We start from the raw sequence: 461,373 nt of genomic DNA on the forward strand, positions 1-461,373 counted from the left end.
CTCTTCCTCCTGCTGTTTTTCCTCAGGCGTCTGCTCAGGGAATTGCGGAGCTGCGATTTCGGTCCACGTCTCTTCGCCCTGGTTCTGGCGATGCAACTTCACACCAAAGTGCCCGTGATTCAATGCACAATACAAACACCCATCGCGGGCATCATGAAACAGCATCGAGACCGGCTCGCCAAGGAAATCCCGTCGGGCGATCGTCCAGTCGTCCGCCTCGCTATTCCGGCGGAGGGTAAATAACCCTTTCTTCGTTCCTACGTGCAGGCGATTACTCATGGTCTATTTGTATCTTTTTAAAGGGATTAAAGTTCATGTTTTTACGAAGCTGTTCCAGTGTTAATTTGCAATTGGGCATGTGTGTCGTTTTGCCCGCCTCGACAGATACATTCACAAATTTCTCGACGTAGTTGATCGTTTCGTGCCAGACCCTCAAACGATGTTTGCCGACCGGCAAGTCGGGAATCGTAAAGGTGCCATCCTGAGCCGTGACAGCTGCGTAGGGGTGATCCAAGACCAATATCCAGCATGTCGCCATCTCCTCGATGTCGCTTTGGAGGCGGATCGGAGACCTTTCTGCGCGGCGCGGCGTCCATTTTGATCGCTGCAATGGCATGAGCCACTGGTTGAAGCCCGGTTCGCCTGTCGGAACAATGTGGAAGTTCGCCTGATAGTTTGGCGATAAGTTTCTGAATTGTATGGTTTGACCGGAATGTACAACACGGCTACGAGGGACAAATCGCGTGAGGCGGGAGACGATGTTGACGTCTTCCAACTCCTTCTCAGAATGGCGAGGATGAATCGCGTCCGGAGCTTTGCGGAGATAAACAAACGCGTTTTTAATTCCGCGTGTTGATTTGTCGATCATCAACGTGCGGTTGATCTCGACGCCGATTTGTCGTGCATTGTCGGGATTAACTCTTACGTTACGCTCGACTGCCAGCAACGACCGGGGGCCTGCATAGACCGGAATCTCCCCGCGAAAACGATCCAACAGTGGATCGCTGAGGTCGCCCTCAAACACCACGCGGCCGGTCACCGAACCCCATGCGGCTTTGTCGGCAGACGCTGGTTGTGTTTCGTCAGCAGCTAACAATGCGGGGAGTCCGCAAAGGATGATGGCTGCGGTGAAGCTGGCCAGGGAATCGAATCGCCGATTCGACATTGCGGGGTCTGTTTTGAGCAAAACGTTCATCGGTCACCTTGCCTTTGCTACAACCGTTGCGTCAGCCGCCCGACAAGGCCTGCATGACGAATCTTCGTTCCCACGTGCAGGCAATCACTCATGGTCTATTCTCGTTAGATTAAGTGGCGATTCAACGTTGATGTTTTTTACGAAGCTTTTCTAACGTCAATTTGCAATTGGGCATGTTTGTCGTTTTGCCCGCCTCAACGGTTACATCTACAAATTTCTCGACGTAGTTGATCGTTTCGTGCCAGACCCTCAAACGATGTTTGCCGACCGGCAAGTCGGGAATCGTAAAGGTGCCGTCCTTAGCCGAAATGGCTGCGTAAGGATGGTCCAATATCAGCATCCAAGCTTTCGCTATCGGCCGCATATCACTTTGGATTTTGATCGGTATCCGTTCCGCACGTCGTGTTTCCCACGCCCTTTGTTTGAACGACTCAAAAAATGAATTGAAACCGGGATTACGGATCGTGTTAACGTGGATGTTTGTCGAATAGTTCGGCGATAGGTTTTTGAATTGCACCGTTTGCCCCAATTGTACGATACAGGCACGGGGGACAAATCGCGTGTGGCGGGAGACGATTGTAACATCCTCTAACTCTTTCTCGGAGTACCGTGGATGAATCGCGTCCGGAGCTTTGTAAAGATAAACAAACGCGTTTTTAATTCCCCGTGTCGCCTCGTCGATCATTAACGTACGGTTGATCTCCACGCCGACTTGCCGCACAGCGTCGGGATTATCTGGCTCCAATCCCGCTGCCGCCCGTTGCGTCGGCCTCCCTTCATAGACGGGAAGCTCTCCGCGAAAACGATCCAACAGTGGATCGGCCATGTCGCCCTCAAACACCACGCGGCCGGTCACCGAACCCCATGCGGCTTTGTCGGCAGACGCAGGTTGTGTTTCGTCAGCAGCTAACACTGCGGGGAGTCCGCAAATGAGGAAGGCTGCGGCAAGTCCAACGAGCGAATCGAATCGCCGATTCGACATCGCGGGGTCTGTTTTGTGCAAAACGTTCATCGGTCACCTTGCCTTTGCTACAACCGTTGCGTCAGCCGCCCGACAAGGCCTGCATGACGAACACTTCGCTGGCCGGATCGAGCGGATTGCTCAGATCATTGTGATCGCAAATCGGTCGGCTGTCCACAAAAATCGTAATATGCTGTCGCACTCGATTTTGGTCATCCAACACATAACCCCGCAACCGCGGATTGTCGCGAAACACCGCCTCAAGCGCCTGCCCGAGCGTCACCGCTTCGACATCAACAACCGGACAGTCAAGATGCCGATTGAGGTTGGCAGTGAAATTAACACGGGGCATTTGAGTGTGACCTTGAGCGGAGCGGCTTGGTGGATTCTGGTTTGCGATTCACCGCGTACTATACCCCCCGGCCGGCGCGGCGTCACGGTCTTTTTGGGGGAAATTCCAGGGGACGTCGCCGGGCTGCTTGAGCAGAGCCTTTTATCAACGTGCGAAGCTACGGCAGTCCGGTCATCCCCTGATGCGGCCGACGTTGAGATTGACGGTCACGCGGACCGGGGGTACTTTCAATACGGACTGTTTAAAGAAACAAATATTCTACGGCATAAGCGTTCGGACCACGCATGCGAAAGAGCTTTCAATTTACTTACGACGTCATCGCAGGCACTGCTGCCCACCTCATCCTGATGCTGGCTGGCGTTATCGTGGCGATGATCTGTTTTCGCAAACCGAATGAAGGAGTGCTGCTTCTCATTATGTTTGTGATTGTCCCGTTCACGTGTGCCGGCATGTTCATTGCCCATCGCGGTGTGCATTTTGCTCGGACCGTCTCACTAGTCTCCGGTGCGGTTGCCCTTCTCGTGCCACCGATCGTCATTGCGGCGTATTGGGATTGGAACTGGACTCAGATAGGACCAGATTATCTCGGTACTATTGTAGGGTTACCATTCTCTGTCGTTGGTGCACATTACATCAAACAAACAGCAGTCGCGGATGCTCACCAACCGGATAAGTAATCCGTTTCGTTGGGCAGCCAGGTTAGAAAATGGTGCACGGAAATCTGGATGTTCGACCAATTTGCAAATGCATGTCACCGATTCGCACCTTGTGATTTGACGCTTTCGTCGACAGAAGAGTTTTTGCTCGGAGCTCCGTAATGACAACAGTTGGTTATCCAAAACTCAGGTTGTTGACTTCTGTGCTGGGCGGTTTGGCGGGCCTAACCGGCATCTTGCTGGTCGCGGTTGCTCGGGACTTTTTCATGCACCGCGAGCCAACGCTGCTGTCGATTGATTACACCACGATCGGTTGGGTGTTACGCATTATCGCTGTCTTATGTGGCATCTTGGCGCTGTTAGGTTCATTCTGGGCGCGCCCCGTTACCCGAAAATATGCAATCGGAAAATGGTGGTACCGAATCGTCTTCACCATCGCCTGTTGTGCCATCGCTTACGAAATTGCCATCTCGGTTGTGGTTGGGATAATTTTCATAGGTGGTATGGCGTCCGCCTTCTCCGGTTGCGGCGATTGGGGTGATGGTTTTGATCTCTTCGACTTTGGAGATTGAGGACAATTCGTTGCATCACTGGGTGCCACTGGCTCTGCCAGTGTTTTTCGTTTGGCCACAAAAAAATTCGCCTGCTTAAAGTTTGGCTGGGCATGTGACCCAAGAGCACTGGCACCCACACGGAGGCCAAAATGCAATCCAGCTTTGTGTTAATCGACTTGGTCTCACAACGACATGCGGTTCGCAAATACCTGCGTGATTATGATACCGCTGCCAAGTTGGAATGGATCGCAGCGCACGGCACGATTCGCACCGTTAATTCAGGCTTCCGAGAAACCTATGCATTCGAGTCCCGACTCGGCTTGACCGCTGGCTTTTTCTTCGACGATTCGGGCGACTTTGTATTCTTAGGCGATCACTACACGTTCCAATGACTTTCGTGTGCTGTGATTTGCCAGATGCGGGTGGCCCAGATAGAAACGGAGGCCGTCCTGGGTGTTTCCTTAGATTCACGTTGCTGGCGGTATCCCGCTGGCAAATAGAATTCGAGCAAAAGTATGGAATTTTTCTTAAATGAATCCTATGCGGCCTTGTTTTTCGACGAAATGGAAGAATACCAGGCTTTGATTTCCCAATTGACCAATCACTTGATCCGCAATGGACGCAATGTCCACGCCCTGAATAACAGGGCTGTTGCAAATTGGGAGATTGGAAACGTTGAGGAAGCGAAAGCAGACCTGGAATCTGTTTTGGATATTGGAGCAGACAACCATGTTCCTTATCACAAACTCGGAGAAATCTATGAAAAACAGGGTGACCTTGAAGGAGCAATAGCGCTTTATAGCAAGGCAGTCGAGAGATGGCCGTCTGAATCAAGCTGTTATTCAATCAGGGCGTACGCTCTTTTTTGTGCAAAGAGATGGGTGGAAGCGATTCCAGACTTCGACAAAGCCCTCGAAATATACGGGGATTGGAAAAAGTGGTACTTGGACAGAGCAACAGCCAAGGAAAAGATCGGAGATTGGGGAGGTGCAGAAGAAGATCGCCAATTGGCGAGTCAGCTCAAATAGCGACAAGGACGTGGTCCCAATTCCGCCGGGTGCCACTGGCTATGCCAGTGTTTTTCGATTGGACTCGAAGAATGGCGCACGCTTAGAATGTAGTTTGGTATGCATTTCAAAAGCACTGGCGAAGCCAGTGGCACCCGTGCGTATTTCTTAAAAATACAGGTCTAAATTGTTCAATACACTACGCCATTTCGCAATGATTCTACTGGCCACTCTGACCGGCTGCTCTGAATCGTCACCGTCAATGCCAGGACCGTCTAACGCGGCATCACAGCCAACGACAGATGTGCGCGGTGATTCGACCATCAATGCCATCCTTGCGAAACTGCTGCGCGATCACGGATTGGATGCCATGCGTCGTGATGGCTGGATTCTTGTTGATAATCGTCCATCTATTTGCGGCGCTATTGTCCGAGAAATGCAACCATCCTCGAACGTGACGAGCATTCAAATTGACGTCTATTTGCGAGTCGACCCGGACCGTATTCTCATGGAATCATTCGGTGGAATCGGCCTGACAAAAGACGAAGCCATTACCGACGGCATTCAGAACTTCGTGGCGAACTCATTCCATGTTCTTCTGTCGGCGTTTTATCGCGATGGCGATGATGATCAGGTCGAAACAGAACAATGGGACATCAATGGCCAATCCAGGCGCGTGACTGTCGGAAACATGGGTGTCCGTGGCACTGTGCCAAATCCTGATGAGCCACCAACCGCATGGTTCAAGGCCCTCGAATCCCATATTAAGGCATCCTCGCTGCCACCCGGTACACACTGGGTCCGTTGCTACTATTCCCAAATGCAAAACCAACCAACTGCCCTTGAAGTACTACTTGACAACGGTGATTGGGGTGCAGTCCGGTCCGAAATGTTACAGGTAAACTGGCCCCAAGGCGAAGACTTTTACAGTGTTCGCGTCTTCCTGGTTGTCCAAGACAGCGAAGGGTGAGAAAGCGATGTAGCGAAGCGTGTGGCCCAGATAGAATCTGACTAAAGGGGGGCGGCTGCGCCAGAGTGCCACTGGCTCTGCCAGTGTTTTTCGATTGGACTCGAAAAATGACGCACGCTTAGAATGTAGTTCGGCATGCATTTCAATAGCACTGGCGAAGCCAGTGGCACCCGTGCGAGACAAAAAAGATGATCAGACTGCAAGAGGAGATTATTGAGAGTCGTCCTGGTTTCCATCGCGCGTCGTTTCCCGAAGTTGGCGGCGAATACGAACTGACTACCTCGTGGCCAATGGCGCAAGCGTTTGGCGAGTTTGACGGAATCGACTTTTACTTTCGTGCCAAGTATGGTGCATGGGAGTTCGAAACGGAAAACAAGCAGGGCCACTCGTTCCCCAATGAACATCCGAACTACTTCGTTAGTCGCGGCACGTATGACGAGAAGAAACCGAACGTCTTTTCCAATGAGTGGTCGCTGCGAATTTTACGAAAGTGTTTCGTCGAGTTCTGGGGCCCGCCTAGGACCGTATAGCCAATCACCCATGAGCGATGCCTACCAACGTCAACTACGCGAAAAGTTGGAGCAACTTCCATACTCCGACGCACCCGCTCCGTGGCGTCTTGTGGGGGGCTCATCGATTGGTGGGCTCACTGAGGTGGGGTACGCGGATGGCACTGACGATCTTCTGGTCGTTTCCTCGCAAGGCCGAGGCGTTTTTGATTGCCTCACTGGTACACGGATTGCGCGAGATGCTGAGGGGATGTTCCACAATCCAGATGCTTCCCGCTTGACTGCTCCCGGAATTGGAAAACATGAGTCGACGATTTTCAGGATGGCAGGTTTGTCGGGCGGCGGCCTTGCGGCATCTACCAATGACGGTTGGGTGCTCCATGTCCTCCAATTGCCATGGCCAATTCACGTTGTGTTTCTGACATCGGAATATCAATACGTTTCCCAGGATGTCGCAAACGTCACGAAACTATGCAATGATGAACCGTGCGAGTTTCGAACTGCTGGGTTTTCACCAACGGGACGTTCATTTGTGGTCGCAACGTCCGGAGAAGTGATCATCTATCGACGTGATTTGGCATGATAAGCGCTAGGTGCGTCACGGAAGAAATCGCCATGCTCTGTGGCATGGATGAATCCCCAAAAACGACCGAAAAACTCAACTGAAGTCAGCGAAATGGCACGCCCCGCGAAGAAACGTCGCTTTCGGTCAATTGTCGTCGATGATGTAAAGTATCAATGGCAATTCGAGGGCGTGCTCGTGGTCTACAGTGACAGCGAATCAAGTCGCCGCGGCCAAGCACTTGTTGCTGACTGGGGTTGGGTCGATTGGTTAGAGCCAGAATACCGAGATGCTTTACCTTTCGATCCGCATATTGTGACTCCCAGCTTTGTGCGATCTGCCATACAATTTGCAGTGACTGCTGGGTGGCAGTCGCACGAATCCGGAATCCCATTCCGGATCACGTACCGCCAAGATCAGTTTGAACTTGCACCCGAAGCAACATGATCAATGGCGAGCATACCATTCGCCTGTATCCGGCCCGCTAAGTTGCCGACACGTTGCAAATCACTCCAGCGGCGGCGCCGCCCCGAAAGAATCTTTCGGGGCCACCCGCGTGGCGCTCTCCCCACGGAAAATGGGGCGACAATGTAGCAACCAATAGATACAATCCAAGCGACTGCCTGCGCGTGAGGCCGCACGTTTGTGGACTCCAGTGAAGAGGCGGGTAAGTTCTGTTGCCAAGTTATGCGTTCACTGGCCCGATGGGAACGGAATTCAATGACGCATTCCTGCTTGCGTCCCTATTTACGGATGAATCTTTGTGCGTCAAACCTTGATTGAGTATGGTCTCGTCTTTCTTGCTGGCGCCTTGTATGCCGTCGCTTTGAAATACTTTGTGCTGCCTTCCAAAGTCATCCTGACTGGCACCGAGGGCATTGCGACGGCATTGTCGTACTACTTTGACAGTTACTGGCTGTTCATTGGGCTCTATGTGCTGTTTCAGTCGGCGTTGCTCGTATTCGCATTTGCGCGCGTCAGCCGCGTGTTCGCGCAGCGTTCCCTGCTGGTCGTTGGCACCGTCGTTGTGGGACTGGCCGTGCTTCCGGAATTACGTTTCGCGCAGCCAGAACCTCAGAACGAGCGAATCATCTTGGTTCTATTTGGCGGCCTGCTGGCGGGGGTCGCGAAAGCACTTGCTTTCCGAAACCGGGGTTCAACCGGCGACGAGGATATTCTTGGCGCCTATTTTGCCGTCAAGTACTTAAAGCCTGTCGGCTCGATTGCCATTGTTGCCGCCATCGGGTCAACAACCTTCGGCCTGGTGATGGATCTCATCAAGAACGGGCAGTTTGAATCGGTCGTCAACACATTGATGTATACCTGCATTTACATTTTCGCTTCGGCTGAGACGCTCAATAACCTGTATCGCAAATTCAAAATCACGATGCTCGCGATCATCACACGCAACGAAAAAGAAGTCGGTACTGCGATCACGACGACATCCGCACATCGTACTTATACATTGCATCAAGGGACCGGCGGTCGCAGCGGAGACACGTTTGTCGTCGTCCGCACGATCATTACACACGAAGAACTCCCTCAAGTGCTTGCCGCCATTCAAGCCGCCGACCCCGACTGTTTTTACTACTATCACAACGTCGAGGGCATTTCTCGCCGTTACCATATTGCCCCGATTGGCTGACTTTTCTGGCAAGGCAAAACGGGGTAGAACAAAGCGTTTACTGATCGACGTCCAGATAGCTTCAATCGGGGACGACCAAGTCGGCGGAAGGTCGGCCCGTAAAGTTTCCGACACTATGCAAATCACTCCAGCGCCGCCTCGAAAGAATCTTTTGAAGCCAGTGGCACCCGCGCGGTGGGGCTCACCAACCGGGAAGCATTCGTCGGGATTCGAAGAAGAGTTTCGGTTGTTTGAATCGCTAAACAAAGAAAAGGAGACTCCCGAAGTATGGCTTTTCTTCAAGGACATCGATGAAGTTTGGCTGGATGATCCTGGACCGCAGCTAAAACAGGTACTTTGAACTTCCGGGCGGCTTCTAAATTCGAGAAGCCATCGCGAAAGAACTGAAGGCACAACCGCCGATGTTGGCTGAGCGTATTGTCTGCGCATTACGGCTATTGATGTCGACTAGGCTCGTGTTTGAGACGTTAGGCTTGACGGTCCGGTATAAAACGGCCGAGTAGTGCTACCGCCAGCATTGTACTAAATAAGCACGGTTCTCAACGATGACGATGCTTGCTACCCAAATGTTGATCACGGCCAGAACGGTTGCAGCAGTTCTGGCCGGACCAACTCGATCAATTCGAAGCTCTTATTGATTGACGGATCACCGCTATTTTCTGTTTAATGCGATAATCGCATCGGCAGATTTCTTGTTGTCTGCGAGAACTTCAACGTAAATTGTGTAGTTCGCGTCATCCTCTTTGAATGGCAACTCAATCTCGCCCTGCCCAACATTCGCCTTCGTAATCATCTGTTCTCCCAGGAAATCATCGGGATCCCAATCGTCGGACTCATATAGTCCAATTTTCGCACGGCGATTGAATAGGTAGTCCTTGTTGATGACTCGTGGTTGCCCTTCGTGAATAGGCTTCGGGCCCCAAAAATCCGAACCGTTGATTCGAATGTAGGCGTCATCGTGCCCAGTGTTGTCTTCTTGTTCATGACATATCAGGCTCAGTACTCTAAGAATTGGCATCAGTTGCTTCTCCTTTTTGGAGGGAACGGAAAATTGTAAACCGTTTCATAGGTAAGCACCACACTTACGACTCGTTTACAACCAGTTTTGCCTTGTTGAAAACACCACTTGAATTGTTAGCCGCAGCGCGCTAAATGTAACTGCTATGAGCAACCCCCATCAACCGAACGTGCTGTTGGAAGTCGCTTCACTGTCGATGCGGCTGTCTACGAAATTCGTCCAGCCTTATTCGCACCCCAAAAGCCCGCAGAAATTCACGCAGTCGCAATTGCTGACAATCCTGATTCTCAAAGCGTACTTGAAAACCACCTATCGCGGCATCATCGACATCCTCGGCGCGTCCGACCAACTGCGAGAACGGATGGAGCTCACGCGTTTGCCGCACTACTCGACGTTGAAATACTTCGCCGATCGCTCGCACGTCCTGGAAATCACTGACGCCATGCTGGCGGAGATCATCAAGGAATTTGCCGCTGATGCGGACGAGGCATCGATGGATTCGACCGGTTTGGAAACGTCGTCGGCCAGTGCACACTTTCGCGTACGGAGCGGAAAAACACGAAAGAAATACGTGAAACTCTCGGTCTGTGTTGTGGCTGGATCGATGTTGCCAGCCGGCTTGGTGGTCGGTTGGGGGCCGGGAAACGACAAATGCGAAGCGCCTGAATTATTGGAGAAAGTGCGGCATGTTACGCAGCCCAAACGGCTGTTTGCCGACGCGGGTTATGATGCCGAGTGGATTCACATGTACTGTCGCGAGGGCTGGGGCGTGCAAAGTTGGATTCCGCCGGCGGTGCATCGTGCGGACGGCAGCGTGGGCGGCGAGTATCGACAACAGATGACGAAGCAGCGGCTGAAGAAAAATGGTTACGGCCGGCGTTGGCTAGTGGAATCGTTCATGAGCGGTTTGAAACGGACGATGGGTTCTGCGCTCGCTGCCCGCTCCGAAAGCAGCCTCATTATTGAAGCCGGCCTCAAAGTCCTCGCTTATGCCTTGCGGCGTTAGCGACCAGCGTGGGGTAATCGGTCAGTTTTCAACAAGGCAAACCAGTTTCAAAACTGTTTCTATTAGTGAACAGTTTTGGGATGCTACTCAAAACGCTCAAAAGACTTCTTGACCAGTGAGCCTCAGGATTGACCGGAATCCTTTTCCTGTGAACACTTAGAGGTTTGTCAACTGGTTTTGGTAGAAATAGACCTACACCTCTGCTCGTAAATCGAGTGTCCGACAGAGAAGTCCCCGATTCGTCCGAAGAACGACTCAACTGTTGCAATGCATTCACTAACAACTGATCAATCAGGAATTCGCTCAATAATCCACACTTCGTCGTGATCAACCGAACTGGGAAAGACGCGCTGTACAATACAATGCGAAAAACAGCAGCGTGGTCAGTCACACTTTTCTAGAAATATGAAAGTTTTTGCAGATTCGTTTGGGAGTCTGATCGCATCTGACGAGTAGGTTGGGAGCTCATCGGGATGATTGGCATCAAGGAGAACCCGTACCTTCAGCACTATTCACGCAGCTAAAATGCTCGTCAAATGCAAAGCGATCTGCACGCGTTAGTACAATGTCCCAGGGGCGCTAAACTATGTGAGCCCGTCTCATCACGATGGGGTAAATAACTGCGAAGTGAACTCCCCAGTCGTACGAATTAATTTCTAGTAACCGGGCTCCACGTGCTGTAAACTTCCTGAGATGATCAACGTCACACAAATACTTGGCCAAATTGATCACGGTGATCCGCCAGAGTGCCACTGGCTCTGCCAGTGTTTTTCGTTTGGACACAAAGAATTTCGCACGCTTAGAATGTAGTTCGGCATGCATTTCAGAAGCACTGGCGAAGCCAGTGGCACCCGTGCGGGTAGCCTCGATCGTTTCCATCTGAAACCACAAATTCGGTAGAAGATCAGCCCGCAAAGTTGCCGACACGAAGCAATTCACTCCAGCGGCTGCGTATTTCTTAAAAATACAGGTCTAAATTGTTCAATACACTACGCCATTTCGCAATGATTCTACTGGCCACTCTGACCGGCTGCTCTGAATCGCCACCGTCAATGCCAGGACCGTCTAACGCAGCATCACAGCCAACAGCAGATGTGCGCGGTGATTCGACCATCAATCCTCTCCTTGTGAAACTGCTGCGCGATCACGGATTGGATGCCACGAGTCGTGATGGCTGGATTCTTGTTGATAATCGTCCATCCATTTGCGGCGCTATTGTCCGAGAAATGCAACCGTCCTCGAACGTGACGAGCATTCAAATTGACGTCTATTTGCGAGTCGACCCAGACCGTATTCTCATGGAATCATTCGCTGGAATCGGCCTGACAAAAGACGAAGCCATAACCGACGGCATTCAGAACTTCGTGGCGAACTCATTCCATGTTCTTCTGGCGGCTTTTTATCGCGATGGCGATGATGATCAGGTCGAAACAGAACAATGGGACATCAATGGCCAATCAAGGCGCGTGACAATCGGAAACATGGGTATCCGAGGCACGGTGCCAAATCCTGATGAGCCACCAACCGCATGGTTTAAGGCCCTCGAATCCCAAATTAAGGCATCCTCGTTGCCACCTGGTACACACTGGGTCCGTTGCTACTATTCCCAAATGCAAAACCAACCAACTGCCCTTGAAGTACTACTTGACAACGGTGATTGGGGTGCAGTCCGGTCCGAAATGTTACAGGTAAACTGGCCCCAAGGCGAAGACTTTTACAGTGTTCGCGTCTTCCTGGTTGTCCAAGACAGCGAAGGGTGAGAAAGCGATGTAGCGAAGCGTGTGGCCCAGATAGAATCTGACTAAAGGGGGGCTGCTCGCCAGGGTGCCACTGGCTCTGCCAGTGTTTTTCGTTTGGACACAAAAAAGGTCGCACGCTTAGAATGTAGTTCGGCATGCATTTCAAAAGCACTGGCGAAGCCAGTGACTCCCGTGCGCAGTACTCGCTACACTGATCTGTGCCACGGTATACCGCGTCGCCGTTTTTACTCCATTGCCAATTTGGGTTGGTTAAACCCACTCCTTATTGCATCACAGGCGGCAGACAGAAGGCATTCATAAAAAAAGCTTGACTGATGCGGTTGCACACAACACTTCGCCTTACAAAGCTGTGACTCTGAGTTGCCGTCACGGTAAAAATTCTTGTTTCTTCGCTGGACCTTGCGAACATGCCTAATTCCAGAAACTTGTTGCGCTCTCTCATCGTATTTACGGTGCTGTTGCTGATTCTGGTCCCTGCGGGCTATTTCTATCTTCGATACCAAAACTACCACAGCGCACTAGAGTGCACCAAGGAATGGGCACGTCTCAATGAGTTCCCGACGAGCGCTACGGACCTTAACGTTGAGAATGTCGGAAGTCTGTTCACCCGTGAATTCGCGGTTTCCTTTGTCGCACCACTCGACGACACCAATGCCTGGCTCAAAGAGTCCCCTGGAACGAAAGATGTCACGCCTGAGAAAGTCGGTTCAATTTGGAAATACGATATCGAACCCGGGGGTGGCGCCCAACACGCTGAATTGGAAGTTGATCAACAATCGGGAACCGTGACGATTCGCGCATACTGGAGTTAAATCACTGCTGGCCCTGATAGAATCGATCTGGGACGACGAAGTCGGCAGGAGGTCTGCCCGCAAAGTTACCGACACGATACAAATTACTCCAGCGGCTGCGCCGCCCCGAAAGAATCTTTCGGGGCCACCCGAACGCTACTTGTCGCGATCTATAGACTCTATTATGTCTGCATATTCAGGTCGCAAGTACCGAGGCGTTTCAAAAGGCGTATTCTGCTGGTTTGACTTGTTACTGTCGTTGACAATCAGTTGTTTTTCGGTGTCGATCGTCGTGAATGCCTTGCCACCTGGATTTTCCCAGGTGATACGAAACACCCCATTTCCTAGGTCTTCCAGCTTGGGATTTACCGGTTCCTCAATCGAGATTTGTCCAAGTTTTCGCAAACCGCAGTCTCCGTCGGGAGATCCAATTGTGTAGAAGTAGCCAATCTCGTGAGGGCCGTGTAACCAAATCGAATACTCAGTGCCTGGCAGATCAGTCGAGCAGACGATGGGCACGTCAGCATCGCCAATACAGCCTGTAATCAACGGCAGTATCGCAAGTAGGCGGAGTCTCATTTGTCGACAACCTTGTATTATACTGCTTGATTTACAAGACTCTTCGATTCATCGTACCACCCGTGGTTATTGGCAGCCACCGGGTTTCCCATGACGTTACGGCCGTCGTACCTCCCCCACTCCCACGCGAACCCGACTCGTTCCAAACGGCGATCCATCCAGTCCTCACTCCTCATGCAACGCAATAACCGCGGCTTCTTGCGGGCTGCGCCCGCCCTGATTGCTGCGCAATCAGGGCTACCCATTTGGTGGCCTATCACCCCAAGATTGGCAGACCGCCATCGGCGGTGTGTTGCAACTCGCGCGTCACGATCGTGCCGATTAGCGTTGTTGCGGTGCAGTCGTCGATTCGTACGCGGGTGGTGCTGCCGGTGAGGCGGCGGTTGCCGTCGAAGACGACGATGCGGTCGCAACGGGTGCGGCCGGAGAGTTGGGTTTGGGGGATACTGTCATCGTCGCCCGCTTTGACCGCACTTTTGCTGGGGCCTTCGACGAGAATGTCATATTCGCGGCCGATGCGGGCGGCGTTGTCCTCTTCGCTGATTTCGTTCTGTAAGTCGAGCATCTCGTTGTTGCGGCGGCGCTTGGTCTCTTCGGGTACGTCGTCCAACATGATCGCATCGGCCTTGGTGCCGGTGCGGGCGCTGTACTTAAAGATGAAGCTGTTCTTGAATCGGAACTCACGAATCAGCTCCATGCTCTTTTCATGCGCGGCATCGGTCTCGCCGCAAAAGCCGACAATGAAGTCGCTGGAGACAGAGCAGTCCGGCACGGTTTCATGAATGCGGTGCATCATTTCGCGGTAATGTTCGACCGTGTAACCCCGCTTCATCCGCTTAAGCATTTCATCACACCCCGACTGCGCCGGCACGTGCAAATAATGCGCAACCTTGGGGAGATCCCGAACCGCTTGCAGAAGATCGTCGGTCATGTCGCGGGGATAGTTCGTCACAAACTTGATCCGCTCCAGGCCGGGGGTGTCGTGAAAACTGGCGATCAAATCGGACAACCGATATTCGCGACCATCTTCGGTGTGCCGGTAACTATTCACCGTTTGCCCGAGCAGGGTGACTTCCTTGACCCCTTCGGCGGCGAGTTGCTGGACTTCTTGCACGATGTGTCTGGGGGAACGGCTTTGTTCCGGACCGCGCGTCATGGGGACCACGCAGTAGGTGCAAAACTTGTCGCAACCAATCATGATCCGCACGTAGGCTTGAAACGCGGAGTGCCGCATTTCCGGATCGCGGAGCGGGTCGTAACTTTCGAAACTGTCGGCGACCTTTTGACGCGTGGCGTCGCGGCGGGCGAGGCTGACCGCCATCTGCCGTTCGCGGTTCTCGCGGGCGTTGTCGATCAACAGGGGGATTTCGGATAATTGTCCGGTCCCCACGACCAGGTCGACGTGCGGCGCTTTTTGAAAGATCAGTTTTTGATCCTTCTGCGCCATGCAGCCCATCACGCCGATGACTTGATCGGGTCGCTTGCGTTTGCTGTATTTCAAGCGGCCCAGGGCGGAATAGATTTTGTGCTCGGCATGTTCGCGGACGCTACAGGTATTGAACAGCACCGTGTCGGCGTCGGCCACATCGGCGGTCAATTCGTAACCATGCTTGCGCAGGGCGGCGACAACAAGTTCGCTGTCCAGTTCGTTCATCTGGCAGCCGACGGTATGGATAAATAGTTTGCCGTTGTGCACGGCTGTTTCGGCCGATGTGGTCATAGATTCTTCGCGCCGTTGTCGGTATTTCTCACGTGAGTCAGGCAGCGGCCTGACGGAATTTTAGTCGGGGCGCCTTCCTGGCTGATGTACGGGCGTCCGAAACGGTTCATGCCGTTTTGGCCGTTGCTTGCTGTTTTCCGCCCGCTGGTGGTGCCGCTTGCTTAGTCAAACCTTGATTGATTCGCAATCGCGCTTGAATGGCGGCATCGCGCCGCGCACGACTGCGGTGATTGGCCATCAACGTGGTCAACGATCTCAATGCCAACACCGAAGCAACAGCATACAGGCCCAATTGCCAAAACTCCATGACGTCCTCCTTGATTTTCGTCATGATTCGCCGGTTTCCTAGGCCAGAAACGATAACACAGCCTGCGGGTTGCTTCAAGACGAGGTCCGGCCGGCGGGGATTCACCACGGAGACACGGAGAGCACGGAGGTGCTTGCAGCATCGAATGTTACGGCGAGAGTCGGTGTAGTAAGGTCGAGGATCATGGGCAGGTTCAATGGGTGGGTGTTTGGAAATCTGCGTTGAAGCCAATGGATTTGGGGGGCGGACCGTATCCCCAGGGCGTTGCCCTGGGCTATGTTGTTTATTGGCTTTCAGCCAAGGTACGCGCTGAATTAAGCCTTTGCGCGGCGGGCATTGGATGCTTGTGTGGCGATTCGCTAATATGCGCTGCGGTCCCCTGAAACTGACACCTGATTTTTCTAAACGACATCCCCAATGACCTTGGCAGACGATGCGGAATCCGCGACTGACCCTGAACCCACCCATGACGCCATGGTCGAGGCCATTGCGGTCCTCGAACAATTGGCGGCCGATCGTGGATTGCTGGAACGTTTGTCTCAGGAGGAGATGCATCGCTTGATGCGGGCGGCCGAGGGCGTGGCGGTGCCGGACCGTGTTTCCCGCATGAAACTGCGGCGAGCGATCCAAAAACGCGAAAAAGCAGCATTGGCTGAGCAGAAGGCGGCGGACGAATCGCTGCTGGCCCAGACCGGGATCCGTAAGCAATTCGCTCCCAAACGCATCAAACAGGCCTGCGCCCCGGCCCCCTTCGAACCGGAGCCACCCCCGGCCAACACGCAACCCGACGACCAATTCGGCCCTCGCCTGCAGGTCGCCCGCAGTTGTTATATCTGCAAACGGGACTACGACCGCGTGCATCAGTTCTATGACTCGATGTGCCCCGATTGTGCGTCGCTCAACTGGACCAAACGGAACCAAACGGCCGATTTGTCCGGGCGATATGCACTGCTGACCGGCGGCCGTGTGAAAATCGGTTTTCAGGCTGCTCTGAAGTTGCTCCGCGCCGGGGCTTATGTGGTCGTCACGACCCGTTTTCCCCGTGATGCCTCGCAACGATTTCTTGACGAAGCGGATAGCGGGGACTGGAAGGACCGGCTGCAATTGTACGGCATCGACTTGCGGCACACGCCGAGCGTCGAGTTGCTGGCCGAACATCTGGTCGCCACGTTGCCGCGACTCGATTTTCTATTGAACAACGCCTGCCAAACCGTCCGCCGTCCCCCCGGGTTTTATGCGCATCTGATGGAGGGGGAAACACGGTCGTTGGAGTCACTGCCGGCCGCAGCGGAACCGTTGTTGAAATCGTATGAGCAATTACGGGGCCAAGGTCTGATCAGCCCCACCAATGGAAAGACCTTACCCGCCCAGGTCCGCGATAGTCTGGCTGGGATCCAACGTGCAGCGGAGTTATCGCAAATTCCGTTGGCTCCCGGTGACCATGCTGGCGGAGCGGAGATTTTTCCCACCGGGCAATACGATCATGATCTGCAACAAGTCGACCTGCGATCGATCAACAGTTGGCGATTACCGTTGGCCGATGTGCCGACGGTCGAATTGTTAGAAGTGCATTTGGTGAATGCGGTGGCGCCGTTCATCCTCAATGCCCGCCTAAAACCGCTGATGGTCCGCGTCCCGACGCGTGACAAACACATTGTGAACGTCTCGGCCATGGAGGGAATTTTTTACCGAGCGTATAAAACCGACAAACATCCGCACACCAACATGGCCAAAGCAGCGCTGAACATGATGACGCGGACCTCCGCCCAGGATTACGTCGCCGACGGCATTCACATGAACAGCGTCGACACCGGTTGGATCACCGACGAAGACCCGGCCGACATCGCCGAGCGCAAACGCGAAGAACTCGGCTTCCACCCCCCACTGGACACCATCGACGCCGCCGCCCGCATCTGCGACCCCATCTTCGCCGGAATGCTCAGCGGCGAACATCTGTGGGGGAATTTTTTGAAGGATTATCAGGTCGCGAATTGGTGAGGGGGCCATTGTCACCAGATTTCCTGGCGTTGCCCCAGGCTACGGTGGAAAGAAGGCCTTCGGCCAAAAAACTGATGTGTGGCGCGCTGTTTGAATTTGATGGCGGAGTTACGGGTCGTATACAATTTGCAAAATAAATTCGGCCCTCAAATAATTGGCCAAAGGCCAATTGACACCTTAGCCTAGGGCAACGCCCTAGGAATTCGGGTAACATCAAATACCCCTTGGCCGAAGGCCATGTTCACCGTAACGCCCCTCTTGTCGCGAGACGACCATGCCTCAGTCGCTCACCAAGTTGTATGCCCATTTGGTTTTCAGCACCAAAAATCGGCACCCATTTCTCGATGTCCAGATACGGCCTCGCGTCCATGCTTATTTGGCGACGACGGTGCGTAGTCTGGATTCCTCCTATGTGGTTGTCGGTGGAGTAGCCGACCATGTGCACATTTTGTTCGAGATGGGCAAAATGCGAACTCCCGTTGAAATCGTAGAGCAGGTCAAACGCGAATCATCCAAGTTCATGAAGACGCTCGGTCCACAATACGGCCAATTCTATTGGCAGCGCGGCTATGCAATGTTCTCAGTGAGCCCCACTCATCTTGGTGATGCGGAAACTTATGTTCGCAATCAGGAAGAGCATCATCGGACCAAGACATTTCAGGAAGAGTTTCGCGAATTCTTGAATCGCTACAATATGGAATTTGACGAACGGTATGTTTGGGATTGATGCCGTTGTGAATATGGCCTTCGGCCAAAATCTTGTGGCAACCGCATAACGACCTGGGGCGTTGCCCCAGGCTAAGGTGGAAAGAAGGCCTTCGGCCAGAAAAGCCTGATGCATGTTGAACGATTGCGAATGATGACCGTATCACAAATGATCACGAATTTACGAACAAATTCACCCTGCGTAAAATTGGCCAAAGGCCAATCGACACCTTAGCCTAGGGCAACGCCCTAGGAATTCGTGCCAAATCAAATGCCCTTTGGCCGAAGGCCATATTCAACATCCGCCGCGCCCAATCACGTCCGCCAATCGCACACCGCCCCGCGGCAAACCCAACACGCCGGCTAAGTGCAACATCCACATGATCAACCCCTGTTCGGGATGAAAATACAATTCGTGCAGCGCCTTTTGGGTCTTGTTGCCGACCGTAGCTGTGTAATGGGCATTCGGCATTTGGAAGAACGTGTGCAATTGAAAACTGCGTGCGCCGCGGAGGGCGTATTCGAGGGCCATTTTGCCGCTGTGGATATCACCGGTGGCGGACCAGGGGAGGGGGGGATCGCACTCGGTTTGGAAACGGGACATGATGCGGAGGTTGCGGTCGCTCAGGTCCGGGCCGCCGTAGGCGATGCCCCGCTTGCCGTCGAATTCGCGGGTAGGATCGAACAGGCGATTGCCGTAGATGAAAAAGTCGGGGCGAGTCTCGCCATCGTGAATGGCCTGCAACATGGCCAATTGGAAGTCGTCATCGAACAGAGCGTTGAAGACTTTAAGTCCTACGCGAACTTGTGCCGCATCGGCCAGTCCAGCGCGAATTAAGCGTGGGACGGTGGTCAGCCATTCGAGAATTTTCGCTTGTTGCGCCGAGCGATCGCTGCCGGCGAGCGTGGGGCTGAAATCTTTTTCCAATGGCATCGGTTCATTTGTTGTGGCGCCGGCTTGCCAGGCCTCTAAGATCTTGGCGGTTGTGTAGCGGTATTCGCTCTCCTTCCACGCATCCTCCTCGGGCGTTGGCAGATGGTATTTGCAGGAGGGGACGATTAGCGTGTTTCCGTCAGCGGCGATTTGGCGGGTTGCGCGGATCAGTTGTAGGTATTCGTCAAACGTCCCCCACCAGCCGCGGCCTTTCCAACTCACCGTCCAACCCGGTTCGCCTGATTGGCTAGTGATTGGTTCGACGACCATGCGCGATTCTTTAACGGCCCATTCCCCCATGGTCTGCGCGCCGGTTTCGTCTTGGGCAATCACGGTTTTGAGCACCACGAAACCGAGCCCGGCTTGTACGTCTTCCTCGACTTGCCGGGCGGTCATTGATAATTGGCCGGAGGCTTTGCCAAACGGATTGGTGATCGGCAGGCCCGCATAGGTCGAAGCGACGTCGATGTGATACCGCTCCGCCAGATACGCTTCGAGGTTCGTTGGCAGCCCTTGCTTGGCAAATGTTTGATAGTCCCGCGCGATTGTCTCGCGCAGGGCAGCGTCTACGACGGGGTGTTCGGGCAACAGGTGTGGTGAGGGGGCATCGGACATGGTTGTGGGTTCTTGTGTGATCGTCTCGCAATTCGGAATATGGCGGTCTATAGTCAAGGTAACCATTGAATGCGGGCAATGGCAGTCCGTAGCGAGTTGAAAACGATTCGAGGAAAATTCAAAACCCTCTGATGCGTCCCGCCCAAACTTGTATGTATGTTTCTGAGACAAGCACAACCGGATTTTGAAATAGATTCAAGGCAGCAGACAGATGAAGATCGCATTTTCGACATTGGGGACACCGCAATGGAGTTGGGAGCAACTGCTCGAGCGGGGTAAAGCCTACGGGTATTCCGGAGTGGAGATTCGTCTGTTGGAGGGGGAGACCGACTTATTGGCTCGTGCGGAATTTCAGCCGGAGCAGTTGCCGGTGCGGCGCGCGGAATTGGCGGCGGCCGAGTTTCAGGTGTGCGGACTAGCCTCGTCGGTACGTTTCGACGATCCCGATCCCGCGCAGCGTGAACAGCAACTGGAAATCGGCCGGGCCTATATCGACTTGGCCGCTGCGTTGGGAGCGGAGTTCGTGCGGGTCTTCGGCGATACCTTGCCCCCTGTCGAGGACGAAGCGGGGCGTGCGACGGTCATTGCGCAGGTGGCTGCGGGGATCACAGCGCTGGCCGACTATGGAATCGAGCAGAAGGTCCAAGTGCTGATCGAGACGCACGGCGATTTTTCTGATTCGCATGCGATGCAGGCGATGATGGAGCAAGTCGAGAGCGACAACGCGGGCGTGCTGTGGGATACGCATCATCCCTGGCGGTTTTACGAGGAACCGCTCTCAGAGACTTTTGCCCGGCTGAAACCTTGGGTTCGTCACACGCATTGGAAGGATTCGGTCGTGCGGCCGGAAGCGGTTTCTGATGCGGAAACCGACGCGGCCGCTCAAGCAGCCCATGCGTTGATGAGCGGACATCGGCATGCCGATTATGTGTTGTTCGGCGGCGGAGGGTTTCCCGCGCTCAACGCAATGCAATTATTACAATGGTCCGCGTACGACGGCTGGTATTCCTTGGAGTGGGAAAAGGCGTGGCATCCGGAGATCGAGGATCCCGAAATCGCTTTGCCGTTGTTCCCCGACAAGATCCGCCTCTTGGCATCGCAATGCCGCAGTTAATGCGCTGGCAACAAAGTCGACGGGCCCCACGCGACTGGTGTGTCGCTTTGCCTTCCTTCATTTCGCGCGTTGGCGGCGGTAGGGGCGGAGGATTTTGGCTGCGGTGGGGGTTTTTGCTGCCGTTGTTGTTCGCTTGGGCTGTGCGACCGGCGGCGAATTGGGGTTGGTGGTTTTCTTCTTAGCGGAGAAGTTCTTTCTCAGCGACGTTGTGTTGTACATGGGGTCCGATTCCAACTCGTTGGTCAGGTACTTCACGAACTTGTCGCTGGCGCGGTTGAGGATCACCACACGGCTGGCGGCGCGGGGGTTGTTGATGGGACGTACGACGCAAACCACTTCGGCTTCGCCCACTTTGGAGAGCGCCTCTTGCAGGGCGTCGAGGTCGGTCACGCCGCTGGTCAATTCGTCCATCGCCGCCGCCTCTGAAGCAGCAACCGCACCCTCCAGGTCTTCAGCGGTGTAAACGCGCTCTTGTTCGTCTTCGTCGTTGAGCACGATTTCATCGCCAAGGTTGTCTTCGGTGTTGTCGACGATGACCGGTGCGTTGGACTCGGTTGTGGTTTTGGGTTGATACAGGTGCGACAGCTGGCAACGATCAAGCAGTTGTTGAATCGGTTTGAGACCGGCATACAGTCCGCGGTGATCTTGAGGGTCGCGAGCGAAGCAAACGCCCACCACCGCGCCATGTTCGTCAAACAATCCGCCACCGGAACGGCCTTCGATCGGCTCACCGGTGCACTCGATGTTGTCCGGTCCCAGATAACGGTTCAGCGAGACGACGCGGTGTTGTTGCAAAGTGGGGTCATCGCCACCGCCACAACCGACGCTGGCAACCGCTTGGCCTTTTTTAACGCCGTGCCCGACGGGGGCGACGGGAGTGTAGGGGAAGTTCTCATCGGACGGAAACTCCAACAATCCGACGTCCGCTTTTTCGTTGTAGGCGACGACTTTCCCGACATAGGTTTTGCGTTGTTTGCCGGAGAAAACATCAATTTCCATCGTGCCGCTTTTGACCATGCCGCGACAAATGTGTCCGCAGGTGAGGACCATGGTGCGGCCGTTGCCGCTGGAGATGATGGTGCCGGATCCATAATTAATACCGGTACCGTTGTTGGCACGAATGCGAACGCTGGCTTCCATCGGAGTGGCGATCTGTGAGGCGGCGGGGGCATCGTCACCCTCGTCGATGTTGGCACGCACCGTGGCTTCGCTGATGTCGATTTCCGGTTCGTCGTCGGCTTTGCCTAGGAAGGGAATGCGGAATCGACCCTTTTTGGAGCGGGGGGAGACACGGCCGCGTCCGGCGGGCGCCGCTGGGGAGCGACTGCTGGCGAGTTGGACCTCCGCACCGGTTTTAGACGGCGCCGCTTCGCGAGGGATTTTGGCGAACATCTCGCGCAGTTTCGCTTCGTTGGTCGCCCCGACAATCCGTTGGGCTTCTTTGCCGTCAATCACCAACACAAACGCTGGAATGCTGGTGACATTATATTTCGCCGAAAAGGCGCGATACTTGTCGACGTCGATCTTTTTGATCGGCAGTCCCTGACGTTCCAATCGCGAAACCATCGGACTCATTTGTTGGCAGGGACCGCACCAACTGGCGGTAAATTCGTAAACAACACCTCGTGGCGTCGCACCAAGCACGAGCGCTGACATAACGAGTAGTTGGGAAGTAACCATATTCAAGCAACTCCGGATGTGAAGTGGAGGAAGTGATTTCGCAGTGGGGGAGAGAGAGGAGAGGGGTCTTTAGCAACCGCGAAAGCGGAGAACTTTGCAAAGCCAATGCGACGCGGGGAATCGTACCGAGAGAGGGGATTTGGCGGCACGGCGTCGTGGACAGCAAAGCCTGAGGGGATTTGAATCCGCATCCTGCACGCGGGGATTGGGTCGGACGCCCCACACGGGGGGGATCGGGGCGTCAAGGCGTCGCGGGAGACGCCGCATTACAGGACTACGCATCAATCAGGCCTCCATGCCCAACATTTTGCAAAGTTTTCCAAACATTTGAAAAAACTACAACAACGACTCGCCTTCCTGGCTCGTCGAAACTTGCCGAACAATACCGGGTTTCCTGGGTCGGAGTGGCGTTGTTCAGCAGTTTGTCACAGCGACATTCGCCGCAACGAAGTCATCAATATGCAGCAGGCGTGCCGAATTTTAGAAAAGCGTAATCTCAAAATGAAAAGAGATAAAGTTTTAATCCATAAGGGATTACGAGATAAACAGTCGAGAGTTTTGAGGTAACGCTTTGATACGCTCTCGCCTCTCAACTTCCCTGTAAAACATGTTTTGTTTCGTGTGAGAGTTCAGGACGGCGCGTTGTCTATTGGGGATCGCACAATGCGACGGCAAGCCGTCGGTTTGGGAATTTCGGGGATCACGCCGCTAATCCGTGTTTGATCCGTGTTGATCTGTGGCTAAGAAAAGAATGGGCGGATTGCGCTCAGCGCATGCAAAACGGCAGACCGAATTGGCCTGCCGTTTTGCATGTTTTATAATTCGTCGCAAACGTAATATTACGTTTTCAGCTTCGCTCGTTTGGCTTTGCGCGCCTTGGAACTGGCCGGACGGGCACCGTGATTCGCCTTTTTCAATTTCCGCTGTGTTTTCGCCATTGTATGACCTCGCAATTATGAGTTGAGTTTTCGGTTGAGTTTGAATCAAACATTATAGCAGGTGAGCGAAACCATCGAAAGGGAAGCGGATTCGGCTAAAAACGGCTGCCAACCCATCCCTCAAGCCTGTCCCCTCACGCCTCAAGCCTTACTCAAAACCCCAACACCTCAGCTGTCGCCCGCACCACGCGTTCGTGGAGGGCGGCGTTGGTGGCGATGATGCCGCGATTGTTGACCAGCCCGCGGCCTTGGGTGAAATCCAGCGGTTTGCCCAACAAGTCGGTCACCACACCGCCCGCTTCGGTCACCACGATCTCTCCAGCGGCATGATCCCAGATTTTTTCGGTATAGCTGGCATCGGGGGAGAGCCGCAAATAGGCGACCGATTCGCCGCGTGCCACGGTGGCGTATTTGGCTTGGCTGTCGAGTCTTACCGGTTCGCCGGTCATTTGCGCTTTTTCGGCGATTTGTGCCATTTCATCGTGGCTGGCATGTCCCGACTCGACCGATTCGCACCGTCGGGCCGAAGCGGGATCGTCGGAGGAAGAAACGGCGATCGGCGACAATTCCCCGAGCGTCCCGTCCGCCGGCATCTTGGCGGCCTCTGTTCCTTGGCCTTTGACCGCCACGAAGGCATATCCGGCATCGGGACCGGTGGGTTGGTCCATTGATTCGGGCAGATTCGGGCAGCCCAGCACGCCGAGCTGCACTTGGCCGTTTTCGATCAGGGCCAAGGCGATCGCGTATTGTTCTTTGCGGAGAAAACCTTTGGTGCCGTCGATCGGGTCCAAGACCCAAAATCGCCCCTGTGCTCCGCCGGCTGCCTGTCCGCGGTCGATCCAATTCAGCACGGTCTCGCTGGTCGGATCATCGTCGCGCGCTGCTTGCACCTCGGCGACGACTCGATTTCGCAATTCCTCGGCACTCGCCTCACGCAGTTGGTCCGCTCCCTCTTCACCGACCAATGCGTCGTCGGGAAATTGCTCAGCCAACAAACCGCTGATCAATGCTTGCACAGCGAAGTCGGCGACCGTCACGGGTGAGCGGTCTTTTTTGTCCAAGCTGTCCAGCGCAATGCCGGATTGCACGCGGCGACAAATCGCGGCGGCGGCCTGTACAGCAGAGAGAGCGAATTCCTTTTCCGATTCCAGCATGCTAAGTCCTGTCTTAAAACGATTCTTGCCATGTCACCCAGGTTCCCGCATGTGATTGGGGAAACGTCTGGAGACTCTTTTATTGGGCTGCAGTCTCAGATGACGAAATCATCGTTGCGGCCGAGGATTTTATCGATCAATTCCCCGGGCAACTCGATCGCGGGTGATCCACCGCGGTCGACATCGGTGGGATTGATCCCGCAATACATGGCCCAAGGCCCCAGATGCCGCCAGCGCCCGGCCCGTTTTTCTTCGTCGGGCAGGACGGGGGTGGTGCAACGATTGCAGCCAATCGTAGAAAATCCTTGCTCGTGTAGCGGGTTAACGATGACGCTTTGCCGCACGATGTAGTCATTAAACTCTTGGTCGCCGAAATTCGCGAGGACGTTGATCTTCAGCGTTTGGGTATTGGTATCGATCGAAAGTATCGGAACGTTCCCCCGTCGTCCGCCATCGGCGCGGCGGAGGCTGCTGATCAGCGCATCGTAGTCGCTGGTGGCCTGCATCAGCGGTTCGGTTTTCCGTAGGTCGCAACATTTGGCTTGGCCATCGGGCGTCAGATAGAGCACGCCCATCTCAGCTGATTGTTCCGCCATGGTCTGCTTGGGGTGCAGGGTAATGACGTCCAACCCGTAATCGGAGATCATGCGGTCGCGGGTCTCGAGCGTTTCCTGAAAATGAACGCCGGTGTCGACGAAGAGGACCTTGAGCGGCAATTTGGCAGACGATGCCATATGGCAGACGACACTACCGGCTTTTTGCATCGCTGACATAATGGCAACGCGCTTGCCAAAGATCGATGCGGCCCACGCCAGCAATTCTTGCGGCGTGCGCTCTTCCATCGAACGATTGAGATCAGTGAGATCAACCTGAGATAGTTTGGCCATGGGTGCTTAAGTGCACTTTTTGATTCTGAGGGTGATTACGTATCGGTCTGAGATACCGACATCCGAGGATGCGTGAGAACTCGGCGAACGAATGTAATGGGGACTTCTAAAGTACGACAACGTTCCATTTCGTTTTAGGTCGTCCCGAGTTGGGGTGCCACTGGCGGCTTGTCCGCCAGTGTCGTGTCAGGCTGCGTTTTCCCGATCCAGGGACGTCGGTCCACGTGCGGACTGACGGACGTTCTGCCAGTTTTACCCGCGACGTAACTTGATAGACGATAGAATGTTATCGGCATTTTGGCGATTTCACTTAGCGCTATCGAACATGAAATTGTGGCTGGAATGGCACAATCCATGTTCTGACCGTGCATTCGTCGCCACAACAGCGCGACAGTGTAGCAAACCGGTCCCGAAAGCGGCAACATCGCAGTTTAAGTGGGACGAAATGTCAACAGCTTCCCGTTCAGCGGGTTCTTTTGTGGGACATCCGTCAGACAACTGGCATGAGGTTGCTGGCACGAGAAGTGGTCGCGGCGATACTCCGGACGTGAACTTCAAAACCCGTTGGATTTCGTTCGCTTGGATGATGATTTGGCTCCGGCGGATGTTTGGGGCACAATCTTGCCAGGGTCTGCGCCGAGCCGTTGGCCGTTCCAGGAGTTCGCTTCGGCGCTGCTGTGCAGCGTGAAATGTTTGGGCACTAATTTCTCCAAAGTGGGGAGTGGCGCGGCAAACAGCACGCCTCCCGGTTTGGCGAGCGGGGAGCGGACGTTCTTCTGGCCCCAGGTCTCTATCCAGCCCAGGTTGAAATTTGATGAGTCGGCGAGTTTCACGGGGTCGGCCACGACGAACTTCTTAATTTCATCCGAGTAGCCATTCTGCTCGCCGATCCAGGCAACGGTCCCGCTCGCGGTGGCGGAGCGGTCGGCGAATACGACTGGTGTTGCTGTCTTTGAATCGGTGTGTGGCGGTGCGGCGAAGATTGTCCGCTCCGCAAAAATCCCCAAGGCGGCGCGTTGCGAATCGTGAGGGTCGGCGGTGGAGACCTCGAAAAAATTTCTCGCGGCCGAGAGTGTGGAATTTTGCAGGACGAGGCTGCTGGGCGGAATTGCGGGAGAAACATCGACGTCGAGTGAAAAAATCGTTTCGGGTGAAACCAGGATCGCGTTGTCGACGAATAATTGCCGTTGTCGCATTTGAGCTTGAATGAGCGTTCCATCGGCGACAAGGAAGGAGTCGCGGATCAGTCCCACACGCGGTTGAGTTGCCGAGTTTCCGGCCGTGTCGTCTTGCCAGCGGATGAGTCCCGATTTGTGGTCGGAATTGCCCGACCGCAGGGCCACGTGACATTGCTCAATCGAAAAACCGCCATCGCGCACGTCGAGGAACCAGTCAAAACCGGACCGCTTAGCGGAGGCGGACATCTCAAAATCGCCCCCTACGATATCCAGTCGGCCACTCACTACGGTCATCAAGGCATCGCTCGCTGGCTTGTTCACAGAGGCGCGACCTTTTGCGGCAGCCACCAGTTTTAGGGGGACTTCCCCCCCTTTTTGGCGAAATTCAATTCGTACGGCGCGGTCGGTGATCGAAAACGGCGTGATTTCCCGCCGTCCATATCCTTCGGCGACAATCACGACGCGCGGCGGAAGTCGGGTCTTGCGGAGAAAACTACCCAAGTCCCGTTTGGTTAAATCGAAGGGGATGATTTCGGCGTTTTTGAATTCCGCTGCGACGGCTGTTGGAAAAGAGGGGCGGGGGGGAATGTCGCGTGTCTCTGTGAGGGGAGTTGCCGTGCCGACATGCAAGTTCGCCACACGACAGCCCGGTTGGTCACCCAATAGACTGACGGCGACTGTATTGGGAAGCGTTTGGGAGGTGAATGGTTTTAAGTCCAGCGGTTGTGAAAAACCGACTGCGGATGTGGGCCAGGGGGTGGGATGAAACTGTGGTTCTTCCCCCGGGACCGGCCAGAGCGATTTCCAATCGGTATAGTCGGCGGCAATGCCCTCTGTGATTTTCGCATTCCGATTTTGCACTAACCGCGGCCAACCTTGATAGGCTGAGCCGGCTGATTCCCAGGTGAGGTTTTGAAGCTGTCCGGCGGTGCGTGGCCAGTTTCGCAAGCCCAACATGGCGGCTGATTCGACTGCTGCGGTGTTGGCGAAAACTGTATCGATGGCGGTGATTTGTGTGGGGGCGACATCGCCGATCGAGAGGCCGTTGATTAACTCAACCGCGTGGCTGCTGGAGACAATCGTGTCGCCGATCAATCGCAGCGAGCGTTGTGACATGGCTGCGGTGGCGCGCGATTGCGCGATTTGCAGGGCCGGAGCGCTGCCCGAGACAATGAGGCTGTCGCGAATCACAACGTCGGCGTGATCGGAATCCACCTGCACAGCGGTCAGATGCGGCCCCATGAGGACCGAGCGGTCGAGAAGCAGCCGCGCGGTCGCGGAGAGATCGGCGGTTGCGGGCTTTTCGATTTGGAGGGCGACGATGTTCGCCTGCTGGTTTCCCAGCACTTGGACGGAACAGTCTCGCAGCAGTAGTTCGCCGGCACCGGCGTGAATGGCAACGGCAGGGTGTTGCGCGGAATCGTCGTCGACTTGGAAAAACAGGTCCAGCCCGTCGAATTCCAAAATGGGGAGCGAGACGTCCAGGGCGATCGGCTGGCCCGCTGTTTGCCGGATGAAGACCGCCGGGCGTGGGGTGCCCCCCTTGAACACGATGTGCTGATGATTTTGGAGCTGGGCCAAATTCAATTCATAAGGCCCGGTTGCCGGCAGTCGGAGAATTCCGCCAGCTTCGGGCAATTTCTCCAGATGCGGCTTCAGGGGGATGGTTGGCGGACGGGCGTTGGGACCGATCGCCGAGGGGAGTGCGACGGTGGCCGTGACTAAGCCTTTTCGCCGTGCAGCAATTGTGGAACGCGCAGCCCAGTCGGGGAGGTACGGTTGTTGTGCCAGCGCGCGTTCGACCGGGGTTACGGTTTTGGGTTCTCCCTGCACAACCGGTTCGTTTTCGGGCGGAGTGAGGGTTGCAGCGGAGGGATCTTCGGCGGGGGCTGCTTGGGCACCGTCGGGGGGCGGATTTTGTTTGTCTTCGTTCTCGGGGTTCTCGTTGGGGGCGAAGGGGTCGAATTCGGGAGCATTTTGGAGTTCGAACGGGTCGCGGACATCGAGCGGGTCACTGGTGAAATCGATATCGACAGGTTCCTCGCTGGAGCTGGGCATCCAGTTTGACCAACCGTAGAGCAGCAACGCCAACAAGGCGATTCCGGTGAGCACGGTTCCTACGAGCCGCATCGGAAAGACGATCGTCCCTTCAGATTCCGGCTTGCCCAACTTGGGATCTCGGGAGGGCAAGGGGGCTACGTTTTTTCGGACTTTAATAACAGGCTTGTCATCCGTCTCCTCGCGCTCGTCCAATTCGGACAGGATTTGTCCCGCTACCGTGCTGCGCTGCAGGCTGACTTTATCGAGTTCCTTGATCACCTCCGCCGGTGTGCGATAGCGGTCATCAGGATTTTTGGCCAACATGCGGTTCAAGATGGCGACGACTCCCTCGGGGACCTTGGGATTCAGGTCGCGGGGATCGGGGGGCTTTCCCTCGGCGTGCAGCCGCAGACGTTGTGTTAAACCGCCATCGGCATAGGGGGGTTCGCCGGTGAGCATGTGATACCAGGCGCAGCCGAGCGAATAAATATCGCTGCGGGTATCGGCCGAACGGCTGTTGCGGGCTTGTTCAGGCGACATATAGTCGACAGTGCCGACGGTGGTCCCATCGCGTGTGATTCCCGCATCGGAGGATTCATCGATGATCCGTGCCAGGCCCAAATCGGCCAATTTGACCGTTCCATCGCGCTGGATCAACAGGTTGGAGGGTTTGATGTCGCGGTGGACGACCCCTCGTTCATACGCATGTTGTAGCGCGCTGGCGACTTGTTTGATGATACTGATGGAGCGGCGGACGGGAATGACTTCGCGGCGCTGCACGAGATCATGGACATCAATACCGTCTACGAATTCCATGGCGATAAAGGTGAAGCCATCGACTTGACCCGCTTCGTAGACCGCGACCACGTTTTTGTGCTTGAGAGCGGCGGCGGTTTTGGCTTCGGCTTGAAAGCGTTTGACGAGCGTGGGATTGCCGGCACGTTCTTGACGCAGCAACTTTAAAGCGACGTGGCGTTTCAGTTCGGTATCGAGGGCCAGGTAGACTGTCCCCATGCCGCCTTCGCCCAAACGTCGTTCGATGCGGTATTTGCCGATCGATTGAGGGATCTCACCGCGACCGGCAGTTGGACTGGCGCTCGGACCGGCGCTTGGCCGTGTGGTGGCACCGGGACCGGTGGCCGGGGAGCGATTTCCGCCGGGGGATTCCGCAGACGAATGAGGATCGGTCGTCATTGAACCTCTAGAACTCAAATACAATCAAAAGCTTAAACCGCTTTGATGGAACCAATTTACAGGCTCAATTATAACGCCCGTGGGAATCGTGAGTCAAAACCGACTGAGCGAAAAATCGTGACTGACAAATCAATCCCATGAGAGTCGCATAATCTCGCCCGACTCGAATCCGCACACCGCACCATATCCTAACGGGTCGCAATGAATGGCGACGGTCTTTTGCGGGGTGGCAGCGGACCAGAGTACCTGACCTTGAAAATCGAGCCAGCACAATTGCTGTTCAATCGTCGCAGCCATCATGCGATAGGGGTTGAAACTGGAGGAAATTCGCGAAACTGTCTCGCCGAGCTGATATGAACCATCGCTCTGGCCATCGCCCGTGTAGCGTTGAATGCCGTGGGCGAAGCAGGCCAGTAGAATTGTGGAGCCGTTGCCTGAGACCGAGAGCCCGCCGACATCGGACCACAGGTTTTCGCCCCAGATCTCGTTCCCGCTGAATTCGAATTTGTAGAACATTCCAAAGGCGGACACACCGAAAATTGCCGGTTCGTGGACCAGAAATTCCAAATGGGCCAACGGTTGGTAGGTTTTGAATTCGTGAATCGGTTTTCGCGGCGCGTCGAAGATGAGGTTTTGGCCGCCATCGAGACTCACGACGGCATATTCGGCATGCGCGTCGAGTGCCACGTTGAGGGCGCGGTCGGACAAGACGATTTTCTTGTCGAATTTTAGACCACGATTGAACCAGTAGAGGGTGCGTTTGCCAACGAGAGCAATTCCTCCTCCGCCGGTATCGCCCCAGGCGATGGCGCGAATCGGCGCGCGGCCGCGGGAGACTGCGCTGATGGCTCCGGCGCGGTTGATCAGATACAAACCGCCCGCTTCGTCCGCCGCTAAGACTTCGCCCGTTTCGCGTCCCATTTGCAACGCCACCAACGGTGCCTCGGTGCTCACGGTCCAATCAACATTGGGCGTGGCACCGCGGCCTTGGTGGATCCAGTCCGGGACCTGTTGCGTCATCGTTGGGCCATTTGTCGGCGAAGGGCTCTCAAGCCGGCCTGCAAATCACTGTCCCCGGCGACATTCAAGTCGGTCGGCGAGCGATAATACGTCCGGCTTTGATCGGGTTCAGGAACTTCAATATCGGGCGATACGCCCACTTTAGCGTGATTGCGGCCACTGGGCGAGTAAAACTTGGCGATTGTTAATCGCAAGCCGGCATTGCCCCGTGTGTGCATCACTTCTTGAACCGACCATTTTCCATACGTCTTACGGCCAACCAGTGTACCGCGATGGTGATCGCGAATGGCTCCGGCAACAATTTCGCTGGCACTGGCACTATTGCCGTCGATCAGCACGACCAGCGGCATTCGCCACGTTCCGGGCCGTGTGGCTCGCATGACATCTTTGACTTGACCATTGCGTCCTCGGGTGGAGACCAATACGCCGTTCTCAATAAAGCGGTCCAGGACCGAGGTGGCTTGATCCAACAAGCCGCCGGGGTTTCCGCGGACATCCCAGATGAGGGCCCGCATGCCTTGTTGTTGGAGTTTCCGCAACGCTGCGTCGAGCTCCCTGGTGGAATTGCGTTGAAAACCGGTCATTTGGATGTAGCCAATCCCTTCGCTGGGGTCGACCATTTTGACGATCGGAAAACTCTTGATCGAGACCGCACGCCGAATGAAGGTGCCTTGTCGCAGCCTTGTTCCCGGTGCCCCTTGAATGTCCAAAATCACCCGACTTCCCGAGGCGCCTTGCAGCCGTTCGGCAGCTTCGTCGGTGGACATGTTGCGGCAATCCGTGCCGTCGATGCTGACGATGTATTCGCCCGGGGTGAGTCCCCCCGCGTCGGCGGGGCTGTCGGGAAGTACGTTGACGAGCAACATCCCTTTGCCCAATTCGGCTTTCATTTCGATACCCAGTCCGACAAACTCGCCGTCGATGTTGCCAAACAAATCTTTGAGGCGACCGGGGGTGAGATAGCTGCTGTAGTCGTCCAGTGCGTTACAACTGCCGAAGACGTATTCCATGATGATGGGAGCGGACCGCAGTCCCAAACGGGCCTGTGAGATCCTGCAAATTTCTAAAATCACCTGTCGGGCTTGGCCGTGATACCGTACCGGTTTGTTCCAATAGCTCTCCCGCAACAAACGACACAAGGCGGTCACCCGTGTTTTGTCGGCGTTGGGGATGTTGGTTTGCAGAAATTTTTTGTTTTGCAACGCCAACCACAGGCTTTCCGTGCCGTGGGCGACGATGGACGTCGGTCCAATGTTTTCTACGTAGCGACGTTCGATGGTCTGTGATAGTTCATCATAAATCTGCAAAGCTTCGGCTTCTTGCAGACGCAACATCGATTCGCGGAACGATTTGTCGGAATAGCGGCGGACGATGCTGAATTGGAATTTGCTGCGGCGCAGCCCCAATTTGAGCGAATTGTTGTCCGGCCATTGCTTGGCCGCTTTTTCGTAGTGCTCAATGGCATCGAGCCATTGACGGGACGCTTCGAGTTGGCGGCCGGTGGAAATCTCTTGTTGGATTTCGCGACTGACCCCGGTGCCACGAGCGGAGTCGGCGAACCCGGAGAGTCCGGGCCAGGACGCCGTCGAGGCGATGAGTAAAAGCAGAGCGGCCAGTTGTATCTTACTGCGTAGGCGCATGTAGTCCTCCTCTCACCTCAGCAGCGACGTACCGCGAGCGGTCCGCATCACCGTGGGTGGAGTGCAAATCTGTAGGATGGCTGATTATCTCGGAGAGTACGTCCGCGACGAAAGCCGCGCGGACGGTTCGACTCCTCTCGCCAATGACCGGTGGCAACCGATGGTGCACCGGCCGCGTTTGTCCCGCCCTGTTGAGAGCAACGTTGAGGTTTGTTGGCAACGCGATGTTTCAAAAAAACAACACAGCGTTGGTAATGTTGAATATAAACCACGTTTGGGGGGCGGTCAAAAAATTGTGCTCGGCAACTGCAGGCAAAACAGGCACAAACCACACGACCCCCCCGCTGACGACCGAACATGCTGATCGTCCGGTATAGAGAAACAGTTTTCTAAGGTAAGCATAGGACTATTTCTCTCGTTTCCACCCAGATTTGCCGGGGAGTCGGCGCGATGTCGCAAGACGCGGGGAGGCAACGGCCGGTGAAAGTCTGCCAGCGGTTCACGCGGTCGGGGTCATGCTTGGTTCAACCCCCGACTCCAGCCATCTTGGCAATCTTTGCCTGTCCGGGTGGCGAGGGATGGGCGCAAATGGTCCGGTCGCTTTGCCTTCCGCAACGGGGTCGCGTACAATTGACCCCGAGAATTGAGGCGGCCGTTGTCACTGCAGAACGTGTCGGCGTCGCCTAGCCCCGCTGACCCCATGCGCCTTGCACTCAGGACGCCGTTCTACGAGAACCACATCATGCGGTTGTCTGCGAATGGAGCCTGGGTCCGACAACACCTACCCGAAAATTCCTCCCCACCGAACTTCTTCACAGAATTGTCCAAGACGCCGATCTATGTCTGGCAGCACAAATATAGAACCGTCCCAAACACCTCGCCCGGTTGAGAACGGCCGGTTGGTCCCTTTTGACTATGCCCCGCGGACGCGCGTGGTGTTCGGTCCCGGCACGCTCAATCAATTGGGCAGCTTGGTGACTGAGTTGGGCGGGACCCGCGTGTTTTTAGTCACGGACCCTGGATTGCAACAAGCGGGGCATGCGCAACACGGGCTGGAATCGCTCAACGCCGCCGGTTTGCACGTGACGATGTTCACTGATGTCCAGCAAAATCCGACAACTGACGATGTGGACCGCGCTTTGGCCGTTGCGCGGGGGGCGAATGTCGACCTGATTGTGGGTTTGGGGGGCGGCAGCAGTATGGATTGCGCCAAAGGGGTGAACTTTCTGCTCAGCAACGGCGGTCGGATGGAGGATTATTGGGGGGTGGGCAAGGCCACAAAACCAATGTTGCCCATGATCGCCGTGCCGACGACATCGGGAACGGGCAGTGAAGCGCAGTCGTTTGCTTTGATTGCCAACTCCAAGACACACATGAAGATGGCCTGCGGCGATAAAAAGGCGGCTTGCAAAATCGCGATTCTTGATCCGGAATTAACAGTCAGCATGCCTGCTTCGGTTACGGCTGCGACAGGAGTCGATGCGATCAGCCATGCGGTCGAGTCGTATGTCTCCACAAGTCGGAATCCGGTTTCGCAACTCTTTAGCCGTCAATCGTGGCAGTTAACAGCCAAGTCCTTCCGCCGGGTGATGCAACGTCCGACGGATATTGATGGTCGCGGGCAAATGCAACTGGGGGCTTATCTTGCTGGAGCGGCGATTGAGAATGCGATGTTGGGGGCGGCGCATGCTTGTGCAAATCCGCTCACGGCGCATTATGAAATCACGCATGGCGTGGCGGTGGGCATCATGTTGCCGCACATCATACGTTACAATGCCGCAGTGGTCGGCCGCTTGTACGGTGATTTGGCGGTCGATTGCGGCTTGTGCGCCGCCAATGATGCACGTGCCGGAGAATTGCTGGCTGATTTTGTGCGGGAATTGATTGCCGAAAGCGGACAAGCGACGAGTTTGGCGCCTTGGAATATCCACCCCGATTCCTTGTCGCAATTGGCCGAGGAGGCCTCCAAGCAATGGACGGGCAATTTCAATCCGCGTCCGGTCGATCAGCAAAGTTTGAAGGAGATTTACGAATGCGCCATGTGATGACCGCGCGACGCACCGTATGTTGGCTGTTGTTGTCGATCGTCGCTTGCGGCGGACTGCTGGGCGGGATCGTTCACGGCGACGATGCGCAAAAGCCGGCGAAAAACGACTGGCCGAACTTCCGCAACGGGCTTGAGCAACGCGGCATCGCCACGACCACGCTGCCGGAGAAACCGGAGTTGTTGTGGAAACATGAAGCGGGCGAAATGGTGACGGCGACGGCGGCGATTGTCGATGGTCGTGTCTACATCGGCACGCTAAAAGGCGAAGTGCTCTGCTTGGATCTGAAAAACGGCGAGCGAATTTGGACCTATCGGTCGATCGAAAGCGACGATCCCGAGGAATTCGCACCCGGTTTTAACGCAGCCGCCACAGTTGCCGGTGATACAGTCTATCTCGGCGACGAGGATGGCGTGTTTCATGCCATCAATCGACAGGACGGCAAAGCACGCTGGAAGTTTCAGACCAACGATCAAATCGTCGGCGCCGCTGCCGTGGTGGGGGAGCACGTGATCGTCGGTTCGCACGACCAGTCACTGTACTGTTTGAAGACAGCCACGGGTGAAAAAGTGTGGGAAGTCGTCACCGAAGGTCCGGTGAATTGTTCCGTGGCGGTCGAAGGCAATTCCACATTCACCACCGGCTGCGATGGGTTGTTGCGGGTGATTGATATCACCACCGGAAAAGAAAACATCGCGTTGCAGCAACAAGTCGGCAGCTATGTGATTGCTTCTCCGGCAGTGATGGGTGACCTGCTGTATGTAGGCAATCACGATGCGGAGTTTTGGGCGGTCGATTGGAAAAACGGCAAACACCTGTGGACGTATAAAGCAGAGCGGCGGCACTACCCGTTTCATTCCTCCGCAGCCGTGACCGACGATCTGGTTGTGGTGGGCAATGGGGACAAACGTTTGCACTGCATCGACCGGGCGACGGGCAAAGGGCGGTGGATGTTCGATACCCGCGGCGCGGTCGACGGCTCACCAGTGGTGGTGGGCGACCGGGTCTATTTTGGCTCGGGCGATGGGAAGTTGTACGGAGTGAATCTCGCCGACGGCAAAGAAGTTTTTCGATTCGTAGGCGGCCGCCCGTTCACTGCTTCGCCGGCGGTCGGCGAAGGCTGCTTGGTGATCGGATCGGAGTCGAGTAAAGGTTACATCTATTGTTTCGGCAAGAAACCCGCAGCCCAATGATTTCGCCACAGATCAAACACAGATTCAAAGGCGTGAAACACAGCATCCCAAACCGACGGCTTGCCGTCGTGCACGGCGGTCCTAGTCAAGCAGAGTGACCGAATGATTTCCGACGTAAAACATTCGACCGGATCGCGACATACACTACAAAAATCAGTTTGCAAACAGTTCACACAATCCAACGGAGCGAATCGTGCAAATAGCCAAGGTTTTGGCATTCACCGTGACTCTGCTTGCCACCTTCGGTACGTCCACAGTGGGTCAGGGCGCTGAACCGATTGATATTGGCAGTCGGCTGGAATTGTTCGTTGACAACCATCTCATTGAGGCGGTCACCGGTGACGTGCAGCAAGTCGTGCAGAATCCTCAGCCTCGAGAGGTCGTTTTAGTTCACGACGAACCTTGGGGCGGGAATATCTGTGCTTATTTCACCGTTCTACAGGACAACGACACCTACCGGATGGTCTATCGCTCAGCGCAGCACGACAAGGCGAATCCCAAGAAGGGCTGGGGAATTGCGGTCTATGTGGAGAGCAAAGACGGTATCCACTGGACGAAGCCAAATCTTGGCATGTTTTCGTTTCGCGGTAACAAAGAGAACAACATCCTCGACCTGGGAAGTGGCGGCAATGTGCACCACAACTTCACCATTTTTCGGGACGACAATCCCGCGACCCCAGATGAGGAACGCTACAAAGGCGTGGGAGGTCTCGCTCATGGGCTGATCGGTTTTACCTCACCAGATTGCATTCACTGGAAGCGCGTGCAAGAGGAGCCCATCATTAAGAATGGACGATTCGACTCACAAAACATCGTCTTTTGGGACTCAGACCGCAAGGAGTACCGCGCGTACTGGCGGGTTTATCCGAACAAGATTCGAGCGATTCGAACAGCGACATCCCAGGATTTTATTCACTGGGAAGAGGGCCAAGAATTAACATACACGGATGACTCCCCTCCCGTGGAACTCTACACAAACGCCATTCAGAAGTATTTTCGCGCTCCCCACTTGTTCTTGGGATTCCCCACACGTTTTTATGAGGAATCAGAACAGGTCGAACCACTCTTCATGGCTAGCCGTGACGGTGTCAAATTTCGCCGGTATACCAGTCCCGTGATTCCTCGCACTGCCCCGAAAGACCGTAATTTGAATCGAAGCAATTACATGGTTTGGGGAATGGTTCAGCTTCCCGGAAAACCGGATGAAATTTCAGTCTATGGGACGGAAAACTACTACCAGAAAACACCGGGCCGCGTTCGTCGATTTGTGTATCGCGTGGACGGTTTCGTTGCACTGCACGGAGGTGAGGACGGTGGTCAAGTCGTGACGAAACCACTGCGGTACACCGGTGAAGAGTTGCTGTTGAATTCCGTTGTCCCGCAAGACGGCTCACTAAAGATTGAAGTGCTGGATGAACATGGAAAAGTGCTTGGTCTCTCGCAGCCGATTGTCGGGGACGCCATCGACCGTGTGGTCACCTGGGACAGGGACCCCGACTTGAGTGCCGGGATTGTTCAACTGCGTTTCACCATTAAGGACGCCGACGTCTATTCGTTTCGTTTTAAATGACCACCATAACTTTCGTAACACAGTGTTGTAGAAAGCGTCACGACGCACGCTGTTTCTGCAAGACGACAGATTTTTTGTGCTCAAGAACTTTTAAAAGAAAAGTCTCACGCAAAGGCGCCAATGTCGCAAAGTCGCGGCATGCCTGCCGAGTTAGTGATTGGGCATCTTTTATACACTGCGGTTTAAAACAACGGCCTGCTTGACCGATGTGAGCTAGGCCCGCATTTGCAAAAATGATTCGAGATTCTTATGAGTAGCGAAACTTCGACGACCACCGAAATTGGCAGTTATTTCGTCACAAATTATCCTCCCTATTCGCTCTGGAAACGGGAGAACGTGCATGAGATCGTTGAGGCCTTCGAGCAACCGCCGCGGCGCGAAGGGCCGTTGGGGCTGTATATTCACATCCCCTTTTGCCGCAAGCGGTGCAAGTTTTGTTACTTCCGCGTTTACACCGATCAAAACGCCAAGGCGATCGAAAATTATGTGCAGGCGCTGATCAAAGAGGTCGCCCTGTTGGCCGAACAACCGGGAATTGCCGGGCGCAAATTTGATTTTGTCTATTTTGGCGGCGGGACGCCATCGTACCTCAGCGCCAAGCAATTGAAATCATTGCGCGATCGCCTGCATCATTCGATTTCTTGGGACGATGCCCGCGAGGTCACGTTTGAATGCGAGCCGGGGACGTTGAGTTTGGATAAAGTCAAAACGCTCCGCGATATCGGCGTGACGCGCGTTTCGCTGGGAGTCGAGAATTTCGACGATAAGATCCTTGAAGAAAATGGACGGGCGCATCTGACTCCGGAGGTCGAGCGGGCCTACGGCTGGATTCAGGATGTCGGCTTTCCGCAAGTGAATATCGATCTGATTGCCGGGATGGTCGGCGAGACGGACGAGAACTGGGCGGATTGCGTCGACAAAGCGGGCAAGATGTCGCCCGATAACATTACGATCTATCAGATGGAATTGCCCTACAACACGATCATCTCCAAGGAGATGCAGGAGGGGGGCTTGGCGTCACCGGTGGCGAGTTGGGCGACCAAACGCCGTTGGGTGGACGAGGCATTCAATACGCTGGCGGGGGTGGGCTACAAAGTCAGCAGCGGGAACGAAGTGGTCAAGAACCTGGAAACCGACAAGTTCATTTATCGCGACAGTCTGTTCCGCGGGATCGATTTGTTGGGGACGGGCGTGGCCTCGTTTGGGCATTTTCAAGGGGTGCATTATCAAAACCTGGATCAGCTCAACGATTATGTCGCTGCGTGTGACGAAGGACGGTTGCCGGTCAATCGCGCACTGACTCCGTCGCCGCATCAGACATTGATTCGCGAAGTGATTTTACAACTCAAAGAGGGCCGCATCAGTGGCGAGCCGTTCCGCCAGAAGTTCGGCGTCGATATTTTCGAGGAATTCCGCGACGCCTTCGCCGCTCAGCAAGCTGCCGGCTATTTAACCGTCGAGGGCGACGACGTGATTCTCACGCGCCGCGGATTGTTGCAAGTCGATTCGCTGCTGACGGAATATTTTGAAGAAGAACATCGCGAGGTGCGGTATACGTAGAAGGCTTGAGGCTTGAGGAGGACAGGCTTGAGGAGAGGACTTTAGGCTGTAGGCTTTAGACTGTCGGGTTGGCACTTGGGTGCCGTCGGGCGAGGGACAGGTGAATCGACGTTGTGCTCGGGTCTCTCGCGAGTTGTGCGCGGGTCTCCTGACCCCGCACCGACTAGACCGCAGGTCTCCCCCACCACCGTACCTGAAAACTGAGTTGAGATGGTCTACTACAAGTCGTTTCAAAACCCTCTGACGCGTCACGCAAACACTTGTATTAAAGATTCCTGAACAGGCGCAACCGGGTTTTGAAACTGGTTCTAGTAATTGATACACCCCAACGCGACGAGATTATTGTGAATCCACGACACGAACTTGATGCTTTGACCGGACTGTTTGGCGGCAGCGATGCTTTGGTGTCGGAGGCGGAACACATCCCCTCGGCGCTGACTCCCGAACCTTATAAGCAGATGTTGGTGCACGACCACCACATGACGGTCACCATGGAGGAGTACCATGGCTGCAATGTGGACGTCAAAATCATTGACCGACATTTGGAAGAAGATACCTATACCCGCAAGATCCTGTTGCTGAAATCCGGGACGGACGAGGTGGTGCAATTCGGGATTGTGCGATTCAATTTTGCCTATGTCACTCCGACCGTTCGAGAAGAAATCTTGGCGGGGCAGATTCCGTTGGGGCGGGTGTTGATCAATCATAATGTGTTGCGGCATATTGACTTGGCGGCGATTTTGCGTGTGGCTCCGGGGCCGGAATTGCTGGGTTACTTTGGCATGAATCCAGGGGATGTCACGTACGGACGTTTGGCTACAATTTTCTGTAACCATCAACCAGCTGTGGATTTGCTGGAGATCTCAGCACCGCTGACAGCGACGGAGTAATTTGAAAATGGCTGACGATTGGAAATTTTGTAAGGCCACTGCTGGCAGCGACGCGTTCTGTCCCCCGGTGGAGGATGCGTACGATGTGATCGTCGTTGGCGGCGGTCCTGCGGGGGCAACGGTGGCAACTTTGTTGGCCGAGTTTGGTCACAGCGTGGTGCTGTTTGAACGGGCCGGGCAGCAGCGGTTTCATGTGGGGGAATCGCTGATTCCCGAGACGTACTGGACGCTGGAGCGGTTGGGGCTGATTGATCAATTGCAGGCCAGCGCCTTTACCAAAAAGTACAGTGTGCAGTTCGTCAACGAAAACAATCAGGAATCGGCCCCGTTTTATTTTGACAAACATAACCCGCACGAGTCGTCGCAGACGTGGCAAGTGGTCCGGGCGGAATTCGACCGTATGTTGTTGGAGAACGCTGTCAAAAAAGGTGCGGTCATCCATTCAGCTGCGCAGGTTCAAGATGTTCGTTTTGACGGCGAACGTGCTGTGGGCGTGCGCGTGAAATTGGCGGGGGAGGATGATCCGCGAAACGTCTCAGCCAAGGTAGTGGTCGACGCCACGGGACAATCAGCGTTTCTGGCCAGTCGGTTGAAACTGAAAGTGCCCGATCCCAAGCTGAAAATGGGGACGGTCTGGTCCTATTTCCGGAATGCGCGCCGCGATCCGGGACGCGACGAGGGGGCGACGTTGATTATTCAGACGCCCGGCAAGAAAAGTTGGTTTTGGTATATTCCTTTGCCCGACAATATCGTCAGCGTCGGTTGCACGGGGACGATGGAATATATGTTCGCTGCTGGGCGGGGTTCCGCTGCGGACGTTTTCACCCAAGAGGCAGAGCGGTCGACGGCCATTACCGCTCGGCTGGCGGAGTCGACGCGTTGTGACGACTTTCACACGACCAAAGATTTTAGCTATTCGTCGCGGCAAGGCGCCGGTGATGGTTGGATGTTGGTGGGAGATGCACTGGGATTCATCGATCCGGTTTATTCCAGCGGCGTGTATCTGGCACTCAAATCGGGTGAGATGGGAGCCGACGCGATCCATGCGGCACTAGGAGAGGGAGATGTGAGCGGCGAGGCGTTGGGAAACTGGCAGGCAAAATATCGCGGCGGCGTGGATTCATTCCGTAAATTGGTGTATGCCTTTTATTCGCCCGAATTCAGTTTTGCCAAATTTCTCAAGGCGCATCCTCAGTATCATTCGAATCTGGTGGACATCCTCATTGGCAATGTGTTCAGGCCGGGAGTGGATGAGATCTTCGACGCCATGGGAGACATCAGTCCGCAGACAGCTGTTTGATCGGGCCGTTGGTTACACCACATTCGGAAGACGCAATGAAATATGTGATTTGGATTTCTGTCGTTGTGCTGTTGATCCTGCACCAGGATTTTTGGTGGTGGGACGATGGGACATTGCTGCTGGGAATTGTGCCGATCGGACTGGCGTCCCATATCGCGATATCGCTGGCCGCCGCGGTGTTATGGTTCTTGGCAACGATCTATTGCTGGCCGCACTCCGCTGAAGAGGCCGAATCGTCGACCGCGCCGACGACGGAAGGTGGGCAGGGATGACACAATTGGCGATTATCGGCGTCTATTTGGCGTTGTTGCTGGGATTAGGCCTGTTCTCGTCGCGGTTATTTCGCGGGACGGGCGAAGACTACATGTTGGCTAGCCATTCCATCGGCCCGTTCTTGTTGTTGATGTCGCTGTTCGGCACCACGATGACGGCCTTTGCGCTGGTTGGTTCAACGGGCGAAGCGTTTCGCGAAGGAATCGGCGTTTACGGTTTGATGGCGTCGTCGAGTGGGATTGTGCATTCGCTTTGTTTTTTATTGATCGGCGTGAAGATCTGGTCGTTCGGGTACAAGCACGGCTATACGACGCAGATTCAATTTTTTCGCGACCGGTTGGGGAGCAATGGAATCGGGCTGCTGTTGTTTCCGATCATTGTGGGACTGGTGATCCCGTATTTATTGATCGGCGTGATCGCGTCGGGAGCAGTGATTAACGGCGCAACCATCGGAACGTTTCCTGAGACGTTTGCCGCTACACGGGGTGGGGTGCCGCATTGGTTGGCGGCGCTGGTGATTTGCAGCGTGGTTTTGATTTACGTCTTCTTTGGCGGCATGCGAGGTACTGCTTGGGCGAACACGTTTCAAACCAGTGTGTTCATGATCTTGGGTGTAGTGACGTTTGTGGTGATTGCCAATGGCATCGGCGGGCAAGATGGGTTGTGGGCCAACATGCAGGCGGCGACGGCCAAGGTTGCCCAGGCTCATCCGGATCGATTGACACGGAGCGAGATGAGCAAGTTTATGTTCACCACTTACTTGTTGATTCCGCTGTCAGTCGGGATGTTTCCGCACGTGTTTCAGCATTGGCTGACCGCTCGAAGCGCACAGACATTTAAACTGCCGGTGATCGTGCATCCGCTGTTTATCATGCTTGTCTGGGCTCCGTGCGTGATGGTGGGCGTGTGGGCGACGTCCGCGACGTTAAACGGGCAGTTGATCGTGCCGCCGGATGTGCGTCCCAATACGGAGTTGCCGCTGATGGTCGCCAAACTGGCTGGGCCGGTGTTGGGGGGCTTGTTGTCGGCGGGAATTTTGGCGGCAATCATGTCGTCATTGGACAGCCAGTTTTTGTGCATCGGATCGATCTTCACGAACGATATTGTATTGCATTATTGGGACAAGAAGCGGTTCAGTGAAAAACAGATCGTGATGTGGGCACGGCTATTTGTCGTGGCAATTGTTGCAGTGACGTATGGACTCAGCCTGTTCGAGCCGCGCAGCGTGTTTGCGATGGGCATTTGGTGTTTCAGCGGATATACGGGGCTGTTTCCGTTGGTGTTCGCGGCGCTGTATTGGAAACGTCTCACCGTGGCCGGGGCGTATGCGTGTGTATTGACCGTGGCGGGAATGTGGTTGTGGTTGTTTGCGGAATCGGGATTTGGGGCCAATGCGAATTATACGTTTCAGCTACCGGCCTTCGGTCAGCAACTGGAGATGATGCCCGTGTTGCCGATTACTGTGGCGTCGGTGGTGGCGCTGGTCGCGGTCTCCCTGGTGACATCTCCGCCGCCGGATGAGACGTTGCGGCGGTTTTTTCCGGAGTCTCAAAGCTAACCGCGAAGGTCCGGCATACTTGAATTCATTGATATATTGTTTGGATGCTTCTGAATGTTCACTGCGACCCACCGCGTTCAATTTCACGAAACCGATATGGCGGGGATCGTGCATTTCTCGAACTTTTATCGATACATGGAAGAAGTCGAGCATGCCTATTTGCGGTCGTTGGGGCTGAGCGTTTCGATGACGGGGCCTGATGGGTCGGTGATTGGCTGGCCGCGGGTCCGGGCGCAGTGCACGTTTGAGGCACCGGCCTATTTTGAGGACGTGATCGAAATTCGTCTGAAATTGATGCGCAAGGGTGTCAAATCGCTGACGTTTGAGGTCGAATTTTATCGCGCTGAACGGCGATTGGCCCGGGGATCGTTGAAAACCGCTTGCTGCATCGTGGCGCATGGTCAACCGCTGGTCTCGATCCCGATTCCGGAAGATATCGACGTGAAATTCATTGAAGAACCGGCGGAATCGGCCTGACGATGTCTCCGTGGACCTCAACGCCACTGGCGTCGGCTTCGGGTGTCGGGTAGCATGGATTGTCAGGCGGTCGTGATGCGTACGGAGACGAATCGGGACTGCATTGTCTTGATTGCGGCGGGTGCGACTCGTTGTTGGCTGGTTTGTTACGGTCGCATTGGTCGCGGCACTGGCGGACAAGCCGCCAGTGGCACCCCCTAACGTCTTTTTTGTGGTATTCCACTCGCCCCGTTCGGGCGGGATTTGCGTCCGTCCACTCCGACCGATCCGTCATGCATTACGTACCCGAATCGGCCCGTGCTTTTTTAGAAAGTGGCGGGACCGCGCCTGAAGACGAGGAAGCGACGAGCTTTCATTACGTCTCTGCGCCGCTGTATTTGTTGACAGCGCTTGTGGGTGCGCTGTTGGCGGCTGATTTTGTCATTCAAATCAGCAACAATCCCGCCTGGGAACCGTATCAGACCGTGTTCGGCTTCCGTTTGGCGCTGCTGGCGGCGGTGATTGGCGGGGCGCGGATTTTGTATCAGACGCTCGAAGGCCTATTCGATGGGCGGATCGGTGCGGATTTGGCGCTGACGATTGCCTGCTTGGCGGCCATTATTCTCGGCGAGCCGCAGGTGGCGGCGCTGGTGGTCTTCATCGCCATTTGCGGCGAGAGTATCGAGGGCTACACCAACGGCAAAGCGCGGCAAGCGGTGCTGAGCATTTTCAATCTGCGCCCCAAAACCGCGCATGTGATACGTGACGGCGACGAGGTGGATGTCGATCTCGATGACGTCGCAGTTGGCGAGCTAGTCGTCGTGCGTCCCGGCGAACGGATTCCGGTCGATGGTAGCGTGCTAGCGGGGACCTCGGCGGTCGATCAAAGTTCGCTGACCGGTGAGAGCCTGCCGATTGATAAAGTTCCCGGTGACGAGGTGTTTGCCGGGACGTTGAATCAGTTCGGGGCACTGTCGGTTGAAGTCGAAAAAACGGGTGAAGAGACGACATTCGGGCAGGTGCTGCGGATGGTGGCCGAGGCGATGGAGCGGAAAGCGCCCATCGAGCGGACGGCGGATCGGCTGGCGCGGTATTTTTTGCCATTTGTCTTAACAGCTGCGGCAGCCACGTTGGTCGGCTGGCGGATCGCTGCCGGCGATTGGCGAGCCGGATTGATGCCCGCCTTGGGCGTGTTAGTCGTGGCTTGTCCGTGTCCGTTGATCTTAGCGACGCCCAGCGCGGTGATGGCAGCGCTGGCGTGGTTGGCGCGCAACGGGGTGGTGACAAAGGGTTCGATTGCCCTGGAGCGTTTGGCCAAGGTCGATTGCATTGCGTTTGACAAGACCGGCACGTTGACACGCGGCGAACCGGCACTGGGGGGGATCGTCACCTGGGGGGGATTGGACGAAACCGAGTTATTACGGATCGCGGCGGCGGCGGAAAAACGGAGCGAACATGTGCTGGCGCGGTTAATCGTCCGCGAAGCCGAGGGCCGCATGTGCGTGGTGCCGGACATCGAAGAATTTGAGGCGCATCCCGGTTGCGGCGTGACCGGTGCGATTCGCGGGTCATCGCTCGGACCGGACTATACACAGGAGTCGCACCGGGTCGTGGTGGGCAATCGCCGGTTGTTGGAATCGATGGGCATCGTGTTGCCCGAGGATTTTGAACAACGGTTGGATGAAGTCGAAAATCTAGGCCCGACGCAACTGTTGGTAACGATTGACGGCCAACTGGTGGGGGCGATTGGCGTACGGGATACGCTACGGCCCGAAGCACGCAAAGTGTTGGCCGAATTGCGCGCCGAGGGGATCGAGTCGTTCGCATTGTTAACGGGTGATCGAGCCGAACCCGCGCAAATGGTGGCGGATGCCTTAGAAGGCATCGATGAAATTGGCAGCGAATTGTTGCCGACCGACAAAGCACGGTGGATCGAAGCGCAGACCAAGGCGGGCAAAAAGGTCGCCATGATTGGCGACGGCATCAACGATGCACCGGCATTGGCCTCGGCGACTGTGGGCCTGGCGCTGGGAGGAGTCGGCAGCGACGTGGCCGCTGAGGCTGGGGACTTGGTCCTGATGGGGGATCCGCTCACGCCATTGCCCGGTTTGTTGCGTTTGTCGCGGCAGTTGGTACGCGTGATCAGTCAAAGCATTTATCTGTTTGCGTTTGGGATGAACGGCTTGGGGGTGATTTTGTGCGCATGGGGAATTCTCAGCCCGGTGGGCGGTGCGATCTTCCATGAATTTGCCTCGTTGGCGGTGATGTTGAATTCGATGCGGTTATTGTGGTTCGAGCGTTGGGACGAAACGCGGTTGGGGCGCGGGGTGGAATCGCTCGGCGGCTTTTCCGAAGTGGTGGCCACAGCGCTGTCTCCGTCACGGTTGGCTTTCGGATTGGTGCGGCACTGGAAGATGTTGGCCAAGGTGGCTGCAGCGGCGTTGTTGGTTTATTGGCTGACGTCGAACCTGGTGGTGATTCGCGAAGACGAATCGGCGCTGGTCACGCGTTTTGGTCGGCAAGAGGCGATGTTGAATTCGGGGATCCATTTCCGTTGGCCCGCTCCACTGGAAGTTGTCCGCCGCGAAAAGTTCGCCAGCATCCGCACAATCCCGTTGGGCTTTCGAGCTCCGCAGCGTGAGGCGGGCGGCGAGGGACAGGCGTTTGTGGAATGGCAGTCGGAACATACGCGGGCCGATTATCAATCGCGTCCGGAGGAAGCCTTGATTCTCACCGGTGATGAGGTGCCGGTGGAGATCACAGCTGAAGTGCATTACCGCATACGGGATCTGAAAAAGTTTGCCTATGCCAGCGCGGACCCGGAGACCATGTTGCGGGCCGTAGCGGAAACCAAGTTGCGGGGGTTGGCGGCGCATTTGCCGTTGAACGATATATTGACCAGTGGCCGTCAGAAAATGGAGGCGGATTGTCTGGAGCTGACGCAGCGTGCGGCGGATGATTACGATTTGGGAGTGGAACTGACCGGTGTGAACCTGCTGGATGTGCATCCGCCGATTGATGTGGTTCCCGCATATCGTGACGTCGCTGATGCAATGGAGATGCAACAGAAATTGGTGAACGATGCACAAGCGTATTATGCCCGCAACGTGTTGGAAGCAGCAGGCGAAGATGCGATTCGTGTGTTGAGCGGATCGACCAGTGACGTGCAATCCGCACCAACGTCAACGACCGGCGGAGTCGCCGATTGGTCGCTCGACGATGAGCTGTGGGCGAAATTGACAACGGAAACGAACGGTAAAAGCCCGTTGTCGGGTCAAGCAGCGTCGAAGCTGCATGCAGCGCATCATCAAAGTGCGCAGCAAGTGCAATCGGCGGTGGGGGAAGCGGCTCGGTTTGAAAGTCTTTTGAGTGCTCACCGGAGTAACCAACATTTGACACGCACCCAAATGTATTGGGACACGGTCGAGCGCGTGTTGTCGGTGCGTCCGCTGACAATCATCGATCCAAAGGTAGCGGGGCGGCAGAATTTGTATCTCCTCGATCCGGATCGTTTCGGCGCCGGCAACTCGGTCATGTTGCCACAAGCACAACCAGAAGAAGAACAACCACTCGTCGGTCAGCCGGAACCATGATGGTTGGCCGTTGATTATGGCGTTTTGTGAATGAGCATTTAATTGGTATGGAAAGTCAGTCGAAGATTAAAGTTTTAACGCCAAAGGCGTTAAACATATTAGCCTGGGGGCACGAACGAAGTGAGCACACCCCAGGTTGGTGATGGAATCGTAGAATACAACCCTGAAGGGGTTGTTCACTCGTCCATCAATGAAATCGTCAGGCCAACGAATGAAAAACCCCTTCAGGGTTTTTTCGTCGTCAATGATGGATTTCCTAGGGTGGCGCGGCTGTGTCGCTTACCCTAGGCTATGGTGATTCACCCCGTTGGGGTGTTTGTTGGGATGCACGCGGAATTGTTTGACCGGATTTGTGGAACTACTGAAAACCATGAGTGACGTTGTGACAAAACCAGGATCTGAATCAACTGCCGGTCGCCGATTGGCGCGCCGTGCCTTGCGGACGCTGGTCCTGTGGGGGGCGGTCTTTGCAGTCATCGCTCTGTTGGCCAGTTGCGTGGTGTTTGTGGATGAGACGCAATACGTGATCGTCGAGCGACTGGGGACCATTGCGGCTGTTTATGACCGGGATGAGGATCGCGGCTTGCAGTTCAAGTTGCCGTGGCCGATTTCGACGGTGCGGACGTTTGACCGCCGGTTGCAATTGCTCGATCCGCCGGGGCGTGAATTGTTCACGGGAGATAAGAAAAATATCACGGTCGATACTTACGTCTGTTGGCGGATTGCTCCCACGTCCGCGGAATCGTCGGCGGAACTTTCCGACCGGCCGGTGGTGCGATTTTTTCGTTCGCTGGGAAATGTCTCCACGGCTGAGGACCGCTTGATGTCGCGGTTGCAGTCGTTGTTGTCGGCCGAGTTTGGCCGGGTGGAGTTGACCGATCTGCTCAGCGTCGAAAACTCCGAAGCGGGTCCGCAGGGGGACAGTTCAATGGAGTCGCTCACGGAGCGTTTGAAGTCGCGGTTTGAAAAATCGGAGGAGGGGGCGACCTCACCGCGTGAGGCATTGGGGATTGAAATCGTCGATGTGCGGATCAAACGGATCAATCTTCCCGAAGCGAACCGGTTTGCTGTGTTTGAGCGGATGAAAAGCGAACGTCAAAAAATCGCCGATCGTTATCGCAGCGCAGGGCTGGCGCAGAATACCGTGATCCGCAGTCAAGCGGACCGGCAGCGTGAGGAGATTCTCGCCAAGGCCGATGCGGATGCACAGCGGATTCGCGGTACGGGGGAAGCCGAAGCGCTGCGGATTTTGAATCAAGCTCATGCGCAGGATCCAGAGTTTTATCGTTTCGAGCGGACGCTACAGTCGTATCACAAGATTCTCAATGAACGGACCACGCTGGTACTTTCGGCCTCCAGTGCGTTGCTAAAATTATTGACCGAAGGAATTCCCGATATTCAAGAACCCCAGCCGGAAACCAAGTCGGCTGATCCGTCGACGGATGCACCCGTTGCGGAGAAAAACGTGTCACAATCGTCAGCGACTCCCGATACGATTTCCGAGAAAACGCGTGCGGAGGCCACAAAGTGAAACGCGCGTTGGTCGTGATCTTGATTCTTGTCGCTGGTTATTTTGCTAGCGGGCTGTACATCGTGGGGGGCAATGAAAAAGCGCTCCTGCGACGTTTCGGCCGCGCGCGGTTGCCGCTGGTCGGGAGCGGGTTGCATTACGCGCTGCCCTGGCCGATGACCACGATCTCCCGCATCAATCCCAGCGAAGTCCGTACGCTGCAAATCGGGGGTGTGGCCTCGGAGTCGCTGGAAGGGGATCAATTTCTCTTGGCGGCCGATCAGTACCAGCTTGATGAGTTTCTTACCGGCGACAAGAACATTTTGAATGTTCAGGTCAACGTGCAATACCGGATTTCCGAAGCGGATGCGGCCGATTATTTGTTTGGCTGTGTTAATCCCGAAGAGCATTTGCGGTTAATGACCGAGTCGTTATTGGGAGACGTGGTTGCTCGTAGCGGCGTCGATTTTGTACACCCCTTGGGGTTGGCCGAATTGCGAGCGATGCTGACTCAACGTACACGGGAGTTGGTACAGTCGCATCGTTTGGGAATTGTGATTGAAGATGTAGACATCGCCGGTGTCTCACCACCGTTGTTGGTGAAGCAGGCATTTGTGGATGTGAGCAATGCGCGAGCCTCGAAACAACGGTTTATTAATGAGGCCTTGGCCTATCGAGAACAAACCGTGGCCGCCGCTTCGGCGAACGCACGGAAAAATGTGGATGAAGCAGAAACCGCGCGACGGTCGGCGATTGAGTCGGCGCGCGGCGAAGCGGACCGCTTCGGAAAAATCGTCGCCCAGTTCCAAGCCGATGCCGACGGCGGCGTGCAAACCTATGAGCAATCGCGTCAAATGACCTTGCGGCAAAAGTATCTGGAAATGTTGGAAACCATCGTCCCCAAACTGGCCAGCAAGGCGCTGCTTGATACCGACAAGCCGGTGAACTTGACGATTTTTCCTGAAAACAATAAGTGATTGGTTGGCGGTCAATTTTGGGCTGAGGCTGGAGAGCATTATAAATCACCACGGAGGCACGAAGGACACGGAGAAAAAAACTGTAGGCTTTTGACTGTCGAAAATGGTTCAACAGCTGCCCTCTAAAACCTAAAACCTAAGGCCTAAAGCCTAAAGCCTAAAGCCTATGGCCTCTGTGCCCTCCGTGCCTCCGTGGTGAAAAACATTTTTTGCAGGAACATGAACAAATGACTGGACGGAGTCCGGATACGGTGCGTGTGGGGGCCGTGAATTATTTGAATTCTAAGCCGCTGGTCGAAGATTTGGCTGCGGCTGAGGGAAGTGAGCTTCGGCTCGACTATCCCAGTCGGTTGGCGGATGATTTGGCGGGCGGCCATTTGGATGTGGCGTTGGTGCCCTCGATTGCCTGTCTGCAAAACCCGGATTATGAAGTGATTTCCGACGCTTGCGTGGCGGCTTGTGGCGATGTGCTCAGCGTGAAATTGTATTGCCGCGTGCCGGCGGCAGAAATCAAGACGTTGGCGCTGGATCAAGGATCGCGGACCAGTGCGACGTTGGTGCGGATTTTGTTGGCCGAGCGGTTTGGCTTGCATCCGGAACTCAAACCGTTGCCCTTGACCTGGTCGGTGGCGGACAGTGATGCCGACGGGGTGTTGATGATCGGTGATCGGGCGATTCATCCCCCGGCGGAGAAGTTTGTCGAAACCTGGGATCTGGCCGGTGAGTGGTTACAGTGGACCGGGTTGCCGTTTGTGTTTGCCATGTGGGTGGCGCATCGGGAGACCGATTTGGGCAGCGTGGCCGATGCGCTCAGTGCGGCCCGTGATTTGGGCGTCGAACGGATCGAGGCAATCGCCCGGCGGGAAGCGCCGTTGTTGGGGATTCCGCTGGACACGACGATTGACTACTTGACGAATAATCTTTATTACCGGTTGGGAGAGCGGGAACGCCTTGGACTGAATCGGTTTTATGAGTTGGCCGTCGAGCACGGCTTGGCTCCGGAGGGAGTGGATCTTGTCTTCAGAAATTGCGCCACTACTTGAAAAAGCGGTCGACGGCGGCCGGCTGACGCCCGAAGAAGGGCTGAAGCTGCTTGAGTCGCACGATTTGAACGCGCTGGGCGAAGCGGCCAATGCGGTAACGCAGCGGCTGCATCCCGAGCCGTACCGCACGTATAACATCGATCGGAATATCAATTACACCAACGCCTGCACGGCGGTGTGTGATTTTTGCGCGTTTTATCGTCCGCCCGATCACCCCGAAGTTTACGTGCTCGAACGCGAGGAATTGTACAAAAAGCTGCAGGAAACGGTCGAATTGGGAGGAGACCAGATCCTGCTGCAAGGGGGACTGCATCCCAAGTTGCCGTTGGAATGGTACGAAGAGCTGCTGTCCGATTTGCGCTCGCACTTTCCACAGATCAATATTCACGGGTTCAGTCCGCCGGAGATTCATCACTTCACCAAGATCAGCAAATTGCCGCTCAAAACCGTGCTGGAGCGGCTCAAGGCAGCGGGCTTGGGGAGTTTGCCGGGCGGGGGTGGTGAGATTCTGGTAGATCGGGTTCGCAAAGAGATCACCCGCGGCAAGGTGTTGACGGATGACTGGTTGAATGTGAATCGCGTGTGGCACGAATTGGGGGGCCGTTCGTCGGCAACGATGATGTTTGGTCATGTGGAGACCTTGGCCGAGCGGATCGAGCATTTGGAACGGCTGCGGCAAGTGCAGGACGAAACGGGTGGATTCACCGCTTATATTTGCTGGACATTCCAGCCGGACAATACGGACCTGTCGCACATCCCGCCGGTTGGTGCGTTTGAGTACTTGAAGACCCAAGCGGTGAGCCGGTTGTATTTGGACAATTTTGCGAATATCCAATCGTCCTGGGTCACGCAGGGAGAAAAAGTGGGGCAGATGGCGCTGTATTTCGGTGCCAACGACATGGGCAGCTTGATGATCGAAGAAAACGTCGTCGCGGAGGCGGGGACGGTGCATTATTTATCGTTGGAAACGATTCGTCGAGTTATTCAGGAATGCGGTTATATACCGCGGCAGCGCAACGTGTTTTATGAGTACATTGACGAAGTTGACGAGGCCACATCGTTGGAATTGGCCGGTCATGCGGGTTCGTCGTCGCTGAACGTGTTGCCGTAGGCGGAATTTTGGCGTTGGATGCGGTCCCGTCGCCGAGAATGGGGTAACTTTGGATTCCAGTCGTCCAGCTACTGCGCTACGCGGAATGGTTTTTGTCGAAAAAAACGATCCGCACGGTTGTCAGGATTCCCCCGATGATACACGTTGAGAACCTCACCAAGAGCTTTGCCGATTTGCGCCGCGGAACCGTGCACGCCTTGGATGGAGTGAGTTTCGACGTCCAGCCGGGCGAGATTTTCGGTTTGCTCGGCCCCAACGGCGCGGGCAAGACGACCTGTCTGCGGATGCTGAGCACTGTGTTGCGCCCCACGAGCGGAATCGCCGAGGTGGCCGGCTATAACGTAGCGACCGATCCGGCGAAAGTTCGCATGCGGATCGGTTTCATGTCGGGCAACACCGGGGTCTATGACCGCATGACCGCCTGGGAAATGGTGGAATACTACGGCCGGTTGTATGGCATGCCCGAAGACGCTCTGCAGGCGCGGTTGGAAGAGCTGTTTGAAACATTGCAGATGAATGAAATCCGGGACATGCTTGGCTCCAAGATGTCGACCGGGAATAAGCAAAAAGTATCCATCGCACGGACCATCGTACACGATCCGCCGGTGATGATTTTTGATGAACCCACGTCTGGATTAGACGTGCTGGTCGCCCGCGCGGTGCTGGAAGCGATCGCGCGGCTCAAGGATCAAGGCAAGTGCATTATTTTTTCCACGCACATCATGCGCGAAGTGGAAAAACTGTGCGACCGTATCGCCATCATTCACAAGGGACGTATCTTGGCGATGGGGACGGTGCAAGAGTTGGAAGACCGCTACCAGGAATCGGATATGGAAGAGGTCTTCTTTGATTTGATACAAGCTTACGAAGCGGAATTGGCCGCAGCAGCGGCCGAGGCCGGGTAACAATTTTCAATTTTGGCCGACGCAATCAACGACCCTTGGACCTCGCACGGCAAACATGATCAACTGGAAAAATGTCAAACTGATTTTCATGCGGGAACTGCGCGATCAGCTCCGTGATCGGCGTACGTTGTTCATGATCATCGTCTTGCCGCTACTGCTGTATCCCGGTCTGGGAATCGGCATGGTGCAGTTGACGGTGCTTTTTTCCGAGCAACCGCGGACGGTCGTGATCTTGGGGGACAAGAATTTGTCGCCCAAAACCTTGCCGCCGTTGTTAGAAGGGGATGGATTCGCCAGAGATCTGTTTGCCGATTCCGCAGATGCCGCGAAATTGCGGGTGCTCTCACAATCGGAGCTTGTTGCGGCCAATAGCGACGGAAAAGTTTCTGAAAAAGATGCCGAGTTATTGCAGCGGGCCGAGTCGATTTCGTCGATGGTCCCCGAGCGCGAACGGTTGCAGCAAGAATTGGCCGAATTGCAGGGGACTGCCCAATTTGGGACTGCGAACACGGAGCGGATGGAGGAACTTCGGCGGCAGTTGACGGCGATCAACGCCGAAATGGGCAAGCTGTTTGCCGAGTCGAAAATCCAAACCTTGGTGATTATTCCCCAGGATTTTGGCGAATCGGTTGCATCGGCCAACCAGCAATTGGTGGAGCGCGGTGGCGCAACGGTGCGGATCGCTGACTATGCGCGCCCGTTGATTGTACACAACAGTGCCGATGAAAAATCGCAGATCACCTATAGCCGCGTCGCCGAAGTTTTGGAGCATTGGGAAGATCAGATTCTCGATCAGCGTCTAGAACTGGCGGACCTGCCGGCGAATTTGCATCGACCGGTGGAGGCCCGCGGCGCGGATTTGGCGATGATCGAACAGCTCAGTTCGAAATTGTGGAGCCAATTATTTCCCGGTCTGCTGGTGTTGATGTCAATCACGGGTGCGTTTTATCCGGCGATCGACTTGGCGGCCGGCGAAAAAGAGCGGGGCACGATGGAAACCTTGTTGATTTGCCCCGCCTCCCGGTCGGAGATCGTGGTGGGCAAATTCTTCACGGTGATGTCGTTTAGTATTATGACCGCCTTGCTGAATTTGATCAGCATGGGGATGACAGGCCGCTATATGGTGGGGCTGATGGGGGCACGCACGATGCCGGGGATGACAACACCGACGTTGCCATCTCTGGGGGATGTTGCCTGGATCGTGATCTTTCTTGTGCCGTTGGCGGCGATGTTTAGTTCACTCTGTTTGGCGTTGGCGACGTTTGCCCGCAGTAGCAAAGAGGGGCAATATTACCTGACGCCGCTGTTGATGGTGACCCTGGGTTTGACGATGTTCTGTTTGTCGCCGGGAGTGGAATTGACCGAGCGGCCGATGTACAGCGTGATGCCGGTCTGCGGCGTGGCGTTGTTGCTCAAGGGACTGTTGATGTCGTCGTTGTCGACAGCGCCGCTGTATGTGTATGCCGTGCCGGTGTTGGGATCGACGCTGTTTTATAGCTTCTTAGCGCTGTATTGGGCGATTGAACAATTCAAAAGCGAAGATGTGCTGTTCCGTGAAGCGGAGCGGTTCGACCTAAAGTTGTGGGTGCATCATCTCCTGCGGGACAAGGAACCGACGCCGAGTTTTTCTGAGGCGGTGATTTGTTTCATTCTGATCATGATGTTGCAGTTTGTGGCGATCAGTGCATCGGGGGGCGGCGCTGGCACGGGGTGGATGATCCGTATGTTGTTGATCACGCAAATCGCTGTGATTGCCAGCCCGGCGCTCTTCATGGGGGTCATGTTGACCACCAGCTTGAGGCAAACATTTCGGCTCTACCTGCCCCGCCTGAAAATGGTGGCTGTCGCCATGGTGTTGGCGGTGGCGATGCACGTGCTCTCGTTCGAGTGGTTGCACCAACTCGATTGGTTCTTCCCCAAATTACCCGATTCGATGGAAGAGCCGTTAAAACGGCTGATGAGCGCGAATATGCCTTGGTGGATTATGCTGGGGACGATGGCCCTCGCACCGGCGATTTGCGAAGAACTGGCGTTTCGCGGTTTCATCTTGAGCGGACTGCGCCGCACGGGCCGCACCTGGATGGCGATCGGTCTGTCGAGCTGTGCCTTTGGTTTCATGCACATGATTCCGCATCAGGTCTTTAACGCGACTTTGTTGGGGCTGGTGCTGGGAATCATCGCAATCCGCAGCAACAGTTTGTTGCCGGGCGTGATCTTCCATCTGATTTATAATTCGCTGGGGGTTATCCATGGCCGCATTGGGCCGCAGTTGTTGGAGCGATTCCGCGGCAACCCGCTGGTTCGTGATGTGGACGGCCAAATGCTGTACGGCTGGCCGACGATCGTGATTGCTGCGTTGATTGCGTTGCCGTTGTTGTGGCGACTGATCCAAGGTATCAATCCCCGCTCGCCGCGGCAGGTCGACCAAATCGCTCCGAATTCGGCCCCGACACTGGTTTCGCCGGGGGCAGGCTCGGTTTAGCGGCGATGGCCTGGAAGCGTGCTTTTCGGCGATTTTTGGCTTTTGTAAGGCGTTTTCGTCTGCCGTGTGGGCTAAGAATCAGTTGCTGTCCGGCGTGATGTGAGGACCAACGGTGACGCTTGCAATCACGGCAGCTACGTACCTAGACTAAGTCTTAACGGTAAGCCTCTCTTCGTTGTCCACCCAAGCTGGGACGACGATATTCCCGCCTTTTTGTCCGAGATAACGGACGGACTTACGCTGACTGATGACTGATCAACCGACATACGACGACGATGCCGCATTGCCCAACGAACTTCCACCGGTCGAACCTCCGTCGGCGGGATTTATTCTGCAATTGTTTTTGATCCCGGCGTTGATCATCGGCGTGATCGTGGGAGTGGTCTTCGTATTTGGGTTGATGGCGTCTTCCCAGGACGATTGGCGGGATCTGGTGCAGAAGGTGGGCAGCCCGAACGGTGATATCCGTTGGCGGGCAGCGATGGGGCTGGCACAGATGTTGTCGTTGGACGACAAAAAGGAGAACTCAGAGGAGAACCTGGTTGGAAATCGCCAAGTGGCCGACGCGCTGTGTGGACTGCTCAACGAAGAACTGAGCCGTACGTCGCCCAACGAGGACGAAATACAAACGCAAGCGTTTTTAACCCGGGCGGTCCAGTTACTGCGCGTGCCGGATGTGGTGGTCCCGACGCTGATTCGCGCCATCGATGCGGATCAGGATTTGGAGGTTCGCAAAAACGGATTGGCGGCTGTGGCCATTGTCGCCAATCGGGCGCAAGAAGCGGGGCAACCTTTGAATGCGGAATTGACCGATGCGCTGACCGAGAAGCTGACAGAAGTCTCCGCTGAGATGACTCCAGCCGATTCGGCGCCGTTGATGCGACAGATGGGGGCGTTTGCTTTGGGCATGCTCGATTCCGAGCAGGCCACCGCACGGTTGCAGATCCTGTTGGATGACAGCAATCCGGCGACGCGAGCCAATGCCATGATTGGATTGGCGCGACATGAGGATGCGAGTGGATTTCCGGTGTTGGTGGAAATCCTCGAATCAGCGGCGCGGGCCCCCCAAGAAGATGACGACGCGTTTGAGCGGTTTGCTTCGGTGAAAAACGGGATTATGGCGATTGAGCTGCTGGCGTCGTCTTTAACGGTTGCGCAGCGTGAACAGTTGATTGAGCTGCTGTCTCCCATTGAAAAAAGCCATGCCGAACCGCGGATTCGGATCGATGCGGGCAACGCCATTAAGACGCTGAATTCGGTGAGCGAGACTCCGTGACATTGCGACTGCGGTCCGTGCCGGGCAGAGGATCCACACCTGTTTTTGCTGACGCTAGCTTCGCTGAAATTGGCCTCTGATTGTGTTCTCAGGTGGCTGATTCTTGACGAATGGCCACTCAGATGAGTACACAGGATGTTTAGATACACAGGAAGAGCAAACTGTAACGATTTTGCGGCTGTGTTTGAGACATGGTTTTTGCCGTGGCGGACCACGGAGGGGGGGCTGAGGGAGGCGGACAGGGGGCACAATGCTGGCGTGGGAAGATGGTACTGGTAGAGAATTTGGAAAATTTTCGCCTTTTTACGCAAGTTCGCCAAAAATCATGACCTATGTTTGAGCGTCAATCAGACGTTTGAGCGCTTGAAGCGGCAGATTCTCCGTTTTAACACCAGAAATGCTTTGCATTCGTGGAAAAGAATTGCCAGGATGCATGATGAAATGGGCGTTTGCGGAAGACGGGGGAGACGCTGTGGGGCGCGTGCTACGAATTCGAGGAATTGGAACACCAAAGGAGATGTTACCATGAAGATCAAATGGGCAGTAATGGTGGTAGCCCTTGCCACCTTCTGCGGAAGTAGTTCGGCGGAAGCCAGTAATTATTGTGGAGCGGCTGGGTACAACTGTTGCCCAACAGCTGCCTGCCAGCCCTCTTGCTGTTATACAGCTTGCAAGGTCGAGCGGCAGACCTGCTACAAGACTGTTTATGAAACGGTGTATGAGCAGGAAGAGTACACGTGCCACAAGACGGTCTATGATCGTCAAGTCGAAGAGCGCCAAGAGACTTGCTACAAGACGGTGATGGAGCAACACGAACGGGATTGCACCTACACGACTTGTCGTCCGGTCTTCGAGACGAGCCAAGTAGAACGTCGTTACACGGTCTGCAAACCCGTTTGGGAGACCTCGTACAAGCAGTGTAACTACACCGTTCGTCGCCCGGTTTGGGAAACATCGGAATGCGAACGCACTTACACGGTGTGTCGCCCAGTTTGGGAAACCACTGAAAAAGAGTGTCGTCGCACGGTCATGAAACGTGTTGTCGAAACCGTCAACCGCGAACGTTGCTACACGGTTCGCAAACCGGTAACGACTTACCGTACGGTGACGAAACAGACCGGTTGCTGGAAAACCGAGCAAGTTTATGTGCCCGGTCCGGTTCAACGTCGTTGCGTGACGGACGAATGCGGTTGCCCGCGGGTCTGCATGGTGCAGTGCCCGGGACATTACACGTGCAAACGTGTTTGGTGCCCGCAAACGGTTCAGTGCCAAGTTCCCTGTACGACCTACAAATGCGAAGTCGTGCGGCAAAGCTGCCCGGTTCAAGTTTGCCGGTACGTTCCTGAGACTGTTGTCGAAAAAGTGCCCGTACGGACTTGCCGTATGGTTCGCGAACAGCGGACCTGCAAAGTTCCGGTTCGCACCTGCCGTTGGGTTTGCGAAACCAAAACCCGACAAGTTCCGGTTCGCACCTGCAAAATGGTCCGCGAAGAACGGGTCTGCACGGTTCCTGTCCGGACCTGCAAAATGGTTACGGAAACGCATGTGAAGAAAGTTCCTTACTGTGTGGCCAAGAAAGTGCCTTACACCCGGACTTTCCAAGTTTGCAAAATGGTGCCTCGCCAAGTCGCCGAGACGCGTACGCGTTGCGTCGCTCGTTGTGTGCCGCGGAAGGTTGCCTATGAAGTCTGCCGTATGGTTCCGACAACCGTTTGCCCGACCAACTGCAACAGTGGGTGTTCAACCTGCGACGGCGGGTGTTCGAGCTGTGGCGGTGGCTGTGCCGATGGCAATTGTGGCGTGAGCGGAGCACCGCAAACGCACGAAACGGAAAAGCCCGCTCCAGAACCGGCTCCTGAGCCGGAAGCGGAACCCGAAGCTGCACCGAATCCGGGCGCTGAAGCCTAATCGTAACGCAGTTTTTGAGTCAAAGATGATGAACCAGGGAGCCGTGACGCAAGTCGTCCGGCTCCCTTTTTTCGTGCGCAGTTTGGTGGCGAGAGTGGCCAGTATGGCGTTCCAACCCTCACGCCTGTCACCTCAAGCCTCACGCCTATCAGCAGCGTTCAGCAGTCGTAGACCGTTGAAAATAACCAGGAGCGAGGCGCCCATGTCGGCGGCGATGGCCATCCAGAGTGTGGCTTCGCCAAACAGCGTGAGGATGATGAACAAGACCTTGAGGCCGAGCGCGAAGACGATGTTTTGACGGACGATGGTGAGCGTTCGCCGTGCGTGTCGAATCAGCCAGGGGATTCGTGAAAGGTCGTCGGACATCAGGGCCACATCGGCGGTTTCGATGGCGGTGTCGGTTCCCATGGCTGCCATGGCGATTCCGACGGTTGAGGCGGCCAGTGCGGGGGCGTCGTTCACGCCATCGCCGACCATCGCCACGCCCTCGCCTTGGGAGGTGAGCTGTTGGATGTAGTTCAGTTTATCTTCGGGCAGGCATTCAGCTTTGACGTGATCGGCAGCGATGATCTGGGCGACGGCTTCAGCGGTGGCTTGATTGTCGCCGGTGAGAATGTCGATACGCTTCACGCCAGCTTCACGCAGGGAGACGAGGACCTGCGCGGCGATTTCGCGAGGCGCATCGGCGACGCTGATCAGTCCAATAACCTGTTTGCGGGTGCCGACGGCGATTACGGAGTGGCCGGCCTGTTCTAGTTCCATCGCTTTTTCGTGGACGCCGGGTGATTCATCTGCCTGTTCGTGGACCAGGCGGTGGCTGCCGATCCAATAGGGTTCGCCGGCGATGTTGCCCACCACACCGCGACCGCTGAGCAACTGGTGGTCCTCGACTGTGGGGGTATCGATCTCCTCGGCGGCGGCGAAGTGCCGGATGGCGCTGGCGATGGGGTGACTGCTTTGTGCTTCCAGTGCGGAGGCGACTTCGAGCAGTTGTTTGCGCGAATAGGAATTGACCGGCGTGACGGATTGCACTACAGGTTTACCGACCGTGATCGTGCCGGTTTTATCAAAGGCGATGGTTTGGATCGTGGCGCACGACTCCAGGTACCGTCCTCCTTTGATGAGCACCCCTTGACGGGCAGCTGCTGTGAGAGCTGAAACGATGCTGACGGGAGTGGAGATGACCAGCGCACAGGGGCAGGCAATGACCAACACGACCAGTCCACGGTAAATCCATTCGCTCCAATTGGCGGCGAACAGCAGAGGGGGAATGACTGCGATGGTGAGGGCCAAAGCCATCATCGCCGGCGTATAGTATTGGGCGAATCGCTCGACCCATTGTTGGCTGGGCGCGCGGGCGGCTTGGGCTTCTTCGACCATTTGCGCGATGCGGGCCAGTGTCGAGTCGGCGGCGATGTGCGTGACTTCGATTTCCAGCGCGCCGTCTTCATTGATGGTGCCGGCAAAGACTTCTTGGCCGGGCTGTTTGTCGACCGGGCGGGACTCGCCGGTGATTGGGGCTTCGTTGATGGCGGACTGGCCGGCGCGGATAACGCCATCGAGCGGGATTTTTTCACCGGGTCGGACTGAGATTAATGCACCCAATTCGATATCTTCGACCGGCAAGGATTCGGCCTTGCCCGCGGCATCGATTCGCCGTGCAGTGGGAGGAGAAAGGTCCATGAGTGCGGAGATCGCCCGTCGCGCGCGGCCCATGCTCCAGTGTTCCAGCAAGAGTGCTACGCAGAACAGAAAGGAGACGGTGGCAGCTTCGAACCATTCGTTGATGGCGATCGCGCCAAAGACAGCGACGGTCATCAACAGGTTCATATCGGGTTGGCGGCGACTGAGTGCAGCCCAGGCTTTGGGGGCGACTTGCCATAAGGCGGCGAGAATGGCGGCCATGTAGGCGGCGCGAGACGTCCAAAATGCGGCGGAGTCACCGGCATGTGTGAATTGAATTGTGGTGCCGATGATCAGAGACGCAGCGGAGAGGGCAGCCAGCCAAGTCGGCCATTGTTTCCACCAGGGGAGGGCGTGCTGGGCGGAAAGCGGTGCCCAGGGTTGCGCCCGCATCCCGATTTCGGAAATGCGGGTGATGATCTGTTTGGGGTCGGTGACGGCCTGATCGTAGATGGCCGTCATGCGGTTTTTGAAGATGTCGAATTTGAGTTCGACGATCCCCGGTTGACGTCCCACGGCCTGTTCGAGTTGGCGAATCTCCTCGGCACAATCCAATTCAGCAACGCGGAATTGAGCGGTCCGCACGGAGCGCGGGCGATCCGATTCTTCAGGTTGTCCCTGCATCGTCTCGCCCCCGCTGGCTTGACCGTCGCACGTTCGAGTAGCGCAGCCACGGCAGAGATAATGCAGCTTGGCGCCGAGATGAATCTGGTGTGTGCGTCGTTGTTGAATGAATCAGTGTGGTGAGGTCGTTTTAAGCTGCACAGGCCGGGCAGCGCCTCAACCGCAGTCATTGCGGTCCGTTATTTGTATTCGTAGCCGACGCTGCGTTCAATAGAGCGGGCCTTATCGCTGAGCGTCCATTTGTTAATCGGGTCGTCAAGTTTTTCGGTGGGGCGATCGGAGCGTGCGTCCTTGCCGTATTCACTCCAGTTTTCAGCAACCATTGGGGCGGCATCGTCGTAATCGCGTGGATTCGGTTCCATCAGACTCAACGTGGAGTCTGTCATTTCTTTGCCGGCATCGACCAGGGCGCAGCCGGTGAATGTAGCACAAATGGACACAAACAGTGAGAAAATGAACAGTCGCATGGACGGATCCTCCGGGCGGCCTCGCCGGGTTGCCAAGAGTTGAGGCGAGACCAGGCGCAACGAGGGCGGCTTGAAGTGAGAGATGAAAAGATTGTGTGGTTGTTGAGAGAGTGAGAGGGGCGGAATTTCGCAGAATTGTCGCAGCAGGTCTAGGGCAGTTTTGGGCAAATTTGTTGGTCGTGTCTCGCAACAGGCAATTGTGCGGGCGGCGCAATTTTAAGATCGTTCTATAGCGATGTTGGGGTTTGTTTTGAGGAGAAAAGAGCCGTGAAAATTTCGGTAGGTTACGCGTTTTTGCCCAAACAGATGAGCTTGCGGACGGCGGCGGTGATGGATCATTTTGGGGTCGGTTTTGAAACAGGCCGGCATGAGATCGCTGAGAAGTTGGAGTTACCGATTCAAGAGGGGGACGTAGTTTGTTTTACGGGCGAATCGGGGTCGGGGAAATCGAGTTTGATGCGGGCCGTTGCAGGCGAATTGCCGGGAGTGGTGAACATTGATGCCTTGGATTTGGGAGAGGCGATTCTTGTGGAAGCGTTGGGACAATCCTTTGAGGAGGCGGCGCGGTTGTTGTCGATGTGCGGTTTGGGAGAAGCGCATTTGATGTTGCGGCGGCCTACGGAATTGAGCGATGGTCAACGGTATCGATTTCGCCTGGCGTTGGCACTCGCGCAACAACCGCTGTGGATTATGGCGGATGAATTTACGGCGACCTTGGATCGCACATTGGCCAAGGTGGTGGCCTTCAACTTGGCGCGGCATGCGCGGAAGACGGCGACCGGTATTTTGTTGGCGACGACGCACGAGGATGTGTTGGTTGATCTGCAACCGACGTTGCATGTGCGGTGCGCATTGGACGGCCCGCCGGAAGTCACCCGTTACGAGCGTAAAAAAAAAGCATCAGCTTTGGCGACGACATGTGGATCAGTCGTGGGACCAAGTCCGACTGGCCGCATTTCGCTCGGTGGCATTACCGCAGTCACGGCGTCGGGCTGACGCGATTTGTGACGGTGCTGTGGCATGGTGAGCGAGCGGTGGGGATTTGCCTGTTTACTTGCCCGCCGATTTCGTTGCGGCATCGGCGTCGGTTTTTCGGGATGTCGGGACGGTGGTCGCGAGTGAAGTTGCAGTTGCTGAATCGGCAACTGGTCAATTTGTCGCGCGTGGTGTTGCATCCGACTTATCGCGGCGCAGGTTTGGCTGCATCGTTTGTACGGCGGAGTTGTGAGTTGTGCCCGTGGCCGTGGATTGAGACATTAACGCAGATGGGGCATGTGAATCCGTTTTTCGAACGGGCAGGATTTGTGCGAGTGGGGCAGTCGTCTCCTCCGGCACGATCGCGGTCGGGGCATTCGTCATTGTGGGGGACACGACGACATGCCGACGGCGGGAAGACGTTGGTTTCGCAACAGGCGTTTGAGAAGAGCCGCTATGCGGAGCCGGTTTATTATGTGTTTGATAATCGGGTGAATGCTGATGATTGAGGGGACTGGCAGAATTGGTAGGTCATGCTGTGCATGACGTTTCTCGGAGAGGTATCGCGACTCTAAGTCTCGTCATGCACAGCATGACCTACGGAGGGGCATGATGAGTGAGGCGGAGATTATGGTGCGGCGGGTGGGGCCGCGGTTGTTGACGGATGCGGAACAACAGGCGTATTTGCAATTCCTGCTGAAGGGGGCGAGTCCGGCGGTGATTTGCGCGCAATTGGGCGTGCCGTATTCGGCGGTGCTGACGACGCTGCGGGAGTGCGCGGAGTTTCGAGACGATCATGGTGATGCGCAGGCGTTGCTGACGCAGAATGTCGAGGCGGCGCTCTACACGCATGCGATGAAGGGGAGTGTGCCGGCGATGACGTTGTGGCTGCGCAACCGACCGCCCAATAGTTGGAAGGCGGACGCCGACGGGGAGGACGCTGTTGACGAACTGGAACGGTTGAGCGATGCAGAATTGCTTGAGTTGGCAACAGCGGAGGGACTTGCGGTACCGGTTGCGTTTGCACGGGGCGCTCAAGCGTCGGGCGGCGAAGTATAGCCCGGCGGATTTTCGTCGGCAGTTGCGGCTGAGGCCGGGGTCGCCGGTTTGTTTGGGGGACGCGACCGAAGCGTGGCAGGCGGCGGATTTTGCGGCGCTCGACGGGGCGTGGCTGTCGTTGGCGGGCCGCGGTGGTGCCGTAGGAGTGCGGCGGGCATATATCGAACGACCGCGGGGGCATGGCAAGACGTCGGACATGGCGGCGCAGGTGTTGTGGATATTGCTGTACGCCGAGAGCGCAGTGAATGGTTTGGTCGCGGCGGCGGATTTGGATCAGGCGACGTTGCTGCGCAAGGCGATCGAAAGGTTCGTGCGACTGAATCAGGAATTATGTGGGCCACTCAGATTCCGGCAGCACGGCGTAGTGAACGGGAAGACTGGCAGCCGGTTGGAGGTGATCAGTTCCGACGTGCAGAGTTCTTGGGGGGCGTTGCCGGACTTTGTGGTGTGTGATGAATTGAGTCATTGGCCGCGACCGGATATGTGGCATTCCTTGTTTTCGTCGGCAGCAAAGAAACGAGACTGTGTGTTGGCGATTTTGACCAATGCCGGCGTGGGCCGTGGTTGGCAATGGGATGTGCGTGAGGCGGCGCGGACGAGTTCGTCGTGGTATTTTTCGTCGATTGCCGGCCCGTGCGCTCCGTGGATTCGGGACGAAGACTTGCAGGAACAGCGGGAATTGTTACCGCCCAGCGTCTATGACCGGTTGTGGCGCAACATTTGGCAAGAGGGTGGCGGGGAATTCGTCACGTTGGCTGAAGCTGAAGCGTGTCGCGATGCGGACTTGTCGGAGCGGAGTCGAAGCGCGCCGGGGTGTCGCTATATTGCGGCGATCGACTATGCGGAGAAGCGGGACTACACCGTGGGTGTGGTGGTGCATCGCGAGGGGCAGCGGGTTGTGGTGGATCGCATGGACGTGGTCCGTCCACAGCCCGATGCGCCGGTGGAGGTCGCCTGGGTCGAGGAGTGGATCGAACGCATCGCTGCTGATTTTCATGCGGTGACGTTCGTGGTCGACGAATATCAATTGGTGAGCACGATTCAAAAATTCGGCCGTCGGTTTGACGTACGACGTTTTGAGTTTCTGTCGGGGCGAGGCAACCATGCACTGGCGCTCAATTTGCGGCAGTTGATTTTGCAACGACTGGTCCGTTGGTACGCCGGGTGCGGCGAGTTGCATGCGGAGTGGGGCCGAGACGATTTGGAGACGGAATTGGCCAGCGTTGTATTGCGGCAATCCGCCTCGGGCCGCTGTCGCATCGACCATCACGTGGGCGGTCGGCAACACGACGACCGCGCATTTGCATTGGGTGCGGCTTGTTTGCATGCGGTGGAAGGGGCTTCGGGGGGGGAGTGGTTGTTGGTGGGGAGTATGTAGTGCGGTGGGCGGTAGGCGGTAGGCAGTAGGCAGTAAAAAAGTGGCCGGTGGTTAGTGGCCGGTGGCCAGAAAAAGGGGGGATGGATATCTGTGCGTGATTATGCTGGGGTGTTGGTGTTTTTGTGTTTTGGAGACCTGCGGTCTGGGCTGTGCGGGGTCTGGAGACCCGCGCACAACTAAGCCGGGGGCGGGGTCTGGAGGTCTGCGCACGACTAAGTCGGGTGCGGGGTCGGGAGACCCGCGCACAACGAATGTCCTCACGCCTGTTACCTCAGGCCTCAGGTCTTATTTCAAAGGAGCGAACGTTGTTGGGATACTTACGTGATCGTTGGCGGGTGGCGGCTTTGCGGGCTCGGTATGCTCGGCGGGTTCAGGAGCGGTTGTTGAATTTGGTGGAGACGTCGGGGCCGTTGCCGGTTTCTGAGGATCCGGGGAAATGGACGTTGTTAGGTCCGGGAAGTGGAGCCATGGATGCGGTGCAGCGGACTGATTTGCGTGCGCGGGCCCGGCAGTTGGCGATGACCAATTCGCATGCGCGGAATGTGATTCGGCTGTTGGAGATTTACGTCGTGGGGCCGGGACTGAAGCTGTCCCACGGGGCGCGGCGGGAGGATGCGGCGGCGAAGGAATTGGCGGCCCGCGCGGATGCGGTGTGGGCGGAGTTTTTGCGAGCGAATCAGCGGCACTTCTCCTACCGCGAATATGGTCGGCGGGCGTGGAGGGATGGGGAATGTTTTTTGCGGCTGTTTCGTCGTCCCGCTTGGCCGCCGAGTGTGCGGTTTGTTGATCCCGAAACGGTGGCGACGCCCGCGCATGAAGAGGAGAGCGAAGGGATTGTCACGGAGCCGGACGACGTCGAAACGCCGGTAGCGTATCAACGAGTCGATGCGGTTTCGTTGGAACTGCGCGAGGAGATTCCGGCAGCGGATATGTTGCATACGAAATTGGGAGCGGACTCGAATCAAAAACGGGGCGTGACCGTATTAGCGCCGGCGATCGAAACGCTTGAAAGTTTCGACAAATGGTTGGAGACGGAGTTGCTCGCGCGGCGGTTGCAGTCGTCGATTGTGTTATGGCGGAAGGTGCAGGGATCGCCCTCGGAGGTCGCTTCGGTGGCCGATGGTGCCCAACACAATTCGCGGACCGATCCATACGGAACGGTGCGGAATGAAAAGGTGCGAGCCGGGACGATCTTGACGACGTCGCAGGGAACCGATTTGCAATTCTTGCAGCCGGATACGAACTTCGGCGATGCGGTCCCAATGGGGCGGTTGCTGTTGTTGTGTCTGGCAGCAGGGCAGGGGTTGCCGGAGTTCATGCTGACGTGCGATGCCTCGAACGCGAATTTTGCATCGACGATGGTGGCTGAGGGGCCGGCGGTGAAGTTGTTCCAGGCGGAGCAGCAGTTTTTCGTCGCTGAGTTTGAGCGTTTGTGGCGCTGGGTGATGTCCGAAGCAATCCGGGCGGGGCTGTTACCGGACGACTTTCATGACCAGGTGATGCCGCATTGGAGCGCGCCGGAGTTGGTGAATCGCGATCGCCCACGAGAACGCTTGGCCGATGCACGGCTGTGCGACGCGGGGATTTTGAGCAAGGCGGAAGTGGCACGGCGCGACGGGGCGGATCCGGAGTTGATGCGTGCGGAGCGTGAGGAGGAGTAGGCGGAAAAGAGTGGCCGGTGGTCGGTGGCCAGTGGCCAGAAGAGTAGGCAGTAGGCAGTAGGCAGAAATTTTGGCCTATGGCTGCCAAACGGGTTGGGGTGCTGGGCCTCTGAGGTATGGCCTACGACCTACGGCCGTTTCTACGCCGGTTGACCGGCGTTTCCTCGCAGCGGTATTAGGCCCATCGTTTATGGCGGGTCGGTTGGGCACGCGGTTTTTGATTTCTGGAGCCTCGTTTACGAGGCTTCTCGCTGCAGGGATTGCGGTGATGGCTGAAGCCCTCGCATCGAGAACCCCCGTAAACGAGGGTTGAGTTTTTGTGTGATTTTCCTTCGCCCAAACCCGCCGTAAACGACGGGCCTAATACCCGCTTTCAGCGGGGAAAGTCCCGTAAACGGGACTCGTATTGTTGAGGCGGAATTCGATTGACCGTGTCTGCTTGCGTGGGAGGGACAAACCTTCGGCCATTCGTCCTGCCGGTGGCCAGTCGTTTGAATCGACCCACCCTCAAGCCTGTCGCCTCAAGCCTGTTTCCTACAGCCTACAGCCCAAAGCCTAAAGTCTCGCCGCCGCAGGCGGCGCGGGAGGATGTGATGCGTGTGATGTGGTTGGTGTTTGAGCGTTTGCCGCATCCAGAGGCGGTTTGTTATGCGGCGGGGGAGGCGGATGTGCGGTTGGCGGAGGTGTTGCTGAAGCAGCCGCGGATTGAGCGGTTGCGATATGCTGAGCAGTTGCGGAATTTTTTGCGCGAGCAAGAAGGGCTGTCGCCGTTCGCGCGACCGGGAGTGGCTTGCCGGGAAGGGGACGGTTTGTACCGGGTGATTTCTTGGCGGTTCGCGAAATGGTTGGCAAATGTGCTGCCGGCGGAGGGGACGCAGTTGGAGGGGGTGCGGGGGCGGATTGGTGACTGGCTGGGTGGTAGTCGGGAGATGCTCGGAAGTTGATTGGCCGGAAAAAGTGTTTTGGATAGGGGGCCTGGCGAGTGTGAAAAATGTTGATTTCTGCTGTTGTAATGATGTACGATTGTAGTTTGGGTGCGATTGCTCTTCACCCTGTAAGGTTTAGTCGTCGCGATCGATACGACGAGCGTTCAACAAGTTAGCGTATCGTGAGAAAGCCGTGAATCACCCTGGAGTACGTCACTTCGCAAAAAAATTAGCATGGTTCATAGAGTCCGCTGCTTTCGTAGCGCTTGGATGGATCAGCTATTCCCTAGGCATGAAAGCTGATGATAATTTATTCGGGCCGTTAATCGGAAAGACGAACGAGTGTGCTCCATTGTTGGTTTTGGGGTCTGGAGCAGTTATTATCGCTGCGAGGATGATCCGGTATTTTTTTGCCGACCCAACTGAAGCTGAAAAGATAATCGCTAATTGCGTCAACGATGCCCTGAATAACTTTCGCAGAAAGTGTTTTCCCGATCTTCCCGAGAATACGGCTACTGACCTAAATAGGGTAACAATTTTCAAACACTATCGATGGGTTTGGAGCGTTTCACCTCGGCGATTGTGGTATCGACGATGGGGGAAGGGGAGATTTCCAGGATCGGGTTGGCTAGTCCTCTTACATCGGTCTGGTCACACCACTCAGACATCAAGCACTATGTTTCTAGCTCCCGACGATTCTCCACAATATGCTGAGGGAGTTGCTGGGCAGGCGTGGCGAGGGACAACAATTCGAGTAAGATCGCTCCCAAATCTCGAAAACATCAAATACAGAAGCGTTTTTTTCGTAATATGGTATAGGATGTGCGTTTTTGCAAAGAAGCAGAACGGAATAACCCGAAGCTACGAAGAAGATTGCAAACTGGTTAATGCGTATGCTGAGGCAACGTACACGTCGGGTCGAATTGTTTGGCAACGAATCAAGTCGGGGAAACGGAGTCCGACATCGATACTCGCAATCCCGCTTGAGTCAATTGACAGTCGCGGATGGGGTGTAATTGTTATGGATAGTTCAAACAAATTCGAGTGCATCGATACCGAAGACCGTCGTTTTAGGCTAGCACTCTCCGAATTGAATACAAACTTGAGTCTTTACAACGTAACGCGTTCTTGAGGACGAATCATGTCCCAAAAAAAATGGATCACCTTAGACCCGGAAACATTGAATCGGACTCAACGAAAAGATGTTGATGGAATTGAGATAACGTTGGGTATGTCACCGTTCGATCTGCCAGATAAAGTCAGCGGTGAATACAGGGATGAAATCAAAAAATTCGTCATTACGTTCCAGTATCTTGGAGTCACGAACGAACCGTTGCGTCCTCTGAGGTCTGTCGAACCTCATATCCTATTTAGGGTCGGAGCTCATAGTGGGCGTCTTTGCGAGATTCAAGTGGATGTCGCTGCGGCAGCGGCTGATCATGTACGTCTCGACATGATCGTCCCAGAAGTAGAGAGTGCAATTGGCGCACTTGGCGATCAAGTTCCCAATCGGCGGGACAACTTCAGCGTTGCTCGTGAGGTAATCACAGAAAACAAAAGTCAACTAATTGAAGGCGTATTTGCTGGTGACTAATGTCAGATTCAATTGTCAATGGGCGTTATGAACTTGAACCACCTTGCTCCCTCTCATAGCAAGGTGGTTTTTTGCCGGGCATATTCCGTAGACGGATGAATTCTTTCATTGAAATACAAGTTGCACCAGCCCTAAGTCACCGCGATGCGGCGGGCGAGGAGTAGGGCGGGGATGATGAGGGCGGCGACGGCTAGGGAGTACTCGACGCGTTGGGTGATGAAGAGTACTAAGGCGGCGTCGATGAGGGGGAGGGAGAGGAGCATGGTCTTGATCGCTAGGCCGATTTTGGGGCCGACGGGATCGAAGATTGCGACTGCGAGGCGGCGGTTGATGACGAGTAGGATCACTGCGAAGAGCATCAAGACCGAGAGAGGGTTGCCTAGGTTCTTGGTGGACAGGACGAATGAAATCAGCAGCATCACGCCGGTGTTGACGAGCAGCATGCCGGTGATGGCTTGGAATTTGCTGCGGCGTCCGGCGTTGGCTTCGCTGCGGGCAAACCAGGTGACGCCGACGATGTACACGCCCAGTGCAAGGGCGATGCCGATGTGGTGTCCGCTCCAGAGCGACGGGGCTGTGCTGGCTCCTAGAATCACATTCAGGCTGCGGCAACTGCCCATGGCGATCGGTCCTAGCGGCGTGGCTTTGAGCAGCCAGTCGTAGGCGAAGATCGCGGCGACGATCATCAGGGCGACGGTGAGGCTGGATGGTCCCACGACCGAAGCGGCGCCAACGCCGCCTGCCATTAACAGGCCGCCGAGTCCGATTGCATTGGTTAGCGGAACACGTCCGGAAGGAATGGGGCGTCCGGGCCGCTCTTGGGCATCGATACGGCGATCAAAGACGTCGTTGAAGACCATGCCGGACAAATACAAACCCCCGGAGGCCAACAACAACAGCACGAAGTCCAACACCGATGTGAAGCTGCGGTGGACGATGAGATATCCCAGAAAGATATCGGCCATTGCCGTGAAGAGGGCCGGTAGCCGGACGATTTGCAGATACGCCAGCAGTTTGGAGCGGGTCATGGTTTGCCAGTGGACGGTTGGAGTCGGCAGTGGGCGAGGAAATAGTGGCCGGTGGTTAGTGGCCGGTGGCCAGAGATTAGGGGGGAGCTTTGGGGTGTCGTTAATTGTCTACTACTTTTTTAACCCACTCGGTGAGGGCGGTTTTGAAATCTGTTAGGGTGGCTTCTAGGTTGGTTTTGGCGGTGGTTAGGGCGTCTTTGTTGGGGCAGCTGGCTTGGGCGAAGTAGTAGAATTTGATTTTGGGTTCCGTTCCTGAGGGGCGGGCGGCGAAGGAGATTTGGCGTTCGCCGGGAGCCGAGTCGAAGAAGACCAAGTCCCCTTGTGGCTGGGGGAGATCTTCGACGCGTGCATTGTCGGGCAGAGAGCGGACTTCGTGTGTGCCGTAATCTCTGGCGCGGGAGAGGGTGATGCCGGCCAACTCCGCGGGGGGGGCGTCGCGAAAGGTTTGCATCAGCGCATCGATCTGGGCTTTGCCGGTGGGGCCTTCGCTGACGAGCGAGGTTTGCGATTCGGTGAAGTATCCATGCTCGACGTAGATTTCGTCCAATCGATCGAGTAAGGTTTTGCCCTCGGCGTGCAGCTCTGCGGCGAGTTCCAAAATGTAGAGACCGGCGATGGCGGCGTCTTTGTCGCGGGCGTATTGGCCGGCGAGGTAGCCGAGGGATTCTTCGGCGCCGAAGACAAAGTTGTCCGGCCCTTCGCGGTCCATGGTTTGGCCGATGTATTTGAAGCCGACGAGCAAATCGTCGATGGCCCGCACGTCGGCGGCTTGTGCGAGTTTGGCGATGAGTGGTGTGGTGACCAACGTTTCGACAACATAGTGTTCCGGCGAGAGGGTTCCGGCCTCTTTCCGCTTGCGCAAAATGTAGTCGGCGATCAACACGCCGATGCGATTGCCGCTGACATGCACGTATTCGCCTTCGCCGTTGCGGACGGCGATTCCCAAGCGGTCGGCGTCGGGGTCGCTGGCCAAAACGAGTGCGGCGTCTTCGGCGCGGGCTTGTTCGATGGCGGGTGCGAAGACTTCGGGGCGTTCGGGGTTGGGCAATTGGTCGGGGACGTTGGGGAAGTTTCCATCGGCAGCGCGTTGTGGCTCAAAGATGGTAACGCCTTCAAATCCGGCGGCCTCAGCAGCGCGATAGACGGCTGTTTCGCCGACACCATGCAAGGGGGTGAAGACGGCCTTGATGTCGCGAGCCTGGGAAAGACTCATGGCCAGGACATTGGCGATATAGGCGCGATCGACTTCGGCGCCGATGATTTCAATTTTGCCGGCGGCGACTGCTTCGTCGAAGTCGATGGTCGCGAGTTCTTGGCATTGATAGACGCAATCGATAATGCCTTTGTCATGCGGCGGGAGGACTTGGCCACCGGTGGACCAGTAGGCTTTGAAACCGTTGTCTGACGGGGGATTGTGAGAGGCGGAGACCATGGCGCCGACGTCGCATTTCAAGTGCCGCACGGCGAAGGACAACTCAGGGGTCGCACGGGGCGATTCGAACAAGTAGACCTTGAGGCCGTTGGCGGCGAAGGTCGTGGCGGTCAATTTTGCGAAATCGTGGGAGCGGAGTCGCGTGTCACTGGTCACAACGGCCACGCCGCTGGTTTTACCAGTCGCCTGTTGCATGTAGACGGCGAGTCCTTGTGCGGATTCGCCGATGGTGCGGTTGTTGATCGTGGCGGAACCGATGTCGGCCATCAACCCGCGACGTCCGCCGGTTCCAAAGGGGATCACTTCCCAGAACAGGCGGTCCAATTCCTCGAAACGGTCCGCGTCGACCAGCGCGAGTACATCCGGCACGTATTCGGCGAGATAGGATTCCGTCAGCCATCGAGAGGCGTTGGTGGCGCTGGCGGGGGTTAAGCGGTTCTCAGCGGCAGCGGCTTCAATTTTGGCGATGGCCGTACGAAGTCGCTCGTCAGGTGTCGTGGAACTCATCGGGGATCACTCGCGAATCGGATAGCGTGGTTTTGGGGTAGCGGCGCGTTGATACGTCGCCGCTAACTTTACCAAAACAGGTCGCGGTCAGCGAGTGTGGGGGGCGGGATGTTAGGCGTTGGCTGCGTACAATTCGGCGTATTCCAGCACCCACATGTCAATCAATTGCCGAAAGGATTCCGGGTCCGCTTCGACGAGCATTTGATAGCGGGTGCGGCGAAAGAGTTCCTTGTTGTGAATGGTGCCCTTGGCGCGGAGTTCGAGGATATGCACGGAGGCAAAGGGGCTGATGACCATTTCCAGGCGGCTGAAGGAATTGGCGCGGCGGCCGTCTTCGACGAGCAAATCATCACGAGAGATGGTCGCACCCCAGCCACGTTCGTCGGTGGCGGTGTTGAAGCGAAAGCCGGGGAAATGGTCGGCCAATTTGCGGAGGCAGTCCTCGATCTGTTCGGAGAGCTCCAATTGGTACTTAATATGGAGCTGCTTCAATTCAGCTTCGCCCAATTTGCGCTGCTCATCTTCGCGCGCCTGGACGTCGCCTTGGTGCTGACCTCGTTCGATGGCCCGTTCGAGCCGCTTTTCAAAATCCATCGGTTGCTCTGGTCTCCCGTAGAAATCGGGCGGCGACGTGGAAGTGGGAACGCTTGCCCGACAGTCGAATCGCCCCTGTTTCGTTCAAATTAACAGTTTGGCGGTTCAGATGCCAATAGTAGAAGGGGTGGTAGGCAGTAGGCAGTAGGCAGTAGGCAGTGGGCAGTGGGCAGTGGGCAGTGGGCAGTGGGCAGTGGGCAGTGGGCAGAAAAAAAAGTGGTTGGTGGTTTTGGCTGAGTGTTGGAGGTGGGGTTGGGGGGGGATCTTTGTGCTTTGTCGGGTGATTTGGGTGATTTGTTGATGTTTTTGTGTCGCGGGGCTTATATTTGCTTTTGGCGGGGAAAGGTCTGTCGGGGGAGGGGAGTTTTTTGGTTGTGGTTTCGGGTGTTTTGGAGACCTACGGTCTGGGCGGTGCGGGGTCTGGAGACCCGTGCACAACTGTCACGTTGACTTGCGCACAACTGTTTTGTTGAGCCTTCTGCAACTCTTTTCCTCACGCCTGTTTCCTCAAGCCTCACGCCTCAAGCCTCAGACCTGTTGCGGTCCCTACCACCGGTTTGTGCTTGACACTTGGTTTGTGGGATTTAGAATCGGAATTTAGGTGCAATCCGGCTCTCAACCGAGTACAGTAGAAGGGCGGGTTGAGTATTTGCAATTCGCTGGGTGTTTTTACGCCTATTCGTCGAATTTGGCTCTCTGTTTCTCGTTCTCTACTATTGTGTGGCCAAGGACAATGGGTGTGCAAAGCATGCCTGAGTCGGAGATGGACAGGGGGCGTCGGGCGTTCCGCACCTTAGGGATGATCGGCAGAATCGTCGTTTTCGTGAAATCTGCTGCCGGCTGCCACTGTATGGCGAATCTTTTGTAAACTCATCGACCGCCGGGATTTGGCCTTTGACCGGTGTAGCTATTACCGTGTACATTGGATGGACACGTTCTTGCGCAGGGCATTCGCGCAGGTGGTTGATTCCGCCGAGACGTATCACTGACCGCCGCTTTCAACAGAATTGACGATTTTCCGGTGTCTCGTGCCGACGGTTGTCTGACCGTATCAAGCACAGGCTCAACCGGGTTTGGTAATTGGTTCCAGCAATTTTCAGGGTGACAGAATATGGCTTCGTCCAAGAACACCGGGCTTACGCTCACTTTGGTCTTCTTTGTGATCACGACGTTGATCAGCAGCGTGTGGGCGATCATGATGACCCAAGAAAACCAGGAGCGGTTGGCGACGCAGGAAGAAGACAAAAAAACAGCGGTCGAAGCCAATCAATTGGCCAAATCGACCTTAGATGACATCAACCAACTGAAAGCCCTGTTGGGGCATGATCATCCTGAAGTGGGTGATGCCAACGAGGAGCTCAAGGACGAAACCGTGATCGGTGCCGTGCTGAACGATTTGAAGACTTACGGCGGCGACCTGCAAGAAGGGACGGTCTTGGCCACATTGCAGAATTTGCACGCCGCGTTGTCCTCTGCGAATCAGCAGTTGGCTCAAAAGCAAAAGATGTACGACGAACTGCAGACGCGTTTTGCGATGTTGGACCAGACGAACAAAGACCAACTGGCAAAACTCGACGAAGCCCGCACAGCGGCAGAGCAGTCGTTGGCGGAGAACACGGAAACGCATCAAGACATTCTGGCCAAAAAAGACGATACGATTCGTGAGAAACAAGAAAGCGTCAATTCAGCGGAAGGCCGCGCCGAGGAAGCGGAGCAGAAGCTCGCCGACGTTTCGACGGATCTCGGCGAGCGGATTAAGCGTCAGAGCGCTCTCAATCGCCGCTTGTCGGGAGAGTTACGAGAGATCAAGAAAGAAGAAGTCGAACGTCCTGACGGAGAAATTGTGAAGGCGAGCCGTGACAAACGGATGGTCTGGATCAATCTGGGAAGTTCAGATCGGCTGCCGAAACGAATGACGTTCAGTGTCTACAAGAAGGGACACAGCGGTATTGCCCGCACGAATGCCGACATCAAAGGCGCGATCGAAATCACTAAGATTCTCGGTCCTCACTTGGCAGAAGCCCGCGTGGTCGATGCCGATTTCCGGTTGCCAATCACGGACCGTGACCCGATTTACACGCCGCTGTGGAGTCCTGGCCGTACAGAGAAAATGGCGATTGTGGGCTTCGTGGATCTCGATGGTGACGGCCGCTCAGACCGTAAAAAGTTGCGAGAGCTAATCACCTCGTCCGGCGCTTCGGTCGTTACGGAAATCTTGGATGATGGGACGACGATTCCGGAAGATGCCGATTTCAGTGAATTGATCTCAACCGATGTGAAATTCGTGATTCTGGGCGACATGCCCCGTCCTGAGGATTCCAGTGTTCCCAAAGAACGGCAGCAGATCCTCGACGTCTTGAGAGAATTCAACTCGATGCAAGAAGCTGCATTGGACAACGGTGTGCGTCTGGTTTCGCTGAGCGACTTCTTGAACTTCATCGGTTACAAAGCCGAACAACGCTTGTATCGTCCGGGCGACAAGCGGAAATATACACTCAAAAGCGGATCACGCAGTGCGGCTGTGGATGAAACGATCATCCGCATGGGCGACGGCAGTTCCGGCCAGACCGCCGGGAAATACTCACGACACCCGCTGCTGAAAACGAGATCCTCTTCGGATCAAACATCCAAACGGTACAAGGCCGGCAGTAAGGATGACAAATAACCGTTCACCTCACGGTGGCCGGTCAAAGGCGAATTGGATAGGACCTAACAGGGTGAACCTTGGTTGAACACGGTTCGCCCTGTTTTTGTTTTGCCCGGCGATCCGTTCTTGCTGTTCATTTCCCAAGTCACGTAACGCACAGACCCACCCCCAGTTGCTGAAGCTTTGTTTCGCATGACAAGAGTTCTTATCACCGGCTCGGCGGGTTTCATTGGCTTTCATACAGCAAAGCGGTTGCTGGCGGATGGCTACGAAGTGGCTGGGGTCGATTCTCTGAACGACTACTATGCTCCGCGGCTCAAGGAAGCGCGACACGCGGATATCGCGGTGGCCTATCCCCAGTTTCAAGCCCATACCATGGACTTGTGCGATATTGGCCGCGTTGTGGAATTGTTCGAGCAATTCCAACCCGATTTGGTTTGCCATCTGGCAGCGCAGCCCGGCATTCGTTATTCGCTGACGCATCCGTTGACGTACGGCGAGCGAAACCTGACCGCCTTTATGAATGTCTTGGAAGCTGCCAAGAACCAAAAGGTCGCACGGTTTGTCTACGCCTCCAGTTCCAGCGTCTATGGCGGGAACGAGAAGCTGCCGTACTCCGAAAGCGACACGGTGGATCAGCCGATGAGCATCTATGCCGCCACCAAGCGCTCCAACGAGTTATTGGCCGGCACGTACAGCCGTCTCTTTGATTTTCAGACGATCGGACTACGGTTGTTTACGGTGTACGGACCGTGGGGACGTCCCGATATGGCGCTTTGGAAATTCACCGAGTCGATTCTGGCCGGCCGACCCATCAGCGTTTACAACAATGGCGAAATGTTTCGCGACTTCACGTATGTGGAGGACATTGTCGAGGGGATCCGGGCGACATTGCAGGCGCCCGGCTTAGCTGCGGCTGAGGTCATCAATTTGGGCAATCACCGTGCGGAGTCGATCATGGATTTGATTGCCGAGATCGAACGGGCCACCGGGAAAGAGGCGATCAAGCAGCTCGAGCCGTTGCAGCCCGGCGAACCGGTGCGGACTTTCGCCGATATCGACAAAGCCCGCCGGTTGTTGGATTTCGCGCCGCGGACTACGATTGCCGACGGCGTGCCGCGGTTCGTAGACTGGTACAGACAATGGACCGGCGATTGAGATCATGGTGCTGACTGTTACTGAGTCTGCAATGGACACGTTGATTGCGCGCGGCCAACCGGCGCATCACGGCAATGCATATACCCATTAGGTTCGTAGAACGGGACGATCGACGATGACGACGACACTTGTGACCGGCGGCGCCGGTTTTTTGGGCAGCCATCTTTGCGACCGGCTGATCGAACGGGGCGACGAGGTGATCTGCGTCGACAACTTTTTTACCGGCGGCAAACGGAACATCGAACATCTGTTGGATCATCCGCGCTTTGAGTTGATCCGCCACGATATTGTGCATCCGCTGCATGTGGAGTGCGATCAAATTTTCAATCTCGCTTGTCCGGCCTCGCCTCCCGCCTATCAATACAATCCGATCAAAACGATCAAGACCTCCACGGTCGGGATGGTCAATGTCCTGGGGTTGGCCAAGCGTTGTCGCGCGCGTGTTTTGCAATCGTCAACGTCGGAAGTCTATGGCGATCCACACGTGCATCCGCAGACGGAAGATTATTGGGGGCATGTGAATCCCATCGGGCCGCGCAGTTGCTACGACGAAGGGAAACGGGTCGCAGAGTCGCTATGCGTCAATTACCACCGCGAGAACGGCGTAGACGTCCGCATCGTGCGGATCTTCAATACCTATGGACCACGGATGGATCCGCAAGACGGGCGGGTGATTTCGAATTTCATCAATCAGGCGATCCAGGACGAGCCGATTACGATCTACGGCGACGGCAGCCATTCCCGATCGTTTTGTTATGTGGATGACTTGATCGAAGCCATGTTGCGGATGATGGAACAGACTGAAACCATTGGCCCGGTGAATATCGGCAACCCCACGGAAACCAGTCTGTTGGACCTTGCGCAAACGATTCGCAGCATCACGAATTCCCAATCAGAAATCACACATCATCCGTTGCCGCAGGACGATCCCAAACAACGCTGCCCGGATATTACGCTGGCAAAAAAAGTTCTCGACTGGACGCCACAAGTTGAGTTGCGGCCCGGTTTGGAAAAAACGATCGCGCATTACCGCAGCCTGTTGGAGAGCTAAATCCCTCGGCAACAGCAGTCAGTTGCGCGAGCGGTGTTGCACCGTCGCAGGCAATCTGGGAGATTATGCGATCGTCGTCGCGGAGGCCTCCTCGCCGGTTTGCGGCGACGCGTTTGATTGAAGTCCAGTCACTATTGAAATCGCACTGGCGGACAAGCCGCCAGTGGCACCCTATTCCCAACGGAACGGGAATGGCGTTCTCAGGACGCAAGGAGGTCAGCCATCGCCGATCAACAGAAAATCATGCTCGTCACCGGTGCCACCGGGTTTGTTGGCAGTCACGTGGTGCAGCGGGCGATTGAAGCAGGCTATTCGCCGCGGGCGCTCGTCCGCGAGTCCAGCAATCGAGCACTGCTTGATGAATGGGGCGTGGAACAGGTCGTCGGCGATTTTTTTGATCACGACGCACTCAAAAAAGCGGTCGACGGCGTGAGTGCCATTGTGCACTGCGCGGCCAAGGTGGGGGACTGGGGGCCGATCGACGACTACCGCGCCGTGAACGTCCGCGGCTTGGAACATCTATTGGTTGAGGCCGAAGCGGCCGGCAGCTTAGAGCGGTTCATCCAAGTCAGTTCCTTGGGGGTTTACGAAGGCCGCGACCATCACGGGACCGATGAAAGCGAACCGGCGACCCTCACCGGAATGGACGGCTATACGCTCACCAAGGCCGAGGCGGAACGGCTGGTGCTGGAACATGTTCGCGACAACAGCCTGCCCGCAACGGTGGTCCGGCCGGGATTCATCTACGGCCCGCGCGATCAAACCGTGCTGCCGCGATTGTTGGAGCGGCTCAAGATCGGACAGGTGAAGTTCTTCGGTTCCGGTGATCAACTTTTAAACAACACCTACGTGGGCAATCTGGTCGACGCGATTTTCCTCTGCCTGGAGAAGCCGGAGACGATTGGCGAAGTGTTCAACATCACCGACGGCCAACTGGTCAGCAAGAAGCATTACATCTCCTCGGTCGCCGAATTGGCCGGTTACCCGGTGCCAACCGGATCGGTCCCGCTGGGAGTGGCGCGGTTTTTGACCAAAGCCTCGGAACGGGTCTATCGGCTATTGGGCAAAAAAGAAGCGCCACTGTTATCCAACGCGCGGTTCAAGTTCCTGGGCCTGAACCTCGATTTCTCCATCGAAAAAGCCCGCCGCCAACTCGGCTACGATCCGCAGGTGACGTTCGATGAAGGCGTGCGACGGATGATGGAGTGGTACAAGACTAATAGCGACGCAGCATAATAACAGTCACGCTGCGTCGCCTTTTGGATCACGCTCTTGAGGCTACTGTCGCACGTCGTAACAAAGCAGCACGTCCATGTCGCGCAGGTAGAGCTTGCCGTCGGCAATGACCGGGTGGGGCCAGGCGTTGTAGTCGCTTCGCTCGGGTTGGTCGAAGCGGCCGGTTTCGACGAATTTCTCGGGGTTGGCTTCGACCAGGGCGACGGGGCCTTTTTCGCCGCGTAAATACAGGTGTCCATCGGCGTAGACCAAAGCTCCTTTGCCAACGGAACGCTCGGCCCATTTGACGTCGCCGGTCGTTAGGTCCATACAGGTCCAAACGTTGTTGTTGGCACCGTAGATGTAGCCATCGACGATCACCATGCCGCCATGATGGTTTTTCATCATCGGTGTTTTGTACATGAATTCTGATTCGACGCTGTCCCCATCGGCATTGAGTTTTAGCAGCGCGCCGCCCGTGCCGTAGCCCGACGCGGTGAAGACATAATCGCCGGTCAGCAGCGCTGTGGAACAGTTGGCAACCGGGTTGGCCGAGGCGGTATTGCTCCACAGGAATTGACCGTTGTCGGCGCGAATCCCAATGGTTGCATCACTCGTGAATTGCACGTATTGCTTCACTCCGCCAGCTGTGGTGATCACGGCCGACGCATACCCCGCGCGGGCTTTGTCTTTGGTGATCGAGGTCCAAATCTCTTTGCCGGTTTTTTTGTCGAGGGCAACAACGGTGCCTTTGCTGCCGCCGGGCGTGCAGATCAGCCGGTCGCCATCGATCAACACCGATTCGCTGATGCCCCATTTGATGTTTTCGCCGTCGTACTCATCCAGGATATTCAACTTCCAAACCACGTCGTGTGTCGTGCGGTTGATGCAGGCTAGATTGCCGCTGCCGCCCAACACATAGAGAAAATCGCCGTCGATCGTCGGTGTACCGCGGGGACCGTTGCCGCGACCTTGTTCGTAGGCTTCGCCGATTGCAGTTTGCCAGAGGATCTTTCCCGTTTTTTCATTCAGAGCGAAAACTTGTTCTTGCCCGTCGAGGTTGCCCATTGTGTAGAGGGTTCCACCGCTGACGGAAACGGTCGAGAATCCTTCGCCGATGCCGTGGGTTGTCCACAACAATTTTGGACCCTCTTCGGGCCAAGAGGTCAGCAGCCCGGTTTCGGAGGAGCGGTTGTCGCGATGGGGACCGCGAAACTGTGTCCACTCTTCCGCGTGAAGCGACGCAGCTGTGAAAAATAACAAGCTCAGCACACCGGCAGACACAATCCGTCTCATCGTTGATTCTCCTGGGTTCGATCAAAATAGAGCGCCGGACGCGAGCATCGTCGCGGGGATGTTCGACGTGCCAACAAGGTGTCGGCATGATAAGGCATCGGTCGAAGCACTGACAATTTCAGGCGCGTCAGTACAATCCGATTTTCAAAGACACTCTACAAACCATAAGCCGGTTCCCTCAAGTCTTATCCCTTTTCTGATATACTCGCCGACGACATGACAAATTCCTCCCGTCAAACCCGAGCCGGCTTGCTGTTCGTCGCACCCTGGTTGGTGGGTTTGTTGTTGTTGACCATATATCCGTTTTTGCAGTCGTTGTATTGGAGTTTTTGCCGCTACGACCTGTTGAATGATCCGCAATGGATCGGTGTCGAAAACTATCGGCGGTTGGCGGCGGAGATCGAGCGGGGCGACGAGTTTGGGCAGGCGCTGTGGAATACGGTTTATTACGCGGCGCTGGCGGTGCCGGGTAGTGTGTTGCTGGGTGTGGGATTGGCTGTGGCGCTCAACTTGCGGGTGCGGGGACAGGCGGTTTATCGCACACTGTTTTTTATCCCCTCGATCGTGCCGACGGTGGCGACCTCGATCCTTTGGCTATGGTTGCTGAATCCCACGCGCGGACTGGTGAACCGTCTGCTTGCGCCGACCGGATGGGCGCCCACTTGGCTGAATAACGCGGCCGAAGCGTTTAGCCCGGCCCAGTTGTGGGCGGGGACGGCGGGTCTCGGCTCGAAGGATGCGTTGGCGTTGATGACGCTGTGGGGTGTGGGAAACTTCATGATCATCTATCTGGCCGCCCTGGGCAATATTCCACGCGAGTTGTACGAGGCGGCCCAATTGGACGGGGCGGGCCGTGTGCGGCAATTTACGGCGGTGACGCTCCCGCATTTAACGCCGGTGATCTTTTTTAACGTCGTGATGGGGCTGGTAGCGGCCGTACAGTACTTCACGCAGGCCTATGTGGTCAGCGGCGGGAGCGGCGGCCCGGAAGGCTCAACACGCGTGCTCTCGCTACACATCTTCCTGTGGGGCTTTAAGTACCTCGACGCGGGTTACGCCAGTGCGGCGGCCTGGGTGCTGTTCGTGCTCGTGGCGGCTGTGACGTTACTGCTGTTCCGCTCCGCACGCCGGTGGGTGCACTATTAGGCTGCTGGTTCTGCTCAGTGACTGTACCGCTCCATCCTCGGGGGCATCCCTCGAGGGGGCGCAGCGATCACAGCCCTCTGCTTGCTGCTGAGGCCCTCACACGTCAAGACGAGGATCAAGGCCCGGTAGGCAATCGAAGCCGGTATCCGCCTGATGCAGGACAATGGGGGCCTTGGAGGAGGATTGCTTGGCGGGTGGTCCTTGGGAGTAAGGCAACAAGGGGAGGAGGGCAACAAGCAGGGTAAGGCGCAATAAAAAACGCCCTCGGAGAACATTTCTCCGAGGGCGATATTTAACAGACTATTCAGCTATCGAATTCAGATGGAACTGAATTAGGCAGCTTTTTTGGCGTTGCGACGACGACGGGCGGCAACACCGACCAAAGCGACACCACCGAGTGACAGCAGAACAAAGCTGCTCGGCTCGGGGACGACCTCGAATGTCGAGGAACCGTCGATGGCAGCTTGGACGTCGATACCGGTTCCCCAACCATTTGAGAATCCGGGGAAGACAGCGTCGATGTTTGACGGCAAGGTTCCGGGGTATCCGGGTTCACCAGGCAGCGGCGGCAGCGGCTCATCGTCGGTTGTGACGTACATCAGCAAGTTGCCAACCAATTCGGTGATTTCACCAGCCAAGAAGCCCAAGACCGGATCTGAGGTCAAGACAGAACCGAATTCTGTGGATCCAGCAACTCCGGCACCGGCGAACGAGATGATGCCCGTTCCGGGGACCAAAGTGAAGGAGGCTACAGGAGTACCATCGACCCAAGTCGAAGCATCACCGGAGTTGTAGTTTCCAGTTCCCGCTGCGGCGGGATCAATGTTGTCAACATAGAAGTTGACGGTCACTGCAGTCAGTGCGACTTGGAAGTTGTTGTTGTCGACGACGTTGAACATCACGCCCATTGCGTCAACAGTGGCTGTCAATTCCAGGAAGGAAAGACCTCCACCAACGCCTGTTCCGCTGATCGGCGGGATAAGCGGGGAGTATGCATTGGTCGGGCCAGTCAAGTAGCTTGTCGCCACAACGCCACCGACGGTGTGAACGGCATCGCCATTGGTGGCATTGCCAGCACCGAGGTGGTTCGACGCAACCGCACCCGAGAACGTGAGGCGGGTGATGTCGGTGACATCGTTGTAGGTATTACCATTTCCGTTGGCGTTATCGAAAACGCTAAAGTTCATGTCGACGGGGCTGTTGAAGCCAATCCCGAATTGGGCTTGGGCTTTCGTTCCGGGCATCAACAAAGCAGCTGCGACCAAGCTGGCCACGAAAAGTGATTTCTTCATTTTTCAAACCTTAAGTTGCTAGTTTTTTAAGTAATTGAGCGGCCAGATCATCTGGCAACTCGATGCAAAATCGTGTCTCTGTTTACTACTGTTCGATTTGCGAAAAAACTAGCCGACGCGGGGCGGTCGGAACAGCCGGTCCACATGTGGCGGGGGCCGTGAGGTTTGAGAAGCGATGGCCAAGCGGGCCGTTAGTTGATTTTGTGAGACTTCCACCGGTAATAGCAGTCCGGCGATCGGCATAGGGGACCCGGTCCCACTCACTGAGGGGGTGCCAATTCCAGAACTGACATCCATAGTGCCCTTGACGGCCAAGGGGCCGAACATTTGCAGCAGGGCTTCGGGAGTTACCGGTTTACGTGGGGTGTCAGCCGTTGCGGCGGACGAACCCGATTGGCCCGAATCGACGAGGCACAGATCGGGCACTTGAGTGACATCAGTGATATAACCGGCGCGAGCATTCGACGACAGGCCCGTTAAGAGGGCCATGCAGCCGAGAATCAGAACCCAATTGTAGGCTCTCCGTCGCATGTTCATTCCGGTAATTCTGTAGTTGTCAGTCATCAATGGGGGCCAGAAATGTCGTTGACATAAGTGCAACACCCATCACTACTCTCCAATTTACGGAGATCTGCCTATCGGTGTCAACAAAAAAAACTCTATTTTGGGAGTTTTTTCTGTTTACCTAAAACTCGCAGTTTAGGGTGGAGATTCTGCGATATTTGGTCGACATACCGCAGAAATGCAGCCCCAACGCAGCAGGTGCTTGGGGAGGGGCGAGAGGTCCATTGGGAATTTTGCCGAAACACTGGCCATCACGGGCTCCGAAAGGGCGTCCAAGACGCACTCTGGCTGTTTTTGGCCCAATCTGCAGCTCAATAACCGTGCTGGTGATTCACGAAATCATCATGATTTCGTGTTGAGAAAACAGGGGCGAGGCTTCGTCTGGATAGCTGCCTCTGCCCCTGTCGCTTTCTTATTTTTTCTCGACCTCTAGGCCCAAGTCGTGGACGAGTTGGTCATGCGCTTCGATTTCACGAGGATGCAGGTTGTGGGGGGTGAATCCCAGTTTGCGCGCTTGCAACATGGTCCGTTTTGCTTCAGAAAAATCGCCGGCCAGCAAATAGGCTTGCGCGAGGTGGTAGTACATCGATTTGTTGTTGGACGTTGATTTGACCGCGATTTTCAGGTCGTTAATCGCTGCGGTCGCGTCTCCTTGAATCATATGAATTGTCGCACGCGTGTCGAGGAATTCGGGCACCGGACCGCGAACCGCAATGGCTTCATTAATCAAATTCAGGGCTCTCTCGGTGTTTTGTTCATTGCCGGTACTCATGGCGAGCAACCAAGCGAGGTTGTTGTTCGCTAGCACATTTTTGGGATCTTGTTTGAGAATCAGATCATAAGCGGCGATGGCTTCGCTATCGAGTTCTTGGTAGTCCCGTAACGTGGCAAGCTGCAGCTTGAGGGGAATCGAGTTTGGGTCTTGGGCCACGGCCTGGTCCACACTTTGGGCGACACGACGAACCTCTTCAGGCGTAGCGAACCCAGTGCGTAGTAGCGCGACTTTCAAGGCAATCAATTGGGCAACAGGGATACTGCCGTCATCAAGTTGGTCACAAATCTCGAGTGCTTCAGAAATGCGTTTCTGTCGGCCATAAAAGCTAGCCAGGGCAAATTTGGCAGTTGGTTTTCGCGACAGTTGTACATAGTCGCGGTAGATTTCTTCAGCTTTCTTGATGACAGCTTCGTTGGCAGCGGAAATTTCCTCGCCTGCCAGGGTCTCCAATATTTTAGCGATCGCTAATGTTTCTTCGGCGAATAAATCTCCCCGTGCGACGACCTTGCCTGTGAACGCAGCGGCGAGACGGGCGGCTTCTGCCGGCTTTTTATCTTTGTAAAGTTCGCGGGCGTTTTTCAGCACCTCGGGAGCTTGGCGATCGTCTGTTGACTTTACGAATTTTTCGAAGACGTCAAGCAATTCTTCGGTCGGCTGGGGATCGGCCTTGTAGAGTGTGCCGATCTGCATGGCTAAATCGAGGTCGTACTTGGGGGGCGGATGGTTGTCTAAAAAGTCTGTGAGCTCCTGCACAGCAGCTTCTGTATCATCGTTGGCCATTTCCATACGGGCTTTGATCATGGCCAACGTCATCGAACCGGGCGCGATTTGCTCCAACCGTGAAATGAAGGGAGCGGCATCTCGTTGTTGGTTTTGGCTGATCAATCCATCAATGTATTCGGCAAGGTATTTTTCCGAATCCGGGGCGGCATCTACCAAATTGAGCAGTTGACTTTTAGCAGCATCCCAGTTGCCGCGCATCTGGTACAGCTTGGCCAAGACGAATCGTTCCTGCAGATTCATTTGACCAGCGGCATCAATTTCGTTGAGAATTTCAATCACTTGTTTTTGTGCGTCTTGCGTAGCATGGCGATTCAAGATTTCCATTTTGACGCGCAAATCTCTGAGATCGTGTGACTCGACGAGGTTTTCATCGATAAGCTTCACAGCATTTAAGCTTTCCTGGTAGACGTTTGTCGTCCCTAGTAGTAATGCTTTTCGTCGGCGGGCGGATTTGACGAATGGTTCGTCAAATTCCGATTTGCGCTTGAGGATTTTGTCCAGGTAGATCAACGCCTTTTCACGTTGTCCGGTTTTTGCATACAGATTGGCGGCGACGCTGTATAAGCTTGGGTTTTTCTCGTCGATAGAGAGGGCCGTGTTAACGGCTTGTTCGGCAGCCTCGGCATTTTTCAGGCTGACGTAGTAGTCAATCATTTCGCCCAGCAGAATGCTATCGGTGGGGCGTTGGCTGAGTGCGGCTTCGTATTCGCTGGTCGCTAAGTCCAGGTTTCCGACGGCGCGATACATTCTGGCTAACAGTGCATGATTGTCTTCACTGCCCAGGTTGGTTTTTGCTTTCTCGACTTCCAGCACCGCATCCTCGCGGCGGTTGGCCTCCAGCAGGTAAGCGATCAGTGCCAGACGTGCTTTGGGATCCTGAGGAGCGATTTCAACCGCTTTGCGGAAATGCGGCTCGATTTCAGTGTCTTTGTCGACGCGTTTTTTGCTGCGCGCCTCCATCAGATTGATTTGCCCGATGCGGAGGTGATAATTGGCGTTGTTCTCCTGGTCGGGTGAGATTTTCTTGAGGAGGTCAATGGCGTCAGCATAGTCCCCGAGTTGCATGAACGCCTGTGCTCCGTATGCTCCCAGGCGGTTGCCCGAGCCGGACCCGTTACCCGGCGTGAGCACTTCGGGTTTGCGGATTTGTACGCGATTGACGATTCTGCGAATCTCATCGTTCCGGTTGTATTTAGAAAGCAACGGAATGAGTTGATCCAAGACGAGGGAGTTGTACTCGCCCAGGTCGACGGCAATCAAAAAGTTATCAATAGCTGCTTGTTCATTGCCCAAAGCAAGTTCCACGCGTCCCAATACGGCTAGGATTTCGGTGTCTCGCGGCTGCTTGCTCTTGGCGGCGAGTAACAATTTTCGAACGCGCTGCAGTTGCGCAATAAGTTTCTCATCAGTTACAGTCATCTGTTGATTGGTCAATTGCCGTTGCTGGAATTCAATTTCAAGCAACATCGCGTTCGCTTCAGCAAAATCACCATTCGGTCCGCCGGCGCCTTCAATTTTGCGGATTTCTGCGGCGATGTGCTTCGCATCTTTGAGTAGACCCTCGTATTGAGTACGCAGTTCAGCCAACTTGTCAGCCGGGAGGTCGGGTTGAACATTGCTGAGCAGAAACTTGGATTCGGTTAGTACCAATTGCAACAAGAACTGTTGGAACTCCAAGTTGAATGGTTTGGTGTCAACGATTTTTTGCCAATAGTTGCGCGTGTTCTCGATGGATCCGAGGCTTAGATTGGCCATACCGAGACCTCTCCAAAGCTGGATTTTCTCCTCGTCGCTCATGTCGCCCAGGTCGTCTCCCAAAGCGTTGATTTGCTTGAGGGCTTCGGCCTTGTCTTCATCATCAGCGTGCAGAAGAGCTATTGCGTTGGCACGCGTTGCGAGCAGGACGGGGGTGGGGCCGAATATTGCATCCGCTTCGTCTAAGATTTTTAGGGCTTCAGCCTGTGTGCTTCGTTTCTTCTCTTCATCCTTATCCAGCGACCCTCGCAGGAATTGCACACTCGCCAATTCCGACCAGTACGTCGGTTCCTCGGGTTGTTGCTCGATGGCCTCGCGGAGCAATGTCTCGGCTTCATTGAGCGCTAGCTTGGCTTGTTCAGGTTTGGTGTCGCTCAATTCCGAAACATTGTTTTTATAAGTATGAACATACGCCGTTTTTACGGTGGTCCAATCCGGCGAGAATTTGCGGCCCGTTTTATCAAGCAGGTCGAGAATTCTAGTCATCTGTTTACGAACCGCATCCCATTTGCGGCTCTGTACGGGACGATTCTGCATTTGATGGATGTAAAGTCGAGCGAGCTGAGACGCGACTCCATCCACAGACATACTTGTCAGGTTCAAATCCTCAATCGCCTCGTCGGCACGTCCGGCCCGCGCCAAGGCGTTGGCAAGTTGGACTCGTACCGCAATCATCAGTGGATTGAGTTCCTTGGCGCGTTCCAAGGCACGCAGTTGCAATTGCAAATTGCCGGTTTGGCCATAAGCGGTGGCCAACATCATGTTGATTCTGAGAGAGAGAAGATTGTTATCCAGCAATTCTTCTCGCGCTTCGACCAAAGCAGGAATCGCTTTCCCCCAGTCCTGTTGTTCGTAGAGCTGCAGAGCCTGCAGAAAATCGACGTGACTGCCGGGAGCATTACGTTCTTTTAAAGAGGTGAAGGCGTCTTCTAATTCTTGGTTCTTACCGGCGGAATCGGGACCTTCCTCCCAATACTTGGCCAGGATCATTTGTTCGGCCAATTCCAACCGCAAACGTAATTCTTCGTTCGTTGGGAATCGCAGTCCCTCGGGGATTTGGGCCAAACCATCTTTGAGGTATTGAATCGGAGCCGTAAGGTCCCGTTCAGCGAGCGGTTTTGAAAATTGTAACGACTGTTGGTTTTTCGACAGCAATAAGTAGCTGGTCAGGTTGGATGGTTGGCGCTCAAGGACCGTGGTGGCGAATTGGTGCGCCTTTTCCCGGTATTTCTTTGCGGTCTCGCGGTCTCCATGTTCGTTGGCATACCTGGCGGAGGTTGAGTAAATTCTTGAGGCAACCAGAAACGGTTCGATTTCCTTCTCCGGGGAATCGATTGTCTCGTCGATACTTTGCTCGGGTTGCGCGATCAAGGATTCCAGTTGCTTGACTGAATCTTCGATGTCGTTTCTGGCTTTCTCCAGGTCGGCATCGCGGAGTGCGTCGTTGTCAGCTGTTTCGCTACTTTCTTGTTCCAGGACGGCTCTGGTGAAAAAGGCCTGATAGGCAGGCTTGCCGTTTGCCACCATTTTTTCACCAAGCCGTGCGATTACTTCGTCGACGGTCACTCCCGTTCTTCCAGAAGGATCATACCCCTGGTAAGGGACTTCGCGCGGGTGATCTCGGATGACCAAGATCAGGTTTTTGTAAGCCTCGACCATACTGGGGTCCAGCGCGATGGCCTCGTCAAATGCGCTGGCGGCTTGTTTCCATTCTTGTAGTTGGGCGGCACAAATTCCGGCCCACAATTTTAATTCCGCGTCATTGTCATTTTCGCTGTTTTCATCATTTTTGAGCTCATCGTTGAGTTCTTCGATGTCCTTCGCAGCGATTTTGATCAGGCTGGTTTCTCTCGTCAAAGCTCCGACATTCATGGCCACTTTAATGGAGCGGCGGCGGAGAGCTTGGTATTGTTCGGCAACTTCATCTGTCGCGGTACCCGCTTCAATCGCGGATTCCAATTTGCGCAGAGCTGCATTGATACGCTCGTGCACTTTCCGTCGGGAACCGGGGGCGGTTTGGAATTCATCAGAGGACTTGGCGTACAGCAACCAAGCTTCGTGATCTTCTGTTTCCAGTTGCAGGTACTGCCCGAGGTAACGGATCGCATCTCGGCGTTTTTGTGCAGCTTGTTTTTCCAGCTTTTCCAGTTTCTCGCCTTCGGCCGACTGCGCGGCGGTTTCGTCAGCCTTTGCCTCGTCCAACAAGCGGACGGCGCGGTCATATAGGTCGCTTGCGTTTCGGTCGACCATCACACCGTGCACGAGATGAATCACGGTCCCTGAAACCAACAGCGCAACCGCCAAGATCAAAACCAGTCGTCCATTGACACGTCCATGACGTGTCTGGTGCGAAGTCGATTCAATTCCGAGAATTTGAGTTTTCATTTGCAGTCCAACCTGGCTTGAATTTGTTGCCGACATGCGGCCGTTTTTTTGAAGGGATCTCTCTGGTGATTCGCATCATTCGAATTCGAGCGGTCCGTCAACAGTCTCTGCCCCGTTTATGACTCGTGCCCCATTGATTCTTCTTAGTACTACTGTGTGCAGTCAGAAATCGGTGGATGAGTCCCCAGCATATTTTCTGTTCAATGAAAAAAAACGTGCGAGAACCGGTTTGGCCCCTCCATTGGCCATGCGGAAATGCGTTGACATTCCGCAACATCCCATCACGATCAGGGAGTTCCACACAATGCGTGCAAACCGCATTCGCTGTTGTTCCATGCGTCCAGCCAGTATTGACGGTACGCAGGAGACGTTCCTGGCAGTTCAGGGAACATCTCTTATGGACAATGTAGCGGCCAAATCCTTGAGCGTCCTCAAGGTAACGACTCTCTGGACAATTCACAGCGCGAAATTCACCGATTTTTTCGGAGATACGGGTCATTCCCGATTTTACGCCCCTCCTGGCAGCATGCGGCAACTAGGCTGACATTCTTGCACGGTCATCGCTGACGTGTCGCTTCATACAGTACAATTCCGGCCGCGACAGCTGCGTTGAGCGAACCGATTTCTCCTTGCAGCGGAATTCGCACGAACCCGTCGCAAACCGCTTGGACCTCGGAGGAAATTCCGGTTCCCTCATTACCGATGACCAACCCGATCGGGCCGGACAAATCGTGCTTGAAAATCGGTTCGACCGCCTTTTCACTCGCTCCATAGACCAAGATTCCCTGCGTTTGCAGAAGTTGAATCATGGTCGCCACATCTGCAGATTGCACAATGGGTACGCGGTTGACTGCGCCGACGGAACTTCGCGCCACCAGACTGTTGACCGTCGCTTGGCGGTGTTTTCCAACAACGATTGCCGAAGCGCCAAACACCTCAGCCGAGCGGATCACCGCACCAAAATTGTAGGCGTCCTGCATCGCGTCTAAAATTAAATAGAGCGGGTTCTTTGCCGGATTTTGTAAGACCTCTTCGGCCGCCTTGTAAGGGAAAATCCCCATCTTGGCGAGATAACCTTGGTGGTCCTTGGTTTTGGCCAATTGGGTCAAGCGGGTAGCTGTTTCCACGATTACCGGGACATGGTGACGGTCGGCGAGGCTTTGCAATCGCGACAGTTCTTCCTCGCCCAAGCGGTCGGCCAAATGGATTTCGTGAATGGGCCATCGATTGGCTTCGAGCGTTTGCCGTACGAGGTGCCGTCCCCATAGCCAACAGCGTTGATGATTGCCCAACAACGCGTCTCGCCGTTTTTTTGCAGCTGCCACTGCGGTCCCTTTCCAAGCGATGGCTACTCTGCCAGCTGACCAGTATTGCTCTGCAGCGAGTCTCAGTTTTTTACGGTGTGAGCCGTTTGCTGATTTCGCCAAGAACGTTGTCGAGTTGCGATCGGACTTCGCTCGTGGCGGGATAAACGACGCGGCCCCGTTGGTCGTTTGTGATGGCCACAACATCGAATTCACCATTACGGCGTCTTAGGGGCATCACATAGGAGTTTCCGGTTGACAGATTGGAGATTTCAGAGAGTCCGACGACGGTGAGTTCCTTATCGGGAAATACGCCGTACATCGTTTCGGCAACACTCACGCGGCCGGTGGCTGAATCAGCGACGTTGCCGATGATTACCAAGTCCGCGTCAGCAAATTGGCGGCGGTTGAGCGTGATGGGATTGGAACTCAGCCCGGCTAAGGCCAACAGACCGGCGATCCAGACGACCCACACGGTTATGCCAACGACCAATCTTGTTTTTGAACGCGGCAAAACAGCGGATTGTTCTTCCATGACTTCCGGCGGCGACGATGCAGCGTCTTGTTTTTGAGCCGCCTGGCGGCGATGTCGTGACAACGTGCTTTCCTTCCCTGCGACGCACGATTCGAAAATTGGTGGCTGATGAGCAACTTTCGGGATCGGAAAAATATCAATTCAAGTGCTAGCGGTCGCTGCTGCGGGGTTTTTGCAACAGTGCGATCTTGCCGCAGTGGAGCCCTGGTTCGCCAAGAGGCATTGGCATTCTCATGGTGAGGCGACGCTATCTTGCCGCTGAGAAACAAGCTGCGATCTCCCAGCGGGAGCACCGTTAGTTGGGGGAGAAGGCGCGGCTGACATCGATGATGTATTGGTCGTCGAATGCTTCCTCGAAATCGAAGACGTTGCAAAAATCCTCTAAGCGATCATCGTCGGTTTTCTTCATGTCTCCGCTTTCGATCAATTCGAAGACAATTTTCCCGAAATCTTCTGTCGTATAGATTCCCCAGCTATTAAAGACAGTGCGGGCCAACATGCCGAACTGTTCTTGAGCGTATTGGCGAATGCCATTGACTAATTCCTGTCCGGAGATATGGGCCTCCGCTTCGGAATAATGGACGCCCGCCGCAGGGGGATGGCGAAACAGGTTTTGCGAATACCGCAAGGCTGGGAAAATGAACCGATACGCATTGGAATCGTAACGGCGTCTGATCGTTGTATTTGATGTCGTTGTCATGGCTTGCGTAGTACACTTCCGTTCCCGGTTTCACGGCGAGTTGTTATTGCTGTGAACTTTGGCCGGGCGATGTTTTCGGAGACTCTTTATTTACGCGAAATCCCAAGTCCGCAGACTTTCCAAACAAACGCTGTCCTTATTGCCGCTGCGACGACTGGTGCTGATGCAGGGGTTCATCACTTTGATGAATTCGAACGGCAAGTTTCGCCGATTGTCTGTGGCGGCGTGCCTGTTCATCATAACCGGACAGGGGATGCAATTTGAATGCAAATCTTGACATTTTCTTAAGATACCCTGGCAGGTACGAAGAATCCGCCTCATGGTTTTCGAGGTCCCCCGAGACCTCCAGCAGTTCCCAGACGTTCAGGTTTCAGGTTTGCAAGTCCGTTGTCTCACCTCAAACAATGACGAGGCTGCTGAGCGACTCTGCATGGATGCAGCAAACTTCTATTCGGCCGGCTTGACCGTCTCGGCCGATTTGGAGCGTTTGACGACTGTCACGATCTCACTTTCGTCAACGATAATGCGGCGTTGGTCTTCATATTGAATTAACAGTTTCCTGGCTAAGATTTCTTGCCGTAACACCTTGCCCTGTCCTTGTTTAGTGACGACCATGTTTCCGACAGCGGGCAACTCCCGGCGGATTTCCTGATACGTATCGTATTCGTACCGCAGGCAGCATTTGAGCCGTCCGCAGCGGCCGGAAATCTTTGTTGGGTCCAAAGTGGCTCGTTGAACCTTGGCCATTTTCATGGAAACCGGCGGCATCTGGGTGAGATGCGTATTGCAACAGACCGGTTTGCCGCAGTCGCCGTAGTCGGCAAGCAACTTCGCTTCATCGCGAACACCGATTTGCCGCATTTCGATCCGGGTGTGGAATTTCTTTGCCAGCGCTTTGACCAACTCCCGGAAATCGACTCGCTTTTCTGCCAAGTAGAAAAAGACGATCCGTTCTCCGCCGAGCACGTGCTCAACATCGATGAGTTCCATTTGCAGTTTGCGCTCGCGGATCATTTCCGCGCAGTCGTGGAATTCAATTCGCTCTTTTTCGTGCAACTCTCCGCTGGATTGCTCGTCCTCAAGAGTGGCAATGCGGACAATATGGCCTTTCGTTTCGGAGGAGGGCAAAAACTTAACGGCGCGTTCCGTTGCTTCGCAAAGGACCTCGCCCAATTCCATTCCCCGGTCGCTACGGACGACCACGGAATCTCCGCGGGCATAGGTTTGCGGCCCTTTTACCGAAAAGGGGGCGACGTGGCGGATTAACCCATAGCGAACGACGTAACGACTCGGCATGGTGATCTCGATAGATATGTATATGTTTCAATATGAAGCCGTCGCTGTCAGCCATGCCTCGCTTGTCCCGAGGCATTCAAGTGGCGGCGTCTATTGAAATTTGTGGAAAGGCAAAAATCCCAACGGGCATTATAGGCCCATCGCTGCGGCAATTGCCATCGTGGCAACAAATGCCGGGATTATCGGCTACTGGAGGCGTTCCGGTGGTCGGGGGAAGTGTGCTTTATGTTCAGGCAGACGTTTTTGCCGTACGGCCGATTCGGCCCAGGTCGTCGAACAGCGCTTCGATGCACAGTCCGACCGACATACTGCGATCCAAGTGCATTTGCGCAGTCACGGCGCGTTCGATGGCGGCACCGATCACTTCAGCCCGTTCCGGGTCGATTTCGGAAACCTCTGCAAGCGAGTGGCGGTAGTACTCCATGCAAAACCGGATTATCCAAGCGGCCCGTTGTCGTTGTGCCGCCGTGTCTGAACCAGCCGCTTCGATGCATTCCATGACCTGGGCAGCTGTATTCACGCTGTGAAATCGTTCTGATGCGAGTGCGGCAAACAATGTCCGCCGTTGCTCCAGAAGTTCAGCGTCTCCCAATTGCGCTGCAGTCGCCAAACTGCCGTCGCTCAGCGCGGCAATTTCAGCGGCGACCTCGGGCGAGTCGGTGATGCCGTTTGCCAAGATTAAGTCCGCCACATCCTCGGCGGTGAGGGGGGCAAAACGAATGGTTTGGCAGCGTGAGCGAATCGTAGGCAATAGCCGCTCGACATTGGTGGCGATCAGCAGGATCAATGAACCGTGCGGGGGTTCCTCCAAGGTCTTTAGAAAGGCGTTGGCAGCTGCATCGTTCATTTTGTCGGCGTCATCGATGACGGCGATTTTACGGTCGGCCGACATTGGCTTGAGGGACAAGTCGTGGCAGAGGCCTTCCTTGCCGCGATTCTCCTTAGGGCCGATAAACTGTTCGATCAGCAGTTCGCGTTTCTCCGGCAGCAGTTGCACGCGAGAAAAATCGGGGTGCGCGCCGCTAGCCATTTGTTTGCAAGACGGGCAGGTTCCGCAGGGATCCAGGTCCGTGTGGGAGTGGGTCTGACAAAAGAGCGCCTGCGCCAACGTTGTCGCGAAGGTCTGTTTGCCAACCCCTTCAGGCCCCACAAACAGATACGCCTGTCCCAGCCGGCCGCGCGATAGCGTACGGCGAAACATTTCGATCTGCTGTGTATGTCCGCGTAGTTGTTCCCAGCCCATCACCCTGCCGTCCTTCGTGACCGCAGGCCTCGCAATCGGAATTCAGAGCGAAAGGTCGCGGCGTCTGCGGTATTAAATTTCAATCGCAGAGAGTATCACGTCGAGATAGCGGGAACAACTGGCGCTGGAGTGGGACAATCGTCTGTCGTGGGGAAACAATCATCGGGTGGCAGCGATTGCCAACGGCAATGGGTCTGCCGTAGGCACAAGACGGGTGCAATTTCAGCTGTCCCGATGAATGAGACTCTGCTTGTTAACGGAGCGCGGAAATTGCGGCTTCTTGCGGGCTGTGCCCGCCCCGATTGCTGCGCCATCGCGGCCACCCTCTCCCAATTCTATGCCTATCGAATACAGGGTTGGTTGCTCTGGGAGAGAGGGGGGCATGTTGTCCGGCGGGTTTATTTCCGTGACATGTACATCGCTGGGGCATCGATGATCCAGGGGGTGGACCAGGTGCGGCCGTCGTTGGCGTTGCAGACGTCGAAGAAGTAGGTGTTGAACCGCACGCACCTGTAGTCGTGGTAGTTGTGCGAGGCGATGTGGTCGGCGGGGGTGAGGTTTTCGACGCCCGGTTTTGCGTAGTAGTGAATCCGCCCATCGGGAGTGAAGGACATTCCAATCGTCCACCAGCCGGTTTGTTTGATTTGCGGACCGGTGTAGTCGTAGCCCCGTTCATCGGCGCGAATGATGAAGTAGGCGGAGTCTTCTTTGTAGCCGCTGGTTTTGCTGTTGAATTGAATGAACATACCGGGATAGAGCGTTTCGCTTTCCGTTCCGCCGCTAAACCGGGAACGGAAACCAAAGAATCCTCGTTTACGAGAACCGCCCCGCGTGGAACGTTGTGCGAGGACACTGGCGCGAAATCCGAATGAGGTTCCGGTGCGGTTTTCCCATTTGTCGAACTCGGGGATGTAGAGTCGGACCACCACGTTGGGGGACCAGGCGACCGGTACAAATCCGCCTAAGGCATTCGTCACGTCGACCAACAGGTCGTCCTGTTGCCATTTGCGTGATGAGTAACCGGGGATGCCGGAGTTCAGCGTTTGCATCAACATCGCGCCGGTGCTGCCGGGAAGTCCGCCTGCCGGGGGCGTGACACGTTTGATGACGTCGGGCTGTCCGCGTTTGAGACTTTCAAACCATTTGTTGTTGTTGGACTTCCCAGAGGGATACCGGGTTTGTTTGTCGATGTTGCTGCTGCTCTTGGGGAAATTGTGTGTGAAGACCCATTCGGTATCTTCAAAGTCGTCACTGGCTTTCGCCTGGAAAGTGCCGGTTCCGGGGACAACTTGAGCCGACGCAGTTCCGCAAAGAACCGTAACCGTCAACGCCGAACAAAGAGTCGCCGCGAGCGACTTGGCAATCGAAATTCGCATGGTATCCATCCCAAAACTCAAATGGCGGTTATATACATTTTCCCCGAAAGAGAGCGTGGGCGCTCTCTTAGCACTCCTCTGAAATATCGGAATAGTAAACGGGAGAGCGTAAAGGATGTTTGTCGGCATAATCGTGTTTGTCGGAACCAGACGATCGTGCGCGGAAAACTTTGACATTCGCGTCCTCTGACTTAGAGGACCGCTGCGATTTCCCGATTTGCGAAACCGGAGAAAAAAGTTGTGGATTTTCAGATTGACCACTAGTAGCATGCGGATAGTGCGTTGTCCCAATGAGACCCGCCGGTTTGTTTTCGCCTCGCTTGGGGAATTATTTCATGTCGATTACGGTGCGCTGCCCGTGCGGTAAAGCCTATAAGGTGGCTGATAAACTTGCCGGCAAAAAAATCAAATGCAAGGCGTGCGAAAAGGTGTTGGCGATTCCGCGTCCGGTTGCCAAAACGAAACGGGATGGGATATCCAGCGACGACGATTCGGGGTTTTTGGACGTGGATCTGGATGCGGAGTATTCGCAGATGGCGGCGGTCAAACGCGCGCGTCCCAAACAAAGCGAATCTGAAAGCCAATTTGCCGATCCCTTCGAAAGGCGCGGTTTGGCAGCTGCCGGCCTCGATGTCTCCCAGAATAAAGAGCCTCGCTTTTTTATTCCGTCCATGCCCCGCGTTGAAAAAGTTGTCAGCAAACTGATCCCCTTGATGGGCGTCGCTTTGGGTCTGTTGATGATGTTGGGCACCTACCTGCTTTTTGTGTATTACAGATTATTCTGGCCGTTTCTAGGGGCTGCGGGCATCATTGTGGCGATCGTCAGCCTGAATTTGCTCTTCAAGGAAGAAGATGAGGTAGAAGCAGAGCCAGAGGCAGATTAACCCGCCCCAGATCAACGGCGCCTGCGCTTACCTGCCGACCTCAACCGGCAGATCCGCTCTTACTATCGTTTGGGAAGAATAGAGACATGACCATTTCCGTACCTTGCTCGTGCGGCAAGTCTTATAAAGTTGCCGACAAACTTGTCGGTAAGAAATTCAAATGCAAGGCGTGCGACAAGGTGTTGGCCATACCCCGACCGGCGGCGCGAAAGAAAGCGAAAACGGCCAAGTCGGATGAGGACTCCGATTTTTTGGACATGGATCTCGATTCCGAGTTTTCCCAGATGGCAGCTGTTGAGCGGCCGCGGTCGAACGATGACGACGATGAGTGGGACGTCACCCAGCAGCGCGATTATCGATTTGCTAACGGCGATCCGAATAGTGCGGAACCGCTTCAACGTTCTCATCAACAGGGGATGGGAGTCGAACAAACGGCGGCGATTGTGTTGGGGGTCCTGGCGATTTGCATTGGCATCGGTCTGATTGGCAGCGGGATTTACTTGCGGGTCAACCACGGTTGGCGAATCCGCGGCTTCATTGGTCTGGGGATTACGTCTCTAGTCAGCGGCGTGGGTTTTTTGGTCAAAGGGTTGTGAAGAGAACTAGGGCAGGCTCCCGCCTGCCGTGAATTACACTCGACGTGAATCGCTGAGTTGCGGCAGGCGGGAGCCTGCCCTACGGGTTAGACGTTGCTGCGATCTAGAGAATGCGCCCTCCCGGGAGGGTGGTCTTTTAGATGCGAAACTTCTCTTGGAGACTTTCCAACTTTGCCGAATCATGTGGGTGGCCGCAGTCGCAATCGTCATTGAGGTCACTATACCGGACCGCTAAGCAGACGTTACAACGGCCGCAACATCGGCAATAGGGCACTTGGCAAGTCGCGCACAAACGAACCTCTTTCGACCGTTTAGTCCCGCATCCCGGACAGCGTCCGCAACCCGGGCAGGTTTGCGTCGTTGCGGCGATCACTGTTGAGCAGCCAGGGCAATGAATCATTTTGGATGTCGACATGGGTTGAATGGGGTGGTTGATCTTTGTAGCACGTGGGTCCGCTCAACCTGAATCAGCAAAGCGGGTCCATTTGAAATAGGCGATGGTGATGGCGATCCACGTCCAATCGTCGTCGTCAGAAAAGATCATTAACGCGCTTGGCCGACAAGTCCGGACGTGGAAAGCGAAGGATCGTCGAACAGCAATGCGCGTCCATCCGAAAGTCTGTTGTACTTGTAGGAGCGGGACTTCGACGTTTCGGGTGAGCAGCGTTTCACCTGCGAACAGCAGCCTCGGTCCGCGACGTAGACGAAATTGTTCGGCTTGCCCCTGTTGGAATACCAAGTCAGTTTGAGGAGCACGCATCAAACAAAAGTCGCGTAACCGCGTTCGCCACGTCCGGTTCGATTGCGGCTTGATTTCGAAGCGCGCCGAACGCTTTTCGCCCGTTGTTGCATGTCGGATGAGATAACACGGAAATCGTTTGTCATTCGCATCGATTTCGCTCCAACATTCGAATTCCGTTCTACCGTCCCGTTCAAATCCAACGCGATCAAACCCGACGTTTGATTGCCAGCCGAGCTTGGGAGCATTGGTGACGAGGTGATAACGCTTCATGGACACATTGTGCCGCCGGACTACGTCGAAGGCAACAACAATCGTTCAATCGGCGCGCCTTCACACAGTGCCAAGGGGCGGCCGATGGGGGTGATGACTTCTTGGGCGTATTCGACGCCGAGCACGGCGAGGATGGTGGCGTATAAATCGGGGACTTCGATCGGGTCGACGGGATCTTTTTTTGCGCCGGTGGGGTCTGTTTCGCCAATCACTACGCCGCTGCGCAATCCACCGCCGCCGAGAAGTGCGGAAAAGCCAGTCGGCCAGTGGTCGCGGCCGTCGAGGGGGTTGATGTTGGGCGTGCGGCCGAATTCGCCAATGCACAAGACGACGGTCGATTCCAGTAGATCACGCTGGCGAAGATCGGTCAGCAGCATGGCCAGCGCCGGGTCGAGGATCGCCGCGTTTTCTTGGTGGCCGTCGAAGTTATTGGCGTGCGTGTCGAACCCGTCGAGCGTGACCTGCACCGCTTTGACACCGGTCTCGACCAACCGCCGCGCCATCAAGCAGCCTTGACCGAAAGAGGTCTCGCCATAAGCGGCGCGGATGGCGGCTGGTTCGTGCTGCAATTCAAAGGCCCGCAGTTGCTCGGAAGTCATCATGGTCAGCGCCCGCTTGAGGGTTTGACGATGTTGCGTGCGGTCGGCAGCAGCGGTGCGGTTTTTGCGAAACGATTGTTCGATGATATCCAAGTTCGACAACCGTCGCTGTTGCCGCTGATCATCGACGTTTGCCGTGACGTTGCTGACTTTGTCTTGCGGATTGAAAACTTTGAAGGGATCGAATTTGTCGCCGAGATATCCACCGCGACCGGGAAACGGATCGTTGCCGATCATGACATTGCGGGGGATTTCGACTCGGGCATCAGTTTGTTGTTGTGTGACTAGTGCGGCGATGGAAGGGTGGGTCACGGTCGGGTCGGGTCGGTATCCCGTTTTGAGGAAATAGGCGCCCCGTTCGTGGTCCCCTTCTTTGGAAACCAGCGAGCGGATCACGGAGAGTTCGTGGATCTGTTCGGCCGTGTGGGGAAACAAATCGGCGATATGCAAACCGGGAACCATCGTGGCCAGTGCCTTGGTCGGTCCGCCGACTTTGGTCCCGGGATGGGGGTCCCAGGTCTCGAGTTGGCTCGGTCCGCCCGCCAGCCACAGCGTGATCAGTGATTTCTCACGTTCTGGACCGCGCTTTGCAGCGGCGCGGAGATCCAACGCCGGGAGCGCAAAGGAGAGTGTGCCGGCGGCGGCGATTTTTAGAGCATCGCGACGTGACAGACAGGAGGATGCTTGGTCGGTCATGAATTTATGTCTCACAAGATGCGCCTCGTGCACTTTAGAATTTCAAAAGTTGGGTGCCACTGGCTTGGCCAGTGCGAGTTCAAATATCTGATAGACAAACAAAGCACTGGCATAGCCAGTGGCACCCCCCAGGGGGGCAACTAATACAACGGGGTAGTGAGGAGGGGCTAATGATTCCAGGAAAATTCGGTTGTGTTTAACAGGCTCCAGAATAGATCCTCGACGACTTGTTCTCGTGATTCGTCCGTGCTGTCTTGGAGTTGGGCGACGAAGTGGGCTGATTCGGGTGGTGTTGGTTTTCGCGACAGGCAAATTAAAAATGCGGTTTCGATGCATTGCTCGTCGGTGGGGGCCATCGTGGCGGTGCCGCCGACGGAGTTGAAGAGATTGCTTTCCATCAATTCGCGGACCAGGTCGCCGTTCATCAGTACAAGTCGTTGCGGAATGGTTCCGCCCCGTTCCTGTAATTCATCACTTCCCAGATCGCCGTACTCACGGATGAAATCTCCCTCGCGAATCAGACGGATGGTGCGGACGAGTAAATGCGAGTTGCGGTCGATGGTTTGCACTGATGCCGCTTGTAGTATCGCGCCGATGACTTGTTCGGGGCGCAACCGCACGAGTGGAAAGATGGCCGATTTGCTTTCGGCGGCGGCGAGTGACTTGTCGTCGCCGCCATCGATGGTCGAAGCCGCGCGGAAGGCGCGTGTGGCGGTGATGGTTTCGATCAGGTGTTTGATGCTGTAGTTCTGTGCCGCGAAATCGTCGGCAAGCAAGTCGAGCAGGTCGGGGGCATCGGTTGGGGGCGGGTCGTCGAGGTCGTCAACCGGTCTGAGGTAAGCGCGGCCAAAGAGGAGTCCCCAGACACGGTTCACAGTGGCACGGCGGAAGCGGCGGTTTTCGGGGTGTGTTAACCAGGCAGCCAATTGTCCGCGCGATGTGCCGGCGGTGGGCAACCATGTTGGTGAGAAGGGGACCGACGGTGCGACCGTACGATCTTCGAGAGTCTCTCGGTCCTGGATTGTATACTCCTGCGGTTTGTCCTCCACTCCGAAGGGGGACAATGAGACTTCTCCGAAGTGAGCGGCGAGTCCTTCGAATTGGTCTTGGGTCCAATCTCGGAAGGGATGGTCGTGGCATTGGGCGCAGTCGATGCGCTGTCCTAGAAACGCGCGGACCGTGCGGCCGGCGAGTTTATTTTCGTCGAAGTCTTCGTCGATGCGGGCAGAGGTCACAAAATTCACCGCCGGCGCGCCGGTCCACAGGCCGGTCTCGGCGATCAGGTGTCGCACCGTTTCGTCATAGGGGTGATCAGCTTGCAACCGGCTGCTGAGCCAATCGGTCAGACGGTCGCGGCGAAAAATGATAAACGGACCCTCATCGACTCCCACATAAACGCGGGCGAGGCGTTGGGCGAAATAATCGGCAAAGCGGGGATCGTCCAACAGTCGTCGCGTCCAGCGGCGCAGCTTGTCGGGTTGAGTGTCGGTTTGGAATTGGCGGATTTCTTCCAGCGAGGGAATCGTGCCGTGCAGCGCCAGCGACAGGCGTCGCAGTATCTGTAGGTCATCCGCCGGTTCGGCTGAGGCGATGTTGGCGTAGGTCCAGGATTGATTGAGATAATCGTCCACCGTCGCAACGGCTGAAGAGAGCGTGGGCGTCACGTTGGCGGGTGAGGAGCGCCGCGGCTGGCGGAGGGGATCGCGCGCGGCAGCTGCGACCAGCAGGGTCACGCCGGCGACAACAGCGATTGGAATCAGGGCGGCTCGGACTTTCATGATCGCCTCGCGCGGTGACGCGCGTTCCCAGCTTGCCGGAGAATTGCCAGACGGCTCACGTGAACCATCTGTTTTAAGGGATTCAATTTGATTATTCTCTAAAGATCGAATGCTGCAAGGCGAATAACCGATTGCCGTGCAGCCATTGAGCTATTCGAGTGGCTGCGGGAAATCTTGACGTCATTTGCGAATTCCGGCGGATCGAAAGAAAACAATCGCATGTCCGAGCATTTGCAATCCCCTCCCGACACCTCTGAGCTGCGGCTCGAACCCGTGGAATTGACCAAGTTTTACGACGAATCGTTGGTCGAGGATTCGCCCGATCCCACACCACCCGCCCGGCAGAGAGGGTTGCTGTGGGGGATGTTCGCTGCGCTCTTCCGAGCCATCCGGTTTGTATATCGCCTGATCGGGGCGGTGTTGGTGTTGGCCGTGGTTGCGGCGGTGCCGATTGTGAATTTTTGGGTGCTGGGGTATTTGTTGGATGCCCAGGGGCGAGTCGCACGGGGACGCGTGGCCGGGGGCGGAGGGTGGCGGGATGCGTTTCCTGATATCGCGTCGCTGTCACGGATCGCCTCGATCGGCGTGGGGATTTCGCTCTGTTTGTTGCCGCTGCGGCTGTTGGCGGGGCTGGCGGCCGATGCGCGTTTGATCTCCGCCGGCTCGACGGCCGATGTGGGGTTACATCGCGCGGTGATCGTGGCGGCCGTGCTGGTCGCCGTGCATATCTATTTGGCCCTCGCTCGTGGCGGCGGGTTGTCCTGCTTCTTTCGACCGCTGAAGAATCTGCGTTGGCTGCGAAAGCAAATTCGCAATGGACAGTACCTTGAGGTTGCCGATCGCGAAACACGGGCCTTCATCGCGTCGCTTCGAATTCGCGAACGGTGGTGGTTGGGGCTCCGGGGATTTCTCACCGGTTTGGCTTGGTTGATCGTGCCGACGGCTATGTTTGCCGCTGCGAACAGTTCTGAGGGGGGACTAGTTGCCGTGACCATTGCCGGGGGACTGTTGCTGATTCCGGTGCTGAGTTGGATGCCGTTGTTGCAGGCGCGGTTTGCGGCGGAGCGGCGATGGCGGGCGGCGTTTGAATTGCGGACGGTGCGGCGGATTTTTCGCCGTGCACCAATCGCGGGGACGTTGGCCGTGATCGGCACGTTGGTGTTGTCGCTGCCGTTGTACCTGGCCAAGGTAGTCCTGCCGCCGCGGGATGCGATGTGGATGGTGACGATCGTGTTCATCGTCAGCATCTGGCCGGTGAAACTACTCTCCGGCTGGGCTTACCAGCGCGGCATGAAACGCGAGACCGATGCTTGGTGGGGTCTGCGTTGGCTGGGCCGCGGCGTGATGCTGCCGTTGTTGGCCGTCTACGTCTTTTTGTTGTTGTTCACGCCCAGCTTGGGAGAGCATGGCAAATGGGTGTTGTTTGAACACCACGGATTTTTGCTGCCGGTGCCGTTTTGATGAAATCCAGAAATCAGTTTGTTGAACACTGTTTATTCCAGACAGGTTCAATTGTCGAACCAAAACACGAGACGCGTGCGTCCGTCTCCTAGTTTTGCTTCAATTTGTTCCATAACATTCACCACGATCGGGAACATCATCTCTCTTTGGTCGTCTTTCATCTCCATAATCGACAGGTCAAAGTAGTCGAGACTATCGAATATCTCGGGAAGCGTTAACCAGCTTGGCGAGTGCCAATCGGGATGCGATACTCGTTCCTTGCACACTTTCCCCGCCCCAAACACGATCCTCCATGGGCAACCTATGTAGATTGAATATCCATCGTCAACCCATCGCTGCGCCACTTCTTGCGTCACGGCAGGGAGGCCCGGCGACAGCCAACTTAAGTTGCTGTTGAAGTAGTGTACGTCGGTGTCGCCTTTCACAATTATGTGTGCAAATCGGTTAAATACGGGAAATGATAGCATTGGCGGTAAGCCACGTGGTGAATGAAGCGCGCGTTTTCGTGATCGGTCGCCAGGAAAGTGGTAGTTTACGCCGTCCCCCAGAGCGTCAAGTACTTGTGGGTTTCCAGTGAGCAATAATTCACCATCGTTAAATGCCGAAACTGTTTTGGACGTCACGAACGGCATGCTCTGTTCGGAGTAGTCCACTTCGATGAATGCATGAATACTAGTGCCCATTGGATCGTCCCCTTGCCAACTATATACGCGCACGTTCCTTCGTCGACCAAGTAGTAAAACACTTCGATAGACGAGGCTTATACGATACTTCGAAGTTACCCGCCGAATTCATGCGCTTACCAGTTCAATATTCCAAAGCGTATGGTCGATAAGCAAGAGTTCGAAATTATCCGATACTGCCCCGATATTTCGCGGGTGGCACTGAATGTCGGCGGCAATCAGTGTGCCGGAGACACAAGTCGCTGCCGTTTCAGCCGTGCTTGTCAATCAGCCTCCCCTTGTGTCGGAGGGCGTGAATTGCGGCTTTTTGCGGGCTTTGCCCGCCCCGATAGCGAAGCTATCGCGGCCACCCCTTTGTGTTGCCTGCGGTCAAACGTAGCACTGGCGGACGAGCCGCCAGTGGCACCCGTGAACTGTTTATGCGGCGCGGACGGTGGCTAGGATGCGTTCGCGGCGGGCGCGTTCCCAGTCGGCGTCGACCATGATTTTGACCAGCTCGGCGAACGTGGTTTTTGGCTGCCAGCCTAGTTTTTCGCGGGCCATTGTGGCGTCGCCCAAGAGCAAATCGACTTCAGCGGGGCGAAGATAGCGGGGGTCGATTTCGACGTACGGTCGCGGGGACAATCCCACCTGTTCGAAAGTGAGGTCCAGGAATTCTTGGACGGAATGCGTTTCTCCTGTGGCGATCACGAAATCTTCGGGCTGGTCTTGTTGCAGCATCAGCCACATCGCTTCGACGTAATCGGCGGCGTAACCCCAGTCGCGTTTAGCGTCGAGATTGCCGAGGTACAGTTTGTTTTGCAGCCCTTCACGGATACGGGTCGCGCCGAGCGTGATTTTGCGGGTGACGAAGGTTTCGCCGCGGCGGGGGGACTCGTGGTTGAACAGGATCCCGTTACAGGCATACAGGCCGTAGGCGTCGCGGTAGTTCACGGTTTGGTGGAAACTGAAAACCTTGGCACAGGCGTACGGGCTGCGGGGATGGAAGCGAGTGTTTTCGTTTTGCGGTGTTTCGGAAACCTTGCCGAACATTTCGCTGGAGGAGGCTTGATAGATGCGGACTTCGTGGCGGCGGTTGAGTTGCCGCGCTGCTTCGAGCAGTCGCAGTGTGCCGAGCGCGTCGACGTCGACGGTGTACAGCGGCTGGTCGAAGGAAACCCGCACGTGGCTTTGCGCGCCGAGGTTATAGATTTCGTGCGGCTCGATTTCGTGGACCAGATTCGACAAGCTGCCGCCGTCGGTCAGGTCGCCGTAGTGCAGGACCAATTTTGGGCTGGTTTCGTGAGGGTCCTGATAGAGATGATTGAGGCGTTCGGTGCTGAACGTGCTCGAACGGCGGACAATGCCGTGCACCTCGTAACCTTTTTCCAAAAGGAACTCGGTGAGGTACGAACCATCCTGTCCGGTGATGCCGGTGATTAACGCGCGTTTGGTTGGGTCGGTCATTTGAATTCCTATTTCATTCCCTCGTTCCCAAACGGAGTTTAGGAACGCCGGTTCGCGAAGCTCCGCTTCGCTGAGGTGTCTGTTGGGCTTGGTTGGTTACGTGATGGCCGTCCGATGTTGTCTCCCTCTCCCTCTGGGAGAGGGCCGGGGTGAGGGTTTTCGCATCAATTGCGATTTCCCACCGTCATCAGACGTGACTTACGTTAAGCCGTGGTGCATTGGGGTTGTTATTCGTCCTGCATAGAAAGGTGCGTCGCGACGCACCCTACGCTGCGGGGGTGATGGTTTTTTTGGTTTGTTGTTCGTACCAGGCGATGGTGGCGGTTAGGCCGTCTCGCAGGGAGGTTGTGGCGCGGAAACCGAATTCTTGTTCGGCTCGCGATATTTCTAAGCAGCGACGAGGTTGGCCGTCGGGGCGGTTGCTGTTGAAACAAATCTCGCCGGTAAAGCCGGTCAGTTCAGCGATGAGCAGGGCCAAGTCGGCGATTGGGATTTCCTGGCCCGAGCCGATATTCACCGGGTCGGATTTGTCAAAACGATCCGTCGCCAGGGCGATGGCGCGGGCGGCGTCTTTGACGTAGATGAATTCGCGGGAGGCGGTCCCGGTGCCCCAAACTTCGACCTGCTCAGCACGGGCGTCGCGGGCCTGGATCATTTTGCGAATCAGGGCAGGGATAACGTGGCTGGTTTCCAGATCAAAATTGTCCCGCGGCCCATAAAGATTGACCGGTAATAACGAGACGGCGTTGAAGCCGTATTGTTCACGGTAGGCTTGGGCCTGCACGAGCAGCATTTTTTTGGCGAGACCGTAGGGAGCGTTGGTCTCTTCGGGGTAGCCGTCCCAAATGGCGTCTTCGCGGAATGGCACCGGAGTGAATTTGGGGTAGGAGCAAATGGTGCCGGTGGTCACAAATTTCTCGACGCCCGCTTGCCGGGCTTCTTCCATCATTTGGATGCCCATGATGGCGTTGTCGTAGAAGTAGCGACCGGGGTTTTGACGGTTGGCCTCGATGCCTCCCACGACTGCCGCTAAATGCACAATCACATCGGGCCGGGCGGTCCGCAGTAGGCGGCGGATGTCGTCGCGTTCGCGGAGGTCAAACTCGGCGCTGCGTGGGACCACGATCGACGCGGGTGCGAATTTGGCCAATTCCGCGCACACCGGGGCTCCCAAAAATCCGGCGCCTCCGGTCACGACAATGCGGCGTCCCGTTAGAAAACTCATACCATCAATCCTTTGATGCGGCGGCCCGTTTCTCATTGTCTCTCAACCCCCGACTCTGCCGGGGGAATGGACGCTGTACAAATTCCGCGTCGCTTACGAAACCCAGGAGCGCGAGGGGCTCTCTTGCTCGTCAAGCAGGGCATGGTGCGGCGTGGGGGTGGAGGTGGCGGGGCGTTCGCTGCTGATTTTTTCCATCAGCTCGACCCAAGTTTGCCGATGTTGCTCGAGAATCTTGATGGCGTCGGTTGCTGCTTGGGCATCCCGTTCGCCGTCGGCGTCGACCAACGCGCGATAGACAAATCCAAAGACCGCCTGCAAGTTGACAACCATGGCTTCGTCGCCATCGGCTTTGAGTCCGTTGATCAACTCATTGACAAACTCGCGACTGCGGCTGAATGATTCGTGTGACAGTTCGTAGTTGGCTTCGCCCAAGGCTTGCACACCAAGTCGCGCAAAACGCAGCGCGCCGTCGACGACCAGCATGTGCAGTTGCTCAGGAGGGGCGGTCAAAACTTGTGTTTCCAGGTATTGATCAGCGGCAGGCATGATGTCGGTCCTTCGTATTGGTCAGACGTTGTGAAAGGGAGTTGATGATGGTTTGACGCAGCGGGGCTGCTGTGATTACGACGAGCCCGGATTCGCGAGTGCTGCCAGTCGATCGATTGCTGAGGACTGAGAGTTCAATTCGCTGATGATGGTTTCCATCCTGGCGTATTGCTCCACAAGACGAGCCCGCTTGTTTTCCAGTATTTCATTGAGCACGCCGATCCGTTCGTCGATGGACTGCAATGATGCGGTCAATGCTTCGTTTTGCAGCGATATCGCGCCAGTGAACGGGTCGGTGAATGCATCGACGGTGGTCTCTAGTCGGTCGGACAAACCGTTGTCGGTCGCAGTGAAGAACTCGCGGACGGCGGCGGGATTGTCGTCGAGTGCTGTTTTGAGCACTTCGTCATCTAGTTGGAGCTTGCCGCCGGAGGTGACAGTAATTCCCAAGTCTACGAGTGAGCGATACGGTCCGTTGAGGTTTCCGACCGGTTGTGTGACTTCGCTGTCTAAACGTCGCAGCAATCGCAGGACGATCCCTTCGCCTTGCAGGACGCCCCGTTCACCCGTATCGGGATCGAATTTGGTTAGGTCTGCGGCGGCATCGATGATTCGGTTGTACGAGTCGATGAAGGATTGCACAGAATTGATGATATTGTCTTGATCACGCTGCACCGTGACTGTGATCGGATCTTCGCTCACCTCTTTGATATCAATCAGGGCATTGATGCCGGTGTTGAATCGGTTGGTGCTGGATGTTGTGACAAATGCCGTGGCGGGGTTGGAACCGATGCGGAGCACTGCATCTTCAGCACGGGTTGTGATCGTCAATCCGAGGTCGAATCCCTCTGAGTCAAGAATCAGCGCGCCCTCCGACCCCGACCGGGTGGAGTTGAGCACCAATCGTTTGGAGTTCAGCGTGCTACCGTCGTCGATAATGGCAGCGGTCAGCCCGGCGTTGGCGTTGTTGAGTTTTTCCGCAATGTCATCCAGCGTATCTTCGGCATCGATTTGGATCTCCGTCGTTAACCGGCTGGAGATCCGTTGCTGGCCCCCTTCGTTGGTATCCACCTCGCCCAACAGCCGGAGTCCCTGCGCCGCCTGGCCGCCGCCCAGGTCTTGGACAGTGAGTGTTTCAGCTCCCCCGGCGAGGTCGATCAGCTCGAAGCCGTCTCCTGTTTCGTTGAGTTGCGCTTGCACATTGATCGTCTCATTGGAATTGATCCGCTGCAGCACGTCGCCGATGTTTTTTACCGATGTCGAAAGGCTGATCGTCGCGGTGTTTCCCGCAGAGTCGGTGATCGTGAACGCACTGGTTTGTGGTGTTCCGCCCCCGGGAGCATAGCCATCGAGACTCGTGGCCGCGTTGACGTATTGCAAGTTGAGCGAACCGGACTCGACGGTGCTTTGCGCTGCATCGACGGCAATGCCAAGTTGCGTCGCCAGCGTCGAACCTCCCACGTCGGCGATCGTTAAATTGCCCGACGGCGATGCCGTGGTATCGATGATGCGAATCCCGGTGCCCAATTCGTCGAACGTGGCTGTGAGATTCAATTTCGAGCCGGTGTCTTCGGCTTGATTGATGGCGTTGATCACATCGTTCAATGATGTGGCGGTGCTGAGGTCAACGACGGCGGTTTTTCCCGATTGGTCGGTCAGCGAAATCGACCCGAGTTGATCGAATCCCTGTCCGCCATTGAGATTTCGCAGCAGGACCGAGTCGAGTCCGCCGATGATGCGTTCGCCGCTGATGGTGTTTCCCACAGCGGCGACATCCAGTCCCAATTCATGCAGGACGTTGGCATCGTTGATTTCGGTCAGTTCAAAAGAACCCGCCCCGCCCCCGCCAGTCTGGTCGGTGAGGGTGAATTGACCGTTGTTCACTTCGGCCAGCACCTTGCCGGCGTTGTCTTCGTGGTCATTGATGGCATCGGCGATATCTTGCAGCGTCACTGCGTCGTCGAGGTCGACATCGAATTCCGTTGTGGGATCGTCGGTGAGACTGATCCGTAGTTCCGGGGCACCTTCAATCAGTCGCAGGCCGTTGCCGCCGTTGATCAAGTCGAGTGTATAGTCGCCCGGAATGGTGTTGATGTCGTCGCCGGTAATCGTGGTTCCCGCGGTTGTCTTGAGAAGCCCTAGGCCTTCGGCCGCATGACCGCCATTGAGTTCCGCGACGGAAAAATCGGTTGCCGATTGACCGGACGTATCGACCAGAATAATCCCATCCCCTTCAGCACGGGCCTCGACGCTGATGGCGCTGTTTTCGTTGATCAAATCCAACACATCGGTGACCGACACGGCATCGCTGATATCAATATCGGCCGACGCGCCGCTGCCATCGGTGATACGAAATACGCCGCGGGCGACACCCTGGCCTTCATTCAGAATGTCCAGTGGGGTCGGAGTCGCCAATTTCCCACCCGAGGCGATGGTGATCACGCCTTCGCCGAGCGTCTGAGTATCGGTGTTGGCAAAACCCTTAGAATAGATTTGTTGTGTGGTGGCTTTGCGAATCGCCTCGAATTCATAGGTTCCGACAGGGGTGTCGGGACTGGGGGCTACGCTGAGGATCGCTGGATTGGAAACGGTCGTGGTCAGTTTGTCGAACGTCGTCTCTTTACCGAGTGTGGTGGCCGATCCGGTGAGTGAGAGCAGATTTCCGGACAGGACGTTGAGTCCGCCACTTGTGGCGCCGTATTCTTCGGCACGACTCGCGAGCCGATCGATCGTACCGCGCTGGGCATTGATGAGCGCATCAATGATTTCGCCTGTCGGCAAATTGCTCGCCAGTCCAACGCTGGTAGAAATTGTGCCCATATGCCGTTTCGTTTTCAGTAGGAGGTTTACCAGTTGGAGCGCCCGTTTATCACACCGCGCAGCACCAGCCCGACGGATTTTCTCCGTAGAGTATTTGAGATCTATCGGCAGGCTGTTGTTGGGACTTGAGAAAAAAATGGGAATTCGGATGGATTGCCGGTATATTCTGAGAGAACAAATGGGCGTTCTTTCCAGGGACGCCCAATGACGTCACTGTCAGCATGACTCAAATCCCTTTTCAAGCAGATTCGGAGCGCCGCACGATAGACGAAAAAACTACAAAACGCGTGGACTCGCTTTATCGAAACATAAAGCAGTTGCTGCCGTTGGGGTGTCTTGCTTATTTTGTCCCCGTTATCGGATTCATTTTATTGCCGATTCTCATTGGCTACACACGTCTCCGCTCTAATTTGAGAAAAGATTATGCGAAGGGATTGATTCAAATTGAGGAACATGATTCCGTTTCACCTAAGCCAGGGGAACTGAGTCCGCAACAGAAATTAGAATTTCTGCTCCACGGAAATGCCCGCCTCTGGATTCCCACCTTTATCACCGTGCTCTTTTGGGGCTTGGTTCTAGCCTTGTTTGCGTATGAACTATTCTTCCGAGAGTAGCAGAATGAAGCCGACCACCGGACTTTTATCCACGCTTAGCCGCTCGCAGCGATTGGTGCCAATTCTGAGCTATTGGAGGCACCGATGAACCACCTCGAACGTTTTTTACCTTCACGGTTTGAGATACTCGTTATCGTAGTGATCTGTGGAGGCCTATTCGCGCTGCTGTATCCCGCAGTTCAAATGCAACGCAATCCTAAAGGGCCTCACGGCTCGATGATTCCTCAGGAACCGCCCGATGAACGAAATCGAGTGTTTCATTCCTCCGGGGTGTCCATCGTGGCTCCGCTGAATTGGGATAAGATTCGAGATTATTCCTTCGGTTTCCCTTTTTTGTCCGTTGCAGCTAGGGGTGTTCCCGGTGCTCGGCTCAGGTCGTTTATTGAAATCCAATTAACAGACGCTCCCGGAGAAGATATCCAGAACCGTTACCGGCCGCTGAGATTTCAAGGTTGGCCTGCGTACGAACGGATGCAAATCGACCGCGAAGATTCATTCGATGACCCGGCAAGCTCCAGTTACGAGCTGTACGTGAATCGCAACGACGAGTGGTGGTTAGTCCGATTTATCATTGCGGATGAAATGACAGAATTGCCGCCCGAGATCCGGCGATATCTCGACACAATTCGTTTTCCAGAAGAGCAGTCCCGTTTACGGGACTTGTCACGCGAATAGCGTATATTCGCCCCGTCGTTTACGGCGGGGTCACGTAGGAGAGAATGTTTCCGGATGGAGCCTCGTTGACGAGGCTTCTCGCTGGTTGGCTTGAGCCAGATAGCGGCTGTGGCTAAAGCCGCGACATCGAGAACCCCCGTGAAACGGGGGTGAATTTGACGGTGTGCCGAGCGCCTTCCCCGCCGTAAACGACGGGGCTAATACCGCTGCGCGGGGCGCCCGGTGAACCGGGCTTTGTGGTTCCTGTGGGGTTTGGGATTGTGATTCGGTTTATGGGGGTGCGTGTTGTGGGTTGTCCGTAGATTTTTCAACATCGCGCAGGACCGCTGGTGCAGGGGAGCTTTTTGCAATGGGGGCTAGGTTCCCGGTTCGACGCTTGCCGCACGCGGCTGGGTTTTCTACCGTGGTTGCGTATCGTGGAATTCAACAACGGAGAGTCACACATATGACGGACATCTATCAACGCGGCGCTGCTGTCCTGCCGGGCGGGGTTTGTTCCAGTACGCGGTTTAATCAAGCATGGGGCAAGCCGGTCTATGCGACGCGGTCCAAAGGGGCGCGGTTTTGGGATGTTGAGGGGGGGGAGTTTCTCGATATGTCGATGAGCCACGGTGCTACGCTATTGGGGCATGCGCCGGAGTGTTTGCGACGGGTGTTTGAACAAACCTGGGAGGCGGGTGTCCTGTGTAGCCTGGATACCGAACATCACATCGAACTGGCTGAGCGTCTGTGCGAAATCGTCCCCTGCGGCGAACGTGTTCGCTTTACCGGATCAGGGTCCGAAGCGACGTTGCATGCGTTGCGGCTGTGTCGTGCGGTGAGCGGGCGGGATAAGATCATTCGTTTTCGCGGGCATTTTCACGGGTATCACGAATTCACATTTATCGGCGGGCACCCGCCGGCGGGGCAATTGGAGGCGTCGCCGCCGTATCGTGAAAGCGCGGGCATTCCGGAGGCGATGGCGGAGTTGATCGTGCCGGTCGAATACAACAATCCCGCGGCGCTCGAAGCGGCGATTGCCGAGCATCGCGGCGATGTGGGGACGATCGTGATTGAACCGGTCGATTTCAATTGCGGCTGCATTCTACCCGAACCAGGATTTCTGGAATTAGCGCGGCGGTTGGCGGATGAGAATAACATGATTTTGTTTTTCGACGAGATCCAATCGTTTGCCAAAAAGAGTCCCGGCGGCGCGCAACAAGATTTTGGGGTGACGCCCGATATCTGCACGATCGGCAAATCGCTCGGCGCCGGCCTGCCGCTCTCGGCAATCGCAGGCAAAGCGGAGTTGATGGACCGTTATAAACCGATCGGCGATGTCGCCCACAGCGGGACATTCAATGCGCCGTTACCGTCGATCTTAGCGGGGTTGGCGTTTGTGGAGACCGTAACCACGTCGGAGTTTTGGCAGCACATCAATACGCTAGGCGAACGGCTGTTTGCCGGTTTGGCGGAGATTTCACAGCGTAGCCCGGTGCCGGTGCGGTTCCAACATCACGGCAGCCGCTTCGGCATGATCTTCGGCACGCGGGAACCGGTCATCAACTACCGGCAAAGCCTCGTCCACGATCCGCAGACGATGCTGCAATTCTGCCGCGAAACGACAGAGCGTGGCGTCTACTTCCACGACTACGGCGGCGGCTCATGCCATCACGGATTTAGCTTGGCGCACGACGCGGATGATATCGACCGCGTGCTGAACGTGGTAGACGACTCGTTGGCAGCGATGGGCAGCTAATCCGCTTCAATTGAGCCAACACAAGAAAACGGGTAGCCGCGATTGCGCAGCAATCGGGGTTGGCATAGCCAACAAGAAGCTGCAATTAGAACGTTGAATAGATTTCCGAATCCGCCAATTACGCAGACCGTCAACTGCAGCGTCTCGTGCCGACAGCACACCGATTGCAAAACAATCGCTGCCACCCGTTACCCGAGGAAAGCCCTCTCGAGAATCACCGTGTTCCTCAAGCCTGTTCCCTCAAGCCTCAAGCCTCCCGCCCCCTTAAGACCATTTCCAAGTCTCACGAATATCCGCTTCATTCACAATTGCCGTGGGGGGCCAAGTCCCTTTGGACATGGCGACGATGTTGGCGGCGGCTTCGTCGGCCATGTCTCGCAATGATTTTTCATCCACGCCGCCGATGTGGGGCAGGGCGACGACGTTGTCGAGTTTGAGCAGCGGATTGTCGGCCGGGGTTGGTTCTTCCTCAAAAACATCCAACCCGGCGGCGGCGATGTGTCCCGATTCGAGAGCGGGGATCAAGTCCGCTTCAACAACCAGTCCACCACGGGCGGTGTTGACGAAAAAGACGCCCGGTTTCATTTTGGCGATCGTCTCTTTGTTGATCAGCCCGCGCGTTTCGTCGGTCAGGGGGGCATGGACGGAGATCACGTCGGAGCGTTTGAGCAGTTCGTCCAGGCTCACGATTTCGATGTTGTGCTCAGCATTGAATTCGGCATTGGGAAATTGTTCGGCAGCGATGACATTCATGCGAAACGCGCGAGCGCGGATCGCCATACTGCGGCCGATGCGTCCCAGGCCGATAATGCCCAGCGTCCGCTCGCGAACGTTCTGCATGATGTGCGGCTTCCACTGTCCGCTGCGCATTTCGCGATCCGTCTGTGTGACCGTGCGGGCAATATCCAGCATCAGAGCAAAGGCATGCTCGGCAACGCATTCGTGGTTGGCGTTGGGGGTGATGGAGACCGCGATTTTACGTTCGGTGCAAGCCGGGACGTTCACTTGGTCGTAACCAACCCCGACGCGGGAGACGACACGCAAGTCGGGACAAGCTTCGAGCAACGACGGCGAATACAACTCTCCGCTGGCCAGCGTCGCACTGATGCCTTGGAACGCCGCAACCAAATCGGCCTCGGTAGTTTGCTGTGTGAATCCAGGCGATTCAGGATAGACGACCTCAAACCCGGCCGCTTCGAGCCGCTCGGAGTAGGGACCCGGTTTTTTGTACAACAACGGCGGCGAAATCATCACGCGGGGCATGGGGAGAGTCCTCGGAAATCTTCTCGCTGTGGAAAACAATGATTGCAGAATCCCGTTATAATCTGGGGATCGCACAGACGAAAGCCTACCGGCCAATTGGCGTTCGCCGATTCCCGGCCCCAACCGACGACTGGGCCGTCGCGCAGGGCGATCCATTTCGCAGCAAAGAGGGAGGCATTGACCATGAACGTGCGAGAATTCCCGTTCCGACGCTGGATCCCCGTGCTGGTGGTCGGTGGGGTGTTGCTGCTCGTGATTGGGCTGTTGCTTCCGGCGGTCCAACGTGCGCGGACCCAAGCCAGGAAAACCCAATCGGTGAATCGTCTCAAGAACATCGGACTGGGCGTCCACAATTGCTATAACGGGCGAGAAGTATTTCCTAGTGGTGGCGTGATTCGCGACGATGGCGTGGCGATGCACGGGTGGTTATCGGAGGTCTACCTCCGTACGGTCCATGGTATATTTGAAGTGAATTTCCATCGTCCTTGGGATGATCTTGAAAACGACCCTTGGGTGCGGCAGCGGATTGATTGGTTTGAAAATCCCGCCATCTCTCAACAGCTCTCGCACGACGGTTACGGACTGACGCATTACATGGGAAATCCCAATGTCTTCCACCGCAATAGCAGCGTGACATTCGAAGACCTGACCGCTGGGCTGTCGCACACCTGGTTGGCGGGCGAGGTGACCGGCAACTTTCACCCGTGGGCGTATCCGTTCAATTGGCGAGCCTTAGGAGAGCGTCTCAATGACGAGCCGAACGGCTTTGGCCGCCCGACAGAAGACGGGGCCTACTTCGTGTTAGCCGACGGAGGTGTGAAGTTCTTCGGAAATGCCATGGGTGAAGAAGTACTGCGAAATCTGGCAAATGCTCCGCCCATAGCGACGCCGGAGCAGACAGTGATTCCGACAACGCGCGTGGAATCTGAAACCTGCAACTGGAAGTACGAGGAAATCGATTTACAACCGGCTAGCGCAGACGGCGTGTCGTTTGCCAAGGTCTGGATCGATGGAGCCGGGACGCCGCAAACGGTTTCGCTTATATGCCGCACTGGAGATTGGAATTTAATCAGAGGGTCAGGATGTCGCCTAATGACCGAACAAGAATTCCAACGCCTTCACGACAAATACCCCGGCATCCGAAAACTGTACGGACTGCATGGGATTGACGATGCGTCTGCGCAGATGATTGCGCAGTTTGAGGATTTGGAATTTCTGGAGACTAAGAGAATTCAACTCTCGGCAACCGGATTGCAGGCTTTGCAAAAATTGTCGCAGCTAAAAATCATGCGCGTTCGAAGCTGGCATCGCACTGCCGGCGAAGAACTCAGAGCGGCGCTGCCCGATTGCGAAATCCGCGGTGCCGGACAACTCCCCGACGACGTGCAGCCTTTTGATTGGTTGAAATGGTGAGCGTAATGTGCTGAGCGGGGATTATTGCTTTGTCCCACACAGCGCCGCACGGGCTGTTGTGGTCGCATAGACAATCAGCATTTGTCCGCCGCCATAGGGGATCCAAACCGCCTCGCGCGAATACGGAAACGAACCGTGGAACATGCCCCAGGCCAGAATCAGATCACTGAGCAGAAACAGTGCGGCTCCGATGGTCAGGAGGGAGAAACGACGGTCTTGTACGGCCAGCGACATCGCCATACCGGCCGTGCAGGCGAGTAGCAGCGTATAAACCAGGGCGGGCCAGCGCAGCAATTGCAGGCGGTCGACTTCAGTGGGGTAGACGATGAAATACCAGCCCACCAGTCCGATCAATTGCCAGATCAGCAGGGCCTCCCATCTGGCCGCGCGGGATTTCAGGCCGGCCCGCTTGTGAGCGTCGAGGCAAGCGGCGATGTAGGCGGCATGTCCCAGTCCAAAAGCGGCGATGCCGCCTAACGCGGGGTTGGGTAGTTTGATGAGTGTTTGTAAGCGGCCCGCCATAAAAAAATCACCGAGGGCCCCCAGCGTCATACCAATGGCAATGAGCAGCAGGTACCGCGAAGCTGCCGTCGCCCGCCCCCGTAGGAAAAACAACCAGGCAGCGACCACGAGCAGAACAGAAGAACCGAGCCGCCCCCATTCGCTCCAGCCACTTGCGTCATCGAGCGGCAGATTTCCAGCAAGCAGCCCGCCGCACAACAGAGCCCCCCAAACCAACCAAACTACAAACGGCCCGCCATCGCCGACTTTACGGTGTGCGGAATGGGTCGGTTCTGGAATGTCGGCCACCATCGTTTTCCTTGGGTTGCCACATGAAGATGTGCTGTACGAACTTCGACAAATTACAGTGATCGCCGCTGTGTGGATAATAAAATACAGGGGGCGGTGTCGAATATCGGCGTAACTTTGATGATACCCATGAGCGCCGGTCGCACACGAACCGACAGCCAACAACGATGAGTTTGTAGGATAACGGTGAAAGTACCGCGAAAACAAGGAGTTGTGAAGCCCGCACTGCGCTGGGCGGCGCAGTCGATCTTGAGCTGAAATCTCTCGTTCAACGATGGCAGCAGTTGCCCCGGCGTGTAACGACGGATATCGGCGAGATGGTAGGGGCAATGAGTGGCTCGCCACAGCAACGCCCGGAGATCTAAGTACCGGCGGCAAGGCTTGCGCAAAATCCACGACCGGCATAATTGCCGAACATGTGTCCCGCATCCCCGAAATTTCACTACCAGACGACGCTCAAAGCACCGGGCCGAGCATGGCGATGGTGTTGTTCCACAGGCGATGGCGGATGGGCCAATTGGCGACCATGTCGGATGTCACGGGGTGGGAATGTGCGAGGTAGGTCGCTTGCCGTTGGCGGACGTCGGCGGTCAAACTCTGGTCGTAGAAGAGAATATTGTTTTCGTAGTTCAGATCAAAACTACGGCGGTCCATATTGGCGGATCCGATCAGCGTGATCTCTCCGTCCAGCGTTAAGGACTTGGTGTGCAGCAGGCCGCCTTCGTATTCAAAAATCCGCACTCCCGCCGCCAGCAGGTCTGCGTAATAACTACGGCTCGCAGCTCCTACGATGAAGGAGTCGTTCTTGGCAGGAAAGATGATCGTGGTCTCCACCCCGCGGCGGGCACTAGCACAAAGTGCCGCCTGCATCGCTTCGTCCGGCACGTAGTAGGGGGTTGAAATAACCAGCTCGCGTCGTGCTGCATACATCAGTGTTTCAAACACCTGCGGCATGGCTTCGTAGCGTACTGTCGGACCGGTGCCGATCACTTGAGCCGCCAAACCATTTTCGAGCGGCGGAAGCGGTTGCCGTAGTAGGTCGTTGATGTCCTCGTCGACGTGCGCCATCCAGTCACTGGCAAACAGGTATTGGTTTTGTCGGACAATCGGACCTTCGAAGCGGATCATTGCATCGACCCAGGGCGCGTACTTCGCCTTCACACGAAATTCGGGATCCGCACAGTTTTGGCTTCCGCAATACGTAAGGCGATTATCGATTACCAAAATTTTGCGGTGATTGCGCAGATCGATCCGCCCTTTGAGCGGACGCAGAAAGGGGTTTCCGATGGGAAGAGCGACGGCAACACGGACGCCGGCAGCTTGCATGGCCTTCCAGTGTTCCGAGTCGATCATCGTGCGCGAACCGAGCCCATCCGCCATTGCCCGACAAGTCACTCCCCGCGCCGCGGCCCGTTTTAGTGCTTCGACCACCGCGAGTCCGTTGTTGTCCGTGAGCCAGATATAAAAGATCAGATGCACGTGGTCTTTGGCAGCATCGATGTCGGCAATCATGGATTTGATCGTCGCATTGGAATCCTGCATCAACTCACCACGGTTGCCCCCCACCGGCTCAAATCCATTGACCGTAGATCCGATGCGGAAGAGGTGCGCATAACACTCGGGGATCTCCGACCGCAGACTCGTGCTTTCCGTCGTAGCCGTGGCTGAGACGTTTGGCATCTGAGCCAGCACTTCGCGCATCCGCGCCACGCGGCGGCGGCCAATGTTTGTCTCGCCGAGTAGAAGGTAAGCGATAATGCCGATCACGGGCAGCGAGAAAATCACCACAATCCAAGCCACACGCGCCGCTGGGTCGCGGTGCGGACGTAATATTGCACGTGCAGCAACACCGACATGCACCAAGAAAAGTAGGCCCGTCCAGAGGAGTGTGACGAGGGAAGATTCAGTCATTCTCGCTCCGGAAGTTTTTTTGCGATCAAAGGTGAAATCAAGATGAACACAAGGAGCGAACGCCACGGGCCTGCTACAACTTATGCAAATCAACACCAGACAAAAATAGGGCCGGCAGGACTCGAACCTGCAACCAACAAATTATGAGTTTGCTGAAAAACGCTGAAAGTACCGAAAAAACAAGGGTTTGTGAAGTCTGAGCAGCGCCGGGCGCAGCAATTGATTTTTGATTTGGCGTATTTGAGTGATCGCTGGGAGAGGTTGCCAGAGCATGTCAGGACCGGCATTATGGCGATGGTGCGGGCGACTGGTGTGTAGGTATGGCCTCGCCAAAGGGTCGTCTTCGACTTCACCGAAACGAACAGATGGATAACGAATCGTTGGCAATATACAGCAAGTAAACCAAAGTTTCGTAGACTGATGCTTTGGTCATGTAACTACCGATCTCAGCAATAAGTTACGGCAAAACAAATCCAGCGAGGTGCCGACAATGTCGCCAAGCACGCCCGAATAAACCCTAGAGGCTGATCTTGCCCACGTCATCACTGCCTGGAGACTCCTTCCGGTTTGTATCATAACCGCCATACTGGCGCTGCTTGACGCGGCTGTCGCAACTTCCGAATTCCCGCCAAGTGACGACGGAAAAGTGATTGACGCTACCGAACTGGCCAGGCTGTTGCACGTCTCCCAGCTGCGGATGATGCAGATTATGAATCTGTTGAACTTCGCGTGGGATGTCCAGGAGTTGTTATTGTATCTGCCACCGGTGGAGCAGGGGCGGGATTCGCTGACCGAGCGACATCTGCGGGCAATTGTTTCAATCGTCGATTGGGGCCGACAACGGCGGCTCTGGATGAAGGTTGTGAATCGTTAGCCGATGAACGCTTTACTGAAAATGCTACGTCACTCGACGCTCCTCTGGGCGTGTCTGAAACGTCGTCTCGCGCTGATTAAGTGACCGCGCCTCCTCCGACAGTTTTGACAAGCGATTTTGAGGCGAACATTCCCATACAGCTTGACGTTCGTCCATCATTATTCATGAATCGCGCGAATTTGCATTAAAAACCATCCGTGCCCAAAGCCCCGCCGAAGGGTTGCGCTGAATACTCCACACCGTGTGGCGTGTCTATTGAGAATCGTCTGGAGGCACTTGTTGTTTGGTGCGGCGCTGCGACATGGGGCGTGCATCGAGCCATGTCTTCCAAGTTTGAAGTTGTTGTTCGCGTTGCTTTGGTTCCCCGAAAGGATCAAAAACGAGTTCGGCGCGGGTCAGTTTCAGAAATGTGCCGGAAGCGGCGGCGCGGACAGCTAGGCGTTGGTCGGCCATAAGATCGATCAGCGTCGCGAGCAGGCCCGATTCGGTCTGCGCCATGGCTTGTAGGATCACATCGCGTCCATCCCGGTCGGAGCGTGCGAGATGCTCGACAAGCCGCGTAATCGTCTGATTCCGCTCCTCGACCCCCTCTTCGGCCTGCAAACGGTCGAGCAGATTGAGCAACACGACTTCGGGGGGTTGGGGATTGAGCAATGCGCCGTTCAAAAACTTGACGAACTCGTCCGGCCCGGTATAGCCGGGGCGTGTGGCGATCACGCGGTCATCGCTATCGAGTACGAACGTTTGCGGCAACCCTTGCACGCCGAAACGAGCGGCAAGTTCCGTCTGTTCCTCGACGTCGACTTTGACCCACAAAAACTTGTCGGCCAAGGCGTTCACCCGCTCGTCCAGGAAGGTGTCTGCTTCCAGTTTACGGCACCACTTGCACCAATCGGCTCCAAAAGTGATCACCAACAATTTTTTTTGCCCGTCGTCAGCCGGCGGATCCTTCTCGCGGGCTTTTTCGATCGTCGGCTCGAATTCCACGGCCATGCCCGGCAATGCTAAACAACCGCAGTTAATCAGGATCACCACAGTCGCGCTGAGTCCAAAGATCATCGCCGTGCGGACCATTTCACCTCCTCCTTAGAACGTTCGGCTTGGATTGCAATGCTTTGCGGACAATTCAATCAATGTGTCAGCGTGTAGGCCAGCAGGTTCACGTTGACTTGCCGGGCATTCTTGATTTCGTTGCCTCCGCAACAGCAGCAATTCCCGCCCACCTTACCGGTATCGTTCAGTCCGTCTGGTGAAAAGATCAACACGATCTTGCCGTCAATTTCGAGACCTTCAAGGTGCGACGTGTGCGCCCCTTTGCATTTCAGTTCGTCGATTTCGTAAACCGTGTGAAACACCGGATGGGACTGGTCAATGGTTTGCAGGCTGATTTCGGGGAAGACCTCAGTGACGGCGCGGCGAAAGCTCTTTTCCCAATCGGGGCTGCTGCAACCCGCTGAGGCGATGATAAATCCGCCATTTTCCAAATAGTTTCGCATATTGGTTTGCTGCGACGGGGTGAGACTGTAGCTGCCCTCGCCGGTCATGACGGCGACCGGATAATTGAACAACTCAGTTGATTCGAGGTCGACGGGTACTAATCGTTGATTCGTCCGGATGTGGGTTTCGCGGCCGATCTGTTTGAGGAATTCGTCGCTGAAACAGGTGGACGTTTTCCGCTTTCCATAAGTCAGATTCGCACAGTTCACGATCCCCGGTTGCAAAACGGCTGGCGGGAGCGATTTCGACTTCTTGGGGTTCTCATCGACGTCCGATTCGTCCTGGGCATACCCGGCAACGCCAAGCCCTAAGAGTGCGGACAGAATCGCCCCTAAGAACCATACCGAACGTTTAGGAGTGATTTTAGATGCCATCATTGTTTTTCCGTTTGTGATTTTTTGACGGAGATTTGGACCGGCGCAGCGGTCGCAACTGGATCATTTTTCTTCCGCAAGTCGTTTGAAGTAGGCTTCAGCGGCTGCGCGATAGCCGACGGGGACGGCGCGGAGATTGCCAACGGTAGACGATCCGAAGGCGCGAAAATCGGGAGTAAGCGTCTCCGCTTCTGATGGATCGTTCCCTTCACCCAGCGGGATCCAGGAACCGCGGCCGTTTCTGCCGAGCCGGCCCCCGGCAGATTTCTGTGGCATACCTTGCTGTGCGTGCGGTCCAATGATCGCAACGGGCGTCTGAGATCCAGGGAAGCTTTGTCCGACCTGCCATTGGGATCTGGCACCTTGACCGCCCGCCTGTTGGCCCGCCTGACCAGATTGGCCGATGCCACCTTGTCCCGCTTGCCCTTGACCATTACCAGACCCGGGACGCGGCATCCCGGACCCCGGGATTCCCCGTCCTTGGGCAAGTTGATCCAAACATTGCTTGAGTTGATTTTTGGTTAATTTCAACGGCCCGTCCAGAGAATTGCACATCCCTTCACAGCTGTTGTTGCAATTGGGACAATCCGAGAGCAAGCTTTCCAGCTTATTGGCGGCTGCTTCGGCCGCTTCCCAAGCTGATCGGCCCGATCCCTGCCGCGCATTCCGAGCGGCGGATTTCTGGTCTTGCCCGATTTGCATCTCGTCGATTGCCTCGCAGATCTTAAGAGCATCGCCCGACATTTCTGGCAACTCTTCTTGCGCTGCCTCGGCTGCTTGTTTCAACTGATCCACGACTTCCTGCAATTCCTGCTCGAGGCGCTCCTGTTCGCCGGCAAGCCGGTCGGCCCGGGCTTGGTCTTCGGCAGTCATGCGCTCCTGATTCTGAAATTCCGCCAAGCGATCGGCCACCTCCCGCTGACGAGCAATCACCAGCTTCAACTGCTCAGCGGCCGCCAACACATTATCAGCCATGCGGAACAGTTCCAGGTCCTGTTCGGCGGCATCGAGCTGTTGTGTTTCTTTCTCGTTAAAGGGTTCATCTTCCTTTTGAAGTTTTTCCAGGGCCTGCTGAAATTGCTGCCGTCCCTCGGCATTTGCACCGCCCGGCTGCTTCAATTCCGACAGGGACTGCTCGACGTCATTCGCGTTTTGGGCCTGCTGTTTCAATTGCTTGCTGAGCCGCTTGAGCATTTCTGTGTAGGGCTCTTCCAGTTCATACAACTGCATCTGTTCGACGCGATGATCGAGCTGTTCGGCGAGTTGTTCGGCTGATTTTGAAAACTTCTGCAGTTGCTCTTCCTGTTTCTGCAACCGCTCAAGCATTTCGTCTGTCGGTTGGTCAGTGTTCTCGAGTTGCTTGCGGAGCATTTCCAGTTCTTCGAGCAATTCCTCCCGCTGTTTTTTGAGTTCGTCGAGCTTTTCGCGTACCGATTCAAACTCGGCAATTAGTTCCTCCATCTGATACTGCTGCCGGGCGTATTGTTGATATTCCTGCCGGGAAATGACTTGAATCACATACGTCTCGCTGTCGCGGAACTGTTTTCCGCCAGGATGGTTGTCCCATGCTGAAGCGTAATAAGTGATCACGTCGCCGGCGCGGGCGCCAAGCTCCTGCAGGTTGAATTCATAAACGGACCGGGCCCCATTCCCGTTGCGGGTGGTGAAGGGTAAATCGGCGGCCGAAGGTCCCCAGCCATTGACGCTACGGTAAATGCGAACCTTGGAAATGCCGATATCGTCGACCGCTTCGATAACGGTCGGCACGGTCCAGTCTTCGACCACGATAACGTGCGGGGCCGGCTCGACGATCGAAATCTGCGGCAGCTTGTCTGCAATCGCCGTGATCGGCCCTTCGATTCGTTCCAGGCTTTCGGCGCCGTTGGCGGCTTCCAGGGAAATCGAGTATTGCCCGTTGACACGGATGCGAAATGATCCGCTCACCGTGGTTGGATCGTCGGCAAGCGGCATGAGTGTTACCGTGGTTTGCTTGACATCCGCATCCGATTCAGAAGCCTCGGATTCCTTGAGGAGTAGTTTCCCGGACATCAGCGGCAGATTACTGCGTGCCTGGACCGTAATTTCGGTCCCTACAATCGCCCTCAGCCCCTTCTTCTGGGGTGGTGTTTCGCGGGATGGCCACTGGGTGTATTCCGGATAACGATAAGTAAAGCGGACGTCTTCAAAATATGGCACCTCGACAACGTCTAAATGCATGGTGCGGCTGCGCCCGCGGGGCGTGTCGATATAAAACGCGCGGGACTGTTCGGGGCGATCAATGTACAGTGAAAACTGCTGGTCCTGCTTGCGTAACATGGGAATCGGCTCACCCGACCGTCGTTGCTTGTCCAAAAAGACCACCGAGGCCTGTTCCACCGTTTCCGGGCCCGACAGCACCGCCTCAATGGTCGCCGGTTTGCCGTGGTAGACCGGCTCGGGCAAAATCGTGACCTCGAAGTCAAGCAACGTAAATGGTGGGTGGTCGCCGTGCGGATCCATGAAGCGGGGCACGACCATCGCCAACAAACGCGGCGCCGCCAAATGAAAGACGAACAACACCAAGCAAGCTGCTACGGCGATACCCAACGCTCGATACAGCGGCCGCAGTTGAATCACATCCAGCGAAGATATCCTATGCGCACGCTCGTCCGCGATGCGGATCACGCGTTGGCGGAGTTGCGTGCTCTGGCCGCCGGGTGACGATGTGGAAAAATCAACAGCATTGATGAACGAACTGTCCCGATCCCCCAAGCGCTCCTCGATCAAACGTGCGGTGCTGGAGGGATTGAAGCGGTTACGAAGAATCGTGCGCAGCGCTACGGCAAAGGCACCGCACAAACTGGCTACCAGCATCGCGTTTAACACAATTCGCACCGTAGGCGAGAGTGCTAAGACGGCGTCGGCGCACACAGCAAGCAGTGCCAACCCCAACAGAATGGCGAATGCGAGGCAAGCCATCGATGAGGTATCAAGAAAACGTTTCAAGCCGGACGTGGCCCGCAGCAGATGAAACAACGGCGAGTCTTTTCGAGACCCGGAGATAGTCGCCATCTGATTTTGCGGTTGAACGCCGGACCGCGCAGTTCGTTGATTCACCGCATTTCCCCTCTTGGTTTTTTGGGTCGGACTATGCATCGCTCGGGATCATCAACTTCATTCAGTCTATGATTCCGAATCGTGGTTGTAAAGCGGACTTGCCGGAGTCGATCACCACAGTCCCACCCAGCGGCGGATGAACAATTCCATCCCGATCCAGATGAGTAGAATCGTCATAATCCACCCCCGGTCCCATAAATAGGCCAACTTCGGCGGAGTGAGCATTGAGATGCGATGGTGTTGTAGCTGTGAAAATAAATCTTCGGTGTTCTCGGCGAGAAAAAACGATCCGCCGGAATGCTCAGCCATAATCTTCAAGGTCAGCATGTTCGAATCCGTCAGCAAGCGTTCCAGATTCATATCGTACACATTCAGTTTCTTTCGCAATTCGGCGGGAGTCATTCCAGGCGCATTGAGATGGACGTCATGAATGCCCGCCGTCTCCGGTTCCAATGTTGCCCGATATCGCAGGGCTGCTCCCGGCAAGCGGTGCAAGGCGATTTGATCGACGTGTCCCTCAGGATTCACAAATTCTAATGACGGCTCCTGTCCTCCCGCAGGGGCTTTTTTCAAGAAGACTTCGGCAGTGAGCGGATCTCCCAATCGGGACGTGGCCCGGCTGAGATTCAAGGCGACCTGCTGGCCCGGTTCGAAGTCGCCGCCGATCACCATCCAGCGGACGAGGTTGGACCACAACGTGTCGTAAAACCCGCGCAAATCTTCGTTTTCAGGAGTCAACAGGCTCCATTTCCAATGCCCTTCGCCGAGCAGGGCCGCCACCCTCCCCGTTCCATAGGCCATGCTAACTATCGCTGGCATGCCTTCGTCTTGCGGTCCCGTCGTGGCAAAGGCGCGGGCCAGTACGATGGTTCCCGGTTTCTCGCCATCGACAATTCGCATGACCTCGAAACCGGGCAGCCGCTCCAATGCCTCACCAGTATCGAAGCCGATTTTGGCCGGAGACATCCACAGGCTGCTGCGGCCCGAGGGTGTCAATTCCACGGACAACTCCTGCAGCTCACCCGTTCCCCAAACAACCGGTTCGACCGTGCTCATGATTTCGCTCAAACGGCTTCCTCGTTCGGATTCCGGATCGTAGGGCAGGCCGCGACTGAAGATCAGGTGGCCTCCTCCCTTGCGGACAAAGGCTACGAGTTGTTCTGCCGACTGATCGTCCAAAATGTGTTCGAGTCCCCGCCCTAAAATCACGATATCGTAGTTGGCCCATTCTTCTTCCCCGTCAGGCAGTTGCGAACTGCGATTCTCAACACGGGAGACGATTGTTTCACGTTTTTCCGTACTGACCTGCGAAATTTGCGTGAGTTCGAGGTGTTGGTCCTTTCTAAGCGACTGAGCCAGAAACTTACTGTCCCAAAACGGTTGGCCTTCTAGGATGAGGACGCGGATGCGGCGTTTCATCACCTCACAGAAAACGACTTGCTCGTTGTTGGCTAATTCCGTTTCCCTGTCTAGCGCATCCAGGGAAACGTCGTATTGATACTGCCCGTATTCGGGCTGCTGAATCGGAATTTGCAATTCCGTAACTCCGCTTTCGCCCAGCAATATCGGATACGTATCCACCATGTTACCCTGCTTGAGACGCACGTTGGCAGTGAGGCCTTGAAGACCGGTATGGTAGATCTTAACGAGAATTCCACCCGGTTCGTCGGGCAGTAGATAGTCCTGCATGGGAATCGCGAACAGGGCCGCATCGACGGTCGAACCGGTTCCCCCGACGCCGACGGTATAAAGCGGGACCTTCTTCGAGCGGGCCAAATTTGCGACCGACTGCATCGAGGTGTCTTCACTGTCGCGACCGTCACTAATGACCAGTATCGCATCTCCCTCCTTGGGCCCGACCTGGGAGATGGCGTCCTTGACGGATTCCGCCAAGAAAGTCGCATGCCCCTGCGCAACGGCCTCGGGGGCCGTGCGTAGTTTTTTTACGTAGAGCGGGCGAACTTGCGTGTCGAATGCCAGCATCTCGATATCGAACTCGCCCGCCAGTCGGCGGAGCTGCTCCTGGTCGATGACATTCTCTGTCACGTAGCCGATCCGTGACTGGTTGTCGCAATCGTTGGTCAGCATCGACTGCGAAGTATCGAGCAGGATTGTCAATTTCGAACGCCGCAGTTGTTCAGGACGCGCGATTGCGCGGCTAGGACCCATCAACACGGTGGCGATTGAGGCGATCAAAGCCAGCCGCATCACCAACAGCAGACTTGCCGATATGCGATTCGTCGGAAATACACGGACGAAAGCATACAAGGCCACGGCAGTTAGTACCGCGCACCCGCCGTAAATGTGCAGCAGCGGTACAATCGGCTGCCATTTCCAGGCCGACCAAGTTTCAATCGATAATAGAATGGGTTCGGACATCTCGCCTGTTTTTTCCGGCAGTGGAATTCATTCAACCATAGGAATCACAATCTTGAAGCTGCAACTGGTATTCTCGTCATCGTCTCCAGAGTCCTAAGAGAAACATTTCGCATCCAATGGCGCACATCGCCAACGTTAAGCAGTTGCCCCACAGCGGGCGCCCTGTGTATTCAAGGCTCGATTCCCAACTGCCGGCGATTTGCAGATCAGTTTCCACGCCCTGAGACGCCACAAATCCCTGCAGGCGGTCGACGTTTATGGCTTCGAGATCGCTTTCGCGGGGATCGACGTTAATGCCGACCGCCGCCAGCGTGCGATCGCCGTCAGTCACGCGATAAATCCCTGAGGTTTGCGGTTCCAACAGGCTGATGGAAATTCGATCCGCCAGGGTGGTCGTCCGTGATGGAACAGCGATGCCATCTTCGGTTTGAATTCGCAGTTGCCCATCGGCTGACTCCATCGCAAATTTTTGAGGAAAGTCATAGGTCTTCCCCGGCGGCGAATTCCGGAACCGTTCCTCCTCCGGCCGCAGGCTTTTGGCGAGGATTTGCATCCAGGCCACAAAGGTGCCATGTTTGCCGAGGTCGCTGGATGTCGCATCAGGGGAGAAGCCGGCCAATACTAATTGTCCCCGGCCGAACAACCGACTGCCCAACGCAGGTCTCCCGTCGGAAAACATCAGCAATACTTCGGCGTTCGGATCAGGGACTCCGGCCGCCCAGACCTGATTGAAGTGAATTTGAGAGACCGCTAATTGGCTTTGCTCGTCAAATTCGCGAAACCAGCGCGATTGCCATCGGCCGGATGTAATCCTGAGTGGTTCCGGCTGGCGGGAAAACCGAACCCGCTCCTCCGGCATCCACGGCAAAAGTCCACGCTCACCCGCCGTGACTTGCAGGGCCGCTAAGTTTTCTTTCACTGGACCGTCACCGCAGAAGAACACGACTCCCCCCCCGGCATCCACATAATTGACGATCGCACCGGCCGCCTCGACCGACAGTTGGGCGAGATAGCCGACAAACACCGCCGCATATTGTTCCAGCGGCTTGTCGGCCAATTCTCGTGAACGAATATGTTCCGCGGCATACGGATCAGTCTGATCATCTCGGGGCATCAGCGCCCGCATCATGTAATAGGCAGCCGTCCCCGGCTGTTGGGGATCGTCGTCACTGACGACCAACACCGGCAGTCGGGCCGAGGTCTCCACCGCCAGATACGCCCGATTGTCGACGTCCAAATCGTCATTCGGAATGGAAAAGGTCGCCGTCAGCAGGCCTGCCGCCGGGACCGTCGTACCGAAAGTGACTGTTTGCTGTTCTCCGGCCGATAGACTGAGCGTTTGCGACTGTGTCGTCTCTTGATTGCCGCCCTGTTGAATGACGACCGTCACCGGCACTTGCTTGGTTTGGTTCGAATAATTCGTGATCTGCACGGTAACGTCACACGTCTGGTCGGCCAAAGGCCGCGAGGGAAAATGTTGAGGATTGTGCAGTGCAATATTTTCCCGGGCGGCGCCTTTGATCTCGGCAAATCTGACCCGCGTCCCCTTCGGCAACATTTCAGACAACGCGTCGTTCCCCAAAAAATCGGACCAGTTCGCCGCCTGCATGTCGGAGATGACCACGATGTCGCGTTTCCCCGTATGTTCGGACAAGAGTTTGCCAGCGATCCCCAAGGCTGTTGAGAAATTCGCCCGTTCCTGACTCGGCTGAAATTGCGACAACTCGTTCTGCAACCCCGGCAGATTCGCGGTCAGTCTCGGAAATATGGCTTGCGGCGCCGAGTCGGCCAAGACGATGTTCGCCACATCAGTGCCGGAACGAAGAGCGTCGAGCGTCTGTTTGGCAGTGCCCCGCATCCTCTCACTGATGCTTACTCCGTCGATACGCTGATTCGTCGAGGCGCTGGTATCCAAAACCAGCACGACCGCTGCCGTATCATTGGCATGAGACTGATTCGCATAACCCTCGTTAAACCACACCGGTCGCGTAAAGGCCAACACGATACAGGTGAACGCCAACATCCGTAGCAGCAACAGGATCAAACGCCTCAGTCGCGACAGCCGTGCATGCTTGGCCGTCACCGCCTCCAACAGCGCAATCGTGGGAAAAATCAATGTTTGGCGGGAGTGGCGATTCACCAGATGCGCGATCACTGGCAGCGCCAGCAGCGTCAAGCCGGTGAGCAGCAGTGGTGTCGTCAAGGAGATCATGGTGAAAAGTTCCGTCCGAGTCGTTCACGCCAAGCGATGTGTGGCCGTCAGGCATACCGGAATCCCGCAGGTCGACTGCGACGCGTCTCGATATAAGTTTGTAGCGGCTTAACGTTGGGAATAACCTTTTAACTGGAAGCTCGATTGGCAAGATATTGTTCCAGCAAACGATAGTACGGTTGTGACAGCGAAGCCCGAAAATAATCGACGCCGATTCCCCGGCAGCGGCGGGACCAAGCGTCAATGAATTCCCGTGCTTTCTTTTGATATTCTGCGCGAATTTCGCTGACGTGCAGCCGCACGCGGCCTCCTGTTTCGCTGTCGATAAACACGCCATGTTCCACCTGCGGCAGTTCGATTTCATCGGGGTGCAGCACGTGAAACAGCACAATCTCCCCTCCCCCATGGACCCGTGCCGCCATGGCCTTGGCCACCCCTTCGGGATCGTCCCAGAGATCGCTGAATATCACCAATAGATTGCGCATAGAGCCTTGGCGGTTGAAGGCATTCAACGCTTCGGCCAATCCCGCTGGTCCGCCCGGACGAATCCGTTCCATCCGTCGCAGGATGCCCATGAGGTGTAGCATCGAACATTGTGCGGGGATTTGTTCATCCAGACCGTCGCGGCTGATAGCAAAACCGAAACGATCGTGTTGTTTCATCACCAAAAATGCGATCGAAGCCGCCATCATGCAGGCATAGTCGTATTTCGAGGCGTTTTTACGATGACCGCTCGTCGCGGAGCGATAGCCCATCGACGCTGATGCGTCCACCAGCAGATGCACCGTCATTTCGGAATGATGCTCGAAGAGCTTGATGAATAGCTTGTCACTGCGGCCCAATACTTTCCAGTCAATTTTGCTGACGTCGTCGCCCGGCAGGTATTCGCGATAGTCCCGAAATTCGACACTCTGGCCGCGCTGGTTGGTAGCGAAATGGCCCCCGTAGCGGCCATGAATAATCCGGCGGGGTGCAAACAACATGTGCGTCAGCCGACGCAGGTCGGCAGGCTGCAGGTATTCAAAAGAGAGTTTTCCCAAATTGGGCGTATTGGCCATGTCGGTCTCGTCGGAGGAACGTCTAAATTATCGATATGTCGCCACTGGTTCGCTCACTTCTTCGATGATACGGGTCACAATCGCCCGCGCGTCGATTCCTTCGCCCGTTGCGCTATAATTCGGCAAAATGCGATGCCGCAGTACGAGCGGGGCGACCTTGCGAACGTGCTCGGTCGAGACGGCCGGTTCGCCGTTGACCACGGCTAACGCTTTGGCTGCTAAGATCATATGTTGGCTGGCTCGCGGACCGGCACCCCAAGAGACGTAATCGGTCACGAAATCAAACGTGAGATCGCCTTCCGGACGCGTCGCCCGCGCGAGCATCACGGCATAACGCACAACGTGCCTCGAAACGGGAATTCGCCGGACGAGATGCTGAAACGCCTGGATCTCCTCAGCGGTGCAGACCGCGTTGACCTCAGATTCGCTGTCTTCCGTCGTGGCCAGCACGATCTCGACTTCTTCATCCGCATCGGGATAATCCATCCACAAGCTGAACATAAACCGGTCCAACTGCGCTTCTGGAAGCGGATAAGTCCCTTCCTGCTCAATCGGATTCTGAGTGGCGAAGACGAGAAACGGGCGCGGCAAATGGTGGGTTTGTCCCATGCTCGTGACCGTAAATTCCTGCATCGCCTCCAAGAGCGCCGATTGGGTCTTGGGCGGCGTGCGGTTGATTTCATCGGCCAAAACCATCTGCGCAAATAGTGGTCCGGGGACAAACTGCATTTTCCGATCGCCGGTTTGTGAGTCCTGCTGCAGCAGTTCCATGCCGATGATATCCGTGGGCATCATGTCCGGGGTGAACTGCACCCGCTTGAATTTCCAGCCGAGCACCTTGGCCAGCGTGCGGACCAGCAGTGTTTTTGCCAGACCGGGCACGCCTATTATCAAAGTGTGTCCTTGTGAGAAGACGGCTGCGAGGACGGTGTTGACCGTCGCCTCTTGCCCCACGATCACTTTCGCCAACTCCTCGCGCAGGCGGAGAGCGGTTTGATGAGCCTGCGACAACAGTTCCTGGTCGTCACCCGTCAATTCCGGTAATGAGTCTGCCATAAGATTTGATTTTACCCGATTTGCAAAAACAGTTCGTCGTGCCTATTTCTAACGCATGGCCGACCCGAAACGGTCAAGGAATTCGATAAAAAACGGTCTTTTCTGCAATTTGGCCGCGTCAATTCTCTGCTCTGAAAAGATTCAATTCACTCTCAAGCACCTTAAACAGATCGTCGGCATTCTCGGCGCGGCCGACAATGGCATCCATCTTTGGAGAAAGTACCAGCGGAATCTGCTCGACGCCGCTGGCATTGTATGCTCGGACGTCCTGGGAGATCCGCTCGTCAATCCAGGGATCGTTCAGCGCCGACTGCAACTTGTTTGCTCCGATAAGGTCCGCCGCATGTTTTTGGGCCTCCGCGGCCGCGCGGGGCATTTCCGGTTCGTACAGCCACGCGTCAAATTGGGGAAATTTCGAACGGTCCGCCCGCCACACCGCCAAGGCAATGCGGGCCAGTTCGCAGGACTCCTCGAACCGCGTTTCGGTCTCTTCCACCGATTCGTTGCAATCGGCATCCAGCGGCATCGGCAACAGCACGATGCAATAGGGCCTCGAATAGGAGGTCATCCGTTCGATCAGATGTCCGTGTGTGGCCCGGCAGTGTGGGCAACAATAATCGTACAGCAGCACAATCGGCACGTCGGCATCAGCGGATCCCAGGATCGGGACGTCGTCGACAGCCACAGGCAATTCTCCGTTGAGAACGGCAAGTTCACGCCCCGGTCCGGGACCGGTATCGGTGTTTCGATCACCCGGCAACCGCCCAAATTTCACCCCCGATTCGGAGAAAAACAACTGAGCCGAAAACAACATCAATGCCATTACGGCGCCCATCAAGACAGGCCGCCCCCACTTGAGGCGTTTTTCGGGGGAGGCCGACGTAGCCAGCGAAGTCTTTCCCCAAAAACACAGAATCGCAACGGCAGTGGCCAGTCCTGCTAAATGATCCGCCATACACCATTGGCAAATCGCCTTGACCACGAACAGTTGCAAACTCACGAACCACATGACAGAGAGGAAAATACAGGCAGTGAACGCCAACAACAGAGTGAGGCCTATCGACTGAACGCCGGCGCTGCGATCGGGGCTAACGAATATCGTTGCCCCAATTACGGCAAGATATACTGCCAACGCATAGGCACCCATCGGAAGGCCGAACAGAAATGACCAGCGACTGCGCAACACCTCGCTGCAACCCGAATCACTTCCGCACCCCAGAGGCAGACCGTGCTGTGAAATCGAGACGAATGTGAGATACGCCGATATCAAGACTGAAATGAAGGCAAAGGCACGAATTGCGAACAACATACGGCTCGCCTGTGGCCGCCGCTCTGGAGTATTTGCCAATACAGTCTCCAATTCACCAGACATTGCGTGCGCGTTCTCAATGGTGAAAATCCGGTCCCTCATCAGCAGCCCAACGGCTCTTCACTCTGGTATAGCTTCAGTCATTGGCAAATACAACTGCATCCATTGGGAAAGTGAGGATAATACATACAGTACGCCGTGAAAGCGGACAACTCAATATTTACGTTCAAACCGCCCCCGAAAGCTGATACTAGTGATACACCACCAGCCGTAATTGAGGGATGAACGTTGAATGGCGCACCGCCAAGACAATGATGGACGAAGATCGACCTGCAAAGGAAGGCCTAACGACAATCCCCGGCGACCAACCTAGCGCACTAAGCTCTGTCGGAAAACATCAAAGCCCATGATTCTGAAGTAGCGTTGAACGAAGGCTATTTTGATGAAGCCGCTGTAGTTTGTCGCCGTCTTATCGAAACGCGTCAGCACGCGGCGGCATTCTTTTAATCAACCAGTCAAACGCTCGATGATGTTGCGATCCCGATAGTGTTGGAGGTCAAAGTTCACAGGACGGGCGAGGCGGTAAGTCACGTCAGTTTGTCTTAATTCAATCAGTCTGGAAATCTAAGAGAATCTCTCGCTGGCTTCAAACCGAAGCGGCTTGCTTCCCCTTTGAACGAAGCCTTCACCAGTCAGTTCGTCGTTGGTTGCGCACTCAATCCCTAGCAAGCCGTCAGGTGTCGTCGGTTTGAATTCGCATTTCGCAGCCGCAAACTGCGAATGGTGTTTTTCACCGACAGCGTGTGCCCCCTCAGCCTCCATCATTCGGACGATTTAACCGCCGTCACGTCGTGAGTTCGCTATGTGCCTCCGGTCTGCCGGACCGAGGGGAGTTCGCGGTGGTCGATCGATCGCTCAGGCCACGCCCTCCTTTCGCACAAAGCGATATTTGTCTGAGGCACAGGCTTCGCGCGACTGTTTCTATCGCTGCCACAATTGCAAAACGCGGCCGATCTGAACGCCGTAGGTTTGGTTTTCGTCAGCCGATCGTGGCCGACAATCGTCAACTGGAGTTCCCTCAACAGGACATTGCGTTCAATGTGGTAGCTTCGGTTTCAACGCGGCGTAGCTAAACATGCCGAGTAGGGCTCCGGCCAGAGTGAACAGTGCCATCCACTCGCCAGACCCGATCTGAGCGTAGATTGGTCCGGGACAGGCTCCGGTGATGGCCCAACCGGCTCCGAAGAGCATACCGCCAATGATGACGCCTGTATGATATGGCTTCGGTTTGTAGGTAATTGGTTTCCCGTCGATTGATTTGACCTTAAACCGCTTGATGATGAGCATTGAAATCATCGCAACAACAATCGCGACACTGATGATGAGATACATGTGGGCTTCGCGAAACAGGAACATGTCGTGAACACGTTCCCAGCGTGCCACTTCGGACTTGATGAACAGGATGCCGAGGTAGGCTCCGATCAGCAGCACAAACAGATAGTTCAGCGGCGACATGCCGGATGAGTTTTGGTCCGCAGCTTTTGCTTCTTCGCTCATGAGTGTGTCTCCGCTATTACGCTGGAAAGATCAGTTGGCCGAGACCCCATGTCACGGCAAGGCCGCCGACGAAGAAGAAAATCGTTGCGACGAGACTAGGCCAATTCAGGTTCGAGATGCCCGTTATCGAATGCCCAGAAGTGCATCCTCCGGCGTACCGAGTACCGAATCCAATCAGGAAGCCACCAACGAGCAGCTTGATTCCGCCACTGGCACTGTCGAAAGATTCCGGTAGTAGTGGAGCCGGTTCGCTCGACAGGAATCGCGTCGCGATGAATGCGCCAACCGCGATCCCCACCGCAAATACGATCGTCCACAGGTTGGCTTTGCGATCGAATGTGCTGAGATATTCCAGCTTGCTGTTCGGCGCACACATCGCCCCAGCTTGTTGCAAGCTGGTCGAAATGCCAAACGCCTTTCCCGCAAGGATGTATAGCAGCGGAACGGTCAATCCAATCAAGATTCCCGATATCCACCACGGCCACGGTTCCGTAATCCAGTTCATTCGATGTTCTCCATTCTTCACTCTTGGTCATCAGGACTCGGTCGGACGGGAAGCCGAATGACGGCGCCCTCATCGAGACCTGTCTGTTCAACGTGAGCCGTCACCCGTGCGTCAGAATTTGGCTCGTTGAAAACGACATGCGTGTGTGTTGACGTGTCTGGGTGTGTCAGTTCGCCTGCGGCATTCTTGGCGAAAACGCCTACCAGTGTTCCAGTGAGTCGAGGAAACGAGCCCTCAAAGGGCTTTTCGTTCTCACTCAACTCCACTCCATGCAACTTCGCATGCACTGGACAGGCGCCTTGAATCACATGCAGTCGAACATCGATAAAGTCGCCGCTTGCCGTAAACACGAACGGCTTCGATGTGTCTATCCCCTGCTCACTGGCAAGCTGCTCGATGTATGCGTCAAATTCTTCAGAAGGCACTGCTTTCGATACCGTGTGATCCGTCCATGCAGAAATGTGATTCCCTACAAGCAGGGTTGCTTGTATCTCTGGATTCACATCAACCGGCTGTAGCTGATGTGCTTCGTCTACGGTCGTTGCAACGACTGCACCGTCCAGAACGGTTACTTCGCCTGTCAGTCCTTCCAACGCCCCGACGGCGTATAGATGCGGCTGCGATGTCGCTTCGGCAAGTGCAATGCGGCCATGATGCTTTTGCATGCCAATGACTTCACGCATTCGGCCGTACTGGATCAATTTCGATTCCGGCTCCGACTGCTCGGTGGAAGTTTGTTCTGAACCGTCCGATTCCTGCGTGCCCGGATTCTGGCTCTGACAACTGAAAGTGCAGAAAATCAGCGTTGCCAGCGCTGCCATCGTCGTCAACGTAAGTGTCTTGTTCATGGGATTCAATTCCTATTTCAACATCGGCAGGTAGGCGTATCCGTCGGCCTGAAGGTTGACCAGAGCAGTGAGCGCCGAAACGGCTACGTCGGCCTGCTCGGCGACTTCCGAAGGCTTCGCACCTTTACCGGTGAGCGATTGACCGCAAACATAAACTTTCACACCTGCCTTCTTTAGTTCCGACAGACATTCGAGATTCGGATTCGCTTTGCTGCTGAAGCGAGTGGAGTATGCATCGTTCCTCAAAACAGTCAGAGTCGCGTCGCCGTGCAGAACGACGGCGATGTCGACTTTCGCGGAGTCCTTTCCGGCTCCGGCGTAGATGTTGACGAAGCGGCACACCTTTTCGATGGCCGAGTTCAGCTTGTCGGGATCACTGCCTTTGGTGATGTCCACGACGATCTGGCTTCCGTCGCGAGGTTGGTGAGCCGCGCCGGGCAGTTGCACGACCTTGCCATAGTCTTTGATTGCTGGATTAATGTACTGCGGTTCGGCTGGACGAGTTGACTTGTCAGTCGGTGGCGAAGTTTGACCCGACGCCACCCCCAAACCCATTACTCCAGCGATTACGATGAGAGCGAGGACTGTTGCTTGATACTTCATTTCTGTTTTGCCTTGTGTGTGGTAAGTAATCTCTTCGCAGTTGAAATCATTGGCCTGGTTTTGTTTTCGTGGCGAAGAAGTGATCGTCGTAGGAGTCAGCAAAGCGGCGGCGAATATCGACTTCCGTTTCGCTCATCGCGACGACTCCAGGTGCTTCTTCGTCGCCTTGATCTATCGAACATAGAGACATCAGCTTCATAGTAATGGCTCACAACGTGACATTCACTCACTGATTTGCTGCTCCGCTTTGATCGGCTGTTGAAATTTGGGGCGATCGTGTGAGTTGACAAAAGCGGCAATGTCAAACGCCTCCCGAATCGTAAGATCGGTTTCTCCCGGGGGCATCGCGACCTTCAACCACGACGCCATCTTCGGTACCTTCGAAAGTCCAGCCCCGTCATTAAACGATTTGTGGCCCCAGACGGGCGGACCGTCGTCACTTCCACTCCCGTCATCGTTGTGACATGCGGAACAGCGGTCGGCATACAGCGACTTGCCACGCGCAAGGTCTGGTTGAACAGTTTGTTTCTTCAATGGTTGCAAACTGTTGGGACCGAGCGGCGCCTTTGGGTTCATCTGAATCGGTACGTCTTTCGACAGCCATGTGATGTACGCTGCGATCGCGACGGAAGCCTGGCTTCCGTTGGGAGGACGCTTTCCATTCTGACTCCGAATGAAACAGTTCAAAATGCGGTCTTCGAGTGTGATGACAGCGGATTCACGAGGGGAGTATGCCGGATAGACCGAAGCCACACCGATGAATGATGCCGCTTTGGGATCACGACCTGCATCGAGATGACACGATGTACATTGCAAATCGTTGCCGACATATGGCTTTGTCAACGGATGAGTATTGGTTTCCCTGACAAGGGATTCCCCCAAACGCACGGTTTTGCCGAGTTCGCCGGGCGGGTACGTGTCTTGAGCCTGCACTTTGCTCTGGCAAATCAGAACCACTAAAAGGCTGCCTGCTACGGTTGCTGTGTTCATGCAAGTTGCTCCGATGAGCCGGGGGACGGAATGTGTTTCGAGATGTAGGCTGACTCGCCCATGCGTTCAAGCAGATCGAGCTGCAACTCCAGCCAGCTCATGTGTTGCTCTTCATCCAAAGCAATTCGCTCGAAGATTGCCCGTGAACCGAGGTCGCCCTCTTCGACAGCTTGCAAGGACGACTTCGTGTAGAATGTGATCGCTTCCTTTTCGTCGACAAGGTCAGACTCGAACATCTCCTTGAGCGATGAAGCTCGCACCGGAGGTTTCGCCATCTTCATTTCGGGATCACCTTTAAGAAACATGATCCGCGACATGAACTCTTGGGAGTGGCCCAACTCTTCCTGCATCTCCTCGCGCATCTGTGTAGCCAGCAAGGTCATGCCCCAATCATCCAGCACTCCGGCATGAAGTTGGTACTGGTGGGCGGCGGTTAACTCCATTGACAGGGCAGTTTGCAGGTTCTTGATTGATTGTTTTTTAGCCATTGTCATTTCTCCTTGGGTTAGTGGAACGTGTCGTTTTTCGTCTGCGTCAGTGATTCGTTACGGCGGGTTCCTGATTTTCAAGCACTGATCTCCCTGAACGCGACGGTAGCCGTGGCATCTTGATTTCAGGGAACTCGCCTTCCAGTGAATTGAGGAACTCGACGATGTCGGCAGTGTCTTTGTCGGACAATTCGGTATCGAGTTCGGTCTCGGCCATGACACGCACTGCATCCGCGAGTGACTCAACGGCACCATTGTGGAAATAGGGTGCGGTGATCGTGATGTTCCGTAGCGTGGGCACCTTGAAGTTGTGCTTGTCGGCTTCCAGTTTCGTTGCTTCGTATCGTCCAAGGTCGCTATCGAGGCGAAACTGTTTGACGAATTCGCTCGTTGCGAATCGCGGAAACTCTTCAAACGATGGCTCCGTGTCTCCAACTTCCCAGCCATTGAATGCCGGACCGGAATGGCACTCCGTGCAACCAATGTTGTCGAACAGCTTCATCCCTCGAATTTGTTGGTCGCTCAGTGCCTTCTTGTCGCCTTTGACGTAGCGGTCGTATGGGCTGTTCGGTGTAACTAGTGTTCGCTCAAACGCGGCGATCGCCTTCACAGCGTTGTCGATGGTGACTTGCTTGTCGTCGCCGAACACACGAACGAATTCTGCTTGATAACCCGGAATGGCTGCGATTCGTTCAATTGCCTTTCCATGATTTGGCATGCCCATTTCAGGCGAGGCAACGACTGGCCCTTTCGCCTGATCTTCCAGACTCGGCGAGCGTCCATCCCAGAACTGTGAGGCTTGGAAGACGGAATTCCAGACGGTTGGAGCATTGCGAGGCCCGAGGCGTCCGTGAATGCCCATTGACGAAGGCCGGCCATCGTCGCCGCCTTCCATTATGTTATGGCAACTATTGCACGACACCGTGCCAGTCAGCGAAAGGCGTGGATCGAAGAACAGTTTCTTGCCCAATTCGACCTTCGCCGGGGTTGTCGGGTTGTCGGTTGGTGCTCTGGCCTGCGAAGGAAGCGGCGGTGTAATGCCAAGTGATGCTGGTTCCGTTGCTTCTGCTGAGACGCCTTCGCCTTCGGATTGCTCCTGTTTTACCGTCGGCAGCGTGTACGGCTTGTGGATTTCCTCCATGCCGTTCTTGATGAAGCGACTGACCAGTTTCGCGTGTTCCTGCACCAACATGATGACGAAGGGATCGTTGGCTTCATAAGCCACCCTCAGTCCCTTGTCAGTTTCTTCATACGTCAGCGTGTAGTCGTCGGCGCGCTTGATGAGTTCGACAAAGATCGGATGGAACGTCATCGGCGGGAGCGGATCATTTTCATGCACGCGGCTCTCCATTGCCGGAACGTGTTTCTGAATCAACGCAGCGATCTTCTCATCGTCCGACTCCGTGACCGCTTCTGCGCCTGTGGGCAGCATTTTTACGGTTCTATTGATCTTGTCGCGGTCATCGAACATCGCGTGCAGCGTCGTCATGTCCTCGCGATTCCCGCCCATCATTCCGGGACCGCGTCCCCTGCCTCTGCCGAAGCCTCGCCCTCGGCCGTGACCCGGGCCATGTCCGACTGCGGATGAATCACTGTCTGAAGCTGCCGCTGCTTCCTTGCCGTCTCCCTGTTCCGCTTGGTTGTCGCCCACTGCCGAAGGGACTTCGACCCAGAACCAGCCGCGCAGGTCTCCCTCGTTGAAACCGGTCGCCTGATCGTCAGGATAAAGTTCCGTTAGTTTCGATCGGACGTCAGGTGCGATGCCTTCTGTCGGCCCGTGACACACCAGACATTTTTGTTTGAGTCGAATCGGCAGCAATGCGCCGGTGCCTCCATGCGGCAATGCGACGAACTGTGGATCTTCCACGCGTTCTTCGACGAACGAGCGAGCCCAATCTGGCGGTGTATTCTTCACGTTGCGAAGTTTGAATGAAGTCCGACCGATGGCGACTCCTTGTTCTTCACCCACTTCGGTTGCGATCGCGGGAGCTTCGCGGCTGCAAACGCTAATTGCTGCTGCCGGTCCGTCGGCGCTCATGACCTCGGTCAAACGACCTGACAGTCGCGTAAACAACGCGTCTTTGGCGGCAATCGCTTTCTGTTTGGCGGTGTCATCAACTTGTTCCGCATCTGGCTGCTTTTCGCTCGTCGCTGTCTGCGGCGGCTGAGAACGCTGGCAGCCGATCAGACCAACGAACAGTAAGATCGTGGACCACTGGACCAGAGGCTTCATGGTCGCCTGAAAGCGGTAGGCGACGGAAGTTTTGTGTGTAATTTTCATTATGTTCGCCCTTTCAACATGCCGTGCCAATACAAGTTTGGTAGTCCGTACTTCTTCAGCATCAGCATGCTGAAGCGTTCTTTCGACTGATCAAATGGGAATGTCTCTGCAGGTTCCTTGTCGTAGTTGAATTCCGCCAGGACGAGACTGTCGTAACCGGTGACGACAGGACATGACGTGTAGCCGTCGTAGCTAGCCTTCAAAGATTGACCGTTCTTTTCGGCCAGCAGGTTCTCCACAAGCACAGGAGCCTGTTTGCGAATCGCCGCAGCTGTCTTTGAGGTGGGCAGGCTTGACGCGTCGCCGAGGCTCCATACATTGTAAAAACGACAGTGCTGCAGAGTGTGTTTGTCGACATCGACCCAACCGTCATCGTTCGCCAACGGGCTCTGAGCGACAAAATCGGGAGCACCCATCGGCGGAGTGACATGCAGCATGTCGTACTTTAGGATGACTTCTTCGCCGGTGTCCAGTTGCTCGAAGACGGCTTGTTTGGAATCAGGACGAATCGCCTTTAGGTTGTGCCGGAACTTGGTGATCGTGCCTTTTCGCTGAATGACACGTTCCAGCGTCTTTGCGTATTTATCCACGGCGAAGATGCGAGGGCTGGCCGACGCGAAGACGACTTCGCATTTGTCGCGAATCCCTTCACGACGGAAATAGTCTTCGGCCAGATGACAAATCTTCTGGGGGGCTCCTCCGCACTTCACGGCCCCTGCAGGCTGCGTGAAGATCGCTGTCCCGCCTCTGAAGTTGCGGATGTTCTCCCACGTCGACCCGACGGTGGCGAAAGAATAGTTACTGCAGACCCCCTCTTTACCCACGGCGTCCTTCAGTCCTTCAATCGCATCCCAGTTGATCTGAATACCGGGAGCGACCACGAGGTGATCGTATGTGATTGTCTGGCCGCTGCGAGTTGTCAGGGAGTTGTTTTCGGGATCAAATGTCGCCACGAAATCCTTGATCCACTCAGCCCCATAAGGAATCAGATCGGCTTCGCAACGCTCCGATTCCTCCGGTTTACACATGCCACCGCCAACAAGGGTCCACAACGGCTGGTAGTAGTGTTTCTCAGATGGCTCGATGATTGCCACATCGAGTTTTTCGTTTTCATTCAGCAGGCGGGCAGCCACGGTGATGCCGGCTGTTCCGCCGCCAACAATGACGATGTGATGATGAACGCTCATGGCGATTCCTTATTGAAGATTGTTGGTTTGTTGTTGGCTCGAAGCCGATTCGTTTGACGTTTGGCCGTTCAAGTCGCCGAAGCATTTGGCAAACCGAACGCCGAAGCCAAGTGTCCGCTGGAGGTTGGGATCCCTGAGGGCTTTCAAGAGACCGAGCATGCCGATTCGTTCGGGCGTTCGTTGTTCGCAGGTCTCTCGTTGGCAGTTGGCTAGCGATGTCGCCGCTTGCCCGATGACTTGCAGTGCGTGAGGATCGAGAACGTCGGACCGCAGCAGAAAGCCGAGCCGCTCGAGTTCGTCTTCGCTAACGCGGCAACCAAGCCACAGCAAAGCGTGCAGCCCCTGTGAGATACTTTTTTCGAGCTCGACTCCATGTGACTTGAAATTGGCTGCGTATTCGTCGACGACATCGGTTGCAATCGCTAAGAGATTGGGAACTTCGTCCAGCAAGCGGCTTGCTTCTTCTAGTTGCGGAAGCCGATCGACCAGTCTGCTGAGCGCCGACACGGCTTCAGGTTCTGTGACTATCAGAAAGAGACTGACCAATGAACCGAGCCGCTCCTCGACGGACGTACCAGACTGATTGATTTTCTCGCACTGTTCGTCGATGACATCGGCTACTGTTGCAAGCAGACCATCCGCCGCGTTGTTAGCTTGCACCGCTCGTTCGACAAGATGCTCAATGTCTTTTGCGCGGCCAACCAGCCGGGCGAGTGATTCCGCTGTCTCTGCATCATCCAGTTGTTCGCGAATTGGCATGTGTGCGGTATTGATTTCCATGTCTTAATTCCTCTTTGTTTTACGAGGGCGAACGTCGTTGGAGTGATCTGCATCCGCGTCCCCTGATTGAGACGTTGTGGATTGTTCTGTGGTTGGCTGGTCCGACCGGACTTTGCAGGAACCGGACAGTCACGTCTTGACGCCGAAGCGAGGCAATACCCACGCGTTCAGCACGAACAACGCAACCTAGACAGCAAGTGGCAGTAGCAATTCTTTCATTGCGAATCCAAACCATCATTCAATGTCTTCATACAGAAGTACCAATCAGCGCATTCATACGAAGCGTCCGCCATTCGTTCGCGAGCTGTTTCAGATGTCTTGGGCGGGGGGACAATGACTTTTCCTCCAGGCATCCAGCTTTCCGGCGTGGCGACCTTGTGCTGATCGCTTGTCTGCATAGCCTTGAGCAATCTCAAAAACTCTTGAACGCTTCTCCCATTGCTCATCGGGTAGAAGACCATCGCCCGAAGCACAGCGTCGGGGTCGATAAAAAACGTTGTCCGCACGGCTGACGTATCGCTGGCTCCCGGTTGGATCATGCCGTACGCATGGGCCACGTTCATCGAGAGGTCATCGATGATCGGAAACGGAATGTCCACGCCAAACTTTTCTTTGATATTCGCCACCCAAGCGAGGTGCGAAAAGACGCTGTCAATTGAAAGCCCCAACAGGTCGCAATCCAAAGCCTGAAAGTCACTGTGAGCCTTCGCAAATGCGATGAACTCCGTTGTACAGACCGGCGTGAAATCAGACGGGTGCGAGAACAGAATCAGCCACCGCCCCTTGTAGTCGGCAAGTTTCTTCGGCCCGTGGGTCGTCATCGTGTCGAAATCCGGCGCTGGCTCGTTCAATCGCGGCATTGGTACGTGGTTTTCATTTGTCATGACATCTTACTTTCAGAGTTGTGATTGTTTGATGTGTAAGAGTCACGGGCACGTTGCGGTCCGTGACATTTCATCGCATGCCGGAGCTGCATGTCCTACGGGCAAACCCGCGCCAGCCCATGCTCCGAATCCGCCGGTCATGTTGATGACTTCCAGCCCATTGGCTTGCAGAATGCTGGCTGCGATCGCGGAACGCTCCCCAGTCTGACACTGCGTCACGATTGGCTTGCCGCTCTCAATGTCAGATAGATTGTCGGGGAGACGACCGAGGAACCGATGGTCGGCTCTGGCGATGTGGCCAGACTTCCATTCCTCCTCCGAACGCACGTCAATCAGTTTCACGTCGCCTGACTCGATGCGTGGAGCCAATTCTTTTGGTGTGCGGATTGAATACTCCTCGGTAGCCAAACCGCTTGACCGGACTTCGCTCGGGTGAAAAGCACCCTCGATCTGCTCCACGCCGATCTTGTGCAGTACCCGTGCCGCTTCCTCCAGCTGATCTGGATGGCAGATCAAGTAGGTCGGCCGGTCATAGTCAACCAGCCAACCCGCCCATGTCGCGAGCATCTCCAGTGGAATGTTGATCGTGCCAGGCACGTGGCCTTTGGCGAATTCAGACGATGGAGTCAGGTCGACGACCGTTCCGGATTTGACAGCATTCTCTAAACCAGCGACATCGAGCACTGAGTGATGATGTCCCGCACCAAGAATCCGCGGGCCTTCTTTGTTGACTCGCTTCATCACCGCGAAGTACTTCGGTGCTTCCGGCTGGTCGGACAGGATATACTGCACGAACTCTTCTTCGTCGGTGAACTGCAAAGCCGGGTTGAACAGTTTTTCGTAGCCGACTGTCGAAGACGGAACGGCACCGAGTCCCTTGCCACAGGCACTGCCCGCACCGTGTGCAGGCCAGACTTGCAGGAAGTCTGGAAGCTGTTTGAATTTCTCTGCGGAGTGGAACAGGTCACGAGCGCCCGGTTCGGCCGTGTTCGCCAGCCCCGCTGCTTCTTCGAGCAAGTCAGGACGTCCGATCGAACCGACGAACACAAAGTCGCCGGTGAAAATGCCCATCGGCTTATCGGCATGTCCGCCTTGGTCAGTCAGCAGGAACGAGATGCTTTCCGGCGTGTGCCCCGGAGTGTGTAGCACATCGAACCTGATGTTTCCGATCATGAACGAGTCACCATCCTTCAGCAGTTGATGCTCGTGCTGGTCGGCGAAATGATACTTCCACTCCGCCGGTCCTTCGTCCGACACGTAGAGCTTCGCCCCGATGCGATCCGCCAGTTCACGGGCTCCCGACACGTAATCGGCGTGGATGTGAGTCTCCGCGATCGCGATCAGTTTCACATCCTCGCGATCGGCCATTTCGAGGTACTGCTCGATGTCCCGACCGGGGTCGACGACCACGGCAACCTTCGCCTTCTGGCATCCGACCATGTAGGAAGCATGAGCGAGAGCTTTGTCGTAGAAGTACTTGAGCAACATGGGACTATCTCCTTTTCAGTTGGGTTTCGAGCGATGCTTCGCTCGTGAGTGGTTGAACTTCCGTGGTGGACGATGCGGAGGCTTGACCGGACGAAGGTAGAGCCAGCTTGCTGCCTTCATTCACGATCACGAATCCACCCAGCAGAATCAGGAACACTGCAAAGACTCTCTTGAACAATTGCTGATTCATGCGTGCGTTGACCGACTTGCCGATCAAGTTGCCCACCACGCCGATCAGCACGACGATCATTTTTATTCAAACCTGACTTGGCTTTTTTTGTTTCAGTTCGCATTCACTTCACGGAGCGAGCGAGTCCAAAGGAATGTTACGGGCTACAACCGCACGCACTTCGCGAAACTCAAGCGACGTGCGAACGTCGATGATGTCGACGTTTCCCTGCCCGTCGCGCTCCGCAAGCTGTCCGACTGAAATCGTTTGTAGTTGACTCATTTCTATTTACCTCGAATATTCGTAACCTCGTAACCTTGCGATGTGTGTGGGCAAAAAAAGGGAGAGAATTGACGCTGCTTTGCGTTACACATCCGACAAAAACCGCCCCTCAATACAGTCCATAATGTTCTGCAGATGCAGTTCGGCCACCTGATAATAAACCCGTCGACCTTCCCGCTCGCTGGTGAAAAACCCACACCGCTGCATCAATCGCAGGTGTTCCGAAGCCACGTTGTTCGGCACCCCACAGTCTTCGGCCAATTCACCAACCGTGTACCGTCCATGCAGCAACAGCTGCACCATCCTGAGCCGCACCGGATGCGCCAGCGTCTTCAGACACTCCGCCGCCTCAGCAAACGCCGCCGGATCACCGAGCGGTTTGGTTTTAGAATGGGACTTCTTTTTTGTGGTCACTTCAAACCTCCTTTGATCACTATATCGTAATCTAACGACATGTCAATGAGTCTTTTTTAGGAAATTCGGTCGTCCCCTGGAAAATGCGGGGACGGACGACCAATCTGGATACTGAGAATCACGATACCGAAAGCGATCCGCAACCGTGAGGTTTGTCACCCCGGCCATATTTGCCGCGCTGTCAAAATGACTCTTACGGGCAACTAGCGTGCGACTATTTGTCCACTCTGGGGATGTGCCCCACGCGCCCAAGATGGCCCCTGGAGCTTGTTCATACCGCCCTAGTCCGGCCCTCAATTCCTAACCGGCAATGGCGCATGGGTGTGATTCTCCTCGTTTGGACGAGGCTTGTCGGACGTGGAACTTTTTATTTGTGTGTGTATATGTAAATCGTCGGCGTCTGAACAAGATTGATTCCGATTCGCTCACGTACTTAGTTGCTCAGGTCGAGGCATTTCAATTGGTTTTCGCTGCGAATAAAAAGTTTTGTGCCCACCAATGCCGGGTGGGAATACGGGGGGACCTTATCCTCGAATAGCTTCACCCGCGAGATAATTCGCGGTTTGTCGGCGAGAGGGTCAAGCAGCAGCAACTCTCCGTCGCCAATGACCAGCAGACGGTCGCTGGAAGCGATGATCACGCCGTGTTTCGACAAGGCCGCGTCACGAAGCCTCCAGATTCTCTCCAGCTTGCCATTCGCGTTGAGACACCACAAAACATAATGCACGCAGAACAATCGATCACCGACAACGACCGGTGAGCTGGTGTCGGGATTCAGTTGTGCATTCTCCGCAACCGGCTTCGGGTCGATCTCGCCGTTGTCCTTGAATCGATACAGGCGTGTTCCGTTGTTCTCGGTACTCACCAGTAGTTGTCCGTCCACGTTGATCGGCGTGGGAACGTTGAAATCGTTCTCGTGTGGCGGCGTCAAAGTCCAAAGTCGCTTGCCGGTTTTCGGGTCCCAACCGCCGAGCGAATCGGTATCGTGTCCGACGATCTGCAGTTTTCCACCGAATCGGCCGGCGATCAACGAACCATAACCGCAGGCTTTACCCGGTGATTTCCACAGCACCTGCCCGGTCTTTGGATTCAAGGCGACGAGCGACGCGTTCGCCGCACCGGGATTGATGATGAGTTTGCCGTCAACCAGCAAAGGGGACCCGCAATAGCCCCACGGCATTTCCGCCGTCGCGACGAATGCTTTGCGGACGTTGGTTTTCCACTGCACTTCGCCGCTGAGAAGATCCACGGAATGCAGATCGCCCAAGGCACCGAACAGGAACACCAGGTCTCCATAAATTAGCGGCGTTGTCCGCGGTGAGATTCCGTAGTCGAGTTCTCCTTCTGCTGCGTATTCAAGTTCCCAGAGCTTCAACCCGGCGAGGGTATCGTAACATTGGAAGAGGTCTTTTCGGTCATCGAGACTACGACTTCCGAAGATCACGAATGATTCCGTTGCGGCGATCCCCCCGAGAGCGGGTTGAGCAAGCTTGATTTCCCAAGACACAGTCGGTTGAGCGGCGAGTTGCTGGGGCAATTGAGGATAACGGCCATCCCGATGTGGCCCCCGCCAACCATTCCAGTCAGGCGTCTTCGATTCGGCGGCTACTTTTTTTTTGCCGAAGCCGTTGACGTCTTCTCTTCAGCGGGTTCAATCGGTACAAAGCCGATCAATGTCTCGATCGCCTCGCAGATTTGGCGGTGATCGCCAACTGCGAGCAGTGCTTTTTGAATGCGTTCCCGCCGGGGCGCATCGACCGTGTTCGTCGTAAATGCTGTGACAAACGGGACAGGTTTGGTCTTGCCGACCACTTGCAGATCTCCTTTCTTGATCGTGCCACATCCTTCCAGCAGCGGAGCGGCATAACTTGAGATGACGGCTGCGATGCGGGTCTTCTTATTGGCAGCCAACTCGACGACTTTCGCTGCCCCATCACTGCAGGATTGATCGATCTCCAGCTTGGGGGGAATAGCGACCTTCGCTTTTTTCAGCAACGTCATCGCTGCCGCGTGTTTTTCGTCGCATTCTTTCGGGCCGAAGAGAATGCGATAACCGGACAGGTCGGCGACTTTCTTGGCCGGGTCGCTGCTTGCAACGACAACCAGTCCATTTTGCGTCGTCAAACCGTCTTTGTCAGTCAACCTTGCAACCGCTGTCACTGTGAATTTGTGTTCAGCGGCATCAAAACGGATGACCGAGTCCTTACCGATAATCACATCTGCTTGGCCTTTGGCATCCCCCTTGAGGGCCGTGCCCAGCGCATCGGCAAACACAAGATTCACGCGCTCACCGAGTTCCTTTTCCAGAAATTTAGCCAGGACGTTGTAGTCCCGTTGCGCATATCCTTCCACGCAGGGACAGGACAGCGGTTTCGCCAGTGGGTCCATCACGATGACCGTCAGCCCATCATCACTGGCTAAGACGACATTGTCAGCCAACCCGAGCACTGCAATCATCAGACAGAATACGAGTAACGAAATTCTTTTCATCGGAGCATCCTCGATTCATTTTTCGTCGAAATCTCGAAATAGTGAACTGGCCGATTAGCGGGTCGCCGTTTTTCCTTCTACATCTGTTGGTTTAGTTTGCATCACGATAATGTGGTTCCGCGTGATGTCGAGCATATAGATACGATCAGTATCCTGCGATACAGCAATGGAGACTTTCTTACAGCCGGGGACGAGTTTCACATCGCCGACGTAGTCGATCAATTTCCCTTTGGAATCAAACCGTTTGATGCGGCCGCTGCTTGATTCCGCCGTATAGACATCACCGTTTTTGCCGAAGCAGAGATTCATTGGGTTGCAGCAACTGCTGAAACCTTCCACTCCTTTACGGTCACCTTTGCCCCAATGGAGCTGTTCTTTTCCGTCCGTATCGTAGCACACCACTCGGTGGCGGGAATTTTCAGCGACGTAGATCCCATTTTTGTCCGCCTGTACATCCATCTGCCCACAACAGCCGGACAACCCGGTCACGATCTGCTCGGCATTTTTGAATTTCAGATCGGTCCGCCAGATCGCATAGCCATGACCTTTGAGGGCACGTGTCGCGACGAAGATATTGTTACCGTCCGAACTAATAGACGAAACCCCTGTTTTGTACTTAATCATCCTGACCACTTGCTGGTCGATCTCCTCCTCGGACAGTTTGGGTTGCTCGGAGATCTGATCTCGGGCTTCTTTTAATGTTTTCAACATGCGTCCAAAGGCTTTCAGCCGACGTTTATCGATCTCGGTTGGCTCTTTCTTCTTTTTTAGATCTGCCACGCGTGTCTCGTAATTCTCGATCGCTGAATCGTAGTTCACACCTCGCGAATTGAGTTGTTCTATCACCTCTTTACGAACGACATCGGCGTTGGACTTCAAGTCTTTGTAATGCGGCGCAGCCGCTTCCTGTATTAATTTGCCGGTGGTTGAATAACGAAACAAACGTCCGTCGCCAGCAACAAGCACGGTGCCATCCGGAGCGACATTGATCGCTTCTGGATCAACCGGCACCTTCCAGTCGCGCAAGTGATTGCCCTCAGCATCAAATGTGCGGATTACGCCGGTGCCGTTCCCCTCCTTATCCGAGCCGGTATTGCACCCGGCAAGAATATCGCCGTCACCGGTCAGACAGAATGTGTTCAGCTTAAAGCCTGCCTTGTCCTCGGTCACTTTGATGAGCTTGACCTGCTCATGCGTAGATTTTTCTGAGATGTCCGCTTCACGTTCTGGCAGGCTAAGTTCAGCCTTGAGGGATAGCGGCGAGAGCAGTGACAACATGACGATCAAACCAAGCGCTTTCATCGTGTCTCTCCTTTGATGAAATGGTGTAGAGAAGTGGAGCTGCTCAGGGAGTATGACGTTTTGTCTTCGCGAATCCAACAGGAATATTTGAATATTTACTCCCCAAAGGGTTATTGATGTCGGCTCGCTGGGAAACTAGGCCATCATAGGGAGAATACCGAGACTCTTGAAATCCAATGAATATGATGCGCTATTTGCGCCGTTTCTAAGTATATTGAAAGAAGTAGAAAATTATTTCCTGCTAATTGCATTTGCGCGCCGCCCGCATTTCATCGAAACGACAGAGTCAACGCGGTGATCGGCAGAGCTGAATGTTAACTATGCCGTAGAAGCAGCGATCCACAACATGCAAGCCTCTCTGGCGGGCGAGCATGTAGTGTACGGAAATCTATGTCGGTAAGATCAACCGCCGCAAGTCTCTAAACCGGGGTTCGCCAATCAGTGTTATCAGATAGACAGCTTGAGGCGAATGCGTTCGAACGCGCCGAGACTGATGTTGATGACCAAGGACGAACCGTCATTTGAATTATTGGGTCAACTAATTATTGGGCGATGATTCGGTTCGCAACGGGCAACCGATTACCGGGTCGTGCACCAGTCACATCGACCTCTCGCCAATAAATCGCTATTCCAGACCCTGAAAACCCGGTGCGGCTGATTGGCGTAACAAGCCATCAATTCTGCGATAGAGTGCCAATTCTCCTCCGATAGGTTCATTTTCTCAAACTCAGGTAACTTGACTGGTGGTCCCCGCGAGAGAAAAGAAGTCCGGGGTTGCCTTTCCCTCAGACGAACATTTATCAAATGTCGTCGACGTCACTTCGCTCGGACCGCCAGTCGCTCAGTCTTTCGCCCAAAGCCAGCAATTGATCCGGACCAGCGCGTTCTATAGGCCATACGGCAGCAACGATCAATTTTTGATGCATTGAAGCCTCCGTTACACGATTGCGGAAAGCACTTAGTGTGCCTCAGGACCGTAGTAAGGCCGAGGTCGTTATTCGTTTTTCGGCCAATCCGGTAGATCGAACTTCTTCACCGTGTTGGCGGTGTGTTCTTTGTAATGGTCTTCCATTTGTTTCAACAATCGGCGGGGCGTCCAACGACTTCCTGGGGCCTTTTCGTCTAGGTTCAGGCCCTCGAGTAAATAGGCGAAACGCCGTGTGAATTCGCTGACCCGTTGTGTTTGCCGGGCTTCCTCGCGACCATCCCAATCCGGGTGCGCCGCCACATAGTCGGGAGGCATCTGTTTCGGATTGAGGTCCATCACCGGGATCGCCGGATTTTGGGCATGATAAATCTGTGAGAAAAACAACAGTTGCCGGCCCATCATATGTTCGGTGTTCCATCGCGGAGTGTGCGTGCCATTCCCTGGCCGAAAATTCAATTGCTGCGGCGACAGTTTGGCAAACACCTTTTGTGAGTCCATGTTGGATTTTTCCATCTTGGTAAATAACGTCGCCAGTTCATCAGGCATCTGCCAAGGCGAATCGTCAAGTACGACGACCTGTGTCTGGTATTTCGGTTTGCGTGATTGGGAGACAGCAAGTGTGTTATGGTCGACCAGGGTTACCGCCTCCTTCGCACCGATGGATTTGCCGAACGCTTCGGCAATTTCCAGTTGGCTAGCGCCGAATTGATTAAGCAATACCAACCGCGGAGCAATCGATTTCATGAGTGCGATCACGCGGGGGTCGGTCAGTCGCCATGGATTATCGGTCGAAAGCACAAGTAGATCCGCAGATTTTATGTCGTTTATAGGAACGTCCGCAGGCGAAGCCAAACATCCGTCAGGCATGAAGACGAGACGCGTCCCGTCGACTTCCAGCAGCAAGGGATTCGCACTGACACTCTTCGACGGCAAAGTCTTGATGTGAATTGCATGGGGGTCCTTTTCGGTAAACTCAGCGGCGGGAATCCAAGTCGCCTTGGTGGCATTTGGCTTTCGCGTGAGGAAGTGATCGATTGTTTCAGATGTGGAAACGGTTTGATCGGGTGCGCGAGGCAGCTGTTTGAGAGCGTCGCCATCGGGATTGATGACGACGTGGAAACCCCAAAGACTTTCCAGCGAAACCATGCCACTAGGCCATGTGCGGATTGCCAACGGGTCCCCATCGCCAGCCTTCACCGTAGCGGCGTCAATGAGTAGCCAACTGGCAATAAGAATCAAGCAGGCAATAACAATGGGATGGCGATGCATTTTATTTTTCCTCTGACAGGTGATTTAGCTCAGCTAGGATCATACCAAGTCGACGCCGGGAATCGACCGCGGAATCATCTCCAGCATTTCCGGGAGACCAAACCTATCCAGAATTGTTGAGCGGCGTTTGGGCACGCGATCTAGCAATCTGACCACCGAAATCCCCAACACCGGCATATCGCTGCCCAACCGGTACATTCTTTAACAACTCAATCCCTCGACGGTCCCGCTACCTTGGCGGGGGGGGCCGTCAATCTCCTTCATTTTGAGCTCGCAACAAGTTTTGTCGCGTACTAATTTGAATCGGGATATTTCGCTTCGACTACCAATTTGGGTAATGCCTGTTCCAGTCGTTCGATTCCCGTGGCTGTCACGTCAGTGTCCCATAAAGTGATGCTCTGCATCGAGGTTAAAGGTTCGAGATGCTGGATTGAGGCCCGCCAACCACGAACCACCGGAGGTGCGCGCCGGCGGCTGTTGTTGGCGGGTTGTTTCCGGACTGTTTATTCCCTGTTCGGGATACCCAGCAAAATGGCCCGGACGGAGTCTGAACCACTCCGCCGGAACTCTCACCCCAATCTGTTGTGGAGATTGAAGCGATGACGAATGGGGAAACCTGCTACCCCGAAGCACAAAAAAGCACCGATAAAGGCGAAGCCCTGGCTAAGATTATTGCCGCGTTGACCAAACATCACAAATAGGCTGAGGGCGGTAATCTCAACAAGGAGCCGATTGGTGACAGGGTGATTTGCGCAAACGAAACGAATCTGGAAGCGTCGCTCAAACTGCTTGACAGTGAATTCTTGCCAAAGATAATTGTCAGCACTGACCGTTTCCCCGAACTGTCTGTGCCCAATGAGGAAGCCGAAAAAGCTGACGAATAAAAGTAACTGTTCGATCGTTCGATACAAAATGTCGAACGCTGGGCCCATAAGTGTGCGAGCCGCACTTCGCGGCGAGTGACTCATTGGAGCACAGAATCATGACGGAATGCACAAATGCTTTGCGGTTGAGTCCCAAGCGAGCCGCCGAGGCCCCGGCAATTTCCCCGCGCAAACTGTAGTTGGCAGTCACTCTGCGGGCTCACATTGCTACTAAATTGCCGAAGGCAGGGGTGTTCGAAATGCCACACAATACCGATCTGGCGCGTATGCTGCGGGCTGATTTGGAACAGGCTCGCGGGGCTTGGATCAAGGACGCGAAACGTCAGCCCAAAGAGTATATCCGTCGCGTACAGAGTGACTTTTTGGCTGCCAAGAATCACGAAGATGAAGTTTTGGACTTTCACGCACTACGCCACACGTGCGGCGCCTGGTTGTCGTTGGCGGGCGTGCACCCCAAGGTTGTCCAGACCGTGATGCGGCATTCGACCATCACCCTGACGATGGACACCTACGGACATTTATTCCCGGGCCAAGAAGCAGACGCCGTCGCTAGATTGCGCGGCGTCTGCAATGGCCCTCCACAGACGCTCAAAGCGACCGGGACTAATGATGCGACACCAAACTCTCCAGAAAACGCGCAGCGCCAGGCGCAGCAATCGCGACGCGAAACGCGGCAACACGGTGCGATACAGTGCGACGAACCGAACACAACACCAGCAAACAAGAAATCGCCCAAACCCAACAATGGTGTGGACTTAGGCGACGCTGTGCAACGCAAATCAACACCAGACAAAAATAGGGCCGGCAGGACTCGAACCTGCAACCAACAAATTATGAGTTTGCTGCTCTAACCGATTGAGCTACGGCCCCGGGGAGGGGATAGATGCGGGGAGGCTGGTGGATGTTCGCTTGGGTTTTGTCTTTTTTTCGTAGGTCACACGATGCTATCGCGCCCCAATGTGAGTTGGGCGGGTGATTTGGGGATTCTACACGGCAATCTCTGAAAACAAAAGTCCGCACTTGCCGGCCTGTGCCGCTCTTCTTGGCTGGCTTGCGTAAAAATCGGGGAGATGTCCCAGATTGATCGCAGGGAGGAAATCTGTTTTTTGCGGGGCGGAGCGCTGGCTGGTTCGTTGATTCTGATGGGAGTGTATTAAAGCGCGTTGCGGGATGTGCTTTCGGGTCTGGCATTCGACAATTCTGTGGCTGCAAACTACAGTGTGAGGCGTCACGTATTTGTTGAAAAAAAGGATCTAGCTTTGAGTTCGGCAAAAACAATTTTGGTCACCGGTGGAGCCGGTTATATTGGCAGTGTGGTGGTCGAGCAGCTTGTCGGCGAGGGAGCGCGGGTGGTTGTCTTTGACAATCTGTCGCAAGGGCATCGCGCTGCTGTGCATCCCGATGCGGTGTTTGTTGAAGGCGACCTGCTGGACGCGGAGGCGATTGAGTCGGCGGTCGCTGAATACCGCCCGGAGAGTGTTCTGCACTTTGCTGCTCATTCCTTGGTCGGCGAGTCGATGCAAGTGCCGCTGAAGTATTTGGGTGAAAATGTGACGGCCGGTTTGAATCTGTTTCAAGCCATGGTGAATCACGATGTGCGTCAACTGATTCTTTCGTCGACGGCCAATTTGTTCGGTGACCCTGAAGAGATTCCGATATCGGAATCGACAAAAATTGCTCCCGGGAGTGCCTACGGCGAGTCGAAATACATTCTCGAGCGCATGCTGGCTTGGTTGGAGCAGATTCATGGGTTGCGGTATGCGGCGCTGCGTTATTTTAATGCGGCGGGGGCGACGGACGAGCGCGGCGAAGACCATACTCCCGAGACGCATCTCATTCCGTTAGTGCTGGAAGTTGCTTTGGGGCAGCGGGACCAGATTACGGTGTTTGGCGATGATTATCCGACGGAAGATGGGACGTGCATTCGCGATTACATCCATGTTTCGGATTTGGCGCAAGCCCATATTCGGGCACTGGATGCCCTGGCAGGAGGCAGTCGGGTTTATAATCTCGGCAATGGCAACGGATTTAGTGTGCAAGATGTGATCGAAACTGCGCGCGAGGTGACCGGTCATCCGATTCCGGTTGTCTCTGGGGAACGCCGTGCGGGTGACCCGGCGATCCTGGTTGCTGATAGTCAGAAAATCCGAGCGGAGTTGGATTGGAAGCCACAATTTCCGCAATTGCGCGACATCATGCAAACCGCGTGGAACTGGCATCAAAGCCATCCCAACGGCTATGCGGAATAGTGGCATAGCGGCCTGTTAAATAACCAAGAATCTTTGAGATTCGGGTGCCATTGCTGACTTGTCCAGCAGTGTTTTTTAAGTCACACCGTTTGCACTGGCGGGGCACAGGCTGAGAACTTTGCCGCAACTCGAAAACTCAAGGCTGTTATTGATCGGCTGCGGTGCGGTATTCCCGGATGACGAGTCGGGGGAAGACGATTGCGCCCTTGAGGTAGCGACCGGCCAGTCTCCGCGGGTTTGTCAGCATGCGGTGCAGCCATTCAAGCCGTGCCTGTTGGGCCCAGCGAGGGGCGCGCGTTTGGTGTCCAGCTAGAAAGTCGATCGTGCCCCCAGCTGCCACGGCTATTTTTGCATTGAGTTGCGAGCGATGGCGGGCTAACCACAGTTCCTGTTTGGGGGCGCCAAAGCCGACAACCAAAAGATCGGGGGCTGATTCGTTCACCTTGGCGACGATGCGCTGGTTTTCGTCGTCCTGGGTTTCAAATCCGAAAGGGGGGCTGTCCGTCCCGACGATTTCGGCTTTCGGCCAACGTTGCCGAATGCGGGCTGCTGCCTTTTCTGCGACCCCGGTGGCTCCGCCTAACAAAAAGATACGCGGATTGTGTTGGGAGGCTCCGGCGGCGATCAGTGCGGGGACTAAGTCGGAGCCGGCGACGCGGGCGGGAAGCGCCTTTTTAAGCCAGCGTGATGCGGTGACGACAGGCCATCCATCAGCGACGACTAAACCTGCCAGTCCGTATGCGTCGCGCAGTTGCAGATTTTGGTTGAGTTGAACGATGTGGTCGACATTGGGCGTGAAGACTAACTCACAAGGTCCGGCGGGACCTTGCATGCGCTTCAGCCCCCAATCAATCGCATCGTCCATCGTCACTTGATGAATGGCGATGCCGAACATTTTGACGTGTGGTGGCACGGGGTGTTGCGGGGGAGCCCCGTCAGTTTCGCAAGTTTGTGCGGAGTGGGGCGAAGGCAACATGGTTTCTGTGACGGCACGGGGACGCAAGTTGGGGGGGGCTGATCAAGACAGCGCGATTCACGTTTGGTGATAGCGGCATTGCGATTGACACGCAAGGGCCAGTTCAGACAAACGTGATCGCCACCCCCCGGCGGGTGATTTAGTAAGCGCCTTTGGCACTCAGGACCGCTGGGACAGTCCGCAGCAGGAGCTGTAGATCGAATAGCAGCGATTGACGCTCGATGTATTCGATGTCCATTTGCAATTGTTTAGGAAAGGGGATGTTGCTGCGTCCGGAGACCTGCCAAATGCAAGTCAGACCGGGTTTGACTTCCAGTCGCCGAAGGTCATCCCAGGAGTATTGCTCGACTTCCGACGGCACCGGCGGGCGGGGCCCGACCAAGCTCATGTCGCCCAGCAGGACGTTGAACAATTGGGGCAGTTCGTCGAAGCTCGATTTGCGGAGTAGTCGTCCAATCGGCGTAATGCGAGGGTCATTCGCCATTTTGAAGGTACGACTATCCTTGTGTTGGTTTTTCTCTCGCAATTTGTCCTTTTGGCGATCTGCGTCGACGGACATCGAGCGAAATTTGTAGCAGGTGAATTCCCGGCCACGCAGTCCAACCCGTGTATGTTTGTAGATCGCCGGTCCGCGACTTGTCAGGCGAATTGCCACAGCAATTGCGATGAACAATGGCGATAGCACCAGAATCGCGGAGCCTGTGACAAAAACGTCCAGAGCCCGTTTCGCGAATGCATAAAGTGCCTTCTCCCGCCGGGTGACCTTGCTCTCGGGGCGATGTGTGATCGCCTCGCGCACTGTGCGGCGGAGTGTACGGGGTCGAACGGAAGGTTCGATGGTACGCTCTGAACCGCTGGGGTGATTGGGGGAAGAGTAAAGTGGGTTTAGGGAGGAATGCAGAGTGGCGGTTGCTGTTTGGCCCGAAGTACCGTTCTCCGACATAGTACATCCTTCAAATTCATCTAGGAGGGTGGGTAGGTAACGGTCCGCGGTGACTGCCGTGCCAACCGAGGGAGGACCGTTTCACGGAAATCCAAATTTCCGTGAAAAATTTGCATTTATCCCCGTTTGTCTGAGGGATGAGACACGAAGCTTTCGTGCTTCTTTGCGTCTCGATAAATGCGGGTTTTGTACTGGAAGAAACCCTTAAGCAAATCGTGAGCCAATCGGTGCCGAGACGGTCCTCCAGCCCGGGATTCCCGTTGGTGAAATGGAGGAAAACAACGCAGCAACTGCTGAAGGAATGCTGATTCCGTGCCTGAAATGCTCTCTTGGATTTTGAGAGATTTTTGGTGAGAGGGTAGGGCGAATGGTTTATCGAAATGATAATTGGGTGTTGATAATTACAAGGCGTTGAATGAAAGGCCTGCTGTGATAATGGTGGCCCTTGTCGCTGTCAGGGGTTTGCTTCGCCTGACTGTACCGTTGGGGCAAAGTCTTCCTTTGTCGGCTGCAGAATTCGAACGGGCGGTCGCTCGGAGGACGCAAATGGGGCGATCCCATCTAGGCGGCAAGGAGATCGGGTTTGCCGACTCGACGAGTGATTGGATCTCGTCGTGGAGATGGCGAAGACGTTTCCGTTCTTGATGCGTGGTCGCCAAGGAGGCCGGCGGCGCGGAGTGGTGACTTGGGGGACAAGTCAGTCATCCACGCGTTGGGGTTCGACCGATCTTGGCACACGACGTGCTCAATGAATGTGGAGCCGCACGGTCGTTTTGCTGGGTGGCTGTTGGCATGCGATTTGCAGAATCTGTACAACGCCTCCCCGGCACGTTAACCTCTCCACTTAGAGCGTGTTTTCAAACTGGGCGAGGCTCCTGCCGAGCCGCGATGAACCCTATTGCTTGCCTTGGCCATAGAAATCTCCACACGTCCCCACACCAAACACCACAATGCGGCTCAGCAGGAGCTTCGCCCTCCCGCGACGCTAAATGGCAGTTGTAAAACGTAATTTGAAAACACGCACTCATAACGTGAACATGCTTGTTGAAACATCCCTAGAGACTGAAACGCCTCAAGTGCTTCCTGTGTCGGTTGCAGCAGTGATTGTGAATTACGGCACCGCGGAGCTGGTCGTGCAATGCCTCGATTCGCTTCAGGAAACGCGCAATGAATGTGATCATCTGCAGGTGTATGTTGTCGATAACGCATCCAGCGATAATTCCGTCGAGGAAATCCAGGCAGCGATTTCCGAGCGGGGTTGGAGTGAGTGGGTGGAATTGATGTGTGCTCCGAGTAACGGAGGATTCGCCTTTGGTAACAACGTGGGGATCCGTCGTGCACTGGCTGGGGACGACCCTTCGATGGGAGCGGTTTGGTTATTGAACTCGGATACAATCGTCAGGCGCGGAGCTTTGGAGTCTTTGTTGCAGGCTTTGGAAACTCATCCGCAGGCCGGAATTGTGGGGAGCCGTCTGGAAGACCGGGACGGCACGTCGCAACGCTCCGCTTTTCGCTTTCAGACAATCGGCCGCGAATGGGCGCGAGGCCTGAATCTGGGATTGTGGTTCAAACTATTTCCTGGCGCGGAAGTCGCCCCCGTGCAGGTCGATCAAGAGTATGAGACCGATTGGCTGGCCGGTGCGAGTATGTTGATTCGGCGGGAAGTGATCGACGACACGGGCTTGCTGGATGAAGGTTATTTTCTTTACTACGAAGAAGTCGATTACTGCTTGCGCGCCGCCCGTCAGGATTGGCGAACGGTGTACGTTCCCACAAGTCGGGTCGTGCATCTGGTGGGGCAGAGTTCCGGTGTAACGAGTCGTGATGCCGACCATCGCCGGTTGCCCAAGTATTGGTATGAATCGCGGGCTCGGTTTTTTACGCAAAATTATGGGAAAATGTCTCGGATTCTAGCGGACATCAGTTGGCTGACCGGCCATTTGCTGTACCGCGGTCGGTGTTTACTACAGAGAAAATCGATCACGTTTCCACGGTGCTTGGTGCGTGATTTTGTACGATTCAATTTTTGGTGGCCCAGCCGCGTTGGTTAGCCGTGTTGATTCAGCCGTTGTCAAATTCGCCGTGTCAATTGGGAAGTGGTCGTGAGTGCAAATCAAATACTCGTGCAGTCGGCAGAGCTATCTAGCTCGCTCCCTGTTCCGCAGGGGGAAGTGGATTTGCAAACGCGTGCGCGAACCAATCAAAACCCGGCCGGTGTCTCGCTTTGGAAATTATGGCGCGAGGACTTGGCGACGCATGACGGCAAAATATTAGAGCAAGGTTTCTGGGCGATGGCCGTTCATCGGTTTGGAAATTGGCGGATGGGTGTCAAACCCGCGTTGCTGAGAATGCCGTTTTCGATCATCTATAAATTCCTATACCGCTTTGTGGAATGGACTTGCGGAATCAGTTTGCCCTACACCGTTCAAGTCGGCCGACAGGTCAGAATCTGGCATCACAGCGGCATGATTTTCAATGCGGTTTCGATAGGTGATCGCGTACAGCTACGGCAGAACACGACGTTTGGGGTCGTGCGGACGGAGCATGATTTTGAATTGCCGATCATCGAAGCAGGCGCCGACATTGGCGTCGGGGCCGCCATCCTGGGGCCGGTCCGCGTGGGGGCGAATGCCGTCATTGGAGCGAACGCGGTTGTATTGAGCGATATTCCACCCAATTCGGTCGCCGTTGGCGCGCCGGCCAAAGTCGTCAGAAGCCTGGAGCGAAACAACGACAGCACGAGTCGCACAGAAGGGATCGCGGCGGAATGAGTGAAACATTGGGAGTTGTAGTCATCGGACGCAATGAAGGGGAACGGCTGCGCCGTTGCCTGGAGTCCGTCAAAGCGTGCGGACTTCATGCCGTCTACGTCGATTCGGGCTCATCGGACGACAGTGTACAAATCGCGCAATCGATTGATTTTACGGTCGTCAATTTGGATTTAGCGATTCCCTTTACCGCGGCCCGTGCGCGGAGCGAAGGATATGACAAGCTGCTCCAAGAGTATCCCGCTCTGGAGTATGTGATGTTTGTCGACGGGGATTGTGAAATCGAATTGCCCTGGCCGCGCATCGCCGAGACGTTTTTGCAGGAACATGAGGAGGTCGGGATTGTCGCCGGACGACGGCGCGAGCGGTTCCCGGAAGCGTCCGTTTATAACCGGCTGTGCGATTTTGAGTGGGACGCCCCGACGGGACAAGTGGCCGCTATTGGCGGAGACTCAATCGTGCGGGTCAGCGCCTACCAAGCCGCCGGAGGATTCAATCCGACCGTGCCGGCCGGTGAAGAACCCGAACTGTGCAGCCGCATCCGCGCTGCTGGTTGGAAGGTGTGGCGGATCAATACGGAGATGACCAGACACGATGCTGCTATGTCTCATTTTGGCCAGTGGTGGAAACGTTTGACGCGCACCGGTTACGGTGGATTCGATGTCGAACGCCGTTTCAAAACCGGCGTGTTTCAGCGAATCCTTTATAGCGCTTTCGTGTGGGGGATTTTGATTCCCCTGTTGGCAGTGATTGCCGCCGTAACGGCGTACCGTTATTTCGGTGTCATCGGCGCCGTGGCTGTGGTGGCCAGTGTCGGCGCGGTTTGGCTGCTTCAGATACTCCGCATTACTCTCCGCACACATCGCCAGGGGCGTCCTTGGCGGCAAAGCTTGGAGTATGGCTGGTTCACGATGCTTGCGAAATTCCCGATTGCGATGGGTTCGCTGAAATCGTTGTGGGCTTGCTTGACGCGTCAGGGAGCTCAAATCATTGAGTATAAGTCGGCGGTCAAAAGTCCATCGGCTTGAATATTGTGGAATCCTTGTGAAAAACATGGATTCGCGATGATGCAACAATTCTTACTCTCGTTATTTTAGGAACCGATCGCCTTGAAACCTCGCTTGGGCACCATGCTACGCAGTTGCCGCCAACGCGCTCGAGATTCCTTCGAGCGCGTGAGGATCACTCAGGGTGCGTACACACGGTGTACGATGCTCGTCTGCGGCGAACGGTTGGACATCGCCAGGTCGCAGGTGCATCCGCTGTTGGATTGGGTGCCGGACCAGCGGGTGGGGTGGTTGTTGCGCGAAAATGCGCACCGGCCCGCGTTGTGGCGGAAGACGCAGCCGCAAGTTGCGTTTTTGCAAAGTTATTGGGACACGCCGTTTGTCGAGATGGAGTCACTCATCGCCCTGATTCGCGAGGAGTCGCCGCGGACAAAAATCTGCTACCTCGATTGGTTTGCACCGGCGAATGTTCCCGAACCACGACTGATCGACTTGGTGGATTTGTACGTCAAGAAAAACATCTTGCGGGATCGGTCGCAGTACTTAAACGGCATGTGCGAAACCAATTTGGTGGAGTACGAGGCGCAGTGGGATGCGGAATTCTTGAATCCTCGGCAGGGAGTGCTCACGGAACAACAGTTGTCGAAGTTGACCGTCGGCTGGAGTTTTGCCACCGATCGAAGGTTAGTAGAAGCATTGCAATCAGACGCGATGGCCAACACAGACCGGCCGATTGATTTGCACTGTCGGATCTTTTCCAAGAACGAGCGGACGTGGTATCACCACATGCGCAATCGCTGCGTGGAGTCGGTCAATGAACTGGCGACCGGCGCTGCGGAGGGCGAAAAGATTGTCTGCAGCGCAGCACGGTTGGATTGGGACGCGTATATGCGCGAGCTGGCATCCAGTAAGGCCTGTCTGAGTCCGTTTGGTTATGGCGAAGTCTGTTGGCGCGATTTTGAGGCGATCGCCGCCGGGGCGGTGCTGGTCAAACCCAACATGGATCACCTGGAGGTCTTTCCGGACATCTACATTCCTGGTGAAACCTACATCGACATCGATTGGTCCTTTAGCGATTTGAAGGCAAAGTACGAATCGACGCGTGACAGCGGCCTGCGAAAAAAATTGGCCGGCAATGCCTGGCAGCGCTGGAAGTCATTTGTTGCCACGGATTGGAACAATCACTGGAACGACACACTTCAAAAACTTTTAGAAACATAACGGCGGGCCATGGCGACATCGATCAAAGGTATGACTCGCTGGTTGGGGCACCGCGGCAGAGAATGCGGTGTGCACCTCGATCGGCTGCGACAACCGCACCATGCGCCGCGGGTAGTCTTTAGCGTGGATGGTCCGAACAACGGGATGGCCTCGGGATTGCGGGGTTATGCGATGGCCGAGCACCTCCGCCGTTTCAATTGGCGGACAACGGTGTTTCCGCATCAATTGGAACAATGTCAACGCAGCCGCGTTTTTAAGTATGAATCTCCCGACGTTGTGGTGCTGCAAAAGGCGCGGCATGTACTGAACCTGCCCTCCCTGTATGCCGGGGCGAAAGTCGTGCTGGATGTTGACGATGCGGATTTTCTGGATCCTCAATTGACCGAGCGGTATGAGACGGTAGTCCGCGGATGCGACGCGGTGATTGCCGGGAGCCGTTTTGTGGCGGATTGGGCACGTCAATTCAATCCCAACGTCACCATCATTTGGACTGCCAAGCCTCCCGCGGCGGAATATAAAACACGGCCTGCCAAAAACGAACGTCCGACAATCATCTGGGCCTGCTCAGATCCGCATGCCTATCCCGCGGAAGCTGAACTGGTCCGCGAGGTGATGTTGCATGTGCAGTCGCCGGAACAACTAACATTCGTGTTGGCCGGAGTGCGGGATGAGTCCGTCTCCGACGAATGGTTGCAGCCGCTTGTGCAGGCCGGCATCGATTGCCAGAAACTGCGGTTTTGCGAATACGGACAATTTGTGCGTTCGATTGGGACCGCCCATATCGGCCTCGCGCCGCTGCTGCCGGAGTCCTCGCCGTTTAGTGCAGGCAAGTCGTTTGGAAAAGTGTTGGCCTACTTGGATGCTTATGTCACGTGCGTTGCTTCAGATTGCTGTGACCATCCTTTGTTTTTTCGCCACGGAGAAAACGGCATGTTGGCCAATTCAGTCGAGGAATGGGTACAAGCGCTCGATCATCTCGTCGCCGAAAGGACGGACTGCACTGCCATGGGGGAAACAGCCAAGCAGGATTATTTAGCAAGACTCACTTGCGAAGCCTCGGCAGCCAGGTTGAATGATGTTTTGCGACAACTGATCAGCAGTGACGGTACGGATAAGTAAAGTCGATTGATTTGGATTCGCAGAGTGACGCCCGCTTTGCAATACGAAAGTGATGAGAGGCCGGTGACCAATGATTAGCCACGAACACAAAGCCATCTATGTCCATGTTCCAAAATGCGCAGGGAGCAGCGTCGAGAAATTGTTGTTGCCGAATCGGCCTCAACATGACGGGCCGGACTATGAGCATCTATTTGGCTGGTGCCCCAAGCGAAAAATTCATTTGCAACACGCGACCGCTGCGCAGATGTTGGACCTGGAGCTGGTGACAGAAAGCCAATGGCGGGACTATTATAAATTCGCCTTCGTCCGGAATCCCTTCGACCGTACATTTTCGGATTATTTTTGGATGAAGACGCAGATCGAACCGGCCGGCGGCTTTGGGGAATACATCGAGCGCCGCGGCCGATTTGCTCCCATCCTGGGCGAACCGGACGGTCCGGACTATCGTGGCGACCATCTGATTCCGCAGTGTGAATTCGTGTATATTGATGGGGAACTCGCCGTGGATTTCATCGGCCGGTTTGAGTCGCTCGATGCGGGTTTAGAAACCATTCAGACGAAGCTATCAGTCGTGGATCGGCGTGTGCCGCACTTAAAGAAGGGCCGTAAGCGGCATCAGCACTATTCCCATTTTTATACCAACCGCATGCGGGAGCAGGTCCGGTCGTTGTATGAAGCGGACCTCGAGGCATTCGGTTATCAGTTCGACGATCAGCGCAGCGTGATGTCCAACATCAAGCGTTACGTCTGGCCCATCCGGCACACACTCGGGAACTGGAAATACGCCGCTCAAACGCGCTTTGGTGTTTGAGCCTGTTTCGCGGATTGATTTCGCAATTCAACGATTCAGCTTAGCAGTCGGCCGGTGTATGTGTGCATGGCTCGACGTCTGCGGCGGCCGGGGTTTGACAGCCCGTTGAAAAACCAAAACATCCGGGAGTTGGATTCCACTCCTAGCATGCCCAGCAGTGTTTTGCCGGTCACACGTTTTGCACTGGCGGACAAGCCGCCAGTGGCACCCTTTTTTTAACGTGCCGTTAAGGGGCGCTGCTTTCGCGTGGCGTCTTGGTCCACTGCGTGTCGGCTTTGTGGAAAAAGGCCAAGTACTGCGGCAAGTAGCGAAAGAAATAACGTGGTAAGGCGAGCAAGACCTTGCGGTTCAAGAGTTTCTTTTCGAACACGGCAGCGACGGCCAAAAGCACCACGAGGAATGATGCGCAGGTGGCGACTGTGATCAACAGTGGAATTTGGCTGCCTCCGGCAAGGTAAATGATTCCGGTCGCTGCCATCGCCACCCACTGTAGCAGCATCAACAATATCAACGGCGGCACGACGAGGTCACAGATGAGGCCGAACGATGCCAGACGTGCGTGGAGCAGGAAATCCCCCAGCAAGCGTGGGAGTTCGTTGCGCATGAATGCCAACTGCGAATGCGACCAACGGCGGCGTTGGACCGTGGCGACTTGTTTGGTTCTAGGCAGCGGGCCGCGGACAACTGCGTCCGGACAAAAGTAGGGGCGGTTACCTTGGAGCGTGAGGTCGATACCCAGTTTGTAATCCTCACCGGCATGTCCTCCGGCCAGGGGAGCGTCAGCTGCCAAACTCCAGGGAAGGGCGAATCCCGATCCGGTCAGCATGCAGGGCAGCCCTAACAGCTTCATGCCCAGGGGGCGAACGGCGTTGCGTACAGTGAAGGCGAGCGACGAAACGTAATCAGCGGCATCCGCATCGTCGCTATCGACGTGTAATACATACTTGGCTTGCGCGGGACTATTCCGCTGCATCGCCATAGTGACCAGTGGTTTCAAGAAATCTGGTTCAACGGCCGTATCCGCATCGACAACCACCATTGCGTCGGGGGGATCGGAGCGAAGAAAATCTCGGCCGGCGGCCAAGGCCCAACCCTTACCGCGGCGATCAGGTTCGTTGAGTTCCAGTACCTCAGCTCCAGCGTCGCGCGCAACCTGCGCGGTTTCGTCATCGCAGTTGTGGGCAATCGCTACCACGCGCCCGTTTGCACCCATTTGCGGCAAGAGCGAACGGATCGTCGCGGCGATCACCTGTTGTTCATTGTGGGCCGGGATGATGATTGCTGCTGTATAATCCGTGTCATCATCGGTGGAGGTGGGCGCCGTTTTTTTGGTCGTGAACCACGTTGCCCCCATGGCGGCTAAGCACTGCAGGATAAAGATCAGTGTGGGAATCGCGACCAGTGCGGCGATGAAAAACGCTACGATAGACATATTATAAAAACCTTGGCAAATGCGGTGGGTATACTGCTTGCTCGGAGAGTGACGTTAAGACTGAGCCTGTTGCAACTCCCGTTTTTTGTCCGGGGGCAGTTTCGTATCGTAGCGAACCGGTCGGCTGTCGTCGTTGCCGGATGTGATCCATTGATGAAGGCGCGCCGCTTCTTGGCGAACGTCATGATTCTGCAGAACCCGCGCTCTTCCATTTGCGCCCAAACGGGATAATTCTTCGGACGGTGTTGCCAATAATTTAGAAATTGCTGCGGCCAATGCATCAACATCGCCGGCGGGAATCAGCGAACCCATTTCGCCATCCACAACCAACTCAGGAATCCCGGCAATCCAGGTGGTGATCACGGGGCGGCCCATTGCCAACGCCTCCATAATCACGACAGGCAGCCCTTCAGCAAAGCTGGCCAGCACAAGTCCCGCTGAATCGAGTATGTGTTGTTTCACTTCGTCGCGATCGGCCCAGCCCGCGAGTTTTATGACCTCTTCCAACTGGTTGCGAGCGATGGCCTCTTCGACAGCAGGACGCAAATCTCCGTCGCCTATGAGCACCAGTTCGAATGGACCACTGGCTTGGAGCGCCTTTGCCGCTGCTTCCACCAGGAGCACTTGTCCTTTTTGTTCGCACAGTCGGCCGACGCAGACAAGTCTCCGATTGGCCTGCGGCGGAGCCGGTTCGGTGGTTAGGTAGTCGGCATCCAGCCCACAGCGAACGATTTTGATTTTCGACCAATCTTCAAAGCGGATCCAGCGGTACAGCTGGCTGCGGGCGTAGCTGGAAATCGTGGCGACAAAAGCAGCCCGCGCTGTTTTTTCGTCCAACGAGAGTGTCGCGGCCCGGTCGAATTCTTCCGGACCGTGCACCATGAAACTGTAGGGCGGGCCGCCCAGCACGCTGGACAACATGGCCACTTCGGTGGAATTCGTTGCGAAGTGGACATGCAAATGTTCGATTTTGCTTTCGATCAACCACCGCGACAAAACACATGCCTCGGCCAGATAGATCAAGTGCAGGGTCAAGGACTTATCACTGCGCCGCGCCACACGAAGCGACAACCGAGCAGCGCGGAGAAATGCGAACGGTTTGCGAAACGGCATGAGCAACAACGCCAATAAGATCCGCCCAATGCCAATTCCCGTCACATAGCGCGTCACCGCTTGTTCGTTGCGGTCGCGTTCATCAACCAGCGTGCCGTTCCACTGTCGCAGCGCAAAGCGATCGACTGTCATCCCCAAATCTTCCAACGCCCGAATCTCACGACCGATAAAGGTTTGACTGGGCATGGGATACTGGTTGATCAGATAGCCAATTCGCACGGCCAATTCCTATGAACTGTAAAAAGAAAACGCAAAGTGAATCATCAGCAATGAAATTTGGTGTGATCATGCTGAACAGGTTTGGTCAAAAACGGTTCAATAGGAGGCGTCTAAGCCATGACTCCAATGACCGGAGCTTGAAGTTCGATGAGGTCCCGGATAGCGGCCGGACTGGCCGGATCTTTGACGGACCGCTTATCAGCCGTCAACACAATGGCATCGGCCCGGGCAGCTAGCATTTGTAGGTCCGCCCGGCTGGCAATGGGGGGGCCGGCAATGAAGATCATGCTGTAGGAGCTTTGGCACGACTTGAGCAATTCCGTCAAACGTGCCGAGGCCATCGCTTCGACGGGAAAGACTCCCTCGCCGCTGCCAATCAAGTCGACACAAGGATTCTCCGTATGTTGAATGAGGTCCGCTGTGATCGGAGCATTGTTGGAAAAGATATCCGACAGCCCCATTTGGTGTTTGTTATCGAGGGTCGCCAGCGATTCGTTTTTCGCCTGTTTTGTATCTGCAGCTGTGGATTTTTCTGTGGCAGTCTTGGCTGCGGCTGGTTCAGCGGGACTGGGGTGGGAGAGATCGCTGACGGAGTCTGACTTGGCAAACTTTCCGTGTTGACGATCGACTGCGTCCACAAGCAGAATCCGTTCGCCACGATGGGCCAGGCATTCGGAAAGGCTGCTCAGTACGCCTGCGGGAGCCGGTGTGTCCCCCAGGCCGCTGAATAATACAACACTTGAGGATTCCGGCAGCGACTGTTGGATACGCAGCGCAGCCATCCGAATGGATTCGTTGGTTTTCCAGTCGGGAGTCGAACGAGATCGAGAATTGAAATGCGCGAGTGCCCGATCCGTCATCAGTGGCAAGCTCCAGCGTCGGCTAAAGGCCGAAACCGCGGTCTCGCGTTGTAGCAACCATTCGGTCAAGACAACGGGGCAGACCAGCAGGATCGAACAGGCAAAAAATGACATCACGAACAGTTTTTTTGTGTTGGATGTCACGATCGCCGTTTCGATGCTTGCCGGAATCAGCACGGCGAACTCGCGCGATTTGCATTGTTTGAGCTGTTCCATGTTTTCTTTTTGGAGCGAAATCAGTTTCGATCGCCCTTCGGCGGACTCCAGCTTTTTTTCCCATTTGGCCACGACTTCGGAGCTGGCGATGGCAACGTCCCCCGCCTTGTCTGTGGCTTCGCTGTCATATTTTGCCAAGCGATCGTTCAACATATTTAAGTGGTTTTTTACGGTGTCGAGGCGAAATTGAAATTCGCTAATCCGCTGGTCGGCGCCCGCGATTTCCGTCTTGAGTGTCGTCAGCTCCGGTCCGGCAATCTGACTGATGGGCCCCAGCGTGGTCAATCCAATTTCATCGAGGGCCGTTTCCCATTCGACAAGCGAGGCATCTTTTCCGGTCGTATCAACCACAGCCAATTCTTTTTTGAGACTGGTTAACTCGGCAAACCGAGTTGAGGTTTTCGCATATTCCTTCATCACCAGATCAAGTTGTGTCTGACGCTTTTTTAATAACTCCGTTTGATACAGGCTGATTTTCTCTTGCCGGACTTTTTCCGCTTGGGCCAGCTGTTGTTCGATGCTCAGCAGTTCCACATTTTTTAAGTCAATGGTGGATTTTGTCGTCGAAACCGATTTGAGCTTATTTGAATATTCTTGGGTCGCCAGACCGTTGTTGTGTAGAAGTGTGTCATGCCGCAAACGCGCCGCACTAAGTTGCTCTGCCGCTTCGTCAACTTCGCGTTTTGCTCCCAAGTGAATTAATTCAACATGTTTCAGATGCTCGGTGAGAATCTCCTGTCGCTGCTCGGCTGCCGCGTCGATCAATGTTTGCATCGTATCGTTGACGAGTTCTACGCCAACTTCCGCCTCAGGCCAGCCCAGGGTTAATTCCATGACGCTGGAGCGACCGATGACCTTCATCTCAAACAGACTGGCAAAGATATCGGGCGAGATGTCCAACCCATGCTTGTCGACAATTTTCTGCATGCGGCTCGTCGAAAACAGAACTTCCTTGTACGTTTGCAGCGAGGGGGCCTGATAGACAACAGGCCCAGGCGGTGTTGGCAATCCGGAGTAAATTAAACTCCCGCTGACTTCGGCGTTCAGCGACCGGAACTCCGTCGCAATAAAATAGCTCAGGCCGCCTGCAAGCAGCCCAATGATGCCCAGCAACCACCATCGCTTTTGCAAGATCGTGAGAAACAGCGAGGGCTGGTCTTCCGGTTGCGGGGTGTGGGCCGCAGCGGTGTAGGCGGGGTAATTGACCTGTGGGTTATGTGCATTCGTCGCGATTTGTGACTGTCGCACGTTTGTTGAAAGATCTCGATTTGTCATGATGTTTTAGCTGCAATAAACAACAGGGTTAATAAAGACTGCCGTGTCGCTGGCGGGAGATGCCGCTTAGCCGAACCTTTCGTCGACGCGTTGTTCCTCGACTTCACAAGCGAGAATTCGAGCAGGAATACCGACTGCGGTAGCGTGTTCAGGCACATCGCACAGCACCACGGCATTCGCGCCGATTTTTGCATGGTCCCCGATGACGACACCTCCCAGTACCTTGGCACCAGCCCCGATGTCGACATGACCGCCAATCCGGGGGCAACCTTTACGTTTGCCTCCGATTCCAATAGTGACCTGTTGAAAGAACAGGCAATTCGCTCCAATGACCGCATCGGGATGGATCACAATTCCGTTGGGGTGCGGCATGAGCAGTCCCCCTCCGATTTGGCTGTTCAGTGGAATATCGGCGCCACAAATCACCGACCAAACTTGGTGGAACAGTGCATGCCATTTACGCAGCAATTTGCCGCGCAGCGTCCCCCGCGTTTGCGCTTGGTAACGACGCAAATGGTAGAGCAGTTTTCGTGACGGGTCCCAAAATCGCCGGACCGTTTCACGATTCCAGTCATGTGTGGTTGCCGAAATCACTTTTGCCTGATCCCTCGTAAGCCAACACTGATTTTGCGACGAAGCCAGCGCCGCATCGATTGGACGGGCATCGAAACATAGCGTTTGGAATGTTCCGTTGGCCGTGCCTGAAAGATCGTGCCGTGCCCGCTGTTGTCGATTTCTTCAGCAGTGCAGGGGGTGTAGTAATAGCCGGCAAACGACTTACGACTTGTCGACGGAGGACAGGTCACGGCGCTCACCCCATGCCAACTGATTTCGCTGGTTTCAAATATCACACAGCGATTGTAAATCGGGGCAAAGCTGTGCGCTAGGTTCTTGACGTTCTCGTCCCAGAGCTCGGTCTTGCCGCCCCATTCGTCGCGCCAATCACGATTGAAGAACACCAAAATGTTGAGCCGGCGATGTAATTGGCGATGTTTGATGTAGTTGAAATCAATGTGGACATCCAGGTGCCCCCGCGGACCGGTTTGATGCATTCCGCCTCCCACCAGTTCCGGATCGCCGACGAGGTCCTTGAATCCTGAAAGCGTTCTTAAGTTCTCCACAAATTCCGGTGACTGCAATTCCTCATGCAGTTGTTTGATCGCTGCGGGAAACAGCTCGGAGTCTGTGACTTGGTATTTCCCGCGCTCGTTGACAGCGCTGAAGCCTTTGCCGAGCCGTTTGGCTTCTTCAAAGGAGGGGAAATCGCTTTCAATCGTCGCTGCCGCCTCGGGCAGGAGAAAATTGTCGAAGCAAATATGAGGGAACGGCGCGGCCGCGCGGAATTGGGTAGCGGCGCTCTCAAAATCAATTTCGCGAATCATTGGTGTTTGTAGTACTGACATGCAGGCTCCTTAATTCAGAAAAGCCAACGAAACATCTTTGTTTAAACGGGGTTCACGTGACTCTTTGCCGCGCTACCCGCATGCAGTCGTCGCAGCGGTCTTACGGGCACCGGTTTTTGTAATACGGGACCGGCGGATTCCACTTCGGTCTCACTGTAGGAAACGATGTATCCCACGACCCCGCCGGTGGTCATGACATAAAACGGGTTGGGCATGGCGTTCGGGAGGCAATCAATGGCGAACAACGTGATGGCGATAGAGAACGCAAGCACGGGTGCGATTTCCGGCGACATAAGCTTGCGCACCGGAAATGTTTTGATGAGTAGTCCCAAGGGGGTTAACAGTAAGACAAATAGCGCGACCAATCCGAAGACGCCATATTGGCCAAGTTGAATGATCCACAGGCCGTCGGTGACCGAAATGTCTTTCCCAAATTGGTCGTACACCCGCGAGCGTCCCCACCCCCCCCAGCCAAAAGCAGGTTTCTGCAATGCCTTGTTGACGAGGATGTCTTCATTCTGAAAGCGAAACTCAAGCGACTGTGCACGTTCTCCGCTGATGCTTTTTGCCATTTCGACAGCGGGCTGCCAGCCTTGATCCCCAATGGAACGGATGACGATATACGCCGGTGCCACTAAAAGAAGAGCCAGCAGCGCCAAGCGGTTCTTCAAAACGGACGTCCAGGCCAGGACACCTAATCCAGCGGCCAATAGCAACAACGCCCCCGTCGACCGGCAGAAGATCGTTGTCACCACTAAGGCAACCAGGGGTAACCCCGTTCCCATTTTTCCCCAATGTTTCCAGACACCCTTCCACCACAGCCAGATGCCGATCAAGGAAGCTGTGGTCATCCATAACCCGAGTTGCAAGCCGGAATCAAGAAACACAGCAGGCCGCCATCCCCCCAGACGCATGCCACCGGAGCGATAGCTTTCGCCATAAACCAAGGCATGCAGTTGGGGACTCATACGGATCTCGAACCAACACAAGGGGAGATAAATAAGCGTCGCTGCCAGGAGTGTGGTGGCGGCGAACTTGGCCGACGCTGAGTCGACGATATAGGCCCGCCCCAATAAATAGGGACCGCCCCAAGTGACAATCGTCGCCAGCATGACCGAACCGGCGTCATAGGGGCCGAGGTTGTTCGTCAATGACGAAATTGCCGGAGCAATGCACACCAGGACAATCGGCAAATCGTAGCGGCAGGGCCGCAGGGAGGTGAACCGCTCCAGGTCGAAGACAACCGTCGCGGCGATGATCGCATAGCAGGTGAGCGACATTTTGGAAATGTCAGGCAACCCGCTGATCGGGTACGTCTTAAACGGCAGAAACAACCAGCCGACGACGAACGCCACCACGACCGCTTTATCGGACTTCAACTTGGAGAAGAGTCCGATGACCAGCAGTGGCCACGCAAGCATGACAATGTCGGCAAGAATGGTCATGTTCCCGCCTTCCATTGCGCAATCACACTTTGGTAAAACTCCGCCGTTTGTTCGGCAATTTTACGGGGGTGAAATCGCTGATTCGAATCTTCGGCAGCAGCGGCGCCTAATTGTGCCGCTAAGCCGCGGTCAGCTAGGATCCGTCCGACTCCCGCAGCCAATGATTCCGGGTTATCAGGCTGCACGAGCACGCCGGTTTTGTCGTCGAGAATAATTTCCGGAATCCCGCCGACACGCGTCGCCACAATCGGACAGCCACAGGCCACAGATTCCAGCGCTGAGTAGGGGAAGTTGTCGAATGACGACGGAATGACGGTTACTGCTGCGCGCCGCCGCCATGTCTCAATCGTGGACGGTGCCTGTTTTCCCAGATAATTGATGCGCTGTGCTACGGATTCGTCGAGATGTTCTGCGACAAATTCAGCGAACTTGACAACTTGGTCGTCTTGGGAACGAATTCCCGTATCAGGACCGATGAACACGAGACGCGCGTCGGGGAATTGTTCCACAATGCGCTGGAAGGCGAGCAGCATCGTGTCGCCTCCTTTGTGCCGGTCAAACCGTCCGACAAACAGAATGGTCCGCTCCTCCGCTTCGTCCGCATTCCAACACATATCGCTGGAATAAACCGGAGCTGGATTGGGGATCACGGCTGCGTGGGGAAGTTCCAAATTGTAGTATTCGCGTGTCGTGTCCAGCACTTTTTGGCTACAAGCGGTCACTGCGCAAGCCGCTTCGATGGCCTTGCCTTCGGCTTTGACGCGACGGGCGAACGCTTTGTCTTGTTTCACACCGTTGGCTTGGCCGTTCAAAAACCATGGCCCGTGCAGTCGCACCACCACAGGGAAGGGGACCCGTTGCGCCACATGACGAGCCAAACCGAACGATTCTTCCATTTCCAAAAGATTGACCGCCCCATCGCTGCCCGTTTGCGTCAATGCATGTGCGATGCCCCGTCCCGCGCGTCGGCAGTTCCGCTCGGCATCGTCTTTGGAAATGATTCGCGTCAGGCGGTCGCTAATGCGACTGATCACACTCTCGCAAGGAGACCACTGGGTGACCCCGGCATCGTCCGCGTACCGCATCGCTGTCGACTTGGCCCGCGTCACAACCAGCGGTGAATGACCGTCGCGCCGCAATTGTTGTTCGAGAACGGAAACGTAGGTCACAATTCCATTGCTGGTTTCGGTGGCCGGCCAATTCGGCGTAAACAGCGCGCAACGTAACTTTCCGAGTTGAGATTCCCGATTCACGGTGCCGTTTTTTGGTGAAGTCTGCGTCGCCATCGTGTCTCATCTTCCTCGGAGTGCGCAACAAAAGGCGCGCCATGCCGTCAAATCAAACGGCCGTTGCAAAATACTCAACATTGCATAGCGACGAGCCGTCGAAATATTGCCGTCGCCCAATGCCCACCACGTCCAGGCCAAATGCTGGCTGGCGACCGTGGGCAAGTTGGCATTGGAAAATTTCTCGCAGTTTGGCGTCTGTTCGCCGCGTCGCTGTGCGGCGGACTGCATTGCTGTAATGGCCGAGCGAACCTGCCGGTCTTTTTGCAGCCAACCGACCTTTTGGGAATGGAACCGGTATTGGATCAGCACCTCGTCCATGTTGGCCAGCCGTCCGACTTCGGCCAAACGCAACCATAAGTCGAGGTCCTCGGCGCCATACAGGTTCTCGTCGTATTCCCCCACAGCTTCAATGGCTTCGCGTCGCATCAAAACCGAAGGGTGGCAAATCATCCCTTCCCCTTTTTGCAGATGCGCTGCATCAATATCTTCGTGTTTGAGCGGTGGAGTAAAACGCCGTAGCGGCCGGTCTTGGGGATCAATCCACAGTTGCGCCGTGCCGACGGCTAAGATGTCGTCGTGTCGCGCCAGGAATCGCATTTGTTTTTCAAACCGTTCCGGCAGTGCAATGTCGTCGGCATCCATACGTGCAATGAAATCGCCGCGAGCCTCTGCGAGCATCTCGTTGAGGGTCACCACGTAACCTTTGTTTTCGCGGCTGCGCAACACGATGCGGGAATCGCGGTCCGCGATGCTTTGAAGAATACTCAAGCTGCCATCGGTCGATCCGTCATCCACGATCAGGAATTCAAAATCGCCGAATGTTTGCGCAAGAATACTTTCCACCGCTTTGGCGATGTAGCGTTCCGCATTGTAAACCGGCAGAATCACTGAGATTTCTGGTGCACTCATGATGTCGCAATCACTCCATTTCTATCCGCACGTTCCCCCAAATGTTGTCGAGCCACCGATTGCAACAACCGGTGCAATCGACCAGCCTTGGCTTCAAGCCGGTTGTTTTCGGTGACTGTTTTCTTGGAGCGGCGGACGTTGGGATCGATTTGGGTGAAATCGAGCTCGCATTCCACAAACGACTCGAGTTCACTGTGTCCCTCTCCGGCAAGGATTTGATCGGAGTCGACCAGCAAAAAGCGCGGATCGTTTTCGGCCCACCGCAGTAGTCGGGTGTAGGTGCGAATCCAAGTCTGCAGCAAGGCGGGGCGTTTGAATGCCAGATGCGGATCGTACGATTCCTGAGCATCGCGAAGCATGCTGTCTACGGTGCGAAACGGGCAGCGGAAGACGATCAAGAAACGCGTGTTCGCAGGAAGGTAGGGTTTCCAAGTCGACAACGTTGCGCTAAATCGTGGATCCTTAAAGCAGAAGGGTTGGTTCGCACACAGTTGTTCAATCAACGCGCGCTCATCCGGCTGAACCCGTACCGCTCGTGCTGCATACGGCAACACCGCCCAAAACGCACGCCAGTCGTAATGGGTGCTGGGGTAGATAAATCGTCGCAGGCGATACGTCCCGCGTGGGTAGAGCAGGCGGAAGATGATTTTGTTATTCAGCCCGTTGATGTCCTGCGATTCGTAATACCCAAAAGGATTCGCCGGTGTCGCTTTGATCAGCTGGTCGCCGAAAAATGCACCGGTATTACGAAAGCAGGCGGTCACCATGCTCGTGCCGCTCCGGCCGGTTCCGAGAATCATCGTGTTTTGCATCAGACACCTCCCGTAAGCGCCGGTTCGGTATTGTTCCGAAACGACCAATCCGACGGAGCCACCGCTGCGGGATTGCCGGCCGCCGTGTACGTATATTCCGGATCGTGCGGCAAATCACTCACGTGAAATGAAATGCAGCGTTCGTGCTCATCAATCGCACCCCGACCGCGGACCCACAATCCAATCGTCAAGAAATACTGTCCCGGTCGCAGGACATTGATCGGAAAAGAACAGGTCACGTCGCGTCTGCCGGGGCTTTCGAAAAATGCAGTGGGTAATCCCACGGTATTGCTGACCAGGATCAAACGGCCGCTCAAATCGAAGATCCGCAGCGAAGCCGAGGCCAGGGGCAACGGACGGCGGACTTCCCAGGAACTGGTCACCGACCATGGCTCGCCAAAACGGACCACCGCGACCGAATCGCCGCTGGAATCATGCACCGCCGCCGACAGCAACGACGCCTCGCGATCCTCATCAATTTTGGGTTCAAAGTAATGCTTCAGGTCGGAACTGCCGCATTGCAGGTACTCGTCGACCACATTGGCAGTCGGGCCGGAGTTCACCAATTGCCCGTCACGAAACATCAGCGCTCGCTGACACAGTTCGGTCACCGCCGACATGTTGTGGCTGACAAACAAAACGGTGCGGCCTTCTCCGGTGGAGACCTCTTGCATCTTGCCCAGGCATTTCTTTTGAAACTGGGCATCGCCGACCGCCAACACTTCGTCGACAATCAAAATCTCCGGTTCCAGGTGGGCCGCCACGGCAAAGGCCAAGCGGACGTACATGCCGCTCGAATATCGTTTGACCGGAGTGTCCAGGAACTGCTCCACTTCGGCAAAGGCGACGATTTCGTCGAACTTGCGATCGATTTCGACCTTCTTCATGCCCAAGATCGACCCGTTGAGGTAGATGTTCTCACGGCCTGAGAGCTCGGGATGAAATCCGGTCCCCACCTCTAATAACGAGGCGACTCTGCCGCGCAGGACCGCCCGCCCCGAAGTTGGTTCGGTGATGCGGCTGAGGATCTTCAGCAATGTGCTTTTGCCAGCTCCATTGCGGCCGATCAGGCCGACCACTTCACCCCGTTTGATATCAAACGAGACATCCTTAACGGCCCAAAACAACTCATCGTTCCCACCACCGCTCAAGTGACGGAAGCGGCGCAGTGGAGCTTTGGCCATGCCCACCAGCGCATCGCGGAAGGTGGGGTACTGCTCTTCCTGTTGGCCGAGGCGATAAGCTTTGCCGAGGTTTTCGACGGTGATAATAGGTTTGTTCATAGTCGACTTTGAGTGAAAACAAAACGCGAACCGACCAGGTTTGGCTTGTAGCGAACTGTTAGGCGATGTCGGCAAATCGCCTTTCGGTTTTCCGGAAATACATGACGCCATAAACCAGCAGCGCGGCCGTACTGAGCGTCGAGATGCAGAGCATGGCCCAGGGAAACGGGGTGCCGAAGATCACGCTGCGAAAACCTTCAATAATCCCCGCCAGCGGATTCAACGCATAAAAGTACCGATAACGTTCAGGAACGATTGCCGTGGGGTAAACAACCGGGCTGACAAATTGCCATGCCTGGACCATAAACGGAATCACGAACCGAAAATCGCGATAGGTGACTGTCAGCGCCGACAACGTGAATGCAATTCCCAGCGATGCCGCCCAGGCCAATAGAATCAGTAAGGGCAACAGCACAATTCGGGGTGAGGGAACAACACCGTAAATGGCCATCATCACCGCGAACACACCGAAGGAGATGGCCATATCAACCAGCCCACTGGTGACGGTGGCTGTAGGAACAAACAGTCGCGGGAAATAGATTTTTGTTAGCAGTTGGCGTTGGCTGACGAGCGTTTGACCGCCGACCGAAATTGCATTCGAGAAGAACAGCCACGGCAACAAACCGGCGTAGACGTAAACGGGATAGACTGCTATTAACTCTGCGGGAAGTTCGTTTTTAAGTCCTGCAAAGTTTCCAAAAATGACGGTGAAAATGGTCACGCTAAACACGGGAACGAGGACTGCCCAAGCAACACCCAGGACCGTTTGTTTGTAGCGGACTTTGATGTCCCGCCAGACCAGGAACCAGAGCAATTCGTGAAACAGCCACAACTCGCGGAAATCGACGGCAACCCAGCCGGATTTTGGCTCGATGACCAATTCCACGTTTGCGCCGTGATCCGTGCTTTGCGCGGCAGAAGGCATTTTCTCGGGGCCGAGGGCGTCCGTCGCCGCATGGAGCAGCGATGTTTCCTGGTTCGGTCGTTGGGTTGTGGTGATTCCGTCGTTCATGGCAAGTCGGTCAAGCAAGGCAACGCGTGAGGAATGTCGGGTGAAAACGCTGTGAATGCTCCTGGTGGAGAATCCGCAGTCCAGCACCGACACGGCAATCCGTGATTATTTGGGCGTTTTTCGACGACGATGACTTTTGTGCGGAATGTCGTATCGCTTGATCTTGCGATAGAGCGTGGCCTGTCCCAGTCCCACTAAATTGGCCGCATCGACGACATGCCCATCAGCACGTTGCAATGCATCGATGATGGCCGCCCGCTCAAATCGCTGCACTTCCGAGAGTGGAGTTCTCATGACCGAAACCGAGGAATCGTTCTCCTGCGGTTTGTGCTCGATGGTCCCTCCATTCGAAGAGGCCATGTGGCCGTTGGTCGGTGCGGAAGGGACATGGGGGCTGGGAGCAGTGCATGACGGCGAGTGAAACTCAGCGGGAATGTCCAACGGCTCCACGAGTTTGCCCTTAGCAAAAATCGCGATCCGTTCGACGGCATTTTCCAACTGCCGAATATTGCCCGGCCAATCGTAGTCGTAGAGCACTTGCATCGCTTCGGCGGTAAAGCCTTGGACGCTACGGTTGTGTCGCTCCACGGAGCGAGAGAGGAACAATTCGGACAGTTCAGCAATGTCCTCCCGCCGCTCGGAAAGTGGCGGAAGATGGATCGGAACGACATTCAGCCGATAGAAGAGGTCACTGCGGAGTTTGCCGTCGCGAATGACCGATTCCGGGTCATGGTTCGAGGCGGCAATGATCCGCACATCGACTTGCTTTTCAGTTTGGTCGCCCACACGGCGGACGGTTCCTTCTTGGAGAAAACGGAGCAGCTTGGGCTGGAGTGTGACCTCCATTTCGCTGATTTCGTCGAGAAACAGCGTGCCGTTGTCGGCCGTTTCACAGAGTCCTTCTTTGGTATGTGTGGCGTGTGTGAACGAACCTTTGACATGACCGAACAACAAACTCTCGGCCAATCCTTCGGGGATGGCCGACATGTTGACGGGGATGTAGTCGGTCTCTTTCCGCAAACTGCAGCGGTGAATGGCGCGGGCGACCATTTCCTTGCCCGTTCCGCTTTGTCCCCAAATCATCACGGTGGCGTGTGTGGTGGCGACTTCCAGGACCTGGCGTCGCACTGATTCCATCGTCGTGCTGGAACCACGCAGGTACATACGAAGCCAATGCGACAGACTCTCTGTGTTGCCCTTTTTATCACACGAGGTGGAGTGTCGCCGGTGGGGATGCGAATCGCCGTTTCTCCGTATAGACGTTTGGGCGGCGTTGTCCAAAATCGGGGATGACTCGCCCGTGAAGGAGCCGTTGGTCGAAGCGGAATATCCAGCCCCTCCCTCCGGCAGTTCGGGTGTGCTGGAAAATCGCGGCGCACTGGAACTGCGGCTGGTTAGCTCGTCCACCAGCGATTTCACTTCCAAGGGACGGAGATCACCTTGGAGCACGTCAAACGCACCCATCTTCAGCGCGCGCACGACGCGGCTGATATTGGTGTCATCGGTCGCCATCCAACCTGCGACGGGATGCTTTTGCGCCCAGTTGGCAACAACTTGCTCTCCCTCTTCGGACAATCCTGTCAGATTCACGATGATACCGTCGAAGCGATCGAGCGGTTCGATGAATTGAAAAGGAGATCCGTTGCTTCTTGTTGCGACAACACATTCGCAACCATGCCCATCAAATTGCCTAATAATTTGGCGAATTGATGAGTCGTCGAACAGGGCGAATAAAACCCTGGCTTTATTTGAATGCATCTTATCGATCGAATCCATTTTAGAGTGCTATTCCTATCCATGTACGATTCCGCAGTGTGTGGCAAGCACCGAAACCCGATTAGGGGCTTGGTGTTCAATCAAATCTTGTCAGCACACAATACGATCCCGGGCCCGCGTAGTAGATTGTACTGATGCAAATTCCTTGCCTAATCCTCCAAAAGAGTCCCAATTTGTCGAAAATTAATCGTGACGACAGGGCTGTCTCGTTTGATGAAACGGCGCAGGTTCCTGTTCGGTGAACTTCCACGCGCAACATGTGCCCAACAATGGCACGAGCTTGTGATAGTGCGTTTGCAATCCATTGGCGCAACTAAAGGTTGTATGGCGTGATGGCGTCGAAAAAGCCGGGCGAACAACACCTGGAAGGTGTCCGCTTTACGGAATGAGTGGGTACTGATCGTCTAGGCTGGAAGTCAAAACCCGTTTTGACTGTCGCAGCCATGTTGTTGGCCCGCGATCGACGACGTAATTCAGTTTTTACAGCTCTTCGAAATCTTTTCAGCCTCAACAGAGAATTCACCAAAGTGACACAATGCGAACCGCAGAGAACAGTTTGAGGATTTCCGTTTCCATTGAGAAATGCTCGAAATAGTGGCTTGCATTGACGAATCGACAAGCAGCACATTACTGCCCAGCGTTGCTTGCCGTGGCGTGGCGCTCAAATCGCCTGAGTCGATGTTCTAACAAAAAGACAGTGGGGGGTCTAGGATGACGAGCCAAAAGACGCAAAAAATGGCAATGAGTTTCTGGGCCCTTCAAAACAATCGTTACATGCCCTCGCGTCAAGCACTGAACGTGCCACTCAAGATGTCGAGTGTCACGGGTGTAGCGAATCGCAGGGGCGATCTTTTTCTTGACAAGGCTCAGGCTGTGGCAACGATTGCTCGTTGGCTGTTTCGCCGTGCTAATCATGGTTTCGTTGGTTGTCCATCAAAGTCAAGAGGACAATTCAGTGGGTTGTTGGTTTGGGGGGTGAGGAGGTTCGCCATCATCAACGCTATTGTGAATCCCACGTGAACTCACCGTGAATTCTGGGTCGCGAAAATCGCTGTGCAATTTTTACAGGGACAGTTTCTGGCAATTGCAATTCCGGGTCGCCGGGGTGCGGACGATCTGTGCAGTCCAGTCTGGGTGTGCGTTTCGCGCTGGTCGTGGTGAAGGGGTAGAGCGGGCGTGCGGTCTGTTTTGGAGGCCTGCTGAACAACGTGCTTGCGGTTATCGATTTGATAATTATCGCGCCCGGCGATATTTTATCCGCCGTTTCTGGTGTGGCTTGCCGAGGGGGAAGATGATTGTTTGGTGCTGTAAGGTGTTATGGTGTAGCGGTTTGTTGTGCTTCGGGTGATGTTTTTTTGCGTGTTGTTACGTTTTGGCACAACTGCTGCTCTATTGTTTTATTGCAGCACGCCCTCTCTGTTAGGGTTTAGTTGGATTGCTGTTGTTAATCACCTGATGGTTGGGGGTCACCTATGCGAAAAACCTGTTTCTTACTTGCTCTATCACTGGCCAGCTTTCCTGTAGTGGCCTCAGCAGCCTTTGGGCTCGCTTCATCGTCTGGAGTTGCATACGTCGATAATACCGGCGGCGCAATTACTGACTTCGATGAAGGTGCACTTGAGGATACGGAAAATGTTCCGTTCCTGGTGTTTGAAGGGGCTGAAGTGGCAACTTTTGACGTCGATCACGACGGGTCTTCGGGGACGTTCACTGAGTTTTCTCAGTTGGCTCCGACGACTTTGGATGTCGACAATTATGCCAGCTACCTGCTGCACTTCGATCCGTTGGGACAGCCGGTTGATCATGTGAATGCCACTGGTTTTGTGGAATTCAATGACCAAACTCGGATCGTGGGTGTTGTGTTGCTGCCGGGAGCCGATACCGGTCCTGAGAGCACCACGGACAGCTTGGGTGCAACGGACGCCATTTATGGCCCCGGTTATACTTACTACGACACTTATACTTACCGTGGCTTGGAATTGGGTAACTCCTCTTCACCGGACGGATTTTCCATCGCCAGCGACGGTCGGACGTTTTCATTCGACTTGAACGCCATGGGTGCTGGAATCGATGAAGTTCGCTTGATCTTGCAAGCGGTTCCCGAGATGAGCTCCATTGTGACCTGGTCAATGATTGCTGGGTTGGGATTGGTCGTGACCCGTGCTCGTTCGAAGAAGCGTCGCGAGACTGCGGAAGCTTAAGGCTGTGCCTGATGGGGGCAGGTCGTTCTGACGGTCCTGCCTGTGTTTGGTTGCTGCTTTGTTCTGTTGTGTAGTTATTGCAATAACGCAGCGGACGATTCTGCTAGAATTACAAAAACATTGACAGACGCCAGCATCATTGTTGGCGTCTGTTTTTCTGTAATAGGCCAGAGGGCGGGATTGCATTGTGCCGGTTGCGGGAGGGCGGTTGAATAGTTAGAGTTGCACGCCGGGAGAAGTTTACGCAAGGCTAGGTGTTGAGGGGGATTGGCGTGTTCGGTTCTCGATTTAGTCGTAGACCACCCCTCAAGGCTGGGCCGTTGCATTTCAAACATCCGAAGTATGTCGTCGGCAAATCGCTTGGCGACACCCGTCGGATGAGGGCCACAGACTCTGCTGCCTCAGCAAGGTGGCGTCATCGAAATGTCATATAACAAACAGCGGCTCATTCCATTTGCGCTGCTTCTCATTGGCGTTTGGGCGTATTGGAGTCCGCTGCAAAGCATTGTTGAAAATTGGTCGTCGAACGCCGATTACTCGCACGGATTCATCGTCCCATTTATTTGTGCCGCTATTCTCTATCTGCGGCGCGAGTCACTGCCTGAGATGGCGCCCACGGTCTCGTTTGCCGGGCTGGCATTGATGCTTTTCGCCTGTCTCATGCGCTACTCCTCGGGGCGGCTTTATTTCCCAGAACTTGATGCTTGGTCGCTCCCCGTTTGGATTGGCGGCTGGGTCTGGATGTGCTTTGGATGGCGCTGTTTTCGCTGGGCTGCGCCTGCGATAGGGTTTTTATGTTTTGCAATGCCCCTGCCCGCGACAATCGAAATTGCCCTGAGTACGCCCCTGCAAAAGCTCGCAGCCGGCTGCTCGGCATGGACATTGCGACTGTTTTCACAACCGGCAATTGTGGATGGGACTGTGATCCTGCTCGACGGTCATCAGTTTGAGGTCGAACGAGCCTGTAGCGGGTTACGGATGTTTTTCGGCATCTTGGCGCTTGCCGTGGCGACCATCACCTTGGCCCGAACGAGTCTCTGGAAATCGCTCTTACTATTGGCCGCTGTGATCCCGGTTTCGATCATCGCTAATGTGATACGTATCGACGTGACAGCTTTGCTGGCCAAATATTGGTCGGGTGAAGTCTCCGAGCGATTCTCACACGACTTTGCCGCAGTGGCTATGGTCCCGCTGGCAGCGGCGATGTTTTGGGGCGTGCTGGTTCTGTTGGACGCAACGAGCCGCCGGTTTGCGGCGAGTAAGTCTTCTGGATCGTCGTGGGTGTTGCGGTTGGGCGTGGCTGCGGTGGTGCTGATTGTCTCGGTGCTCTTCATGCAACGATATTTTGAAAGTCGCACACTCAGCACGCTACAAAAGACGGCAGAGCGATATGAAGCCGAAGAGAATTATGAGAAGGCGGCGACGTACTACTCGCGTTATTTGTCAATCGATCCCGATGATTCCGACGTGGCGATTCAGTTTGCTGAGATGTCGCATCGTTCGGCGCACGCGAATGGGACTTGGTTGCGCGTGGCACAACTCTATTTGCATGCTTGGGAGTTGGCTCCACAGCAGGTGGAATTGGCAGTGACAGCCGCACAGATTGCGACCAAATTCCACGAGTATCGCATGGCCTTGGATATCTACGAAGAACTGAGATCCAACCCGCACGATGCCTCGGAGATATCGCAAAGCGAACTCGAGAAGCTCTATGCGGATTCGTTGGTCGCCTACTTGCGTTGGGAAAGAGGCCGGGCCAATGTCACGTGGCAAGAAGCGATTGACGTTTTGCATCAAGTGATGGAAAGCGGGGATTACGAGGTATCGCACGCTGCGACCCTCGCTTCGGCCATCATGGATTTTTCGCCGCAAACGGAGACAGAGGGCGGTCCCGAGGAGGCTGGCACTCCTCACGTTTCCGCATGCCAAGTGCTGGAAAAGCTGGTCAAAGAGAAAGCTGAAGTCCCCTTGGCGTGGTTGGCAAAGTACGAATTCGAGCGGGTGTATGGAAGTTGCTCCGACGCGGATAGCGAAGTCAGTTTGCAGCAGGCACTCAAGTTGGTTTCGCAGTCGAGCGGTCTGGAGGCGGCTCGGGTTTATTACGTTGCTGCGCAGTTGCAGATGCAGAAAGAGAACTCTCAGGCGGCCCAGGAATTGTTGGAAAAAGCAATCGCCGCACAACCCGATTTCCACCTGCCCCACTTGGCGCGTGCCAAGTTATTCTTGGCCGAAGGGGGCGCTGAGGGGGACAGCAAGGCGATCGCCGCTTTGGAAAATGGGTTGGAACAAGTCTTGGCGAAAAAAGGGCGCACGGAATTATCGTTGCTCGTGCCGCTCGCCTCGCTGCTGGCGCGAACCGGGCAGTTTGAAAAGGCCGAGGCGCTGGTCGTTCCTTTAGAGAAACATGCCCCGAACATTTCAGAAAGCGAGAGAGGCGCGGTGCTGGGAAGCATCGCTCTGGTCCGTGGACGCATCGCTGCGGCAGAGCAATCCCCGCGTCACGCATTGGGCGTGTTGAGCTCGTTTCTGGGAACATCAGACATGGAGCTGGCTCAAAACCAGTTTCCCAAAGTATACGCCGAAATCTGGAGCTTTTATGGCGACCTGTGTTTCGGGATGGGACAACTCGATGTCGCCATGGACGCCTATGGCCGTGCAAGCGATTTGAATCCCAGCCTGGCCGCTGCCCGGTTGCAATTGGCCAACCTTGCGACCCGATCTGGAAATTTGGAATTGGCCGAGAAACAATTCATGGCCGTCATGGGCGGTACGGAGGAGATTCAACTCAATGCCGCGATCGGCTTGGCGAAAGTCGAACTGCAACGCCAAAAGTCCCTACCCAAGCAGCAGCGGGACTGGGCTGCCGTCACAAAGGCATTGGAAAAAGCTGCCCAGCATGGCGCTCCCCATGAAACGATCGAGCTGGTTTCCGTGGAGATGATGATTGCCCAAGGGCAAGTTGATGAAGCGGTCGCACGCTTAGAAAACTCGCTGGAAGTCAACAGCGACTCGGCATTGTTGTGGCAAGATTATGCTGCATTAAAGTTGCAGATGGGCGACTATCAGACGGCATTGCAGGCCGCAAAAAAATTCCGGGACCTGTCCGATAATCGGGCGCGTGCCACGGTACTGCAATCGCGTGTGCTCGTCGGTGACAATCAAGTTGAAGAGGCGATTGCGCTGCTCCAAAAAGAGTTAAAGGTTGAGCAAGCAGCGGCCAAACAAGGTGAGCTATGGATCGAGCTTTCGCATTTGTATTTGCGCAATGGCGACATGCCGCGTGCCATCGAGATCCTAGAGTCTGCCCACGAGCGCCTGCCGCAAAATAAGGAAATCGTTGACGAAGCTGCCCGGCTGGCCTGGTTGCGACAAGAGTGGAATCAGCTTGCCAAATATGCCCAATGGCTCCAGGAAATCGAAGGTCCCCAAGGAACCGAATGGCGAGCGTATCAGGCCCAAATTTTATTAGCCAGCTTGGAATCTGCGAACGATCCCAATTTCGAAAAGGCGCATGGATTGATTCAATTCGTCAATGACCGCCGCCCCAATTGGCCGAAATCAAAGATCCTGTTGGGCGAACTTTCGCTGCTGCAAGGCAAATATCTGGCGGCCTTGTCCTCTTATCAGGAGGCCTGGAAACTGGGTAGCCGCAACATTTTGTTGGCGGACCGCATTATCGATATGTATACGCGGACCAATAGCAAGCTGAAGGCGCAAGAGTTTGTCACCCAGGCGAGCAAGATGTTGGCGTTCTCGCCTCAACTGTTTGACCGCGCCGTGCCGTATTACGCGCAAGGAACGGAACGAGAACAGGCGCTGATTCTTGCAAAATCCTGGGCCGAATCCCGTCCGGATGATGTCGACACGCAATTGCGGTTGGGGCGCGTGTTGATGATGTTGGCCGAGGGCGAAGTCAGAGATAAGAAACAAAAATCTGCTTTTCTCACCGAAGCCGAAAACGCGTTTCGCAAGGCAGTGGACAATTCGCCGTCTAATATCCGCTCATGGGTGGCCTTCGTCAATTTTTATGATCAGGTTCTTGATTCGCGCGAAGACGCTATTTCCACCCTTCAAGAACTCGCCCAACAAGCCTCGATCAGTGATCGCCACAAATCGTTTGTGTTGGCTCAACTTTATACGCGTTTGGGACTCGTGGATGAGGCCCGCCGGTATTACCTGGAGTCGATCATCTTATCGAGTGATGCCGGGGATCCGCGCAGCCTACAAATACTGATGCATGCCGCGCAATTCTATTTCGCACAGTCACCGCAATTGGCCGAAATGCTCACGCGTCGCGTGCTTGTAGCAAAGCCCAACAACCGCTTTGCGAAGTTGATGCTGGCCAATTTGCTTTTGAAGGACGGCGAAAAGTCTGCGACCGAGGAAGCTGGCCGTGTGCTGAAGCAAGAGTTCGAGGATATCGAGCAGAACCCTCAATCCGCCGTGATTCGCGCCCGAATTCGGTTTCTGTCCCAGCGCGGTACACCAAGCGACTACACCGAGGCGGTCGGATTGGCCGAAGGCATTCTGGATAAAAAGCCTGACGACTTGCGGACCATGGCCGATTTGTATGAGCACGTAGATCGTATTAGCGCGGCATTTGGAATCCTCGATGATCTGGGAAACCGCGTGACACCGCGCCCACAAGATCTCACCGAATACCTACGCTTCTGGCAACAGCATTTTCTTGCAGCGCCGGATCAAGAGGATACCGTCGCATTTGAAGGGGGCGCTAAACAGATTTATGCAAAGTTAGCCGAGACAGCGGAAGGGCTGGGTGAATTTGTTCGCTGGAAGATCCGCGAACTCAAAGTGAAAACATCGGAGCCGCAACTCAGCTCGGACGATACGGAATCCCTGGCGAATGAAATCCGCGCGACGTCGGCCTTTCAGGCGGCGAGCACCGTTGAAGAACAGCAGGCTTTGTTAACGCGTATGCTTTCTGTGGCGATCCATGAAAATGAACCCCATTTGGCTGTCTATTTGAGTGAGCATGGCTTTACAAAATTGTCCTCAGAAGCGGCGGCCCGCAGTCTGATTGATGCATTGATTATTAACCGCGATGTCAAAAGCAGTCACAACGCAGTGGTCGACGATTTTCTTGCCCGGGCCACCGCAACTGACGTCTCTGCAACTGGCGATTCACTGGTTCAATTGCTAGGGGATTTGCGGTTTCTGCAAGGACGTTATGACGACGCGGTGCTGCTCTACCGCAAAGTGTTGGAGCGTACGCCCGACTCGACCATGGCGCAGAATAACTTGGCGTTGGCGATTGCCGAAACCTCCTCGCCCATTCAAGAGGCGCGGGCGATCCTGCAAGCTGCCCTTGAGCAACAGCCTGATAGCCTACAACTGAATGACTCCCTCGCAACCATTGAGTTGATTGACGGCAATGCACAACGGGTGATCGATCGGCTCACACCACTTGCAAACGAATCGCTTGCCGGCGCCTCGCTTTGGCTGCACTTGGCCGAAGCATACAGCCAGATCGGAAACGATCAGTCTGCGCAGGACGCCTTCCAACGTGCTTTGGCCTTGGGTATCGAACGACAGGTGCTATCTGCACGGGATCAGAAATGGCTGCGCGACCTGTCGGAGCATTTTCGACATGCGTTGTTTGTGAAAGGCTCGTCCTGAGGGGATTATCATGATAAAAACCGCGATTGCATTAGCGATAGCTGCACTGGTCACCGTGGCCTCCGCTCAACTGCAGCCGGGACACCTTTACCAGCAGGCTCCTGCAGAAATTCTTGAAAAGGAATCGCAACGTCTTGAGAACTTTCCCGTGGCATTTGGGAATTGGGACGCGCAAGCCGAGGGCGATCCGCTGCCTGAAGGCGTGCAAACAGAATTGGGACTTGAGAATTATCTCAGCAGGGTCTATCGCAATCGAGAGACCAATCAACAGGTCGCCTTGTTGATCATGGTGGGTTCACCGGGCCGTTTGGTTCGCCATCCGCCGGACATTTGCTATTCCAATCGCGGCAGCCGGACGTTTTCTACCGGTAAGATTCTGATCGAAGATGCAGACGCGACAGATAACTTTCGGTCTCTGGCCTATGTCGGGGACGATTCATTGGAGACGTCTGACGAGTTCGTCGTTGCGTATGGACACACCGCCGATACGCAATGGGATGTGCCGCGCTTTCCGCGATTCACTTATGGGAGCGAATCATTCTTGTACAAAATGCAAGTGCTCGTTGCTGGGGGAGACAATAACGAAGAACGGATTCAGACTGCGGAGATGTTTCTGACGGACTGTGTCCAAGCGTTCCAAACGCTACGAAGTGCGAAATGAAAATGCCGCGACCGAAAACGATTCGGTGCATGGCTTTTTAAATATCAAGATGCGAAATGGTGATGGCTGTACTCAAACCGTGTCCCAAAATCGGCATCAACGTCCTGATCGCCGCTCTGATTCTCACGGCCGTTGCGGTCAATGCCCAGGCCGATCCGCCGCAGCGACCAGCGTTTCGAAATCATATTGCGCCATTGCTAACGCGGCTTGGCTGTAATCAGGCGGCCTGTCATGGCGCGGCCGATGGACAGGCTGGGTTTCACCTCTCCTTGTTCGGCTATGACCTAAAAGGGGACCACGAAGCGTTGCTGTCGGGCGATCCGGATCCACGGGCGAATTGGCGGGACCCCGAAGCGAGCTTGATTTTACAAAAGCCCTGCGGCTTCGAAGATCACGAAGGGGGCGTCCTGTTCGAGCCGGAGAGCTTTGAATATCAGGTGCTGTTGAATTGGGTGAAAAACCGGGCACCCGGCATTCCGCTGGGAACTGATTGGATCGAAGTTGAAACACTCGACGTGCAACCGGCGGTCGTCCGCGGGCTTCCGAGCGACAAGCCGCTGAAATTGCGTGTTCAGGCAGAATGGAATAACAAGACGAGCGACGAGGTGACGCAATTTTGCCGTTTCGTCTCTAAAGACGAAACGATTGCGACTGTCGGCACGGACGGTGAGATCACGCTGCACAAGCCGGGGATGACGCATGTGCTGATCTACTACGACCGGGTGATACAGCCTGTTGAAGTCATCGTGCCCTTTGCAGACACCGCATCGAATGCCGACTCTTTGCCAACTGGGGCGGGCAGTCTTGATACGGCTGTCGACCGGCAGCTTGCGCAATTAGGGCTACAACCAGCCGAGCTATGTAGTGATGCGGAGTTCCTTCGCCGCGTCAGCCTGGATTTGACCGGTCGTCTCCCGCGGTCGGATGAGGTGCTCGAATTTATTGACGACAAAACGGCCGACAAACGAGAACGTAAAATTGACGCGCTGTTGGCCAGCGACGCTTATACCGATCATTGGACGGCGTGGTTGTGTGAACTGTTTGGTCTCAATGAAGAAGTCATGCCCGACGGTGCATTTCGCCGCGAAGAAGCATTGCTCAGTTATCAATGGATCCGCCGGCGCGTGGAGCAGGGGACGAGTTACGATCAGTTGGTCAACGATATCGTACGCAGCATCAACCGGCGACCGGAACAGCCCTTTGAAGAATACATCGACGAGACGAACGCATACTTCCGCGCGGGGGGAGAGGATCTGTTGGTCGAGCAGGATCGACTTCCCTTTTTCTGGGGCAGAAAGCATATTCGCGCTGCTTCGAATAAAGCGTTGACGTTCAGCCATACATTTTTGGCGGTGAAGCTCCAATGCGCCGAATGCCACAAGCATCCCTTTGATCGCTGGACCAAAGAAGACTTCGAGGGGCTGGAGGCATTCTTTGAGCCGTTTAAGTTTGGGACGCCCAGCAAAGACATTCCCGCGTCCAAGCGGATTCGCGATACGTTCCGGCCGAAAAAAGGAACGATCAACGACCATGTTATCCGGCAGGCATTTGACGCTGGTAAACGTGTCTCCTTTCCCGGAGTCTATATTAAGGACGGTGACGACAGTGCGACGGTACCGCAGGTTGATCGGCTCAAAGTGTTAACCGAATGGATGAACGATCGAGACCATCCGTATCTAGCCATCGCGCTTGTCAATCGGGTGTGGGAACACTTTTTAGGAACCGGAATCGTGGATACGCCAGACGACCTGAGCGTGGGAAATCCTCCCAGCAATCGTGAACTCTTGGATCGGCTGGTTTTGCAATTTATCGAATCGGATTATCGTCTTCGCACGTTGCAACGTGACATTGTGATGAGCCGGGCGTATCAGCGCAGCTCCACGCTCAAAGACGCGGTGCCTGAGCATCGTCGGCAGTTTGCGCAATCACAATTTCGCCCGATGTCGGCGGAGGTGCTCTATGATGCGGTTTTTCAGGCGACTGCGGATGATGAGTCAAAAGTGACCACGACAGAGACAATGGTCGGTCCGCGATCGGTTTTGCGAAATTCCCATCGCTTACGAAAATTGTTGGCGCGGATGGGGCAACCACCGGGCGACGAAGTTTGCGCACGCGTTCGCTCAAATAATCCCACGCTGCCGCGTACGTTAGAGTTATACAACGGACCGACGTTTCGCAAACTTTTGGATCGACCCAACGGTTGGATCGGACGCATGCGGAGCACCGGAACCGATGCGGCGGCCCAGCAGTTGAGAACACCCGGTGAATTGCTGCCGGAATTAATCGACGCCGCGTTCTTGCGGACCGTGTCGCGACTCCCCTCAAGTGAAGAACGCTCAAGCTGCCTGTCGTATTGTCAAGAATCGAAGAGTCTCCCCGACGGCGTGCGCGATGTTGTTTGGGCGCTGATCAACTCACGTGAGTTTTTGCTCAACCATTAAGTGAATGAGATAACAATGCCCCTTTCTTTTCCCCACACCATGCAGCCTTCGCGTCGAGACATGCTCTGCGCGGGGACTCTGGCTATCGGCGGCATCAATCTCTCGCATCTGTTGCGCGCTGAGGAGGCTGTTTCAGGCTCATCCGCAAAGTCGGCCATCGTGATCTTATTGGATGGTGGGCCGTCGCACATCGACACGTTTGATCCCAAGCCGACTGCGCCCCGCGAAATGCGCGGGGAGTTTGGCACGATCTCCACGGCGCTGCCCGGTGTTCAGTTTTGCGAACACCTTCCACAACTGGCGCAGGCCACCGACCGTTATGCCTTGGTGCGCGGGGTCTCCCATGCGTTGTCCGACCATGGGCTGGGGAAAAAATACATCCTGACGGGAACTCCGCCGCTGGCGTCGATTCAGTACCCGTCGTATTCCGCAGTGATGAATTATCGAAATCCCGCTGCGATCGATTTGCCTGGAAGTGTCGCCATTCCCCGCTCGCCTCAAGGGCCGGGTTTTCTGGGAATCGAACATGCCTCGTTTGAAACCGGAAAGTTCCCCAAGGCGGGGCGTTCCCTGGATGTCCCGGCGCTGGCCCTCCCTGCGGGAACAACAACTCCGATGCTCGAACGTCGCGAACGATTGCGACGGACGCTCGATCAGAAGCTCGAGCAGTCCGGGAATTCCACCCTGCTGCTGGATGGTATGGACCGTCACAGCCAGAAGGCGTATTCGATTCTGACTTCGCGGCGGACACGGGCCGCATTTGATCTCTCCCAAGAAAAACCGGCCTTTGCCAAACAGTTCGCTCAGGATTCCTTCAGTCAAAGTTGCCTGCTGGCCATTCGTCTGGTCGAGGCGGGTGTGCGCTGCGTGACGATATCCTTTGGAGGCTGGGATACGCACCGGAACAATTTTCCGACCCTGAAAAACAAGAATCTCCCGCGGTTAGATACGGGTTTGGTCGCACTGTTGCAAGGTCTGACGCAGCGCGGTCTTTTCGATTCGACCACGGTGTTGGCCACGGGGGAATTTGGGCGGACCCCGAAAATCAATGCGTATGGTCAACCCGGACGCGAGCACTATGCGAAGTGCATGTTCATGTTGTTGGCTGGCGGCGGGATCGTCGGTGGTCAGGTGGTGGGTGGCAGCGATACCACGGGGGCGTTGCCTGTCGATGTCTCCATTTCTCCGGACGACGTCGCTGCGACATTTTATACCAGCCTGGGGATGGACCCTGAGCAGGTCCTGCATTCCCCCGATGGCCGACCGGTGACCTTGGTACGCAATGGTTCACCGATTCGAGAATTGCTTCGCGGCAGTTGATACCTGCCTACAAGAACCAACGTCGCTGGACAGGGAAAACCTAGACTGACTCGGCACTGGCGGGCAAGCCGCCAGTGGCACCCGCGCGTGCAACGCAGCCGTTTATTGCGACGCTCAGTTGGTTCCATCCGGGAATAACGATGGAGGCGCGAGCGGATGCGGTTCTGGTGTCGGCTCCATGCTATCGCTAGGAGCCGGAGCAATCTCTAGGGGAGAAGGAGAGGGAGCATTGTTTTTTAACTCCTCCCAATTGCAGCCGTTGGGGCAGGGAGCCGGGCTTTGCGGATGGTCGGACGGGCCGCAGCGCCAGACGGTCGGTTTGACTCCAAAATTGTGCCAGTCCGGGCCGCACGGCGTGCGCCGTACCGCTTCGCTGCTGCACGGGCCGTACGTATCTTTCAGATCGGTGGGGCAACACTCTTCTCGGTTCAGCCAATGGCAACCGGTCGAAAAACTGAGAATGACGCAGACGATCAACCAGTCGGTTCGCCGCAGGGAGAAGGTGCGTGACATGGTTGTATTCCGGGAATCAGTGGACATGATGAGTTTGAAGTCAGTGCGAATCTCGCGGTCGTATGGTACGTGCAACGTGGCCGCTAGAAACCTTGGTTGTTCACAGTGCCGTAGGTCGTAATACGGTTGGCAGTCTGGGTTCCCAGCAATGTCACACCCAGCATCCGTTCGATCGGCGATATGATTTTTGCCAAGGCGGTATCGAAGGCCACCAATTTGTCTTCCGCCACATACAGGCGGTCGCCCGGCATGAGTTGGTAGTTGGTCGTCACGTCACCGCGTTGGGAAATTCCCAGCCAGTCGATGGGCATAATTTGGTCACCCCCCTGGTTATTGAAACCGGGACGGGCCACCCACATGCGGATGGATGAATTCGAGGAGAAACCTTGAATCTCGCCGATGGCATCCAAAGCCGTTTCGCTTCCTTTGATGGGCAACCGAAAAACTTGATCGCCCAGACCCGCGCCTTGTGTAATGACGTAATACACCTTGCTGTTGAAACCGAACACGTCGACGCCGACTTGCGGGTTTTCGAAGTATTGAGAAAGATGTGTTTCGATGGTTGTTTTGGCTTCTTCGATCGTCATCCCGATCAGGCAGACGCGACCATAGCTGCCCAGCGTGACGCGTCCATCAGGAGCGACCAAGTGTTCGCCCGAGATGTCTTGTTGGGAGGCGATGCTGGAGAGCGTGATCCACACCCGCGGCTCACGCGCCACCAGTTGCAACCGTTCTTCCAATTCGTTGCGGATCATTTCGATCGTTTTACCGGTCGCGCGAATCGGTTGATGCTGACCGTCGAGATAATCATATTCGTAGCCCAAGACCAAGTTGCCATCGAGACCAATGACATGCTCTCCCCCAATGGGAGCTTCGGTGGGCACCCCTGTGGCTTGCACGATCAGTGTGTCCAGTGGCCGGACTCGGTAGGGATGTTTGGGAACGAGGCTGATTGCCGAGATGGTCAACACATCGGGAGGCTCGATGACGTAAACCGGCGATGTCGCTTTGGACAACTCGTGCGGAATAACTTCCGAGATAGGTGGCGCCGTGGAATACTCGACGGCCGAATCATCGAAGGTCGCGCATCCTGAGACCAGTATCAGCAGCATGAATGCGCCGCCAACGAGTCCCACAAATTTGTGTGATGACTGAGCGAATAGCGGCATGATGAGTCTCGTTTCGAACTGTGGCTTTTTAACTCGCTCTGGAAATCCCGCCCCAGAAATTCGAGGTTTCTGTGGGCATCGGCGAACGCACAAAAGGTGGTCTGCGAGAGTGAGTTTCTGAGTACAGCCGCTCCCAAAAATACGACGCCTATCCTGAATTCCACGCGAAACCCTTGCGGGGGTTGTACGTTTGAGAATTGTGTGACAGACGTATTTCAAATGGTGTGATACGTTGAGATTCGATTTGCGCAGATCAACCAACGAGATTGACCGCGCTGTCTCTGCATAAATCGTCATGATTGCTACAGGACTTGAGGTTGATGTAATCGGAATGACCTCTAAAATCGTTAAAGACACCCAAAATAGTAAGCCTGTGCCCGCTGTGGGGACGATGAATATAAGTACCTGCACGATGCGTCCTCACTGCGGTCAGCATGTGTTGGGCCATCCTAAAACTTAGACCCTCGCTGCTGTTTTTCGATCATATTCAAAGGGAGTCGACTCGCATGAAGATCGCCACCTTATTGCGCGCCTCGTTGTTTCTGGTTGTACTCGCCCTTTGTTCGCGCGATGCCGCGGCGCAGGTGAAACGCTATCAGCCCAATCGGGCGCCCCTGAGCCCCTATTTGAATCTGCTGCGGCCCGAAGGTGCTTTGCCTAACTACTACGCCCTGGTGCGGCCGCTCGAAGAGCAGCGACAGTTTGAACGAAACACCCGAGGCTTTGAACGGCGGCAGAATTTGCTCAACCGCGATTTGGAGCTGCAAATGGGGCAGCCTTCGGGAATCATTGCGACGGGTACCGCCGGCCGTTTTATGAGCGATGGGCAGAGCGGAGCCTACCTCAATTCACGCCGCTATTTTAATCAGTTCCAATCCCAGAGATTGAACACCAACCGGCGCCGCTGACTGGATGCTAGTTTTTCTGCGCGACGTGGAAAGTACAGACTGCTCCCAGCGCTCGGACTTGAGAACCTCCACGCTTTTAAAGCGCTTGTGCCTCTCGATCTCCCTGTGAGAATCGAGCAGGGCTTAGCAAGACAGGCTGGAGCCTGTGCTCTGGTCTAGCGCTGCACGCGCACCGGGGCCGGGGTGGGGTGTCGGCATTGGTCAATCAACTGCCGAGCTTCGCGGCGTCGCTCTTCACGCTCAGGTTCGATCAGCGCCGCGACAGGGAATTCCGTATCGCACTCCGCGCAGTGATAGTACGGCAGACGGTACTCACTGACGATGGCGTTCCCCATGGCTTGCCTGCAGGCTGGACAATCGCGATTGCGGAGGATGCCCAACCCCCATCCGACGACCAGACTGAATCCGCCGAGAATCAAAGTCACATAGCATAGACCGGCGAGACTCACGTGCGATCCCGTCCCCGTCCAAGGCAACAACGCGAAGACCGTGAAAGCCAGGACCAGCGACATCGCAATCTTGGCTGAGAACCACATCCAGCCAATTGTGGTCCGGTCGCCACCCGGGACGAGCAGCATCATGGCACCGGTCGTTCCGGTCTTTAGACGGTGATAGGCGGCCCGAAGTTGACTTGAGACGCTGCTTTGCATGGTGATTTTCCCTATACCGACTCCGGCATCTCGCCCACGACCGCAAGGTCCTGGTGCATGACGAATTTCGACGTACGCAGCCTATAAACAAGCCTAGCTCACATTTCGGACACCACAAGAAAACAATTGTGACCGGCAGTCAACGCCGCTTGAGATATGCCCACGGCTTGCCCTTGAACGAATTTTCTTGTGACTGCCTCTCGCGCACTGTAAAATGTGCGTGATCATCTCCTCTCCGCCAGGGTGATTGCATCCGAAACTTGCGGCAGGCGCGCCGGTGTTTCGTTTGTGCCGCATGACTGGCGTATTCATAAATTGCGCTTCCGTGAGCTGACATCTTTTGTCATCTGGAATCTTGAGTTGGTTTGACGACCAGTGAGCACAGGCGTGTTGCACGCGCTTCGGGCGACGTCACCTAAGACTCGTTTCATCAATGTGCCCCTAGCACAGGGAGGAAGTTTCCATGACGGACGACATGTATGACCGAGATGATTGGACGGAGCAGGGCGAGAGCGACTCGGGGATTATGCACGAACCGGTAGCAGATCCGGGCATCTTTCAAGTCTACCAGGCCGGAAGAGTGACTGTGGTCGGCTTTCGCGGGAACGACATACCCGCGGGGTTTTGGATCGGCGGATATCGGGAAGCGCTCAAGAGCATCGTTCAGGAGCATGACTGCGAGGAGTTGTCGTTCGACTTGACCGGAGTCACCAGCGTCCCCAGTGGCATGCTGGGACTGTTTGTGTCACTCAGCGAATTGGGGGTGAATCTTTCGGTATACAATCCTAGCGGCGAGGTCCGCGAAGTTTTGCATACGACAAATCTCAGCAAGCTTGTGGAGGTTCGCGACATTGACATGGGGACCGGCCCAGAAGACTAATCGGTCCCTTCACTGACCATTCGTTCCCGCGGGCCGCACACGCTGTTTCATCAACGTGACCTCGTTGCCGGTGGCGTTGAATTCCAGCGCATCCATGAAGGTCCGCATCAACAGAATCCCGCGACCAAACGGCCGGCCCAGGTTTGCCGGGTCGGTCGGGTCGGGGAGAAGCGTCGGGTTAAAGCCGCACCCTTCGTCGCGAATCACAAACAATACATGGTCGGCGGAAAAGGCAGTTCGCAAATAAATCTGGCGATCCCGATAGGGAGTCTCTTGGCAGCGTGATTTGGCCAATTCGTAAAACTGGTCTCCATCCTCCAGTTTCAGCTCCGACCGGATTTCTAAATTGCCGTGATAAAACGCGTTATGCAACGCTTCGTCGAGTGCGGTGCCGATCCTTGAATAATCGCTGTCGTGACAAACCTCGAATTCGCGAAGCAAATGACAGACAAATTGTACCGCCGTCGAGAGCAATTGCGGATCGTTTTCTAACGTAAACTCAAACTCGCCTGTGGTCATCCGGCTCTTCAGTTGGCGGCGATGACGGTGTTCGCTGACGGTCGCCAATACGCGGCTCACTGTTTCGGGCAGGTCGCGTGCCAGTCGTTTCTTGGTGACATAACTGGCCGCCCCGTTCTCCAACGCTTGCACAGCGATCTCTTCGCTGCCCTTGCCGGTCATTAGCACCACGGGCAATTGTGGAAATTGTTTGCGGATCGCCTGCACCAGTTCCAGCCCATTCATATTGGGCATTTGCAGGTCGGTCACCACAATGTCGGGGGGATGTTGTTCGATTTGCGCTAACGCCTCACAGCCGTCAGCGGCGAACGTCACCTCCACCTCCTCATTCTTTTTCAATAGGCCGGCCGCCAAACGGCGATCCGTAGCGGAGTCATCGACGACAAGGACAGTTGTCATGATGTGCCCGTGCCTTTCCGATCAGGAACTGCGAAGAAGTGAATCACGTTGAAATGAGCGGAGGAGAATGGAGGTCTCCTCCATCGACTATTTTGCCAATGATCGCCAAATATTACCAGTTCGATTTTTCTAAGTCGGCTGCAACGTGGCTTAGCTTTCTGAGTAGGAGGGTTGACATCTCCGTTCTCAACCTGTGCTGCAGAAGCATTCCCCCTTTGTGGAAAAATTTGGTGTGCAAATATGAGTGCAGGATTTGGCAGCGTGGAGGGTCAATGGTTGAGCGAAAACCCTCACCCCGGCCCTCTCCCAGAGCAACAAATTGCATCTCAATGTGGTGAAACAATCATCGGGTGGCAGCGATTGCCAACGGCAATCGGTGTGCCGCAGGCACAAGACGCAGCAGTTTCAGCTCTCCCTGACAACAAGATTCTGCTCGTTGCAGAGCGCGGAAATTGCGGCTTCTTGCGGGCTGCGCCCGCCCCGATAGCAGAGCTATCGCGGCCACCCCGAACTTTTTACCAACCGAACACTTCGATCATGACCCGTCTCGCAGTTGCAATTTATTGCTCTGGGAGAGGGAGAAGTTGTTGGGGCGTTTAAATTTCACTTTCTGCATTGAACGAGAGATTTGCGCAATGGAGAAATTTACCCCAAGTCGCAAAGTATGCCCAGAGTTAAAATTTAGGGCAGCGGTTCTATTGCCCGCGCACGTCGAAGACTGAAAAATATTGCCCGCGATAAACAACCGGCAGGTCTGTCTCGTCGTTGGTGCGTGCGATCACAAAATCGATCAGTTCTCGGTCTTCAAATTGGTTCACAATCTCACGCGACATTGTGCCCGCTAGCCGGGACTCTTCCCAAGTCCTTAGCAGATCATACCGCCGTTGCCATTCGAGCAAGCTGGACGCATCCTGTGGGCAATCTTTGTAGTTCACGTATTCAGCCCGCTGACCGTACCACTTAAACCCCCAGCTATACGAAGGCGTCAGCACGCGCGCATCGTCTGGAGCATGCTCCGATGCCCAACGGCAACTCGCCTGCCAATCGGCGAGCACCAGTGGGTGAAAACGTGTGGGGCTGCGGTCCACCGGCATCACCAACAGTGTGTAGGCAAACGCCGCTCCACAAACGAGGTAGGCCATTCCATAAGCTGCGCGCTGCTTTTGAGGGAGTTCGCTGAATCCATCCGCCCATTGTTGAAAGAGTCGAACCGCTAACACGGCGACTGCCAATGGCATCAGGACATCGAATAATCGAAACGGATAGAATTTCAACAGCGACGCACTTTGAATTCCAAGCAGAGGAAATCCGAACCGAGCGACAAGTCCCCCAACGGCAAACAGCACGCTGGCCATCAAATACCAGTTGAGGAAATCCCCGCCGGCAGATATTGCGGCCCGCTTACGGAAAGCAATCCAGACAATCAGCATCGCGGCATAACAGGCGTAGGCGCGTAGCGAAAAGACCGCTGGATCGAGATGGTGCTTGAGGCGGCTAAAAACCTGGATGCGATCCGCTTGAGCGGCTATTTCCGCCGGGGCACCACCCAGCGTCTGCAGGGCAGGGTAAAGTCCGGGAGCTGCGCACACACCAAACAGCACGGCGGCGGCTGCGATTTTTGGCAGGGAGTCTATTCGTGCGTGGTCGCCACGTAAAAAACGGGGGACCCATACGCCGGCCAATGTCGCCAGCAGACACCAAATGCCCACCACCGGGTGAAAACTAACGGCAAATCCCAACAGCGCAGCAGGACGCAGCAAACAGCCGCGCGCCGCCAATCCGGCCGCCCAAAAGGCGAAGCCGTAGGCGAACACTTTGCCTTCAACCCCGCCGATGATCCATTCGCCCGCCAGATTCCCGACGGCCATCATGCCGAGATAGAGCGCCGCAGTTGCCAGCACGGGGCGTATGCCGGTCAGCAGGACCGACAACAACGATTCCAATCCGACCGCTAGCAGCAACAGCGCCGCCACACGGGAGATCACTGCGGTCTGCTCCAGCGAAAACCACTGGGTGAGGCTGCCCACGGTTGAGTAGAAGACAAAGTGCGGGTTGGACGACTCCAAAAACAAATCGCCGTGACCCCAAGCGGGGTTCCAGACGTGCTTGGCTTTGGTCAGATAATGCGGTTCATTGACCGCGGGTATCGGTGTTCGCACGAAGCTGTAGGCGATAAAGCCGGCGAACAGCAATACGATCGTCCAGCCACGTTGTCGTCGTGTCCACCAAGGCTGGTTGGGCTGCCGGCTGCTTGGCAGTTCCCGTTGGGGCTGGTCCATAGTCGGATCGCTTTGTCAAAAAAACGAGCAAACTGCGACACTGAAACAGCGTCTCCGGGCTGAAACAAAACGACGCTACTTCTTGGCTTTCTTTTTAGCGGCTTTTTTCTTCGTCGCCTTTTTCTTTACCGCTGCTTTGGGAGCGGCCTTTTTCTTAGTGGCCTTCTTTTTCGCAGCCTTTTTATCACCAAAGACAGCGTCCCAGTTGTTCCAAAATTCCGGCGTCGTTCCCGTTCGTACGATCGGACCACTCATGGCTCGGTCTCCAATAACTACCTAATACTACAATTGCATTGACAAAAATGGGTTGTGCGACAAGCAACGGAGCACAGGCAGCTTGTCCATCCTCGCGACATCGACAAATTCCACCGAGGAAACTGAAAGGCCTATCGTACTTCCATTGCTCGGGATTATCGATTGCGAATGGCAGATATAGGCGGTCCCGCCATGATTCACAACCCTAGGGCCAAAATTCTCGCTGGTTGCTAAGCGCTTGCCCGGCACTGAGAAGTTGCCTGCGGATGGCACTTTGGCAAACACTGGCGTAACATATTCTCGCAACGCATTACAATCCCAGCGGCGAAGAATTCCAAGGAGAAGCTCATGTCATCGATGAAAGGCCCAGCTGTTTTTCTGGCCCAGTTTCTCCGCGATGAACCGCCGTTCGACGACTTACACACCATCGGTCGCTGGTTTGCCGACATGGGGTTTCTCGGTGCCCAAATCCCCAGTTGGGACCCGCGAACGATCGACTTAGCGCAGGCAGCCGCCTCGAAAAACTATTGCGACGACTATCTCGGCTGCTTGGCCGAGATCGGTTTGCAGCCCACCGATTTGGCCGGATACCTACAAGGCCAAGTCCTCGCCGTACATCCGGCGTATGAGATTATGTTCGAAGCCTTTCATCCTCCCGGTCTCAGCGGTCAAGAACGAACGGATTGGGCGAGCGAGCAATTGCGGCAATGCGTGCTGGCATCCGAGCAGATGGGGCTGACCACCGTTCCGGTCCTCTCAGGCGGATTTGCCTGGCATATGGTTTATCCTTGGCCGCAACGCCCCGCGGGAATTATTGAAGAGGCTTTCAAAGAACTCGCCGCCCGCTGGTTGCCGCTACTCGATTTTGCGCTGGATCATGGCTGTGTGTTTACCTACGAACTGCATCCCGGGTCCGACCTCTTCGATGGGGCCACGTATGAGATGTTTTTGGATCAAACTGGCAATCACCCCGCTGCCTGCATCAATTACGACCCCAGCCACTTTCTGCTGCAACAACTCGACTACCTCGAGTTTATTCGCATCTATGGTGAGCGGATCAAGGGTTTTCATGTCAAAGATGCAGAGTTCCGTCCCTCGGGACGTGTGGGTGTGTATGGCGGCTATCAACCCTGGTCCGGCCGTGCATCACGGTTCCGTTCGCTGGGGGACGGACAAGTCGATTTCACGCAGGTCTTCACGTTGCTGACCGAAGCGGGTTACGATGGCTGGGCGGTGATGGAATGGGAATGCGCCGTCAAAAGCCCAGAGCAGGGGGCCCGTGAGGGCGCGCCGTTTATTCAAAAACACATCATCGAAACCAGTGACGTCGCCTTCGACGATTTCGCCGGCGGCCACGCGGACATGGGGGCGAATCGTCGTATGCTGGGGTTGGAGTGAATAGTGGCCGGTGGCCGGTGGCCGGTGGGCAGTAGGCAGTAGGCAGTAGGCAGTAGGGTTTTGGGGTGTTTGGCGGGGCTGGGAATTTGTTTTGTCTGTTTTCACGTTCGACCTGTTTGTTGAGAATCACTCATATATAGAGCAGACGGTTTCAACGACCGTTTGCCGTTCCATTGATTTCTGGCCACCGGCCACTGGCCACTCTTGTCATTCGGAGAACTCGCATGCAACCTTGGAAACGTAAACTGCGGATGGGGATGGTGGGGGGCGGGCAGGGGGCCTTTATTGGTGGGGTGCACCGTACGGCGGCTGCTTTGGATGGGCAGATCGAATTGGTCGCCGGCTGCTTTTCGCGTGATCCGGAAAATACGCGGCAAACCGGGGCTCAGCTGTACCTCGATCCGGCGCGGTGTTACGACAGTTACGAAGAGATGGCAACTGCCGAGGCGAAGTTGCCTGCTGATCAGCGGATCGATTTTGTGAGTGTTGTCACGCCCAACAATTCGCACTTTGCGATTGCCCAGACGTTTCTCAAAGCTGGGTTTCATGTCGTCTGCGAAAAACCGATGACGTTCAACCTTGAAGAGGCCGATCAGTTGTGCCAACTCGTCGAACAGACCAATTTGGTGTTCGCCCTGATGCACAACTACACCGGCCATCCTCTCGTACGTCACGCCCGCAATCTGTTTCAGAACAATGAAATGGGGACCGTCCGTAAGGTGGTCGTCGAGTACCTGCAGGATTTCCTGATGGTCCCGCACGAAAAACTGGGCCACAAACAAGTCATCTGGCGCGTCGATCCCACCCAAGCGGGCGTTGGTGGGACGTTGGGCGATGTCGGGACGCACTGCGTGAATTTGTTGGAGTATGTCACGGGCGATCCGATCACCGAATTGTGCGCCGACAAAAGCACGTTTCTTCCCGACCGCGTATTGGACGAAGACGTCAACGTGCTGTTGCGGTTCGCTTCGGGGGGTAAGGGAGTGCTCACCATCAGCCAAGTCGCCACCGGAGAAGAAAACGGTCTACGACTCCGCGTGTATGGTTCTGAAGGAGCCGTGTTGTGGGGGCAGGAGGAGCCGAACAAATTGGATCTGTTGCGCTACGGTCAACCGCGACAAACACTGACCCGCGGACGTGGAGAATTTCTCTCCGAATCAGCCAGCGCCTGCACGCGGATTCCGGCCGGACATCCGGAAGGGTATCTGGAAGCATTTGCCACGATCTATTGCGGCATCACGGAAGCCATTCGCGCCCATCTCGACGGCCAACCGCTCAAGACTGAGCAATACAATTTTCCCACAGTCTACGACGGTCGCCGCGGCCTACAGTTCATCACCCAAGCGGTAGAATCCTGCGCACAAGGATCGATCTGGATGCCCATGACTTAGACAGCCCCCAACGTCCTGTCCCCTCAAGCCTCAAGCCTCGCGCCTCAAGCCTCACTGCGGCACCGCTGTCGAATTGACAATCTGTCGGATCACAGCTTGCGAGCGTTCGCGGCGGCCTTGACGCATGACGCCGCGACAGATGACGCGGTGAGCCAACACCGGTTCGGCTAGTCTTTTGACGTCGTCGGGAATCGCAAAGTTCCGTCCTTCGGCCAGCGCCATGCCTTGCACTGCCCGATAAAAGATGAGCGCGCCCCGGGTGCTGACGCCGAGTTCCAATTCGTCATGCGTGCGCGTGGCGGCGACGATGTCCAGCAGATAATCGTTGATGGAATCGTCAACACGGACGTCGCGGACAGCCGCCTGCAGGGCGATAATGTCTTCTGTGGTGAGCGTGGCTTGCAATTGATTGACCGGTTCCCCTGTGCGGTGCATGGTGAGGATGTCGCGTTCGACTTCGCGCGAGGGATACCCTACCTCGATGCTCATCATGAACCGGTCCAATTGGTTTTCCGGCAGCGGATAGGTCCCCTCGTATTCCAACGGGTTTTGCGTCGCCAGGACCAGAAACGGTGCTGCCAACGGTCGGGTCTCGCCTTCGATCGAAACCTGATGCTCGCTCATTGCTTCCAGCAACGCGCTTTGAGTCCGCGGCGTTGTGCGGTTGATTTCGTCGGCCAGCAAGATGTTCGTGAAAATCGGACCTTCGCGAAATTCGAATTCTCCCAGGTTCGGCAAGAACACACTGGAGCCGAGAATATCACTCGGCAGCAAGTCGGGCGTAAATTGAATCCGGCGAAACTGGCAATTGAGGCTCCGCGCCATCGCCTTGCCCAGCACCGTCTTGCCCACGCCCGGTGCGTCTTCAATCAGGATATGTCCATCGGACAGCAAGGCGACGACTGCCATACGAATCGCCTCGGGTTTTCCCATCAACACGCCGCCGATCGCTGCCTCGAGTTGCTCTATCTGTGCATTGACTTGTGTGGACAACCTGGAACCCCGATTTTTAAGACCCATTATGAGATAATAATTAAGCTTATGAGATAATAATTAAGCCGCCATACTCAACGATCGGACCAGAGAAGTCAATTCCCCGCGCGAACCGAGCACTCGATCAGTATTCTTCTCCTGGCCAACCACCGTCGCTGCGACACACCCCGTTCCGCAAGTCTGCCAACTGAAAACTGTCCGTAATCTCTTTGACTATTATGGGTAACGTCGCTGTGGTCGACTGTGGCCCATCCCACAGACCTTGAAGAACGTGCGTACATTTTCACAAGGCGACGTGTCTCATAACGCAAGAACAGGTACAGGTTTTACAGATTCATTGGAATTGACCAGTTCTTCAGGTCGAATCAACTAGAAGGATCGTAATTGCGCGAAAATTCGTCTCCTGAATTCCATGGATTCCAGGCCGTTTCCCCTCATTCGCCGAGCCGTCATCTTGTCGTTGCTTCTTGAGACTCCCCAAATTGACTGCCGATGGAGATTGCGCACTGCGTGCGGAATGGTGCTCGTGGCGGCGCTGTTTCTCCCCGGGTGTGGAATTTCACGCGAATACAACACCGTGGATGTGTCGCCGCCGCCCATGGCGCAAAACGATATTGGCCACTCCCATCCGTTAGCAGGCTTGCCTAGCCCGAATCCCAATGTTCGCGCAGAGCCGGTCGTCGCTAGCGTTTCACAAGCCTCAGCCGTCATGCCCGCTACGACTCTCCACTCGACTCCCCCGCCTCAGGAAGTCAACACAGATTGGATCCAGCCGCCCGTCGCCCCTGTTTGTCAGCCTGGTTGTTGTCAAACCGATTGTTGCCGGACCAGCCTCTCGCCGCAGTTGTATCAAGCACTCTACGGACCACCGCCGAAATTCAACTTTCGCAGCGATTTTCATAATTGCTGGGGGACGTTGGTCGATGATGCGAAGTCGACCGTGACCTGGAAAAACGTGTTTATCATGGGAGCTGCCACCGGGGCTGCGATTGGCATTCATCAAGACTGGGACGACAAGGTTCGAGCCTATACTGCCGAACATCCCAGCAGGTGGGGGAGTGGTGGTGAAGGGATCGGTTACTTGGGCGATTTCACGGTGCAGATCCCCGTCTTGGCCGGACTGTATTCCTATAGCCTGTGGGATCAGAACGAAGAACTGCACGATTTGAGCAGCACGCTAATCAGCGCCTACGCCGTCACCACGACCACAACCACTTTGATCAAGGTGGCGGTGAATAGTGATCGCCCCTCAGAGGATTTCAACGGCGGAAAATTTGGATTTCCTTCGTATCACACCTCCAGCAGTTTTGCGTTGGCATCGGTGCTCGATAAATACTATGGCCACAAAGTCGGCTTGCCCGCTTATACCCTGGCCGGAGTGATTGCCTGGACGCGCATCGACGAACGTGATCACGATCTTTCCGACGTCGTATTTGGCGCGGTCTTGGGAACGGTGATCGGTCGCAGCATCGCTGCCAACCATCTGGGTGAAGATACGGATGTCGTCCCGTTTTACGAACCGGAAAGTGGCGCTGCCGGAGTGGCGTTTGGCGTGAACTATTGAATGGAATCCGTGGGCAGTGACAAACGGCCGCGACAAGCTGGCTAAGAGGTCAGTAACTCGGCCGTCAGGTGATCGACGCCGTTGTAAAAGTCGAGTTGCGTTCCTTCGGGAGTGATCACGACCTTGCTGATGCTGGAATTAAACGGCACGGTGATGTCGTCGTCTTCCGTCACATACCCACCGAACATGGCATCGAGGACCAGGCACTTGAGCATGCCGTGAAACACGAGCGCGATTCGTTCGTCGGTATGCCCAAATTCTCGCTGCGTCCGCTCGATGACCGTCTCCGCACGTCGCCGCGCATCGGCCACCGATTCAAACGGTTTGGACTGCCACCAGCCACGGTGGTCAAGCTCGGCAGGCAATTGGAATTCCGGATACAGTGCCCGGATTTCAGAGTCGGACATGCCCGGCCGTCCTTGATAGCGATCAGCGATCAGATCGGCCGTCGGATCGGGACCGGTACAACAGCCTCCCTGTTCGTGAATATCGACCCACACCTCTGCCGGTACGCCGGTCGCACGTCGTAATTCCTCAGCCGTATGCAATGCACGCAGGAACGGGCTGGCAATAATCCGCGTCAATCCCAACGGACCCGCCCATTCTGCCAAGCGGACGACCTGTTCTGCTCCAATGTCGGTCAGTGGAGGATCCTGATGCCGCTCCACAAGAGGATTCGCATTATTCGCCGATTGTCCATGGCGTATCAAAAAAAGTTCCATGCTGTCGTCGTTCGCTGAAAAATGGGGCTAAAAAACTGTTCCGCACAACCCAGGCACAATCATACCTCACCTGCCAAAACCGTCAACGAGTCGAAAACCTGAGCGGGGACTGTGAATAAATCATGTAGGAGCTATCGGGGGGGTTAGGTAGTGGAAACCGCTGTTTGGGTTTCCTGGATCTCGATCGTCTTGCCTGCAGAATGTGCGCTGGAATTGCGGCTTCTTGCGGGCTGCGCCCGCCCCGATAGCGGAGCTATCGCGGCCACCCATTGGTGTGTGATTGGGGTGCATTGGCGGTAGCTTTGCGCATTGCTTGCCAAGGAAATTCTCGGGAGAATCCTCAATGACATGGAACGCACAATGCGACGGCAAGTTGTCGGTTAGGGATGATAGAGAGTCACACCGAAAATCTGTGTTTCATCTGTGTTCAATCTGTGGCTAAGAAATCACCATCACAGTTGGTTGTGGTTCCGTCGCGCTAAGAGCTTTGCGTGAGTCTTTTTAAAACGACCGGTGGCTAGAACTCGCCGTACAGGTCTTTGAGTTTGCTCACCGCGCGGGCCCATAGCATTTGCACTGCCGGGCGCGTGCGGTCCATCCGCTCAGCGACTTCGTCAAACGGCAGTCGCTGCAAGCTGCGGAGGATGATGACCTCTTGATGATCGGGCGCGAGTTTTGTGATGCAGTCGGCCAACTGAATTTCTCGTTCACGCTGCATGACCAGTTCACTGGGGCTTTCGCCGCCGGAACTGGGTTCGCGGGTGAACCCTTCAGACAAATTTGTCGGTCCGACTTGCATGGGGACTTCACGGCGCTGCTGACGTTTTTCTGTGCCGCGATAGCGTCGCACAAAGTCGGTCGCGTTGTGCTTGAGGATTTGCTTCAACCAGGTCAGCCATTCCCCCTCGCTGTTCCCACGGAAATCGCCGAAACCGCGATAGGCGTCCAGCATGGTCTGCTGCACCAAATCGGACGCATCGACTTTCACCCGCAACCAACTCTCGACCTGCACGCGGGCCACAATCGCCAGATAGTTGCGGCATTTGTCGAACAATTCATCGCGCGCCGCCTCATCGCCACCGCGAGCACGGTTTAACAGTTCCACAAGTTGCGAGTTATTGTCTTTATCCATCAGCAAGGCATCCTTAGAGTTGCAGGCGCGTGCATTTTAGTCTGAAATGGTCGCTGCCCGCCATCCCGGTCTTTGGTGCCGAACTCGCAAGCCCGCTATGCGCCGTATTACTAACAATCAAAACTTGGCGTGCGATCCAGATTTCACTTAGGCACACGAAGCAGTGAACCACGGACGACTTGAAACACCGAGCGCGGCCTTCGAACGCAACGACAGGAAAATTAAACCACGAAAACAACGAAAGACACGAAAAGGAATCGACGTTTATATCTATAACAATTATTTTGACTTCAATGGAATCGACGCAAGTCTTCGTCGTTTCTCTCTAATTGTTTTCGTATCTACAAATAGTCAAATTTAGCGAGTCAAACGCGAATTTTTTGCAGGGCTTCCGTTGGTTTGGGATGATAGAGAGTCACCCTCGGAAATCCGTGTTTCATCCGTGTTCAATCTGTGGCTAAGAAACTAACGGTCCTGTTTCGTTGCGGCTTTGCTTTGCTAGATTCTTCGCTTCTTTTGTGGTTATATTTGCGATGCTCTGTGAATTGTGCCAACAGGAACCAGCCACCAGCTTTCACCATCTGATTCCCCGCACGCTGCACAGCAATCGATGGTTCAAGAAGAACTTCACACGTGAGCAAATGCGCAGCGGGATCGATGTTTGCCGGCAATGCCATCGCTCGATTCACAATTTTGCCAGCGAAAAGGAACTCGGCCGCAGTTTTTACACGATGGAGTTGCTCTTAGCCCATCCCGACGTCGCGAAATACGTCGCGTGGCGACAACGCCGTGAGCGGTGAAGTGCGGTTTGCTCAATCTAATTTAGTCGAACCGTGCTCTGTACGCACTGGCAAGCTGACGCCGTCCCCTGGATCATCTTCATCGGTTTCGTTCCGAGAAAAATAAGCGGCCAGGATCCCCGCGAGAAGGGCCATCCCGAAGAGGATCGCAAGAGGCTTCCAGCCTCCCATGAACCAGAGCAACAGCGGCACCAATACCACGGAGCCGTACGTCGCTATGCGGGAGATCAGGTCGGGGTGCTTCTCATCCATGCGATGCATTGTAACTTATATAGTGGGTTCCAGGGCTGTCGGTTTGCTTGAAAAACTGAATGTCGGCTAATCTGATCCACTACCAGATTTCCCGGCGGGTGGTCGCTGGCCGATGAAATTGGCATAATGCCCGTTTGCCCTTGATCGACCGCTTGTGGTCGCCTGATCGTAATTCATCCATGGCAGGCGGGAGCCTGCCCTACTTGATATTCAACCGAAGGAAATATCCCGTGGCCGCTACGCTTAGCCAATTCGCACAGACTCTCAGCGTCGAAACCGCTTTCACGGTGCTTGCCGTTGCTAAACAACTCAAAGCTGCCGGCAAGGATGTTGTCGAACTCGAAATCGGCGACAGCCCGTTTGAAAGCACCGCTTCGGCCAAATCGACCGGCATTCAAGCGATCAACGAAAACCAGTCGCACTATTGCCCCTCCAGCGGGGTGCCGGCGTTTCGCGAAGCGGCTGCCAAGTTTGTTAAAAACGAATTCGGCATCCCGGCCGCTGCGGAAAATATTATTCCCGGTCCGGGCGCCAAGGTCTTTGAGCAATTCTTCTGCGAGGCGTTTCTCAATCCGGGCGACGGTGTGATGGTTTTCAGCCCGTTTTTTCCCACTTACATTCCTAACATCGAACGTCGCGGCGCGCGGGCGGTGCTTTGTCCGCTCACGCAGGGAAATGAATTCCGTCCACAAGTCTCCGACATCGAAGATTTTCTGAATACCGATGCCGCCCCCAAGGCGATCTTTCTCAACTCGCCGCACAACCCCACCGGCGGCGTGACCACCGAAGACGACCTGCGAGACATTGCCGATTTGATTCGCGGCAAGGATATCGCCGTCTTTTCCGACGAACCGTATTGCCACATGATTTGGGAAGGCCAGCATCATTCGATCCTGTCGCAACCCGGGATGATGGACCAAGCGGTCGCCGCGTATACGTTCAGCAAATCCTACAGCATGAGCGGTTGGCGGTTGGGCTTCGCCGTGTCGAACAAGGAAATCTCCGATGCCATTGGCAAAATGATTAACACCACGCTCTCCTGCACGCCAACGCTGGTGCAACTGGCCGGGGCAGCGGCGCTGGAACAAGATTCGTCGGAACGAGACCGCACAATGCTATTGTTCCGCGAAAAGGTTGTCCTGCTGACCGAAGGCCTCAACAAGATCCCCGGTTTCCACAGCCTGGACCCGACTGCCACGTTTTATGTGTTCCCCAACGTCGCTCCGGTTTGCAATGATCTGGGTATCACCAGCCACGGCTTGGCGTTGTATCTGCTCGAAGGGGCGGACGATGATTTCGGCGTCGCCTGTTTGGGCGGGGAATGCTTTGGGGATGCCGGCGCTGGATTTTTGCGATTCAGTTGCGCCGAACCCAACGACCGTCTGCAACAGGCGCTTGAATTCCTGCCCGTGGCACTCAGCCGTACCGAACGCATCGCCGCCTTTTTGGAACAGAACCCCCAATACCGGTTGGCTAAACCGTACCCAACCGAAGCGTAACGCCGTGCACTGTAAACGTACGTCGGGTACCACTGCTGGCTTGTCCAGCAGTGCCGGCTTACGGAAAAGTTACCCTTCGGGGGGATTCGATCGACGTTTGCACTGCTGGACGAGCCAGCAGCACCCAGGATTACCGTTTCAATTTCCATGCGTAACATCCGCCTGACCATCGCCTATGACGGCACGAATTACTGCGGGTGGCAGGTGCAGCCCAACGGCACGTCGATTCAAACCGTTGTAGAGGCAGCCGTAAAGAAATTGACGTCTGAGTTCGTGAATGTCCTTGCCTCGGGGCGGACCGACTCCGGAGTGCATGCGTTGGGGCAGGTCGCTCATTTCCATACGAATTCGCCGATCCCTTGCGATAAACTCCGCAGCGGCTTGCAGCGGTTTTTGCCCGACGACATTGTCGTTCGCAGTGCGGAAGAAGTCCCGGCCGAGTTTCATGCCCGTTATGATGCGGTTCGCAAACGGTATCGTTACGTGATCCACAACAATCGCGTGGCGATTCCATTTTTACAGCGCTACGTGCATCGGATCGGTAAACCGCTCGATGCGGCCGCCATGCACGCAGCGGCGCAATCACTGCTGGGCACGCATGATTTTCGCAGTTTCGAATCGCACTTCCCCAATCGTTCCAGCAGTGTCCGGACGGTGATGGAACTAAATGTTACACGGCGCGTGGGCTGGGACCTTTGGTCGCCAACGCCCGGCGCTGTGGCTGAGGATGGGGATTTCATCTGCATCGACATCATGGCGGATGGTTTTTTGTACAACATGGTTCGCAGCATCACCGGCACATTGCTGAAAGTCGGCTACGGCAATTGGCCCGTTGACAAGGTCCGGGAAATCCTGGAAAACCAAACCCGCGACCACGCCGGTGCGACGGCCCCCCCGCACGGTTTGTATTTGGTGCATGTCGACTATGATAGGGAAAACGTCGTTTCCAATTCCCCCGGCGACCCGTCGTAATCACACATGAAAACCGTCCACATCATCACCCGGCTGATTCTTGGCGGCGCGCAGGAGAACACCCTGCTGACCGTCGAAGGGCAACACCACGACTGGGGCGACGATGTGACGTTGCTCACCGGACCCGCTCTGGGACCCGAAGGCAGCCTGCTCGAGCGAGCGGCGCAGCGCGAATTGGACGTGCGAATCGTTCCCGAATTACGGCGAGAAATCCATCCCCGCCGCGACTGGCAAAGTTATCGCTCGCTGATACGCATGCTGGCTGAAATCGAACCTGACATCGTGCACACGCATAGCTCCAAAGCGGGGGTCATCGGGCGCGCGGCGGCGACCAAGCTGAAAATCCCGGTTGTGCATACGATCCACGGCTCGCCGTTTCACGAATTCCAAAGCGCGGCAGCGTACCAAGTGTATCGTAGCTGCGAAAAATGGGCCGCTCGGCGATGTGCCCGGCTGATCAGTGTGTGCGATTCGATGACCGATCAATACGTCGCGGCCGGCATTGCACCAAGGTCGATGTTTCAAACGGTCTACAGCGGCATGGAGGTCGAACCGTTTCTCAATCCCCCCGTCCCCCGCGCGGATGTTCGGCAAGAACTCGGTTTTACTGAGGAGCACATTGTCGTCGGTAAAATCGCGCGGCTGTTTCATCTCAAGGGGCACGAATACGTCATCGAAGCCGCCGGTGAGGTTGTCCGAAATAATCCCCACGTCCGTTTTCTGTTTGTGGGCGATGGCATCCTACAACAGCAACTGCAGCAACAAATCGCCGCCGCTGGTTTGAGTGAGCATTTCGTGTTCACGGGACTGGTTCCGCCGACGCGGATTCCCGAATTAATCGGGGCGATGGATATCGTCGTACACACCAGCCTCCGCGAAGGGCTGGCCCGCGTCTTGCCGCAAGGGCTCATCTCCGGCAAACCGGTGATCAGTTACGACGTCGATGGTGCTCGCGAAGTGTGCATCGAGGGAGAGACGGGGTTTCTCCTGCCGCCGAAATCTGTGCCGCAATTGGCCGAGGCAATCGGCAAACTGGCCGACTCTCCCGAGTTGCGAGAACAATACGGACGAACCGGCCGCGAACGTTTTACCGACCAGTTCCGGCAGCAGACCATGGTGCGTGAGTTGCGCGAGATCTACCAAGCTGTGATCGATGGACCGTAGGGTCCTCTGTGCGGACCGCAACGAATCAGTAGGTCATGCTGTGCATGACAATGCTTTAAGAAGCGTTGCTCTTTCACGATTCGTCATGCACAGCATGACCTACCACTAGATGATTCGTGCGGTTACAACTCGCACGATTCGCCCGGTTTGAGAATCACTGGTTCGGTATTTGTTTCCGCTTTCACACGTTCGCCCCAGGTGGCGGCGTTCTGCGCGATGGGGTCCCAGGTGTTGTAATGATCGGGGATCACCCGCTTGGGTTCGATCAATTTCACCGCTCGCAGCGCGTCGTCGGGGCCCATTGTGTAATTGTCGCCGATCGGCAGAATCGCCAAGTCGATTCCCTCTTCGCCAATCAGCTTCATGTCGTAAAACAAGCCCGTGTCGCAGGCGTGGTAGATCGTGCCGTCGGCCAGTTTCAAAATCACGCCGCACGGATTTCCGCCGTTGGATCCGTCGGGCAACATCGAGCCGTGGTGGGCGATCGTCAGTTTGACCGTTCCGAAGTCAAACGCGTGGCTGCCGCCGATGTGCATGCCGTGTGCCTTTTCGACTCCTTGTTCGTTCAGCCAAACAGAAATCTCATGGTTGGAAATCACCGTGCAACCGGTCCGCTTGGCAATCGCCACGGCATCTCCCACGTGATCGCCATGTCCGTGCGAGACGATCAAATAGTCGGGCTGCACCTCGTCCGCGGTGACAGTCGCCGCTGGATTGTCTGTGAAAAATGGATCGATGATGATCGTTTTTCCAGCGGCAACAATTTGAAATGTCCCGTGCCCCAGATAGGTGACCGACGTCGACATGCTGTTCTCCAAAATCGATTTTGTCCGTTGTGCTCGCGACTATGAGCGGCTCAAAATCGCGTTCATGTTTCGCTTGTAATCTTCAACCCCGGGTTGCCCATAAGGATTGATCCCCATCAAACGTCCTTCGGTGGCCGTCGCCAGCATGAGCATTTGCAACAAGGCGCCGATGTTGTAGGCGTCCAGTTTGGGCAAAACCAAATCGGCTGTCGGACGGTTCACGTCGGCATAAGCCTGATTTGTGCCTTGCATGGCTGCTTGCAGAATCTCCGGCAGGTTTTTGCCGCTGTATTTGTTCAACTCGTCCTGATTGAGTGCATCGGGGACAGCCGGCACCGTGACTGCGCCGTTGGCATCCGGTTCGACATACAGATTGGTGATCAGCTTATCGAGCGTCCCTTCCTGGTGTTGCTGTCCACGGCTGTGCAGATCACGGGTATTGACGCCCGTAATCGGCGTGGCCCCTTTTTCTGCTTTGCCTAAACTTTCAGCCAGCAATTGGTCGTACCAAAGCCCAACCACTTCCAACCGTTTGCCCCAGGTCGAAAGGACGCGGATGTTTAAACCGTGTTCGGTTTCTAGATAATGGCTGACCGCCGTGTATTGCAGTGTCGGGTTGTCGTCGTAGTCGGCTGTGTGGAAACGTTCAGTGGCATCGGCAGCGCCTCGCAACAACTGTTTGATGTCGATTCCCAGCACCGCCGCCGGCAACAAACCCACAGCAGTGAACACGGAAAACCGTCCCCCTACGCCGTCGGGAATCGGAAACGTCGCTGGATATCCCCGCAGGTTCGAAAAATTGCGGAGCTTGCCCGTTTCGCCGGTTACGGGGATCACAAGGCCTAGTGCTTCGGCGGAATCGCTTCCGTAGAATTCTTCCAACGCTTGGCGAAACACGCGAAACGCGACCGCAGTCTCCAAGGTTCCGCCCGATTTACTGATGACCACAATTCCCCAGCGATCGGCGATCTCAGCCGGATCGGTGCCGGCGGCCAACAGTTCCAACAATCCGCTGACCGCAGCGGTGTCGACGTTGTTGCCTTCGAACGATAGCTTGGGAATCCCGTTGCGTTTCTCACGCGACAATTCGTTGTGGTAGGGATGGCAGAGCGCTTCGAACAGCGCGCGGGCCCCCATATAGGACCCGCCGATTCCCAAGACCAGCATGCGGTCGACCTGGCCGGCGAATTGCGCAGCGGCGGTTTCGATGCGCCCCAGTAACGAGTCGTCACCCGATTCGTCCCATTCGGCCAACAGATGTTTGGGAAGTTCGATAAACCCTGCGTCCAGCGGCTGTTTCTCCGCTGGAATATCGCACCCAGCATGCAGCAAGCCGACATCAGCGATGACTTCGTTCCGCGCGGCCAGCACGGCTGTTTGAACTTTGTCGAAATCGACGGCTTGAATTAGGGACTCAGCCGCGGCGGCGGAATAACGGATGTGGTCGCTCATGCAATGGTCCCTCATGCTGATAAAAGGAAAAATTCAAGTAGCCGCTCGGCCTAAGCAATTAACATTTCTGCGGGCGGCGGTTCGATGCCGAAGTCTTCGATGGTCAACAGCGATCTCAGCGGCAAGTCGCGTTTGGCAAAATTTGCCGCTCCACCTTCCATGCGGTCGACAATGGCGACGACCTGCACGACTTTACAGCCGAATTCTTCAATGCGGTCGACGGCCAACAGCGAACTGCCACCGGTAGTCACCACGTCGTCGACGATCACCACCCGCGCCCCGGGTTGCACCGGGCCTTCGATAAATTTGTTGGTGCCGTGTCCTTTGGCTTCTTTGCGCACCAAAAACCCCTGCACATCCTGGCCCCGCTCGGCAGCGACGGTGATTGTGCCGCCGATGATCGGATCGGCCCCGATCGACATCCCGCCAATCGCGTCGTACTCGACATCGGCGAGTAGATCGAGCAAACCTTCGCTGACCTGTCGCAGTCCCTCGGAGTGCAACGTGATTTGTTTGCCGTCTAGGTAATAGCTGGCTGTTTTTCCGGAAACCAGTTTGAACTCGCCGAATTTCAACGCGCGTTCTGTGAAAAGTTCAATCAAGCGATCTCGATCGTACATGGTTGCGTCTTTCTCTAAAACTAGTTTCAAAACCTTTTGCTGCGTCTCGCGTGTCTCACAATCTGGAGGTCAAAACCAAGTACAACCAAGTTTCGAAACGGGTTCTTAAGAGCCCCCGGCCCTGAATGTGAAGAATCGTAGATGGCAGCGAATAGTGCGACCGGCACCCGGGCTGCGTCGCGGTTAGATCATACGCGCCCTGCACCGAATTTCAACGCTGCCCGCGTCCCCGCCTCGTCCCCGCGGCAAACTGAATCGGTATGTGTGCCCAGATACGAGAAAAAGACGTGAAGGCGGGTGATTTCCTTCACGTCTATGCAGGGTGGCTTGGGGGAATGCGGGCTATTTCCAGCGATACATCGACTGTTCATTCAACGCCCGAATGAAGAGCTGGTCACCGCAAACCGCAAGATGAGCCCAAGTCGGTTCGTCGCTGATGTGCCGTTTGTCTATTAACTCGAATTGCTGCGGATTGGCGCGGATTAAGAGCAGATCACCCCGTTCGTCCAATGCCAAAATCCGGTCGCCTTGTGCGACCATCGACCAGTACTTGCCGAACGGCTTGGTCACCCAGGCCTCTTGCCCTGTTTCGATATTAATACAGGCAAAGCGTTTGTTACGCAGGTGCAAATAGATGTGGCCGTCAATCACCACAGGCGATGACATGTAGCCTTGAACTTTATTCCGCCAGCGTTGTTCGGCTGTAGCAGCGCCGTTGTTGAGGGTATACAAATACGAACCGCCCCCGTAGCTGCTGGTGAACACCGAATTGCCAATCACGGTCGGCGTTAAGATATTCATGCCCCGAAATGCGGGGATTTCTTGCGACCACAGTTCCTCTCCCGAATCGAGTGCGACGCCAGCCAACTTCTTGCGCGTTTGTACCAAGAGTTGTCTTTGACCGTTGATCGTTCGGATAACCGGCGAGGAGAATGCGCTGCCGTACATGCCTCCGCCATCGCGCAGACCATGCCAGATGATCTTACCGCTGTACTTATCTAATTTGACCAGCCCGGCGCCTGCTTGAATGTAGACGAAGTCTCCGTCGATCAATGGAGAGCAGACACAACCGAAGGCGGGGAGTTTTGCGCCGGTTGTCTGTGCAAAATCGACGCGCCAGATTTCCTGTCCGTCAGCGCCGTTTAAGCAAACCAACACATCACGGATTCCCGCTACATACAATCGTTCCCCATCAAAAGCGGGTGTCGAACGAATCCAATCGCCGTTGGACTTGGCGAAAAATGGTACGTTGATGGCTCCGGGCCAGGAAATCTTCCACAGTTCTTTCCCGGACTGCCGATCCAAGGCGCGCACGACTTCGGTTTCTTTGTCGACGGTTTCGGTCACAAACACCCGGTCGGCTGCTACGATCGGCCCAGAGTAACTTGGCCCGAGCGGAACGCTCCAGACTTTTTGCAGATGCTCCACGTCCAAGGCTGGCGGCCATGCCGGTCCCTCGACCTGGGAGTCTCGCTGCGGACCGCGCCATTGCAGCCAAGTGGCGATGGGTGATTCTTCGGATCGCGCTGCGGCGGGCAGCGCGGAGATGATCAGAATGAGACTAAATCCACTCAGACAGGAGTGACAATTGAATCGCATGGTTCAGCACCTTGGACCTGTTTAAGGGAGACAGCCAGACCACGCTTGTCAGCGTGCCGAAGGTTTCTAGTGCACTGACCAGAATTGGCAATGCCGATTCATCCATTTTATAGCAGCATCCAGTTCAAGCCGGTCTGAGGGTCGATGCGAACGATTCCAAATGCCCCAGCGTGTCACAGAAGGCATGGGCCTTCATTTGTTTTCGCAGCTCTTCGGTCATCGCCCGTCCACCTATTGCCAAAGCCGTTCCGTTGGCCTGTGCTGTCGCATAGAGTTGTTCGACATCCAGCAAGAATTGCGATCTGTCTGCAATGTGAGATGCACTAATCCAAAATAACTTCGGCTGCTTTTGCTGGATTGCATGCACCAACGTCTCGGCCGGGAGATTGTTGCCCAGCGTCTCGGCATTCCAGCCATCTTCGCGGAGCACCAACTCGACCAAGGTCGTCGAGAGTGAATAATGATCGCCCGCTAAGGCGCCGCCGATTGCCAGAGGGGCGTCTGGATCCACCGCAGGCAATGTCGCCCGCAACTCGTGCAAGACACGCAGGCACATTTCGCAAGAATGGCGCTCCTGGTAAACCTCGACTTCGCCACAGTCCCACTTCTCACCAATCTCGCCAAACGCCGGTGCGATCACTACGTCGCCGATGCTGCTGAACTTGTGATTCGCCAGGACGAGATCAAAGACGACCTGTCGACAGGCTTGTTCATCGTCTGCGACCAACGATTTGATCATTTGTCGCTGCGCCGCATTCAACGTCCTGGGGCCCTGTCCCGTTGAGGGAGGCAAGCCCAGCACAGCTGGATCGGCGATGTTGAGTCCAGAAGTTTTAATAAATTCCAGAACATTGCTGATCGCCAGCTTGCGATGCCCGCCGGCAGTGCGAGTTGTTTCGATCAGACCGCGGTCGCACCAGCGTTTTAACGAGGATTCGCTCACGCCGATTGCGCGTGCAACCTGTTTTGGTGAAACCAGTTCGCTCATTGTATTCACTTCCCGTGCCATGGATCCTCCCTACGCAGCGATTATAGCCGGGCAGGCGGTTGGGGCGAACGAATTGCACGTTTTTTTGGCGAAGCGACCTGTTGAATTAACGTTTTTAATGGTTTAGGTGAACGATTTGGACGATTTAAGGGTTGACGCCGGGCGGTCGACGGCCTAGAGTGGGGTTGAGATGAACGTTTTGAACGTTTTTTGTTTCTGGGGTAAACCGCGAGAAAGGCGAATTCTCATGTCCATGGTATTGGTTGCAAGTCGAGCGAAAACTGCACAGCGGTCGAGTCAATCCGTCAGCCCTGAAGAGCGCGATGAGGTGCTGCAGCTTCTGCAGGAAGAGATTGCCTATATCCATAACGGGGAATTCGAGCATCTGGATATGGACACTGTTGAACAATCGGTGCATCACGCGGGAATTCACCGCCAGCAGCCGTCCTCTGGGGCAACCGTCCCGGATGGGCTTCCCGCTTATTTGGCGAACCTCTACACCATTCCGTTATTAACGGCTGAGGGAGAAGCGGCGTTATTTCGCAAAATGAACTACTTAAAATACCGCGCGAATTTGTGTCGCGTCGCGCTCGACCCGGATCGACCGCAACGCAAGCTGACTCAGGAATTACGTCGGTTCTTGGATGCAGCGGATCGTGTTCGCAATCAGCTGGCAGAATCGAATCTGCGACTGGTCGTCTCCATCGCACGCCGTTTTGCCGGCCCCCGGTTTTCCTTTGAAGAGTTGGTCAGCGAAGGCAACATGATTTTGATGAAGGCGATTGAGAAGTTCGATTACTCCCGCGGCTACCGATTCAGCACCTATGCCACGCATTCCGTGCAGCGGCATTTCTTCCGTCATTTTCGCACGACCAAACGGCGAAACACGCATGAAGTGGCCATGGCGGATGAGTATCTGAATGAATTGTCCGACAAGAGCGAGCAAGAATCGGACACACTCGATATCAGTGATGCACAAGTCGGTGAGATCCTCGCTCAGCTCGACGAGCAGTTGGATGAGCGCGAACAGTATATTATCCAAGAGCGATTTGGCATTGGTCCGTCGGGAACCGCGCGGACGTTGCAAAGCTTGTCAAAAGAGCTGCACGTCAGTAAAGAACGCGTCCGCCAATTGCACCATAAGGCAATCGCAAAACTGCGAAAAGGATTGGACCACCTCTTCCCGGAGATGATGACGGTCTGAAGGGGGGAAGGGGGGAGGAGGCGGAGTATGTGACGAGCAACCGTCGCCACATCCGCGATTGTCCCGACGAATTCAGCGATTGCACCGATCATGACGATTGAGGACTTAAGCATCGATTGGCAAAGCCTCGGTTGGCTGTTTTACAGCCGGTCTCGGTTGGTTTTTGCTGTATAATTGCCGGTCCCCCGCCGGCAAAACTCCCGTGTGTCGCGACCCGTTTTCCCCGGCTGTGGCCAATGCCCCCCGAGGAGAAGTGCGTCGTGTTTTTGATTGGTGCCCCGCGAAGCCGTCCGTCGGTATTTTCACCCCGCTATATGTGGAACCGCGGTGTCGCTGCGACCGTTTCTCGGCAGAAACTTTTACTCAATGGCCCGCCTGATAGTCGGATGGCTGCGTTGACGTTCGATGACGGCCCGCATGCTGAACACACACCGGCAATTCTTAGAGTGCTCGCCTCTCACCGCCTTCGCGCGACGTTTTTCGTCACCGGCGAAAAAGCCAAACGCTTTCCCGATCTGGTGGCCCTCATCGCCCAGAAAGGGCACGTGATCGGCCAACGTGGCTATTATCAACAAGGCTCCGCACCCAAGACCGAGCAGGAATTGGTGGAAGAGTTGTTGATGACCGAACATTGGATTCGGAAGGTCACGGGTGAGTCGCCCCGGTTGTACCGACCCGCCCAAGCCAAGCCGTCGATGTCGCACCTGCTGCAGCTGTGGCGACGAAATCAGACGGTCGTGCTTTGGAACCATGATCCGAGCGACGCGGATTCTCCTTCCTCTGCAAAGTTATCCTTAACGCTAGCGAAAAACCCCATCCGAGGTGGAGACATCGTGCGGCTGCATGCCACCGCACCCCACACAGCAGCAGCGCTGGACAAGATGATTCCCGGCGCCAAACGCTGCGGTCTGGAATTTGGCACCCCACTGGCTTGGCTGGATTCCCCTTCCCAATCCCCAGCAGATATTCACGCCGGCCACTGATTGCGTTATAAGCAAATCTCACGCATGTCCCCGGTCCCCTCAGCCTCCGGCGGGGCTGCACAGAAGCAAGAAAATAGAAACACGGGCGCACCCAACCGCGTCGAATTCGAACTCCCATCAGGTTTTCCGAAAACAAATAAATAAGGAACGTTTCCAGTGGCAAAATATTTGGTGACCGGCGGTGCGGGATTCATTGGCTCACATATTGCCGAGCGATTGGTCAAACGGGGCGATCAGGTGCGGGTCTACGATAATCTCAGCACGGGCACGACCGAAAACTTCGCTCATTTGGGCGATGCGGTGGAATTCGTCGAAGGAGACCTGCAGGACGTCGACAAGATGGCGGCGGCGGTCGAAGGGATCGACGTGGTGTTCCACCAAGGCGCATTGGCGTCGGTGCCGCGGAGCATTGACCGTCCGCTTGATACGCACGATGCCTGTGTCACCGGCACGGTGGTCTTGCTCGATAGCTGTCGTAAGGCGGGAGTGCGGCGCGTGGTTTATGCCGCCTCCAGCAGCGCCTACGGAGACTCGCCAATCATGCCCAAAGCTGAAGCCCATTTGCCCGGACCGCTTTCGCCATATGCCGCTGCGAAACTCGCCGGCGAATTGTATTGCCAAGCCTTCGCCAATTCGTACGACCTGGAGACGGTGCGGATTCGTTACTTCAATGTCTTCGGTCCTCGCCAGGATCCAAACAGTCCGTACTCAGCCGTCATCCCGCTGTTTGTCGCCGCACTGTTGCGCGGCGAACGTCCCACCATTTACGGCGACGGCGAACAGTCGCGCGACTTTACATTTGTCGGTAACGTCGCGGACGCCAACCTGTTGGCAGCTGAGGCCGCAGCGGAAAAAGTTTCAGGCAATGTCTACAACGTCGCCTGCGGTGGCAGTTTGAGTGTCAATGACCTCTTGCGGGCCATCTGCGATTCGCTGAATAAACCCTTCGATCCGATCTATGCTCCGGCGCGCACGGGAGACGTCAAGAACTCCTGGGCCGACATCTCCGCTGCTCAACGCGATTTAGGCTACAACCCGGAAATCGATTTCGAGACCGGGCTGAAGGATACAATTGACTATTACGTGAGCTTGGCGACAACAGCCAATGCGTGACTTAGGTGATTGGTGCTTGCGAACTGTGGTCGTTACCTAAATCGCAACGTCCGGAAAAAACACACAGCTGTCAGGGTCGCGCTAATCGGCACGGAAGTCGGGTCGTTGCGCGGAAACATGACTGGGGAAACGCGAGAGGATGCAATAATCCATCATTTGCGTTGCGGATTCTCATCATTCCCACTGCAAAGGGTCGATTCCTAAGGTAAGGTGTTTGTAGGGCGAAAACCCTCACCCCGGCCCTCTCCCAGAGGGAGAAGGGGTATGTGTTGCCTCACTGGTCTGTTGTTTGTTTTCCTTTGCACAATGTGGAAGCGGTCCTCCTCGACCGTTGTAAACGATGCCTATTCTTGCCCAAGAACCTGAACTCTACCCGGACAATTTGTTCGAGGCGATTCAGGTCGATACTGCGCAGGATCGGAAATGGTTTGCAGTGCACACGCGACCGCGCAGTGAGAAAAGTCTCGCGCGGCGGCTCGTCCGAGACGACATCTGGTTTCATCTGCCGGTGCAACAACACCAGTACCGCACCCCCAAGGGGCGCAAGTGCACGTCGTATCTGCCGCTGTTTCCGAGTTATCTGTTCATCTATGGGGATCACACGGACCGGTTTCGCGCCATGCTGACCGACCGCATCATCCGCATTCTGGATGTTCCCGACGGCCAGCAGTTGACGTTTGATTTGCGTCAAGTGCAGCAAGCACTGGAATCAGGCGCCACCGTGCGTCCGCAATCCAAACTGATCCCCGGCGCGCAGGTCCGCGTGACCAGCGGCCCATTCGAGAACCTCGAAGGCCGCATCGTCAAACGCCAAACCGGCGACGTGCTGTTAGTCGCCGTGCATTACCTGCAACAGGGCATCACGATTTCGCTGGAAGATTGCCAGATCGAAGCGATCTAACGTACGCCCAACTTGTCGGACATTGCTGTCGAATTGCCCCGAATTCGCTTCATGACGTCGCCAGTTTGCTTTATACTGCATCCGCTCGATACGCTTCGAAACATCGAAAGGATTAGCATGTTTTTCCGCCGCGCTGCGCTCTGCTTGTTGCTCTTGGCTGGCACTTGCTCCATCACCCAAGCGGATGAGAATCCGGGGGATTGGTTTTCGGACGATGCGATCATTGTCGTTCGCGTGCGCCAACCGAAGGCGACGATGGCTAAGGTCGTTTCGTTTGTCTATTCGGCTGCACCGATGTATACGCCGCTGCTCTTAAGCAATGAATCGGATATTCTAGAATTCACGAACGAACCGCTATTCAAAGCAACGGACCTGGATCACGACTTTTGGTGGGCGATGTTTAACGATGAGGCTGGCGAGGCTGTGTCCGCCTTCATCGTGCGAACGCGCGACGATGATGAAGTGATCAATGAGTTAAATGAGTTGATTGCGGACGACGCTTCGGAAAGCGTTTTGAGGCACGGTCGGTACGTGATCATTGCCACTGCACAACCGACGCTTGACCAAATTCAAAAACGGATTGACGGTCAGGGGACCTCATGGAGGGAGTCGATCTCGCCCGAACAAAAGAAAACCTTTGAGACCGGCGACCTATCCGTCCACGTGAATACTAGGCATGTTTATGACATTGTTCGGAAAAATGCGGATGATGATGTGGTGGCACATAAAGAGTTTAGGAACTCTCTCACCCAAATGCTTTTTAATGCGTATGACGAAGAGGCCGTTCTGAAGTTCGTCAGCCGTGAAATCCTGGAAAAAGGTGCTGATGCGATTGTGGGCGCCGCCGGAGTAGCGATCAGTGCTACGGTCGATCACACCGGCATCGAGACCGAAATCTTGATTGACCATGATCTGGATCGAGAGAATGTAAAACAGAAACCACACGCATTGTCCAATTTTCAGGTGCTCCACCGCATGCCGCCGGACCGCCAATGTTATGTAGCGGGAACGGCGCCGATTCCTAGCCCGGCAGGTTGGTTTCTCAATGTCATCGATGTTGATAATCATGACGACAAAGATGCCCCCACGCTAACCGAACAAGGAAAGATCCAACGCCGGTTGAGAAAATTGAAATACGGACAATGGTCCGTCGCATTTTCGTTGCCGACGATCACGTTGCCTGAATTTCGTTTGGACGAGGTCGCTGAAATTGAGAATCCGCAAGCACACCGGCTCATGAACAACAATCTGGCCATCATACAAACGCAGTTTAAGGAGTTCCGTGAGAAACGGGCCTACGAATTGTTGGATGGCGTCGAACAATTTGGTGATCGCACCGCTGACATACATCGCATCACCTACAAAAAATCAGATGAGGAGAATGAGGACACTCACGCGAAAATCTACGGCAGCAACGGTTTAGTCTCCCGTTGTGTGTACGAAGGCAATTTGTTTGTCAATACGATCGGCGGCGGGATACAAGCCATGCAGGAGGCGCTGCAGCGAACGCACGCAACCGATATCGCCAATTTACGACCAGGACTCGCCGCGACACGAACCAAACTCCCGGAAAATAGCAGCTTTATCCTCTTGTTGGATGCGGCAAGTGTATTTGCCTCACTGACCCAATTAGATGAGGGCGTAGCGAACCACGAGGGCAAGCTTGGCGAGATCGTTGATCTGGGTATCAAAATGGCAAAGCCAACTCAATCATTTTGCGGCGTTGCGTTCGCATTGGAGTCGGAACAGGCACGGTTGAATCTGTACGTTCCAATCGAACAGCTCAGAACCAATTCCCCCTTTTTTTTCATGATGTTTGCAGGTGAATTCCTCTAAGGCCGCAATGTTGCCAAGACAATCGATTCTCCCGCACGGCCATTTTTGATCCAACCACACGGTTTTCTCGTTACCGTTCTACGCGTCGCGCCGGTATACTCACCTTCAGGCGATAACGCGTGATAGGTCCGCTTTGGGTCCCCCCGTTTCGCCCGTTGGAATACAAGGAAACCTTGCCATGTTACGAAGATGCGCCGCGATCGCTTGTTCGCTTGTTCTGGTCCTCACCTCCGCTGCGGCGGCTGTGGAGCATCCTGCTGAGTTGTTCTCCGACGACGTGTCGTTGATCATCCGCCTGAAAAATCCGCAGGCCACCACGAAAAATGTAGCGGAATTCGCCGAAGTGATTGATCCCGGTTTCGGGCAGATGGTCACCGCCAGTGCTCAGGGGCTGGGACCGATTATTTCCAATCCCACATTGGCGGGAGTTGATCAGGAAAAAGATTGGTGGGTTGGTGTGTTCGCCTCTGACCAGGGGCGACCGACGCTGGTGTTTGTGATCCCCGCCAAAGACACGCAGGCGATGCAAGAAGCCGTTGCTGCTAGGGAAGGGGTCACGTTTCTGGCGCACGAGTCGTGGGGGATTTATTCCGCCGATTCGTGGACGATGGACAGCGTCCGCGCCTGCATCGACGGCAAAAAGAAGCCACTGGTTGCCAGCGTGGATCAGGCGCTGCGCGAGACCTTCGAGCGGGGCGACCTGTCGGTGTTTCTCCATGTCACGCAATTGGCAAAAGTCTTCGATGCCGATATTGCCAAGGCCAAAGATGAATTGGCGGCCCTTGCGGACAACGCTCCTCCGGGAGAGGAAGCCATGCTGGAGATCTACCTGGATTTGGCGCAACCGCTGTTCCAATCGCTGGAAGATGCCACCGGCGCCGTTGTGACGCTCACCGTCAATCAACAAGGGGCGACCTTGGAAGCATTGGGCAAAGCCAAGGAGGGGTCCGAGACCGCCAAGCTTCTCGAAGAGGCCCCGTCGGAGAACGCGCTGCTCACCAAGTTACCCGAGGGCGGACAAGCCTACTACGCGATCAGTTCCATTCCCCAAGCGCTGCAAGATTGGAGCATCAAGATGATGGACCTCTCCGCCCAGCTTTCTGACGGGAATGCTGAAGAGTTAGATAAAATCAAAGTCGTCATGCGGCGGATGCAGAAATTAAAGTTGGGTGGGTTGGCGGGCATGTTCGCCGTCACGGCCGAAGGCGACGAAGCTGGCGTGCGGACCGCTTCCATTATGGAAGTCGCCAAACCGAAACAGATGCGCTTGCTGACCAAGGAACTGATGACCGCACAGTCGGGACTGACGATAAGCGGAGTCGAAACAAACTATGAACTGACCGAAGACGCTGAGACATTTGGGAAATACAAGGCCGATACACTCAAAGTCGAACAAACCTTCGAACAGAATCCCTTCCTCGATCCGAACCGCATGATGGAAGTGTTCTTCGGCGAAGAGGGGATGTTCAGCCGCACTGTCTATACCGAGACGCAAGTCATTCAAGCCATGGGGAGCAGCAAGGAGCCGATGGCAAAAATACTGGAGCGCCTGGCCCAGACCGATCCTCCCGCACTGAGTCCTGAATTGCAGGTCACCCGTGAGGCATTATCCAAAAAAGCGAATCTGATCGGCATGATTGACTTGCCCAGTACGTTCTCTCGCGTGGCACGGTTGTTTCTCAATAGCGGTGTTTTTCCGCTTCCCTTCGATCCGGAAGCTATTTCCCTCACCGAAACGACCTCCTTTTTCGGGATTTCACTCGCCACCGAGTCGCAGGGGGCCCGCGCCAAAGTCTATCTCCCTGCGGAGCAGGCCAAACAGTCGTATTTGTTCGGCATGGAGGTCTATGAGGCCTTCCTCAGCATGCAGCAACAGCAATTCTAACCCCCGCACTTAGCGGCCCGCACAACGCGGGTGGCTGCCGTTTCCCTCTCGACCTCACTGGTGAAATCCCATGCAGTCTTGCTTATCCTCGCCCCGTCTCGTCAGCCGTCGCCGGGTTTGCGCAATTGTCGTGTTCGTTGGAATTGCGGCAATTCTCCCGGGAAATCTCGGTCAAATCGTGGCCGCCGACCCCGAACCATTGAGCGTCAAGCTGATCATTGACTACAATGACGGGGTTGAGAAGCATTTCACCGCCATCCCCTGGAAAAAAGGGATGACCGTTATGGATGCGATGCGGTACGCAAAGCGCGGGAAGCATGGCATCGATTTCAAGTTTTCCGGCAACGGCGACACAGCGTTTCTGACGCAAATCGACGACCTGAAAAACGAGGGTGGCGGCGAGGGAAAGAAAAACTGGATCCTGCGCGTCAATAAAAAACTGGCGACGGAGAGTTTCGGCGTCTTCGAGTTAAAATCTGGAGACGTCATACGCTGGCAATTCGAGGTTTTTAAGTTATGAGAGCAGACTTAAGCATGCGCGGGGAAACAGCAGCCAAAACGGGGGTTTTTCTGGCATTGGTGGGATTGTGCGCCTTTGTGCGACTGATTCCCCACCCGCCGAATTTCACTCCCGTCGCCTCAGCGGCGCTGTTTGCCGGATTTTTCTTCAACCGCCGGCTGGTCGCCTGCGCCGTGCCACTGTTGGCCGTACTGGTCAGCGACGCAGTTTTAGGGGGGTATTCCCGGTCGGTGATGATCGCTGTCTATGCCGGACACGCCTTTCCCGTGCTGCTGGGCATGTATTTCGCGAATCGCATGACACCCCTGCGGATCGGTGGAAGTGCCGTCATCGCAGCTGTGGTGTTCTTTTTGGGCACAAATCTCGCTGTCTGGTACAACGGAATCCTGTTCGAACGGACCGCCGCCGGGCTGGTCGCCTGTTACACAGCGGCTTTGCCGTTCTTCCAACACACGCTGCTGGGCAACTTGTTCTGGTCCGCCACGATTTTTGGAGCGTATGGAGCCGCCAATTGGCTGGTTTCGTACCTTCAGCAGCGCAATCTGCAACCGGTCACCATTCGCAAAAGGTAATCGGCGGCAAATTCCTGAAATGTCGTCGGCAGGAGGATTGAACAGCGAGGAAACAGTCGCTAAAATCCTGCTGATGTCATACGGAGTCGGTCATTTGCACAGAAATGTGTCAATTGGGGTGAACGTCACCACAACCTGTGACCGAAAAATGACATACAGTTTTTTTGAGGGGCCGTAGCTCAATTGGTTAGAGTACCGGACTGTCGATCCGGGGGTTGCGGGTTCAAGTCCCGTCGGCCTCGCTACTGAAAGCCGTAAGTACCAGAAAATTGGTGCTTGCGGCTTTTTTTATGTATCGCCGTGGAATTGGCTTTTGGGTGCTGCTCGATTTTTCCGAAAGATTTCACAACTCGAACGCTCAATTCGCCCCAACCTAACCGAGATGGTTTGCTTGTCCGTCCGGACTGCGGTGGTGAACTGATTGAAAGCTGACAGGTCAAGTTGTTCCGCCTTCCGCCAAGCTCAAGAGAACGCCTGCGTCGCCGCGTATCTTCTTCGAGAGCCGAGTTCCTCAAACTGTTGTTGCGACTGATCACGGAAGAATGAAAAGGTAATCCCGGTGAATCGTCCGTCACCTGCCGCCACCGCATTGAGTGTGTCCCATAAGGCGACTCGCTCCTGAGCAGCGGCAGAGAGTGCCTCCAGTTCGATCACTCGACTGAGATCCGAGTAGGTTAGAACGGAATCGTTCAATTTGAATCGTCCCAGTTTTTCGGCGAACCATGCCGCCCCTTTTTTGATCGTACTTTCACTTCCCCCAGCTCGGCGAATCACGTCGCTGACAATCGATTTCTGGGCTTCGATTTCAACACCTAATCGATGCAAAAACTCCCCCAACGGTGTTTCCCGGTTACTGGACTCGCAGCGGTCCGCTAACTCGATTTCACCGACCATCAGGGCCAAGTGATCGTTCAAGTAAATGATTAGTCGAGTGTCGTTCATGTCCGCTCCGCTTTTGAATGAGAGTCACCGCTTTTCAAAGCTCTTCGAATCGCCTCTCCTGTTCCCACGGGACGAACATCAAATACGTCCAGTGCCGTTTTATCCCGCACGATTGTTGGGTTCTTGAGCCCCTCAATCAGATGACGGCCCACCTCGGCAGTCGCCGGGGTGACCAGCCCCAGCCATAGGCTCGACAAATACGGCGTGAGTACGGGAACAGAGATCAACAAACGGTGGAGTTCTTGTTGCCGGACGTATTCACGAATCAAATCTCCATACGTGACAATGTCGGTGCCACCAATCTCGAAAATTCGGCTTTCACCCGGCGGCAAATCTAGGGCCGCCAACAAGTAAGCCAACACATCATCGACAGCGATGGGTTGGGTCGGAGTCGCCAGCCAGCGGGGGCAGAGCATCACAGGCAGACGGTCTGTGAGGGAGCGGATCATGTCGAAGGAGAGGCTGCCGGCCCCCACAACGACCGAGGCCCGAAACTCGATCGTTTCTACTCCCGATATTCGCAGAATCTCCCCCACCTCGTGCCGACTGCGCAGGTGCGGCGACAGTTTGGGATCGGTGTCATCACCCAACCCGCCCAGATAGACGATCCTTTTCACGCCCGCTTGCTTGGCAGCGGCACCAAAATTCTCTGCCGCTTCACGATCATTCTCCTCAAAGTCGGTGGAGGAGGCCATCAGATGGACGAGGTAGTAAGCGGTTTCAACCCCTGCCAGTGCAGCATCAAGAGACGTCTTGTCCAGTACGTCGCCTTGGACAACTTCGGTTGATGCTGAAACATTGGGCCGGAGTTTGTCGGGACTTCGTGCGAGGCAGCGCAGTGCGACTTCTCGCTGTTCCAACAACGGCACCAGCCGACTGCCGACATAACCCGTCGCTCCCGTCAAAAGGACGAGTGGCCCTGTTTTGTTTTCGGTCTCATCCAATGGTATTTGGCCTCGTCCGCATGGGGTGATCGCCAATCCGTGCTTGCAATTTCATTCACGGCGAAGTGTCCGATTCGACGTCCACCGCTACAATACATTATACCGTGTCCATGTCAGTGTACGTGAAAGAGGACACAATGCTATCCTTTCGCAAACCGGAATCGATAACAAATCACAAAACCAGGAGAACTTCCAATGTCTGACCCATCAAAGCTCACCATTGAAGAACTCATCAGCTCGCTCAAGCAACACCGCGATGAATTGGAGTTGAAAGTGCACTTGGCGACTGCTGAAGGAAAAGAGGAGTGGGCGAGAGCGACAGAGAAAATGGATCAAATGGTGAGCGACTACGAACCATTGAAACAAGCCGTTGGTGAATCAGCCACCGAGGTTGCTTCTTCTTTAAAACTTGTCGGTCAAGAAATTATGAAAAGCTTTGACCGTATCCGCAAAACGTTTTGAGGATCCATTTCTCCTAGTGAAACTGTCACCGATCCTGATAATCATCAAAGACACTTTACGCTTGTTTGCGAGTGTAATCTAGCTGTTGGCCACACCGCTCCCTGCGAACGCATCGGCTGATCGCACATTGTCGGTGCTTGGGCGAGCGACTCCCGATGATCGAGCGCGTGGAAGAGCGTTGGGTATCAATGCAAACAGTGGTGCCGTTTTGAGGCGGCACCACTGTTTTTCGAACCTGTCGTGTTGTGTCTCGTCGCTCCCCTATGGGTTCGCTTGAGTTTGTTGTTTGTCGTCCTGCTTCAGTCGCACGAGCAGCCATTGTTCGGTGCGGTCGGCTCCGTAATGCACCAAGCAAGGGGCTTCGTCTTTGGTCAGGTTGTACAGACCTGTTTCGAAGACCGTTGTGTCCGCGTCGCCGATGGTGAATGCGACACGTTGCGTTTTTTTGTCGACCGAACCATGCACGGTTTGCGTGCTGTGGCTGGCGCTGTCGGTGTAGTTACCGCGCAGAATGCCTTTTTTGTTGACCGCAAGCTGCACAACCAAGTCGGATGTTTTTTGACCTTGTTTGCACATGGCGAACACACCCAGCGGTAACCAGTCGCCATCTTTCGGGGCGTCTGCTTGGGTCCCGGTTTGGGCCAGTTGCTCGGCTTGGTCGTAGTATTGCTCCGACGTGCCGACATCTTGCCCGTTCACATAGACGCTATTGTCCTGGTAGGTGACGTTATTGCCGTAGTCGTAATAGACCGGCTGGGTCGCTCCGTAGCCAAACCAACTGCCCATGGAATCCCATGTGCAAATGGCCCAGGCTGTCCCTGCGCCCCATGCGGCGGCACGCCACGCGTTGGGATAGCGAGCATACCAACCGGGGCCGTAGTAATTCCAGTGATAGAAGTTGCCACGCACACCTGCAGCCACGGCATAACGGCCTGATGGTGAGACGGCTACGAATCCGCGTGCGTATCCGTGTGGCCCTACAGCAGCACCACGCGCGGCAAATCCCCCATTCGGTCCACGGACGGCACCCCCGGCAGCGGCGCGTCCGTTTGGTCCGACGACGACTCCCCGTCCAGCGGCACCCCCACCGGCGCCCTTAACTCCCCGTCCAGCAGCAACGCCACCGTTCGGTCCGACGGCTGCCCCGGCATATCTTGTGTTGCCGGCCGGTCCGGTGATCGATGCTCCCGCAGCCTCTCCGCCCCGTGGGCCTTGGTAAGTCTTGGTGTTGACGTTGTAGTCGCTGCTGAGGCTCCCGCGGTTCACATTCGTGTTGTTGATATTGGTGTTGCGATTAATGTTCGTGTTCCGGTTCACGTTCCCATTGCTCAGACCATGCAGTCCACTATCAGATGGTAAACCGAGGAATGAGTTGAGTTGGCTACGGGCTGGACCGGATCCGGAAAAACGGTCGCCAAAACCATCTTGCGAGAATCGACCGCCACCCTGAGCACCGCCGCCACGAATTCCCCCGCCGGCTCCGCCCCCGAAGCGTCCGCCACCGGCTCCTCCGCCACCGGCTCCTCCGGCACCCGCACCACCGAAGCGACCGCCGCCAGCTCCAGCGTTGCCGCCGAGACCTTGGCCGCCGCCGAATCGGTCGCCACCGCCCAAACCACCGGCACCGCCGAAGCGATTGCCGCTGGCTCCGCCAAATCGATCGCCGCCGCCTAAACCGCTGGCTCCACCGCCGAATCGATTGCCACCGCCGGCGCCTGAGAAGCGATCACCCCCGGAAAATCCACCGCCTCCCAAGCGACCACCGCCTCCGCTGAATCCACCTCCGCCGCCACCAAAGCGACCGCCACCACCAAAGCCGCCACCGCCGCCGAATCGGCCACCTCCGCCTCCACCGAATCGGCCTCCGCCGCCGCCGAATCCGCGGGTCCAACCTTCACTCACCGATACCGTGAACAGCAATCCAGCGACCATGGCCAATGCTAGGCAACGTTTCATGATTTCTCTCTCCGCATCAATATGTAAGCTGTCTGTATGAATGTTTTAAGCGGCGAACCAATTGCCCGGTTCAATTATTTCGCCGTGACGCGTCGGAGGATCACTTCACCAGTATCGGGCAGTTCAGTACCGCCCGAGCTACGGCTGATGGATTGCCAGACATAAGCCCCGTCGTCGAGTGGTACCAACAGGTTGACCGCCGAAGTGCTTTCGCCAGCGCCTGAAATTCCATGAACTTCCGATTGCCAGCCGTTTTTGAGCGGCGACCAAACGCCGACGGCATGTCCGCCGTCGGAATGGAAGTGCCAGGATTGAATGTGTCCGTTTTGTGGGTTGTAGCCGATGATCTCCACACCGGAATTCGAAGATTTGTCGGGATGAGTCACTGTGTAGCGGCGTTCGACAAAGCTTTTGTTGGCGATCCAGCGGCAAACGAACTCGGCTTTGACACCATGTTCTTCAGCCGTCCAAGTGCCGATGAGCCAGTCCAGATCGGCCAAATTGCGGTAGGCTGAGGCGGTTTCGACACGAATGTCACGCACGGTCGACATCAACCATTTTCCGTCCACCTTGACGTGAACCGTTGTGTACTTGCTGATTGCCGGAGCCCCGGCTGGGAGTGGATCGAGGATGATGCGCCCATCCTCGATTGCCGCATCGGGGCTGAGCAGGCGTAGCGAATCGATCGCCAACTTCATTTTGACGTCTTTGTGCTGCTTGAAGAACGCGCGGTATTCCTGTTCGATCGCCGCCCGCCCGGTGAAAACTTGGCCACTCTCGTCAATGTAGTCGCCGTTCTCCGTCCACAGAGCTGCCAGCGCCTTGGCTTTTTTGTGATTGAAGGCGTCAACGAATTTTTTAGCGGCCTGACGAATCGCCGCCAGTTCATTCTCGGCAGAGGCATCACCGTCGTAGTTTTCGACAGCGGCAGGTTGCTTTTTGGCATCATTGCCCGGCGAATTCTCTTGTGCGGTCACCTGAGAGCAGCCAATGCTCATCAAGACAGGGAGCAGGAACAGCGGGACCAACGCTTGCGTGTTTTTCATGGGAGCGTCCTCAAGAATGGGATTCGTCGACAATAGCCGCAGCAATCAAAAGCGCCGGCCCCAGGGCCACGAGCAGGTGCATGGAAGAGCATTCAAACGGAAATCAAGCCGCTCAGATCGAAATTCATGGCGCAAAGTCATCTAGCGTACGCCAGTTGCCCGGAAATGAGTATAGTTCAGCCTATGGGCCCATGCAATTAATTGTCCGCAGCGGCGCGGCCTTGCAGGGCCTGATACGCGGCGGAAAGGGAATGCGTTTCTTTGCGAAGGTTCTGGCTGATTGGACTGAGCCTGAAACAGCGTTTCCTAGGATTAACGCTTGTGTCGATCGTGGGGTTTACCACTAAAATTCCGCTGCAGTCGACACCCTGCGGCAGGTGTCCGATTCAAGAAGTTTCCTTCACAACGCTCTCTGTGCGACGGGAAAATTACGACGGTTTTCGTGGGAGTGCCCACTCGATTATTGCGGGCGAAGTGTTATACTTCCACCAATTATTGGATACACACGTTGCCTGGAGACGAGACGCATGGCGAAGAATAAACAGCAGAAAAAGAAGGAACGCGAGCGACGGGTTGCCCAGAAAAAGCTAGCGACCCAAAAGCGGCAGCGGGAGAAGGCCAGCGAAGAGTCGGAATCGACGACGCCCAAGACAAAACGCGTTTTTTCCAGCGCGCCGCCGGCCAAGAAACAGCCTGCTGTTTCCCAAAAGAAAACCACATTCACGCAGCGGCGCAGTGGCGGCTAGAGTTGCCTCGCGCTGCGGGCATGGGTCAACAGTGTGAAATCAGGGGTGAGACGAGTCGTGCTCGTTGGAGTGCGACTTGCGACGTCGTGTTTTACTGACAATCCACCAGATAATAATCAAGACCATCGAGCCTGCGAATGCGGAGACGAGGTCTTGAAAGCTGACGTTGAGTTCGCCGAGCGCGAGGTTGATATTCAACACTTTGAACAGCCCGCCGCCAATCAGTGCTCCCGCTAGTCCCACTCCCAGGTTGGTCCAGCGGCCCAGGCCTTCTTTTTTGAAGGTGACGACCATCCCCGCGAGCGAGCCGGCCAATGCCCCCACAATGAGCCAGACCACGATTTGGGCAAGTTCAAATTTCATGTGCGGATCCTCAGTCAGTTAGCGGAGCGAGTGACGTTCAATAAGCGATCATTTCACACGCAACGTCTATAGCTGTCAACTGTAGCATCATGAACACAAGGGCTGCAGTTTCAGTTCATTCGTAGGAGCCGTTCCTGCTACTAACGTTTCAACGTTTTGAATCCTGCGCAAATTTTAGTGCGGCGAGACTTTTTGATGTCCAGCGGCCATTTGGCAGATCAAACGTTGAACGATCCTATCGAATGAATAACGTCGGAGATCATTGGGTCACTCTGCATGTGGAGGGTCGCCATACACGACGGCAAGCCGTCGGTTTGGGGTGTTGCGGTTTCACGCCCGTGAATCTGTGTTTGATCCGTGTTCCATCTGTGGCTAAAAAATCGTCGTTTTGGTTGCGGCTCCGCCGCGCTGGGTGATCGTAGGACTGCCCCGCAGCGGTGCTAACGCGGTTTGCTCGGCATGTGTCCCATGACGGCGTCCTCACGCGAGGCATGATTGGGAAAGCGATCGCCAAGTCCCATGCGGCGGAGCACGCTATGGTTGTCATCCGAGAGACCACACAGCCGCAGGGTGCCCCCTTCGAGGTTGGCTCGTTTGTGCAGCAAGATGAGCTGGCCAATCAAATAGCTGGTCATCCAGACGGGGTTGGCGACTTCAAGGATGAATCGTTGGATCTGTTGCTGCTCCCCAAGACTCCACAGCGATTCAGCGAGGGGAGGCAGGACGCTCTCGGTGCCGATTTTTTCGATCCGCACAAAGATCCAATCGGTGCTGTTCTCTACCTGCAATTGCCAACCGGTTGCCAATTCCAACATGCCTGTCGCCTCCTGAGAGTTCGAAGACGGTCAACGAGCGCTCCCCCCGTTTATTTTTACGTTACCGCTTCGGCGTTCGGGTATCAAGCAAATTCCGTGACCGACCGCTGAAGTGTCGCGTGACGGTCCATTCTGTCCGTTATAGCTTCGCCAGACGTTCCAGGCTGGAATTCACGCTCGAACTTGCTATCGTCAAGACCACTAAAATGTGACATTGACCAGCAAAATAAAGGATTGTCAGCCGTGGATGTTTTCCTCCCTTTTGTTTCACTGGTGTTCCTCAGCGCGGGATTGGGGATCGATAATGGGTTATTGATCGAGTTTTCGCTCAAAACACTCAATTTGGAGCCGCGCAAACATCTGATCTGGCGCTCCGTCGCGCTGCTGATGGCGGCGTTGTTGCGGATTGTGTTCCTGTTCAGCTTATCTCGGCTGTCGTTTTTAGAACGCCCGCTGCCCGACTACGCTTGGTTACCCAACCGCTGGTTCAGCGCGCATGCCGATGAACTGACTTGGATGAGCCTCGTGCTATTCGCCGGGGGACTGATCATTCTCTTCATGGCCGTCTGGGAGTATTATCACAAACTCCGCGCCGAAATGGATGGTCCCCATCACGGGGAGACAGCGACTGAAACCGGCACAGGGCGCATGCTTGCGGTCGTCTTTTATTTGGCAAGCATGAACATCCTGTTCAGCCTCGATTCGGTGTTTGCCGCCGTGGCGATCATGGATCTCGACACGCAATTCGGCTGGATGGTGGCGGCCATCCTGCTCGCTTCATTGGTCATGGTGTTTGGCATGATCCCAATCAGCGCCATCATCGCCAAGAACAAACACTTTGGCGTGCTGATGCTGTCGATCCTGGCAGTGATTGCGACCAAACTGCTAGTCGACGGCACAGGCGCGCACTTTTCCAACGGCCTGCTGATTTTTATCATCGGGATCTTGTTACTCAACGACGCAGCACAAGCGGTGATTGACCGCGCGGCGGCGAAGCGGAAATTGCGAATGGCGGCGCGGCAGAAGTAGAGCCACAGGAATCTCGCGTCTCACGCGATTGCTTTTTGTACCGACGTCCGCATTTTTTCCAGGCCGGTTTGGGCGACGGTCAGTGCGTCCTGTTTCCAGTAGTCGCGGTTGAATAATTCCAACGACAGCGTGCCGCGGAAGCCGGAGTTGTAGATGGTTTGGTATATTTCAGTCAGCGGGGCGATGCCGTCGCCGGGGTAGACGCGGTGCGAATCGTTGATCGTTTCGCGAGGCGGGTCTGCTGGGTAGTCGTTGGCGTGGAACACGTGAATCGAATTGCCGGCCACCATTTGCAGGCCGCCGAAATCCGATCCCCCTTTGTAAACGTGATACACGTCCGGCAACAAACAGGCGTTTGGATGGCCGCTTTCGATGGCGACGAAAACCGCTTCGCCTAATCGCGCGAGTGATTTGGAAAAGCCCCAGACCTCGACCTGCGGGACAATTCCCATTTGGTCGCCCAGCTCCAACAACGCTCGGTAGCGCTGGGCTGCTTTGAACAGATCCAGGTCAGCTTGGTCGGTCGCGCCGGCGGGAGGGGCGGCGATGCGGGTGCCGCCGATTTGTGCCAGTGCATCCATGTTGCGTTTGGCCTCTTCCAATGCTTGGGCACGTTTCGCGTCGTCGTCGACGATCCAGTTGGCAAAGGCGATCGCACTATCGACCGTCAGCCCCAGGTCGGAGATGCGTTTGCCGAGGTCCTTGAGCGAGCCGCCTTCTTTCACGTACGCATCGATTTTTCGCGACCAAGGTTCGACACCGTCGTAACCTGCTTTGGCAGCCGTTTCGATTTCCTCGACCAACGTCAAGTTTTGACCGCGAATCGTGCCCATGTTCAGGCAATACCGAAACGGTTCGGACTTCGGCCGAGCATCGGCATCCGCAGCGGGTGTCGGCGTGGGGGCAGCCAGCATCAACCCGGCCCCAGCAGCCGCCATGGAAGAAGTCAGTAATGAGCGTCGCGAAATGTTGTCGGTCATGGTGGCGGTTTCTTTGTGAGTTTGTCGGGAATGTCTTTGCTGGGAGTGCTTCAAGCGGCGTCTTCTTTATTGTAAACTAAAACCGCTGCTGGACTGAATCGCCCCCGATTTATTTTTCTATGGCTTAGTAGTGCGAAGGGCTTTTAAACCCGCTCAACGACGACCGTAGGGGGGCAATTTGTCGTGTTTTTGGAAAAAGTCTCACGCAAAGCCGCAAAGCTCGCAAAGAAAGACGCAGGGGAAATTCATGTTTCAATGTTGCCAGTGTGGCGGGGAAAATGTCATTCCGGAAAATCTTTTTAGTGCGCTGGGCGAGTTATACGAAGGCCGACTGCAACTGGTTCGATGCCGCAATTCTCTTGGCGGCCTTTGCGGCTTTGCGTGAGGCTTCTTTTTTTCGAATCGCAGGAATCGTTTGCGGGGCGACTATCGTTGACGATGGCCCTCGTTCGTACGACCTAGAAAGGTGCGTCGCGACGCACGCTACGATGCTGGGGTACGTTATTTGGCTCGTTGCATGAAGCGTAACCATTCTTGTTCGAGCTTGTTCAAATCTTCGCCGAAGGCCGATTGGAATTCCGCGATCCGTTCTTGGGGCGTGCCGAATCGGAGCGGTTTCTTGGCGGCCAATGTTTTTAAATAGTCGGCATAATCGTCGCCGCGCGTCTTGAGCAGGAAGTAGCTAAGCGCCCAGCTTTCCGCATAGGCGTCCTCAGCGGTTTGAGCATCCAGCAGGCGGGCATCGGATTCGATCAGTGTTCGTAGCGAATCAGCTGTGCGGCGGCGGCCGAATTGTTTGAAGCGATTCATCCGCACGGAGTTGAGTTTGCCGATCGTTTTCCATCCCGACCGACTCCGCAGGTCGGGGGTTTCGAAAAACATGGCCATCCCTTCCGTGAACCACAAGGGATTATCGGCGTAGCGCGTATGCAATCCGCAATTGAATGCGATCTGGTGTGTTGCCTCATGGACGACCGTTGCCGTGTTGAAGGGCGTGCGTGCCATACGCCGGTTGATCTCCGCCACGTTGCGTGCTGCGCGGTTTTGTTTCATTTTCGAGAGATCATACAGCACCACACGGTTTGTCTTGAGTGAATAGTATCCCTTAGCCGTTGCGGTCTCCGGTCCGGCGTCGGCGGTTGCGAAGGCGGCGAAGTCGCGTTGGTTGGCGAAGACGATGGCCGTTAAAGGAAACTGCGGTTCGGTGAATTCAAAATTGCGCCGCGACCAATAGTTCTCGAATCCCGCATACAATCGTTCCAACAATCCACCACACCAATCGGCATAGGCTGCGCCGGCATCGGAACAGATGAGGTAATGTTTGGTCCGCGTGATTTCGAATCGGTCGCCGAACTCTTGTTTGAGTTGCGCGCCCAGTTCCTCTGCTGTGAGCGGTCGAAATGGTTCGTCCCGTTTCTCACGCTCGACGATTTGTTCAGCGGCGATAGCGGCAATCGCCCCGTCGGCGGACTGCAACATCACGCCTCCGTCGGCCGCTTCGACGAGGATCCGTCCGGTGACAGCGTGCTGTTGTTGCTGTTCATCACGAAAAACGACCTGTTCGACCGTCTCGGCGAATAATGGTGGCAAGGCGACGGCGAGCACGATGCAGGTTACAGAGCAGCAGATTCGTATGTGACGTGTGATGGCGCGCATTCATTTCCCCGTTACAGGGATTTTGATTTTGGGAATCTCGATCGTGCCCCACCACTGATCGTTGTTTGCTTTGGCAATGTCAAACTTGGCATGCAAATAATAGGTCCCCGTGATGCCTTGCGGAAAACTCCAGTTTGATTTCGGCCCCAGATCGAGATGGGCAGCGGCACCGGGCCGGATTCCCGCTCCGCGTGCGGAGATGTTGAAACGCAATGTACTGTCATGCGGCAAACGGGTCATCCCTAAGGGAACCGTCATCCCGTCGAATGGACCGTTGGAGGGGGGGACGGTTTTTCCGTCGGCGTTTGTGACGGTGAATTGAATCGTTTCCGGATCGAGCGGAATTTCCATGACATTCACAACACCAGCCACGTTGCGAAGTTCCAAGTAGGTCGACAAAATCGGCGTGCCGGCGACGACTTCTTTACTAGTAACACTCAGGCGGGCTTGCAGTCCATGGACCGGTTGGGACCAAGCAGTGGCGTCGTTGGCCGCAGCTGTGTCCCAGGCGAGGAAGCGTCCGTACTTGGCTGGCAACGCTCCCGTTCCCCCTGCTTGCGCACCGGCCTGCCAGCCTTCGATCCATCCGCGAATCACGGGACCATTCCAGTCGTTGGGATTCGTCGGACAGGCGAAATGGTTTTGCGGACCTTCTGCCCAAAAATAACCACTGCGATATCCACTCAAATACATCTCACGTCGTTTCTCGACGGTGTCAAACGGCGTCTTTCCCGGCACCGGGATCGCCGCAAAGCGTTTGTGATATTCGGCATTCGGGTCCTCCTCTTGGGCAAAGAGCGAAAACATGGCCAAGGAGGAAAAGCAGAGTGTCCCTAAGATTAAGCGCTTAAGCATCTTAGTGGTCCTTACAAGTCGTTTCAAAACCCTCTGACGCGTCTCACTGACACCGATCTGAACGTTTCGAGAACAAGCGCAACCGGGTTTTGAAACTGATTCTAGTGAACAAAAGGGCGGTTTTGTGACTCGATACAAGGCCGAGCAGCAATTATACGTCAAATGGAGTCGGATGTAACCGGAATACGCTCTCCTGTTGGCGGGCGTTTGCGCGACGTGACAAAAGGAGCCTGCCTTGTTCCCCCGGGGGCAGCGCCATAGGATTCCGACAGTGTGCTGTTGCCATTCGTTTCCTATTTGTACGCCGTGAACTTGCCATGTCAGATTCAACCCCCACAGACAATCGTCCCACCAATCGCCTGTCTGGGGAAACCAGCCCCTATTTGTTGCAGCATGCTTACAACCCGGTGGATTGGTATCCCTGGGGGGAGGAAGCGATTCAAAAGGCGCGCGATGAGGACCGGCCGATTTTTCTTTCGATTGGTTACAGCGCTTGCCATTGGTGTCATGTGATGGAACACGAGAGCTTTGAGAATTCGACAATCGCTGCGGTGATGAATGAGCGGTTTGTGAACATCAAAGTCGATCGCGAAGAACGGCCCGACTTGGATCAGATTTATATGAACGCCGTGCAATTAATGACCGGTCGCGGCGGTTGGCCGATGTCGGTGTTTCTGACACCGGAGCTGAAACCGTTTTATGGCGGCACTTATTTTCCACCCGAGGCGCGAATGGGGATGCCCGGTTTTCCTGACATTCTCGTCCGTGTGAGTGAAGTCTGGCAGGAGCGGCGTGAGGAACTGCTGGAAAGCGCGGAGAAATTAACGGCGGCGATCAGCGACATGGTCCCGCCCGCGGCGGCGGACGCGGCGCCGGGTGAAGAGACATTGCGTAGTGCCATGCAAGCCTTGCTGCGCAGTAGCGACGGCACGCATGGCGGATTCGGAGCCGCTCCCAAATTCCCACACCCCATGGATATTCGGTTGCTGCTGCGTTGTTGGCAACGTTTTCAAAATGAAGAGGCGCTGGAGGTGGTTAAATTGGCGCTCGACAAAATGGCTGCCGGTGGAATCTATGATCAACTAGGCGGAGGGTTCCATCGCTATTCCACCGACCACCGTTGGCTGGTGCCGCACTTCGAAAAAATGCTCTACGACAATGCGCTGCTGACCAGCAGTTATGTGGAGGCCTATCAGGCAACCGGCGATACGGATTATGCCCGCATTGTCCGCGAAACACTCGACTACACACTCAAAGAAATGACACAGCCGCAGGGCGGGTTTTACAGTACGCAGGACGCCGATAGCGAAGGTGTGGAGGGGAAATTCTTCGTCTGGTCGGAGCAGGAGATCGTCAAACTCTTGGGCGAAGTGGATGCGCGGCTATTTAATAGTTATTACGACGTCACCCCCCGCGGCAATTGGGAAGGGCACACGATTCTCAACCGCCCCCGCCCACACGACGAAGCTGCTGCAGCGTTGGGAATTGACCCGCAGGAATTGCGAGAGAAACTGACGGCCTGTCGCGAAACGTTATTCGCTGTCCGTGCGAAACGCATTGCACCGCAGCGCGATGACAAAGTGCTGGTTGCCTGGAATGGCCTGATGATCGCCGCCATGGCGCAGGCCGGCCGCGTTTTGGGTGACGAACGATACCTCTCCGCCGCAGTGGACGCCGCTGAGTTTGTGTTGGGGGAAATGCGGAACGAATCCGGACGGTTGTTGCATAGCTACAAAGATGGCCGCGCGCGATTCAATGCCTACCTCGACGACTATGCTTGCTTTGTCGATGGACTGGTGGAGTTGTATCAAGCGACCTTTGAGGAAAAGTATCTCGAAGTGGCAGCCGAATTGGCGACGACGATGATCGACCAGTTTCACGAACCAGAGCAGGGGGGATTCTACTACACCAGCCACGACCACGAGCAGTTGATCACGCGGCAGAAAGATCTGCAGGACTCAGCAACCCCGTCGGGCAACAGCATGGCAACGACAGGTTTATTGAAGTTGGCCCGGCTCACGAGCCGTCGCGATCTGGAAGACATTGCACTCGGCACTTTACGGATGCTTTCCGGCATGGTGGAAAAACACCCTTCAGCGGCCGGACAAGCCTTGCTGGCTGTCGATTTTCTCATCGGCCCCACGCATGAAATCGTGTTGGTCGACGGCAGCAATGCGGAGGAAGGGAACGCCGTTTTCCATGAACTCGAATCGCGGTTCCTACCAAACAAAGTCGTCGTCCGAACATCGGCTGCCTCGTCGCCATCCGCTCTTCTCGGGCCGTTGGTCGAAGGCAAGACGGCGTTAGAGAACAACGCAACGGTGTTTCTCTGTCAGCAAGGGACGTGCGCTGCGCCGGTCCGAGGCGACGATCTTAAAGCGGCGCTGGACTCACTTGTCACAAAGATGTGACATCCGTCAATAAAATGTCACACCTTATGACAGTAAGTTGGAAATTCAACAACGTTTTTGTTGGAATCCGTTAACTCCTCTCACGAATCAGTTGCAGTCAGCGTATACTTTGCCGAGTCTCTGCTCTGCGGTGATAACTACAATTACGTATTCGCGAATTCGAGAGGAGAAAACCATGCTGGCGCGCATCGGTTGGTTTGTCGCGGTCTCGTTGGTTGTTGGGTGTGCAGAATCGACGCCACCAAAACCGTCGTCTCCACCAAAACCTTTGGCGGAGCCGAAGGCTGAGAAATCCGCTACTGTCGATCCCGAAATAAAAACTGCAGATCCTGCGAAAGAGGCTGTGGATCCCCCGAAAGACGCTCCGCCGGTGATCGATCCGGTGGCAACTGCACTGCGTGGGAAACCTGTGGGCTTATCAGCGGTCAAAAGTGTGCGATTCAATCCCGAGGGTAACCGTTTGGCGGTTGGCAGCGGTGATGGGGTTGTGCGGATATGGGATGTCGCTCAACGGACAATTCTCCACACCATTGCCGCCCACGACAATTGGGCGTTCGATTTGAATTTCAGTCCCGATGGTAAGATTCTGGTCAGCGGAGGCGGCGATAATTATATCAAATTGTGGGACGCCGAAACCGGCAAGCAGCGGAGCGAAACCGCTCGCCAAGAAGACGATATTCATGGCGTTGCATTCTCACCAGACGGACAATCGATCATTTCCGGATCCGACGATACACTGGTGATGATCTGGGAACCGGCTTCGGATAAACGTCGATTGTTGGTAGGGCATGAGAAGCAAATCACCGCGATCGCCATGCGGCCCGACGGGCGGCAGTTTGCCTCGGCCAGTCGCGACGGCACAATTCGCCTGTGGTCCCTGCCTGAGGGAAAAGAAGTAGGAACATTGGCGGGGCACGATGCTGATGTCCTGGCCATCACATACAGCCCAGATGGTAAGACGCTTGCGTCAGCCAGTTATGACAAAACCGTTCGCCTGTGGGATGTCGCAAAAGCTTCGTCGTTGCGAGTTCTGAAGGGCCACAAGGACTGGGTCTTTTGTGTGGCCATGACGCCCGATGGTGCGTACCTGTTCTCAGGAGCCGGCGACGAAGTTGGAATTTTGTGGAATCTGAAGACTGGCGAGATTGCAGATGAATTCCAATTCGACTCCGATGTTACGGCAGCAGACTTTTCGTCTGATGGGAAACTGCTGGCCATCGGATTTATGTCCGGTGAAGTGTGGTTAACCCAATTTGCAGATGGCCAGTGGAAGTATCAAGACATGCTTGCACCGGCCGGGAAGCAAGTTAAGGTTTCGCGTGCCGATCAAATCCAACCCTCGGAATACCTGGAACTGCATAACAACGCTACTCAACAAGGAAATCCAGAATGGTCCGATGCCGTGGCGCGACTTGCTACCGTCGGCGATGGGTTTACTTTGACCATACTTGAGGAGATCGACGAATCCAAACTCACGGCTGCGGAGACGGAGTTATTCAATCGCACCCGGCAACAAATTCAAGCCCGCGTCAATGGTAAAACAAAGCCATGGACAGCTGCTCACATCAACCGGCTTCTAGAAAAAGCGGCCTATTCTGATTTGATGTGCGATCCAACTGAGTCGTATTTGGTTCCCTGGACATTGAAGTCCTTGCGCGGGGCTGCCGAATCGACTTCCATTGTCAGGGAAATGATTGTCAGAGTTGAAACCGATTACGAGTTGTCGCCATCGTTTGAGAAGGATTTGAAATCCAAGACTCTGGATCTCTATGGCGTAGCTGGTGATGCAGAATCAGAAAAATCGATGCTTAACAGCGCGCAAGAACGGGTTCGGAATTATGCTCGGCGCATACTCAACCCCACGCCCCGTTCGGACTCTCCAAATTAGTCGTTGCAGATGCCGCTTATTCCGCGATCACGGCTTCGAAATTGGCGTCGTTGTCGGGACGTTCGTACCAATTGCGCGAGAGGAATCGCACGAGGATTTCCATCTGTTGGTCCGATAATTGATTCCCGATTGCGGGCATGGCATTGCGGTCGCCATAGTTGTGTTCCGCCCCCGGGTTGCTCAGGAAATCACGCAACCAAGCTTCGGAACCGTACCCCGTTAATCGCGGAGCCAATCCGATCGAACCGAGTTCTTCGTCTTCGCCTTCCGGCTGAATCGCGTGGCAGTCGACGCAGGCTTGGACGTTATCGTTGGAGTTTTCGAAGAACTCGCGTCCCTCGGTCGCCAGTTCTGCATTCACCGCGGCAATGTCCTGGCGTTTGCCTTGGGCGACTAAAAATTCCACGACGGAATCGATTTCTCGCTGCGACATACTCTCTACATTTTCATCGGCCCACAAAGCCATATCCCCTTCGGTGAACCGCGTTCCCAATGGTTCGCCGTTGAAACTGGCTTCGACCGTGGGGCCAAAGTGAGCGGGACCGGCGGGATTGGTGATGAATCCCCGTATCCACTCGCGTGTGCCAAAATTTCCGAGGTCCGAAGCCGTTGCCGGTTCCTCAGGGACACCGTTCATCCCGTCGTGTGCATTGAATCGATGGCACCCTGCGCATTTTTTGGCAAATAGTTCCGGTCCGTGAATTTTGGGGTCGCTGCGCAATAACGCGACCGCCCCTTCGGAGCCGACTCCTTGCCGACCTTCGATCAGTTCCCGGATCCGCTCGGATTTCATGTGGGCATCGGCGACCGCCGCTTTGTAGGAATCCTTATCGCGGTCCTCATCAATTGCCAACCAGGTGAGTGTCATTGCACCGATGATCAGCGCGCTCATGTAGAGGAGGTTGAACCGATGTCCCAGTTTCCAGCGGCCGATGAACGGCATAAGAAACATGAACATCATGACGCCGCCGGGGATGTAAATCGCGCCGTAGACTTCGTACTGTCCTTTGAAAAACTTCAAGAACTGAAACAGGAATAGGAAATACCATTCCGGCCGCGCAGCGGAATATTGTTCTGTGGGGTCGGCCGGAGCACCCAGTTCGGCGCCGAAGACTTCACCCAGTCGGCCCGAATCGGCCAACTCTTTCAACTCGCCGGAGTGCTGCGGGGCATTCCAGAAAATCAACACCAACACGACCAGCAACACACCCAAGCACGCGACAGCATCTTTGAGAACTTGGTCGGGCCAAAATGTGGTTTCCGGAGCGCGATTCGGATCTTTGGCGGTGATCCCGTGGCGGCGAAACACATAGATGTGCAGCCCCAACAGTCCGATCAACAGTGTCGGCAGGACACCCGCGTGCAGGGCAAAGAACCGCGTCAGCGTATGGTGTCCATAGTTTGGTCCCCCCACGATGAGTCGCTGGATCTGCGGTCCCACGACCGGCACCATTGTGGAGAGCTTCGTGGCGACCTGCGTCGCCCAGTAACCTTTTTGGTCCCACGGCAGCAAATAACCGGTGAGTGACAGACCCAAAACGATCTGCATTAAAATCAAACCGAGCCAAAAATTGACTTCGCGGGGCGCCTTGTAGGCGCCGTCGATGATGATCTGCATGAAGTGCAGCGCCAATAGCACGATCATCGCCTGAGCGGTGAAATGATGCAGACCGCGGAGGAACCAGCCGAATTGCATTTCGTACTGAATGTAGTACACGCTTTCCCAGGCCGTCTGCGAACTGGGGCTGTAACACATCCACAAAAACAGACCGGTGATCATCTGCACGGTGAAGGTGAAGACCAGCGTGCTGCCCCAAACATATCGCCAGCGCGCGCCGCCGGGAATCCGCTCGTAGAGCGTCTCATGGAGATAGGCGCGATATCCGGTGCGATCATCAAACCAATTGGCCAACGCGTTCATGCTTCGGCAATCTTCTCGGCTGTGCCGGGGCGAAATTCTTGATATTTCACCCAGACTTCGTTTTTGTTTTTGATTTTGATTTCCAACGCATCCATCCCTCGCGCCGCCGGGCTGTCCTCATTGTCAATCTCGCCCGTCGGTTTGAATGAGCTGTTGTGGCAGGGGCATTGGAACACATGTCGAGCAGTATCGTAATCGACCGGACAGCCGACGTGCGGGCAAGTGACGTTCAATGCCAGCACTTCGTCCTCCGTCGCTCGCGATAAATAGACCGTTCCCACTGATTCATTGGGAAACATATTCCAGGCATCAACGCGGTCGTCGATGACTTGAAAACGTTGCGGCGGATCGCCCACGGGAAGTTCATCAAATGTCGCAACTTTGATAAAGCCATCGTCGTCGCCGTTGCCGCTGCCCTTCTTACGCGTACGGAGCGGATCCGTGAAGACGGCCAGACCTGCGGCAAAGGGAACCAACGTGACGATGCCGCCAATCACGACGGCCAGCGCTTTAGAAAGAAAATTACGCCGCGGTTCAGCTGCGACCGGCTGTGGAGATTCCGAGACCGGGAGCGGAGTTTCCGTGACCGGTTGCGGTGGATCATTCGGTTCAGGCATATCTAAGGGGTATGTCGATTTGGAATCGTCTGTCATGATGAAACTCCTTGACCAATCCGCTGGAATTGTCCGTGAACATCAACCGTTTTCTATAACGGTCATACTCAGAACACAGTACCAGCGTGGGAAGTATGTCGAGGATCGAACCGCGGGAGTGAGGACGACTCCGGTGAGGAGAGGTCCCGGTGTGTCAACACAGGGGTAGGCATTGGAGGGTTGGGTTGTGGCAGGTCAGTTCCGCCGGAAACTGCTCCGACGGAGACTATCATGACCTTTAGAACCGAGCGCCTGCAAGCCTACGCGTGAGATTCGTGTCTGTTACCTGAACGAATGCCCACATTATAAACCCTCTCGCATCGCTTGGCGAGCCTGCGTGGCAATTGGAATGACTACGCGTTGACGAAAGCGATATCAAAAAAGCATCTTCGCGAACCAAGTGGTCCGCGAAGATGCCTATCGAGGAGAAGACTTTATAATTATCGGCCACCCGTTTCTTATCCGGGTGAGCGGTTGTTATTCTTCCACCGTCTCCGGTGTTTTGATTTCCGGTGATTCGGCACTCGCCTGCTCAACCGCAAACTTCTTGGGCTGACGCATGAATGCGTCGTAGGTGACAGCCGAAGAGAACAGGTACAACCGGCCGCGGTACCAAGCCGCGAATTCCAGTGTGCCTTCCACTTCGCCGGCGCCCAGGGTGTACTTCACGACGTCGATTCCACCCTTGGACGGAGCGTATTCTTCGGGAGCTCGCTCAAATTCCGCTTTGGCTTCTGCGGAACTGAGTTGATACACCTTGGTGTCATGAACAGCTTCGAATTCCGGTTTCGCATCGACCAAGTCGCGGTCGTTTTTCAATGTGACCGGACAGAAGCCTTTCAAACCCGACAGTTCGGGGCGTGACAACAACAGCAGGCGTCGCTTCTCACGTCGCAAGGCTTCGCTGTCGACCCCGGCATTGAGTTGATCCAGGTGGATGTAATCGTTCCGTGTCGGAACCGGTTGCAACTTGGGTAGGTCAGTCTCGCCGCCGTCCAAGGACTCGCCGGTGTAGGGCGAAGTGGACTCGTCGGTGGCGACCTGCGTTTCCTCAGCAACTTGTGATTCCTCGGATTTCACAATCGGCTCTTCAAATTTCGGTTGTTCCGTGGGCCGGAATCCCTCATCGCTGGCCGGAGTGGTTTCCGCTTCAATTTCGGACTCGGCCAATTCCGGCAGTGAGTCTTCCGCGAACGGATCAAACTCAGCCTGCGACTCAACCGGCTCTTCGACAGCCGGCGTTTCCGCCAGCGTCGGCAACTCTTCTTCGAAGGCAAAGTCGAACTTTTCATCCGCTTCGTCCGCCAGTTCTTCGAGATCCTCTGTGACCTTTTGAACTTGTGCGGCGACCCGCGGTACTCCCGGGAACGGACGGGGGATGGTTGTCGGCGTCACGAGTTGCTGTTGTTGTGGCTGCTGTGATTGCGGCCGTTGAAACGGCATCTGGTTTGCCACCGCATTGGGCGGGACCTGTTGCTGCGGCGAATACGCTTGCGGGGGTTGGTACACGTTGTGCGGTTGCTGCGCGTATTGTTGTTGCGGCGTGGCTTGGTATTGGCCCGGCGCATTCGACGGCAGTGTCGCTGGTTGTACTTGTTCACGTTCTTTGCGACGGAACGGATTCAGCCGGCTGAGGAATCCTCGGAAACCACCCCGTTTCGGTTTTTCCGGAGCCGGCGGAGTGACGTTTTGAGGAGCAGCCGTATAGGCCGGAGCCGTGTTGGCGACCGGTTGCTGCGGTTGTCCATAGCTTGGGTACCCGGCGGCATTTTGCTGAGCCGCATAGTTTGGCTGGGCCGCATAGTTTTGCTGCTGTTGTTGTGCCGCTTGGTATTGTTGTTGCTGGGGCTGTTGGATTTGTTGCATCTGCTGCGTTTGCGGCATTTGCATCTCCGGCAACCCTTGCTCTTGAGCCAATTGTTCCAGCGTCAACGGCGGCACCTCGCGGCCCTCGGCGCGGAACTTGGCTTCCAAAAGCTCTTGCACCGATTGACGTCGAGCGCCACCGGTTTGAGCAGTTTGTTGCCAGGGCTGTTGTTGCTGCGGCACGACGGCCGGTTGCTGCGGTTTGGATTTTTTCCGCGAGAACAGTCGGTAAAGCAAACCGGATTTTTTCTTTTGCGGGGCCTGCGCTGGCACGGAATAACCGTTTCCAGACGACTGAGCGCGGGCTACATCCGCGTTCAAAAAGACTCCCGCGGCCGTTGTTGCCAACGCGACGCAGAGTGTGAATCTCATTCGTGATTTCATCTCCAACCCTCTCCTCGACTTTGTTGAAGTTCCGGACAATTTTCGCTGGTTGGAATTCGACGGCTGGTCCGCCTGAAAACTCCGTCTCCATCGACGGTCTGCAAAACGCTTCCAACGCAATCTCATTCTCAATCAACGTGCCGTAATCGTGTCCGGCGTGTCTTGGTCGGCACCGGCCAAAGTTCAAAATGTCTTTCGCTCTTATCGTCGAACGGCTGCATCGATTTTGACGGCTATGCTGATCGCAGGTCCGGTTTCGGCATGAACAAAAGGCATTGCCCGAATAACCGGAATAACCGGCAAGGTTTGCGCAGGTTGCCGCAGGCAATGCGGCAGGGAGAGGTGAAACAGCGGCAACCGCTGTAATGCTAATGGTTTATACCCATCATCAGCGAAGCAAACAGGCGGTTTTAGTAGCTATGAGATGGCCGTTTGTCTTTTAACGCGGCGATCTCAATTGGCGCGTGCCTTGCAGGCACGACGCGACTGGGAGCATGACTCACTTGTTAGCCGGCTCCACCGGCGATTCAACAGCCGCCTTATGCGGGTCTGTTGGACGGGGGTTTGTCGCTCTTGAGTCTGTTTTAGATTCACCGCTGATCCGCTCGATTGCGGACTCGGCAACCGGTTTCATCGCGCCGTCGTAAGTTTCCACACGTTTTTGAATTTCCGGCAATGCCGCCTTGGCTGCCGGACCAATCTGGCCAAGTGTTTCGACAATCTCTACCTCGATCTCATCCTGGTCTCCGGAAACGCTTGTATGGCTGCCATTTTTCATTTGAAAGTGCGTTTGATACTTCTTCAGTAACTTAATCAATTTCGGCACGGCGGGGGCGGCATCAGCTCCGAGCTTTCCCAATCCATACAGCGCGACACGCACGGTTTCATCCGTATCCAATTCGTCGCGTTTCAACTCACGAGTCAGTTCCTCCTCATAAATCTGAAACATCTTTTTGGGGTCAGCCTCTATTTTGATGAGGAGGTTCATTGCGCTGCATCGTGTGCTCAAATCATCGTCTTTGAACGCACCGAATAGATTTGCTTCGAGATTCGGCAGCGTTCGAAATCGTTCAAATAACTCCTGTTTGGGTAGTTTTTTGAGTCGGGTTCGAAAAGCATTTTTATCCGTTTCTAAATCAGTCGCACCTATAAACGGATTATATCCGCTTAATGGAAATTGAATTTCCAGGAGTCGGTGAATTTCATTGATGGACAAAGTGCGCACGGTCGCGTTTTCGTCCCCAATCGCTGCGACGAGGATCGCAAATGGAGGTTCCTGGGAGTATTGCGAAATCGCGGCAATCGCTTCGCGTCTAACAATCGCATCTTCGTCGCGGATTCCCTTTTCAAGATGCGGTCGCAGGATATCGAACAGTTTTGCTTGCTTCTCCAAGGACGGGTGAGCTTGTTTTTCTAAAGGCGAATAACCGGCGAGGTGAAGATAGGATCTCAACAGGTTGAACGCGCAGCGCCGTCGAATATCGTTGCCATCGGATAAATTTTCCATAACAACACTGGGTACCTTCGTGCCCGTGCTGCGAACCAATGAGCTAAAACTGGCTTCGAGTTCCTCTTGCTCTTGTCCCAGCCAAAGGGGCGAATCCGCCGAATGGGCCAAATCAAGGTACTCGAACTGGGAGTTATCATATTCACTCGCCATGTCGATCAGCACGAGAAAAGCCCTTTGTGGATCATCTTTACCCAGCGTCATGATCGGCGTCAGTCCCTTAGCACGCTTTTCCGGGTTCTTCTCCGTCCGCAACAAAACAATCCACTCATCCAACGTCTTACCATCATAAACCGCAGCGCCGTCGTTCTTAGCCGCTGGGGCAACCTTAGTCGTCCCCAACGAAACATTCCGCACCCCCGCCTTCTTGCACATCTCGATTAATGTGTTGACAGCTTCAAAGCGAACTTCCGCCGCCGCATCAATCCGCACAGCCACACCCCGCTCGCCCGCTTGTTTGACTTGTTCGGCGAGCAGCGTTTTGAGTGCCTGCCGGTCGTAAGGCTTGTCGCCTATGCTGAGTTTGCCATCGGCGGAGACTTTGATTGTTAACGATACAGCCGACTGGTTTTCGAAACTGCTACGATTCTGCGAGGCGGTGAGTACATCCCATTGTGATTTGAGCCCCTTAAGCGCCGCTTCCGCTGCGGCGCGGACTTGCGGATCTTTGTCTTTGAGTGCCGTTTCGTAAAGCGCCGTTGCCGGTTTGACGTTGGCTCGTAACGCACCTAATAGCTGCAAGATGGCAACGCGGCGGCTGACATCGGCATCCTGATAGAGATGCACGAGTTCATCAACGATCAGAGCACTTGCGGGGAATCCACCGAGCCCATTGCTGAAGGAAACCATTGCGCTGTGCCACCGCTCTCTGTCCGGTTCCTCTGCACTCTCCAGTTTTCTGACAATCGCTATCGTCACTTCTTTGGGAAATTTGTCAAACTCCTCTAGTCGGATATGATTTAGTCGGGTACGAGAGCGGTTTCGCCCCTTGTTCTCAAGTGGCCGTGTCTCAATCGCGGCAATTACGACCGGCAATAGCTCTGGTGACTCTTGAGAGAATCTCAGCCGGTTGTCCAGAAACTTCATGACGTCGCGGCTAACATTTTCGTCATCACTCCCCAGCGCTTTCAGCAGCGCCTCGTTGAGTTGTTTCGGATCGGACTGCGTCGATTGAATCCCGCGCCATGCAGATCGACAAATTTCGCTGTCCGGTGAAGCTATGCCCGCCAGAAACAGCGGCAATGCGGCATGCGCTCTATTGTCTCCCAGCGCTGCCAGATTTTGAAAAGCGTCGTAACGCACGTTCTGATCTTTGTCGGTCTCGTACATCCGCATCAGTATCGGCACCGGCGATGGGCCGTTCGTCTGGACCTTCGCCAATCTCGCTAACAGTTCGATCAACTTCATACGAACGCGGACGGCGGGGTCGTCGGCCAATTTGAAGATCCGAGTAAGCGTCTTGTCTCTGTAATGTGGATCGTGGCGGGCCACCAAGGGATTGTTCAGGACAAATATCGCAAACAACCGCGTTCCCGTATCGTCGGAATCGAGTTTGCCGAGGGTCGTTTTCCGGACAATTTCGACATTTTCCATCCGCTCGATCGCCTGCAGGGCGGCGCTGACGACGTGGCGGTCATCGTCATTTTGGCGTTCGATCGAGTGGCTCGCTCCCATTTCGAAAACGATCTCCAAAGCCCGCGACGCATTTTCAGCCGTCCCCAAAGCAACGAGCGCTTTGATGCCTTCGATCTGACGCTGCGGCGACTTATCGGTTTTAAGTAGCGTCACCCATTCATCAAAGGTTTTCCCATCGTAGACGGGGCCAGCGGCCACCGTCTTCTTGTCCTTGGGTAGTTCGATAACTTCGCCGGTGATTTGTTTGATGGCCCGGACGGCCGCATTGCGGATGTGCGCGTTGTCATGTTTTAGGAACTCTTTGATCGTCGGCACCGCCGTTTTAGCACTTGGACCGATGGCCCCCAGAGCGACAATCAGACGCAGGGGCGCATTATCAAGGACACCACCTGACTCAGGCAAACTTGTTAAAATATCATCTGGTTTCAGCGTTGTCCGATCACATCGCTTGAGTGATTCTACGAGCACCGGCACTGCCTGCGCTGCTTTTGGCCCCAATACCTCCAAGCATTCAATGGCGGCGCTCATCACCTGCGGATCCTTGTCGCCGACGGCCTCGGCTAACACCGTGAGGAGTTTGTCTTGATCTATGGCGACCCGCAACAAGGCTGCCAATGCAGCGGCCTTGACCCATGAGTCCTTATCTTGCAGCATCTCATTCAATCGGGGGACAAGCAACTTCGCGTCGTCTGGACTGATGTCGCCATTGATTCCCATCCTTGATACTGCCTCGACGGCTCGGCGTCGAACGGTTTCAGACTGATCACCGAACGCAGCAATCAGAATCGGAACGGAATCATGGCCATAGCGACCAACCCAGGCCATGGTTTGAAATCGTACGAATTCATCGGAATCCTCCGCCGCTTTCTTCGCCGCCTCGATCGGCGGAACATCGTCCTGGTATAGATCCATTAAGCCGGTAGCGAACCTGCGTTTCTTAACGTCTTTGTCCCCTAACGCTTGGAGAACTGCGGTGGGGATTTGGGATGGTGAAAGCCTTTCGATCGCCTTGATAATTGCGATCCAAGTCGCCCTAGGCTCGTCCCGGTTCTCAAACTCCTCCATGTTTCTAGGGTCGTAATCGCTGCCTGCGTCGATTAGCGCGGCGATCGCTTTTTCGGGTTCATCCACTCCCAATGTTTCAATGGGCATGATTGCCGTGCGCCGCATCGCGGCACTCCGTTGCGTCTTTAATAACGCAATCCATTCATCGAGCGTCTTATCCCCATAAACCGGCCCCTTCGCCGTTTTGTTGCTCGGCGTTTTGTTGTCCTGGGGCAGTTCGATAATTTCGCCGGTGATTTGCTGAATCGCCTCGACGACTGCTTTGCGGACATCTTTGTGTTCGTGCTGAATAAATTCCTTAATCACCGGAACGCCACTCTTGGCGTCGGGGCCGATCGATCCCAATGCTCTTATCAATCCTGCTGGTATCGGCTCAGTAAAGCTCAGTTCGCTGCCCCCGCTCGTTATGATCGGTGCAACTTTCTTGCGGTTCCGCGATTTTAGTGCGTCAGTTAGGGCCGGTACGGCTGCTGCCGCTTTGGGGCCTAACGTTCTCAACACGTCAATCGAGGCGACTTGGACCTGAGGTACCGGGTCGTGGAGTGCGGCTTCTAATACGGCCAACAACTTCTGATCGTCGCTCGCAACACTTGGTAAAACCCATAATCTGCTTTCCCTAACCTTGGCACTCTTATCGTCCACCATGTCGTAAATTTTTGGTTCAAGAATGCGCGCATCTTCGGGAGTTAATGTTTTGTAATAAGAAGCCATTAGGCTGACGGCCGAGACCGCCGCTCGACGAACCTTATCGCTCTCGTCATCTAATGCGACGATCAAATCAGGAATCGCAACCGATCCGTACTGCGCAAGCCAACCCACGGCATCTCTGCGAACATTTTCATCGGGGTCCTTTGCCGCCGTTCTCACTAAAGTGATCGGAGGGTCATTGTCCCAGTGATGACGAATAAACTGTGCGGCGTACCGACGTTTTTTCACGTCGGAGTCCTGCAATGCGTCTAGTAGTGTTGAAGGAATTTGGTCAGGCGAAAGCTTCTGTATTGCCTGAATAATTTCTTTTTGGAGGTAGCTTTTATTGTTATAGTGAGAAGTGGAGGAGTCGTTTTCAACACCGACTTTAAACAATGCTGCGATTGCCTTGTCCGGTGCATCGATACCCAATACCGTAATCCCGGGGATCGCTTTCGAGCGTTGTGGCACACTTTTTTCCATCAACAACAATTCAAGCCATTCCTCCAGCGTCTTCCCCTCATAAACCGGCCCGCTCGCCACCACCGCCTTAGCTCGAGCCGGGTCACGTTCAATCGTCACCACCGCTTTCCCATCCCGCGTGAGCGTAAACACCCCGTCCTTCACGCGTAGGCCATCGGTCTTGCCTAGCAACTGCACTTCGTAACTGCCGCTGCGGAATTTCCATTGGTTGTCTCCTTTGTCGATCTCCAATTCGTCGAGCGCGTCGTACAGCTTGCCGGTCCGTTTGACGAGGACCTGGACGTCGTCGACGTTGCTGTGGATCACAATTTGCCCTTTGTCGGTCTCGACATAGATCGCAAAACCGGCCAGCGCCATTCCCAGCAGTGCCGCTGCCGCGATCACGAAACGGCCCAGGCGGCCGCCGAAACGTTTGGGGGGCGTCATGGTTCGTGAGGGGGCATCGGCGGCGGCAGCGAGGGCGAGTTGTTTGAGATTGCTTTTCGCCGCGAACGGTTTGAGAGCCTCGGCAACGTCGGCCGGCGTGGCGTAACGTTGATCGGGATTCGGCGCTAGCATCCGCTCGATGACTGCTGCGACTGGTTTAGGAATGTCGCCGCGGATCGTGCGGATGTTGGGGACGGGCGGAATCGATTCGCCCGGCAGCCGGAATCGCGATTGCGAATCGGTCGCCGGGGCGGAGCCGCAGAGTAGTTTGTAGAGCGTTGCGCCCAGCCCGTAGATGTCGGCGCGGATGTCGACCGCATGGGTATTGTCGAGTTGCTCGGGGGCCATGTAGTCCAGCGTCCCCATCACCTGCCCGGTGCCGGTCAGGTCGCTGGTCGCCGGTTCCTCCGGTTGCAGCAGAGCGATGCCCAAATCCAGCAGCTTGACGTTTCCGTCGCGGGTGAGCATCACGTTCGACGGTTTGATATCGCGGTGCACGAGGCCGTGCTCGTGAGCGTGCTGCAGGGCGAGCGATACCTGCAGCACTAACTCACTTGCCTCGGCGACCGGCAACGGACCACAGCGTCGCGATAACCGCGACAGGTCGATGCCGTCGATGTATTCCATGACTAAATAATGTCGGCCCTCCGCTTCTCCCGCGTCGAGCGCGCGGACGATATTCGGATGAGCCAACTTGCCCACCGCCTGCATTTCCCGTGAAAACCGATCGACGGCGGCGGGGTCCCCCAATCGGTGGTCGGCCAGCACTTTGAGTGCCACTATTCTCTTCAACCGCGAGTGCAGGGCCTTATAAACGGTCCCCATGCCCCCTTGGCCGATTTTTTCCAACAAATCATATTCGCGCACAGTGCCTAACACTGTGCAGGAGTTTTGTGACTCGGATTCCGGCAACGACAACCGCATCGCGGCAACGGCTCGTTGTAGTTCCGGCTCCTGCTCAAATAATTCCTCACCCAGCGGCTGCCGTAGAGCAAACATCAGGGAATCGGAATCGTCATCCAACTTGTTAACAGCGGTGTCGCAATCGACGCAAGTCTCTATGTGCAAGGAGATTTCTTCAATTTCCTGGGCGGAGAGCTTCCCGCTGAGGTAGTCCGAGAGTTGTTCGCTAGACGGGCAAGTGGTGAGCTGCATGTCGTCTCCCATCAGTAGGTTACGTCGCCAACCCTCCCCCGGGGGCGAGCGCCTCCCGGGTTCAGGGGTCTACGAGCTCACGGTTGTGTCTGACCGGCCCGTTTATAAGTAGTAACGCAGGGGTGTGACATCTGAGACGAATATTCTGGGGAATTCTGTTGACTAGGCCCGTTTTTATCTCAAAATCACCTGCCTGTGCTACAATTATTTAACGATTCATGCACTGCGCAAGACGTTTGGTGGAATCGACTTGTCGATCGTTAGTAAAAAAATAAACAGACGGGCATCGCGTTGTTTCGATTTTCCAGTAACATGTCATCCGGAGCCAGGGTTGGCATAAGCCGGAATACAGGAAAATGACTCAGGATGGACTATGCGGAATTCCTTAAAAAGTCTGGCCGGTGAAGAGTTTGCCAACTTTCTCACCCATGGCGGCGGACTGTTGTTCGCCCTGGTTGGGGCAGCGGTCTTGGTTCACGCTGTCGCTGATAGCCCGAACGAAGCTTTGAAGCTGGGGTGTTGGGTTTATGCGGCCGCACTGATCGCCGTCTACGCAGCTTCGACGTTGTCGCACACCTTCATCGATCCAGCGCGACGCAGCTTTTTTCGCAGCTTAGATCAAGGCGTGATTTTTCTGTTCATCGCCGGAAACTTCACCCCCTTCGCCATCGCCTATCTGCACGGGTCGATGCTGTGGATTCTGCTGTCGCTGATGTGGGTTGGGGCTTCGATCGGGTTTGCCTCCAAAGTATTTTGGACGCACCGCGTCGAGTCGACAGCGGTGACGCATTATTTGGCGCTGGGTTGGCTGCCGGTGATCGCCATCGAACCGATTCTGCGTGCTTTGCCGGCCAGTGGGATCTTCTGGTGTATCGCTGGGGGAGTTTGCTACACGGTCGGAACGGTTGTTTTGACGTATGACACCAAAGTTCCCTATTTCCACGCATTGTGGCATTTACTGGTGATCGCGGGCAGTTTTTGCCATTTTTTGGTCGTCATGGGCTGCGTAAACTCCACCCCAGCCTAAGCACCGCCGCCGCAATGAGCAAACTTTTCACCAACCGACCCCAATCTGCACAGCCCAGATCAAAGGCACTGACAGAAACCATCGCAAACTGCGTTCACGTTTCTTGCAGCAAAGCCGTCAATCTGCCATAATGCGACCCGCCGGAGTCAACCGGCCAAAATGCACCCCTAGCTCAATTGGCAAGGAGAGTGCGGCCCCAAAAACACGGTTTTTTCCGTGTTTTTTCGCATTTCTAGGGGAAAGTTTTTTCGCTTGTGTTCCCCTATTTCTGGCTATTTGACACCGATTTACTGCCAAAAATACTGCCACTTCTCCCAGAGTCTTGTCACCGTGGATTGTGCTGATCGCTTCATTGGGTCAGACATTCCCCTGTCGGAGAGCGTTGTAGAGGGTGAATTTCAATCCGAGCACTTGAGACGCATGACATCCCGGGAGAGTAGTGACAGCGAGAACAAGGGTGATCGTGAACGACGTAATCTACTTCTTCGGTTGTGACATGGGAGGCTGGCACAACACCAGCCAGCAGAAAGGGGATGCGCTGGCCGTTTGCAAGTGGGATGGAACACAACTTGAGCATGTAGATGCCACGGCAGCGATTACGTTTTTCCCCGTAATATCAGATCAATCTCTCTCTCAACATCTTAATGCTGCCAAGTCTGATGATGCCCAGATTATCGTCGGGATCGACGCAGCGCTCTCATGGCCTGCAAAATTCACTCAGCTAATTACTGAGGCCCACTCGTTTACCCACGACTTCGATTTTGAACTCACAGATTCCGTCAACAACCCCTACCTATATCGTGAGACAGAGCGGTTCATCAAACGGCATGTCCAGACTGGTATGAAAGAGCGACCGCTGACAGCTGTCGGTGACAAGTTCGGCAACAACTCCTCTAAGGCCCAAGCACTCGGCGCATGGTTCCTCCAGCAGTTACCAGATGTCTACCGTCCGCCGTTCGATGTCTGGGACCGAGAGAATGCCAAGATTGCGCAGCACACCCTCATCGAGGTCTATCCTGCCGCCAGCATGAAATCGGCCAAGTTCAAACGACTTCACTGGCCATCCGAGTCTCAAAGTATGGACAACGCCGGTAAGTCCGACATCGCCGACGCCAAACGCTGCGCTATGACAGCATTCGTCTACGCGGCAAGCGTCGGCAAACTGAAGTGTGAGAAGTGTCCAAACATTTTGACACCCGATGACGCAGATGAATTGATCAGGAAATCAGCATTGAATACGGAAGGATGGATTTTCGCGCCGAAGTGTAAATGAGTGAGCAAAAGCCATTCGCTGCAAAATAAGCAATTCAAAGCCGACTGGTGAGGTGTTGATTTTTGCGAAATCTTGCTTATTGCGATTTATGTTGCTGAAGTGCGAACTTGTGAAATGAAATAGACCCTTGCACGGCAAGGGCTTCGAAATAGACTCCAAAGAATTCGAACCTTTAACCTCCGGTTCCGTAGGCAATGGCTGAAACGAAACCGAACGCTCGGGTGAATTGACGGAACAAGCTGGCTGCATTGCTGTTACGCCATCAGTGGATGCCTCTCTGGCGCATCCCGATTTTCCATATTTTACATCGTTTTACGTCAAATACGATGGATAGCGTACCGCGAAGCGTACCAAACCTTGGATTTATGCTAATTGGATTTGTGGCCCGTTGGTAAGGAATATGTGACGAATAACCGTGTTGAATGTCAGTGCACAAACTGGTACACCTTCTATCTGAATCTCAAAGGGAGGATCCAATGTCTGCATTTGCAAACCGATTGCGCACTGATCGGGAAAACGCGGGTCTAACAGTTCGCCAGCTTGCCGATCTGTCGGATATTAGCTTTTCGTACATCACCAAAATCGAGAAAGGTCGCGCAGGGAGCGGCGTCTCGCCCGAGATCGTTTCGGCTTTGGCGAACGCACTCGGGTGTGACGAGTTGGAGTATCTCCATCTCAGCGATGTTGTTCCAGCACCCTTGAAGGGTCTACTTGCAGACGCACGATCCCGTTCGTTCGTACGAGCGCTGTTGGGGACGCGTCCGAAATTCGCTGGTTGGGAGCGTCTGGAAGCGGTGTTAGCCGGTACGGACGTGGAGAGTTCTGTTTCTAACAGAAAGTCTCGCAGACAGTCAGTCGCCTGAGGAAGGGAGGCCAAACTTGGCGACGAACGAAACAAACGAATATAGACAGCTCGTGAGCGGGCTCGGATATGACACGAACGTGCCCGAGGCGGGATTCGTTCACGGTGATGCCTTGCGCGCACAGACAGCTGGAGACGGACTTGATGACCGCCGCTTTCGCTACGCGGCGGTACTTGATCCAGAAAAACTCGGCGTCACCGACGTCTTCGAAATCAACGGCGCGCCCTGCATCTATATGAAGAGCCTGAGTGCGGAGCCGAGCGAAGAGAGGGTTCGAAACTGGCACCGCACAGCATGGAATCATGGTCTGGGACGAATGCTCTGGATCGTGACGCCCACTGAAGTTCGAGTCTTAAATGCCTTCGCTCCACCACCGAAGGAGGAGCACCGCCGAATGCACCCTGCGGAGCTTCTTCGTTGCGCAGTTGATGATTTAGAGCAACTAAGGCGGTACGAGCTTGATCGGATCAGTCTCGAAAGCGGTCAGTTCTGGACAACAGATGTTGGCCGCCGAATTACGAGAGACAGCCGTATCGATGCTGAATTGGTAAAGGACCTCAAGATTGCGTCTCAAATATTGATCGAGCGTGACTGCGAACCAATTCAGGCATACAGGTTAATGCTACGAACGTTGTTCACGGCCTATTTAGAAGCTCGCAACGTCTTGCCAGCAAAACTTTTTGATCATCTTCAGGCCACAACATTCGGCGAGGTACTCAGCCGAGTCGGAGAGACGAAGACGTTTTTCGAACGAATGCGGGAGACCTTCAACGGCGATTTGTTTCCGCCTCCGCCAACTCGAAACGAGGACGAGGGTCAGTATTCCTATCAGAAAAAGCACTTGGATGTTGCTAGGGCAGTTGTTACTCGACAGAACCTGACATCAGGTCAGCAAACTTTTGACTTCTGGCAGTATGACTTTGAAGTCATTCCGATTGAATTGATCAGTTCGATCTACGAGGACTTCATTTACAAAGATGATCAGTCTACAGCCAAAGCGCGTGGTACTCACTATACGCCAGTCAATCTGGTGGACTTGGTGTTCTCACAAGTCTTTGATGACCATCAATTCTCAAAGAAACTGCCACACGACGCCAAGATACTTGATTTGGCGTGTGGTTCCGGCGTTTTCTTGGTTGATGCCTTCCGACGACTAGTTGCGCGTCGAGTGTCAGCAGGTGAAAGACTGACGCGAACACTTGTCCGCAACGTCCTATCCAATCAAATTTTTGGGGTCGATGTTTCTGAAACGGCCGTCGAGATTGCAGCATTCAGCCTTTGTCTTACAGCATTCGAACTTGATCCATCTCCCGGTTCCGCACAGCATCTCAGATTTCGGCACAGCCTGAAACGACGCAATCTGTTCGTTGGGGATGCCTTCTCAACAAGTGGCTTCGTAGAAAAGGAACCGTTTAGGGAAAAGCAGTTTTCAATTGTCGTTGGCAACCCACCTTGGAACAAACCGAAGGGGGTGAGATCAACCTCCGAAGCGTCGTCACGTTCGCACATCGAATATTGTGAGCAACAGGAACCACCAATTGAGCTTCCATTTCGTTCTCCAATCGACCAAGCGTTCATCTGGCGCAGCAGGGACTTCCTACACAGTTCGGGCCGAATAGGGCTGATTCTGGATGCGAAGAATTTCTTCAGTCAGGAAGAGCAATCACTGACGTCCAAACGTCAATTGTTCTGTGACCTTCGCATCCGTGTGATGCTCAATTTGTCGGTACTTCATGACAAACAACTGTTTCCCTCTGCGAAGCAGCCAGCAATGGTCTTCGTCGCCGAACATTGCAAGCCGAAGAAGGGGGATTCGTTCGTCTTTGCATCAGCGGAGCGAAGCGAGACGTTTCGCAAACATGGAATTGTCGAGCTGTTTCTCGAACGGTTGAATCATCTGCCGATTGCTCGCATTCCTGAGGAAACACATCTTTTCAAGATCGCTACTTATGGGACTGCCCGTGATCGCGCTATCATGCGCCAACTATTCTCAGACTTCGATCCATTGGAGAGCGTGCTTGCAACTTGGAGCTGTCAATTCAATCAGGGATTTATCAAAGGAAATCACAGTCGCGATGCCCCGGATGATTTCCCAAAGCACAAACTTGAAGATCGGGAGCTTACGAGGTTTCGGCAAGGCGTTGTCGGTCTCCCCCCGTTTGAATACAGCAGGCTTGAGCGGCCTCGGGAGGGGCGCATCTATAGCGGTCCGTTGTTTCTTGTTCGGCAAAGCTTGCAAGATCATCGCCTGGTAGGTGCGATGTGCAATGCAGATATCACATACTCACGAACGTATTTCGGCATTCCGATGCATAAATCGCAGATGTGGCGTTTGGATCTGCTGAATGCATATCTTAACTCGTCGCTCGCCATGTATTGCTTTCTGATGACTGCTACGCGATTTGGAATTGATAAGCAAATAGCCGAGCAGAATGACTTTGAGCGACTGCCGTTTCGAGCCGTCGAGACAGAAGAAGAGTGCCACGAGTTACGAAACATAGTCCGGAAGCTTGCTATTGAGAGCAAGCCGAACTTAAGTGTACTCGATGAGGCAGTCTTTGACTTCTATGGTCTTCCGAATTGGCAGCGTGAATACGTTGCCGATACCATCCGATTCGATTTGGACTTCGTCAGACGCGGAAGTAAGGCAACCAGCGTGTTGCCAGCCGATAAAGACGAGATGCGACTGTATGCCGAAACGATGGTGATGCAGATCCGAAGCAATTTGACTGCGACGGAATTGTCGGTCAATGCAGACATCGTTACTGGGCTTTCCCATTTACGTTGCGTCGTAATTCGTTTTGACGAGAAACGCAATCGCAGAGTCCGGTTCTCGAACACACTAGAAGACAAATTCAGTTCACGACTCGCTGAATTACTGCATGCACCTCTTAGTGCGGGCGTTCAACTTCGGCGATCACTCGTTCATTTCGACGCTGACAGATGCATCATCGTAAAATTCGCTCAAAAGCGTTTCTGGTCTCGAGCACGAGCCTACGATGACTCCGACTCCATTTTCTATGAGCTCTGTCGGGGAGGAGAGTAGAGTTGGTAGCTCCTAATCAAAGTGGTTATCTGAATATCAAAGTTCGAGGAAAAGCTCAACGAGCGATCGCAATCCTTGTACTTCGCATACTGCACGATGCCTGGCCCCCGACCGCTGCTGATCTGCAAGTCACACGAACTGCGCACGAAGACTCAATTTCAAATGTACTTCGGTGGAAAATGGTTGATGCAAAGAATCGCCTCGATCCAGTTCCGCAGATGCGATTTGAACGCGAACCGCAATCGGACGATCCTGAGTTAGAGAATCCATTGGGACTGATAGACATCAAGGTCATCTACACGTGGAACGACGAAACCTATCTAACGATGGAGTGCAAACGCATTGCGAGCACAGAGAATTCGCTCGCATTGAAGTTTGTCCGAGACGGAGTCAATCGCTTTGCAAGCGGCAAATACGGCCCTGGTCATGCGTTCGGCATCATGACTGGTTACGTGATTTGTGGGAATCCAGACTGCTGTGCAGAGCGGGTACGTACAACTCTCGATAAGGAGCCCAAGAGTGAGACGGGATACGATCGCCATCATGGATGGCAACCAGACGACGACATCGTAAACGGCACAAGGCACTACCGTACGCGCCATCACCAAGAGATCGCAAAGAATACCATCGAATTAATCCATGTGTTTGTACCGCTCAATTAATCGAAACCGCTATCACCGAGGCCTGCGTTTGGAGTCGTAGATGAATTTACTCAACCAGGATTACTGGAGACTTCGGGATTTCGAGTATGCTCAACCTCTCTACGATTTGGCGTTTGTGCTTGATGTCGACGCCATTGCGACTGGGGCGAAAAAGCCAAAGTACCGGACGTTCGCCCTCTGGAAGGCTGCACTGGGACTTGATAGCTATGGTACGAACATAGATCAATGGCTGGACGGGAACCTTTCGGATCACGACCTCGATCAAGTCCCATCGAATAGGATCAAGTCCTACCTGTACAACATCCGCAACACTGGAAGTATCCCTGAGCTCTCTACCTTCCTGAATGTTGCTGGATACGAACGCTGCTTACGTCTTCGCAGAATAAGGGGACTTGGTCCAGCACAAATCGCACAGACACTGGGTTCGGATCGGCCTTCCTCTGAATGGCTTCGCCAAGCATCTCACAACTGCAACTTGCCGGAAGAACAGATCCTCGGCTGTTATGTCGGTGACTCGTATGGTAATTGGCAACCGCCTCACCTTATTCCACCGCTCCTACGACTCCTTCACGCTGTAGAGCAACAGTTCGACACTCCACTGAATTGGGAATTGCGCGGCATTCGTGACCTTTTTTGCCCTATCACCTCCGAGTGCAGCATCACATGTGATGTTGCTGACTTCACCAAACTACGACGTACGTGCCGAAATGTGGTCAAGCGGCAATCGATGTTTGAGATCGATCGAAGTAGTCGGGGCATCATCAGGGTTAGGCATGTGATGGGGTGGTCTGCTCGCTTCGAATTAACTGAGAGAGCGGCAAGCGGGTTGTCCGCTGCCGAGTTGGCCCGAAACAAAGATCCTTTGAAAAAAGAGCTATCAGGAAGTTTGAGAGCCGACCTTCACTTGCATACGTCTTGGTCGGATGGCGCTGCATCGCTCGACAGTATGGCAAAGGCGGGTTCACAACTTGGACTGTCCTATCTTGCGGTCACCGACCACAGCCGTTCCTCCAAGGTGCAAGGAGGCCTGACTCCGGTCGAGTGGTTTCGTCAAAGTAGCTCGCTTGCGACGACGAAGACCGCCATCCCGGTTCTTCATGGAATCGAGGTCGATATTCTTCAGGATGGTTCACTCGATCTTCCCAAGAGCCTACTGTCATACGCCGATTTCGTTGTCGCGTCAGTCCATTCAAATTGGACGAGTAGTCGTCATGCAAACACTCGTAGACTAATCTCAGCTATCGAGACTGCCTGCATTGATGTGATCGGACATCCGACTGCTGCATTGACAGGTAAGCCTGGTGTGCCGGACTACGTCCGAGTAGCAGCTGACGTCGATTGGCCAAAGGTGTTTGCATGTTGTGCGAAATGGCAAGTTGCGGTCGAATTCAATTGCTTTCCATCGCGGTTCGACCTCCCGGTTGCTCTTCTACGCAAAGCACTGGATGCTGGCTGTTGGTTGTCATTTGGCACCGACGCACACGCAAGAGCACACCTTGTGCACATGAAGTTTGGTCAAGAGGTTGCTGATTGCTTAGGTGCGGATACCGTCCTCAATTCCTTTTCTCACGATGAGATTCGCGATTGGCTGCGCGATGCACGTGAACTACGAAGCCAGCTCAACCCTACCAAGCCTGTCCAGAGGAAGCAAAAGCGTTTGTTCGAGGATGTGGAGGATATGAAGGAAAAACGTGTCGAGTTAATAAAGGCATGGCCGTCACCCCCAAGCCGTTTGCCTGATGGTCCACCTATTGTCGGATTCGACTTGACAGGTAGCGAAAAGCCGACTGGTGTTGCATATCTGCGGCGGAATCACGTTGAAACGTGTTCACTTGTGTCAGACGACGAATTGATTGCATTTGTTCGCAATAAGAATCCGAGCATCGTGAGTATCGATTCGCCCCTTGGACTTCCCGGCGGTGGCAAGCAAATAAACCCAAATGCCGGTATTGTGCGAGTCGCCGAGCATGACCTCAGTAGCATTGGGATTTCAGCTTACCCAGCTCTAATAGATTCAATGAAGGATCTGACACTGAGAGGAATACGGCTGCGAAACTGCATCGAATCAATGCATCCGCCGCCCATCGTAATTGAATCGTATCCAGGTGCCGCTCAGGATATTCTTTGCATTCCCCGAAAGCAGAAGAGTCTTGCATTGTTGCGTGAAGGGCTATCAGATCTTGGCCTTACGGGACCTGGGTTGAACGCAACCTCGCACGATGAAATCGATGCGATCACATCAGCTCTTGTTGGCCGCTACTTCAATAGTGGCAAATTCGAGGCGATGGGTGTTCCCGAAGAGGCTCAATTGATCGTACCGAAACGAAGTCTATTTGAATTCGAACAGGCGCCAATAATCTGCTTGGCTGGCAAGACAGGGGCTGGCAAGTCTGTCGTGGCTCGTTATCTCGCTACGTTTTATGGATTTGAGTGGTGCAAGACTCGCGAACTGATCCGTGAACTGCTAACTGCCGACATTGAAGCCGCGCCAGAAAACAAGCTGTTCCAACGCACCGTGTCAAAGCAACACATAACTGAAGAAGATCTTCAAGACTTTGGTCTTGCCATTTTAGATCAACACGGACAAGCTCCGTTGAGGCACAAACTTGCCCACAAGATTAGGGGCCTGAAGACTCCAATCGTCGTAGATGCAATTCGCGATCCGTCAGACATCGCTGATGCAAAGCAGGATGGTCGTCCGATTTTGACTTGGTTTGTGGATTCTAGCGATGCTGCCATTACGGCTCGGCTCAGTGAACAGTCGCGAAGGAGCCAGGGAAAAGTTGCCATTGCGAGCCCCGTGGACAAAACGGCAGAATTACTGCGTGGGGAGTCCGACCTAGTAATATCCAATTCTGGCACATTAGAGGAACTCCGATGGAACATAGATGATGCGTTCTTCTCGCACATATACGTAGAGTCTGAAGCGTGACGGGGCTTACTATATCAACTAGCGACTCGGTTTAGCAGGTTCCAAAGTCGAAAAGCAGCACCACGTGCATCACTGCAGTTTGCTGGCGTCTTTGTCTTCTTTCTCGAATCGGACTCTCTCGCCAGACCCTCGCTGGAGAGTGATCTTGTCCTGTTCCCATCTCGAGATGAACTCATTCAGTTTCGTCGCCCCAAGCTTTTCCAATGCATCAATCAAGATCGGTTCCTCAGTTTCCCTCTTTAGGGTTGCAATAAACTCTTTCATTTCACCATATGTGAACAATCCCAAGTGATCTTGGTTCGGAGCCTGCGGCGTATTTGTGACCCACTCTTCGATTCTCTTCCTCGCCTCTTCGATTTTGTCATCCGGCTCCCCCTTGCACCATTTGTCGATCCGCTTGATCTTTTCATCGTAACGCGGAGGTCCCATCAGAATCAGCATGTCGAGTCGACCTGCGCGAATAATTGCACTATCGAACTCTTTCCGATGATTTGTTGCCATAAAGAATATCACACGTGCTTGCTTTCTTAGCCGAAGAATTTTTGGGAGCATACTGGTCGTCAAAAATTTTTGCTCAACGCTCATTTCGGCGTCACTCCCCTCTTCATCATGGTCTCGTCGTTGCACCAACGCATCCATTTCGTCAAACAAGACAACGACACCGTAGAGATCCAGCAGATCATCAAACACCTCATTGACTTGATTGTAGATGCCATCCAGCCCCGCTCTCAGGAAGTCTGATGGTGAAAGTTCCAACAATGGCCAGCCCAACCGCTTTGCGACTATCTCCGCGATTGTAGTCTTCGACGTTCCGGGTGGGCCAAAGAGGAGTGCCGATCGCCGCTCCGACAACTCAAATGATGGTTTCAGGCGCTTCGGGTCTCTTTTCGGGTCATCGCCCGGCAGACTCCAACCAAGTGAATCAATGTCATGTTCGGCTTTCTCTATGATCTCAGACTGAAACACATTTCTCACAGTTCCTAGTTCTGGTGACACGTCGCAGTCCAGAAAGTCGTCCCACACGTCTTCCTGTTTCTTCCAATGAATCTGAACTTGGTCCTTGTACTTTTCAAGCACCCGAACATGGATCTGTTCAGACAGTCGAGCACTCAACCTCGCTAGACACATGTGAGCAACGCCAGTCGGCCATGATTCGGGCTCGCCGCTTTCCAGGGCTCGAACGTCACTGCCAGAATTCCAACCTGCATAAACCTCTCCACCGTGAAGATATTCAATCCGGTTTTCATTCAACCAATCAAGGCTTCTTCGGAGGCAGTCCAGAATTGATTCGTCGGTTAGCATTTCAGGGAATTCATTCAATATTGCTTCGACAACTTCAAAATGCCAACAATGGTTTGCACCTGCATCTGGATAGTGAAAGAGGGGAAAATACTTCCCCCACACACCTGCTGAGTTTTGGTGGTCAAAAAACATTTTGACACCAGCTCTCAACTCACTTTCTGTAGGCAATGCTCTTGCCAAAATGCTATGCACAGCGGGTTGCACTCGCGCAATTCGGCGCAGGACTCGACAAAGACATGCTGACATGGCGAGAGAAACGGGGTCCATCATCGACTGATGATTTGAAGCCACCAACGAGATGCGTTTCGCAAACGTCAAGCTTGCCCATTCCGCAACGTCTTTCGCATTGTCTTGATCCAATTCAAGTCCGGAAGCCATGGATGCTCCGTCAACCACCCAGTAAGCAATCGTAGGCGTCGGCGGGTACTTTTGAACCGCAAATCCTTCAGGTGCGGTCGTCAGCAACGTTTTGCAGATGTCGAGTACAGACTTGTCTTTTAGCTTGCGCGAAGTGTCGTCGATTGGTTCACCAGATTGTTCGGCTTTTGTGACTGGATCTCTTCGCACCTCGACATCATCCACAGTCCGCTTGATATCAGTCAAGCAATTTGCGTCCGTCAGATTCGCACGTGCCAACATCGCAGCCGAGCGAACAACCAGAGCTGCTGTAAAGGCGTTATTCTGGCTGAGGCTCGCTGTAATCCAGTTATGGTCAAGCAGTTTCTTTAGCTGAGCGTCGAGCGCATCTCGCAGCGCATCGCGGTTTCCATTTGTGCCAAAGAAGTCGTCGGCCTTCTCGCCAAGGCAAAAACTCATAAGCGCCGTACACGTAAGCGTCACCCCGATGTCATCAGGCGATTCCGGCGGGCGCGTCGGCAGCCTGAAAAACGTCTCGTCTTTGAAAAACGGACGGTAATCCTCGATCAACGTACGGCGTAAGTGATCAGAATGGCGTCTGAGGTCTCGCATTTTATGCAATATGACGTCAGGCATCGAACACCTCTACAAGTATCTCATGAAAGCTCACTACATCAAGAGTCCTGAATCCCGTACCTACCCAACCAATGGGTGTATGCAATTCGGACTTGAGCATGGAAAGGAAGTCCATCGCCTCGGGAGTAAGTTGCTCAGGGAGTGACGCATTGCGATTGCGGATGTCAATCCGGTCTAATCCCATTACCGCCAAACACGTGGGTTTGTTGTAACGGCATGCAGAACGCACCATTTCCAGATCAAAGCGAGCGACACGGCGGAGCTTCTTCGTAACCGATGTGAACTCTGGCTCTGTTGTGAGAGCTCCTGACTCTTCTTTGATTTTTTCCCACGAAAGTTCATTGAGAAGCGCACCGCTGCGACCGCCGACACGGATCGGAAAAGTACGGATTACGAGGATAATCTCATCAACATCTCGCGGTGAAATGCCAGACTCCATTGCAAATGCGGCGGCCGTCGTGTCCTTTGACGTCACAAATGGGTAAGAAGGCCCGTGCAACAATGAAAGTCCAAATCCTTGCGTGCCTTCGACTATCAAGTGTCGACCTATATCGATCATTCTGTGGAGTGTTGGCGCAAGGGGTTCTACTCGGGCGTATTCGGCAAGTTGAGCCGCATCCCCAGCCAAACGTGTAATAGGGGAGCGTAAGACGCGACCAGCTAGTGCGCTACCGTTTCCGCTACCCGTACTGGCAAAAGACGTGACCAGTTCCCGTTCTGCCTCTCTGTCGGCATCGGTTACAAGCACGGCTCGTGGGTCGACGACTAGTCGATCTCGATCAAGTTCGCAATGTTGGATTTCCTTGATCAGTATTTCTTCGTCGATTACACACCCAGCGGCAAGAGCCAAGGTGGCATCGCTCTGTCCGGCTGCTGCCGGCAACTGTCGCAGCACGCATTCCTTGCCACGGACAATCGTCGAGTGCCCTGAATTTGGACCACCGCAGCGAACTACTACCGGAGAATCGAATTGTCTCGCAGTTAGTGCAACGACCTTGCCCTTTCCCTCCGAACCATATTGTCCACCAACGACAACAGTAACTGGCATTTCCATGCCCTCCGAACGTTTGAAAACGGACTTGCTGACAACACCTCGTGTATCCTACCGGTGATGGACGGTACGGTATGAAATCAGGAATTCAACCAATGCGTGCCGCGTCAGATTCGAAATGGCACTTGCAGCGGAGATTGTACCTGATCATCTGCACTTTGCCAGAGCTGCGCATGTCAGCTGGTCTCGCCTCTTTCCGTACAGTCCGACAAGTAAGGATAGGCGTTCAGTTCCGTGGGCAACGGCCAATCAGAGATAGAATTCATAGGTGGCTCGATAGCACAAGACGTTATGCTCACAACGGCTTCGTCTCTGGAGCGTCCCGGCTTTCGTCTTTTACATCTATTCCTATGAATTACGACGGGAAGCAGTCCATGACTGAGCCAGAATAAACAAGTTGGTGCATGAGATACGCTATCGGACGGGCATTACATGATTTCAGTGAACGGTCCTTTCAAGAAACTCCGCCGCTGGCTCGAACTGACCGACCAGGAGCAGGATGTTTAAGTCGCCCTGCATAAGGGAAGCGTTGCATTAGGCGCTGCGTAAACTGTTGCAGAAGGCGCTCCGCCATGCAACACGTGGTTGTGTTGTGGGCTGTGTCTATTTGTTTTATGCCCACCCCGACTTACGGGTGCCGGGGACTCTCATTCACTGCGTTCATTCGACCCCCGGCTGCATTGCTTGCATTTCGGGGTGATGGTCAACTCGGTCTTTCGACCTCGATTTCCCTTCCAAGTGTCGGACGATCCACTCCACGTTGGCAAACCCAATCAATGCAGCCGGGGCTCCGCCCCGGCACCCTGTCCTCGCGAGCCACTATCAATCCGATCGCGGTCCGCGTCGGCCCTCTCAATTCTGGCACGCTCGCAAGGTCGTCCCTGCGGCCTCCACCTTGCTCGCATGCCGCCGACCCAATGGCCGACACGGCCAAGTCAATTCTTTTCCCCCATCCACCATGCTCTATCACGTTCGACTACAGTTCGGAATTCACGTCGATGCCTCCAGCAACACCGACGCATTCAACAAAGCCTGTCGTGCACTGCGGGAGCATCCCGGTTCGTATATCGCCCGCGTCGAGCAGGCAGGTACCCCCAAGGGGAAGCCTGGATTGCTCAAGCGGATTGTGACGGGGCAATAGCTCCGTCCATTCCGTTTCGGTCAGACGGTCCACCGACTTCGCTCCAGTTGGCGCTCGACGGTGGCTCGCTGCGGCCGGCCCCTGACGGGCCGGTGAAGTCGCCCCTCCCTTGTGTGTGTTTGTGTGCGATGTTTTGTTTGGCGATTCCGCTTGAAAGAAGGACGGCGTACCAACGGCACACCGCCCGTTTGCGAATCCTTCGCTCACTCCCCCAGTCCGGACGCTCAGAAGGGGTGAGTCTCCACTTCGGCCGCTTCAATGTGCTGCTGCGCCAGCTGCAAAACGCGGATTGCCAGCGGAAGGTCTTGGAGACCGAACGAACTTGTGGATCTCCAGTCGCCATTGTCCTTGTAGCGCCGCTGCAGGTTGACGTTGCGGAATTCCCGGTTACCGTCATCGGTCTCCACATCGTTGACAAAGACGCTGGCCGAGACCAGGCCGAGCCGGAACGTCTTCTCAGGAGCTTTCTTCGCCGCTTGCTTGGCCATCTCTCATCTCCTCGCAATAAAAAGGAACGATTCGCGTTCCTGATTGCCGGACGACCCGGCAACAGCGGCTCAGCATGCCAGCTTGAGCGATCCTTGGCAAGAACTTTTGACTGCTCGCGGTCTGGGCATTGTAGCGGGCCGGTCCCTAATGCCGTCGAAGGGCTGCTCGCCGGTCGGCGCCGGCAACGGTTGCCTGCGCCCTGCTGGGCAACCGGCACGCCGACAACCGAACTCCGCCCGAAAGTTCGCCCCCGGCTCGGCACCCTTGACGGCGGGCTGCGGCCCGCTGGAACATGACCGCTTCTCCGCAGTCGATCGATTCGCGGATGAAGACCATTACTTTTTCCCCCCTTCATCCTATGGCGAACACATCGTCCAAGGCAGAGCGTCCGGCCGAAAAACAGGACGCAACATCACCGGCCCACCCCGTTGAGCGGGTTTCCTACGGAAACGTCTCAGCGTCGATTTTCGTGCGGGAGCACAGGCTTCCCAACAGCAAGTCCATCGTGAAATACAGCGTATCACTCCAACGAAGCTACCTTGATCGCCAAGGTGAGCGTCAATGGACGAATACGCTCGACGAAGACGACCTGCTTGCCGGAGCGGAGGCCCTCACGGACGCCTTCAAGGTGATCTGGCGCAAGCGACGGCATTCGTAGCCGGCGTGAGTCGCCTTGCCCACGGCCAGTTCGCAGCTGGTCGTGGGTTTTTTCTATTTCAATTCCAATTCTTCAATTATGACATCCGTCAAAGATACATCAGCGGCTCACTCTCCCGGCCCGTGGAATACATGGGATTACGAGGACCCGGATTATCCAGAAGTGTTCATCGAGGATGACAACGGCTATCGAGTTGCGTACGTGGACAGAGAGGTCGAAGACGTGAATCGAGCAAATGCCGATGCAAGGCTGATCGCCGCCGCTCCCGAACTTCTCGAAATTGCAGAAATCCATCTGGCTCAGTGCCTGAAACGCATTGACTATGAATGCGAGCACCTTGAGGATTTCTGGAGCGAGGAAGGCGAACAGGCACTAACGAAGCTGACCACGGAAGCGGAGCGGATCAAAGAACTCCTCGCCGAGATCAATTCCTAATTCTTTACGCCCCATTTCATCATGTTACTTGTAAATCTCAGTGGCACACCACCGACCCACACTCCCACACCGTGGATCATCGACGGGAGTACGATTCGCGATCAGGAACACCACGCAATTGTCGAGTTGGCCGGCGATAATCTGCCGCCGAAGCAGGTTGCAGCCAACGCGTCATTGATAGCGACCGCTCCGATCCTGCTGGAGCTGGCCCACGATTATGAAGCCACGTGCGTTGACCGCCTCGGGTTGCTGCGCGAAGAGGAATACCAGTGGCGAGATCCCGCCGAGCTGCGCCACATGATCGGTCATTGGACCGTGCAGCTGGAAGACGTCCGGCAGGTCATTGCGCAGGCCCAAGGCGTGAAGGATGCCTGAACGCCGGACCGGAATCGGCCACGATCGCCCCACGGCATTACGATGCGTCTGTGGGGCGTATTTTTCTGGTCGCAACGGATGGCGACGCGGCACGGAGTCTCCCCTCCTTCGCAGACCTCGCCCTGCTCGGCCCGCTTCGCTGGTCCGCACCGGCCGACTGTCGCCCCGCGTTAATGTGTGTAGCGTTGGTAATGAAATCAATTGTGCCGCACCCCTCGTCACTCCGATCGTCAACCTGAATTCACCGGTCGTCAGACCGATCGGCGTGCCGATCCGCAATCCTTGCCATGACGGTCGTCATGAAGATCGACATTGCGTTTAGTTGCCGATCGTATCGGCGATCCCCTGCCGATCGCACGAAGGATCGCCAGCACAAATTGCCGGTCGGCACCATCACCTTAGCGCTTTGATGTAACCTAACACGATACGGCAATCTGACGATCGTCAACTGAAGAGGGGATCGTCTTGACGGCCACCGACCGATCGGCGCAGAACTTGACGCGCACCGATCGGCAGGCGTAGCCTGCGATCGTCAATTCCACATTTCAGTCATGTCTGCCGATCCACCCGCAGGCTACCTCACGAGGCCGGAAGCCTCTAAACGGTACAACCGCTCGCAACGGGCGCTCGAACGTGAACTCGACGGGGCGCTGGCTCAGCAGGACGCGAAGCAACTCATCCACTGGAAGCTTGTCACAAAGGATGGGCAGATCCGCGATGGGGGAACTGTCACCTCGGAAGCTGTGAAGGAGTTGGTGGCCGAAGGAATGAATCCGGCGTGGTATGTTTCTGAATCCTACCTGGTTGAGACCTACGGATTCAGGGGGACATCGAAACCGGAGAAACAACCGCAAGTCGCCCCGACAACCACCGGCTCTGACTGCTGGAAACCACCATCCGGACAGCTGGCCGAGGACTCGCAGAAAAGTCACACACCTGAGTTTCGGTCGGATGACGTCGAGTATCTCAAGGAACGCATCCGACAACTGGAACGGGAAAAGCAACAGGAGATTGAACGGCACGACAAGATCGTGTCACGGCTGTTTGAACAACTGGCGGTTAAAGATAAGCAGATCAGTGCGTGGGACGACGTCACGCAGAATATCACCAAGGGGCTGGCCACGGGCCAGCTTCAACCTCGTCTGCCGGGTGCAGAGGCCACGCCGACGAAATCTCAGGAAAGGGAGGACCCTGACACCAAACCAGAATCCGGTGCGGAAGTGATCGAGGTCGAAACCGCACCGAAGAAGCGTACGCAAACACGCACGGCAGCAAAGCCCAAGAAAAAGTCGGCGGCCAAGAAAAAGGCAGCGAGACCGAAAGCCAAACAGCCCACAAATAATACGATGAAACAACCCACGAAACCATCGGCCAAAACGAAAAGCAACAAAGCCGCCAAGACGACCGTGTGGGATGAATTACCGACATTTGCCCGTCTGTTCGGCCGCCGCAAATGAATCGGAAGACAGTCGACGCCACCGGCCAACGACTGCCTGAATCGAATAAATTTCACGGCTTTACGCGGCTGGACGCCAATTTCCTCTACTGTCCCAATCAGTTTCTCGACGTCTGTCTGCCGCATTCGTCGCGTAGCGTCGTGCGGCTGGTGGCGTTCATTCTGGACCAGACACTCGGCTGGCTCGACGAACACGGCAACCCGATTTCGCAGAATATCACAGTTTCGTTTAATCAGCTGATCCGTTCAGCCGGCATCAGCAGGGGAGCGATCCGCAAATCGATCGACGATGCTATTGCAGGCGGATTTATCTGTTGCGTCCGCGAGGGGAAACCGGCGGCTGTTGGAGAACCGCCAGAGCACGCGACGTACGCGATCCGATGGGATGATAGCGGCCAATACCTCGATGCTTCTGAATCTTTTGAGGGATTCTACGCCGGAGACGGCTATCGCACGCCGATTCCGAACGCGTATTTCCGCCATGTGGTTCCCAACGAAACACTGACCGTTACGAAAGTTGTGGGAACAGTCCTGCGACATACAGTGGGCTATCAAAACCACTTTGGCGGTCGAAGGCCGGAGGCGCCGCTCTCGTACCGCTTCATTCAGAGATTCGCGAACATCCCCGATCCCAAGACACTCAGTGCGGCGATTTCGTCGGCCATCGCTTCGCAATATATCGTCTGCATCGATGAAGGCGTGTTTCACCAGGACCAGAATCTCCGCCGACCAGCAACATATGCAGTGAAATGGCTATCTGATGCGCCGAAGTCCACAAGCGGTTCAAAAAAACCAGCAGGAGGGCGGTTCAATAAACCCAGCAGCCCACCGGTTCAGAAAACCCAGCAGGACCAGTCCAATATTCCCAGCAGCAGTGGTTCAGAAAACCCAGCAGGAGGGCGGTTCAGAAAACCCAGCAAAGAAAAGACAGGACAGAAAAACACTTTGCAACAACATTCTGCTGCTGCCGATAAGAAAGGTTTTCAGCTTCTTTGTGAAGTGGGATTCGATGAGAAGACCGCCGAAAAGTTATCCGAAGCGTCTAACACGGACGTGATTGAACGGCAGATCAAATGGATTGGCCGGCGAAAAGTTGAACAAAATCGGCTGGGGATGTTGCGACGCGCCATTGAAGAGAACTGGCCCGAACCGGACCGGCCGAAAGACGCCAAGATGCTCAATCGCGAGCTTCGTGAACGCGATCGCAAGCGCGCCGCTGAAGAGGAAAGAGAGGAACGCAAACTGCTAGCCGACAAGACGCAGAGAATTGGGCGCAGAGCTGAGTTGCAGAAAAATTGGGATGACCTGTCGGATGCCGAGCGGAAACGCATCGAGTCCGCTGCCTATGACAACCAGAACAGTGAGATGCTGAGGCGGCTGTTTCAACGTAGCGAGTCTCATCGGCTGCGCGAATGTTTCCGGCAGTTGGACCGAGAAAAGACGTCCGGAGAATCAACGTCACATTCGTAAATGACCGACCCGCAATACCACCCGCATTTCCGCCGTCAGCCCCGCCGATTAGGCGGCGGACCAAACGGCGGGCCGGTCGCGATCGGAGATCGACGACGCGGGGCTTGGCGAAGCCAAGCAGCGTCCTCTCATGAGGTGACACCACTCGCGGGGTGGAACCCGCGAGGCCCCGACCTCCGACACGCCACGCGGAGCTGACGGCTACGATCGGGGCCTCGCGGCTCCTGACGTCGCCCGCTCGCGGGTCACGCACGACTCCCTGCCCACGGCAGCGGGCTATCGCAAAGCGTTACTATCACCGAACCCTATCGGCTTCGAAATCCGAGGGCAACATATTCTTCTCATGAGATGTGGCAAAGTGGATTGCGTAAAATGGCTGGGATGGATCCCTTCAAGCTCGCTCTGTCAACGGATGTTCGTGCATAATATCGGTTCGTCATTCGTTACGAACGCATTCTTCTAAAGGCCATGTAGCACTCGTCAGCACCAGCTGTTTGACGACGCGCCTTGCTGCCTCGACCTGCGGTCGGTGAATATGACGTGAAAAGACCGATGTGAGTTGGAAGCACGACGATCCTGCAGCGGGCGATGCACCCGCCTGAAGTTTGAAGTGGTTGAAACGTATATTCGACGGCGTTGAAGACCGCAACGGCACTCGCAACCACACCTTCGCAAGCAAGCCGATGAGAATACCCAGAAGAGCGTCGCTTGCCAAGAATCGGAGTTCGATCCCAAACAGTTCGATCAGCGATCGATCGCAGCGGAGTTCGATGAGATGGAACACATTTGCGAGAGGTCGGCTGATGCGTAAAGCGAACGAAGCTTATTTACATCATGTTCAAACCAGGCATTCAGCCAGCGTTCGTATTCTTCAATCACATCGCATTCAAGTGCGGCTCTCGAGATGGCTTTAGTGATCAGGTATGACGTCATCATGCCGGACATGATCGCACGCAAAACGCCGTGGGATGAGGCGGGGTCGAGCTGCACTGCCGCGTCACCGACGAGGAAGTAACCGGCCCCGGCCAAACGTTCAGCTCGCCGCCATGTGACGTCTTCGCCACGGATCGGCGCATCGTCGTCCAAAGCGTCTAGCGGTTTGGGGCGCCAATCAGGTGCGGGCTCATCGCCCCGCCGCGAGACCCGCGTCCAGTGGTATCGGCCTGGCGCGACGCGTGCCATCCAGGTCCAGCCGTTTGCATCGGTGATGATCGTCGGGGCTTGATCCAGCGACGGCACGCTACCACAGACGTAGCCGTACCGCGCGGTCAGTGCGGGTGATCGATACGTCAGCTTGTGCCCGAGTTGTCGACCGAGCCACTGCCGCCCTCCGGTCGCGTCAATGGTCCAGCATGCCCAGATAGCCCCACGCTCAGTCTCAACGCCCGTTACTCTGTCGTCCTTTTGCAACACGTGTTCGGCGGCCAATTCGTGATTAACGCGTACTCCGGCTTGTGAAGCGCAGCGTAGCAACTCCGCGTCAAGTTCATCGCGTGGCGTCTGAAAACCAAGCCATAGACCGTTGCTGTCTGCACCGAACGCTTCGAAACGTGAGCTTTCGCCCCACTTCACCTGAGCACCCAAGTACCGAATGGGATTGTTCAGCGTAGTGGTCGATAAGCCAAGTTTGTTTAGCAGAGGTTCGATACCCGGATGCAGCGTTTCGCCAGGACGATGACGCGGGAACCGCGCGCGTTCAAGGAGTGTGACGCGCAGCCCGGCCCGTGCGGCAGTGATAGCCGCGGCCGAACCCGCGGGCCCGCCACCAATGACCACGATGTCGGTATCGTTCTCTGGCGACATCTGATCCGCCTAGTGAGGTATGAATTGAAAGCGCCGGCTGCCTCTTTTGTACGCCACGCCGTTGTCTGCATAGTGACAAATGTGGTGCAACTGCACGGCTCGGCGTACGCGGTCAAGTTCGGAGGTCGCGATGACATTTGGTCTGCATTCTGCAAACTCCAGCACATACCCACTACCGGTAAGTGCAGGCGATCCTCCGCCAAAAGCTGACCAGTCATCAACCGCGCGAAACACGACAAGGCAGAACGGCTGGCTGGAAATCGAACCGATTACTTTGATGCATTGGCGCAACGCTTGGTTTCTACGGACCAGTTCCTCGGTTTGCACTTCCGCGGTCAGTGAAACGCGAATGCGATTCGCAATCGAATGCGTCACATAGTCCGAACGTTCAATCGGAACATGATTGACGTGCAGCCGTCCGTTGACGCGTTCAAAGAACGGGCCAAACTCCCCATCCCAACCGTGATACGATTGAACATCACCTGCTGCGACGCGCTCGTGCTTAGGGTGGAATCCGAGTTCTTCATCCAGCATCGGAAGCTTGTTCTCAAAATCCTCGTTGCCAAAGGTTCGGCTGTTGTCGGGCGCTACCGCCGGCCAGAAAGAAGAGAGCGCTGCGCAGAGCTTTGCATCCTCGGGGAATGGCGAACCCAGCCCACTGCTGGTGAAGTGCGACTCGCCCTGGGCATCGCGGCTGCGCGACGTGTCCCATCCCGGCGCGAAGATATTCGAAGCACCGTCAGGCAGCATGCTGACGGCGTGATTCGGATTGCCAATGATGCCCACCTGTGGACCGATCGCCAAGTTACCAACGATTGCAGTTGCCGTCGAATCGTTGTGATTGAATGCGAACTCGGTCGGCATCGACGGGCGCGGTAGCGCTGTATTTGGTGGCAAGGTGCCATTCGTCAGTGGGTCGGCGAGCGGAAAACGCCCTACCTCATTGATCTCGCTCTGGTCGGCAAGCGGCATGAAGTCGGGCGCGGTGACCAACGAAAAGGCGGGTTGATTTTCTATATCTCTATCGAGCCCGTTCACAATGGCTTCGACACAACCATCGCACGAATCATCGACAAAGTGCGCCGCGGCATAACCACCATCTTTGAGCTTGCGGGCAAATGCCGTCGAACCCAGACGGTTTAAGTCATCGGGAGCCTGGTCGGCTGGTCCGGTCGGATCTACTTCGTGCCGGATATTGATAAATTCAGGCGCGAGACGATCGCCATTCGAACTGCTGCTGATATGAAGACTCGACGTTACGAACCGAGCAGATGACTGAGCCGAAGGTACAACGAAGTGAACGATCTGGTCCGCTTGAGCAACACTGTTGTGCTGTTTGACGGTGCGCAACAGTCGATCGCCGGGTACGGGTTCTACCAGCGCTGTGGCCCCCGCACCTTTCAGCTTGACAAGCTTTCCGCCGTTGGTCGAATCACGGACGAATGGCAGCTTGTCAATATCGAAGCCAGCCGGCGCGGTAATGCCGCCGCGGCTGGTAGGCAGCGCATGGATTCTTCGGAGTTTCTCGTTACGGTGAAATTCAGCAAACTCAACGGTCAGGTTGCACCCCTTGATGCATTCACGCCCGGAGAACAGCTTGTGGACGGGGAAGATGTACTCCCCTGTGTCCGCCCCCGGCGCGCCAAGGCGTCCCATGACCGAGCCGTCACTACGATTCCCTCGCCTCGCGAGAAACGCACCATACCGTGTGGGCAACACGGGCAACGCATCGCCTCCGCCCGGTGAGATGACCCAGAAGCTTCGTCGTGACCGGTCATAATTTGGTCCGGTTGTGCCGACGCGTGCCACCCCCGTGCGCGAAAAGGCCAAGTCTGCGTGTCGGCGGTGTGACGTTCGGCTCGCAACACGATACTGGTAAGCAAAAACAGCGACGATCGTATCATCCAGGTCGCCGCGATCCGCGACCAAGCTGTATATGTAGTTCTCAACATCGTCGAGTTGCTTGAGCGTCGGGTAATCGGCTTGGTTTGGCGTTGCCGGTCGCATGCCATCGGCCGTTGGATGCACATCAGGACATGCCAGGGCGTGATAGAACAAGCTGCGGCCCGGCGCACCGCCGTCGATGCCACGATTCGCTGACCGATGAAATCCTTCAAATCCGGGGACCGAGCGATCGATCGTCTGGAGTGGTGCGGCCAATGCCTCTGCAAGTTTGGTCTTGCTTGACTGGTCAATATCTAGGTCACCGTCGGTGACACGCAGCAACAGGTCGCGCCAGCCACGATTCTTCAGTTGATCGCAAAGCTTCTTGACTTCGTCGAGCACGGCCATATTCGTGTTTCCTGTTGGGGGGATCGAAACGGCTAGATGTTCAGGTCAATAAATACACACGCGTGATCGGAGGCCTGTTCATTCTCCTGGGTCAGGTCCGGGTAATTCGGCCAGCGAAGATTCTGCGATTGCAAGGAGCAGAACAATCCGTCGCGGAAGATACCGCCGCCGTTGTAGGCTTGGCGCAGGCTTTGCGAGATATAGATGTAGTCGAACCGCTTAGGTAGAGTGCAGGTACCGAAGGTTCCGGGGCGATTGCCAATCGCAAAGTTGGGCAGCGTGAACACTTCGATCAAGGGGCTGTTCTGCAGGTAGAGCGACCTCAAATTCTCCGCTCGTGTCTGGCCGGTTTTCGGTCCTTCGTTCAGGTCACCCAGCACGATGACGTGCTCGCCGGCCGCGACAAGATCGTCCACAATTCGTCGCACCGCCTGGGCTTGTCGGCGGCGCTTCGCGCCGCCTCCGCCGGACTGCGACTTAAAGTGATTGACGAGGATGTGCACCGTGTTGCCGTTGGGCGTTTGCACTTCGTACTGCGCGCAGTCGCGGCTGAACACGGTGCCCACGTTATCAGTCAGGTCCACGTTCGACCGGATTGACTCGATTTCATACCCGGCGCGGGTCATGATTCCCACGTCGATGCCGCGGGGATCGTTGCCATCGACGAGCATCACGTGGTCATACGGAATGTTCAACATCTCCTCATTGAACCGCACCAGCGACGGTCGATCCTCCGCCTCGACGATTGCGATAATGTCGGCGTTTACATCGTCGATGACTCGTCCGGTCAGGCGCGTTGCCTTCTCATTGGTCGGTTCGGTGGCCAGTTCGACCCAACCGATCCATGCCCCACGACCGGTCGCGATGATCTTGACCGGTTGCGTCGCGTCTCGGGCTTGGCTGTCAAAACTGCCTCGATTGTTCCGTAGCCAAGCCCATCGCGGTGTTGGGGTTCGCTTTCGACGCGGCACATTGTTTTCATTGATCGAATAGATGTCCAACCGCACCAACAGGTCGCGCATCCGCCGTCTATCTGCGGCCGAGTAAATCGGCTTATTGAACAACTCGTTGACTTCATGGTAGGCGTCGATGATCGGTTTACCTGCGTCCCAATCCATCGGGTTAAACGCATTGGGACGCGCAAAGAGGTTTTCGACGTTGTAGCAGGCAATGCGTGTCATCAGTGTCTCGCCTCTGGGTTACAGCCAGTCGATCATGTCGCCGAATGTCTGGACATTGTGGTCGGCCAGTTCCTTGATCTGCTCCGCCAGCACTTGCGCACAAAGTCGCGTGTCGGCCAGCGCATCGTGCAGTTCTTCTTCATCGAAGTCGATGCCGTAGTGCCGACCTTCATCCGCCAACTTGTGCGGTCGACCGGGATGAAGCTTCTGTGCCAGCAGCAGAGTGTCGATGTAGAAGTCTGACTGCACATCGATACGCGTGTGTGATTCCGCACGGCGTATGAACGGCAGATCGAACCGCTTGACGTTGTGTCCCGATACCACCCGCTCGTTAACGAGTTGGTCGAACTCTGTGAGCACCGTGTCGATCGTTGGCTGGCCGCGGAGTGATTCCGTATCGATCCCCGTGAGTTCGACAATTACATCCTCAAGCGGAAGGTGTTCTTCGCCGGGAAAGACGAGTTGCACCCAATCGTTATTGGCGTTATTGGTTGGCTGGCCCTGATCAAACAGCACGACGGCGATCTGAATAATCCGATGCTTCGAGGGCATCAAACCCGATGTCTCCAGGTCGAAGACCGCCACTTCAAGTTCGGCCAGTTTTGTTTCATACAGCGGAAATGGCATGGTGTTTCCTTCATTTTGATGTCGACTTCAATCAGTCGCCGTGCTGGTGGTACAGCTTGCGCCCGGCGTAATCCACTTCGTAGATCTCACACATGTGATCGACCGTGACCTGCGCGGGTTTAACCTCCAACTCATCAGAGAGGACTTCTGGAATGAAGATCGCGCACAATTGGCCAGGCGTGACGAGGTCGGTTTCCATCTGCAGCTGCTCATTGTAGGTCAGCAGGCCGGGCACGACCTTACTTGCCCAGTCGGTTTCGACGTTCGCCTGCACGGCTGTGAGATACCATCCCTCGCCAAGCAGATCGAACACAGGCAAGATGCCAGCCGCCTCTTCGTTGGTTGTCAGAAAGTGCGACCCGCGGCGGTCGAACAGATCGAAGTTGCCCTCGGCCACCGCGTATAGCTTGTGACGATCCGGTGTATAGACCAACGTACGGGTGCGATACGCCTCGTCGCCCGGGTCTTCCTGCAACAATACACGGCCCCACGGATCGATGCCCATGCTGTCAAGCGAATGGAACAGATACTCTGCATCGGACGACTTATCCTCGGGATTGACGCGAGCATTAAGAACAATCTCGATCGTGCCACAGGGCAGGTCGTCCTCTCCCAGCGAATCGCAGTCATAGAACGTCAGGCGAAATAGCCGACTGTTGCCATCGAACTGATCGGTCGTACCGAAATAGAAGACCTGATCGTGTTCGTGATGCGGCTTGGGGCGAGGATCCCAGGCGCCGTCTTCGGGACGCAGAAACTGCGTGACGCCCAGACGAATGCTGTCTCGCTGCAGCGCAATGCCGGGGTTATCTTGCGCCAGCGGTTCACAGTCACCGTCTTTCGTTTCAGGTGGCAAGGCGACCGCTTTGGACCGATCACCCAGATCGATCAGGCGGAACTCCGCTTCACCTTCGTAAGTCGTCTGACCAAAGCCGAATTCACGGTGCTCCCAATTGATTGGCTCACCCTCGCGCACCACCTGAATTCCGTAAAGCTTGCCGCCGACCAACCCGGCTTGTGCCAACTCCAGCGGCATACTTGAGTTCTTCGCATCCTCATGTGTCATCTTCTCGCCGACGTAAACATACATCTCGCTAGGCGGGCGGTAGTGGTCGTACCCCGCCGCACAAGGGTCGGGCGTACTACGCGGCGGATCATCCGATTTCTCCGTGTCGTAGACGCGATGTGATTCTGCATCGTCCGGAAGGATCACGATCGTCTTACGTCCGGCCTTCGGACACGCCAGTGCATTCTCATAGCTGCCGCGGCCCAGGTGCGGCAGTTCATACGTGTGACCTTCGCGTGGCCCGGTCAATACGTGCGCAAACGCTCGTCCATGATCAGACTTGAACCGCGTATGTGTCTCTTCAGCACCAAGGAAGATGCGCTCAGTCGTGCCATACTCCGTGCCTTTTTCATCCTTGAAGTAGAGCGCGCTGGTCACGGGCAGATCCGCAGAACACAATCGTTCAATCGGCACGCTGCGGCTCGTCCGGTACCCGCCGCCAGCGTGTTGCCAGTGATGAACGGCCTGAATCTGATCGCGGCCGGAGACGACGCCGATACGCCCCTTTCCTCGCTCGTCGTTCCAGTGGGTCGTATCGATCTGCCAACGAGAGACAAATGCCCCGCTGCTGGCATGGGCGCGGCGCCGACCGGCGTTGAAGCGAAGTTCGTGGGTCAACACGATCTCAAACCCATTGTCCGTCCCGGGCAACGCGAACGCACCGATCCCATCGGGCACACCGGCGAACTGATACTCACCATCGGGTGCATCGGGCACGGTCAGTAGCGGGCGAACGAGGATGTCGTGATGCTTGGGGATCAGGTATTGGATGTACATGAATGTTTCTTCTCGATCACATCGGTGATTAAGCGCTCATGGCTCGGACTACTCGGTTTCCGGTTTCTCCACGCGTTCCATCGTGTTGATGCTGATGTGCGGCCAGCGGATTAGGCCTTCGCCCTGCCCGGGCGGTCGCTCAAAGAAATCAAGCATGACGATCTGGAGATACTGAAGACGCAGTTTGTGCTCTCCGTCTTCGTCCTTCTCTTCCAATTCCTGGATCCAGAAGGTGGATTCCATCTTCGTGGCATCGGCCTGAGTCTCGATAAAGGGAATGTTGACGATGCCGCCAGCGAGAATGTCCGTATCGAGGTGGAGTTCGGTGGTGCGGAGAATATTGGCACCCGCATTCGCCTTTTGGAGCAAACGAGAGGTGTCCATCGGATCAAACAGGTTCTCGAACAGATTCTCGTTGAAGTGCTTGTACGGAAGCAGATAGTCTCGGTTGATGTCTTGCTCGACGCCGATCGGAAACGCATGTACTTCATCGGGAATCCGCGGCGGCCCGTCGTGCTTGTGAACATCTTCGTCGAAGCGGCCCAGGCCAAGCGCGCTGTTGCCATGAGGGATCGTTGCCAGGCGTCCTATGTTCACGCCGTCGGTGTCTGCGTTAGACATGTGCAGGAAAAGCCCTGGTTCATGGTGGATCGCCAATCCAGGAAGTCCGGCTAGACCGCTGTCCGGGAAGTCTTCAGCGGCGACCTGAACAATCTTCTGTTCGTAGTCAAGTGTCACAATCAACTGATCGATATTCTGCCGAGGGTCATCATCGGTTAGTCCGCGGTTGGGTACAGCCTTGTCGACTGTGGTGAAACGCAGCACTTCGTTGTACTGATTCATCAAAAGGCGATAGTTCAGGTCGTGATCCGGTGAAGCGAATGGCAATGCGATCAGGTTCCAGCCACGTCCCGGCAGGTTGGGCAGGTTTTTCCAGACGCCGGGCAACAACTGAAGCGGACCGAGTTCATCGTCGCCGGACTTTGCTGGCGCGATGGTTCGACGCTGAGCTTGAAGCTTTTCAAATGTCGACATGCCTGCATCTCCTTGAATTATTTTGGCGCGCCACACTGCGACGCGCTCGGGTTATGGTTCGATCTATTTGAACGCCGGAATGATGCCTCCTCCGCTGGAATGCATCAGTGCTGTCATCTGATACTTGACTTTGAACATCAGACCGCCGACCTCGCGGAAGTGAGTAGCCTTCTCGCCGAGTTCCTGTCCCTCACTCACCTTCTTCGAGCTGGTAAAGCCGAGTTCCAATTCGCGCAACAAATCTGAATACGTCTGCTGAAACTCGGCCAGCTTTTCCTGGACGCCTGGCGACAGACTCGTCTGGCCGTTATCCTTAAGAACCTCAGCATGGTGCACCGCATTTTTGCTGTAATCGACAGCGATCTGTGGGCCGGTGGGATCGGCGTCGGGCGAATCGGTGGGCAGATATCGTCTACCAACGAGCAGTTCATTGAACTTGTAGAAGTGTGCGAGGTCCGGTTCTTCGCCAAACTGCTCGTGATCGCCGCTGAAGATAGTGTGGCCGAAGCCTTCGCCCTCATCGACGATGATCTTGATTGCGCGCCGCGCGGAGTCGTAATCAGTCACTTCAACGATCTCACCACCACCGCTGTAGTACTCCTCCGGCGGCGTCTGCACATCGGGATTGCCGATGAACAGTTCGGAGAACTTGTTTTTCTGGACTTTGCGACAATAGTAGTCCAGCTCATCTTTGATGGAGGCGTAGAATTGCCCGATTGACGAGTAACCTCGGCCTTGCGGTTCTGCGTCGATGGGCGTCGGCCGCTCGATGTCGAGAAAGGATTCCAACGCTTTCGGCGAGAAACAATTGAGCGAGACAACGACATTGCCATCGCTTTCGGGAAGGGGCCCCGGATAGGATAGTACGAAATCGGACGCGCTCATTTTCGGCGTGCCGCCAATGGCGAGCAGCAGGTTGGCGACGAGCGCCATATGCAGCATTTCTTCTTTGGCTACGCTGAGGATTCTGTCGGCTGCTGCGTCGTTGGTTCCATGTTTTATTGAATAGAGCGCGCACAAATACGGCGGAATCGTCGCATGCTCGAGTTGTAAGGCGATCTCCAAGTGATGGATCAATTCGGCACGGTGGGCTGTTTCATCTTTGCCACATCGGTCGAAGGGCGTTTCGATACTCGGCGGCACGCGACGTTTGACTTTGATTGGCTTCATAACAAAGATCCAGAGCCTTCGGGGCCATTAGGCCAATTCTTTTGTGATCGCATCGGCAGCCTTGAACGCGAGCGCGGCGATGGTCAGCGTCGGGTTGGCCGTGCCGATTGTGCAAAAGTTGCCCCCGCCAACCAGGAACAAGTTGGGATGATCCCACGTGCGCTGGTCGGCATCGACCACCGAGTCGCGCGGCGAATTGCCCATGCGATGTGTGCCTACGGCGTGCCCCGCACCGTGGTATTCGTACCACTGGCCATCGACCTTGAACCGCCCCGCTGCGATGCCGCTGGGCCGGTCGTAGTCGGTTTCATCCGTCACGCCGAGTTTCGCGAAGATCTCGTCCGAAGCCTTCCTGGCATTGACGATGCCCTTCTTGCAATAGTCATCAAGACGGTATGAGATGACCGGCCGGTAGTTACCGATCGCGTCTTTATAGCGCGATTGGATCGTCACACAGTTCTTCGGGTCGGGCAATTGCTCAAGCTCAAAGCCCAGACGGAACTGCCGCGAACAGACATCTTGCATCTCTTGCCGCAATGCCTTGCCGAACAAGTCACCGGCATGTTCGGCTTGGCGAATCCCTTCGGGGTGATTCCCAAATGCATCATTGAAGTGCTTGCGATCGACCAGCGACATCAGTGTTGTATGTGGTGTGCCATTGGGAAAATCGACGCCCCAATTGCCGATCTCGACGCGAAACGCGGCGGATTCACTGCGGAATGCGCCATCTCGGAACAGCGGGATGCCCGATGTTGAACCCGGCCCGCGGTAGCTGCCGATCGGCTTGGGCATTAGACCCCAGGTCAACACAAACGGGTGATCCATCAGGTTGCAGCCAACCAATTCGCTCGAGTTGGCGGCGTCCGACGCAAGCAACAGTTTGGCTGTCTCTATCGCGTGCGCCGCAATCACATAGACTCGGCCCCGCGCGACGTGCTCGGTAAAGCTGGGCTGATCGGGATCTGCGTACTTCTTGTAGCGCACCCCCACGACGCGCTCGGATCCGGGATCGATCTCGATCAACGAGGCGACGGCTTTGATGATCACGTCGAGCCGACCACAGTTTCGCTCAATCGCGGTGCGGAGTGTCTTGAGGGCTGAATACTTCGCCTGTACCGGGCAGATCGGGATGCAGCTTGCGTTGCCCTGGCATCGCCCACCGCGCTCGTCCGGCAGGTCCGGGTCGCCGACCGGGCGATACGACCCGACGATCTCGCGGGCTTCACGCGGGTCGGTCAGGTTTGCGCGCGGGATTGAGTTGCGCGCCGCCGGCGTGCTGGAAACCTCTAGTGGATAGGCACGACCATCAATGTCAATCGACTTTCCCTCAAAACGCTCTCGGATGGTGTCGTCCAGATAGCTAGGTGGCACGCGCTCCATCGGGTAGTCGTAGCCGGTGGCGTAAAGCTGATCGTCACGATCGACACTCTGCTGCTCCGCTGCATTTGCCGAGACACCCAGTTCCCACTCGGCCATCTGGTAGTACGGCTGTAGGTCGGTGTAGGTAATCGGCCAGTCGATGCCGTGGCCGTAGAGCGACTTGAGTCGAAAGTCCTCCGGCAAGAAGCGCAGGCAGGTTCCCATCCAGTGCAGCGTCGTGCCGCCGGCGTGGCGCATGTAGTTGCTGCCGTAGTTCATCGGCCCGCTCTGCTCGTAATACTCATGGAAAGGTCGCTGAATCGGTGCGTTATCGCTGTGCGGATAAGGCGAAGTTGGCGTCTTGAGTTCCTGAGTAAGAAACCGCTCGACAAAGCTCTGAAACCCGCCCTGCTCCAACCCTGTGCCTGGACCAGCTTCGAGCATCAACACGCGCTTGCCACGGTCAGCCAACTGCTTGCCGAGGATCGAGCCGGCCACGCCTGCGCCGACGATCACGATGTCGTAGAAATCGTCCTGGATCATGACTGTCACACCCCACTGCTACTTACTCGATCACCGGCATCTCCGGCGCTGCGCGCCACATGCCAAAACCCGCGGGCTTCACGCCACGCGGATGCGTGCCCATATTTGGCCAGACCAACCCCTCGCGATACGCATTCGCCGAGATTACATGCCCTTCCAGCGGCGAATGCGACGGTGGCGCAAACGCTGCATGCCAATCCACCGAAAGCGGATGCCAGTTGCCGACGTACCACATTATGACGATGCTGCGCGCCATCGGGCCGAAGCGGTCGTCATCCCAAATCGCCCGCTCGATTGCCTGTTCGTTGGGTCCCGCCGACTGCGCTGCGATGAGTAGACCATCGGCGTTCGTCTGCCCCGCGCCACGGACCAGAGTGTCGAAGTATTCCTGCCCCACGCCGGTTAGCAGGAGTTCTGTCTCGTCGAACCCGGTCAGGACAACGGACAAGTCAATGAATTGCTGAAGCAATAACGAAAGTGTTGGCATTTAAGTACCCTCGTCTGCGGGCCGCGCACCGTCTATTCTTACGCGAAGGTTCGTTTCAGCGGACTCAAATCGAGCGAACCGCCTGGCTTTGGAGGCGATGGATTGAAATCCGATCCAATGCCCTGCTGAAAATCAAAGAATCCGTTAGGGTCTTCTTTCATTTTGATCTTAACGAGTCGGTCGTAATACTTTCCGTAGTACTTCTGCTGCCAGTCGACCAGCAGCGGGTCGATGTAGTTCATATACGCACCGATCGCGCCCGAGGCGTCAGCGAGTTCTTCGTAGAACTCATACGCCCACTCAACATTGCGTCGCATCTCATCAGGCTTGGATGAATCCCAGATCGCTTTGACCTCCGGCACATATCGCGCGTGGCGGAATGCAAAGCAACCGTCGTCCTCACTGAAGTCTTCTTCTTCCGCGCCGCCCAGGTGCGTCCAGACAACAAAGCTGTCTTCCGACGGGGCGCGGATCATGTGTTTCTTGAACACATGGGCGACATCTGGGGTCATGCTCTTGGGTTCGGAAATGACCGAGCGGATATACGCGCTGCGTCCCTCGACCTGGGTACCGGCACCGATGAAGTCTTCCCACTCCGGCAGGGTCATGCGACGGAAATCCACCAGAGCTGGCCGTGGCAACTGCCTCAAGAGCGGCATCAGGCAATCCATGCCGTCTTCAAAGTTGCCATTAAAAATCGTCGTCAGCCGAAGCGTGAGCACCTTGTGGCTGCTGCTTGGGTTCCGGGGATTGGGCTGATGGCCGAAGTAACCATACACCGCCATTTCGCGTGGGAAGTTCTTCTCTTCGATCCACTCATTGTAATACGCAAGCACGTCCGCCATGTGGTCAAACTGGTAGATGATCTGTCCGACCATCATATCTTCCGCTTTGGTCGGTTGGGCTTCCAGCTCGGTCTCGACCGCGAGTGCATAATTGCCGCCGCCGGCACCGCGCATCGCCCAGAACAGGTCGGGGTTGTTGTCCTTGTCGAGCGTCTCGATCGTCCCGTCGGCTTTGACGACGGTCAGCGACTTCATGTTGTCCGACCCCAGTCCGTATGAGCGTGAGACGAAGCTAAACCCCGCGCCCAGCAGAAAGCCGGCAATACCCACGCCCGGGCAGCCACCGCCGACCGGAAGCATCGTTGGAGCGACAAACTCGAGATAGTCGTAAACGTCGCGCCAGATGTTGCCCATTCCAAGGGTTAGTCGGCCCGACTTGCGGTCAAACGCCTTGTTGTTGAGCCGGCGCATGTCGACGACGATCCCGCCAGTGTTCAAGCAGTAACCTGAGGCGCCGTGACCGCCGCAACGTGCGGTCAGGCGAAGCCGACACGCGGACGAGTGGTTGTAGTCGGCGACGTACTTCACCGTTACCGCCACATCATCGTGATCGACCGGCACGACCACCACCGTCGGGTTGTGTCGCACCCGACCGTTGTCGATCATGACGGCGGACTGGTATTCTACCTCACCTGCATCCACGACATTGCCGCGGATCAATTGCGAAAGGTCACGAACGATCTTGTTAACTTGGTGCATGTGCTTGCTCGCTGATGGGCCCCACGGACGTGCCAACACCCCCACGGGCTTGTCTCATTCTGTCAATCAATCGCTGTCTACCGCGATGTCGATGTATGAATCGAACACGCGCCGGTGATTTGAAATGCTGCCGGCAACGGTGATGAACTCCTCGTGACGCCCATCCTCGGCGTACTGATCGTACGATGCTTTGTCCTTAAAGATCATGTGCATCGCGATGTCGAAATCGCGATCGCTGACCGGACGCGTCATCTCCACATCACGATCCGCAACCGAGAAATGAACCTGCCCCGGATGGTTTGCCAGGTATTTCACGCACATATCAATGAACCGCTGCCGCACCGAAGGCGATCGATCGGGTAACGAAAAGAACACGATATGGGCGTATGCGCACGCGTTTGGGTTTTTCTTAGCCATAATCACCTCAGAGGTATTTGCAATGTGTGAGTTGTTCCCCTGAAATCACCAATAATCATCCCCTACTGTTAGGAGTGTAACGCCAGCCGGATTGACGACGATCTTCAACTATCTTAGCGCACGGTTCAAGTAAAATCTAAACATTTTTCCTTTGCATGGCTCATTTCGATCCTGCTCAACGTCGGTTTGAGGAGGCTTGCCGGGGGATTCACTGTCGCCGCGCGTCCTTCGCCCTGCGATCTTGTGTCGCAAAATTGCCTTACGCCTTAACTCGCCGTCTGCTGCTACTCCAACTTTTATGACACAACTACGTGCTGTGATTCCTAGAACCAGTTTTGCTCTGTTGGAAACAACACTTGAATTGTTGGCGACAGCGCGCTAAATGTATTTCGCACGAGCAAGCCCCATCAAATGAACGTGCTGTTGGAAGTCGCCTCGCTACCGATGCGGCTGTCTACGAAGTTCTTACAACCCTATTCGCACCCCAAAAGCCCGCACAAATTCACGCAGTCGCAACTGCTGACGATCCTGATTCTTAAAGCCTATTTGAAGACGACCTATCGCGGCATCATCGAAATCCTCGGCGCATCCGACCAACTGAGAGAACGGATCGAGCTCATGCGCTTGCCGCATTATTCCACGCTGAAGTACTTTGCCGATCGGTCACACGTGCTGGAGATCATTGATCAAATGCTGGCGGAAATCGTGCGAGAATTTGCTCCCGATGCGGAGGAAGCCTCACTCGATTCCAGCGGTTTGGAAACCTCCTCAATGAGTGCTCATTATCAATCACCCAGTGGTCAGTCTCGGAAAAAGTATGTCAAACTCTCAATTTGCGTGTTGGCCGGATCGATGTTGTCGGCCGGTCTGGTCGTGAGTTGGGGGCCGTACAACGACAAATGGGAAGCCCGGCCACTCTTGGCCAAAACGCATCACGTGACGCAGCCGGTACGGCTGTTTGCCGACAAGGGCTACGATGCGGAATGGGTCCATGAATTCTGCCGCGACGACTGGAACGTGGAAAGTTGGATCCCTCCGGCCGTGCATCGCCAAGACGGCGGCGTGAATGGCCGCTATCGCTCGCAGATGACGAAGCGGCGATTGAAGAAAAACGGTTACGGTCGGCGTTGGATCGTGGAATCATTTTTCAGCGGATTGCAGCGGACGATGGGGTCGGCACTCAACGCAAGGACTGACCAAAGCCTGTTTGTGGAAGCCGGCCTAAAAGTCTTGGCGTACGCCCTGCGGCGTTAGCCGGTTCACCAACATCGTAAATTAGTTTTCAACAAAGCAAAACTGGTTCATGGCATTGTTAAATAAACACGGTTTCGAGTCGGCCGCGCTACTGCGTCACCACTCAACATCCCCGAAACCATGTCCGAATCGTATTTTGTGTGCCGCAAAGTCGAATCTTTATCCATAGTCGTGAAGGACGACATTTAATGGCGTTGGAAGGTTCGAATTTAGTCTCTTGGCTGTACAGCATCCAAGCCGGAAATTGTCTGGCGCTTAGGTGATCATCTCCCGAGCACGAAACTGCGCCGGCCTCATCGTCCGACGTGGATTTCCTGAACATCGCAGCATGCTAAGATGGGCGTGTCCTTGCCAGTTGCCCGTAAGGATTCGAAACGTGCGCGTGGTGTGTCCTTGCGCACCAATCAATCGTGAAGTTCGCCGTAAAGCAGTGCATGATCGGAAAAGTCGTCTAGCCACTTGCGCTTTTTGGCAACAGTTGTTTCTTGGGGCCAGCCGAGCACGTTGATTGTTGCTCCATTCTTAGCTCGAATGTCCAAATGATCAGAGGCAATTACATGGTCGAGGTTGCTAGGGCCGAGTCTTCCACCACTCCACCATGTGTGCGGTTCATCCTTGACTGAGAACGACATATTAACACGCGAAAAGCGCCGCTTGAGACGCCGGATCTCCTCATCGCCATCAAGGTCGTTGTCACCGTCTCGGACATTTAGCCCCATGGTATTGAGATCACCGGCGACAACGAAGTTGGCATCGCCATTTGCAACACGCTTGTCGAGCGCTTTTTTCAGGTTGATCGCGTGTTCCATCATATCTGTGCGAAGCCCCCATCCCCGCGGATCCGTCAGGCTCTTTACATGAAGGAAGAGAAAGGAGTAGCTCTCTCCGCCAAGAATCATGGTTACAAGAGTTCCGGGCCTGAGCGTTGGTGTCTTTGATTTGAAGGCATGGCGCTGAGTGACAAAAGCCGTGAGCCCTTTGCGTACACCAATCAGAGTTTCTTGAAACTGCAGACCCTCCGTTACGTAGAAATTGTGACTGGAGATAAGGCTAATGAAGTCATCAAAGACCTTATCGCCCGTAACCTCGAAGATTGCAAATAGATCCGGGGCGTGAGCCGTACCGTTTAGGAAATTGGCGATCCTAGCCGCGCGTCCCTGGCTATTCTTGAACTGTTCGACGTTCCACGATGCAAACTTCAACAAGCGTGCCATGACTGTTCTCCAAATAGCTTAGGTGGTTGACTTTGACAATACCGTATTCTCTTTGATCGTTGATGGCTGATCTTTGTTGTGATCAATTGCACCATCGAGCCATCGGAGAGTGCTTCTACGATACCGAATTCGGCGCCGCGTGAATGTACTAACTAAGCTGTCAAGGCCGTATAAATTAATTTTTCCCATTCTTCCGGGGTCACGCTTTCTGGTTGCCGGTCGCTGAACCTGCCGTCGCTTAGACTGGTTGTCCATGCATACCGCACACAGCATCGCTGTGCCAGCTTCAGCACAGTCTGCCCAGCCCCGTTCTCCCCCTGTCGGTCCAGATCGAACATAACGGAAACAGTCCCGTTACTGAACTCGCAAGCAAGCGCCGCGAGTTTGTCAGCCTGTTTTTCCGTTACCGTATTGCTGCAGACAGCGACCGCCGGTACACCGAGTGCATTGAGATTGATCACGTCGTTTGGTCCCTCCACGACGATTACGCCCATATCGCGAACCTGTTCAGCGTTCGCTTCGCTCCGAAAGACATTTTCGCCATAGAGTACCAGCCCCCGATGAAAGCCCTTCACGAATTTGAACTTGTTTGGCTCCTTGCTGCTGTCGCCGGCGCGTCGCCATTTGCGGTGCTGTGTTTCGTAATTCAGATTCCGGCCGAACCAGGTGAGAATGTCGCCGTGTTGATCGGCCCAACCGTAGACGAAGTGCCCGCGAAGTAAGCTGCCGGCGTCTTGAGGCAGATAACCACAACGGAATTTCTGCATGATTTCGGGGGTCATGTACGGCCGGCTGCGGACGTACGACGCGGCTTGTGGACTCATCTCTGCTACATCGGTTACAAACTTTTCATCGAGATTTACGAGCGAGCGGGCGCGTTCATTTTCTGAATCTTTCAGCGGGATATTGAACGCCGATTTGTCTGCTGTGTCTTTTGTACTCGTCGGTTCATTGTGTGATTCTGCTTTGGTTGTTCGAGGCTCGCCGCGCACGAGTGCTTTAAGGTCTTCGGCCATCTCTTTAAACTCGCGGCCCTGCAGTCTGTCGCCGGCTGGTGGGCGGTCGTGCTTCATCCAGTGCATGAGCGTCAGGACGTTACCTCGAACAGTGCAACCGTAGTGAAAGCAGCGCCAGAGCGTCGCGTCGCCTCTCGTTTTTAAGGAGATAGCACGGTCGCCGGTCGCTTCGGTTTTCCCGCAGGCGAATTGGCAGGCCATGCGGGTCTCGTTCGCCGTTGTGTGCAGTTGTCCCGTCTCGACGCCGTAAAAACCGGCGATCCGTTCGACCACGTCACCCTGCTCGGCAAGTTCTTCCTGCAGGGCATCAACGTCGATGTAGCCACGTTTTCGCTCGGTCATGCAAGGGGAAGTCGGTAGCAAACAAAAGGCGGGGAGGTTACACTGCCAGCCAACGGATGGCAAGCAGTTCGCACCGTTGGCAGAAAACCGAGCGCGACGACGAGATTCTGGCGGCGCTGGACCTCTGCCCACTGGAGTACCGGGATCTGCTGGCCCTCAGCGAGACATTTTCACGACCGTTCGGAAGTCTGGACCGTGTCCGGCGGACGCTCAAGCGGTTGGAGGCGGCAGGACAGGTGCGTTCGTGGCGGTACGCCACGACCAGCGCGAGCGGTGGAGCGTCACCTCTTTATTACAAATTGACGCCTGAAGGGTACCGCACTCTGCACGGTGATGACGATGCGGTACCGCCGACGAAACGGTATTTGCAGGAAACCAGCCCCGGTCGACACCAACATCAACAGTTTTTGACACAGTTCACGGTGAAGACCCACGTTGCCGCTCACAGGCTCGGCCTGCCGATTGTCGAGAGCTTTCCCGAAAACACGTACAAGATGGAGACACAGCACGGGCCAATCTTTCCGGACCGGCGGTTTACACTGGTGATTCCGCCGGTAACATCACTCACGTACTGCATTGAACTGGATAACAGCACCGAGACGATTGTCTCCCGCAAGAGCACCGACACGATCGAGATGAAAATCTGCCGGTATCTGGCTGACCTGCGGTCGTGCGATTATTCGTACCGTGTATTGTTTGTCGTGACCGGAGCGAAACAGCGGATGCAGAATATTCTCAGCGTTATTAGGGAGAACGAACCGTTCGTCGATTTCCACCCGTTTTATGTCGTGCAACTTGAGCACTTTCTTCGGAGTGAGAATCCGTTCTTCGATCCAATCTTTGCGCATCCTCGCAACGCGCGGATTGCATTGCTTCGCTCGCATGCCGAGTCGATCTTTAGCATTGAACCGCCGAAAGCGCCGCTGGTTCGTCCGCTGGGAGTGTGATATCGTGTCGCCCTGCCGGCAGGCCCGCCGCTCTGACGGTTTGGAGCTTTCGCTCGCCACTCCCGCTAGGGACTGGTTCTTCACTGCCGAGCGAACAGGAGGCCACAGCAGGGCAATGCCCGCTCTTCGAACCACGCACCTTCGACGGCGGGCCTTTTGTGGTATCATCCCGCCCCTATGTTGTTTTCCGTCAGCGACACGCCACAGAACGAACGCGGTCCGAGGCACACCCGCTCGATTCTGGCGGCGATCCATCATGCGTCGACAAAACGCACGCCAGTATCGTTGATCTTCGCGCGACACGATTCATCAGCCGGCCTGTTTTGTCGCGTTTCGGAGGACTTGAGCGGGCCTGTCCGGCGGCAGTTTCGCGCGAAGTATCCCGACTGCACGGTCGATGAATTAACCGATGACGCGCTTGCTCCGCAGTCGGGACAGATGACATGGACGATGCGGCTGCGGTTGCGGCCGGATCTGTTTCCGCTACTCCGCTATCAGCAGTTTCATGAAGCAACCGGAGATGAGGCCGATGATCCGGTCGGCGGAATTCTTCAGGCACTGGGTAGTGATGACGCTCAGGTCAGTTCCATGATTGAACTGAATCTGATTCCGGCATCGCGCCGACGCGTTGAACGGGCGCAGAACGCCGTTGCCAGACTGACTCGCCCGTTTTTTCGGTCGCACCGGTCAATAGCCCGTCGCTATGCAATGCTGGCCGCCAGCCCCCGAAGGTTCGACCGCTTCGCTGCATGGTGTCTGGCGAATCTTTTTGCCGGGCGGACCGACGAACGGCCCCTTGACGACGAGCTTTCCAAGACCGCCAGTCGTATGCATGACAGTGAAAAGGAACTGCAAGCGGCGGCACATAAGTTGGGCCAGCATCTGTTTGAGGTCGAACTTGTGCTCAGTGTATCAGCAAAAATCGAGCACGAAACTGCGGCAAATCTGAAGTTACAGGAATTGGCGGCCGTTCTGAACAAATTCACGGTGCCACGATTTGGCGTGTTTCAGGCTTCCCAGATCAAGCAAAACCCGAGTCGGACGAAAGGGGACCGGAAGTTCCGATTTTTGCTGTCTGACGAGGAAATCGCGTCGATCTGGCATCTGCCGACGAAAAGTGTGCGGGATACGTCGATGCAGGCGACGCGTTCGCGGCGGCTGGAACCGCCGGTCGGGTTACCCCTCAAGGAAAAGGAGCCAACGATTTGTGAATTGGGGCGGGTAGCGTTTCAGGAGCGGCGGGACCGGTTCGGGATCCGCAATGAGGACCGGTTACGCCATCAGTTTATCTGTGGAAAAACTGGGAATGGGAAGACAAGCGTTCTTTTCAACGCGATTGTCTCAGACATGCGTGCGGGGAATGGCGTTGCGGTGGTCGATCCGCATGGGGACCTCGCAGACTGTGTGTTGGCGTCGGTGCCCAGCTTTCGGACGAATGACGTGATACTGATCGATCCGGCGGATTTCGCTTATCCGGTGAGTATCAATCCGCTTGACGTGGATGCATCGATGGCTGATCTCGCCTGCGACGGGATGGTGAGCACGTTTCGCAAGGTGTTCGGGACGGGCAATCACACGCCAAGGCTGGAAGATATTCTGTGGAACACGGTGCTGGCCCTGATGCTGGCCGGTGACTGCACGCTGTTGGACGTGCTCAGGATGTTCGGTCCGGATGATCGTTTCCGGACGGGGATTCTCAGCTGCGTCGGGAATCCCGTGGTCTGCAACTGGTGGCAGACGACTTTTCCGAAACTGCAGGGGCTTCGGGGGGAAGATCCCTTTGCGTCGGTGGAGAACAAACTGCGTCAATTGCTCACGAACCCCGTGATCCGCAACATTGTGGCGCAGCCCCGCACGCGGGTGATTTTTCGTGAGGCGATGGATGCCGGCAGGATTTTGATCGTGAACCTCTCCAAAGGGAAACTCGGCGAGCGGACTTCGTCGTTTCTGGGATCGCTAATCGTCACGCAGTTGCAGCTGGCGGCGATGAGCCGGGCGGACATTCCGGAAGCCGACCGACGCCCGTTCTATCTGTACGTCGACGAGTTCCACAACGTGGCGACCTCCAGCTTCGCGTCGATCCTCAGCGAGGCCCGCAAATTCAAGCTGGGGCTCTGTCTGGCGACGCAGTTTCTGGATCAGGTGGATGACGTGACGCTGCAGGCCGTGATGGGAAATGTCGGTAGCCTTCTGGTCTTCGCCGTGGGTCCGAACGATGCCGATGTGCTGGCCGAGCAACTGGGTGGGAATGTGACCGCGTCCGATCTGATCGCGCTGCCGAAATATAGAGCGTATGTGCGGTTGATGATTGACGGTGTGTCCCGTCCGGCATTCTCTATGGAGACGATCGAGCCAGGCGTAGTCGAAAACGCGGAGAGGGGAGTAATCGTTCGGGAGCAGTCCAGACGCCGATTTTCCACGTCAGTATATACGGTGGAGCATCACGTTTCATCGGTGCTCTCAACTTTGTAATATCGGAAGCTGACTTCGACAGCGCACGAACGGAGAAGAAAGTGGAACCCTTAGATATACCTCAATTAAACTGGAATGACTACTCACGGAATGACGCGGTCGCTGCCGCTCTCCAGGACCTGCGTCGGGTCACTTCAAGAAAGATTTATTTGCACTCGCGCTCACTGGTCCCAGGCGTCCCTGAGAGTTTTTATTGTGCCTGGAGCATCGCGATTCACATCTTCATTGATGAGTTTTCATCACGTGTCAATCACTCGATTGTACACGAGTTGCTCCATGGGATCCTTGTGGAAGAGGGATATCACAAAATCTCTGCAAGACTGCCGATCTCCGTCAATCAAATCCTTTCGAATGAATTACAGCATCCCGAGATCTTCCGAAGGATGGAGAACTACCGTCTCAACATGGCGCTTTATTGGCCTCATTGGGACGGACAAATGAGGTCAAAGCTGGATGAAATGAAATCGCAAGTGCTCGACCCACATGCCGAATTTGCACATTTTCCGCGATTATTTACGTGGTTCTTCTTCCAGCAAGTTTCGAAGCCGTATTTGACGGTGTACCGTGATCACCACCCGCACGTGTTTCAGGCAGCACAAACAGCGTACGATGACACGAGGCGAATCGGCTTTGCAGACGTGTATAGTCAGCGGAAGAGCATCGAGATATTCAAAAACCATTGGTCGCAGTTCTGTGGTCGGCACCTGCCAAAGGACAAGTTTGGTCTAGAATTAACCGACCAGTTACGTGGCGCCGCGATTAAGCCGTTGATTGATTTTGAACGAAACCGAGCGGGAACGGACATCATTGCATTGCTAAAAAACCACGGGCTTCGCCCCTCGTAGGGCAAATCCCGGTGCGGATTCCTGCGATCCGGAACGACTACAATTTGTGCCATTCAGCGGTTAGACTAACAGAAGTGTTCCGTTGCGCTGGTCGTCCCTCTGAGAGTACGACCTCATTTGTGGCTAGCAAATTCGGCATGATGTCCCAATGAGCAAATACGACTTTAATAACGCCGAAACATACGCTATTTGGTTACTTCACGACAAACGCTGCTGGATTTGTTTAGAACCATTGCGACTTGGTGAATGCTCGGTTGACCACGTCATCCCAGAATCGCTCCTCGACTCCGTCGACGACCTCGCAAATGTCCTGCAACAGTATGGGCTGCCGAACGATTTCCGGATTAACTGGTTTGGAAACTGGCTTCCAAGCCATGTGCGTTGTAATCAAACCAAATCCAACAAGATCTTCGAATACGTTCCTGGCCTCAAACTGATACTGGATCGCCTTGCTAAGAAAGCTGAAGCAGTTGCGAAATCGGCTCGATCTATCTCAGCCAACGTCGAAAAAGACAAAGTGTTTGCCAAAGTATTTGTTGCACTTGAAAAAGAGACAATTTCACTGGACGACCTGCAAGAAGTCTTCTGTGAATTGCGCCACATTGATGACGTGGATACCGTTGTTCTCGAAGAGGAAATTAGTATCCATTTCGATCCAGATCGCTGGACCATTGCGAGCGAAGGTTCCGGATACGTTGTTGTTACCGATGGAAGATTAGGAGGGATTGTTCCGTCTGGACCGTCACCACACATTTCATGGATGTGCCCAACCTGTAGAAGCTACGGCCCATGGAATGGAGTAAGATGCATGTCGTGCGGTCACATGAGTGATCCGCACGGTTGACAGCCAGATCTTCGGCCATTGTATTGTCCGTTTGTAAAACTCTGGCGGTGAAAGTCCAACCTGTGGTATACTGTCAACATGACTCCTCGCATCAACGACGAAATCAATCAGGCACTCAGCGAACACCATGGATTCGTTCAGGCCGAAGGGCCGGACGGCAAGGTGATTGTGATGTCTATGCAGGTCTATCGCGAAATGATGGGCGTCGGCTCCGATGAGGAAATGGCCGACTCACTTCGGGCGATCGACGAAGCGATGGCCGATATCGAAGCCGGCCACACCGTGCCGATGGAGCAGGTTTTCTTGGAACTCGACGAGAAATATGGCGTACACGGTTGAGTTCTCCGCCCGTGCCCGTCGCGACATCGACGAGATCGTCGCTTATATCCAGGCCGATTCTCCCCGCGACGCGACCCGCTGGCGGCAGAAGCTGCAAGAGAGAATGAATGCTCTTCGCACGATGCCCGAGGCGTGCGGTTTGGCTCCTGAGAACGACGAGTCGCCGCACAACGTGCGGCAACTGTTGCACGGCCACTATCGCGTGCTGTTCACGATCCGTGAGCAGCGGGTGTTTGTTCTGACAATCCGCCATGGCGCACGGCGATTTATGAAGGCTGCTGAATTCGACGCGATCAAGTGAGAGGACGTCGATTCGCTCTCGTCTGCAAATTCGCGAGACTCAAAGGAATAGAGTTTAGAACACACGGCAAGCCGTCTCGTTTGCCAGAAGTTTGCGGAGAGGGTAGTCTCCGATCCTTTGTCTGAGAAACTCCTCAACTTACTTCGGCAGCACCATGTAGAACGTTTGATCGCAGACGCCGAGCTCATCCGCGACTGGCCGGATTCCGCAGAGAGGATTGATGCGGCCCGCCGTCACATTCGACAGGCGATGTATCTGCGGACTCTCGGAAAAGGGGACCACCAGAGACCGCAGATCAACGTCCACACGTCGATCACCGAAGAAGAGCTTCAGCAGATATTCGGTATTCTCGACTTTGCTGTCGAGCCTGCGGAAGAGCTTCAGGCCGATCGCTGGCAAGACTTAGCCGGCTGACGCTGAGGCTGATTTCTCTTCAGAGGCCGAATCTGAACCACTCTGAAGAGCACCAGAAACTCACCGTCCAGTCATATTTGCAACGGATCTTGTCTATTCACTTCTCGCAGCAACCATTTGACGAAACATTCACTTCGTGGCAGAGTCACTCCGCCTTGAATTCCATCTCGCAGAAAAACTTCGGCATCCTGATCGCGTACCTGATTCCCGGTTTCACGACGCTGTGGGGCGCAAGTTTCTTCTCGGAAACATTACGTGCGTGGCTGGGTGCGTCGCCGGTCGGCGCGCCGACGGTGGGCGGATTTCTGTATGTGACGATTGGTTCGCTTGCGGCGGGGCTGATCGTCGGCACCGTCCGCTGGGCCGTAATCGACAGGCTGCACCACCGCACCGGCATCAGCGAGCCGGCGTGGGATTTCGCGAGATTACGTGAGAGCGTGGCCGCCTACGACGTGCTCAACGAACTCCATTACAAGTATTACAAATGCTACTCCGCGATGTTCATCGCTGTGGCGTTCGTTTACGTGTCTCACCGGTTAGCCTTCGGCTTCGACTCACCTCCGCCGGTCTGGACCGAAGCCGGTCTCATCGTGCTGGAATCGATACTCTGGATGGCGTCGCGGGATGCATTGCACAAATATTACACGCGCGTCGAGCGACTTTTGGGAACGGAATCGGTTGCTGGTGCTCGGAAGGTCGATCCGGATGACACCGATCGCGACTGATCCGAGCAAAACCGTATCATCGCGTCTGGTTCTTGGATTTCAGACGCTTCTCAAGTTTCCCGACGAAGGCCGGAAGTGACGTGCCCAAAACATTGCAGATCGTCCGCAACTGGATGACATCCAGCCGCCGTTCACCCCGCTCGACTTTGCTGACAAAAGACTGAGTCTGGCCGAGCTTCTCGGCAAGTTCGATTTGCGTCACGTCGGCCGCCTGCCGGGTCTCCCTCAGCAGACTAAGCAGGGCCGTGTATTCGCGGGTGAAAACTGACTTTTCCATGGCAACCCTTGAAGAATGTGGGCCGCGATGATAGAGTCCGTTTTGGAATAGTCCAAAATGGACTACTATTCGGCGATGCGAACATGCTTTGGAAACAGAAGGAGGTGAGACATGACCAACGGCGGCACCCACAAACCGGGCCAGTCAAAGGAAACCAAGCCCAAACAGTCAAGCAGCGGCAAACCCAAGGACGGCGAGCAAGTCAAAAAAAGCTGAAACACCTGATCGGCAGAATTGACCCGACACTCCCGGACCGCACTGGATTCATTTTCAGCTGTGATCGGGAGTGTTTTTCTGCGCATTGTGCTTGCGCGGGCACTGAAACTTCGGCACCCTCTTCCGCCTTTGTCTCTCGTTGAGACAGGGGACTGCTGAGAATCGGTCCTTTTCATCACAGACTCTATTCATCAAGCACACGGAAAGAAGGTGTCACTATGACGAATTTGACGAAAGCCCATCAGGAACTCTTTCGCCGCACCCCCGACGAGACGTTTGCCACGCTGTCGGACTTGCGGACCCACTGCCGGTCGCTTCGCGATTCATCGCGGGAACTCTGGCAGCAGCCGCAGTCACTGGAGCCTACCACTTCAGAGGGCGTCATTCAGGTCACACTGGAGGACGGCAGCCGCAATCGGCTCAACGACTGGTCGTTCACGCAGCTTTGCCGGATGGCGAGTGTCTCAAAAGAAACGGTCAACCGGCTCTCAGCCGAGACGGCTTGTAAAGCGTTTCGTGAAACGCTGCCAGGCTCGGCCAAGCCGATGCAGTGCCTGCAGCAGGACGGGATAGTTCGTTCCCTGCACGGCATTTCCTACACGCGGCTGTGGAATGCCGATCTGCTCGGTGTGATCGATGAGTTCGCCACTGACTTCCAGCCACCGCAGACCGCTGTCGGCGGTGGAACGGGACTCTATTGCGGCGAACAGGACATGTTCGTGTTCCTCATCGATCCGACCGGTTGGGCCGAGATCGAGGGGGAAGCGTTCGCGCCGGGATTCTTTTTATGGAATTCCGAAGTCGGGCGTCGTTCACTCGGTATACAGACGTTTTGGTTTCAAAGCGTCTGTGCCAATCATCTGGTTTGGGATGCGGTTGAAGTCGTGGATTTCTCACGCAAGCACACGGCCAAGGTCCATGACGGACTGGGCGAAATTCGCCGCATCATCGAAAGTCTCGCCAACAAGCGGGACGAGCGCCGCGACAGTTTCGTCCGCGTGCTCTCCAAAGCGATGACGGAGAAGCTCGGCGACGATGCCGATCAGGTCCTGAAGGAACTGTCCAAGCGGGGTATCCCCCGTGGACTGGCCAAAACCGCATTGGAAATCGCCGAGGAGCGGGGCGCATTTACGATCTTTGCGGTCGTGGACGCCCTCACACGCCTCACACAGAAGGCGACCTACGCTGGCGACCGCGCGGAAGCCGACGCCAAAGTGGCGTCACTGCTTGCACTGGCAATTTAACGCCGAAAGGAGCCGTTGTCATGGATCCTCAAGCCGCTTGGAAAAATCTGTTGGACGCCCATCAGGCCCGCGACGGGAAAGGACTCTGTGAGTCTGCCGCTGCGTTGCTTGATTGGCTCGATCGCGGAGGCTTTCCGCCGCAGACGATTCCCGGTCTGACCATGTCGGACCGCTGGAATCGCGCCGTGGCCGTGGCCGGTTGCCTGACGGCACTGGCCGAAGCCAAACCGTGGGACATCTAAGCGGAGTCCCCGGTTACCATTTCCTAATTTCCATTTACGAAAGGACGATATGAATGAAACGTATGAGTGCGACAAGTGCGGCGCATGCTGTCAGGGCGGATTGATCGTCGAAGCCGACTGGCTCGATCTCTCCCGTGAGCCGCGACTCCTCGAAGCCGACCGGCACCGCGCCGGATGGACACTCGACGAGGCGCTAACAGATTTGGAAGAGCCAGGCAAAGCGATGATAGTCGCTGCCGGCTGTCACTGTCCGTTTCTGAATGGCGACAATCACTGCGAAATCCATCCCACTCGACCCACCGTTTGCGTGGGCCTGCAGGCAGGGGACGAGCAGTGGCAGGCTGCCAGGAAGGATGCTGGACTCGAACCGTTGCTTCCGTTATCGGAGCAAGGAGAGCTTTGTGAGTGCGAAAAACCGGGACATTTCCATTCGGGAGTTCCCGGCATTCTGGCTCACGTGGAAAACGGCAAGATCGCAGCGGATGCGAAAGTCGAACGTTGTGATCTCTGTGCACGGTATCCGACCGATGAGGCGGCACGAGAAAAGCTCATTGAGCTGGGTAAGATTTGCGAGGCGGACCCGGCAAGCGAAGGCGAGACCGGTGATCGAGGAGAACTCGTGGTGTGGATTCTGACGATCCACACCGAAAGTTCACCAAAACTGACCGTCTGGAAGACCTACGAATCGACCAGATTGGGACTGTACGATCACGTCAAATAATGGTGGGAGTCGGAATTCGGCGAGGAACCGCTTCCCGACGACCGGGAAACTGCCATCCGCCGCTACTTCGACCGCAGCGACGACACGTATGAAATTCAGGACGTGAACGTCGGCTGACGTTTTAGGAATTTTTTTCGAAGGTTTTACGGCCACAGTTAGCAGAGCCGATTCTCAGCTCAGCCTCCACCACGCGTGGAGGCTGTTTTCAGTGTTTGATGATCAATCAAAGAACTTTGCAAAATGTTTTGATTCGGCAGTCCAATACCTAAAACGCCAATTGCTCCATTTGAAAGAATCGGAATCCGATTCACCATTTGGCTACAATTTAGGTGCTTGTGCCGACTGGAAGGTATGTTATTATGCGGGGTGCGTCATTGGACGGCATGTTGAAATTCTACCCGACATTAACGTGAATCCCCATATCCTCCAGACGATATAGGAATTGTTCATCATGACAGAAAATCGAGTGTACGCTGTCGAGGGAGATGCTGCTGAACTAATTGAATCGCAAGTCGCTGATCGCGTGGCGGCACTGATGGAAAAGCTGGCAACAGACGACGCTACGCGTCAAGCAGTCAGTAAAAATGACGCCAAGCTCCTTCAAGAGTTTGATAAAATTCGAGACCAACTCGCATGCTCCGACGACACAGATCTATCTATAACATCGTTGATTTCAATTCAAAATGATGGTGCCGGCCTAGAACCCGGCACAATTCTCATCCTTGTCACTCTCGGACCACCTTTGGTGGAACACGTTGTTGGCCCTGTAGCTGTGCATGTTTGCACGAGCGTGTGGGACAATTTTATCCTACCTGAACTCGTCCGTTGGTTTAAGAAATTTGAACCCAAGTAATCCCTCCACGATGCCACTCCGGCTGTTACAGGCTTCCTAGATGAGTGTTCCGGAACACCTTCCGCTGCAACATCGCAAAACCCTCTGTGGCCGTGTTCGCATCTTTGAAGCAATGCGACCATGGCAGCGAGGCGTTTCGTTCTCCAACGGGGCGCATGCGTTTGCCAATCTCCGAATGGACTTGGCGGAAAAAGTGACTTATGAATCTCCGAAACATCAAGACACATCGCTCGATGCTTTCATTCATGGTCTGATTCCAATGCTCCAGCCGAAGGTTAGGGCTGTTGCTGGTGACATGCCAAATGGCGATTATCTCGACCAGATCGAGGCCGCCGTCAATGGAAAACTGGCTGAAATATCCTGCCGGGATTGTTCGGGATCTGACACGATCTGTACCGGATACTGCCCCGTTGATGACGAAATCGTCGTCCATGGTGGCGCGTGCCTCCATCCTTTCAAGGAACAGTTTGATTTTATTCGAGAAGCGGTGTTGGACAAATACAAAGAACTATGTCCTGGAGCGGATGTTTTAGATGATGTTAGCGTCGTTCTTTCGACGGAATTGCTCACGGCAAAGGCTCCATTTAGGTTTTGTGAAAATGCGAATGCTGCTGCCCGTTATCGAGACAGTTCCGAGCAACGGATCACGGAAGTGCGACTTCTGTTAGATCCGGGGCTGATCGATGCGGCGAGTTTTCTTGCCGTTCCCTACTTATTCTTTCACGAATTAGTTTGCCACGCATGGCAAGGCGCTGATGCTGATTTGGCAACTTCACGAAATGACATTGCAAGTACTCGTGCGGACGATTCGTTTGCCGAGGGTTGGATGGACGCCGTTGCGTGGCACCTTTTTGAGAGCACTGTTCAAAGATATGCAGCTAGCATCCCATACTTGCAAGACGACCACCGCGAATGGGGTTTTGAGGTCCATAGGGAGCGACGTGTCCCTCAGATCGGACAAATACCGGAGCAATCGCCGGCTGCCCACAACTCACAGGCTCGCACACGAGAGATGATTCGACTTGGAGTTTCGGCTGCTCAAATGTTTTTCAGATTCTTGCGCGATCATGAAACCGGATTCGTTGCCGAGGAGGCGTGGCTGAAAATATCGTTTGCCTTGAACCTTCGAGGTGGTATAGTTCAAAAGCGGCAGGAATTCGTCACGGCGGTGTATTCTGCCTTGGTAGGAGGGCATACTGCAACCGCTAAGGTGATGTTGACTTTGGTGCGCAAGTACCTGCTCACCAATGACATAGGCGCATTTCTGGATGGTTTTCTTGGATAAAAAAGTAAAGAACGGCGTAAGTGGAAGACGATTTTGTTTGACAGGTGTCCAACAATTGACGAGAATGCTTCCTGCTTAATCAATTTGACTCCCCGCTGCGACAATTGAATTTGAACATGCTAATACAAGGCTTCGATCGATACAAAGTGTTGTCGACAGCTATTGATCTGAACACTTTTACAGTGCGCGATCTAGCGGCGCAATCGCTTGTTTCCGAACAGCATGTCCAGAAAATCATAAGTCGGTCGAGTGATCTGTTTGACGGCTGTGGTACTATTTCGCAAGGACGCGGTCGCCCTGCCAAACTTTATCGGATTTACCCGGACCGTGTTGATCTCCTGCGCCGCGAGTTGCACGCTCACCGCGAAGAACTGCGACAAGTGATGGGAGTTAGCACACCCGAACCGGAACCTGAGTTCGCAGAGGAGGGATTGCTTCCCCTTCGCATTGCCGAGATCGAGTTATACGATCGGTTTGAAGAAGCTAAAGATACTCAAGAACAAATATCCGTCTTGGAGCGTGCACGTAATCTACTCATCGCAGTTCGAAATTCTGGCCAGTTATCGCCCAATGAAGAGCCCAGGCTCAGTGAGGCTGAAAAGCGTTTATCGGAACTCTCCTCGTTGTTCTCAAGCCATGATTCTAGCGAACCTGGGCCAGCGGCAGACTCACGTGCGAATATGAATCCGTATCTTGCATTGTCGCCGCAAGAGCGAGCCCTTCTCAATCGGCCTATTTCTGACCTGAATCTCCCGCTAGAAATACGTAAGCTCGCTGCACGCCTAGGGGTGACTTTGATCGGCGAAATATTTGAGCAGACCGGACATGACATCAAGTTGATCATGCGCTTTGTTGACAACAAGCCCACCGATGCGCCTGCTGGTATGCGCTCGCAAAAAAAAGTCGCGGCACACCGGAGTTAACTGACCCGTTGTTGTTCCGGCGACTAACGGATGAACGCGACCGGAAGTAGTGGAAAACTCAATGCCGGCTTGTCACATACGTAGATCTGAACTGTATCAATAATCGCTGCGTGTTCTTCAAAAACAGGTTTAAGCATGCGACGAACAATTTCGTAGCCAATGCTGTTTATGGGATTTCGCCGCAAGTTTGCAGCGGCCTGGCGCCTTGGTATTGCAAAAGTTGCTAGCGAGCGTATTGCCGCGATACCCCGTTCGTAACCTCGTAACTCGTGGCCCAAATTGATTGGACGGTTCAGGTTTCCTTCAAAGGATTCCGGCTGGTACATCAAACTGCCCTTTCAGCGAAAGCAGCGCCGCGACATCGCGTGATATTGGCAGGCCGCCGCCCACGTTGAATTCTTCGGACATTCACGCCGGTGCCGGACGGATGGGGGAGAGGAGAGCCGGAGCGCACGCGGCGCGATTCTCTCTAAGAATATAATTCGTCGCCGCCGCAGTTAGGGCCTGCTGGGCCGCAGCCGTTCGAAGAGCAATTGTCAATTGTTGTATTCTTGAGTGTATCTCAAGCGGCACGTTCCATTGGGTCGTCCCGCAGCGGACGTACAAGGACGCCGATCAGTTCATACGCTCCAACAGCTTCACCCGAGACGAGATTCCAGTCGCCGGCACCTACTCGAACAGGCCTGGGGCCATGTCCTGGATGTTGATGCGAAGTAGTCTTCCCGCTTTCTCGCAGGCTCCGAACATTCAAACCGGCCGCCACTGGCTGCTCATGTTCAATGTTGTGATCGCATTAACAGGTCAGCACCAACGCAGAGCACGTCATCTTTGGCATAGCAAGTGCGATCCACAATCTCCCCGTTCGCTGCTCGGGCGGACAGACCGACGATATGCATTACGCGTTCTTCAAACATGTACGCCGGAATTCCCAGTTTGCTGGACTAGGCGGTAATTGTCCCATAAAGGATCAATTCTTCGTCGTCGCGGGGCGGTTCGTGTTGGGCGATTGGCCAACTCCCATCGTTTTGCCGTCGATCTCCAGAATTGACATCTTGCCGAACTGATGTCGTTGTCGCACTTGTGGTCGCGAAACGATAACAATGCGGGGCATCGTGTTTCGGTAGGAGGGGGATTTTTGACGGAATATATTCCGCCACAATCTTCGATCTCCGCAATGGATCATGCATGATAATCGGTTCTATCATGCATCACGTATGGCACGACAAGACAACCACCGAATTGAATCAGACGTGAGCAATCACAAAATGTCAGAACCGTTCGCTAGCAGATCCCTCAGCACGCCTCAATCCCCCACCCCGCAACTTGACAACCTGCCTCCCATCTTGTCGGGTCGCTCCACAGTCGCTGTGGAGCGAAATGTCGGTGAATTCTATCTGTCGATTGCCGACATCTTCGAACGCTGGATCGCCCGTCGATCGAGCCCACACACTAAGCGGAGCTATCGGCAGGACGTAGCCTCATTCATCGAGTTCCGCGGCATAAGATGGCCCGAAGAGTCGACGATGTTGTTGCGAGTTTCGGTCGCCGACATTCAGGCTTGGCGCGATGAAATGGTCCAAGGAGAGTATGCTCCCAAGACCATTAGCCGCCGCATCTCGTCCCTTTCGTCGTTCTACCGCTTCCTGCAAGGAGTGGCCGCAGAATTGCGGTTGCCGATCACCGTGCCGAATCCCGCACACGCCCAGTTTATCGGACGATCGGGAACCGATCCCCTGTATGAAACGAAGGCTCTCAGCGCCAGGCAGGCACGGCAATTGATGGGATTGCCAATTGGGGAGAGCCTGATTGGCTATCGCGATCGGGCGATCTTGAAGTTCTTCCTGTATAGCGGAGCCCGCATCGGAACCGGTTGTCGTCTCAAGGTCTGCGACATCCATCGTGACCGAGAGGAAACGACAATTCGACTGCACGAAAAGGGTGGCAAGCGCCGCACGATCGGTTTGCACGTTGCGGCAGCGGAAGCAATCACCGAATACGTTGACACGGCCGGAATCTCCAACGGCCCACTGTTTCGACCCCGTCTGAATTCCCGCAGCTGTCAGCTGGCGAATCGCCCAATGCACACCGCGACGATGTACCGCATCATTCAGGGATATCTGAGCCAATTACCGGGGACAATGCAGCCCGTCACCGATACCGGCGGCCATCCACCAGAATCTGATCATCCCAACGCAAGATTTCGATGCGTCTATACGCCGCACTCCCTGCGTGCCACGACCGCGACGTTACTGCTCGACGCCAAGGTGGACATTATGAAGGTCAAAGAACTCCTCGGCCACCGCCACGTCACGACCACGCAAATCTACGACAAACGCCGCCTAGCGACGAAAGAGAGTGCCAGCCACGACGTGCCGATTTAGGGTAGTCGAACGGAGCCGCTTTCGCGATGATTTACGACGCGCACCGAGTTTGTGATTTAGAGCCCAGTGTCTGTGTCATATCCAGCGATGGCGGAGACTTCGCATTGACATACGTGCTTGCACCCCAGTCCGCGAAAATGTCCGACTGGTGCACACAAACGGCCGGTCACCGCTAGGGATGACCGGCCGCTACTCTACAAACGAAGCAATTCCTAGCCACGATCACAACGTGTCAAGACGGCCTGAGGCAACATGAAAGATGGCATTGATGTCATTCTCGCAGGCCGCCTTCATCGCTTGATCACGGTCAGCATAGAGCAAAGAGAAATCGATACACCAACAACAAGTGCTCAACTCTTGCCACACCGCCATACACGGAACTCCGTCGTCGGCATCGAGGTCAGCTGCACGTTCCAACAACGACCGCTGCTTTCTCAGGATGCGATTGACATAATCACGGCGGGGACGAATTAGTGTGGTGCGACGGTGCCCCGGCATAGCGACGAGATAACGGTCCTGTTGCCAGTCGAGTGGCCGGGCGGTCTGCAATGAAATCATGCAGCAGTCGCGGTAGCGCAGCCATTGGTCCAAGAGCATGGCGGTAATGGACGCTCGCAGCAGCAGCATTGTTCGTGGCAGTTGCCGAGACACAGTCGAAGCATTTTTACCAATTTCCGTTGCGATCTGTCGTTGTGCGAATCCTTCCGAGTGAAGTAGGCCGACTTTGAGTCGTTCCGATTCCATTTCGCAGGCCTGCTGAACGTCCCGAGCAAGGCGCACGGCGCGATCGCGATCGAGATCCAGCATCCGACGATCCAGACGAGTGCCGTCGTGGCCGACGAGTGCCATCTCATCGAGGTTTTCAAAATACCTTTGACGTCCCATTTGAGTATCTCCACTATGATTTAGGTTTTCTAGTATGTCGTGAAACGCTATCAGACGAATGAAGCGGCCAATCGGTGGACACGTGCCAAATGGTTGGACGGTCCGCCGATCCGCATGCCACTATTACAAGAAACGTCTTAATAGTTCCTCTTCGACGTCCGGCGGCAGGGGTGGCATTGATGCCAATGAGTCTCGCAACGACTTCAGATAGCCGTACAAGGTCTCATGATTTTCGAAACCGTCACCACCCGCGGCAGCCATGGGAGACGAGGGAGGTTTCGTACCACCACAATCGTCAGTCTGCAGAAGAGGTTCCGGTTTCGCAGATGCGCCACTTCTCGTGGCCTCTCTCAGGGTTTCCATGGGCATCCTCCATTCGATAAGGAATTTGGATGTCCACAGCTCGACAGGGAAATGCTTGACCCCAGGATGCCTGATGTGGCATTGTGTACACGTGTCAGCGCCAGTCCAACTGTGGGCGTTGATACACCGAGCGGGGCCGCCCCCAGCGGTCCCCGCTCACCTCAGCAACGTCGCTGAGGCCAACGCTTGTTCGCTGGAATGATTCGTTCGCGTGTATGGGAAATCACCGGGATTGCTTACGGTTTGTGGGACTTTGAACGAAATGGATAGCTTTGGACGAGATTAATCAACTTTGAATGGCTTGGAGGTTTGGGTGGAGAAGAAATACAAGCCCGATGCGAATGCGTTTGAGTCCTATTTCACTGGACAGTTCGGCCTAATGAATCTTAGTCAGCTCCACAGAAAACGATTTAAAGGGCTATTGAGCAAAACAATGCTGTCGAGCGTGAAAAACGGTCACGAGGTTACCGCCCGTACGATCAACGTGGTCGCACATGTTTTTCGTGTTCCACCTGCAAACCTAGTTCACCCAAGCGATGTCGCACGGTTTCTCACTGACTACCCAGATGGGGATAAACCACGCCCTGATCCAGATAGTTCGCCTAATGAGGGAAACGAGGCGGCAAGACAGATTTCAACAACGACGGGTAAGTCTGATGCTGATTCATGTCTCTCACAGGTATCAACAATCGAAACCGTTATTGACTTTCTAGAACGGTTAGTCTTGAACGGGTTCAGAGAAAACGTTGTGTACTTACCGCCAAACCTCACGCCGGGCGACGGTAATTCAAGCAAACCAGACGCGCGAGGTGCAATCGACAATTTGGCACACTTCTGCCTGCCGGTGCGAGTAATCGAGCAGGACGATTGGCAGCGGTTGGACCACCAGCGGGCTGCGCCATTGCGTTCGCGAAGTTGGAATGCGGCACACGTTCGAAACCGCATTGTTTCGACAAGCGAAGACTTTTGTCGAATAGATGGCGAGCGGCAAACGCAACCACAGCCACTGGAGTCAGTTCTTGCGTCTAACCGACACGTCATCCTGCGAGGCGAGCCGGGCGAAGGAAAGACGACATCGCTGTTCCTGCATGTTGTTAAGCAGTGTCGCGAATTGGCGGCGGGATTGTGCAGTGGGCAATTCGACCACTTAAGCGAAGAGTGCCGTATTCCGCTGCCATTGCCGCTCGGGAAGGCTGCGCCGACCAAAGAAGACGAATCGTTTTGTGTCGTTGACAGAGCACGAGATGAAGCCTTGCGAATCGCATATGGACAGGTGGAGAAAGCTCCACACGAAGTCACAGAATGGATTAAAGAAAAGGTGTTGCGCAACGAAGTTGACCTCTGCCTGGATGCCCTAGACGAGTTGGATATCCGCTGGCACGAATCACTTCGTAAAGAACTGGTGCACTGTAGCGGAATGGGTATTTTTCTGACGACGCGAACGTCTGCTGACGATACGAACGTTATTGCGACTGATGTCTGTCATCGCTATCACCTCGTCAGTTTTGGCCCGGCACAAGTTCGGGAATACATCAAGCGATTCTTTTCGCAAGCCGAGAAGAGGGGCGAACAACTTTCTCGCGAACTTCGCGATCAACTGAGACTTTCGCATGGACTTCAGGAATTAGCTCAACTTCCATTGTTATTGGCCTTGCTGTGCCAGTGGTTATCCGCCCGATGGCAGTGGCAGCTCACAGAGATCCGAAGGGACATCCCAAAGAATCGCACAACGCTGCTTAGGGACGCACTGCATCAATTGATGGAACGCGGAGATGCCAAGCATCGCGGGATGCCCGTTTCCCAGTCGCCGAGCGAACGAAATAGAATCAAAGAGACCGTCCTGAGGCATGTCGCTTGGAGATTCTTTGCCGCCGGACCACTGCCAATCGTGAAGCAGGACCTCATTGCGGTCTTGGAACAACACCTTGAACATTCTGTGTGGAAGGGATATGCGCCGCCGCACAACGCCGAGGCGTTACTCACAGAATTTTTGGAAGACGGCGTACTCGTGCGCCAGAACCGAGGCATTTATCGTTTTGTACTTCGCGCTTTTCATGAATTCTGTGTCGCCGAATGGATCTTATTTGAATTGCGAAATTGTAGTCGTGTTTTTAAGACACGCCACTACGTGAGAAGGGTTTGCGGTAATGCCATGACCTGGGGTCGCCGCGACTGGCCTCGGTCGCTTCAACCGATTGCCGAACCCGGCTGGAGTGCGATTTGGCTATTGGTGGGTGAGCAGTTAAAGGGCAAAGAAGTTGCTTTGTTTTTTCGGGCGATCCGCCGGTATCTAAATCCAATCGCCGATCCATATGCGATTCTACTTCACGTTCTAAAAGGGGCCTGGCCGTTGGACTGGCCACTTAATACCTCTGACGAGTATCCTGTAATGGAACTGGGAGCACGTGTTTGTGGGGAAACCGAGAGTTCATGGGGAGCGAAAGCATATGTATCCCGCTTAATCCGCTTGACGAAACACTACTGTTTCAAGGACAAGGTACCATACTTTCTAGCAATGACACGTAAAGAACGTGCATTGGCATGCCTGATTCGTATCGTTCGTGATAACTCAATTGACGTGCAAATTCGATATCAGTGTGCGCAAGCCTTGGGACTATCGGACTCGACCGAAGTACGCAAGGATCTTTTGTCCGTGTCGTACCAAATAGATGACGGTACGCTACGATCTATTTGCACGGAATCTCTAGTCCGGCTTTGCCGATATGGTGACGATGAGTCCATCGAATTGCTTTATACGCTGTTGCTTCATGGTGGCGATACACAGGCCAACCTCCAACACACGGTTGACATGCTTGTGGAAATCGACACAGTTGCTTCAGTTAAGGCAATTAAAAAGGCCGTAGCGGCAGCCGCCGACGGCTACGTGAGGTATCTCTGCATCCACCGCTTAGCAAGACTTGGCCACTCTGAAATGGCGGATCTTCTTGGCAGGATTGACGCCGAAATAAGACGGCAATTGAATCTGGGCGCCCGTGGCTACGTTACTCTGCTAAAGTTTGTCACGTTGCAATTAACGAGGAAAATGAACGAACGCAATACAAAGACGAAATGAGGTGGCAGGGGCCAACAAGCCAGGAAAGCGATCACCATGTCGAAACGACTTTGAGTACAAACAAGCGAGCAGTGCCAGATCTGCATCAGTCGGACGACGCCCAGACGAGTTGGTCTGAATCTGGCACTGCCTCTGCGGCGGATTCACGATCCAACAGTTACGCTGTCGCTTGGGAATTCTGTTCAGAAGATCACGCAAACCGAGTGACATCGGGATTCCCTGAACCCGGCGTTTCTTCTGTCGCGATGGAATAGCAATCCTTGCGTGCCGGCCTGCTTACGTCAGCCTCGGAGTGTGGATGTGACGGGCGGAATTTCAGGGGAAGTCCATCAAGTCGCTGCCACGCAAGTCGCTTTCCCACAGGATGCATATTGCGATTCTGCGATTGGGCGCGGTTTCCTGACTGACGATTGCAGCAGTTCCCTCATCATCCTTTTGAATTCTTCGTCGGTTGTGGGACTGCCGTTCATCACGTCGTTAACGGGCAGTTATTCCAGCGGGGGCACACCTGAGATTCATCGGCGCGGGTGACCTAACCGTGCAAATGGCAGCACCGACCACACCCATCTCGTCAGAATACGCAGCTTCATCGCTTGGTCTCTCCAGCACACATCTCGACTTCCCAGGCACATCCACCACAGTTACACGATTCTGCTCAAAAGCGTAGTTTTCCAGAACAAAGAGTTTGTTCTGATGGCCAACAAGGTATGGGGTAGTCAGAGTCTACAGGTTCTCACCGTCGCTCATGGCAAACTCGTCTGCCTGCACGGACTATTGCAGTACATGATCGAATCGCAACTTGTCGGTTTCGCTCGCACATGGCCGCTCCGCCATCACGGCCTGTCTCACAAACGCCCTGCGGCCTAGTGCCCGACGGTCCGGTGAGCCGGTTCATCTCGACACTCCTAGTGTTCAAGGACCGACATGCAGCGCCTGCGCCAATGGGTAGAGGGCATGGCTATCGGGCCCCTTTGTCGAGGCTTCTGGTGACATCGTCCCATGGAACACCGGACGTCCACTGGACAAGCCGATTCGAGGGCGCTGCCGGTCGTTTTTCAAGAACTCAAATGGAGACAGCGTATATGGCGCGAAACACGTGGAATGTAGCTCGAACGGGAACTAGGTGCTGGTTGGATGATACCAAGGCGATTTACAGGAGGCTGATGTTTTGGTGCGGCATACTCGAAAGCGTATCCCTGTGGGGGCTGTTTTTCGGCATGACGACGGGGATTGTTTACTACAACACATCCGATGTCGTGGCGGCGGCTGCGTCCGGCGGTGTCGCCGCCTCGTGCAAATGGCTGCTAACCATCGCCAATCGTTATGTGTGGGGCAAGATTCGCAGCGTCATCATCCAGCTGGTGCTTGGAATTCCGCCTTTTCTGGCAAGCGACCTTGCCGACTGTGCCGTTCCATTGGAATAGATTTTGTACTTGCGATTCCGCAAGCACGTTGGGTTCCAAAATCGCCCTACTCAAGGCTTAGAAAAAAAGAGAGGAGATGTGATGACTTCAAATCGAGCTGAAGGTGAGACCGCCACATCGACCGATGCGCCGGCATCCCCAGATTGGAAGCGATCGATGGCGGGCAATTCCGTCGCAATCTTCAAAAGTGACGCGAGTGACGAACACGGCGGAAACAGGACACAGACTTCGATCTACGTGCAGAGACGGATTCGGAATCGAGAAAATGGAGAGTGGACGAACGCCAAGTACTTCTATCCGTCTGACATCCCGATTCTGCGCGCTTTGCTAGCGGCGGCTGAACAGCATTTGCTCGCCAGCGATACCGACGTTCCCAGCTGAGCGTGCGTCCGTGATCGAGGAGAGTGAATCTAAAAAGAAAGGATCAGCAAATGTGGCCAATCGAAATGATTATCGTCCAGAACGCGCGGGCAGCAGGTATTTCAGTCGAGCAAAACCTCGAAGAGGCCGCTGCGGGGCAATTCATTCCTGCGCCGGCTCTTGAATCGCGAACCGACAGGACGGATCTGAAAGAGCGCTCGACGAAATCCCAAATGACAAAGTGTGCGGAATGACAATCTGACCCTCTGCGACATCGCCGTCTGAACGACGGCAGTGAAACCAGGCAAGAATCAGGCCGTGCGGGGCCGCATCCCCGGCGGCCTTTTTCTTTGCCTCGCAGAGGGCAACACAGTGTTTCACTGATTTCAATACATACAGAAAAGTAATGGTAAATCTGGAAGATGTCCTTCGGCAGCGGTGGATGAAACGGCTCTTGGCTGACGCCGCGTTGATCTCCCATTGGGCGGATCGCGGCCAGCGAATCGAACAAGCGCGCCGGTTGTTACGAAGCGCGATGTACGAATGGTCGTTGCAAAAAATCACCGACGCGGAATTCCATCAACTTCACGGACTTTTGGTCATTGCGATCTCGAAGCGATCAGAACATCCGGCGGCAGAGCCGCCTGATGTGTCAATTGACCGCGATATGACGGAGATGAACTTGTGAGACAGGGCAAAGCAATAAACGGCCAACCGCTGCTAGGCAAATATCTATTGCAATGCGTCGCCGCCATGAAGAAAGGCTACCATTCTGGCAAGTCGCGGCTGCCTCCCCGCATTGATTCGGCCTCAGTTCTCATCCGAGATCCTTATGACGAACTGGCCTTGAAGATCAAGAACACGTTGGATGAGAGATCGATGTGACGTGAACTTCGCGGATACGGTTTTGGCAAACTTTCGTATTGATCGGTTGGCACTTCAAGTGCGTGGCGACGTCGTCGTCAGTGCATAGCCCAACCAACTCGCTCCTCTAGACAAAAAGGCGGAGACATGAAAATCGAAATTCTCGGACGAGAAGCAAGCGGTACCTGTGACGTCACACAAAAGAAAGACACGCTGGTCTACGTGATTCGCGTGGGTGGCCCGGACGGCGTCGAAAAACGGGTCTGTAAGTCCCGCCTGATCGAGGTGATCGACTGGAACTGCGACCTTCCGGAGAGCAGTCCGGCGACGGCAAAACAGCCGCAACCGTCTCGCGAACCGTGTGGCGCGAAAGGCAATTAGTGATGGCCATCGTCAAGCATTATCGCCATACGGAAACGGGGCACGAATACTCATTCCGTTTCGAAAAGCACGGAGAAACGTGGAAGGTGTTTTGCCTCAAGCACCCGCCGAACCCCCATAAGGGATCGAGCGTCGTGACGCACATATTTTCCGACGGCCGATTGTGCATCACGCACCCGCCCCAATCGGCCGAACAAGCGGCGGCGGCGGCGTTCCGCTGGATGCACGGCTACAGCACGTTCGTCCTCTCAGGGAAATTCCCCAACGACGCCTGCCGCGCCGTCGTGCCCGATTACAACGACGCCCCCGAATGGAACTCGGGCTGACCACTAGCAGTAAAGACACCGGTGTTCGTGTCGCCGCTCGATGCTTGCGGCTCTCTCGTCGAGATCGGCGACGGTTGCCCAGGAGAGACCGATTGATCCAGGAGGCTGACAATGAGACGTCAATGCATGGGAATTGAAGAAATTCCTGACGGAACTCTTCACTGACCGAGTCAACTTCAGTGTGCCTGTGTGCACACATCGCCACGGGAGAACTGTTCTCCCGTGGTCTGCTCTTCACCTCAATTCGTTCAACTTACGGAGGTTTTGATGGAAGCACTCATTCTGTTGGGCATCTGCTGCGGAATCATTGGGGGAATCGCTGCGGCGGCCTGTTGCGCCAACTCTTCGGTCATCAAGTATCGCTGCCGGATCGGCAATCGGTCGTATGAGTTTGACATCAAGCGGCGGCCGAACGGCACCTTTGACATTTATTCCCGGAACAGGCCGCCGAATCGCCGCTTCAGCAACTCCCCCGCCAAGGCGCACGTCTACTCCAACGGGAAAGTCTCCGTCACGGCTGGGCATGCGCCCCGTTCGCTCGATCAAGCCAAGGCGATCGCCAAGCATTGGGCGACAGGCTACCACTCGTACTTGAGCAGTGGAGTCTTTTTTAACGGGCCGGCGCGCATGCGGGTTTGACTATTTTTTTGTTCAAGGTGTCGCAACAAAGCGATGCGACGCCCTTTCTCGAAAACCAAATTTATCAGGATACCTTGCGATGTTTCCAAATGACCTCATGAACCGTGATCTCCCGTCACGTGAACGACAGGAGGAATCAATTTCGGCGTCCGGATCGGCCGACTATGGCTGGCCTGGGCCCGCCGCTCTTCCGCTTTTTCCGCGCCCCCAACTGCCGGAAATTGGCCAGGAGTCCGAGTGCGAGAATTCTCTGGCACAGCCAGATGAAGATCACGGCAGCACGGCGCAATTCCCTTGGTTTCAAGCGGACCGGGTGGCGCGACGATCACCGCCAAGGCTGGTTTTTCGAATCACGCAGTCCTGTTTCCGTGAAACGTTGGAATACCTCGGCCGTCGGCCCCCCGAACAGGCGGGACTACTCTTCGGCCCGAAGGATGATCCGACGCTGGTTACCCACTTCATCGCCGAACGAGGCGGTCACTCGACGAGTGTAACCTTCTCGATCAATGCGCACTTTTGCAACGTTTGGCTCCGCAAATTCAAGGCGGCCCATATGACGTGTCTGGGCGTGTGCCATTCTCACCCCGCAGGCGTTCACACCCCCAGCGGGGGAGACATCGTATTTCTTGAAAAACTTTTTGCGCGGCCGAAGAACACGGATGCGGGGTACGTCCTCCTACCGATCGTTTGCCACGGCCGCTTCTATCCCTATGTGATTCACCAGTCCAGGCCGCACGACGTGTTGATTCCCGAACTGGTTCTCGTCTGAACACCGCAACTGTTTGTCTTTTGAACATTACCGAAAGGACGGTCGTACCATGATTGATTTACGACGACTCAAACAGACGCTCGATACGGAAAAGCTTCGCCATGCCACGGTCGGGATCTTCGGCCTGGGAGGTGGGACCGATTTTGCCGTCGACTTAGCGCGAAACGGTGTGGGCAACTTTCGTTTGACGGACCTGGATGTTGTGGGGGCTGAAAACATCGCCCGCCAAGGTTTTCAGCAGGCCGACGTGGGGACCCCCAAGGTGAAAGCGACGGCAAAGAAGATCAAAGCCGTCAACGCGGAAGCCTCGGTCCTCTACTTCCACATGGATTGTACGAAGCTGACGGATGAAGAGGCGGACGCCCTGTTTGGGGACTGCGATGTGCTCATCGCCGCCACCGACAACCTCGAAGCACAAGTCTGGATCAACCGGCTCGCATTACGCGACGGCATCCCCGCCGTGTGGGTGGGGCTCTATCCGTCCGGCGCTGCGGGGGAGATCATCTTCTGGAAGCCGGGGCTCGACTGCTACCACTGTTTGTGCGAGCACCGCATCCGCAAACACGAAGCCGCCGCCGAAGAGCGGCGTTCGCTTGACCCTCCCAGCGACGGCGTGACTCGATTTGACGTGGGGATCGTGGACGCGATTGCGGGGCACATCGTGCTGGGGCTGCTGACGGAAGGGAGTGACAACCGCTTCGGCCGGTTGATCGAACGCTTGGGCGACCGAAACTTCTTGCAGATCAAGCTCGATCCGGACTGGCAGCTCAACGGCCGCGATGTGATTCGCCGGGGATTGGGCATCGCCGAGGAGTGCGATGCCTACATCTCGTGGTGCACAATCGCCTGTCGTAACGGCGCCACGCTGATGCCATGCCGCGATTGTGTTGAGTTGCGGGGTCACCGCTTTGAAGAGACGAACTGTGGGGAGTTCTCGGTTTTCCACCGCACCGACTATGGAGTCGATCGCGATCTGGTCGGCGGCAAAGAATTATCGGCGGCAGCCGATGAAACAACCCCTCAAGAAGAGGAAGCGGAGTCGGTGAGCAAACGAGCTGCGGACGATCCTCAGGTCGAGCAGGAACTGGGTTTCTGAGGGGGTATGGTGATGGAATTGATCATTGCGTCAGCCGTCTTGTTAGCGGCAGCCGGCTACGGCATCTACCGCAACTATAGCCGCCTGCGGCGAAACCGTCGGCAACGCCGGTGGCAGCACGAGCAACGTCGACGGCAGCAGGTGAGAGAGGCAGCCGCACGCAGGCGTGCGGCCGCCGAGAAGCTGCGGCGCTTAAATGCGATTGCCCGCAACCTGCAATTGGCCCTCATGCAAATCAATAACGCGCGGGACTTTCAACGGGCTGCGTCGTGGGCGGCCAAGGCGCAAGGATTACCGGCCGGGTTTCACCAAAGGCAGTTTCGGCGATTCCGCTCGCGGCTGCGCGACCATGCCCTCAATCGTATCGTTGCCGGTGAGAATCCCGAGCAGGTGCACGATTCGCTGCAGTCGCTGGTTCGCAATCTCGGCATCGCCGAGTTCGAGGCCGACTACTTGATGGCGGAAGTGCTCGACCGGCAGCCCCAGCGCCGCGATGCCAACGGCGCCTTCGAGAACCAATTGCGGCAGTCGCACGACGAGCACCGGCGGCGGATGGAAGTCCTGCACAACATGGAAGGTCTCGACGAGGACATCCGAGAACAGTTGCTGGAAGCGGAACTGGGACGGTTCCGTTCGCGGTTGTTTGGCGAGGTGTGACGGCATTCGTGACACCAATCTGGCACCGGCAATCAGCCGGCTTTCCGAAGACTTTGGATTCACAACCTGCTGAAGGGGAAATTTCCATTGAAACGACTGCTCCCGAAACAGACAGCCAGAGTGCTGCGGTCAGCCCTGACCGACGACAACATGGGGGCCGGCATCCAGTTGAGCGGTGTGAGTGGGTCGGGGAAATCGCGTCTGCTGGTCTGGATCGTGTTCACGTTTCTTTCGCTGGGAATTCCAGGCCTATTTCTGGACCCGCACGGGGACGCGGTCGCTTTGCTTCGGCGAATGACGCTCACACTTCCCCGCCGGCGGCGCAAAAAGATCTGGTTTTGGAGACCGGCCGACGGCGATTGTACGGCCGGCATCAACCCGTTCCTGTTTCGGGAGGAGGGATTGAGCAGTTACCAGCGGGCTGCCCGGCTCCGCGTTCGCTCGGAGCTGTTTTCGAGCATCGTGCTGTCGGACTACGGCGAGACAGAATTCGCCGGCCGGACACGCTTGCGGAAGCACTTCTCGCGGACCACCACGATTTGCGGAGAAAGCCGTCTACCCCCCGCGTTCACGACACTGCTGGTCGATACGCAAAGCCCGCTGTATCCCCTGCTGTGCCAGCTGGCTCCCGACGAAATGGACCGCTACCAGATGGAGATGATCGCCGCCATGCGCCCGGCCGATCAGGAGGCCGAGGTCGGCAGCCTGCGAAACCGGCTGATGAGCACGCTCGGTCATCCCACATCTGATATGCTGTTCTCACGTTGGGACAATGTGATCGATTTCGAGTACCTCTACGACAACGACATCACGTTATTGGTCGACCTCTCCAAACTGGACCTGCTAACCGACGGCGTGCAGCAACTACTGGCCAATACGACTCTGCTGTGCATGCAGTCGGTCGTGATGTCGAAGCCGGAGCACGAGCGACGACGACGATTCTGTGCCCTCGATGAGCTACCCCTATTCGCATCGAGCTTCCCGCTGCTGCAAACGCAGTGCACCGAAATCCGCAAGTTCTGCACCAAGTACGTCTTTAGTCACCAGGGAAGCGCCCGCTTTCCCGGACGGCATGACAACGAATTTCTCAACACGCTCACCGACATGTGCCGTTTGCACGTTTTCTTTCGGCACGGTGCGGGCGATGCGAAGTTTTTTGGGGAGCAGATTTCGCTGTCCAACTGGAATAAGAAGAACAAGGTCAAACACATTCAGCGCACGCCTCAGCAATTTACCGAGGGGCACGAGATCGTAGAACTGACCGACCACGCGACGGCGAACGGCGACACCAGCGGGACGGCCGAGATGGGCGGCACGACCAACCAGATTAGTGAAGCCTTACAGACGGCCGCCGACGCGGCCCGTATGTCACGGACCAGCGGACACTCCGACGCCCGGCAGCATACGCAGACTCGCACCGACAATCGCACGCACACCGAAACCACAACCTGGAAGCAAACCTTGGTTCCGAAGGTCGTCACCCGCGACGTCGTCACGGCGATCCAATTCTATACGCCGGAGGAACTGGACCGCGAGGATGCTGCGCGGATCCGTGAATTCGACACCCGCGAGGCTTTCCTGTTGATCGACGGGTTGGCGACCTATGAAATCCAAACACCCAAGGTGACCGATCCCTACGCGACCACGCCCCGTTTCGCACGGCGGAAGCTGAATGAATGGTTTCAGCGGCAAATCGCCAATCGCCCTGAGTTTTCGACGCCGTTGGAGATTGAACGGGAACGGCAGGCCTTTCTGGAGAGGCTCATCAGCGAATTGCAGCGGATGGCCTACGAACGGCCACGGGGAACGATTGTCGCTCCGTCCCGGTTGCTGATCCAGCCGCAGGCGACGCTCATTCTGCCAGATGATGCAGCGGCCGACAGGCAGCGTCCTGAATCACAGAACGATGTCGCGAAGGAGGCCACCGATGCCCCGTGGGAAATCTAACATTGTGCCGTCCCCGATTCGGTTGCTGCCGGCCCACATCGAGCAGTTGCAGACGCTCGGTGAAGTCGAACTGCTCGACTCGGACGATTTCGGTTCACGGTTTTATCCGAACGATAGGACGGGCCAATCCTATCGCCGGCGGTTGCGGCTCTACACGCAGCACGGCCTCCTGCAACGGATCGAGCTACCGCTCGTATCGACCGGACGACAAGGGAGATTACCAAATATTTACCGGCTGACTCCCAAGGGGGCGGACCTGCTGGAACAGGAAACTGGCCAGCGGCCTCCACGATATGCCCGCAGCGATCCGCCGCGCCAATCCCACACTTGGCTGCACCGGCTCGGCATCGCGAAGATTCAGCTCAGCTTCAACGACGCCTGTGCCCAGGCGGGTCTGCCCAAGCCGGACTGGCTGCTGGAGTACGACACGCTGCCGGAGGCAAAGATCAATGGGCCGATGTCCGAGCGGTTCGTTCTGTGCCACCAGTTTCCGTTGGCCAACGGCAAAAAGCTCACCGCTTGGCCGGATGCGGCCGCCCTGTTGCGCGTACCTCAAGCCGGGCAGATTTGGCGGCTGGGACTGTTTGTCGAGTACGACCGTTCGACGGAAACGCACACGCAGCTTAACGGCACGAAGCGGTCGCACGCCGGAAACGGCAAGCTTGACGGCTACAGTGCGTTGTTGAAGACAGGTGAATACCAACAATATTGGCCAGACGCCGACGGCGTGCGCATCCTATTCGTCGTCCGCTCCGAAGGCCGGCTGCGGAATATCGCTGAGACGTTCCGCGATCACGGGGTGGCCGATTCCGTGCGGTTTGCCGTTGAGGCGGAGATGACACCCGAGCGGGTTCTCAATTCACAGATTTGGCGAACAATCGACGGTGAAAGACGCAGTATCATTCGCGGCAGCACAAGCACGGTGCGAGATTCCGATGCAACTTCTTAGTATTGAAGAGGCGGCACGGATGCTCGGCTATACGACAAAAGGACTCAGAAAAATCATTGATAGATCGCGTGCCAAAGCGAACGGCGCGCACACGTCCGGACCGACCATCCGCTTTTTCCAGACAAGCAAAGGGGCACCCATCAAATTCAAATCTGAATGGATAGAAGAATTTGTCGAAAGGCACACGATAGAACCAGAGGCCGCGCCATCCATTCGAAAAAAGCAACACAAGAAGGAGAAGCAAGTCCCGGCCTATGGGCTTGATCCGCAATTCTTCGACGTGTGATTAATCAGACCGCCTCCCAGAGCGGATCGTTGTCGATTTCGCTCCACTGCAGATAATGCTCACGGCAGACTTGCGGTGTGTTTCCCATCAACCGTGCCAACGTCTCGATATTCGTCGGTTTGCCGGACCAATACCCTTGCAGAATCCGTTTTGCGAATGTATGCCGGCACGAATACATACAGCAGTCCTTGTCGAGTTCAACTCCTTGCTGGGATAGCCGCTTCTTGAGCGTACGGAAGCGCTGCGACAGATTTCGCCGTTCCCAAGGCGTTCCCACGCTGTTGCGGAAGATCGGGCCTTGTGAAAATTGCTCGGCGCATACCCGTGTGATTTCCATAACGCCCGGATCGGTGATCCGAATTACGCGTTTCCTGCGGTTCTTGATCTCACTCGGTTTGAAAACCCATTCCATACGATCACCGTGATCAACAATGTGTTCTTTGGTCAGCTTGGCAAACTCGGAACCGAAGCGTGCCCCCGTCCGTATGCAAACACGAATTGCAGTTTCCAATTGGGGATTCGCATGCTCGTACATGGCCTGTTCTTGCTCTGGCGTGATATAAGTCACCCTGCTGTTGGAACGGGCGAGCTTGTAGCCCCGAATCGGATTGCTTGCGATCATATCTCGTTCGACTCCGAAGTTCAGTGCGCGCTTGACAGCCTGAACGCGGGTACGGCATCCACCGTTCCAATTCTCGTGAGCAGACAGCCACTCATCGATGTGCGCCCAATTCAACTCGGCAGCCGGTAAATTCCCAAATCCGGGATGAATCCGTTTGTTTGACATCTCGGCTCTCTGCTCCCGCGTGAGCCGTTTCGGACCGCTGCCGTCCTTTTTTCGGTATTCGGGTGGCAGCCCAAAGCAGAAATCGAAGAGAGTATCGGCACGATCGAAATGAGTTTTTTCGGCTCCGTTGGTCTTTGCATATCGGAGGTAGGCCAAGCAAACGTCCAGCACCGTGATGTCGTTCTGAACCTCGACAGCAGTTTGCTTGTCCAACAGAAATCGGGCATACGCTTGCTTCAAATCCTGATCATCGGCCAATTGAACTTTGATATGTTCGCCGTTTTCGTCACGCAACGGGAGCATATTGTGCCTGCTTGAGACGTACCAACCCCGACTTTTTCGGAAGAAATACCCCTTGTTACGGCTCCCCTTCTTGCGACCCCCACGTTTTTTTGCCATAATCCCGTTCTCACTTGGCCTCTGCATAAAAGGCCGTTTACTGCCAAAAATACTGCCAACCGACTCTATATGGCATTTTACGGCTGCTATTTCAGCAGACAAGTGGCTAAGCACCCCTAGCTCAATTGGATAGAGCATCGGTCTACGAAACCGAAGGTTAGTGGTTCGAATCCACTGGGGTGTACTTCTTCTTTCTCGCCACGCTGGCGAGGTGACCCGCTGCCGATGCATGTGGTGGCATTGCGACTTTATCGGCCTGCTGCGGATTAACGCGGGGCAGGGTTCGACGCCGATAGACCTGACGGGCCTCACCGTGGGATTTCACCTGGTGAGGGTCACCGGCGTGACGGTGGGCGATGCGGAAAACGGTTTGGTTTCCAAGGAGTTTATCGCGGCGGTTGTGGAAACGTCTGGGCGGTTCTACGGGTACTTTGTTGCGATCGACGGAGACGGTAAAGAAGAGACGTTTCCGGTGGATGGGCGGCGGTTGGTGGTGAAGGTTTATGGGGATTGAGGGGGGGTACAAAAATCGGGCGTTTTTTGGCGTATGTCACGCGCGACGACTTGTTGACACACACAGATTCGCAAGCTCTCGAAACTGCATCGGTGTTTCACGCCGACGCTAGTTAAAGGTGCGATCAGACGCGTGCAGCGGCAGCCATTGGGTTTTACCAATAGGCTGGTTCTCTGAAGGCCTCAACGCAAGTACACTCGCCGGACAAGGTCTCGATTGAATTGCCAACGAGCGATTGGCCAAGCCATCCTTCTGGTTGCGATAGCTCAAAGGGAGCCATTACGGTCTCGTGTGATATGGCTCGGAACCCAACCTTGCTGTAGAATTCTGGGTCTCCATAAGTCAGAGCAACGCTTGCCCCTTCGTCCCGTAACGCATTCAGGCCGTGACGAATCAATGCCTGGCCTACGCCTTTGCGTTGGTGGTCGCTGTGTACCGCTACTGGGGCCAAGAGAAAAGCCTGTATGCAATCTACAAATCGCAGGCGACTGAAGAAAATGGAACCAATTATCTGGCCATCGATTTCCGCAACGAAGTTCAACAGATCACACTCGTCCGTCTTCTCGAACAAGTCAATGGCCAACCGACCAATCAATGTCCCTTCGCTTTCCCCTTCGGAATTGGCAAACACCGATTCGAAGAGCTGCACAATTGCCCGTGAATCATTCTTCGTATGATGTCTAAGCTTCATGGCGAGTAAAGACTCCGTTGTGTGTCGCACGAGTATCATGGCAAATTGTTGGCAAAATGAGTAGGCGTTGAATGCATCGGTGGCTCAAAGGAACCAATCCGCAGGGGGATGGAAGTCACTTGCGCGCCGCAGTGGTGGGCTTGTGATTGCTCGTAAACGATTCGCGAGTGCGTGGATGGCTACGCTGCATGATGGTGCGAGGTGCGGTGAGGGCACCGGACTTCCGGAGGTGAATCTCCTGATTATTCGCATATTCGGATAAAGTACTACGGGTTTTTAAGCGCTATCAGCCTATTATACCTTTGTGGTTACTGATTTGAGCCCTTGGCACTCAGGGTTAGCCCGGAGAGCAATAGGGTTTATTGTGGATGTCACGACGCAATTTTTGGTCTATAGAGCAGTTCAGTTGCAGGTTTCAGACAACTGCGAAGTATTGGGGTTTCTGACGCCGCCCGGATCTGAGTTGCCGCGGAAACCCGATGAGATTGTTGGTAAGAAGCTGGTAGATTTTCTCTCTGAGCTATCGTTTACCAATCGCGTGATGCGCGCCGTCAGAGACGTTCTTGCATACGGCGATGAGCGAGTCTTCTTGGACGCGATTTTACTTACAAACGGTGACTCACACTTGGCGCGTGTTACAGTCAGCCGCAGCGACTCAAATCCAGAGACGGCAGACATCAAATTTAGCGACGAAGGAATCTCGCTTGAGAATAACGATAAAGATCGTGGAATCATGCACTCCGAGTTTCGCGCGTGGCAGTTGCGAGCAACCGGGATGAGCACTGTTGACATTGCGATTGCCATGGCAGTCAGTCGCAGATTGGTTAAGCAACTGATCTTGCGGTTTGAGAGTAAGCGAGCGGGTGGAAAAGCAAATCACTGCAAAGATCGACACTGAGAACGAATAATTCCCAATCCCACAAATTGGAGAAGACTTTCAAGTGCAGTTTAGGCGTGAATCGGCGGTCCCCAGGGACTGCTTTGTTCGTGCGTCTATCGTCGCTGTGTTGAGTTGCTACCTCAATTGGATAGAGCATCGGTCTACGAAACCGAAGGTTAGTGGTTCGAATCCACTGAGGTGTACTTCTTCTTGCTTCGCCACGCTGGCGAGGCAACCCGCTGCCGACGCATGTGGTGGCATTGCGACTTTATCCGACTGCTGCGGATTGACAAAATTGATCGTTTCCGAGAACACGACATCAGCTGGCTATTGTGCTAGCCAGTGTAAGCCCCACAGTCTCCAGTCCGCGACATCCATTATTTCGTAATATCGTGGTTCACGGAAATCGAGGACCATAAGCGAACGCGCAGATAATTTCGTAGGACCAAACGATTATAAACGGAAGAAAGGAGAGGGAAGCACCAATTTCCGCCAATTTCTCGCCGATTTTCGAACCGTGACGATTGGCAAACCGACAGCATGATTGTGCGAGTGGTGTACAAATCAAGAATCCAAAGATAGTTGGAACAAACATCAGATGAAGCCAGCTTATGGGTAGTAAAGAGAATGCCAACTGATTGTGAAATACAGACTCATACCAGTAAATCGCATAGGTAGTGACGACGAAAAGTGACGGTGCTAAGCCGATCAATAACCCCAGAATTCCGACAATTCCCCCTGCATCTGTGAACCGTGGCTGTCGGATATTGGCAGTCTCATCTCTTGTCATGGCTGGTTCCCCCCAGTCAGAATTTCTAAATCAAATCAAAGTTTTCGAGACTCGTTCCGATCAGATCGCACCGGTTGCTGGCTCACTCAATGTTATTCTCCGACCGAGCTAATCGATTGACATTACCTTCTCAGTAATAAACGAGTTTATTTGGCAAGATTTGCCAAATCGAAAAACAAAACTTTGGATTGATGTGCGAGCAGCGGCTGGGACACACCCATCCAGGTTGTGTTGAATCGGCGCTTCACAGTGAAGCACCAGTGGGGAATGGTGTCCGAAGCGTTGTCTGCTAAGGACGTCGTTGCGTCCGGTCGACGCTTCGCCAACTTAGCAGTTAGGGGGCAACGAGGTGGCGGAAGCGTTTACGCTGAATGGGGGGGCTGGTCGTCGTGAAAACGGTCGATATTTTGCGTGAGTCTGCTTTGGCGAGTTTTGAGACTGACAGTCAATGAATCCAGGCTCTGGGGCTGCACAAATCCCTCCGGACACGCCCACCTGTGTCACAAAATCGGGCCTTGGCAACCGACCAAGCGACTCACTTTGTGGCGCCGTTCGATTGACAATGCTTCCTCTGAGGTGATCGCCACCGCCTGCAGATGCGCGAAAGGCTGAGACGCTGAAGTTTGTCTGCGTCTGTAGATTCACGAACTTCCAGAGGTCGATATAACCGAGGTGCCGTAGAATGCTGCGAGCCACGGTTGTCAGGTGTTCACAGGTAACTACTCAATAACCCCTTGTTAACTTTCTTACCCTAACCCCAACTCAAAGCAAATCCTCCGGTGTTTTCCCAGCTAGCATCCTCGAATTCGCAAGGGTGACCGAGGGGTTATTGAGCAGTTACGTTCACAGAACTCGAACCAGCGGAAACATGTTCCGCGTGGCGGGTGTCCGAGTCCCTCCTCCGCCACTTTCGACGGGCAGGCAGAGTACGGCTATGCAGGCAAGACGACTCATGTTGTGAATACTTTCGGATGAAAGTGTTAGTCCGTTGAGTCTATTGGCTCGCCGGCGTAACCGACCTTGGCCAGAGCAGACTTGATTTCGGCAATCGGCACGGGACAGCAAGCTTTCGCCCCGATGGTCGCTTGTTTGGTTCCGTAGTTCACTTCCACCGCGATCACGCCGTCCACACGTTTGATCGTTTCAGCAACTGTCGTCGCGCAGCCTTCACAAGTCATGCCCTCAATAGCGAGAACGGCGCGGTTCATATCATCATGTTACAACCGCGTTGCCACCAGCACCGAAGAGCAGACCGACATAGCTTGGAAAGGCCAGGAACGCGATCGCCAGCACGGTGACGACCCACAGCATGACTTTGTTCATCGCGGCCATACTCCAACGCAACGTCGTTTTGGGCGTACAGCACTCTAATTCGCCTACCATAGTCGAGTCACAGCACGACGCATCGTGGTTCGCATCGCTTGCTGGCCGAGGCCGGTAAGTGAAGTAAAAGGCGGCTCCCAGAAACCCGAATGTGATGAGCATGAACAGGGGTCGATATGTCTCGAGTGCGACCGCGATGCCGGTACCGGACACGCCTACGGCCAATAGGACCAACGGAAGCCAGCAGCAGCTCGATGCCATGATCGCCGAGACGATGGTCCCGACCTTGGCGATCTTCTCTCCCCGGCCCGAAGGAGGTTCGGAACCAATGTGCGATTCCGTCGCTGCCAATTCACCTTTCGCGATTTCAATTCCCTTGGCCACGCTTCCGAGGCAGCAGGATCCGCTGGGATTCGTCACTTCACAATGGCACGCCTCTCCTTTCATCCGCGAGCGGATGTCCTCGACCGCGGTCGATTCTCCCGTTGCCTCCAGCTCACGCTTGATGCTGGTCACCGAGTGGTCAAAGCAATAACAGAGCGGGCGGTCGCCAGCTGTCTCCTTGACCCCCACTGCAACTTTCAGTTGTGGTTTGACAAACGTATCGTCACTCTGCTCCGCGAAGTACACAACATCGCATGCCGGCGAGTCACAGAAACGCCAGCCGGTGTCTTCGTTGATTGCGTGACATCCCGTTCCATCGGTCTGGCAACACGAATCGCCGTCTTGGAATCCTGATGCAGCGGGTTCCTTCAACAGGCTGCGAATCGTGCGCAGCGAAACACGTCTTGCTTTATGGCCGCAAGTCGGGCACGTCTGTCTGGTTGCGGTTGTAGCGTTCTGGTTCATGGCTTCTCAGGCCTATGTTGTGAATCCGGTCATCTGCGTCTATTATCGAGGTTGCACCTAAGTGCAAGGTCAAGTGGATTTGCAAAAAAACTGAAAACCAGTTTCCCAAGGGCGATTTGAGCATTGCTATGCCCAACGATTACACCATAAGCCAGTTGGCCAAAGCGGCTGAAATTCCGACAACGACAGTTCGCTACTACGAGCGAATCGGGCTTGTTGAACCCGATAATCGCAGCCAGGGAAACTACCGCTTGTACAGCGGTGAGTCGCTCAACAAGTTGAAGTTCATCCGCGCGGCACAAGCAATCGGGTTTACGCTCGACGACGTGAAGGCGTTGCTCTCCGACGACGATGGCGGCATTCCGACGTGCGGCAACGTGCAGCGCCTGATTGAGGAGAGACTGGCGGATATCGACCAGCGGCTGAAGGACCTACGGCGCGTCCGCAAGGTGTTGAAGAACGCGCTCGAGCAATGCCAGACCCAAAAGAAAACAGACTGCTGCCAAGTCGTGGCAGGATTGAAGGCCCAATGAAATGAGTCAACTGAAAAAAGCGATTGTCGCCGGCGATGTCGAACGCGCCCGGCAGCTTCTGAATGAGAACCCAAAGCTGGCTTCCACGCCGATCCGCTGGGGCAGCATTCTGAACAGCTGCCAGACTGAGCCGCTTCACTTCTTAAGCGATGGCCCTTTCAATCAACTCTGGGATCACGGCCGGCAAGCGGAGCTGGCACGCGCTCTGATCGACGCAGGCGCTCCGGTGGACGGACTTCCAGGAGGTGGAGAGACGCCTCTTCACGGCGCGGCGAGTTTGGGAGAGGCGGGTGTTGCTCAAGTTCTGATCGACGCCGGCGCGAACATAGAAGCAGTTGCCTCCTATCCCGGCATCCCCGATGGCACGCCGCTGGATTTCGCCGTTCATTTCGGCATGGTCGAAGTCGTCGACCTGCTCTTAAGAAAGGGTGCGAAGGTTTTGTCGACACGAATAGCGGCCGGAGTTGGAAAACTCGATCGAGTGCGAGCGGACCTTGAGTCGGCATCCTTATCCAATGAGCAAGCGTTTGACGTGCTGCGTTGCGCCGTAGTCTGCGATCGTATTCCCGTCGTGGAATACTTGCTCGATAGCGGTCTGGATGTGAACGTGATGGATGGGAAAGCGACCGCATTGCACTGGGCGGCCTGGGAAGCGAAGCCGAACATGGTGTCGTTTCTGTTGAGTCGTGGCGCGGACGCGACGCTCCTGGATGCGAAGTATCAAATGTCGCCTGGTGGCTGGGCCCGGCATCGTCGCAAGGAAGTCGGGCCACGTTGGGGGCACGACGAAGTAATTCGAATTCTTGAACACCATGTCTCTGAACCAGCCTGAACGAGGTGTAGTGGCGGCAAGGAGATGATTTGAGTCCACAAAAGTCGCCTCCGGCTTCTACTTGCCGCTATTCACTACTGAGAAATTGTGACGGGACTTGTTCGTGCGTAAGGACGAACCGTCCGGCATCACGTAATCAGTTCCGCCCCCCACGCAAACCGGGTACGACGCCGCTTGGCTAAAAAAAGATCATGCAGCGGAATTAACACACGCTTGATCTACGCACCGCAATTAGGCGACAGCTGGCGGTCAAGACCTGCGTCGATTGATTCGGCAACGGCTAGTACGTGGATTGATATGAACCACGGACCGTGCACGCCTAAAGGCCAAACCAAAAAACGACAACTAATCCAAAACCACCAGAGCATCAGACAATTCGTTGATGTCGTTGTCGTCTCGGGGCAGGACCCCGGATAGTTTTTCGCCGGTGGTGGCGATGGCGTTGCAAAGGGCGTTGGGGATTGTGCCGGAGCCCAGGTCGGTGGTGAGTTGCTGGCAGATTTCGTCTAGGGCGGATTGGCCGAGTTTGGTTAGGACCGATTCGTCAGCGATGATGGCGGCGCGGTGTTCGAAGAGGGAGACGTAGATCAACACGCCGGTGCCGCCGGCTGTGTGGTGTACGCGGCGGTCGTAGAAGACAGACCGGGCTCGCTGCAATACGTCTTCTGCCATTTGTGCTTTGGGGGTGAAGAGCGCCCGCAGCCAGTTCACACGCATCGCCAGCACCACGCCGACGAAGAATCCCGCGACTAGTGAAACGATGTAGACGAAGAGTTGAAATGCGGCGGAGGGGCCGCCCCAGCTGTTGGCATCGGTTGAGGGGCTGGGCGTGAGCCACCACGCGGCGATAAAGGCGAGGACGCCGCACCACAGGCCAACGATGTCTTCGGGACGATCGTAACGGCCGGAAGACTTGGCGACGACCGGCATGATTTCGGCTGAGGTCTTTGCCTCGGCGGCAACGACCGCTTGAGTGATTTGTTGATGATCTTGTTCGGTGAACAGTGCGTTGGTATTGGTCATGGCTGGAATCCATCGCCTCAGGTGATGTACACGGTCAAACTGTTTGGGCATCAACAAAAATCGGCTGAGAAAGCTACCAAGAGCCGCTGGCCCCGCCTCCGCCGGAAAAGCCGCCACCTCCGAAAGAGCCTCCAGAGTAGCCGCCTCCGCTGCCGGAATTCGACAGCATGTGGTACAAAATCGCCCCGATGCCTGCGAAGACGAGGCCCCAGAATAACCAAGCCCAGCCGCTGGAGCCGCGGCGGATCAACGACACGACGGTAAAGATGCCCAGGCCGATCGCTCCAATGAGGACCGGATAAAACCAAGCAGGTTTGGGAGCGGCCGGCAGTTTGAGATCGCGGGCCATTTTTTCCAGCGACTGCACACCGGCGAGGATTCCCGCACTGAAGTTTCCTTGTTTGAATCGTGGGATGATCTGCTCGTCCATGATCTGCAGACACAGGTCATCCTTCTCGCGCCCCCAACCGGCGCCTAATTCAATACGCGCCTTGCGGTCGTCTTTCGAGACCAACAACAGGATGCCTTTATTCCATTGGTTCTCTCCCAATTTGGCGGGGCCGATTTGCCATTGGTCAAACAGCAACCGGGCAAAGGTCTCAATCCGCATCCCCCGACCGCCATGATCGGCCATGGAATTGATGGTGACCACGACCAGTGGAGCCGCCTTGTCGGTCAGAAGCTTGTCCGCCAATTCGCGAATTTGTGTCGCATCGGCCTCGTTGATCAATCCCGCTTTGTCCAGGATAAATTCCCGCTGTCCGGGCGGATCGAGTTGGATCAGATTGTCGTTTTGCTGATAAGCCAAAAGCGCGGAGGTGTTCAGCAACAGGCAAGCGGCAACGAGACAGCCGATTCGGAAAGGAACATTTCGCGGGCGTATCACGGACTGAGGCTCCTACAAGTCGTTTCAAAACCCTCTGACGCATCTCGCTGACAATAAAAATGCAGGTTTCCGGAACAGACGCAACCGGGTTTTGAAACAGGTTCTAGCTATCGATGAAAATCCTAACGCATTCTCCGGAGATTGTAGTCAGGTCCCATCGAATAGTGAAATGCGTGACGACTAAGGTTGTTTCCGCTGCGTGTGCTTCTATTTGGCGACGGTATTCTTTCATGACACCCGCCGTCCTGCGGCTATCCTTTTCTCGTACGGGATCGTCAATTCGACAACAGATGTTGTCAAATCGTGGGCGGATGAGGGTGTTCATTTTGCTGCTATTACTGTTTTGGGATGACGTAACGCTTTTATCCGAATGCGTTTAGCGATTTTGGGCGGCCGGCTGGGCATGGCAATTGCTTTGTTGGATTGCTGGACATTGTTAGACGGACGGTTTTGCTTGTTTCCGCCTTTTACGCGGCCTAAGATTTCATAGTCGCACGCATTTTGGGGAATTCAACCGTGGCACGCAGGTGTGTGCTCGGCTCGTCTTGACCCGATTCTGTTGAATTGCGATGATCATCCCCTGACGGGACAGATTCACTGGGAAAATTCTGTGTTACAACATTTCGCCACAATATTGACGTTGCTCGTTTCGGTTTTGCATGCCGGACTGGGGTGCTGCTGGCACCATGTTCATGCCTGTGAAACCTCTGCCGTTTCTTGTTGTTCGAATTCTCAGGACCACATCACCTGTACGTCGAAACGGGGCGACTCTTCTTGCTGTCATCACCGGCATGGTGATGATTCAGTTGCCCGTCTGTCCTCAGAACCTGCTGAAACCTCGCAACCTGCTGACGACGATGGACATCACCATCAGCACCAGCAGTGCGAGAAGAGCGGGTGCGTGTTTGTCGTCGGTTCACGAACGACATTTGTCCCGGACTCGCAATCTCGCTGCTCGCTGGATGTCCCGGTCGTCATTGTTGAGACGTCGGTCGGTTTAGCGCCCGCTGTGTCGAGTCGAGCGACGGGTGCTTTTCGCGGCGTGCTGTGGGATGGTGCGCATGCTCCGCAATGGACTCAGACTTGGTTGCTGTGAGACTGCGTCTCAAGGCCCGAGTTTGACGTTATAAGCTGCACGCTTTTAATCCGCAGCATTTCTTCTGATCCGCTTTATTAGGGTTGTTTGCGGATCGCCCTGCGCCGGTACGTCATGTCGTACCGTTCTTCATGGAGACTGTCATGAAATATCGTCTACCAAAAATCGCGGTCCAATCCGCTGCCGTCGTGGGCGGTCTGGTTGTCATTGGGGCTGCCTGGTATTTCCAATCCACCTGGATTCCTGCCGTCAAACAGTGGGCGGCAAATACCGTGGCGGCGGGTAAGAAGCAAACAGCGGGCGCCACGACTGACGATGCTGATGTTCTTATCGAAGACGATCATGCGGGGCACGATCACGCGGGGCATGAGGAGTCCTCTTCGTTGGAACTTTCCAAACAAGCCCAACGCAATGTTGGTTTGACAGCGGACAATATTCGCAAGGTTCAACTGACCACGTTCACACGCAACATTAGCGTCCCGGCAATCGTTGCCGAACGTCCCGGCCGCACGCAGGTCAAAGTCGTGGCGCCGATGACCGGCGTGATCACCGGTGTCTACGTGGTCGAGGGTGAAGCGATTCCGCAAGGCAAGCAGTTATTCAAAATCCGCCTGACACACGAAGACCTGGTGCAAGCTCAGACGTCGTTCTTGCAGGCACTTGGTGAGTTGGATGTCGAAAACCGCGAGATCAAACGGCTCAAACAGATCACCGAAGGGGTGGTTGCCGGCAAGGTGGTGCTGGAACGCGAGTATGCCCGACAGAAGTTAGAAGCCGTGTTAAATGCCAACCGCCAGGCTTTGATTTTGCATGGGCTGTCTGAAGCGCAAATTGATCAGATTGAAAAAGATCGGCACTTGGTGAGTGAAATTGCCGTTTATGCGCCGAACGCGAATTTCGATTCCGATGAAGTTCGCACCCCCCAACCGCTGGTGCAACCGGTGTCTTTGATCTCGGTCGAGGGGAAAGCGGACGGTGTTGATCAAGGTCAATCGCCATTGATTGTTCAGGAACTAAATGTGAGCAAGGGGGGATTTGTGCAGGCGGGAGATACGCTGTGTGTGCTGGTTGACTATCGCGAGCTGTTTATCGAGGGCCGTGCATTTGAGCATGATGCCATCGAGTTGGCCGAAGCTGCCGCGAAAAACAAAAAACTGACGGCCGTCCTCGAAGGCAACCGAAAAAAATTAGAGACGATCGACGATTTGACAATCTCCTATTTGGACAATCGCATCGAACCCGATTCGCGGGCGTTTCACTTTTATGTGGGGCTGCCGAACCGTGTGATTCAAGATACGAAAGCTAGCGATGGCCGCCGTTTTCTATCCTGGAAATTCAAACCGGGCCAACGGATGCAATTGCAAATCCCTGTGGAGGAATGGACCGACCGCATTGTCCTGCCGGTCGATGCCGTTGCGCAAGATGGTGCGGAGTATTTTGTCTTTCAGCAAAATGGCGACCATTTCGACCGCCGTCCGGTGCATGTCGAATATCAGGACCAATACTCGGTGGTGATTGCCAACGATGGCTCGCTGTTTCCCGGTGACGTCGTCGCCTTTGCCGGGGCGCATCAATTGCAAATGGCGCTGAAAAACAAAGCCGGCGGCGGTGTCGACCCGCATGCCGGGCACAATCACTGATTCATGCGTCTGTTTGTGCCACTGCGCTAGCCAATTTCCGCCGAACGTCACCGGATCGTTTTCATTTTTGTTTGAGTATCCTCCATGTTAAATGCCGTCATTCGCTTCGCCCTGCATCAGCGCCTCCTGGTGGTTGCGTTTTCGATGTTTTTAATCGGCTATGGCACCTGGCAGGCGCTGAATATCGATATCGACGTCTTCCCGAATCTGAACCGCCCCCGAGTGGTGGTGATGACCGAAGCGCCTGGGATGGCGCCCGAAGAAGTCGAAGCGCTGATCACGATTCCCTTGGAGACCACACTCAATGGAGCCAATGGCGTACAAGCCGTGCGGAGTTCTTCCGGCGTGGGGATCTCGGTGATCTATGTCGAATTTGATTGGGGAACCAACATCTACAACGATCGGCAGATCGTTAACGAACGACTGCAACTTGTCGCCGACCGGATGCCACCGGGCGTTCAGCCGCAATTGGCGCCGATCTCCTCGATCATGGGGCAGATCATCATGGTGGGCATGTGGAGTGAAGGGGGCAAAACATCGCCGCTGGAGGTCCGCACACTGGCCGACTGGGTGGTCCGGCAACGACTGCTGACGATTCCCGGCGTCTCACAGGTCTTCACCATGGGGGGCGGACGGAAACAGTTTCAGGTGTTGATTGATCCCAATGCGTTACTGAAATACGGCCTGACCCTGCAGGAGGTTCGCAAAGCGGTCGAGGAAAGCAATGAGAACGCGACCGGCGGCTATCTGGATGAACAAGGCCCCAACGAGTTGCTCGTCCGCGCGCTGGGACGCGTGCAAAAAGTTGAGGATTTGGAAAAACTGGTGGTCACCATGCGTGAGGGCCGCCCCGTATTGCTGTCCCAGGTCGCACGCGTGGTTGAAGGCGCACAGGTGAAACGTGGCGACAGTTCCGCTTTTGTCCGCGAGGAGGACGGATCGTTCTCCGGCGGGCCGGCGGTTATTTTGACCATCAACAAACAACCCAATGCGGACACCCGCCAAGTGACCGATGCCGTCATGGGGGCTTTGGCGGAACTGGAAATGACACTCCCCGAGGATATTCGCATTCAACCAGAATTGTATTCGCAAAAATCGTTCATTGATCGATCCATCGACAACGTCGTCGAAGCGCTCCGCGATGGCGGGATTCTGGTGGTGATCATTCTGTTTTTGTTCTTGATGAACTTTCGAACAACGTTCATCACACTGACGGCGATTCCGCTATCGGTCGCCATCACAATTCTGGTGTTCGCCGCATTTGGGCTGTCGATCAACACGATGACGCTCGGCGGCTTGGCGGTCGCCATTGGCGAACTGGTCGATGATGCCATTGTTGATGTGGAGAATATTTTCCGCCGACTCCGCGAAAACCGACATGCCCAGGAACCGAAACATCCACTGCTGATCGTCTTTCAAGCCAGCGTGGAGATTCGCAACTCGATCGTGTTCGGCACGATGATTGTCGTGCTGGTCTTCATTCCGCTGTTTGCACTTTCAGGAATGGAAGGCCGTTTGTTCGCGCCGTTGGGAGTCGCTTATATCGTTTCGATCCTCTCATCGCTGGCTGTCTCTTTGACGTTAACGCCGGTGCTTTCGTATTGGTTGCTTTCGAATGCCAAGTTCATGGACCAGGAAAAAGATGGGCCGTTGTTGCGGGTTCTCAAGTGGGCTGCCGGTGTCGCGATCAGCATGAGTCTGCGGTTTTCCAGGTTGATGTTGTTACTCGCCGCGGTGGGGGTGGCCATTGCCGCTCTGCTTCTTTCACAACTGGAACGCGATTTCCTGCCGCCGTTTAACGAAGGGGTTGTGCAACTCAACGTGGTCCTGCCGCCGGGAACCTCGTTGCGAAAATCCAATGACATTGCCGAAACGGTGATGCAGCGCTTGACCAAAATCGACGGCGTGGCTGCGTTCTCGCGGCGGACCGGCCGTGCTGAACTCGACGAGCATGCCGAAGGGGTCAACATCACGGAGATGATTATCGGTTTCGACGAGGACTTAGAACAGAGTCGCGAGGAAGTCCTCGATGAAATCCGCGAAGCAATGGCCGATATCCCGGGGATTGTCACAACTGTCGAGCAACCGCTGGCGCACTTGATCTCGCACATGATTTCCGGGGTGAAGGCGCAAGTCGGTATTAAGATTTACGGCGATGATTTGAGCATCCTGCGTACTAAGGCGCAAGAACTGGCAGCGGTGATGAAAGGGGTTAACGGGGTGACGGATGCTTTGGTCGAACCGCAGGTCGAAATCCCGCAATTGCGGATCGAATTGGATCGCGACAAACTGGAACTCTACGGATTAACGCCCGCCTATGTGAATGACTACATCGAGACGGCGATGAATGGTGAAGTCGTTTCGAATGTGCTGCTCGGGCAACGCACGTTCGACCTGTTGGTCCGCATGGAAGAAGATTACCGCGAAAACCTGCAAGCGCTGCGCCGGCTCACGATCGAACTGCCCAGCGGCGGCACAACACCGTTGTCCTCCGTGGCGAAAATCTATCGCTCCAGCGGGCCGAATACGATCAACCGCGAACAAGTTCTGCGGCGGATTATCGTGCAGTGCAATGTCAGCGGCCGCGGATTAGTCGACGTGGTGGAGGAAATCAAACAGCGCCAGAAAAAAATTGTCGAGTCCTTGCCGCCCGGGTATTTCATCGAATATGGCGGACAATTTGAAAGCCAACAAGCAGCCAGCCGCACCATCGGCATTCTGTTTGGCATCTCGCTGTTGGGCGTGTTTCTGGTACTCTACACAATGTTCCGCTCGGCCAATTTCTCCATCCAAGTCATGGCCGCTTTGCCGATGGCCTTCATCGGGTCGGTTACGGCGCTGGTTGTCACCGGGCAAACCTTGACCGTGGCGGCCATGGTGGGTTTCATTTCGCTAGGCGGTATTGCCTCGCGGAACGGGATCTTGCTGCTCAATCACTACCTGCATTTGGTACGTTACGAGGGCGAAACCTGGTCCAAGGCGATGATCATTCGCGCCGGTCAAGAACGACTGGCACCGGTGTTGATGACTGCACTCACCTCGGGGATCGGTTTAGTACCGCTAGCAATGTCCGCCGGGGAACCGGGCAAAGAAATCCTCTATCCCGTTGCCACGGTGATTATCGGCGGCTTGCTCAGCAGCACGATCTTAGAATTCTTCGTCCGCCCCGCACTCTTCTGGACATTCGGCGTGAAGTCCGGCATGCGGTTGATTGAAGAATCCTCAGCAGAGGCGAGCATCGAACTGGTCGAAGAGGCGCACTTCTTTGAGGCCGACACAACGGGACCGCCTGAGGCTAATCCGGCGGCGCCTCCGCAGTCGGATGGCACGGTCGAGTAGGGCTGTTTTCGGGTTCCACTGGCATTGCCCGTGTTATATTCGCATGCAGGTTGTAGTACATTCCCGCACGAGAAAAAACGGATGTGTGGACGTCGTAGAAACGCAAGTTCATCATCACTTCAAACCTCAAGCCCTCCCCATCCTCAACAACACTGGCAAAGCCAGTGGCACCCAACCTTATTGCATTTATTGCTTCATGCAATCAATTTCGAGGAGTTGCCTAATCGCAAAGCTAGGTGGCAGCAGACCACAGATCGTTGCGTCGCTTCATTTGGTTCTGGTACGCTGGAATATTGTCTTATTCACTTATTCCAGTTGATTCCCTTTTGAAGACGATCGTCTTGCGCGACCCAAACTGAATCGAGGGGAGTGGCAGAACGGTCGGAGGCCCAACGTCATGCGCATGTCGCTTCGCATTATTGCCATTGTTCTTGGATTCTTCGCGATCTCCGCTGATTCACAGTGCGATGCCGCCGATCCCCGAAAGCCGGGACCTTACACCGTGGGGGTGCGGACAGAAGTTTTTGTGGATGACCAGCGCGAATGTGCCATTACGGGCAAGCCGCGCACCTTGGTGACAGAGATTTGGTACCCGGCGGACCAGGGATCAGAAAAACAACCGCTCAATAAGTTCAGCGATTTCTGGGGAACACCGGCTGGTGTTGCTGCAGGCAAAATCGTCATCGGACGGTTTGGCGGCCAGTTTGACAAAGTCGAAGAGACATTCAAAAACATCGCACATCGGAATGCAAAAATCGATGCGGGCTCATTTCCACTGTTGGTGTTTTCGCACGGCAACGGGGGCTTTCGCCATCAAAATACTTATCAGGCAGAGTATCTCGCCTCGCACGGGTATATCGTGGCTGCGGCGGATCACACGGGAAATGCGGCGACGACGATTCTGCCCGGCCAGATCGTACCCTATAGCTTGGACACGCGCGAGCCGGAGCGGCGTGACGATCGCCCCCATGATGTCTCATTTCTGATCACCCATTTGAGTGAGCTGAGTGCCTCGGGGGATCACTGGTTGCGAGATCGTATTGCCGACGGCCAGATCGGAGCTTTCGGCCATTCGTTTGGCGGCTTTACGGTTTGCCGCGCTGCGGAATTGGATCCGCGCATCAAAGCGATTATTCCCATGACTTTGACTGATGCCTTGCGCGACATGCCGGAAAATAATGACTGCAAAATCCCGCTGCTCTTAATCTTGGGGGATACCGACCGGACAGTGGGAGAAGGGGGAAACAACCGCAGTATTGCCTATTTCGAAAAGGCGGCTGACCCGAAATATCTGCTCAACTTTAAAAATGCCGGTCACTATACTTTTACGGAGATGACGCAAATCAATACGAACTGGGGCGATGGTATTGGCATCGAAAAGGGGAAGGACGGCAGTCCTGACCTTACGTTTTCCGACGCGCTGGAAGACCAACGAATTACCAACGAGTATTCCGTTGCGTTCTTCGACACGTTTCTCAAAGACTCCGCAGCGGCTAGGAAATTTCTTGACCAGAACCACTACCCCCAAGAGGTAGACTACCGGCGGGATTAGTCGAGAAGTGCAACGTCGGGTGCACAATCGAAGTCGCATCAGGTCACTTCAATTCTCCCAACTCAATACAGGCAACGCTCGCGGTTTGCTACGTGGTTATTTCGCAACATCTACTGAATTCAGGGGGGAGAATTGCCGAGGGCAGGGGGCAATTTACCGGCAATCGGCGGGATTTTCCGAGCGGACTCTAAAAGCAAGCTAGAGTTCGAGGGTTAATCATTGTTCGCCCCCTTGTTCAGGAGAGACGTTATGAGATTTGGTATTGCGATGAGTTTGGCAGTCAGCATGTTGATGGGGGCCGGCGCGCCGGAAAACGACGCGGCACCGACTTGCGGCACATTGAATGGCGTCTGGAGATTGAGCAGCGGCGAAGCGGATGGCAAAGCCCTTTCGAAATCAGAAATGAAGGATGCGAAGTTGGTCATCAAAGGGGACCAATACCGCGTCACGTTGCCTGAAATGGGAACTTTCACCGGGACGCAAATTCTGGACGCGACGCAGGCCCCCAAGACCATCGACATCACCGATGCGACCGGTCCACACAAAGGCAAAACCAGCCTGGGTCTCTACGAACACAAAGGAAACGAATTCCGCGTGGTCTTTGCCCCAGCAGGGGAACCCCGTCCGACGAGTTTCAAGCCCCAACCCGAAAGCGGCCAATGGATGCACGTCTGGAAACGCGTCCAGGAATAACCCGCCGCGGTTGGTAGAGATTGTTGAGTGAATGCATGACGCCCCGAGATTCTTCTTGGGGCGTTTTTTTTGATGCAGAGGTGGTTCACTCCATTCCCCCAACTCCGCCCGCAACTGCAGCAAGACGCGTGACTTTATAACTCCAATGTACCTGAGCGCTATTCATTTTGCGGATCTGGTTCCAGCGCCCAATCCACAATCTCTTCAATTGTCGGTTCGTATTCTCCCATTGCGCGGCCGCCACCCCACGTGTTTGTCGAAGCATCGTAATCCGGTGGATAGAAGATCAAATTTGAAGCATGGGCTCGCGGAACATTGGCGTCAAAGATCGCCATGTATACCTCGTAGTCGGGATAGCCATTCTGCAACATGGCACGGCGGACGATCTCAATGAGTTCACCTCGTGACACGTCTGGAACAGGTTTGATCAGGCGCGCGTTAATGACTCGGCGAACCCAGTCGGCATGGTCTTCACCACCATAGATGCCTTGGAAATATTCGAATGGAAAATTTTCTTGCGAGAGTTCGTTAAACTCCTTGAGCCATTCGTCATATTCACCCGGCCTCGCCCCATCGATTTTTGAGGCGAGATCCGCTAATCGGGCAATGAGGGCTTCGTCAAGTTTTGGCGGTAGAAGTTCAGGACGTAGATTCATTGGAAAAGTTTCTCGTAATTGTAAGTCTGAGCTAACAGTGCGGTGACGTGAACTTGCCGACATACATACCGGGTGGGAATTAACATCCCTATTAGTGGAACCCAAACTCCTTAGCAAACCTGAATCATCCGCCGATGCCTGCGAGAGATGACGTCAACAGGTACTTTGGTTGGTCCAACTTCTCAGGATGCGCCAGATAATGATCAACTTTATAACGCAGTTTCGATTCGGCATGGAACATTCCAATTCTGCTGCAAACTGTATGCAGTAAATGTGTGGCTAACCACCAAAAAGGCCACTCTGTCGTCCAAAATCCCATCATGGCGATGGGTGCCACTGGCTCTGCCAGTGTTTTTGCCGTGGCTGCTATAGCGATCCCTACCTGAGTAGAATAAACGAAGTTGCGGTCGTAGGGGCATCACAATCTCACCGTCAATTGAAACCTCTGGTTGTATTCATCCAAGAAATCACTGGCAAAGCCAGCGGTTGGTCGTCATTGACGGTAGAGGTGCGTCAATCCAATTCCCCCAACTCCGCCCGCAACCGTCGCAGGACGCGTGACTTGGCTTGTCGGACGGCCTGTGGGGTGCTGCCTAATTCTTTTGCGGCTTGGGGGGCGCTACAGCCTTCTAGGGCGGTGAGGCGGAAGGCGTTCCAGGTGCTTTCTTGGAATTCGGTGCGGATCATTTCTAAAGCGCGGTGGATGAGGCGGGTGACCGGGGGGGAGGTGGGGCTGCCTTCTTCTGTGTCGGGTTCGCGGTCGGGGACTTCGATCAGTTGCGCATGCGCGGCTGTGCCGCCGGCGGCTTGAGGTTTGCCGTGTTGGTTGCGGGCGAAGTCGCGGATTTTGTTGCGGGTGATCGTCCACAGCCAACCGCGAAAGGTGTCGCCGTCGCGATCGTCGTGGAAACTTTCGATCGCCAATGAAACGGCGCGAAACACCTCTTGCACCACGTCAGCGGAATCTTCAGCGGCCAGGCCTGTGCGGCGGCACCAATGATAGACCAGCGGGCCGTACAATTCCGACAGCCGTGCCCACGCCGCCGGTTCCTGTCGCCGCACGCGCGAGATCAGACTGGACGACGTTGAGTGCGCGTCTTTCGCCGGAGTCCGTGTCGACATATTTCAGGTGCGCCTTTGTGGTCGATGTGTGGCAAGTGAGACAATACACAGGTCCGCGACAACTTATCGGGCAGGCGGAGGGCTGGGTGTTCCATGGTCGCGATTGATGGCTTCGATATCGAGAGATAATTCCTTGGGGTCCGTGAATAGCCGGAAGGGAATCCTCCCCAACCCCTTGGTCACATTCAGAAAACGGGTGTCGCTGAGTTGGTCGTTGGTCACGTTGCGAATAAAAATCCCGACGACCTGCTCGGGATGCGATTGGGCTGTGGCACTATAAATCTCCGGATCTTTTTCGCCCGAATCACCGATCAGCAAAAAACGCCGCTGGGGGTAGGCGGCCAGGATTTGTTCGATTGCGTTGAGTTTAGCCTCTTGGGGAGACTGGAGCATGTCCGCCGCGGTGCTGGGCTTCTTGAGACGAAAATGTTTCAACGCGAACGAGCCGCGCGGCAATTTCTCGGCATCAAAAAATTCCAGCAAGGGGAGATAGAGTTGCCAAGGGCTGCCAGAGACATAGTGAAAGGCGAACCCCTTGCGGGCGCAGGCCTGGTACAACTCCGGCATGCCGGGAGCGGATTGGAATTTGAACAAAAACGTGTTTTCCAAGACGGCTTCCGCATCGGTGACTTCGCTATGTTTGATCGTGTCGTCGATGTCGGAGATGATCGACAACCCCGTCGGCGGGACCAGATACGCGCGGCCCACGAATCTTCGCAGGTCAGATGTTCGAGTGACCGCTTCAAACGGGAGGAACGCAGTTTGGCCATGTCGGACGATCAGGTTCTGGATGTCGGCATCGCGCAGGCGGATGGTGTTTTCGAAATGTCCGTTCGCTTCGGATTTGCCGATATTCACCACGCGATTGCCGATTCGAATCGAGATGTCCTGTCCCCGTTCATTGTCGACGAGAAAGTGGTCTAAAATACGGATTAGGTTCAGCGATTTGCGAGCATCCTCGTCCGAATCGGCCAAGCGGCTGATGGCAATGGCCATCGCGCTGCGCCGCAGCGGATTGACGGTGGGCTCATAAACCACGCCATGGATGGGAATGACCCAGGTCGCGCCGTCGTTGTCGAGATGGGCTGACGTTTCATAAAAGACGACGACTTCGTCTCGATTGATGTCTGAAGCCTTTGCCGCTTCCTTGATCTGGCGGGCCTGAGCGGCGTTGGGTCGTGGCAGCTCCTGCCCCCAGCCGGTGCTGATCGCAATTTGGGCAAATAACAAATTCGCCGTAGCAAACGTCACGACGTAGCGTGGGAATCGCGCGCAATTCCGGTTCTCGGATGAGGCCGGTCGTCGATTTTGACGAGGTTCAAATTGCATACAAAAATCCTCCAGCAATACGTGGCATCCGTGGAGCGTCTTGCTGAGTTGTCTTCGCGAAAGCCGGAGCGTCTTGGTTCGCTTTCGCGGGGTTGCCGCCTTCATTCTTCGGCACTGCGGCGCGAATCGCAAGGCTGGTTGGGTTCATCGATTAAAAAACATCTGTGGTCGTCATCGCTCGACTGATTCCTATTTGGTTCGACCGTTGCGCGGCTTAGTCTTTTACTTGTAAGCGGAACCGATACAATATCCAAACCAACGCAAGGTGAGTAACGAACGGACAAACGGTTTTTGCCATTAAAGGTACCCTCTGCCATGTCGCATACGATTGTCATTTTTGGAGCTTCGGGGGACCTGACCACCCGCAAGTTGATTCCCGCACTGTATCGCCTGTGGGTCAAGCGACGCCTGCCGGCCGACACAAAGGTGTTGGGGGTCTCGCGGACGGAGTTTAGTCACGACGCTTGGCGCAAATCGCTGTCCGAGTCGACAGCCAAGTTTGCGGGGAAGGACTTTGACGAGCAGGAATGGCAGTCGTTTGCCAAATCTGTGTTTTACATGCAGGGCGACATCGGCAAATCGGAAGACTTCCAGCGGTTGTCAGACGTGTTGGATGAGATTGAGCAAGGCAGCGAAGGTACACGCGTGTTTTACCTTTCCACAACGCCGCGCCTGTACGCCACAGCTGTCGCCAACTTGGGAGCCGCCGGGCTTGCCGATGAGAGCAACGGTCCGCGGCGGATTGTGATCGAAAAACCATTCGGCTACGACGCGGCCACGGCCCGGCAACTGAATGACGATTTGCATCAAGTGTTTGCCGAAAACCAGGTCTATCGCATCGATCACTACCTGGGTAAGGAAACGGTGCAAAACCTGTTTGTGCTGCGCTTTGCGAACAGCATTTTTGAACCGATCTGGAACCGGCAATATGTTGATCATGTGCAGATCACCGTCGCCGAGGAGTTGGCTGTCGGACGTCGCGGGGATTACTACGACACGTCGGGCATCTTGCGAGACATGTTTCAAAATCATCTGCTGCAATTGATGATGATTACGGCGATGGAAGCCCCGGCGCGGATGAGCGCGGATCTGATTCGCGACGAAAAGGCCAAAGTGTTGCAATCGGTGCGGCCGATTACAGCCGAGATGGTCAAGCAAGACACAATCCGCGGCCAGTACGAAGGCTATCGACAGGAGAAAGGGGTCGCCACCGACAGTCAGACAGCAACCTTCGCCGCTCTGAAGCTGCACGTTGACAATTGGCGGTGGAGCAATGTCCCCTTTTACCTCCGCAGCGGTAAAGCTCTGTCGTGCCGCACGACGCAGATCGTGATTCAATTTCGAGAACCGCCGCAGCCACTCTTTTCCGACCAAAGCAGCCAGTCTCCCGGAGCGAATCGGCTGGTGATTCAAGTCCAACCGGCCGAGGGCATTCAACTGCATTTCCATACCAAGGTTCCTGATGCGGGTATGAACTTGCGGATGACCGATCTGGATTTTAGTTTCCAACGCGAATTCTCATTTGCACTGCCCGACGCCTATCAGCGCCTGCTGCTGGATGTGCTCAACGGCGACGCCAGTCTCTTCGCCCGCAGCGACGAGGTGGAACTCTCCTGGGACATCATTGATCCGGTGATCGAGGCTTGGAAGAACCAAACAGAGCCGAATCTGGATATCTATCCGCCGGCGCTCTGGGGTCCGGCGGAATCGATGCAGTGGATGGAGGAGCAAGGCCGCGAGTGGTTCGACGTCTGTCCGCTGATTACGTAGCGCGGGCGTGGTCTAGGCGCACACCGAACGCGCTGGATCGCTAATCATCAGAGACCGAGTTCGCAATAATTTCACAGTTGGGTAGCGCCTCGCGCAGGGCGGCTAAGTCAGCGGCACGTGCCTCGCCGACTCTTAACATTTTTAATGCCGGCATACGCTTGATCGCTGACAGGCCGCGCTCGGAGACTTCGAGGGAATACGCACGGACATAGGCTAACTGTTTGAATTCAGCCAATACTTCTGCGACATCATCGTCGATGACGAAGTCCTTCTGCAACGTTTTCGTCTCAGGAAATCTATCCGCCACCCGCCGTATATCCTCAGCATTCAGCGCGCGTTCCGGAGTGACTTTCATTTCTGGACGAAAATAGACAGAGTGTGCGTGGTCATCCGTATCGATGGACGCGACCGCGCACCAACTCTCGTCTTCGTGCTCGTCAAGATCAAGAAGTTCGTTACTCCAATCCTCGGTTGAATACTCGAACTGCCGCGGCGGAACAGCGATTTGATCCGCATTGGCCACCGGAGGCGCAGCGACGTAGTCCGCCAAGATACTCTCTTCGACTTTATTGGAAATCCACTGCACGCTGCCATCGGCCATCAACAGAAAGGCACCATCTCCCGAAGGTCGCCCGTAGCTGTCCGGCCCGTCATTGAGTCGCTTCCCCAACGGTCGCCAATTGAACGGGTAGGCCCATGGCTGATAGTTGCCGGCTGTTTCTCCCGCCATCCAGGTGTGCGTGACTCCGGCGGTCATGTCGTCGAACTTCACGCTGCTGTTACGGTGCAGCAAGTTCGGATTGCCCAAGTAGCACATCAATCCATAATGACCATTAGTGCGAGTTTCGTCGACGCCGGGCATTTGGTAGGCGGGTTCCTGTTGGCAATAGGCTAACAAGTTGATGTCATGATCCCAGGGGAGATTATTGTCGATGTATTGGAAAATCCCATTTGCGGACATGTAAGAAACTAAGCGCGACGGCCAACCATGCAGCGCCACGCCATCCTCTCGAACGATCGCTCCGGGCGGCAGGCATTGGTAAAGGTCGTAATAATTGTGAAATGCCAATCCGATTTGTTTGAGGTTATTCCGGGAATAGGTCTTGCGCGCCTCAGTCCGCGCCCGCAGCATGGCCGGAACGAGCAGCGCGAGTAAGAAGCAAACCACGGCCACCGGAATCGCCACCGCTGCCCAGCGTTGCCAGGGAAGACCGCGCAGGTTCATTGGTCTTGACCGTTCGTTTAGGGTGCAGTTTATGGTCCTCTCCTCGCTCAGCCCGGGGACATTCGTGCCATGGGCATGAGTGGGGAATCATTGTACCAAACTCTCGCCGAGTACCACCTGCTGGCTTGTCCAGGAGTGCGTCGTATGGTTCGGTGTTGAGAAAGGAACAAACGGATCAAAAGCGGGCAAAGGATTTCCATGAACTCACCACTTCGAAGAATCACTTTTTTCCAGTCGCCTCGCTAATTAGCTGATCGGCATCCAGTAATTGAACATTTGCCTCCTTATTTCCCGTAGCCAGAGTCTTTCCATCGGGGGAAAATGTGAGCGAATTAATCGAAGTGTCTTGGTTCCCAATCTTGTAAATCTTATCTGGACTCGAAACCTGAATCATTTTCAGCCCCCCGGAACAAAACAAAAGGTTCTCGCCTTTTAGATCCCATGCCAAGGCTGTGACTCCATAAGATGTGCCAAAAACGATAGGCTCAATTTCTACGGTCTTGCACAACAGCTTTTTTTTCGCCACGTCCCAAAGCTGCACTCCGGAGGAGGGGCCAACGCAGGCCAAGGTTTTTCCGTCAGGCGAAAATACCATCGGGCCTGGTGCCCCCCATGATGAACCCCACTTCGATGGAGCGGTTACGTCCAAAATGGCTTCAAAGTGCGAACCATTTTTGGGTTTGCTGCGGTACAAGATGATGTCCATTTCGATGGACTTATCTCGGGTGTTCCTGCCAAACGCCACTCGATTGCCATCCGGTGAAAATGCAACGCTTATCGGATTTAAGAATCGAGTGAATTCATTACTAAGATTTACAAGTGACAATCGATCGCCGTCAAATACGCGTTCTTTGGCGTTCACATCAATGACTGCGCCAATATTACTGGCCACCGCAAGCCATTTACGATTTGGCGCGAAGGAAAGACCTCTGCAGTTCTTTGTTCTGAATTGAGTGTTTAATGAGACTTCGACCGGATTTGTAGCAATGTTCCACAGTTTGATTTCGCCCATCGAATCGCCAAGTATTTTGTCAAAAGGTTCACTTCCTGTAGCAAGGCTCAATCTGTCCGAAGACAACGCAATTTGGAGATTACGAGGGTTCAATTTACGATCACGATCGTGTGGATGACCGTATATATTTCCTTCGATTGGGTTAATCGTGGTTTCCAAGTGACCGCGTGTTGTGTTCCAAAAATGAAGCATGCAATCGCGGTCAACAGTTAGGAGCACCTTGCCGTCTGCAGTAAAACCAATGACCTTTTCTCCAACGGAATCGGCTTTAAGACTGGGTGTTTTTTTCGAATCTTCGAGACGGTTCCCAGCGAACGTGTCCTCCGTGGAGAAAAAAAATATGGCTGCACAGAGAATCCACACATCATATCGATCAGTGACAGCGCGCATAGGAATTTCCTTTTCCTCTGAGGCAAGCCTCAAACACCTAGTCGGACATTTTCCAGGTGCGGTCTGAATCAACTGCACCGGCGGCCAGTTGATTCGATGATACCGGTCGACAGCGTTTCATTCCACGACTTAGCATCATTTCCGACCCTTTTACAACACATTTCTATATGCCGGTAATGTCGTTTGGTGATACTTGGAACGCACCGCCTCGGCATACTATCACTTGCCCCCACCACCAATTCACACCACAATGAATCGCACCCCACTTCCACTACCAAAGAAGGAGCGACCAAGATGCCATTTCGCCTTGTCTGCCTGCTGCTCGTCACGTTCATCACTGCCGCCCCATTGGCTGCTAAAGAGAAATCGGCTGCTAAGAAGAAGCGGGCGAAGCGGAAACAGAATCCGGCGCTGCAGGCGATCCAAGACGATCCGAAGCTGCCGCGAGTGTTGCTGATCGGCGATTCGATCTCCATCGGTTATACGCTGCCGACGCGGGAACTTCTCAAAGGGAAGGCGAACGTGCATCGCATTTTGACCAACGGGGGTCCGACAACGCGGGGAGTGGCACAGATCGACCGTTGGTTGGGAGAGAAACCGTGGGATGTGATCCATTTCAATTGGGGCCTGCACGACTTGAAATACATGGGGCCCAACGGCAAAAACCTGGCCGACCCCGCTGCCGCCGACAGCCATCAACAAGTGCCCCCCGAGGAGTACGAAAAGAACCTCCGCAAATTGGTGGCGCGGCTCAAGGAGACGGGGGCGACGCTGATTTGGTGTTCCACCACCCCGGTGCCCGCCGGTGCCGGCGGACGAGTCGTGGGGGATGCGGTGAAGTACAATGCCGTCGCCGCTAAGATCATGCAGGAAAATGACATCGCTATCGACGATCTCTACACGTTCGCCAAGCCGCGGCTCAAAGAGATCCAACTACCGGCGAATGTACATTTCAGCAAACCGGGGTCTAAGGCGTTGGCGGAACAAGTGGCGGGGGCGATCGAGAAAACGTTGGACTAGTGCGGCAGAGAACGCACAATGCGACGGCAAGCCGTCGGTTTGGGGATGAACGAGCCGCCCCCCGGAAATCTGTGTTTTTATCCGTGTTTAATCTGTGGCTAAAAATAATCGTCGTTTGGATTGCGGCTCCACCATGCTAAGTTTTTAGTGCGTTCGCTCGCAAATTGACGAAACCCGTTGGCGGCGTTAGCATGGTGGCGGTTGATGGTCACAGCGGTGTGGGCGTCCCTGGTTTTCGGTGCCTTAATTCGTCCCTGCCCATGATTCTATCCGGCAATGAAATCAAACGGGAATTGGGCAACAACATCGTCATCGAGCCGTTTGACGACCACCTGCTCAATCCGAATAGCTACAATCTTTGCCTACACGACGAATTGATCGTGTATGAGGAGATCGTGCTAGATATGAAGCGGCCCAATCGCTTTCGCCGCTTCACCATCCCCGCCGAAGGCTTTGTGCTCAATCCGCACCAACTCTATTTGGGGCGGACAATGGAGCGAACCGAGACGCACAATTTTGTGCCGATGCTCGAAGGACGTTCCTCGATTGGGCGGATGGGGCTGTTTGTGCACATCACCGCCGGATTCGGCGATGTCGGTTTCCGCGGGTTTTGGACGCTGGAGATGTTCGCCGTCCAGCCCATTCGCATTTATCCGGGCGTGCCGATTTGCCAGATTTTTTACCATCAGCTCCACGGCGACGTCACGGAATACAACAGCGAAAAATACCAGAACAACACGGATATTCAGCCGAGCATGTTGTTTAAGGAATGGGAAAAAAAGACCGACCCGCAAAAACGGTTGGCATTCGGCCAGGAAGTGGCAGAATAACCGCCGCCGGCGACGACCCTGTTTTTTGCCAGCGGCACGTCAATGAACCCGCGGGTGGGCGTTGTTGCCAACCACCCGGCTGTCGGGTTTGCCTTCCGCTCAGGCAGCGAATCTGAGATAGTTGACGAAACGCCGGGACTGCACCGGAGTCGAATCGTATCTAGATGAGGACCTTGAGGAATGGCTGTGTTTGCGATCCGTCGAGTTTTGAATCAATTGCCGCTCTGCGTGGCGGTCTTGTTGTTGCTGGGGCTAATGACTGTTGGCTCAGTTCAGGCCGAAGAGAACGTCACGCTGGTCGAGGTGTTGGAAAAACATCGTCAGGCTACATTCATCGATGTCGGCAAGTATGTCGATGAGCATCCCGATGCAGACGACCTTGAGAGTGCTTATTTTCATCTGTTCCGCGAGGGCTTGATGCACGATATGGAAGTGCAGGCTGCGCCGTATGCGGAGTCTTATCTAAAACGCAAAGACCAAAACCCGGCCATGTCAAATTTGGCGCAACGGGTCCGGTGTATGAGTTTTGCGACCGAGGGAGATTTTGAAGAGGCGTTCGCCGTCTTCGAATCGCTGCTCTCTCAGGCCAGACCGCAATCAGCCGATGCGATGCTCAGCCTCGGGTTTGTTTTGGCCAGCAAAGCACGGTTTGCCAACAAAGTCGGAATTTCACGGGACATCTATGAGCAATTGTCGGCCAAATTTCCCTTCAATCAAAAAGTCACCCGAATGGTGCAGACGGGATTGATCAAGCACGACCTGCTGGACAAGCCCGCCCCCAAAATCGGCGTACGAGACATGGAAGGCAAGCTGGTTGAATGGGAGCAGTATAAGGGCAAGGTGGTGTTGGTCGATTTTTGGGCCACGTGGTGCGGACCCTGCATTGAGGAAATGCCGAATCTGAAAAAAACCTATGCCGACCTGCATGACAAAGGCTTTGAAATCATCGGCATCAACCGGGATGAGGATTCGGAGCAAGTGAAAGCCTTTCTGAAAACAGCCGGGATGAAATGGCCGCAAATCTTGGACAAGATTGACGAGTTCGATTTGGATAAAAAATTCGATGCGGTGATGCTCCCCTCGACATATCTGGTCGACCGCAACGGCATTCTGGTTCAATTCGACATGCGGGGTGCTGAGATTCGTACGCAAGTGGAACAGTTGCTGAAGAAAAAATAACAGTCCTACCAGCCGGACGTTTGTATCAAGACATTTGTCACAGGACGTGGCGATGGAAAAAACTGCTTCGAAGAAGCGTGTCGAAACTCCGACATGCGATGAGCGACGCATCGTGACCAGCGACGGGATCGAATTACACGTCCGTCACTATGCGCCCTCTCTGGTCCCCGCGCGCCGTACGCTGCTAATTGTCCACGGTGTTTGCGAACATGGGGGGCGATATGATCACGTGGCGACGGCTGCGGCTCAGCAGGGATGGCAGACGATCATTCCCGATCTGCGTGGACATGGGCGCTCCAGCGGGCCGCGGGCTCACGTTAGCCGGTTCGCCGATTATGTCGACGACATCGAAACCGTGCGGAGCGCGTTTCAAACCGATCCTCAAAAAACAGCCATGCTGGGGCATAGCATGGGGGGCTTGGTGGCGATTCGCTATGCGCAGCGTCATTCCGAGCAGCTTTCGGCATTGGCGTTGAGCGCGCCGTTTTTGCGACCGGGAAAACCGCCGCATCCCCTCACCACGGCGTTCGGACGCGTGATGTCGTTTATTGCTCCCCGGACTCGTTTTGCCACCCGGATCGAACCGCACGAAGTTTGTCGGGACCCGTTGATGCTCAAACGGCGAGCTGAGGACCCATTGATGCAAACCTCGGTCACGGCGGGGTGGTTCTTTGAGGCCCGTTTCGCGATCGGCAAAGCTTGGAAGAGGGCAGAGCGGATGCAGATGCCGTTGTTGGTGCTGCAAGGGGCGATGGACTGCGTTGTCGACCCACTCTCAAGCGAACGGTGGGCGGAGTCGTCCGGCAGTACCGACAAGACGTTCGAATTGTTTCCCGATCACATGCATGAACTGCTCAACGAACCGGACCGCGACGAGACGATCGACTCATTGTTGGGCTGGTTGGATGCCCGTGTGGCGTAAACGACTCGCCAAACACGAATCCGCCGGTGAGGTTTGACAGCATTGGGGGCAGCGAATTATGGTGAACCGCCGCGCTAGCGCTATCAGCCTGTTGAAAAAGGGTGCCACTGGCGGCTTGTCCGCCAGTGCGTTGAAAGGGCAAGTGTTCCATCTGAATCGACGACAAACGACGAGCGGACTGCTGGGACAAGCAGGCAGAGACACACAGAATGTGAACGAAGAACACAATCACCCTGCGTTGTCGTACTATTTTTACCCCCTCCCTAATGTTTGACGAAGCCAAGTACCCCCATGAGCAAGCAGGATGATCTGAACCGCGTTCTCGATTCGGCGATTGTCGCCATCATTCGCGCCCCCTCGGGCGAATTGTTGGTCGATGTGGCGATGACGCTGTATGAAGCGGGCATCGACGTGATCGAAGTCACCTTCACCGTACCGGGGGTGTTGGACATCATCTCGCAGGTTCATCGTGAGTTAGGAGACCGGATCTTGTTAGGCGCCGGGACCGTGCTGGACCCCGAAACCGCCCGGGCTGCCTTTCTGGCCGGCGCACAATTCCTAGTGACCCCTTGCGTGAACACCGACGTGATCCGCATGGCGAATCGCTACGATAAATTGGTGATGAGCGGCGCATTCACGCCCACGGAAGTCCTGACCGCTTGGGAAGCCGGAGCGGATATTGTCAAAGTCTTTCCCGCCGATATCGGTGGCCCAAGTTACCTCAAATCGTTGCACGGTCCCTTGCCACAAATCAAGCTGCTCCCCACCGGCGGCGTGAATTTGGAAACGCTGCCTGACTTTTTGAATGCGGGCGCGTGTGCGGTTGGTTTGGGGAGTTCGCTCGTCGAGAAACAAGCGGTGATCGATGGAGATTTGGGGCGGATTCGCGACTTGGCGAGCCAGTATGTGGCGTTGGTCAAATCAACTCGCAACGGGTAGGAGCAATGTTTTTCGCAGCGGATTAGTTCTTCGATGCGTGGTGCTTGCCACTAGCGACTTGTCCGCCAGCGGCACCCTAAATCGGGGTGGCCTGAAGACCCAATGGAGCCGCACTAGCGCTAAAATGTAGCGCTAAGATGTAGCCCACGGCGAGCGATTCCAGAGCAGCCAGTAATCTCCGAGGTCATTGATCATTTGCGAAAACTGCCCGAAGTCGGTCGGTTTGACTAAATAACTGCTCGCGCCCAATTCATAGGCGCGGGTGACATCGGTGGTGGCGTTGCTCGTGGAAAGAATGATGACTGGCAGGCGGCGCAGTTCGTCGGTTTCTCTGATCGATTTCAGCACGCTGAGCCCGTCGATTCTGGGCAGTTTCAAATCCAAAAGAAGAGCGTCCGGCAGTCGATAGTCCAGAGCATTTTTGAAATCGCGGCGTTGGCTCAGGTAGTTCAGCGTTGCTTCGCCATCGGCAACATGCTCTACGGTGTTGGCAAGACGATGATCTGCAAAGATGCGCATCACCAACCTAGCGTGGGATGCATCGTCATCGGCGATTAAGATTCGCAATGGCATGCTATTCATCGGCGGATTTCTCCGGTGAAGTGACGTGAGCCGACTTTGAAGTTGCGCGAGCCTACGCTGATCAACTCTTTATTATGTCGTGTTGACTGAGCCAAGGCAATGAAAAAATGAACGAACAACCATTCTGTGTTCCTGTTGATTCCACCCAGATCTCACCTCCATGCACATCGATGATCCGTTTCACGATGGCAAGTCCGATGCCCGATCCTGCGTTGCTAGCATTGAGTTGCTCAAAGAGTTTGAAAACGTTGTCATGATATTTGGGGTCGATGCCGGTTCCGTTATTCCGCACGTAACACACCAACTCTTTTGCGTCATCCCGCATACCGATTTCGATGCAAGGATCGGTTGGTGAACAATACTGGACGGCGTTGTCAATTAAATTCTGCATGACTTCCAATAAACGCAGCCGATCTCCGTAGACGTTCGGAAACTCAGGGGCGACCGTTACCTGCACCCCTTTTTGGCTAATACCGCCTGCCGATGTCCGTAATGCCTGGGCGACAATTTCACCGAAGTTGACATGTTCCGACGGATTAGCAACTCGTCCTACGCGGGAGAGTTCCAGCAGCCCGTCTAATAGATTTGTCATTTTGTCCGCGGCATTGCTAATTTCGCAGCAGTCTTCCTCAACAGCGGACAGGTTCTCAGCTGCGAGGTCTCTTTTCAGCAACCCTAAAAATCCTTTGATCGTGACCAAGGGACTTTTGAGGTCGTGCGACACGGTATACGTAAAGCTTTCTAACTCGGTGTTTTTGGACTCCAATTCTTGAATCAACGTTTCGCGTTCAAGTTCCGCTTCTTTACGTGCAGTGATGTCACTTGTGATTGATAAGATGACAGGGTCGCGGTCGCTCATATTCAACAGGACGGCCTGCGTTTCCATAAACCGTCGCGTTCCCTGCAATGCCACGATTTCGAATTCGAAGGTTTCTTTTTTTCCTTGCCACACGCGGTTAATGAATTCACGATAGGCTTCGTGGTACTCCTTGGTGATCAGATCGTAAACACACAAGTTGCGGACATCGTCAGTATGTTTTGCTTCGATTAAGGCCAAACCGGCGGCATTCATTTCCAACAGAATCCCATCCCGGGTATGCAATTTGACGCAGGCCGGGGTGGTGTCGATGATTGCCCGTAAATGTTGTTTGCTGGCATGCATCGCATGTTCGGCTCGCTTGCGATCCGAGATGTCCTGGACCAGCGCCGTTAAGTATTCCACGGAACCGTCGGCAGTTCGCGCGCAATTCACGGCGATTGACACATGAATCGATTCGCCTTTTTTCGTGATGTAACGTTTTTCCAGTGCGTATCCGTCAATCTCACCCGCCAGTACCCGCTGAAATTGTGCTAAGTCGGCATCAACATCGTCGGGATGGGAGATGTCGACCCAAGTGAGCTTAGAGAGTTCCTCGGGGGTGTAGCCCAGAATTTCATACATGCGATCGTTGACCTCAACCCACCCCTTTTCTGGGGAGGTGATCGCCATGCCGATCACGCCGAGATCCAAGATGCGGCTAATCCATTGTTCGCTGCTCCGCAATGCGTCGGTTGCTTGATTACGTTCCAGTTCGGCGGAAATATGCCCGGCGACAATTTTTAGCGTCGATTTTAACGTCTGGGTCTCTGCGAGCGGACGACGAAATAAAAGCGACACCAATCCTTGTGGCTGACCGCGAGAGTCAAAAATCGTCGTGCCCACGTAGGCTTCCACCCCCATTGTTGACAGCATCTCATCTTGGGGAAATTGTTGCTGGACGCCGCTGGAATAAACGCAGGTCTGCTGCTGGACAACTTGCGCGCAGGGTGTGCCTTTCATTTCGTATGTGAAATTCTCGATAATCTTGCCATCGGCATAAGCGGCGTTCGTCTGCACGACATCATGGTCGTCACTATTTATTGTGCCGATGAAGGCATATTCGGCGTCCAGTGACTCGGCTAGGTGTATGAGCAAGGATTGAAATAATTCCTCACCCTTGACTGAGACAAACTGCTTGGCCGCGTTGACTAACGCCGCCTCGGCCTGTTTGCGGGCGTCGATGTCTTGAATGGAGCCTGCCATCCGCAGCGCGCGGCCTTCGTCGTTCCAAATTGCTTGTCCTCGTGCGTGAAACCAGCGATATTTGCCCGATTGAGTGCGCAAGCGATATTCGACGTCGTAGGGAACGCGGTCTTTCAAGTGACGTTTGATGGCTTCGCGGTTTTGTTTTGCGTCGTCGGGGTGGATGTGATTGATAAATGTATTGATGGAGGAGACGAGATCATCCTTTCGGAAATCGGCCAACTCAATACATCGATCCGAGTAAAATAACTCGCCCGTTTCAAAATTTAAGTCCCAAATCCCGTCGGTCGAGCCGGTGACTGCTAGCGAAAATCGCGTTTTTGCAGCAGCGAGTTCCTTTGCAGTCTGTGTGCGGGAGAGCGTATTGGCGATGATGTTGCCCAGGAGTTGCAGACGTCGTATCACATACGGTTGCCACCGCACCGGCTCACCGGACATGTGGCATCCTAATGCGCCGCTGGGGACTCCACTAACTTGAATGGGAATCAACAGTTGCTGTAACTGCGGCGCGGATTCGTCGTCGGCGGGCGAACCGTTCAATTCGACAATGTCATCCGTACACAGCTGCGTAAGCAGTTCGGGGGGGAATTCCAATTCACGCGGGGGAACATTGTTTTCGAAACCCGAGCGACAATAAACATGAGTGGCACACAATAGATCCTCGTTGGGGGACAATATGAGCAGAGAGAAGATGTCGATGCCCAATGGGGCGGCGACTTGTCGCAAAATGTCAGAGATCGTATCGTCCACAGCCTCTGCCGCTGAATTGACAATCGCGGCCGACATGTCGGAAATCAGGACTTCAAATTCCAGGCGTTCTTCGAGCGAGCGAATCGCGTCATCCGCTGTGGCTGTCACCTGAGCGGAAAGTGGATCACTCGGTGCGGGGGGAAATGTTGCCGGTTTGCCAACTGGGCTCGATGGCTTCATAAGAATCCGTTTATTTCAATGCAAAGTGACTAGATTCGTTTATTTGGCGCAGAAGCAGTCAGAGTAACGCAATCGCGGACGATTAACTATATCAGTCAACTTCGATCGGCCAACCTGGGGTTCTCCCCAGGACGCGTTTTTTTGATAGACTAGTCCCAGAAGAGCAAACCGAGACAACATTTAAGGGCATCGACATTGGACTGGCAATTAGAATCCTTGTATGCGATCCGTGCGGTCGTCGCTGCGGTCCTGGGCGGATTTATTGGTTGGGAACGGGGGTGGCACGGACGTGAAGCGGGGATGCGGACCTATGCCTCTGTCGCACTCGGCTCATGCGTGTTCGCTCTCATCTCATCGCACATCCCCGGAGCAGAGCCGTCACGACTAGCGGCCAACATCGTCACCGGCGTCGGTTTTCTGGGAGCCGGCATCATCCTCCGCGAACGCGGCCGCACCGTGGGTCTGACCACCGCCGCCACAATCTGGTCCACCGCCGCCGTCGGCACCGCTGTCGGTTTTGGTATGTACCTGCTAGCGACGCTCACTTCGTTGATCGTGTTCGGAATCCTGGCGTTGCATCACCTGCCGGGCTGGAAGCGACTCTCCGGCCAACAAGATCACTCCACGGAAACGCCCGACGAACAGAACTGACCGACGCCTCTGAGTGAGTGCAAGAATTCGTGATGACCGATGGAAAACCGAAGAGCCGACTGCCGCGCACGGGCGCGCTGGTGCTGATTGCGGTGGTGTTGCTGATTGGCAGTGGCGTGCTGTCGGTATGGGAATCGTATCATCGCAATCAAACGGCGATCGCTGCAATTAAGGATTTAGAAGGCACAGTCGAGTCGCAATTTGTTTACCCCGCTTGGTTTCCAGAGGCACTAAAGACGAAGCATTGGGCGGCGTTCGAGAGAGTCACCTCAGTGGATTTAACAATCACGCCCATCACTGATGCAGACCTTGGACAACTGCAGGGACTCGCCGAGCTTGAATACCTATCGCTGGACTACAACGAAATTGGGGATGCTGGAATGGAGCATCTCTATGGGCTGACCAACCTGGAATACCTATCACTGGATAGTACCCAAGTCAGTGACATGGGGATTGAACATTTTGCTGGTTTTACCCAGTTAAAAACGCTGTGGATTAAAAATACCCAAGTCACAAGCACAGGTGTAGAAAAACTCCAGAAAGCTCTACCCAATTGCGCAATATTTTGGATACCACCAGCAGAATAACACCGCCCCCTCCCATCACTGCATCCCCAACGCCATCACAAACACTCCCAGAATTACCATCCACACCACGCCCAAAGCGTGCCAGAAGTACGTACAGAGGGTGATTCCTAGGTAGTATTCGTGGTCGTAGCGCCCCGCGAAGGTCCGTACGGCGATGTAACAGACAAACAGCATTGCCACGCAAAAGTGCATTGCGTGCAGACCAGCGAATACGATGAGGAAGGCGTTGGCATCGGCTTGGGCGGTTGCCGGGGTTTGGTTTTGGATCAGGCAGTACAACGCATAACTTTGCACGCCGCAAAAGAGCGTCCCGGCCAGCATGGCTTGGCATAGATGGCGGCGGCAGAGGCGTTGACGCTCGCGGCGGATCGCGAGCAAAGCTCGCTGCATCGCCGTGCTGCCACAGGCCAGTAATGCCGTGCTGGCGAACAGTGCGACGGGAAACACGACACGTCCCGGGTGGGGTGTTGTGCCGATGAAGTGGATCAGCACCCAAGCCAACGCCCCGGCCGTCAGCGCCACGCCCATCACGGTCGCGGCGAAACGCAATAGAAACCGGGCATCGGTGCGGTGAGTCGCAGATCTGTCGGAGAGAGCGGGCATATCGAGGGTGTCACGAGTTATGTTTCCTTGCCGCAACGGATGCGATTCGCGCGCGACGAGGTTATTATAGTTTGTTGGTGCCGCAAGGCGAAGTTTCCTTGCTTCCGACGCGCCTTGGTTTCGCGTACTGGTTCCCAAACTCCGTTTGGGAACCCAATTGCCCGAAGCTCTGCTTCGGTGGGGGGCAGGGTGATTGGCTAGACGATTGTGTTTTCGGCAGCGAAGCAGAGCTTCGCGAAGGAGCGTTCCCAAACAGAGTTTGGGAACGAGTGAAACAGTAAAAAATTACCCCCTCTCCCTCTGGGAGAGGGCCGGGGTGAGGGTTTTCGCACGACGGTTGTCGGCCGTGAGTGTTTTGAGTTGGGATGATCATTCGTCCTGCATAGAAAGGTGCGTCGCGACGCACCCTACATTTTGATCCGTGTTAATCTGTGGCTAGTTTATTTGTTCGAGTAAACGGAGGCTCGGCCTCGCCTTCCCGGGGGATGAATTTCATGGTGGATCGTTTCGTGCGGCTGCGTTTTTTTGTGGGGTTGTTGGTGTTGCTTTCGGCGGAGCAGGGGATGGCGGCAGAGGCTGCGCCCGCGCGGCCGAATTTTGTGTTTATCATGGCTGATGACCTGGGGTATGCCGGGCTGAGCTGTTATGGCCAAAAGAAATACAGCACGCCGCGGATTGATCAAATGGCGCGGGAGGGGATGCGGTTTACACAGGTGTACGCCGGTTGCACTGTCTGTGCGTCTTCACGCAGTGTGTTGATGACCGGCCTGCACACCGGACATACGCCGGTTCGCGGAAACACCGGTGGCATTGCCTTGGCTGATTCCGATATCACTGTGGCTGAAGTCCTCAAGGGAGTCGGGTATCGCACCGCTTGTATTGGCAAGTGGGGACTCGGCGAACATGGCACAACTGGCATTCCCAACAAGCAAGGTTTCGATCGGTTCTTCGGCTATCTGCATCAAATCCATGCTCACTTTTACTATCCCAAATTCTTGTGGGACCAAGATGAGAAGTTTGTCTTAGAGGGGAACGACGGCTTCAGCGGGCAATACACGCACGATGTGATCGTCGATCGCGCAATGCAGTTTCTCCGCGAACAAGCGAAGGAAGATGATCCCTTCTTCTTGTATCTGCCACTCACGATTCCCCACTACGAACTGTTGGTGCCCGAGGATTCTCTAGAGGAGTTTCGCGGCAAGTATCCGGAAACGCCGTACACCGGCCGTCGTAAGAAAGTTGGCTTTCCAGACGACTATGCCGCCCAGTCGCATCCCAAGGCAGCGACAGCGGCGATGATCACGCGCATGGACCGCGACGTGGGGCGGATTCTGGATCTGTTGCAGGAACTGAAATTGGATGAGAACACGTTGGTGTTTTTCACCAGCGACAACGGCGCCACCGGAGGCCCTTCGGATCCTGACTTCTTTCAGGCTTGCGGCCCGCTGCGGGGGTATAAGCGTGATTTGTATGAAGGGGGAATTCGTGTGCCGATGATCGCCCGCTGGCCGGGACATATCAAAGCCGGTAGCGTGAATGATCATGTTTGGTATTTCGCCGATGTGTTGCCAACATTATCCGAGCTTGCGAAAACCGATGCGCCGAAAACGACCGATGGTCTGTCGGTAGTGCCGGCGCTGTTGGGTGAAAAAGCGGCAGGTCGCGCGCAGGCAAAGCATGACTATTTGTATTGGGAACATCCCAACCACTACGAGCGGTTGTTACAAGCGGTACGCCTGGGAGATTGGAAAGCGATTCGCCTGGATGCCGGGCTGCCGTTGGAGCTGTACAACTTGCGAGCCGATGTCGGTGAAAAAACGAATGTGGCGGCCGACCACCCAAGTGTCGTGCAACAGATGGAGCAGATCATCAAATCCGCGCACAAGGAACCACCGCCGCAAATCGAGCCCAAGCCCCCCGCAGGACGGCAATATCAATAGGGCCGCATTGCACGACACGAAGCTGCAATTACGACAGAAGGGCGATGTCGCAGTGCGCGGAATCGCCTGTTTTGCCCGATTACTACGATGCGATCGGTTTTGTTGACTGTCGGTGCAAAATGAATTTCTGGGCTTGTTTACTTCGTCATCCGGCGCCTAGAATTCAGATATGTGTATACCCACGTGACGGTTATCAAGCGTGATGTGACCGACGTGGTTTTGTGGGTGCACACATTCGGCGACACGCAGCCACAGAGACAAACGCCGCGCGTTGGCCGATACGTGATCCCACAAAATGGTCGAGAACGAGGCACAAACGCCGAGGCGTGATTGTGATTGCCATGCAATCTTGCAGGCATTTGCGGCATACCAACAGGTGTTGTGCTTGGTTTTCACAGAGTCTTCCTTTTTTGTGAAAGGTGTTGGGGATGGCGTACGTCGAAGCGGGCGATATCCAAGAAATCCTCGACTCGCTCAAAATTCGAGCAGCCGAACTTGCACGTCGCACCCATGTAAGTCGGTCTTACCTCAGCCACTTGCTGAGCGGTCGCAAATCGAACCCAAGCAAACTTTGGGCGCTGCAAGTCCTTCAGCTATGCCGCGAGGAACATCTCGAGGGCATCGCTGAACGAATCCAGCAACGGGTCGAACCAGCTAAATCCGAAAACTGACGGATTCTTGCGACGAGTTGACATAACTGTGCGATGCGGGGCAGCCGGTCGTATTTGAAGTAAAAACGCGCAAAGTGCGTGTTGGCTACCGGTGTTGACTTGCGTCAGCGACTGCGGTCGTCCATCGCCGACTGCTATTGGGGCTATTTCAGCGGACGCAATCCGCGCAACTTTCGATTGGCGTTCACGCCACTCCAAGCCCGCGGTTCGCGTTTCAGGAATTTCGTCAACTGCGAACCGGTGCAGCCCAGTTTCTCCGCGGCTGCCTTGAGATCAAACTCACGGTTTTTGATCCAATCCAGCGCCTCAGCCAGCATCGTCGGAAAGTCCTCATGCGCTGGATTGATGCTAATGCGGCCGCCAATCAATCGGGATGTCCAGACTCGATCGACCTCGTCGTCAGCCATTTTTTCTGTGCGCACCGCGAGCGCCAAATTGACCCGCAGCCGAAACAGGGCAACGGTCTGGTTCTCGGCTTGGCTGCGGCGCTCGGAGGCTTCGCCGTGAGTCCCGGTCGGCCGATGCAACAGAATGATGGCCGTTTCGACTTTGTTGCGATGTTGTCCTCCCGGTCCGCTGCCGCGGGTGCGCGTGACTTCACATTGCGGCAGTAATTCCGCAACCGGCAAAGCTGCGGGATGGATCGCACTCTCCATGATGAACTCGCAAACCTTCTATGGGGCGGTCACATCGGCGCGAACCGATTCAACCAGAAAGCCGGCTTCGTCAAGTTCATCGGCTGTTGAGGCCAAGCAGAGATAGCTCACCGCACCGCTCTGGGGATTAACAAGTGGAAGTTCAGTCGTTGACGTTCCATCGATCTTCACCCGGCAGACATGCTGGTCGAGATTCCATGACAGTTCCATCGTATGCCAATCATGATCCGCGATGTCTCCCTCAGTCGACAGCGGCATCACGAAGGCTGCGAGTTTGTCTGTGACCGGATCTCCCGGCGGAATGAAACGATCCGCCAAGACAATTCGTCCTCCCTGAAATCCGGGCTGTTGCTTCAATCGCAATGTTAAGCGTCCTGTGCGTCCGGCGGGGAAATTCCAAACCGCCTCATCCGCTGGTTTTTCATCAGGCCGCCGCACGTGTAACACCTGTTTGCCGGACTGCGACGGATGCTCGATCAGCACCGGGCCGGTGGTGCGGTCGCGCCAATAGCGCGCCGCTGGACCAAAGGGTTTGAACGTGCACCAACCCTCCAGTCCGTCTGAAAAATCATCCGCCGCGGTTGTTGCGGTTATCCAATCCGGATCAATGCGCATCAACGAAATCCGCCCGCCCCCTTGCCCGGTCGCTAGGATGATATCCCCCTCAGGCGTTTCCGCGGAGTAGGGATACGCCGTGCCGCGGTCCCCTTGTTTGGGGGGCGATTCATTTCTGAGCGGGTCCCGAACCACTTCGCGAAAACCTTGCCAGGTTTGGCCCTCATCTTCCGAAATGGCCACATGGAGCGCATCGCGCGAGGTGTAGATCGGAGCCCCATCGACGCGGGAAGGATTCTCGCAGTTATTCCAAAACACCACGATACGACCATCGGTCAGCCGCAGCAAACTGGCCGGTGAATTGGACGCGATAAACGGCGAAGCGACTGCCGGTGTCCAGTCGGCGCCGTCGGGCGAAAACGATTGATACATGTAGCCGGTTTGGCTACGCATCAACATCCACGCGCGACCATCTTTGAGCGGCAACATGCAAGGCTCGCAGGCACCGTAATTGCTGCCGATATAATTCGCCTCGCAGGGAGCCGTCAATTCGGCAGGCGACTGTGTCCAGGTTTTTCCCCCGTCGTCGGTATACGTGGTCGTCACGATATGACTCCCCGTCGGCGGCGTCGATTTTCTTCCGGGAACCCAATACTGGTGCGGCAGCACGATCCGCCCGCTGGGCAATTGCGTGATGCCGTTCAGTGAGCCGACATAACCGGCAAAAATTCGCTGCGGCTCACTCCACTCGGTCCGCTTTTTCGAGGTACGGCAGTGCCAAATGTCGATGAAATAATCGACCGTCGGTTTTCTACCGTCACCGCGACGGACGGTGAGAATGGCATGCAGTTCGCCATCACGATCAACAAGTGTGACCGGAATCCCCGCCCCCGATTTGGTAAATGGAAATTCCGCGTGCGGCTGACTCCAAGTTTTGCCGCCATCGGTCGAACGAATCGAAACGCACTGCTTCCCCCGCTGCAAATACAAAATCTCCAACGACCCGTCCGGCAGGCTGAGAATATTCTTGCTCGGGGGAGACGCATCCAACAATTGCGGCGGTGTCGGAGGAGAATCGGCATGGGCAACCGTTGTGATCATGGCCACAGCAGCAATAATGATCGCTATCAGTCGGGAGTAAATGTAGGGCGAACGGGACATAAATCGTGCTCCGCAATCTGCGATTGAAAATGACAATGGACGTATCGCATTGATTGTAAGCAATTCCCGCACGGTTTTCTTGGTCCAATGGCAAACCGGTTATTGCTGCACCGGCTGGCAATTCTGAGCGATTACAATCAGAAGGAGGAGAGGGGGCATTCCTTGCAATTGACTCCGCTGAAATTCAGGCCATATTGCGTGAATAATTGCATCGATTCGCGATCATTCTACTCTGCCTGTGCGGATATGAGATCACCTCATCGCCGTGTGGAGGCCAAGGGGGAGACCCGTTTCCTTCGTCTGGATTCGAGTAACCAGGGATGCTGATCACAATGGGTAACGGCGCAGCGGCACTCTTATCGATCAGCGTCATCGATCGAAAACAGGGGAGTTGACGCCGTGTTGCCCGGCGGAATGCGTGTCGAGGTCCGGACAGGCTTGGAGTACCAGCCTGTGACGCTCGGCAGAACCACTGCTGTGAGAAAAATCGAGGTGGCCGATGTGAAACTTGACCGCATGTTCAAAATACCCAAAGCGGGTTGCTCTGCGGGCGATTCACACATTCACTGTCAGCGCGGTGATGAAGGCGCTGGATTTGCGCAGCAGCGCAGTACCACAAGTGCCTGAGCCATTGGATCAACGAGCGGGAAACAAAGCCTGCATCCCACTGATTAGACCTTTACCTACCATCAATTGTCGCGGCTGAGTGTCTTGACTGATCGAGCAGCAGCTTTATTCCTCTAAGTGGAAATCAAACACGTTGTTTCCCGGCTCCAACGTGACTTCCAACTCGCTTTCGCTGTTATATTTTGGCGGAAAGGCTTCTTTCATTTCATCGATATCCGGTCCCTTCCCCCCGGGACCCAGGTGAATCACCTTGCCGGTTTTACGTGACCAGGAGAGCTGGACGCGATTCACGCCAGCCGTGGCGCCGGGCGGCTGCGAGATGGAATACTTACCATTAGTAATTCGCGTTCCTGAGCCCTCGCCATGCTCGGGAAAGAAGAAGATAGTTCCATCTTCGACATCTTCTCCTTGGTAGGAAACGTCACCATTGACCCAGACTGACGTGTTGTCACCACAACCTGCTAGACCAAGTAGTAAGGTGCATGCCAGAAGTTTCGGCCAGGATCGGAAGAAAACCATTGTCACGAACTTTGTTCCTTTGAATTCAATTGCACTCTCACACGACAAGGCCCAAAGCTGGGCCTTTTGTAAGAAGTCTGGACTGCTGGCAGCCTGGAAGGGCCACCAGCAGTCTTTGAAACTTTTAACTTAGAACTCGCCCAGGACATTCCCGTCAGACATCCAGGACAGGTTCCGCCACGTCTGCAGATCGATGCTATCGCTGACGAACCGGACGGATCCGTCGCACAGCGTGACTTGCACCCCGCCTGTATGCTGACTGCGCGACCCTGCAGTATTATTTCCATTCCCGGTCGGGGCGCAAGGCAGGTTTTGGTCCGGTAGGTCCTGGCCAGAGCCGGCTCGGCAGCTTTGATCCGATCCCAGCAGACCATCGCGGAGACGGCTATTGGGACCGTACATGGCATGAAGCACTTTGCCCGATGACCGTGTGGTGATGAACGCACCGCGGAAATCCCCGAGTGTCCCCGTCAGATACTCCGCCACACAAATTGTGTTGCTGCTGCCATCCGTGATGTTTTTCATGCTCGTTCCGCGGCTAGCACCGAAAACCCCCTTCATTTGCGAGAGGGTGAGGGTTGGCTCTGGCAGAGGATTGATCGGTTCCGTCGTACTCGTCGCCAGCGTCGAGATGCTGCCGGACGAGGAAGCTTCAGCCCAGATGTCATTGTCGCTGAACGCGCTCCACATGCCAAGATAGTTCGAGCAGGGAACTATGCCTGAATCGGACAAGACTTTCACGTTGTTGGGAGCACCTGGGTCCGTGGGGCAACGAAAGACCGGCATGCCCACCCGCAGATAATCCGGCCATTCTGGTACGCTCGGGTAGTAAATGTGATCCCAAGGTGGACGCCTTCCCCAGTCCTCTGCGTAACGTTCATAGATCGCCGATTGTTCCAACTGGGGTAATATCAGATGATGGAATGAGACCCACTCTGGATATTGCCAACGATTGCCGGAAAGCGGCGAATTGATCGAACCGGGGGGAAACATGCGAAAACTGTCGTGATAGTTATGCAGCGCCAGTCCGATCTGCTTCAAGTTGTTCCTGCACTGTGTTCGTCTCGCCGCCTCTCGCGCTTGCTGCACAGCGGGCAGCAGAAGAGCGATCAATATGGCAATGATCGCAATTACAACCAATAGTTCGATCAGTGTGAACCCACTCTGTCTCGCACCTCTATGCAAACTGATCTGTTTCCTGCTACTACGCAAACTGAATTGTGGCATTCGCAAGGCTCCCCAAAAGATATAATCCGAAGATGAAAAAGAAGGCAATAGGTTGTCGTTTACGCGATGCTCCGGGCGAAGACACGTCCCACAGTTACCGCAATAACAACCTTCACATCTTAAAACTCGATTTAAAGGAAAGAAGAGGCAGCAAGCAGCCGAGCAGCTAATGGTTGGCCGCAGTGGCATTAGTAATCCCCGGCTGCAGGCCCAATTCCCCCCTTGAATTGAGAGGTTTCTTTTCAGTGATTCCGGAAAGAGGATCCTCTTCCCTTGCTGGAATTGCCTCAAGTCGCTTGGGAGACTACTCTTATCGCGATCAATTTAATTTTATCACGAATTTGGGGCGGGGAATTTGGGGGCCAGGTGGGGATATCATATGGAAAGATCCAGACTACTCGGACTTAGCCGGTCAGCAGCACATGTCGCACACTCCCACGATCGACCCTGGTGATGACTTTGCACGATTGCTGGTTCAGCACGATCGAGCGTTGTTCAGGTATATCATGACATTCGTTGCCCGCCATGACGATGCAGAGGAGATTCTGCAGCGGGTTGCGATCGTCTTGTGGAGAAAATTCTCGGAGTACGATCCAACGCGTGACTTTCTCCCGTGGGCGTACCGGGTCGCCTACTTTGAGATCCTGAAGTTTCGCACGGAGGCCGGCCGCAGTCGTCTCATTTTCCGGGAAGATGTTCTCGAAGCATTGGCTGAAACAAGGCATACTCTGAGTCCGGTTCTCGAAGCACAACATCAGGCATTAGATGCGTGCCTGGAAAAATTGAACGCGGAATCTGCCGCTCTGCTGCGACGTCGCTACGGCGAGTCGGAGACAGTCGCGGCGTTGGCGACAGAGAAGGGCACCACAGCCAAGGCTCTGTACCGCAAACTTGATCGACTGCGCGACCTGATCGCCGACTGCGTCGAACGACGAGTTGGCTTCAAGGGAGTGGTGTCGAATTGCGAATAGAGGGGCAATGCTAGTTGGAACGCGTGTGCACGCTGTAACACGAGTTGGAATTTATGCGATGAGGATGATCAAGGTGGAGCGGTGACGAAGAGCGAAAAGACTAATGAGCGAAAGATGTTCCGTCGGCTTGCCGATGGCGACATGACGGCTGATGAGTTTGCAGCAGTGGAAGAGCGGTTGCTGGCAGATTCAGGTTTCCGGGAGCGTTACGTTCGTGCGATGGGAATCGAAGCCGGCTTGCATGAAGCCCTCCGGTTTCCCGGCACTTTTCAGCTTCCGAAGCCGAGAAGACTGTCGTCTGTAAGAGTGTTTGTCTTCGGCAGCGTTTGCTCCATGCTCCTTTTGGGGCTTGCGGTTTGGGCCTACTGGGCGTTTGTTCCGGGGCGTTCGGGTGTGATTTACCATGCCAGTGCGTCTCCGGGGGCGAAGCCTGTTGCCATCGTCACGAGGGCCGAAGCCGCGTCAGATGACGTCAGGCCGGGCATGCGAATTAAACCAGGCGTACTGCTGGTCGGAGAGGGTCAGCTGCAACTTGAATTCATGAATGGGGCACAGATCAATCTTGAAGGACCGGCAGAACTGCACATCCTGTCAGTCGAAGCAGCCAAGCTAATTTCCGGCAAGGCGGCCGTCCGCATTCCACCGGGTGCGCGTGGATTCATTTTGAATACGCCGGACGCCGCCGTCGTCGATCTGGGAACAGAGTTCGCCGTTTCAGTTGAAAAGAACGGGGAGAGTGAGATACACGTGGTCGACGGGGAAGTCGACGTCTCTTTGTTGGGGAGTGATGGGAATACGCTGACGAACCAGAGAGTGACTCAGACGGGCGCTTACCGTCTGAGCGGATGGCCGTTGTCATTCAAACGCATCGACTCTCCGAGCGTGCCATTGCCCGGAATTCAGGCACAGGACTCGTCACCACTTCGCGTCAGGGACTCCTATGTGCAATCGGTTCTGGCATCGCAGCCAGATATTTACTGGCGGTTTGAACAACTGGTCGACGGCCAAGTGCCAAACGAGGTCGGTGAGCGGTGGGCTGGGAAAATCCATACCGTTGCCGAAGATTCGTCAGCAATCATCATCCGAGACGGTGTCGCTTGGTTTACTCCAAGTGATCACCCCCATCGACTCGAAGCGGATGAACCGATTCAGGGATTCAATCGCGATTCGTTTACCATCGAGTTGTGGGTTAGTCCTGACAGTTTTCATTGGGCTACGCTCGCCGCCGTGGTCCCCATCGAAGCGCCGCACCTGCATCTGAGTTTATTTGAATTACCTTATAAGTGCGGACTGGTCTACACGCCAGGTTCATTTCGGTTTCTTCATCGCCATCCACCCGGGAAACACGGTGGCACAAATGTGTTTACCAACGGAGATTGCACCCCCGGCCAATGGCATCATCTTGTCGCCGTCAAAACGCCCGCCGGAATTAAGCTCTATCTCAACGGAGAATTGATCCGCGATATCGTCGCGGCGGCAGCTTCCGATGATTCGCTCTACCGTCTGTATGTCGGCCAACTCCATATCGAGGGGACGGATCGGCAGCTGTCCGGAGCAATCGACGAGTATGCCGTGTACCTGCGGGAACTGAGCAGCGAGGAAATCCGGGGGCATTACCGCGCGATGATCCTTGAACAAAACACCGCACAATGAATCACTGTCAGGATTGTGGTCGGAACGTGTTGTTCCAGTTCAGGAGAATCTCGTCCAAGCGGATAACGGATTCGAGGCGATCCGTAATTTCGCGAGTGACACCCCATCGGCGTTCGTAGAACCTTCAGTTGCACTTGACGAAACGTCAAGGCTGTCCCGCGTAGAGACGATCTGGTTTCTGGGTTGCCTGGAACTGCCGCAGGTTGCCTTTACGCTGGAGGAATGACTCTGTCAGCCGTGATTCGTTTAAGGCGCACTCTTCCGCACTCGATACCGCCGGTCGGATTCACATGGGGATGATTGCGGCGCAAAGGGCGACGAGGATCATTCTCAAACGGGAAAAGAACGAGACCGAGACGATTCCGCGCGGAAACTATCGGCGAGATGTCCGCGACCGGGACATCCTTGATGCCCGAAGGCTTGGAGAAAACCTCACTCACCAACACCTGGCCGACCTGCTCGCTTTTCTCCGATCGGTGCAGGAAAAAACCGCTGCCGAGCCGACCCGCTGGTTGGATGACGGTACCGAACCGGGCCTCGTGGAGCCGAAGAAAGAGTCACGGCGAACAGAATATCGGTAGAGTGTGTCCCTTCACAGGTTGGCCTCGGCGAGGTGGCAGTCCGCTTTTTCACGCCGCTGACTGGATGCGCGCCGGAGGGCGTGATATATCAGAGTGCCCCGCAGCAATCTGGGGGCTGAGAGGATGTTTGTCCATTTTTGTTGCTTGAAAGCCGTGTTATGTCGTTTCCTGCCGTTGAAGAACAAATGGCCGTGATTGGCCGTGGTGTCGAGAAAATCGTTCCGGAAGAGGAACTTGCAGCCAAACTCGAAAAGAGCCGCAAGACGAACACGCCGTTGCGGATTAAATATGGTATCGACCCTACGGGAATTGACGTGCATTTGGGGCATACGGTCCCGCTCCGGAAAATGCGGCAGTTTCAGGAACTGGGGCATCAAGCGGTCATCATCATCGGCAATTACACCGCTTTGGTGGGCGATCCCAGCGGCCGCGACGAAACCCGCGCCCGGTTGACGCAAGACCAAGTCGAAGCCAATGCTAAGGATTACCTCGAACAGGTCGGAAAGGTTGTTGATCTTTCGCAGGCGGAAGTGGTCCGCAACGGTGATTGGTTTGCGAAGATGGATTTTTCCGACGTATTGGACCTGTGCGGCAAGGTGACTATTGCGCAGTTGCTCACGCGCGATGATTTCAGCAAGCGATTCAAGTCCGAGCAGCCGATCTTTTTACACGAATGCCTGTACCCGGTGATGCAGGCGTGGGATTCGGTCGAAATTCGCGCCGACATTGAACTGGGCGGCACCGAACAGCTTTATAGTTTCATGTTGGCTCGCGATCTGCAAAAGGATGCGAATCTGGCGCCGCAGGTGAGTGTGATGTCGCCGATTCTGGTCGGCACCGATGGCGTCCGGCGGATGGGCAAAAGCTTGGGCAATTACATCGGCATCTCCGAACCCGCCTACGAGATGATGAAAAAGTTCATGCAGTTGCCTGACACATGCATGCAAATGTTTTACGAATTGCTCACAGAAATCCCACTTGATGAAATCAACACGCTTCTCGCCGGACATCCCAAAGAAGCGAAATTAACATTGGGTAAAACGGTGATCGCTCAGTACCACGGTGCTGACGCGGGAGTCGAAGCGGCCGAGCGTTGGGAACGCGAGATCAGCCAAGGTGCCCTGAACGAGGACATCCCCACCGCTCCCATTGCCGCCGCTGACTTGCAGGAGGGGCAACTGCCGGCGGCGCGGCTGTTGGTCACCGCCGGTCTGTGCAAATCCACCAGTGATGCGCGGCGTTCGATCCAACAGGGAGGAGCCTATGTCGGTGAGGAAAAGCAGCGTCTGGACGATCCCAACGCAATGATCACAGTCACCGACGGAATGTTACTGCGTGTCGGCAAAAAACGAATCTGCCGCGTGCAAATCGACGGCTGATTCGACAGAATGCCGTTGGGTCTATCCTCGTTCCCAAACTCCGTTTGGGAACGCCAATTCCCGAAGCTCTGCTTCGGTTCATGGAGTTGGGACTGGTCTCATGTTCGGCGTGCGAAGCGGAGCTTCGCTTGAGTGCGTTCCCAAACGGAGTTTGGGAACGAGGATCATTTAATAATAAACTCACCCCGATTTGGTCGGGTTTTTTCACAGCGAGGTTTTTCCATGCCGGCTCCTGATGACAATAAACTCTTGCTCGCTAAACATACCCGCCGGGAATTCCGCGAACGCATGCAGGCGGGCGAATTAAAGGTCTGCATCATTCCCGTGGCGGCGACGGAGCAACATCTGGAGCATCTGGCGATGGAGCATGATTATCGGAGTGTGATGCATGTCGCCACCGAAGTCGCCCGGCGGACGCAACCTTATACGCTCGTCGCCCCGTCGATGAATATCGGCATCAGCGAACACCATATGCGGCACATTGGCACGATGACCGCCATGCCGGGGAGTTGGTTGGGCGTGCTGTTCGATACGATTCGCAGCATGCATCACGCTGGTTTTGAAAACATTTTGGTGCTCAACGGCCACGGCGGCAACGTCGCCCCCTGCAACGGCATCTGGGGGCAATTTCAACAACGGCTCGAAATCAACTTGCAGTTTCATCCCTACTGGGACTTTCTACCCAAAGAAGTTGCGGAAGCGAATTTGAAAACCAAAAGCTGGCCCGGCCACGCGCAGGAATTCGAAACCGCCTTCGCGCTGCACGCCTTCCCCGAAAATGTCCGGCACGATGCGATGCAAGACCAAGAGGACAAAGAACCGCTCGAAGCTACGGCCGAAGCGGGAGCGGCGATGATCGAAGCAATCGTCGCAAACATCGCCACGCACGTGCAGGGCATGGCTGATGGGACGAATGTTTGGGAGATCCCCGAATTCCATCCGTAGGCGACAGAACTTTTGAGTGTCACCCCGCGGAATCGCTGGCCGAGGGGACGGTAGGGGTGTTCACCATTGAATATCCACGTGCGACAATCGCTTGCGCAGCGTGGTGATCCCCGCCTCGGTCACGCGCGTGCCGTCTAAATAAAAGAGCACCAATTTCGGCAAGCCCTGTAGCGACGGCAGCCCAGCATCGCTGACCGCTGTGTTGGACAACCAGAGCACCTGCAGATGGGGCATGTCGGACAAATGTACCAGTCCCGCATCGGTGACGTTTGTGTCGGCCAGCCCCAGCATTTCAAGGCTAGGGTAATCGCGCAAATTGGCCAACCAGCCATCGTCGACTGTAGTGTTGCCCAAATGGATCTCCCGTGGCGTATCGAAACAGTATGTCAATTCGCGCGGCAACCTACTTCGCAACCATATCGGCCCCCCCGGCTCCATCACCACCGATCCGCCGAAGCCTTCGACGTCGGTGATCAGTGACCGTTGGACGTAATAATGGTGCGCAAAGGGCAGTGCGACCGCCGCCAACAGCAGCGCGATGGCAATCGCGGAGTAATAAAACGTTCGCGGGGGGCGTTTGAGGAATGTCATCATTCATAGCATCTGGGGGGACGGAACTGCGCCAGACTACGATAAAATCCACCTGTGGGGAAACCGTGACGGCTTTTTTCGACGCTTGCAAAAAACAGGGTGATCCACAGATTCTGCGTTGCGATTTCGCTCGTCACGCTATAATCGGGACTAATTACGACTCTCACAACCACAGCCAGCAGAATAACGACTTGCGGATGGAACCGAGCGATGATTGATTCACGACGAACAGGCCAGCACCGCGTCTATTGCGCCGGGCCGCTGTTCAATCAGGCGGAGCGGGACGAAATGACCGCCATCGCCGATTGTCTGTGCGACTTCGGTTGCGAAGTCTATCTGCCGCACCGCGACGGGATGGAATTTCGGTTCATTCACGCCGAATTGATCGACCGGGGCTGGGCCGCGCCGCAAGCCGCTCAGTTTTTGCACGCCGCCATCTTCGCGCTGGATGTTTATCAGTTGGTCGAAGAATGCGACTGCATGGTCTGGAACCTCAACGGCCGCACGCCCGATGAAGGGGCCGTTTCCGAAGCAGCCATGGCCTGGACGCTGGGCAAACCACTCGTCGCCTTCAAAGAAGACGTTCGCACCTTGATCGCCGGTCGCGACAACCCGCTGCTGGTCGGCATGGTCGATTTTCAAACCGTCGAGACGATTGCCAAAATCCCCGGCGGCTTGTCACGAGCCATCCAAAACGCCGAATCCAAACCGCTGTCGCTGGAACAGATCTCCAAGCCGATGCAACGCGCCGTCGGCCAAGGAAGCTTGCTGTGGTCGGCAATGCAGGAGGCCTCCGCGCAGGGGAACGACAGTGTGTTGGCGGATATTGTGTCGGAGTTGTTCGCGCCGCAGGAGGGGAGTGTATAGTCTAAGACGACGGCATAGCCGTCGGTTTGGAAATTGAGAATTGAACGCAGTTAAGATATTGACCCCGCCCATGAAACACCCCCTCCTAGAAATCCCCGAACTTGTTGGCCTGGATGCCGGTTCTGGGTTGATACGGATTCCTACTGAGCAGGACGTGCCGATCACGCGGCGGGTGAAGGCGATTATCGATACCGCCGAGTTTCGCCGGTTGGCGACGATCACGCAGCTGGGGTTGGTCAATCGCGTCTATCCCGGGGCGATGCATACGCGGTTCGAGCATGCTCTAGGCGTGTTCCACAACGCGCTGCGGTACCTGTGGCAGTTGGGCCGCGATGAGCGGTTTTGCGCGCTAGTCGATTCGCACTCCGCCGAAGTGTTGATGGTGGCGGCGCTGTTGCATGATTTGGGGCATTGGCCGTTTTGTCATCCCATCGAAGACATGCTGCTCTCCGACCTGCCGCCGCACGAGGACTTTGCCGCTGAGTTTCTCGCCGAGGGGAGTGAACTGGCAACGGTGCTGCGCGAGGTGTGGAACATTGACCCAGAGGAGGTGTTAGACGTATTGGTCGCCCGCACCGATTCGCCCCGCTTGCGGTTATTACGGTCGATTCTCTCCGGGCCGATCGACATCGACAAGATGGATTACCTGGAGCGCGACAGCCTGCATGTGGGGGTGCCGTACGGTCGCAACTTTGACAAAAGCCGGTTGATTCAATCGCTGCTGTTGAACGAGGCGGGGGATGGTTTAGCGATCAGTTTTAAGGGCAAGGCGGCGGCGGAGTTGATGGTGTTTGCTCGTTACATCATGTTCTCGGAGGTGTATTGGCATCACACGGTTCGTTCGGCAACGTCGATGTTTGCCCGCGCGTTTTATGATTTGCATCGCGACTTGGATTTGAAGCAGATCTTTCGCAAAAGCGAAGCCGACACCATTCATCTGCTGCAAGACAAGGCGACCGGATTGCCGTGTGAGAAATTGTTGGATGGAATTTTCGGACCGCAACGACGAATCTATAAACGCGTGGCCGAATTCAGCCTGTATCAATCACCAGAATTGTACGAGCAACTCGCACGGCGGCCGTTTGATTTTCTGGTGCGCTGTACCGAGCATTTGGCGGCCATCCTCAACGAGGCGGCCGGGTTGTCGGTGTCGGCGACCGACATGATCATTGATGCTCCGCCCCCGCACCGCGAAGTTGAATTCAACATCGAAATCTATTTCCCCAAAGAAGATGTCTACCGTCCATTGAGCCAAGTCTCACCGGTGGTGGCCTCGTTGGCCAAAACGCAATTCGACGACTACGTCAAACGCGTACGCCTGTTCGCCGACCGGGAAGTCGCCATCAAGCTCGCCGAGATTCCCGACCTGCCGGAACATCTACAAACAGCTCTCGATCGTTCCACTAAAACTTAGGGTGCGTCGCGGCGCACCTTTCTCGCATAGGACGAACGATCTTCCTTACAAAAAGGACCTCACGCGAAGGCGCCAAGTCCGCAAAGATCAAGCAAGATGCGCACTTGCTCATTCGACAGCGAAAAGTGAAATCGTAAAAATACCGAGAATATCCGATCGCTTATCCTATGACGGCACCCCCAATCGGGGCGATCTATTATAAAACGGGTTGCTGTCGTACTAATCCTCGTGTCTGTGCGAGTCCCGAGGTCCCGAAGTTCATTAGCGACACCGCAGGCTGGAATCGGACTTGTTTTCCGCCGTTGACCGGTTGAGAATAGAGGCTGTTTGAGAGTCGAGGCCAGTTGTCGTTTTCGAGTCTGATCCAACTTTCCCAGCGCCGCATTTTCCGTAAAGGAGTCTTCGTGGAGACATTGCCGTTCAGCTCCGTCGATGGTTACGGGAGGCGCGCGCAACGATTGAACCTTCGCCGGTTTCTGAGTGTTTTGTGCGTGGGATTGTTGTGGGGGTGTGGAGGGGGTGACGAAGCGACTCCGCCGCCCGCTGTTGAAGAAAAACCGCTACTCACCGGCGGTGAGGTGAAACCGCGGCCAAAAGTGGTTAAGAAGTCCAACACCAAGCGTCGTTCGACTTCGAAGCCGACTCGCCGTCGGAAAAAGCCGCCGGGGATCCCCATCACGCCGATGCCGGAAGAAGAGTTCGCCAGCAGTGGAAATGCGGATGAGTTTGAAATTGCTGACGAACCGTTTGCTGTTGGCGAGTCCTTTAGCGTCAATAGGCAAGAACAGCCGCTCTCCTCAACACAGTATGCTCCCGCCAACACCGGGGCGAGTGACGGCACAAGCCACGAATCGCGGGTGCGACTTCCCAAGGGATTCGCAGCCGTTCCCGGGACGGGGATCAGCGAGGAGGGATGGCCGCAGCGGATTGTCAGTTTGCAGGACGAGGCGGAAATGGTTCTGATTCCAGCGGGGCTGTTCACCCGCGGAGTGGACGGGGGACCGGAAGATGCCGGGCCACAGCATCAGGTGCAATTGGATTCGTATTACATCGACCTGCATGAAGTGACGTTCGCCCAATATCGGCGTTACCGCCGTGACCTGAGCGCGAATAATCAGCGGTTGCCCAAGGAGTTGGATTCGGACGCCGACGGAGCATTACCCGCCACCGGGGTGCGTTGGGGAGAAGCGGGCCAATATGCACGGTGGGCCGGCAAGGAGTTGCCGACCGAAGCAGAGTGGGAAAAAGCAGCACGGGGCAATGTGCCTTATGCCTATCCCTGGGGAGATGGCAAGCCGATTTGGCATCGGCCGCGCGAGCTCTCGCAGATTGACCCGGTCGAATCTTTCCGTGGAGACCGCAGCCCATTCGGTGTGATGGATCTAGCGGGCAATGCGCGCGAGTGGTGCCAAGACTGGTATTCCGCCCAGAGTTATCAAATGGCCCTCGATCAGTCCAACGCCGCCACGTTGCTCAATCCGCCGGGACCGCGGGCCGCCGTCGGTTCTAAGGACCGCACGGTGCGTGTGGTCCGCGGCAGTGAGGAGGGTTGGGAGATCTGGCGGAGAAGTGGCATCCCCATGGGAACTCGTTCACCCACAATCGGATTCCGCTGCGTTTGGCGGCTGGGCCAGGGCGAAAGTGGGAGGGAGGACAAACAGGAAGAGAAACAGCAGCAGAGGATGAGGAAAAAGGGCGGATTTTGAAATATCTGCCGGGTTTCACTCACTAGAACCGCTGGCCGGAGTTTGGTATTTTAAGGTCTTGATCTGAGCTGATTTCGCAAATGAACTGCGTTGGCTTCGCATCGTTGATGCCATTGGCCGGATTTTGGCCCCGTTTTTAGAGTTTTGGTGATTTTTACGCTCCGCTCACAGTCTAAGTCGCTGCGATCCCGCTGTGGGGGCGACCTTCCTGTGGCAATCGCGGACCCTGTGACAATCGCGGACAAGGACCAGAGATGACGACAGTTGCCGCCTACAGACGCCCCCCGATTTCCGGCGTGAATACCGACGCTGAAACGCCGGTCATGACGGTTTATCCCTCGATCGCCTGTACAGGACTGGGCCGATTGCATGGGAAACTGTATGAATCGATGCCGGTGAAACTGTTCGGCGTGAAATTATCGCATTGGCTCTTCCCGCTCCCCTCGGCGCCGGGGGCGATTATGCTTTACTTTTACCTGAAGCTGTTCGGCGTCCGCTACACCGTCACGAATCGCTCAGTACAAGTTTGGAAGTCGTTGGGCAATCGGATGCTCAAACAGGTGTCGCTCAACGAAATTGACGACATCGCCATCGCTCAGGACCCCGGCCAGGTGTTTTACCGTGCGGCCGACCTGCAGTTGCTGAACGCTGCCGGCGAAGTCATTTTGCGGTTGGAAGGAATTCCTTTTCCCGAAACCTTCCGCAATCTGATCCTGGAAACACGCGACGCCCGGCGACAAACCGACGCGTCGCACGCAGTGATCGCCGCCCGCCACAGCTAAACCGAAACGTTGAGCGCTGCTAACTACGCGTGCAAAGTGACCGCATAAAAAATGCGGGTGCCACTGGCTTTGCCAGTATCGCACTCATTTGAACTTGCACTGGCACAGCCAGTAGCACACTACGCTCTATTTGAAATGTGGCAGCGCACGGCGGATAACGCCGCGCATCGCTCACTCGGTCGTTGAGCGATGCGTCTGTCGGTCGCGTTACTTTTCCAGTTGCTCCTGCAGCCACTTGGTGCCATGAGCGATTGCCTCGCCGAGCTTTTCGGGATGTTTGGCACCGGCTTGCGCGAAGTCGGGGCGTCCGCCGCCCCCGCCTCCGGCGATCTTGGCTGCGGTCTTCACCCAGTCGGACGCATTCAAGCCCTGCTGAACGAGATCCTTGCTCAACCCGGCGATCAAGATCACCTTGTCGCCGGTAATGGAACCGATGAGAACGGCCGACGAACCAGCTGAGCGACGGATTTGGTCGATCTGTGCTCGAATCATCTCGACGTCCCAGTCCCGAGCTTCGTGCCCGACGATTTTGACATCCCCCACGGAGATCGCGTTTTCCAGCATCGTATCGACGGCTGACGCGGCGGATTGGCTCGTCTGTTTCGACAACTCCCGTTTCAACCGTTTCAATTCTTCCTGCAATGCATTCACCCGTTGCGGCAGGTCGTCAGGTTGCGGGGTCTTGAGTTGTTGCGCCAATTCTTTGAGCAGAGCCTCATCGTGACGGATTTTTTCGAGCGCTCGCTCACCGGTTAATGCGGTAATCCGCCGCACTCCTTTTTGAGTCCCTTCTTCGGAGATGATCTTGCACAGGCCGACTTGGCCGGTATTGACCAAATGCGTTCCTCCGCACAACTCCTTGCTGAAATCTCCCATGCTGACCATGCGGACGCGATCGGGATATTTTTCGCCAAACAGGGCCATGGCCCCCAGTTTTTTGGCTTCCTTGAGTTCCATGATTTCCGCGGAAACCGCTGCGCCTTCGGCAATCCGGCGATTGACTTCGTCTTCGATTTGCGAAATCTGTTCCGAGGTCACCGGGCGGGGTTGGCTGAAGTCGAAGCGTAATGTGTCGCGGTCGACCTTCGAGCCGCGTTGCAGGGCATGTTCACCAACATATTTGTGCAGTGCGTGATGCAACAGGTGCGTGGCGGAATGGGCACGGCGAATTCCGGCGCGACGCTGCGTATCGATTTCGGCTGTGACTTCCATGCCGAGTTGCAATGTCCCGGACTTTAAGTGCCCGATGTGCACCATATAGTCTCCTTCGCGCTGCGTATCGGCGACGTCAAACTGCAGACCGGCAGCCGTAAGCGTGCCGGTATCGCCGACTTGCCCGCCCGCTTCGCCGTAAAACGGTGTGCAGTCCAACACCACGCCGACCGGATCGTCGTGCCCGACTTCCTCGAGCGCGTCGATCAACCGGCCTTCGGCGATGATGCCGACCACTTTGCCGGTCGAAGCAGTTTCGTCATAACCAACGAAATCGGTCCCTGCTTGCGTTTCGCGAATTGCATCCAACGGGCCGGCGGCCATCACTTTATCAGCGAAGGCGCCGCGGCCACTGTCCTGCAAATGCCGTTGCATGCGGGCGTTGAACCGTTGGCGATCGACCGAAAGATTGTGCTTAGCGGCGACCGCTTCGGTCAATTCAATCAAAAAACCATCGGTTTGGTGCAGGTCGAAGACATCGTCGCCCGAGAGAACCGACTTGCCGTCGCCACGAGCCTTTTCGATATAGTTATCGAGCTTGTGCAGTCCTTTTTCCACGGTGCCGAGAAACTGTTCTTCCTCGTCGCGGATAGCCTCTGCAATTTTTTCTGTCTCTTTTCCCAACTCGGGGTAGGGGACCTGCATCGCTTCAGCCACGTTGGGGACTAGCGTGTGCAAAAACGGGTCATGCTGGCCGATCAGGAAACCTTCCATCACCGCACGGCGCAATAGTTGCCGGATGACGTAACGTTCGCGATCGCGATCAGGCAAGACACCTTCGGAAATGGCGAATGTGACAGCGCGGACGTGATCGGCGATTCGCCGGACGGCGCGTCCGTGAGGAGAATCATAAGCATACTTCACACCCACAGCAGCGGCGGATGCTTCGCACAACGGCCGCAGTGTGTCGATTTCAAAATTGCTTTCGTGGCCTTGCAGGACGGCGGCGGTTCGCTCCAGTCCCATGCCGGTGTCGATATTCTTTTTCGGCAACGGACGCAAGTTGTCCGGGGGATCGCCCACGCGGTTGAACTGCGTGAAGACCAGGTTCCAGATCTCCACATTGCCACTGCTGCCGGGGGGGTGATAAAAAATCTCGCTGCAAGGACCGCAGACACCATCGGGACCTTCACTCGGTGCGCCGGCCGGCCAGAAGTTTTCGTGTTCGTTGTCGCGAGTAATGCGATCGGCCGAAAGCCCGATTTTGTCGTGCCAAATGCCGTAGGCTTCTTCGTCTTCTTGGAAGACCGTCACAGTCAAGCGCTGGGGATCAAGCCCCAGCCATTTTTTGTCAGTGAGGAATTCCCAGGCCCAATGAATTGCGTCGTTCTTGAAATAATCGCCGAAGGAAAAATTTCCCAACATTTCAAAAAACGTGTGGTGGTAGGCGGTATTGCCTACGTTTTCGATGTCACCGGTCCGCAGGCATTTTTGACATGTCGTTGCCCGCGTGAAATCGAGTTTGCCGACCCCGAGGAATTGGTCCTTGAATTGGTTCATCCCGGCCGGTGTGAACAACACCGTCGGGTCGCCGCGGGGCACGAGGACATCGCTGGGGCGGCGGACGCAGCCTTTGGTTTCAAAAAACTCAAGATATTTTTCGCGGAGTTCGTCGGTTTTCATTGTGGTGTTGTATATCGCAGAAAAATGGGAGTATTCTCAATTCGGAGATCGTGGCGATGGACGGACGTTGTGTGCCCCAACCGTCCCATCATTAGGCGGATGCCCCGCGAGGTGTTTTCGAGGGGAATCACGCGTTTGGTGGTCTCTGAGGGCCGTAGTCAATGCACCAAACCATAGCGTAAGAGACAGCCGTTGATCAATGGGGTTCGATCACGATTTGCTGCGACTCTTTGTCGCGGAGCCGCACGAGGCGGACCGCTGCGGGGTGTCTGGCGGCGAGTCGATGGAATTCTTGCGGATTCTGCACGTCATCGTCGTCGATTTTGGTGATGAAATCACCCGGTTTGAATTGTGCCCGTTCGGCAGGCGATTCAGGGAGAACTTCCGTAACGAGCACGCCGTGGGGAACCTCATCCGTGAGGCCGAGAGGGAAATACCGACTTCTGCCGGAGGGGAAATCGACCACCAGTCCCCGCCAAGGTCCGCCATAACGATCTACCGGGGCAATGATTTCGTCCACATTTTTGGCCGGCCATTTCCCCAAGACTACGTTTTTGTATTCCGAGTTCCGATTATTGCGGTAGATCTGTAATCGGACGTTCGTTCCTGGTGCCCGTCGTCCAATTTCAAGCATCAAATCGTTGCGGTTACGGATTTGTGTGCCATCGATTTCAGTAATGAAGTCGTCCCCCCTCAGCCCGCCGTCGCTGGCCGGCAGATTTTCCAACACCCTAGAAATCCGCGCCCCTTCCAGTTTGGAATTTATCAAAAAGTCCCGCGACTCGTGAGTGTCGAAGCTCACCCCCAGAAATCCGTACTCCACCTCGTACCCTTTGAGCAACGTTTCAATCACTCGCTGTGTCGTATCGTCCACAGGAATGGCATATCCGGCAGATTTTTCGTACCCGGCCAGTGCGGCCAATGATGTTGTGATGCCAATCAATTCACCGTCGATATTGAGCAAGGCTCCGCCGCTCATGCCGAGATTCAGTTTGGCATCGATCTGCAGCAGGCGGCCGAAATGGTACAAACGTTCGTTGCCCTCACCCTGCGGATCTGGAACCGTGCCGTCGGGATTGGCGACCTGAGAGTTGGCACGACGGCTGATGTTGCTGATGATTCCCCAACTGACACTAGCCGATCCGCCATCGTTTGCCACGGCTAACGGATTGCCCAAAGCTATGACGAATTGCCCTTTTTTGAATGTGTGCGACTTGGCAATTTTGATCGGCTGTAGGCCGCGGGCTTCGATCGTGATGATAGCCAAGTCGCTGCGTGGATCGGCCGCCCAGATTTGGGCCTGCTGCCCTCGCTGTTTTCCCTGAAAACGAACCGACAACACCGTCACCACAGGGGAGTCTGGCGTCGAGGTCTCAGCCCCCTTGACGACGTGATAATTGGTCAATATCGCTGTGCGTCTTTTACCTTTGACTGTGATTTCGCCCAGCACCACACCCGATCCGAAATCGTTGGGGATATAGTCGGGATCGTTGATGTCGACAGTTTCTTGGTTACGCATCCGCCTGGCCCGAATGCGCTCCAATCTCAGTTGCTCAACGGGAGTCATATTCTTGACCTTCTCCCGTGCGATTGAAACCACCGATTGCTCCGATGCCTCAACAGCCTTCACAATGGATTGTTCCAAGGCGCGCAGCAACACCGACGTATCGACATCCTGGGCCGTGGCGTGCGGCAAAAAGAAACAGAAGCTCGCGATCAACGTTATGGCGATCACAGAACCGGAATAGACCACTCGACGCCTGCGCGACAAGAGACGGCCTGTCGGTGTGTAAGGCCGCACGGGGGAGTTGTGCGGGTTTTGTTCCATGGTAATACGTCTCCAACGAATCTCCGCTGAGGAATCCCAAAGCGGCCTTGGGGCCGTTTTGTTGGTTCCGAGACCTCCCTCAATGGTATCGGCGAACGGGCAGCGGCGCAAGTCCAACCGGTCCTGGGGGAATCATTTCAGGGAATAGCGGGGGAGACAAGAGGTAGAATCGTCGCTTTTGCTGGAAAATACGCGGAAAGGGGCCAGATGCGCGAAATGCGTACCGGCCCCCCACGGCTGACAGAATTAATCTTCCGCGGCTGTCTCCTCGGTCTCTTCCACACCACCGTCCAGCACGGATTGCGGCGGGAATCCACGATGGATGAGGACTTTGTCGCGAAGCTCGACCGTCAATTCGGGGTTTTCCTTGAAGAATTGCCGCGCGCGATCGCGGCCTTGCCCCAATTTTACGTCGCCGTAGCTGTACCAAGTCCCACTGCGGGCAATCAGCCGGTCTTCCAAAGCCAAATCGACAAGATCCCCTTCGGCACAGATACCGCACTCGGTGAGCATGTCGAATTCCGCAATCCGGAACGGCGGGGCGACCTTGTTTTTGACAATCTTGGCACGCATGCGGATACCGGTGACGGTGTCCCCATCCTTGAGCGTACTGATGCGACGGACGTCGACCCGGCAAGAGCTGTAGAATTTTAGCGCTCGTCCGCCGGGTGTGGTTTCCGGACTTCCGAACATCACACCGATTTTTTCGCGGATTTGATTGATGAAAATGACGCAGGTCTTGGATTTGGCAATCGCACCGGTCAACTTGCGCATCGCCTGACTCATCATGCGGGCCTGCAAACCGACATGCCGGTCACCGATTTCGCCGTCCAGTTCCGCCTTGGGCACCAAAGCCGCCACCGAGTCCACAACAATCACGTCGACAGCGTTGGACTTAATCAGCATCTCGGCGATTTGTAACGCCTCTTCACCGTACGATGGTTGACTGACCAACAGATCCTCCAAGTCGACCCCCAATCGCTTGGCCCACGAGGGATCCAGCGCGTGTTCCGCATCGATAAACGCAGCGATCCCACCCCGCTTTTGGGCACTGGCGATCACATGCAGGGCCAAGGTTGTTTTACCACTGGATTCGGGACCGAACAGTTCAATAATGCGACCGCGTGGGAACCCCCGGCCTCCCAAGGCAAGATCCAACGACAAAGCTCCGGTCGGAATGCCGGCAATGCGCGTTGCCGCATTGTCCGACAGTTTCATGATCGAGCCTTTGCCAAATTGCTTCTCAATTTGGGAGACGGCATTGTCAAGGATTTTGGGATCGCCGTGGCTATTGCCGTTGCCGTTTCGTGAAGCCGCCTTTTTTGCCGCTGCTTTGGTCGCCATGTCGATCGTCCTTCTACTTTCGGGGAACGCGTAGTCGCATCCGTGAGGCCTGATTCGCACTCCTGTGCGTTAAATGACCAATACTGAACAAACAGACACTATATCGAGCGCCCGCCTAGATTGGCAAGAGTAAAATTGGAAAAAATTCAGAATGGGAACAAGGCTTGAGGCTTGAGGGGACAGGCTTGAGGGCTCTTTGGGGGAACAAGGGAATGGTTAGGACGTCATTTCTGTTGCCTTATGCCTATTCTCTTGGGATCCCCTTCTGTTCCAGCAGCATCGTGAGGTACGACCTTCGTTCCGGGGCGCTCAAGCCCAACTTTGCTGCTAATTTCAAGATGGTCTCTTTGGCGTCGCCCAGCGCCGCCTCTTCAGCCAACGTTTCGACTTCCATAAAGGTGCCCAGAGCTTCGATGTGGTCGACACAGATCTCGCAATCTCGGTCCTGCCAGGTGAGAGCGTAGGTCTCCCGCGTTTTGACGACGGAGTGCACGGGAGTAAATCCGAGGATCTCCAAAAGTTCTCGTAGACTCTGCCCGGCCGCTGCACCGGTTTGAAAGGGAAGTTCGATTTCGCGACGCATCTTGGTTTCTTGATCGATGATCGGCCCTTTGTAGGTGATGCGATTTTCATCCCCCACCTGACGAATCCGCAAAGCTTCATTCGACTCGGCAAACGAGCGTTGCGGATGAGCGAAGTACGTATCCCGCTGCTGGATCGTGCGCTGCTTCACGGCGCCCAGTTCCAGCAATTTCGACAACGGCCCCTGCGGATCGGCCACGGGGAATTTCAATTCGACTTCGTAACTCATCGTAGCACTCGCCCCAATTTTTTTAACGCACCCATTTTCAACGCTGCTGATATTCAGTGACTGGTGATATCAGTCACAAGGCAATCAGCCCGCCGCGCTCATCCTATCGCCCACTGCGGCGGGCGGACAAGCGTAGGCGTGGGATCGGTGTGAGGCGTGCGGAGACAGGCTTGAGGGGGGGCTTTCGGGATGACCGGTGCGAATCTTGATTCCCGCGAGGACCAATCGATAAGTCCTATAACGTTTGGCCGCCGGGGACTTTTTCTGCTGTTCGCATCATTTGTCCAGCAACCGGGCGACCTCGCGGCCGAGCCTGCGGCCGCGACAGTTCAAGGATGCAACATTGCCCTCTTTGTCCAACAGAAGGAACGTTGGATATCTGCTGATACCGTATCGATCACCCATGGTGTTTCGATTCCCGGGAAAATTGTCAGCCACCACAGTCCAGGGAATTGGTTGTTTTTGCAGAAACGATTTGAGTTCCTGCATGTTGTCGTCGACGCTGATGGCGATCACGTCAAAGCCATCGTCGTGGTATTTTTTGTAATTCTCCATAATATTGGGTATCTCCTCACGGCAAGGACCGCACCAGGTGGCCCAGAAGTCGACCAGCACGACACGCCCTTCGAAGTTCGCCATGTTGAGTGGAGTGCCGTTGGTCGTCATGCCTGCCAGTTCCAAGGGCTTGCCCAACAGTGCCTCCAACGGGTTGCCGCCATCCCGCGAGACCGCTTCGACTTCAAAATTGATTGATTTCTCTCCGTCTGGGTAGGTGGCGCTGATCGCGAACACTTGCCATTTTTCCGTGAGGTAACGCAGGTGCAATTTCGTTTTATGGTTCCGGCCGCCGGCCTGGACACGGACGGGGATGGCTGCGACGGAGCCTTCGAGTTCCACCTTGCCCGTCCTGATCGATCGAGCCCCCGGTGCTGGCGTGGGCAAATGTGTCAGTGGCGAATTCTTGCCTTGAGCCACCTTTTTCGCTTTTTCCGTGAGTAGCTCTCGGGCGACTTGCCTCTCGGTATTGCGCAGGTCGCTGAAGAACTCGTCAGCGGTTTTGGCGATTTCTTTGGCCGCCGCTTTCCGGTCAATTTTGGGAGCTTTGGCTTGCTGTTCTTCGATAAACGCCCGGTCCGCATCGCTTAATCGTGACAACGGAACCTTAATCTGCTTGCCGTCCTTGCGGCGCAACACTGCATTGGCCCCTTGGACGGAGACAAACTCTGCTGTGATATTGAACTTGCCATTGCTTCCCGTCCACTCACGTTCGGCGGCCAAAGTCACGCCCGAGAGCGCGGCGAGAAGGATCGCGAATACCGGCCAACGGCGATGTGAATTCGTGCGCATCGATATGAGATTCCAAAAGTGTTGGGAAGAGTGTAAACGACCTCGGGTTGCATCGAATTCAGTCTAAATGACCAGTTCAGCTGTGTCCAATCCTGGACGATTGGGGGCAATGGCAATGCGTCAACCTGTCAGTTGGGCAATAAAGCATGATTATCGTAGATCCTGTAGTGCACGCGCTAACGCAGCGGCGGATGCGTAACGATCGGCTGGTGATTTTTGGAGGCAACGCAAACAGATCGCGCGCAGGGTAGCGTCGGTCGTGATGGGAAATTGGTCATGCAATTCATGCGGTCGCGTGCGTACGATCTGAGCGAGAATATCGGCTACGCGCTTTCCGTTCGCCGGTGGCGCGCCGGTGAGCAGGTGAAACAACACGGCGCCTAGACCATAGACGTCGGTGCGCGGACTGATATTACCCCAGTAAGAATCGATTTGCTCCGGCGCCATATATGCCGCCGTTCCCGCCATGCCACGCAAATTGACCGCCTCGGTGTGCAGTGTGCGAGCAAAACCGAAGTCGACGACGCGTATACAGCCGTCGGGCGCTAACAATAGGTTGCTGGGCTTTAAGTCGCAATGAATCACGCCGTGTTGGTGTGCGTGATCAATGGCCAGCGCCGCTTGGGCAATCCAACGTGTTGCATCAAGAGATTGCGGTCGTGCGGCGGAGGTGACCGTCTCCAAATTCGGGCCGTCGACCAGATCCATGACAAAAAAGAATCTACCGTGCGGCGTGCGCCCCAATCCTTGAGTGGCGACAATACCAGTGTGCTCTAACCCAGCGACTATGCGGGCCTCTGCGATGAACCGCTCGACGATGGACGGAGTCTGGACGAATTGCTTTTTCAGATATTTGACGGCCACGGTCGCTGCCGTCGGTTGGTGTACCGCCCGATAAACCTTGCCGACGCCGCCGCTGCCCAATAACCGTTGCAACAGATAATCGCCATAGAGCAACGGAGCGTCCACATCGCCGCAGGGTTTTGCGTTCTCATCTCGTAGCGTTTGCTGCGCGGGTTCATTTGAAAGGGGAGCCTTTTGTAATTCGTGGTCCACAGTGTGGAGTCTACGGGCGGGAGGTTCCGCAGTTTCGTCGTCGAACTCACGTTGTCGCCGTGTCATTCGTTCGCGGGCCTGGGTGAGCATGCGGCGGACGGTGCGTTCGGAGTGCTCGATCTCAGCGGCAATCTCGGCTAATGTTTCGCCTTGCAGACGCAATTCGAGAACACGTCGCCCCAGCGGCGGCAATTCGGCAAACAGCCATTCCATCTCATCGGCCAGCGCTACGGCTTCATCGGGCGTCGGTTCGCGAACGGTGAACTGCGTATCGATTGCATTCGCATCGCCCGGCGATTGTTCACGATCGACTGAGCGCATCTCAGCAGTGTGGTGGGCAGCGGAGCGGTAGAGCTTGTGCAGCGTGATTCGCACGAGCAACCGCCACAAGTCGCCGCTACGTTCCAGCGAAAACCGGCCTTGCCCGGCAGCAACAAAAAAACTGCGGTAGGCCGAGTGCACAACATCCTCGGGATCAATCCGGCTCGACAGCTTGGGCGACAACCGCGTCCGCGCCAAGCGGGTCAGACGCTCGACGTACCGCGCAAACAATTCGTCAGCGGCGCGCTGGTCGCCGTTTTCGAATTGCTCCAAGAGTTCGGCAGATGTCAGATCCATAGATTGATCGGGCCTCGGTAAGGAAAGACCGTCGCGATGACAGCCACGTTCGCTGAATTCTACCCGGTTTTTGAGAAAACGGAAAATTTCAGATTTTACGTGTCCGGTTTCGCGGCGGCATCTGCATTCGCAGTTGTACGAAACCCATATTGATCTGTAGTGGTCCGTCTATCCTAAAATGTCAGGTATGTGGGTAAAGGTGTTGCAGTTTAATTCTTGCTGCTCGTGTTTTGAAACGCCAGCGTGCTGGTGTGGCGATTCGGTTGCGTCTTCGCTGCCAAGCGTCGATCTCTGCCGTCATCTGTTTTGCGCTGTCGAAGCGACGGCCGATGCATTGACGCGTCAAGACGCTCAGCTCCATCTCGGCCATGTTCAGCCAACTGCCATTGACCGGCGTGTGCACGATTCGCAAACGACGCGCCAGGCGATGCGCTCGCTCTGCATCGAAGGCACAGTACAGACTTGCAATGTCGTGCGTGTTCAGATTGTCGCACACCAGCGTGACGCGCTGGGCATGGGGATAATCCTCTTCCAACAGCTGCGCGATTTCTTCGCCCCAGTCGATGCGTGTCCGGCTCGCACGGCTGCTGACGCGTCGCCAACCGGCCAGAGGATTGTAAAACATAAACAAGGCGCGCACCCCTTGACGCTGGTAATGATGATCTTCCCGTCGCACGCAGCCGGGGCTCATCGGCAAAGCCGGATTGACATCGCTGACGATTTGCTTGGATGCTTCATCCATGCAAATCAACGGATGCGTTTCGTTGTACGTTTCGCAGTAGACGTCAAGAACTTTTTCCAGATGGGCCACGAATCGCGGGCGGTCCCGTTCTGGGATACAAAAGCGTTTACTTTGCCAGGGCTTGAGGCGATTTTTTTCAGACAACGGCGCACGGTCTCTGGGCAGACGGAAGTGACAACCTGCAACCGCCCCAATTCGTCTGCCAGCAATTTCAAAGTCCAACGCTGGTGTCCTTCCGGCGGATCGCTGCAACACAGCGTGATCAATTTGGCTTCTGCGGCGCCGTCCAGCTTCGGGGACACCGGCGGTGTGGTCCGCTGCTTGCGTTTCAAGGTTGGCAGCAAACCATCTTCGACAAATTTCTGCCGTACACGTCCTACTTGTTTTTCGGACAAGCCGACCGTCTGGGCGATATACCAATCTGGATTCCGGTCTTCTCCGCGTCGATCTTCATCAGCCATCAACAAGATCCGCGCACGCCGCAATTGGGCAGCGGGTACAGATCCACTACGAACTAAACGCTCCATTTCGCGACGTTCGGTCTCACTTAAACAAACTTCCCGTTTCCGATTCGAAGCTGGCATCCTTGCCTCCTAGAGTTCAGTATGAAATTCAAAGTCAACGAATGACACTTATAGCAGATAATGGACATTTTAGAATAGACGGACCAGTAGGTCATGCTGTGCATGACGTTTCTCGAAATGGCGTCAACAATCTTGCTTCGTCATGCACAGCATGACCTACGATTCGAAATCCCAACCGGAGAACTCAGAGCATGACTTTCGTCGTCACCGAGCCTTGTTTTGGCTGCAAATACACCGATTGCATTGTCGTCTGCCCAGCGGAGTGCTTCCATGAAGGGGAGCAAATGCTGTACATCGATCCAGACGATTGCCTCGATTGCGATGCTTGTCGCCCGGAATGTCCGGTCGATGCGATTTTCTATGAAGATGATGTCCCGCCGCAGTGGGCGGAGTATATTGAGCTGAACGCCGAAATGGTTGCGAAGTGCCCGTCGATCACAGAGCGCAAAACGCCGCTGGCGGATGGAGGAGACAACTGAGGCCGTAATGCGTGAGTTGATTGCACGGCAATTGTCGCGTTGTAGAATGCGCATGCACCCGCTCCCAACAAAACACGTTCAGCAGAATACACCGATCATGCCCACCCCCGCCTGGCAACATACCGGCTACCAACACATCTGGATGCCCTACACGCAAATGCAGACCGCGCCGCTGCCGGTGCCGGTGGTGGGGACCGACGGGGTGCGGCTGATTCTTGCCGATGGGCGGCGGGTGATTGATGGGTTGGCTTCTTGGTGGTCGGCTTGCCATGGGTATCGGCATCCGCATATCGAGGCGGCGGTCGAGCGGCAGTTGAAGACGATGCCGCACGTGATGTTTGGCGGGATCAATCACGAACCGGCGCTGCGATTGGCCCAGCGGTTGGCGGCGCTGTTGCCGGGGGATTTGAATCGCGTGTTCTTTAGTGAATCAGGTTCGGTCTCGGTCGAGGTCGCTATGAAAATGGCGGCGCAGTATTGGCTGAACCGTGGTGTGCGCGGGCGGACGAAGTTTGTCAGTTTTTTGCATGCTTATCACGGCGACACAATCACAGCGATGTCGGTCTGCGATCCGGTGAACGGCATGCACGCGCACTTTCGCGGGTTTCTGCCGGAGCAATTCAACACCGACTTGCCGGTGGACGAGGAATCAACAGCGGCGCTCGATCGGTTGTTGGGCGAGCATCGCGACGAAATCGCTGCCGTGATACTCGAACCGATCGTCCAAGGGGCAGGGGGGATGCGATTCCATCCACCCGAAACGGTGACCACAATTCGCCGGTTGTGTGATGCGCATGATATGTTGTTGATCGCCGACGAAATTGCCACGGGCTTTGCGCGGACGGGGACGATGTTCGCCTGCGAGCAGGCCGACGTGGTGCCGGATATCATGTGCGTTTCTAAAGCACTCACCGGTGGCACAATGCCGATGGCGGCGACGGCGGCGACGGATCGTGTGTTCGAGGCATTTCTCTCCGACGATCCGGCGCATGCACTGATGCATGGTCCGACCTTTATGGCGAATCCGTTGGCGTGTGCGGCGGCGCATGCGTCGTTGGATTTGTTTGAGCGCGAGCCGCGACTTGAACAAGCACGGGCGATTGAAACAGCGATTGCTGAGCAATTGGCTCCCTGTCGAGAGTTGCCGGGCGTGGTTGATATCCGCGCGAAAGGCGCGATTGGGGTGATTCAGGTCGACCAGCTGCGGCACGTCGGTTGGCTGCGCGAGCGGTTTTTGGAAGAGGGCGTTTGGATCCGCCCATTCGGGGATGCGATTTATATCACACCGTCGCTGGTGATATCGCCAGAGGATTTAAGCACTTTGTGTGCGGCGATGGTGATGGTTGTTACGCAGTGGTCGGAGCTCGGGGAGTGAGGGTGGTGGGGGTTGGGGGAGACCTTCGCACAACAAGTGTTGGGGTTGAGGCTCGTTTGATTATGTGTGCACGTCTCACGCCTGTTCCCTCAAGCCTCATGCCTACGTTGGGAGACCTTCGGTCAGGGCTTGTGCGGGGTCGGGAGACCCGCGCACAACATCGCTGAAGACTTGCGCACAACAGTGTTGGAGACCCGTTGCGTTTGGTGGGTGGTTTGGGAAAATGCGGTTTGCAATGTTCTTCTGTTTCAAGTGATACCAGTCAGCCAGTTCCTATGTCATTCCCTGAACCACAATTGAAACAAGCGCGTTTGCATCTGCGGCGAGTTGATCCGGTGATGCGTTCGTTGATCGATGCGGTTGGGCCGCCGGTGTTGAAGTTGCGGCCGCAGCGGTTTCAGATGTTGGTGCGTTCGATCATTGCGCAGCAGATTTCGACCATGGCGGCGCGGAGTATTCGCCGGCGGTTTGATCAACTTGTTGGCCCCGGCACCACTACGGCGGAAAAGGTGGCGCGGCTTTCGCCTGCTGAAATGCGGACGGCGGGGATTTCGCTGCAGAAGGCGATGTACCTGCATGATTTGGCGGCCAAGGTGCTCGACGGTACGGTGCGATTGCGGACCGTGGGGCGGATGAGCGATGACGAGGTGATTGCCGAATTGGTGCAGGTCAAGGGGATCGGCATCTGGACGTCGCAGATGTTTTTGATGTTCTGCCTGGGGCGGCCGGATGTCTTTCCGCACGGCGATTTGGGAATTCGCAATGCGATGAAAAGTCTGTATCGTCTTGAGGATTTACCCGACCGGACGACCAGCGAAGAACTCTCCGCCCCCTGGCGACCGCATGCGACGATAGCCAGTTGGTACTTGTGGCGGAGTCACGACCTCAAAACAGGCGCAGCGGACGGGCCGGATATTTTTCCCTGTTAGCCGTAGGTCATGCTGTGCATGACGTTGCTTCGACGAATTTCTATCCCTTGCGCTTCGTCATGCACAGCATGACCTACGAATACTTTGCATTCTCGAAAAATCTGGGGAATAAAACGGCTTGTCGGTGGATCTTATTTAGCGTGGATGACATCCGGCCCCTTCTGGGCCGGCGGCCCCAATGCCTCAAAGGGATCACCATGCGCCGACACCTCTCCTTGCTCACGTTGACCGGTTGGTTGGTACTCCCTTTTTTAATGGGAGGCTGCAGCGAGCAAGTGCGGGAAGACCGTACGATCACGTTTTCCGACAACGGAAAGGCGGCCGGTTTCCAACATGGAGGCGAGGGGGTGTTTGTCACCAACTCGCAAACCGGTGCGTTGGAGAAAGTCTTCCAACCAGACGAATTCACGCTCGCGACCAGCACGCCGTTGTGGGCGCCCGACAATAAACGGATGTTGTTCACGACAGCCGTTGAGCGGCAAACCGACCCCGACGCGCCGCCTCCCGGTCCGGTCGCCGCCATTCCGTGGGACATCGCACCAGAAGGCCGCGCGTTTTTAAAACAGCCGATTCGTTACACCTGTTGGTTGCGCACGGAAACTGCCGATGCGGACACGTCGAAACCAGTCGCCTTGTTCGAGGCCGATTGCCTGCACACGGGATACGTCGCTGCAAATCTGGCAGTCCGTTGGCATCCCGGCGGGCAGAAGGTGTTGTACGTCAAACAGGTCGATGAACATCATCACGGAGTCTATGAATTTGACCTCGAAACCCGTGCGTCGCGGCGCGTCTTTCCGCATGCGGCTTCCGCGGTCATTTTTGATTATTCTCCTGATGGAAAATATCTCGTCTGTCTGGCGGCGGCGAATGAAGAACCACCGTCGCGGCATGGGATGTGGATCAGCGAAACCGACGGCGCGAATTGGTGGCGCGTGCCGCAGACTGCCATTGGAGAGGATCAAGATGGGTTGGTCTCGATTGAAAAACTCCGTGCCGCTCGCCCAGCTTGGTCCCGGCAAGCAGCGCAGTTTGCGTTTATCACCTCTTCGACGCCGGACGAAAACCAAACGGAGTATGTGCTGTACGTTGGCAACGCCGAGTCGCGTGAAGTGCGTCCCCTCCTGACCGACTCCAAACGACTGGCTCAATTGCATTGGGCGCCCGACGGTAAGCGATTGGGAATCGTGACTGGTGAGAAATCGCCCTCATTGCAGTTTGTTGCGTTGGACGGCACGCGATCAATGCCGATTAACGTCCGCCCGGTGCGAAAATTTGCTGGCTGGAATGCAGCGGGGGATCAATTGGCCTATGTTGCTCCAGAAGCATTCTCACGCACGCTGGGTGACAGCTATTGGGCGATGGCGTTTTTCCCTCAGCCGTTGGCGCGCGATGTGATCTATGTTGCTCCCGGGAATGGAAGCGCAACAGGCGATGCGGTCTTTTCCGGCATGCGGGTCACGTTTCCGCATTGGTCGCCGACCGAAGAAAAACTTTCGGTGTGGTTCACGTACACACCGACGTATCGCTCGTTGCTCACAGAGTTTCTCAGGTGGGGACTGCAACAGGGCGATCCGGCAGCGATTTTTGATGTTGAAACTGGCGACATCGAGTGGATGACGGTCAATGCTGCTGAGAAAGCACAGGTGGGACACTATCACCTGTTGCAAAAAAATTATGACGAAGCACTGAAGTGGTACGAACAAGCGGCGGCGGAACTTCCTCCTGAAATTCCGCCCGAATCGGACTCGATGTTTCGGCCGTTTGTTGGACTACAGAATTTTGCGTTCTTTCATTACTACTGTCTCGACAAATTGGGCCGCACCGAGGAGGCGGCGGCGAAGTTGGCGGATTTTGAACGCACGTTTTTCCCGCCCCCTGCTGAAATCTCTGCAACAGCAACGCCCGAAGAGCAGCAACTGGTGGCGGATCAAAATCAGTGGTTGGAGGAACAGACGTCGATGCCGCGCTTGCTGCGCAATTTGTACATCGCCGAAGTCTTCTTGAGTCTAGAGGCCGCTGCTGACGCCGAAACGTTTTTCCGCGCCGCTCTGGAAACTGCTCCGCACAAAAATGCCGGGCTGGCCGATGCGATCGTGCTGTCGCAAATCTTGCTGGTGCGTCAAAAGACGGCGGAGTATGCTGACTTTGCCACAAACACCTTAGCTCCGCTGGTCCAACAGACGTTCCATTTTGAACAGTATGGCCCCGCGGCCGAAGACCGTGCCCTGATGCTATTGCCGGAGCATCTCGCGGTGACATCGCTCGTGCCGATGTTCTCTACTGAGTTTGTCGCAGGGCTGACCGCTGAACAGGTGGGCGCGCTCGTGCCCCAATGGGAAACGCTTCGCGAACAGTCTGATCACGACACGGCAAAAATGGGGTGCGACTTATTTCTAAAAGCGGCCTATCAACGATTGGACCGCCCCGCGGATCAGCGGCGCGTCGAACAGGATCTTGCGAAGAATCCCCAGCGGGAGAAATTGCTCCCCGAAGGTGGGATTGATGAACTCGTAAGCGAGTTCCGCAAAGTGATCGCTAGGCAAACCCCTTAAAATGTGTTGCGATGTTGCGTTTAGCGATGACTTCTATTGATTCGTGCTTTGACGCCTCTTGGTTTCGCGCGGCTCGGCGGGAGCCTCGCCCTCCCTGGACGTTCGATTTGATCGTGGACACGGGTGATTGACGGGTTGGTCTGGGTGGTTTAGATTGAGCTATCAGAATCACTCTATCCCTTTCTCGATGTTTTCACGGTGACGCTATGCTGGCCAAACGGATTATTCCCTGTCTCGACGTGCATGGCGGACGCGTGGTCAAAGGGACCAACTTTGTCAATCTGCGCGATGCGGGCGATCCTGTTGCCGTAGCGGCGCGGTATGAAGAGGAGGGGGCCGACGAGTTGGTGTTTTTGGATATCACCGCCAGCCACGAGGAACGCGATATTCTGGTCGATATCGTACAGCGGACTGCGGAGGTGATTTTCATGCCGTTGACCGTCGGCGGCGGAATTCGCAATTTGGACGACATTCGCACGCTGCTCAATGCGGGATGTGATAAAGTTTCGATCAATTCCATGGCGGTCAAAGATCCGGAATTCATTCGCCAAGCAGCTCGGCGATTCGGCAGCCAGTGCATTGTGGTGAACATTGATCCCAAGCGAGTCGATCGGGAGGGTGAGGAGTTTTGGGAAGTGTTCATCAACGGCGGACGCGTACCAACCGGCTTGCAGGCGGTCGAATGGGCGCGTGAAGTCGAGGCGCTTGGGGCGGGGGAAATCGTGTTGACGTCGATGGATGCCGACGGAACCAAGGATGGCTACGACTTGCCGATCACCCGAGCCGTAGCTGAAGCAGTGAAGATTCCGATTGTTGCCAGTGGGGGCGCGGGTTGTCCTGAACATCTTTTTCGTGCGGTAACCGACGGCAAAGCAGATGCGGCATTGGCGGCCAGTATCTTTCACTATGGGGAATATTCGATTCCGGAAACCAAGGCCTATTTGGCCGAACGTGGTGTTATTGTGCGGCCCAATCCGGTTTTGCCGGGTTAGAATCGCATCGCGAGCTGCCATTTGAGGCTGCGTGTCGGCGAGAAATCGTGGTCCTGGGAAATTCGCGCTAGCGAATCGCCGCTTGTGCACGTTAGAATATGAAGACCCGGTGTGCCCTGCCGGTTTCGTGGGCGCAGGTGCGGCGGGATGTTGTGTTTTTGAGTGATTTCGCAGTTGATTCGGAGCAAAGTTGATGGCGACCGCTACTGAAGCTACCACAGATTCATCAGATCCGGCGATGCCTTCGGTCACCGGTCCTGCCGGCGATTTAGAAGTCAATAAGCTTTTTCGTCAGTTGATCAAATTTGAGGGGTCGGACTTGCACCTCAAGGTGGGCAAGCCGCCGATCTTGCGGATCAAGGGAACGCTCCGCGAATTGCAGATGGACATTCTGACGAAGGAGAAGATGGAGCAACTCTGCTTCGCCATGATGGACGATCGGGCCAAGCGGATTTTCGACGTCGACGGCGGTGCGGACTTTGCCCATATCGTGGAATACGAAGGGGAAGACTGGCGTTTCCGTGTGAACCTGTTTATTCAAATGGGTCATGTGGGCATGGTTTCGCGGAAAGTCGAGCGGTTTATTCCCAACTTCGCGGGCTTGAACCTGCCCCCGATTATGGAAAAGCTGTGTCAATACGACCAAGGCATGGTGCTGCTGGCCGGTGTGACGGGAAGTGGCAAAAGTACGACGATCGCCTCGATGTTGGACTGGATCAACGAGCGGAAACGCAAACACATTTTAACGATCGAAGACCCGATCGAATTTGTGTATACGGAAAATAAAAGTTTGATCAACCAGCGCGAAGTGGGGATCGACGTCAAGGACTTTGAGATCGCCATGAAACATGCTGTCCGGCAAGATCCGGACATCATGCTAGTGGGCGAAATGCGGGACAAGGAAACTTTCTCGACCGCTATGCACGCGGCCGAAACGGGTCACTTGGTCTTTGGAACCATCCACGCCTCGACCGCTCCCAGTACCATTGGCCGGATTTTGGATCTATTTCCACAGGACATGCATACGGCCTTGCGTAGTAGTATGGGGTTCAACCTCAACGCGATCGTCGCTCAGAAGTTATTGCCGACCATTCGCGAGAATCCCAAGCGAGTCCCGACTGTGGAAATCATGACCATGAATCCCACAATTCGCAAATTGGTGATCGAAGAGATGGATGAAAAGCTGCCCGATGCCATCATCATCGGCCGTCAAGAAGGCATGCAGACCTTCAACGACAGTTTGAAATATTTCATCGACCATGAATTCATCAGCCGTGCCACCGCCTTTGAAGTCTCGCCCAACGTGGAACAATTGAAGATGATCCTCAAAGGCATCGAAGTCAAATCGCGGGGGATTTTGTAAGTTTCGTCACTTCACGGTGGGCGGTCCACGGTCGCCTCTCAAATCTATGCGCAGGATTCGTCGCCAACCTATCGCGGGAGCCATCGTGTTCAAATCCCTTTTCGTTAGCTGTCTCATCTGCATGGGGATGTGGGCCAGCCTACCTGCGGTCGCCCAGGCTGAGCCTGCCGATTCGTTCATTGCAACAGCCCCCATCGCTCCCGTCATTGCCCAGTTGCCCACGACGCCGACCAAACTGACCGGACCAACTGCCTATCCGGTCGTTCCCGGTCGACGGTTTTATCGCGGCAATAATCCCATTCGCCCGGAGGTCGGGGGATACCTCAACCTGCTGCGGCTGATTCCGATTGTAGGACTATTGGTCCTTTGGGTCTGGTCGACCTATTGGATCGACCAGGACAGTCGTGGATTGAAACTGGATGCCGCGCAGTGGAACGCGATTGCGCTCTTGTCCGGTGTGGCCGCCTTTTTGTTGGTCTTAGTGCTGCCGCATTTTGGGATCGGTTTTTTGGCGATGTCGCTGTTGTATGCGGTTCCGCTGGGGTTATACATCCGCGAACGCAATGGCCGCGTTCCGGAAAACTCAAAAGTGATGACGCCCCGCCACATTGAAAAAGTGGTCCGTCGGCAACTGGGGCGGCTCGGTATCGACATGGGCAACCGCAACACCCGCGAAGAATCGATCGGCCCGCCGATTGAATTCATGGGCAAATCGGTGTCCGGGTTGGGGGGAGACGAAGGTCGTTCCCGGCAGGTCGAAAACTCCAAAGGCTATTTGGCCGCCAAAGAGCTGGTCTACGACGCCATCTTGCGGCGCTCGACCGACATTCACCTGGAACCGATGAAAGATCAAGTCGCCACCCGGTATCGCGTCGACGGGGTCATGTACCCCGCTGAACCGTTCGATCGCGCGGTGGGCGATGCCGTGATTAACATCTTTAAGGTGTTGGGCGCCATGGATATCACCGAGCGTCGCCGCCCGCAAGACGGTAGTTTTTCCGCCGATTTAGAAGGGCGGCAAATTGACTTTCGTGTGGCAACACAAGGCACGCAAGCCGGCGAAAAGCTCAGTTTGCGGATTCTCGATCAAGCCAACTCCGTCAGTCAACTGGCCCATCTGGGACTACGCAAACAGGTCCAAAAAAGCCTCGCAAATATCATTCATCAACCGCACGGTTTGCTGCTGAGTTGCGGTCCCACGGGAGCAGGGAAGTCGACCACGCTGTTCGCTGCCCTGAACGAGATTGATTCCTATCAGCGAAACATCATCACCGTCGAGGACCCGGTGGAATACCGTTTGGAAAACGTCTCACAGATTGAGATTAACAGTAAATCGGGACAGAACTTCGCCACGTCCTTACGGAGCATCCTCAGGCAGGACCCCGATGTGTTGATGGTGGGGGAAATCCGTGATGGCGAAACGGCGAAAATCGCCTGCCAAGCAGCCAATACCGGGCACATGGTTTTTTCCACGATCCACGCCAACGATACCTTCACTGCGTTATTTCGACTGCTGGACTTGGGAGTGGAGCCGTTCGTTGTTTCGACGTCGATCACGGCGATCCTGGGGCAACGTCTCGTGCGGAAATTGTGCCCCGACTGCAAAGAAGCTTATAAGCCCAGCACAGAATTGCTCAAAAAAGCAAACCTGGCTCCCGGTAAAATCGAAGCCTTTTATCGCCCCCCCACAAATCCGCAATACGAATGCCCTTCGTGCAACGGCCTAGGATTTCGTGGCCGGATTGGGGTGTTCGAATTGTTGGTGATCACTGATCGCATCCGAGACATGATTCGCGAAAATCCTTCGATGTCCGCCATCAAAGCCGAGGCGCGCAAAGAGGGGATACTCTACATGCAGGAAGAAGGACTGCGACTGGTGGTCCATGGTGCAACCTCGATGCAAGAATTACTGCGCGTCATCAAATAGTCATTTCATCCACGCGTAGCTGTCGTCGCTCACAGCGGGCTGCGATACGATCGCTTAAACAGGCTGACCAATCGTCATGGAATTGTTGTTCAACGGACTACTGTTGTTGGTCTTCGGCATCGTCACTTGGTGCGTCGCCAGTGAAGGCGCCTGGGGCGCCGGCATTATCCTGCTGTGCGTCGTCTTTTCCGGACTGCTGGCGATGAACTTCTTCGAACCGCTGGCCATCGGCCTGGATGGCATGTTGCCGGCCGGTTATGCCGATATCGTGGCTCTGTGTCTGCTGTTTACCGGCTTTGTTTCGCTGCTGCGCGTGGCTACCGAATGGATTGCCCCCATCGATATCGAACTTCCCGCGCCAGTCTATCAAGCGGGGCGGTGGGGCTTCGCGGTCATCACCGGTTATGTGACGATGGCCTTTCTACTGACCGCCTTGCACACAGCGCCGTTGCCGCGGGAGTTTGCCGGATTCAAACCGGAGCGAAAAAACCTGCTCAATATGGCTGCCCCCGACCGTCAATGGTTGGGATTTACGCAATATGTCTCTGAGCACGCATTGCGTAACAGCGTCGCGGGTCGCCGCCGCGTGTTCGACGGCTTGGAATTACGCCGTTTCGGACGTCCCAACGATACCCTGTGGGCCGCATTTCCGATCCGCTATGCCACCCGCCGCGAACTGATTTCCGGCGCCGCGTCTAGCAGTTCATCGGGCAACACCCTGAGCGCCGGCGGCGGTTCAAGCGGGGGAGGCAGCAGTAGCGGCCCCCCCAAACGCGGCACCGGGATGTAAGTCACTGCGCCATCGCATTCACCCACCGCCGAAACCATGCTCAATGAATCGCGGCAGGTTTTTGTGTTTCGTACAGACCGGGAATGCAACATGGTTACTTCGGTGACGAGGTCTTGGTTTGCTGCTCCTTGCTAAGCATGGTTTCAAGCGTTGACTGATCGCCTTGAACCAAACGGCCTTTCGGATCAATCAACAGCATCGTCCCAAAATATTCCACTCCAAAACGTTTCATTGTCTCGTAGGAATTGTCCAACAGCACGGGAAACGGCAGAGCTTTTCCGTTCCAGACTGCCTTCACGATCGGTTTCATCAGGAGATCGAAATCGGCCATCGATTTCAACTTGCCTTCCATGTCGACGCAGATGGAAACGATTTCGAAGCGGTCACGTTGTTTTTGGTGGGCCTCGTAAAACTTGTGGAGTTTGGGAAGCGTTCTCCCCATACAAGGCGCGCATGATGGCGACCAGAAATAGACCAGCACCCATTTGCCGCGAAAATGTTCCGCCTGCGCGTCTTTGGGTATTCCCCGTGCATCGACAACATGCCAAGTGGGGCATTGCTGACCGTACTTTTGTGTGAAATCGTGCCATTCTCCTGCCTGTTTGGCTTTCTCGATCTCATTATTCCTCCTTGGTTTTGGAATAAGATCGAACACTCCACAGTCAAACTCACGCTGGTCTTCCGTCAGTTTGATCGCGTGGGGCTTGGCTAATTCCAGACCCGGCGGATCGAGACCGAAAACCTCGAACCCATACGCGCCAGGTGGAAACCAAAACTCAAAACGAGATTCCCTCGAAGAACACATACCGAGCGCAAAGTTCCCCAAGGGAGAATCTTCGTTGGATGGAATGCTAGCCCTGACCGAGAGTTCACGAACCTTCTCACCTGTCGCCGCCACGCGGACTCGACCATGCACACGGACCAACGGAACGAGTTGGCCTTCAATGCGAGACGGGAGATTGCGCTGATCAAAAGTAATCAGAGCGCCTCGTTTCCGCTCTTTGTCGACAGCCATGAGCTTGCATTCCCGAAAGGATCGCAATTCGATCGCAAAATTGCCATCCGCATCCGTTAGCGCGGGAGCAGCACCCCAGGGTTCCATTCTCCCTTCATTCATCGCGAGTTCCGGATGATCTTCGTCGTCTTTCATGAAGTGTTGGAGCTGTTTCAGAGTCACACCATTGGAACCCCAAACGGTAGCAACGGAGACATTTGCAACGGGACGCCCCGCTTGATCGACAATTCGGCCGCGCAAAATCCGCGTTTCCTCGGCACCACGAGCTTGCTGAACATCGACACACGCAAGGACCAGCAGACAGCCATATAACAATATGCGATACACTCGTTTCGACATTCTGCTCCTCCGGCGACAAGCTGATGGCGTTAATGCAAGTTCGTAGCGGAAGTCCATCAATTTCGAGTCGACAACACAGATGAACTGCGTTTGATCGACTTGCCGTTCTCGAATCGGCGTTTGTCTACAACGACGTGTGATATTTCGATATCGAACCTAGACATCGTTGCACAAATATCAACGAAAGTACAATTTTTCCGTCGCATTCACCCACCGCCGAAGACATGCTCGACAAATCGTGGCAGCAGTTGTTCGGTTTCCAACGTGTCGCGGCACAATTCGCCGAAATGTTCCGGCGGAATGTTTTCGATCCGTTCGACGTATTCCGGATAGGTTTTGACGCGGGCCAACAGGTCGTTGCGATTCAGTTCCGGGTGAAACTGCGTGCAATAAATCGGCGCATCCGCAAAACAGTATGCCTGATTCTCCACCCGCCTGGATGAGGCCAACAGCACGGCGTTTGCGGGCAAACGCGTCACACAATCTTCGTGCCCCATCTGGCCATAGAATGTTTCCCCCAGCGGACCAAAAATCGGATCGGCCCGGCCTGCTGCGGTCAATGTTAGGGTGTGCGTACCGACCTCGGCCCGCTGCAGGTCCTTGATCACTTCTCCCCCCATAGCACGAGCCATGGCCTGAAATCCCCAACAGGAGGCGAAGGTCGGCTTGCCCGCGGCATGCAATTGGCGGAGATAATCCAAGGCCCGCATCAGCCATTCCCCTTCGCCGGCGGCCGAATAATGCCCGCTACCCCCCAACAGAACCATATCCGCTTGCTCGGTGGTTGAAGGCGACGGACGGCTGTTGAGCATGTCGTGCACGGAAATCCGTTCCGGTGAGACCCCCAGGACCCGCGAAAAACTTTCGACTTCGTGGGTCTGCATCGGATCATTCGCATTCCGGACCTGGAGCAACAGATAGCGAAGGTTTTCGGCAAGGTTCATAGAATGATCAGTCGGTGGAACGGGGCAAGATAGCCTTACAAATGAAGCGCCCAGCTTAGAAAGCCCCACCCAGTTGTTCAACCGGTCCCGGGTGGCACGAAGGGCAGGGCGGACGCGAAATCGGAACAATCGGTCCCCCCGGAAGTCGCGATTCCCAAAACCAGGTCTACCAACCGGTTCGCTGACTTGACGATCAAGTCAAAGGCCATATATTAGGAACACGCCCAGCCGAAGTGGCGGAATTGGCAGACGCGCTGGATTCAAAATCCAGTGAGGGTAAACCTCGTGTGGGTTCAAGTCCCACCTTCGGCACTCTACAAATCAACCCCAACGAACCCCATAGGCCCCCAAGAGACGGGACCGAAGGGGTTCGTTGGGGTTTTTGTGTTTCTCGGAGCCCGCAGGCCCAAAACCCAACGGACCCCAGTTCGCGTTGCAACCAGCGTTGCAACGAATTACACGAGTTTCCGCGCCGTCGCCGGGCAAACATACAAGTGGAGACGTGGCATCGGTCCCGCAGTGCTCTTTCACCGGGGGGGACGCGCGTGCGACTCTCTCTCGCATTGATAATATGATGTCGAAATCATAAGCAGGCAAAACGTCCCAATTTGAAATCACCTTCATCGCTCGCTACCATGATCTCCACCGACTGTGCCCCCAAACGATTTTCAGGTGAACCTCGTTCTGGCGTTCGACTTGAGTGCGTCATTGTTTTTGAACCACGCGAGCGTCTTGATTCCACCATCTACGAGGCCAGTGATGAACATGTTGCACTTGGTGTGGATGACACTCCCCTCCGGAGATGCACCCGGGCGTGGGGATCGTATCCGCCAAGCACTGCACAAGTTCGGTGTCGAGACGCAGACGGCGGTAGCCCTTGTCAATGACGGCGCCGACGGCGTGTCGCTATGCGAGACGGACGCCACCCTCGTCGACGCAGTTCGTTCGCTTGACAAAGGGGGCGGCGGTGAGGATGTCGGTTGGCGAGCGCGAGCAGGAGAAGCGAGCTTGGCTATCGGGCCCTTCACCTTCGGGCAACGTCGGGGGTTGTTGTTGCGGTTCCAGCAAAGTGATTTTGAGGAGCTCGACAGCGCCGTTCGCGGAGGACGGCTGCTCGACCTGATTGCAGCGGTCCAGGAGGTCTGCGGAGCACGGGAGGTGATCTGGGCACGCGACATGAACGTTGCAGATCTCATCGAGATGCTCGAGGCCGACGGAACCGAGATTTATCCTGGTGACCTCGAGCATGTCGCGGCAGTAGCGGAGGTTGGTGAGGACCTGACGGAATTCATGGAGATTGTCGGCTCCACAATATCGGCGGGCAGCCTATCATTTGTGGCACGTAGATGGGCAAAGCCTAATCGGTGATGGAAAAATGAACTCGCCGCGAAACGTCTTGTAAGCACGACCTGCTCCCTTTGTTTCGGAGTCATGTTCCGCAGAGGCTCAATGACGCGGGCGATGGCAAGGCGTTTCCGTTCCAGAGGTGTGCTTTGACCTCAATCGAGCGATAGTTCGACTGATTCCAATTCCAGTCTGCCCTCGGAAGAGATCACGTAAACTGTGGTGAGTCTCATCAGCGTTGGCTATTCCCCCCTGTTGTTGGTGAATTGGAAATTCCGGGGATTGGCCTTACCTCAATGTTTGTACCAGCATCGGGGGGTTTAGCTGATTGTAATCCATTCCTGAAACGACTCTTCGTCAAGGTTTCGCCCACTGAGGACAATGACGATATCACCTTCACCATCCAGTCTGACGTTTCCTGAAAGCAGCGCCGCTGTTGTGATTGCCCCGGACGGCTCAGTTCGTAAACCGTGAACTTTATACAGCCACTTCATCGCCTGCTGTGTCGCAGCATCGGGGATAGAGACTGCTTGGGGGACGTGCTGCTGTAAGATTGGCCAGTTGTGCTCTCCGACATCGTAGGAGAGCAAGCCATCGCAAATACTGGTCGGCCGTTCGACGCGTATGCGGTGGCCGGCTTTGAGTGATTGGCAGAAATCGTCGGCTCCTTCGGGCTCCACGCCTATGATTTTTGCTTGCGGAAAACCGTCGGCGATTGCTAATGCATGGCCAGCCATCAGTCCGCCTCCACTGACTTGGCAGAAAAATTGCGAGACATCGCGCCCCACTGCGCGCAGTTCGTTAACGATTTCAAGCCCCCCCACTCCGTTTCCGGCAATCACATAGGGATCGTCATACGGCGAGGCTTGGATCGCCCCTTCTTCCTCTGCGATCTCGCGGGTCAGCCGGTCGCGTTCACCCGTTAGGTGGTCCTGGGAAATATCATAGGTGCGGATTTCCGCGCCAAAAGAACGTGTCAGGTCAAACTTCACACGTGCGGCGCTGTCCGGCATGATCACCACGACTCGTTTTTCAAATCGCATTCCAGCAAACGAAATGCCCGATGCAAAATTTCCCGAAGAGTGAGCGACAACGGAGCGTTGGCCGATGCGTTCCAGGTTGTTCGACATCCAATTCAGGGCACCGAGCAGTTTGAATGATCCCACTGGAGTCCACCCATAATCCTTCAACCAAACGCGGCGACTACTTGGTAGCCCAAGCTTCTTCTCCAGTGCGTAAGAACGAATGAGCGGGACGGGAGAAACATGGTTGCGGATCACATCTTCCGCTTCGCGGACGTCGTTGATCGTTGCGATTCGGATAGACATCGCCTTCTCCTTGCTTCTCGCGCAATCAGTAGGACAAGTTTAGGATTTGCCTGAGGTGGGTAGAACCGGTTACCAAACTGCTAACTCACCGCATCTTTCCGCAGAACTTCGGCGCTGTGACCGGGGTGAAAAGAAGCCTCGGGTGATGAGTCGCCCAGCGAATCGTTGTGCGGCAATTTCTTAAGTTGAAAGCCGAGGGCAGGTGTTAGACCGCGATCCATTGTTGGAATAGTTCGTTCAGCTTGGCTTCTTGGGGTGTGCCGACATGCAGGACGACGCGATAGCGCAGGTCGAGCGTTTCTCCTTCCGACATCGTCCAAGGCGACTTGAGGAAAGCCAACGGTGACGGAGAAAGATGACCGTAGTCCCGCGTGAACCAGGGGCAGTTGCCTCCGAAATTGTCTGGGTGATTCATGATGCAAATCCCTTCGACCAAATCCGGCCGCAACTTTCGCTTGCCGAAATAACCACACCAATCCGCGGTTTTTCCATAGGTGCCTTTGGCGTTGATGTCTCCGTGGGAGTTCATCAGCGTTCCGCCATAGGCGGGCGAGATGTCCGAGGCGGCCCGCATGGCAAAGAACGAGTGTTTCGCCCGCTTGATGGAGATATCTTCTATGGCGGTGATGCCAAACTCGCAATCGATCCAGATTTGTGAATCATGGGGACGCGTAACTGTGTATTGACGCACATCTTTGAGCGGAGTGCTGCCGGGGCGAGTCCATTCGCATTTTTCGTTGAAGGTCACCGAGGTATCGGTCTGATTCTCGGTGTCCAATGCCAATTCGACAGAACGAATTTGACCTGTCTTCAAGGCATTGTCCCCCCAGTAGTTCCCTCCGTTGAGTGGGTCGCAGCCTAACCACAAACTGCGATGATGCGGGTAGGGGAGAGCGCTCTCTGTAGTTAACGGCAACCCTGACTTGGGGCCGTTTAATGGATAAAAGTAGGGATACTTCAAATTCGACTGCGCGCGATATGAGAGGATTGGCAAATTGTCATAGCGCACAATGAGATTCGAATGATTGCAATACGCCGTGAGTCCATTGGCTTCGGGAACCGGTTGCGGGTAATCGATGGCCAACAGTTCCGGTGAAAACATACCGGCCAGCGCAATTCCTGATACGGAAGCGGCCCCGAGTGATTTAGCAATCATTTTTCGTCGAGTTAACATCAGATGATCCTTTTATAAAAAATCGGTTCGTCGCGAAATGTCTCGTTTAGATTCAGCGGCACTTGGGCCTGCCGACCCATCTGGTCAACCAGTGTGATGCTGCGGTTGTCAGTGATTGGTTACGCTATGTCATGCAAACACAACCGTCTTGCAGAGACAGTAGCAAGTCCACAGACGCGCAGTGCGAGACAACGAATGTATCGCAAACAATGAGCGATTACCATTTGGTCATTGACAGATTTCGCGCATGCAATGGTCTCGACGTGCAGCCATTCGTGAGCCACACCGCACAGTATTACTTGGTCCCCTGCCATCACGGCTTCGGGGGAGGCTGCAAGTTTTAATTCGATAACCTCGCTTTGATCAAATCAATCAAAAGACGTTGGCTTGGGTTTTCTGACATACGCGGGCTGCTGTAGGCATAGGTGATATTTGGCTTCAAGCAATGCTTGAGTGTTCGCTGAACGATCTCTGGATCGGACGAAGGGACTCCCCCGATACTGCCGACGAGACCGATGCCTTCTCCTTGTTTCACGCAACTTCGAATCGAAGAGGCTAAGAGCAAATTGAAACGCCGGTCCGGGTGATCGAACACCCCGGCCCTTTTCAAAATCGCGTTGGATTCTTCGTCAGGATAGCCGTCTGGATGATTTAAAACCGGATATTTGGCGAGATCAGACGGATTGATGCGGCGTCGCTTGGCGAGCGGGTGACCGACGGGCATGATCACCATGGCTTCGATTTCGAACAGAACCTCAACAAGAAATTTTTGCGGATTTAGGCAGCAACGAGAATCGCCAATCACGAGATCGACTTCCCCAGATTGCAGCATTGCATCCCCATGGTGCTCGAACGATTCGCGGTAAGTGACGTGAATGTCTGGATGAGTTTGACGGAATTCACAAATGACCGGCATCAAGTCATCGGTGAAGCTTCGCGGGGGTGTCGCCACCGAAAGATGTTTTGGGGTCAAGTCGCAGAGCTCTTGAAATCGGTTGAGAAGGCCTTCGAATTCCTTCACCACCGGTGTTGCGAGAGAAGCTAATAGCTGTCCGGCCTCCGTGACTTCACTACGCCTTCCATCTGATTCCAAGAGCGTGACACCAACGATGTGCTCCAGCGCACGGATCTGCTTCCAGACGGTTGGGTTAGATAAATCCAAAGACTCTGCCGCTGCCGACATGTTTCCCAGCCGGACCGCCTCGCAATAGCTGCGCAGTTGTGAGTACGAAAGGTCTTTGTAGATTGGTGTTGTTCGTTTGGTCCGCGGCATCGAAGTCCCTCACGCCACTTGGTTTCATTTTGTCTAATCCCGATTTGCATATTATTGTACGTAATCTAGTCTGGCGATTGCAAATGTTAAGGCGTAGGATGAATTGAGTCGGGATTGGATGCAACATAGACGTTGCAGCATTCCGCTTCCTCGTTTCCCTTTCTATATTTGCGGAGTCAATTCTATGAAACTCTCAACGGGACAACGGCAAAGCTTTCCCTCTCACAAGAATGATGTGAGTAAGTTAGCCCGCAAATCCTCTGGATTTACACTAATCGAGCTGCTAGTTGTGATTGCTATTATCGCAATCCTCATTGCACTCTTGTTGCCCGCTGTTCAACAAGCCCGCGAAGCGGCCCGGCGGACTCAATGCAAAAACAACCTGAAGCAACTCGGGGTGGCAATGCATAACTACCATGACGTGTACCTCACTTTTCCTCCGGCCTATATAAGCACGATGGCGGGACAAATCGGTTCGCGGGAACTGGGGCTTTATAGCTGGGGAGCATTTCTTCTGCCGTACATTGAACAAGGGAATTTGTTTAAGCAGCTCAATGTCGGAACCGTGACTTTGGATCAGAATCTAGCGGATCCCGTTATTCGTGGAGCACTGCAAACACCGATTCCAGCATTTATCTGCCCGACCGATGTTGGTCCCGAATTGAATAACTGGGAAAATAGCGGGACAGCCGGACGGTACAATCGGCTCGTCACCTCCGACGGTACCGATCGAATTGCGATTGCGAAATCGAACTACATCATGGTCACGTCGACTGGAAACAGTACACGCCCCGCTGTGAACGATAGCCCGTATGGTTCGTTTGACGGTGTAGGTGGCCAAAACTCGAGCGTAAAAATCAGGGATATCATCGATGGAACGAGCAATACGCTGGCCATTGGAGAACGCGCTTGGCAGGTTGGCTCGATTGAAATGGGAGCCGGAACGGCTGTCGGATTCAGCGTGATCAGTTCTCGTATGTCTGACGGGATCCTCGAGTCTGGAACAGCTGTCATGGGGATCGCATATTGGGGGGTGAATGATACCGTCAGCCCGTTTGCCGCCGGACATGCCGCTCGCGCATTCAGCAGCCCGCATGTCGGAGGTATTCAGTTTTTGTTGTGCGACGGATCGGCCCGGTTTATCAGCGAGAACGTTGATTTTAAGCCGCATAATGTCGGATCGGACGGATGGCTCGTCGACAGCACGCTTGAACGGCTGTTCTCCAGAAAAGATGGCGACGTGCTTGGCGAATTTTAATCGTCAGCATTGCTTGGCCAACGTGCCGCCTTGTTACGTCAAATTGAACAGGGTTGCATTGGCAGCCAAGCGATCGTGAATTCGGCGAAACGACGCCATTGGTCTCGTCGCAGCTTTCATCAGCCTTGCTGAGAACAAGATGTAAGCGGTCGGCGGTGTGTGGAGTCTCCCGCACTGCCAACCGCTTACCCGGCGAAATGACGTCGTCGGATTCGATGCGACGAGGTCCAGGATCAGCGCTTAGTTTTTAGGCGTCGCTATTTCTCGCCGATATAAGCGTCAGCCTGAAGGCAAATGTTTGAGCAAGATCACAATTTCACAACTGACTGCACATGCCGCGCATGAAACCACGCGAGTCACCGCGTTTTCTCAAGTCGAAGGCTCAGAGTCGGAGGTTCGTAAAGATGAAGGCATTGTTAAAAGCATTCAAGCCATCTGCCATGGCTCTTGTCGTTGCCATCTGGGCGACTTCGGGATGTGGAGGGAACGGGGACCGACCGGAGATTGGAACGGTTGAGGGGACGATCACTTTGGACGGCAAGCCGTTTCAGGAAGTTGTTGTCGTCTTCATTCCCGATAAAGGCCGTCCTTCGACCGGGGTCACCGACGAAGAGGGCAGGTATGAGTTGAAGTATTTGGAAGATGCCGAAGGTGCGAAAATCGGTCACCACAAGGTCGGACTGGCTGCTCAAGAGGATGTGCAACCTTCGGCTCCCATTCCACGGAAATACGGCTATGGCCCCAATACGGAATTGGAAGCGGAAGTCTTAGCCGGAGACAACGTATTGGATTTTAAATTGACATCAAATTGAAGTGTGTTCGCGTCTTTAGAAGTTAATGATTTTATGTGGTTGCGGAGGTTGTCCGCGCTGCGGTCAGGGAGTTGAGGAGTAGGAATGCGTCGAAACGTCAGCCAGCAAGCAGGCATTGCAATTGTCCTCTGCGTCTTTTTACATGGCAGTGCTGCCATGTCAGCAGAAACGGAGAAGACCAGCCCGAAAAAAACAGAGGTCCAACAGGGGATTGCCGGCAGCTTCAAACAGCTGCGCGAACGTTTTGAACCAGAGCTAAGCTGGAATGCAACGACGCCGGCTGAGCATGCCGAATGGCGAAAGTCATTTCGGGACACCGTCGTTCGCCTGCTGGGGCGGATGCCGGAAAAGGTGCCGCTCAATGTGGTCTGGGCGGAAAAGAAAGAATTCGAACTGTTCACCCGGCATAAAGTCTATATTCGCTCTGAAGCTGAGTACTGGGTGCCGGTCTATTACTATGTCCCGCACAAGCATGATGAAAAACTCCCGGCCATCGTCTGCCTGCATGGGCATAGCGGGATTGAGCCTTACATTGCTTCCCAGCGCAAGGAGAGCATTATCAAGAGCACAAAGCGAGGCCAATTAGACTACGCTGTTTATTTTGCCAAGCACGGATATGTCACAGCTGCCATTGTGATGCGCGGATTCAATGAAACGGCGGACAAACAAGACCGCGGGGTCAGTCACGTCACCCGCAGTTGCCTGCAAGTGACGATGAGTTCGTATCTCATGGGGATGACCACGCTGGGGCTGCGTTGCTGGGATGCGATGCGCGTCATCGATTTTCTGCAGTCCCAGGAAGTCGTCGATCCCGATAAAATCGGGCTGGCAGGTCTTTCCGGGGGAGGCGCCGTTGCCATGTATCTCCCAGTTCTGGAGAAACGGATCAAGGTGGCAATGATTGCCGGAGCATTCACGGCTTTTCGTTCCACTTTCTATGCGACGCCTCATTGCATGTGCCAATGTCTACCGGGCATCATGCAGTATGGCGAGATGTCGGACATTGTTGCTTTGTGTGCACCGCGTCCGGTCCTGTTGATCAACGGCACGGGAGACACGGGATTCCCGATCGAAGATGCCAGGATTGGATATGAGAAATTAAAGCGGGTTTACTCACTTCAAGGAGTCGGAGAAAACGTTGAAGCGGATTTCTTCGAAGGCGGTCATCGTTGGTCAAACAATAAGACGCTGGATTTTCTCGCAAAACATTTCCAGAACCCCAAGTCGAAGATCAGTGAGTGACGATGACAATCGTCTCGAGAAGGCTATCCCTGCGCTGAGTTGGATAGTCTCGCCTTCTCCTGCTCCTCAGTATTAGGAAACGGTCTTATGTTGCTTCTCGACAGAATTCAGTTTGGATACGCGAACTCTGGTCGCCAGCGGTTTCTTACCCGGTTTTCGACTGGTTTGGCAATCGTCTTGCTGGGGATGGTTGTTTTAGGTGGCGACTCGGCCAGGGGTGGGGAGCCGAAACCCGAAGATCTCAAATTCTTTGAAACAAAAATCCGCCCTCTGCTGCATAAACAGTGTGGTAGTTGCCATGGAGAGGAAGCACAGGAATCGGGATTGCGGCTCGATACCTATCGCGGGATTTGGGAAGGCGGGGACTTAGGCCCGACCGTGGTCCCCGGGGATGTCAAACACAGTCTGCTTTTCGCAGCGGTCGATTATAAAGACACCAATCTGCAAATGCCGCCGGATGGCAAACTGCCGCAAGCGTCGATCGATCTGATTCGAGAGTGGATCGAGCGTGGGGCTCCTCATCCAGATCAGAACGGTGAATTGCAACCGATCCCCCGCGCCGGGAAAATTGATCTTGAGGAAGCGCGAAAGCATTGGGCGTTCCAACCGATCACTCATCCGCAGGTCCCCGAGTTCGATCAGTCCGACTGGGACGAAAATCCGATCGATGCCTTCGTCTTCGCACGCATGCGCTCAGAAGGGTTACAACCGAATCCACCCGCTGACAAACGGACGCTAATTCGGCGAGCCACGTTCGACTTGACGGGGCTCCCTCCCACGCCGGAAGAGATTGAAGAGTTCCTTGCGGATGATTCGCCCGCTGCCTTCGACAAAGTCATCGACAGACTCTTAGCGTCGCAGCAATACGGCGAGCGCTGGGGACGACATTGGCTAGACGTAGCCCGGTATGCGGATAGCAACGGACTGGACGAAAACCTCGCCCATCTTGATGCGTGGAAGTATCGCAACTACGTCATTAAGTCCTTCAATGACGACAAGCCGTTCGATCAGTTTATCATCGAGCAACTCGCTGGCGACATACTCTACAAGAAACGTAGGGGGGACTCCACGCCGGATTCTGATGCGGATTTCGACTTGCTGATTGCAACCGGATACCTCACCCTCGGCCCGAAGGTGCTCGCCGAACAAGACGTCGTCAAGATGGAGATGGATATTATCGATGAGCAGATCGATGCAATGGGGCAAGCAGTGCTCGGATTGACGATCGCCTGTGCTCGTTGCCACGATCATAAATTCGATCCGATCTCAGCCGAAGATTACTACGCCATTGCAGGGATTCTAAAAAGCACAAAGACCATGCAGCGGTACGAGACGATTGCTCGTTACAACGAGCACATAATCGCCACGAAACAACAGCACGAGGCGAAACGCCAAAACGAAGTGTTGAGAGCAGAAAAGAAAAAGGAAATTCAAAGCGTTCTTGATGCGGCACTCGCGGAACTGACTGACGAAGACCGCAAGCTGCCCCCCAAAGACGCGGAATCAAAGTTTTCCGCTGAGGTCCAAGCTCAACTTAAAAAACTTCGCGAGGAAGACAAGCTGCTGAAGAAGCAGACCCCCGTTCTACCGACAGCCATGGGAGTTGTCGAAGGGACCGTTGATGACACTAGAGTTCATGTTCGCGGCAGCCACTTGACCTTAGGAAAGGTTGTGCAGCGCGGGGTTCCCGCTGTGTTGGAGCAGTACGGCTCTCTAGAGATTCCAGAATCAACGAGTGGACGTTTGCAGCTCGCCCAATGGATGGCCAGTTCCAGCAATCCGCTAACGGCCCGTGTGGCGGTCAATCGCATATGGTGCTGGCATTTTGGCCGGGGGATCGTCCGGACTGTTGAAAACTTTGGCAAATTGGGCGTGCCACCGACTCACCCGGATCTGCTGGATTGGCTGGCAGCAGAATTCATGGATGATGGCTGGTCGATCAAAGAAATGCATAAACGCATCATGCGGACGCGCACCTATCAGATGAGCAGTGCGATGAATCCCCAAAATGTTGCGATTGACCCGGATAATCAGTATTTCTGGAGATCGCAATTACGACGTCTCGATGCTGAGGAAATACGCGACTCATTTCTCGCGGTGAGCGGACGGCTTGACCCAAGTATGGGGGGCCCCGTTTTGAATCTCCCCAAATGGAAGCTGGTCTTTAACCACCGATCGAAGGATGCGACATCCTACGATTCGAACCGCCGTTCCATTTATTTACCTGTGATTCGAAACAATCTTTACGACGGTTTCTATCTGTTCGATTACACCAATCCCGATGTGCCGACGGGCGACCGCGGGGCATCGACGGTTGCTCCTCAGGCGTTGTTTTTGATGAACAGTGATCTTGTGCTGCAATCTTCAATGAGTCTGGCCAAGCAGTTATTCAAGACGAGTCCCGACAACCCCCAAGAGCGCGCCGTGCTCCTCTATCAACGTGCCTTGGGCCGCAGTCCCGAAGGGGCAGAAGTGGACCGGCTGCTGGACTACACCACTCAGCTTGAGTCCATGCTACAAGCGGATCCGGATACAAAAACGCCGCAGCTTACGGCTTGGGCCGTTGTGTGCCAAAGTGTGCTGACTTCGAACGAATTCCTCTATGTCAAGTAACTGCGGACTTTCTACGGATCGTTAGAACCAGTTTCAAAACCCGGTTGCGCTTGTTCGAGAAACATTCAGAACAGTGTCAGTGAGACGCGTCAGAGGGTTTTGAAACGACTTGTCGTTAAACAGAAAGTGTGACATCCATCATGAGTTACATTGATCACATGAACACTCCGTGTAATCGACGGTCCATGCTGCGGAAATCGGCGACTGGATTCGGATATTTGGCGTTGTCTGCGATGCTGCAACAGGAACAAGCTTCCGCTGCGTCACAAAATCCTACGGCATCACCATTCCACACCACGCCGCATGCAAAGCGGGTGATCTTCTTGTTCATGAAAGGAGGCCCTTCGCACGTCGACACGTTTGACTACAAACCACAACTGCAAAAAGATGACGGCAAAGCCGTTCCGTTTGACAAACCTCGAGTCCAATTCCACGCAACCGGTGACCTGCTCGCTTCCCCCTGGAAGTTTCAGCAATACGGAGAAAGCGGAATCCATGTCAGCGAATTGTTCCCACATCTTGCGAAGCACGTAGACGACATCTGCTTCCTGAATTCATTGCATGGAACCAATCCCGCCCACGGCGGAGCCGCGTTAAAGCTGCATACGGGAAGCGACAACTTCATTCGCCCGAGCATGGGCGCATGGGTCAACTACGGACTGGGATCAGAAAACAACAATCTCCCCGGATTCATCACGATTTGCCCAACGTTGGCGCATGGCGGTGTGAAAAACTGGGGCTCCGCTTTTCTGCCGGCGCAATATCAAGGAATTCCCCTGGGGGTCGCTAGCCAACCCTCGACAAAGGCGCAGGTGAAATACATTGACAATCCCAAGTGGTCGGCCCCCGTACAAGAGTTACAACTCAAACTCTTAAGCGACATGAACCGGCAACACCTGGAAAGTGTCGGATCCGAAGCAGCGCTAGAAGCTCGTATCCAGTCATACGAGTTGGCATTTCGCATGCAGTCGGAGATGCCGCTCGCTCAAGACCTTTCCGAGGAGACGGCAGCAACGCTGGACATGTACGGTCTGAATAATGAAATCACCGAAGATTTTGGCCGACAATGCCTGCTGGCGCGTCGTTTCGCAGAACGCGGTGTTCGATTCATCCAAGTCACGCACAGTGACAATTACGTTCAATGGGACCAACATGACGGTTTGAAAGTTGGGCATGAGAAAAATTCGGCGAAAGTGGATCAGCCTATTGCCGCTCTGTTAACCGATCTCAAGCAACGGGGTTTACTGGATGACACGCTGGTCTTATGGGGAGGCGAGTTTGGCCGTACTCCGGTTTGTGAAGGCAAAGGCCGAGATGGTCGCGACCATAACCCCGAAGGTTTCACCATGTGGATGGCCGGCGGCGGCGTGAAGGGTGGCTTACAGTATGGAGCGACTGACGAATACGGCTATTATGCCATCGAGAACAAGATGCACGTGCACGACATGCACGCCACGATGCTCTACCTCCTTGGACTGCATCACGAACAGCTCACTTACCGACACGCCGGTCGTGATTTTCGGTTAACTGACGTCCATGGGAAAGTTCACAAAGAGATTATCGCATAACGGTCCGTTAAAAGTTTCCAGCCCGCCGCGCAAATTCTCGGCGCCAATTTGCGCAGCCTCTGCGGACCAGCCGGTTGGTGCGTGTGTCTCAAACTGTATGCAGAAACGCTCTGTCGGGATGGATTCTTTTGGGGCGTATCCCAACGTAGTCAATCGTGTTCTTCCACGATAAGTTCGTTCGGCGTATCGGGATAACAAGTCGGCCGGCTTTTGTGCAACGTTATACTTCGACCATCTCGATGTGCTGTTGCAGAATGGACCACAACGTCTCCCACGAGCAGGGCTTTGTCAGAAAAGCATCGGCTCCTAAGTTATACATTTTGCGTTCGACATCGTGCCCTTTTCGACCGGTTAAGACGACCACAGGTATGTCACGTGTTGCCGCGGTTTCCTTAATCCTACGTAGGACATAATCACCGTTGCCTTGTGGCATTTCGTAATCCAAAATGATAACGCGTGGGTTGCCAATGAACGCGCTGCGATATCCATCCATGCCGGTAAACGTGCGGAGGACTTCAACGCCATGTTCCCGCAATCGCATTTCAATTCCCAGCGTCAGTTCAGCATCGTCGTCAATGCACAGAACCCAAGGGGCCTCGGAAGAGGTCGGCGCCGAGAAATCCGAGATGACCTCAGTGGCTGCATCTCCCTCAGCCGACACCGCACTGTCCATTCCTACAACACCAGCGACAGCCGGTGCTGCTCCGTCCATTAAGTCGAATAGCCAATCGAACAATACTTTTTGGTCGCTATCTTCATAGGCAGACTCCGGTGCAGCGTTGATGTTGTCGTCGACCGAAAGCTTGTCGTGGGGCGCCTCATGCTCGAAGATGTCATCCAGTATCGGTTTGATGCGCGTCCAGACATCGGGACATTTGGCAACGTAATACGAACATGTGTTGTGACAGCGACGGATTGTTTCCTCGTCGGATGCACCAGTGAGTACGATGACTGGAATCGACTGCAGTTGCTCGTTTTGCAGCATGACATCCCGCACGGTCAATCCGTTTCCTCCAGGCATATTGACATCCAGAATCACAACGTCAGGGCGCACCTCACGAATGGACTTCAGCGCCGAGACCGCGTCACTGGCGGTTACTACCCTTAGGCCACATTTCTGCGACCGCAATGACAACAGCGCGACAAGATCGGCATCGTCGTCGGCAATAAGAATTTGACGTTTCTGCATTTCTGAAGTTCCCAATACTGAGTGCACAAGTTAGTTTTTAAAGCACAGTGATCTTTCGCCAATCACGCCTGGATTGACACTTCAACCGACCCAAGGAGATCTCTATTCGCTCGGCGTAATCAAATCCGCCGTACCGATTGCTGCTTGAACCACTTTGATGAGATTGCGGCCATCATAAGGTTTGGTCACAAAACAATTGGCTCCGGCATCCAAGGCTCGTTCTTGGTCCACGAGACTGGCCGACAACATCACGACCGGTATGTGTTGAGTTGAGGATTGTTCTTTCAATTCCGCCAACGCGGACAATCCATCCAGGTGTGGCATCCGCACATCCATGACGATGGCATCAGGTTGTTGTTGGGTCGCACATGCGACCGCTTGTTCTCCATCTTTGGCTGTGGATGTCTTGAAACCAGCAGTGGCCATCCACAATTGGGTTGCTTGCCGAATATCCGCTTCGTCATCGACCAATAGGATTGTTTTATTGGGGGACATTTTTCATTCCTAAGGTATTTAAGAAGGTTGGAGGGGACAGCGTTGATTGCCCCCTACGCTCCTCTGGCACAACAACATAAATCATTCACAAGCCGGCTGGAGTTCAATCAGTTGGCGAAATGCGTCAAGGATGACTTCGGGCGTGAAAGCGACATCCCAAGTTCCTTCGACTTGCATTTGAAACTTGGGTAATGGGCCGAAGGGGCGATTCCGGTTGGTTTTCTGTAGTTCGTCGTCGACACGCTTCAGGAATTCAACAGTTTCGCTGCGCCGCATTGGCAAGGCAAAAAGCCAACGTTGCGGGCCAGCGCGAAACAATAGATCGTCGCGACGTAACAAATAGTTGAAAAATGCATCTACATCGGACACTGCGGAGTTCGAATCCTCGTCAATGATTTGGGCGCTGATCAGAGTAAAGAATGATTCTCCTGTCGTATTCGCGCCCCTTCTTTGCAAATACCGTGTCATCACAGCGAGAGGGTCATCTAACGGGACCGTGAACGAAAACGTCGTTCCTTGTCCCAATTGGCTCTCGACTGAAATATCGCCGAAATTCAGATCCACTAGTTCTTTGGCAATACTCAGGCCCAAGCCAAAACCTTTTGCGTTCCCTTTGGGTTGCGTGTTTAGCTGTTGAAAACGCTTGAATAGTAGAGCTAATCCATCGTCGTCAATTCCGGGGCCGTTATCAGTCACGTCAATCATGAGTTCAGAACGAGCAGCGTCTTGGTGTGCCTCGATACGAACCGAGCCGGGGTCGCCGCAAAATTTCATGGCGTTGGTGACCAAATTGATGATCACACGCCCCACCTTTTCGGCATCACAATAGACAGCAGGCAACATTTCATCGACGTCGACGTCAAATGCAATTCCTTTCACCGCCGCCTTGCGGGCGAGGGGAGGGCAGACCGACGTCACGATTTTGGCAAGGTTGCAGGGCCGCCGCCACGCGCCAATCAGTCCTGATTCAAGCTTACTGACGTCGAGCATGTCATCGACCATGTTGTTCAAGTCGTCGGCGCGTACTCCCGCGATGTCGAGCATTCGACCTTGCTCTTCATTGATTTCCCCGGCAAGTCCTTCGCGAACCAATGAGACGTAGTCTTTGATCACAGTCAGCGGAGTGCGAAACTCATGGGAGACGTTATCCACAAACTGGTGTGCCGTTTTGTACAACTTTCGAAGTCGAGCATTCTTTTTATTCAGCAAAGATTTTTGCTCAGTCAGTAACTGATGACTCGATTCGATTCTCGCCAATAACTTTTGGTTTTCGACAATGCTTTCCTGTCGCTGAATCGCATGATGAATTGCACGCTCCAACGTATGAGGTGTTGCTTCATCCTTGATCAGATAGTCCTGCGCGCCAACCGTCAGCGATGACAGCTCCACTTGCTCGTCATCAAGCGTTGTTAGAACCAGAATCGGGACATGCTGGTTCTGGGTGCGGATGCGTTTCACAGTTTCTAATCCGAAACTGTCAGGCAATGAGAGGTCAGTCAACACGACATCGCAGGACATTTCTGAAAGGCGCCTCAATCCCGCATTGAGAGATTGCTCCCAGACTAATTCTGTCGAACGGCGGCAGCGCTTCAGGCTGCGCTTGATCAACTGATAATCCGTTGCATCATCTTCGATGAGTAGGACGCCTAGGTGGTCTTCCATCTCTGTGCTCCGTTTTAGGTGCGATTGGAATTCGCCATAGCTCCGTGCAACTTTCGCAAAGGAACGTGTTTTAGAATTTCGTTTAGCAGCGATTGATAATGCACCGGCTTGTACAGTATGCAAGCAGCGCCTAACTGTCGAAGTTGGCTCGCCAACGACTCGTCGCGTTGCCCTGTAAGCACCAAGACGGGGATGTCAGCTGTCTGTTGCTCGCTCTTGACGCTTTGTAGCACTAGCTGACCATCACCATTGGGCATCGCGATATCGGTGATGATGACATCGGGAGTATTCTGAGCAGCGTCCCAAGCCCCAAAATGTCCGCCATAGTCGCGAATGACGTTCACGTCATAATTGGCAAGTACCATTTCCAAACACAGGGTGATGTCGGGATCGTCGTCAATGATCAATACGGTATGCTGCGTATTATAATTGGCGATTAATGTGTCCGCGCGATCGCAGAATGGCTTCATGCTCATGCTCATGCTCCGTGATATCAATTTTAATGTGATTCACTATTCAGCAAGCAAAATGGTGGATGTCTTAGGCGAGTGGCATTTCTCGTAGCGCAATAATGAAGGAGACCGTTTGTGGTCAACTTATCAGCGCGCGTTGAAGGCTAAAGGCGTGAGGCCGCGTGATCTTGCGAACACGAGTGCGACCAGTAGGAGGTAGGTTGACACCGGATGGTGACATTGGTGTGTGTACAGCGGGATGAAAACTATAGGTCACCTTGGTGACTGACCGAGTCAAAATCGTTTTTTTTAGCGATTCGGCGGCATTCGCAATAAAAGCCACCGTTACGATCGTAACAGCCCTACTGTTGGGCTTGACCTGATCTAGCGGAGGCCTACCGCACTGACGGTCACAGACACAAGCTGCTAATCAGCCTGACCTGAACATACGATGGACTCTTCACCGGAATAGCAGGAAACAAGATTCAATAGCGCAGCGCGGTTGATCGGTTTGCTCAAATAGTCATCGCAACCCGCATCGAGACATTTCTCGCGATCTCCCATCATCGCGTTTGCAGTGAGAGCGATGACTGGGACATCGAGGCCAGCTTGACGTAATTGCCGCGCCGCAGCATATCCATCTAAAACGGGCATCTGCATATCCATTAAAACAACATCGAATGGCGTACCGTTTTGGATCTGCTGTAGGATCTGATCACAAGCCAACTGACCATTGTCAACGACAGTCACATCGGCTCCTGCTTTTTGCAAGATATAAGAGATTAAACGCTGGTTATCCAAACCATCCTCAGCAAGCAAGAGACGACAGTCCAGCGACGCGACCTCAGGAGATATTGTTGCAGCAACTCGGTTTTCGCTGGGCATTTTGTCAGCAGGTTGCGGCTCCACGATTGAGACATGATCAATCGCCCCAATCGCGATCGTCGCTCGAAAAGTGCTTCCTACACCAAGCTCGCTTGAAACAGTAACGTCTCCACCCAAGCCCTCTGCCAATTTCTTGCAGATCGTTAACCCCAGCCCCGTCCCGCCGTATTGCCGGCTTGTTGAAGAATCGGCTTGTTTGAACGGTTTAAAAATCTGAGCCGTCTGCTCTGGGGTCATGCCGATCCCCGCATCAATGACATCAAGCTGAAGAAATGCGTTTTTGGCATTTCTCACCAGCGACGACTCGATGCGCACACATCCAGCGGAAGTGAATTTGATGGCATTTTCGACGAGATTGATCAGAATTTGTCTCAGTTGAGTGGGATCCGATTCGATGGTTTCGGGCATTTCAGTGACAAAGTCGAGCGATAGAGAAAGCCCTTTAGCCGCGGACCGTACTTTCATCATTCGACCGACATCTAAAATTATATCGAGGGGAGAAAATCGGAGACACTCTGAATGACATTGTCCTGCTTCGATTTTGCTAAGGTCTAATATTCCATTGATTAAAGACAGAAGATGCTCTCCATTGCGTTGGATAATCTCTACAATTTCAATGGAATCAGTTTCATCAATCTGATCTTGCAGGATACCGGCGAACCCTAAAATGGCCGTGATCGGTGTGCGGATTTCATGGCTCATATTCGCCAAAAACTCGCTTTTTAGGCGATTGGCCTCTTCGACCACGATTTGAGTCTGCTTGAGTTGTTCCATCGCCTCGTAAAGCGCCGTCGTCGAGACTTCGACGGCTCGTTGCATGCTCCTGCGCTCGATAGCGTACATGATGGATCTCTCCAGGAGCGATGGATCGATCATTTCCTTCGGAAGATAATCCTGAGCGCCCAACTGCAAAGCACGGATCGCGACGTCGGGATCGTCTAATGTGGTGAGCACAATGATGGGAACATCGTGATCACAAGCACGAATGCGTTCGACCGTGGTCAACCCATGGCTATCGGGTAATGATAAATCCGTCAACACAACGTCGAATTTGTTGGCATCGAGGTGTGACAATCCGCCAGCGAGACTCTGCTCCCAATGCAATTGAGTTGACCGAGACCCCTTTCTCAGGCAACGCCCCACAAGCTGGTGGTCGGCGGCATCATCTTCGATCAACAGCACATGCTGGGGCAGCGGGCTCATTTCACAAACCTCCGAATTTTATGCTGGCACGGCGTCAAGGCTTTCATCACTCCCCTGGTTGATTTCCAGGATAATACGGAGTTCACCACTGACATGGCGCAATTCGGACGCTAACTGCGATAGCCTCATCTGGTGAGAGTTTAGCTTAGCTTCTCGACGTAGCGAGAATTTGAGTTTCGAAAGTTTCAGTTGCAATGGCTGCTGCGCTCATAACCGCGCTATTTCAGCAATCACTCACGAACCGAACGCTCGTTGTCATCGGTGGAGTCAGTTTATTCTGACCTTGACGATTTTCGCCGTCAGATGATACTACGAGTTCTGAGACGGGGGTTTGGGGCCTTATGGAGATAGGCAAGGAAGCGATATGCAAGAGCGAAAAGGATTCGGAATGGAACGGCTGCGGAATTGCTTCGTTGCCCTGTTCCTGATCATTGGGCTGGTCGCTCCCCAAATCGTAAAAGCTGGCGACTCCGTCAAGGCTGCCATTTCGCCTCCAGACGTGTATGAGCATGTCCGTTTGCTCCGAACCGAAATTGAATACGTTCGCAAGTACATCGGCCGACCTCAAGAGGCACGAGCTGAGATCGCGGTTTCCGATGCGGAGCCTCGCGAAGTTTTTTTCCAAGCGCTGACGTTATTTCGCAAAGCGAATCGCCTTAGCTTTGAGCTCACCCGCACACGGGCAGAGGAATTATTGTCACCAAACGACGAGCTGAAGCCGCGCCATGTATACGAAGCTGTTGATCATGCACTCCAACGAATTCGTAGCATCAAATCCAAGCTCAACCTGAAACAACAATTCACAAAACAACCACCCGATATCACCAAGACACCAACCGATGTGTACCGTTCGATTGTCCAAGCGAACCGGCAGTTGAACCTCATGCTGGATCAGCAGTTTTCGCCAAGTGACGTTTACCAGCAACTGACCTTGGCAATTGCTTATGCCGAGCGTTTGATGGAGCAATACCCAGAGTTGGATTCTACAATCCCTGATCCGCCCAAATTTGAAGCCAATAAGATGCCTCGTGACGTCTACCAGAGGCTGCAAGGGTGTTACAGTTCTGTTCAAATAATCATTGAGCAAAACGGCAAACAATCCCTCACACTTGGAGCAATGTCGGAAGAGGAACTCAATCAAGTCTCTCCGAGTGATGTGTACGACATAGCCTCCTTGCTCGTTTCGGAATTGGCTTATCTACATCGCGAAGGCCCCAACGCGCCCCCGCCACACCAAGCCTATTATCCAGGACGCAAGTTTCCTGCGGATTGTTATCAGCGAGCGGGCATTCTTGAGCAGCAGTTTGACCGACTCGCCCGGCAGCGGCCTGCCAACTGAACCCCAACTCTTTAGCGTATTGCTCGATGGGCACGGAGGTAATGTGTCGGACAAACAGTCGTCGTTACAAAAAATTCAACATACCGGTGGATTGTATCGTCGCTTGCTCCGATCCCATCTTCTAGTGGCTGGCATTGGTTTGTTCATGCTGGCTGTCTCAATCGGCATTCTCTATTCAATGCGCGCCGCGACGCTCTATGCGGCGCAAGTTCGCAGTCCTTCAGCGCGCACCTCGGCTGTGGCATTGCAGGGTGTTCAAAAGTCGTTGGCGGCCTTGAGAGGTTGGGTCGCCCTAGGCGATGAAGAATTTAAAGAAGAACGAGCGGCCGCCTGGAACCAAGAAATTGATCCCGCCATCGCGGAATTAGAACGCTTGAGCACGCATTGGGACGACCAAGCAGACCTCGCGCTCTTAGCGCAGGCGCAGAAGCGACTGCGAGGATTAAAAAAGACGCAATGGTGGATTGAAGATCTCGCACAAACTCCCGGCAACGAACCGGCGCGCACGATTGTTCGATTCGAACTCGATCCGATTGCTGAACACATCACCGGGACCCTGAACCTGCTGATTCATTTAACAGCGAATTCCTCCGCCCCTGGCAACAGGACGCAGTTGCTCCTGGATCTTGTGGATCTAAGATTGAGTTTTTCACGTTGCCAACTGTTATTGAGTCAAATCATTGACCAACAGCAGGATGTGGATATGCCAACCTACCATGCTCTGGTTGCGACTGCGAAACAACAGTTTGATAATGCTGTTGGGCGCTCCGACACAACGAATCTTGAACAAAAGGCGTTGATTGCGAACCTCAATGATGAATTCCGGGCCTATCATCACCTCGCATCTGAAGCCGTACAGTTGAGTCAATCGCCAGAGGCCAACGTTGCTTTATCAATGTTAAGTGGCGATGCCGTTCCTGCAGCGCGTGACGTGACGATGTTGTTGGGTGAACTTTCAAACAACCAAGCAGCACTCATGCGCCATGATGCCCAGGCTCTTGCGGCCAAAGGTTCTCGATGGCTAGGTTTTTCATTCGTGCTCGGGATCGGCATGCTCGGCATCACTTATGTCGTTTCCAGACGCAACGCCGCCGCCATCGCTCGCCCCATCGCCACAATAGCCAGTGCAACAGAGCACCTCGCAAAAGGAAACTTAGTTGAGGATCTGCCCATCACATCCTTTGACGAAGTTGGCCACTTGACGGAATCCTTCAATGCTATGCGGTCGCAATTGGAGGAACGCACCACGGAACTCGCCAAACAAACGAGATTGGCGTTACTTGCCGAACAGGCGGCCACCGCCGCCGAACAACGGCGAGATGCGGCAAGGCGCAAGTCGCAAACCATGGCCACCGTCATACAGCAGTCGCACGTAGAACACGAACGCTTGGCCGCGAGTGAACAACTTTTTCGAGCCACGCTCGAAGCGGCACCTACGGCAATTTTGATGATCAACCGGGAAGGTCAGATCGTATTGGCCAATTCCGAATCCGTGAAATTATTTGGGTATTCACAAGACGAACTCTTGTCGCATCCCATGGAGATGCTCCTACCGCCACGCCTTAAACCTCGACATGTCAAACATCGTTCTGGTTATTTCGCTAATCCCACGACCCGTCGAATGAGCGAGAGCGATGAACTTGCCGGCATGCGTAAAGATGGAACTGAATTTTTAGTCGAAGTCAGCCTCAGTCCAGTCACCACCGATGACGAAATGTTTGTCATCTGTTCCATCGACGACATCACCGTTCGCAAGCGGGCAGAAATTGCGCTTCGCGATCGTGATGAGCTTATCACGAGTTTACTCAATTCTACTGCAGAAGGGATCTACGGATTGGATCTCGAGGGGAATTGCACTTTCGCAAATCCCACATGCGCCAGAATATTGGGATATAAAACTCCTGAAGAGTTTCTCGGCAAGAACATGCACCAATTGATTCACCATACACGTTCCGATGGGACGTCGTATCCTGCAAATGAGTGCCCTATCTTTTCGGCATTTCGCGAAGGCCGCGGCGTGCATGTTGAGGACGAGTCGTTGTGGAGGCAAGATGGCTCAGCGTTTCCAGCTGAGTTTTGGTCGTATCCAGTAAGTCGTAATGGCGAACTGGTCGGCTCGGTCGTGACCTTTCTCGACATCACCGAACGACGCAAAAGTGAAAACGAAGTCCGGCGTTTGGCTGACATTGTCGAATCATCTGACGACGCGATATTTGGTGCAACACTCGAAGGCCTGATCACCAGTTGGAACGATGGGGCTGAGCGACTTTACGGATATTCGGCAAGTGAAATGGTTGGCCAACCGTCCGAACAACTCTTTGCTCCGGAGCAAAGAGTAATCGTATCTCGGGCTCTCGAACAGATCGGTGATCGACAGTCAGTGCGAAATCTGGAAATGGTTCAGGTTTGTAAAGATGGAACGATCATTGATGTCTCTTTGACGATTTCGCTACTCATGGATCAACAGCGAAACGTGGTCGGGACATCCACAATTGCCCGCGACATTACGCAACGCAAGCTGCTGGAAAAAACGCAGCAGCAAATCAACATTGAGCTCGAAGGACGCGTCGAACAACGCACCCGGGAGTTAAATCATCAACACCAGGCAGCAATCGCAATGGCCGAGGAAGCCCAGAAGGCGCGATTAATTGCTGAGCAAGCGGAACGCCGCCTGGAGCAAGTCGCCTCGCAATTGGCCATGCCCCCTCGCGCCCCACATGACCGCACTCAAACCTTTAGTGTGAGAGACTTTTTTTTGAGCGACATGATGAAGTGTGGTGCATGGATTCGTGGTCTCTGCCAACACCACGCATCGCAATCGGAGTATGCGAAGGCTCTTGTTCGGTTATTTCATCAACACTTTCAGCGCGATGAAGGGGAATCTGAATTTGCTTTAGTGCGTGTATTTCATTCCAACCGGTTCAAAAACCTTACCCCAGAACTCCAATCGATGGCTCGCTCCCGTTCCTCTGACGTCCAGGACGAAACCATCTGTCTTTCGTTGTTGGCTACGGTCGGTGACCAACCCGAATGGTGCGAGGTTAAAAATTCCAAATCACACCGCATCATCCCACTGAACAACGCTGAAACGGTACGGCGTCTTCCGATGATGTCTCGATTGTTCAAACAGCTTGGCTTTTCATTTAACGGTTTGGGGCAGATTCAATCCAATGACGAAGTCCTCGTTGCGGACACAGGCGTTTTTCACATTCAACAAGCACAGGGAAGTGAATTTGTTCCCGCTCAAGAACAATTCGTCGAACCCTTTGGTATTCAGTCGGTTGTCGGATTCGGTGATCTCCTGCCTAACGGGGACCTTTTTGTCGTCATCGGTTTCGCAAAACATGAAATCTCCGCCAAAGTTGCATTGCTTTTCTCGCATTTGTCGCACAGCACACGGCTCGGCTGGTTGCCCTATATCGATTCCGATCAAAAAACAGTCTGGCAGATGCTCGCTTTCGACCAGCTTCTCTCCAACCATGAACGCATTGTTGCAGATCAAGAAGCTGTCGTTTTAGAAACGATGGCGGCGGTAACGTCAGCCAATGAAGCCCTGGAGCGAAGTAACCAAGAGCTAGAACAATTTGCATACGTTGCCTCGCACGACCTCCAGGAACCTTTGAGAAAAGTGGCGTCCTGCTGCCAAGCTTTGGCGGAAGATTATTCCGAAAATCTGGATGAAGACGGACACGAGTGGATTCAGTTCGCCGTTGACGGCGCAACCCGTATGCGCCGACTCGTCAGCGACCTAATGGAATTCTCACGAGTCAGCACAAAAGGAAAACCACCCGTACCAGCCGATGCATTCCAGTGTTGTGAAGAAGCTTTGCAAAACTTGGCAGACGCAATCGAAGAGAAACACGCACAAGTTATCTGTCGCCCACTCCCCACAGTTTTGGCTGATAAGCGGCAACTGACTCAATTATTTCAGAACCTCATTGGAAACGGCTTAAAGTACTGCAGCGACGAACAACCGGTGATTGAGATCGGTTCCGAACCCGAGGGGGGCCATTGGCGGTTTTATGTCAAGGATAATGGCATTGGCATCGCTCTGGAGTTCCACGAACGAATATTTCAGGTCTTCCAGCGGCTTCATCGCAAGGAAGAATACCCTGGCACAGGGATCGGCCTGGCGATCTGCAAAAAAATTGTCGAACGCTTGGGGGGCAAATTGTCCTTGGAGTCGCAAACTGGCCAAGGTAGCACATTTTACTTTACTATCCCCTCAGCGGATTTAATGCAAAACGGAGCTTCAGTAGATGAAACCCCAAGATACGCCATCGGTGCGCCCAATTCAGATTCTCTTAATTGAGGATGACTTAGCTGACATTAAATTGACAAAACGTGCACTCGAGAATGAGAGAATCTTGAATGACATTCATGTCGTTCGCGATGGCGTGGAAGCGATGCAGTTTCTCCGTCGTGAGGAAGAGTATGAAAATGTCCCGCGCCCCGATCTCATCCTATTGGACTTGAACATGCCGCGCAAAGATGGTCGGGAAACTCTGCATGAAATTAAAACCGACCCTGAATTAAAAACGATTCCCGTAGTCGTCATGACGACGTCTGAGGACGAATCTGATGTCTCCCGCAGCTATCTAGAGCACGCCAATAGCTATATCACGAAACCAGTCGACATGGAGCAATTCAAACATGTCGTTCGGGTCATCAATGCGTATTGGTTTTCGGTCGTCAAACTGCCATCAAATTGAAATCTCTCGATGCCGCTTATCGCGACAATCACCAAGAATAACAGCATCTCATCAACAGCAGTCGCCTCGATTCCCACAAGCGCCCACTGGATACCAAAGCGCCAAAATTCTCCCCTCCGGCTCACCGTTCAAGGACTCGAACCTTAAACCGTTCGGTTAACGGCTATCCATCCGCCTCGCCCCTAGCAATTGATGCAGGGGGGCTGAGTAGCTTCGTCACATTTCGATTGGAGATATTAAGTCGCAGTCAAAACGTCAAGCGATCTTGTCTGTATTCGAAGAGTTGCGTGGCGAGTCACGTGTTTTCTGAGTAGGTGCCAAGCTATCCAACTTTCGCGATTTTATAAGAAGATACTTGATTCAGTTACGGTCTTGGCAGTGAGTCGGAGAACGGCAAGGAACCTTTAGAAACTGAACCTGTCAACGGGTGAGGTATTGCTCGTTCTTCCCATGCTCCTGCGGTATGATGGCTTCGACAGAGACTCAGTGCTGGGCGGTCTTTCCATCTTCAATCGCAAACAGGTCATTCACATGAATGAAAACGGACAAATCACGAGACGACGGATATTGAAAACCGCGCTGGTTGGCGTGTCGGGCGTTGCTACCGGGACGCTGCTGTCGACTCGAAGTGGTGCGGCAGCTCCCGGAAAAACCACTGGGCAAGTCCCGGTGACGTTGAGGAGCTCCGACTTTCCACGATTCCGGGGTCCGTTTCCAATTCTCTCTACCCCTTTTACGACCTCCGGTACTGTGGACTTCGAGGTCCTTGCCCGAGAGGCGCGGTTTGCCGATTGGTGTGAGAGTCCAGGGATGATTTGGCCGCAGTCGAACGATAGTGTCGATCTGCTGACCCAGGACGAAAAACTTGAAGGGATGGAAGTTCTCGCCAAGACGACCCAGGGCTTGAAGACATCATCGCTGTGTCTTGGAGTACAGGGGCAAGACACCGACGACATGCTTGTCTACGCCAAACATGCCAAGCAGCTTTCTCCCACGGCGATCATCTCACGACCGCCCGACAGCGGAAAGACACAGGACGACTTGCGGCAATACTGGCGTGCCCTTGCCGCTGTGATCACCGAGCAGCCCGTCATGATCCAGACCACGGCTCGCCGCGGCGGCGCGACTCCTTCGACCGAGCTTCTGATCGAACTGGCTGAGGAGTTCCCGAACTTCGGCTACGTCAAGGAAGAATCGAGCCCGGTTATTCCACGCATTCGCGCGCTGCTCGCCTCATCTTCGATTCGCAGTGTCTTTAGTGCCCGCGGTGCTTATGGCTGGCTGTATGAGTCGCGGCTCGGCACAGAAGGCCTCGTCACCGAACGGATCGCTTACGCCGACATCCTGGCTAAGATCTGGACGTTGATGCGAAACGGTTCCGATCCTGCAAAGCTCAAAGATATGTACAGCAAGCTGACGTTGATGTTCAATCTGTCACAGACCCACCCTGGAAACCTGCGTGGCTATAGTCTCCATTTATTGAAAATGCGCAACGTGTTTCGCACTATGATCTCGCGTCAGTATGGTCCGGGTGGCAGCACTCCTGCCAAACCGATCCTTCAGGACCTGACGCTCTCGCAAGAGGAGATCGCCGAAATCGAATGGCGTTTCGAATCGCTCAAGCCTTACCTGAAGTCTGGTCAGTTCGAAGGCTAAAGCCAGCAAAGTCTCAACCCATGAAAGAAATCGAAGTGAAACAGTTCCCGAATGTCATCCGGTTCGGCATCACATTTGTTGTCGTCCTGAATTTTCTCTTGCAACTGAGAGGCTTGCCGGCGGCTGAGCCAGCAAAAGCACCCCAGTCCGATGAAAAAACTCGCCAGGAAAGCCTGGAATATTGTGCTGCAATCTGTGCTCACCACCTCAGCTCCGGACTATGGGTCGTGGGCCGTAATTACCAGCGAACTCCAGAAGAAGTGATTGCGGAGGATATCGCGCCGTTTCGCTACTTTGGATGGTCCCCTGATTTCAAATACCAGGTGGACGAAGAAAGGCGGCTGGTGACGGTCATTGCTCCCGGTGCTGTGCCTCGTAGCGCGCGTTACACGGGTGATCAAGGCAGTACGATTCTTCCTCGCGGCGAGACCAACGTCTTCTTCAAGCCCGTTCGCGTTCCACGTCGTACTTCCGATCCCGCCAATCAAGCTTGGCCAATGGGCGAAGTGGGTGCCACCGAACCAGTTCCCGGTGTTAACTCTAAGGCGGTGGCGGCTGCACTCGACTGGGCCATGGAGCAGGAGAAACAAAACACGCGTGCATTTGTGGTTGCCTACCAAGGAAAGATCATCGGCGAACGCTACGCGCCTGGTTGGACGAAGGATACACCACAAATCAGTTGGTCACAGGGAAAGAGCATCACAGCGACATTGATTGGAATTTTAATTCAGCGAGGTCTGCTCTCGCTTGATCAACCGGCTCCGATCAAAGAATGGCAAGGCGCTGACGACCCACGTCGAGAAATTCGAATCCGCGACCTGCTACAGATGAGCAGCGGTCTGGACTTCACCAATCTCAGTTTCAACGGACCGGAAAAATTAACCCCCAAAAACGAGCACATGCGCGTTTATTTTGATTCCCTCAACGTGTTGGAACATGCCGTCAACCAACCGCTGAAGGTACCGCCCGGAACACGGTATCGATACCTCAACAGTGACCCGTTGAGCCTTGGCCGCATCATTCGCGACACCGTCGAGGCACAGGGCGAGGACTATCTCACGTTTCCACAACGGGAACTGTTTGACCGGATTGGCATTCGCTCCGCCGTGCTGGAAACCGACGCTTGGGGAAATTTTATCTTGTCGGGTTACGACTACTTATCCGCCCGCGACTGGATCCGTTTCGGTTTGCTGTACCTGAACGACGGCATCTGGCAAGGCGAACGCATTTTGCCAGAGGGCTGGACAAAGTTTGTCTCGACTCCGGCACCAGCCGATGCAAAAAAGGACTACGGAGGCATGTTTTGGCTGAACCTGCGTCCCAGGATGGACCGTGTCCCGAAAGACGCGTACTGGTCAGCTGGTTTCATGGGGCAGGTCACGATCGTGATTCCCTCACGCAATCTGGTGGTTGTCCGAATGGGCCCCAGCCCCGGCGGGGTTTATCCCTATCTGAATGAAGTCATTGCACGCGTGCTCGACGCATTGCCGGAAAACTAATTCTGCCCAGGTTGGCCCCGCTAAGGAAACGGCCGAATACACGACAGAAGTGAGCAGGGTTTGTGGGCCGCCAGGAATGAAATCGATTGATGGATTCGCAGCACTCGAATGAATGCGATCATCTCGATGTGCTCGCGCACTTGCCAATGATCGCTGAAATCCCTGATGTGATTCGTTACCATGATTTGCCTGCGATGGTCACCGCTTTATTAACTTCCCCATGATTGAAATTAGATTCATGATCACCAATTGTCGTCAACATCTTCAGTCTGTCGTATTGATCGGTGCCGTTCTAGGCGGCGGGTTGCTGTGCGCTGCGGAAGCTGAAGAAGATCCCATCAGCATTGGCACTCAAAAACAACTATTTCTCGATAATCGATTGATTGCATCGAGCCAAGATATCACGCTGACGATGAACGAGCCTCGCCGCGATGGGCAGGTGCTTATCAAGTGCGATCAACCATGGGAACAGGGGGCGTCGATTGGCGTCTATTCCAGTGTGTTGAAGGACAATGGCAATGTCCGGTTATGGTACGACATCATCCGCCCGACCGGTCCGGGACCGTACGACCATGAGCGGCGCGTTGCCTATGCCGAATCGAAAAACGGCATTGATTTCGTCAAGCCAATTCAAAATCTTCATGAAGTCGACGGATCGAAGGCCAACAACATTGTATTGCCGGGAGTGATTGGTGGCTGCTCGGTCTGGATTGATAAAAACGCCCCGCTCGAACATCGCTATAAAACCCAGGCCAAGGTTTACCCATCAGGCCAACTTCACATGCACAGTTCGCCCGACGGATTGAACTGGAAATTCTTTCAACGCCTCGAACCGGGACCCGGTGGCTGGGATACACAAAACATCGTCTTTTGGGATTCTGAGATCTCACGATACGTTTTGTTCACACGTCGCTGGGTCCGACTTGAGCCTCGGCAGACGAGCTACCGTACTGTCAGACGGTTGGAATCGACCGATTTCAAACATTGGGAGAACGAAACAGTGGCTTTTCAAGCCGACGAAATTGACTTGGCCTCGCAAGAGACACCCAACGGTCAACCACCCGTTGATTATTACGGCGCTGACGTTTTCGAGTATGAAGGTTTCAAGATCATGCTGGCTGAAGCCTATTGGCATTGGCAGTCTCGCGAACCCCTCAAAGGCTTAGGACCATCTGGTTTCGACGTGCATCTCGCGGCCAGCCGGGATGGGAAACAGTTTCAGCGAATTGGCAACCGCAAGGCATTTATGGCAATGGGACCTGCAGGCCAATTCGACTCAAGGTATGTCTGGGCATTGCCCCATCCCGTTCCAATGGGCGACGAGTTGTGGATTTATTACGTCGGTTCAAACCGCGACCACGACGGAAATATCGATCCCACTGCCAATGGCCAACATTTGTCCGGAATCGGCCGAGCCGTTTTGCGTCTCGATGGATTCGTCTCTGCCGATGCGGACTACAAAGGGGGCCAAATCACTACCCCGCCAATATCATTCGATGGGAATCGCTTAGAGCTCAACGTCGATGCGAGCGGAGGCGGTTCGGTTTTGGTCGAAGTCCTGGATCCCAGTGGAAGCCCCTTACCCGGCTTCACCAAACAAGACGCCACACCCATCAACACCAATTCAGTCCGAGCTCAAGTTGCCTGGGGTGATCGAGATGACGTCAGCAGCCTATCCGGCAAGCCGGTTCGGCTGCGATTTCATCTGAAAAACTGCAAACTGTATGCGTTTCAGTTTCGTGACTAACGTTGCGTCCGACTACAGTTCGGGCATTCGGTACGGACATCGCGTCATCTGTTGCGGGTTGCTTTGGATGCCAATCCCGTTGAGCCACCTTTGGACAAAATTATCCCGCGAGTCGATTCTCGACGTTCATCACCCCAAGCATGACTGCAACACGGATGAGCGCATTCGGTGCTCCAGATTCAACAGCGATGCCGACAACGATGCGAGACGATTTTTAAAAAGCCAGTGGGCCTGTAGGCCATGCTTCAGTCTCAGGTGCCGCGAATCACTCTAGCCGCTCGACCTGTTCTCGCGGGATGTGGTAACATGCTATGCGGAGCTCTTCGGCGGCCATCTGGAATCCTTTTCCAACATGTCATTGCTCGAAGTGCCGCTTTGGTTGAAAGACCGATCACGCGACCCCAAACTGGCTGTTTTGCAGAACCTGCCTAACAGAGCAAAGCGTTTCTCACTCACGTCAGGGAACTCGAATCATGCAACGACGAACGTTTTTAGGCTCTCTTGGTTTGGGCATGACAGCAGCAGCTTTCAGCGAAAATGTTTCTCTATCACAGGCTCATTCCGCTGAAGCAATAAAACGGAAGACTTTTACGACCAACCGCGAAGACGGGCGATTTCAGGAGACTGCTGGGTTCCTGCAAAATCAAATGAAAATAAACCCGCCGAAGTTGGCGTTCAATCCCCACATGAAAAAGGCGGAGTTTCCTGCCTGGCAAGAAGCAGTCCGAAAAAAATTGCGGGAGCTGCTCGCATTCCCCGAGGTTCCCACACAGCCCGAACCGAAGCGACTTTGGATCCGCCACCGGGAAGGGTACCAGCTTCAAAAATGGGAAGCGTATCCCGAACCGGGGTGTGTCGTTCCCTTTATGGTTCTGATTCCAGATGGGATCACGCAAAGTCATCCCGCTGCAACCGTCATGTGTTTTCCCGGTTCGACCTGGAGTCTCGAAAGCCTGGTGGGCGAACCAGAAATTGGGAAAAAGGCAAAGGACAACGTCAAAAACCGTACGGACTGGAAATGGCAAGACAACCGGATGGCATTGCACATCGCCCAACAGGGGATGGTGAGTATCGCCGTTGCCAACCCTGCCACGAACGATACCGACAGCCCGCTTCGGGGGCGTGCGCAAACCTCGATCAACGCAATCTTGCTGGGACGTTGTTATCTGGGCATCTCCGCTTTTCAAAAAGCGCATATCATGGAATGGGCGAGTCGACAGCCATTCGTTGATAAAAACCGGATCGGAGTTTGCGGACACTCTCTCGGCTCCGAGCCGGCAGATGTTTTGGGGGTTCTTTATCCGGACTTAGTCAAGGCCATCGTCCATAACGATTTCTGTTGCAACTGGATTGAACGAACAATCGTCATGAATGGCGAACCGGTTTCCGATCATCACGTCATTCCAGGCATGTACCAATGGTTCGACGCCACCGACTGGGAGGCTTCGCTGGCTCCCAGACCGTTGCTATTCACCGAAGGAGGCCGAGCCAATCAGCTCGCAAAAATCGAAGCCGCCTACCGACTCAACGGTGCTGAAGACAAACTGAAGATTTACTACTACAAAAAATACAGTAACCCGGCCGACCGCCCCTTCGATTTCAAACCGATCCCTGAGGGCTTAACCGTCGAGGAATACTTCCAATACGCCAATGTCGATGCCCCCAAGCACGTCTTCCGCCCGAAGCGCGTCGTGCCGTGGTTGAAGGAAGTGTTGTAGATTTGGCCGAATTCAGTTTACTTCCACACGATCACCGACTGTGTGCCTCGCTCTGAGTTTTACCATGTGATCGCGGTGGGGGAAGCGCGGATAGCCCGCACTCCTAGCTTCCACCATCGACACGGTCGTTTGCTCAGCATCGTCAGCTCCAGCACCGTCCCTTGTTGTCTTTGGACCGCGGGTCGCTCGGCGAGCTAATCGATATACAAAAACTCGTTGGAGCACAGGAGCATGTGGACGAATTGTGCGAAGGACTTCTTCGTCATATCCTCCGGCGCAGCGCCGGAGGTTTCGTAGAGTTGATTCAGGTGCTGCAAGTGCTCCTGCGCCGCCTCAACTTCAGAGTGTGACGGACTCCTTGAAAGCGCAAACCAATAAGCCTTCTCAATCTTCTGCGCCAGCGGAGCGTCGCTGCCAACGGTTTCTTCAACGCGCTGTGCTAAGTGGTCGGCGCTGGACGTCAGAAATTCGCTGTTGATCATTGTCAACGACTGCAGCGGTGTCGCCGACTCTGACCGCCGCGTGCAGTTGACGTCGATGATCGGAAAATCGAACACACGCAAAAATGTGAGCGGGTTTGTCCTGCGGGCGATGAGATAAACGCTGCGGCGCTTGTCAGCGGCAACGGTCTGCAAACCACTGGAAGCCGCTTTCAGCAGGACCGGCGGCCCACCTAATGTATAATCTCCCTGTCCGCTGACAGCAATCACCGAATCTCGCAGAGCCTCGGCATCGAGTCGCCGTAGATTCATCCGCCAAAGCAGACGGTTGTCTCGATCGATCTCAGTGGGAGATGGCTGTCCGGCGATTTGACTTCCTTGCTCATCGTTTTCCTCGACTTCCCTTTTCGACATCTGCCGATAGACCGTGGAGGTCATCATCATTTTGTGGAAACGTTTCGCGCTCCAGCCTTGTCGCATGAATTCCACTGCCAACCAATCCAGCAGTTCCGGGTGTGTGGGCCGCGCACCGGAGATCCCAAAATTCCCCGGCGTTGCGACGATACCCTTCCCGAAATGATGCTGCCACAAACGATTCACAATCACCCGCGCAGTCAATGGGTGATCGGGACTGGTCAACCATTCAGCAAAGGCCAGACGCAAACCGGTTGTCTTTCCCACTGCTGCCGTCGAGGGAACGGCGGTGGACTTGCCCGGTTCGCTTAGAACCGTGAGGAATCCCGGACTGACTATTGGGCCGGCGAATTCGACATCCCCGCGGTGGAGCAGGCGGATGGTGGGGGCCTCGCCGACATCCCAAAGGGCCTGGATTTTCTCAATGCGGAGCGTGTCCAGAACCGCCTGGCCTTCTCGGATTTGTTCTTGCAACGTGTCGCGAGCCATGCGGTCGGCCTCGCTCAAGGCCGCATCGACTTGAGCATCTGTCACAGAAACGGTTTTTTCGTACTTGCTCGCCAGCGCTTTCTGGTTCTTGTCGCGTTTTTTTGCCGCCGTCGCGAGAGCTGCCTCGACCTCGGCACGGTCCGCCTCGGGGATTTGATTCAGCTTTTCCTCACGCAAACGATCTCGATAAGGCGCGCGAAGCTCCTTGAGCTGTTTTTTCAACGTGCTCAGAGTCGCGTTGGCTTCCTTCTTTTTTCGCTCAATTTCAGCCTGCTCGGTTTTCGAGACATCATAGAGATGTCGTTTCTTGGGCGGCAACCACTCGGTGGGGTTATAAGCCGACGTAAATAGCGACAGAAAGCGGTAATAGTCTGCTTGAGGAATGGGATCAAACTTATGATCGTGGCAGCGCGCACACGCCAATGTCATCCCCAGCGTACTTGACGAGACCCTTTCCATCAGCATGAACAACGCCTCATAGCGATCAAACGGCAGGTTCGAGATGTCTTCATCGGTGGCGTCCAACACATTTCGCAGGTAACCGGTCGCAGTGAGAAGTTCCAGGATTTCGGGCGAGTATTTTTCCGCATTTCGCCAATCGACTAATTCGTCACCCGCAATCTGCTGGACCAAAAACCGGTCCCAGGGAGTGTCTTGATTCGTCGCATTGACGACATAGTCACGATAGCGCCAATAGCCGTCGGACAACGTGGCCTTTGTGGGGTTGAAGTCCTTCCCCGCAGTATCCACATAGCCAACCACATCGAGCCAATGCCGGCCCCAGCGTTCGCCATAGTGCGGCGAGGCGAGCAGTCGATCGATCAGGTGTTCGTAGGCATCCGGGCGTTCGTCGTCTAAGAATTCACGTGTCTGAGCGGGCGTCGGCGGGAGGCCGGTTAGATCGAAACAAGCCCGCCTGAGCAACGTGAGTTTCGACGCATCGGGTGAGAACGTCAGTCCGCGAGATTCTAATTTTGCCAAAATAAATTGATCGATGGGAGTACGAACGCGCTGTTTGTCTTTGACCTCGGGCAGGGGAGCGGCAATCGGTTTTTGGAACGCCCAGAACTGACGATCTTCGTCAGAAATCGTGGGTGCCTCTGCTGAATCTGCCGACTGATTGGGACGTGGTTTCACATCGACGAAATCCGCGAACCGGCCATTGTCGATCCAACGGGTGATGGTTTGGATTTCGGCGGCAGTCAGTGGATCGTCCGAGTCGGGCGGGGGCATGGCATGACTGGCGACTTTGCGAATCAGAATGCTCTTCTCAGAAAAACCTTCCACGATTACCGGGCCGCTGTTGCTGCCGCGGACCAGGGACTCCAAGCTGGTTAAGTCTAATGCGGCATCCGGTTCATCCTCACCGTGACACGCGCTGCAGCGCTCCGTCAGAATGGGCTGAATCTCTTTTTCGAAGCGCGCGAAATGCTGTTGAACGTCCTCGGGCAACTCGGTCGATTCCTCAGACGCCGCCCCTGTTTCAATCCAGCGGCGAACCGTTTCGATTTCATCGTCAGACAGCCTGAGTTTGAAGATCTCCGGCGGCATTTCACGGGTCGAGACCTTCTTCCATAACAGACTCTCTTCCAGCGAACCTTTGACGAGGACCGCCCCGTTCTGGCTACCGCGCATCGTCAAACGAGCTGAGCGCAGGTCGAGCCCCAATTGCGGCGAACTCTTGCCGTGGCAGTTGAAGCAATAGCGTGTGAAGATCGGCAGAACGTCTTTTTCAAAGACAGGCTGTTCAACAACCTCAGCTGAGGCAATCGCCCCGTTCGCATTTATGATCGCGGCAATCACGATCACCAAGTATTTCGTCATAAGATGTTTCGTCATTCCGTCAGATCATGAACAATAGACTTTGTTGCTCAACAAGTCGCCAACGACCTTGGCGCCGGAAACCGTCACGTTGGTGGGCGTCTCAACACGACCGCCCAGTGGAAACTGTACCCGCTGGTGGTCGAGCCCCAACTGATGGCAAACAGTGGCGATCATATCGGGAACGCTGACCCGATTGACGATGCTCTTGTAACCAAACTCGTCGGTCTCGCCGTAGATCAACCCTGGTTGAAATCCGCCGCCGGCAAACCAGAGAGTAAACGCGTTGCGGTTGTGGTCGCGGCCTTTTCCATTTTGTGTCGTGGGCAGACGACCAAACTCTCCGGCCCACATGACGATCGTGCTCTCCAGCAGTCCACGTTGCTTCAGATCTTTGATAAGCGCCGCAGCCCCTTGGTCCGTCGCGGTGGCAATATTTTTCATGCCTTTGCCGATGTCGTTGTGATGGTCCCACGGTTGCCCGGGGCTTGTTGTGACTTGCACAAATCTCACGCCCGATTCGACAAGGCGGCGCGCCATCAAACACCGCGTGCCGTATTTCGCGGTGGTGGGATTATCGAGGCCATAGAGTTTCTGTGTCTCCTGCGTTTCCCCAGCCAGATCGAGCACACTGGGCGCTTCCAATTGCATTCGTGCTGCCAGTTCGAAATTTTCGATCCGCGATTCCAGCTCAGACTCACCGGGACGATTGCTAAGATGTCGGGCATTCAATTGATTGAGAAAATCCAAATTGGCGCGCTGGGCGCCCGGCGGAAGTGACGCGGGAGGATTCAAATGGTGGATCGGGGCGCCACGGGTGCTGAACTCAACACCTTGGTACAAAGCGGGCAGAAACGCGTTGGCCCAAAGTTGTTTCCCTCCGATTGTGTATCCATCCGGGTCGCGCAAGACGACATACGCCGGCAGGTTTTGATTCTCGGTGCCTAATGCATAGCTGATCCACGCTCCCATCACCGGCCTGCCGGGAAAAATCTTGCAGGTGAGCAGCATGTTCAGCCCCTCAAGATGATTGTTGTGCTCGCTGTGCATCGAGCGCACAAAGCACAGATCATCAACGACACTGCTCACATGCGGCAACGCCTCGGAAACGTCCATGCCGCACTCACCATATTTTTGAAACTTCAACGGCGAGGGGAGCAGGCTGTTGACGTTGTTCGGCTGGTGAATCTCGACACCATCGGGGTGCGGCTTGCCGGCCATTTGCGTCAGGAGCGGCTTGGGGTCAAACAAGTCCATCTGACTGGGACCGCCATTTTGGATCAGTTGAATGACCGCTTTGGCACCCGCCGGAAAATGCGTCTTGCGCGCATGAAGATTACCATGAATCGGTAAACCAGCCGGTTCCGATGTTTCCGCACCGAGTAACTGCTTTCCGCCAAGCAAGTCGGCAACGGCAAGTTGTCCCAAGCCAAATCCGGAAAGCGAAAGCATCTCGCGGCGACTAAATTGCATCATGTTCTTGCTTACAAAATCTGACTTGCGGGTTGGAACGCCGATTCGACCACACCAAGTCGGTGAAACAGCAAAGCTCCTTTTTCGTCTATTTCCATGATACACAAATCAATCAGCCGGCTACAGAGATAGGGAAACCGAGCCATTCGATTGCTAAGCGAAATTCCACGAAAACCTGCGTTTTCTAGCAAGTTCTCGGCACCTAGAGTCTCTAACGACAGGACGAAGCGCTTTGACATCTGAGACATGACACCGAAATCAGCGTCCGGCTGCTGCAGACCATGCATAGCGATTTGCACTCGGGCGCAGCCCATGCGCAGTGATTCCGTATTGCATCTCTGCGCACTCAGCAATCTCTACGACGTCTTGCACAGTTTCTCAGGCTATTTGGAAATGAGCTCTTGTTCTGTTCGATTTTCAACGCGATCAAAGTTGGGGAGCAGACTACTGCGCCACCGCGTCAGCTCACGCTCGCTCATTTTGGTTTGACGGGAGTCGATCAACTGAGGCTTCATCGCAATCGGACGCGGCTGGTACTGGTGGGGATCGACTTCGAAGCCCAATGCGTGCGGGTCAATCAGAGCGGACTCTTGACCAGGGTCGGCCAACGAGATTATTTCAGTCTCGTCGGTGAATTCAAATTCTTCAACAACTTGTGGTTGCGGAGGTGGAAAATCGGGGAGACGTCCCAGCGGTCCCAAGTTCATTGTGATGCAATGCAATGCCCCTTCGGATTGAATCACCTGGCTGGCATCGATCCCGACAATTTTCCGTTGCGGCAATACTTTGGCAAATGCGCGAAATGCCCGCTTACGAAGGGCGAGGTCTTCTTCGCCATAGGTTGGAACCAATACCACGCCGTTGGCATAAATAACGTTCGTATAAGTTCTCCAGACTCCATCGTGATGCGGCGGCATGTCAATTCGCACCACATGCAGGAAATCGGTCCCGGTCCGGACTTTGGAAAGTTGAATGGCGTTCCGATCCAGGATTTCAGCATTCAACGGATCGTCCTCGGGATTGAATCTTCCCAGCAGGACAACGTTTTTTGAAACGAATGTCACAAACATATCGGCATGACCGGTCGGTTCGCCGAATAGCGGTTCAAGAACCACGAGTTGCTCGATGCCGCATTGTTCATGGAGAACATTCCGCAGCATTGGGATTTCAAACTCGTTGAGCGCGTTGTCGTCGAAAAGCCGGTGGGTTGTGATGGCCAGGCCATCTCCATTACTCAGCAGGTTGCCACCATCCAGTCTCAGCGAGAGGTGTTCGACCGGCAATTGCAAAAGGTTGCCCAATTCGCTGGGGATGCGATCGTCCTGTGTCCGTTCCATGTCGTAGTCGGGGTCGATGACAATGGGCTGCCCTTCCTTGGGCGTGACGATGATTGGACCATAGTCGCGAGCCCACATCGTATCGTGCGGCAATTGTGCAAAACGGACATGGTCGAACGGTATGGATCTTGTCTGCAGTAGTTGTTTGGCTGATTCGCTTTGCTCCAAATCCGTCACCAACAGAATGATTTCAATATGCCCGCTGGTTTGACGCACAATATCGGCCAATAAATTCGGAAAGTCGTCAATCAAATCACGACAGGCTAACAACAGCGCACGTTGGCGTTCATATTCTCCAACGATGCAGCGGTGGCGTTTGTTGCTTGGGGGAGAAACGGGGGCCAATACCTTGGGAGCCCGTGTGACCTGCGTCCAGGGGTAATCAGGCGCAACGACTTGAAACAATTCAGTGTGAGGAGGAAAGACGCGGGTGGTTCGGCGTTCTCCGCAATCCGCAGCTGACGCAAGCGTGACAACGAGAAGGAGCCCTGCTGCGGTATACTGTCTCAATTGGAACATTTCGACATCCTTATGGTCGTGGTTTCACCACATCAATTCATCAAGCGGAGTATCTCAACACTGGTCGTCAATTCCGTGGGATTTGTGCCTTGCGGCAATTTCTCACAGGGACGCTTTTTAGAGAGCAGCGAAATGAGAATCAGCGTTGGGAGCAGCGGCGCACGTTGCGTCTTAGTTTTTTTGGGCGATCCTCAGCGATCACACCATGGACCCGTGCACCGCAATAGCGACATTCCCATGCCGCATCGACCTCGCCCCGCCGCGCCGTTCTCAACGGCAAAGGCAGCAAGCAGTCTTCACATGCGAGAATGCGTTCAGAAGTTTCAGGGGCCACTTTCGACAAGGAACCACTCCTTAAAACCGGGGGGATCGAATTCAAGTTGCCGAGTCGGTAAGCGAGATTCGATTAGAGGCGGGAATTGCAAAGCGATACATACTCCCCTTCGCGATAAGCAACTGCCGTGCCACGTCGAAGCTCATTGCGGACCCTGTGTCGCAAGTCATTTGACGGGAATGGCTTATGGAGAAATCAGTGCGTTGGCCATTAAGCAGGCTCGATACAAACCGGAGGCGCCACCTCCGATTGATCACGCAGGTCAAATGGAGTCGCCGTCTTAGAAGCCCAGACGGGCGGGTGGAATTCTGGGCAGCGCTCGTGATGCTTAGCTGCGGTTGGAACGAAAGTCTTCCTTCCGTAGGTCGTAACGGCGCATTTTTTCAAACAGCGACCGTGGCTCAATCCCGGCGCGCTCCGCCGCCTCTCCGACACGTCCGCGCGTGAGTTGCAACACGCGGATTAGGTAGGCTTTTTCAAAATCGGCAACCACGGCTTGCCGGGCCTCTCGAATCGGCAAATCGAACCACTCAACTGGAAATTGCGAACCCTTTCCACTCGCCAGTGCGGCGGCATGAGATCGCGGTTCGCCGCTTGAATGACCTAGGGTGATGGTCTCAGGAAGATCATTGGTGGCGATCGTATCGCTGTCACACAAAAGTACCGCTCGTTCGATAACGTTGATCAGTTCCCGCACATTGCCGGGCCAAGAGTAGTTCACCATTTCCTGAAGCGCGTCCTTGTCGATCGATGAGACATTCCGACCGATCGATGCGCGAAAACGGCTGACATAATCCTGTGCCAAGGCTGGAATGTCTTCGCGACGCTCTCGCAATGGGGGGATGGAGAGGTTGATTACACCGAGACGATAATACAAATCGCGGCGAAACCGCCCCTCTTCTACCTCGTGGAGTAGGTCGCGGTTTGTCGCCGCAATCACGCGCACGTCGACAGCGGTTAAGCGTTCGCTGCCGAGGCGTTGCACCTCGTGGTTTTGCAAGACATGTAGCAGTTTGACCTGTAAATGCAGGGGCATTTCTCCGATTTCGTCGAGAAATACCGTCCCGCCGTGCGACAGTTCAAACCAACCTCGACGCGCCCGAGAGGCACCCGTAAAGGCCCCTTCTTCGTGTCCGAACAATTCGCTTTCCAGCAAGGTCTCCGGCAAAGCCCCGCAATTGACTGCGATGAACGGACCGCCGCTGCGCGGTCCCTCGGCATGAATGGCTCGCGCCAATCGCTCCTTACCGACGCCGGTTTCCCCTGTAATCAGCAGTGAGGAATCGCTGGGTGCGACACGGTGGGCGACATTAATAAAGGCTTGCATCGCAGAACTATCTGAGACGAAATCAGAAAGCTGAGGATTCCCCATACCGCGCCGTGAAGCGATGGATTGGTCAATGGCATTGCGGCGTCGCTGGAAAACCGCTGAGAGGGCATCCCCCATGACCTTGTTGGCGACTCCAGTGTGCAATACGAAAATGCAACCAGCAGCCAGCAACCGCGCCCGGTCGTCCGCATCATCTTGCTCAGAAACGACAATCACTTCCGGCGGCTCAGGAAGCGTCTCGATCGCCGCCAGAATATCTTGTTCGGAGTGGTCTAGCACCGATTGGCTGATGATCACAAGATCGCAACTTTCACGCCCCAACTCGTGAAGCAGCGGGTCGGCCGCGGCAGAACAGGCTTTGATAATGACATCATCGTCTTTGAGAAGCCGTCGCAGGCGTTGTTGAAGCGCTTTCGGCTCAACGGCGAGGAGTAATCGAAGCAGCATGTCTACTGGGCCTTCAAAATCGGAAGTATACTTTCCGGAGTATCGGAGTTATTAACTCCGTTTTATCAAGCCGTGTAGGGAGCTGACCAGTTCAGTTTGGCCGTCAATCTTCTGTTTTATCGAGGAGTCTGGCGATTTTAGAACCCCGGCGTCTGAAAAGGAGGTTTGGCATATCAATTGCTTAACTGCTTTAGTGATGAGTGAGTTGCGCCGAGATGCCACTATTGGGAGCGCTACGATCATGCGACATAACGAGATCCTGCCCCCATGCGGTTCAACTATCTTAATACCTATTGGTCTCCTGAGACCGCTCAGCGCGCAATCATCGTCTCCGGTTGTTTGGGGATGGCCTATACCCAACTGACGATGTCCCCGGCGACAATCCAGTACGCCCGTTCATTAGGCGCTACCGGTCTGCATATCGGCATCCTCGGGGCTCTCCCGGTGGCCATGCTGTTCATGCAGTTTTTGGCCGCGATTATTGCGAATCATCTGCGGTACCGCCGGCGAGTCTGGCTGACTGTTTCCATTGCACAACGACTGATCCTCGTCCCGATTGTGTGTGGGCCACTGCTGTTCCCTGAAATCTCTCACATGATTTGGATCTGGGGTTTCATCTTTTCGACAGCGGCTAACCATGCGTTGCTGCATTTCTGCACTCCGCTCTGGCTGTCTTGGATGGGCGACTATCTGCCGCATCAGGGATTGAGTCACTATTGGGGCATCCGCCATCGTTGGGCGCAATGGGCTGGGGCCTCGGTATTACTGGGAGGTGCCCTCTTTGTGTGGCACAGCGGCTGGTCGGTACTGTCCGCGTTTGCCGTGCTGGTGATTGCCGGGGCGGTATTCGGTATTGCGGATGTGCTCCTCTTTCTCAAAGTCGACGAACCTCCCATTCACCGCTTGCCTGAACCCCAACTCTGGAAGGTGATCAGTGCGCCGTTTCGAGAGCGGAAGTTCCGCAGTTTTATCGGATATTCCTGCTTTTGGCACTTCGCGGCTATGGTGGGGGCCCCATTCATTAGCCTGTACCTCCTTGTGGAAGTCGGCATGGATCTGTTTCAGCTCATGATGCTTTGGACGTGTTCCTGGGTGGGGGGCGCCCTATTGGCACGTCAATTCGGCAGTCTCGCTGAGTCCAAGGGCAATCGGCCGGTGCTCATCCTCTGCACGCTGTTTAAGCCGCTAAACATGATCGCTCTTCTCCTCGTGCCCCATAACCCGACTCTTGCGTTTTGGTTGTTGATTCCGGTCTTCATGGTCGATGCCCTGTTGAACGCAGGGATCGCAATCGCCACGAACGGCTTTCTGCTGAAAAACTCGCCCAGCGAAAACCGGACGATGTATATTGCCGCGGGAACGGCAGTCTCTGGACTTGTCGGCGGTGCCGCCTCAATCATGGCCGGCGCTACTTTGGCAGCTCTTGACTCCTGGAGCCTTCGCTTCGGTGGCGTGACGGTCAACGGATTCAGCTTGCTATTTGGCCTCAGCCTCACACTGCGCGTGGCAGCAATCTTTGTCGCCCGCCGCATCCATGAGCCGCAGTCACACACAACGACGATTGTCATCAACGATCTGGTCGGCGTGACTCCACTCAGGATGTTGCGGCTCCCACTGGGCATTTTCCAAACAGCTGAAGTCGTTCAGAAAGTTCGCATTCAGACAAAACGCCGTGAACGCATCCGATCCGCAGTCGTGCATGAAGAAGCTGTTTAAGCCGCACCGACCAGATGCTCGGCGAGCTACACGACGTGGTGAATCGGTATTTCCTCGTACGGCCCCCGCCATCGCAGTTGACGACGACAAACGTCCCGAATGGCAACTCGCAATCGCAGCCTCGCCAGCCAATCCCACAAACGATCGAGAGTCCGCAATCCGCAATCTCGAACCGAACGACGTGAAACGCCGATCGGTGTGGTTGTTCGGATTCCTCTAGGGCAAGAAAATGCGGGCATCCACCGACCCGTATCGGTCACAATTCCTTAGGCCGAACTGCCGCCGATTGGACATTCGCGGGCGGCTTGGATAGATTTTTACAGAGGTGACGAATTCGGCAGGTGGTCTGCTCAATATGGGGGCTGGCCGACACGAACAGCTTCCCGCGACGTTCCGATAGAGACTTTCGAAGTCACCTAGCGATCTCCGGCAAATGTACCGTCTAACTTCAACTCCGTGAAGAGAAGCTAAAACATAATGCTGCGCTCGCTTCTTCAACTTTTTAAACGTCCCAAGCCCCGCAAGCCTGCCTTTGATGGACGGATGTCTGAAGTGAATCCCCAGGGGGGCAGAATCCAGGAGCTTCTCCGGCAATTTGTGGAACAAGGTAACCCGGAGAGTACGAAACAGGTATTACGTTTCGTGAATAGGCGTATGGACGATGCTGTCCGACTAGCATCGAACAAGACCTACGAATCCTTGATGCAAGCGCATCAGGAAGCAGTGGAAACAGAAACCTTCTTATTGGCGTGGAGCCAGCGATACCAACCCGAACCACCTGCTGGACGTGACAAAGATCTTTTGCAGGCGACCTATTGGGAAATCCTTGGATTTATTGCGGTAATGCGACTCAGCTTTTCCGACATTCCATTAGCCGGGGAACGAGAAATCGAAGGCAACCATTTTTATGTGCGCCTCGAAAACGGTATCGGATGTGGTCCATTCTGTGGACAGTGCTTTGCACAAACCCAAAAGGCCTACCTGTTGGCGCATTCCCCGACGGAAGGAGTTCACATGAAATGCCCCAATTGTGAATTGCCTTAACCAGGGTGAGGTGACTGACCTCCACGAACAGATGTTCATCTCAGCTGGATGATCGCAGGGCCCCAAAAAACGGCGGCCGGATAGGATTCCGGCCGCCGAATTAGATTTCCAAACATCAACCATCCGTTACGGATGCTCGAGGTAATCGTCGTCGCTGCCGACGGCTTGTTCGATTCCTGTCTCTTGTCCGACCGTTTCGGGGAACGGGTCTTCGTGGATGACGTCGAAGCCGGCTGGGACGATGGTTTGCATTTCCTTGGGAATCTTTTCTCCCTCGGCCAAAGTCAAGCGGACGTGCTGTTTCAGTTGCACTTGGTCGCGGCGTTCATCCGGTCCATGGATCAGTCGCATGTCGTCGATGCGGTAGGCGTCGTTTTCTTTGACCAACCAGACGACAGCGCCCAGGTTTTGGTCGCCTAGGACGACTTGGACGTTTTTCGGGTTGGAGTTTTCGACGCGATGCAGCGGCATTTTCAAGTGGGACGCCGGTGTGATATTCAAATGCGGAATTCGTCGGCATTGGCTCCATGCCATGCGGTTGAGTTCACGCGAAGAGTTCACAGCCACCAGTTCTAGATTGTTCAATCGGAAACCCGCAGCGAAATCGTAGATCGGAATCATGATTTCCGCCGTTTGTTTCAGCGAATCGGGGCGTCCCTCGCTGGGGAACAGGATGTCGTCCACTTTCATTTCACCATGCAGAGCCCGCATGACGTAGGTGATCGGCTTGTCACCTTGGTTGACGGTGATTTCGGTCAGTTGTCCACGGAAGACAATGTTTTCCGGAACGGGCTGCGTGTTGGGAATGTCGCTCAGCGGCAAGTCGTGAATCGTCTCGGGTGTCAGTCGTTCCCAAACGCGTTTGCGGAAATCCCGTGTGGAGAGATAATCGAGTGTCTTCAGATCACGCTGTGCCAGAGCGTGGCTGAAAACCTGCATCGACTGTTGTGCATTGAAAACGGCAGCCAGGCGTTTTTCTTGACGGTCCTGCCAAACCGTGACATCGTCAACGCGATATTTTCGCGGTGCATTGACGGGAGTGTCTTTATCCCGCATGAGAGTGATTTGCAGCACATCGTCGGCGTCGCGGATCACGAACTCAGCACGGCCTTCGACGATATCCACGCTACGATTGTCTTGATCGACCTTGTCCATTGCCGGGATCGGAAAAGAGGCGAGGTCAGCTGAGGCGAGAGCCCCTTTAAAGAACTGCGGTGTGGTCACTTCTTCCAGGCCGGATTTGTCGTTTCCATCGTAGGCAGCACGGAATGAATTTGTGGTGGTGAGTACGGCGGCTAAGTCTTGAATGGAAGGGATGTCCCGGACTTCGCCGCGTGATTCTCCAGAAATGCTCACGGCAACATTGTCGACCAGCCAGCGTCCATCGTGGTTGCGATAGGCGACAATGATTTTGCGGCCGTTTTTGCTCATGGAGACTTCGGCGGAATCTTCAGCCATACGAGCGCGGGGTTTGAATTTCTTGCTCCCTTTCCCCTTGCCATGCACACTGGTCAAGATGTGGTCGAGATCCGGCGGCGGCAATTCAGCCATCAGACGCGCCAGTCGTGGCGTGCAGCTTCCCAAAACCTGTTGGCGGTCGCCGTTGGTCCAGATGTAGTTGAACTCTTGCACGGCTAGCAACAGATTCATTTGTTGTGCAACGGATCGATATCGTTTTTGGCCGGTCCGTTGGGTTTCAGAGCGATACACGTCATCAACAACCCAATTCCCGGAATCGTCATCCGGGACGATTGTGAAGACCAACTCGCGTTTCGGTTTATCCTTTTCGCCAATTTCAGCGACGACAATTTTGTTTTCGCCCTCATCTTGGACATCTTTAATTGTGATCTGTCCCTTGGGCAGGTTGAGCACCTTCAAAGCGGCAAACGGTTCAGCCGGTTTGCTCAGCGGGAATGCTTGCTCTCCAAGCTTGTCGGAGCTGCGATCGCGAACTTTCGCCAGGTCCTCTTCTTCGACCTGCTCCATCCACTTGCTGATGGTTCGCATTTCCAGTGTATTAGCACACCCGGTTACGAGACTCGCCAACAAAGCGATCAGGAATAGCGACTTGGCGTTGAGATTCATACCAAAAATCCTTCGGCGGACACGCGGATCGTGCGAAGACGACCAGGTGTCGCCCGAATTGAGACGGGACGGACTTTGAGACTTGATTGAGAGAGGTGAAGAGGGTCGGGGTTCTCGCAGATTTTCAAAAACGCGTCAAGCCCTTCGGTGACCCGTCAAGCGAAGTTTTTACTCTCGGTCGTAAGAACGTCGATTTGAGACGCGGCCCAGGGGAGGTGGACGCGATTTCACCGGACGCGACTGTGCAAAAGCGAAACCCTGTCGGGCTGTTCATTCCGGGAATGTGCGCCAAAACAATCGTCATGCGAAATCGTTGTAAGCGTTACGATTGAATCTTAGGTCCATTTCCAGGCAGTTTTGTGTGTGCAGATGGACTCGATTTGGCACGCAATCGCGGATTCGGGCTAGCTTTACGGGGAGTCGATCTCCGGATCCGCTTCACGCCAACAGAAAAGTTGCGGTCAAGAATGCTTAGAGTTCTTACCGCGCCCTGCCTATCCCCTGGGAGCCAGAACCGTGACCATCGCCATTTCAAAACGATTTGATGAATTAAAAGCGACTGGGTTGTTGCCCTCTCCGACTGGAGTGGCAATGGAAATTTTGCGTTTGACGCAAAACGAAGGTTCGACGATTAAGCAGATCGCTCAGACCATCCAAGCCGACCCGGCATTGACGGGACGGACCTTGAAATTTGCGAACTCCGCCCATGCCGGTGCCCGTAAACCAATTGCTTCGGTTTCCGAAGCGGTTGTCCGCTTGGGCATGCGCACGGTCGGAACGTTGTCGTTAGGCTTTTCGGTCTTGTCCAGTTCACGTCGCGGGCCGTGCGAAGGTTTTGATTATGACCGGTTTTGGTCGAACTCATTGGTTTTGGGAATCGCCTCAAAAACATTGTGTGGAATGACAAAAGCTGCTCCTCAAGAGGAAGGGTTTGCTTGCGGGTTGTTGAGTCAAATCGGCCGGTTGGCGTTGGCGAGCGTCTACCCGGAGAAATATGCCGAGGTACTGACAACATGGGCGAATGGCAGTGGGAAAGAGTTGCGGGATTTGGAGCAACAAGCGTTCAGCACCGATCATGCGGAAATGACGGCGGCCATGATGGAAGATTGGAGATTGCCCGAGTCGTTTCAAATCGCCGTCTTAAATCAGATTGACGATCACCGCAAAGCACCCTCGACAACGACGCCGTCCGACGTATTGACTCTCATTCTCCAAACGGCCAATCAGATCGCTCGTATCTGTGTCGAAGATGAGAACAGCCACGCGGAGCCAATCAAAAAGCTCATGGCTTGTTACGACCAAATCGACCTGGAATCGTCTGGATTGGCGGATTTGTGCGACGAGGTCGCCGAACAGTGGCAAACCTGGGGCGAGATCCTCAACGTCAATACGCGAGAACTGCCGAAATTTGAAGAGATACTAGAGAAATCGCGCGAGGCCGAAGCGGAAGCAACGGTTGACGCGAATGTCGAAACCGAAGGCGAGAGCAACCCCCACCCCAAATCGTTGCGGATTTTGGTCGCCGAAGATGATCCGCTGCAACTGGCTTTGATTACAAAACTCGTCAAGGCAGCCGGGCATTCGGTGGTAGGAACTCCCAATGGCCGCGAAGCGTTGCGAACTGCGTTAGAAACAAATCCCGACGTCGTGATTACCGATTGGATGATGCCGGAGATGGATGGGTTTGAGTTGTGCCGATCTTTGCGGAAAGCGAAGTTTGGACGCCAATTGTATCTGATCATCATGACCAGTAACGGCGAAGAAGAGCGGCTGGTCGAGGCATTTGAGGCCGGTGCGGACGACTATTTGGTCAAACCGCTGCGTGCCCGGCCTTTGCAGGCACGGATTCGCGCCGCTGTGCGGATGATCGAATTACAGCACGAGGTGGAACTCGAACGAGAGCACATTCGGCAGATGACGGCTGAACTGGCGGTCGTCAACCGCAAGTTGGAGCAAGCAGCTTTCACAGATGCGTTGACTGCTTTGCCGAATCGGCGGTACTTAATCAAACGTCTCAAGGAAGAGTGGTCCATAATTTCCCGTAAGGGAGGCCAACTTTCCTGCATGCTGTTAGACATCGATCGCTTTAAAAGCGTCAATGACACCTACGGACATGACGTGGGAGACTTGGTGTTGAAAAAAGTTGCGGCAGTTCTGCAAACCGTGACTCGCGATAGCGACGTCGTATGCCGACAAGGGGGAGAGGAGTTTGTAGTCGTCTGCCCGGGAAGTGATCTCCAGTCAGCCGCACAAGGTGCCGAAAGACTGCGGAGCAAGATCGAAAGCGAAACGTTAGGGTATTTCGAACAGTTCGAGCATCCGATCACGGTGAGCGTCGGCGTCGCGACACGCGAGAGCTTAATGCGCGATGAAGACGTGATTCTCAAAGCGGCCGACGAAGCCTTGTATCGTGCCAAAGAAACTGGTCGGAACCGGGTCTGTTGTGCCAACGACAAACCGGTCGAAAAAATCTCCAAAATCCAAGACTCGCTGCGTTCGTTATTCCAGTAGCCCAAAAATTCTTGAGATGCCCCTAATGAATATTGCAGCATCCGATGAAACAATGCGGATGAATCCCACTGCGGTGTATGTCGGCCGGCAAGCGATTTATAACAGTCGCTTGAAGGTGGCCGCCTATGAACTGCTGTATCGGGATAGTCATCACAATCGCGCGCTGTTCATCGACGGCGAAGAGGCGACAGGGCAACTGCTACTCAATACCTTTGTCGACATTGGCATCGAGCATATCGCCGGGTCGCGACCAGCGTTTATCAATGTCAGCGATGAGTTTGTGCTGAACGGACATTGCGAATCGCTTCCCAAAGAGCGAGTGGTGCTGGAGTTGCTGGAAGATGCGAAACCGACTGCGGAGTTGGCGGATGCGCTGATGAAACTTTCGCAAATGGGATATCGCATTGCGCTCGACGATTTTGTCTACGAGCAACACCTCGACGCTCTCATTCGCTGCGCGAACATCGTGAAAATCGATGTCCAACAATTAAACCCAGCCCAAATTGAAGAGCACGCAAAAGTACTCAAAGGTTTCGGTGTTGAACTGTTGGCGGAAAAAATTGAAACGCATGACGAATATGAATTCTGTAAGAAACTGGGATTCACCTACTTTCAGGGGTATTTCACATCGCGGCCGCGCGTCATCGAAGGCTTTCGGGTTCCCGCCGATCGAATCACCACGATGCGTCTGGTGGCCAAACTGCATGACCCGGATGTGCAGATCAGCGAATTGGAGGAGTTGATCAAACGTGATCCGGGACTTTGCTACAAATTGTTGCTGTATATCAACTCAAGCAGTTGTGGATTGAAAAGCCAAATTGCCTCCATCCGGCAAGCTTCCACGCTGGTCGGTTTGCGTAAATTGCGCACCTGGGTCGGTCTCTTGGGGTTTGGGGCGATCAAGGATAAATCTCCCGAGTTGGTCGTCACGGCCAATGTGCGCGCCAAAATGTGTGAGCTGCTAGCAACCAAATCTGGTCACAAGGACTCCGACCAGTATTTGACCTTGGGGCTATTTTCGTTACTCGATGCCTTTGCCGACTGCCCGATGGAACAAGTCCTGAATCTTGTCCCACTCGCCGACCCGATCACCGAGGCGCTGTTAGAATCCAGCGGACCACTCGCCTGGGCGCTGCAATGCGTTTTGGATTATGAACAAGCCAATTGGGATGCTGTGAATTCCACTGGAATCGATCCCCAACTGATTAGCCAGGCCTATCTCGAAGCAGTCGACTGGACGGGCCAAATCATGGGCGAGCTCAGTCAGCTCGACGAGTGATTTCCGCCTGTTGAAATCAGACACATTTTCGTTGAACATTCGGCTGCCCCGCTTCATCCCGCTGGATCATCGTGGAAACTCGCGTTAAGCTGCCCTGTACGCTTGATCTCACCTTGGCACATAGGATGTTCAAAGGAAATGGCGGTGCACGATGGCCGATTTTAAAGTCACACGGCTCGATGCGGATTTGGATTTTGACAGTTTGACCTATTGGGACGTTGTGATTATCGGGGCCGGCCCTGCGGGCTTGGCGGCGAGTCTTACTACAGCCCATCGTGGTCTGACGACGTTGGTCATTGAGGCAAAGGATCGGCCAGGGGGGCAGCCGCAGTTTCTGTATTCTGACAAACGCATCGTCGACATCCCGGGGTTTCCCGACGGAGTCACAGGTGAAGATTTATCGGATCGCACTTACCGTCAAGCTGTCGACGCCCTGGTCCAGTTTCGTTTTCAAGAAGAGTTGACGGAGATTAACGAAACCGATCAGATCGAAAATGAAGACCAACTCAAAGAGGTTGTGACCAGCCAAGGCAGCTATCTGTGCCGCAAGGTGATTATTGCTTGTGGGTTGTTACATTTTCCTCGTAAGCATCCGGTGTTGGACAGCCTGCAATCAAATAAAGTCTATTATAAAATCCCGAAAATCGGCGACTACGAAAACCAGCGAATCGCCATCATCGGCGGCGGGGATTCGGCTTTGGATGCAGCCGTCATGGTCTTGGAACGGGGCGGACTGGCAGAGGTCATCGTTCGAGAGGAGACGCCTGTCGGCAAAGACGATTCCTTGCAGCGCATTAAGGATTCCGGTGGCATCATTCATACATCCACAGAAGTAACCAGCGCCGAATTTTCCGGTGATCACCTCGCACTGACTCTTTCCGACTCTCAAATCCTACCGTGCGACGGCGCGATCGTGCAAATCGGTTTTCTATCGGCCAAAGATACCTTTGAGCGTTTGAACGTGCGTCTCAATGACGATGGCAGTATTGCCATCGATGCTTATTTCGAAACCAGTCGTCGCGGCATTTTTGCCATTGGCGACGTACACGGCGATATTAAGCTCATTACGGTTGCCTGGGCTGAGGGAATTCAGGCGGCAATCTATGCCTTCAAGGAAATCACCAGTCCATACTGGCTCAACGAAAAACGCCTCCGTGACAACAAGATTACCATGATCGGAGAGAAAATCACGCAAGCCGCCGCTGCACAGAAACCGTCGCGCAAACGACCGTAGCGTCTTAATAAGATCCCCCTCTACCCAAGAGATGCGATTCAAATCACCCGCGGACGTTGAAACCCGTTCGTTTCACGGCGTTGACGGACTCGTTGGGCAGCGGATTCGGCATTCTTGTTTTCCAGTCGCTCCAGCGAACGTTGCCGGGCGTCGTGACTGAGGTCGCTGGTGACGTCCCCTTGGAGTCGCGATGCAACCAGCGCGTAAGCAGCCGGGGGGCAATCGTCCAGGTATTCAACCACTCCCGCTTGCAGACTTGCGACGGGCATGCCATCCAGATAGGCGATGCGATTCGAGGCGGTGCTGGGGACGCGCGGGTGATCGGTGAGGATGCCGATCAGATTCAGCGGATCGGCGGCGGAGAGGACAATCAATTCCTGCCGCGGACCGTCGTCGCGCAGTTGCCGCAGTTGATTGACTGTGTCCCCCAACGCAAATTGCTCGCCCCCCACGCCGGTGATGAAGCGCCCACCGCGAATCTCGCCCCGGGCTTCCAATTGCCGGTAGACTTGCAGCAATTCAAACCAGCGCGGCGCACCTTGTTCTCGCTGCAGTAGGTCTCGGAAGATCACACCCCAACGGCGTAGCAACTGCCACGCCCATTGTTCGGTGGTCTCTTCAACCGTCAATGACGTCTCGGAATCCCGTTCCCAGACCGACCAACGCCCTGTGGATTTGACCGGTAGCCGTCGGCGACCGGCGCCGCGACGCATCCGCGCCGGCAGGGCGGAGTTGGATGCTGCGGGTTTGTTGGCCACAAATTGTCGCATGCCGTCAAAGCCATCGGCGGTCACCAGTCCACTGGCCACCAATTCTCCGAGCGTCTCAGCAAGTTGGCCGGGGAGCATGTGATTGGCGGCGGCCAAATCACCGGCGAACATTGCGCCCCGCTCGGTCAGACACTCCAGCACCTGCTGCGCGGGCGTGGTCAATTCGCCCACATCGACCGCTACGGAGGACGTACTCAACCAATCGGCATCGGAGCGAAGGAACAACGACATCCGCGCGATCTTGGTCAGGCTGACCATCGGACGGCTCCGTTGCGGGTCGCGGCGCGGAGGATACAGTCGTCCCCAACCGATTTCCCCCGTCATGCACAGTTCATCCAACCAGGCGGGTTGATAATTCTCGACGCGGGCAGGCAGCACATCCCGTTCCCAAGCAACGGCCGGGACATCCATGCCCTGTAATTGTGCGATCGCATCAAACAGCGCATCGGATCCCGTACGTCGAGTTTCGGGAAGCACCTGTTGATGTCGCGTGAGGTGCCGTATGAATACGTCAACGCTGACCGGCTCAATTTGTTTCCGCAAGCCTTGCAACGTAAGCCGATGAATCCGCGACAGCAGTCGTCGATGACACCATTCGCGCTGCACATCGCCGCTGGGTTGTGGGTCGTCCGATTTTTCATCGTAGCAGGCGGGTGTGAAATGGCCTTGTAGTACCACGCCCTCGCCTTCGAGTGCTTCCAAGGCAGCTGCCGCTTGGTTGAGCGCCGTCCAGGTTCGCTCGGCAACCTCTTCGACGGAAATCGGGCCGCACATTTCCATCAAACCCCGGATGATAGCAACACGGGCCTCGGTCGATTCCCATTCTTGCCGCACGTTTTCCGGAACAGTCACAGGCGGCGCGACGTCGATGTCATCAAACGTCGCCAAGACTGCCGGGAGTCGTTCGGTCGCTACCCACGCACGGCGGCCATCGGGCAGCGTGGCGGTCGTCGCCCGTCCGTCAGTTTGCAATTCCAAATAATGAGTCGACCAATCGGCGGCTTCATTCACGGGCAGCAAAATCCGCCCCAGCAAGGCGTCGTGCAATTCATCCGCATCGCGCACCGTTGGCGCGGCTTCGTCGCGGACTTGCGAGATGGCCAGTGGATCGAGCCGCCCGAGATCACTCACACTATCAACGGTTAATGAGCGGCGAGTCGCCACCATCCGCGCGCGACGTTCGATAAATTCACCGCCATCCAAAAACGCGTACGGGCTAGCGTTGAGCAATTCGTAACAAAACGGCGAAGGCTCGCGGGTATCGCGCGCAACGTAGGTGATGTCACCCCGCTGCACGCCAGTAAGAACGTTTTCCAAACCGGCAATGTCCATCGCCTCGAACAGACAATCTTCCATCGTTTGCCGAATGAGAGGATGATCGGGGATCTCGTGGTCGCCGGTGATATTCTCCTGGCAGCCGGTCAATTTCGGGAACACGGCGGTCAGCAAATCATCTGCGCGAAATCGTTGCAGCGGCGGCGGCACTTTTTTGCCGTTGTTCATCCGGGCGACAAGCAACGAGCGGGTCACGTTCCACCGCCAGCGAATTTGAAACGTCGGCACCGCCAGCAACGCCTGTTCCAATAAATTGCGAGCGTTATTCGGATTGAGCATGCCGAACATGCTCTCCAGCGGAAAACTGTGTTGCGGGCCGAGTGAAAGAATCAGGCCGTTATCGTCCGCAGTCGCCTGCAGTTCGAAATCAAACGACCGGCAAAACCGTTTACGCAGCGACATACCCCACGCTGTATTGATCCGACCGCCGAAGGGGGCATGGATCAACATCTGCATGCCGCCACTCTCGTCAAAAAACCGCTCAAAGACGACGCGTTTGCAAGTCGGCAACAACCCCAACGCCGCTTTTTGCGCCGCCGCATACGTCACCGCTTGTTCGGCGGCCGCCGGGGTAATGTCAGTTTCGCCAATGAGCCATTGCTGCGCCGCAGCTTCATCTTCTAAGAGAGGTTCCAATTCCTCCCGCAGCCGTGAGACCTCTTCCGAAAGTTCCAGGGTCCGCCCTGGCGCTTCGCCGCGCCAAAACGGAATCGACGGCGGTGCACCATGTGCATCGAACACGGTCACTTCGCCACCGCGGACATGTTGGATCCGCCAGGACGTATTGCCGAGCAGAAAAATATCGCCCGCTTGGCTTTCCGCAGCGAATTCTTCATCCAATGTACCGACGACAGTTCGCTCCGGCTCAGCAATGACGCGATACGACGCGACTTCGCCAATGGCCCCGCCATTCATCGTTGCCGCCATACGCGCGCCGGGGCGCGGGCGGATACGACGGTTGACTTGATCGTGATGTAAAAAGACACGGCTACGGCCGTTGGCGTGCGCGACCCCTTCGCTGAGAAATTCCACAACCTTGTCAAAATCGGCCCGCGATAATTCATGATACGGTGCGGCACGGCGGAATGCGGCGAACAATTCGTCAGTGCCCCATTCCTCAGCCGAGACTTCAGCGACGATTTGTTGAGCAAGGATATCCAACGGAGCAGTCGGGATCGGAATGCGGTCCAAGCGTCCGCCACGCACCGCTCGCAGCAGTGCCATGCATTCGTACAATTCATCGCGGGTCAGCGCGAACAACCGGCCTTTGGGGATCAAACCCAACGAGTGCCCCGACCGTCCGACCCGTTGCAGAAAGGTCGCAATCGAGCGGGGCGAACCGATTTGGATGACCAGATCGATGTACCCAATGTCGATCCCCAACTCCAACGAAGCGGTCGCCACCACCGCTTTGAGTTTGCCTTCCTTAAGACGTTGTTCGGTCTCCAATCGAAACTTGGCCGCCAACGAACCGTGATGGCTGCTGACGGCGTCTTCGCCCATCAATTCGGTCAGCAGGTGCGTAATTCGCTCCGCCATTCGCCGCGTATTGACGAAGATCAACGTGCTGCGGTGATTGTTGATCAACTCGGCGATCCGCTCATTCACCTCAGCCCATTGCTCGTGCATGCAAACGGCGCCGAGTTCGCTGGGCGGGACTTCAATCGCCAAGTCCAATTCGCGCTGATGACCGACATCAATGATTTCGCAAGGAAGTTGTTCGGCGTTTCTTTCATGGAACCCGACCAGAAACCGCGCCGTATCTTCGATCGGCCGCTGCGTGGCTGAAAGTCCCACGCGTTGAAACGGCCGTTCGCACCACGCCTGCAGGCGTTCCAAGGTCAACGACAAGTGCGAGCCCCGTTTATCGCTGACCAGGGCGTGTATCTCATCGACAATCACCGTCTCGACAGCCTGCAGTTTTGCGCGGCTCTTTTCAGCGGTGAGCATCAAGTACAACGACTCGGGGGTCGTGACGAGAATGTGCGGTGGTTTCCGCACCAGCGCGGCGCGTTGCGACGACTTAGTATCCCCGGTGCGCAGGCCCACACGAATCGGCGGGACATCGATGCCGTTTTCAGCGGCCAACGCCATAATCTCGTTGAGCGGGTCTTCCAGATTGCGGTGCATGTCGTTCGACAGCGCCCGCAGCGGCGAGACGTAGACGACATAGGTCCGCTGCTCAAGTTCCCCCGCCAGCGCCAACTTCAACAACCGATCAATCGCCGCCAAGAAAGCGGTCAAAGTTTTTCCGCTCCCCGTCGGAGCAGCAATCAAGGTGTGCTGTCCATCAGCAATAAACGGCCAACCGCGCTGTTGCGGTTCGGTCGGCGCTGCGAACCGGGAGCGGAACCATTGTTGAATCAGCGGATGGAAGTTGTGAAGCGTGCTCATGATTTCGTGCATCAGCCCGTTTTTATTTTACATGTGCACAAAGGGATTGGATCGTTTTTCTTCACCGGTGGTGGTCGACGGTCCATGTCCGGGATAAACGATGGTCTCATCCGGCAACGTATACAACTTCGTGCGAATGCCGTTGAGCAGTTTTTGTTCGTTGCCGCCGGGAAAATCAAAGCGGCCAATCCCGCCTTGGAAAAGCACATCGCCGCCCAGCACAATGTGCGGCTCGACTTGTTCGATGACGTACACCACATGCCCAGCGGAATGGCCGGGAATTTCTAACACACGCAGCGAAATCCCGGCTGCTTCAATCACATCCCCCTCATCGACGGTCCGATCGGCCGGCGGGCTGGTGATACTCCCCCCAGCCAGCGCGCTGAGATTGGCCCGCGCATCGGTCAGCATCCCAGCATCCCCGGTGCCGATGACCAGCGGGACATCCGGCCATCGTTCCTTGAAAAATCCGTTGCCGGCAATGTGATCGGCGTGGCCATGCGTGAGTAGCACCATCGCCGGTTCGACGCCGAGCGACTTCATTTTCTCGGCGATCGCTTCGGGATCAAACCCCGGATCGACAACCAAACAATCGTCACGTCCTTCGACGCGGACAATCAAGCTATTTTCCATAAACGGGGGCGAGACAATCGTGTCGACAGCAATATTCGCACTGGGCAACGGGGGGCCTCCTGGTTTTATCCTGGCAGTGGTATTCTCGATTATAATTTTCGTCTGAGTATTGTATCCCGGTTGCCGGTGAGATGTTATCCTCGGCAGAAATACGTCGTGAAAATTGTTGCCGGAGTGCGTTCTCAACGAAATGCGGATAGGAATATGAATTCATCAGACACGGGAAAAATTGCGGTTGTCGTCGGGGCTTCTAGCGGAATGGGGCGAGCGATCGCTGCGGCGTTGGCGGCTGCCGGCGCGCATGTCGTGGCTGCGGCACGGCGGGAGACCGCGTTGCGAGAACTCCAACAGGAAGCTGAGAGCAACGGACACCCATTGGAGATTATCCCCGTGGACACGACCGTCCAGGGTGATGTCGAGCGGCTGATTGAAGAGACAGTCGCCAAATTCGGCCGGATCGACCTGTTGGTCTATGCCACCGGCACGAACATTCCCGACCGCAGTTTGGACGCACTTTCGCCCGACACTTGGGAAATGATGTTGTCGACAAATCTGACCGGCGCATTTTTATGCACTCGCGCGGTCGTGCCGGTGATGCGCGCCGGCGGCGGGGGATTGATTGTGTATCTCTCCACCGGCGCCGTACAAATGCCGGACGTCTCCGGCGTCGCCTATCAAGCCAGCAAACATGGCCTGACCGGTTTGGCGCACGGCACACGGGTCGAAGAAAAAGCAAACGGCATCCGCACAACCATCATCTTCCCCGGCCTGTGCGACACAGAAATCCTCGACAAGCGTCCCACGCCCACACCGCGCGAAGTGCTTGATCAGGCCCTACAACCACAAGACGTCGCCGACGCCGTGCTGTTTGTTGCTGGACTGCCGGCCCGGGCGGTGGTGCCGGAGTTGCAGTTGTTCCCGAGCCGGTTGTGAGGTGGGTGTGTGTGATGCTCAGTGCCCCGACGACATCTTCAACCCAATAATACCCACAATAATCACACCCACAAACACAAACCGCATCAACTCGGCCGGTTCTTTGAACAGCAAAATGCCCAATACAAACGCGCCCACGGCGCCGATGCCGGTCCAGACGGCGTAGGCGGTGCCCATGGGAATCGTACGTTGCGCAAGCAACAGAAACGCTCCGCTGAAAATCATCGACAGCACCGCCCCGGCCAGTGGCCAAAAGTGGTAGCCTTTATCGTCGACGCCATATTTTAAGCCGACCGGCCAACCCCATTCCATCAGACCGGCGAGCAGTAGGTAAATCCAAGGCATGGTTTTCTCGGTGTGGTTAGTGGTCTAGGTGTTCCATTCGTCTGGGGCAAATTCAATGTTGCCCGGCTTAACGTCCGCCAAATAGATTCCGTAACGGCGAAAACCTGACAGAATTGATAGGACTTTTGGCCAATTCTGGCCGAATTGTTCGCGTTTTTCGCGTTCCCATTCTTCGTAAACCTCTGGCGGATAATCGGCCGATCTGGTATCTAAGCTGGCACCAGCAAAATCAACGACGAATGGTGGCGAGACGATTTCTATCTCGACTACCCAAAGAAAGTCATCATAATCGACTAATGCGGGTACGGCGAATCCTTCGATTTTTTCAATGTGGTTTTTCCTGAGTCTCAAATAGACGTCTCGTTCCTTGTGATACAATTTATCGAACCGAAGCGATTTGATGACCGATTCTTGATTCGTTGAAAAGACCACTCCGTCATAGCCAGCACCTAGTTGTTCTTTTAGTTCGATACGACGGTTTTTCGCATATTCGCGTGCTCGGCGAATCGCATCGGAATGCATCCACATGATTGATGAATCAGACATTCGACCGCATTACTCCGCAGAGGTGCAGTTGTTTCTTGAAGCGAACGGACAATCATGGCGCTTGGCTAAGGTCGGCCCCGGGCGGATCGTCCCGCGTGATAAGATTGAATTAGAAGCTGGCCCTGCGGAAATCTTAATGATTGTAGATGGCCATGAACGGCGTTGGAGCGTCTATCTCGTCGATGGCATAGTTCCGTTTGACACCGAAGCGAGAACTGTGGCACGCTAACAGATTGTACCCGATTCACTGAGATATTGCGGCGGACCTACCCCGCGCAAACGATCGGTTCCGACGCACAAGACGCGCACCATTGTTGCCACATTGATTGATAGGCCATTTCCAAACGGTGTGTGAAACCCGCCGCATCGCACAGCGATGAGCGTTGCATGGCGTCGCGAAGTCCGTTGCGGAGGATGGTGAGCCGTTGTTCATCGCGAGCCAATTCGCCGGCGATTTGCACGTACTCCGCTTCGTCATGAGCCACTAGCTTATTCAGACCCAACTGCGACAACAAACTTGTGCCGACGCGACTGACGTGCGTGGCGCCCGATAGGGTCACCACCGGTACGCCCATCCACAATGCCTCGCAGGTGGTGGTGGTTCCCCCGTAGGGAAACGTGTCCAGGCCGATGTCGATTCGGTTGTACAGCGCTAAATGCTCCGCAGCGTCTTCGACATGGCCCAGCAATTCTAGCCGGTGTGCGGGGATGTCTAGTTCCTCGAATCGTTGTGTCATACGCGTGCGGACCGATTCGTCGCGCAGCGCGCCATTTTTCAGACACAATCGCGATTCGGGTACCTGCTGCAATAACTCCGCCCAGATGCGCATTACGTCGGGCGTGATTTTGGCTAGGCTGTTGAAGGAACCGAACGTGACGTACCCGTTTTGCGTACACGGCAACGCAGCGACTTCCGGCGCTGCTTCGGGCGGGGCGAAACAGAGGAACCCGCCCGGCAGACGGACCAACGTCTCGCGGCAATACTCGTCGCTAAACCACGGATCGGCCCAAGCATCGCTGATACGGTAGTCCATCGTCGCCAGGCCGGTCGTGGTGGAGTCTCCCAGATAATTCACCTGAATTGGCGCCGGCTTGCGGGCAAACAGGCGCAGTCGATGCCGCGCCGTGTGTCCTGCCAGATCAACCAGAATATCAACGCGATCCGCCGCGATTTGTTGCGCGACCTGTTCTTCACTCATGCCGTAGATATTCCGCCAGGTTCCCACCAACGATTGCAAATGCTGCGTCATTTTGTCAGGAACGGCAACATCAGCGTAGCAGACGACATCAAACTCGCTGCTATGATTGGAGAGTATCGGGTCAATGAAACTGGCCACCGCGTGTTCTCGAAAATCGGGTGAGATGTAACCGATTTTGATGATCCCGCCATTGATCTCGCTGCTGTGATGCGTTTGTTGCGGGGCGATTTGCGTGGCAACGTTGTCACCCCATTCACAGCGACGCTGGTGGATTTCTTGCGGGCAAATGTCGGCCGTATAATCCAATGTCATCAACGCATTGGATTGCGCCAAATGGTGCCGTGGATCGAGCGTTAAAACTTGTTCGAAACAGGTGCGGGCCTCATCAACGCGGCCTTGAATTCGCAGCGCCGATCCCAAGCTGTTGTAGGCATCGGCAAATTGCGGGCGGCACGACAACGCGCGGCGAAAGCATTCCTCTGCTTCGGTGAGGCGGTCCTGGGCATCGAGGCACAGACCGAAGTTGTGCCAACTGTCCGCGTTGGTTTCATCGAGGGCTAGGACGCGTTGGTAACACTCGGTCGCTCCCGCAAGATCGCCTTGCGTTTGCAGTGCCGCCCCGAGGTTGTTTAGCGCATTGAGGTGCTCTGGTTGTACCTGCAGCACCGACCGGTAGGCAGACACCGCTTCGGCGAGCCGACCGGCAGCTTGCAATGCATTGCCGAGGTTGAAGCGAGCCTCGACATAATTCGCATCGAGTTCCGCCGCCCGTTCAAAGCTTCCAATCGCTGCGTCAAGCAACGCCAATTCGCGCTGCGCAGCACCGAGATTGTTGTGAAAGACGGCCGAGTTCGGCGAAACATCAATCGCTTGTTGAATCGATTCAATCGCCTCGTCATGCGCGCCTTGTTGAAAGGCGACCACTCCCAACAAATGCAGAGCATCGGCATTGCGCGGATCGATCGACAACACCTGCCGATAGATCGCCGTCGCTTGCCCGAGTTCGCCCGCTTGATGCAGTCTTAAGGCGTCATGGATGTTGGGGGTGCTGTTCTGCATAGCCGGATTCGATTCTTATGAAAGTCGCTGTCAGGCCGCAGCGGTGTCACCGCCGGCGAGCCGGTTCAGATAGATCTGTTGAATGTTGCAGCCGGTCAATGCGTCGTAATGCTGCAGCGCCAACGCCGCCATATCGTAGGAGCGATAGACCTCGTGCAGGATCACCGCCAGATTGAGGAGTTTTTCCGCCGCCAATTCACCAAAGGACTCAAAACTTTTGACATAAACCGCATCGGCCCACAGCCATTGTCCAAATCCGCGATACGGTTGATTGCTGAGCATCAACGGTTTAAACGCGCGACCCGCATGTCCTTCGAATTGGTGAAACAAAAATCCCTGCTCGCGCAAATGGCTATCAACATCGGCGAACAACGGCGCTTGTTTGTAGAGTGGCACGAAATGGACTTCGGTTTGCACCACGAGTGTATCTTTCAGCACGCGTGACGCGCCGCGAAAAACATCCAGCTCCGCGCCATCGACATCGACCTTCAGCAGGTCCACGTCACCCACTTCGGAGATTTCATCCAACCGCCGCGTCTGCACCTGTGCGGTCTGCACGACCCTCATGTATTCTTCTAAGTGCTGGAAGTGGCCCAACAGCGGTAGATTGGGTTCGTACAACGACGAGGACATCGCTGCCTGGGTGATGTAAAACGGATGGACTTTGCCGTCGCCCACAAAATTCGGCAAATACGTCAAATGGTCCGCCGATTGTTGATTCAGCTTTTCGCATTCCTCTTCAATCGGTTCGAATCCCACCAGATGTGCTAAACCGCGATCGAGCAGCGACTGAAACGACGTATCGCCACCGACATCCATCGCACCGATATCGACGATGGAGATTTCCGAAAGCGCGTCGCCCAGTATGGACGTGATATCAAACATGCTGCCACCGTTGAATTTGGACCGTTCAATCAGGACTGTGTCTCTTGTTGAAACATCGACGACATTTGTTCCGTTGTGGAGACGTGCGAGAGAAAATTCGGGGCGGCAATCGCTGCCGGCGCGCTTTGTGCGACTCCTTCGGGATGGGCAAATCCCAACAACTCCAGCGACTTCCAATAGTCGGCGTTGGCTTCGCATTGTTGCAGCAGTTCGGATTCAAAATCCCGCCGAGGCAATTTTTTAATCGCCGTCTCGGCGCGGTTTTGGTTCATGTCGCCGGTGACCTTGGAGTACTTCACCCATTCGGTTTCGAAACTCGGATCGTATTGCAGATCTAAACGCTGGCACAGTTTTTGAATTTCGGTCGTCGGCGAATCGACAAGGTCGTCGTACCGCACAAATTCCATCTCGACACATTTTTCGGCGAAATGCCGATATCCGGTCAGATATTGTGCCAACGAGACATGGCCATCAATCACAGCCAGTCGTCGCAAACTGAGCCATTGATCAATCGGATGCCGCACACTGGCGGTATGCCGGATATCAAAGCGGTCTTGCAGTGCTTCGACGATCGACAATTTATACGTCGGAGCCGGAAACGGGGGATGCGCGGTGAAGTCGGCATGCGACCAGTCCCGCAACAACAAAGTTTGTCCCCGTGCGGCGCAGCGGTGGTGGACGAGCTCGATCAATGTGGCATAGTCCAACGACGTTTGCACGGTCAGCATTTCAGCTTCTTCGACGGTGAACAATTCATGCCATTTGTAGGCTTGTAGGATCGGATGGAACTGGATGCAGGAACCGATTGTCGCGGGCGTGATTTCCCGATAGGGAACCGGACTGACTTCGCTGAGCAACGTCACCCCTTGCATGCTGCCCAAACAGCGGGAAATAATCGTCCCCCCACTGCGGGCCATATGATGCAGAATTCGGATGGTCGGCTTGGCGTTGGCAGATTCCATGTCCAGATACTCCCGAAGCCTCAGTGAAGAGGCGAGATGTAAGGCACTATTTTTCAACAGGTTATGACAAAATGAGTTCCTGCGGTGCCGGCGCACGGTTTTCCAGCCGCGCGATCGGTCAAATCGATACAATCAGTATCGGCTCGCCAAAGCCCCTAACTGAGCATCCAGGTCACAAAACCAGAGATTTTGAGGCACCCCGACAATTGTGCCGCCCCTTCAGGGCGAATTTGGGGTGCGATCAACCTATCCCAGGGCGTCGCTGCGCTCTGCCCTGGGCTGGCATGTCAATGCCCCTATAGGGCGAATTCGTTGGGGCGAATTTGCTAGCCCCAACGGGGCCACACATGTCAGCCCAGGGCAATGGCGCGTGAGCGGAGCGAACGCCCCGCCGCCCTGGGTTGGGAGGGCGGTAAGGCGAATTCGCCCTGAAAGGGCGGCACAAATCTCAATTCGCCATTGCCGCGCTGCCGTTCATCGAATACCGCCGCAAACACACCTTCAAATCCCGAATACGTGCCGTTCTCCCCTTATCCCGGGACAGCGCGGCAAAATCGCCGTAAGTTGCTCCCCTTGACTGGCTTGGACCACGCATCTATACTCGCGCGTCCAACGCTGCGACAAACTCTTAAGCCGCAAAAAACGCGGAAAAGTGGCGGAACGGGGTCGCTCACCACATGGAGCACACCGGCCGACCGCATTTCTTTGTCGAGCGATCAAATTTCCACCAACCGCCCATGACGGCTGCCTGTGACAGTCTGAATAAACCATCATGAAAAGCGAACACCGCCACGAGTTGCAGACCAATGATCTCAGCAAGCTGACGCAGAAAGGCGTCCGGTTTGTCGAAGAACATGCAATGAAAATCACGGTCGTCATTTGTGCGATCACGGTCGCAATTGCCGGTTATCGAATTTATGCGACCCAAGCCGCCTCGACGAGCGCAAATGCTTGGTACGACTTCTCCACAGCGCGTTCGCCCGACGACTTCGCCACGATTGCTGAGAACGACCGTGTCAAAGGGACCGTCGCCGCCGACTGGGCAATCTTGTTGGGAGCCGAAGGACGCTTGTCACGGGCCATTCAAGGAATGTTCACCGACCGTGCGAATGCGGTTACCGAATTGACTGCGGCCCGCGACAACTTTCAAAAACTGGTCGACAATCGCGATAAAATGATCAAACAACGCGCCATTTTTGGCTTGGGCCGCGCGGAAGAATCACTGGGAAATCTGGAAGCCGCACGCGCCGCGTACAGCGAACTGGGCGGCGACGAATTCAAAGATTCCGTCTACCACAAAATGTCACAAGAACGCGCCGAGTACTTGGCCAAATCTGGCCCGCAGGCGTTTTATGCGTGGTTCGAAAAACAGAATCCCAAACCGGCCGAACCTCCCAAACCGGATAGCGGATCAGGGCAGCCAGGTGGCAGTATTCTCGATTCCGGTGAGCTACCCTTTGGCGGCGGACCGAATAGTCTGGAGAACCCATTACGGGGGTTGCCGAACCTGGACGACTCTGACAATGAAGGTCCCGCGGACACGGATGCGAAACCGGACGCGGAAGCCAAGCCGGACGCGGAAGCCAAGCCGGACGCGGAAGCTAAACCGGACACGACGGCTGATGATGCCGCTGACAAACCGGATGCCCCGGCCGACGACGCTACTGAAGCGCCTGCCGAGCCCGCTGAAACTCCGGCCAAACCCAGCGAATCCACGACCGAGGCTGACACGGACGGCGCCGCCGACAATACCGACGACGCAAAATGAATGTCCCCGAATCGCCTGAGCCGATTTCTCTGGCCGTGGAAGACCGCGCGCATGGTTGGCGGCTCGATCACTATCTGACCCGGCTGTATCCCAACTTTAGCCGCTCCGCATTCCAAAAATCGATCTCCGCCGGAACGATCTTGGTCAATGGTCTGGAAGCCAAACCAGCCCATCGTTTGCGGGTCAATGACATTCTGTCGGTCCAACTGCCAACAGTGACCGACGGCGGAATCCCGGCTGAGAACATCCCGCTCTCGATCATTCACGAAGACGACTCGCTGGTTGTCATCAACAAACAGGCCGGCATGATTGTGCACCCCGGCCGCGGCAATCCGCACGGGACGTTGGCAGCGGCGCTGCAATATCATTTTGATTCGCTGAGCGATGTCGCCGGCCGTTTTCGTCCCGGAATTGTGCATCGCTTGGACCGGGACACCAGCGGGTTGTTGGTGGTGGCGAAGGACAATCAGGTCCATAATCGTTTGAGCAGCCAGTTTGAACGCCGCGAAGTGAAAAAAGTGTATCACGCGATCGTGTGGGGCGAAGTCGAACTCGATAGCGACTATATTGAGACCCACGTGCGGGTACATTCCAAGAATCGTGAGAAAATGACGATCTGCCCGCCCGGCGGCGAAGCGCGCGAGGCGGTGACGTTTTACGAGGTCATTGAGCGTTTTCGCGGCTTTACGCATGTGCGATTGCACCCCCGCACGGGACGCACGCACCAATTGCGAGTGCACATGCAATACCTGGGACATTCGCTTGTCGCCGACCGTCTCTACGGCGGACATGCCAAGTTGGACCTGGAACGGCTCGTTACAGGTGAGAAATTTGCCGCAGCCGGTTACACTAGTGAACATGCCGATGATGAAACTTCCAGCGGGCGGCGTGCCTCGCTCATCAGCCGGCAGGCATTGCATGCCCGGCGGTTGTCATTCACACATCCAGCCGACGGACAATGGTGCGAGTTTGAAGCTCCATTGCCCAGCGACATGCAAGCCTTGTTGAACGCCCTTCACGAACATAGAGCGAAATAGCGATGCGAGTGGCAACGATTCAACTGGCCGACCAATCGACTCATCTGGCCTTGATTGAAGAGAAACGCGTGCGGATGTTGGACCTGATGCAGGTCGACAATTGTCACAATCTCGCCGATTTGCTGCATAGCCCCGATCCAATCGGGCTGGCCAAATATCTCATCGACCAAAAAGCAGCTCCGATTGGAATCGAAGAGGTCAACTTTCGCGCACCTGTCGATCGCCAAGAAATCTGGGCCGCCGGTGTGACCTACAAACGCAGCCAAGTCGCACGGATGGAAGAATCGGATACGGCTGCGTCTCACTACGACCGCGTCTACACCGCCGATCGACCGGAGTTATTTTTCAAAGCCACCCCCAGCCGCGTCTCCGGACCGGGCGAACCAGTCCGCGTTCGCTTTGATAGCGGATGGTCCGTCCCCGAACCTGAGTTGGCGCTGATGGTCTCGCCGGAAAAGAAACTCGTCGGTTTGACAATCGGCAACGACATGTCCGCCCGGGACATTGAAGGCGAAAACCCGCTCTACCTGCCCCAGGCAAAATTCTACAACCAATGCTGCGGCTTGGGACCATGTGTCCTGATCCCGGAAGAACCAATCGACCGCGCCGGCACTAGTATTGTCCTGTCGATCAAACGAGGCGGCAACGAAGTCTTCTCTGGCGAGACCAACGTCGATCAAATGGCCCGCAGCTTCGAAGATCTCATCAGTTGGCTGGGAAAAGAAAACGACTTCCCCCACGGCGCGATCCTGCTCACCGGCACCGGCATCGTCCCGCCGGATGAATTCACATTAGAGCATGGTGACGAAGTCGCAATCACCATCACCGGCATCGGCACGCTCGTCAATCCGGTCGTGAAGGACTGATCAGCAACGTCACCGTCCCCACGCTCCTACCCCCCTCGTTCCCAAACTCCGTTTGGGAACGCCCCCCAGCGAAGCTCTGCTTCGCACGCCCCACACTCAACAAACATCAACACGTCTTGTTGACACGCTCCATCGAAGCAGAGCTTCGAGAAAGTGGGTTCCCAAGCAGAGTTTGGGAACCAGTGGACCTGTGCACGGTCGAAGCATACCTAAGCACCCGCCGGCGCACCCCAGTGGTCGCGGTAGGAGCGGGACACCAGCGCGTTCGCTTCGTCGTCGTTGATGAACGTTTCTTGCTCCGGATCGAATTCCAGCGAACGGCCTAGACGCGTTGCGATGTTGCCCAGATGGCATAGTGACGAACTGAGGTGGCCGTGCTGAATATCACCATTCGGGCGACGTTCGTTACGCACGCTGTCGAGAAAGTTGGCGACATGTTTCTCGGCATTTTGCGGTTCAGGCATTACCGCAACTTCGGTGCGGCGATTGCGCTCACCCAGGACCTGGATTTTACCGCGGCGGCTGAGAAACAGTTGCCCATCGGTCCCGTAAAACTCAGCGCCACTATCGACGTTGTGCGGATAGTTGGTGGACCACAACCGTTGTTCATAGATGAACATCCGCCGGTTGCCCGGCTTGCCGTCGCCGGGATATTCGAAGGTGACTTGTTGCGTATCGGGAAATTGCTGATCGTCGTCAAAGAAATATTTCCCACCCACGGCTGTGACTTTCGAGGGGTGCGTCGTGACGCCCAGTCCCCAGCGCGCATAATCAATATCGTGCACGCCATCGTTCCCCATGTCGCCCGTGCCAAAGTCGTACCACCAATGCCAACCATCATGAACGCGGTTCTCCTGGTAGGGAACCATCGCTGCCGGGCCGACCCAATTGTCGTAGTCCAGTCCGTCGGGCGCCTCACTCGGTTTACCATGACCAATGGATTTGCGCTTTTGAATATTCCAGGCTTTAACCACCAGCACATCGCCGATAATCCCCTCACGCAATTTTTGCACCGCCTCGATCATCATGTCGGTGCTGCGGACCTGTGTGCCATGTTGCACAATCCGTTTGTTACGTCGTGCCGCATCGACCAATAAGCGGCCTTCGCGGATATTGTGCGAGCACGGTTTTTCGACATACACATGCTTGCCCGCTTCGCAGGCTAAAATCGCCGCCGGCGCATGCCAATGGTCGGGCGTGGCCACAATCACGGCGTCGACAGCTTTGTCGTCCAGCACCCGCCGCATATCATTGACCGCTTGAGGAGTCTTGCCGGAGATCTCGCGTCCCCCGCGAGCGAGCCGGTCCTGGTCGACGTCGCAAAGATAGGTGACCTCCACGTTTTTTTCGTTGGCGAACAGGCCGGAAAGATACGTTCCCCGCCCCCCGCAGCCAATGAGTCCCACGGTCACCTTGTCCGCCGCGCTGGCGGCTCGTGCCGGCATGGCCATGGCTCCCAGGCCGGTTAGTACGGAGCCTTGTAGAAACGTGCGACGATTCGTAGTCGGCATCTTTGGGCCTCCCTGTGTGGAACGACTGAGTCGGCATGATCATCTGCAATCCGTATTATGCATCATTGTGCCAGCAGAATCCGTGGTTTGCCATGTCAAAAGCTGCCGATCAGTAAACAGACGGGTTTCGTCTCAACGCGGCAGTGCGTATAATTCGATTCCGCGTCAGGCAGGGTGCCCGCCTCGCACGCCAACAACTTCCCCAACGTGTAAGAAATCAAATGGGATTTGAAAACAGAGACTACGCCCGCAGCGGCAACAGCGGTGGCTATGGCGGCGGCTATGGCAATTCCGGTGGCAATTGGGCGATCAATTACCTGTTGGTCGCCAACATCGCCATTTTCCTGCTGCAGCAGCTTTCTCGCCAGCCAGGAATGGGCGCTGGTAATGACCCGGTATCGAATTATCTCAGTTTGAGTCTCCATTCCCTGGAGCAATTCCAAATCTGGCGATTGGTCACCTACGGTTTTTGCCACGGCAGCTTTATGCACATTTTTTTCAACATGTACGTGCTGTGGATGTTTGGCCGCATTGTTGAACCGATTTACGGCTCCAAGGAATTTCTGGCATTTTACCTGACTGGCATAGTTGTCAGCGGACTATGCCACGTCGGGATTCAACTCGTTGACGGAAACATCGCCGGTGTGATTGGGGCATCGGGCGGCGTGAATGCGGTCGTCTTTTTGTGTGCCATGCTTTATCCACGGATGACGATCCTGTTTATGTTCGTGATCCCCATCGAGTTTCGATTCTTGGCCGTGGGTTACGCACTCATCGATCTGTTCGGCGTCATCAGCCCTGGTGATTCGGTGATCGCCCACGCGGCCCACTTGGGGGGAGCGGCATTTGGTGTCGCCTACAAATACTTTGGCTGGCGGATCATGCCGCTGCTCAGTTTTGGCAATTGGAAAATGCCAAAGCGCCGTCCCAAGCCCAATCCCGAGATCCGCCCCTATCGCCCGCCGGAACCGCCCGCGTCACAAAATCTCGATAGCCGCGTGGATGAGATTTTGATC

372 protein-coding genes, 4 tRNA genes and 3 pseudogenes (2 of these 379 running past the window's edge) are annotated in these 461,373 nt (G+C 55.1%); 196 read left to right on the forward strand and 183 right to left on the reverse strand.

The genetic code is table 11. The features are described 5' to 3' along the window. The 4 genes from Mal52_RS05265 to Mal52_RS05280 all read right to left on the reverse strand — a co-directional run. Positions 1-279: the 5' end (the start) of a WD40/YVTN/BNR-like repeat-containing protein gene (locus Mal52_RS05265; RefSeq protein WP_145374661.1), read on the reverse strand. 849 nt of this gene lie to the left of the window's left edge; the window shows 279 of its 1,128 coding nt (coding positions 1-279); the start codon lies at positions 277-279; its stop codon lies off the left edge, out of view. Further along, complete coding sequence (locus Mal52_RS05270) at positions 272-1,195, reverse strand: beta-sandwich domain-containing protein (RefSeq protein ID WP_145374662.1); 924 nt, start codon at positions 1,193-1,195, stop codon at positions 272-274. Before Mal52_RS05270 ends, Mal52_RS05265 begins: the two co-directional genes overlap by 8 nt. A gap of 121 nt (positions 1,196-1,316) precedes the next feature. Then, positions 1,317-2,207: a beta-sandwich domain-containing protein gene (locus Mal52_RS05275; protein WP_145374663.1), complete on the reverse strand. Its 891-nt coding sequence runs from the start codon at positions 2,205-2,207 to the stop codon at positions 1,317-1,319. Between the two features lie 31 nt (positions 2,208-2,238). Next, positions 2,239-2,508 carry a MoaD/ThiS family protein gene (locus Mal52_RS05280; protein WP_145374664.1) on the reverse strand — a complete coding sequence of 90 codons (270 nt, stop codon included), beginning with the start codon at positions 2,506-2,508 and terminating at the stop codon, positions 2,239-2,241. Positions 2,509-2,792: 284 nt separating this feature from the next. On the opposite strand from Mal52_RS05280, the gene Mal52_RS05285 reads away from it, so the two are divergent. From Mal52_RS05285 to Mal52_RS05315, 7 genes are all read left to right on the forward strand, one after another. Continuing rightward, entirely contained in the window at positions 2,793-3,185 is a 393-nt protein-coding gene (locus Mal52_RS05285; protein WP_145374665.1) for a hypothetical protein, read from the forward strand. Between the two features lie 140 nt (positions 3,186-3,325). Further along, positions 3,326-3,736: a hypothetical protein gene (locus Mal52_RS05290; protein WP_145374666.1), complete on the forward strand. Its 411-nt coding sequence runs from the start codon at positions 3,326-3,328 to the stop codon at positions 3,734-3,736. A 131-nt stretch (positions 3,737-3,867) separates the two neighbouring features. Next, the gene (locus Mal52_RS05295; RefSeq protein WP_145374667.1) at positions 3,868-4,110 is read left to right on the forward strand and encodes a hypothetical protein; all 243 of its coding nucleotides are present in this window, start codon (positions 3,868-3,870) and stop codon (positions 4,108-4,110) included. A gap of 123 nt (positions 4,111-4,233) precedes the next feature. Beyond that, positions 4,234-4,746, forward strand: a complete 513-nt coding sequence (locus Mal52_RS05300; protein ID WP_145374668.1) for a tetratricopeptide repeat protein — start codon at positions 4,234-4,236, stop codon at positions 4,744-4,746. Positions 4,747-4,939: 193 nt separating this feature from the next. Continuing rightward, positions 4,940-5,695 (forward strand): DUF6348 family protein, encoded by a 756-nt coding sequence (locus Mal52_RS05305; protein WP_145374669.1) that lies wholly within the window; start codon positions 4,940-4,942, stop codon positions 5,693-5,695. 188 nt (positions 5,696-5,883) lie between these two features. Next, positions 5,884-6,225 carry a hypothetical protein gene (locus tag Mal52_RS05310; protein ID WP_145374670.1) on the forward strand — a complete coding sequence of 114 codons (342 nt, stop codon included), beginning with the start codon at positions 5,884-5,886 and terminating at the stop codon, positions 6,223-6,225. A 1,304-nt stretch (positions 6,226-7,529) separates the two neighbouring features. Next, positions 7,530-8,411 (forward strand): YitT family protein, encoded by an 882-nt coding sequence (locus tag Mal52_RS05315; RefSeq protein ID WP_145374671.1) that lies wholly within the window; start codon positions 7,530-7,532, stop codon positions 8,409-8,411. A gap of 652 nt (positions 8,412-9,063) precedes the next feature. On the opposite strand, the gene Mal52_RS05320 is transcribed toward Mal52_RS05315, so the two are convergent. After that, on the reverse strand, positions 9,064-9,429 hold the full coding sequence (locus tag Mal52_RS05320; protein ID WP_145374672.1) for a hypothetical protein: 366 nt from the start codon (positions 9,427-9,429) through the stop codon (positions 9,064-9,066). A 145-nt stretch (positions 9,430-9,574) separates the two neighbouring features. Here Mal52_RS05320 and Mal52_RS05325 point away from each other — a divergent pair, with 145 nt between their 5' ends. The 3 genes from Mal52_RS05325 to Mal52_RS05335 all read left to right on the forward strand — a co-directional run bounded on the left by Mal52_RS05325 (position 9,575) and on the right by Mal52_RS05335 (position 13,007). After that, a complete protein-coding gene (locus Mal52_RS05325; RefSeq protein ID WP_145374499.1) occupies positions 9,575-10,435 on the forward strand; it encodes a transposase in 861 nt (286 codons plus the stop codon). A 1,004-nt stretch (positions 10,436-11,439) separates the two neighbouring features. Continuing rightward, on the forward strand, positions 11,440-12,195 hold the full coding sequence (locus tag Mal52_RS05330; protein WP_145374673.1) for a DUF6348 family protein: 756 nt from the start codon (positions 11,440-11,442) through the stop codon (positions 12,193-12,195). A gap of 407 nt (positions 12,196-12,602) precedes the next feature. Beyond that, positions 12,603-13,007, forward strand: a complete 405-nt coding sequence (locus tag Mal52_RS05335) for a hypothetical protein (protein WP_145374674.1) — start codon at positions 12,603-12,605, stop codon at positions 13,005-13,007. A 135-nt stretch (positions 13,008-13,142) separates the two neighbouring features. Here Mal52_RS05335 and Mal52_RS05340 read toward each other — a convergent pair whose 3' ends face one another. The 3 genes from Mal52_RS05340 to Mal52_RS05350 all read right to left on the reverse strand — a co-directional run bounded on the left by Mal52_RS05340 (position 13,143) and on the right by Mal52_RS05350 (position 15,616). Beyond that, a complete protein-coding gene (locus tag Mal52_RS05340; RefSeq protein ID WP_145374675.1) occupies positions 13,143-13,565 on the reverse strand; it encodes a hypothetical protein in 423 nt (140 codons plus the stop codon). Between the two features lie 256 nt (positions 13,566-13,821). After that, positions 13,822-15,285 carry a tRNA (N6-isopentenyl adenosine(37)-C2)-methylthiotransferase MiaB gene (gene miaB / locus Mal52_RS05345; protein WP_145374676.1) on the reverse strand — a complete coding sequence of 488 codons (1,464 nt, stop codon included), beginning with the start codon at positions 15,283-15,285 and terminating at the stop codon, positions 13,822-13,824. Positions 15,286-15,391: 106 nt separating this feature from the next. After that, on the reverse strand, positions 15,392-15,616 hold the full coding sequence (locus Mal52_RS05350; RefSeq protein WP_145374677.1) for a hypothetical protein: 225 nt from the start codon (positions 15,614-15,616) through the stop codon (positions 15,392-15,394). Positions 15,617-16,009: 393 nt separating this feature from the next. On the opposite strand from Mal52_RS05350, the gene Mal52_RS05355 reads away from it, so the two are divergent. Next, complete coding sequence (locus tag Mal52_RS05355) at positions 16,010-17,590, forward strand: SDR family NAD(P)-dependent oxidoreductase (protein ID WP_145374678.1); 1,581 nt, start codon at positions 16,010-16,012, stop codon at positions 17,588-17,590. Positions 17,591-17,864: 274 nt separating this feature from the next. Continuing rightward, complete coding sequence (gene tnpA, locus Mal52_RS05360; protein ID WP_145374679.1) at positions 17,865-18,317, forward strand: IS200/IS605 family transposase; 453 nt, start codon at positions 17,865-17,867, stop codon at positions 18,315-18,317. Positions 18,318-18,590: 273 nt separating this feature from the next. Here the strand turns inward: tnpA and Mal52_RS05365 are convergent, their stop codons facing one another. Beyond that, positions 18,591-19,844, reverse strand: coding sequence for a hypothetical protein (locus Mal52_RS05365; RefSeq protein ID WP_145374680.1), 1,254 nt, complete (start codon positions 19,842-19,844; stop codon positions 18,591-18,593). A gap of 211 nt (positions 19,845-20,055) precedes the next feature. Here Mal52_RS05365 and Mal52_RS05370 point away from each other — a divergent pair, with 211 nt between their 5' ends. Beyond that, positions 20,056-20,958: a sugar phosphate isomerase/epimerase family protein gene (locus Mal52_RS05370; RefSeq protein ID WP_145374681.1), complete on the forward strand. Its 903-nt coding sequence runs from the start codon at positions 20,056-20,058 to the stop codon at positions 20,956-20,958. Positions 20,959-21,015: 57 nt separating this feature from the next. On the opposite strand, the gene Mal52_RS05375 is transcribed toward Mal52_RS05370, so the two are convergent. From Mal52_RS05375 to Mal52_RS05400, 7 genes are all read right to left on the reverse strand, one after another. Further along, positions 21,016-22,638 (reverse strand): trypsin-like peptidase domain-containing protein, encoded by a 1,623-nt coding sequence (locus Mal52_RS05375; RefSeq protein ID WP_145374682.1) that lies wholly within the window; start codon positions 22,636-22,638, stop codon positions 21,016-21,018. Positions 22,639-23,477: 839 nt separating this feature from the next. Then, positions 23,478-23,576: a 50S ribosomal protein bL37 gene (locus tag Mal52_RS30445; RefSeq protein WP_369299126.1), complete on the reverse strand. Its 99-nt coding sequence runs from the start codon at positions 23,574-23,576 to the stop codon at positions 23,478-23,480. Positions 23,577-23,728: 152 nt separating this feature from the next. Continuing rightward, positions 23,729-24,730, reverse strand: coding sequence for a 3'(2'),5'-bisphosphate nucleotidase (locus tag Mal52_RS05380; RefSeq protein ID WP_145374683.1), 1,002 nt, complete (start codon positions 24,728-24,730; stop codon positions 23,729-23,731). A gap of 95 nt (positions 24,731-24,825) precedes the next feature. Further along, complete coding sequence (locus Mal52_RS05385) at positions 24,826-25,617, reverse strand: phosphoadenylyl-sulfate reductase (RefSeq protein ID WP_145374684.1); 792 nt, start codon at positions 25,615-25,617, stop codon at positions 24,826-24,828. Positions 25,618-26,171: 554 nt separating this feature from the next. Next, entirely contained in the window at positions 26,172-30,029 is a 3,858-nt protein-coding gene (locus tag Mal52_RS05390) for a serine/threonine-protein kinase (RefSeq protein WP_145374685.1), read from the reverse strand. A 129-nt stretch (positions 30,030-30,158) separates the two neighbouring features. Then, a complete protein-coding gene (locus Mal52_RS05395; protein WP_145374686.1) occupies positions 30,159-31,049 on the reverse strand; it encodes a hypothetical protein in 891 nt (296 codons plus the stop codon). Next, entirely contained in the window at positions 31,046-32,689 is a 1,644-nt protein-coding gene (locus tag Mal52_RS05400) for a S41 family peptidase (protein WP_145374687.1), read from the reverse strand. The genes Mal52_RS05395 and Mal52_RS05400 overlap by 4 nt, the downstream gene beginning before the upstream one ends. Positions 32,690-33,528: 839 nt before the next feature. Here Mal52_RS05400 and Mal52_RS05405 point away from each other — a divergent pair. From Mal52_RS05405 to Mal52_RS05490, 18 genes are all read left to right on the forward strand, one after another. Then, positions 33,529-34,734 carry an iron-containing alcohol dehydrogenase gene (locus Mal52_RS05405; RefSeq protein ID WP_145374688.1) on the forward strand — a complete coding sequence of 402 codons (1,206 nt, stop codon included), beginning with the start codon at positions 33,529-33,531 and terminating at the stop codon, positions 34,732-34,734. Next, on the forward strand, positions 34,722-35,927 hold the full coding sequence (locus tag Mal52_RS05410; protein ID WP_197534673.1) for an outer membrane protein assembly factor BamB family protein: 1,206 nt from the start codon (positions 34,722-34,724) through the stop codon (positions 35,925-35,927). Before Mal52_RS05405 ends, Mal52_RS05410 begins: the two co-directional genes overlap by 13 nt. A gap of 193 nt (positions 35,928-36,120) precedes the next feature. Further along, complete coding sequence (locus Mal52_RS05415) at positions 36,121-37,497, forward strand: glycoside hydrolase family protein (protein WP_145374690.1); 1,377 nt, start codon at positions 36,121-36,123, stop codon at positions 37,495-37,497. Between the two features lie 249 nt (positions 37,498-37,746). After that, positions 37,747-39,057 (forward strand): coproporphyrinogen-III oxidase family protein, encoded by a 1,311-nt coding sequence (locus Mal52_RS05420; RefSeq protein ID WP_145374691.1) that lies wholly within the window; start codon positions 37,747-37,749, stop codon positions 39,055-39,057. 344 nt (positions 39,058-39,401) lie between these two features. Beyond that, positions 39,402-39,947, forward strand: a complete 546-nt coding sequence (locus Mal52_RS05425) for a hypothetical protein (RefSeq protein ID WP_145374692.1) — start codon at positions 39,402-39,404, stop codon at positions 39,945-39,947. A gap of 7 nt (positions 39,948-39,954) precedes the next feature. Next, positions 39,955-41,247, forward strand: coding sequence for an NAD(P)/FAD-dependent oxidoreductase (locus Mal52_RS05430; RefSeq protein WP_145374693.1), 1,293 nt, complete (start codon positions 39,955-39,957; stop codon positions 41,245-41,247). A 35-nt stretch (positions 41,248-41,282) separates the two neighbouring features. Beyond that, a complete protein-coding gene (locus Mal52_RS05435; protein ID WP_145374694.1) occupies positions 41,283-41,519 on the forward strand; it encodes a DUF3311 domain-containing protein in 237 nt (78 codons plus the stop codon). Beyond that, on the forward strand, positions 41,516-43,078 hold the full coding sequence (locus Mal52_RS05440) for a sodium:solute symporter family protein (protein WP_145374695.1): 1,563 nt from the start codon (positions 41,516-41,518) through the stop codon (positions 43,076-43,078). Before Mal52_RS05435 ends, Mal52_RS05440 begins: the two co-directional genes overlap by 4 nt. Positions 43,079-43,132: 54 nt before the next feature. Continuing rightward, on the forward strand, positions 43,133-43,555 hold the full coding sequence (locus Mal52_RS05445; RefSeq protein ID WP_145374696.1) for an acyl-CoA thioesterase: 423 nt from the start codon (positions 43,133-43,135) through the stop codon (positions 43,553-43,555). A gap of 272 nt (positions 43,556-43,827) precedes the next feature. Then, complete coding sequence (locus Mal52_RS05450; protein ID WP_145374697.1) at positions 43,828-47,127, forward strand: cation-translocating P-type ATPase family protein; 3,300 nt, start codon at positions 43,828-43,830, stop codon at positions 47,125-47,127. A gap of 370 nt (positions 47,128-47,497) precedes the next feature. Beyond that, on the forward strand, positions 47,498-48,658 hold the full coding sequence (hflC, locus tag Mal52_RS05455; protein ID WP_145374698.1) for a protease modulator HflC: 1,161 nt from the start codon (positions 47,498-47,500) through the stop codon (positions 48,656-48,658). Then, a complete protein-coding gene (gene hflK, locus Mal52_RS05460) occupies positions 48,655-49,614 on the forward strand; it encodes a protease modulator HflK (RefSeq protein WP_197534674.1) in 960 nt (319 codons plus the stop codon). The genes hflC and hflK overlap by 4 nt, the downstream gene beginning before the upstream one ends. A 227-nt stretch (positions 49,615-49,841) precedes the next feature. Continuing rightward, positions 49,842-50,657 (forward strand): menaquinone biosynthetic enzyme MqnA/MqnD family protein, encoded by an 816-nt coding sequence (locus Mal52_RS05465; RefSeq protein WP_145374700.1) that lies wholly within the window; start codon positions 49,842-49,844, stop codon positions 50,655-50,657. After that, complete coding sequence (gene mqnC, locus Mal52_RS05470) at positions 50,629-51,768, forward strand: cyclic dehypoxanthinyl futalosine synthase (protein ID WP_197534675.1); 1,140 nt, start codon at positions 50,629-50,631, stop codon at positions 51,766-51,768. The genes Mal52_RS05465 and mqnC overlap by 29 nt, the downstream gene beginning before the upstream one ends. 134 nt (positions 51,769-51,902) lie before the next feature. Then, positions 51,903-52,673, forward strand: a complete 771-nt coding sequence (locus Mal52_RS05475) for an ATP-binding cassette domain-containing protein (protein WP_145374702.1) — start codon at positions 51,903-51,905, stop codon at positions 52,671-52,673. A gap of 55 nt (positions 52,674-52,728) precedes the next feature. Next, a complete protein-coding gene (locus tag Mal52_RS05480) occupies positions 52,729-55,155 on the forward strand; it encodes an ABC transporter permease subunit/CPBP intramembrane protease (RefSeq protein WP_145374703.1) in 2,427 nt (808 codons plus the stop codon). Positions 55,156-55,402: 247 nt separating this feature from the next. Beyond that, positions 55,403-56,431 carry a HEAT repeat domain-containing protein gene (locus Mal52_RS05485; protein WP_145374704.1) on the forward strand — a complete coding sequence of 343 codons (1,029 nt, stop codon included), beginning with the start codon at positions 55,403-55,405 and terminating at the stop codon, positions 56,429-56,431. Between the two features lie 525 nt (positions 56,432-56,956). Then, the gene (locus Mal52_RS05490; RefSeq protein WP_145374705.1) at positions 56,957-58,339 is read left to right on the forward strand and encodes a hypothetical protein; all 1,383 of its coding nucleotides are present in this window, start codon (positions 56,957-56,959) and stop codon (positions 58,337-58,339) included. A gap of 132 nt (positions 58,340-58,471) precedes the next feature. Here Mal52_RS05490 and Mal52_RS05495 read toward each other — a convergent pair whose 3' ends face one another. Together Mal52_RS05495 and Mal52_RS05500 are read right to left on the reverse strand one after the other, a co-directional pair. Further along, entirely contained in the window at positions 58,472-60,646 is a 2,175-nt protein-coding gene (locus Mal52_RS05495; protein ID WP_145374706.1) for a heavy metal translocating P-type ATPase, read from the reverse strand. Positions 60,647-60,825: 179 nt separating this feature from the next. After that, positions 60,826-61,113 carry a hypothetical protein gene (locus Mal52_RS05500; protein ID WP_145374707.1) on the reverse strand — a complete coding sequence of 96 codons (288 nt, stop codon included), beginning with the start codon at positions 61,111-61,113 and terminating at the stop codon, positions 60,826-60,828. Between the two features lie 267 nt (positions 61,114-61,380). Here Mal52_RS05500 and Mal52_RS05505 point away from each other — a divergent pair, with 267 nt between their 5' ends. From Mal52_RS05505 to Mal52_RS05535, 7 genes are all read left to right on the forward strand, one after another. Further along, positions 61,381-62,109, forward strand: a complete 729-nt coding sequence (locus tag Mal52_RS05505) for an ATP-binding cassette domain-containing protein (RefSeq protein ID WP_145374708.1) — start codon at positions 61,381-61,383, stop codon at positions 62,107-62,109. Then, a complete protein-coding gene (locus Mal52_RS05510) occupies positions 62,031-62,597 on the forward strand; it encodes a GNAT family N-acetyltransferase (protein ID WP_145374709.1) in 567 nt (188 codons plus the stop codon). Before Mal52_RS05505 ends, Mal52_RS05510 begins: the two co-directional genes overlap by 79 nt. Positions 62,598-62,697: 100 nt before the next feature. Beyond that, positions 62,698-63,147, forward strand: a complete 450-nt coding sequence (locus Mal52_RS05515) for a hypothetical protein (protein WP_145374710.1) — start codon at positions 62,698-62,700, stop codon at positions 63,145-63,147. Beyond that, entirely contained in the window at positions 63,056-64,525 is a 1,470-nt protein-coding gene (locus Mal52_RS05520; protein ID WP_145374711.1) for a terminase large subunit domain-containing protein, read from the forward strand. The genes Mal52_RS05515 and Mal52_RS05520 overlap by 92 nt, the downstream gene beginning before the upstream one ends. A gap of 308 nt (positions 64,526-64,833) precedes the next feature. Continuing rightward, the gene (locus Mal52_RS05525; RefSeq protein WP_197534676.1) at positions 64,834-66,186 is read left to right on the forward strand and encodes a phage portal protein; all 1,353 of its coding nucleotides are present in this window, start codon (positions 64,834-64,836) and stop codon (positions 66,184-66,186) included. A gap of 491 nt (positions 66,187-66,677) precedes the next feature. Then, on the forward strand, positions 66,678-67,130 hold the full coding sequence (locus tag Mal52_RS05530) for a hypothetical protein (protein ID WP_145374713.1): 453 nt from the start codon (positions 66,678-66,680) through the stop codon (positions 67,128-67,130). A 1,123-nt stretch (positions 67,131-68,253) separates the two neighbouring features. Continuing rightward, complete coding sequence (locus Mal52_RS05535; RefSeq protein ID WP_145374714.1) at positions 68,254-68,706, forward strand: hypothetical protein; 453 nt, start codon at positions 68,254-68,256, stop codon at positions 68,704-68,706. Positions 68,707-68,837: 131 nt separating this feature from the next. Here the strand turns inward: Mal52_RS05535 and Mal52_RS05540 are convergent, their stop codons facing one another. The 3 genes from Mal52_RS05540 to Mal52_RS05550 form a co-directional block, all read right to left on the reverse strand. Further along, positions 68,838-69,734, reverse strand: coding sequence for a UbiA family prenyltransferase (locus tag Mal52_RS05540; RefSeq protein WP_145374715.1), 897 nt, complete (start codon positions 69,732-69,734; stop codon positions 68,838-68,840). A 100-nt stretch (positions 69,735-69,834) separates the two neighbouring features. After that, positions 69,835-71,673, reverse strand: coding sequence for a phospho-sugar mutase (locus Mal52_RS05545; protein WP_145374716.1), 1,839 nt, complete (start codon positions 71,671-71,673; stop codon positions 69,835-69,837). 111 nt (positions 71,674-71,784) lie between these two features. Then, positions 71,785-72,267 carry a hypothetical protein gene (locus Mal52_RS05550; RefSeq protein ID WP_145374717.1) on the reverse strand — a complete coding sequence of 161 codons (483 nt, stop codon included), beginning with the start codon at positions 72,265-72,267 and terminating at the stop codon, positions 71,785-71,787. Between the two features lie 1,111 nt (positions 72,268-73,378). On the opposite strand from Mal52_RS05550, the gene Mal52_RS05555 reads away from it, so the two are divergent. From Mal52_RS05555 to Mal52_RS05570, 4 genes are all read left to right on the forward strand, one after another. Next, entirely contained in the window at positions 73,379-74,932 is a 1,554-nt protein-coding gene (locus tag Mal52_RS05555) for a hypothetical protein (protein WP_145374718.1), read from the forward strand. A 174-nt stretch (positions 74,933-75,106) separates the two neighbouring features. Then, positions 75,107-76,072 carry an NAD-dependent epimerase/dehydratase family protein gene (locus Mal52_RS05560; protein WP_145374719.1) on the forward strand — a complete coding sequence of 322 codons (966 nt, stop codon included), beginning with the start codon at positions 75,107-75,109 and terminating at the stop codon, positions 76,070-76,072. Between the two features lie 115 nt (positions 76,073-76,187). After that, complete coding sequence (locus tag Mal52_RS05565; RefSeq protein ID WP_145374720.1) at positions 76,188-77,123, forward strand: UDP-glucuronic acid decarboxylase family protein; 936 nt, start codon at positions 76,188-76,190, stop codon at positions 77,121-77,123. A gap of 243 nt (positions 77,124-77,366) precedes the next feature. Further along, positions 77,367-78,359 (forward strand): NAD-dependent epimerase/dehydratase family protein, encoded by a 993-nt coding sequence (locus tag Mal52_RS05570; RefSeq protein ID WP_145374721.1) that lies wholly within the window; start codon positions 77,367-77,369, stop codon positions 78,357-78,359. Positions 78,360-78,401: 42 nt separating this feature from the next. On the opposite strand, the gene Mal52_RS05575 is transcribed toward Mal52_RS05570, so the two are convergent. Continuing rightward, entirely contained in the window at positions 78,402-79,634 is a 1,233-nt protein-coding gene (locus Mal52_RS05575) for an outer membrane protein assembly factor BamB family protein (protein WP_145374722.1), read from the reverse strand. Between the two features lie 216 nt (positions 79,635-79,850). On the opposite strand from Mal52_RS05575, the gene Mal52_RS05580 reads away from it, so the two are divergent. Then, positions 79,851-80,780, forward strand: coding sequence for a carbohydrate ABC transporter permease (locus tag Mal52_RS05580; RefSeq protein WP_145374723.1), 930 nt, complete (start codon positions 79,851-79,853; stop codon positions 80,778-80,780). 332 nt (positions 80,781-81,112) lie between these two features. Here the strand turns inward: Mal52_RS05580 and Mal52_RS05585 are convergent, their stop codons facing one another. The 9 genes from Mal52_RS05585 to Mal52_RS05620 all read right to left on the reverse strand — a co-directional run bounded on the left by Mal52_RS05585 (position 81,113) and on the right by Mal52_RS05620 (position 94,788). Then, positions 81,113-82,072: a PEP-CTERM sorting domain-containing protein gene (locus Mal52_RS05585; RefSeq protein WP_145374724.1), complete on the reverse strand. Its 960-nt coding sequence runs from the start codon at positions 82,070-82,072 to the stop codon at positions 81,113-81,115. A 108-nt stretch (positions 82,073-82,180) separates the two neighbouring features. Further along, positions 82,181-82,603 carry a hypothetical protein gene (locus tag Mal52_RS05590; RefSeq protein WP_145374725.1) on the reverse strand — a complete coding sequence of 141 codons (423 nt, stop codon included), beginning with the start codon at positions 82,601-82,603 and terminating at the stop codon, positions 82,181-82,183. Between the two features lie 445 nt (positions 82,604-83,048). After that, positions 83,049-88,334 (reverse strand): tetratricopeptide repeat protein, encoded by a 5,286-nt coding sequence (locus Mal52_RS05595; RefSeq protein ID WP_197534677.1) that lies wholly within the window; start codon positions 88,332-88,334, stop codon positions 83,049-83,051. 557 nt (positions 88,335-88,891) lie between these two features. Beyond that, positions 88,892-89,659 carry a 23S rRNA (guanosine(2251)-2'-O)-methyltransferase RlmB gene (gene rlmB, locus Mal52_RS05600; RefSeq protein WP_197534678.1) on the reverse strand — a complete coding sequence of 256 codons (768 nt, stop codon included), beginning with the start codon at positions 89,657-89,659 and terminating at the stop codon, positions 88,892-88,894. 70 nt (positions 89,660-89,729) lie between these two features. Continuing rightward, positions 89,730-90,236, reverse strand: a complete 507-nt coding sequence (locus Mal52_RS29590) for a hypothetical protein (RefSeq protein WP_197534679.1) — start codon at positions 90,234-90,236, stop codon at positions 89,730-89,732. A gap of 232 nt (positions 90,237-90,468) precedes the next feature. Next, positions 90,469-90,873, reverse strand: a complete 405-nt coding sequence (locus Mal52_RS05605; protein ID WP_145374728.1) for a Minf_1886 family protein — start codon at positions 90,871-90,873, stop codon at positions 90,469-90,471. A 447-nt stretch (positions 90,874-91,320) separates the two neighbouring features. Beyond that, complete coding sequence (locus Mal52_RS05610; RefSeq protein WP_145374729.1) at positions 91,321-92,169, reverse strand: PSP1 domain-containing protein; 849 nt, start codon at positions 92,167-92,169, stop codon at positions 91,321-91,323. A gap of 229 nt (positions 92,170-92,398) precedes the next feature. After that, the gene (gene holB, locus Mal52_RS05615) at positions 92,399-93,412 is read right to left on the reverse strand and encodes a DNA polymerase III subunit delta' (RefSeq protein WP_145374730.1); all 1,014 of its coding nucleotides are present in this window, start codon (positions 93,410-93,412) and stop codon (positions 92,399-92,401) included. 398 nt (positions 93,413-93,810) lie between these two features. Continuing rightward, positions 93,811-94,788, reverse strand: coding sequence for a hypothetical protein (locus Mal52_RS05620; RefSeq protein WP_145374731.1), 978 nt, complete (start codon positions 94,786-94,788; stop codon positions 93,811-93,813). 335 nt (positions 94,789-95,123) lie between these two features. On the opposite strand from Mal52_RS05620, the gene Mal52_RS05625 reads away from it, so the two are divergent. After that, the gene (locus Mal52_RS05625) at positions 95,124-95,672 is read left to right on the forward strand and encodes a hypothetical protein (protein ID WP_145374732.1); all 549 of its coding nucleotides are present in this window, start codon (positions 95,124-95,126) and stop codon (positions 95,670-95,672) included. Between the two features lie 86 nt (positions 95,673-95,758). Further along, a complete protein-coding gene (locus tag Mal52_RS05630; protein ID WP_145374733.1) occupies positions 95,759-96,268 on the forward strand; it encodes a hypothetical protein in 510 nt (169 codons plus the stop codon). Between the two features lie 457 nt (positions 96,269-96,725). On the opposite strand, the gene Mal52_RS05635 is transcribed toward Mal52_RS05630, so the two are convergent. The 3 genes from Mal52_RS05635 to Mal52_RS05645 form a co-directional block, all read right to left on the reverse strand. Then, positions 96,726-97,280, reverse strand: coding sequence for a hypothetical protein (locus Mal52_RS05635; RefSeq protein WP_145374734.1), 555 nt, complete (start codon positions 97,278-97,280; stop codon positions 96,726-96,728). Positions 97,281-97,300: 20 nt separating this feature from the next. Then, complete coding sequence (locus tag Mal52_RS05640) at positions 97,301-98,575, reverse strand: DUF1501 domain-containing protein (RefSeq protein WP_145374735.1); 1,275 nt, start codon at positions 98,573-98,575, stop codon at positions 97,301-97,303. 167 nt (positions 98,576-98,742) lie between these two features. Further along, complete coding sequence (locus tag Mal52_RS05645) at positions 98,743-100,353, reverse strand: DUF1549 domain-containing protein (RefSeq protein WP_145374736.1); 1,611 nt, start codon at positions 100,351-100,353, stop codon at positions 98,743-98,745. 219 nt (positions 100,354-100,572) lie between these two features. Between Mal52_RS05645 and Mal52_RS05650 the strand changes: the two genes are divergently transcribed. Beyond that, positions 100,573-101,814 carry a hypothetical protein gene (locus tag Mal52_RS05650; protein WP_145374737.1) on the forward strand — a complete coding sequence of 414 codons (1,242 nt, stop codon included), beginning with the start codon at positions 100,573-100,575 and terminating at the stop codon, positions 101,812-101,814. Positions 101,815-101,861: 47 nt separating this feature from the next. On the opposite strand, the gene Mal52_RS05655 is transcribed toward Mal52_RS05650, so the two are convergent. The 5 genes from Mal52_RS05655 to fliD all read right to left on the reverse strand — a co-directional run bounded on the left by Mal52_RS05655 (position 101,862) and on the right by fliD (position 108,534). Beyond that, entirely contained in the window at positions 101,862-102,497 is a 636-nt protein-coding gene (locus Mal52_RS05655; RefSeq protein WP_145374738.1) for a hypothetical protein, read from the reverse strand. A gap of 417 nt (positions 102,498-102,914) precedes the next feature. Continuing rightward, positions 102,915-103,943 (reverse strand): GDP-mannose 4,6-dehydratase, encoded by a 1,029-nt coding sequence (gene gmd, locus Mal52_RS05660; RefSeq protein WP_145374739.1) that lies wholly within the window; start codon positions 103,941-103,943, stop codon positions 102,915-102,917. 265 nt (positions 103,944-104,208) lie between these two features. Further along, positions 104,209-105,168 carry a GDP-L-fucose synthase family protein gene (locus Mal52_RS05665; RefSeq protein ID WP_145374740.1) on the reverse strand — a complete coding sequence of 320 codons (960 nt, stop codon included), beginning with the start codon at positions 105,166-105,168 and terminating at the stop codon, positions 104,209-104,211. Between the two features lie 93 nt (positions 105,169-105,261). After that, complete coding sequence (locus Mal52_RS05670) at positions 105,262-105,714, reverse strand: flagellar export chaperone FliS (RefSeq protein WP_145374741.1); 453 nt, start codon at positions 105,712-105,714, stop codon at positions 105,262-105,264. A 75-nt stretch (positions 105,715-105,789) separates the two neighbouring features. Continuing rightward, complete coding sequence (gene fliD / locus Mal52_RS05675) at positions 105,790-108,534, reverse strand: flagellar filament capping protein FliD (RefSeq protein WP_145374742.1); 2,745 nt, start codon at positions 108,532-108,534, stop codon at positions 105,790-105,792. Positions 108,535-108,755: 221 nt separating this feature from the next. Here fliD and Mal52_RS05680 point away from each other — a divergent pair, with 221 nt between their 5' ends. The 3 genes from Mal52_RS05680 to Mal52_RS05690 all read left to right on the forward strand — a co-directional run bounded on the left by Mal52_RS05680 (position 108,756) and on the right by Mal52_RS05690 (position 111,561). Further along, a complete protein-coding gene (locus Mal52_RS05680) occupies positions 108,756-109,148 on the forward strand; it encodes a hypothetical protein (protein ID WP_145374743.1) in 393 nt (130 codons plus the stop codon). Between the two features lie 84 nt (positions 109,149-109,232). Beyond that, positions 109,233-109,823, forward strand: coding sequence for a hypothetical protein (locus tag Mal52_RS05685; RefSeq protein WP_145374744.1), 591 nt, complete (start codon positions 109,233-109,235; stop codon positions 109,821-109,823). Positions 109,824-110,268: 445 nt separating this feature from the next. Then, positions 110,269-111,561: an aspartate aminotransferase family protein gene (locus Mal52_RS05690; RefSeq protein ID WP_197534680.1), complete on the forward strand. Its 1,293-nt coding sequence runs from the start codon at positions 110,269-110,271 to the stop codon at positions 111,559-111,561. 264 nt (positions 111,562-111,825) lie between these two features. Here Mal52_RS05690 and Mal52_RS05695 read toward each other — a convergent pair whose 3' ends face one another. Continuing rightward, positions 111,826-112,824: a phosphoglycerate dehydrogenase gene (locus Mal52_RS05695; protein WP_197534681.1), complete on the reverse strand. Its 999-nt coding sequence runs from the start codon at positions 112,822-112,824 to the stop codon at positions 111,826-111,828. Between the two features lie 183 nt (positions 112,825-113,007). Here Mal52_RS05695 and Mal52_RS05700 point away from each other — a divergent pair, with 183 nt between their 5' ends. After that, a complete protein-coding gene (locus tag Mal52_RS05700; RefSeq protein WP_145374747.1) occupies positions 113,008-114,237 on the forward strand; it encodes a DUF1559 family PulG-like putative transporter in 1,230 nt (409 codons plus the stop codon). 21 nt (positions 114,238-114,258) lie between these two features. Here the strand turns inward: Mal52_RS05700 and Mal52_RS05705 are convergent, their stop codons facing one another. Next, positions 114,259-115,050, reverse strand: a complete 792-nt coding sequence (locus Mal52_RS05705; RefSeq protein WP_197534682.1) for a lysoplasmalogenase — start codon at positions 115,048-115,050, stop codon at positions 114,259-114,261. Between the two features lie 453 nt (positions 115,051-115,503). Continuing rightward, positions 115,504-116,958: a cardiolipin synthase gene (cls, locus tag Mal52_RS05710; protein ID WP_145374749.1), complete on the reverse strand. Its 1,455-nt coding sequence runs from the start codon at positions 116,956-116,958 to the stop codon at positions 115,504-115,506. Between the two features lie 646 nt (positions 116,959-117,604). Between cls and Mal52_RS05715 the strand changes: the two genes are divergently transcribed. Then, a complete protein-coding gene (locus Mal52_RS05715) occupies positions 117,605-117,832 on the forward strand; it encodes a hypothetical protein (protein WP_145374750.1) in 228 nt (75 codons plus the stop codon). 252 nt (positions 117,833-118,084) lie between these two features. Here Mal52_RS05715 and Mal52_RS05720 read toward each other — a convergent pair whose 3' ends face one another. The 27 genes from Mal52_RS05720 to Mal52_RS05845 all read right to left on the reverse strand — a co-directional run bounded on the left by Mal52_RS05720 (position 118,085) and on the right by Mal52_RS05845 (position 150,246). Then, positions 118,085-118,906 (reverse strand): thioredoxin family protein, encoded by an 822-nt coding sequence (locus Mal52_RS05720; protein WP_145374751.1) that lies wholly within the window; start codon positions 118,904-118,906, stop codon positions 118,085-118,087. Positions 118,907-118,962: 56 nt separating this feature from the next. Continuing rightward, a complete protein-coding gene (locus tag Mal52_RS05725; RefSeq protein WP_145374752.1) occupies positions 118,963-119,706 on the reverse strand; it encodes a DUF4159 domain-containing protein in 744 nt (247 codons plus the stop codon). Positions 119,707-119,766: 60 nt separating this feature from the next. Next, positions 119,767-122,799, reverse strand: a complete 3,033-nt coding sequence (locus tag Mal52_RS05730) for a coiled-coil domain-containing protein (protein ID WP_145374753.1) — start codon at positions 122,797-122,799, stop codon at positions 119,767-119,769. A gap of 111 nt (positions 122,800-122,910) precedes the next feature. After that, entirely contained in the window at positions 122,911-125,178 is a 2,268-nt protein-coding gene (locus Mal52_RS05735; protein WP_145374754.1) for a vWA domain-containing protein, read from the reverse strand. Positions 125,179-125,254: 76 nt separating this feature from the next. Beyond that, positions 125,255-127,390 carry a BatA domain-containing protein gene (locus tag Mal52_RS05740; RefSeq protein ID WP_145374755.1) on the reverse strand — a complete coding sequence of 712 codons (2,136 nt, stop codon included), beginning with the start codon at positions 127,388-127,390 and terminating at the stop codon, positions 125,255-125,257. Between the two features lie 128 nt (positions 127,391-127,518). Next, the gene (locus Mal52_RS05745) at positions 127,519-128,448 is read right to left on the reverse strand and encodes a DUF58 domain-containing protein (protein WP_145374756.1); all 930 of its coding nucleotides are present in this window, start codon (positions 128,446-128,448) and stop codon (positions 127,519-127,521) included. Positions 128,449-128,475: 27 nt separating this feature from the next. After that, the gene (locus tag Mal52_RS05750; RefSeq protein WP_145374757.1) at positions 128,476-129,504 is read right to left on the reverse strand and encodes an AAA family ATPase; all 1,029 of its coding nucleotides are present in this window, start codon (positions 129,502-129,504) and stop codon (positions 128,476-128,478) included. Between the two features lie 118 nt (positions 129,505-129,622). Next, a complete protein-coding gene (locus Mal52_RS05755) occupies positions 129,623-130,813 on the reverse strand; it encodes a vitamin K epoxide reductase family protein (RefSeq protein ID WP_197534683.1) in 1,191 nt (396 codons plus the stop codon). Positions 130,814-131,908: 1,095 nt separating this feature from the next. Further along, positions 131,909-132,370, reverse strand: a complete 462-nt coding sequence (locus Mal52_RS05760; RefSeq protein WP_145374759.1) for a DUF6691 family protein — start codon at positions 132,368-132,370, stop codon at positions 131,909-131,911. Between the two features lie 16 nt (positions 132,371-132,386). Then, positions 132,387-132,875, reverse strand: coding sequence for a YeeE/YedE family protein (locus Mal52_RS05765; RefSeq protein WP_145374760.1), 489 nt, complete (start codon positions 132,873-132,875; stop codon positions 132,387-132,389). Positions 132,876-132,892: 17 nt separating this feature from the next. Then, positions 132,893-133,723: an acetolactate decarboxylase gene (locus Mal52_RS05770; RefSeq protein ID WP_145374761.1), complete on the reverse strand. Its 831-nt coding sequence runs from the start codon at positions 133,721-133,723 to the stop codon at positions 132,893-132,895. A 12-nt stretch (positions 133,724-133,735) separates the two neighbouring features. Beyond that, a complete protein-coding gene (locus Mal52_RS05775; protein ID WP_145374762.1) occupies positions 133,736-134,326 on the reverse strand; it encodes a DsrE family protein in 591 nt (196 codons plus the stop codon). 222 nt (positions 134,327-134,548) lie between these two features. Continuing rightward, the gene (locus Mal52_RS05780; RefSeq protein WP_145374763.1) at positions 134,549-135,316 is read right to left on the reverse strand and encodes a c-type cytochrome; all 768 of its coding nucleotides are present in this window, start codon (positions 135,314-135,316) and stop codon (positions 134,549-134,551) included. Beyond that, on the reverse strand, positions 135,313-135,804 hold the full coding sequence (locus tag Mal52_RS05785; protein ID WP_145374764.1) for a bacterioferritin: 492 nt from the start codon (positions 135,802-135,804) through the stop codon (positions 135,313-135,315). Before Mal52_RS05785 ends, Mal52_RS05780 begins: the two co-directional genes overlap by 4 nt. 46 nt (positions 135,805-135,850) lie before the next feature. Next, entirely contained in the window at positions 135,851-138,085 is a 2,235-nt protein-coding gene (locus tag Mal52_RS05790) for a cytochrome c peroxidase (RefSeq protein WP_145374765.1), read from the reverse strand. Then, positions 138,085-139,272, reverse strand: coding sequence for an NAD(P)/FAD-dependent oxidoreductase (locus Mal52_RS05795; protein ID WP_145374766.1), 1,188 nt, complete (start codon positions 139,270-139,272; stop codon positions 138,085-138,087). Before Mal52_RS05795 ends, Mal52_RS05790 begins: the two co-directional genes overlap by 1 nt. Before the next feature lie 9 nt (positions 139,273-139,281). Then, a complete protein-coding gene (locus tag Mal52_RS05800) occupies positions 139,282-140,052 on the reverse strand; it encodes a helical membrane plugin domain-containing protein (RefSeq protein ID WP_145374767.1) in 771 nt (256 codons plus the stop codon). 215 nt (positions 140,053-140,267) lie between these two features. Further along, positions 140,268-140,936: a peroxiredoxin gene (locus tag Mal52_RS05805; RefSeq protein WP_145374768.1), complete on the reverse strand. Its 669-nt coding sequence runs from the start codon at positions 140,934-140,936 to the stop codon at positions 140,268-140,270. Between the two features lie 42 nt (positions 140,937-140,978). Continuing rightward, positions 140,979-142,424, reverse strand: a complete 1,446-nt coding sequence (locus tag Mal52_RS05810) for an MBL fold metallo-hydrolase (RefSeq protein WP_145374769.1) — start codon at positions 142,422-142,424, stop codon at positions 140,979-140,981. Between the two features lie 4 nt (positions 142,425-142,428). Then, on the reverse strand, positions 142,429-142,674 hold the full coding sequence (locus Mal52_RS05815; protein WP_145374770.1) for a hypothetical protein: 246 nt from the start codon (positions 142,672-142,674) through the stop codon (positions 142,429-142,431). Between the two features lie 48 nt (positions 142,675-142,722). Next, positions 142,723-142,875 (reverse strand): rhodanese-like domain-containing protein, encoded by a 153-nt coding sequence (locus tag Mal52_RS29595; protein ID WP_197533733.1) that lies wholly within the window; start codon positions 142,873-142,875, stop codon positions 142,723-142,725. Between the two features lie 84 nt (positions 142,876-142,959). Next, complete coding sequence (locus Mal52_RS05820) at positions 142,960-143,289, reverse strand: ArsR/SmtB family transcription factor (protein ID WP_145374771.1); 330 nt, start codon at positions 143,287-143,289, stop codon at positions 142,960-142,962. Between the two features lie 433 nt (positions 143,290-143,722). Further along, on the reverse strand, positions 143,723-144,796 hold the full coding sequence (locus Mal52_RS05825; protein ID WP_231962684.1) for an outer membrane protein assembly factor BamB family protein: 1,074 nt from the start codon (positions 144,794-144,796) through the stop codon (positions 143,723-143,725). Between the two features lie 98 nt (positions 144,797-144,894). Next, positions 144,895-145,779 (reverse strand): PhnD/SsuA/transferrin family substrate-binding protein, encoded by an 885-nt coding sequence (locus tag Mal52_RS05830; protein ID WP_145374773.1) that lies wholly within the window; start codon positions 145,777-145,779, stop codon positions 144,895-144,897. A 54-nt stretch (positions 145,780-145,833) separates the two neighbouring features. After that, a complete protein-coding gene (locus Mal52_RS05835) occupies positions 145,834-147,081 on the reverse strand; it encodes an NHL repeat-containing protein (protein ID WP_145374774.1) in 1,248 nt (415 codons plus the stop codon). Positions 147,082-148,075: 994 nt separating this feature from the next. Beyond that, positions 148,076-149,278 carry a DinB family protein gene (locus Mal52_RS05840; RefSeq protein WP_145374775.1) on the reverse strand — a complete coding sequence of 401 codons (1,203 nt, stop codon included), beginning with the start codon at positions 149,276-149,278 and terminating at the stop codon, positions 148,076-148,078. Positions 149,279-149,847: 569 nt separating this feature from the next. After that, positions 149,848-150,246, reverse strand: coding sequence for a hypothetical protein (locus Mal52_RS05845; RefSeq protein WP_145374776.1), 399 nt, complete (start codon positions 150,244-150,246; stop codon positions 149,848-149,850). 182 nt (positions 150,247-150,428) lie between these two features. Between Mal52_RS05845 and Mal52_RS05850 the strand changes: the two are divergent. Continuing rightward, positions 150,429-150,671 (forward strand): annotated as a pseudogene (locus Mal52_RS05850) (tyrosine-type recombinase/integrase); the annotation flags it as partial. Between the two features lie 287 nt (positions 150,672-150,958). Here Mal52_RS05850 and Mal52_RS05855 read toward each other — a convergent pair. Continuing rightward, positions 150,959-151,032, reverse strand: a tRNA-Ile gene (locus Mal52_RS05855). Positions 151,033-151,421: 389 nt separating this feature from the next. On the opposite strand from Mal52_RS05855, the gene galE reads away from it, so the two are divergent. Next, complete coding sequence (galE, locus tag Mal52_RS05860) at positions 151,422-152,411, forward strand: UDP-glucose 4-epimerase GalE (protein WP_197534685.1); 990 nt, start codon at positions 151,422-151,424, stop codon at positions 152,409-152,411. Between the two features lie 145 nt (positions 152,412-152,556). Here galE and Mal52_RS05865 read toward each other — a convergent pair whose 3' ends face one another. Both Mal52_RS05865 and Mal52_RS05870 read right to left on the reverse strand, forming a co-directional pair. Next, positions 152,557-153,324: a WecB/TagA/CpsF family glycosyltransferase gene (locus Mal52_RS05865; protein WP_145374777.1), complete on the reverse strand. Its 768-nt coding sequence runs from the start codon at positions 153,322-153,324 to the stop codon at positions 152,557-152,559. Positions 153,325-153,526: 202 nt separating this feature from the next. Next, complete coding sequence (locus tag Mal52_RS05870; RefSeq protein WP_145374778.1) at positions 153,527-154,330, reverse strand: sugar transferase; 804 nt, start codon at positions 154,328-154,330, stop codon at positions 153,527-153,529. A 1,037-nt stretch (positions 154,331-155,367) separates the two neighbouring features. Here Mal52_RS05870 and Mal52_RS05875 point away from each other — a divergent pair. From Mal52_RS05875 to Mal52_RS05900, 6 genes are all read left to right on the forward strand, one after another. Further along, a complete protein-coding gene (locus tag Mal52_RS05875) occupies positions 155,368-156,381 on the forward strand; it encodes a glycosyltransferase family 2 protein (RefSeq protein WP_145374779.1) in 1,014 nt (337 codons plus the stop codon). A gap of 51 nt (positions 156,382-156,432) precedes the next feature. Next, the gene (locus Mal52_RS30390; RefSeq protein WP_197534687.1) at positions 156,433-157,101 is read left to right on the forward strand and encodes a serine O-acetyltransferase; all 669 of its coding nucleotides are present in this window, start codon (positions 156,433-156,435) and stop codon (positions 157,099-157,101) included. Continuing rightward, entirely contained in the window at positions 157,098-158,126 is a 1,029-nt protein-coding gene (locus tag Mal52_RS05885; protein ID WP_145374780.1) for a glycosyltransferase family 2 protein, read from the forward strand. Before Mal52_RS30390 ends, Mal52_RS05885 begins: the two co-directional genes overlap by 4 nt. Positions 158,127-158,309: 183 nt before the next feature. After that, positions 158,310-159,326 (forward strand): hypothetical protein, encoded by a 1,017-nt coding sequence (locus Mal52_RS05890; RefSeq protein WP_145374781.1) that lies wholly within the window; start codon positions 158,310-158,312, stop codon positions 159,324-159,326. Positions 159,327-159,335: 9 nt separating this feature from the next. Further along, positions 159,336-160,445 carry a glycosyltransferase gene (locus Mal52_RS05895; protein WP_145374782.1) on the forward strand — a complete coding sequence of 370 codons (1,110 nt, stop codon included), beginning with the start codon at positions 159,336-159,338 and terminating at the stop codon, positions 160,443-160,445. A gap of 70 nt (positions 160,446-160,515) precedes the next feature. Continuing rightward, on the forward strand, positions 160,516-161,256 hold the full coding sequence (locus Mal52_RS05900; RefSeq protein ID WP_145374783.1) for a sulfotransferase family 2 domain-containing protein: 741 nt from the start codon (positions 160,516-160,518) through the stop codon (positions 161,254-161,256). 226 nt (positions 161,257-161,482) lie between these two features. On the opposite strand, the gene Mal52_RS05905 is transcribed toward Mal52_RS05900, so the two are convergent. The 12 genes from Mal52_RS05905 to Mal52_RS05960 all read right to left on the reverse strand — a co-directional run bounded on the left by Mal52_RS05905 (position 161,483) and on the right by Mal52_RS05960 (position 176,300). Further along, entirely contained in the window at positions 161,483-162,688 is a 1,206-nt protein-coding gene (locus tag Mal52_RS05905) for a glycosyltransferase family 2 protein (protein WP_145374784.1), read from the reverse strand. 54 nt (positions 162,689-162,742) lie between these two features. Beyond that, complete coding sequence (locus tag Mal52_RS05910) at positions 162,743-164,020, reverse strand: glycosyltransferase (RefSeq protein ID WP_145374785.1); 1,278 nt, start codon at positions 164,018-164,020, stop codon at positions 162,743-162,745. A gap of 110 nt (positions 164,021-164,130) precedes the next feature. Next, positions 164,131-166,371: a hypothetical protein gene (locus Mal52_RS05915; RefSeq protein WP_145374786.1), complete on the reverse strand. Its 2,241-nt coding sequence runs from the start codon at positions 166,369-166,371 to the stop codon at positions 164,131-164,133. A 66-nt stretch (positions 166,372-166,437) separates the two neighbouring features. After that, positions 166,438-166,965, reverse strand: coding sequence for a serine acetyltransferase (locus Mal52_RS30145; RefSeq protein ID WP_231962534.1), 528 nt, complete (start codon positions 166,963-166,965; stop codon positions 166,438-166,440). Continuing rightward, the gene (locus tag Mal52_RS05925; RefSeq protein WP_145374788.1) at positions 166,962-167,774 is read right to left on the reverse strand and encodes a 2OG-Fe(II) oxygenase; all 813 of its coding nucleotides are present in this window, start codon (positions 167,772-167,774) and stop codon (positions 166,962-166,964) included. Before Mal52_RS05925 ends, Mal52_RS30145 begins: the two co-directional genes overlap by 4 nt. Before the next feature lie 41 nt (positions 167,775-167,815). Beyond that, entirely contained in the window at positions 167,816-169,219 is a 1,404-nt protein-coding gene (locus Mal52_RS05930; RefSeq protein WP_145374789.1) for an O-antigen ligase family protein, read from the reverse strand. Next, positions 169,216-170,505, reverse strand: a complete 1,290-nt coding sequence (locus Mal52_RS05935; protein ID WP_145374790.1) for a glycosyltransferase family 4 protein — start codon at positions 170,503-170,505, stop codon at positions 169,216-169,218. The genes Mal52_RS05930 and Mal52_RS05935 overlap by 4 nt, the downstream gene beginning before the upstream one ends. Before the next feature lie 6 nt (positions 170,506-170,511). Next, entirely contained in the window at positions 170,512-171,417 is a 906-nt protein-coding gene (locus Mal52_RS05940) for a glycosyltransferase family 2 protein (protein WP_145374791.1), read from the reverse strand. Continuing rightward, positions 171,414-172,229, reverse strand: a complete 816-nt coding sequence (locus tag Mal52_RS05945; protein WP_145374792.1) for a hypothetical protein — start codon at positions 172,227-172,229, stop codon at positions 171,414-171,416. Before Mal52_RS05945 ends, Mal52_RS05940 begins: the two co-directional genes overlap by 4 nt. After that, positions 172,229-173,512, reverse strand: a complete 1,284-nt coding sequence (locus tag Mal52_RS05950; RefSeq protein ID WP_145374793.1) for an ABC transporter ATP-binding protein — start codon at positions 173,510-173,512, stop codon at positions 172,229-172,231. The genes Mal52_RS05945 and Mal52_RS05950 overlap by 1 nt, the downstream gene beginning before the upstream one ends. Before the next feature lie 58 nt (positions 173,513-173,570). Then, the gene (locus tag Mal52_RS05955) at positions 173,571-174,524 is read right to left on the reverse strand and encodes an ABC transporter permease (RefSeq protein ID WP_145374794.1); all 954 of its coding nucleotides are present in this window, start codon (positions 174,522-174,524) and stop codon (positions 173,571-173,573) included. 105 nt (positions 174,525-174,629) lie between these two features. Further along, a complete protein-coding gene (locus Mal52_RS05960) occupies positions 174,630-176,300 on the reverse strand; it encodes a sigma-54 dependent transcriptional regulator (protein ID WP_145374795.1) in 1,671 nt (556 codons plus the stop codon). A gap of 1,472 nt (positions 176,301-177,772) precedes the next feature. On the opposite strand from Mal52_RS05960, the gene Mal52_RS05965 reads away from it, so the two are divergent. From Mal52_RS05965 to Mal52_RS05985, 5 genes are all read left to right on the forward strand, one after another. Further along, the gene (locus tag Mal52_RS05965; protein ID WP_145374796.1) at positions 177,773-178,501 is read left to right on the forward strand and encodes a hypothetical protein; all 729 of its coding nucleotides are present in this window, start codon (positions 177,773-177,775) and stop codon (positions 178,499-178,501) included. Between the two features lie 423 nt (positions 178,502-178,924). Then, on the forward strand, positions 178,925-184,138 hold the full coding sequence (xrt, locus tag Mal52_RS05970; protein WP_145374797.1) for an exosortase: 5,214 nt from the start codon (positions 178,925-178,927) through the stop codon (positions 184,136-184,138). 10 nt (positions 184,139-184,148) lie between these two features. Beyond that, the gene (locus Mal52_RS05975; protein ID WP_145374798.1) at positions 184,149-184,799 is read left to right on the forward strand and encodes an exosortase-associated EpsI family protein; all 651 of its coding nucleotides are present in this window, start codon (positions 184,149-184,151) and stop codon (positions 184,797-184,799) included. 62 nt (positions 184,800-184,861) lie between these two features. After that, positions 184,862-187,240 carry a DUF1549 domain-containing protein gene (locus Mal52_RS05980; protein WP_197534689.1) on the forward strand — a complete coding sequence of 793 codons (2,379 nt, stop codon included), beginning with the start codon at positions 184,862-184,864 and terminating at the stop codon, positions 187,238-187,240. Between the two features lie 15 nt (positions 187,241-187,255). Next, positions 187,256-188,560 carry a DUF1501 domain-containing protein gene (locus Mal52_RS05985; protein ID WP_231962535.1) on the forward strand — a complete coding sequence of 435 codons (1,305 nt, stop codon included), beginning with the start codon at positions 187,256-187,258 and terminating at the stop codon, positions 188,558-188,560. Between the two features lie 114 nt (positions 188,561-188,674). On the opposite strand, the gene Mal52_RS05990 is transcribed toward Mal52_RS05985, so the two are convergent. Then, positions 188,675-189,073 carry a hypothetical protein gene (locus Mal52_RS05990; RefSeq protein WP_145374800.1) on the reverse strand — a complete coding sequence of 133 codons (399 nt, stop codon included), beginning with the start codon at positions 189,071-189,073 and terminating at the stop codon, positions 188,675-188,677. Positions 189,074-189,156: 83 nt separating this feature from the next. Further along, positions 189,157-190,242 (reverse strand): polysaccharide biosynthesis/export family protein, encoded by a 1,086-nt coding sequence (locus Mal52_RS05995; protein WP_197534690.1) that lies wholly within the window; start codon positions 190,240-190,242, stop codon positions 189,157-189,159. Positions 190,243-190,748: 506 nt separating this feature from the next. On the opposite strand from Mal52_RS05995, the gene Mal52_RS06000 reads away from it, so the two are divergent. Beyond that, entirely contained in the window at positions 190,749-191,150 is a 402-nt protein-coding gene (locus tag Mal52_RS06000) for a hypothetical protein (RefSeq protein WP_145374802.1), read from the forward strand. Between the two features lie 155 nt (positions 191,151-191,305). Here the strand turns inward: Mal52_RS06000 and Mal52_RS06005 are convergent, their stop codons facing one another. Continuing rightward, positions 191,306-191,800: a hypothetical protein gene (locus Mal52_RS06005; RefSeq protein ID WP_145374803.1), complete on the reverse strand. Its 495-nt coding sequence runs from the start codon at positions 191,798-191,800 to the stop codon at positions 191,306-191,308. Positions 191,801-192,263: 463 nt separating this feature from the next. On the opposite strand from Mal52_RS06005, the gene Mal52_RS06010 reads away from it, so the two are divergent. Further along, positions 192,264-192,680, forward strand: a complete 417-nt coding sequence (locus Mal52_RS06010; protein WP_145374804.1) for an STAS domain-containing protein — start codon at positions 192,264-192,266, stop codon at positions 192,678-192,680. A gap of 9 nt (positions 192,681-192,689) precedes the next feature. On the opposite strand, the gene Mal52_RS06015 is transcribed toward Mal52_RS06010, so the two are convergent. The 3 genes from Mal52_RS06015 to Mal52_RS06025 all read right to left on the reverse strand — a co-directional run bounded on the left by Mal52_RS06015 (position 192,690) and on the right by Mal52_RS06025 (position 196,132). Then, positions 192,690-193,598, reverse strand: coding sequence for a response regulator (locus Mal52_RS06015; RefSeq protein WP_145374805.1), 909 nt, complete (start codon positions 193,596-193,598; stop codon positions 192,690-192,692). 695 nt (positions 193,599-194,293) lie between these two features. Continuing rightward, positions 194,294-195,877: a DUF6798 domain-containing protein gene (locus tag Mal52_RS06020; protein ID WP_145374806.1), complete on the reverse strand. Its 1,584-nt coding sequence runs from the start codon at positions 195,875-195,877 to the stop codon at positions 194,294-194,296. Between the two features lie 75 nt (positions 195,878-195,952). Further along, positions 195,953-196,132 carry an RNA polymerase subunit sigma gene (locus tag Mal52_RS06025; RefSeq protein ID WP_145374807.1) on the reverse strand — a complete coding sequence of 60 codons (180 nt, stop codon included), beginning with the start codon at positions 196,130-196,132 and terminating at the stop codon, positions 195,953-195,955. Between the two features lie 348 nt (positions 196,133-196,480). Between Mal52_RS06025 and Mal52_RS06030 the strand changes: the two genes are divergently transcribed. After that, the gene (locus Mal52_RS06030) at positions 196,481-197,530 is read left to right on the forward strand and encodes a sugar phosphate isomerase/epimerase family protein (protein ID WP_145374808.1); all 1,050 of its coding nucleotides are present in this window, start codon (positions 196,481-196,483) and stop codon (positions 197,528-197,530) included. Between the two features lie 224 nt (positions 197,531-197,754). Continuing rightward, positions 197,755-198,921, forward strand: coding sequence for a Gfo/Idh/MocA family oxidoreductase (locus tag Mal52_RS06035; protein WP_197534691.1), 1,167 nt, complete (start codon positions 197,755-197,757; stop codon positions 198,919-198,921). Between the two features lie 51 nt (positions 198,922-198,972). On the opposite strand, the gene Mal52_RS06040 is transcribed toward Mal52_RS06035, so the two are convergent. Next, positions 198,973-199,941 carry an AAA family ATPase gene (locus Mal52_RS06040; protein WP_145374809.1) on the reverse strand — a complete coding sequence of 323 codons (969 nt, stop codon included), beginning with the start codon at positions 199,939-199,941 and terminating at the stop codon, positions 198,973-198,975. A 499-nt stretch (positions 199,942-200,440) separates the two neighbouring features. Here Mal52_RS06040 and Mal52_RS06045 point away from each other — a divergent pair, with 499 nt between their 5' ends. Further along, positions 200,441-201,478, forward strand: a complete 1,038-nt coding sequence (locus tag Mal52_RS06045; protein ID WP_197534692.1) for a phosphatase PAP2 family protein — start codon at positions 200,441-200,443, stop codon at positions 201,476-201,478. Positions 201,479-201,519: 41 nt separating this feature from the next. Here Mal52_RS06045 and Mal52_RS06050 read toward each other — a convergent pair whose 3' ends face one another. Both Mal52_RS06050 and Mal52_RS06055 read right to left on the reverse strand, forming a co-directional pair. Further along, positions 201,520-202,200, reverse strand: coding sequence for a histidine phosphatase family protein (locus tag Mal52_RS06050; RefSeq protein ID WP_145374811.1), 681 nt, complete (start codon positions 202,198-202,200; stop codon positions 201,520-201,522). A 517-nt stretch (positions 202,201-202,717) separates the two neighbouring features. Then, positions 202,718-203,332, reverse strand: coding sequence for a sigma-70 family RNA polymerase sigma factor (locus Mal52_RS06055; protein WP_145374812.1), 615 nt, complete (start codon positions 203,330-203,332; stop codon positions 202,718-202,720). A 533-nt stretch (positions 203,333-203,865) separates the two neighbouring features. On the opposite strand from Mal52_RS06055, the gene Mal52_RS06060 reads away from it, so the two are divergent. After that, positions 203,866-204,132, forward strand: coding sequence for a hypothetical protein (locus Mal52_RS06060; protein ID WP_145374813.1), 267 nt, complete (start codon positions 203,866-203,868; stop codon positions 204,130-204,132). A 12-nt stretch (positions 204,133-204,144) separates the two neighbouring features. Here the strand turns inward: Mal52_RS06060 and Mal52_RS06065 are convergent, their stop codons facing one another. Next, positions 204,145-204,384, reverse strand: coding sequence for a TraX family protein (locus tag Mal52_RS06065; RefSeq protein ID WP_145374814.1), 240 nt, complete (start codon positions 204,382-204,384; stop codon positions 204,145-204,147). A gap of 230 nt (positions 204,385-204,614) precedes the next feature. Here Mal52_RS06065 and Mal52_RS06070 point away from each other — a divergent pair, with 230 nt between their 5' ends. From Mal52_RS06070 to Mal52_RS06080, 3 genes are all read left to right on the forward strand, one after another. Next, positions 204,615-205,883, forward strand: a complete 1,269-nt coding sequence (locus Mal52_RS06070; RefSeq protein WP_145374815.1) for a pyridoxal phosphate-dependent aminotransferase — start codon at positions 204,615-204,617, stop codon at positions 205,881-205,883. Positions 205,884-206,030: 147 nt separating this feature from the next. Then, a complete protein-coding gene (gene truA / locus Mal52_RS06075; RefSeq protein WP_145374816.1) occupies positions 206,031-206,855 on the forward strand; it encodes a tRNA pseudouridine(38-40) synthase TruA in 825 nt (274 codons plus the stop codon). 6 nt (positions 206,856-206,861) lie between these two features. Further along, on the forward strand, positions 206,862-208,019 hold the full coding sequence (locus Mal52_RS06080) for a glycosyltransferase family 4 protein (RefSeq protein ID WP_145374817.1): 1,158 nt from the start codon (positions 206,862-206,864) through the stop codon (positions 208,017-208,019). Between the two features lie 122 nt (positions 208,020-208,141). On the opposite strand, the gene Mal52_RS06085 is transcribed toward Mal52_RS06080, so the two are convergent. The 5 genes from Mal52_RS06085 to Mal52_RS06105 form a co-directional block, all read right to left on the reverse strand. After that, on the reverse strand, positions 208,142-208,825 hold the full coding sequence (locus tag Mal52_RS06085; RefSeq protein WP_145374818.1) for a metal-dependent hydrolase: 684 nt from the start codon (positions 208,823-208,825) through the stop codon (positions 208,142-208,144). Positions 208,826-208,864: 39 nt separating this feature from the next. Then, positions 208,865-210,277 carry a glucose-6-phosphate isomerase gene (locus Mal52_RS06090; RefSeq protein WP_145374819.1) on the reverse strand — a complete coding sequence of 471 codons (1,413 nt, stop codon included), beginning with the start codon at positions 210,275-210,277 and terminating at the stop codon, positions 208,865-208,867. Positions 210,278-210,327: 50 nt separating this feature from the next. Beyond that, positions 210,328-210,897, reverse strand: coding sequence for an orotate phosphoribosyltransferase (pyrE, locus tag Mal52_RS06095; RefSeq protein ID WP_145374820.1), 570 nt, complete (start codon positions 210,895-210,897; stop codon positions 210,328-210,330). A 342-nt stretch (positions 210,898-211,239) separates the two neighbouring features. Further along, positions 211,240-212,496: a PQQ-binding-like beta-propeller repeat protein gene (locus Mal52_RS06100; RefSeq protein WP_145374821.1), complete on the reverse strand. Its 1,257-nt coding sequence runs from the start codon at positions 212,494-212,496 to the stop codon at positions 211,240-211,242. 124 nt (positions 212,497-212,620) lie between these two features. Beyond that, a complete protein-coding gene (locus tag Mal52_RS06105) occupies positions 212,621-213,505 on the reverse strand; it encodes a B12-binding domain-containing protein (RefSeq protein WP_231962536.1) in 885 nt (294 codons plus the stop codon). Between the two features lie 226 nt (positions 213,506-213,731). Between Mal52_RS06105 and Mal52_RS06110 the strand changes: the two genes are divergently transcribed. The 9 genes from Mal52_RS06110 to Mal52_RS06150 all read left to right on the forward strand — a co-directional run bounded on the left by Mal52_RS06110 (position 213,732) and on the right by Mal52_RS06150 (position 222,740). Beyond that, positions 213,732-214,688 (forward strand): sigma-70 family RNA polymerase sigma factor, encoded by a 957-nt coding sequence (locus Mal52_RS06110; protein ID WP_145424185.1) that lies wholly within the window; start codon positions 213,732-213,734, stop codon positions 214,686-214,688. A 260-nt stretch (positions 214,689-214,948) separates the two neighbouring features. After that, positions 214,949-215,671, forward strand: coding sequence for a polysaccharide deacetylase family protein (locus tag Mal52_RS06115; RefSeq protein WP_197534693.1), 723 nt, complete (start codon positions 214,949-214,951; stop codon positions 215,669-215,671). 156 nt (positions 215,672-215,827) lie between these two features. After that, positions 215,828-216,784, forward strand: a complete 957-nt coding sequence (locus Mal52_RS06120; RefSeq protein ID WP_145374824.1) for an SDR family oxidoreductase — start codon at positions 215,828-215,830, stop codon at positions 216,782-216,784. 340 nt (positions 216,785-217,124) lie between these two features. Continuing rightward, positions 217,125-217,685, forward strand: coding sequence for a transcription termination/antitermination protein NusG (gene nusG / locus Mal52_RS06125; RefSeq protein WP_145374825.1), 561 nt, complete (start codon positions 217,125-217,127; stop codon positions 217,683-217,685). 51 nt (positions 217,686-217,736) lie between these two features. Continuing rightward, positions 217,737-219,521, forward strand: a complete 1,785-nt coding sequence (locus Mal52_RS06130; RefSeq protein WP_145374826.1) for a hypothetical protein — start codon at positions 217,737-217,739, stop codon at positions 219,519-219,521. Positions 219,522-219,699: 178 nt separating this feature from the next. After that, positions 219,700-221,406, forward strand: coding sequence for a hypothetical protein (locus Mal52_RS06135; RefSeq protein ID WP_145374827.1), 1,707 nt, complete (start codon positions 219,700-219,702; stop codon positions 221,404-221,406). A gap of 130 nt (positions 221,407-221,536) precedes the next feature. Continuing rightward, on the forward strand, positions 221,537-221,926 hold the full coding sequence (locus Mal52_RS06140) for a DUF4430 domain-containing protein (RefSeq protein ID WP_197533744.1): 390 nt from the start codon (positions 221,537-221,539) through the stop codon (positions 221,924-221,926). Further along, a complete protein-coding gene (locus Mal52_RS06145) occupies positions 221,923-222,498 on the forward strand; it encodes a DUF6580 family putative transport protein (protein ID WP_145374829.1) in 576 nt (191 codons plus the stop codon). The genes Mal52_RS06140 and Mal52_RS06145 overlap by 4 nt, the downstream gene beginning before the upstream one ends. Before the next feature lie 168 nt (positions 222,499-222,666). Next, positions 222,667-222,740, forward strand: a tRNA-Asp gene (locus Mal52_RS06150). 220 nt (positions 222,741-222,960) lie between these two features. Here Mal52_RS06150 and Mal52_RS06155 read toward each other — a convergent pair. Together Mal52_RS06155 and Mal52_RS06160 are read right to left on the reverse strand one after the other, a co-directional pair. Further along, the gene (locus tag Mal52_RS06155) at positions 222,961-223,440 is read right to left on the reverse strand and encodes a hypothetical protein (RefSeq protein ID WP_145374830.1); all 480 of its coding nucleotides are present in this window, start codon (positions 223,438-223,440) and stop codon (positions 222,961-222,963) included. Further along, on the reverse strand, positions 223,437-224,384 hold the full coding sequence (locus tag Mal52_RS06160; protein WP_231962537.1) for an NAD(P)H-binding protein: 948 nt from the start codon (positions 224,382-224,384) through the stop codon (positions 223,437-223,439). Before Mal52_RS06160 ends, Mal52_RS06155 begins: the two co-directional genes overlap by 4 nt. Before the next feature lie 195 nt (positions 224,385-224,579). Between Mal52_RS06160 and Mal52_RS06165 the strand changes: the two genes are divergently transcribed. Continuing rightward, positions 224,580-224,846 (forward strand): hypothetical protein, encoded by a 267-nt coding sequence (locus Mal52_RS06165; protein WP_145374831.1) that lies wholly within the window; start codon positions 224,580-224,582, stop codon positions 224,844-224,846. Between the two features lie 261 nt (positions 224,847-225,107). On the opposite strand, the gene Mal52_RS29605 is transcribed toward Mal52_RS06165, so the two are convergent. Then, positions 225,108-226,163 carry a hypothetical protein gene (locus Mal52_RS29605; protein ID WP_197534694.1) on the reverse strand — a complete coding sequence of 352 codons (1,056 nt, stop codon included), beginning with the start codon at positions 226,161-226,163 and terminating at the stop codon, positions 225,108-225,110. 60 nt (positions 226,164-226,223) lie between these two features. On the opposite strand from Mal52_RS29605, the gene Mal52_RS29610 reads away from it, so the two are divergent. After that, on the forward strand, positions 226,224-226,520 hold the full coding sequence (locus tag Mal52_RS29610) for a hypothetical protein (RefSeq protein ID WP_197534695.1): 297 nt from the start codon (positions 226,224-226,226) through the stop codon (positions 226,518-226,520). Here Mal52_RS29610 and Mal52_RS29615 read toward each other — a convergent pair. Beyond that, positions 226,517-226,744, reverse strand: a complete 228-nt coding sequence (locus Mal52_RS29615; protein WP_197534696.1) for a hypothetical protein — start codon at positions 226,742-226,744, stop codon at positions 226,517-226,519. The genes Mal52_RS29610 and Mal52_RS29615 overlap by 4 nt on opposite strands. Before the next feature lie 132 nt (positions 226,745-226,876). Then, on the reverse strand, positions 226,877-227,848 hold the full coding sequence (locus Mal52_RS06175) for a YybH family protein (protein WP_145374833.1): 972 nt from the start codon (positions 227,846-227,848) through the stop codon (positions 226,877-226,879). Between the two features lie 80 nt (positions 227,849-227,928). On the opposite strand from Mal52_RS06175, the gene Mal52_RS06180 reads away from it, so the two are divergent. After that, positions 227,929-228,195, forward strand: coding sequence for a hypothetical protein (locus Mal52_RS06180; RefSeq protein ID WP_145374834.1), 267 nt, complete (start codon positions 227,929-227,931; stop codon positions 228,193-228,195). A 180-nt stretch (positions 228,196-228,375) separates the two neighbouring features. After that, positions 228,376-228,594, forward strand: a complete 219-nt coding sequence (locus Mal52_RS06185) for a hypothetical protein (RefSeq protein WP_145374835.1) — start codon at positions 228,376-228,378, stop codon at positions 228,592-228,594. A 39-nt stretch (positions 228,595-228,633) separates the two neighbouring features. Here Mal52_RS06185 and Mal52_RS06190 read toward each other — a convergent pair whose 3' ends face one another. Continuing rightward, entirely contained in the window at positions 228,634-228,957 is a 324-nt protein-coding gene (locus Mal52_RS06190) for a GlsB/YeaQ/YmgE family stress response membrane protein (RefSeq protein ID WP_145374836.1), read from the reverse strand. A 440-nt stretch (positions 228,958-229,397) separates the two neighbouring features. Then, the gene (locus tag Mal52_RS06195; RefSeq protein WP_145374837.1) at positions 229,398-229,772 is read right to left on the reverse strand and encodes an STAS domain-containing protein; all 375 of its coding nucleotides are present in this window, start codon (positions 229,770-229,772) and stop codon (positions 229,398-229,400) included. A 243-nt stretch (positions 229,773-230,015) separates the two neighbouring features. On the opposite strand from Mal52_RS06195, the gene Mal52_RS06200 reads away from it, so the two are divergent. Then, complete coding sequence (locus Mal52_RS06200; RefSeq protein ID WP_197534697.1) at positions 230,016-230,801, forward strand: TerC family protein; 786 nt, start codon at positions 230,016-230,018, stop codon at positions 230,799-230,801. 20 nt (positions 230,802-230,821) lie between these two features. On the opposite strand, the gene Mal52_RS06205 is transcribed toward Mal52_RS06200, so the two are convergent. The 3 genes from Mal52_RS06205 to Mal52_RS06215 all read right to left on the reverse strand — a co-directional run bounded on the left by Mal52_RS06205 (position 230,822) and on the right by Mal52_RS06215 (position 234,292). Next, positions 230,822-231,781: a sugar phosphate isomerase/epimerase family protein gene (locus Mal52_RS06205; protein WP_145374839.1), complete on the reverse strand. Its 960-nt coding sequence runs from the start codon at positions 231,779-231,781 to the stop codon at positions 230,822-230,824. 501 nt (positions 231,782-232,282) lie between these two features. Continuing rightward, a complete protein-coding gene (locus tag Mal52_RS06210; protein ID WP_145374840.1) occupies positions 232,283-233,437 on the reverse strand; it encodes a DUF1570 domain-containing protein in 1,155 nt (384 codons plus the stop codon). Next, a complete protein-coding gene (locus Mal52_RS06215; RefSeq protein WP_145374841.1) occupies positions 233,438-234,292 on the reverse strand; it encodes a hypothetical protein in 855 nt (284 codons plus the stop codon). Positions 234,293-234,609: 317 nt separating this feature from the next. Between Mal52_RS06215 and Mal52_RS06220 the strand changes: the two genes are divergently transcribed. Together Mal52_RS06220 and Mal52_RS06225 are read left to right on the forward strand one after the other, a co-directional pair. Next, a complete protein-coding gene (locus tag Mal52_RS06220) occupies positions 234,610-236,703 on the forward strand; it encodes a thioredoxin domain-containing protein (protein WP_145374842.1) in 2,094 nt (697 codons plus the stop codon). A 175-nt stretch (positions 236,704-236,878) separates the two neighbouring features. Beyond that, complete coding sequence (locus tag Mal52_RS06225) at positions 236,879-238,591, forward strand: WD40 repeat domain-containing protein (RefSeq protein WP_145374843.1); 1,713 nt, start codon at positions 236,879-236,881, stop codon at positions 238,589-238,591. A 16-nt stretch (positions 238,592-238,607) separates the two neighbouring features. On the opposite strand, the gene Mal52_RS06230 is transcribed toward Mal52_RS06225, so the two are convergent. From Mal52_RS06230 to Mal52_RS06245, 4 genes are all read right to left on the reverse strand, one after another. Continuing rightward, positions 238,608-240,512 (reverse strand): cytochrome b N-terminal domain-containing protein, encoded by a 1,905-nt coding sequence (locus tag Mal52_RS06230; RefSeq protein WP_145374844.1) that lies wholly within the window; start codon positions 240,510-240,512, stop codon positions 238,608-238,610. Continuing rightward, positions 240,509-241,165 carry a QcrA and Rieske domain-containing protein gene (locus Mal52_RS06235; protein ID WP_145374845.1) on the reverse strand — a complete coding sequence of 219 codons (657 nt, stop codon included), beginning with the start codon at positions 241,163-241,165 and terminating at the stop codon, positions 240,509-240,511. The genes Mal52_RS06230 and Mal52_RS06235 overlap by 4 nt, the downstream gene beginning before the upstream one ends. 477 nt (positions 241,166-241,642) lie before the next feature. Beyond that, complete coding sequence (locus Mal52_RS06240) at positions 241,643-243,415, reverse strand: hypothetical protein (RefSeq protein ID WP_145374846.1); 1,773 nt, start codon at positions 243,413-243,415, stop codon at positions 241,643-241,645. A 499-nt stretch (positions 243,416-243,914) separates the two neighbouring features. Continuing rightward, positions 243,915-250,373, reverse strand: a complete 6,459-nt coding sequence (locus Mal52_RS06245; protein ID WP_197534698.1) for a HEAT repeat domain-containing protein — start codon at positions 250,371-250,373, stop codon at positions 243,915-243,917. 373 nt (positions 250,374-250,746) lie between these two features. Between Mal52_RS06245 and trhA the strand changes: the two genes are divergently transcribed. The 6 genes from trhA to Mal52_RS06275 all read left to right on the forward strand — a co-directional run bounded on the left by trhA (position 250,747) and on the right by Mal52_RS06275 (position 260,176). Continuing rightward, the gene (trhA, locus tag Mal52_RS06250; protein ID WP_145374848.1) at positions 250,747-251,400 is read left to right on the forward strand and encodes a PAQR family membrane homeostasis protein TrhA; all 654 of its coding nucleotides are present in this window, start codon (positions 250,747-250,749) and stop codon (positions 251,398-251,400) included. Positions 251,401-251,863: 463 nt separating this feature from the next. Continuing rightward, positions 251,864-252,673 (forward strand): DUF429 domain-containing protein, encoded by an 810-nt coding sequence (locus Mal52_RS06255; RefSeq protein WP_145374849.1) that lies wholly within the window; start codon positions 251,864-251,866, stop codon positions 252,671-252,673. Positions 252,674-253,149: 476 nt separating this feature from the next. Continuing rightward, complete coding sequence (locus Mal52_RS30450) at positions 253,150-253,536, forward strand: helix-turn-helix domain-containing protein (RefSeq protein ID WP_197534699.1); 387 nt, start codon at positions 253,150-253,152, stop codon at positions 253,534-253,536. Between the two features lie 16 nt (positions 253,537-253,552). Then, positions 253,553-256,582 carry an HsdM family class I SAM-dependent methyltransferase gene (locus Mal52_RS06265; protein WP_145374851.1) on the forward strand — a complete coding sequence of 1,010 codons (3,030 nt, stop codon included), beginning with the start codon at positions 253,553-253,555 and terminating at the stop codon, positions 256,580-256,582. 179 nt (positions 256,583-256,761) lie between these two features. Beyond that, complete coding sequence (locus tag Mal52_RS06270; protein ID WP_145374852.1) at positions 256,762-257,244, forward strand: hypothetical protein; 483 nt, start codon at positions 256,762-256,764, stop codon at positions 257,242-257,244. 40 nt (positions 257,245-257,284) lie between these two features. Beyond that, a complete protein-coding gene (locus Mal52_RS06275; RefSeq protein WP_145374853.1) occupies positions 257,285-260,176 on the forward strand; it encodes a PHP domain-containing protein in 2,892 nt (963 codons plus the stop codon). 69 nt (positions 260,177-260,245) lie between these two features. Here the strand turns inward: Mal52_RS06275 and Mal52_RS06280 are convergent, their stop codons facing one another. Beyond that, complete coding sequence (locus tag Mal52_RS06280; RefSeq protein ID WP_145374854.1) at positions 260,246-262,471, reverse strand: ATP-binding protein; 2,226 nt, start codon at positions 262,469-262,471, stop codon at positions 260,246-260,248. Further along, complete coding sequence (locus Mal52_RS06285; RefSeq protein ID WP_197534700.1) at positions 262,464-263,519, reverse strand: adenylosuccinate synthetase; 1,056 nt, start codon at positions 263,517-263,519, stop codon at positions 262,464-262,466. Before Mal52_RS06285 ends, Mal52_RS06280 begins: the two co-directional genes overlap by 8 nt. Before the next feature lie 961 nt (positions 263,520-264,480). On the opposite strand from Mal52_RS06285, the gene Mal52_RS06290 reads away from it, so the two are divergent. After that, positions 264,481-264,663, forward strand: a complete 183-nt coding sequence (locus Mal52_RS06290) for a hypothetical protein (protein ID WP_145374856.1) — start codon at positions 264,481-264,483, stop codon at positions 264,661-264,663. 224 nt (positions 264,664-264,887) lie between these two features. Here Mal52_RS06290 and Mal52_RS06295 read toward each other — a convergent pair whose 3' ends face one another. Beyond that, positions 264,888-265,151 carry a hypothetical protein gene (locus Mal52_RS06295; RefSeq protein ID WP_145374857.1) on the reverse strand — a complete coding sequence of 88 codons (264 nt, stop codon included), beginning with the start codon at positions 265,149-265,151 and terminating at the stop codon, positions 264,888-264,890. Positions 265,152-265,477: 326 nt separating this feature from the next. Here Mal52_RS06295 and Mal52_RS06300 point away from each other — a divergent pair, with 326 nt between their 5' ends. From Mal52_RS06300 to Mal52_RS06320, 5 genes are all read left to right on the forward strand, one after another. After that, complete coding sequence (locus tag Mal52_RS06300) at positions 265,478-265,810, forward strand: hypothetical protein (protein WP_145374858.1); 333 nt, start codon at positions 265,478-265,480, stop codon at positions 265,808-265,810. 15 nt (positions 265,811-265,825) lie between these two features. Beyond that, on the forward strand, positions 265,826-266,245 hold the full coding sequence (locus Mal52_RS06305; protein WP_145374859.1) for a hypothetical protein: 420 nt from the start codon (positions 265,826-265,828) through the stop codon (positions 266,243-266,245). A 21-nt stretch (positions 266,246-266,266) separates the two neighbouring features. Further along, positions 266,267-266,620, forward strand: coding sequence for a hypothetical protein (locus Mal52_RS06310; RefSeq protein WP_145374860.1), 354 nt, complete (start codon positions 266,267-266,269; stop codon positions 266,618-266,620). A gap of 551 nt (positions 266,621-267,171) precedes the next feature. After that, on the forward strand, positions 267,172-268,077 hold the full coding sequence (locus Mal52_RS06315) for a hypothetical protein (protein WP_145374861.1): 906 nt from the start codon (positions 267,172-267,174) through the stop codon (positions 268,075-268,077). Next, a complete protein-coding gene (locus Mal52_RS06320; protein WP_145374862.1) occupies positions 268,074-269,546 on the forward strand; it encodes a hypothetical protein in 1,473 nt (490 codons plus the stop codon). Before Mal52_RS06315 ends, Mal52_RS06320 begins: the two co-directional genes overlap by 4 nt. 744 nt (positions 269,547-270,290) lie before the next feature. On the opposite strand, the gene Mal52_RS06325 is transcribed toward Mal52_RS06320, so the two are convergent. The 11 genes from Mal52_RS06325 to Mal52_RS06375 all read right to left on the reverse strand — a co-directional run bounded on the left by Mal52_RS06325 (position 270,291) and on the right by Mal52_RS06375 (position 283,847). Then, complete coding sequence (locus Mal52_RS06325) at positions 270,291-271,349, reverse strand: NAD(P)/FAD-dependent oxidoreductase (protein ID WP_145374863.1); 1,059 nt, start codon at positions 271,347-271,349, stop codon at positions 270,291-270,293. A 9-nt stretch (positions 271,350-271,358) separates the two neighbouring features. Next, positions 271,359-273,641, reverse strand: coding sequence for a hypothetical protein (locus Mal52_RS06330; RefSeq protein WP_145374864.1), 2,283 nt, complete (start codon positions 273,639-273,641; stop codon positions 271,359-271,361). A 32-nt stretch (positions 273,642-273,673) separates the two neighbouring features. Beyond that, on the reverse strand, positions 273,674-274,822 hold the full coding sequence (locus Mal52_RS06335) for an endonuclease/exonuclease/phosphatase family protein (RefSeq protein ID WP_145374865.1): 1,149 nt from the start codon (positions 274,820-274,822) through the stop codon (positions 273,674-273,676). A gap of 18 nt (positions 274,823-274,840) precedes the next feature. Beyond that, positions 274,841-275,449: a 3'-5' exonuclease gene (locus Mal52_RS06340; RefSeq protein WP_145374866.1), complete on the reverse strand. Its 609-nt coding sequence runs from the start codon at positions 275,447-275,449 to the stop codon at positions 274,841-274,843. Between the two features lie 31 nt (positions 275,450-275,480). Then, positions 275,481-277,292 carry a hypothetical protein gene (locus tag Mal52_RS06345; RefSeq protein WP_145374867.1) on the reverse strand — a complete coding sequence of 604 codons (1,812 nt, stop codon included), beginning with the start codon at positions 277,290-277,292 and terminating at the stop codon, positions 275,481-275,483. A 48-nt stretch (positions 277,293-277,340) separates the two neighbouring features. Continuing rightward, positions 277,341-278,327, reverse strand: coding sequence for a heme-binding protein (locus tag Mal52_RS06350; RefSeq protein ID WP_145374868.1), 987 nt, complete (start codon positions 278,325-278,327; stop codon positions 277,341-277,343). Positions 278,328-278,390: 63 nt separating this feature from the next. Next, positions 278,391-279,392 carry a ferritin-like domain-containing protein gene (locus Mal52_RS06355; RefSeq protein ID WP_197534701.1) on the reverse strand — a complete coding sequence of 334 codons (1,002 nt, stop codon included), beginning with the start codon at positions 279,390-279,392 and terminating at the stop codon, positions 278,391-278,393. Between the two features lie 132 nt (positions 279,393-279,524). Beyond that, positions 279,525-281,399, reverse strand: coding sequence for a GMC family oxidoreductase (locus tag Mal52_RS06360; protein WP_145374870.1), 1,875 nt, complete (start codon positions 281,397-281,399; stop codon positions 279,525-279,527). A 22-nt stretch (positions 281,400-281,421) separates the two neighbouring features. Further along, positions 281,422-281,886: a hypothetical protein gene (locus Mal52_RS06365; protein WP_145374871.1), complete on the reverse strand. Its 465-nt coding sequence runs from the start codon at positions 281,884-281,886 to the stop codon at positions 281,422-281,424. A gap of 38 nt (positions 281,887-281,924) precedes the next feature. Continuing rightward, positions 281,925-283,430 (reverse strand): FAD-binding oxidoreductase, encoded by a 1,506-nt coding sequence (locus Mal52_RS06370; protein ID WP_145374872.1) that lies wholly within the window; start codon positions 283,428-283,430, stop codon positions 281,925-281,927. A gap of 66 nt (positions 283,431-283,496) precedes the next feature. Beyond that, the gene (locus Mal52_RS06375) at positions 283,497-283,847 is read right to left on the reverse strand and encodes a Dabb family protein (RefSeq protein ID WP_145374873.1); all 351 of its coding nucleotides are present in this window, start codon (positions 283,845-283,847) and stop codon (positions 283,497-283,499) included. 411 nt (positions 283,848-284,258) lie between these two features. Here Mal52_RS06375 and Mal52_RS06380 point away from each other — a divergent pair, with 411 nt between their 5' ends. Then, positions 284,259-285,101, forward strand: coding sequence for a transposase (locus tag Mal52_RS06380; protein WP_145374874.1), 843 nt, complete (start codon positions 284,259-284,261; stop codon positions 285,099-285,101). A gap of 404 nt (positions 285,102-285,505) precedes the next feature. Here Mal52_RS06380 and Mal52_RS06385 read toward each other — a convergent pair whose 3' ends face one another. Next, positions 285,506-286,315 carry an endonuclease/exonuclease/phosphatase family protein gene (locus Mal52_RS06385; protein WP_145374875.1) on the reverse strand — a complete coding sequence of 270 codons (810 nt, stop codon included), beginning with the start codon at positions 286,313-286,315 and terminating at the stop codon, positions 285,506-285,508. A gap of 152 nt (positions 286,316-286,467) precedes the next feature. Then, the gene (locus Mal52_RS06390) at positions 286,468-287,532 is read right to left on the reverse strand and encodes a toprim domain-containing protein (protein ID WP_197534702.1); all 1,065 of its coding nucleotides are present in this window, start codon (positions 287,530-287,532) and stop codon (positions 286,468-286,470) included. Positions 287,533-287,729: 197 nt separating this feature from the next. Here Mal52_RS06390 and Mal52_RS06395 point away from each other — a divergent pair, with 197 nt between their 5' ends. From Mal52_RS06395 to Mal52_RS06425, 8 genes are all read left to right on the forward strand, one after another. Next, entirely contained in the window at positions 287,730-288,620 is an 891-nt protein-coding gene (locus Mal52_RS06395; protein WP_145374877.1) for a replication-relaxation family protein, read from the forward strand. A 588-nt stretch (positions 288,621-289,208) separates the two neighbouring features. After that, on the forward strand, positions 289,209-291,092 hold the full coding sequence (locus Mal52_RS06400) for a type IV secretory system conjugative DNA transfer family protein (protein WP_145374878.1): 1,884 nt from the start codon (positions 289,209-289,211) through the stop codon (positions 291,090-291,092). A gap of 41 nt (positions 291,093-291,133) precedes the next feature. After that, positions 291,134-291,937, forward strand: a complete 804-nt coding sequence (locus tag Mal52_RS06405; protein ID WP_145374879.1) for a hypothetical protein — start codon at positions 291,134-291,136, stop codon at positions 291,935-291,937. A gap of 148 nt (positions 291,938-292,085) precedes the next feature. Then, positions 292,086-292,781 carry an HNH endonuclease gene (locus Mal52_RS06410; RefSeq protein WP_145374880.1) on the forward strand — a complete coding sequence of 232 codons (696 nt, stop codon included), beginning with the start codon at positions 292,086-292,088 and terminating at the stop codon, positions 292,779-292,781. Between the two features lie 78 nt (positions 292,782-292,859). Then, the gene (locus Mal52_RS29620) at positions 292,860-293,120 is read left to right on the forward strand and encodes a hypothetical protein (RefSeq protein ID WP_197534703.1); all 261 of its coding nucleotides are present in this window, start codon (positions 292,860-292,862) and stop codon (positions 293,118-293,120) included. Further along, the gene (locus Mal52_RS06415; RefSeq protein ID WP_197534704.1) at positions 293,104-293,421 is read left to right on the forward strand and encodes a type II toxin-antitoxin system RelE/ParE family toxin; all 318 of its coding nucleotides are present in this window, start codon (positions 293,104-293,106) and stop codon (positions 293,419-293,421) included. The genes Mal52_RS29620 and Mal52_RS06415 overlap by 17 nt, the downstream gene beginning before the upstream one ends. Before the next feature lie 117 nt (positions 293,422-293,538). After that, positions 293,539-293,835: a hypothetical protein gene (locus tag Mal52_RS06420; RefSeq protein WP_145374882.1), complete on the forward strand. Its 297-nt coding sequence runs from the start codon at positions 293,539-293,541 to the stop codon at positions 293,833-293,835. Positions 293,836-293,990: 155 nt separating this feature from the next. After that, a complete protein-coding gene (locus Mal52_RS06425) occupies positions 293,991-294,560 on the forward strand; it encodes a hypothetical protein (protein ID WP_145374883.1) in 570 nt (189 codons plus the stop codon). Between the two features lie 16 nt (positions 294,561-294,576). On the opposite strand, the gene Mal52_RS06430 is transcribed toward Mal52_RS06425, so the two are convergent. Further along, positions 294,577-294,837 carry a helix-turn-helix domain-containing protein gene (locus Mal52_RS06430; RefSeq protein ID WP_145374884.1) on the reverse strand — a complete coding sequence of 87 codons (261 nt, stop codon included), beginning with the start codon at positions 294,835-294,837 and terminating at the stop codon, positions 294,577-294,579. Positions 294,838-295,271: 434 nt separating this feature from the next. Between Mal52_RS06430 and Mal52_RS06435 the strand changes: the two genes are divergently transcribed. The 6 genes from Mal52_RS06435 to Mal52_RS06460 all read left to right on the forward strand — a co-directional run bounded on the left by Mal52_RS06435 (position 295,272) and on the right by Mal52_RS06460 (position 300,321). Beyond that, complete coding sequence (locus Mal52_RS06435; protein WP_145374885.1) at positions 295,272-296,297, forward strand: DUF932 domain-containing protein; 1,026 nt, start codon at positions 295,272-295,274, stop codon at positions 296,295-296,297. 20 nt (positions 296,298-296,317) lie between these two features. Further along, the gene (locus tag Mal52_RS06440; RefSeq protein ID WP_145374886.1) at positions 296,318-296,539 is read left to right on the forward strand and encodes a hypothetical protein; all 222 of its coding nucleotides are present in this window, start codon (positions 296,318-296,320) and stop codon (positions 296,537-296,539) included. Positions 296,540-296,588: 49 nt separating this feature from the next. Further along, positions 296,589-297,260 (forward strand): YkgJ family cysteine cluster protein, encoded by a 672-nt coding sequence (locus Mal52_RS06445; RefSeq protein ID WP_145374887.1) that lies wholly within the window; start codon positions 296,589-296,591, stop codon positions 297,258-297,260. A 451-nt stretch (positions 297,261-297,711) separates the two neighbouring features. Further along, positions 297,712-298,113, forward strand: coding sequence for a hypothetical protein (locus Mal52_RS06450; protein WP_145374888.1), 402 nt, complete (start codon positions 297,712-297,714; stop codon positions 298,111-298,113). Positions 298,114-298,153: 40 nt separating this feature from the next. Further along, positions 298,154-299,398 carry a hypothetical protein gene (locus Mal52_RS06455; RefSeq protein WP_145374889.1) on the forward strand — a complete coding sequence of 415 codons (1,245 nt, stop codon included), beginning with the start codon at positions 298,154-298,156 and terminating at the stop codon, positions 299,396-299,398. A 116-nt stretch (positions 299,399-299,514) separates the two neighbouring features. Continuing rightward, on the forward strand, positions 299,515-300,321 hold the full coding sequence (locus Mal52_RS06460) for a hypothetical protein (protein WP_145374890.1): 807 nt from the start codon (positions 299,515-299,517) through the stop codon (positions 300,319-300,321). 23 nt (positions 300,322-300,344) lie between these two features. Here the strand turns inward: Mal52_RS06460 and Mal52_RS06465 are convergent, their stop codons facing one another. Together Mal52_RS06465 and Mal52_RS06470 are read right to left on the reverse strand one after the other, a co-directional pair. Beyond that, entirely contained in the window at positions 300,345-300,647 is a 303-nt protein-coding gene (locus Mal52_RS06465; RefSeq protein ID WP_145374891.1) for a hypothetical protein, read from the reverse strand. A 615-nt stretch (positions 300,648-301,262) separates the two neighbouring features. After that, entirely contained in the window at positions 301,263-301,508 is a 246-nt protein-coding gene (locus tag Mal52_RS06470; RefSeq protein ID WP_145374892.1) for a hypothetical protein, read from the reverse strand. Between the two features lie 78 nt (positions 301,509-301,586). Between Mal52_RS06470 and Mal52_RS06475 the strand changes: the two genes are divergently transcribed. Continuing rightward, positions 301,587-302,702 carry a tyrosine-type recombinase/integrase gene (locus Mal52_RS06475; protein ID WP_197534705.1) on the forward strand — a complete coding sequence of 372 codons (1,116 nt, stop codon included), beginning with the start codon at positions 301,587-301,589 and terminating at the stop codon, positions 302,700-302,702. 222 nt (positions 302,703-302,924) lie between these two features. On the opposite strand, the gene Mal52_RS06480 is transcribed toward Mal52_RS06475, so the two are convergent. Next, complete coding sequence (locus Mal52_RS06480; RefSeq protein ID WP_145374894.1) at positions 302,925-303,587, reverse strand: helix-turn-helix domain-containing protein; 663 nt, start codon at positions 303,585-303,587, stop codon at positions 302,925-302,927. Between the two features lie 676 nt (positions 303,588-304,263). Here Mal52_RS06480 and Mal52_RS06485 point away from each other — a divergent pair. The 15 genes from Mal52_RS06485 to Mal52_RS06550 all read left to right on the forward strand — a co-directional run bounded on the left by Mal52_RS06485 (position 304,264) and on the right by Mal52_RS06550 (position 316,721). Continuing rightward, positions 304,264-307,023: an NACHT domain-containing protein gene (locus Mal52_RS06485; protein WP_145374895.1), complete on the forward strand. Its 2,760-nt coding sequence runs from the start codon at positions 304,264-304,266 to the stop codon at positions 307,021-307,023. A gap of 693 nt (positions 307,024-307,716) precedes the next feature. Next, positions 307,717-307,890: a hypothetical protein gene (locus tag Mal52_RS29625; protein ID WP_197534706.1), complete on the forward strand. Its 174-nt coding sequence runs from the start codon at positions 307,717-307,719 to the stop codon at positions 307,888-307,890. Between the two features lie 263 nt (positions 307,891-308,153). Then, positions 308,154-308,447: a hypothetical protein gene (locus Mal52_RS06490; RefSeq protein ID WP_145374896.1), complete on the forward strand. Its 294-nt coding sequence runs from the start codon at positions 308,154-308,156 to the stop codon at positions 308,445-308,447. Between the two features lie 81 nt (positions 308,448-308,528). Further along, a complete protein-coding gene (locus Mal52_RS06495) occupies positions 308,529-308,828 on the forward strand; it encodes a hypothetical protein (RefSeq protein WP_145374897.1) in 300 nt (99 codons plus the stop codon). 385 nt (positions 308,829-309,213) lie between these two features. Continuing rightward, positions 309,214-309,495 (forward strand): hypothetical protein, encoded by a 282-nt coding sequence (locus Mal52_RS06500; RefSeq protein WP_145374898.1) that lies wholly within the window; start codon positions 309,214-309,216, stop codon positions 309,493-309,495. After that, positions 309,492-309,692 (forward strand): hypothetical protein, encoded by a 201-nt coding sequence (locus tag Mal52_RS06505; protein WP_145374899.1) that lies wholly within the window; start codon positions 309,492-309,494, stop codon positions 309,690-309,692. Before Mal52_RS06500 ends, Mal52_RS06505 begins: the two co-directional genes overlap by 4 nt. 126 nt (positions 309,693-309,818) lie before the next feature. Continuing rightward, positions 309,819-310,052 (forward strand): hypothetical protein, encoded by a 234-nt coding sequence (locus Mal52_RS06510; RefSeq protein WP_145374900.1) that lies wholly within the window; start codon positions 309,819-309,821, stop codon positions 310,050-310,052. A 2-nt stretch (positions 310,053-310,054) separates the two neighbouring features. Beyond that, positions 310,055-310,378: a hypothetical protein gene (locus tag Mal52_RS06515; RefSeq protein ID WP_145374901.1), complete on the forward strand. Its 324-nt coding sequence runs from the start codon at positions 310,055-310,057 to the stop codon at positions 310,376-310,378. A 267-nt stretch (positions 310,379-310,645) separates the two neighbouring features. Further along, complete coding sequence (locus Mal52_RS06520; protein WP_145374902.1) at positions 310,646-311,017, forward strand: hypothetical protein; 372 nt, start codon at positions 310,646-310,648, stop codon at positions 311,015-311,017. 79 nt (positions 311,018-311,096) lie between these two features. Then, on the forward strand, positions 311,097-311,786 hold the full coding sequence (locus tag Mal52_RS06525) for a Mov34/MPN/PAD-1 family protein (RefSeq protein WP_145374903.1): 690 nt from the start codon (positions 311,097-311,099) through the stop codon (positions 311,784-311,786). Positions 311,787-311,835: 49 nt separating this feature from the next. Next, a complete protein-coding gene (locus tag Mal52_RS06530) occupies positions 311,836-312,882 on the forward strand; it encodes a HesA/MoeB/ThiF family protein (protein ID WP_145374904.1) in 1,047 nt (348 codons plus the stop codon). Between the two features lie 12 nt (positions 312,883-312,894). Further along, positions 312,895-313,539 carry a hypothetical protein gene (locus Mal52_RS06535; RefSeq protein ID WP_145374905.1) on the forward strand — a complete coding sequence of 215 codons (645 nt, stop codon included), beginning with the start codon at positions 312,895-312,897 and terminating at the stop codon, positions 313,537-313,539. 87 nt (positions 313,540-313,626) lie between these two features. Then, positions 313,627-315,486 carry a type IV secretory system conjugative DNA transfer family protein gene (locus Mal52_RS06540; RefSeq protein ID WP_145374906.1) on the forward strand — a complete coding sequence of 620 codons (1,860 nt, stop codon included), beginning with the start codon at positions 313,627-313,629 and terminating at the stop codon, positions 315,484-315,486. Continuing rightward, positions 315,467-316,435 carry a replication-relaxation family protein gene (locus Mal52_RS06545; RefSeq protein WP_197534708.1) on the forward strand — a complete coding sequence of 323 codons (969 nt, stop codon included), beginning with the start codon at positions 315,467-315,469 and terminating at the stop codon, positions 316,433-316,435. The genes Mal52_RS06540 and Mal52_RS06545 overlap by 20 nt, the downstream gene beginning before the upstream one ends. Then, the gene (locus Mal52_RS06550; protein WP_145374908.1) at positions 316,422-316,721 is read left to right on the forward strand and encodes a hypothetical protein; all 300 of its coding nucleotides are present in this window, start codon (positions 316,422-316,424) and stop codon (positions 316,719-316,721) included. The genes Mal52_RS06545 and Mal52_RS06550 overlap by 14 nt, the downstream gene beginning before the upstream one ends. Positions 316,722-316,725: 4 nt before the next feature. Here Mal52_RS06550 and Mal52_RS06555 read toward each other — a convergent pair whose 3' ends face one another. Continuing rightward, positions 316,726-317,811: a tyrosine-type recombinase/integrase gene (locus tag Mal52_RS06555; RefSeq protein WP_145374909.1), complete on the reverse strand. Its 1,086-nt coding sequence runs from the start codon at positions 317,809-317,811 to the stop codon at positions 316,726-316,728. 206 nt (positions 317,812-318,017) lie between these two features. On the opposite strand from Mal52_RS06555, the gene Mal52_RS06560 reads away from it, so the two are divergent. Further along, positions 318,018-318,091 (forward strand) — tRNA-Arg (locus tag Mal52_RS06560). Positions 318,092-318,136: 45 nt separating this feature from the next. Further along, positions 318,137-318,421: a hypothetical protein gene (locus Mal52_RS06565; RefSeq protein WP_145374910.1), complete on the forward strand. Its 285-nt coding sequence runs from the start codon at positions 318,137-318,139 to the stop codon at positions 318,419-318,421. A 154-nt stretch (positions 318,422-318,575) separates the two neighbouring features. Here Mal52_RS06565 and Mal52_RS30455 read toward each other — a convergent pair whose 3' ends face one another. Next, positions 318,576-319,151 carry a GNAT family N-acetyltransferase gene (locus tag Mal52_RS30455; protein ID WP_420824940.1) on the reverse strand — a complete coding sequence of 192 codons (576 nt, stop codon included), beginning with the start codon at positions 319,149-319,151 and terminating at the stop codon, positions 318,576-318,578. Positions 319,152-319,476: 325 nt separating this feature from the next. Here Mal52_RS30455 and Mal52_RS06575 point away from each other — a divergent pair, with 325 nt between their 5' ends. Further along, entirely contained in the window at positions 319,477-320,010 is a 534-nt protein-coding gene (locus Mal52_RS06575; protein WP_145374912.1) for a hypothetical protein, read from the forward strand. Positions 320,011-321,762: 1,752 nt separating this feature from the next. On the opposite strand, the gene Mal52_RS29630 is transcribed toward Mal52_RS06575, so the two are convergent. Then, positions 321,763-321,990 (reverse strand): heavy-metal-associated domain-containing protein, encoded by a 228-nt coding sequence (locus tag Mal52_RS29630; protein ID WP_197534709.1) that lies wholly within the window; start codon positions 321,988-321,990, stop codon positions 321,763-321,765. A 4-nt stretch (positions 321,991-321,994) separates the two neighbouring features. Further along, positions 321,995-322,954, reverse strand: coding sequence for a putative iron-sulfur cluster-binding metallochaperone (locus Mal52_RS06585; RefSeq protein WP_420824941.1), 960 nt, complete (start codon positions 322,952-322,954; stop codon positions 321,995-321,997). Positions 322,955-323,082: 128 nt separating this feature from the next. Here Mal52_RS06585 and Mal52_RS06590 point away from each other — a divergent pair, with 128 nt between their 5' ends. Both Mal52_RS06590 and Mal52_RS06595 read left to right on the forward strand, forming a co-directional pair. After that, complete coding sequence (locus tag Mal52_RS06590; RefSeq protein WP_145374913.1) at positions 323,083-323,487, forward strand: heavy metal-responsive transcriptional regulator; 405 nt, start codon at positions 323,083-323,085, stop codon at positions 323,485-323,487. A 1-nt stretch (position 323,488) separates the two neighbouring features. Beyond that, a complete protein-coding gene (locus Mal52_RS06595; protein ID WP_145374914.1) occupies positions 323,489-324,319 on the forward strand; it encodes an ankyrin repeat domain-containing protein in 831 nt (276 codons plus the stop codon). Between the two features lie 345 nt (positions 324,320-324,664). On the opposite strand, the gene Mal52_RS06600 is transcribed toward Mal52_RS06595, so the two are convergent. Both Mal52_RS06600 and Mal52_RS06605 read right to left on the reverse strand, forming a co-directional pair. After that, positions 324,665-325,342: a TPM domain-containing protein gene (locus Mal52_RS06600; RefSeq protein ID WP_145374915.1), complete on the reverse strand. Its 678-nt coding sequence runs from the start codon at positions 325,340-325,342 to the stop codon at positions 324,665-324,667. Between the two features lie 73 nt (positions 325,343-325,415). Further along, on the reverse strand, positions 325,416-326,228 hold the full coding sequence (locus tag Mal52_RS06605) for a TPM domain-containing protein (RefSeq protein WP_145374916.1): 813 nt from the start codon (positions 326,226-326,228) through the stop codon (positions 325,416-325,418). 901 nt (positions 326,229-327,129) lie between these two features. On the opposite strand from Mal52_RS06605, the gene Mal52_RS06610 reads away from it, so the two are divergent. The 5 genes from Mal52_RS06610 to Mal52_RS06630 all read left to right on the forward strand — a co-directional run bounded on the left by Mal52_RS06610 (position 327,130) and on the right by Mal52_RS06630 (position 334,548). Next, positions 327,130-327,324 carry a hypothetical protein gene (locus Mal52_RS06610; protein ID WP_145374917.1) on the forward strand — a complete coding sequence of 65 codons (195 nt, stop codon included), beginning with the start codon at positions 327,130-327,132 and terminating at the stop codon, positions 327,322-327,324. Positions 327,325-327,467: 143 nt separating this feature from the next. Continuing rightward, a complete protein-coding gene (locus Mal52_RS06615) occupies positions 327,468-328,964 on the forward strand; it encodes an efflux RND transporter periplasmic adaptor subunit (protein WP_145374918.1) in 1,497 nt (498 codons plus the stop codon). Positions 328,965-329,048: 84 nt separating this feature from the next. Next, the gene (locus Mal52_RS06620) at positions 329,049-332,303 is read left to right on the forward strand and encodes an efflux RND transporter permease subunit (RefSeq protein WP_145374919.1); all 3,255 of its coding nucleotides are present in this window, start codon (positions 329,049-329,051) and stop codon (positions 332,301-332,303) included. Positions 332,304-332,700: 397 nt separating this feature from the next. Next, on the forward strand, positions 332,701-333,855 hold the full coding sequence (locus Mal52_RS06625; RefSeq protein WP_145374920.1) for an alpha/beta hydrolase family protein: 1,155 nt from the start codon (positions 332,701-332,703) through the stop codon (positions 333,853-333,855). A 249-nt stretch (positions 333,856-334,104) separates the two neighbouring features. Next, positions 334,105-334,548 carry a TIGR03067 domain-containing protein gene (locus tag Mal52_RS06630; RefSeq protein ID WP_145374921.1) on the forward strand — a complete coding sequence of 148 codons (444 nt, stop codon included), beginning with the start codon at positions 334,105-334,107 and terminating at the stop codon, positions 334,546-334,548. Positions 334,549-334,706: 158 nt separating this feature from the next. Here the strand turns inward: Mal52_RS06630 and Mal52_RS06635 are convergent, their stop codons facing one another. The 3 genes from Mal52_RS06635 to Mal52_RS06645 all read right to left on the reverse strand — a co-directional run bounded on the left by Mal52_RS06635 (position 334,707) and on the right by Mal52_RS06645 (position 337,655). Then, the gene (locus Mal52_RS06635; RefSeq protein WP_145374922.1) at positions 334,707-335,204 is read right to left on the reverse strand and encodes a hypothetical protein; all 498 of its coding nucleotides are present in this window, start codon (positions 335,202-335,204) and stop codon (positions 334,707-334,709) included. Between the two features lie 513 nt (positions 335,205-335,717). Continuing rightward, positions 335,718-336,326, reverse strand: a complete 609-nt coding sequence (locus Mal52_RS06640; RefSeq protein WP_145374923.1) for an RNA polymerase sigma factor — start codon at positions 336,324-336,326, stop codon at positions 335,718-335,720. Positions 336,327-336,389: 63 nt separating this feature from the next. Then, on the reverse strand, positions 336,390-337,655 hold the full coding sequence (locus Mal52_RS06645; RefSeq protein WP_197534711.1) for a phosphatidate phosphatase App1 family protein: 1,266 nt from the start codon (positions 337,653-337,655) through the stop codon (positions 336,390-336,392). Between the two features lie 315 nt (positions 337,656-337,970). Between Mal52_RS06645 and zwf the strand changes: the two genes are divergently transcribed. Continuing rightward, a complete protein-coding gene (gene zwf / locus Mal52_RS06650; protein ID WP_145374925.1) occupies positions 337,971-339,425 on the forward strand; it encodes a glucose-6-phosphate dehydrogenase in 1,455 nt (484 codons plus the stop codon). 40 nt (positions 339,426-339,465) lie between these two features. Here zwf and Mal52_RS06655 read toward each other — a convergent pair whose 3' ends face one another. After that, positions 339,466-340,650, reverse strand: a complete 1,185-nt coding sequence (locus tag Mal52_RS06655; RefSeq protein ID WP_145374926.1) for a DUF1559 family PulG-like putative transporter — start codon at positions 340,648-340,650, stop codon at positions 339,466-339,468. A gap of 220 nt (positions 340,651-340,870) precedes the next feature. Beyond that, complete coding sequence (locus Mal52_RS06660) at positions 340,871-342,052, reverse strand: WD40 repeat domain-containing protein (protein WP_145374927.1); 1,182 nt, start codon at positions 342,050-342,052, stop codon at positions 340,871-340,873. Positions 342,053-342,346: 294 nt separating this feature from the next. On the opposite strand from Mal52_RS06660, the gene Mal52_RS06665 reads away from it, so the two are divergent. From Mal52_RS06665 to Mal52_RS06685, 5 genes are all read left to right on the forward strand, one after another. Further along, a complete protein-coding gene (locus Mal52_RS06665; RefSeq protein WP_145374928.1) occupies positions 342,347-343,072 on the forward strand; it encodes an SGNH/GDSL hydrolase family protein in 726 nt (241 codons plus the stop codon). Between the two features lie 260 nt (positions 343,073-343,332). Continuing rightward, entirely contained in the window at positions 343,333-343,902 is a 570-nt protein-coding gene (gene dcd / locus Mal52_RS06670; protein WP_145374929.1) for a dCTP deaminase, read from the forward strand. Between the two features lie 180 nt (positions 343,903-344,082). Continuing rightward, positions 344,083-345,081: a TlpA family protein disulfide reductase gene (locus tag Mal52_RS06675; protein WP_145374930.1), complete on the forward strand. Its 999-nt coding sequence runs from the start codon at positions 344,083-344,085 to the stop codon at positions 345,079-345,081. 52 nt (positions 345,082-345,133) lie between these two features. Beyond that, positions 345,134-346,003: an alpha/beta hydrolase gene (locus Mal52_RS06680; RefSeq protein WP_145374931.1), complete on the forward strand. Its 870-nt coding sequence runs from the start codon at positions 345,134-345,136 to the stop codon at positions 346,001-346,003. Between the two features lie 291 nt (positions 346,004-346,294). Then, entirely contained in the window at positions 346,295-346,942 is a 648-nt protein-coding gene (locus Mal52_RS06685; RefSeq protein ID WP_145374932.1) for a bifunctional 4-hydroxy-2-oxoglutarate aldolase/2-dehydro-3-deoxy-phosphogluconate aldolase, read from the forward strand. Between the two features lie 132 nt (positions 346,943-347,074). On the opposite strand, the gene Mal52_RS06690 is transcribed toward Mal52_RS06685, so the two are convergent. Together Mal52_RS06690 and Mal52_RS06695 are read right to left on the reverse strand one after the other, a co-directional pair. Beyond that, positions 347,075-347,515, reverse strand: coding sequence for a response regulator (locus Mal52_RS06690; RefSeq protein ID WP_197534712.1), 441 nt, complete (start codon positions 347,513-347,515; stop codon positions 347,075-347,077). Between the two features lie 70 nt (positions 347,516-347,585). Then, positions 347,586-350,516, reverse strand: a complete 2,931-nt coding sequence (locus Mal52_RS06695) for a PAS domain-containing sensor histidine kinase (RefSeq protein ID WP_145374934.1) — start codon at positions 350,514-350,516, stop codon at positions 347,586-347,588. Between the two features lie 195 nt (positions 350,517-350,711). Between Mal52_RS06695 and Mal52_RS06700 the strand changes: the two genes are divergently transcribed. Together Mal52_RS06700 and Mal52_RS06705 are read left to right on the forward strand one after the other, a co-directional pair. Further along, on the forward strand, positions 350,712-351,167 hold the full coding sequence (locus Mal52_RS06700) for an MgtC/SapB family protein (RefSeq protein ID WP_145374935.1): 456 nt from the start codon (positions 350,712-350,714) through the stop codon (positions 351,165-351,167). Between the two features lie 32 nt (positions 351,168-351,199). Further along, positions 351,200-351,754, forward strand: coding sequence for a leucine-rich repeat domain-containing protein (locus Mal52_RS06705; RefSeq protein WP_145374936.1), 555 nt, complete (start codon positions 351,200-351,202; stop codon positions 351,752-351,754). 15 nt (positions 351,755-351,769) lie between these two features. Here Mal52_RS06705 and Mal52_RS06710 read toward each other — a convergent pair whose 3' ends face one another. After that, positions 351,770-352,357, reverse strand: a complete 588-nt coding sequence (locus Mal52_RS06710; RefSeq protein WP_145374937.1) for a cytochrome c oxidase subunit 3 — start codon at positions 352,355-352,357, stop codon at positions 351,770-351,772. A 494-nt stretch (positions 352,358-352,851) separates the two neighbouring features. Here Mal52_RS06710 and Mal52_RS06715 point away from each other — a divergent pair, with 494 nt between their 5' ends. Together Mal52_RS06715 and Mal52_RS06720 are read left to right on the forward strand one after the other, a co-directional pair. Further along, positions 352,852-354,297 (forward strand): arylsulfatase, encoded by a 1,446-nt coding sequence (locus tag Mal52_RS06715; RefSeq protein ID WP_231962539.1) that lies wholly within the window; start codon positions 352,852-352,854, stop codon positions 354,295-354,297. A 428-nt stretch (positions 354,298-354,725) separates the two neighbouring features. Beyond that, positions 354,726-354,968 carry a helix-turn-helix domain-containing protein gene (locus Mal52_RS06720; protein ID WP_145374939.1) on the forward strand — a complete coding sequence of 81 codons (243 nt, stop codon included), beginning with the start codon at positions 354,726-354,728 and terminating at the stop codon, positions 354,966-354,968. A 143-nt stretch (positions 354,969-355,111) separates the two neighbouring features. Here the strand turns inward: Mal52_RS06720 and Mal52_RS06725 are convergent, their stop codons facing one another. The 4 genes from Mal52_RS06725 to Mal52_RS06740 all read right to left on the reverse strand — a co-directional run bounded on the left by Mal52_RS06725 (position 355,112) and on the right by Mal52_RS06740 (position 359,713). After that, positions 355,112-355,624, reverse strand: a complete 513-nt coding sequence (locus tag Mal52_RS06725; RefSeq protein ID WP_145374940.1) for a peptide chain release factor family protein — start codon at positions 355,622-355,624, stop codon at positions 355,112-355,114. Between the two features lie 18 nt (positions 355,625-355,642). Continuing rightward, a complete protein-coding gene (locus Mal52_RS06730; RefSeq protein WP_145374941.1) occupies positions 355,643-357,340 on the reverse strand; it encodes a sialidase family protein in 1,698 nt (565 codons plus the stop codon). Positions 357,341-358,072: 732 nt separating this feature from the next. Continuing rightward, positions 358,073-358,492: a hypothetical protein gene (locus Mal52_RS06735; RefSeq protein WP_145374942.1), complete on the reverse strand. Its 420-nt coding sequence runs from the start codon at positions 358,490-358,492 to the stop codon at positions 358,073-358,075. Positions 358,493-358,615: 123 nt separating this feature from the next. Then, positions 358,616-359,713: a DUF1559 domain-containing protein gene (locus Mal52_RS06740; protein ID WP_145374943.1), complete on the reverse strand. Its 1,098-nt coding sequence runs from the start codon at positions 359,711-359,713 to the stop codon at positions 358,616-358,618. A gap of 422 nt (positions 359,714-360,135) precedes the next feature. Between Mal52_RS06740 and Mal52_RS06745 the strand changes: the two genes are divergently transcribed. The 5 genes from Mal52_RS06745 to Mal52_RS06765 all read left to right on the forward strand — a co-directional run bounded on the left by Mal52_RS06745 (position 360,136) and on the right by Mal52_RS06765 (position 365,242). Next, on the forward strand, positions 360,136-360,684 hold the full coding sequence (locus tag Mal52_RS06745) for a sigma-70 family RNA polymerase sigma factor (protein ID WP_145374944.1): 549 nt from the start codon (positions 360,136-360,138) through the stop codon (positions 360,682-360,684). Between the two features lie 114 nt (positions 360,685-360,798). Next, entirely contained in the window at positions 360,799-362,337 is a 1,539-nt protein-coding gene (locus Mal52_RS06750; RefSeq protein WP_145374945.1) for a LamG-like jellyroll fold domain-containing protein, read from the forward strand. A 203-nt stretch (positions 362,338-362,540) separates the two neighbouring features. Continuing rightward, positions 362,541-362,918, forward strand: a complete 378-nt coding sequence (locus Mal52_RS06755) for a hypothetical protein (RefSeq protein WP_145374946.1) — start codon at positions 362,541-362,543, stop codon at positions 362,916-362,918. A 158-nt stretch (positions 362,919-363,076) separates the two neighbouring features. Further along, positions 363,077-364,297 (forward strand): tyrosine--tRNA ligase, encoded by a 1,221-nt coding sequence (gene tyrS, locus Mal52_RS06760; RefSeq protein WP_145374947.1) that lies wholly within the window; start codon positions 363,077-363,079, stop codon positions 364,295-364,297. Positions 364,298-364,519: 222 nt separating this feature from the next. Further along, entirely contained in the window at positions 364,520-365,242 is a 723-nt protein-coding gene (locus Mal52_RS06765; protein ID WP_145374948.1) for a creatininase family protein, read from the forward strand. Positions 365,243-365,302: 60 nt separating this feature from the next. Here Mal52_RS06765 and Mal52_RS06770 read toward each other — a convergent pair whose 3' ends face one another. Continuing rightward, positions 365,303-365,836 (reverse strand): leucine-rich repeat domain-containing protein, encoded by a 534-nt coding sequence (locus Mal52_RS06770; protein ID WP_145374949.1) that lies wholly within the window; start codon positions 365,834-365,836, stop codon positions 365,303-365,305. A gap of 207 nt (positions 365,837-366,043) precedes the next feature. On the opposite strand from Mal52_RS06770, the gene Mal52_RS06775 reads away from it, so the two are divergent. From Mal52_RS06775 to Mal52_RS06790, 4 genes are all read left to right on the forward strand, one after another. Continuing rightward, a complete protein-coding gene (locus Mal52_RS06775; protein WP_145374950.1) occupies positions 366,044-366,700 on the forward strand; it encodes a nucleoside 2-deoxyribosyltransferase in 657 nt (218 codons plus the stop codon). A 70-nt stretch (positions 366,701-366,770) separates the two neighbouring features. Next, on the forward strand, positions 366,771-368,114 hold the full coding sequence (locus Mal52_RS06780) for an HD domain-containing protein (RefSeq protein ID WP_145374951.1): 1,344 nt from the start codon (positions 366,771-366,773) through the stop codon (positions 368,112-368,114). A 404-nt stretch (positions 368,115-368,518) separates the two neighbouring features. Continuing rightward, positions 368,519-369,820: a formylglycine-generating enzyme family protein gene (locus tag Mal52_RS06785; protein ID WP_145374952.1), complete on the forward strand. Its 1,302-nt coding sequence runs from the start codon at positions 368,519-368,521 to the stop codon at positions 369,818-369,820. Between the two features lie 254 nt (positions 369,821-370,074). Continuing rightward, positions 370,075-370,602 carry a PH domain-containing protein gene (locus tag Mal52_RS06790; protein ID WP_145374953.1) on the forward strand — a complete coding sequence of 176 codons (528 nt, stop codon included), beginning with the start codon at positions 370,075-370,077 and terminating at the stop codon, positions 370,600-370,602. A gap of 207 nt (positions 370,603-370,809) precedes the next feature. On the opposite strand, the gene alaS is transcribed toward Mal52_RS06790, so the two are convergent. The 8 genes and pseudogenes from alaS to Mal52_RS30160 all read right to left on the reverse strand — a co-directional run. Further along, a complete protein-coding gene (gene alaS / locus Mal52_RS06795) occupies positions 370,810-373,437 on the reverse strand; it encodes an alanine--tRNA ligase (protein ID WP_145374954.1) in 2,628 nt (875 codons plus the stop codon). A 196-nt stretch (positions 373,438-373,633) separates the two neighbouring features. Continuing rightward, entirely contained in the window at positions 373,634-375,265 is a 1,632-nt protein-coding gene (locus Mal52_RS06800; RefSeq protein WP_145374955.1) for a trypsin-like peptidase domain-containing protein, read from the reverse strand. A 246-nt stretch (positions 375,266-375,511) separates the two neighbouring features. Continuing rightward, complete coding sequence (recA, locus tag Mal52_RS06805; RefSeq protein WP_145374956.1) at positions 375,512-376,609, reverse strand: recombinase RecA; 1,098 nt, start codon at positions 376,607-376,609, stop codon at positions 375,512-375,514. Positions 376,610-376,853: 244 nt separating this feature from the next. Continuing rightward, entirely contained in the window at positions 376,854-377,420 is a 567-nt protein-coding gene (cyaB, locus tag Mal52_RS06810; protein WP_145374957.1) for a class IV adenylate cyclase, read from the reverse strand. Between the two features lie 276 nt (positions 377,421-377,696). Further along, positions 377,697-378,767: a redoxin family protein gene (locus Mal52_RS06815; RefSeq protein ID WP_145374958.1), complete on the reverse strand. Its 1,071-nt coding sequence runs from the start codon at positions 378,765-378,767 to the stop codon at positions 377,697-377,699. A 150-nt stretch (positions 378,768-378,917) separates the two neighbouring features. Next, positions 378,918-380,441 (reverse strand): sigma-70 family RNA polymerase sigma factor, encoded by a 1,524-nt coding sequence (locus tag Mal52_RS06820; RefSeq protein ID WP_145374959.1) that lies wholly within the window; start codon positions 380,439-380,441, stop codon positions 378,918-378,920. A 181-nt stretch (positions 380,442-380,622) separates the two neighbouring features. Then, positions 380,623-381,498, reverse strand: a pseudogene (locus Mal52_RS06825) (IS630 family transposase); the annotation flags it as partial. Continuing rightward, a pseudogene (locus Mal52_RS30160) lies at positions 381,381-381,767 on the reverse strand (helix-turn-helix domain-containing protein); the annotation flags it as partial. The pseudogenes Mal52_RS06825 and Mal52_RS30160, both read right to left, overlap by 118 nt. A gap of 191 nt (positions 381,768-381,958) precedes the next feature. Between Mal52_RS30160 and Mal52_RS06830 the strand changes: the two are divergent. The 8 genes from Mal52_RS06830 (at position 381,959) to Mal52_RS06865 (ending at position 392,174) form a co-directional block, all read left to right on the forward strand. Beyond that, positions 381,959-382,246, forward strand: a complete 288-nt coding sequence (locus Mal52_RS06830; RefSeq protein ID WP_145374960.1) for a ferredoxin family protein — start codon at positions 381,959-381,961, stop codon at positions 382,244-382,246. A gap of 97 nt (positions 382,247-382,343) precedes the next feature. Continuing rightward, on the forward strand, positions 382,344-383,621 hold the full coding sequence (locus Mal52_RS06835; RefSeq protein ID WP_145374961.1) for an adenosylmethionine--8-amino-7-oxononanoate transaminase: 1,278 nt from the start codon (positions 382,344-382,346) through the stop codon (positions 383,619-383,621). Between the two features lie 275 nt (positions 383,622-383,896). Continuing rightward, on the forward strand, positions 383,897-384,550 hold the full coding sequence (locus Mal52_RS06840) for a DNA-3-methyladenine glycosylase family protein (protein ID WP_145374962.1): 654 nt from the start codon (positions 383,897-383,899) through the stop codon (positions 384,548-384,550). A 197-nt stretch (positions 384,551-384,747) separates the two neighbouring features. Further along, complete coding sequence (locus Mal52_RS06845; protein WP_145374963.1) at positions 384,748-387,102, forward strand: TolB family protein; 2,355 nt, start codon at positions 384,748-384,750, stop codon at positions 387,100-387,102. Between the two features lie 206 nt (positions 387,103-387,308). After that, positions 387,309-388,094 (forward strand): imidazole glycerol phosphate synthase subunit HisF, encoded by a 786-nt coding sequence (gene hisF / locus Mal52_RS06850; RefSeq protein WP_145374964.1) that lies wholly within the window; start codon positions 387,309-387,311, stop codon positions 388,092-388,094. Between the two features lie 238 nt (positions 388,095-388,332). Further along, positions 388,333-389,457 (forward strand): type IV pilus twitching motility protein PilT, encoded by a 1,125-nt coding sequence (locus Mal52_RS06855; RefSeq protein ID WP_145380557.1) that lies wholly within the window; start codon positions 388,333-388,335, stop codon positions 389,455-389,457. A gap of 85 nt (positions 389,458-389,542) precedes the next feature. After that, positions 389,543-391,384, forward strand: coding sequence for a GspE/PulE family protein (locus Mal52_RS06860; RefSeq protein WP_231962541.1), 1,842 nt, complete (start codon positions 389,543-389,545; stop codon positions 391,382-391,384). Between the two features lie 76 nt (positions 391,385-391,460). Continuing rightward, on the forward strand, positions 391,461-392,174 hold the full coding sequence (locus tag Mal52_RS06865; RefSeq protein WP_197533751.1) for a CvpA family protein: 714 nt from the start codon (positions 391,461-391,463) through the stop codon (positions 392,172-392,174). A gap of 94 nt (positions 392,175-392,268) precedes the next feature. Here the strand turns inward: Mal52_RS06865 and Mal52_RS29635 are convergent, their stop codons facing one another. Further along, positions 392,269-393,072 carry a TlpA family protein disulfide reductase gene (locus Mal52_RS29635; RefSeq protein ID WP_197534713.1) on the reverse strand — a complete coding sequence of 268 codons (804 nt, stop codon included), beginning with the start codon at positions 393,070-393,072 and terminating at the stop codon, positions 392,269-392,271. A 231-nt stretch (positions 393,073-393,303) separates the two neighbouring features. On the opposite strand from Mal52_RS29635, the gene Mal52_RS29640 reads away from it, so the two are divergent. Next, positions 393,304-393,501 carry a hypothetical protein gene (locus tag Mal52_RS29640; protein ID WP_197534714.1) on the forward strand — a complete coding sequence of 66 codons (198 nt, stop codon included), beginning with the start codon at positions 393,304-393,306 and terminating at the stop codon, positions 393,499-393,501. A 233-nt stretch (positions 393,502-393,734) separates the two neighbouring features. On the opposite strand, the gene Mal52_RS06875 is transcribed toward Mal52_RS29640, so the two are convergent. Beyond that, positions 393,735-394,472, reverse strand: coding sequence for a type 1 glutamine amidotransferase (locus Mal52_RS06875; protein ID WP_145374966.1), 738 nt, complete (start codon positions 394,470-394,472; stop codon positions 393,735-393,737). A gap of 227 nt (positions 394,473-394,699) precedes the next feature. On the opposite strand from Mal52_RS06875, the gene Mal52_RS06880 reads away from it, so the two are divergent. Both Mal52_RS06880 and Mal52_RS06885 read left to right on the forward strand, forming a co-directional pair. Then, a tRNA-Leu gene (locus tag Mal52_RS06880) sits at positions 394,700-394,784 on the forward strand. 447 nt (positions 394,785-395,231) lie between these two features. Continuing rightward, the gene (locus Mal52_RS06885) at positions 395,232-395,840 is read left to right on the forward strand and encodes a hypothetical protein (protein ID WP_145374967.1); all 609 of its coding nucleotides are present in this window, start codon (positions 395,232-395,234) and stop codon (positions 395,838-395,840) included. A gap of 296 nt (positions 395,841-396,136) precedes the next feature. On the opposite strand, the gene Mal52_RS06890 is transcribed toward Mal52_RS06885, so the two are convergent. The 3 genes from Mal52_RS06890 to Mal52_RS06900 form a co-directional block, all read right to left on the reverse strand. Next, on the reverse strand, positions 396,137-397,144 hold the full coding sequence (locus tag Mal52_RS06890) for a threonine ammonia-lyase (protein ID WP_145374968.1): 1,008 nt from the start codon (positions 397,142-397,144) through the stop codon (positions 396,137-396,139). A 205-nt stretch (positions 397,145-397,349) separates the two neighbouring features. Then, positions 397,350-398,318: a DUF6807 domain-containing protein gene (locus Mal52_RS06895; protein WP_145374969.1), complete on the reverse strand. Its 969-nt coding sequence runs from the start codon at positions 398,316-398,318 to the stop codon at positions 397,350-397,352. 340 nt (positions 398,319-398,658) lie between these two features. Next, positions 398,659-399,591: a LysR family transcriptional regulator gene (locus Mal52_RS06900; RefSeq protein WP_145374970.1), complete on the reverse strand. Its 933-nt coding sequence runs from the start codon at positions 399,589-399,591 to the stop codon at positions 398,659-398,661. Between the two features lie 184 nt (positions 399,592-399,775). Here Mal52_RS06900 and Mal52_RS06905 point away from each other — a divergent pair, with 184 nt between their 5' ends. The 5 genes from Mal52_RS06905 (at position 399,776) to Mal52_RS06925 (ending at position 407,084) form a co-directional block, all read left to right on the forward strand. Next, entirely contained in the window at positions 399,776-400,849 is a 1,074-nt protein-coding gene (locus Mal52_RS06905; RefSeq protein ID WP_145374971.1) for a DUF1559 domain-containing protein, read from the forward strand. A gap of 404 nt (positions 400,850-401,253) precedes the next feature. Beyond that, positions 401,254-401,661 carry a carboxypeptidase regulatory-like domain-containing protein gene (locus Mal52_RS06910; protein ID WP_145374972.1) on the forward strand — a complete coding sequence of 136 codons (408 nt, stop codon included), beginning with the start codon at positions 401,254-401,256 and terminating at the stop codon, positions 401,659-401,661. Positions 401,662-401,745: 84 nt separating this feature from the next. Further along, a complete protein-coding gene (locus Mal52_RS06915; protein WP_231962542.1) occupies positions 401,746-402,903 on the forward strand; it encodes an alpha/beta hydrolase family protein in 1,158 nt (385 codons plus the stop codon). Between the two features lie 87 nt (positions 402,904-402,990). Continuing rightward, positions 402,991-405,516, forward strand: coding sequence for a PSD1 and planctomycete cytochrome C domain-containing protein (locus tag Mal52_RS06920; RefSeq protein ID WP_145374973.1), 2,526 nt, complete (start codon positions 402,991-402,993; stop codon positions 405,514-405,516). 185 nt (positions 405,517-405,701) lie between these two features. Beyond that, positions 405,702-407,084, forward strand: a complete 1,383-nt coding sequence (locus Mal52_RS06925) for a DUF1501 domain-containing protein (RefSeq protein ID WP_231962543.1) — start codon at positions 405,702-405,704, stop codon at positions 407,082-407,084. Between the two features lie 220 nt (positions 407,085-407,304). Here Mal52_RS06925 and Mal52_RS06930 read toward each other — a convergent pair whose 3' ends face one another. The 5 genes from Mal52_RS06930 to Mal52_RS06950 all read right to left on the reverse strand — a co-directional run bounded on the left by Mal52_RS06930 (position 407,305) and on the right by Mal52_RS06950 (position 412,970). Next, positions 407,305-408,273, reverse strand: coding sequence for a response regulator (locus tag Mal52_RS06930; RefSeq protein ID WP_145374974.1), 969 nt, complete (start codon positions 408,271-408,273; stop codon positions 407,305-407,307). 102 nt (positions 408,274-408,375) lie between these two features. Beyond that, complete coding sequence (locus Mal52_RS06935; protein WP_145374975.1) at positions 408,376-408,768, reverse strand: response regulator; 393 nt, start codon at positions 408,766-408,768, stop codon at positions 408,376-408,378. 81 nt (positions 408,769-408,849) lie between these two features. After that, positions 408,850-410,430, reverse strand: a complete 1,581-nt coding sequence (locus tag Mal52_RS06940; RefSeq protein ID WP_145374976.1) for an ATP-binding response regulator — start codon at positions 410,428-410,430, stop codon at positions 408,850-408,852. Positions 410,431-410,444: 14 nt separating this feature from the next. Beyond that, complete coding sequence (locus tag Mal52_RS06945) at positions 410,445-410,906, reverse strand: response regulator (protein WP_145424265.1); 462 nt, start codon at positions 410,904-410,906, stop codon at positions 410,445-410,447. Positions 410,907-411,308: 402 nt separating this feature from the next. After that, complete coding sequence (locus Mal52_RS06950) at positions 411,309-412,970, reverse strand: hybrid sensor histidine kinase/response regulator (RefSeq protein WP_145374980.1); 1,662 nt, start codon at positions 412,968-412,970, stop codon at positions 411,309-411,311. A 364-nt stretch (positions 412,971-413,334) separates the two neighbouring features. Here Mal52_RS06950 and Mal52_RS06955 point away from each other — a divergent pair, with 364 nt between their 5' ends. From Mal52_RS06955 to Mal52_RS06985, 8 genes are all read left to right on the forward strand, one after another. Further along, positions 413,335-414,309 carry a hypothetical protein gene (locus Mal52_RS06955; protein ID WP_145374982.1) on the forward strand — a complete coding sequence of 325 codons (975 nt, stop codon included), beginning with the start codon at positions 413,335-413,337 and terminating at the stop codon, positions 414,307-414,309. Positions 414,310-414,949: 640 nt separating this feature from the next. Continuing rightward, positions 414,950-418,621, forward strand: a complete 3,672-nt coding sequence (locus Mal52_RS06960; protein ID WP_197534716.1) for a PAS domain S-box protein — start codon at positions 414,950-414,952, stop codon at positions 418,619-418,621. Continuing rightward, positions 418,569-419,021 carry a response regulator gene (locus Mal52_RS06965; RefSeq protein WP_145374986.1) on the forward strand — a complete coding sequence of 151 codons (453 nt, stop codon included), beginning with the start codon at positions 418,569-418,571 and terminating at the stop codon, positions 419,019-419,021. Before Mal52_RS06960 ends, Mal52_RS06965 begins: the two co-directional genes overlap by 53 nt. Positions 419,022-419,552: 531 nt before the next feature. Beyond that, positions 419,553-420,677 carry a dihydrodipicolinate synthase family protein gene (locus Mal52_RS06970; protein ID WP_197534717.1) on the forward strand — a complete coding sequence of 375 codons (1,125 nt, stop codon included), beginning with the start codon at positions 419,553-419,555 and terminating at the stop codon, positions 420,675-420,677. Between the two features lie 20 nt (positions 420,678-420,697). Then, positions 420,698-422,176 (forward strand): serine hydrolase domain-containing protein, encoded by a 1,479-nt coding sequence (locus Mal52_RS06975; RefSeq protein WP_197534718.1) that lies wholly within the window; start codon positions 420,698-420,700, stop codon positions 422,174-422,176. Positions 422,177-422,265: 89 nt separating this feature from the next. Then, positions 422,266-422,400 (forward strand): hypothetical protein, encoded by a 135-nt coding sequence (locus tag Mal52_RS30355; RefSeq protein WP_261343626.1) that lies wholly within the window; start codon positions 422,266-422,268, stop codon positions 422,398-422,400. 14 nt (positions 422,401-422,414) lie between these two features. Next, positions 422,415-423,923 carry a glycoside hydrolase family 32 protein gene (locus tag Mal52_RS06980; protein ID WP_145374992.1) on the forward strand — a complete coding sequence of 503 codons (1,509 nt, stop codon included), beginning with the start codon at positions 422,415-422,417 and terminating at the stop codon, positions 423,921-423,923. Positions 423,924-424,396: 473 nt separating this feature from the next. Beyond that, on the forward strand, positions 424,397-425,641 hold the full coding sequence (locus Mal52_RS06985; protein ID WP_145374994.1) for an alpha/beta hydrolase family protein: 1,245 nt from the start codon (positions 424,397-424,399) through the stop codon (positions 425,639-425,641). A gap of 194 nt (positions 425,642-425,835) precedes the next feature. Here the strand turns inward: Mal52_RS06985 and Mal52_RS06990 are convergent, their stop codons facing one another. The 4 genes from Mal52_RS06990 to Mal52_RS07005 all read right to left on the reverse strand — a co-directional run bounded on the left by Mal52_RS06990 (position 425,836) and on the right by Mal52_RS07005 (position 434,245). Next, positions 425,836-428,823: a DUF1553 domain-containing protein gene (locus tag Mal52_RS06990; RefSeq protein ID WP_145374996.1), complete on the reverse strand. Its 2,988-nt coding sequence runs from the start codon at positions 428,821-428,823 to the stop codon at positions 425,836-425,838. A 9-nt stretch (positions 428,824-428,832) separates the two neighbouring features. Next, a complete protein-coding gene (locus Mal52_RS06995) occupies positions 428,833-430,281 on the reverse strand; it encodes a DUF1501 domain-containing protein (RefSeq protein ID WP_145374998.1) in 1,449 nt (482 codons plus the stop codon). 380 nt (positions 430,282-430,661) lie between these two features. Continuing rightward, a complete protein-coding gene (locus tag Mal52_RS07000) occupies positions 430,662-432,134 on the reverse strand; it encodes an agmatine deiminase family protein (RefSeq protein ID WP_145375000.1) in 1,473 nt (490 codons plus the stop codon). A gap of 662 nt (positions 432,135-432,796) precedes the next feature. Beyond that, positions 432,797-434,245: a sigma-54 interaction domain-containing protein gene (locus Mal52_RS07005; RefSeq protein WP_145375002.1), complete on the reverse strand. Its 1,449-nt coding sequence runs from the start codon at positions 434,243-434,245 to the stop codon at positions 432,797-432,799. 267 nt (positions 434,246-434,512) lie between these two features. On the opposite strand from Mal52_RS07005, the gene Mal52_RS07010 reads away from it, so the two are divergent. Both Mal52_RS07010 and Mal52_RS07015 read left to right on the forward strand, forming a co-directional pair. Then, complete coding sequence (locus Mal52_RS07010; RefSeq protein WP_231962086.1) at positions 434,513-435,961, forward strand: MFS transporter; 1,449 nt, start codon at positions 434,513-434,515, stop codon at positions 435,959-435,961. Positions 435,962-436,438: 477 nt separating this feature from the next. Further along, positions 436,439-437,005, forward strand: a complete 567-nt coding sequence (locus Mal52_RS07015; RefSeq protein WP_145375004.1) for a hypothetical protein — start codon at positions 436,439-436,441, stop codon at positions 437,003-437,005. Between the two features lie 126 nt (positions 437,006-437,131). Here the strand turns inward: Mal52_RS07015 and Mal52_RS07020 are convergent, their stop codons facing one another. After that, on the reverse strand, positions 437,132-439,090 hold the full coding sequence (locus Mal52_RS07020) for a hypothetical protein (RefSeq protein WP_145375006.1): 1,959 nt from the start codon (positions 439,088-439,090) through the stop codon (positions 437,132-437,134). Between the two features lie 516 nt (positions 439,091-439,606). On the opposite strand from Mal52_RS07020, the gene Mal52_RS07025 reads away from it, so the two are divergent. The 3 genes from Mal52_RS07025 to Mal52_RS07035 all read left to right on the forward strand — a co-directional run bounded on the left by Mal52_RS07025 (position 439,607) and on the right by Mal52_RS07035 (position 444,114). Next, the gene (locus tag Mal52_RS07025; protein ID WP_145375008.1) at positions 439,607-441,601 is read left to right on the forward strand and encodes an HDOD domain-containing protein; all 1,995 of its coding nucleotides are present in this window, start codon (positions 439,607-439,609) and stop codon (positions 441,599-441,601) included. Between the two features lie 25 nt (positions 441,602-441,626). Continuing rightward, positions 441,627-442,880, forward strand: coding sequence for an EAL and HDOD domain-containing protein (locus tag Mal52_RS07030; protein WP_197534719.1), 1,254 nt, complete (start codon positions 441,627-441,629; stop codon positions 442,878-442,880). A 151-nt stretch (positions 442,881-443,031) separates the two neighbouring features. Then, the gene (locus Mal52_RS07035) at positions 443,032-444,114 is read left to right on the forward strand and encodes an NAD(P)/FAD-dependent oxidoreductase (protein ID WP_145375011.1); all 1,083 of its coding nucleotides are present in this window, start codon (positions 443,032-443,034) and stop codon (positions 444,112-444,114) included. 38 nt (positions 444,115-444,152) lie between these two features. On the opposite strand, the gene Mal52_RS07040 is transcribed toward Mal52_RS07035, so the two are convergent. Together Mal52_RS07040 and Mal52_RS07045 are read right to left on the reverse strand one after the other, a co-directional pair. Then, a complete protein-coding gene (locus Mal52_RS07040; protein ID WP_145375013.1) occupies positions 444,153-448,613 on the reverse strand; it encodes a DEAD/DEAH box helicase in 4,461 nt (1,486 codons plus the stop codon). A 27-nt stretch (positions 448,614-448,640) separates the two neighbouring features. Continuing rightward, positions 448,641-449,294, reverse strand: a complete 654-nt coding sequence (locus tag Mal52_RS07045) for an MBL fold metallo-hydrolase (protein ID WP_197534720.1) — start codon at positions 449,292-449,294, stop codon at positions 448,641-448,643. Positions 449,295-449,450: 156 nt separating this feature from the next. Here Mal52_RS07045 and Mal52_RS07050 point away from each other — a divergent pair, with 156 nt between their 5' ends. Continuing rightward, positions 449,451-450,179: an SDR family oxidoreductase gene (locus Mal52_RS07050; RefSeq protein WP_145375015.1), complete on the forward strand. Its 729-nt coding sequence runs from the start codon at positions 449,451-449,453 to the stop codon at positions 450,177-450,179. An 18-nt stretch (positions 450,180-450,197) separates the two neighbouring features. On the opposite strand, the gene Mal52_RS07055 is transcribed toward Mal52_RS07050, so the two are convergent. Next, positions 450,198-450,524: a DMT family transporter gene (locus tag Mal52_RS07055; RefSeq protein ID WP_145375017.1), complete on the reverse strand. Its 327-nt coding sequence runs from the start codon at positions 450,522-450,524 to the stop codon at positions 450,198-450,200. Between the two features lie 24 nt (positions 450,525-450,548). Beyond that, positions 450,549-451,070 carry a hypothetical protein gene (locus Mal52_RS07060; RefSeq protein WP_145375018.1) on the reverse strand — a complete coding sequence of 174 codons (522 nt, stop codon included), beginning with the start codon at positions 451,068-451,070 and terminating at the stop codon, positions 450,549-450,551. Here Mal52_RS07060 and Mal52_RS07065 point away from each other — a divergent pair. After that, the gene (locus tag Mal52_RS07065) at positions 451,051-451,299 is read left to right on the forward strand and encodes a hypothetical protein (protein WP_145375020.1); all 249 of its coding nucleotides are present in this window, start codon (positions 451,051-451,053) and stop codon (positions 451,297-451,299) included. The two genes, Mal52_RS07060 and Mal52_RS07065, sit on opposite strands and share 20 nt — an antisense overlap. A 37-nt stretch (positions 451,300-451,336) precedes the next feature. On the opposite strand, the gene Mal52_RS07070 is transcribed toward Mal52_RS07065, so the two are convergent. The 3 genes from Mal52_RS07070 to Mal52_RS29645 are packed head-to-tail and all read right to left on the reverse strand — an operon-like array spanning position 451,337 to position 455,175. Beyond that, positions 451,337-453,328 (reverse strand): O-linked N-acetylglucosamine transferase, SPINDLY family protein, encoded by a 1,992-nt coding sequence (locus Mal52_RS07070; protein ID WP_145375022.1) that lies wholly within the window; start codon positions 453,326-453,328, stop codon positions 451,337-451,339. 30 nt (positions 453,329-453,358) lie between these two features. Next, on the reverse strand, positions 453,359-454,213 hold the full coding sequence (locus Mal52_RS07075; RefSeq protein ID WP_197534721.1) for an FkbM family methyltransferase: 855 nt from the start codon (positions 454,211-454,213) through the stop codon (positions 453,359-453,361). A 29-nt stretch (positions 454,214-454,242) separates the two neighbouring features. Then, positions 454,243-455,175: a sulfotransferase family protein gene (locus tag Mal52_RS29645; protein ID WP_197534722.1), complete on the reverse strand. Its 933-nt coding sequence runs from the start codon at positions 455,173-455,175 to the stop codon at positions 454,243-454,245. A 772-nt stretch (positions 455,176-455,947) separates the two neighbouring features. Here Mal52_RS29645 and Mal52_RS07080 point away from each other — a divergent pair. The 3 genes from Mal52_RS07080 to Mal52_RS07090 are packed head-to-tail and all read left to right on the forward strand — an operon-like array spanning position 455,948 to position 458,846. After that, entirely contained in the window at positions 455,948-456,943 is a 996-nt protein-coding gene (locus Mal52_RS07080; RefSeq protein WP_145375026.1) for a hypothetical protein, read from the forward strand. Further along, complete coding sequence (locus Mal52_RS07085) at positions 456,940-457,980, forward strand: RluA family pseudouridine synthase (protein ID WP_145375028.1); 1,041 nt, start codon at positions 456,940-456,942, stop codon at positions 457,978-457,980. The genes Mal52_RS07080 and Mal52_RS07085 overlap by 4 nt, the downstream gene beginning before the upstream one ends. A gap of 2 nt (positions 457,981-457,982) precedes the next feature. Next, positions 457,983-458,846: a fumarylacetoacetate hydrolase family protein gene (locus Mal52_RS07090; RefSeq protein WP_145375030.1), complete on the forward strand. Its 864-nt coding sequence runs from the start codon at positions 457,983-457,985 to the stop codon at positions 458,844-458,846. Positions 458,847-459,055: 209 nt separating this feature from the next. On the opposite strand, the gene Mal52_RS07095 is transcribed toward Mal52_RS07090, so the two are convergent. Further along, positions 459,056-460,357: a Gfo/Idh/MocA family protein gene (locus Mal52_RS07095; protein WP_145375032.1), complete on the reverse strand. Its 1,302-nt coding sequence runs from the start codon at positions 460,355-460,357 to the stop codon at positions 459,056-459,058. Between the two features lie 221 nt (positions 460,358-460,578). Here Mal52_RS07095 and Mal52_RS07100 point away from each other — a divergent pair, with 221 nt between their 5' ends. Continuing rightward, on the forward strand, positions 460,579-461,373 hold the 5' portion of the coding sequence (locus tag Mal52_RS07100; RefSeq protein WP_145375034.1) for a rhomboid family intramembrane serine protease. Its footprint extends 90 nt past the window's final position; 795 of the gene's 885 nt are visible here — the first part of the coding sequence; its start codon is at positions 460,579-460,581; its stop codon lies off the right edge, out of view.

Source organism: Symmachiella dynata (assembly GCF_007747995.1).
Taxonomy (GTDB): Bacteria; Planctomycetota; Planctomycetia; order Planctomycetales; family Planctomycetaceae; genus Symmachiella; species Symmachiella dynata.

What these genes read in the sequence shown, in the direction of transcription:
- Mal52_RS05565 (WP_145374720.1), top strand. Translation starts at nt 76,188, where the DNA reads ATGACGACGACACTTGTGACCGGCGGCGCCGGTTTTTTGGGCAGCCAT.
- Mal52_RS06940 (WP_145374976.1), bottom strand. Translation starts at nt 410,430, where the DNA reads ATGGAAGACCACCTAGGCGTCCTACTCATCGAAGATGATGCAACGGAT.
- Mal52_RS06370 (WP_145374872.1), bottom strand. Translation starts at nt 283,430, where the DNA reads ATGCACCAAGTTAACAAGATCGTTCGTGACCTTTCGCAATTGATCCGC.
- Mal52_RS06020 (WP_145374806.1), bottom strand. Translation starts at nt 195,877, where the DNA reads ATGGACCAGCCCCAACGGGAACTGCCAAGCAGCCGGCAGCCCAACCAG.
- Mal52_RS06185 (WP_145374835.1), top strand. Translation starts at nt 228,376, where the DNA reads ATGGCGAAGAATAAACAGCAGAAAAAGAAGGAACGCGAGCGACGGGTT.
- Mal52_RS05285 (WP_145374665.1), top strand. Translation starts at nt 2,793, where the DNA reads ATGCGAAAGAGCTTTCAATTTACTTACGACGTCATCGCAGGCACTGCT.
- Mal52_RS05815 (WP_145374770.1), bottom strand. Translation starts at nt 142,674, where the DNA reads ATGATCGTCGTGCTGATCGGCGTGGTGGGCAACTTGATCGGCAAGTCG.
- Mal52_RS06375 (WP_145374873.1), bottom strand. Translation starts at nt 283,847, where the DNA reads ATGGCTAAGAAAAACCCAAACGCGTGCGCATACGCCCATATCGTGTTC.
- Mal52_RS06590 (WP_145374913.1), top strand. Translation starts at nt 323,083, where the DNA reads ATGCCCAACGATTACACCATAAGCCAGTTGGCCAAAGCGGCTGAAATT.
- Mal52_RS05385 (WP_145374684.1), bottom strand. Translation starts at nt 25,617, where the DNA reads ATGGCCAAACTATCTCAGGTTGATCTCACTGATCTCAATCGTTCGATG.
- Mal52_RS07040 (WP_145375013.1), bottom strand. Translation starts at nt 448,613, where the DNA reads ATGAGCACGCTTCACAACTTCCATCCGCTGATTCAACAATGGTTCCGC.
- Mal52_RS06155 (WP_145374830.1), bottom strand. Translation starts at nt 223,440, where the DNA reads ATGAACGACACTCGACTAATCATTTACTTGAACGATCACTTGGCCCTG.
- Mal52_RS05510 (WP_145374709.1), top strand. Translation starts at nt 62,031, where the DNA reads ATGTGGATCAGTCGTGGGACCAAGTCCGACTGGCCGCATTTCGCTCGG.
- Mal52_RS06710 (WP_145374937.1), bottom strand. Translation starts at nt 352,357, where the DNA reads ATGCCCGCTCTCTCCGACAGATCTGCGACTCACCGCACCGATGCCCGG.
- Mal52_RS05335 (WP_145374674.1), top strand. Translation starts at nt 12,603, where the DNA reads ATGCCTAATTCCAGAAACTTGTTGCGCTCTCTCATCGTATTTACGGTG.
- Mal52_RS05635 (WP_145374734.1), bottom strand. Translation starts at nt 97,280, where the DNA reads ATGAAGCGTTATCACCTCGTCACCAATGCTCCCAAGCTCGGCTGGCAA.
- Mal52_RS05800 (WP_145374767.1), bottom strand. Translation starts at nt 140,052, where the DNA reads ATGGAAATCAATACCGCACACATGCCAATTCGCGAACAACTGGATGAT.
- Mal52_RS05610 (WP_145374729.1), bottom strand. Translation starts at nt 92,169, where the DNA reads ATGCCGAGTCGTTACGTCGTTCGCTATGGGTTAATCCGCCACGTCGCC.
- Mal52_RS05985 (WP_231962535.1), top strand. Translation starts at nt 187,256, where the DNA reads ATGCCCCTTTCTTTTCCCCACACCATGCAGCCTTCGCGTCGAGACATG.
- Mal52_RS06920 (WP_145374973.1), top strand. Translation starts at nt 402,991, where the DNA reads ATGTTGCTTCTCGACAGAATTCAGTTTGGATACGCGAACTCTGGTCGC.
- Mal52_RS06800 (WP_145374955.1), bottom strand. Translation starts at nt 375,265, where the DNA reads ATGGAACAAAACCCGCACAACTCCCCCGTGCGGCCTTACACACCGACA.
- Mal52_RS05740 (WP_145374755.1), bottom strand. Translation starts at nt 127,390, where the DNA reads ATGATCTCCTTGACGACACCACTGCTGCTCACCGGCTTGACGCTGCTG.
- gmd (WP_145374739.1), bottom strand. Translation starts at nt 103,943, where the DNA reads ATGACCGACCCAACCAAACGCGCGTTAATCACCGGCATCACCGGACAG.
- Mal52_RS05545 (WP_145374716.1), bottom strand. Translation starts at nt 71,673, where the DNA reads ATGAGTTCCACGACACCTGACGAGCGACTTCGTACGGCCATCGCCAAA.
- Mal52_RS06630 (WP_145374921.1), top strand. Translation starts at nt 334,105, where the DNA reads ATGAGATTTGGTATTGCGATGAGTTTGGCAGTCAGCATGTTGATGGGG.
- Mal52_RS05950 (WP_145374793.1), bottom strand. Translation starts at nt 173,512, where the DNA reads ATGAACAAACCTATTATCACCGTCGAAAACCTCGGCAAAGCTTATCGC.
- Mal52_RS06180 (WP_145374834.1), top strand. Translation starts at nt 227,929, where the DNA reads ATGGAAGAGCATTCAAACGGAAATCAAGCCGCTCAGATCGAAATTCAT.
- Mal52_RS29645 (WP_197534722.1), bottom strand. Translation starts at nt 455,175, where the DNA reads ATGGAATCTGCCAACGCCAAGCCGACCATCCGAATTCTGCATCATATG.
- Mal52_RS06510 (WP_145374900.1), top strand. Translation starts at nt 309,819, where the DNA reads ATGAAAATCGAAATTCTCGGACGAGAAGCAAGCGGTACCTGTGACGTC.
- recA (WP_145374956.1), bottom strand. Translation starts at nt 376,609, where the DNA reads ATGGCGACCAAAGCAGCGGCAAAAAAGGCGGCTTCACGAAACGGCAAC.
- Mal52_RS06450 (WP_145374888.1), top strand. Translation starts at nt 297,712, where the DNA reads ATGACAGAAAATCGAGTGTACGCTGTCGAGGGAGATGCTGCTGAACTA.
- Mal52_RS06190 (WP_145374836.1), bottom strand. Translation starts at nt 228,957, where the DNA reads ATGAAATTTGAACTTGCCCAAATCGTGGTCTGGCTCATTGTGGGGGCA.
- Mal52_RS05735 (WP_145374754.1), bottom strand. Translation starts at nt 125,178, where the DNA reads ATGTCCGAACCCATTCTATTATCGATTGAAACTTGGTCGGCCTGGAAA.
- Mal52_RS06515 (WP_145374901.1), top strand. Translation starts at nt 310,055, where the DNA reads ATGGCCATCGTCAAGCATTATCGCCATACGGAAACGGGGCACGAATAC.
- Mal52_RS06010 (WP_145374804.1), top strand. Translation starts at nt 192,264, where the DNA reads ATGACGGACGACATGTATGACCGAGATGATTGGACGGAGCAGGGCGAG.
- Mal52_RS05475 (WP_145374702.1), top strand. Translation starts at nt 51,903, where the DNA reads ATGATACACGTTGAGAACCTCACCAAGAGCTTTGCCGATTTGCGCCGC.
- Mal52_RS06790 (WP_145374953.1), top strand. Translation starts at nt 370,075, where the DNA reads ATGACGACAGTTGCCGCCTACAGACGCCCCCCGATTTCCGGCGTGAAT.
- Mal52_RS06930 (WP_145374974.1), bottom strand. Translation starts at nt 408,273, where the DNA reads ATGCAGAAACGTCAAATTCTTATTGCCGACGACGATGCCGATCTTGTC.
- Mal52_RS05520 (WP_145374711.1), top strand. Translation starts at nt 63,056, where the DNA reads ATGCAGAATTGCTTGAGTTGGCAACAGCGGAGGGACTTGCGGTACCGG.
- Mal52_RS06025 (WP_145374807.1), bottom strand. Translation starts at nt 196,132, where the DNA reads ATGAGTGGTCCGATCGTACGAACGGGAACGACGCCGGAATTTTGGAAC.
- Mal52_RS06655 (WP_145374926.1), bottom strand. Translation starts at nt 340,650, where the DNA reads ATGAACCTGCGCGGTCTTCCCTGGCAACGCTGGGCAGCGGTGGCGATT.
- Mal52_RS05945 (WP_145374792.1), bottom strand. Translation starts at nt 172,229, where the DNA reads ATGCAAAACACGATGATTCTCGGAACCGGCCGGAGCGGCACGAGCATG.
- Mal52_RS05790 (WP_145374765.1), bottom strand. Translation starts at nt 138,085, where the DNA reads ATGAAAATTACACACAAAACTTCCGTCGCCTACCGCTTTCAGGCGACC.
- Mal52_RS06815 (WP_145374958.1), bottom strand. Translation starts at nt 378,767, where the DNA reads ATGCGCACGAATTCACATCGCCGTTGGCCGGTATTCGCGATCCTTCTC.
- Mal52_RS06915 (WP_231962542.1), top strand. Translation starts at nt 401,746, where the DNA reads ATGCGTCGAAACGTCAGCCAGCAAGCAGGCATTGCAATTGTCCTCTGC.
- Mal52_RS05770 (WP_145374761.1), bottom strand. Translation starts at nt 133,723, where the DNA reads ATGAACAAGACACTTACGTTGACGACGATGGCAGCGCTGGCAACGCTG.
- Mal52_RS06770 (WP_145374949.1), bottom strand. Translation starts at nt 365,836, where the DNA reads ATGATGACATTCCTCAAACGCCCCCCGCGAACGTTTTATTACTCCGCG.
- Mal52_RS05810 (WP_145374769.1), bottom strand. Translation starts at nt 142,424, where the DNA reads ATGTTGCTCAAGTACTTCTACGACAAAGCTCTCGCTCATGCTTCCTAC.
- Mal52_RS07050 (WP_145375015.1), top strand. Translation starts at nt 449,451, where the DNA reads ATGAATTCATCAGACACGGGAAAAATTGCGGTTGTCGTCGGGGCTTCT.
- Mal52_RS06210 (WP_145374840.1), bottom strand. Translation starts at nt 233,437, where the DNA reads ATGCGCGCCATCACACGTCACATACGAATCTGCTGCTCTGTAACCTGC.
- tnpA (WP_145374679.1), top strand. Translation starts at nt 17,865, where the DNA reads ATGCCTCAGTCGCTCACCAAGTTGTATGCCCATTTGGTTTTCAGCACC.
- Mal52_RS06310 (WP_145374860.1), top strand. Translation starts at nt 266,267, where the DNA reads ATGTTACTTGTAAATCTCAGTGGCACACCACCGACCCACACTCCCACA.
- Mal52_RS05845 (WP_145374776.1), bottom strand. Translation starts at nt 150,246, where the DNA reads ATGAGTCACTCGCCGCGAAGTGCGGCTCGCACACTTATGGGCCCAGCG.
- Mal52_RS05640 (WP_145374735.1), bottom strand. Translation starts at nt 98,575, where the DNA reads ATGACCGACCAAGCATCCTCCTGTCTGTCACGTCGCGATGCTCTAAAA.
- Mal52_RS06890 (WP_145374968.1), bottom strand. Translation starts at nt 397,144, where the DNA reads ATGTCTATCCGAATCGCAACGATCAACGACGTCCGCGAAGCGGAAGAT.
- Mal52_RS30355 (WP_261343626.1), top strand. Translation starts at nt 422,266, where the DNA reads ATGGATTCGCAGCACTCGAATGAATGCGATCATCTCGATGTGCTCGCG.
- trhA (WP_145374848.1), top strand. Translation starts at nt 250,747, where the DNA reads ATGCGGAATTCCTTAAAAAGTCTGGCCGGTGAAGAGTTTGCCAACTTT.
- Mal52_RS05420 (WP_145374691.1), top strand. Translation starts at nt 37,747, where the DNA reads ATGAGTAGCGAAACTTCGACGACCACCGAAATTGGCAGTTATTTCGTC.
- Mal52_RS05630 (WP_145374733.1), top strand. Translation starts at nt 95,759, where the DNA reads ATGACCATTTCCGTACCTTGCTCGTGCGGCAAGTCTTATAAAGTTGCC.
- Mal52_RS05370 (WP_145374681.1), top strand. Translation starts at nt 20,056, where the DNA reads ATGAAGATCGCATTTTCGACATTGGGGACACCGCAATGGAGTTGGGAG.
- Mal52_RS06955 (WP_145374982.1), top strand. Translation starts at nt 413,335, where the DNA reads ATGCAAGAGCGAAAAGGATTCGGAATGGAACGGCTGCGGAATTGCTTC.
- Mal52_RS07005 (WP_145375002.1), bottom strand. Translation starts at nt 434,245, where the DNA reads ATGCTGCTTCGATTACTCCTCGCCGTTGAGCCGAAAGCGCTTCAACAA.
- zwf (WP_145374925.1), top strand. Translation starts at nt 337,971, where the DNA reads ATGTCGCATACGATTGTCATTTTTGGAGCTTCGGGGGACCTGACCACC.
- Mal52_RS05885 (WP_145374780.1), top strand. Translation starts at nt 157,098, where the DNA reads ATGAGTGAAACATTGGGAGTTGTAGTCATCGGACGCAATGAAGGGGAA.
- Mal52_RS06015 (WP_145374805.1), bottom strand. Translation starts at nt 193,598, where the DNA reads ATGACAACTGTCCTTGTCGTCGATGACTCCGCTACGGATCGCCGTTTG.
- Mal52_RS06625 (WP_145374920.1), top strand. Translation starts at nt 332,701, where the DNA reads ATGCGCATGTCGCTTCGCATTATTGCCATTGTTCTTGGATTCTTCGCG.
- Mal52_RS05605 (WP_145374728.1), bottom strand. Translation starts at nt 90,873, where the DNA reads ATGACAACGACATCAAATACAACGATCAGACGCCGTTACGATTCCAAT.
- cls (WP_145374749.1), bottom strand. Translation starts at nt 116,958, where the DNA reads ATGACTGAATCTTCCCTCGTCACACTCCTCTGGACGGGCCTACTTTTC.
- Mal52_RS06645 (WP_197534711.1), bottom strand. Translation starts at nt 337,655, where the DNA reads ATGCAATTTGAACCTCGTCAAAATCGACGACCGGCCTCATCCGAGAAC.
- xrt (WP_145374797.1), top strand. Translation starts at nt 178,925, where the DNA reads ATGTCATATAACAAACAGCGGCTCATTCCATTTGCGCTGCTTCTCATT.
- Mal52_RS07030 (WP_197534719.1), top strand. Translation starts at nt 441,627, where the DNA reads ATGAATATTGCAGCATCCGATGAAACAATGCGGATGAATCCCACTGCG.
- Mal52_RS06480 (WP_145374894.1), bottom strand. Translation starts at nt 303,587, where the DNA reads ATGGGACGTCAAAGGTATTTTGAAAACCTCGATGAGATGGCACTCGTC.
- Mal52_RS06380 (WP_145374874.1), top strand. Translation starts at nt 284,259, where the DNA reads ATGAACGTGCTGTTGGAAGTCGCCTCGCTACCGATGCGGCTGTCTACG.
- Mal52_RS06315 (WP_145374861.1), top strand. Translation starts at nt 267,172, where the DNA reads ATGTCTGCCGATCCACCCGCAGGCTACCTCACGAGGCCGGAAGCCTCT.
- Mal52_RS06435 (WP_145374885.1), top strand. Translation starts at nt 295,272, where the DNA reads ATGACGAATTTGACGAAAGCCCATCAGGAACTCTTTCGCCGCACCCCC.
- Mal52_RS05875 (WP_145374779.1), top strand. Translation starts at nt 155,368, where the DNA reads ATGCTTGTTGAAACATCCCTAGAGACTGAAACGCCTCAAGTGCTTCCT.
- Mal52_RS07020 (WP_145375006.1), bottom strand. Translation starts at nt 439,090, where the DNA reads ATGAATCTCAACGCCAAGTCGCTATTCCTGATCGCTTTGTTGGCGAGT.
- Mal52_RS05960 (WP_145374795.1), bottom strand. Translation starts at nt 176,300, where the DNA reads ATGGATTCGATCGATAAGATGCATTCAAATAAAGCCAGGGTTTTATTC.
- Mal52_RS06100 (WP_145374821.1), bottom strand. Translation starts at nt 212,496, where the DNA reads ATGCGATTCAATTGTCACTCCTGTCTGAGTGGATTTAGTCTCATTCTG.
- Mal52_RS05685 (WP_145374744.1), top strand. Translation starts at nt 109,233, where the DNA reads ATGAACCACCTCGAACGTTTTTTACCTTCACGGTTTGAGATACTCGTT.
- Mal52_RS05745 (WP_145374756.1), bottom strand. Translation starts at nt 128,448, where the DNA reads ATGGCCAATACGCCCAATTTGGGAAAACTCTCTTTTGAATACCTGCAG.
- Mal52_RS05780 (WP_145374763.1), bottom strand. Translation starts at nt 135,316, where the DNA reads ATGAACACAGCAACCGTAGCAGGCAGCCTTTTAGTGGTTCTGATTTGC.
- Mal52_RS06980 (WP_145374992.1), top strand. Translation starts at nt 422,415, where the DNA reads ATGATCACCAATTGTCGTCAACATCTTCAGTCTGTCGTATTGATCGGT.
- Mal52_RS06300 (WP_145374858.1), top strand. Translation starts at nt 265,478, where the DNA reads ATGAAGACCATTACTTTTTCCCCCCTTCATCCTATGGCGAACACATCG.
- Mal52_RS05665 (WP_145374740.1), bottom strand. Translation starts at nt 105,168, where the DNA reads ATGAGTTTTCTAACGGGACGCCGCATTGTCGTGACCGGAGGCGCCGGA.
- Mal52_RS05935 (WP_145374790.1), bottom strand. Translation starts at nt 170,505, where the DNA reads ATGGCGACGCAGACTTCACCAAAAAACGGCACCGTGAATCGGGAATCT.
- Mal52_RS05570 (WP_145374721.1), top strand. Translation starts at nt 77,367, where the DNA reads ATGCTCGTCACCGGTGCCACCGGGTTTGTTGGCAGTCACGTGGTGCAG.
- Mal52_RS05540 (WP_145374715.1), bottom strand. Translation starts at nt 69,734, where the DNA reads ATGACCCGCTCCAAACTGCTGGCGTATCTGCAAATCGTCCGGCTACCG.
- Mal52_RS05365 (WP_145374680.1), bottom strand. Translation starts at nt 19,844, where the DNA reads ATGTCCGATGCCCCCTCACCACACCTGTTGCCCGAACACCCCGTCGTA.
- Mal52_RS30445 (WP_369299126.1), bottom strand. Translation starts at nt 23,576, where the DNA reads ATGGCGAAAACACAGCGGAAATTGAAAAAGGCGAATCACGGTGCCCGT.
- Mal52_RS06445 (WP_145374887.1), top strand. Translation starts at nt 296,589, where the DNA reads ATGAATGAAACGTATGAGTGCGACAAGTGCGGCGCATGCTGTCAGGGC.
- Mal52_RS05620 (WP_145374731.1), bottom strand. Translation starts at nt 94,788, where the DNA reads ATGCGAATTTCGATTGCCAAGTCGCTCGCGGCGACTCTTTGTTCGGCG.
- Mal52_RS06030 (WP_145374808.1), top strand. Translation starts at nt 196,481, where the DNA reads ATGTCATCGATGAAAGGCCCAGCTGTTTTTCTGGCCCAGTTTCTCCGC.
- Mal52_RS06390 (WP_197534702.1), bottom strand. Translation starts at nt 287,532, where the DNA reads ATGGCCTGCCAATTCGCCTGCGGGAAAACCGAAGCGACCGGCGACCGT.
- Mal52_RS07080 (WP_145375026.1), top strand. Translation starts at nt 455,948, where the DNA reads ATGAAAAGCGAACACCGCCACGAGTTGCAGACCAATGATCTCAGCAAG.
- Mal52_RS05725 (WP_145374752.1), bottom strand. Translation starts at nt 119,706, where the DNA reads ATGATGGCATCTAAAATCACTCCTAAACGTTCGGTATGGTTCTTAGGG.
- Mal52_RS06855 (WP_145380557.1), top strand. Translation starts at nt 388,333, where the DNA reads ATGCCTTCGGTCACCGGTCCTGCCGGCGATTTAGAAGTCAATAAGCTT.
- Mal52_RS06720 (WP_145374939.1), top strand. Translation starts at nt 354,726, where the DNA reads ATGGCGTACGTCGAAGCGGGCGATATCCAAGAAATCCTCGACTCGCTC.
- Mal52_RS05350 (WP_145374677.1), bottom strand. Translation starts at nt 15,616, where the DNA reads ATGACGAAAATCAAGGAGGACGTCATGGAGTTTTGGCAATTGGGCCTG.
- Mal52_RS06905 (WP_145374971.1), top strand. Translation starts at nt 399,776, where the DNA reads ATGAAACTCTCAACGGGACAACGGCAAAGCTTTCCCTCTCACAAGAAT.
- Mal52_RS06035 (WP_197534691.1), top strand. Translation starts at nt 197,755, where the DNA reads ATGCAACCTTGGAAACGTAAACTGCGGATGGGGATGGTGGGGGGCGGG.
- Mal52_RS06750 (WP_145374945.1), top strand. Translation starts at nt 360,799, where the DNA reads ATGTTCCGTCGGCTTGCCGATGGCGACATGACGGCTGATGAGTTTGCA.
- Mal52_RS05400 (WP_145374687.1), bottom strand. Translation starts at nt 32,689, where the DNA reads ATGCGCCTACGCAGTAAGATACAACTGGCCGCTCTGCTTTTACTCATC.
- Mal52_RS05280 (WP_145374664.1), bottom strand. Translation starts at nt 2,508, where the DNA reads ATGCCCCGTGTTAATTTCACTGCCAACCTCAATCGGCATCTTGACTGT.
- Mal52_RS06500 (WP_145374898.1), top strand. Translation starts at nt 309,214, where the DNA reads ATGGTAAATCTGGAAGATGTCCTTCGGCAGCGGTGGATGAAACGGCTC.
- Mal52_RS07085 (WP_145375028.1), top strand. Translation starts at nt 456,940, where the DNA reads ATGAATGTCCCCGAATCGCCTGAGCCGATTTCTCTGGCCGTGGAAGAC.
- Mal52_RS06175 (WP_145374833.1), bottom strand. Translation starts at nt 227,848, where the DNA reads ATGAAAAACACGCAAGCGTTGGTCCCGCTGTTCCTGCTCCCTGTCTTG.
- Mal52_RS05390 (WP_145374685.1), bottom strand. Translation starts at nt 30,029, where the DNA reads ATGACGACCGATCCTCATTCGTCTGCGGAATCCCCCGGCGGAAATCGC.
- Mal52_RS06325 (WP_145374863.1), bottom strand. Translation starts at nt 271,349, where the DNA reads ATGTCGCCAGAGAACGATACCGACATCGTGGTCATTGGTGGCGGGCCC.
- Mal52_RS06270 (WP_145374852.1), top strand. Translation starts at nt 256,762, where the DNA reads ATGGTTGATGCAAAGAATCGCCTCGATCCAGTTCCGCAGATGCGATTT.
- Mal52_RS05690 (WP_197534680.1), top strand. Translation starts at nt 110,269, where the DNA reads ATGACGGACATCTATCAACGCGGCGCTGCTGTCCTGCCGGGCGGGGTT.
- Mal52_RS06495 (WP_145374897.1), top strand. Translation starts at nt 308,529, where the DNA reads ATGACTTCAAATCGAGCTGAAGGTGAGACCGCCACATCGACCGATGCG.
- holB (WP_145374730.1), bottom strand. Translation starts at nt 93,412, where the DNA reads ATGGGCTGGGAACAACTACGCGGACATACACAGCAGATCGAAATGTTT.
- Mal52_RS29625 (WP_197534706.1), top strand. Translation starts at nt 307,717, where the DNA reads ATGGCCAACAAGGTATGGGGTAGTCAGAGTCTACAGGTTCTCACCGTC.
- Mal52_RS05895 (WP_145374782.1), top strand. Translation starts at nt 159,336, where the DNA reads ATGGCGACATCGATCAAAGGTATGACTCGCTGGTTGGGGCACCGCGGC.
- Mal52_RS06840 (WP_145374962.1), top strand. Translation starts at nt 383,897, where the DNA reads ATGTCATTCCCTGAACCACAATTGAAACAAGCGCGTTTGCATCTGCGG.
- Mal52_RS06935 (WP_145374975.1), bottom strand. Translation starts at nt 408,768, where the DNA reads ATGTCCCCCAATAAAACAATCCTATTGGTCGATGACGAAGCGGATATT.
- Mal52_RS07060 (WP_145375018.1), bottom strand. Translation starts at nt 451,070, where the DNA reads ATGTCTGATTCATCAATCATGTGGATGCATTCCGATGCGATTCGCCGA.
- Mal52_RS06845 (WP_145374963.1), top strand. Translation starts at nt 384,748, where the DNA reads ATGCGCCGACACCTCTCCTTGCTCACGTTGACCGGTTGGTTGGTACTC.
- Mal52_RS06135 (WP_145374827.1), top strand. Translation starts at nt 219,700, where the DNA reads ATGTTACGAAGATGCGCCGCGATCGCTTGTTCGCTTGTTCTGGTCCTC.
- Mal52_RS06415 (WP_197534704.1), top strand. Translation starts at nt 293,104, where the DNA reads ATGGCGTACACGGTTGAGTTCTCCGCCCGTGCCCGTCGCGACATCGAC.
- Mal52_RS05585 (WP_145374724.1), bottom strand. Translation starts at nt 82,072, where the DNA reads ATGAAGAAATCACTTTTCGTGGCCAGCTTGGTCGCAGCTGCTTTGTTG.
- Mal52_RS06080 (WP_145374817.1), top strand. Translation starts at nt 206,862, where the DNA reads ATGAAAACCGTCCACATCATCACCCGGCTGATTCTTGGCGGCGCGCAG.
- Mal52_RS06430 (WP_145374884.1), bottom strand. Translation starts at nt 294,837, where the DNA reads ATGGAAAAGTCAGTTTTCACCCGCGAATACACGGCCCTGCTTAGTCTG.
- Mal52_RS06600 (WP_145374915.1), bottom strand. Translation starts at nt 325,342, where the DNA reads ATGACCAATACCAACGCACTGTTCACCGAACAAGATCATCAACAAATC.
- Mal52_RS06240 (WP_145374846.1), bottom strand. Translation starts at nt 243,415, where the DNA reads ATGAAATCACGAATGAGATTCACACTCTGCGTCGCGTTGGCAACAACG.
- Mal52_RS06680 (WP_145374931.1), top strand. Translation starts at nt 345,134, where the DNA reads ATGGAAAAAACTGCTTCGAAGAAGCGTGTCGAAACTCCGACATGCGAT.
- Mal52_RS05775 (WP_145374762.1), bottom strand. Translation starts at nt 134,326, where the DNA reads ATGAAGTATCAAGCAACAGTCCTCGCTCTCATCGTAATCGCTGGAGTA.
- Mal52_RS05595 (WP_197534677.1), bottom strand. Translation starts at nt 88,334, where the DNA reads ATGAAAACTCAAATTCTCGGAATTGAATCGACTTCGCACCAGACACGT.
- Mal52_RS05965 (WP_145374796.1), top strand. Translation starts at nt 177,773, where the DNA reads ATGCGAAAAACCTGTTTCTTACTTGCTCTATCACTGGCCAGCTTTCCT.
- Mal52_RS06245 (WP_197534698.1), bottom strand. Translation starts at nt 250,373, where the DNA reads ATGCAGCTCACCACTTGCCCGTCTAGCGAACAACTCTCGGACTACCTC.
- Mal52_RS06465 (WP_145374891.1), bottom strand. Translation starts at nt 300,647, where the DNA reads ATGTACCAGCCGGAATCCTTTGAAGGAAACCTGAACCGTCCAATCAAT.
- Mal52_RS06910 (WP_145374972.1), top strand. Translation starts at nt 401,254, where the DNA reads ATGAAGGCATTGTTAAAAGCATTCAAGCCATCTGCCATGGCTCTTGTC.
- Mal52_RS06995 (WP_145374998.1), bottom strand. Translation starts at nt 430,281, where the DNA reads ATGATGCAATTTAGTCGCCGCGAGATGCTTTCGCTTTCCGGATTTGGC.
- Mal52_RS29640 (WP_197534714.1), top strand. Translation starts at nt 393,304, where the DNA reads ATGATCTTCGTCGTCTTTCATGAAGTGTTGGAGCTGTTTCAGAGTCAC.
- Mal52_RS05340 (WP_145374675.1), bottom strand. Translation starts at nt 13,565, where the DNA reads ATGAGACTCCGCCTACTTGCGATACTGCCGTTGATTACAGGCTGTATT.
- Mal52_RS06585 (WP_420824941.1), bottom strand. Translation starts at nt 322,954, where the DNA reads ATGAACCAGAACGCTACAACCGCAACCAGACAGACGTGCCCGACTTGC.
- Mal52_RS07095 (WP_145375032.1), bottom strand. Translation starts at nt 460,357, where the DNA reads ATGCCGACTACGAATCGTCGCACGTTTCTACAAGGCTCCGTACTAACC.
- Mal52_RS05330 (WP_145374673.1), top strand. Translation starts at nt 11,440, where the DNA reads ATGATTCTACTGGCCACTCTGACCGGCTGCTCTGAATCGCCACCGTCA.
- Mal52_RS05840 (WP_145374775.1), bottom strand. Translation starts at nt 149,278, where the DNA reads ATGCATCGCCATCCCATTGTTATTGCCTGCTTGATTCTTATTGCCAGT.
- Mal52_RS05905 (WP_145374784.1), bottom strand. Translation starts at nt 162,688, where the DNA reads ATGTCTATCGTAGCGTTTTTCATCGCCGCACTGGTCGCGATTCCCACA.
- Mal52_RS06775 (WP_145374950.1), top strand. Translation starts at nt 366,044, where the DNA reads ATGATTGATTCACGACGAACAGGCCAGCACCGCGTCTATTGCGCCGGG.
- Mal52_RS06725 (WP_145374940.1), bottom strand. Translation starts at nt 355,624, where the DNA reads ATGGAGAGTGCGATCCATCCCGCAGCTTTGCCGGTTGCGGAATTACTG.
- Mal52_RS06690 (WP_197534712.1), bottom strand. Translation starts at nt 347,515, where the DNA reads ATGCCATTGCGAATCTTAATCGCCGATGACGATGCATCCCACGCTAGG.
- Mal52_RS06595 (WP_145374914.1), top strand. Translation starts at nt 323,489, where the DNA reads ATGAGTCAACTGAAAAAAGCGATTGTCGCCGGCGATGTCGAACGCGCC.
- Mal52_RS06705 (WP_145374936.1), top strand. Translation starts at nt 351,200, where the DNA reads ATGACCGATGGAAAACCGAAGAGCCGACTGCCGCGCACGGGCGCGCTG.
- Mal52_RS29630 (WP_197534709.1), bottom strand. Translation starts at nt 321,990, where the DNA reads ATGAACCGCGCCGTTCTCGCTATTGAGGGCATGACTTGTGAAGGCTGC.
- Mal52_RS29595 (WP_197533733.1), bottom strand. Translation starts at nt 142,875, where the DNA reads ATGAGTCAACTACAAACGATTTCAGTCGGACAGCTTGCGGAGCGCGAC.
- Mal52_RS06085 (WP_145374818.1), bottom strand. Translation starts at nt 208,825, where the DNA reads ATGTCGACGTCGGTCACCTATCTGGGGCACGGGACATTTCAAATTGTT.
- Mal52_RS05555 (WP_145374718.1), top strand. Translation starts at nt 73,379, where the DNA reads ATGGCTTCGTCCAAGAACACCGGGCTTACGCTCACTTTGGTCTTCTTT.
- Mal52_RS06295 (WP_145374857.1), bottom strand. Translation starts at nt 265,151, where the DNA reads ATGGCCAAGCAAGCGGCGAAGAAAGCTCCTGAGAAGACGTTCCGGCTC.
- Mal52_RS05625 (WP_145374732.1), top strand. Translation starts at nt 95,124, where the DNA reads ATGTCGATTACGGTGCGCTGCCCGTGCGGTAAAGCCTATAAGGTGGCT.
- Mal52_RS05300 (WP_145374668.1), top strand. Translation starts at nt 4,234, where the DNA reads ATGGAATTTTTCTTAAATGAATCCTATGCGGCCTTGTTTTTCGACGAA.
- Mal52_RS06065 (WP_145374814.1), bottom strand. Translation starts at nt 204,384, where the DNA reads ATGGATGAGAAGCACCCCGACCTGATCTCCCGCATAGCGACGTACGGC.
- Mal52_RS06320 (WP_145374862.1), top strand. Translation starts at nt 268,074, where the DNA reads ATGAATCGGAAGACAGTCGACGCCACCGGCCAACGACTGCCTGAATCG.
- Mal52_RS05680 (WP_145374743.1), top strand. Translation starts at nt 108,756, where the DNA reads ATGACTCAAATCCCTTTTCAAGCAGATTCGGAGCGCCGCACGATAGAC.
- Mal52_RS05575 (WP_145374722.1), bottom strand. Translation starts at nt 79,634, where the DNA reads ATGAGACGGATTGTGTCTGCCGGTGTGCTGAGCTTGTTATTTTTCACA.
- Mal52_RS06745 (WP_145374944.1), top strand. Translation starts at nt 360,136, where the DNA reads ATGTCGCACACTCCCACGATCGACCCTGGTGATGACTTTGCACGATTG.
- Mal52_RS06555 (WP_145374909.1), bottom strand. Translation starts at nt 317,811, where the DNA reads ATGCTCCCGTTGCGTGACGAAAACGGCGAACATATCAAAGTTCAATTG.
- Mal52_RS05765 (WP_145374760.1), bottom strand. Translation starts at nt 132,875, where the DNA reads ATGAACTGGATTACGGAACCGTGGCCGTGGTGGATATCGGGAATCTTG.
- Mal52_RS06835 (WP_145374961.1), top strand. Translation starts at nt 382,344, where the DNA reads ATGCCCACCCCCGCCTGGCAACATACCGGCTACCAACACATCTGGATG.
- Mal52_RS06665 (WP_145374928.1), top strand. Translation starts at nt 342,347, where the DNA reads ATGCCATTTCGCCTTGTCTGCCTGCTGCTCGTCACGTTCATCACTGCC.
- Mal52_RS06275 (WP_145374853.1), top strand. Translation starts at nt 257,285, where the DNA reads ATGAATTTACTCAACCAGGATTACTGGAGACTTCGGGATTTCGAGTAT.
- Mal52_RS06335 (WP_145374865.1), bottom strand. Translation starts at nt 274,822, where the DNA reads ATGACACGCATTGCCTGCTACAACGTCGAAAACCTCTTTGCGCGTCCC.
- Mal52_RS06640 (WP_145374923.1), bottom strand. Translation starts at nt 336,326, where the DNA reads ATGTCGACACGGACTCCGGCGAAAGACGCGCACTCAACGTCGTCCAGT.
- hflC (WP_145374698.1), top strand. Translation starts at nt 47,498, where the DNA reads ATGAGTGACGTTGTGACAAAACCAGGATCTGAATCAACTGCCGGTCGC.
- Mal52_RS06005 (WP_145374803.1), bottom strand. Translation starts at nt 191,800, where the DNA reads ATGCAAAGCAGCGTCTCAAGTCAACTTCGGGCCGCCTATCACCGTCTA.
- Mal52_RS05645 (WP_145374736.1), bottom strand. Translation starts at nt 100,353, where the DNA reads ATGAAAGTCCGAGCCGCCCTGATTCCAATCGCTGTTGTCGCCGGCGTG.
- pyrE (WP_145374820.1), bottom strand. Translation starts at nt 210,897, where the DNA reads ATGTACGATCGAGATCGCTTGATTGAACTTTTCACAGAACGCGCGTTG.
- Mal52_RS05805 (WP_145374768.1), bottom strand. Translation starts at nt 140,936, where the DNA reads ATGACAAATGAAAACCACGTACCAATGCCGCGATTGAACGAGCCAGCG.
- Mal52_RS06965 (WP_145374986.1), top strand. Translation starts at nt 418,569, where the DNA reads ATGAAACCCCAAGATACGCCATCGGTGCGCCCAATTCAGATTCTCTTA.
- Mal52_RS06205 (WP_145374839.1), bottom strand. Translation starts at nt 231,781, where the DNA reads ATGACCGACAACATTTCGCGACGCTCATTACTGACTTCTTCCATGGCG.
- Mal52_RS05440 (WP_145374695.1), top strand. Translation starts at nt 41,516, where the DNA reads ATGACACAATTGGCGATTATCGGCGTCTATTTGGCGTTGTTGCTGGGA.
- Mal52_RS06110 (WP_145424185.1), top strand. Translation starts at nt 213,732, where the DNA reads ATGTCCATGGTATTGGTTGCAAGTCGAGCGAAAACTGCACAGCGGTCG.
- Mal52_RS06235 (WP_145374845.1), bottom strand. Translation starts at nt 241,165, where the DNA reads ATGACAGACGATTCCAAATCGACATACCCCTTAGATATGCCTGAACCG.
- Mal52_RS06060 (WP_145374813.1), top strand. Translation starts at nt 203,866, where the DNA reads ATGCTCTGTGAATTGTGCCAACAGGAACCAGCCACCAGCTTTCACCAT.
- nusG (WP_145374825.1), top strand. Translation starts at nt 217,125, where the DNA reads ATGCCTATTCTTGCCCAAGAACCTGAACTCTACCCGGACAATTTGTTC.
- Mal52_RS05830 (WP_145374773.1), bottom strand. Translation starts at nt 145,779, where the DNA reads ATGAAAAGAATTTCGTTACTCGTATTCTGTCTGATGATTGCAGTGCTC.
- Mal52_RS06040 (WP_145374809.1), bottom strand. Translation starts at nt 199,941, where the DNA reads ATGGGTCTTAAAAATCGGGGTTCCAGGTTGTCCACACAAGTCAATGCA.
- Mal52_RS06340 (WP_145374866.1), bottom strand. Translation starts at nt 275,449, where the DNA reads ATGCCATTTCCGCTGTATGAAACAAAACTGGCCGAACTTGAAGTGGCG.
- Mal52_RS06525 (WP_145374903.1), top strand. Translation starts at nt 311,097, where the DNA reads ATGTTTCCAAATGACCTCATGAACCGTGATCTCCCGTCACGTGAACGA.
- Mal52_RS06280 (WP_145374854.1), bottom strand. Translation starts at nt 262,471, where the DNA reads ATGCCTGACGTCATATTGCATAAAATGCGAGACCTCAGACGCCATTCT.
- Mal52_RS05700 (WP_145374747.1), top strand. Translation starts at nt 113,008, where the DNA reads ATGAACGTGCGAGAATTCCCGTTCCGACGCTGGATCCCCGTGCTGGTG.
- Mal52_RS06715 (WP_231962539.1), top strand. Translation starts at nt 352,852, where the DNA reads ATGGTGGATCGTTTCGTGCGGCTGCGTTTTTTTGTGGGGTTGTTGGTG.
- Mal52_RS05480 (WP_145374703.1), top strand. Translation starts at nt 52,729, where the DNA reads ATGATCAACTGGAAAAATGTCAAACTGATTTTCATGCGGGAACTGCGC.
- Mal52_RS07015 (WP_145375004.1), top strand. Translation starts at nt 436,439, where the DNA reads ATGCTGCGCTCGCTTCTTCAACTTTTTAAACGTCCCAAGCCCCGCAAG.
- Mal52_RS05295 (WP_145374667.1), top strand. Translation starts at nt 3,868, where the DNA reads ATGCAATCCAGCTTTGTGTTAATCGACTTGGTCTCACAACGACATGCG.
- Mal52_RS05410 (WP_197534673.1), top strand. Translation starts at nt 34,722, where the DNA reads ATGCGCCATGTGATGACCGCGCGACGCACCGTATGTTGGCTGTTGTTG.
- Mal52_RS07070 (WP_145375022.1), bottom strand. Translation starts at nt 453,328, where the DNA reads ATGCAGAACAGCACCCCCAACATCCATGACGCCTTAAGACTGCATCAA.
- Mal52_RS06660 (WP_145374927.1), bottom strand. Translation starts at nt 342,052, where the DNA reads ATGCGCGCTGTCACTGATCGATATGATGTGTGGATTCTCTGTGCAGCC.
- Mal52_RS06105 (WP_231962536.1), bottom strand. Translation starts at nt 213,505, where the DNA reads ATGGCACGGGAAGTGAATACAATGAGCGAACTGGTTTCACCAAAACAG.
- Mal52_RS05405 (WP_145374688.1), top strand. Translation starts at nt 33,529, where the DNA reads ATGTCTGGCAGCACAAATATAGAACCGTCCCAAACACCTCGCCCGGTT.
- Mal52_RS05760 (WP_145374759.1), bottom strand. Translation starts at nt 132,370, where the DNA reads ATGAGCGAAGAAGCAAAAGCTGCGGACCAAAACTCATCCGGCATGTCG.
- Mal52_RS05450 (WP_145374697.1), top strand. Translation starts at nt 43,828, where the DNA reads ATGCATTACGTACCCGAATCGGCCCGTGCTTTTTTAGAAAGTGGCGGG.
- truA (WP_145374816.1), top strand. Translation starts at nt 206,031, where the DNA reads ATGCGTAACATCCGCCTGACCATCGCCTATGACGGCACGAATTACTGC.
- Mal52_RS06895 (WP_145374969.1), bottom strand. Translation starts at nt 398,318, where the DNA reads ATGTTAACTCGACGAAAAATGATTGCTAAATCACTCGGGGCCGCTTCC.
- Mal52_RS07090 (WP_145375030.1), top strand. Translation starts at nt 457,983, where the DNA reads ATGCGAGTGGCAACGATTCAACTGGCCGACCAATCGACTCATCTGGCC.
- Mal52_RS06545 (WP_197534708.1), top strand. Translation starts at nt 315,467, where the DNA reads ATGCCCCGTGGGAAATCTAACATTGTGCCGTCCCCGATTCGGTTGCTG.
- fliD (WP_145374742.1), bottom strand. Translation starts at nt 108,534, where the DNA reads ATGGGCACAATTTCTACCAGCGTTGGACTGGCGAGCAATTTGCCGACA.
- Mal52_RS06055 (WP_145374812.1), bottom strand. Translation starts at nt 203,332, where the DNA reads ATGGATAAAGACAATAACTCGCAACTTGTGGAACTGTTAAACCGTGCT.
- Mal52_RS05650 (WP_145374737.1), top strand. Translation starts at nt 100,573, where the DNA reads ATGTCCGAGCATTTGCAATCCCCTCCCGACACCTCTGAGCTGCGGCTC.
- Mal52_RS05925 (WP_145374788.1), bottom strand. Translation starts at nt 167,774, where the DNA reads ATGTCAGTACTACAAACACCAATGATTCGCGAAATTGATTTTGAGAGC.
- Mal52_RS06865 (WP_197533751.1), top strand. Translation starts at nt 391,461, where the DNA reads ATGGAATTGTTGTTCAACGGACTACTGTTGTTGGTCTTCGGCATCGTC.
- Mal52_RS05375 (WP_145374682.1), bottom strand. Translation starts at nt 22,638, where the DNA reads ATGGTTACTTCCCAACTACTCGTTATGTCAGCGCTCGTGCTTGGTGCG.
- Mal52_RS07065 (WP_145375020.1), top strand. Translation starts at nt 451,051, where the DNA reads ATGATTGATGAATCAGACATTCGACCGCATTACTCCGCAGAGGTGCAG.
- Mal52_RS06565 (WP_145374910.1), top strand. Translation starts at nt 318,137, where the DNA reads ATGTGGTGGCATTGCGACTTTATCGGCCTGCTGCGGATTAACGCGGGG.
- Mal52_RS06740 (WP_145374943.1), bottom strand. Translation starts at nt 359,713, where the DNA reads ATGCCACAATTCAGTTTGCGTAGTAGCAGGAAACAGATCAGTTTGCAT.
- cyaB (WP_145374957.1), bottom strand. Translation starts at nt 377,420, where the DNA reads ATGAGTTACGAAGTCGAATTGAAATTCCCCGTGGCCGATCCGCAGGGG.
- Mal52_RS06330 (WP_145374864.1), bottom strand. Translation starts at nt 273,641, where the DNA reads ATGGCCGTGCTCGACGAAGTCAAGAAGCTTTGCGATCAACTGAAGAAT.
- Mal52_RS06985 (WP_145374994.1), top strand. Translation starts at nt 424,397, where the DNA reads ATGCAACGACGAACGTTTTTAGGCTCTCTTGGTTTGGGCATGACAGCA.
- Mal52_RS05310 (WP_145374670.1), top strand. Translation starts at nt 5,884, where the DNA reads ATGATCAGACTGCAAGAGGAGATTATTGAGAGTCGTCCTGGTTTCCAT.
- Mal52_RS06145 (WP_145374829.1), top strand. Translation starts at nt 221,923, where the DNA reads ATGAGAGCAGACTTAAGCATGCGCGGGGAAACAGCAGCCAAAACGGGG.
- Mal52_RS05890 (WP_145374781.1), top strand. Translation starts at nt 158,310, where the DNA reads ATGCTCGTCTGCGGCGAACGGTTGGACATCGCCAGGTCGCAGGTGCAT.
- Mal52_RS05490 (WP_145374705.1), top strand. Translation starts at nt 56,957, where the DNA reads ATGAAGATCAAATGGGCAGTAATGGTGGTAGCCCTTGCCACCTTCTGC.
- Mal52_RS05900 (WP_145374783.1), top strand. Translation starts at nt 160,516, where the DNA reads ATGATTAGCCACGAACACAAAGCCATCTATGTCCATGTTCCAAAATGC.
- Mal52_RS06820 (WP_145374959.1), bottom strand. Translation starts at nt 380,441, where the DNA reads ATGGATCTGACATCTGCCGAACTCTTGGAGCAATTCGAAAACGGCGAC.
- Mal52_RS05485 (WP_145374704.1), top strand. Translation starts at nt 55,403, where the DNA reads ATGACTGATCAACCGACATACGACGACGATGCCGCATTGCCCAACGAA.
- Mal52_RS05940 (WP_145374791.1), bottom strand. Translation starts at nt 171,417, where the DNA reads ATGAGTGCACCAGAAATCTCAGTGATTCTGCCGGTTTACAATGCGGAA.
- Mal52_RS06875 (WP_145374966.1), bottom strand. Translation starts at nt 394,472, where the DNA reads ATGAACCTTGCCGAAAACCTTCGCTATCTGTTGCTCCAGGTCCGGAAT.
- Mal52_RS05445 (WP_145374696.1), top strand. Translation starts at nt 43,133, where the DNA reads ATGTTCACTGCGACCCACCGCGTTCAATTTCACGAAACCGATATGGCG.
- Mal52_RS06385 (WP_145374875.1), bottom strand. Translation starts at nt 286,315, where the DNA reads ATGGCACGCTTGTTGAAGTTTGCATCGTGGAACGTCGAACAGTTCAAG.
- Mal52_RS05580 (WP_145374723.1), top strand. Translation starts at nt 79,851, where the DNA reads ATGACAAATTCCTCCCGTCAAACCCGAGCCGGCTTGCTGTTCGTCGCA.
- Mal52_RS06830 (WP_145374960.1), top strand. Translation starts at nt 381,959, where the DNA reads ATGACTTTCGTCGTCACCGAGCCTTGTTTTGGCTGCAAATACACCGAT.
- Mal52_RS05750 (WP_145374757.1), bottom strand. Translation starts at nt 129,504, where the DNA reads ATGGCAGACTCATTACCGGAATTGACGGGTGACGACCAGGAACTGTTG.
- Mal52_RS05990 (WP_145374800.1), bottom strand. Translation starts at nt 189,073, where the DNA reads ATGTCACGCACCTTCTCCCTGCGGCGAACCGACTGGTTGATCGTCTGC.
- Mal52_RS06780 (WP_145374951.1), top strand. Translation starts at nt 366,771, where the DNA reads ATGAAACACCCCCTCCTAGAAATCCCCGAACTTGTTGGCCTGGATGCC.
- Mal52_RS05590 (WP_145374725.1), bottom strand. Translation starts at nt 82,603, where the DNA reads ATGCGACGGAGAGCCTACAATTGGGTTCTGATTCTCGGCTGCATGGCC.
- Mal52_RS06395 (WP_145374877.1), top strand. Translation starts at nt 287,730, where the DNA reads ATGGCAAGCAGTTCGCACCGTTGGCAGAAAACCGAGCGCGACGACGAG.
- Mal52_RS05275 (WP_145374663.1), bottom strand. Translation starts at nt 2,207, where the DNA reads ATGAACGTTTTGCACAAAACAGACCCCGCGATGTCGAATCGGCGATTC.
- Mal52_RS05835 (WP_145374774.1), bottom strand. Translation starts at nt 147,081, where the DNA reads ATGAAAGCGCTTGGTTTGATCGTCATGTTGTCACTGCTCTCGCCGCTA.
- Mal52_RS05355 (WP_145374678.1), top strand. Translation starts at nt 16,010, where the DNA reads ATGACCTTGGCAGACGATGCGGAATCCGCGACTGACCCTGAACCCACC.
- Mal52_RS07055 (WP_145375017.1), bottom strand. Translation starts at nt 450,524, where the DNA reads ATGCCTTGGATTTACCTACTGCTCGCCGGTCTGATGGAATGGGGTTGG.
- Mal52_RS05560 (WP_145374719.1), top strand. Translation starts at nt 75,107, where the DNA reads ATGACAAGAGTTCTTATCACCGGCTCGGCGGGTTTCATTGGCTTTCAT.
- Mal52_RS05550 (WP_145374717.1), bottom strand. Translation starts at nt 72,267, where the DNA reads ATGGATTTTGAAAAGCGGCTCGAACGGGCCATCGAACGAGGTCAGCAC.
- Mal52_RS05430 (WP_145374693.1), top strand. Translation starts at nt 39,955, where the DNA reads ATGGCTGACGATTGGAAATTTTGTAAGGCCACTGCTGGCAGCGACGCG.
- Mal52_RS06230 (WP_145374844.1), bottom strand. Translation starts at nt 240,512, where the DNA reads ATGAACGCGTTGGCCAATTGGTTTGATGATCGCACCGGATATCGCGCC.
- Mal52_RS06685 (WP_145374932.1), top strand. Translation starts at nt 346,295, where the DNA reads ATGAGCAAGCAGGATGATCTGAACCGCGTTCTCGATTCGGCGATTGTC.
- Mal52_RS05435 (WP_145374694.1), top strand. Translation starts at nt 41,283, where the DNA reads ATGAAATATGTGATTTGGATTTCTGTCGTTGTGCTGTTGATCCTGCAC.
- Mal52_RS05975 (WP_145374798.1), top strand. Translation starts at nt 184,149, where the DNA reads ATGATAAAAACCGCGATTGCATTAGCGATAGCTGCACTGGTCACCGTG.
- hisF (WP_145374964.1), top strand. Translation starts at nt 387,309, where the DNA reads ATGCTGGCCAAACGGATTATTCCCTGTCTCGACGTGCATGGCGGACGC.
- Mal52_RS05515 (WP_145374710.1), top strand. Translation starts at nt 62,698, where the DNA reads ATGATGAGTGAGGCGGAGATTATGGTGCGGCGGGTGGGGCCGCGGTTG.
- Mal52_RS05980 (WP_197534689.1), top strand. Translation starts at nt 184,862, where the DNA reads ATGGCTGTACTCAAACCGTGTCCCAAAATCGGCATCAACGTCCTGATC.
- Mal52_RS06130 (WP_145374826.1), top strand. Translation starts at nt 217,737, where the DNA reads ATGACGTCGCCAGTTTGCTTTATACTGCATCCGCTCGATACGCTTCGA.
- Mal52_RS07000 (WP_145375000.1), bottom strand. Translation starts at nt 432,134, where the DNA reads ATGTTCCAATTGAGACAGTATACCGCAGCAGGGCTCCTTCTCGTTGTC.
- Mal52_RS05465 (WP_145374700.1), top strand. Translation starts at nt 49,842, where the DNA reads ATGACTGGACGGAGTCCGGATACGGTGCGTGTGGGGGCCGTGAATTAT.
- Mal52_RS29620 (WP_197534703.1), top strand. Translation starts at nt 292,860, where the DNA reads ATGACTCCTCGCATCAACGACGAAATCAATCAGGCACTCAGCGAACAC.
- Mal52_RS06620 (WP_145374919.1), top strand. Translation starts at nt 329,049, where the DNA reads ATGTTAAATGCCGTCATTCGCTTCGCCCTGCATCAGCGCCTCCTGGTG.
- Mal52_RS05380 (WP_145374683.1), bottom strand. Translation starts at nt 24,730, where the DNA reads ATGCTGGAATCGGAAAAGGAATTCGCTCTCTCTGCTGTACAGGCCGCC.
- Mal52_RS05495 (WP_145374706.1), bottom strand. Translation starts at nt 60,646, where the DNA reads ATGCAGGGACAACCTGAAGAATCGGATCGCCCGCGCTCCGTGCGGACC.
- Mal52_RS05670 (WP_145374741.1), bottom strand. Translation starts at nt 105,714, where the DNA reads ATGCCTGCCGCTGATCAATACCTGGAAACACAAGTTTTGACCGCCCCT.
- Mal52_RS06950 (WP_145374980.1), bottom strand. Translation starts at nt 412,970, where the DNA reads ATGAGCCCGCTGCCCCAGCATGTGCTGTTGATCGAAGATGATGCCGCC.
- Mal52_RS06165 (WP_145374831.1), top strand. Translation starts at nt 224,580, where the DNA reads ATGTCTGACCCATCAAAGCTCACCATTGAAGAACTCATCAGCTCGCTC.
- Mal52_RS06345 (WP_145374867.1), bottom strand. Translation starts at nt 277,292, where the DNA reads ATGTACATCCAATACCTGATCCCCAAGCATCACGACATCCTCGTTCGC.
- Mal52_RS06400 (WP_145374878.1), top strand. Translation starts at nt 289,209, where the DNA reads ATGATTGAACTGAATCTGATTCCGGCATCGCGCCGACGCGTTGAACGG.
- Mal52_RS06455 (WP_145374889.1), top strand. Translation starts at nt 298,154, where the DNA reads ATGAGTGTTCCGGAACACCTTCCGCTGCAACATCGCAAAACCCTCTGT.
- Mal52_RS05795 (WP_145374766.1), bottom strand. Translation starts at nt 139,272, where the DNA reads ATGAGCGTTCATCATCACATCGTCATTGTTGGCGGCGGAACAGCCGGC.
- Mal52_RS05535 (WP_145374714.1), top strand. Translation starts at nt 68,254, where the DNA reads ATGTCCCAAAAAAAATGGATCACCTTAGACCCGGAAACATTGAATCGG.
- tyrS (WP_145374947.1), top strand. Translation starts at nt 363,077, where the DNA reads ATGTCGTTTCCTGCCGTTGAAGAACAAATGGCCGTGATTGGCCGTGGT.
- Mal52_RS05325 (WP_145374499.1), top strand. Translation starts at nt 9,575, where the DNA reads ATGAGCAACCCCCATCAACCGAACGTGCTGTTGGAAGTCGCTTCACTG.
- Mal52_RS06530 (WP_145374904.1), top strand. Translation starts at nt 311,836, where the DNA reads ATGATTGATTTACGACGACTCAAACAGACGCTCGATACGGAAAAGCTT.
- Mal52_RS06615 (WP_145374918.1), top strand. Translation starts at nt 327,468, where the DNA reads ATGAAATATCGTCTACCAAAAATCGCGGTCCAATCCGCTGCCGTCGTG.
- Mal52_RS06225 (WP_145374843.1), top strand. Translation starts at nt 236,879, where the DNA reads ATGCTGGCGCGCATCGGTTGGTTTGTCGCGGTCTCGTTGGTTGTTGGG.
- Mal52_RS06470 (WP_145374892.1), bottom strand. Translation starts at nt 301,508, where the DNA reads ATGCATGATCCATTGCGGAGATCGAAGATTGTGGCGGAATATATTCCG.
- Mal52_RS06410 (WP_145374880.1), top strand. Translation starts at nt 292,086, where the DNA reads ATGAGCAAATACGACTTTAATAACGCCGAAACATACGCTATTTGGTTA.
- Mal52_RS05705 (WP_197534682.1), bottom strand. Translation starts at nt 115,050, where the DNA reads ATGGTGGCCGACATTCCAGAACCGACCCATTCCGCACACCGTAAAGTC.
- miaB (WP_145374676.1), bottom strand. Translation starts at nt 15,285, where the DNA reads ATGACCACATCGGCCGAAACAGCCGTGCACAACGGCAAACTATTTATC.
- Mal52_RS06550 (WP_145374908.1), top strand. Translation starts at nt 316,422, where the DNA reads ATGCAACTTCTTAGTATTGAAGAGGCGGCACGGATGCTCGGCTATACG.
- Mal52_RS06695 (WP_145374934.1), bottom strand. Translation starts at nt 350,516, where the DNA reads ATGAAGCCATCGAGCCCAGTTGGCAAACCGGCAACATTTCCCCCCGCA.
- Mal52_RS06520 (WP_145374902.1), top strand. Translation starts at nt 310,646, where the DNA reads ATGGAAGCACTCATTCTGTTGGGCATCTGCTGCGGAATCATTGGGGGA.
- Mal52_RS05320 (WP_145374672.1), bottom strand. Translation starts at nt 9,429, where the DNA reads ATGCCAATTCTTAGAGTACTGAGCCTGATATGTCATGAACAAGAAGAC.
- Mal52_RS07075 (WP_197534721.1), bottom strand. Translation starts at nt 454,213, where the DNA reads ATGTTTGATATCACGTCCATACTGGGCGACGCGCTTTCGGAAATCTCC.
- Mal52_RS05695 (WP_197534681.1), bottom strand. Translation starts at nt 112,824, where the DNA reads ATGCCCCGCGTGATGATTTCGCCGCCGTTGTTGTACAAAAAACCGGGT.
- Mal52_RS06215 (WP_145374841.1), bottom strand. Translation starts at nt 234,292, where the DNA reads ATGCTTAAGCGCTTAATCTTAGGGACACTCTGCTTTTCCTCCTTGGCC.
- Mal52_RS06945 (WP_145424265.1), bottom strand. Translation starts at nt 410,906, where the DNA reads ATGAGCATGAAGCCATTCTGCGATCGCGCGGACACATTAATCGCCAAT.
- Mal52_RS06535 (WP_145374905.1), top strand. Translation starts at nt 312,895, where the DNA reads ATGGAATTGATCATTGCGTCAGCCGTCTTGTTAGCGGCAGCCGGCTAC.
- Mal52_RS05655 (WP_145374738.1), bottom strand. Translation starts at nt 102,497, where the DNA reads ATGGGCACTAGTATTCATGCATTCATCGAAGTGGACTACTCCGAACAG.
- dcd (WP_145374929.1), top strand. Translation starts at nt 343,333, where the DNA reads ATGATTCTATCCGGCAATGAAATCAAACGGGAATTGGGCAACAACATC.
- Mal52_RS06675 (WP_145374930.1), top strand. Translation starts at nt 344,083, where the DNA reads ATGGCTGTGTTTGCGATCCGTCGAGTTTTGAATCAATTGCCGCTCTGC.
- Mal52_RS06220 (WP_145374842.1), top strand. Translation starts at nt 234,610, where the DNA reads ATGTCAGATTCAACCCCCACAGACAATCGTCCCACCAATCGCCTGTCT.
- Mal52_RS05395 (WP_145374686.1), bottom strand. Translation starts at nt 31,049, where the DNA reads ATGACGCAACAGGTCCCGGACTGGATCCACCAAGGCCGCGGTGCCACG.
- Mal52_RS06050 (WP_145374811.1), bottom strand. Translation starts at nt 202,200, where the DNA reads ATGGAACTTTTTTTGATACGCCATGGACAATCGGCGAATAATGCGAAT.
- Mal52_RS06000 (WP_145374802.1), top strand. Translation starts at nt 190,749, where the DNA reads ATGAAGATCGCCACCTTATTGCGCGCCTCGTTGTTTCTGGTTGTACTC.
- Mal52_RS07010 (WP_231962086.1), top strand. Translation starts at nt 434,513, where the DNA reads ATGCGGTTCAACTATCTTAATACCTATTGGTCTCCTGAGACCGCTCAG.
- Mal52_RS05915 (WP_145374786.1), bottom strand. Translation starts at nt 166,371, where the DNA reads ATGACAAATCGAGATCTTTCAACAAACGTGCGACAGTCACAAATCGCG.
- Mal52_RS05305 (WP_145374669.1), top strand. Translation starts at nt 4,940, where the DNA reads ATGATTCTACTGGCCACTCTGACCGGCTGCTCTGAATCGTCACCGTCA.
- Mal52_RS05955 (WP_145374794.1), bottom strand. Translation starts at nt 174,524, where the DNA reads ATGAACGACGGAATCACCACAACCCAACGACCGAACCAGGAAACATCG.
- Mal52_RS06765 (WP_145374948.1), top strand. Translation starts at nt 364,520, where the DNA reads ATGCCGGCTCCTGATGACAATAAACTCTTGCTCGCTAAACATACCCGC.
- Mal52_RS30455 (WP_420824940.1), bottom strand. Translation starts at nt 319,151, where the DNA reads ATGATACTCGTGCGACACACAACGGAGTCTTTACTCGCCATGAAGCTT.
- Mal52_RS05290 (WP_145374666.1), top strand. Translation starts at nt 3,326, where the DNA reads ATGACAACAGTTGGTTATCCAAAACTCAGGTTGTTGACTTCTGTGCTG.
- Mal52_RS06360 (WP_145374870.1), bottom strand. Translation starts at nt 281,399, where the DNA reads ATGATCCAGGACGATTTCTACGACATCGTGATCGTCGGCGCAGGCGTG.
- Mal52_RS06925 (WP_231962543.1), top strand. Translation starts at nt 405,702, where the DNA reads ATGCTGCGGAAATCGGCGACTGGATTCGGATATTTGGCGTTGTCTGCG.
- Mal52_RS06900 (WP_145374970.1), bottom strand. Translation starts at nt 399,591, where the DNA reads ATGCCGCGGACCAAACGAACAACACCAATCTACAAAGACCTTTCGTAC.
- alaS (WP_145374954.1), bottom strand. Translation starts at nt 373,437, where the DNA reads ATGAAAACCGACGAACTCCGCGAAAAATATCTTGAGTTTTTTGAAACC.
- Mal52_RS05720 (WP_145374751.1), bottom strand. Translation starts at nt 118,906, where the DNA reads ATGGTCCGCACGGCGATGATCTTTGGACTCAGCGCGACTGTGGTGATC.
- Mal52_RS30450 (WP_197534699.1), top strand. Translation starts at nt 253,150, where the DNA reads ATGTCTGCATTTGCAAACCGATTGCGCACTGATCGGGAAAACGCGGGT.
- Mal52_RS05995 (WP_197534690.1), bottom strand. Translation starts at nt 190,242, where the DNA reads ATGCCGCTATTCGCTCAGTCATCACACAAATTTGTGGGACTCGTTGGC.
- Mal52_RS06090 (WP_145374819.1), bottom strand. Translation starts at nt 210,277, where the DNA reads ATGAGCGACCACATCCGTTATTCCGCCGCCGCGGCTGAGTCCCTAATT.
- Mal52_RS05785 (WP_145374764.1), bottom strand. Translation starts at nt 135,804, where the DNA reads ATGGCTAAAAAACAATCAATCAAGAACCTGCAAACTGCCCTGTCAATG.
- Mal52_RS06285 (WP_197534700.1), bottom strand. Translation starts at nt 263,519, where the DNA reads ATGCCAGTTACTGTTGTCGTTGGTGGACAATATGGTTCGGAGGGAAAG.
- Mal52_RS06290 (WP_145374856.1), top strand. Translation starts at nt 264,481, where the DNA reads ATGCTCTATCACGTTCGACTACAGTTCGGAATTCACGTCGATGCCTCC.
- Mal52_RS06885 (WP_145374967.1), top strand. Translation starts at nt 395,232, where the DNA reads ATGAACATGTTGCACTTGGTGTGGATGACACTCCCCTCCGGAGATGCA.
- Mal52_RS06970 (WP_197534717.1), top strand. Translation starts at nt 419,553, where the DNA reads ATGAATGAAAACGGACAAATCACGAGACGACGGATATTGAAAACCGCG.
- Mal52_RS06475 (WP_197534705.1), top strand. Translation starts at nt 301,587, where the DNA reads ATGTCAGAACCGTTCGCTAGCAGATCCCTCAGCACGCCTCAATCCCCC.
- Mal52_RS05870 (WP_145374778.1), bottom strand. Translation starts at nt 154,330, where the DNA reads ATGTCGGAGAACGGTACTTCGGGCCAAACAGCAACCGCCACTCTGCAT.
- Mal52_RS07035 (WP_145375011.1), top strand. Translation starts at nt 443,032, where the DNA reads ATGGCCGATTTTAAAGTCACACGGCTCGATGCGGATTTGGATTTTGAC.
- Mal52_RS06350 (WP_145374868.1), bottom strand. Translation starts at nt 278,327, where the DNA reads ATGTCGACATTTGAAAAGCTTCAAGCTCAGCGTCGAACCATCGCGCCA.
- Mal52_RS05930 (WP_145374789.1), bottom strand. Translation starts at nt 169,219, where the DNA reads ATGACCATTCTTGCCGACATTGTCATGCTTGCGTGGCCACTGCTGGTC.
- Mal52_RS05270 (WP_145374662.1), bottom strand. Translation starts at nt 1,195, where the DNA reads ATGAACGTTTTGCTCAAAACAGACCCCGCAATGTCGAATCGGCGATTC.
- Mal52_RS05500 (WP_145374707.1), bottom strand. Translation starts at nt 61,113, where the DNA reads ATGCGACTGTTCATTTTCTCACTGTTTGTGTCCATTTGTGCTACATTC.
- Mal52_RS06195 (WP_145374837.1), bottom strand. Translation starts at nt 229,772, where the DNA reads ATGTTGGAATTGGCAACCGGTTGGCAATTGCAGGTAGAGAACAGCACC.
- Mal52_RS05755 (WP_197534683.1), bottom strand. Translation starts at nt 130,813, where the DNA reads ATGTTGTTCGCAATTCGTGCCTTTGCCTTCATTTCAGTCTTGATATCG.
- Mal52_RS06460 (WP_145374890.1), top strand. Translation starts at nt 299,515, where the DNA reads ATGCTAATACAAGGCTTCGATCGATACAAAGTGTTGTCGACAGCTATT.
- Mal52_RS06990 (WP_145374996.1), bottom strand. Translation starts at nt 428,823, where the DNA reads ATGACGAAACATCTTATGACGAAATACTTGGTGATCGTGATTGCCGCG.
- Mal52_RS06730 (WP_145374941.1), bottom strand. Translation starts at nt 357,340, where the DNA reads ATGTCCCGTTCGCCCTACATTTACTCCCGACTGATAGCGATCATTATT.
- Mal52_RS06365 (WP_145374871.1), bottom strand. Translation starts at nt 281,886, where the DNA reads ATGCCAACACTTTCGTTATTGCTTCAGCAATTCATTGACTTGTCCGTT.
- Mal52_RS06440 (WP_145374886.1), top strand. Translation starts at nt 296,318, where the DNA reads ATGGATCCTCAAGCCGCTTGGAAAAATCTGTTGGACGCCCATCAGGCC.
- Mal52_RS06975 (WP_197534718.1), top strand. Translation starts at nt 420,698, where the DNA reads ATGAAAGAAATCGAAGTGAAACAGTTCCCGAATGTCATCCGGTTCGGC.
- Mal52_RS06635 (WP_145374922.1), bottom strand. Translation starts at nt 335,204, where the DNA reads ATGAATCTACGTCCTGAACTTCTACCGCCAAAACTTGACGAAGCCCTC.